The sequence below is a fragment of the Archaeoglobus sulfaticallidus PM70-1 genome (genome assembly GCF_000385565.1).
Taxonomy (GTDB): Archaea; Halobacteriota; Archaeoglobi; order Archaeoglobales; family Archaeoglobaceae; genus Archaeoglobus_A; species Archaeoglobus_A sulfaticallidus.
In genome coordinates this window covers 733,576-1,187,166 of the sequence record NC_021169.1, presented here as the reverse complement: position 1 = coordinate 1,187,166, position 453,591 = coordinate 733,576, and the positions used below count along the sequence as shown (strand labels likewise).

Below are 453,591 nucleotides of genomic sequence, written 5' to 3'. Positions count from 1 at the left end.
CGTAATAGCGGGCAGCATTTCCAAATCCATCCTTTCTCGGCAGGAAAACAACCCAGTGGTACCTGTCCTTCCTCAGCAAGCAGACCCGTTTCCCGCTCTATTCTCTCTTTGAGATCACCGTTTGAGTTTCTGACAAACACGCTGTCAACCATCGCGTGAATGACTTCAGTACCACTCTCCTCAGCTATTCTGATGCTCTCAAGCAGAATTTCTCTTCCGATGCCGGTAATCCTCTCATGCACGGAAATGCTCCCGAACTTGGCATTTTTGAAGCCCGTGTATCCAAAACATGTCACCAGCATCCACTTTAAAGCCGAATCAATTCCAGCAACTTCAGGATTGGTTTTCTTCATCCTCTTCGTCTTTATTCTCAGCTCAAGCAGCGGTTCAAGAATCGTGGAGAGAAAGCCTTTCCTTCCGTTTCCAATCGATTCCGGACTCAAATTATACTTCACTATAATTGCCGGATACATTGAAGTGAAGTCTATCTGGGAAACGTTCTCGTAAACACCAGGCTCTGGCTGTAGAATCAAGCCCCCTTTGTCATTCCTCCTGAGTTCTTCAATTCTCCTTGGCTTTTCAGCATCCCTTTTTCTGAAGGGAACTGCTATGCCTCTCCTCAGAGCCTCGTAAACTTCATAGCTGGAGATCAATGTTCTGGGAGTGAATCTTGACGTAAGATTTGCTGACAGTCCTGTTAGCCTTGAGGTGAACAAAATCCCTTTCAGGCCGTATTCTCTGAATGCAAATGAAGCCGTATCTATCAGAATCTTCCCCTCGGTGATTAACGCACTCCTCCTGTGCTTCACCGCACCGTAGCTGTAGTAGCTGCTCTCCTTCAGAAACCTGAATTTTCCTCTTGAGAGGGTGAAGTTGATTCCGTATTCCCTGCATTTCTCGAACATCATTCTCGCTGCTATGTCTGCATTTTCCATCAGGATGATGTCCGGATTGAATGAGTCAACGAAGCTCATGAACTCCCCCAATGATAACCTTTTCCCTCCCCTCCACGCTGAACTGCCTGCTCTCAATAGCGGTTAGCTGAGAGGGGTTTACAGGATTATCAAACCTGACCTTACATTCGAATACTTTCAGCTCTGGAATGCTCAAATCAAATCTGTCCTGAAATGGTTCAGATAAGCGGGAAAGCCCTCTTGCTGCAAGATACTCCACCTCTCTCCTGAGGTCAGCGTTGTAGATCTCTGCCTCTGGAGCCTGGATCTCTATCTTCTTAGCAACTCTTTTAGGGGCGTAAACCCTGAATCCCTCTTTTTCTCCATAGATCGTTCTGAATGTTACCTCCTCAACCCTGTATCTCGTTTCCAGATCTTCTACCAACTCTGCGTGCCCGTGTTTGTCGGGAAAGTGAATGAGAACGGAATCATCATGCCTGACGTACCTTTTCCTCACCTTCTTCCCCTTCAGCCACACGTTCACTCCTTTCTTTGCAGGAAAGACATCCAGAATCAGCATGGTCGATCAGCCTCATGAGCTCAACTGCTACTGCAAACAAAGCAGCCTTATCAGCAGAATCGAAGGCAAGATAGCATACAGAATACCTCTTCTTGATTGACTCGATTATTCTGTCCGCATAGATGACCTCTTCCTTTTTCATCAGGCTCTTTGCCCTCTCGATTTTTGCAATCAGGTCGTTTAACGGCAACCTCACGCTTGCAACACTTCTGCCCATGATTCACACCTCCAGGGTAAGCTGAACATCTGAGAGAAGGAAGCTTCTCACCTCCCTTCTGGTATTCAGCTCAATGATGTCGGCAACGTAGCCCGGGCGGTGTTCTGTAACAGCAATGATCCTGTTTGCAAGTCTGGAGATTATTCTTAGATATTCGTCATGAGATGCAGAATAGTACACAAGAGTTTCACATCTGCCAGCTGTGTCCCTCAAAGCCAGAGCAACATTCTCTGCATCTCTTTCACTCTCGAACAGGGATGGATCATGCTCCACAAAGACGGCCTGGTGGTGGGTGTTTTCAAGGAGGGTTAGGAGCTGGTGGGATGTGAAGGCCCTTGCAACCTCATAGCCGTGCTTTATTTTCGTCAGAATGCTGATCCTGTTTCCGGCTATGAAGAGGGAAGAGAGGCTCGTGTGAGCGATTTTGATAGCCTCATCAATCGCTATTGCCGGTGGGGAAATGAGAATATTGAACCCCTCACGGATTAGCTCCATATTACAATTGGTTGTAATGGTTAAGATAAGGATTGGGTGCAGGGTGAAAGTGAAAAGAATAATGTATATATCAGCAATTAAACGACTTTCACCGAAACCGGATTGGTCTCCCCCCGAACAGATAAATCAAGATGCGAGAGCTGCGGATACAGAAAGATCTACAGGGAGTTCTGATATTGCGGAAATATATATTTTCAGCACTGAATAAAAATTAGTGGATTGCTCAGCAAATCTTTTTGATTTTACAACCGGATAAAAATTTTCATACTGACAAACAAAAATCCATATCCCCCCATAACTGATTTTTGCCCGCCAGAATCTATAATCTCTCAAATAGTAAAAACCTCACGCAGTGTTCCTTTTCAATACTCACGTTCAGAAATGCGGGCAACCAACAGGCCTTCAGAAAAGCGGTCTTGAAAAGAGTTATAAAAGTGTAAAGGAGGAATTTGAGTATCGGAATCTCATAAGGAGAACGGCAACTCGTCTATTGTGTCTGGTTTATACCATGCCACTAAAATGACTCTTCAAGCAATCAACGATTACGAAGATTTCGCTGAGATGAGGGCTGAGATTGAGCTGCTTTTCAAAGCTACCAAGGCCTTATTCGGATTGAAAGATTTGCACATCTATTACCGAGATTTAGCTATTCCAAGGGTCACCATGTGTCTATACGCTGGATCTCTCTTTATGCAGTTCTGCATGGAGAACGGGTTAAAAGCTGACGTTATCATAGAGCATTTGAGGAGGAAAAGGTTGTAATGCAGAAGGCACTTTTCTGGAGTTGTTTATTTTTGATTTAGAATAAATTCCGGATTTGTTAAAATAGGGAGATTGGATAAATGGAGACCCTAATGAATAATTAAAAGAATATGGAAATGTATGGTACCAAACCGATTTTAAATTCACTTTAATACCCTTATATTTCTTCGCATTTCCATCTCCGGTCTCTCCATCCTCCACAAGTCCATCTCCAGCAACCTAGTCCAGATCTCCACCTTTATAATGGCCTCCTCAGCGGTAATCTCGTCTCTTTCCATAAGTAGAACTTCCTTCAGCGCGAAGCCCTCTGGCAGCTTCAGTGCAAACTTCTTCAGTGGTCTTACATCTAGTTTCCTTTTTACTAACCAGCGAGTATGTAACATACCCGGTAATTATTAGACCCGTTAGTTATAAATATCTTACTCACCTTGTGATGACATGGATCACCTCCCCCCAATCAAAAAATGGATTGAGGATATAGAGAACCTCCTGAAAAATACCCAAAAAAGGAAGGTTTTCCTCTACATATTCCTCATAAAAGGGGCTGATTTTGCAGATATTGCAAGGTACGTCCGTATCTCCCAGAAAAATCTTACGAAGCACATAAAGGACTTCGAGTTTATTAGACTTATCAAGTCAGAAGTTTCGCCAAAAGACAGGAGGAAGAAAATATATGAAGTAACACCCTTTGGCAGGGACTTTATCAGCTACGATATCAGGTCTATAGGAATGTATCTGGATCTGGCGAAGGCATATCTCAATGAGATGTATTCTGAAGAAGGTGAAGATGTGGAAAGAAGGGTGAACGAGGTCATAGGCAGATACATTGTATCCCACTCAAACGAACCTTCCATGAATAGAGGGCCGCTTTCTGAGGCTGTGGGTCTTTTCCTTTACTTTCTGAGGTATTCCAGAAGGATTAATCCACAAGACCTTAAGAGTTGTCTGTTCTTCAATTCTGAAGAGAGTAAAACCGTGCTGACTGAAGAGAATAAAGCTGTACAGAGACTACTGGATGCGGCAATATGCTCAAAGAAAGGCTGTTCCGTCTGCAATCTAATACTCGATGTCCTGCCATCCCAGCCAGTTTACGGACCGGTGGTGCTAAAGCTCAAGAAGATGGATCCAGAAGAGCTGATGGAACTGAAAGAGAGGCACAAAGAGGAATACAGGCTCTCAAAGTACTGGGACCTGAACCAAAAGTAGTATGGGCCCGGAGGGATTTGAACCCTCGACCGCCCGGTTATGAGCCGGACGCTCTAACCTGGCTAAGCTACGGGCCCTTTAAAACAACTTGTAAATTTTCTTCCAAAGGGGTTTATGAATTTTATGGTATCACCGCATGCAACATGCATCAACAACTCAGCTCTGCATCAAAACCACAATAAATTTCAAATACCCATCAGTGAAATGAAGAATGCATGATTGAAAAAGATTTCCAGAAAAAGCTTCATGATTACTACAACCTGCTCAAGATGACAAGGAAACCTGACAGAGAAGAGTTTATAACAACGACAAAGGTAGCTTTGGCTGTGATGTTCGTGGTGGGCATCATAGGCTTTGGGATATATCTCATACTGGAACTTATCAACAAGCTGGTGTGAAGGTGTAAAAAATGAGCAGATTCTTCCTACTGAAAACGACTGCGAATCAGGAAAAAGTTGTGGCAAATCTGATGGAGATGGTCATAAAGAAGTATCAGTTGCCAGTATACGCTATAATGTCTCCTAAGGAAGTTAAGGGCTACATTTTTGTCGAAGCAGAAAATGTCGAGGATGTTTTGAAGGCGATTAGAGGCGTACCTCATGTTAAAGGACTGGTCAAGGGGGAGGTTGGTTTTCACGAGATAGAGCACTTTCTCGTGCCGAGAAAGGCTGCTGAGCAGATTAAGGAAGGATACAAGGTGGAAATTATCTCCGGACCATTCAAAGGAGAGATCTCCGTTGTTAAGAGGGTTGATGAGACGAAGAATGAGATTACGGTAGAGTTAATAGATGCTGTGGTTCCGATACCGATCACAGTTAAGGCGGATCATGTTAGGATTATAGACAAAAGTGAGGAGGTGTAATTAAATGCCAAGGGTTGTTGAAGTACTCGTTCCGGGTGGTGAAGCTTCTCCGGGTCCACCACTGGGTCCCGCTATAGGTCCTCTCGGACTGAATGTGAAACAGGTCGTTGACAGGATAAATGCGGCCACTAAAGAATATCAGGGCTTGTCTGTTCCGGTTAAGATAATAGTCCATGATGACAGAAGCTTCGACATAGAAGTCGGAATCCCACCGGTCACAGCTCTGGTTAAGAGAGAGCTCGGGATTACCAAGGGATCGAGCAAGACGGGCAAGGAATTTGTTGGAGATATCAGCTTGGAGAAGATCAAGGAAATAGCGAAGATGAAGAAGGCCCAGGTTCTCAGCTACGACCTGAAATCTGTGGTAAAAGAGGTTCTCGGAACCTGCCTGTCGATGGGAGTCACCGTTGAGGGCAGGAGTCCAAAGGAGATCCAGAAGGAGATCGATGAGGGCAAGATAACGATCGAAGAATAACCTTTTACTTTATATATAAAAACTTATACTCATTTATCTCTATCAGCAGGCTTCCACCTCTCGATTTTCCATAAACCAACCACGAGTCCTCCCCACAGCATTTGACATCCGGAAAATGGGTTCCCTTTTTACCATCAAACCACGACACCAGCATTCCATCATCAGCGATAACATCGGCCATCTTTCTGGCCAAATTGAAGTCAACATCCCGATCTACCGATACCTTAACCGTATCCATAGTCCAGTTTTGATCTTAAACTATTTAACTCTTTTTAATCAAAAAGTATTTTAAATTATTATGCATACTCGAAAAGTTTTTTAAGTTAAAGATCAATACTTAATAGGGTGGTAATATGGCTTTCATAGTTGTAGATAAGGATAAGTGCACGAGTTGTGGAGAGTGCATAAATGTCTGCCCGGCAAGCGTGTATGAGTTCGATGATGATGAGAAATCCGAACCCGTGAATCCTGAGGAGTGCATAGAGTGCTGCTCCTGTGTCGAGGTTTGCCCGGTGGGAGCAATAAAGGTGGATGTCTGCGAATAATCAGAGTTTAATCTGAGTTACAGACCTTAAATTACTCCCTTTACTTTTTTAGTCCAGCAAGAGTTTCAAAATCAGGCAAAAATAAAACATTTAAAAACTTTGCTTGACATCATACTTCCAATGATCGGTGTCAGGATTTATGTTAGTGGAATAGTGCAGGGTGTTGGGTTCAGATACTTCACGAGAAAACTGGCAAAAGAGCTTGGAGTTAAGGGTTATGTTAAGAACCTGAGCGATGGTAGGGTTCTGGCTGTAGCAGAGGGAGAAAGTGAGCAGATAGAAAAATTCATCTCCGAGCTTAGAAAGGGGCCGAGAGGTGCTGTTGTGAGAGACATCAAGGTTGAAGAATATCAGCCAAACGGAGAGCATGATAGCTTCGTTATAGCGTTTTGAAGTGATATTATGCTTGCCAAGAGAATAATTCCCTGCCTCGATGTGACACTCGATGAAAAGGGTGCTACTGTAGTTAAAGGCATAGAGTTCGTCAACCTCAGGGAGGCTGGAGACCCTGTAGAGCTTGCGAAGAGGTACAACGATGAGGGAGCGGATGAGCTTGTCTTTCTTGACATTACGGCCTCCCCTCATGGCAGAAAAACGATGGTCGATGTGATCGAAAGAACTTCTGATGAGGTTTTTATTCCGCTAACGGTTGGCGGTGGAATCAAAAGTGTTGAGGACATCCACTCACTGCTGTCTGCTGGAGCGGACAAGGTATCGATCAACACCTCTGCAGTTCTGAACCCAGATATAGTCCGTGAATCCTCGGACATTTTCGGCTCGCAGTGCATAGTCATAGCCATAGACTGCAGGAGGAATTTCGACCTCGATAAAGGGGAAAATTTTGTTGAGCTTGAAGATGGGAGTAAAGCCTGGTATGAGGTTGTAATCTATGGGGGAAGAAAACCCACTGGCATAGATGCAGTTTCGTGGGCTAAGCAAGTTGAAGAGCTTGGCGCAGGAGAGATACTTCTAACAAGCATGAACAGAGATGGAACCAAGGATGGATTTGACATACCTATAACCAGGAAGATTTCTGAAGAGGTAAACATCCCCGTGATAGCATCTGGAGGTGCTGGAAAGGTGGAACACTTCTACGAGGGGTTTGCCGATGGAAAGGCCGATGCCTGCTTGGCCGCGAGCATATTCCATTACAGAGAGATACCGATCATGACAATCAAGGAGTATTTAAGGGATAAAGGAATACCGGTCAGAATTTAGGAGTTCGGGTGGGTTTGATGAAGATAAGAGAGTTTCAGGAAATGATCAGAAGGATCTATTTCGAGAGAGATAAGACGAGGGGCAGAGAGAAGACTATGCTGTGGGTTGTTGAGGAGGTTGGCGAGCTTGCGGAGGCTGTGAGGAAGGATGATGTTGAAAACATCGGTGAGGAGATAGCGGATATAACGGCATGGATTTTCTCGCTTGCAAACCTCTATGGTATAGATGTTGAAAAGGAAATAGTTAAGAAGTATCCCGGTTACTGCAGGAGATGTGGTAAGGAAGTTTGCGAGTGTCAGAGTTTCTGAGGGGTGTTGCTGATGGGCTTTCTCATCGTTAGTGAAGATGATATTAAAAAGGGAGTAACAACTGACAAGTACTTCATATGGACTGAGAAGGTTCTGAGGGAGAAGGGGATAAATCCGAAGGTTGTTGCCGAGGTTACAACATCGAGATGGGGAATTTTTGCTGGATTGAATGATGTTATTGAGTTGCTGAAGGGTTTACCGATCGATGTTTATTCCATGCCTGAGGGCTGTCTTTTCTTCCCACACCAGCCAGTCATGTTCATCGAGGGCAGATACCTCGACTTTGCGAGGTTCGAAACCCCATTGCTCGGGCTCATATGTCATGCGAGCGGTGTGGCAACCCAGGCTTTTGTGGCTAAGCTCTCTGCAGGAGACAGGAAGGTTCTGTCATTCGGGACGAGGAGACAGCATCCAGCCCTCTCAGCATGCATAGAGAGATCAGCCTACATTGGTGGAGTAGATGGCGTGAGCAACTTCTCAGCCGAAAAGTATCTCGGAATCAACAGCATAGGCACGATGCCCCATGCCCTGATAATCTCTGTTGGAGATCAGGTTAAAGCTTGGAGATTTTTCGACGAGGTTGTGTCAGAGGATGTACCGAGAACATATCTGATAGACACATACTTCGACGAAAAAACCGAAGCTGTGATGGTCGTGGAGAACCTCGAGCGTGTTGATGCAGTCAGGCTGGACACACCAAGCACGAGAAGGGGCAACATGAGGAAGATCATAGAGGAAGTAAGATGGGAGCTTGATATAAGAAACAGGAAGGATGTTAAGATCGTCCTCAGCGGTGGGCTATCCGTTAGAGATATAGTTGAGCTCAGGGATCTGGTGGATGCCTTTGGTGTTGGAACCATGATTGCTGGAGCGAAGCCGATAGACTTTGCAATGGATATCGTGGAGAGAGATGGAAGATTCTCGGCCAAGAGAGGAAAGAGGGGTGGAAAGAAGCAGGTTTACAGGGACTGGGAGAAGCTTGAAGATGAGGTCGTGCTTTTTGATGAGAAGGTCGAAGGCAAAGAACCTCTGCTGAGGAAGATAATCAGCAATGGAAAGGTTGTTGAAGATACTGATATGGATGAGGCAAGAAAGCTTGCACTCAGGCAGATGGAGATAATAAAAAAGCTTGGGAAAATAAACGATTTCATCGAATGATTCATTACCATAGATTTTTTATTACATAAACTCTATTTTTGTTTTCATTTAACAAAATCCGAAACCTAAAAATATTTGATAACCTGATCATAGTATATCCATGATGGCCTGGGTGATATATAAATGCATGAAAGAAAAACGCTTGAGGAATTGAGGGAGGAGTTGAAGAACGATAAGATTCTTACAGCAATTCTGGGAATGAACGCAACAGAGGTGGAAATATATTTCGGGTTGATTGGGAAGGAAATGAGCATCGATGAAATCTCGGAGAGGTTTGGAATTGAGAAAAGCTCAGCCTACAAGTGTGTTGGGAAATTGTACAGAAAAGGCCTCTTGAAAAGAAAGAAGATGAACTTTTCAAATGGGTATAACTACCTCTACATATCTGAAAACCCACAGAAATTGATGAGTTTGGCAAAAAGCAGAATCGCTCAGTGGTGTGAGGCGATAGATAGCTTCTCAAACGAGAGCTAAGTTTTGGGTTAAATCTTTATTCTTTTGGTTCATGTTCTGTATATGCCCCTGAAAGATGAACTGATCGATAAGCTCGGAAGGATGTTCGATGAGCTGGTAGATAAGAACATAACCTATGAAAGAATACAGTGGGAGGTTGACAATTTCGTTTATCCCTATATCGGATCGTATCTTGCGGAGGGGAAGCTCAGCAAAGAAGAGGGAAAAGAGATTTTCCAGTTTTGCGAGATGAAGCTGAAGGAGATAAAAGAAAGGCTGAAAGGTTAACTTGGCTGGGACTTTAAGTCCATTATAACTCTTCCTATCTCGCTTATATCTGCATCTGTTTTGAAGGATGTTCCGGAAAACCTCGTTCTCGATGCAGAGTATCCAAGTTCTCTTAAAGCCTCGATTACACTATCAAGCTTTGGTGGAGATGTGTTAAGTTTTTTTGTTATGTGATGCAGGTCGTAGAAGAACGGAGTTTGGATCTCACCTCTAATGAGGTTAATGTACCTCGAGACCTCCTTCTCATCGCTTTCAAGCTTCTCCACAAAATTCTGGTCGTGTAGCTCTCCCAGCCAGAGGGGTCCAATCATTATCATCTTCTCTCCGCATTCGCATTTGTCCATGCCCTCCCCGATTCTGACATGGTACCTTCTCAAGCACTTCGGACAGTGGAAGAGGTAGCCATATTTGCTGAAAGTTCTCTTGACTGCATTTGGAGACCTCCTGAACTCAATATGGACTCTGTAGAAGTGCTCTTTTGCGAATGCGACCAGCACCCTGACAGCCTTATCATATTTCGCCGATTCGTTGAATATCCTTCCAATCAACGCCCTCAGCCCAACTTCTGGATAGTACTCGGTTTTTACAGCAAAGACCCCATACTTTCTCAGGCCGGATGCGGTTGAGGAGCCGCAGAGAGCTGAGGTGTCGGTTGCTGTAACGCTGAGGTATTTTGGATAAATGCAGGCTGAATCTATGAACTCCGCTGGAGAGCCGAAGGGGTCGATGTCGATGTGGAAGAACCTCTTTTCCCGCATGAGTATGTTCGCATCCTTGTTGTAAACCTCGGCCTCTATTCCATTAAGCTCGAGGTTTCTCTTTATGGTTTCCACAGCCCTTTCATCTATGTCGTTGAAGCTCACATCATAGCCAGCCTCAAGACAGGCTCTGATCCCCCTTATTCCGCTGGCAGAGAGAGCATCTAAGTATCTGACCATTCTTTCCTTTTCATGGATAGCCCTGAATACTGCAATATCGAAGTCCCTGCAGAACTTCATTCTCGGGTTATAGAAAACCCCATTGACTGTTGCCTTAGCTTTGCCCTCGGATATCATGTTATCTGAACTCACTCACGATCTCCTCAAAAACCATATCCCTGTTATGCTCATCGATCACAAAAACCTGATAGCTTTTTCTCACCTTCTGGATTAGGGAATGGTTTGATCTGTAGTGTATAGTGAATATGTTCGTTCCATCTCTGTGCAAAACTCTTTCAACCTCTTCAACAAACTTTCTGCTCTTCAGTTCCATGGGACCTATTTCATCGATTATTAGGACTTCTTTCTTCGCGTACTCCTTTATCCTATCAGATATTTTTTCGATATTATCCAGTATAACACCATACTTCCCAACCCTGATCCTGCTGTCCGATTTAACACTTGCAAGCCAGAATTCCTCTCCGGTAACCAGATCGTGGAACAGAAATCCAACTCTAATGCCCTTTTCCCTTCTCTCCTTTGTTATGAATCCCCCACAATCGAATTCATCCTTGATGCTATCGAATATTCTCTTGCAAAGAGTTGTTTTGCCAGAACCGGGCCTTCCTGTAATCGCGATTTTCACACAGGCTGTTTGGCTGGCTGGTTAGAAAAATCTTACCCTCTATTTTCCGAACCTTCTCTCTCTCCTCTGATACTCTCTGATACACCTCAGGAAGTCGATGTATCTGAAATTCCTCCAGTCAGCGTCCAGAAAGTACAGTTCGCTGTATATGCTCTGCCACAACAGAAACTCCGGAATTTTCTCTCCGGCTCTTATTATCAGGTCGGGCGGATTTTTGATCTTGAGGTGCTTTTCTATGTCCTTCTCGGTTATCTCACCTATCCTCAGCTTACCTTCCTTAACTTCAGCAGCAATCTTTTTTACAGCATCCACAATCTCGCTCTTTCCCTCATATCCTATTATGAAGTTGATCCAGAACCCACACCCACCATGATTTCTCACGAACTCGTTTTCCGGTGTGATTATTCTCACACATTCATCAGAAAACACTGACAGAATTCTGTCCCTGATGCTTTCAGGGTCTTCTGCGTTCAAACATATTGTAACCAGCTTAACGCCAAATTTTTTTGAATAATTTTTGAACCTGTTGAATGTCTTGCTAAACTCGAAAAACTCATTATGGTCTGCAATAATCATAATATGTTTTGGTATATTCTCTTTTCTTATATTATTTTCAAGCTTTTTTTCGTACAGTTTTCTTACGAAATCAATCATCGGTAGATTTTTAAAATAAGGGAATACTTAACATTTCCCCAATGAACCAAGAAACGAATTTGAAGGAGAGCTTGCTTCCTCCAGCAATCATATTAATTCCATCACTGCTAATGCCTTTTTGCAACCCAAAACTTCTGGTCGGTTTGTTTTCGATTGTAGTGTTGATGTACGCATATTTCATGGGCGACAGGCTGAGAATTGGAATCTACAACCTTAACAGAGAGAGTTCATATCTGAACTCGTATCTGCTCGCACTCATCTTAATCCTGGCATCTTTCAAGCTGAAGTACATCGCTGGAGCAGCTATGTTCATCCTGGTAGCTTATGAACTTAGGAAAAAAACCCTTTTTAACATAATGCTGTTCTCAACATTCAGTTTTGCATATTTCGTATTCTACTTTAAGGTACTCGGCTTTAACCTTAACTACGAATTCCTCTTCTTTTTGTCTCTGATTGGTGGCTTAACTGCATCGCTTGTGGAGAGTGTGGATGTTGAGAGCGATAAGAGAACGACAACTATGCTCGCCGTATATACGGTATTCCTGATCTTCAATATATACGGCTTCTCAGCATCATTCGAGCATTTGATCTTTGCATTTGCGATCTCCCTGATTCTGAGCATATTTGCCATGAAATCCGGAATAGCTGATGAGAGCGGGCTGATGAGTGCCACGCTGATAGGAACGCTGATGATCGTGTTCACAGATATAAGGTTCTTCGGGATACTGCTGTCTTTCTACATTATCGGCTCTTTCGCCACAAAGTATCGCTATTCTCTGAAGCAAAAGCTTGGCGTTGGAGAACCAGCAGGAGGAGCGAGAGGGTATGCGAATGTTTTTGCGAATAGCCTTCCCGCTTTGTTTTTTGCCATGAACTATGGTGTTTTTGGGGGAGAACTGTTTCTGGTATCGTTTGTGGCCTCAATAGCAGCAGCTCTTGGAGACACGATGGCAAGTGAGATCGGAAAGACATCTGATAGAGTTTACTTGATAACGAACTTCAAAAGGGTTAATGCTGGAGTGAGTGGCGGGATCTCAGTAAAAGGGGAGCTTTCAGCATTTCTGGGATCATTTATAGTTGCCATGCTCGCAATAGCCCTGTCGATTTTAACCGTAAAGCAGGCCATGGTTGCCTTAATTTCTGGACTCTTAGGCGTTCATGTGGATAGCGTTCTTGGAGCCACGCTTGAAAAAAAGGGATATTTAACAAATTCCGGTGTTAACTTCCTGGCTACCCTGAGCACGGTTGTTTTCTGCTATTTTCTCTTATAGGTCATATATGTGGCTGAGATCACTACTGCCACAACGAACATTACTGCTGTGAACGATGGTATGGCTTCGATTCCCTCGATAATCTTCTCAACATCGTTTGAGGTTGGCAGTTTTGGAACTGTTGGACTTGCTGCAGGTTCGCTGTAGTTGTTCAGCTCTTCGAGGTTGTACTCGACTTTCACAACATTCGACTCAGGATAGTATCTGGAGAGTGAGAGCATCCACTTCGCCAATCTCTCTGAGAGCTTGAAGTACGACAGCTTCAGGATTTTGTTCTCCAATGTGTCGTTTTTCATGGTTTTGGCGAACTCGTAGTATGCAACAGACAGCACGGGAGTTAGGTATTCCTCAGCTTCGCTTATTGCCTGTTCTGAGGCTTTTCTGGCGGAGTTTATCTTCGAATCTATCGAACTCTTGTCCGCTCCAATGAGCTCTATGGACAAACTCGCCTTGACCATTCCATTCATGGCAGAAACTGCCGCTCCAGCATAGAATCCCTCCTCAAGTTGCTTCCTTGCACTGTCCATGTCATCTTCAGCCCCATCGATAAGGCTCTGATAACCACCAATCTGGTTTGCATAAACCGCTATGGATTGTGCCTGGCTCAGATACAGCTCAGCCCTCCTTTTGACATCGTCCAGATTGAGCGGTATATCTTCTTTTATAGTCTCAAGCAGTGAAAGCCATACTTTTGCACTCTCAACTCTTTCCTTGGATAACGCCAGGTAGTATATCATTCTGTTCTCTGAAGTTCTGGCGAGGTAGAGGTAGTTTTCAGCTAGGGTAACTCTCTCCTGTGCAGCACCGAAAATCTGGAGGGATTCGATGCCAATGTCTTCCTGAGACAGCAGGTAGCTCTTGGTTGCGTTTATTTCCTTCCCGATGTCATTGATCTCTCTCTCAAGATCACTCTCATCTCTTATCACCATTTCATAGTATATCTTTCTGAGTTCAATTTTTGCCTGAAAGTACTTGCTTGTTGCCGTGTAGTAATCTCCATTCCCGTAACTCTCTTCAGCCATCTCCATCAGTTGCTTGGCTCTGTTAAGCTCATCAGGACTGTTTCTTACTCCATAGCTTTCTACAGTCTGATACAGGTTCCTCGTGTCCTTCTCCATCCTGTCTGCAAGCTTTTTCAGGAGTTCGGAGTACTTGAAGAGGTTAACTTTCCCTTTCGGCTTCGATATCGTGTAGCCAGTGAAGTAAGCCAAAGCCTCCTGAACGGTTTCAACCTCAACAACCTTTACCCCAAGCTCCTTTCCGTACTCGTACAGATCGAGGTCTTTTGTCTGAGTTCTCACGACTATTAAAGGACCCTTTCTCTCTTCAACAGTCTCCTGGACTTTCACTATTCGCTGTCCCTTTGGTATGAGAAATATCTTTGCCCCCATATCTGCAGCAGCCTTCATTTTGTATGGGATACCACCAACAGGGCCTATGAAGCCATCGGGATATATCATACCGGTCATATAAACATCGTTTTCGATCTTCAGATCTTTGAGAGCTGATATTACAGCAACGGTCATCACCCCACCAGCAGATGGGCCACCAACAATTGGAGAATCAGCCTTGATTGTGAAGAAGAAATCGTATTTTGTGAAATCCAGGCCGAGCAGATCACATGCTGTTAGGGCTGCCAGTTGAGCACTGCCCTGCATGTCTATCTGTGTGTAGGGGATGGTTGAGACGAAAACCCGTCCCTTTCCGGAGGTGACGATGACTGAGATGTTTATAACAGCTCCCTCTGGTGGTTGAGTGCTTTTGACAGCAACAGCCTTGATCGTAACCTCTTTGGCATTTACAAACTCTCCCTCGGCTAACGGGATGAGAAGTAGAAGCATTACTGAGATTAACAAAATTTTGAACCGCATAGATATAGGTTTTTCAGCTGCAAATAAATATTTTGGGTTGTAATTACCATACGGTTCTCTAATTATTTATCGAAATATTGAGAAAAAAACTGAATACTGCTAAGCAAAACAAGACTGCAGATGCCAAGATTAGGTAAGCTTCTCTCCACCCGAATTTTTGCTCTCTCTCAAGAGCTAAGTTGATATCTCTCATGTATATGGCTTCAGACACGCTCAAAGCTCTGAGGATGAGTATAGATACGAAAGCTTTCACAATTTTCCTGTAGAAGTCCAGCTTGTTTTTGTAGTCTCTGTTCACTGAATAAAGCTCAATTATGTTGATCAGATCTCTGGTGTAGATGTTGACGAGCCTTAAGGCAATCAACACCATCAGAGCATATCTTTCCGGGAGCCTGAAAAACCTCAAGGCCATTAGGATGTTCTTTGACGGTATAGAAAGCATTATCGAGCTTAAGGATAGCAAAGACAGGATGTATAAAGCGTTCAGCATCGCCCCATAAGCATTTGAGGTCAAAAGCAGGGTTGAGACTGAAAAGAACGCAATGAACGGCAGGGCGAAGTAGAGGCTGTTGATCAGCCTGTTCAGGTTTGAAGTTAAAGCCAGATACAGCGAGCAGAGGAGTATTGTTGCCGTGAACATGCTTAGGGTGAAATTGAAACCCATGAGAACAACACAAAACAGAATGAAAAGCATAGCCACTCTTGCATCCAGCACATCATTTCCAGATGATGTGAACCTCTCGAACCTTCTGAATATCCCTGCTATCATGGTTTCAGCTTTAGTTCTCCACCTTTAAGCTCATAAACGACATCAGCCATCTCAGCGAGCCTGAAGTCGTGGGTTGCTATTATGGCACTCTTACCGAGTTTTTTTATGAGTCCTATAATCCTCATTCCGAATTCGTAGTTCTGAGCGACTGTAGGTTCATCCAGCAGCACTATATCTCCCTTTAAAGCCTTAAGCACAGAAACAAGTTTCGATTCTCCAGCACTCAGCGAATGTGGATGCTTGGGTAGCAATTCTTCCGTTAATATTCCAGATCCCATAATAGTTTTTAGAATGTCTTTACTGAAGCTCAATTCCTCTGCAACAGTTCTCTCTGTGAAGCTGTAGTTTGGATACTGAAGGGATAGCGAAATTCTTCCCTTTCTGACAATAACTCCATCAGCCTTCAGAATTCCACTTATGGCCTTTAGAAGTGTGGTTTTCCCACTTCCATTATCTCCAACTATCGAAATAGCCTCTCCCCTGCGTAAATCGAGGTTGATGGAGTTCAGTATGGTTTTGCTTCCATATGCAAACGATAGATCCCTAACTTCAAGAACCTTCTCACCAATCTCTGTATTCCAGATCTCCATTTGAGGTTCACAGCCATAGTCGCAGTCAACCCCACCAACCCGAACAACTCTTGAGAACCTTTTCAAGAAGTCGTATCTCTTGTCGGAAAAGATTATGGTTCCCCGGTAGCTCAGAACATAATCTATCAGCTTTTCAACCCTCTTTGGGTGCAGGTGGGAGAAAGGCTCATCCAGAATTATGCATTCTCTTTTGGAGGCAAAGGCTGTAATGAGAGTCACCAGCTGCTTTTCACCATCAGAAAGCTCCGATGTTTTTTTGCTGATCAGATGATCTGCGTTAAACCTCTTAACGAGGTTCAGATCATGTGAGACGGAGAAAATTTCATCCTCAACATCTTCAAAGATTATCTGCTCCTCAGGATTCTGCGGGACGAGATATACATGCTTTCTGAAGTTTGCTGGACTGTTTTCACCAAAAACCATAACATCTCCTGATATTCTGCAGTTATAGAATACTGGAATCAGTCCGGATATTATCTTGAACAGCGTCGTTTTCCCTGAGCCAACGCAGCCTCTCACGAATATTTTCTCACCGTAATCGGCTGTGAAATAAAGGTTCTCGATTATCTTTCTGCTATTGCCGTATCCAAAGGACAGGTTTCTCAGGAGTATTCCATCCCTCATGCCAGGCCTCTAATGTTCTTCTGCCTTATCAGTTCCCTGATGTATTTGTAGCCTGCTATCGCCAGCACATGATCTATAATGAAGTCCTGTGGCATGTATATGACGGTTGTTGCAATGAAGACAGCGATTAAAGGATCAAAACTTCCCAAAATGGAGCTTGCATTTACCGCAAACTTCATGTATGCTGGATTTATTGTTGCGAATCTGTAGAAAACTGCAAATCCTGCAAGATATACTGGTATGAAAGCGATTACGCTACCAAGCCAGGTCAGAAAGTAACCTCTCTTACTATCATCCCAGAAAATTCTTCTGAAGTATCCGCTCAGTGCTGATGCTATCGGGAAGGTCAGCAGATATCCTGCAGTTGGGCCGAAGAAGACTGCTATTCCACCTTTAAATCCAGCTCCGAGCTGCAAACCAATCGCTATCAGGATCAGGTATATTATCTGGGAAATGAATCCCCAGTATGGCCCGAGCAGGAGTCCTGAGAGCACAACACCGAGGTTCTGCATCGTATATGGTATTACACCAATCTTGAAGCTTAGCTGGGCAGTTATTCCTGTAAAAACGGCCATCGATGTTGCCAGTACCATCTTCAGGGTTCTACTACTGTCAACCATATTTCAAAGTAGGTTTACAGAATAAAAAAGTTTCTCATCTGGGGGGTTTGCCTGTTTCTCTGAACTTGATTATTATCGATTCTCTGCCTTGCAGTGAAAAATCCAGCTATTTCTTACCGGTTTTCCTTTCAGCCATTGTTTCACTATTCTGGGTATGTCCTTGTTTGTTAGCTTCCTCGCACAGGTTTGCTCGGGTGTAAAGTTAATTCGGGATACTAATCTTTCTGGCAATCTTAAATGCTATACCTTCAACCACTACATTTACAAGTATAGCAGATATCCAATATATGGGTTCAGACATGTAGTTTAAAAGCAGAATGTGTAAATCTATATCTGAACATCCTGTTAGAATAAGTATTAAATTTAGAACTAAAACGGAAATGCCACCGAGTACTGGTGCTTTAACATCCGACAGAACATCCGACAGATAAGACTTACCAAGATAATTATAATACACGCAATGGATCGCTATTATATAGAAAGCCCATGGAATAGCTGATAAGCTTACAGGATTGTAAGCTAGAGTCCATCTTCCTCTAACGACATCCAGAAATGGTTGCGGTAAAATCAACACACCAAAACCAGGAAAAGCAAATATAAACGAAATTAGAATTGCCAAAACCATGTATACTAATGCAACTAATACGTTAAAAATAAGAAATCTTTTTCCCATGAGTATCCCTCCATCTTCACAACACCCCCTCTAACAAGAAACATTATAATTTTAACCGTACGGCTTTGCCGAACTTGGGCGGAGTGAACGGGAGCCGTATGTCTGCTGTTAAGTGATCCCGATAGAACAAAGTGCGAAGCACGCAAAGCCAAAGCCCACCAGCGTCAATTTATTTCTCCTCCAGCTCCTCTAACATCCTCTCAAACAGTGGTTTGACTTCCGGAATTCTCTTTATAACAGTGTCCCACACAACTTTTATATCTACTCCAAAATAGCCATGGATAACTTTGTCTCTCATTCCAGCCATTCCCTTCCAAGGAATTTCGGGATATTTCTTCCTTATATCGTCAGGTATGTTTTTTTACAGCTTCTCCAATTATTTCAATAGCCCTGATAACGGCAAAAATAGTTTTGTCATCTTTGGCGAATTCCTCATAAGACATACCTTCAACAAACTTTAACGCTTTATTCATAGCATTAACGATATTTTCAACAAAGTCACCGGCTTCTCTTTTCAAATATAAACAACCTCTTTCAATATCCGCTTCCCTATCCGTGGTTTAAGGGCAGACTTCATTACCAGATCAACTTTTATTCCCAATAACTCAGATAGATATTCTTCAAGCTCAACAAATTTTATTAAATCCATCTCTGTTTGTGGATAAAATTCAACGAGGATGTCAATATCGCTATCTTTTTTCTGCTCTCCTCTTACATAGGAGCCGAACACGCCAATCTCTTTAACTCCGAATTTCTCTTTTAGCTCCTTTTCATGTTTTTTGAGGATTCTTTTTATTCCATCAACTGATATATCCCTTATCATATTCGCACCTAATTTCTACTTCAACTTTTAAATCCTTTTCCAAAGTGGGCATGGGCATTTCATTTTCACTGGTATGCGAGGCCCGTAAGGGCTTGGGCGGAGCAAAGCATAACCTCGTGTCCACAATCATTCTGTGAATCTCCCATCGTCTTTTGATGTTGAAAGTTTGTGCACATTTTTCTCAAGCCATCCTATCTTCTCAACCCCTCTCACATCAAATTCAGGGACATAGGGCTTAATATCCAAAAGAGGAGTTCCATCTACAATATCCACATCTCGAATGTATAGTATGTTTCCTTCAATCCTGACAAGATGCACTACCGAAATACCGATTGGATTCGGTCTGCTTGGAGCTCGTGTTGAGAATACTCCACGTATTTGGTTATCCATAAACGGCTTTACTTTTAACGACGGTTTTTTGACTAAATGGAAGTGGTATATCAAAATGATGTGAGAAAAACCTTCAAGATCTTTTAAGCCTTCAGCATACTCCGGGAATACCTCAACTGCTCCATCAATACCTCTAGCAGCAGTGGGTTGTATAGGTGTTCCTTTGGGTTCTTTGAATGGAGAATGAATGATTCCTATTGGCTTATACTTTATCTCACCCATAATTTCATCCCTTTATACATGCGATTTCCGATAGTGTTCTGGGGATATGTGAAGTTTGCGAAGCAAATTTGGGCGTAGCATAGCTAAGCCACCTATCCGCCTGTTATCCAAGTGCTATAGCACTGAAGCAAACGGAGAGTTTGGCTCGGCAACGTCATGTTAATAACCCCATTTTTTTAAATTTATCTACAATCAGCTTTTTCCGTACCTCTATGAACTTTTCATAGTTTTCTATTTTCCATAATTCTCTATCTTTTGGAATCAAATGAATTTCGAAATACTCATCATCTTTATCCCTTAGCCATTCCTGTGGTAATTTATCTTTCTTTTCATCTCTATTCTCTTCAGCAGAAAGAAGCATTAAATTCGCAATTTGGTCTCTATCCCACCATTTATACTTCATAATTTTTCTACCTGTTTCTGGATTTATTTCTTTAATTTCTTTTAGTTTAGATTGAGGAAAAATATGATCCACCCATGGGAGATTTCCTTCATACGCGGGTTTAAAATTAACATCCTGATACCACAAAGCAAATATGAGATACAACTTCTTGTCTCCATAATATGTATCTAAAAGAGAATCCTCCGATATGCTTATCGTTCTACCTCTATTTATAATTTCAGCGTTAATAGTACCTATGTCGAAGTCTCCTCTCTCATCTATTTTTCTAATAAGAGCATCTAATAAAGTATCCGAGCTTCCAGAAAACGCACCAGTCAAAAGCACTCTTGTGAGCCATTTTGCTAATGTTTCTTTATTAGACTGTCTCCATTTCTCGGGATATCTGTAATTGAAGTATATTAATGGAATTAAAGCTAAGTAGCTTGGAAGTGCTTTATCATCTCTTATGAATGTATATTTACAAAGAAAATCTTTAATTTCTTTGATTGATTTTTTAATTTCTTCCCAATTATTTTGCAATTCTTTCAAATTTTTTTCTTTTCTAAATTTCATTACATCGTATTTTGCCCCAGCTCCAATGAGGATAAGGCTCGTCTTTAACACAAAGTCTCTACCAAAATCAAATGCTGTCCCATTAAGTTCTTCCAAGAAATTTGTTAAATCTTCCTCTACCTCCTCCCAATTTGCTGTTAGAAGAGAAAACATTAGATCTGACTTACTTAAAGGAGTGCCTCCAGAGTTTGCTCTTATAAAAATTTCAACTACGTCATTTAGTGTATATATCTCTGGATTGTCTACGCTATCCAACTCTGTGTACGCTATATTCTCTTTATCTCTGAATTCCTTAATAAGTTTCAGTACATTTTTTCTTATGAGTCTTTTCTCCTTTTCAGAAAGAGGAGATAGAGGTCTTTTAGTTTCAATTTTCTCGACAATATTTTCTGCAATCTCATCGTATTCCCTATTGTCGTATACGATATCCTTTACTTTCACCCATCCTTGTTTTATATCAGCTTTAGTGGGATTTATAAATTTAAATTCAAATTTAACATCTTCTTTTTCTTCTTTTCCACTTAACACATTGAAATACAATTCATCTCCATTATAGCTACCTTTTAAAGCAATGAACAGGCTTTGCAATCTTTGCTGCCCATCTAATACAAGCAACTTTATTTTTTCATTTTTTGGAACATAAAAATCAGTTAGTTTTAATCCGTCTCTATAGTTATCGATAAATTTTCTCATTTTTACGGGTTCTTTTGTTTTCCAAATTAAAAGATTTCCTATAGGGTATTCCCTCATTATTGAATCAAAGAGCCTTTCTATCTGTTCTTTACTCCAGATAAAATATCGTTGGATATTTGGCAACCAAAGACCGCCCTGTTCTTCTTCATTGTTAATCAAGCTCACAAATTTTCTGATAGTTTCTTTTTTGTTTCTCATAATTTCACCACCATTTTAGCCACCAAGCCGAACTTCGGACAACTTGTTCATATACCCTTGCGTATATACCTCTAAACTGGAGGTTATATCCGCATTGCATACATACTCATTCCAGATGCTTTCCATCTCTCAGCATGTCCAGAGGCTCTTAATCTTACTCAAATTCTTTAAACTCACATAAAGTATAAATTTCTGTCGTTTTTGGAATATTTATATCTCAACAACTCCTACATGTATCGCAAATAAACAGCAACAGAGATTCTTTTGAGGATTTTATGTTATGCTCTGAGAATTTTTGTTGAGAATTAATATAAATGAAGCGAGATGATAGACACAGCCCCCATCTGGAAATGTTTTTAATTCACCTTTCAGACTTGATTTATGGAAGAAATTGAAGAAAAAACTATGCGAGTTGCGTGGGGAATTACCGGTGCTGGTGACAGACTTGAAGAGATTCTCGCAATAATGAAGGAGATAAACAGCAAATACGATGATCTGGAAATCAGGGTTTACTTATCTAAAGCTGGAGAGCAGGTGATGAAGTTCTATAGGATATATAACGATCTTAAAAGCTCTTTTGAGAAAGTATATGTTGAAAAGAACGCCAACTCCCCATTTCTCGCTGGCCAGATTCAGACCGGAAAGTTTGAGTTCATGATAATCGCTCCCGCTACTGCAAACACAACTGCCAAGATAAGTCTGGGCATAGCAGATACCCTGCTGACGAACTCGGCTTTAATGGGTTTGAAGGCTTATGTTCCACTCTATATCCTCCCTACGGACTACAAAGCCGGAGAGGTGCTTACCAAGCTCCCGAACGGCAAACTCCTGAAGATCAGGGTTAGAAAAGAAGATGTTGAGCATGTTGAGAGGTTGCGAAAAATGGATGGTATCTTTGTTCTCGAAAGTCCACAAGAGATACCACCAGTTTTTGAAAAGCACTATAGACTACTCAGGAAGGATTGATTGAGACTGATTGACGATCAAAACCAAAAACTAAAATATTAAAAAGTCCTTCGAAAGACCATGAAGCCAAGGGTTCTGCTTGTCGATGATGATGACTTGCTTAGAGGTATCCTGGCGTCAATGCTCTCAGATTACGAGGTCATTGAAGCAGAGAACGGAAAAGCCGCGGTGGAAAAGTACTTTCAGCACAAGCCAGACATCGTGCTGATGGATGTCATGATGCCGGTGATGGATGGTGTCAAGGCGACCAAGGAAATTCTCAAAAAAGATCCAAAAGCCAAGATTCTTGCGATAACAGCATTCGCCCCGATTAGAGGGGACGAGATGCTTGAAGCTGGAGCTCTAGACATCATACCAAAGCCAATAACAAGGAAAAAGCTTAACGAAATTGTTGAAAAGTACCTTAATATGAAAATATAAAAAATTTATAATTTAAGTTAATTACGCTAAATTCAGGTCAGATCAAGCTCGTTCACATCCTTCCATGTTCTCTCGTCTATAACCACTATTTTATCACCAATCACATAGAGGAAATCGTTTATGTAGATCGCCCTTACAGCCTGCATATCTACCGCCCGTTCCATCTTCAGCTTATCGTCCTTGTACGAGAAAATGTACCCTCCCTTTCCTCCCGGCAAAAAGAATATCTCGTGCTTCTTGTCAAGCAGGAAGGCATGGTGATTGTTCAGCACATCAGTCCACCACTCATCGAGGATGTATCTGTCGATTTCTTTCGGGCTCTCAACATCTGAGACATCAAAGAGAGATATCTTAACCTTGCTGCCCTCCTTTCCTATCCCAAGTATGATCGTGTCGGATATTGGATGCAGGTAGGATGAAAACCCGGGTATCTTTAGCTCTCCCTTAATCTCGGGCTTGTACGGGTTGGAGAGATCCATAACGAAGAATGGATCAGTCTGTCTGAAGGTAACCACATATCCCTTATCTGCTATGAACCTCACGGCGAAGATCCTCTCATCTTCTCCGAAATCCATGATATATCCAACGACATTCATGTTGCTGTCGAGAACATAGAGGTCGTTGGTATCTCCAAGGGTTACAGCAACCCTCAGGAATCCCTTGTATTCATCCATCGAGAACTGATTCAGCAGATCTCCCGGAACTTCACCAACCGCTAATGGCTCAAGATCTGTGGATATCTTAACGATCTGAGTTTTCTCAAGCTCTCTCTTATGCTCATCTCTGTATTTCTCCATCCTGTTCCAGAATTCGTTCTCAAACTTCAGCCTCTCATCCTTGCTGAGCATTCTCTTGTACTCATTCAGTATCTCCTGTATCTCAACATATTTAGCTCTCTTGCTTATGTTGTACTCCTTCAGGGTCTTGATTCTGTCTATGACCTTTTCTGGCAGGAGATCTTTATTCTCCATCAGGAAGCTGTACATCATGTCTGCAGGGTCTATTGTCTGGTGGTATGTGACATAGATCGCATTGCTGGACATGTAAACGACCGATCTGCTGATTGAGCCAACAAATGAGGTGGACTTCTCAATCTTCCCGCTCTCGTTGATGATCATCACATTGTACACTACATCTGAGTACACTGGCACAACTGGATGGTAGATCTCCCTGCATGAGACCGTGTATGGTTTCCCTTCAACGGTAACGGGCTTTATTGGGCAGGGCTGGTAGCTATCTATCCAGCTCCTTGTAACCAGATAGATCTTTCCGCTGTACAGCCTGGCAGACACATACTCGCTTTCAAGCTTGATCTTCCAGAGCTCCTTTCCGTTTTCGGTGCTGTATGCACTAATATGGTCGTGGCCTATCACAACAAGTAAACCGTTCATCAGCAAAAGCTCCCCACTATCTTCGAGCTTGAACAGTTCTGTGAGATTTTCTGGCGGGAATGCTGCGATAACCCTCGTTTTCAGGTTCTCATATGGCATGTATCTGAATGGATAGAATCGGCTGGAGAAGTAGATGTTCTTACCATCCGTTTTGACTATATCCGGTTCATCTATTCCGGCAACCTGAACATTTGTTGTGGAGTATCTTTCAGGAGTGGATTCATACGCATACTTCCCACCTACCTGTGCTGGAGTAGGGATGGGTGTTGGCATGGGTGTTGGTGTGACCTCGGGCATGGGTGTAACCATGGGAGCTTTTGCAACACTCCCTGCAACATCGAGTATTACTGGATAACCATAGGATCTGGACTTGTATAGATATGCCCTAAACTCGGCATCGGATGAGAAGTTGGTAAATCCTTTCTCGCTTTGCTGGATTTCCTCATATTCTGTTTTGTATTCTACTTTCTCCTGTTTTTCATATTCAGTCTTCTCTTTTCCAGCCTCTTTTTCTATATTGACACAGCCGATGATCAGCGCTGTCAACAGCAGCACAACAAACAATTTCAATTTCATATGTTCTATTTGAAGTTAAATGTGAATATATGTTTCTAATTAGTTCGAATTTATTAAATTAGATAAAAATTTTTCTCAAATAATCAAGCTCTCTGGCGAGCATCTCGATCTTCCTCTTCAAATCCATTCTTCCGTAAGCAAGATCGTCAAGCTCAACGGTTATCTTTTTGTTAAATCCCATGTCCGAGAGCTCTTCAAGGACTCTCTTTATGTCCTCAAATCCTATGGCTGAGATATGCCTGCCCTTTGCATCATACCCGCTTACATGGATGTTCTCCATTCTGTCAATCAGTTCCAAAAAACTGCGTGAAAAGTAATTCCCTTTAATGGCATGGTTCACATCGAATGTGAAGTAAAGCTCATATTTCTCCATGAACTCCTTAACCTCCTCAGCACTCTTGCACAGATAGTTGATTCTCGGCTCTGAATTCTCAAGGCAGAGCTTCACATTCTTTATTCTGGAGTACTTGGATGCTATTCTGAGATAGTTGTTGAGTGACGCATAGTCGCTCCATACCGGCTCTCTAACAGCACTCCTTCTCCCGGCGTGAACTGTGACGATATTGACTCCAACTTTCCTGGCGAGGTTTATTGAGTACAGGGTTTCCCTCAGGGTTAAATCGCAAACACCATCGTTCACGGAAACAGGATTCAAATCCAGCACTGGGCTGTGGATGGCTTTTATTCTACTATCTTTGATCATTTCAACAAGCGATGAGTTTTTGTGCTTGAGACTAACCCTCTTAATCCAGAAATGGGGTGTTTCAACCCAGAACTCTATCCCGTCGTAGCCCGCTTTCTCGCATGCATCGATTATCGTGTCTATGCTGTACTCATACAGAAACATGCTCGAAAACAAAAACTCCATGCATGCTCGTGACCGACAAGGATGTTTACTTTTTCGGTATTGGCTTAATGCCTCACAGGAAAGTTTTTATTTGATTAAATATAAAAACCAATACATGGAGATCGAAATCAACGGCAGAAGGTTCACTTCTGAAACAAGGTTCGCGTTTGATCTCAAGCCTGTGCTGAAAAATCCAGAAGAGCTTGAAGAGAACTTTCCGGCATACGAGATGTTCAGGGATGTTTACTTCAGCGAGGAGGACAGGGAGCTGATCCTCAACAAAAGGCTGAGGTATGACTACACATTCACGAATCCGGGAAAGATAGGGGATGAGTTCATCAAGACATTCGGGCACTATCATCCTGAGATTGGAGATGGAATAACCTACCCTGAGATCTACGAGATCATTGAGGGAAGAGCGATCTTTGTTCTGCAGAAACATGGTGAGAGCTTTGGCGAAATTGAGGATGTCGTGATAGTGTATGCTGAGGAGGGAGATAAGATAATCATACCGCCCAACTATGGACATGTGATGATAAATCCAACAGACAACATGATAAAGACGGCAAACTGGGTTTGCAGGGACTTCTCGTCGATATACGACCCTTACAAGCAGATGAGAGGTGGAGTTTACTACTACACAATTAATGGATGGGTAAAGAATGAGAGATACAATGCACCGGAGCCGAAATTTGTTAAGCCTAAAGCTCCGAAGGAATTTAAGGGTAGCATGTACGATCTAATAAAAACAGACAGGCTCGATTTTCTGGTTGATCCAACGCAGAATATGGATCTTTTTGAGGAGGTTTTTGAGGAGATCGATCACGATCTGGTGAAGTGAACAACACCCTCGATCTCCTTTTCTCCAACTCTCCCAATCTTCACAAGCCTTTTAAGGAAAGCAAGCGTCTCTGAAATTGCAAGAACTCTGTTCCATCCATCGAGCTTTTCAAAGCTTCCAGCACTCCAGCTAATATTTTTCGCAACATCGATGACATTGCATATGCCATCTATCCCGGAATAAACCTCTTCGAGTCTGTTCTCATAGTGCTCTATTAATTCGTGGATTCTCTGCTCGGCATTTTTTATTGTATCTTCATGTGCTGGATAGATTTCGTCTATCTCATAGCTGAGAAGCTTTCTCAGGCTCTCAATCTGATCTCCAACCGGATCCTGACCGTATCCCGGATAGTACCCGATGTGCGTGGTTGTTACACTCAGCACGAGATCTCCCGAAAAGAGGATCTTCTCTTTCGGAATGTATATGCAGATATGCCCGGGTGAGTGCCCGGGTGTATGGATGATCTCCATACCCTCTGGAGTCTCATACTCAATTCTGAAGTCTTTCTTTAAAGAGTTTGCCTCTCCCTTTACTCTCGATCCCGATCTAAAAAACTCTGCAAGTGGCCTCAGCATTTCTAAATCTATTCCGTACCTGCTGGACCACTCGAGATATGGCTTTACAAAGTGCTGGGGGTTTGTGTAGAACAGCAGAAATTCATTCTCGGAGGGATGCATGATCGCCCTTATGTCATACCACAGCAGGATGCCTATGTGGTCGATGTGGTGATGAGTTATGATGAATGTGAGGCTGTCTATCCTGTAACCAAGCCTCTCGATCTCGCCTGCAAGCTCACCAGCTTTTTCTTTTGATATGAATCCTCCATCGATAACAAATTCACCCATGATGTAAACATTTGAGTACTCAGGGGATTTAAAGGGAAGATGTACTTTTATACGCTCCATGAAATCAGTAATCGGAACTGAAGAAAAAACTATCGAAACAGGTTTAAATATTTCCAAACCAAACATCTGCTGTGAAGAAAAAGGGAACGAAATTTGAGAGAGATCTGATCCACAAGCTGTGGGAAAACGGATTTGCTGCGATCAGAACTCCTGGAAGCGGTACCGTAGCCTACCCAGTCCCCGACATAATAGCAGGGAATGGTAAGAAGTACATAGCGATAGAGGTTAAGATGAGGTCAAAGCTGCCTTTGTACATCGAGGAACAGCAGATAAAAGATCTCGCGATGTTCTCATCCCTTTTTGGTGCTGAATGCTTTATCGGGTTAAAGCTTCCCAGAGAGGACTGGAGGTTCTTCAGAATAGACCAGCTCAAAAAAACCAAGAGCAAGTACAAGATAGACGCAGATATTTACCACCTGGGCATCGATATCTACGAGCTCATCGGAAGGTTCAGGCAGGTCAGGCTCGAGTAGCTATGATCCCATCGCTCTTCTTGCTGTTGCTTGAAGCGCATCAACTATGGCAAAATCAACCCTGTGCTCCATAAGCTTCCTCAATCCCTGAATGGTTGTTCCAGCGGGTGTTGTCACCTTAATTATGAACTCCTCTGGCGACTGTGTTTTTAGAGCCTCGGAGGTTGCTTTAAAAACGCTTAAAGCACACTTCTTTGACACCTCAGCATTCAGCCCGGAGTTCAGCCCGGCATAGATGAAGCTTTCGATGATCTTTGCAACGAAAGCTGGGGCTGAGCCGGAAAAAGCAGTCATCAGGTCAACCTCTTTCTCATCCTTAGCTTTGTACACATCACCGAGTTTTGAGAGTATGCTCTCAATCTCATCGTCATCGAATTCGCAGTAGTAGGCTGTGAAAGCCAGTCCATACTCGCAAAGTATGTTCGACATAGCCCTCACGATTTTTGCGTTCATTCTGATATCTTCAAGCTTTTTCATGGCAACGAAGCTGATTATTATCTTCCCCTCAGCACAATCCCTGATTTCATCGATCAGGCTATCGAGGTCTTTTGGTTTGACCGTTATGATTACGAAATCAGCCTCACTAACAGCATCTCTGTTGTTTGTAACCCTGCAACCCATCTTTTTGAGGGATTCCAGCACGGCCTCTCTTCTTCCCGTGACGATAACTTCATAGCCAGACTCTTTTAACCTTTTGGCTATCGCATATCCCAGATTTCCGGCTCCCAGAACAGCGATCTTACTCGAGTCCAAGCTCTTCTCTGACATTCATCAACCCCCTTATCCCTATCTCGTACAGCTTTGGCAGTTCAATTCCGAGCTTCTCTACCTCCCTTATTCTGTTTCTGTCACATCCAGCAGCGAAGCTCTTCTCCTTAAACTTTTTCTTCACGGTTTTTGGAGTAACCTCCGACAGCTTCCCCTTCTTAACAAGGGCACACGCTACTATCAGCCCGGAAACCGAATCTGCTGACTGAAGGGCTATCTCAACAGGCTTGCTGTAATTCCCGAAGAGTGTGTGGTTGTGTGTTCTCACAACCTCCACGATCTCGTCATCAACCCCCTCGCTCTTCAGGATCTCCGCACCTTTCAGACCATGCTGGGTCATGTCTTCGCCAACCATTTCGTAATCGATGTCGTGCAGAATGCCTATTATCTCCCACTTCTCTTCATCCTCTCCTAACTCTTTAGCCAGCTCTTTCATTATGGCTGAGGTCGCTATGCAGTGCTTTATCAGGTTCTCGGATTTAACATGCTTTTTTAACAAATTCAAAGCCTTCTCGCGATTCATGAAATCACCTCCTTTTGCTACAGATATGCGATTCACTCCAAAAATTCTCGAACAGTTCTTGCCAGAAAATCGTACTTTCCAGTATAAAAGTGATCGGTCTCAACCTCTACAACCCTCCTAGGTGGATTAAGCCAGCTGGCGATTTCTACCGATTCCTCATAGGGAATTATCTGATCGTGCTTTGCTACTATTACCAGTTTCGGGGTTTCGGAGTTTTTCAGCCCAATGGAGTTGATTTTTCTGAGGGGTGAGATCAGAACGAGGGAGTTAGCTTCAAGCAAATTCGATGCAACAACGCTGCCAAATGAGTAGCCCACCACAGCCACACTCTCAAATCTCTCCCTCAAAAACCTTAAGCAGGCTATGGCATCCTCAACCTCTCCAACACCATCTCTGAACGGCTTTCTGTAGTCGAAGGCCAGAGTTGTGATCCCGGCATCGTTCAGCTCTTCAGATATTCTCATGATCCTCACATCGAATCTGCTACCGCCCATTTCCGGATGTGGCGGGCAGAGAAGAACAGCTTTCTCTCCGAAAATGTTGTATGTGCATGCAATGCCGTTAATCACGGTTTCCATGAGTTATGGTTAAAAAAGGATTATAAATTATTGTCGATTTGGATTTAGACGCATGATCTGCACAGCATTCTTTCAAAAATGCAGGACAGTTTCGGATGTTTCCTGAACGCAATACTCCAAAACAACGAAAGAATAATAAGTAGAGCTTTTATGGTTCCATCATGGGTCAAACTCTAAGTGAAAAGATATTTTCAAAGGCGAGCGGCAAAGAGGTTAAAGCTGGAGAATTCGTTTTTGCAGAAATAGATAGGGCTATGATTCACGACATAACCGGCCCTCTTGCAATCAAGGTTTTTAACGAGATAACCAACAATGGTAAAGTTTGGGATCCGTCCAAAATCGTAATAGCTTTCGACCATCAGGTTCCGGCAGATAGCATAAATGCTGCTGAAAACCACAAACTGCTGAGAAAATTCGCAAAGGAGCAGGGAATACTGAACTACGATGTTTATGAAGGAATTGCTCATCAGATAATGGTTGAGAGAGGCCATGTGCTGCCGGGAATGCTCGTTGTTGGTGCAGACAGCCACACATGCATGTACGGTGCGTTAGGAGCCTTCTCAACAGGTATAGGCTCAACCGATATGGGCTCGGTATTCGCTCTGGGAAAGCTCTGGTTTAAAGTTCCTGAAACCATCAGATTCATTGTTGAAGGGAAGCTGCAGAAAAGGGTTTACAGCAAGGATGTCATTCTGAAGCTGATAGGCTTGGTTGGAGCTGATGGAGCAAACTACTGTGCGTGCGAATTTACAGGAAGCACAGTAAGAGAGATGGGGATGTCAGAGAGGCTGACAATGGCAAACATGGCGATAGAGATGGGTGGTAAAGCGGGTATAATTGAGCCGGATAAGGTTACTGAAAACTATCTGGGAGAAATTATTGACGGTTACGAAAACCCTGACTGGGTTTTCAGCGATGAGGATGCCAGCTACAAGAGGATTGTGGAGCTGGATGCGACAAAACTTGAGCCCCAGGTTGCGAAACCCCACAGAGTGGATAATGTTGTGGATGTTGGAGAGGTTGAGGGTGTTAAGGTTGATCAGGTATTCATAGGCTCATGCACGAATGGCAGATTTGAGGACTTAAAGATCTCTGCTGAGATGCTTGAAGGGGAAAAGGTCGCCAGAGGAGTAAGGCTGATCGTAATACCGGCAACGAGGAGTATATACAGAAAAGCCCTGAAAGACGGATTGATCGATATATTCGTGGATGCTGGAGCGATAGTTGAATTCCCATCATGCGGGCCATGCATGGGCGGAAGCTTTGGACTGATAGGTAATGGGGAGGTCAGCGTTTCAACATCAAATCGAAACTTCGTTGGCAGGCAGGGAAGCCCGGAAGGAAAGATCTATCTTGTCTCTCCAGCTACCGCAGCAGCCACAGCAATATATGGCGAGATAACCGATCCAAGAAAAGTTTAAATATTTATTTAATTGATCCGATAAATTCTTACGATTTCAAATCAAAAATAATATAAGTTTACCTGATTCATTCTCATCCGGGGGTGCAGATATGGTTAATTTCGAACTTACTCAGGAGCAGAAGGATATCCAGAAAGCCGCAAGAGAGTTTGCGGAAAATGAGTTCACGAAAGAGAGGGCAGAGGAGGCTGATGAGAAAGAAGAATTCCCGTTTGAGTTGTGGAAGAAAGCTTGTGAGCTTGGTTTCATTGGCATACACTTCCCCGAAGAGTATGGCGGCGCAGGAATGGGCATTCTGGAGAATGTCCTCGTGGTTGAGGAGTTCTGCAGAGCAGATAGCACGCTCGGCAGTGCAATTATTCTTTCCGATTTCTCATCGGAAGTTGTTATGAGGTTTGGAAGTGAGGATCTGAAGAGTGAGGTTCTGCCGAAGGTTGCTGGAGGAAAGGCCATAACTGCCGGTTGCTACACCGAGCCGGAAGCTGGAAGTGATTTAACCGCCATAAAGACGAAGGCTGAGAAGGATGGAGATGAATGGGTAATAAATGGCACCAAAACATTCATCACAAATGGCACAATTGCCGATTACTACATTGTTTTAGCCGTAACAGATCCAGATGCTAAACCGAGATACAGAGGATTCACGACATTCCTTGTGAGGAAGGATGCTGAAGGATTATCAACAAACAAGATCGGCAAGAAGATGGGAATAAGAGCCTCCCCAACAGCAGAGGTGATTTTCAAGAATGTGAGGGTATCTGAGGAGGACATAATCGGCCAGCTTAACAGGGGTTTCTATCAGGTTCTCGAGTTCTTCGATGAGAGCAGAATTGAGATTGCCGCTCAGGCTCTCGGAATAGCTCAGGGTGCCTTCGACAGAACGGTAAAGTATGTTAAGGAGAGAAAGCAGTTCGGTCAGCCGATTGGTGGATTCCAGGCCTTGCAGCACAGAATAGCCGATCTGAGAACCCTTATTGAGTGTACGAGGCTTCTGATATACAAATCAGCCTGGAACTACGATCAGGGAAGAATCGATCCCGGTCTGACATCAATGGCGAAGTACATGGCTGGCAAGGTGGCTGTGAAGGTATGCGATGAGGCGATACAGATGCATGGAGGCTACGGCTACATCGGAGAGTACGATGTTGAGAGGTTCTACAGAGACTCGAAGATAACCGAGATATACGAAGGAACGAAAGAGGTTCAGCTGAACACAATAGCCAAGGATGTGCTTGGCAAGTTCAAATAAAATTTAATTTTTTATCTGTTCTGGTTACTTCGGGTTCTGGTTGCCTCGGCAGATTCTGAAGTACATCTCTTTAAATCTCCTCACAGTTTTCCTCAAGCTTCTGAATCCCCCTTCATCCTCCATGACTCCATCAAGCGTATCCTTCGACCAGAATGTCGCTCCGAGATTCGCTCCAAAAAAGCCGCCACTCACAGGAATTATTCCGTTTAGGATAAAAAATGTGTGAATTTGCTGAATTGCGAGTTCCTGTCCACCAATTCTGTCTCCCCCTACAGCTATGGCCATGCCAATCTTGTGCCTGAAAACATCCATGTTCTCCACCACTATGGCCCTCGTTCTATCCATCACGGCCTTGATCTGTGCACTGACACCACCATTGTAAACCGGGGTGGCAAAAATGTAACCCTCTGCCTCTTTCATTAAAGGATACAGCTCATACATGTCATCCCTGATCCTGCACTCCTTCTTTTTCAGACAGTAGTCACAGTGCTGGCAGAAGCTTATCTCCTTTTTTCTGACGGTGAAGAACTCCGTTTCGATGCCATCCTTCTCAAGCATTGCCAGAGCTTCTCTGAGAACATGTTCGGTAGCTTTCTTTCTCGGACTCCCACAGATTCCGAGTATCATCTTTAAACCCTATTAACCCTTAACCATCTCTCCAAGCCTGGCTCCAGCGTTGAACGCTGCTTCAAGCTCCTCACCAGTTGGCCTGAACCTAACCTGCAGGGGTTCAACCACCTCAAACTTGAGCTCTTCAAATACCCTGTTTATTTCCTTGACTGCTCCACCACCCCATCCGTAAGAGCCGAATGCCATGCCGATCTTGTTCTTTGGCTTCAAGCCCTTCATGTATGCAAGAAATCCGGCAACTGGCGGGAATACTGTGTTGTGCATCGTTGGAGACCCCACGGCTATGGCTTTAGCATCCAGAATTTCGGTCATGATCGCTGCCCATGGATCCTTCCTTATGTGAAACATTCTGACCTTGGCTCCAGCAGAGGCTGCACCATCTGCCAAAGCCCTCGCGAGCTTTTCTGTGCTGTGCCACATCGTATCGTAAACGATAACAACCTTATCCTCTGTCTTGAATTCCGCCCACTCTTTGTAAGCGTTGATTATCCTTTCCGGATTTCTCCATATAACGCCATGACTTGGTGCTATCATCCTGATGGGTATCTGAAGGCTCTCAATCTCCTTGAGTTTCTTGATTATCAGATTCCCGAAAGGCATCAGGATGTTGGCATAGTATATCTTCGCCCTCCTTATTGCCTCCTCCACTCCAATCTCTTCATCGAACCTCTCCTCGCTCGCGATGTGCTGCCCGAAGGCATCGTTCGACAGCAGCAGTTCATCCTCCTTCACATAGGTCGCCATGCTGTCAGGCCAGTGGAGCATAGTCATCTCAAGAAACATCAGGGTTTTCTTTCCAAGCTTTAGCTCGTCTCCACTCTTCACAACATTGAAGTCCCATCCATTCGTGTTGAAGTGCTTGGATATTCCCTCCATACCTCTTTTCGTGCAGACAACCACGGCATCCTTAGCCACTCTCTTTATATCGGCTAAGCTACCAGAATGATCCGTTTCAACATGATTCGCGATGATGTAATCGATCTGTGATGGATCTATGAGCTTTTTTATTCTTTCCATCATCTCGCCGTAGAATTTGTGCTTAACAGTATCCACAAGGGCGATTTTATCATCCAGAATTAGATATGCATTGTACGTCGCACCCCTATCGATTTCAAAGTTGTGAAAGTCCCGCTCATCCCAGTCTATGGCTCCAACCCAGTAAATGTTTTCCGCAACTTCAACAGGCTTCATATTTATCACCAGAGCTATTATCAATTTAAAATTTAAAAATCTTCTGGTTCGATTTTAGAACTTCTAGGGGTTTTTGGGTCTTTCCGAGGACTGTAATGTTCCCATCAATTAAGTCGGCGTTTTCAATTAATTTCGAAAATGCGGATTTGTAAACAAAATATTCTCGAACCCATACTGATGCACTATCCATACAGCTCCTTCAGCTTTCTAACAACCTCATCGCTGAATCTGATACCTTTAAGCCTGAGTATCTTAACAATTTCATCAAAATCTTCTTTGATTATTCCCTTTTTCTTTGCAATATAGATGACTGCAAGGCTACCAGCAACCTTAATATTGAGGGATTTTGCTATGAGCCTTGGAATTTTCTCATCCATCAGAAGAAGATCTGCATCGAGCACTTTCGCAAGAACTATCGCCTCAGCTTCTCCAGTCTCGATTTCACTTCTCAGAATTTCAACGCCAAGCCTGTCTTTGACCTCAATCACTTTAATCCATTCTGCCTTTTCAACCTCTTCAGCCCCAGGCTTTCCTCTTCCCTTTTCAACAACTTCAACCCAAACTGCCTTTGGAATAATGATTTCTCCAAAAAGCTCCTTTAGAGTGCTCAGTTTTCCTATCTTTGCAAGAGTAATAAGAGGACTTGAGTTAGATACAACAATCATAGACTCTCAAGGACTTCAATATCTTCCTTCAAATCTTCCTCATCGTACTGCAATGATATGCCTTTAGATGCAAGAATTTCCATCATCTCCCACTTGCTCAGCCCCGCTATTTCGGAAGCTTTTCCGAGGCTGACCTTACCCTCACGGTAAAGCTCTATAGCAAGGTACAGCCTTACGACTTTTGGAAGCTCACTCGCTTTAACTCCAAGGATTCTGGCGAGTTCCTGAGGTATCTGTACTGAGATTTCGTTCATTGAGTTATTCTTGCCTTTATACATTTAAATACTTTAGGCCTCTATCAGCAAAGCTATGTTCAGCGTTTCAAGCTTTTCTGCTGGAACTTCGAGTCTTTAACCCTTATCCGTGCAGTCATCAGCTTGTGGAGCATCGTTTTGAAGAGGTCTTGCAGGGCTTTTTTTATCGCTATCGAAGGAAATCAGGTATCAGGTATTTAATCCCGTAAAACCCACATGTTGATAAAATTAAAGCTTCGTTTGATAGCGATCCATTTTTTTATGAACCCATAAGCTAAATTCCTGCTGTTAATTTCCAGCTCCTCAAAAAATCTTTCTCAAAAATCTAAAAGAGCATGAATAAGTTCTTCAAGAATTATTTTTTCTTCAGCTCATAGCTCTTTTTCCTGTTGCATTGAGATAAACCATTAATGCCTCAGTGAAAATGGCATTGGAGCAAAGCATGAACTTATCCTTAATTATGGATAAATCCATTTCGCCTTCGAGGTGGTTTATTATTGCTATCGACAAAAGCCTTCAAATCCCCCATTCGTCTTCTATCTCTTCAAGCAACTTCTCAAGGTTTTTACCCCTTAATTTGCCGTGGAGCTTTTTCAGATTGTATTCGAGCATAATCTCTTTTTCAAGTCTTTCAACCACTTTATTCAAATCAACCTGCTTCAGAATCTCCTCTGGAATTTTGAGCCTGATTGTAACTTCACCATTATCAACACCTGAACAAATTATTTGCATGAAATTATTTAAGAATTCGTCTTCCATTGATTTTCGAGAGTTGTGCAGTCTATTCAATTAATTTAAGTTTTTCAGCACTCTCTATAAGTTCTATTCCCTCCTTCACGCATGGTTCTTTGAAATCTCCATCGAGAGAGATCAGATATTTAATCCCGTAAAATTTACACGTCGCCAGAATTAGAGCATCGTTTGGCAGCAAACCGTACTTAACCATGATATTTTCTGCAAGAATCACTATTTCCTTTGTAAGGTCAAGTATTCCAAAGGAGTTCAGTAAAACGAAAAGAGTCTCTATTTTTGAGCTCTTAACAACTTCAGGTGTAAAATCAAAACGGCTCTTCTTGGTAGAATATCTCAAAAACAGGTAGCTGACTTCACTAAATACAATGGGATTTATCAAAAGAGCTACTGGAGAGGTCTTCAAATTCTCAAAGATTTCAACGGCTTTGGGATTTCCTTTGAAATATTCAATTAATAGCGAGCTATCAATAAGAACTCTGCTCATAGATCTCTCTCTTTAGCTCCTTCCATGGTTTATCTGTCTCAAGAATACCTTTGAGTTCCCTTAACTTTTCAAAAAGCCGTTCCTTCTCAATCAAAGCTTTGGCTAACTCTTCAACTTCCCGCTTGAATATCTCTTCAAAGCGATCTGGCACCCTCACTTTGATCGTGATCTCGCCCATTTTGAACACCAGACAATTATTTGCATGAAACTATTTAAGGATTCTCTGCTGTTGGATTCGGAGATTCTGTATCGTTCTCAATAATGTTCGAAGGGTTAAGCCCTCCCTCACTTTCCTATAACCTAACACCAAATTTCGAGGACTTTCCAGTTTTTGCCCTTTTTGATTTTGGCTTTGATGAGGTAATATTTTCTTTCAAAGACGTTTCTGCCTGATTTTTCCGAATACGGGTTTATTTGTTCGAATTTTGCCTTTTTACTTATGTCATTTACTGGATAAATCACGTAGGATTCTTTGGAAATAGCTTCTACAAATTCTTTATCAGTTATTGCTTTAATTGCACTTTCTGGTGGTTCTTCAATTTGCTCTACGCGCTTGACGTAAAGCATCGAGTCACTTGAGCCAAGATATCTTAGTATGCCAAAATATTTGATTGCAGTATCGATATCGTCACAACCGACTAACAAGTTTATGTCATCTGGAAAGAAGACGTATTCTCTGACTCCAAACGTCCTCTCGAAAGTTTCTAACTCTGTGGGATTCTTCTTTTTCTTCAGTCGCCTAATCAAAACCGAGTTAATCGCAATTTGCTCGGGCGGGACAATTCGTATATCAGCATCCCGCACAGCATAAAAGACACACTCACCCTCAGCAACATTACCAGTAGCTCTTATGGCCGTTGCTACCACTGCAAGCTTTATCGCCGACGGAGACGGCAATGGGACACTCAAAGCGTACTGTGAAGAGTAATCTGGTATGCGGTACGAGAAAAAAGATGGAAAGTGTAGTGATAATTTTACCCACTGCATCTTTGTTCACCTAAAACTCCATTTCGTATGGTTTATTGTTAGTCAGCTGCCCTATCTTTATCGCGAAGTCTGCAATACCGTCGAACTCAACAACTTTTAATGAAGCGTCTAAGCTTTCTGCTATAGTTTTTATTTCGTTAACATAGTCGTTCTTAAGAGGCGAGATTATAGGAACAGGTATTGGCTCTGTCGAGTAAACTATTACTCCGCTGAAATCTTCAACATGCGGCAATCGTGTGGTAGTCATTGCTCCTTCTGGACGGGCAAACAGAAGCTGATACGCCTTCAATGCGAGTTTGTATCTTCTCTCCCTCGCGCTATCGTCCGCATCATAGGTGTATTTACTCTGTCTTACTTCATTCAATCCAATTCTCCAAGGCTGGAATACTGAAATAACTGCATACACACCGGAACGGGTTGGACGGTGATATACCATCTGTGTTGAAACACCCTCAGTTTCCCCCTCGTTTTCTTGATTTCTACCTCCTCTGCCTTTCTCACCAAGAGCGTGCCTCGCGTGGGTGTGGATATCCCTATAAACCTCAGGTATTCCAAGAGCCCAGCCAAATTCTACTGTTGATTTTCTTGAAGCTGTGGGTCTTTCGAGAAGGAAGCCCTGAACGTCACAAATATCGCATGTTTCTAAAGCCTGTTTTAACGCGTCTTCAACGTCCTTGGTTGTAACCTTTTTTGTTTTTATCGCAAAGTTGAATTTTTCTGGGTTCAGCACCTTGCAGGCGTCGCATAAGTTGTTTTTGTCATCTAATGCCCACATAATCTCTGTATGAATATGTTTTAGCATCTCTCCAGAAATTCCATCGGTTGTTACAGCTTTCTTTGTGTTTGGATCGATTATTCTAACACTTCTCGGCTCTGTAACGTTTCCAACGGTTCCTTCATTGTTCAGGCTGTGTAGCTGCCATGTAGCTCTACCCAAAATAGCGATTTCATAAATTCCACTCACTTAAACCACCTCCTCAGATTCGAATGTAGTTTCGTCTTCTCTCTCGCTTTTAACGAGAGCGTAACTGATGAGTGCCGCTCTAATTGGCTTTACATCGTACTTATCCACCAAACCCATGAGCTCTTCTAGATCCTTCTCGCTAAGGCGACTAAGCTCCTTTCCCTTGTAACCTCTCCTAGCTATAGTCTCGTATCTCCTCAAAAACTTCTTTATAACTTCTTCAAACTGTTCTTTTGTCTCAACGTATTCTAATTCTACAAGAGATGCGTAATCGTCGCCAATCCTCAGTGCTTTCCTCAATGCTGCTCCAAAATTCTTTACAGCTTCACATCCAAAAATGTCTCCAAGTTTAAACTCCGACAAAACTCACCACCCCCTCCAAAACTCTCTTTTCGTAACTTCCGAACTTTATTCGGTCTTTATCAAGCTCATTTCTTAGATGAAGTTTGATGTATCTTTCATAATTGGACAAACTAGGATTTGCTATGAATTCGGCTAAAGTACTTGGCAAATCTTCGTACCCCTTTCTGAAGGCTGTCCATTCAAAGATATCTTTCCATTTATTCAGCACATCCTTTGCTTCATTGGATTCCGCTATCTGGTGTAGGAAATCAAGAGGAAAAATACCACCTGTCAACGGTTTCCACTGATTTCCTGTTCTTGTCATCACACCGTATATCAAAGAACCGAACTTTGGGGCAAATTTACCGCCTTCTTCAACTCTAAGTTCTTCTAAAACTAAATTTATGGCTATTTGAGCGAGTGATGGAAACCACCCTGCCCTATGTAAGCCTTTTACCGAGTCATCGATTCTCTTTTTAATCTCATCAATTAGGTGCAGTATTCTTGTTCTGGTAGGGCTTGGAACGGCAAAAACCATGCCCATGTTTGAGAACTTTCGTATGGTTGCATTGATGTGCCCCAGTACTGACAGGCTAAAATCATTTATCGACACTTTTACAGACGATCCTTCAGAATATTGCTTTTTTAACAGAATTTCATCCCTAATACCCTTCGTTGCTGCCAGCTCCATTGGCTGATATAGAGTCTCCTTCCCGCTTCCTATAGAAACGGGTGATTTTAGCTCTTTTAGATCATCCAATATATTTCGGATATTTTCTACATTTCCTAAGAACTCTACAACCCTCTTTTTCGTCTTTTCTCTTTGTCCACTTCCAATCGTTAGGAAAGTCCTGTTCCAAGCTCGATCATCACCTAAAAATCGATGAATCTGGTCGATTCTCTCAAAATTCAATTCTCTTTTCGATTCTATCAAATAAAACCCACCCATATCACTTACTACTGCATCTCCACTTAGTGCATGCACAATAATCCCTAATCCGTATGCCCTTGATACATCAAAAAACTCCCAGCCAGCTTTAGGCAGAAAATATCGATTCATAACTTACACCTCCTGTAGCAAGCCTGTCAGATATCCTCAGTAATTTAGATAGGAGACCGTAAAGTCTATAGGCCTCATTTTCATCAATTAAATCCAAATAAGTAAAATCGAGTCTTCCAGCAGAATCATGGGCTTTGATTAACTCCTTCGGAACACTCCAAACTTCCTCAATGAATTTGTCGAAGTCTGGAATTAGACTGTATTCCTTGTATTCTCTCACCCACGGTGCGTGGTGATGAGCAATAGCCAAATAGAATGCTTTGAACACATCCTCATCGTCGAATAAACTTTCTAAATAAGGCTGCAAAGCTTTTGCAGAAACAGGAGCGTGTGGGGGCAAACCACCACTGACGTTATTTTTATCTGAGTGAGCTAAGGGTATTTTACTGTCCCAGCTCACTTTCTTCTGCCAGGTTATGTTCAATTTGCCAAGATCGTGCAGTGCAGTTATGCATTTAATAAGATCAACGAACTCGTTATATTCGTACCCGAAGTAATCAGCGAAATTTTTGATAACATAGTAGTAACGAGGGATTAGGTAGCAATCGAGTGCATGTAAAGCTCTCTTAGCGTGTTCAACCCAAGTCTCTTTCTCAAGCTTATATTCAGCTTGGCTTTTAATGTCATTAAGTTTCAGTTTATCGGGCTCAAAGGATTTGATTGCATTAGGAGCAGATTTGTCAAACACAAGCCCAACTTCTGGAGAATAGCAAGCACCACTCAGAACATAAAGTTCAAACGGAGTTACATCTTCTTTACTTTTGACAAGTACTGGGATGTACCCACTTTTGTCGTAGTCTCCGATTACTGGATTTTCCTCTAATTTGTATGTTTTAATACCCAATTCCGCAAGCTTCTCAACTTTACCACTTAAAACTCGTGCGTCAACGCGTATCCTTGGCAGTGCCAAAATTTCCTCTGGTTCTAGAGATTCAGGATTTTCGTGCAGTGTAACATCGCACGAGAAAACTTCTCTAACGTTTTGCTCCACCTTTGCTTTGCTCCCCTCATAAACTGCTCTTGCAAGTTCCCCAAGCCTCTGATAAAAGAACGTCGAATCCATGAAAAACTCAAAATGACTCGAAAGCACTTGGTTAACAAGTTCGACTTCAGTTTGCCAGTCTAAAGTAAAATTCCCTCTACTACTAATTTCAGTTATCGTAGCCTCGACGAGCCCTTTCAAATATGGAGCATATGGATTCCCAACGTCTTTGGCGAGCCCAAAAACGTGAAATTCTCCATTGCCACCCCATCTCGCACATCTTCCTGCCCTTTGTATTAGTGCGTCAACTGGAGCTGCTTCTGACAAAATCACTGGAGAAGAGATGTCCATTCCTACTTCTACTACCTGTGTGGAGATAAATATACACTCCCCTTTACCGTTCTTACCGAAGACTTCTTCAAGAAATTTCTCCTTTTTTGCCCGATCTTCTTCGAGATACCTAGAGTGCAAGAGAAGGATTGGATAGTCTGTTTTTTCCCTTAGATCAAGATACAGCCTCTGTGCTCGCTCAACAGTGTTAACGACTACAACAAGTTTCCTACAGTTTTCAGCCTTATTTAAAACTGTGTCTGCCACTAACTCTTCATTAGTCCTATTTATAAGTTCAACTTTCCGATTTTTCCTCGATTTGATTTCTGATTCATTCGCCACATCTATAATCTCGACTTTACCTCCATTTTTCTCTATTCTTTCCCCAACACGTTCAATGAAAACATCTGGTAGAGTGGCAGACATTATAATTGAAGGAAAGCCAAGTTTTGCAGATTGCATGGCTATTGCTGCAGCCGTCTGAAGACCTTTTTCTGGGTCAAGAGTGTGTACCTCATCAAAAACGGTTAGAGCTGATGCAACACCACCAACAAATATGTTTCCCCATCTCTTGGGCATACTTAATGGAACGCTCAAATATGCTCCAGCAGTTTGGTCAATTGTTGTAACAATTATATCCTCCTCAAAAAGGCTACTTGTCGCTTTTTTACCGTGATGGGTTGCCACTCTAAGCTTTTTGAATGACGCGTATTTTGTAGCTCGCTCGCCAATACTTTCGACTAAAGTTCTCGTCGGAAGCGAATAAATTAGCTGTGAAGGCAGAAAATCGTTGAGACCATAAATAAAAGGAATTAAGGCCACTTCTGTTTTCCCGGAACCAGTAGGGGCTCTAATAATAAGCGATTTACCTTCTACCAAGTTCTCCATAGCTATTTTTTGATATTCGTAGGGATTGACGCCGGTTAACTTACGAAATACTTCTACTATCAACAGCCTTCACCATCCCAAACCCCATTGAATTCCTCTCACCAAATCCCGCCTTGTACCCAATCTCCAGCAATTCCTTACTACCCTCAGCATCGAAAACCATCTCAACACACCTGTGAAAAGTATTCTTCACCTGAATTCTCTTCATCTTGGATCTTAATACCCTAATCCTGAAATCGTCATCCTCTGGCTCCCTTCCATAGTAAGCCACATACTTCCTGACCAGATTCTTCTTCAAATTCTCGTAAAACTTCAGGCTGTCGGGATACAGATCAACAATCCTCCTCCTGCCATTATCCACAACAGTCGTAACATTAATCGGCGACAATGTGATAAACCTCTCTTTTCTGCCAATCTCCTTCTCCTTAAGCACCTTTATCTCTGAAACAACAAATTTTGCGTCCCCTATCTTTACCTCCGGCTTCTCAAGCAACCCCTCGACGAGAGCAACACCGATGTGCTTCTGCAGCGTCGAAAAGAAGAAGCGCACATTTGGATTGAGCAGCCTCATCTTGCCCTTCTCAACCCTGAAATTCTTGCCCTCAACCAACAACCTGCTGAATGTGAAGAACTTGAATGTCGATGGAGTGTGTAGCTCAAGCGATAGCCTGGGATCAATCCGCTCTACAGCTCTATAGATCATCGATGCAAGGTGATAAGAATGGTTAAAATCGATAAATGCTGGATTTGATACAGCCACAAGATTCACCTGAAGTCTCACACTTAAAATTTTAAAATCACACTTACTTAATATTTTCGAGTAGTGTAAAAGTGAAAAATGTTAATTCCAACTAATTTTACTAGATATCAGAAAAAATTACAAAAAATCAGATGATTTCCTCACTCCCGCTCTTGTCCACGCCCATTATCTCTCTGTTCAGACTTTTACTGCTGGGAAGACGGTAGATCACGACCATATCCTCATCCTCGTCTATGATTTCCCTTATACCCATTTTCACTTCTTCAAGATCTGCCGGTGTGATTTCACCCTCAAAAACAGAATTCTGAATCCATGTTAGATATCTCCTCAAGAACTTCTTTATCCTGTTGACTCTATCAACATTCACATCATAAACAACGATTACGTACATCACCACCACATCACGAAGGGTTTGTATTTTTCAACTCCAATCAAATGCTTTGCAAGCTTATAACATTCAAGTCTTATCAGGCGCTGGTATGAGACATTCCTACCAAGACCTCTATGCTTAACGGTCGTGTTAAGTTTATCATTATATGCGGAAAGAAACTTCCTCTTCCCGCTTTCGTTTAGCAGAACGCTCTTCAGATCCCTGTTGAAATCACCTTCACTAACAATCCCCTTGTTTACAAGATAGAATATTGTTCTATCAACTATCATCGGCTTGAAGAGTTCGGCAATGTCAAGTGCCAGGCTAAACCTCCTTTCGGACGGTTCATGCAGGTAAGATATGGCTGGATGAAGCTGGGTGTGGTAGATCTCGGATAACACGGTAGAGTAAAGCAGGGAGTTGCCAAAGCTGATCATTGCGTTAACTTCGTTCTCCGGTGGCTGTCTGCTCCGCTTCCCGAATTCAAAGTTCTTGAGAATTGAATCGAAGGCTGAATAGTATGCATTCCTTGCCGTTGCCTCTGCACCCATGATCTCGGCAACAGTTTTAGCGTTAGCCAAGCTCTGGAGTGCATTTTCCACCTCTACTCTGAAATCGTTTAACCCGTAATATGCCAGAACCTTACTCATGTTTAAAATCGAGCCCTCGACAAAAGCCTTTGCGAGGAAAAGCCGCTTCTCTTCGTCAATATGGTGCTGTACCTGTTTTACAACCATATCTCCTGAAATCAGGGTTTCTCTGGGATAAAAACTTCCAACATAGAAGCCAGAACGATTGAAAAAGTGTATGCATACACCTTCGCTTGCAAGCAACGATAGAGCTTTAGATGTGACACTTAAAGAGCCCAGAGCATAGATTGCATATATTGCGTTGATAGGGATTGGTTTCTTTCCGTCCTTATTTTCGAAATAGATCGTATTTTCGTACCTTTTCAGCTTACCATCCGAAAGTATGTAGTAATTCTTTTTCTTCATAAAACCACCTGTTCTTTTTCTTCATAAAACTATTCTTTTTTCTTCATAAAACCACCTACGCAAAACAGAATTCAAAGTATGCACATTTTCTGCATATTTTTCTGTATTCCGGTTTAGGCATAGGGCTATTGATTATTTTCTCAATATCCATTAGAATCTCTTTGATTTTGGTTTCATCCTCTCTACTGAGTTCAATTTCAATGTTTTCCCTTCGCTTGGGGAAGGAAATTACGGCCCTGGCATCTATACCAAATTTTTTGAGAAAATACAGGTAGTAAAGGGTCTGGTATATGTACGAGTCCTCCATCTTTCTGGACTTTTTTATCTCCCTTATCTCGAGGATATTGCCAACCCTGACGACGTCGATTGCAATGGGACCTATCTGAACTTCCTTTTCATCCCTTTTGAAAACCTCTCTGTGGATGAGCTTTCCAAGTTTAACAGCATCACTTTCGTGCTCCATTGTGATGTTGTGACTGAACAACCACAATTTCGTTTTGCAGATGAAATAATAGTTGACCTGAGTTCCCTTGATGTACATCTCAGATATCATTTACATATTTTTGAATCTAACCAAATATAAATCTTTGTAAAGATCTTTCAAAACTTTAATTCGTCTATGTTTATTCTATCTCTTTTTTCTCCAATTTGTAAATTGAGAATTCCTCGTGACTTTCATTCGATTTAACGGTTTGAGACCAATTCGTCCATCTTTTTATTTGGTAATTTTATTGGTTAAATTTGTTATTTTTATTTTCTTCTTTTACTGAATGGCAGGTTTATGAGAAGCTATCTAAGACATACCCTGCCAGATTTTATTTAAATTGAAATAAGCCTGGTTAGAGAAAGTTAAATTGGAAACAGGATCAATTGAGAAAGTCGTCCATCCTTATAAATGAGTTGCATTACTGGAGATCGACGACAGAGGGTCGCTATAGCACCCAGTAGAAAACTATAAATTGGAAAAAGAAGGAAAATTACCGAGGGTTAAAATCAGACTATTGTAGGATTGAAAGCAGGAGTGGCGACGGGAGTAAAACAATTCCTGGATATAGTTAAAATCAGACTATTGTAGGATTGAAAGGTGCTTAGGACAAAGTATGGATACAACTTTATCTTTTTGTTAAAATCAGACTATTGTAGGATTGAAAGCTCCGTAAACTGATAGTTGAACATAGACACTGGGATTTGTTAAAATCAGACTATTGTAGGATTGAAAGTCTGGTATGGTTTCAGTATATGTGATTTCTGTCCAGGTTAAAATCAGACTATTGTAGGATTGAAAGTTGCTTAACTTCTTGGCATACTCTGGATCAACATGCAGTTAAAATCAGACTATTGTAGGATTGAAAGAGCAGCATCATGAACGGGAACAGGTCAATGAGCATCAGCGTTAAAATCAGACTATTGTAGGATTGAAAGGTAGTGTACCCCATGCTTCCTCATCTCCTCAAAGCTCAGTTAAAATCAGACTATTGTAGGATTGAAAGTTTCTTTGTTCTTTCGTAATAATCTTCTGGAACATCGAGTTAAAATCAGACTATTGTAGGATTGAAAGCAGGAGTGGCGACGGGAGTAAAACAATTCCTGGATATAGTTAAAATCAGACTATTGTAGGATTGAAAGCTAAGTATATCTGAAACATCGATCTGCAACTTTTCAGGGTTAAAATCAGACTATTGTAGGATTGAAAGATTAGGTATGCTTTTACTTCACCAATCCACTCCCCTAGTTAAAATCAGACTATTGTAGGATTGAAAGAAATCTGTCACCTTAGCCGCTGTTGCCCGTGACCACTTGTTAAAATCAGACTATTGTAGGATTGAAAGTTAACCTCACTCCACAACCACTCGATCCCCGTCAAAGGTTAAAATCAGACTATTGTAGGATTGAAAGGTAGATGTTGAGTTGTTTTTTAATACCACTGGGACAGTTAAAATCAGACTATTGTAGGATTGAAAGCACCAATCGCAGATGCGGGCGTATCTACGGTTTAGTTTCTTTTTCAGTTAAAATCAGACTATTGTAGGATTGAAAGCTGTGTGAAGTGTGGAAACTTATTGGACAGTGACGATTGTTAAAATCAGACTATTGTAGGATTGAAAGGAATCCATAGATATCTTAACTGCTTCCACTAGTTTTTCGTTAAAATCAGACTATTGTAGGATTGAAAGCAGAAGGGATTGCAAACTCAATAGAATCCGCAGTAGAGTTAAAATCAGACTATTGTAGGATTGAAAGCTATTTTGTCTATTAGCTCGACGACGACATTGAACAGAGTTAAAATCAGACTATTGTAGGATTGAAAGCTGGAAGAGGGATAACCGCCGGAAAGCCAATCCCGAAATGTTAAAATCAGACTATTGTAGGATTGAAAGGTGAGCTACGAGATCGAGATCAACAAGCTTGAGTACTAGTTAAAATCAGACTATTGTAGGATTGAAAGCTTTCCTTCAGGCGGATGAAATTCTTGTGGAAGATCTTGTTAAAATCAGACTATTGTAGGATTGAAAGAGATTATTGGTCAGGAGTTTAACCTTAATCTGGTACTGTTAAAATCAGACTATTGTAGGATTGAAAGCGTCTGGAATCCTCTTATCAATCACCTTCATCTTGCGTTAAAATCAGACTATTGTAGGATTGAAAGCATTCGTAGCAACGAGGGGTTTCATCAATCTCGTCGATGGTTAAAATCAGACTATTGTAGGATTGAAAGGTAAACAGCGAGCTTGTTCAGTCCCGTGAGCGTGAACTCAACGGTTAAAATCAGACTATTGTAGGATTGAAAGCAGAAGGTTGTTGTGGATATGTCGGGAATGGGAGCAGGTTAAAATCAGACTATTGTAGGATTGAAAGGTTGAGTATTTCGAGACCAGAGACTTTCTGTTGCTGAACAGTTAAAATCAGACTATTGTAGGATTGAAAGAAAAATGCTTTAACACTATCAGCAGCACCAAGAACTGAGTTAAAATCAGACTATTGTAGGATTGAAAGGCACATTTTGACAACTCTTTTCTTATCGAGGTTCTGAGCGAAGTTAAAATCAGACTATTGTAGGATTGAAAGAAGTACAACGCCCACCCCTTGTTTGTATTCACAAGCGTGTTAAAATCAGACTATTGTAGGATTGAAAGACTGCTATCAGATGTTGCCGCTCCGCCTACGCTGGCTGGTTAAAATCAGACTATTGTAGGATTGAAAGCCCCACTTTCTCTTTACTATATCTTTCAGCATACCTCTTGTTAAAATCAGACTATTGTAGGATTGAAAGCGTTTACTGCTTTGATTTTTAGAGTAGTTCGCTCTTCGTTAAAATCAGACTATTGTAGGATTGAAAGTCACCCAATACTATCTTTGTCACTCCGTATATAAAAATGTTAAAATCAGACTATTGTAGGATTGAAAGAAACCATATTGCGACGGGTGCACATTTGTTAAACTTGTTAAAATCAGACTATTGTAGGATTGAAAGGAACTGTTTTGTTCAAATAACCTTGTCTGTAAAGCTCAGTTAAAATCAGACTATTGTAGGATTGAAAGTTTTTCCTCAAAGGTGTAAAAGCTCCTAACAAAAACCGTTAAAATCAGACTATTGTAGGATTGAAAGTATAACTCTAAGGTTATTACATGCAGATGTATTGATGTTAAAATCAGACTATTGTAGGATTGAAAGGGGATTCGTGGTATTTCATTACACGGCTCTGATATTTCAGTTAAAATCAGACTATTGTAGGATTGAAAGATATAAGAGAGGTGAGCAGTCCATGAACTTCAGCAATACAGGTTAAAATCAGACTATTGTAGGATTGAAAGTGCGATATAGTTACAAACACACAGGATACTGCTTTATGTTAAAATCAGACTATTGTAGGATTGAAAGGCGATATCTACGATAACAACATCAGTCTTTCTAAACAAGTTAAAATCAGACTATTGTAGGATTGAAAGATAGTTTTCGACATAGAAACCACTGGACTAAATCCATTCACGTTAAAATCAGACTATTGTAGGATTGAAAGGTTTTGGTTTGTGGCGACGGTTCTCTGAGAGACTACCTGTTAAAATCAGACTATTGTAGGATTGAAAGTTATATCATAATCCTTGGGCGTCTGTCCTTTGTAATACGTTAAAATCAGACTATTGTAGGATTGAAAGACAATGTCATAGTTAGTGCCATCTGAAGCATATCCCTTGTTAAAATCAGACTATTGTAGGATTGAAAGACAATATTGTTCGGATTTCAGGATTGGTCAAACTTTTATTTAGGTTAAAATCAGACTATTGTAGGATTGAAAGTATTTGCAATAATCAATATATACTATGTTAAACAAGTGTTGAATGTTAAAATCAGACTATTGTAGGATTGAAAGGCTTTCAATCCAAAAGTAAAGCTGTCCTGAGTTGTTAAGTTAAAATCAGACTATTGTAGGATTGAAAGCAGTACTCCACATAAGGAGGTATTGCATGCGAAAACTTGTTAAAATCAGACTATTGTAGGATTGAAAGAGGATGCAGATTCATAAACCCTCCCATCTTGAAGTCGCCAACGTTAAAATCAGACTATTGTAGGATTGAAAGTGTTCATGTCTGCTTGTGGAATTTTGTTGTTGATGGTGGTTAAAATCAGACTATTGTAGGATTGAAAGTGCGGTGGAAGGCTCGAGGCAACAGATGTGGGCTGGAGATGCAGGTTAAAATCAGACTATTGTAGGATTGAAAGTCCGAAATATTCACACATAACAGCCTCAGGAACATGTTTGTTAAAATCAGACTATTGTAGGATTGAAAGACAAAATGGGCGAATGCACATACATGTAGTTATTTTTGTTAAAATCAGACTATTGTAGGATTGAAAGCGTCAATTTCTCTAATAAACCTCTCCGCTTCATCAAACTCCGTTAAAATCAGACTATTGTAGGATTGAAAGATCCTTCTTAATTGGATCCCAACTACCAAGAGTGAGCCGTTAAAATCAGACTATTGTAGGATTGAAAGTCTCATTGTAAAAGAGTCTCGTCATGAATCCAACATTGTTAAAATCAGACTATTGTAGGATTGAAAGGATCTGAACCTCGACTTCGATGTTTGATGGATCTTTCTGTTAAAATCAGACTATTGTAGGATTGAAAGGCTTGTTTATTGATGCGATAAAATACAAACTTTGAATGTTAAAATCAGACTATTGTAGGATTGAAAGAACAGCAGAACAAGACGCATGCTCGGAAAAGTTAGAAAAGTTAAAATCAGACTATTGTAGAATGGCGAATTCATTCCTGCAAAGATACCATTTCCAATTGATTCCTCAGAGACCAGCCATTGTGAAAAAATTTTACGCATCTATTTAATATCTACCAAAAATTTTTTATAAGCCGTTTCAACAATGCACAAAAAACAAATAGAGGTGCCAGACATGAGAAAACTGCTGAGTGTCGGTTTTGTAATTGCACTGATTCTGGCAATAGCAATTAGTGGGTGTGCTGGAACAAACAAAACTACAGAACCGTCCACTCCACCTTCAGAAGGTGCAAAGGAAGAAACCAAGAAGGTGGAGAGCAAGCCAAATGTGGTTATTTACGGATACGTAAGCGAAATGACCACATTGGATCCGAGCACAGAGTTCTCTAACTCAATCATTATTCTGCCAAACGTTTACGAATGTCTTGTTAAGTACACTCCAGAAGGTTTGAAGCCGTGGCTCGCAACCTCCTGGGAGAGCAACGAAGATGGAACTGAATGGATATTCCACCTGAGAAAGGGTGTAAAGTTCCACAGCGGAAACGAACTGACCGCTGAAGACGTTAAGTGGTCAATTGAAAGAACTGTCAGAATGGGGCTCGGTGCATCATTCATCTGGGATCCGGTTGAAAGTATAGAGGTTGTTGATGACTACACCATCAAATTCAAGCTCAAATATCCAGCCAACCTGCCACTGATAGCGTCTTCTTCTTACGGCGCATACATAATGGATAGCAAGTTGCTTTCGAAGATTGGAGACGATGAAACTATTGCAGATTACCTGAACAAGGGACACGACGCAGGAAGCGGGCCATACACAATAGAAAAATATGAGCCAAAAACCGAGGTCGTGCTCAAGAAGTTCGATGAATACTGGGGTGGGTGGAGCGATGATCAGTTCGACATAGCAATCATAAAGATAGTCCCGGATGCTTCGCTCAGAGAACAGATGGTTGCAAGTGGAGAGATTCACATCGCAAGAGACCTGCCATTGGACGACATTCCTAAGCTTCAGCAGGATCCAAACGTTGTTGTTAAGCAGAAGTCCTCCTATCAGGAGCTTTACGCAATGCTGAACACCAGGAAGCCACCTTTGGACAACAAACTTGTCAGGCAGGCGTTGAGCTACGCTGTGCCTTATGAGGACATCGTAAAGTACGTGCTCCACGATTACGGCAAGGCAGCTAAGGGTCCGATACCACCCGGAATGCTCGGATACTTTGAAGACTTGAAGACATACACATACGACCCTGAAAAAGCCAAAGAGCTCTTGGAGCAGGCTGGCTATCCAAACGGAGGATTCAAGCTCGTTTTAACGTACACGAACGGAGATGAAGCTGAAGCGAAGGTTGCCGAAATTCTCAAGGCCGAGTGGGGCAAGCTGGGCATAGATGTAGAGATCAGGCCAATGAACTGGGAGCAGCAGTGGGCTTTGGCCAAGAGTGACCCAATGAAGGCACAGGACGTGTTCATATTCTACTGGTGGCCAACGTACCCGACACCGTACGATTTCCTCTTCAGCATGTTCCACAGTGAAGACGAGATAAACTTCAACCTGGCGTACTACTCCAACCCAGAGTTTGACGAATTAATTGACAAAGCGGTAGCGCTTGAAGGCACTAACATAGAAAAGGCCAAGGATCTATACAGGAAAGCAGAGGAAATACTCATGGAGGACGCCCCAGCGATATTCCTGTACTCACCAGACGACGTATACGTGATTCACAAGAGCGTTAAGGGATTCGAAGCGAACCCAGGATACCCGCAGGTGGTATTCTTCTACGACCTGCGTGCGACCTAATTTCTTTTTTCTTTCCTTTTATTTAAGGGAGTAAAATGAGGTACAGAGATTACGTGATTTACAGACTTATACTCGCAGTGTTTGTAATCTTTGGAGTTATCACAGTCGTATTCTTCATTTCGAGAATGATACCTTCTGATCCGGCAGCACTTTGGGTGGGAGCACATCCAACACCAGAGGCAATTGAAAAGGCAAGAAAAGAGCTTCACCTGGATGAACCACTGTTGAACCAGTATCTATACTACATCTCATCCCTGCTTAACGGAGATCTGGGAGTGTCGATAAGAACTCACAATCCCGTTGTCGATGACATAAAATCAGCCTTTACAGCAACCCTAGAACTCATTCTATTTGCTGAACTGCTTGCACTGATAGTTGGAATTCCTCTGGGTGTTTATTCAGCAGTTAAAAAGGACTCCTGGGTCGACAACTTCAGCAGGATCTTTGCGATAAGTGGTGTGTCTCTGCCAACTTTCTGGTTTGGTATAATCCTGCAACTGGCTTTCTTCAAGTACCTCCAGCTATTGCCTCTTGCTGGAAGGGTAGATTCCGTAATACTGCTGGAACATCCACTCGAAATTATAACAGGTCTTTACCTGGTTGATTCGCTAATCACTGGCAACATCCCCGTATTTGTAAACGCTTTGCATCACATAATTTTGCCAGCATTGACGCTTGCCATGTACCCAGTAGGGCTCATAACGAGGCAGGTTCGCTCAATGATGGTAGAAGTCCTTCAGGAGAACTACATAAAAACGGCGTTTGCATACGGGTTGCCTTCGAGAAAGATTTACTTCAAGTACGCCTTAAAAAATGCCATCGCTCCTGCTCTGATAACAGTTGGTCTATCGGTGGCGTATACTCTAACAGGCGCATTTTTGACAGAGATAATCTTCAACTGGCCCGGTTTGGGTAGATATGCCGCATACTCGATTCTGAGCATGGATTATCCGGCAGTTCTAGGAGTCACAATTGTTGCTGCAACCACGTACGTCATCGTTAACCTGGTCGTTGATCTCATTCAGGTATACCTAGATCCAAGAATAAAACTATGAGGGACGAAGATGAGGCGAAACGAAATCCTTAGAGTCCTACTTAAAAACAAGCTTTCCATAGTGGGTCTTTCAATAATAATCGCACTCATTCTGATTGCAATACTTGCACCAGTTTTAGCACCCTATCCAGAGCAGGCAATGGGGGAGCCAAACCTAAAGGAGAGGCTGCAGCCACCAAGCCCTGAGCATCCTCTCGGAACTGATGACATGGGTAGAGATATACTGAGCAGAGTAATCTACGGAGCAAGAACATCCCTCATGATAGGATTCTCCGTCGTTGCCATAGCATTGCTAATTGGTGTCCCTCTGGGGCTAATTGCGGGGTATGTGGGTAGAAAAATCGACCTCGTAATCATGAGGATAACGGACGTCTTTCTCGCATTCCCGCCGTTACTGCTTGCATTACTCATAGCCACAACGCTGGGGAGGGGGATGTTCAACGCTATCCTGGCGTTAGCGTTGAGCTGGTGGCCCTGGTACACGAGGCTTATGAGGGGGATGGTCGTTTCGGTAAAGGAAAGACCCTACGTTGAAGCGGCAAAAGCAATGGATATTGCCGAATGGAAGATAATGTTAAGGCATGTGCTTCCAAACTCAATATCGCCGGTAATCATTCAAGCTACAATGGATATTGGGTCGGCAATTCTCGAGGCTGCTGGTCTGAGCTTTCTCGGCCTGGGTGTTCAGCCACCAACACCCGACTGGGGTTTGATGGTTAGTGAGGGGAAGAACTACTTCCTGAACTACTGGTGGTATCCCGTATTTCCTGGTTTGGCGATATTCATCACAGTAATGGCGTTCAACCTGCTTGGAGATGCCGTCAGAGAGGCTATAGATCCGAGATTAAGGAGGAGATTCCTATGAAAGAACTCCTCACAATAAACGACCTGTACGTCAACTTTAGAACAATGTGGGGAACAGCGAAAGTTCTGAATGGTGTTAGCCTGAAGATACGAAAGGAGGAAATTTTTGGTTTAATTGGCGAGACCGGATGCGGGAAAAGCGTCACTGCGATGAGTATTTTAAGGTTGCAGCCTTCAAACGCCGAGGTTTACGGTGAAATAATCTTTAAAGGAGAAAATATTCTCGAGAAGTCAGAGGAGGAAATGAGAAAGATAAGAGGAAAAGACATATCAGTTGTGTTTCAGGATCCGATGACATCTCTAAACCCGCTCTTCAAAATCAAAGACCAGATGGTTGATGTGATAACGACTCATGAGGGGTTGAGCAAGGAGGAGTCTTTAAGGCATGCGAAGAAGTACCTTAAGTCGGTTGGTTTAGCGGATGTGGAACGAATCTTAAACAGCTATCCGCATGAGCTCAGCGGTGGAATGAGGCAGAGAGTATTAATAGCGATGGCACTGTCTTCCAACCCGTCTCTTCTAATAGCCGACGAGCCAACAACGGCATTAGATGTTACAATACAAAAGCAGATACTGGGGCTGATACTTGAGCTAAAAGAGAGTTATGGGTTCTCAGTTCTTTTGATAACCCACGATTTAGGCGTAGTTGCCGAGATATGTGATAGAGCCGGAGTTATGTATGCAGGAAACGTTGTTGAGGTAGCAAACACGGAAGAACTTTTTGAAAATACAATCCATCCGTACTCCAAAGCTTTGCTTTCAGTTGTTCCGGATCCAAGGCGTAGAAAGCATTTGAAGCCTTTAAAAGGCAGTGTTCCAAGCCTTATAAACCCACCAGACGGCTGCAGATTTCATCCGAGATGCGACTGCATGAAAGATGCGTGCACCAAGCAGAAGCCGGAGCTGATCGAATACTCGAAGGACCACTTCGTTGCATGTCATCTGTATGGAGGTGCAAAACAGTGATTAAAGTCGAAGGGTTGAAGAAATACTTCCCAGTAACGCAGGGGCTGATAAAGAAGAGAATTACATATTTAAAAGCTGTTGATGATGTCACCTTCACAATAAACGATGGAGAAACCTTTGGACTTGTTGGAGAAAGCGGGAGTGGAAAATCCACAACAGGAAGAACAATTCTGAGGCTCTACGAGCCAACGGATGGAAAAATATTCTTCAACGACATTGAAATAACGGCATTGCCTAAAAAAGAGCTGAGGAAAATAAGACCCAAAATGCAAATAATATATCAGGATCCCTATTCATCCCTAAATCCCAGATTGACCGTTTTTGACATAGTGGCTGAACCGTTGAAAGAACACCACTGCGAGGATGTTGAAGACAAGGTATTAGAGCTTCTGGAGGCTGTTGGGCTTAGCGAAGAGCACGCCAGAAAGTATCCAGACGAGTTGAGCGGCGGACAATGTCAGAGAGTCGCCATAGCAAGAGCACTATCTCTAAACCCGGAGTTTTTAGTGCTTGATGAGCCGACGTCAGCATTAGACGTTTCTGTTCAGGCGCAGGTATTGAATCTCCTTGAAAACCTTCAAAAGGAGATGAATCTCACGTACCTTTTCATATCCCATGATTTGGGAGTTGTCAGGTATCTAGCCAATAGAGTTGGAGTTATGTACCTCGGAAAGCTCGTTGAAATTGGATCAATAGGTCAGGTTTTCGATAACCCCCTTCATCCATATACAAGATTGCTTTTAGATTCAATTCCAATTCCCGATCCGAAAGCACGCTCTATTGAAAAGGGAATTGTTGCAGGAGAAATTCCGAGTCCGATGGACCCACCAAAAGGTTGTCGCTTTCATACGAGGTGTCCGTTTGTAAAGGATGTTTGTGAAAGGGAAGAGCCGGGCATGGTTGAGGTTGAGAAGGGACATTTCGTAAGTTGCCATTTTGCGGGGGAGATATGACGTAGAGGTGATTCGTATGATACTCATCGTAGACCCCATTAAAGGTGAATTCGAAAAAAGTGTAAAGGAATATCTGAAAAAACACTACCCAAACGACGAGTTTGAAGTTTTCTCCCTGGATGAAGGTCCAGAGACAATAGAAAGCTTCACCCAGAAGACTATAGCCTGCTCAAAGCTTTTAGAGAAAATTGATGAGCTTAAAAAAGCCGATGCAATAGTAATCAACTGCTTTGCAGACCCCTGTCTGTTTGAGCTGAGAGAGAATCTGGCAGTTCCTGTGTTCGGAGCTGGCGAAACGACGATGCATGTAGCGGCAATGCTGGGAGAGTTTTCTGTGATAGGGCCTGGAGACAACATGATATCGTGGACGAGAATTCAGGCGAAGGAGTATGGGCTTTTTGATAAACTGATATCGGTGAAAAAAATCAGATTCTCCGTGGAAGACGTTATTGCAGGAGAAGAAGAACTTTACAAGGCAACGAAAGAGGCATGTACAGATGCAATAGATGATGGCGCAGATGCAATTATTTTGGGATGCACAGGCTTTACCAGCATCGCCGAAAGGCTGAAAGAGGAGATATGGCATGAATATCAGATTCCCGTTCTGGAGCCGTTGCTAACTACATACTCTGTTGCACGCTCTTTGAGCGTTTACCATGGAAAAAGAGGTCTGTTTGCTGGGAGGTGAAAAAGTGCGTGAATTGAGCGAAATTGAGCTTAGAGACATCATAGAGGGATGTACAGTTTTGGGAACTGGAGGTGGAGGAGATCCAAAAGAAGGCTGGGAAATGATCGAAAAAGAGCTGAAAAGTGGAAAGAAGTTCATGCTTGCCGGACTCGACGAAGTTCCCGATGATGGAATCGTCGCAATGCCGTACTTCGTCGGATCTGTATCGGGTAAAAAAGTAGAATCCGTCTATGAGGAGGGTGAAGGAGCCAGGTCATACAGGTTGCTGGAAGAGTACATGGGAAAAGAGTTCTGGGGTGTGATTTCAACAGAACTTGGAGGCGCAAATACTGCTGTGGCTCTTGTTACTGCAGCGAAGCTGGGATTGCCGATCGTTGATGGAGATCCGGCTGGAAGATCTGTTCCGGAGTTGCAGCATACAACCTACTACATCCTGGGCATCGGGATGACACCCTTCTCGGTTGTTACACCTCTGGGAGATGAAATCGTTATCTCCAAAGTTAAAGACGATTTCCAAGCTGAAAAAATTGTTAGAGGGATCGTGGCTTCTATTGGAACAGACGTTGGCGTTACATCCCATCCAATACCGGGTAAGCTCCTCAGAGATTCAGTTATAAAGGGTGCCATCAGCTATGCTTTGAAGATTGGAGAAGCGTTGAGGGCTGCAAGAGAAGAAGGAGAAGATCCGATTAAAGCACTCATAGGTGCCGGAAATGGCTTCCTGCTGTTTAAGGGAATAGCGTCGAAATCAAGCTGGAAAGACGAAGGAGGATTCACGATTGGTGAGTTCGAATTAAATGGAACTGGTGAATTTGAAGGAGAGACGTACAGGGTGTGGTTCAAGAATGAGAACCTGATTTCGTGGAGAAATGGCGAAGTGGACGTGACAATTCCGGATTTGATATGCGTTCTAACCCCCGACGGCCATCCGGTTACGAATCCAAACGTTCAGGAAGGAGAAGAATACGCGATCGTAGGACTTCCCGCACCGCAACTTTGGAGAACTCCAAAAGGACTGGAAATATTCGGACCAAAGAGTCTTGGACTTGAGATCGAGTACACACCAATTGAGGCAAAGTATGGAAAATAAACATCCTACCTTTCTTCTTTTTGTTCGCTGAAATTCAAAAACCTCTACCGGAAAAACCTTTGTGATTCACCACCCAGATAATTTCTGAATAATCTTCTTTTCCTTAAAACCAAACTCAAATGTCATCCCTGTTAAGAGGACAGAAATAGAACACCTCTTTTTTAACAGGCTCGTAATCGTAGCAGTGCAAATTCTTCAAACTGTACGCCGCTCTCCCCAATTTGATGACGTCCTCCACTATGGATCTTAAAGTCTTCAGATTCTTTTTCAATCCTTCAAACAACCTCTTCACGAGATTTCTATACTTTTTCTTCTCCTTCTCAACGTTCTTTGAATAAAATATGAAAAGAGGATAGCTCAACACATCTTTAAGCTTCTCTAACCTGAACTTCTCCCTCGGAATTATCAGGGAAATTACGCCGTATCTTATTCCAATCAAATAGTTCTTATACCCGTAAAATTCCTCTATCCATGATAATTGCGTTTCCAAACCTGATTAAACCTTCTCTCTTCAGCATTTCTAGAATTAAAAGGATAGATCTTGCTTTCATGAACTTGCAGGATAAACGTGGAAAAAGAGAGGTGTTAAAGTTTTGTAATTGATCAGAATCATCATCTTCATTCCCAAAAAGAATCCCTTGGTTGAATAACCCTGTATGGTTTATTCTTTAAATCCCTTCTTCTGAAAGGATTTAAGTCGAGTGATATATCTGTCCGGTCTAATATTAATAAAGAGGGTTCCTTCCTACTCTTTTTTGCATTAACGTTTAGAATTGATAAAACGAAGTTTATGAATTGCTCTGCTTTGAATTTTGACATGAAATTGTAGACAGATTTTAATCTGATTCTCTATCCTTAAAAATTTTCTGAATTCGTAACGCTTATTTACCTCGCTAACAGCGTAAGATATTCCACCAAAAAACATTGCCAGAATGATGATCCTAAGGAACTCTATCGCCTTATTTACCGGAGTTATTCCATTTCTTGCCAAAGCTTTCTTCGTTTCCTCGTTTCAAGCTTATGATTTTTCTTAAAAGCTCCCATTTCTCGTCTCCTTCTACTGGAATTGGTAATTTCACCCAATTACCGGGAAAAGTAAGAATCTATGAGATTTATTAATTTTACTGTTTATTGTTGCTTTATTTTTGATTTTGGGTAATCAGGTTATGTCTCGATACAAGAAAAAGTGGAAAAGTTCTTTGTTTCTGGTATAGAGGTGTATGGATGGAGATCGGGTTGCGAGTTGATGGAACACCATAAACAGTTTAGTTAAAATCAGACTATTGTAGGATTGAAAGAAAGCGACATTTAAGGTCGAGTCGATAGAACCACAAGAGTTAAAATCAGACTATTGCAGGATTGAAAGCGTTTACTGCTTTGATTTTTAGAGTAGTTCGCTCTTCGTTAAAATCAGACTATTGCAGGATTGAAAGCAGATGTCATCAGATTTGCTGTTAGGGATGTTTACAACGTTAAAATCAGACTATTGTAGGATTGAAAGTTTTTGCACAAGGAGGTGGTCTCGTGCCAGTAGGAGATTGGAAATTTAATTGGGATTCAGAAGAGTCCGCCATTAGTAAAGGAGGTGGTAAATTGAAGGCAGGTTTGGGTATATTGGTTCTTTTGTTGTTTATAGGGGCAGCTGTGGCTCTTAGTTCAGTAGTCGTCATAGACAGCACAGAAGTCGGTGTGGTTAAAGAACTTGGAGTTGTAAAGGACGAAGAGCTCACCGAAGGACTTCACATCGTCAAACCTTTCATCACCGAGGTCATCAGAATGCCCATCTATGAGAAAACACTTGAGATGGTCGGTGAGAGACACATCAAGGCCTTAACCTCTGAGGGTCTTCCAGTCTACTTCGATATGGCTGTACAGTACAAGATAAACCCCACTAAAGCATCCGACGTATATAAGTCCCTCAAGAACTACGAGGTTTGGATGGAAAGCAGGATTAGAGCACACGCAAGAGATATGGTGGCTCAGTACAAAGCCGAAGACCTGTACACCGAAGGCAGGACAAAGATACAGGGTGACTTTGAGAAGAAGCTTTCTGAGGAGTTTGAGCCATACGGAATTATCATCACTGCTGTACTTATAAGAAACATTGACCTGCCACAGAGTGTCGAAAGTGCTATCGAAGCAAAGATACAGGCAAAGCAGGAAGCTGAGAGAATGCAGTTCGTAATTCAGAAGGAAGAACTTGAGAAGCAGAGAAAGATTATTGAGGCACAGGGTATCGCTGAAGCAAACAAGATTATAGCTGAATCCATCACAGATGAGTACTTGGCGTGGTACTGGATACAGAACCTCGATAAGCACAACTCAGTGATATATGTACCAATCGGTGAGAACGGGATACCGATGTTTAAGGATGTAGATAAAAATTAATTGTTTTTTCTCTTTTTTGTTAGGAAGTAGCAGTATGACTGAAGAAAAATGAGTTTAGGAAGGATATTTGACACTCTCCACGGCTAAGCCCGGGAGATTCTTGCTTCTAAGGCTCTCATCCCCATCCGGCCTGCATCGGGCTTTTACCCTTCAGCCAGTTGTCTGCCCTAGAAGCGAGGGTGTGCCAGCACCCCGTTCCTCGTCGTCCAACAGGACGACGGGTATTCAATTTAGAGTTCGATGCAAGGTAACTTAAACTTAATTCTCCACTAACCTCCCTCCCACCCTAATGCATCTCACGGTTAAATCCTTGAGCTTTCTTCAACTTTCTGTAAAGAAAATAATGAAGGTGTTTGAGGATGTCGAGGATCTGATACATTACTACAATATTTGGTGGGCTGATTTTAGTAACTATTCTCAAAGTGATGTCGTGAAAATAATGGATGATATGATTAGTGGACAGCTTGAGAATCTAGAGCGATATGGATTAAAGTGTTGAAGTTAAATGTTGTGACACTTACTGGAAGATATGGAGTTGGTTAAAATCAAACTATTGTATTAAAAGTCAAACATGGACGCTGTCTGGACGCTGGCTACCTGAGGTTAAAACCAGACTATTGTAGGATTGAAATCCAAAATCAAGCTCGAAACAGACCCTTGTCTGTTATAGATGTAGATACCAAAGAATACATCGAAAAAGAAATATTGGTTGAAAACAAGCTCCAATAGGGTGATACCTTGGAGGTCCTAGAAATTCTTGACAAGGCTTTAGAGCTTGAAAAAGAGGCTATAGAGGAGTACCTCAAGATGAAGAAAGATGCAGATCCAGAAACAGCTGAGTTGCTTGACTTTTTGATCTCACAGGAAAGAGAGCATATTCGAATGTTGAACGAAAGGAAGAAGGCAATCAGGCTCCTGAGAAGATAAACGCTGGAAGGAGATACATCATCAGGATTATCAAAACAAGTATTAAAGTCGTCAGAATAAAACTAACACTTATCTTTTTCTCCCTGAAGATGTGCGACAGCACTTCCGTGTATCCAACCACTGCGAGAGTGAACAGGAACAGAATCGTGAAAGCAAAACCTTTTGGCATAACTTCCAAATCCACAAAGTGCTCCCAGATTTTTAGTGAGTAGTAGAGGACCGCTACAAACTCTATAACCACTGCAGCAGCTTGAAGCGATGAAGTCTTTCTCTGAAGCTCAAGATTTTCCTTGTTTCTCATAACATCAAGCTGGATGGATAGCAGTGAGTACATATCTCTTATTCCGTTCAGAGTTTGCTCGAATTTGGATTCATAATACACCAGGCTCTGATGAAAATCCCTGAACTCCTGAATCTTGTCATTAAACCAGCCATCAAGCTTTCTCGCCAGCGTTTCGAATCTGACAATCGATGAGAATATCTCCTCGTTGATGTCCTTAAATGTGGAGAAGCGTTTGAAAAAACTCATCTGAATTTTTGAGACCTCAAACAGCGTGTTTTCAAGCCCATCTACCGTATTTACAGACCTTGCAGATTCCGAAATCCTCGTAACCTGCTTTAAAATTTCAGTCTCTTCTTTGGATATGCTTTCAACACTCAGATTGCACTGTCTCAGAGTGACTTCTATCTTAAACGCCTCGATATTGTAAGCAGGGATTAAATCATAAAACAGCTCCTCGGAGAACTCAGCGTTGAGCTTTAAAATCTGCTCCTCAACATCGGCTTTCTCAACCTTGTACTCCCCAAATCTGAACTTCTTAAACCCTTCTCCGGATTCAAGCGAGATTACAGTCCTGCTTAGAGGTTGGATCGATAGCTCGATCTTCTCTTTTGAAATCAGAAAGATAACATTTGTGTACTTTCCTACAATCAAATCTCCATCGGCCAGAATTTCCGTGAATTTATGCTTCACGAACCTTGGCTTAACCTCAAACCAGGATTTTATCTCTCCCAGCACATCCTCCATCTCATCCTGGTGAAAGTAATAATAGTAATATTTCACACGCGATTTTATTAATTTATAGTAAAAAATTCTTTCGGTGGTTGCGACTGGAGTATCAACTCGAACGCGGATGGATGGTAAATGAAAAAAATAAAATTAGATACCGAGAGCTTCTCTCTTTTTGACGATCTCCTTCTCCAGAATCTCTGCAGCTTTAACCGGATCTTCTTCAACCACTATCTTTCCACCGGTGACCTTCTCGATGTCCTCTGTGAGCAGCTTAACAACATCAGCACTTCCGGTTACCGGAGGTACTGGAGATACATGGGTTACGAGACCATAAGCCACAGCAAAAACGGCATCGATCGTTGCCTTCTGCTCCATGTACTCTGGAGCTGTGACTGCAACTGGAAGCTGAGGTATATCAACTCCCAGAGCATCCGCAACAACCCTGAGCAGGTAAGCTGCCCTGCCGGTATCGGTGCACGTTCCGAAGCTGAGGACTGGCGGTATGTTGAGCTTCTCACAAACTGCCTTCAGATTCTCTCCAGCCTCGCTTACAGCATCCATCGAGGTTAGCCCGGCAACCTGAAGGGCAGCATTCCCGCATCCAAGAGATAGCACGAGGATATCTCTTTTGATAAGCTCCTTCGCAATGGTTACGGTATTCAGGTCGTGCGGGCCGTTCTTCAGCGTTGTGCAGCTAACCAGTGCAACTATTCCCTTTATAGCCCCGCTCTTTATCGCATCGAGCAGAACCTCTATCTCCCCCACAGCCTCGAGAATAGCCTCTGGAGAAAATCCAACCACTATTTTCTGCTTCTTCTCGATTCTGACAGCTTTGCTCTTGTCTCTCTGTTTGAAGTTGTCTATTGCCATGTCTATGAGCTTTCTGGCTATCTCCTCAACCTTTTCTGGCTCGTAATCCAGTCCCTCATCTATCCCTCTGAACCTCACGAGCTTGCTCACCGGAACGATCTTGACACCATATCTCTGATACTCTGGGATTGTTGGCAGTGCACAGTTCATGTCCGCTGCGAAAACATCAACGCAACCAGTAGCGAGGGCAAACTCCTGAACAATCCAGTTGCCAACGATGCCTGCAAACACGGGACTGTCAAACCTCTGTATCAGCTCCTGGCCAGTTTCGATGAACCCTATGATTCTCAACCCTTTAGCTCCTGCCTCTTTTGCCTTATTCTGAATCTCTTCACTCTCAGCAAGCTTTATCAGAGCAGCTCCTACAAAAGGTTCGTGTCCATCAACAGCTATGTTTACATAATCCGGATCTAGGATTCCGAGATCTGCAAAGCTCTCATGCGGTTTTGGAGTGCCAAACAAGATGTCCTGAATGAACTCAAGAGCGATCTGGGCGGACATGCAGGTTGCTATGCTCATCGCCATGCTCTTCTTGGCCAATGAAACATAGTTGGAGTCCACATTCGTCATTGAAGATGATCCCACAGTAAGAACCTCATGAAATACGCCGTTCGGAAATATTCCAAGATCTTTCCAGAGTTCCTTCCTCTTATCTGGAGCGAAGATCTCCACAAGCTTGCTCTGCTCTACAGAACTTAAATCGGCTATGACATAATCTGCAACCTTCTTTGCAATCTCGTTAACATCCCCACCTTCAATTCCGAGCTTTGATGCGAAGAACTTCAGCTTATCGACATCCTTTATCTCAAACGGGGTTTTTCCTTCAGCAGTGGCTTTTAATGTTTTTGCAGCCTCAACGGCATGATATGTGTATGCTTCGGTTCCAAGCATGTTCTTGTGGACGAAATTCCTCATCACCATTCCTGCAGCATCTATACCGCAGGCTCCATGTGGGTTCTTATCACTTATCCTGCACGGTCCCATCGAGCAGAGCTGGCAGCTCAAACCTTTTGTACAGTAAGGACATCTCGTTTTCTCCTGCAAGTTAAACCTGTCTACGATATTGGTTACCTCTTCCGACTTCACTTTTTTGTACATCTCGTTTATGCTCTCATGGTAGCTAACATTTCCTTCTATTTTCATGATAGTTGATTAGCTGCAAAGTATATCATTGTTTGCCCGAAAATTTTCGTTACTTTCGTTGTGATGTAGATGCCATGGCGGATGTAATAGATGCTATGAGTTGCGATAATATTTTCTATCCCCTGGCCATCTAAAAACACATGCTTGACATACTGAAAGCTGAAGCCAGAAAAGCCGTCAATCTGATCGAAAAATACGAGTTCGTAAGGATATTCACGCACTACGATGTTGATGGAATTACTGCTGGCAGCATAATGGCAAAGTCTTTGCTCAGGTTCAACAAGAAGTTTCATCTAAGCTTTCTCAATGGATTGAACAACGGCATAAACTATGAGAAAGATGATCTTGTTATTCTGCTCGATATGGGTAGTGGCTATCCGGACATAGTATCCAGTATAGAGGCCGATTTCATTGTGATCGATCACCATTTCCCGCTTGGAAAAATCGATGCTCAATCCAGCTTTGTTCATGTCAATCCACATCTGGCAGGAATAGATGGATCCTTTGAGCTTTCAGCCAGTGGGACGGCTTATGTTGTAGCAAATCAGATTGCGGATAATAAGGATCTGTCTGGCTTGGCTCTCGCAGGAATCATCGGTGATAAGCAGAAAATAAAGGGTGGAAATGCGGAAATAGTTAGGGAGGGAATTCAGAGCGGATACATCGAGGAGGTTAAGGGCCTATCGCTGTATTCTGGAAAATTGAGGGAAGTTCTTTCGATTTCCATCGAGCCTTTTCTGGATTTCTACAAGAAGGAAGACGAGCTTGAGGAATTTCTGGAGAAGGTCAGGATTGATGGGGATAGGGAAGTGGATGAGCTTGATGAGGAAGAGGTAAGAAGGCTTGCAAATGCTATCGTCCTGAGGGTGCTGGAGAATGGTGGAAGCGAGGAGGTACTAAACGACTTCATAGGCAGAAAATTCATGCTCAAAGCAGAGTTAATAAAAAACGCTACAATGATGAGCGATATCATAAACTCCTGTGGAAGGGTTTCGGCGTTCAGCATAGGCTTTGGAATATGTATGCGGGATAGCAAGTTCCTTGACAAGGGTTATGAAATCTGGAGGAAATTCTTAACTGAGCTTCTGGATGAGATTGTCAAAAGGAAAGAGGAGGTTAAGGAAGGAGAGTGTATGAGGTATCTCGTGATGGACAACGCACCCACCACAGGGCCGATAGCCACGGTGCTTTCCAGATATATCTTCAGCGATAGGCCGTTTATAGCGGTTAACATAAAGAGGGATGTTGCAAAGGTATCATCCAGAACGACGATGAGAATGAGCGAGATAGTAGATTTAGGAGAGATAATGAATAAGGCTGCAAAAGCTGTTGGAGGAAGAGGTGGAGGTCACAGAGTTGCTGCCGGAGCCAACATACCTCCCGACAGGGTTGAGGACTTCATAAAGGAGGTTGACAGGTTATGCTGTTCTGCGATGGGGAAGTGAGGATTAAGCATAATTTTGCGGAGATAATATCCAGAGCGCTTAAGCCAGACGACACCCAGTGGAATGAAACCACCTTTGAAGGAGATGAGATAATCCTCAGGGTTAAAACACCAAAGATAGGTTCGATGATGAACGCATTTGACGATTACTTTTTAAACCTTAAAGCCGCATTTTCAGTTCTGAAATCATTGGAAAGGTGATTGATATGAAGGTGTATTACTGTGATGTTTGCAGGGAATCAACCATGCACAGCCTCGTGAGGGAGAAAACGAACCTCTACAAATGCGAAGAATGTGGAAACTATGTAACGATCACTCCTGAAAAAGAGATTGTTGTAAATGCAATCATAAGCTCTGAAGGAGAGTCAGAAAGAGGTAAGGTAAGGCTGAAGGAAGGCGAGAATGTTGAGAAAGGGGACGAGCTTGTTGTTGAGGTTGAGGAGGGCTTTAAGATAGGCGAGGTTACATCAATTGAGCTTGAAGACGGAAAGAGAATAGATCTATCTCCATCAGACAAGATAAAGACTGTTTGGCTTAGGGACATCGGAGAGGTTGGTGTGAAGTTCAGTCTGCATAAGAGAGCCATAACAACACCCGTAACACTCTACATGCCCGGGGAGACTGAGATAAGGGTTGGAGAGGATATAGACATCGAGAACAAGAGATTCAGGATTACGAAGATAAAGACAAGAGATGGAAGGCTCTATGGAAGGGAAGGCGACACCGTTATGGCGAAGGATGTCAAAAGGGTTTACGCGATGTTCCAGAGCAAAATAAAAAAGTAAACCATGAAGCCGATAAGACTCAGGGACTTCGTAAAAGCCGATGATTTCTATTTTTCAATAGTTGGATACAAGCATATCAGAGGTGTGAAGGCGTTTCTGAGGTATGTGCCTTCAGTCAGCGGAGACAGGATATCCAGGGAGGGTAAGAGGTACAGAAAGCTCATGCACAGCAATGCGATAGAGTTTGCCAAGAAAGAGAACATGGAGTACTACAACAGCAAGCTGGGCATCTTTTTGATTCCGAACAGCAAAATCAGTGAGGTGTATAAACCAGAAGAGAGAATATCCGAGATCGTCAAGAGCGATGACAAGGTTAAAAGGATAGTTGATTTTTTCAATACAATCCCAGTGGATAAGATGGGTGTCACGGGATCGAGGCTTATAGGACTTGAATCTGAAGACAGTGATGTGGATTTTGTGATGTATGGCAGCTACTGGTTCAAGGGCAGGGAGAAGATAAAGAGGAGCATTGAGCGAGGGGTTTTGAAGGAGCCGTCTGAGGAAACGTGGAACTTCATTTTTGAAAAGAGGAAGGTGAACATACCCTATGATATTTTCGTCTCACATGAGAGGAGGAAGTTCCACAGGGCGATAATAGGCTCAACATACTTCGATCTGCTTTATGTTAGAGACTATGATGGGATCAGCATACCGATTCCGGAGGATAAAGGTAAGAGGATTGGAAAGAAGGTTATAAGGGCAGAGGTTGTTGATGACAGCCATACCTTCGACTATCCGGCATATTATCCGGTGAGGCATGGAGAGATTGCAGCAGTTTTGTCTTTTACTCACACGTATGTCGGACAGGGGGTAAAAGGGGAGGTCATAGAGGCTAAAGGGGTTGTCGAGGAGATCAACGGCAGAAGATACTTGATCGTCGGAACCTCAAGAGAGGTCATGGATGAATACATCGTATCCCTAACCTTCATGAAAAAATCCGGGTTGATGGATGAGTTTGAGAGATGGAAGGGTGAGCTGTAATGATCGGGATTTTATCGGGAGGGACAGGTACTCCAAAGCTGATATGGGGGATGAAAGAGATCTATGACGATTTCTTTGTTGTTGTGAATACAGCTGAAGATGTATGGGTTTCTGGAAACAAGATCTGCCCGGATATCGATTCGGTTATCTATGTCCTCTCGGAGATGATCGATACATCGAAGTGGTGGGGGATAAAGGATGACTCCTTTATAACTCACAATCAGCTAAGGAGGCTTGGAGTCGATGAGGGCATGATGATTGGTGATCTTGATAGAGCAACTCACATAGCCAGAACGGAACTGCTGAAAAGGATGGATCTTGTCAATGCAACAAAGGAACTCAGAAAGCGGTTCGGGATAAAGCAGGATGTGTATCCAATGTGCAACGAGGAAGTTTCAACCTACATCGAAACCGCTGATGGAAGAATGCACTTTCAGGAGTTCTGGGTGGTGAGAAAAGGAGAGCCTGAGGTTAAGGGTGTCTTCATTGAAAACATAGATAAGGCTGTTATCCCGGAAGAGGTTGAAAAAAGACTGAAAGAGGCTGAAGCTGTTATAATAGGTCCCAGCAACCCGATAACGAGCATAGGGCCAATCATTTCAGTCAGGGGTTACAGAGAAATCCTGAGGGAGAAGTTTGTTGTTGCAGTTTCTCCAATAATAGGATCGAGATCGTTTAGCGGACCTGCAGGGAAGTTTATGAAAGCTCTGGGCTACGAGGTATCTTCAAGGGGTGTTGTGGACATATATCAGGAGTTTCTGGATGTTCTGGTTATAGATGAGGAGGACTTTGACTTCGAGGATGAGAGGGTTGAGGTTGTGAAGGCAAAAACCATCATGAAAACGAAGGAAGATGCTGTAAAGCTTGCTGAGTTCGTGCTGTCTTTAATTTAAAATTTAACGCCTCAGACTCTCCCTTTTCATCACATTTCAGATCGCCCATCAGTCATCATCGGCAGAGTTGATAGGTTAGAAGGGGTTGATAATTTTTTTGTTAAAGTTGAATCCCTGTTTCTGAGTTGGTTTTTGGAAGTTGTATAGTATTTTGAGTCTGTATGGTTTGAATGGATAGAGGATCTGGATGGTTTGTGTTCGGATTGTTTAGTATAGTTCTACTGCAAAGCTCCTTGAGATTACGAGAATGTTGACCCCAATTCTTCGCAATCTCAGTTGTTCCTCTAATGACGCTATCCAGGCGATCGCTGATCATCCTCCGTTTTATCTGTTTTTGCTTTGATTACCGGTAGTTTTCCCAGTACACCTTTCTAATTTTTATCGGATTTTTATTGGATTAAATCAGGAATTAAAAATCGAATATGATTCTTCAGCCAATCTCTTTTTTGAGCATCTTTTGTCTCTCCTTTGCAGTATATCCGGTAAGATCTTCGAGGAATCTGTTGTAAGTCTTCAAAGTATTCAATGCGATATCTTCCGCAACATTTGGATTGGTCTTCGATTCGACACAAAGTAACTTACCCTCAAACCACATCCTAAGTTCCCCAATCGCACCAAATTTTGTGATATAAACCTCTCCTTCCCTTTTGAATTCTCCGAAGTATTTCTCAATGTGCTCTTCCAATCTTTCCGGTGTTGGTTTGTAGCCCCTTTTGAACTTGTACTTCCTCATTGGTATCACCTTTCAGGATTCTCATGAGAAGATACATTTAACTTTAACTGTGTCATAAATGGCTCGGGTTCAGCACGGTTACGATAATCAGAGTTGCTATTCCTGCAAATGCCATTCTCAACCCGGATATTATAATGTTTTTCTTGGAAATCCTTCCCATAAACGCACCCACAATGAACAAGGAAACCAGTCCAATAGCTATCGCCGGGATGAGTGCCACCTCGGATGGAAGGAACATGTATGGAATTAAGGGTATAATCGCCGCCGGAATTGGGGCGATACCGTGAACGAGCGAGGAAATAATGACTGCAAATCTGTGGGCTTCAGAGATTGCACATGAATCCCTGTCTATCAGTAAAGCTCTCTGTTTTTCCCTCAAGGATATTGTCTGTTCAACCCTCTCAGCCTCATAAGCCCCCCATCCACTGGAGATTCCTAATGCCAGACCAGTAGCAATTCCTGCTGAGACTATCAACTGTGAACTCGCTTCCCCACTCAAATGCGCACCCATTATAAGACCCAAGATGGTTAAAACTCCATCGAAAAAGCCTATGACAAAATACCTGCGGGAAACTGAAACTATGTCGGTCATATCAGAGTAAAGATAAAACTTCTCCAACCGTTTATTTACTCTATCCCTGAATGTCCTTTTGCCCACACAAATTAATTCGCTCCGATCTTTTAATTCTTTTCTCTTTTCGATTCTGAGTAAGATTTTTTGAAAAAAGTATAGTTTCTATGTGCATTATATTTATACCATATCATAAAAAACAATCCTCGATCTTGAATTCTCAATCTTGATTTGAGCATCAAACCTTTTGGTGAGAAGTTTAGTTGAATCAGTTTTTAGTTCGCTGAAACAGAGGATTAAGATTTTCTTCTGTTCGATTAGTTGTCTTGATCTGGTTAGGAACTGGAATCTGTTGCAAGTGGATCTATTTAAAGTAACCTGAATGTGCAAGTCTATATCGTTATGCGCTCAACCTTGGCTTTAAAGTGTTCGGAAAATTTCCCCGCAAATGCTAGGCAATCCTTCTCGCAGTACCATAGAACCTTTTGACGGGACATAGCCCGGACGAGAGGATGCTGTTTCCTTTAATTTCGAGCTTAAAGTCATTCTCCCAGGAAAAATAAGTACTCCAAGGATTTCTTCAAACCTTCAAAGCCGTCACCAAACTTTTCAATCATAACGGTGAGCGATAACATCCACCTCCTTTTCTTTTCCCTTTTTTGCGGGAGGTGGTTCTTAGAATCCTCGAACAGGCTGTGGAGCGAACGAGCGAGCGTGTCCGGCTTACGTGCTTTTCGAGCGAGGCAGACTTGCAGAAGAATGGATGGGTGGGGATGATGAGCAGAAGCGGGACGATCATTATGCAATCCAGCGAGCCTGCCGAGCGTCCCCAGAGCAGAGGCGTGCTTATTTTTTGTTTTTTTGTTTGTTTTCAGAATTATTTGTCCTTATTTCATCAAAAAAGCACGCCGGAGCGTAGCTTGAAAAGTCAATATGACGAGACAGCAATTTTGGAGTGCGGAGCAATCCAATCCTAAAACGGCCCATAAATGGTTATTCAAATCCTGTAGATGCTTTTCCTAACTCCTCCTTCGATCTGAACTCGCATTCTCTCCTCTCAGATACCAACATGCTTTTTGTATTAGTGTAAATTATTTTTAGTCTGTGAAAATGCCAAAATTTTTTAAGAATGGAATTGATATGAATATCATGGAAATCGCTAAGCTTTTGTTTGCTGTTCTGATAATAACTGTACTTGCAATTCCAGCCACTTCGGTGGAAGTTAAGTCTGGTGACCAAGTTCACATCAAACAGCCAAAAGATGATCTGATTGTTTCCGGTGGGAGAGTGATTGTTGATGCTCCGGTTAGCGGTGATCTCATTGTTGCCGGTGGAGAGGTTGAGGTTCTCGATAAAGTGGCAGGCGATCTAATAGCTGCTGGCGGAAAAGTTGATTTGAGGGGAGATGTCGGAGGAAAACTGATTGTTGCCGGAGGAAGTTTAAGAATTGAGAAAAATGTGGGAAAATTCGTTATCGCATCCGGAGGCGAGGTTGTAATTGGAAAAAATTCCAGAATTGACGGTGATGTCTTCGTTGCTGGTGGAAAGATTGAAAATGCAGGGATTATTGAGGGCAACATTACAGTTTTCGGAAAGACATTCGAAAATAAGGGTTTTGTGAAGGGAGAGCAGATTTTTAAAGAGACGAAGATTTTACCACCTTACTTCTCCGAAATATTTGCTTTTGGTTTCCTTTTGCTGGGCTTTCTGCTTGTATGGTTCAATTCCGATTGGTTTGAGAGGATAGATTCAGAGATTGGAGTTAGGAGTGTTGGGTTAATCAAGAAAACCATCTTTGGATTTATCGCAATAATAGTCTCAGCCATAATTGTCGTACTGCTTTTCATCTCGGTAATCGGGATTCCCTCTGCTCTTTTAATTCTCTCTGCATTTACAATCGCCATACTTCTATCGAACGTTTTCGTTTCCTACACTATGGGAAAGGTTCTCCTCTCTCGAAAAAAGCAGAACCCGTATCTTTACCTCGTCATAGGATTTGTTATCCTCTTTATTGCCTTCCGAATCCCGCATGTCGGGGATGTTATTCGAATTATAACCACCAGTCTAGGATTTGGTGGGATTATCTATGTAGTACGGGATTGGAGGAGGGTTTACGGTTGAAAATGAATAAATGAGTTCAAGAAGTCTTTAAGATTTAGGTACGCGGAATAAAAAGGTGGAGATAGAAAAGTTAGTGGGTGTCGAGATGGATTTAAGCTGAGTGAGCAGAGCGGTCAGATCTTAAAGAAAGTCTTATATATGTAGGTAAAGCTTGAATTCATATGGTATATGATTTGCATAAAACTATTGGAGATATTATAACCACTGCTTTTCCAGAGTTTGAAGTTGTGAAGGATCCCGCATGTGGTGGAGACCAGCATATACCTCTATTCTGCAATGATTCCAAATCAAGGAGAACAAAATACTGCAATGTTGATCTGCTTATATTGAAGGATTACAAAGTGAAGGTCATCATTGAGATTGAGGAATCTGACATCACACCAGTTAGAGTATGCGGAAAATTTCTTGTGTCTGCGTTATCGGAGTATTTCATTCATGACAGGTATGGAATTGTTGAGATGGATAATTCAGTGCTGTTTACACAGATACTGGACTCCTCAAAACTGGAAATAGACAGGACATCCAAATTAGAGCAGTTCAGGAACATCGAGAAGTCGATAAAGGATATTATTCCCATAAAAAAACAGCAGAATTGATAACTACAGGCTGTTCTTTGGAAGTATTTCAGAATTTGAAGGTGAATTGAAGAATGAGCTGATTAACTGTATCAGGGAAGTTCTCGGTTAATCTATTTTTCAGAATAACATTCTTGGCCAGTACTTAACAGGATCGGGATTCGCTGCTAAAAAGTAGCTGAGGTCCCATGTGAGTGAGAATGACACGAACACAAAGTTAATATCTTTTTGGAGACAAAATATGTGATAGCAGAAAAAAGAAATAGCAAAACTCGCAGAACTCCTCGGGATAAGCAGAGATGAGGCGTTTAAAAAAAAGCACTGGAGGAAGCTCTACGCTTCTGGCAAAGCAAGTATAAAGCAGGCTGAAAGAATTGCGGGTTTGAGTCTTGCTGAATGGTTTTAGGTTTGCCAGAGAAAAGGGATTGCTCGTTCAGATTAAACCCGATGAAATTGAAGATGAGGTAAAGGCTTTAGAATGATTATCGTTGATTCAACTGTTCTGATCGCTTTAAGTAATATAGGAAGAGGATACTCCCAGAATGTATAATTCCTGAGAAGGTTCTGGAAGAGATTGCCAAAGAGTCTACAAAAAGTGCTCCCAGAAATCAGAATTTTCACTCCATCAGAAATGTCGAGGAGAAGGGCACTGGAAATACTGGGCGATGAAGAGAAGACAGGAGACATTGTTGCAGCTCTGCTCGATCTCGGTCATGTAGTTGCAACTTAAGACAGAAGACTCAGAAACATTTGCAGAGCTTTAGGTGGGAGAGTGACGGGAACAAATACTCATCCATTCGGTGGAGACAGGAAAAATAACGAAGAATGATGCTTTAAAGATACTTAGACAGCTTGACGCAACAAGCTTCAGGATGAGTGTGGAACTTTACGGGAGAGTTAGAGAAATACTGAAAAGTGCTTAGCTTTTTCTTATCTCCCTGAAAAAGAGAAGAACGCAGGAAGTAAATCAGAGTAAGCCTCAAGCTTCAAACCCTTCTGATTCTCAAACTCAAATTCCTGCAAAAAACAATTTGGGATTCCTCAAGGCTTTTCTTTCATCCCTCAACTCCAACATAAAGTTTCTCGATTTTTCCAGCCAAGATCAATTCTCTCAGGAAAACTAAAGTTTGCTTCGATGCATTCTAAAAGCCTTTGTTTTAATTCATTTTAGGCTCGTTCTCCCTCGCACCTCCAGAATACTATTAATCCATATCTCTGAATTAAATAACAGCTTTACACACCACCCTGAAAGACGGTAAGGACTAGAACCAGAAATAAAAACGCCGCCGACAGGATTCGAACCTGTGACCGTCCGGTTAACAGCCGGACGCTCTACCAGCTAAGCTACGGCGGCTCGAAATGTTGGTGTGCTGAATGGAAATTTAAATTTTATCCTTGGGCGTTTGGTGATCTTGGTTTGATGATTGTAGATTGTTATGATTGTTGGCGACATCAGTTTGGCACTACAGAATTGCTTCATGTCAGATTCGACTCAGTAGTTTGAATACCTGCAGTACTTTCTAACTATTTCGAGAATGATCTTCTTCGAGAAGGGTTTTTCCAGAGCCTCTACAGAGCCAGCTTCGAGCATCTCTCTGGCTTTCGTTGTGTAGTATGCCGTGAGTGCTACAACCTTGGCATTCGGGTCAATCTCCAGTATCCTCCTGGTTGCGGCAACTCCATCCATCACTGGCATGACAGCATCCATTATCACAACGTCTGGTTTGAAGTTTTTGTAATGTTTAACTGCTTCATCTCCATTGGAAGCTTCCAAAACTGTGTACTCAGAGAGCATAAGCCTTAAAATCTCTCGAATTCCTGAATCATCATCAACAATCAGAACTCTCATATCGGGGGAATTTTATTTTTCAAATATTTAAAATTTTCGAAAAATAATTGATCGGTAATTCTCAATTAACATAAAATTAAATGAAAAATAAAATTTAGAATTTGAACTCAATACCATAGTTTTAAATCCAAGTAGTTTCGACATTTAAATCATATCCGCGATAGAAATATATCGATTAAAAAAACAAAGTCTTGTATGGAGTTATTTCAAACTGCAGACTGGAAAAGTGAAAAACATGTGCCAGTAATCGAGATAGAAAAATCTGATGATCTTGTTGATGTGAAGGTTGTGGTTGGTAAGGAAATACCCCATCCAAACACAACAGAACACCATATAAAGTGGATAGAGCTTCTGTTTTTGCCGGATGGAGCAAAATTCCCCGTACATATAGGGAGAACTGAATTCAATACCCATGGTGAATCTACCCAGGGTCCGAACACGAGTACGGTATATACCGAACCTACAGCAGTTTTTAGATTCAAAACCGAAAAGCCTGGGAAACTTATTGCAGTATCCTTCTGCAACATCCATGGGCTGTGGAAGAGTGAGGCCGAATTGTAGTCTTGTAGTCTTACCTGTTTCTCAGATGGTTAGAGTTTATCATACAATCTAAATAATTTTTCTTCCTTTTTATGTGTTTAAATCCTTTGAAGTGGCACAGGAATTTAGAAAAATTAATAATTAAATTTGCTATTCTACAAAATCTGTAAGTATCGAAAGTTTTGAAAGGATTTTGACTTTCAATGGTATGTCTAAAATTATAAATTTCTTGAATATAATAATACTTGGAGAAATTCCTCTAATCACCAAAAGATGTGAAATTAAAGAAAATCTATTCAAATCCAGCTTAATCTATCCTAATAAAATTTATTAACGCGTTTTACGATGAAATATTTTTCTCTATCGAAATTCAATTTCAAAATTTTTGAGATATCAAATTTTTTAAAATATGTTTGTAATTTTTCGAAACACTTAAATATGAACCTTCTAAGTGGGGAGTCATGGAAAAAGTTTGCTTCGATTCGGAAACACTACTCGACGATGTAGAGTTTTCAAAGAAGCTGCTGAGCAAGGATGGGCTTTCAAGGGCAGACATGGTTTTTGCACTTAGGAACCTGCTGAGACTGAAGTACTATCCGGTTGCAGTGAAGTACTTCTACTCTGAGGAGGAAGTGGAGGAGTTCAGGAAGAACAAGTACAAGATTGGCATCCACCCATTCACTTTCTGCCACTTTTCAGCCGTCTCTAGGCAGAGAGGGGAAATCGTATTTTCAAGGAGAGAAAACCTCGGCTGCAGCAACGCCAGATACCTTTTCGGCTGGAAGGATTTTGACGAGAACGAAATCAAAAGCCACAAGAAGTACACAAGAGATCTGGAGCAGGCTGAGAGGTTCGTTAAAACCAAGCCAAGGTTGCCTGAGGGCTTGAAGGCTCTGGCCACCGCCCCACTACACAAGGCACCCTTTGAGCCAGACCTCATACACATAATCTGCGATGTTCTGCAGAGCTACCATCTCTACAATGATTATGCCTCAGCCATGGATGTACATCCAATCCAGCCAAATTTCATGATGAACTCTGCTGTCTGCGGTGGAGCTGTGTGGACGTATGTCAATAAGAGGATAAACATCGTTCCGATGTGCAGCGGGAGCTATACTGCTGGGAAAACGGAGCAGGGAGAGATCAATGTCTTCATCCCATGGGAGCATTTTGAGCCAACAGTGAGAAGATTGCTCGAAAGAACAGTCAGAGACGGCGGTCCATCGTTCCCGAGAACTGGAGAAACCTATCCAGGTTTCGACCTCTGTAAGCTGTGTAACTTCCTGATCTTCAAGGAGCCTAAATGCTGATTTAGGAGGTGGTTGATTTGGTTTTGGACATTACCTGGATGGAAATAGCAGGGCAGACGATTAAAATCGATGCCCTTGTTTATTTCCTCTGGGCAATTTGGGTTGGATGGATTTTCTCAACTGTAGGAGCTTTTGGAGGTATAATGGCTGGAGTTGGCCATATCTCCATCCTTGGTATTGGTAAGTACGGGACAAGCCTGAAGGGAACTCCGATAAAAATTGGGATGTACAACGATGCAGGAAAGTACATAACCGATCACATCAGGTTCTCGAACACACTGATGACATGGCTGAACTCTCTCTCAAGCACGATAAACTGGTACACCCAGAAGAGGCTCGTTTGGCCCGCAGCAATTGCAATGGGTCTCGGAATGGTTCTCGGTGCACAGGTTGCGGTATGGGGTACTGGTGGAAAGCTCGGTGTTGCGTTGTATAAAGGTCTATTCGGACTGGCTACCTGGGCTGTATCGATATACATGTTCTATCAGGTAACTCCGAGAGCCAAAGCCTCAAAGTCTAAGGGAAGAGAGGCTGCGAAGAGATTCCAGCAGAGAGTTGAGGAACTCAGAAAGGCTGGAAGACTCGGGGAGCTTGAGGGTATAACAAATGTCAAGTACTCACTTGACAGGGTTGAATTCGACTTCTTCGGAGAGAGGTTCGTTGCTAAGAACTATCTGCCGTTCTTCTACGGTCTGCTGATAGGCTTCATCGCTGCGTTGATTGGAGTTGGCGGAGGATTCATGATCGTTCCGTTCTTCACAGCCTTGGGCTGGCCAATGTACATCACACCAGCAGTTTCAGCTTTGACGGTTTTCCTCAACCAGTGTTCAGCACTCGCCGGATGGTTCGCCAGAGGACTCGTGTTCCCGATTGGCATAGTAATCGCCTGGGCTGGAATCCTCATCGGCTCATACATTGGCCCGAGAACACAGAAGTATCTGCCAATGGACTCACTGTTCATCCTCTTCGGACTGCTGGCATTCTATGTTGGTACAAGGTACATTGCAGCGGGATTCTTCGGAATAAAGCTTCCGCCATAAATGCCTGAAGGGTGATCAAATTGGATTTCAATTTTTTTTATATCCCTTTCATTCTCGTTACTTTCGCTGTTATCCTGATCGTTGAGAGGATTACTGCAAGGGTTGTTAGTATAATTTTCAGAAAGGATCTGGAGGAGATGGAGGAGCAGCAGAGGAAGATTGCTGAGTATCACGAGCTTTCCCTTCTGGCTTTAGCTTCCAGAGACAGGTTAGCCTATGAGGGGTTCAGAGAGATGATGAATGAGCTTTACTGGAAAGTATTCTTCAGACAGCTAATCATAGCATCAACAGTATTCTTCATCATCCTCTCGCCGTATATGTTCCTATCCGAGTTTCTGTTGAAAGAGTATATAACCTCACCATTTTCGATGGTTTTCGCAACAGCGATATTCTACTTCATGATGAAGAATGTTTACGGATACTTCAAGGACCTGGTTGAGCTGAGGAGAGAGGTCAAGAAGGCACAGTTGAGATGAATTTTCTGAGGTGTTCTAAAACCTTATTAACACTATTTCACTACCATCACTGATGTCGATATTCGCCTTTGCAGAGGTTGAAGAGGGAAGAGCGAAGGGGATTTTTGCGGGAGCAAGGTATCCTTCAAAGCAGGAGGGGAACATCCTTTACGACTGTGATAATCGAGTTGATCTGAAGTATGCTGATGAGCTCCCCCTTAAGCTGAACAAATTTTACTCGGTTGTTGCTTTCAGACCCTCTCATATTTACCTCTCAAGAGATGTTCTTGGTGGAAAGCCCCTGTACTACTCTCAATCTTTAAGCTTTTCATCCTTCGAATACTACTTCGAAGATAATTTTCAGGAGGTAAAGCCGGGAGAGGTTGTAAAGCTGGATTACGAGGGAAATGTAATCGAGAGAAAGAGATACACATTCGAAGATGTGTTCGATGTGCATGAAGTGGACACAGATGTGGATCAGGTAAAGGAGAGAATCGCGAAGCTCCTCGAGGGTTACGATGCAACGGGATGCATAGCATTCTCTGGAGGGTTGGATTCATCGCTGCTCGCATCGATATACGATTTGAGCCTTGTATCTGTCACAGCCAGTGATGAGGAGGAGAAATGGCTGAGAAAGAGTGCAAAAATGATTGGAAGAGATATAGAGATAAGACGGTTCGATCTGGATGATCTGGTGGAGGTAACAAGAAAGGTGTCGAGGGCTATAGAGAGCACTAATCCCGTACAAGTTTCCATAGGCATACCGATATATCTGACAATGGAATTTGCCAAGAGCCTTGGATATGACTCCATAGTCTTTGGCCAGGGAGCGGATGAGCTTTTTGGAGGTTACATGAAGTACCTGAAAGCTGGCCATGATGAAATGAAAGAGGAGATGCTGAAAGATGTCAGAGAGATAGGTAAAAACAACCTCGTTAGAGATGCAAAAATCAGCTACAAGAACGAGATAAAGCTTCAGACCCCCTACCTCCAGTGGGATCTCATAAAGCTAGCACTCTCAATCCCAGCAGAGTTGAAGGTTAGAGATGGCATCAGGAAGTACATCCTGAGAGAGGTAGCGCTCGATTTTCTTCCAGAAGAGATAGCGAAAAGGGAGAAGAAAGCAATACAGTATTCAACAAAAGCGAGTGCGATGCTGAAGAAGCTCGCCAGAAAGAAAAATATGAATGTTAAGGAATTCATTGAGATGTTGAACAGCTGAATATAAAGATCTGGCGAAGATGAGGATCGACTGTAGAATTGATGGAGAGTTCTGCGGGAAGTGCTGCTACGAGACGGAGATGCCCCTCAGCAAGTCTGATATTGAAAGAATAACCTCTCTTGGCTATAATGAATCAGAGTTCGCAGTTGAAGTCAATGGAGTGAAGCAGCTAAGGAATGTTGATGGAAGATGCTTTTTCCTTGAAGATAACATATGCACGATCTACCCTTATCGCCCGGAAGGGTGCAGGATATATCCGTTCATCTATGATGAAGAGAGAGATCGCATAATCGTTGATGAAATATGCCCAAAAAAAGATGAAATCGAGCGATCTATCAGCCATGAAGAGATAAAAAAGATATTCAACAGGCTGATCAGGCTGATAAAGGAAATTTATGGTTAAAATTACAGGCCATTAGATTTTTTAACCCAGAAATGCTCCTTTAAAGGATGGTGAAGCTGGCTGATGGACTCAGCAGGGAGGCTTTGGACAGGCTGATGAACGCCTTAAAACTTGCCGGAATTCATGAACTCAACGAACTACAGAAAAGGGCGTTCAAGGTTATTTTGGAGGGAAAGGATACTCTCATCGTTGCTCCAACCGGTTCTGGGAAAACAGAGTCTGCCATAATACCCATCTTTTACAGAATGCTCCTTGGAGAGTACGAGGGAATATTCCTGCTGTACATAACACCGCTCAAGGCTCTCAACAGAGATATGCTGAGGAGAATAAGCACCCTCGCAAAGGAGCTTGAGATCAGCATCGCGGTGAGGCATGGCGATACACTGTCTTCAGAGAGAAGAAAACAGAGTCTCAGACCACCGCAGGTACTGATAACAACTCCTGAAACTCTGCAAATCCTGTTTCAAGGGAGAAAGCTCAGAAAAGCCTTGAAGAATGTTCACTATGTTGTCATAGATGAGATTCACGAGATCGCAGACAGCGAGAGAGGAGTCCAGCTAAGCATAGCCCTTGAGAGGCTGAGAGAGATTGCCAGTTTCACAACGATCGGGCTATCTGCCACTACCAAGGAGAGCATCTCCAGACTGATATCAGAAAATGCCGTGGTAATCAAGGATATCAGGAAGAAGGATTACTCCTTCAGAGTTATTCAGCCAGAAGTTATTGAAGATGATAAAAAAATTTCTGAAAGGCTTTCCATCCCTCAGGAAATCTCGGCAGATTTGAGAACAATAAAGGAAATAATTGAAGAGCATGGTTCTGGATTGATATTCGTGAACACGAGGCAGACTGCCGAGGCTCTTGGCCTGAGGCTCAAGCAGATAATGGATGTTGAGGTGCATCACGGCTCACTGTCGAGAGAGGCGAGGCTTGAGGCTGAAAGGAAATTCATGGAAGGGGAGCTTAAAGCTTTGATCTGCACATCATCCATGGAGCTTGGAATCGACATAGGCCATGTGGATGTTGTAATCCAGTACAACAGCCCGAGAGAGGTAACGAGGCTGATTCAGAGGGTGGGAAGGGCCGGACACAGCATGGAGAGAACATCCAGAGGGTACATACTCGCAAACTCCTTTGACGAGATAATGGAATCATGGATCATTGCTGAAAGAGCTCTAAAGGGAGAGATCGAGGATCTAACGATGCATTTCAACAGCCTCGATGTTCTTGCAAACCAGATATCTGCTCTTGCCTTGGAGTACAGGGATATAGATGTCGCAAAGGCATACGAGATAATAAGAAGGGCTTACCCTTACAGAAATCTGGAATTTGATGATTTTGTTAAGATATGCGAGTTTCTTGCGGAAGGACACCTGATCTTCTTCGATGGAGAGAGGATATCCGCAAAAAGAAAGGCGAGAAGGTACTTCTACGACAACATCTCGATGATTCCCGATGAGAAGAGCTATACGGTTGTGGATATAACTACTGGAAGGAAGATAGGAAAAATCGATGAAAGCTTTCTCTCAACCTTTACCGGAGAGGTTTTTGCGATAAAGGGAGAGCTATGGAGGGTTCTTGCTGTAAACGATGTTGTCAAGGTAGAGCCGGTGGTTAGTGAAGGAGAGATTCCGTCATGGGTTGGAGAGGAGATTCCAGTTCCCTTCGAGGTCGCTGTTGAAGTTGGAAGGCTCAGAAGGGTTATTGCCGACAGGATTAGAAATACTCAGGACGCTAAAGATTACCTGCTTTCAAGGTTTGAGACGAACGAGAAAGCTGCTGAAACCGTAATCAGAACAATAAAAGAGCATGTGGAGCAGAAGTTTGAGGTTCCATCAGACAAAGTTGTAACCATAGAGGGTGGAGAGAATACAGCAGTAATAAACGCCTGTTTCGGGCATAAGGTTAATGAAACTCTTGGAAGAATTATCGCTCTTCTGCTGACAGCGAGGAAGGGCAGGAATGTCAGCATAGAGATAGATCCATACAGGATAAAGCTAACCCCGGCAAGCTGTGAAGAGGTAAGAGATATACTGCTGAATCTCAGGAGAGAGGGTGTTGAGGAACTGGCTGAAAGGGCGTTGCTCGACACAAAGCTGCTCCAGTGGAAGGTTATACACTCTGCGAGAAAGTTCGGCTATCTGAGCAAGAACTTCGATCTATCGAGGGTAAACCTTTCGAGACTCGTAGTCAGGCTCAGAGACACCCCGATATACAGGGAAGCTGTCAGAGAGATATTTCTGGAGAAGATGGATATTGAGAGGTCTAAAGAGATTATCGAGAGACTCGGGAAGGATTTAAAGATTGTTGTTTACAACAAACTCAGCCCCATATCCCTTGCATCCAGAGAACACAGTTTCGATCTGCTAAAACCAAAGAAACCACTCTATCTGCTGCTGGACATCTTCAAGAAAAGGCTCGAGAATGAAGTCACGGTTATCCACTGCATAAACTGTGGATACACGATCAGGACACCAATAAGGCTGATAGATAGGCCTGAATGTCCTAGATGCAAATCCGGGATGATTGCGGCGTTCAACGCCAGAAGAAAGCTTGATGAAATTCCGAAAAGGGAGCTTTACAGGATTGCCAACCTCGTTCTCTCGCACGGGAAAAGAGCCATCATCGCGATGAACACACATGGTGTTGGAGTGGAGAATGCTGCAAGAATTCTCTCAAAGTACTACAGGAGTGAGGACGATTTCTATCTGGAACTCATGGAAGCTGAGAGGAGATACATAAGGACAAGGGGATTCTGGGACTAACTCTGCCAGAATTTGCTGAAGTTATATATAGCAATTGAACGATCAGTTTTCATGGTTTATCTTAGATGTATCGAGTGCGGTAAAGTGTATGAGAATGAGGAGATGTATACCTGCCCCTGTGGGGGACTTCTCGAAGTGAGCCTGGATCTTGACAGCATAGATGTCACATTCAAGCTCGATGGAAACAACCTGAGGGTGTGGAAGTACGCAGACCTTCTTCCAGTGAAGATAAAACCAATTTCGTTAAACGAGGGAGGTACTCCACTTTTCAGAGCCGAATACCTCGAGAGAGAGTTAAACATTCATCGGATTTATGTTAAGCATGAAGGTCTGAATCCTTCCGGATCCTTCAAGGATAGAGGCATGACCGTTGGTGTGACGAAGGCTATAGAGCTTGGAAAGAAGGCTGTAGCTTGTGCATCTACTGGCAACACCTCGGCATCACTGGCGATGTATGCCGCGAAAGCCAACCTCAAAGCATATGTCCTGCTTCCTGCTGGAAAGGTTGCATTGGGCAAAGTTGCTCAGGCGTTGATGCATAATGCGAAGGTTATAGGTATCAAGGGTAATTTTGATAAAGCACTGGAGCTCGTTAGAGAGATAAGCAGGCAGGAGAACTTTTATTTGCTCAACTCGGTCAATCCATTCAGGCTTGAGGGGCAGAAAACGATAGCTTTTGAGATCGTCGATGAGCTCGGATATGTTCCTGACAGGGTTATTCTTCCTGTGGGAAATGCTGGCAACATCTCTGCGATATATAAGGGATTCAGGGAGTTGAAAACATTGGGGCTGATTGACAGCATACCCAAAATGACGGGAATTCAGGCGAAGGGAGCAAATCCTATCTACAGAGCGTTTGTTGAGAGTAAGAAGGTGATAGAGCCTGTAACTCCTGAGACAATCGCAACTGCAATAAGGATTGGAAATCCAGTTAACGCAAGAAAGGCTTTGAATGCCATATACGAGTCCAATGGCCTGGCTGAGGAGGTTTCAGATGAGGAGATAATCTCAGCTCAGAAAATTTTAGCTGGCAAGGAAGGAATTGGTGTTGAGCCCGCTTCAGCAGCCTCTGTTGCCGGTTTGATCAAGCTTGCAGGCAGAGAAATAGATGTGGATGAGACTGTTGTATGCATAACAACCGGACATCTGCTCAAAGATCCTGAAGCTGTGATTAGAGCCTGCGGATCACCGATAGAGGTTCCAGCAGACATCGAATCCATAAAATCGGTGCTTTAGTTATGGAGAAGCTGGAAGTACTTGAGAGACTTAGAAATATTCTTAAAGAAGAGAAGGAGATTGTTAAAAGGGAGGTTGAGAAAAGAGGATCATTCAGAGGAGAGATCGAGGGAATCAGCCGGAACTTTTGCTCTATAAAGGTGGAGAAACCCGTAAGTGAGGGAACATTGCTCGGGTTTCTGGATGATGGTTTACACGAACTGGGATATGTCCTGAGATATGACAGAAATGGCAGATCAGCGATTCTTAAGCTATTTTCAACTCCTGAAGAGGAAAGTCTGAAGCTTGTTGAGATGGAAAGTCTGCTTTCATACGACCTTCAAATTCAGGCACTGGATCACTTCATAGAGAATCCAGATTTCCCGAGGGAGGTTGATGTCAGGACATCAGGGCAAAAAATTGAAGGTCTGGATGAGTATCAGAGCGATGCTGTTGTTGCCAGTTTAAGCCTAGAAGAAAACGAGGTCATGAGGGTTATTGGCCCACCGGGAACTGGAAAAACGACATTCATAGCATACTGTGCCAAGATCGCGATGGATGAGGGAAAAAGGGTTTTCATAGCATCACACACGAACAGGGCTGTGGATAATGCTCTCGAAAAGATTTTAGAATTCGATCTGCATAGATCCAAGTATGTTGTCAGGGTTGGCAGGTACTGGAAGACCTCTGGAGATGTGAGGAAAATCTTGCTTGAGTACATGGCCATGAGGGATGTTACATCGCTGATGCACTTCGATCTCGACAGTCTGGCAAAAGAGTACAGCAAAATCGAAAGAAAGAGTCTGGAAATTCTATCGAAATCCAGAATTGTCGGCTCAACGCTGATAAAGAGCGGTATGTATCCTCTGGTAGATCAGCACTTCGATCTCGTTCTGATAGATGAGGCCAGTCAGGCTCTGATCTCTTCTGCTCTCCTGTCCATCTCTCAGGAATCCTCGTTTGTGGTGGTAGGTGATCCATTCCAGCTAAGTCCGGTACTGAGAACGGGATGGAACTCTTCGAAATATAGTGCCTTCAACTTCTTTTCTAGCAAGCCTCTGTGGCTGAGAAACCATTACAGAAGCAATGAGAAGATAATCAACTTTGCATCGAGGTATGTATATGGAGGGAAGATAAAACCACACGAATCATGCAAAAACATAAAGCTTGAGGTTGATTGTGCTGATAAAGGGTTCAGATGGTTCATCATCGATCCCGGGAGGACCGTTATATTCGTTTCTGTTGATTCGAGAGATGAACCCATGAAGAAGAGCAGAGTTAATCCCAAAGAAGCAGCAGTTGTTGGAGATATAGTAAGAACGCTTCTTGATGCGGGAGTTGAGGATGTTGGGGTTATAACCCCATATATAGCCCAGAGGGATCAGATAAGGGAGATCATCAGCGTGGAAGTCGATACAGTGGATGCATTTCAGGGAAGGGAGAGGGATGTTATCGTGTTCTCAACCACTGCTGTCAGAAATCTGAGGTTCGCCTGCGAGAAAAGGAGGTTTAATGTAGCGGTTACGAGGGCGAGGAAAAAGATCATTGTTGTTGGAAATAGGAAATCTTTCCTGATTCCAGAAAATCGAAAAACTTTGCTGTATCACTTCATGAACTATGCAAGAGAGAACAACGGGTTTATTGAGTATATAAGGTAGTATCCCGAAGTAACCTCATCCTCAAACAACCACTCCTGCCAAACTCAAATACTCTCTCAGCTGGCAACCTCCCCAGAATGGCTGATAAGGTGTCTCAAGCTCGTTAAATCACTCATGCTTTAACTCTGGTATTCTGCCTCTTTGTACTGCTTTTTGATCTGATAGACTTTTCTTAGAGTTACCCTTATCACAGCCGCTATTTCCTTTAGTGGTGCTCCTCTGTCAAGCTGTCTGATTTCCATGATCTTCCTGTTCGTTAGTTTTTCTCACAAGAGTTGGATGCTGGGTTGTGAAATAATTTCGAGATAAGACATTGGAATCTTTAGAGAGAATTTCCAATCCCCTCACTGAACAATCTTCTACCAAAGGAAAGTTAATCTTTGGATTAAAACCAAGATTAAGTGCTCTTCAATACTCTAGCCAAAGAATCTACTACCTGCAAAAAGCTTATATGTAATCTACCGAACATATGTTCGATGAAGTTGCTAGAAGGTCTGATAGTAGTACTGGCGATGATAGTACCATTTTTCGCCATAAAGAGCTATGACCTATCCACATACATATACTGGTGTATTGTAGCGTCGCTGTACTTAGCATACATAGCGGTGAGGTGGTAAAATGATTTTCCTGATAGCATTCATAGCCTATGCGATAATCGGAACTGCCATCGCCATAATAGCAAGAAAAGGGATCAGATCGCAGGAGGACTACTACCTAGGTGGAAGGAGAATTGGTGGGATCGTTTCTGCCCTGACATACTCGGCCACAACATACTCGGCATTCATGATGGTTGGACTCGTTGGCTTAACCTATGCCTCAGGAGTTGGATCGCTGGGGTTTGAGCTGTTCTATCTGGTTGGAACGCTCTTTCTGCTGTCCTACTACGCTCCGAAGATATGGAAGCTTGGCAAGGAGAGAGCATACATAACTCCCGGAGACATGATGGTGGATAGGTACGGAAAGCTGGTGCCAAAAATAATGGCGGTGATAGTATCAATCGCCCTGATCCCGTACATCTCCGTCCAGCTCATCGGTGTCTCTCTCATAATCGAGAAAAACTCTACAATCAGTTTCACACATGCCATACTCGCATCAGCATTCTTGATAGCATTCTGGGCATTCCTTGGGGGGCTGAGAGGTGTTGCATGGACTGATGCGATTCAGGGAGTATTCATGCTCATCATGGCGGTTTCTGCTGTGATGTGGGCGTTTAGCATGCTGAACGGCACATTCTTCGGCGAGATCTCAAGGATCGGAGATTTGCTGATAGTACCGAACAAGATCTGGACTCCGGAAAGGTTCATAGCCCTGACAGTGCCTTGGTTCTTCTTTGCATTAACCAATCCCCAGGTTTTCCAGAGGATATATGTCCCCAGAGATGAGAGAGCATTGAAAAAGATGGTCATACTCTTCGGAACTTTTGGCTTGATCTATACAATCCTCGTAACATTCCTTGGGCTGGAACTGAGGGTCATGACCGAAATCGGAAGTTTTCCACTGCTGAAAGACAGAGACGCTGTAACGCCAACATTTCTCGGCATAATGCCACCATCCCTGGCCGTTCTGATATCACTCAGCATCTTCGCCGCAGCAATAACAACTGCCAACTCGATCGTTCTAACCCTCGCATCGATGATCTCAAGAGATCTGCTTGGAAGCAACAGGATAAACACCGGACAGATCCTCATCGTCGTTTTAACAATAGCCATAACCCTGTTCTCAATCCAGAGGCCAGGATACATAGTCAACCTTGCAGTTCTCAGCTCCACATTGCTACTATGTCAGCTACCACTGATCCTCGGAGTTTTTCACTGGAAATCTGGTGGAGAGAAAGCGGCGATCTCAACGCTGATTGTCGGATTTGCCACAGCAATATTACTATTCTACATGAAACTCAATCCGCTCGGTATCCCGGCATCAGTGTGGACCTTAGTCATATCATTTGCTACATTCTTTGCTGTTGCGAGTGTTGAGAAAAGCTAATTTTTTACATTATCCAACTTCAGCTGATTATCCTGTACACCATGCTGTACGCATGCTTACCGATACCATAGAAGTGCTTTATGACCTCATGGATCCTGAATCCCATGGATTTGTAGTATGAAACGAGATTTCCCTGATTCACCGGAACCTCTAGCCAGACGCTATCAAATCCAATTGCATTTGCAAACTCAATACACTTTTTAACAAGATTCCTTCCAATGTTCTGTTTTCTAAATTCCTCCTTAACGAAAAGAGAGCCTATCTTAAACTTTTCGTTCCAGTAGGCTACAGCACCGCCAATTATCTCTCCGCCAACATCCGCCACAAAAACCTTCTTGTGGTACGGCCTCGTTGAAATGTCAACAAAAACACTGAGTCCAAGAATCTCGTATTCAAGATCAATTACATCCTCTACCTCATCATCTTCCATCTCGCGGAGATGAATCGAGATTTCCACAACCTTACTTTACCATTTAATTTAAAATTTTTTCGGTTAAAATTATTATAAAACCTGCTTATTATATCAAACAGAAAGTTAAATTAATTCAGCATTGAAAAAGAGGTGATGAACCTTGCTGAGTTCGCCCTGATGGTATTTTTCATATCCCTAAGCGGCGTGATGGCTCCCGGGCCCCTGTTCGCTTCAGCAGTATCGGAGGGAATGAACAAAAAGTATGCAGGATTTCTGCTCTCCTCAGGTCATGCAATAGTTGAAATTCCGATAATTCTCATCCTCTTCTTCTTTGGAGTTTCAATAATAACCGAACAGGTAAAGGTGTTTGTAGGAGTTTTTGGTGGAATCTTTTTGATCTACATGGCACACAAAGAACTCACATCCAAATCCAAGCTCGATGGCTCAACGGACATGAGATCCATCTTTACAGGACTGGCCATGAGTATCGCAAATCCCTATTTCATAATATGGTGGTTCACAATCGGACTCATTCTCGTAACCACTGCTGAAAAATTTGGAATTATGGGGTTAATTGTTTTTATAATAGTCCATGAACTGTGCGATTTTGGCTGGCTGGGTTTCGTCTCCTTGATCTCTTCAAAAACGGTTGAGGTGTGGGATAAATCTGCCAAAACCCTCTCGACAATATCTGCGATAATCTTCGTAATCTTCGGCATATACTTTATCTACTCCGGAATCTCTACTATTGTTTAGCCTTCCTCTCTTCTTCTTTTTTCTTCAGAGCCTTCTTTATTTCCAGATCCCAGCTTCTTCTTGCATACTCCTTTCCAAGAGATTTTCTATAGTTGGCTTTAAGCTGAGATGAGGCCACCTGCATCATCAACTCGTCGGAATCGTCCGGAACCTCCTTTCCCTGAGTCTTTTTAGCCATAACTTTTTTTGGTCGAGACGGTATAAATCTGTAATTTTTTTGATATCAATAAATAATTATCTGATTATTTAAACTCCGGTTCAAGCACAACAACCCTATCTGATTTCAGTTTCTCCACATCCGCCTTGGTTTCCGGAAGGGTGCCATAATGCATCGGGACTACAACCTTCGCTTTGATTACCTCTATAGCCTTTTTTGCCTGCTCCATGTCCATCGTGTACTTCCCTCCCACAGGTATCAAAGCAATATCGGCCTCAACATCCTTCATCTCAGGGATGAAGTCCGTGTCTCCAGCATGGTAGATCCTAACACCATCCATCTCGATTATGTAACCCACTCCAATCCCCTTCGGGTGAAATGGCTTATCGATGTTGTATGCTGGTACAGTCTTAACCTTAACACCATTCAGATCCTCTTCCTCACCGATGTCAAGCTCGCATGTTCTGTATCCCTCGAGCAGACAACCACTTGGGATCACAACCGTCGTATCGTGCTTCGAGAGCCTTCTAATTGATCCAATATCTTTGTGATCGAAATGGTCATGAGTTACGAAAATGTAGTCTGCTTTTTCAAGCCCGTCCGGGAGATCGTAAGGATCGATGTAGATCGTTTTGCTGCCCTTTATCTTAAAGCCCGCGTGCTTCAGAAAAGTAATCTCAACATTCCCATATTTGTATGCCATGATATTTATTTTTCCATGATACCTTATAAAACTTATCCCCAGTATTTTTTGAAGATTGTGTAGTAGTTGAAAACCAGGACCTCAAAAAATACACATATAGCTGCTGGGATGCTCGCTTTATCCCCAAAAAGCATCATTGCCACACCTGCTGTGAACCCGAGGTTCTTGTACGATGAAAACAGGGCTTTTGTTATCGCCGTTGAGTAGCCTTTTCTGATGAAGATGAGAAAGATTACCGTGCCAGCAATAAAAGTCCTCACGAATCCCGCAAAAATAACTTCCGGCAGTCCAGATATGACGGAGATAGTAGAGATATTCAGCCCTATGATCGTGTATATCACAATCCCAAACCCGAGATTTATGAAAATCTCGCCATCAACCCGAATGAATCTGGAAAAAATGAGAGGGATCATAATCAGAACAACTAATGCTTTAAGAACCTCATACATGCTTACATACTCTCCAGTAAATGCTAGAAGAATTGCTGGCGTGAAAGCAAGAGAAAGCAGGTAGGCCATTCCGTTAGAGACCACGCTTTCGGTCACATCTCCGGCAAGCAATTTGGAGAAGGGAACTATAGCCACCGCCGGAGGTGCAGAGGCCATGACGATGAATCCGAGCCTTAATGCTTCATCTTCAATCAAGAAGGAGAGGACAAGTATAACACCGGAGAGGAAGAGATAGTTGAGAAGTACATTCAAAAAACCAGATTTTAAGCTCATATTTCTGAAATCGAGATCCTTTAAAGACAGAATCATGACAAAAGCCAGTATCGGTATTATCAGATCCTTCATGGAGCTTGCGAACTGTGGGAAGAGTATTCCCAGAACCATCGCCAGCGTGAAAATGAACGGCGATTTTTTGAGGATCATTGGATCTGTTAAGGGCTTTGAAAATAAATTCGTTGTTCTATGCAGTTTCATTAGTTCCCTTCAAACATTTCTATGCAAGTCTCCAATTATTGATAGCCCCACAAACAAAATAATCCCGTCATCTAAATGTAAGCCACCTCAACAAACTTTATATCCTAAGCTGGATAAAAGAATCTGATGTCGAGATTCAGGCATTTAATCTCAATTGATGATCTCACAAAGGATGATATCCTTTATTTGCTTAAGCAAGCTGAGAGATTTGAGGATATTGCTATGGGAAAGAGATGCAAGTACCTTGAAGGAAAGATACTGGCAAACCTGTTTTTCGAGCCGTCCACCAGAACGAGAATGTCGTTTGAGACCGCAATGAAGAGGCTTGGTGGTGATGTCATAAACATGACGGCTCATGAAGCAAGCAGTGTTGCGAAAGGAGAGACACTTGCAGACACGATAAGAGTTGTTTCTAACTATGCTGATGCCATAGTTCTCAGACACCCGCTGGAAGGTTCTGCAAGGTTCGCATCCGAAAACTCAACGGTTCCGATAATAAATGCTGGAGATGGTGCCGGACAGCATCCAACCCAGACGCTGCTCGATCTGTACACAATAATGAAGGAGTCCACGCTCGAAGGTTGCAAAATAGCCCTGATGGGAGATCTGAAGTACTCAAGAACCGTCCACTCCCTCATAAAGGCGCTAACACTCTTCAACACCACAATATACCTCATAAGCCCTCCAATGCTGAAACTCCCCGCAGAATTTCTTGAGGGGCTGAACGGAAGAATAGAGGAAGTTGAGCTTGAGGATGTAATATCTGAAATAGATGTGCTGTATGTGACGAGGATTCAGAAGGAAAGATTTCCGGATGAGGAGGAGTACAAGAAGGTCTCGGGAAGCTATGTCATAAACAGGAATATCATAAGCAGGGCAAAGGAGTCGATGATAGTAATGCACCCCCTGCCGAGAATTAATGAAATAGATGTAGATGTTGACAGCACAGAGCATGCCAAGTATTTCAAACAGGCTTTTTACGGTGTTCCGATAAGGATGGCAATATTATACGAACTACTGAAGGATGGTGATGGCTGTGAATGATGTTAAGCATCTCGTGATCAGCAAAATAAAGGATGGCACAGTTATAGACCACATAACCCCGGGATTGGCAATACTCGTTCTCAAAATTCTTGGAATAAAGCCGAAATCCAGTGAAGCAGTTTCAATGGCGATGAATGTCGAGAGCGCAAAGATGGGCAAGAAAGACATCGTCAAGGTTGAGGGTAAGTACATAGGTGATCAGGAGCTGAACAAGATAGCCCTGATAGCCCCAGAGGCAACGATCAACCTCATCCAGAATTATGAGATAATAAGAAAGTTCAATGTCAAACCCCCGGAAGTCGTTGAGAACATAATAAAATGTCCCAACCCCAACTGCATATCCAACAGCAACGAGCCGATAAAATCCAGATTCAGGATATTTCTGGATGAAAGCAGGGTCAAAGCCGTATGCGATTACTGTGGTAGAAAGCTGATAAATCTCGAGGATTACATCTAAGCAGAAGCATGGAAATCGATGAGATAGATATAAAGATACTGAATATCCTGAAGGAGAACTCGAGGATTAGTTTCACAGAGATCGCAAAGAACCTGAACATAACAAGGCAGACAGTGAAATCCAGGATTGAGAGGTTAGAGAAAGACGGTATTATCAAAAGATACACGATAGAGGTTGCAGATATTTTCCGAAAAAATCTGTTCATTTTGAGAGTCAGAACAGAGGATTACAGGAGATTGAAAGATATTGAAGAAGTTCTCGAAATAAACAAGATATCTGACAGAGAATATATTCTGAAGCTCGAGATCAGTTCGCTTTCAAGGCTTTCTGAGATAGCAGAACAAGATTGGATTGAAGTGGAAGAGGTTATTCCAGTACTCAAATCAGAGATTGTGGATAAACCCCTCTCACTGAAACTCGAGTTCAAATGTGATTACTGCGGCAAAACCTCGATAGATGACCCATTAATCTACAAAAAGCATAACCGATTCTATGTTCTCTGCTGTAAAACCTGCCTGGAAGAGTTTAAAAAATATGGTTAAGCTTATTAAGTTTTGCCGGTCTCTCTCCAAATTCTGAATTGAGCCATTGTAGCCATTCCATCTTTTTAGCCAGCTGATCCTGTTGCTTTGTAACTCCCACCATGGACTCTGCTGAGTTTTTGCATGTTTCCACAGGAAATAAAGGGGGTGGGGTTGATTAATCATTATAAATTGGTCAAATCGGAATTTTACAACCTACAATGTCTGGAATCCAAGCGGATCAGAGGTTTTTATCCTTTTAGGACCATTATTTACGTATGCCAAAGTAGTCGTACCATCCTCCCTTGCTACCCTTTTTCAGTTTCTTATCTCCGATATATCCTGAAAGGATGAGTTTTTTCAGTGTGACTGGTGGAGCGTAGTGGGGATCTCTCGTCTCTTCGTACATGTACTCTCCAATGTGAAACATCGTATCGAGACCGATCAAATCCATAAGTTCAAATGGGCCCATTGGAAAACCAAAAGCCATCTTACACATATCATCAATCTCCTTTATCCCGGCAATTCCGGTCTCGAAAAGTCTTATAGCTTCTACAAGCCAGCAGTTGATGAATCTTGTGGTGAAAAATCCCGGGCCATCTGCGGCCTCTACCGGAACCTTTCCAAGCTTTTTTGAAAGTTCAACTGTAATGTTAAAGGTCTCGTCTGATGTTAGAGCCCCTCTAACAACCTCAATCAGCTTCATAACGGGAGGGGGATTGAACCAGTGCATACCGATAAACCGGTCTTTCCTGTCCACAGCAGAGGCAAGGTCTGATATCATAATTCCGGATGTGTTTGAGGCAAAAATCGTCTCAGCTTTGCAGATCTTATCGAGTTGAGTGTAAACCTTCTTTTTCAGTTCTATATCTTCCGGGATGGATTCAATCAGGAAATCTACATCCTTCAAAACATCCATTGAAGTGGAAGTCTTTATCCTCGCAAGGACTTCATGCATCTCTTCTTCATTTATCTTACCTTTCTGAACGAGTTTCTCTAATCCAAAAGGTCCGGACTTAATGATATCAACCGCCTTTTTAAGAAATTCTTCTTTTATATCTACCAGAACAGTTTCATAACCACTTCTTGCACAAACTTGGGCTATCCCATGACCCATAACACCCGCACCCAGTACACCTATTTTTTTAATATCGGAGATATCGACCATCAAATCACCTCTCTAATCCTGTAAATTCAGATAATATTTCCAGAAGTCCGGCATTCTTTTCTCCATGAAGGCATTCCTACCCTCTACGGACTCGTCTGACATATAGTAAAGACTTAAACCTCCAACACCAAGTTCTGTTATTCCTCCAAGCCCATCAGTTTCTGCGAGAAAAGCATACTTGAGCATTTTCAAAGCGGTTGGACTTTTCTCCAGCAGTTCATCACACCACTTCCTCACTTCCTCATCTAATTTATCTGGTGGAACAACTTTGTTTACGAGTCCCATTTCCAGAGCTTCCTGGGCAGTGTAAATTCTGCAGAGATACCATATTTCCTTTGCTTTTTTAAGCCCTACATTTCTCCACAGATCTCCAGTTCCAAAACCGGGATCAAAACTCCCGACTCTTGGACCAGCCTGTCCGAATTTAGCTGTTTCTGAAGCGATGGAGAGATCACAGTTTACCTGCCATACATGTCCACCCCCTATAGCATAACCATTCACCCTCGCTATTACTGGCTTAGGAATGTGCCTAATCAGAAATGTCACAAATTGCCATCCGACTTCAAGGGGTAATGTTGCAATAGTTCCTCGGTATTCTTTCATGTCTCCTTTATACCCACCAACATCCCTTATAGATTGATCTCCACCTGTGCAAAAGGCTTTATCTCCAGCTCCCGTAAAAACAACAACCCCAATCTCTTTGTCCGCCCATGCATCGATGAATGCTTTAGTAAGCTCGTAAATCGTTATTGGTCTGCAGGCATTGTACCTTCCGGGTCTGTTGATGGTTATTGTCGCGATTCTATCTTTTTTCTCATAAATAATATCCTTAAAGTTGAATTCAGACATCTGTACCACCTAACTTCAATATTTTCATCGTTTTGCCATCCAGCAAATCTGCCAGTTATAAAACTCAGGTTTAATAATGTATAAAGATTTCGTATTGGTTTCGTATTTCATGAACTTCAACGGGGTTCAGCTTAGATATACTATGATACCTCCGAAAACAGCAATACAAGCTCCAGCAAAGGTCCTCAATCCAATCCTTTCAAGTGATTGAATGAATAGATATGAGAAGATAACTGCAAAAACTGGATACAGATTTGAGAGAGGTACGACCACAACCACAGGTGCCAATGATAGCGCTTTGTAATAGGAAAGTGTTGCAAGAAAAAGTGTAAATCCAGAAAATAGTAAAAATCTGTTAAACTTGGATGTATTGATGTTTCTTGAAGCCAATAATGCAAGGAAGGGTAAAGCTGACAGGATAGAGATCAGGTTGCTCAGAACAACACTTTCAGCCATTCCAGCTTTTATGACTATGGAGGCTAAACCATAGAAGAAACCACCAGCAATTGAGATATGCAAACCACTTAGCCTCTCCATAGAAAGAATATACATTCCAGCTATCATTGCGATAATGCCAAAGGCTTTCATAAAGCTAACTTTCTCACCTAAAATCAATATTCCAAGAATGGCTGAGAACATAATTCTTGTCGAACTTCCAGTAAAAGCCCTTGAAGAACCAACAATTTTCGCAGAAAAGTATGTAAGTGATCTACCAAAGAAATACTGAAGTATCCCACCTGCAGCTAAAAAAATCAAGTTTTTCTGAGTTAAATTGGCATTGAATAATGATTTATCGAAAATTGACATCATCAGCAAGCATACTGCAGAAACTAAAACGATAAAAAATGTGCCTGAAAAAGCATCAGTTTTTTCAAGAGCTTTTCTTACAAAAACTGCATTTAAGCCCCAGAGCATTGATGCAACCAGAGCAAAGATGTAGCCATCCATATCCAGATTTCCTGATTGCCAGTAAATCTGTCAGTCAGCCCTCTGGAATGTGTTCTGCCGGTCTTACGGCCTTCAGCTTAATCGCTTCCTGCTCGCAACCAACAACACAGACACCGCAGCCAAAGCAGTTTTCAGCGACTACTCTTGCCTTGAATTTCTTGCTCCCTTCAGGCCTATACATTTCTATCGCATCGAAGTGACATCTGTCAATGCAGGTCTGACAGCCTATGCATTCATCCTCATCGACATATGCTTCATACCTGCTTTTCTCAAGCAAGGTTTCCATTGGAACGTTCGCAAACTTGGCTGAGAGGAAGAACTCGCAGCAATCACTGCAGCAGTTGCAGTTAACTGTAACTCTATTATCAACTATCTTTGCTGTATTGGGCCATGTATGCACCAGACCATCCTCTTCAGCCCTTTCTATTATCTCCAGAGCCTCCTCGACAGATATCTCTCTACCTGAGCCCCTTGCAATTACATATTCAGCTCCTCTTCCGAACTGTATGCAGTGCCAGTAGCTCTCATCTGTATAATTGCATCCATCTCCTGCAAGCATTGTAACATTCCTGCAGGAGCATGGCACAACGGCTATCTTCTCCTGAGCTTTAATCATCTCCACTATGTTCTCGTATGGCAGAACATTAGGCAGATCCTTTATCGCCCTGTATGCGGGAATAACCCTCCATATCTTGAATCCCGATGCTGAAAGAAACTGCCCCATTCTGGCATGTGCCTCCTTTTCTCCAAACACCTTCCACAGCTTAGCATATTCTGTATCTTTCATGTGCTTTGATGCGAGCGTTGCGTCGTGAAGCTGTATGATATCCCTTGCAAACCTGTAGTACTCTCTGTTTCTGAAGTTCTTAGGGATCACAACACCCTTCTTGAAGAGGTTTTCGAGAATTTCCCTCACCCTGCCTATGTCCATGTCAAGCTTCTCAGCCACTTCATCAGTGCTCCCCGGCAGTACAGCAGCTATTTTAGCCTCTTCTTCACTCATCAAATACTCAAGTATTTTTTTCAGCAACTCTGAGTCTGGAAAACCAAGCCTCTGCATCAAAACCTCGTAGCTCATTCCAGCACCCCCTTCGGTATTTCATCTATTATCTCTGCTAAATACTTAGCTATTTCTTTTTTCTTCTCAAAGTCATAGCTTCTCCAGATAGCCATCTCTTCCATTGCAGAACTCGTTTCAGGATTAAGAAAGTCCTCTGCGACGGGTGTTCAGCAAGTTCAAAAGTTTTGGACATAACATGTATTTCACCCCTAGACCATCTTTTTACCCCCTATTGTAGATGTTCGGTTTCATTGCATACAGTTCGCTACAATACTCTTCTGGCTCGTTGTTGAGGAATTCTGGAGGATTGACGGAGGTCTTGGACAGATTCTGTCAGGTGCAAGCAGCTTGCGAGATACTGCAAGAGAAAGGTGGAGACTACGGACTCGCTCCTGCATTGGAGGGAGGCAAGGAGCGGCATGCATAATAGAGAGAGTTTGAAGAACATAGGTTCATAGACTCCCAACCCATACCCACAGATCCATAGACCAATAGATCCCCCTTAAAAAGTAATAATCTTCCAAAAAATTTCGGAAGAAATATAAAATACTGTTTGGAAGTGATAACCATGAAAATTTTAGCAATAAACGGAAGTCCAAACAGGCGAAACACCCATGCCCTGCTTGAAATCATCCTCAGCGAAGCTGAAAAGATGGGTGCTGAAACTGAAATACTCAACCTGAGAGACTACAGCATCAAAGAGTGCATAGGCTGTGATAAGTGCCTGAAGGGGGAATGCAGTCAAAAGGATGACATAAATAAAGTTCTTGAGAAGATGAAGGAAGCCGATGCAATAGTAATAGGGGTTCCAACATACTTCGGTAATGTCCCCGGAATAGTCAAAAATCTAATCGATAGGAGCAGAATGGCAAGGATGGGTGGATTCTGGCTTAAAAACAGAGTTTTTGCTCCAGTAGTGACCTCAGGACTACGAAATGGAGGAGCTGAATATGCGATCATGAGCCTGCTCGTTTATGCATTGGGACAGGGAATGATTCCAGTTTCAATTGCTGAGAACCCAATCACTACTGGAAGCTTCGTAATCGGAACTATTCAGAGTGATACTGGTTGGAGATCTGTAAAAAAAGATGAGATATCGATCAATACTGCTAAAGCCCTTGCAAAGAGAATAGTTGAAATTGCAAGAGCAACGGAGGGGTTGAGAAAGTAAGTGAAAAAAGATTAATGCTTTTATTCCTTTTTTATTTATCTGCACATTAGAAATTTAACGAGATCAAAATCGAAAAAAGATAATTAACTTCAGAAAAGGTTGTAAGAGAGATAATTATCTCCAATGTTCGTATCCCTTTTATTTATTTTTTGTATTTTGATTTAAAGCATGAGTTAAGGAATTATTGTCCTTCTATGGTTTTTATATGTCTTTGAGGCTATAATTGTCTGGAGATGATTGATCCTCATGTTGTTCTTCCTGAACCACTCCATAAATTTTCTTTTCTCCTTTCTGTATTCCTCGATGTCCTTGTATCTGACTATCAAGCACAGATCGTAAGGAGATCCAACAACTTCAAAAACATTTTCAACGAAGTCGAGCGTTTTCATGTGTTCAACTATCATATCGATTTTGTTTTTGGAATCCATGTCGAGGTCTATGAAAATTACTGCAAGCACTGTAAGCCCAAGTTTCTGATAATCTGCTACCCAGTAACCTTCTTTAAGCTTTATAATATATCCTTCCTCTTCTAGAGCCTTCATCCTGTTTTGAACCGTCCTCAGAGTTACACCAGTTAGCTCCGCAACCTCGCTTTGGGTTTTGCCTTTTAGAATGTATTCAATGATTTTCTTATCAACATCGTCAAGCTCTTTCTTTCGCATAATATGTAGAATTCATTTAAAGTTTATTTATTTTTCCGGAAGTGTCAAATTAACACCTCTCAGCAATAAAACATGTGTAATCGAAATAATTTCACCCATCGAATAACCATTTGACTGCAGAGAAGTTGATTGGGGGCTGACGATCTGGCAAAGAAAGGTCGTACATGTGGGCTTTTGAGGCGTCAGCTAGCCACGAAAACTATGGACGAATGATATATTTCAAGGGTGAAACTATGCTTCATTTTACGCTTGCAAATGGAAGCAAAGCTGTAATAGATAGAGACCAAAGTATCAGACTGGATAAAATCCCTTGAGAAGATAGCATCGTTGCCTCCAGCCTTTGTAAAGGAGATAGGAGGGGTGTGAAGACTACAAACACCAAGAGAAGCCCCAAAAGGGTAAACTTATCACGCTTCATGCTAAACGAGTTTTCTGCATATATTGTGAATCATGTGTTTAGTTTTTGTTCGTCAATTACGAAAATTTTAAATATAATCATGAATAACTATGCCTGATGAAAATAGGTATTATCGGAGTTGGTTGCTCAAAGTTTGGTGTAAGAGATACCACAATCCAGGAACTCGCTTTTGAAGCTGTTAAAGAAGCGCTCGATGATGCTAACATAACTCAGGATGATGTAAATATAAGCGTAGTTGGTAGTGTGGGGACGAGAAATTACGAACTCATGCCCGCTGTACCAGTAAACGAGTACTGCGGTTTTTCTGGAAAGGGGCCGATAAGGGTAGAATCTGCGTGTGCTACTGGAAGCTCTGCAGTTTACACAGCCTATGCTTCAATAGCCTCTGGAGTTGCTGAGGTTGCAATAGCTATTGGAGTTGAGAAAATGACTGAGGTTGAGACACCAGTGTCCCTTGCTGTTGGGGGTAGGGCTGGGAACTACCTGTGGGAGTTCCACCAGTACGGTACAACCTTCCCGGCGTACTATGCTATGCACGCATCATCCCACATGGCTAAATACGGAACTACCGAAGAGCAGATGGCTCTTGTGGCTGTAAAAGCACACAGAAATGCAGTAAAAAATCCAAAAGCTCACCTTCAAAAAGAAATCGATGTTGAGACTGTTTTGAACTCAAGAGTAATTGCATATCCCTTGAAGCTTTTTGATTGTTCACCAATCAGCGATGGCGCTTCAGCAGTAATTCTCGCTTCTGAAAGCAAGGTAAAGGAGCTTGGAGCTGATGCGGTATGGATAGAGGGAATAGGGTATTCATCAGACACATCCAATATGACGAGAAGGGAAAGTTTTGTTGGCTTAAAAGCATCAGTTGAAGCTTCGAGGATGGCTTACAGAATGGCAAAAATCGATAATCCAGTTAATCAACTTGATATCGCCACAGTCCACGATTGCTTTACAATTGCAGAAATAATAGCATATGAGGATCTTGGATTTTGCAGAAAGGGAGAAGGCGGCAGATTTATTGAGGATGGAGAATCAGATTTTGGAGGTAAAATTCCCGTCAACACATTTGGAGGTTTAAAGGCTAAGGGGCATCCTTTAGCAGCCACTGGAACTGCGATGGTCTATGAAATCGTCAAACAGCTAAGAGAAGAAGCTGGAAAACTTCAGGCTGAGATAAAGAATTATGCGGGATTAACTCACAATATAGGTGGAACAGGGCATTTTGCTTGGGTTTTTGTTTTGAGGAGGTGATTCGGTGTATATTAAGAGCAGAAATTTATTGTTAGGGCACAAAATAGCAGTAAACAAAACAGAGAAATACTGGAAAGGGCTTGAATATGGGAAGATATACAAAACAGTATGTGAGTGTGGAAGAGAATATTATCCTCCCCAAGCAGAATGCAGTTTTTGTCGAAAGGAAACTGAGTGGGTTGAAATCGATGGATATGGTGTTGTTGAAACTTTTACGGTAGTTCAGTCAGTTCCGAGTGGTTTTGAGTGGATCAAAGCTTATACAATCGCCATTGCAAGGTTTGGGAATGTAAGAGTTATGGGTTGGGGAAATGAGAGTGTTAAGGTTGGAGATAGAGTTAGAGCATACACTCAGAAGGATGAAAGCGGAGTTTGGAAGGTTTATTTTGAGGTAGTTTGATGTCGCATAGCCTGAATTACAAATTCAGATACTCAATGAAATAAGAATTTACGGAGGGTGATTTCTTGAATTTTAAATTAACTCCGGAACAGATGGATATAAAGAATGCTGCGAGGGAGTTTTCTGAAAAAGAGTTCACTCCAGAACTAATAGAGGAATGTGATAGAGAGGAAAGGTATCCGATGGAAGTTGTGAAGAAGGCAAGAGAGCTTGGATTTTCGACGATAAAGATTCCCGAAAAGTATGGTGGTATGGGATTAACGCTGTTCGAAGAGGTCCTTGTAACCGAGGAGTTTTACAGAGTAAGTCCCGGAATGGGCAATGCCTGTTTAAGCTCAACTTTTGGTACCGAGCTTCTCATCTTGTTTGGCAGTGAAGAGCAGAAGGAGAAATACCTCAGATGGGTTACAGAAAAAAACGGGATCTCTGCAATGGCATCAACTGAACCTGATGCTGGCAGTGATGTAGCAAGTGTGAAAACCAAGATTGAGAGAGATGGTGATGAGTGGATTATAAATGGGACGAAGATGTTCATAACAAATGGCAGTGTTTGCGATTTTGTTCTCGTTTTGGGCAGAACCTATGAAGGAGAGAAGAGACATCATGGTTTAACTTTTGCTATCGTAGAGAGCAATTCAAAGGGTTTTAAGGCTAAAAAGATTAAGAATAAGCTTGGTTTGAGAGCAAGCGACACAGCAGAAATCGTTCTCAAGGATGTAAGAGTCCCTGAGGAGAATATACTCGGAGAGCCGGGAAAAGGATTCTACTATCTGATGGAATTTTTCAATCACACAAGACCAAGGGTTGCTGCACAGGCTGTAGGAATGGCTCAGGGAGCTTTCGAACTTGCTCTAAGCTATGTGAAGGAAAGGAAGCAGTTCGGAAAGCCAATTGCTGCTTTCCAGCACACTCAGTTTAAAATTGCTGAGATGGCTACCCGCATACAGGCTGCAAGGTTGCTAACATATCAGGCAGCATGGCAGTGCAGTATTGGAGAAAGAAAGCCTGAACTTTCTTCGATGGCTAAATACTTTGCTGGAGAAACTGCTGTATATGTTGCTGACTGGGCTGTTCAGCTTCATGGAGGCTATGGATACATAGGGGAATATCCAGTAGAAAGATTCTACAGGGATGCAAAGATAACTGAACTGTATGAAGGAACTAAGGAGATTCAAAAGCAGATTATTGCGAGAATGTTGATTGGGAATGTTCTGAAAAAGTATGCATGAGGTGATCTAAATGGTTGAATTCGAGAGAATAAAGCTAGAATTTGTTGATAACATTGCAGTGTTAACTCTGAACAGACCTGAGAAGCTGAATGCCCTTGATAGTAAAACAAGGACTGAGCTTTTGCAGGCTGTTGAAGAGGTGGAAAATAGAGCAAGAGTCTTGATCATAACAGGGAGTGGAAAGGCGTTTGCTGCAGGAGCGGATATAGGAGAATTATCAAAGAGAAATCCTTTGGATTGCATTGAATCTGCAAAACTCGGAACCAGACTTTTTACTAAAATAGAGGAGATGGATATTCCATCGATTGCTGCAATAAATGGTTATGCTCTTGGGGGTGGTTGTGAGCTTGCGATGGCTTGCGATATAAGAGTTGCGAGTAAAAAAGCGAAGTTTGGACAACCAGAGATAAACATAGGCATAATTCCCGGAGCGGGAGGCACACAAAGGCTTCCAAGGCTTGTTGGAGTGGGAATGGCTAAGAAGCTCGTGTTGACTGGAGAGATAATTTCAGCTGAAGAAGCTTACAGAATTGGCCTAGTTGATGAGCTTGTTGATGAGGATAAACTGATGGATAGAGCAATGGAAATTGCAAGGAGAATTTGTGAGAAGTCTCCCATAGCTGTGGCTTTTGCTAAAAGGGCATTGAATTCATCAAACAGCATGAACTTGCATGATGGCTTGGAGTATGAGCTCTCACTCTTTTCGATTCTCTTCTCAACAGAGGATGCGAAAGAAGGTATGAATGCTTTTCTTGAAAAAAGAAAGCCTGAGTTCAGGGGGAGGTAGTATGAAAATTGGTGTTGTAGGTTTCGGACTTATGGGTTCTCAGATCACACAATTTTTCGCTCAGAGTAGATTTGAGGTTATCGCTTTAGATGTTAATGAAGAAAAACTGAAAAAAGGTATGAATGCGGTAATTTGGGGGAGATTCGGACTGAAAAGGCTTGTAGAGAAAGGAAAGATAAATGAGGATGAAATGGAAGAAATAGTGAACAGGATAAGCACATCAACCAATTATGAAGATTTAAAGGATGCTGATTTGGTAATTGAGGCTGTTTTTGAGGACATTGGATTGAAGAAAGAGGTTCTTGAGAAGATTTCAGAAGTGACGGATGCGATAATAGGTTCCAACACTTCATCTATAAGCATTACAAAGCTATCTTCAGCAGTCAAAAGTCCTGAAAAGTTCCTCGGAATCCATTTCTTCAATCCAGCTCAGATTCAAAAGCTCGTTGAGCTTGTCAGGGGTTTGCTTACGAGCGAAGATGTCATAGCTGAGGTTAGAGAACTATTCAGCAGTCTTGGAAAAGTACCCATAGTTGTTAAAGACTCTCCTGGATTTGCGACAACTCGCTTGGGATTGATGCTTGGGAAGGAGGCGATGCTCATGGTCCAGGAGGGTGTTGCAACCCCACAGGACATCGACATAGGCATGATGCTTGGCTACGGCTACACAATGGGCCCTATAGAAACAGGGGATTTGGTGGGACTTGACACCAGGCTGAGAATATATGAGTCGATGTACGAGATGACCAAAGACCCCAAGTGGGCTCCACCTCGCTTGCTCGTTCAGCTCGTCGATGCAGGTTATTTGGGTGACCCAAGCGTTAGGCCAGAGAGCAAGGGTGGTGTTTATGAGTATTTTGGGCAGGAAAGAGCAACTCAGGTTCTTAAAAGGTTGGGGTTGAGGAAGTAGGTTAATCCCTTTTAATTTAACTCTCTCATTCTTTTGGTGGTAGCTTTCTGGTATAAGATTTTAGTAAATGAGCAGTGTGCATCCAATCCAATTACAGACAGGATACTAACATATCTGCTTACATACAGCCAACATCCTTTTCGCCTGTTAAGTCACGTCCTCGCGCTTTTTGCGCAGTTCAAAAACGAACTGGAGGCTTTTAGCATCAGACTGCTAAAAAGGTTCCACATGTGGTCAAGTCCACTACATGTATCATAAATTTTAAATCCTGAACGGGATAATGCAAGTATGCACACAAATCGAAACGGGCTCGTGGTCTAGTGGTTATGACGTCGCCCTTACAAGGCGGAGGTCCCCGGTTCGAATCCGGGCGAGCCCACTTCTCAATGTATTCTTTGAGCTGAAGCCCGTACTCGACGAGTAAGAGCTGTTGAATCCTCGATATGATTGCTTGCTCGAGTAACTCTGAGAGATTTAGCTCAAAACGCCTCGCTGCCTCTTTTAGATCCGCCCTCAATGTGACTGTTGTATTCACTTTGCGTACCATGTCTACTGTAGGCATGTGTTGTACAAATGTATTACTGTTAATATCACATGTGTTCATCCCGTTACCCCATCACGCAACGGCTTCAACAACCTCCAAGGTACTCGCAACCGCTGCAGCGCCGCCGGTGAGGGGTTCATCATCGAGGAGTTCGTCGATACTTATGAGTTCGAATTTTCTTACAATATCCTCAATCTCGTCTTTTCTGAGGTTGAACCTTCTTTCTTAACCGGAGCTTAAGGTGTCCGTCGCCTTCCTCGATGACTTCTACTATCTCAAATCCCGCTCTTCTCCAGCCCTCTATTTCCCCTGAACAAAGAAAATTGCTTGATTCTGCCGATTTCGAGCTGCCACTTCACGATCACCACCCGCAGTAATTATCTCCTGAATCCCACGCTTCAACATGGCTTGCTTTGCCACCAGCGTTGACTTTGCGTACGACGCATATCCCCGTCTCTGCGACTTCTAAACCAAGCTCTTCGAGTTTTTTCTTAATTTCCTCCTTCTCCTCCTCTCTCACATATATTTCAAGTATGTGCAACCACTCCGCCATCAAACCACCCCCCCTTTACCCTCACTCCCGATCCAAGGCGGTGTTAAAACGCCGCCATTGAAGTCGGGGAGGAAACAATTCAAATCACACTCATCACGAGCTTGTTGTCAAGTCGTGCGAGATCGTCTTGATGTTCGAGGTAGTATTCTCTAAAATATCTTTGAAAGTACGTCCTTCTGAGGTCATCCAAATCTCCTGCAACGAGGAGGGTTCCATACAGATTTACATCGACGTATTTCGTGAAGAGGTGATTCTTTTCGAGCAAATACAGCTCATAGTAGTCGTTTCTTTTATCGCTGAAAAGAATTGTATACTCAGCTCCAATAGTCCTAGTCAACCGCAACGCAGGTACAACCTCGTATTGTGGTACGAATCTTTTACCATCTCTTCTCAGCATTTTCTCTTCAGTTATGTTTACAATGCGTCGCCCAGCCTCAATTACATAGTCTAAATCCCAAATCGCCAACTTTCTCCCTCTAAACTCACCCAATGCTCTTCTCAAAGTGTTCTCCGCACTACACTTCCAGCACTTCATACATAACCACCTCTAGGAACGATTTATCACTTAGAGTTACACACTCTCTAATATATAAATGTTACGATAAGTAACGAAAAGTAACTTAATAAAATAATCAAGAATAGAACTTGCAGGTAGGAACACATAAACCAAGTTGCTTGATTGTAGCACACCTAAACGGCTTGTACGGGGCGTTTATACCCTTTGCAGTGATATGCTCAACCTGATAGCGTGTTTTCTTCTCATCAAAGTCCGGTTGGTTTCTAAAAACACTCACAATCTCATCAATGCTATATTCAGCAACGTAGAGCTCAGCAACTATTGCAATTCTTTTATAGTGCTCCAAATTAATACTATCTTGTGCTTTTTCGATAAGTTTTTGTATACATGGGCGTATTTTCTTTCTACCACCCTTCTTGTGTTTGCTTCTGCGAGGTGGAAGCTTGATGAGTTGTATTTTCTTCTCATCAACCTTAATTTCATCTTGGATTAACTCGAGAGTTGATTCATCTGGAACCCACACTTTATACCCATTAAAGTGCATACTTGGCACGGCCGGAAAGAACACTCTCTTTATTTCCAGCTTATCGATAGGAATTTTAAAGGTTGGAGGTTTTCGACCCTCTTCTTGATTGGCATCGCCCTTATCCTGTTTCGTGTTAAGGGAGAAGAATTCACGCACCATTCTCCTAGAAAAGGCACCTGTAGCAATTGAATCAATAATATTACCTGCAAACATGCTGATTTTGCGTACTATTGCCTGCTTAACGAGCTGTACATCCACTTCTTTGGGCAAGGCATCTGTATCAATTAACACGCTAAAGTGAAAGCTCCTACGCCCAGTGTACCCCACCGTGTACCCTATCCCCAATAAGTCAAGTGCGTTTTTGACGAGTATTGCTTTGCGGAGGAGTCTATTATCATCAGCATCGTCTATTTCGATTAAAAGCTCGTTTGGGAACAGTTCTCTGAAAATGACAGGTGCAAACAAGAGTAGCTCATGGTCTATCTCATCAATGCTTGCCCACGTTTTTGTTAGAGGGTTGTTGTCGAAATCTAGTGGGAGGAAGCGCAATTCTGCGTTAAACCTAGTTGCCAGCTGCACGAGCTTGTCAAGGACTTTCATCCTTTCCTCCGCCACCTTTCTCCACGCATGGAGGTGGTGGTATCTACCAGCCCACGCCTTTTGCAGGCGCGGACTCCAGCGCTCTGGTTTAAGTTGTAGCATAAGCCACCACCTCCTTTCGAAGGAATTGTGTGTGGGTGGCTATGTTCGCAACGACGCAAACATCCCTTGCACGAGTTGCTGCAACGTAAAACACTCTTCTCAAATCGTCTATCGAGTTCTCATACAAAGCCTTCCTGTTGATTGCGTTTGCAACAATAACTATGTTCGCTTCTCTGCCTTTTGAGGCGTGGATGGTGTCAACATACAGGTTCACCTGTGCTGGCTTAATAGTATAGCGTGCTGTTTTTATTATATCAAGCGTGCGTGCAAAGTTGAATGTTTTTGAGTCGAGGAGCTGTTGTATGCTGTAGAGTTTTGTAAGCGTGTAGAACTGAATGGGTGTACCACACTGTTTAAAGCTCGACAACATGTTCTCTTTCTCGCCCTTGCTGATTAAATGCGCTCTCATATGTCTCAAAAGGAACTTGAACTCATCGTACGTCAACTGTTTGTTACTCTTCAGTTTTGCAGCGATGTTCCATGCCGTTAACACCTCTTTTTCCCACGCACTCTCACCTTTGAGGCGTCGGAATGGTTGTTTAAGCCTGTACAACTCAATTTCAGCTTCATGCACCATCGAGTTGGTGTAGAACAACAGAAATACTGTTTTGTCGCTGTATTTGTTTGCAATTTTCGCAGCAAAGTCAGTAAGCTGATATATGTTTGCAAAAGACCTGTATGCTACGATACCCCCTTCAGCAACAGGTTCTACTTTTTTCGACTTTCTTTTCTCGACGTGCTTGATTATGCTGTTCGCAAACTTGAGTATGTTTTCTTTCACTCTCCAGCTCTTCTCAAGCACTATCTCTTCATCCGTAGGGAAGTCAAGGAATTTCTCAGCTGAAGCACCGCGGAAACTGAGAATCGTTTGATCATCATCTCCTGCAATTGTTATACGTCTTGGCAGTGGCGTGTACGGTGGTACGTCAATATACGTTCTACGTAAAATTTCCCACTCCAGGTCAGCGAAGTCCTGGGCTTCATCGAACTTGACTACTGGTGTAAGTGCATACGGGGGATTGTGGTATAGGTAAATCAATAAGTCTTCATAGTCGATGTAGTTCATCTGTTTTTTATATTCGAGCCACCTGCGAATTATACGTACGAGCCAGGGTAAATCTTTGTACAGTCGCTGGAAAGCACTGAAGCACCTGTCTACATCCTCGAAGCAGTGGTAATACTTTGCAATAACGTAGCTCCACGCCTCGAAAGCTTGATTTGCAGGTGCGTTGCTACTAACTGCTTCAGGCTCATACCTGACTTTAATTTCTCTACAGAATTTGATTTTTGCCGTTTCAACGAAGTTGTAGAGTTTGAGTGTGTTCTTTGCAGCATTGTACAGTTGCACATCTTTTTTGAATGTGAGAAGGTGTGAGAGAGCAATACCATGCAATGTTTTGAAGTATTTACCAACGTTGTTCTTTGTAATTCCAATCCTACCTCGCACCTCTTCAATCGCTGTGTTCGTGGTGCTGACATACATTATATCTTTGAGTGTGATATCGAGCTCTTTGATGTCTTGTTTAACTTCGTTGAGGAGCTTTGTTGTTTTTCCAGTGCCAGGAGGACCGTAGATTTTTCTGATGTGCATATTTGATTACACCACCTCAGAGGCTTGAATCCCAGTCTTCCTCGAGGTTATCATAGACGTCTTCTTTAGCACATTCTGTAGTACCACCATCGTCGCCCCCAGTACTACTATCGTCGACACCCTCGTCGACGGAATCTAGACTCTCTGCACCTTCTCCCCCTACAACATCACTATCGAGGAGGTCGTCGAAGGAAGGTGGCTTTTCGAGAATCTGTGGTTCCCATTCTACATCGTCCTTTACACACTGCTTAATCGCTTGTATATTGAAAATCCAAAATCTATACCTTTTCTCCCCAACACGTTCGAGCTTACTTCCTTTTACGGCTAAAACTCTCTTCAGCGGTTTGACGAGTTTGCGTCGTGAAATTGTAATACCATGTTGCTCCAGAATCTGTCGTAGAAAGTTCGTTTCAATGTAGATGTTTTTACCATCACTGAAGAATCCATCAACTGTGGTTAATTCACCTGTTTTCAGCAATTCAAGCTTGTAGATGTCATATTCACCGCTTACAATGATGTCAACGACTTCCTGCAATATGAGGTCGTCCTCGTCTTCAACGACTATGCGTCCAGCCTTTGAGAGCCAGTGGTTGATTAAATCAAGTGCCTCTGAATCGCTGATGTCTCTCGCAGGAATCTCCCTGAACGCGCTTATGTATATCGACGTGATAAGAGGTGTATTTGGAATATACTGCACGGTACCATTTTTATCCTTCTTGTGAATAATCAACCCGCTCTTTCCAGAAATTTTTACGACAGCTTTGTAATTGTTGATTTTCAGAGACAGTTCACCACTGTTCTCAAAGAGTATGCACTGCCTCGTGAAAATCTTTAGTTTCTCAGCAGGATTAGTCCTGTACGGGCACTGTGACTCTTCGATGTCAGTGCAAAATCCTTGCATCTTCATGTATTCACAGGTGAATGTGGTGGCTCTTGCCTTCTCAAGCACCTCTGAAATTTTCTTAGAATCGCTAATCCAGTCTGCACAAGCGTCACTTGCAGCGTCGATGTAGTTTTGAAGTACGAGTGCTAGTTGTAAGCCGTCAACCTTGTCTTTGTAGAACTGTGCTAGTGCTAATAACCCTTCGAGACTCAATGAAACTCTTGCCGCCACAATGCAGGGCGGCTCATTCTGGAGAAGCTGGTTTACCGCGCTCATGGCTCGTTCTTGTAGGTTTTCATTATACAGTATCTGATAACTTCTGCCCAGTACTTCAGCCCAGTCCTCCTCTTCAACTCTCTCAGGGCCTGTACAACCTCACTTCCTTCCTCTTCCTCTATTTTTACAACCACCCTCCTCATCTCACACATCACCTCTTCTGGAACGGGTTGTCACCTAGAGTTACGCGCTATACTATTTAAATGTTACGTTGAGTTACACACCGTTCCACGAGAAGAGCAAAGTATATATGCTATGTAACGCAAAGTAACGTTTATGAACGACAAGAAAAAAAAGCTCATCATCAAGGTGGAGCTTGATGGAGAGTACATAGACAGGTTCAATGCTGTAAAGGAGCGTGCTGGAGTTAGTATGAATGCTGAAGTTGTACGTTTCTTGATTAATTACTACTACAAAAACGAGGTCGAGGGTGGTTTGAAGAAAGAGATTGAAAAAATCTTAGAAGAGGTTGTAGAGGAGAAGCTGCGCCAGAAAGGTGTCATCCCCTAACAGGTGTCATCCCTTAACTCTTCTCTTTTTTGTCACACTTGTCACACATTTTTGACGTTGAAAAACATATGGAAAAAAACCTGTGACAGCTGTGACAGCCAGAATAACCTCTCATTAAAAAAGTTAAGATTTAATGTGGTGCAGCACATCATCAACTGTCATATTCAATGAATGTTTTGTGATGACGCGATGCACCACAACCTCGAGCTGCGCGCGTATGACTCCTCTCACATCCAACATGTCGTAACTATATGCGTTGAGATATAAATACCTTCACTTTTCCCTATTTTTCCGATTTTTCCATTTTTTCCGTTTTTTTGGATTATTTTGGTGAATTATACTTTTCCGCTGATGAAAACCCTCTCGAACTGGGCGGGGCGCGCGGGCAAAAAAGCAGCATGGGATAGCAAGCAGTTGGTATAATGCAGCAGCAAAAGCAGCAGGGAATAAGGTAAAAAAGCATTGGGTTGCAGGAGTAAGGCACTAAAAGCAAGTAGCAAAAAAGCAATAAGGCAAAAAAGTAGCAAGCAGCAAGGTATTGGGCAAAAAACCTCTTTTAATCTATGAAGCCCCCTGGAAGGGGGGTTTGGGGGGTGGAAGTATTGGTGCTGGGGTGTGTATAGGTGCAGGTGGCAAAAAAGCAGTAATAATAGCTCGAAAGCATATCATGTGTACAAGATAGCTATTTTTGACAAAAAATCTTATTTGGTATATATATACTTAGTGAAAAGTATTAAATAAGATTATGCGCATCAATTTGATAATGGGGCGCGTGAACATATATATTAGTAAAGATGTGGATTTAGAATATATAAAAGGAGAGCTGCAAAAGCATGGTACAAGTCTTAGCGAAGTCATTACAAACTTACTCCTTGACCTCGAAAAAGAGCTCAGAGGTGGGCAAAAGCAAAAACAGCTTAGCAGTGCTGACATTGCGACAATTCAAAAACTTAGATATTTTAAAGACAAAGTACACAGAATAAACAAAAACAACAGGGGTATAGACGCTGCAGAGTTACTTGAAAATGTGTACAACACACTCCTGCAGCTTGATTATCCAGCCCGCGTCGCAGCTGCCCTTGCTGCGGCTGCAGCAGTGGAGGGGCTGTGGAAATGGATAAATCTCAATGATTCCGCCTTGGATAAGCGTTATGTCTACTCTATACTGCTGATAGATCTGGATGGTTCTCTCAGCGAGGATTAATCTTTTTCTATTTTTTCATTTCCGCCAAGTATATATACCCTTTTCAATCATTTTTTAATATGGTTTCGTTCCGGTGTGATGAGTGCTTCTATGCTCAGACAAAAAATAAATACGAATCTTTAGTTTTCTGTGAGAGGAAGGTGGAGATGGTGAATAAATTAGATGAAATGTCTTGCCCGTATTTTCTCCCCGAGGATTAAGTTATTTTTTTTAGGTAGAGTTTCTAGACGAGTTCTTCTACAAAGTGAACATTTAATCTCAACAAAATTATCAATGAAATCAACATTTTCCGATCAACATCGAATCAACTACTGATCAACAATCAATCAGCAGAATCAACACAAAATCAACGCATTGTTGATATCTAAATCAACAGGATCAACTGATCAATCAACAGCAATCAATACTCAATCAACCTGTTGATCAATATCAAAATCAGCGTTGATCAACGTTAATTTGGAGAAATCAACAGTAATCAACAGTTCTTAAACATCACCTCATTGAGAAAAGTAAAAATGCTAACAGCTTCATTTGGATATAATGACTCTTGCCGATTACATTGAGATTGAAACCACAAGAGATGAGCTGATAAGAGCGTGCAAGCAGGCAGCAGATCTGATAAGAACGAGGGTAGATTACAAGTACATTCTTGTTCTCCTGTTTCTGAAACGGCTCAGCGATGAGTGGAAGAAGGAATACAACGAAGCCCTGAAAACTCTACTGGAGAAGGGATTAGATAGGAAAGAAGCCGAAGTTCTTGCAAAAGATAAATCATTCCACCGATTCACATATCCCGAGAAATATCTCTGGGAGGAATTAAGGAAGAACATTAATGAACTACCTGTAAGGCTTTCTGAGGCGTTGAAACTTCTTGCTGAGAAAAATCCCGAATTGCAGGGAGTAGTTGATAGGCTTGATTTTCTTGAGTTTACGAGGCACAGAGATAATTTTGATATTCTCGTTCAGCTTTTTGAGCTTTTCAGCGGACTAAATCTTGGGAGAGCAAGTGATAGCATCCTCGGTGATGCCTACGAATGGCTGATCGGTTATTTCGCTCCACAGAAGGCCAAAGAAGGGGAGGTTTTCACTCCCTCAGAAGTTGTTGATCTAATTGTTAGGATAGTTGATCCCCAGCCAATGGATAGCGTTTACGATCCTGCAGCGGGCTATGCGAGGATGCTTATCAGGGCATATGATTATGTTAAGCAGAAGTATGGTGAGGAAGAGGCAAAGAAGCTCTTCCTTTACGGGCAGGAGGTCAATCCCACAACTTATGCAATAGCGAAGATGAACGCAATCGTTCACGGTATAAAAGATATCAAACTTGAAGTTGGAGATACACTGAAGAATCCGAGATTCAAGGAAGGCGAGACGTTCAGGAAGTTTGATATCGTCATAGCCAATCCTCCTTGGAATCAGGATGGGTATGGAGAGGAGGAGCTGAAAAAGGCGGAATTTTACGATGAGCGGTTCAAATATGGATTTACACCAAAGCAATCCGCTGATTGGGCATGGATTCAGCACATGCTTGCCTCAGCAAAGAGAAAAGTTGGCGTTGTGATAGATAACGGATGCCTTTTCAGAGGTGGAAAGGAGAGGCAGATCAGAAAGGCTATACTAGAGAGAGATCTAATTGAATGTGTTATTTTGCTGCCTGAAAAGCTCTTCTACAATACTGGTGCTCCGGGAGCGATTATAATCTTCAACAAGCAAAAGCCAGAAAACAGAAAGGGCAAGATTCTGTTCATAAACGCATCCAATGAATTCGAAAAGCATCCTGAAGTTAGGAAGCTTAACAGGCTTGGGGAACAGCATATCGAGAAAATTGTGAATGCCTACAATGAGTTCAAAGATGGAGATGGCTTCTGCAGAGTTGTTTCACTTGAGGAAATCAGGGAGAATGATTACAACTTGAACGTTACGCTGTATGTGTTTCCGCAGGAGGAGATTGAGGAGATTGATGTTGCGAAGGAGTGGGAGGAATTGAGAGCGATTGAGGAAGAGATGAGGGAAGTTGAGCTTAGAATTGAAGAGTATCTCTCCGAACTTAAATATTGATCGCATTTCGTATTAAGGTGTGTGGTAGATGCTTTGTTGTTGTATAACTCAATTAGTATTCAAAGAAAAATTTATGTTCTTTAGATTTGTTATAAGACTCAATGAATGTTAGGAAGGATCTCAATTCAGATGACCTACATTCTTTAAGTACGAATCACCATGTAGTTTTCGCATCGTCTAAAAAGATTAAGGAAGAGGAAATCCATCACACGACAATATCTGAAAAAAGAGATATTGAAAAAATAAAGAGCATTATTGCGAGACTTCCTGATCCCAAAGAGAGAGCTTTGAGTGAAATACGATTAAGGACTAACCCGAGAAAATGGGTGATTTCGTTACTTGAGGAGTATCCGGACAACATACAAGAAGAGGTAATGGAGGCATTACTCAATGATTTCAGTGATAGTTTGCAAACAAGAATGCGTGAAGAGAACAAATATGCAATCTTAATTCTTTTTAAGAACGAATTGGTGCTTTGCCATAGCATATTTGGAGAAGAGACTATCTCACCAGAATGGAAAACTATACCTCGAATGTTAGATTCAGATAATGTTTTGAGATATATTCGTTTTGTAAATGCTGAAGATACAATAAAAGTCAAATATTATGAAAGGTGGGCCACAGAATCATTTGTGGATTGGTTGGGATTGCCGCATAAAGAGGCATTTTACCATTTCGGTGGAAAATATCGCATACAGTCGAAAATCGATGATATAGACATTGTTTTCGAATTAACTGAAGAAGAGATTAGTCGTTGGATTGAGAAGCATCCCGAAATTAAAGAGGGAAAAATTGTTTTTTCTACCCCAATAACATACCTCCCTATAACTCAAATTTGGGTTGGAAAAAAGAAGTATGAAAATATTGGTGACTTTATACAAGATTTAATCGCCGAAAGGTATGATATCGAATTTTATAGAAAAAAGTTCAGGGAAATTGTATCAGTGGAAAAAATGACAAAAGAAGAAAAACCAGGCCCTCTTGAATTATATTTGCACAAATTCTTTGATGAGAAGGATAAGGTAATAAAATTTGAAGATGGAGAATATATTCCAGTAGTGGAAAAAAAGAACCTTAAAGTTGATATTTTATTCGTCTGCAGGAACATCGAAATAAGAAGCAGTTACTTCGACGACATACTTGGTAGGTTTATCAATGGAGAAGAGATCAATATAATTCATGCAGGAATGAGGATTTCTCCAGATCCACTGAAAATTAAGAATTTAAATATTTGGAGCGAAATCGTGGTTCCAGAATTTATTGATAGAATAATTGAGTACTACTCCTCTGTAAATCTTCAAGATAAAGTTACAACACGCATTTTGGAATTTGTTATCTTTAAAACTTTAGCTAAATCAAATGTACATTCGCACCTTTATTATTTCCTTGAGCCTTTTGCCGAGCGGATAATGCGAGAACTTTCTTTTGATGGTAGGTTGACTAAATTAGAAGACCAAATCTTAGAATTTAAACCCCAAGAATTTTTCTCAGGTAAGGACGATGAAATTGTCCAGCGACTATGTAGTGATTTAACTACAAAACTGAAGTCGTCTAAGTGTAAAGTATATCTTTTGGGCGTAGAAGATGATGGCACATTTAATCCGATTCCAAGTAGTAGATTAAAGAGTGATCGGGTTGAAAAAATAAGAAACAACATACAAAAACTCATACGAAAAGAATTGCCAGACTACAACCAAGTTATTGTGTATGCAATGCCAGTAATCTATGGAGATAAAGGGATATTGATAATTTTCTCAGGAGCTTTTGAGTAATGGAGTTAATTAACGACTTAGGAATGGAGTGGAAAGCTTTAATTATTATTAATATGGGTAAAAACTCAATGATTACAGAATTTAATCTTCTAAGAGCTACTAATGGGGAAAGAAAGAAGGTAAAAGAAGAAACGAGAAAATCTAACAGCAGAGTGAATATCATAAAAAGATAATTATTTGCGGTAAGGAATGGCCAAAGATGTCCAAAAACCACTCCAACCAACAGGTTGGAGAAGACAGGAGGGATCCGTATTTGATGGCAGAATATAAAGAAACTCCAATCGGGAGAATTCCAGAGGATTGGGAGGTTGTTAGACTTGGCGATTTAGGCACTCTTACAGATGGAGATTGGATCTTAAAAGAAGATTACACTAACGAGGGTGTAAGATTAATCCAAATTGGAAATGTAGGGGTTGGCACATTTTTAAACAAATCAAGGAGATTTATCTCTCCTGAAAGAGCAAAACAGCTTAACTGCACCTTTGTTGACCCTGAAAAAGACATTCTTATTTCGAGGATGCCCGATCCAATTGGAAGAGCGTGTTTGGCACCTAGATTGCCATACCCTTATATTGTGGCGGTAGACATAACCATATTAAAAGTAGATAACAGTAAGGCTGATAGAAATTTTATTGTTTACGCTCTCAATTTTGAGGCCACGTTGGAAAGGGTAGAAAGATTGGCTTCAGGAGCCACAAGAAAGCGAATCAGTCGAAGAAATCTTGAGAAAGTATTGATTCCACTCCCACCCCTCCCAGAACAACGCAAAATCGCCGAAATTCTGAGCACGGTTGATAAAGCAATCGAGAAGATAGATGAAGCGATAGCGAAAACTGAAAGGCTGAAGAAGGGTTTGATGCAGGAGCTTTTGACGAAGGGTATAGGACATGAGGAGTTCAAGGATACAGAGATTGGGAGGATTCCGAAGGAGTGGGAGGTTGTTAGGCTTGGAGACTTAGCAGAAACGATTACAAAAGGTACAACGCCTACCACTTATGGATTCAATTTTACTGAGTCTGGAGTTAACTTCATTAAAGTAGAAAGCATTGATGAACACGGCAATTTTGTTTGGGATAATATTGCTCATATAAGCGAAGAAGCCAATAAGGTACTTAGCCGATCGATATTAAAGGAAGGCGATATAGTATTTTCAATTGCTGGGGCGTTAGGACGGGTGGCTGTTGTAACTAAAGAAGTCCTACCTGCAAATACGAACCAAGCTCTTGCCATTATTCGTCTAAAAAAGAACGTAGAATTGGCAATAAACTATCTAAAATACTATCTTGCAGGCCCATTTATCCAAAAGTACATTAGAACAATTGCAGTCCAATCAGCCCAAGCTAATTTAAGTTTGACGCAGGTAAAGAACTTCCTAATAACATTACCTCCACTTTCAGAACAGCAAAAAATTACCGAAATTCTCTCAACAGTAGATAAAAAACTCGAACTCGAAAGGAAACGCAAGGAGAAGCTTGAGAGGATTAAGAAGGGTTTGATGAATGATTTGCTGACTGGGAAGAGGAGGGTTAAGCCAGTATGATGAAAATGCTTGAACTCGTTCCCAGTTCTATTGTTATGTACGGAAGATATTTCGCACCACTTTCTGAAGATCTCAAAAAAGCAAAAAACGAGCTATCTGATTTGAAGAGCAACTTAATGCACTTTTTAAAAGAGAAAGGATTCACGATACGAGATTTAGAGGCTCTAAACAGGCTTTTCACGTATTCATATGGAGAATTTGAATTCGTGCTGGGTTTACCATACGAGACGGAGTATACAATTAGGGAGAGGTTAATTTCCTTATATAACAAAGATAAAGCTGAGTTTTCAAAATACGAACGTGTATTACTTAGAACTCGTGATGCAAACCCATGGCGTGTGTTAATTTTGTGGAATATCTACCCAAAAAGCAAACGTCACGGTATTGAACTGGAAATTTTTTCTTTTCCCGCATTATATTTCAAGCATTCTCAACTGGGTATCAAACTTAGAATACCTACATCGGTATATGATGAAATTCTGCTGGAAAATGAGCTGTTCATTAAGAGAATCGCCCGTGCATTGCACATGCTGGAAATTGTGCCACCAATGCCGAAATCAAAGGTTGCTGATAGGTTGCCTACGGCAGAGATCTTACGTAGATGGGGTTATGGGGATGTTGGCGACTTGCTGGAATCTGCAAACAACAATATTGAAAATGGCAGAGTAAAAGATGGTCTCGTAGATCTCCGCAATGCTATCGAGCTTTTTGTTCGCTCAGTGGCAGAAAATACTGGAATTAAACTATCCACTCAGGGCAGAGGGAGTATAAAAGCTTTTTTGGAATTGCTAAAAGAGAGTGGATACTTAGCAAACAGTATGCACCAATCACTGAACTACATCTTGCGCTACGGGACATATGATAGCGCTTTGAGTGTGCCGGTTCATGGCAGGCACAAATTCAACCTTGATACGCTTGATGGGAGATACGTTTTCGCTGTTGTTTGTGAATCTTTTGAATACATCTTAGAAAAATTGAGAACATACGGTTTCGATAAACTGAGTGAAAAGGAATAAGCCATGGAAATTTCCGGAGGTGAACTCGTGATCAAAGAGGCACATAACAGTAGAGTTCGCCTCGAGTTACTCGCCAGTAGGTAGTGATACGAAAAACATTTCCGGAAAAGCGCATCCAACTCACGAAAGGAGACATTACCATTATGAGACAGAGAAGACAAATATTTTGATAGAGATAGTAAATATTATACCTCTTGTCGGAAAAGTATTGAACTCGTAACTGGCGCAAGACACCTCTACCACCTATATAACCCACTCCTGAAAAATCCGAACAAATTTCGGATACTTTCCCATCATAACTGCAAAACCTTTATAACCTTCCAAATCAAGTGGGAAATGTGGGAAAATGCCAGTGGCAAAAATTGACAAGAAGGGCAGAATTCTGCTGCCTAAGGAAATAAGGGATAAGATGAACATAAAGCCGGGAGAGGAATTCCTAGTGGCAGATGTAGACGAGAATGCAGTTATACTCAAGAGGATTGACGTTAGAAAGATGCTCGAGGACCTTATTGAGAAAGCAAAATCAATTGATCTGGAAAATCTGGAAAGAGAAATAGAAGAGGAAGGGAACAGAATTGCGAGAAGGAGGTACAAGATTTCTGATTGATACCAACGTTTTCATAGCTGCAGTTAAAAAAGGATGGACGAAAACAACAGAATTAGTTCTACATCTTCTCTCTAATCCAGAATTTATTCTGGTGGCAAATGACGTTTTGCTTGCAGAATATGAAAAGTATGGTAAGGCGTTTGATGCTGAGAATTTTCTTGAGTTTCTGAAACTCAGAGTTATTATCGTAAATCCTTCAGATGAGGAAATCAAAGCGTGTAAAGAGTATTTCCCAGAAAATGAGGTTGCTGATGCAATTCATACTGCCACATGCCTTAAAACAAATGCCGTTCTTATTACAAATGACAAACACTTTGATCCGATCAAGAAGGTGGGTTTGATAGAGGTATGGAATATTTCAGAAGCGATCAGCAGAATTCTCTGAGCATGATTGCCTCATTCGAAACTATTTTATCTGCCTGAACTGTAAACTCAAATACAGTGAGGAAAGAAAAATCTCAATCTGAAGATTATCTTTCGGAAATACTCGAGTCTTATGGCTGGAAGCAGAAAAGGCTGAAGCCTGACATTCTCGCATTAGATGAGTTTGTTGATGCTTTGAAAAGGCTGAACGATGTTAGTGAGGAAGACATCAAAGAGGTTCTGAACTTCCTCGAAACCCGTTCCTTTGATGTTGAGGGCTCAATGCAGATACTTGATGTGATCAAGAGGGGTGTAACGATAAAGGATTCTGAAGGCAACCTTAAAACGATCAGGCTGATAGATTACGATAATCTTGAAGCTAACAGCCTCGTTTTCTCAAGGCAGGTGAGCTTTAGAGATGCAGTAATCCCGGACATCACTCTGTTTGTTAACGGAATTCCTCTTGCTGTTATTGAGTGCAAGAAAATGGCAAAGAGCTGGAAGGAGGGATATTCTCAGATAAAGAGGTATGAGCAATCTGTTCCCGAGCTTTTCAAGTATGTTCAGATTGGTGTGAGCTTTGCAGATAAGCTTGTTTACTTCCCGATTGTCAGGTGGGCTGAAAACGTTCCCGTCTATGAGTGGAAACCGCAGTTCGATATTCTGAAACCTGAGATTCTTCTTGATGTTGTAAGATACTTCACGTTCTACCGTGAGCAAGACGGAGAGATAACCAAGGTTCTGCCGAGATACATGCAATACAGGGCGGTGAATGCCATTGTTGAGAGAGCGGTGAGCTATGCCAAGGGATTGACTGATAGAAACAAGGGATTGATCTGGCACTGGCAGGGAACGGGCAAAACGCTTACAATGACATTCTCAGCGGTGAAAATCAGGGATTTGCTTGGCAATCCGAGCATTTTCTTCATAGTTGACAGGGTAGAGTTGCAGAAACAGTTATCCGATGAACTGAAGGGGTTGAAAATCAGCTGTGAGGTGATTGAGAGCATTGGTCACCTTAAAGAAGTTCTTAGCCATGCTGACGGTAAGCGTGGCTTCTTTATCACCCTCATCCACAAGTTCAGAGAGGAAGAGCTTGCGAAGTTAAGAGAGCAGATGGAGAAACAGCACTGGAGCATAATGAAGAGGAAGGACGTGATCTGCCTGATAGACGAGGGGCACAGAACTCAGTATGGTGAGCTTGCAGCCAGCATGAGAGGAATACTGAAGAATGCGAGCTTTTTCGCCTTCACTGGCACACCGATAGCAAAGAAGGGCAGAGATACATATTCAGCCTTCGGCTATCCAGATGAACCTTACCTCGATCGCTACTTCATACTTGATTCGATTAATGACGGCTTCACGGTAAAGATCGCCTATCAGTCAAGGCTTGATGATGTTCACCTCGATAGAGAAAATCTGGAGATCTTCCTTTCATCCAAGCTTGAGGAAATTCCAGAAGAGTATAGAGAGAAGGTTGAGCAGGATTTGAAGAGAAAGCTCAACAAGGTTAAGGTAATTCTTGAAGATAGAAACAGGATCGAGAGAATAGCGAGGGATATAGCTAGCCATTACATCAAATACGTCAAGCCTTTTAAGGCTATGGTTGTTGCGGTGAGCAGAAACGCATGCCTGTATTACAAGCAAGCCCTTGACAAGTTCCTGAACGAGAATGAAACTGAGATCGTGATGACATTCCAGCAGAACGATTCAAGGGAACTGCTGAACTATCTTGAAAAGCTCAGGAAGAAATATGGAAAGAACGAGCTGAAGGAAATTCATGAGGAAATCATAACGAGATTCAAGAAGAAGGAGAATCCAAAGATACTCATCGTTACAGACATGCTCCTCACGGGTTTTGATGCTCCAATACTGCAAACATTATACCTCGATAAGCCATTAAAGGAACACAGATTGCTTCAGGCGATAGCGAGAACCAACAGGCCATTCATCAAAAATGGAGAGAATCTGAAGGGTGCAGGTTTGGTTGTTGATTATGTTGGAATCTTCAAGTTTCTAAAGAAAGCCTTTGAGATGTATGAGGAAGAGGATGTTAGAGGAGCGGCATACAGCATGGAAGAGATAAAGGAGGAGTTGAGGAAGAAGATAGAACAGGCTTTCAACTTTTTCGATTTCGAGCTGAGCTATGATAGGGATGTTATTGACAGAGCGGTTCTTGTTATCTCAAACAACATTGATGAATTCAGAAAGCTCTACTTTGAAATCAGGAATCTCTATAGACTTCTACTTGAAGATAAACTTGAATTCAAGGAAAAATTCGATCTTCTCAGCGAAATCTATCACGTTTACCTGCAGAGGGAAAATCAACTTGATGCTGAAATCGAGCAGAAAAAGGATCAGTTTTACAAAGAGGCCTTGAAATTCATCCACGAAACTATTGATGTGCAGAAGATAAAGAAAGATTATCCGGTTGTTGTTATAGATGATGATTTCATCAGGCGGATAAAATCAGAAAAAGGTACAAGAAGATTTTATGATCTTCTTTTCCCAGTAAAGAATTACGCCAAGGACATCTCTGATGAGAGTATTGTTGAGAGAGTTGATAGAATCGTGCGAGACTGGAATGAAAGGAGGAGAGATATTGATGAGCTTTACGAAGAACTTCTATCTATTGCTGAGGTTATCAACAAGGAAAGAAAGGAAAGAGAGAAACTCAAGCTAAATGAGAAAGAATACAGAGTTTTCAAGCTTCTCAAATCTCACCTAACCGATAAAACAGACGATACTGAGCTTGTGAACGCTGTTAAAGAAATAATGGAAAGAGTTGATTCGATAACATTCCACAGATGGTTTGAGAAGAGTGGGGTTGTGCAGGAGGTTGAAAGGAGTATTCTGCTATACCTCATAGAAAAAATGGGTGGAAAGCTTGATGATATTACAACCACAAGAAATGAGATTGTTCGCTTTCTTGTAAATCAGGCTGAAAAGGAAGCAAAAACTAAAAGCTGGAAAAATTAGGTGAAGGCGATGGACGTGCTAGTGGAGAGAAAACCTGTGAAATATGCAAGAATTCAGGTTTTGCCCAATGGAATGGTTAGGATTGTAGCTCCACCCGATTTTGATGTTGATACTTTCATTAACGACCATGCTGAGTGGATAAACAAAAAGAAAAAGGAAATCGAAGAGCTTGCAGGTGAGATAAAGGGGAAGGAGAATCTGCTAATTCTCAACGGCAAATTCTACCATCTTGTTAAAGATAAGAGCTTCGAGATTCTTGACGGTGAGGAAGGTGTTGTGAAATACTACAGCATGAGAAGCTTGAAAAGAAGACTCGTGAGTATGCTGAGAGAAGAATTAAAAAGCACTGTTTCATTCTATTCAAGACTTCTTGGAATAAAGTATGGCAGGATCTTCATAAAAATGCAGAAAACAAAGTGGGCGAGCTGTTCATCAAAGGCAAACCTCAGCTTTAACCTTGCAATGCTCGCTCTGCCTGAGAAGTTGAGAGAATATATTGTTGTTCACGAACTCGCACATTTAATTGAACCCAAACACACTAACGCATTCTGGGATCTTGTTGGCTTTTACTATCCAGAATACAAGAATGCTGAAAAGGAACTGAAGAAATACTGGGTTATGGTTGAGAGGAGTGAGGTTTGGAGAAAGTTAAGATCCATCAAGTAATTCAGGTTTTGTGTGCACTTTCCGAGAGAACATAACCCAATCTAAGCTGTATTATTTAACACAGCCTGTGTTATAATTAATAACACATCAGAACCAAATCCCACAACAAGGAACAGGATACATTTTCGTGAAAAGCACACACAAAAAATTGGAAGAAATGTGCAAAAAAGTTCATGCATCGTGAACATAAATCAAAGAGGTATCGTTTTATCTGCTTTCTAGGGGTTTATATCCAATGATGTAAAGAAGATACTGAATCTTTGAGCTATACTTCAGCAAGAATTATATCTGGGAATTACAACTTTAATACGGGTGATTTTATGGCCTACTGGCTCTGCATCACCAACGAGGATAACTGGAGAGTAATCAAGCAGAAAAACATCTGGGGAGTTCCTGAGAGGCACAAGAACACAATTGCAAAGGTAAGGCCGGGAGATAAACTGCTTATCTACCTCAAACAGGAAAGAAATAAGGATACAGTTAAGGAGCCGAGGATTGTTGCGGTTTACGAAGCCGTTTCTGAAGTTTTCAAAGATTCAAACAGAATATTCAAATCTCCAAAAGGCATGGGGAATGAGACTTTCCCTCTAAGAATTAAGCTCAAACCAATCAAGATCTTCGATAGGCCTGTGGAATTCAAGCCTTTAATCCCTAAGCTGAAGTTCATCACCAACAAGAAGAAGTGGAGCGGGCATTTGATGGGGAAGGCGATGAGGGAGATTACTGAGGAGGATTATAAGGTCGTTGCAGGAGGGATATGATGAAAATTCTTATTCGATCTGATGATTCTAAAAATTGGAAACCTGTTGAATCTATCGATACAAAAGCAGAAGCTGAATTGCAAAAATTGCTAATCGAATCGCCATCTCTGATACCAGTAGATGAGATAAGAGAGGGAGCGTCACCACTCGTATTTGCAGTTGCCGAATTTTGGCTTCCAGGCTCAGGCTCAACGGATATATTGGCGTTCAGTGAAAATGGAGATATAGCTATAATTGAATGTAAACTGGCAACAAACCCTGATACCTAAACGGAAAGTTATAGGACAAATCCTAGAATATGCAGCCCATCTTTGGGGGATGAGCTACGAAGAGCTTGTCGGTCGTATTAAAAGGATGAAAGGTAAAAGTTTATCTGAATTGGTAGGAGAATCCGTAGAAGGAGATTGGGATGAAGAGAGTTTTAGAGAAGGAATAAAACAATCGCTGGAGAGCGGTTCTTTTATCCTTGTTATTGCAGTCGATGAAATTAATGATGAGCTAAAGAGGATAATCCGTTATATCAACGAGTGTAGCGAATCTGCTTTTTCTTTGCACGCTTTGGATCTGACGTTTTTGAAATTGTAAAAGATCTATATAGATGGAGTAACAGCGTGGCAGATAGAGTGCAGTTTGGGACGGGGAGTGAAAAAGGATCTTTTACTTTTCATTATATTATAGACGGAAAGACAATCTCGGTTTTTACAATTTATACTAACGGAAAACTTATGCTTAATTATGGATGGTTATCTACAAGAGTGAGCCAAGAGGTGCTTGAAGAATTTCATAAAAAGATTAGTGAAATCTCCATTTTTAAACATATACCAGCAGATCTCTCAAAATGGCCTTCTGTTACCATTACCAAAGAATTCAAAAATGATATTGAGAAATTTAAAGAGGCAATTCTTTGGCTGAAAAACAAATTAGGTGGAGGCTTCTAAACGAGATGATAAACAGAAAAAATTCGAGAATTCCACATAAAAATACACTTAATTAAAACTACAAAGGTGGTCAATTGTTTGAATATTCAATTGAAATCTTCTACAGCAAGGAAGATGAAGGTTTTACTATAGTTCCTGAGTTGCCAGGTTGTTCTGTCTTTGGCGAAACTGATGAAGAGGCTCTGAAAGAAGTTAAAACTGCCATTGAGCTTTGGATTGAAGCTGCAAAGAAAAGATTAAAAACTTCCAGAACTTGGAGAGGACGACCATGAACAGGGATGAAGCAAGAAAGGTTCTTGAGGTTCTCGCTAAAGCAGATGGCGGCTGTGAGTTTTGTGCAAGAGAGCTTTTCAACAACTTTATCCAGGAATTTCCAGAGTTTTCAGACTTGGCAAAAACTGTTTTTAAAAAGAAATTTAATAAAGATCTTGATGAATAAAGCTCGGAGGCTGAAATTTATAGAGAAGATCGTAGGTGTAACCTACCCGATCCCCAAGCAGTTCATGGATCGCTTTTTCAAGGATGGCAAGGATGTTTTCATCAAGCTGCAACTGTGTGGAAGAAGCTAAAACCGGGAATAATGTTCGTTTTCTATCAATCCCACGAGGATACAGGTTTTGTTGGAGAGGGGGCTTGAAGATATCAAGAAATACGATAAACCTGTTAAACCAAAGAGGTTTGTGCCGGTTGAAGGGCGTATCTGAAAGAGGGATAAAACTTAACTAATTGGGTTTCCATAAACACATTTTTGCTATTGGAAAATTTTAAATTGTTTATCTGAAGCAATAAATATATGGATTTGGATAGAGGCTTTCTTGGTGCCTCTTTGATATTGCTTGCCTTATTACTTACTGGCTGTTCTCAGTTGGGGGAGATGGCACCTGAAAATCCCAGCAAATTTGTTGAAGAAGGAAAGCAATTTGTTGAGAATGTCACTCAGATTGAAATTAAAGAAGCTTACGAATCTTTAGTAAACCAGGAAGAACAGTTGATTGAAGAAGCGAAAGAACTCGGTTTTAACACAGAAATAATTATTGCACTTTATGATGAACTGAAGCGGAATCCATTCAATCAAGATGTTATCGAATTACTCAAATTCCACATTGATGCCTTAATGCAGGAAGAATCTATCAATGAATCCCACAAAGAGCTCGCAAATATCTTGGCTGATGAAATAAAAGCTATAGGCCCGATTAACGAAACATTCTTTGAAGATTACGAAACTTTCAACAGACAAACATACAGAATCAACCATATTGCAAAAACCCTGAATCAAAAATTTGGAACACAAATACCTGAAATTGATCCCTCCAAAGAGAACTTCGTGGGGATACAAGACATTAGAAAAGCACTTGGTTACTCTGCCCTCATTGATTCATACAACAAACTATACGAATCAGCCGAAAAACTGCCAAGCAGTAGGGATGAAGATTATTGGGAGTTTTACAAGAATCTCTTCCTGTTCGTGGTAGATTTCTACTTCTTAGAAGAAAAAGGTTGCGTACAGAGCAGCATTTACAACAACCGGTAAAATTGCAGCAACATTGGGGCTGGCGAAAACTCAGGCGGTTCTCGGTCCTAAAGGATACGGCTTGCTTTTGAGTGAAATCCACTGGATGCTGAGAGGAGAGATAAATGAGGGTTGGGCTGGATTATTAGATGCCTTCAGAAATAATTCATTGGTTTGATTTTCTAACTTCAATCCGAACTTTCCACTCAACAAATATCCCAATGATGTTTCTTATAATTCCCCTGCTCAAGAAGAACCACCCATTAAGTTAACCGATTGTATTGTTTAGCCGTCGTGATTTCTCTAATAATTTTGATAGAACTGCCTATTAGGAACGCATTTTTTCTCCAACTCTGATCGAAAGTATCTCTGTTGAGGCACTACTATTATTAACGGCTCTATTAATAATATTATTAATCTCGCTTATTATAATAGGAGATGCCTTTGCGTTTCAGTTTAAATGAAGCTCTAAATCGCTAATAGAATGCCCTATTAAAACTAATAGAACAATTTTGCTACAATTTTGCTGAAAAAATAGGAGAGATCAAAGCAATTCATAGGCTTCCTTGGGTACCAGGTGAACATTTTCCCAGCTCTCCATGTAGATCTGATAAACAAACTCGGGGAGCGGATGCTTGTAATTGCTCCAATCAACACTTGATACTCCATGAGTTAATATGTAGTTCTTGTTTGAAATATCCCACTTGATCTTATCTGCCATCTGTTCTGCAAACTTCCTGAGATCCCCAACAACAAAATGCCTTTTGTTGGGATCTTTGATAAGATCTCCTCTCTCCAGAGAGATCTTTGCCCTCTTAAGTAATTGCTCATAGCTGTTGTAATCAAACATCTTTTCCTTCCCCTGCTTTTTCCTGATCTTCAGCAATGCTTTCAGGAAGGGAACAATATCAGGATGTAGCGGAACGTAATGTTCCATTCTGATCTTATCCTGAGATGCTTCAACCAGAATTGTTGGGGTTTTGAGCTTCAGAGCTTCCTCAAACTGATCAACTCTTAACCTTGCTATTGTGTATGGTCTTTGCCCTGAATATGCTCCAAAGAGGGTTTGGGTAACATGCGATAATGTCTTTTTCCTGCTAAGCTCTCCAGCCTTCCACCTCTTAATGAAGAATTTGATCACTCTTTCAACATCCTTTTCAGTTATCACTCTATCAGTTGTTCTCTTTTTCTCCTTGATGGCTTTAGGCATCTCAAGGAATATGCTGAAGTTCAAATACCTCTGATCCATCCTGAGTTTGGAGAGGTATCCAAGGAAGCCTTTGGCAAAGCTCAGAACCTTGCTCCACGCATCCCTCGATTCCCAGTTGTTCAAAGTGTATTCCCTCAATCTGTTGATGGTATTGTAGCTGATCACCCCCTGAGTTTGCTCCCAGAAGGTTTGGCTGGCTTTTTCAATCCACCATCTGGTTTTCTTTGATATTCCCTTCAATCTGTTCTGAGTGTAAGCTTCAAGCTCCTCTCTAGAGTATTCAAGCTCCAGATCAATGAGACTGTCTGATGTATTTTGCAGACTTTTTATATTTTGAGTGGATAGTTTAGAATTCTCGAACATTTCGGTCATACTCTCAATATATCTCTCGTCGCCCTTACAAGGCGGAGGTCCCCGGTTCGAATCCGGGCGAGCCCACTACCAAAGTCCTCCTTTTTCGAAATGAAATGAAGATTATTGCCGGTAAATCTGCTCTAAAACAGTCCATACTACTGTGTCGAGGGAATGGAGATATTCAAAACAGCTTTTCAGTTTTTCGTGGAGGTTTCTTTTTGTAATGTGTATCGTAACTCTCTTTCTGGATCTCCATCCTTCTACCTTCTTTTCCATCTTTTAACACCTCTCGGGGTTGATTCAACAGTTTTCTGTATAATTCTTGACAATGCTCGAATTCACCACGCTAAAATTGTCAGAAAGAAGTTTGAAGAGCTTAACATTCATATGATTTATTTGTCTACTGTCCCATGATTCGAACCTATCGAATTAGGATGGGAGGATTTGAAGAGAGATTTCAAGGTTTCTGGACTTTGATGAGATGGTTGAGAAGAGCAGGGATTAGTGTTATTTGGTGAGAGGAAGCAAGGTATGCAGAGTATGGGGGTTGAAGAATTATTTGTGAAGAAAGTTGGGAGAACAACCATAGTCGAATGCTAAAAATAACCGCAGTTCAATCAAACCTCAACGATGTACATAGTCACTGTGCATATCGCGACCAGTTCATCGTTCTGATACGCTTTTGATGTTGCCACGACTATCTTGCTCCCCCAGCTGACGACCTCACCCTCAGCAACAACCTTTCCATTTCTTACCGGTTTGAGGTAGTTTACCTTCATCTCGGCTGTTACGGCTATCTTCCCAGAACCATAAAGCTCCCTGTTTACAGCTAAACCAGCGGCGGAGTCAAGGATGCTTGCAAGAACTCCACCATGGGCTGTTCCAAGTGCCTGGTGGTGTTTTTCAGAAACCTCAAGCTCAACAATCGTTTTGTCTCCCAGCTTTGGCTTCATTCCAATCAATCTATACCAGCCAGAATTTCTCACCTTCTCCTCGAATTCCCTGATCTTATCCATGTCCTTCTACTCGCTCATTCATTTTTATCTATTTTGTTTTGTGGTTTGGTGTGTGGTATCCCGAAATAACCTCATCCTCAAACAACCACCTCCTGTTGAACCATAAAACTCTCTCAGCTGGCAACCTCCCCAGAATGGCTGATAAGGTGTCTCAAGCTCGTTAAATCACTTATGTTTTAACTCTGGTATTCTGCCTCTTTGTACTGCTTTTTGATCTGATAGACTTTTCTTAGAGTTACCCTCGTCACCGCTATTTTCTTTACTGGTGCTCCTCTGTCAAGCTGTCTGATCCATGATCTTCCTGTTCGTAGTTTTTCTCACAAGAGTTGGATGCTGGGTTGTGAAATAATTTTGGGATAGATAATTACCTCTGCAGGGATAGTAGATTAAAATTCACTACTATCAATAGTTCTTCCCTGATTTAGTTTTCAAGTATTTGTAAATTATAATATTTGGAAATTTAAACATCCAGAGATAACCAACAAAAGTTATATCTTTTTTTTAAAATCTCTCTTCGTGATGGAACTCAAAAAAAAGTCGAAAAAGAATCACTACACCATCTCCGAACTTGCAAGGGAGTTTGAGATAAGCACGAGAACAATCAGATACTACGAAGAAGTAGGCCTTCTATCACCAAAGAGAACACCTGGAAATCAGAGGAGATTCACAAGAAAAGATAGAGCAAGACTTAAACTCATTCTGAGAGGTAAAAGACTTGGTTTTAGGCTTGAAGAAATCAAGGAAATGATAGATATGTACGATGTCAGTGAGCCCGAGCAGATAAAACTTACACTGAAATACGGTGAGAAAAAGTTAAAGGAAATTGAAGAAAAAATAGAGGAGCTGAAGGCATTGAGAGAAGACATTCTGATGCTTAGAGAGATTCTTCTTAAGAGACTTGAGGAGCTTGAGGGCAAAAGGAAGTAAGATTTTTTAATGATTACACATTAAATTTCAAAACTGTTAAATAGAAGTTAACGTTAACGTTAAGTTGGTGAATTGAATGTATACAATACCGTATGTTTTGGAGAGGGCTGCAAAGCTGTTTCCTGAAAAAGAGGTTGCTGGAGTTGGTGAGAGACAAAATTACAGTGAAACATACAGCAGGGTTTTAAAACTGGCAGCTTATCTTAAAAAAATTGGTGTTGAGAAGGGAACAGTGGTAGCTGTAGCTGATTGGAACACTCTAAAATTCTTTGAACTCATATATGCCGTTACTGCTGCCGGAGGGATTATCTATCCTGTCAACATACGACTGCCACCAGAGCAAATCGCATACACCCTGAAAAAATCCGATTCCCAGCTGCTAATATATTCAGAAGACTTTAAGCCACTTGCAAATGTATTTGAAGGTGAGTCAATTTCTATCGACGATTTACAGTATTCTGAAGAGGAAATTGAGTGGGATGTGAGACAGGATGATTATTCAGTGATCATGTTCACGAGTGGTACAACCGGATTGCCAAAAGCAGTCAGATACACACACGAAAAAATGTTGCACGGAGCTTTGAGCATAGCTCATCAGCTTGTAATCCACGAAACGCCAGCAAAACTAACGGGCAATGACGTTATGTTTCCGCAGATTCCGATATACCACATTCTTGCATGGGGAACAGTTTTCATAGCACCATACATGGGTCTGAAGCTGATAATGGGTGGAAAATTCGATCCAGTTGGTGCTGTAAAGCTCATGAAAGAAGAAGGAGTGACATGGATAAATGCAGTGCCTACTATGATAAACATGCTCCTCGAAACGGGCGAAGATTTAAGTGGGTTAAAAATTCTTGTCGGTGGTAGCCCGGTAACATCCGATCTGGCAAGAAAAATGGAAAGCAGGGGGATAAAATTCACAACCATATACGGAGCAACGGATATGCTTGCCGCCTCAATAGCGATTCAGACGTCATACGCCAAATCAAAACCCGGTTACATGAGGGAGGTAACACATCCAGTTCCATTTGCCGAATTCAAAATAGTCCAACCTGAAGGTCTGAGTGGAGATATGGGGGAGATATTCTTCAGAGCTCCATGGCTTCCGGGAGAATACTACAAAGATGAGGAGAAAACAAGAGAGGCCTACACCGAGGATGGATGGTTCATAACGGGGGATGTTGGTATAATCATGCCTGATGGAGGAATAAAGGTCCTTGACAGGGTTAAAGATGCGATTAAGAGTGGTGGTGAATGGATACCAAGCAGCATCCTTGAATCAGCGATTTCAGAAGTTGAATGGGTGGAATACGTTGCTGTTGTTGGGAAAAAGGATGAAAAATGGGACGAAAGGCCTGTTGCAATCATAAAACCAACCGAGATGCAAAAAGCCAACGTGGAGGAAGTGAAAAATCATCTCCTCAAACTCGTTGAAGAGGGCAGAATTGCGAAGTGGTGGATTCCAGAGGAAATAATTTTTGTTGAAGAGATGCCTTTAACAAGTACTGGAAAGATAAGTAAATTAACTCTCAAGCAGAAACTTGGTATATAAGAGTGATAAAATGCTCGAAAACGATGTTCTGTCAACAGAGGAAGAGATCAAACTTAGAGAGGAAGTCAAGGAGTTTGTTGCAAGTATTGACCCAGAATTACTGAGAAAGATGGATAAAGATGAGATCGACTATCCCTTCGAATTCTTGGAGGGGGCTGCGAAGAGAAATCTGCTTGGCTTGAGATTTCCTGAGGAGTATGGAGGAAGGGGTTTAACGTGGACTGCAGAGAGCATAGCAATGGAAGAAGTTGGCGTTCTCGGTAATGGGCTGGGCTGCAGTTATGCGATGGTTAGCATAGTTGGTGAGGCAATATACAGATTTGGTGAGGAGTGGCATAAAGAGGAATTTCTCAAGCCCATAATCAAGGGCAAAAAACTCTCGGCTGAAGGATTAACTGAGCCACGTGGAGGAAGTGACTTCTTTGGAACGACAACGAAAGCTGAAAAGAGGGGGAACAAATGGATACTCAATGGAACCAAGAGGTTTATAGCTGGTGGCAAGGTCGCTGACTTTTACCTGATTTACGCGAGAACAGATCCAAGCGCTCCTGGACATAAAGCTCTCACGGCATTCCTCGTTGAGAGAGACATGGGTGTTGAGGTTGAAGAAGTTTACAATCTGCTTGGTTTCAGGGGCATGGGTACAGCAAGAATAGTTTTCAAAGATGTTGAGGTGCCTGATGAATACAGAATTGGTGAGGTTAATGGTGCAAGGATAATCTTTAACAGGATGATGATTCCGGAAAGGCTCACTTCTGCTGCGGGAGCCATAGGAACTGCAAGAGCTGCTCTGGAAATAGCTGTAAAGTACTCGGAAAAGAGGAAGGCCTTTGGAAGGAAAATCAGGGAGTTTCAGGGAGTGAACTTCATGGTTGCTGAAGCGATGACGAAGCTTGATGCGGCAAGAGCTTTAACATATACCGCTGCAAAAGCCGTTGATTTGTATGATACAGGCCTCTCAAAGCTCGATCCGAGGAGGCTTGTGAGTGAGGCAAAATATTATGCAACAGATGTCGGCTGGGATGTTGTTAATAAAGCCATGCAGATTCTTGGTGGGATAGGCTACACGCAGGTCTATCCAGTTGAAAGGATGCTGAGAGACATGCGTCTCTCTCCAATATGGACAGGTAGCAACGAAATAATGAAGGTACTGATTCAGCATGAGACCTACAAACTGATGGGGTTGCCATCAAAGGACAGAGATCTCGAGAAGGATGCGATGGACTGGTATAAGGAATGGGAGAAGGTTTACGAGTAATTTTTTATTTTATTTTTCTGCCGAAGCGACAATAATTGCTGCAATAGCTTTAAAAGGGTCTCTGTATGATTAAATCTCTAAAGGATAATTGGAATGCAAACACCAAAGTCGATAGATAAAAACTATATCAAATTCAGGAACTCAAAAGCTTCCACAACCCCATCACCGTTCTTCCTGCTCACGACAATGTCAGCCCTTTCCTTCAGCTTTATGTCTGCATTTGCCACGGCCACTCCAATCCCAGCAATCTCTATGAGATCTATGTCATTTTCAGAATCTCCAATAGCAACGAACTTCTCAACAGGAATACCAAGCTCGTCGCAGATATACTTCAAGGCTTTTCCCTTGCCGACATTCGCATCTGTTATGTGGTAGGCAAATCCAGAGTCTATCAGCTTTACTCCTTCAAGTCCAGCCTCTTTCAGAATTTTTTTACCTTCTTCCAGTCCAAAGTTCCTCCTCAGGCACACCTCTGATTTTCGGTATTCTGAGTCGAGGATTTCGATGTCGAAGTGATTTCCGAGTATTTCAACAGCCTTGAGGCACTTTGCAATATCTCCAAGGACTATATCCTCCCCATCGTACTCGAATCTCACAACTCCCCCATTCTCACAGATAACGATGTCAGATGCTCCGATTAACTTGGCGGTTGTTCTCGCATAGCAGGATATATTCCCGGTAGCGAGGACTACAGGGACTTTCAGCTTTCGTATAGCCTCAACAGCCCTGCAGTTAAGGCTTCTGTCTTTGTAGGTGATGGTTCCATCTATGTCTATTGCAACCCCCTGTACATCGAAAGTCATCCGATCACCTGTTTCAAATTTCTTCAAGCTGGTCTGCTATCTCCTTAACTTTGGTATTCACATTTTCAACTTTATTCTCAATCGATATCATCGAGTTTTTCAGGTCATTTATGCTCTTTATCAGCAAATAGAATCCCAGTATCATTATGATAGAGACTATTCCGAAACCCACTGTGAGAGATACCAAAAAATTTCCTCCTTCATACATACCCCACGGCAAAATTCACACCTCCAGATTTTTTATCGCCTCATTGCTTATGATAAACTTAAATTCATTTGCCCAGTAATACTTTTTCGCCTTGTTTTCTTCAAGCCTTATGTCACTGCTCACCAGTCCTGCCTTTTCAAGCTTTCTTAGGTGCAGGTAGAGAAGCTGTCTGGAAATAGAAAGCTCTTTAGCCAGTTCATACACATACCATTCCTTCTCGATGAGCAGTTTGAGTATCTTGACTCTCAGAGGATTCGAGAGTGCATCTCCTAGGCTCACTATCCTCGCAAGGGTTAATTCGGGCACTTTCCTCGATTTATCATGGAAACACATATAGCTTTCGATTGGGTTTGATGACTGATAGACAGGTTCGATAGACTGGATGATGGTATGAGTGTGGTGTGGATGGCATTTTCGTTAACAGTAATATAAGCGATAGCAAAAGATAAGCAAAAATTTAATAATCACTTTATAGACAATGGGTAACAATAGTTGGCAAACCATGCCGAGGTAGCCTAGCTGGTTGGGGCGCCTGACTCATAATCAGGAGGTCGGGGGTTCGAATCCCCCCCTCGGCATGATTTTTCCAATTGTTAAATCCCCGCCAGACCTCTATATTCATTTTCCTGTCAAACCACCATAACACAAGAAGACGCTGTCTTTTAACAACCTGATCAAAAGTCGTAGTCCTAACATATTCAAGCTTAGCCTTACAAATTGGACAATATCTACTATTTTTTGTACCACTTGTCTGCTTGTGATACTTTTGCTATGTAGTGCATAGCTCCAACTGTTACTGGTATCCTACCTTGTCCTCGAAAGTCAGTGTGACATAGTTCATTCCGTTAGTCTTCACCTCTTTTGGGACATTGACTGAGACACTCAAGCCACTTGTGCTCTGTGTTACGACTGAGGCTGTTGTTGTGCCGGCTAAAACCAACACTAACACGGGTTCTTCCTCGTCCTACTTTTCCTCCCTCTCCTCCTTCCTCTCTTCCTCCGAAGCCTACGGAGTTCGCTCATCGGCTGCTCCACAACCGCTCCATCGCCCTCGACATAGTATGCGTGCTTCGGCTTCGCTCAATTCTTGCAACAACTCTTTTTGGCAACTTGTCTCACCTTGCCAACCTTTCCCAAGAACAGATCCAACCGGTCTCGCATATTTCAAAAAAATGTGATAAAAGAGTATATAAAGGTTGAAAAAATAGGGGGTGTGAGTAATATCAATACCTCCGAACTAGCTTTGCATCTTTTCCTAAATGAAGTATGAAAAAGTATATTAAGTAATCAAATAAAATGATTAATTGTAAGCATTAGCAGGTGATCTTATGAGAAAAGCCATGTTTATTCTGGCTCTGGTTATGCTGTTATCCGGATGTGCAAAGCCCCAAGCCCCATCTCAAGCTCAACAACCTCAAGCTCAACAATCTGTCGTTGAGGTGAAGATCAGAGATTTCGCATTCGATCCAGAAACAGTAAGGATAAGCCCAGGCACCACAGTTCGTTGGGTTAATGAGGACAATGCGAGACATACCGTTACTTTCGAGGATGGCGTTGCCAGTGGAGATCTGAAAAAGGGTGACACATTTGAGAGAACTTTTTCCGAGAAAGGTACTTACAACTATTATTGCCAAATCCATCCCGCGATGAAGGGAACTGTTATTGTTGAATAGTTTTGAACGGTTTTCTATTTGTTTTTAATTTGGAGTTTGTAAAACGAAAATAACACGAACCTATTCTGATTATTTAGTTTTCAATGATACCAAATTGCAGTGTTTCAAAAACCCTCACTGGAAAAGTCGAGGGAGTTTATATACTCCCAACAGAGCTTCAGGGTGTTTCAGAAAGACATCTTTTCGAAGCCTCTACCTCTTCCCTCATACATGGCCCCATAAAGAGCCTCTAGTATCCTGCCTATCACAGTAAAACCACATGGCCCATCACTATTTGCAACCGGGCACAGTTCTCTAAAGTCCTCTCTGTTAAATTTGCCTGTTTCTAGTAATCTGACTACTGCAGCCTCAAGCTCTTCTATAGGGATCCTTTTGGGGTATTTCTCTTTTCCTCCCGTTACAACGTAGTAAAGGCAAAAGCGTCCCTCTCGGTCGTATCCCCACTTATGAAAACGATAAGGTTCGCCACGTTTAAGCTTGGGGAACTTGTCAATTCTTTTTGGAATGAATTCTCTTATCCTGTTTCTAATTTCATCAGAAAACATTTAGAGTCCTCCCTGCCTCGTAACAGTTAAGAGACTTTTTCGTCAAAAATTTTGTCGACACCTCTGAGGCAGTTTTGAATCTCAATATCTGCAAACAGTCGCTTTACTACTAAAGGCTTTTGCGACCTGTTCAAAGCTTTGCTCGGGTCTAATGAAAGAGTATTGTTTTGGCCAAGAGTTTACTGACGAAGTCGTTAACGTTTCCTGTGAGCGCATCCACCGCGACTATACCTTCCTTGCCCCCTTCGTATGTCTTCCATATGTGGTATGGGTAGTAAACCAAGCGATAGTCGCTTAGTTTGACATCCCAGATCATCTTTAGCATTCTCTCGGCATCATTCACACTAATAGATGGCGGTAGCAGCTTCTCACCAACTGGTTCACCGTCCTTCAGTTCGTAGAGCATTGAAATTCCTGCCAAAGCCGATGGATGCGGGATATTTACTCCGGGTTCATATTGAATCTGCCTTCCGACCTTTACCTGCCTGGCCAACCCCCTTGCAGTTAAGCCTTGAAGGAGTTTTCTTGCTTTTGCCTCAGAGCAACTCAGCAGCGAGGCTAAACTAGCAACAGTAAGGGAATCCATCGTCAATAGTAGTTTAAAAGCTTCAGCTTCAGCGTCCGAGATTTTTTGTGGTACGTGCAGAATCAGCTTAACACTTTCTCTTTGAGCACTCACAAGGGCATTTATGCACGCGTCAACAGTTAATTTAGCTTTGACAATTTTTACTTCGGACTTCTTCTTCAATAGTCCCCTGATTTCCGTTATCGCAACGTCGCAATCAAAATCATAATATGGGTAAAACACCGTAATGAGTTCCAGTACTTTTCCCCTTCTAAATAACCCCTAACTTGCTTCTCTGCTACTTTTTTGCTTTGCTCGGCTGAGAGTTTGGGTTCGATGTAAAAAACGTTGCTAACTGGCTCGACACTTGGGAGTTCTATATTTCCCACAAGACTTGTCAGCTTCGTGTAGTCCCATAGATCCACATTGTACCCATTCGCTGTTGAAACGGCATCTGGTGTGAAATAAGAAGTCGTAACAAGAATACCCCTATCTACTCCCAGATCTAGGACCTCCTGTATAAGTTTCATAACGATATCTTTGTTGATAGGGGTATCATACGCCTTGCACTCAATTACTATTCTTGAAAGATGGAGTGGGCATTTGTACTCTGCATAAACATCGATCTGATGTTCAACACCCGAACGGCCTTTAAGTTTGACATTATGCATGACATCGTAACCCTTGCTCTTGAAAAGTTGTGCAACCAATTTCTCAAGTTCCACTCCTTTTTCATAACTAAGTTGATTCATAGAGAATGATCTATTGAATCCCCTATTAATTTTACGTTATTATTTAAAGATGTCTTTTATCCGAACACTCCACTAGCAGTTCTCTCTTCTTTCTCAGTCTTGGAGGAGGGTAGCTGCATGTAATGATTCATCGATGCTTTTCACTCAGTAAATATCTTCCATTTTTGAACCTCCAAAACCACAGTTCTGCCACAGTTTGACAAGTAAATTAGTCTCTCTTCAGAACTTTGAACCTCAACCTCTGCCATCTTCGGGGGCACCAGCTTAAAGCTACCACCCGTGAACATACTTTTCCATCAACCTGTGATCGTCCTCGGTGAATGGCATGTTGAGGTAGTGTTCCACAGCAGTCAGAAGGGTGTGTGCTCTGTATGATTTCTATCCTTCTTTCCGGAAAGTAAAACATCAGCCAGCTTTCCCAGGTCTTCCTCGTCGTCTTGGCACCCCAATCCTCTCGAATCCAGCCCAACCTTCTCAGCCCACCTCATGAGATTTTCTTTCCATGTGTGTGGATCTGGAAGAGGTTTGTTGTCGAAGAAGAATGGCAAGATTTTCTTCCCATCAAGCTGAGCCTCATCTCTGTCTCTGCTTTCTTCGTCTTGTCACCTTCATCTCTGGTATCCTGATAAATATGCCGTCGAACCACTCTGGGTGCTGTTGCAGTCTGCGAGCCTCCTCATATCTGAGTCCTGTGAGTAGGAGTACATCGAGGTTGAGCTCTTTTTTCTTGGCTCCTTGCTTGAGTAGCTCGTATTCTACAGGGCGAAAGATGCGGAAGGGTCGCTTATGACTTGCCTTTTGCCCTCTTTCCTTTTTGTACTTAGGATCGTCGGGAGCTTCAACCAGGATGGGAGATAAATAATCCAGCATACATTTCTTTGTGGAAATGTAAGTATATAAAGCTTGAAAAAGTGGGGGGTGTGGGTAAAAGCCGAGGATCGTGTCCTTTTTGGCTGTGTGATGTTTGGGTTTCCTACATTTCTATGCTAGAAACGGTGAGTAATGAATCAACTGAAAAAGAAAATTGTAAATTTGTAAATTTTTTGGGCTCAATACTTTTGTACGGTTCAAAGCTTTTCCTGAATGTTTAGACAATGCAATTTTCGAGTTATTCTATCTTTTCACTCTCAACAACTCTTAGACCCGTATTTTCCTGAATCATCAGGCAGTTCTCACAGAGTATGGCTTGCATCTGCTTCCCATTATCCATAACAGAAGATATCAAGAAGATGTCTTTCTCATTCCCACAAATCCAGCAAACTTTGTGAGAACCGGCATTAGAAAATACTATTTCGCTTAGAATACGTTGATGCGCTGGAAGATCTTGTTTTGTATTATCCCACATCGATTTTGCATCGATCTCGGATATTTTGACCATTGTTTCTTTATGTTTTGTACCTCTATAAACTTTTCCTACCTCAGACCCTCTTGGAAAGTTGGCCGATAATGCCCATGAGCTGGTACATCTGCTGCTGAGTTGGGCTTATTAAGCGATTATCTCCCGATTATAATTTTCGGTCTTGCAAAGCAAGCTCAAACAGGTATGATTTCAGAGCTAACATGGTCTTCCAGAAATACTCATTTTTGGAAAAGTTGAATTTGAGAGTATTTAAAGGCTGAAAAAGAAGGGGAGTGTGAATTGAGGCAAGAGAGGGTTTTTCTGAGGTGGGCTGTGCAGATGACTTGGATAAAATGTTTCAGTTTTATAGTAAAAGTTAAACTTGTTGCTTACAATTTGAATTATTAACCTCTAATTGAAAAACAGCCAGGTGAGAGGCGTTGTCAATACGGTTTTGACAATGGATGGCTAATCCATCCTCAGTTATTCCTCAAGTAAATCCGTCAGTTACTCAAGGTTTAACTTTCGCCTCTAATACAACAGGATGGCACACTATATAACACTTCTGACAACTTAATTTTACATTGTTGTCAATAATACTTTCCTAGGATTGAAAAAGTAGTAGAAGAGTTTCTTTGACCAGATTTTTGGAAAGATTGGAGGAAATGTTTCAGTGTTGTAGTAAAAGTTAAACATGAGATGAGCACTAAACATATTATGAATGCAGAAAAAATATTGGAATTAATAAACGAGTTTGTAAGCTTGATAGCTAAAAAAGAGGAAATAGATGGTAAGATTAGTTCTCTAACAATACCAGCGGGTGGTACTATCGAAGTAGCAGATGACTTTTTTGTGTATGGAGCTTTAATAAAGAAGGATGATATTTTTGAAATACACAGATACATGACTGTCGATAGTTTAAATGGGATTGTGACAGATGTAGATAAAGCAAATGAACTGCTCGACGAATGGTTAGAAACTAAAAAAAGATTGGAAGAAATAGTAAAAGAACTCGAAAAAGAGCAGATAAGTAGTATTGACGGATTCTATTCGATATTACGACAGCTTTATATTAGGACAATCTAATTTTTTCAAAACAACAGGTTCTCAGTGAACTTAGCAATATACCTCTTCCCTGTCTATACAGTTTTATAACAAGTCACATTGTATATTTGTACCAAAACCTTATCTAAGGTGTTAACTGAAGGGTTTACTTACCCCTATCGCCCGCTTTGTTGCATCGAGCTTGATCGAGCATCTCGAACTCGACTACCCAAACCTCTTGTTCAGGATCCCACGAGCCATTGATTTCTTTCCAGATTCGTTTGAACTGTTCGATGCTGTAGCCTCCCTCCGCTTGAGCATCCTCGGGAGAGATGTCTCCTAACCTCTCTTTTCTAAGCCTTGTAACTCTCAGCAGGGCAAAGTAATCTTTACTGAAAAGCTTTGTCTTTGCCTTGTATATCCCGCCAACCTTCACTCGTGGCTTTTTCCACACCATCCTGGTCTGTGTTTTGAGGCCAGATAGGATGGGTTGTACATGTTCGGGTTTGAAAAGCAGGACCAAGCTAAACACATCCTAGGATCCTACTCAGAAACCCAAAGCTCTCGAAAAATCAAGTTCGAGCTGGATCGAGGGAGAACCACCTCTTAGCCGTTCTAAACAAATGATCATCAATCCTCCAGGAAAAATGCCAGAGATTCACCAAATCTTTTGGCATGTAGCGCTGTGTTCAGGAATCAAAAGTTCTGCGTATTGTTTACCCATCTTAATGCCTGTTGCACAATTGCTCAGAAGTATCCACCAGTACTTACTTTGAAGCCCGCATTCCGGATCATATCGGCAAAGTCTTCATGGTTTGGTTTTAACTTATCCCTGACATCATAAAATTCCATGTCAAGCCACCTGTACTTGTCCCGAGATAAAGAATGATACGGCAGCACGTCCACTCTTTCCACATCCAGCTTTATCAGCAATTCAAGGAACCCCTGAAAGTCCCTTTCACTCTGAAAGTTGCATGATGGAATGAATGGTATTCGCACAACAACCTCTGCGGTCTTAACCAGTTTTTCGAGATTCTCCAGAATAGTTCTGTTATCAACTCCAGTAAATCTCAGATGTCTCTGACTGTCGTAATCTTTCAAATCGTAGAGAAAGAGGTCGACGAGGTTCAAACTCTTCTCGATGTTCTCCCATCGTGTGTATCCAGAGGTGTCAACAGCCGTGCTGATCCCCCTCTCCCGACACAGCCTCAGCAGCTCAAGGAGAAAATCAGTCTGGAAGTACGGCTCTCCACCCGAGAATGTTACACCACCGCTGGAATTCCTGTAAAAAATCAAATCCTTTTCAACCTCTCTGATCACATCTTCCGCCTCTATATCGTATCCATATAGGATAAGTGCATTGTTGCTACAGTTCTCCACACACGCTCCACAGCCGTTACAGAGATCGCTGTTTACCGATACTCTTTCACCTTCCCAGAGAAGAGCATCTCTCTCACATACCTCGATGCAACTTAAGCAGCCAGTACACATATCCTCTCTATAAGCCAGATCAATATCAAATCGCTGAGACTCCGGGTTATGGCACCACACGCATCTGAGGGGGCACCCTTTCAGAAATACTGTGGTTCTTATGCCATACCCATCGTGGATCGAGAAACGCTGGATTCTGAAGATTCTGCCCTTCATAATCACATCTTACAGGAAATCCTTGCTATCAACTCATCCTGAACAGCCTTTGAAAGTTCAACGAAATATGCGCTCCATCCTGCAACTCTAACGAGCAGCCACCTGTACTTTTCAGGTTCTTCCTGAGCCTTCTTGAGCAGATCCTGATTGAGCACATTAAACTGAATGTGCATACCTCCAAGATCCACAAAGCTCCTTATGAGGGCTTTTATAACATCTTTTCCCTTGGCACCCAGGATTCCGGAATCGAGATTGACCGTGAGAGATGAGCCGTTTGACAGCATCTCATAATTCAGCTTGCATGCGGATTTTATCGCTGCTGTTACTCCTTCTCTATCCATTCCAGTGCTTGGTGAAACTCCACTGTTTAAAGCGCTGCCCTGCATTCTGCCAGATGGCAATGCAGAAGTCATGAAGCCGAAGGCTACATTCGTTGTCATCGGATAACAGCCAGCGGTAAACCTTCCTCCCCTGAAATTTCTGTATCTGGAGACCTCTTCACAGTACATTTCGAGAACCAATTTAGCATACCTGTCCGCCTCGCTGTCGTTGCCGTATTTGGGTGCATTGAGGAGGAGGGAACGGAGCTCTTCATAACCATTGAAATTGCTTCTGCACGCTTCGATGATCTCATCAAGGCTGTAACCCTTCTTTATAGCGAGTTCTATCGCTGCGAGAGAATCCGCCACATCAGCGATACCTACCGCCTGTATGCCGGTAAAGTTGTACTTTGCTCCGCCCAATGTAACATCAACGCCCTTCTCGAAGCAATCCTCGATACAGAGTGAAAGTAATGGTGTGGGTTTAACGCTTGCGTTTGCATATTCAAGGATGTTGGATCCTTTTACCACCTTCTTGATTATATGAGCAAGCTGCTTCCTGAAGGCATCTATAACTTCCTCTAGACTCTCAGGTTTTTTGATCTCTAAGCCAAATCTGTATCCGAACATTATGTCTGTTCCCTCATTAAGAGCGTATTCAAGGGCTTTAGCCAGGTTTATTAAAGCAGCATCACTGGATGTGAAGCTGTTCCCGAAAGGAGCAATCTCAACGCAGCCTACTGTGGAATAGTTCCACAAATCTTCTTCCTCCACACCGGCAGATCTAAGGGCTTTGAAGATCACCTCATCATTAAAAATCCCTATGTTGTTTTTCCCTTCAGCGATAAGATCAGCCAGGACATCTAAGAAGCTGTCAGGGGTTTTTGAGCTAACTCTGACATGAACATTTGGCTGTCTCAATGGTACAGCCTTTGTGACCTCAAGCATGAGGTAGGAGAGATCGTTTGTCGCATCATTTCCGTTTGCATCAATTCCACCAATCGTCAGTGCCTGATTCGTCGCCTGTCCCGAGAAATAAAGCTCAAGGAGAGAGTCGAATGGTGGGACGATCTCGTTCGTCTTAATCCATAGATTTGCCAGAATCTCGAAAGCCTGTTTCCTGTCAATTCGCCCTTCTTTGAGATCTTTCAGGTAGTACGGTAGCAGATACTGGTCAATTCTTCCCATTGAAATTCCCTGTTCATAGTTTTCCTGATGAAGGGCAGACTGAACAAACCAGACAAACTGTACAGCCTCATGAAAGCTCTCAGGCTTCTCTGCCGGAACTCTCCTGCAAATTTCAGCAATTCTCAAGAGCTCCTCCCGTCTTTCGTCATCCGCTTCATCAGCCATCTTCTCTGCGAGCTTTGCATACCTGTTTGCATAGCTTATCATTGCCTCGCTGACAATTTCAGCGGTTTTGTAAAACACCAGCTTGGGGGCATCCCAGCACCCGTTATCTTCAAGCTCGACAACATTCCTTCTGCTTTCTTCAATAAACCACCTGAAACCCCTCTTCAGGAGATATGGGTAATTTACTGCAATATGGGATATGCCGGCGAATTCCGTTAAAACAAAAACAGATCCAGTATAGAGAACCTCTATTATTTCTGGCATGAGTTGTGAGGCGAATGCCTCGATGTTTCTGCTCTGCCAGTATGGGGCAATTTCCTCTCTCAGAATTCTTGCGTCCTCCTCCCTTACAATAAGTCTGTTTGTTTCTCTGGATGGTAGACTTTCAAGTTCGTTGATTATCCTCAATCCCACACCTTCGGGGAAGAGGATTGCCCCAGGAGGATCCGGGAGCATCGTGCCGACAACAATCTCATGAGGGAGAATCTGAACTGGAATGTTTTCAAGAATGTGTTTCAAAGCCTTTGCCTGCCTGATCGGCATCGGTTCGCCTTCTGTCTCCTTCATCGACTCCGTATAAAGCACGCATCTTTCTATGCTGAGTCTTGGGGGTTTCTGGATATTGGTTATGAGTTTGTTAACCCTATCCATGAACAATATACAAGATTAATACTTAATAATTTTGCTGTTTTATACTTTAAAGAACATGTCGGATACCAGTATCTTTCTTTCCACTCACCATCAATTGTCCAATTCCTGAATTGTCCAATTTCCACTTCCAGATTCATGTCAAGAATCTACCCGGAACCGGCAACCGTTTGAGCTTACACTTACAAACAAATTTAAACCCCTTACAGCAACGAACATCAATGAGATTCGCAGGAATAGATCCAGGTACATCGAGCTACGAGATATTCATTCTTGAAGATTCAGAACCCCACGACAGGATAGAGATTGAAACCTCTGCAGTTAGAGAGGATCCCGAATCTGTAAAGAAAATATTTGCCGATCTGGAAGTGGATGTTTATGCTGGCCTGTCTGGCTATGGTCTGCCATTCAAAAGGTTCTCAGAGCTTGATGAGAAAGACATTTTCCTGATGACTCTCAATAAAGACGAGGAAAAAGCGATCGGAATGAGAAGCCTGATTGATGTTGCCATAAAGCTTGATCTCGAGATCTATACCATTCCGGCAGTTATACATCTCCCGACAGTCCCGGAATACAGAAAGATAAATAAAATCGATATGGGCACTGCGGACAAGCTCTGTTCAGTTGTTCTTGCACTCTACTCGTGTGAGGATGTGGGTACTGCGGACTTCATACTCGTAGAGTCTGGTTATGGTTTTAACGCCTTCATCTCTGTGAGCAGGGGAAAGATCATCGATGGACTTGGTGGCAGCTCATCTTTTCCTGCATTCTCATCTCTTGGAGCAATGGATGGTGAGCTAGCATACCTGCTTGGAGACTTTCCAAAAAGATTGCTCTTCAGTGGTGGTATCAAAAGCTATCTCCATGATATGGGCATTCAGGTGAACAGCATTAGCGAGATGCCTGAAGACTCGCTGGTCTGGTTAGCAGAATACCTGTTAAAGGGTGTGAGGGCTGTGAATGTTCAGAACACTGACAGAATATTGATGTCTGGCAGGAATTTTTTGAATTCGAGGTTCAGGAAAATATTCGTGGAGATGGCTGAAGACTTCACCTGTGAGAGGCTTGAGGGATTCGGGATCTCCAAGCAATCTGCAGAGGGGGCGGCGATAATAGCAAATGGCATTGCTGGGGGAGAATATAAGCATCTTGTAACCCATCTCGAGCTCGATAAAGCTAGTGGAAGCGTTCTGGACTACATAACCTCTGACATCAGAAGGCACCTGAATCTGCAAAAATACTTTTAAGTTTATTCTGTTTGTATAACTCATGGAAGTTAAAGCTGAAAGGTGTGTTGGCTGTGCATTCTGCATGCTTATCTGTCCATATGATGCTGTAAAAGTGTTCGGGAAGGCTGAAATAGATGAAGAAAAATGTAAAGCCTGCCTGAAGTGCGTTTACTACTGTCCGAAGTCTGCAATAGGTGAGTGAATGAGGGTGGCTATCATAGGTGCCGGACTGGGGGGGTTGCTGTCGGCATCTATCCTGTCGGAAAAGGGCTATGCTGTTGATGTATATGAAAAGCTGGGATTCTATGGCGGAAGGTTCACGAGCATAAAGTACAGAGGATTTGAGATCAGCACCGGAGCTTTACACATGATCCCACACGGCAGAAGAGGTCCTCTCGGTAAAATGCTTAAAAGGATCGGTACAGATGTGGAAATAGTCGATTCAAAGCCAGAAGGTGTGGCTTTACAGAATGGAGAGATGATAGAGATCAGAAGCTCTTCATTCCCGAGGAAAACGAAGCTGAAGTATTTCAAGTGGTTGATAGGCTACAAAATATTCGGAATAGACAGAACGATGGATGAGTATGCAAGGGAGATGGATGATTTCACCCTTAAATTCTTTGAGAAATTTCTCGGGTGGTCTTTAAGCATCTATCCCGATCAGATAAAGTTCTCAGACATATATGAAATTTACAAGAGGGTTCTGAAATATGGAGGTCCCGGAATTCCGATAGGTGGGTGTAAAAAGGTGGTTACCGAGCTTGCTGAGATAATAAAAAGCAATGATGGGAATATATACCTTAAAAAACCCGTAGAAAAGCTCATATACGAAAACAAGGAGATCAGGAGCCTGAAAGTCGATGGTGAGGAGAAACACTATGACATATTCATATCGAACATAGGGCATTCCCTGACAAGGGAGCTTCTGGGTTTCAGCAGACAGGATGTGGTTGAGAGCAGAGGTATAAAGTACTCGATCGCTTTAAAAGAGCCTTTCATAGGCCATACTGGAATATGCTTCCCGTTCGATGTTGAGAAAATAAGCGGGATGAACGAGGTGACCAATGCGGATCCCAGCTTAGCTGAAAACGGTCATCTGCTTATGGCACATCAGCCCGTTAGACATCCGGCTCAAATAAAAGATGAGATCAAAGCAGGAATTGCCGAGCTGAAAGAAGTACTAAAGGGCCATGAATACGAGATCATAGCAATTCAGAGCTACCACAATGACTGGCCCGTTAACAGGGTTATGAGCGGAAAGGATACTGGCTATCAGACTGAATTCAGAAACCTCTTTGTGGTCGGAGATGGAGCGAAGGGCAAAGACATCGAGGTGGATGGTGTAGCGCTTGGAGTCGCAAACCTTATGCGTGAAGAATTCGGACTGAACATGGGGATTGAGTGATGCCCGCAATTGCTGTAAGAAACCTCTCAAAGAAGTTCGGGAGAAAGCTGGTTTTCAAAGATGTGAACTTTGTTGTTAAAAGGGGTGAGAAGGTAGCGATCGTTGGAGTGAACGGCTCGGGCAAAACAACTTTGTTGAGGATACTCTCCGGGCAGATAAAGCCGAGTGCTGGCTATGTTGAAATCTTTGGAAAAAATCCATATATGGATGTTGAGCTGAGGAAGAAAATTGGTTTTCTATCCCACAGCAGTCACCTGTACAGAGAGCTTACTGCAAAAGAGAACCTGATTTTCTATGCAAAGCTGATGGGTGTTGATGAGAGCAGAGTGAGCGAGGTGTTAAAGCTCGTTAATCTATGGAAAGCTAGAAATGATCTGGTAAGGTCTTTTTCTAAGGGAATGGAGCAGAGGTTGAAGATTGCCAAAGCTTTGCTGAACGATCCGGATATTTTGATCTGCGATGAGCCATCTGACGGGTTGGATGTTAGGGGCAGAGAGTTTATCAGAAATTATATAAAAAACTTCAATAAAACCGTAATAATCTCCACACACAGCGAGGAAGAGATAAGGCTATGTGATAGAGTTCTGGGTTTTAGGGATGGTAGCATAGTGGAGCTGTCAAGATGATATCCAGATTAATCAGGGATGGAATAACGATAGCACTCAAGGATGCGAAAGTGGAGATGAGGAGCAAGAGCACGATAAGCTTCATGATCCTGTTTTCGCTTATGAATATAGCACTCTTTAGCATTTCAATATCCTCAAGAGATATACAGCGAACGGCTCCAGCGCTGATATGGATTGTCTTCATATTTGTTGGCATTGTTGGATACTCAAGAGCATTCACGAAGGAGTATGACGAGCAAACGATAGATGGGCTGAGGATGTTCGCAAAACCTCAGTCAATACTGCTTGGCAAGATAATCTACAACACATGCATTTTGATACTTCTTGAGTTCATAATAGCCCCTATCTTTATAGCTTTCTTCAACCTCGAAATCGAAAATCTGGTGGATTTCTTTGTAATCTTAACGGCTGGCAACTTTGCGTTCATAGTTACAACCACATCAATGTCCCTGCTTACGGTTAAGTCCAGAGCCAGAGAAATCCTGCTTCCCGTGATACTCTTTCCGATAATATTTCCGATAATAAATGTAGCGGTAACCGCTTTAACGCAGGTCTTTCACGGATTTCACTATGAGGTCAGCAGGCTGTACATCATAGCCTGCTATACTCTCATAATCTCCCTTATTGGATTCCTCACAGTGGATTTCGCCTTGGAAGAATAGTGCATAGCATAGTCACTATAGCCATTAAACCATTCAACCCAGATCTATTGCATCCCCTTTAACGATCAGGTCGGATGCAAAGGATACTGCTGACAGTCCTGTTTTCTTGCAGACATCTATGGCAGAGTCCAGTATGGATGCTTTTGACACAACAAGCGGGATTCCCGATCTAACCGCCTTTGCAGCGATGCCCCTGCTTATTCTTCCTGAAATGAGGAGAAAAACCTTTGAGGTATCTATGTTTTTCCTTAAAGCCATGCCTATTGCCTTATCCACGGCATTATGTCTGCCGACATCTATAGCCCTTACGATCAATCCTTTTTTGCCGACTATGGCGGAGCTGTGGTAGCCTCTGGTTTTTCTGTATTCCTCTACATCGATATACTCGAGAGCTTTCTTCAGCTCATCCAGACTGAATTTCTCTTTAGCCTCAACCGGTGGGAGAACCTCTCCCTTCTTAAAGACTCCAACACATCCCGAACTTCTGAGCTCTAAGGTAAATGAGTTTGCGTCCACATCGACGAAAATCTCGTTTCCCTTTCTGTGTATCTCAATCTCATCCACCAAGTCTCTGTCAATCAGTCCTTCAGATACGACAAAACCGATAGCCAGCTCCTCAAGGTTGTTCGGAGAGCACATTAAGTGGGACGGCAAGCCGTTGATGTATACTGTGACCTCAATCTCTTTGGCAAGCTCAAGAGAATTGTCAGATTTTATTATATCGACCATTTTCAGCCTCCTCTTTCCTTCTCTCCTTTGAAAGTCTGTCAGCGATCCTGATGGGTTCTGGGAGTTTGTAGCCCTTTAAACACAGCTTAACAGCTTCAACTGCTTGCAATGGGGTTATCATGTTTCCGGGAGATATGAATATCGGTTTGCACCTCCTGCATGTTTTCATGGCATAGCCTATTATCTCTCCATTGTGGGTTAGGGGGCTGATATCTCCGGTATCTCTTGGCTCTGTGTATTCTCCGAAAAGCCTGCTCTTCGTTATGCCTATTGTTGGAGTTTGTGTCTCGATGCCTATGTATGTTGCAAGCCCGCATCTTCTTGGATGGGCTATACCGCTCCCATCAACCAGTATCAATGTATTTTCCTGCAGGAGTTCTTTCACAACTTTCAGTGCACTGGGCCCCTCCCTGAACATGAGGTATCCGGGAATGTACGGAAAATCTTCTCTCTCAACTCTCACGCTGGAGCCCATTATCTTCATTTCTGGAAAGCTCATTAAAACTCCAACAGATATTATTTTATCACCAAGAAAAGCCTGATCAACACCCAGAACATGCTCAACTTTACCCAGATCGATCTCCCTCAGAACAACCCTCTTCGACATCTCTTCCTGAAGCTTTCTCAGCTCTTCAAGGCTGTGCTTCATGATAGCATCTCATATCTCACAGCAACGAACATCGGTCCCCTGATGTCTATTTTTCCTTCCTTTGAGGTTATGTACTTCCTTATGTTCTCCTGTAACCCGAGGTTTATGTCAGACAGGCTTTCCACGACTCTCGTTCTTATCTCCATTTCCTTTACATCCTTCGCGACACCCTCCTCTATCTTCCTCGCACAATAGTGGGCGAAGGAGTCGATGTATCTTATGCCAGTAGTGAAACCGTGCTCAAAGACATGGAGCCATTTATCCGTTCTTGGAACACCCAAGATGCTTCCCTGGTACACAACAACCTCGTTGGCATAAGCTGGACCGCACAGCCTGACATTCTCCTCTCTCTCGACTATCTTAACCCTTATCTTCTTGCCATATATCTCTCCCTCAAATGCTGTAACCTCTGCCGGACCTCTAATGTCCTTGTTCTTGTCTGCACACTCTATTATGCTCTGAGCAATTTTCAGCCCATCAAGCGTGTACGGGACTTCCAGCAGCTTTATGCCCTTGGCTATGTCCATGTCTGATAGCTCGATTTTCCCGTAGAGCCATGGATAAACCAGCTCTCTGACATCCGAGTAGTCGTACAGGATCATTGCAAGCCTCTCAACCCCGAGCCCGAGGTTCATCACAGGATACTCCACATCGTACTGCGCTAATGCTGTCGGGCTGTATATGCCGAAAGTTGCGATTTCTATCCATCCATCGCTGTACTTTGTGCTTGAGCCAACGATTTTTGGATGGAAAGCGAAGACCTCTGTCTGCGTGCCGGGAATGTAGTACTTGCTCCTCTTCTCATCAAGCCTGAACTTGAACTTCTTGAACCCGAACTGCCTCAGCAACCCCTCTGCAACAGCCTTTCCTTCCTCAACGCCAACATCCTCATCAACAACCACACAGCTTGCTGAGAAGTATGTATACAGTCTGGTAGCATCCTCTCTCTGCTCCTTTCTGAAACATCTGTCTATGCTGAACAGCTTTATCGGGAGGGGGAATCTGCTGGCTATCTTGCTCAGAGTTATGAACCATCCAGTTGTCATGTGGCTCCTCAGCGTCAAGCTCTCCGGCTCTGGTTTGAGTGCTTTAAACTCTGGAAATACCTTGTCTATTATCTCAACAGCCTTTACATCGCTGATTTCTATTGCTGAAGCAAGTTTATACGGTAAATCATCCCCATCTATTCTACCCTTCTTGAATTCATGGAAAATCATCCTGATAGCATCGATTTCCTCTTCGCTAAGCTTCTTCTGGGCTATCTTCTCTATTTCATCCACCTTCTCAGCCGATATTCCGATGTTAGGTCTCGGGAGTGATGCGAGGTAAAAGCATCGGTCGAGAACAGCCAGAGCTTCCTTTCCGAACTGCCTTCTGACATGGCTGTCCTCAACGATGACAGGATTCACGACCTCCTTGAATCCGAGGGTTATGTATGCCCTCCTGAGATCGTTTATGGTCTTGAACAGAGGGTGCTCCTCACCAATCGAGTAGCTATATCTTGGGAAAAGCAGGTTGGGGTTCTTTGGGGTTAGCACCTCAGTCCCTTTCATCCAGGCTTTTTCGAAGTCCTCCTCGCTCAACTTTTTGTACTCGTTTACATCAAACCTCATCCTATCACGCTGCAAGCTCGTTCTCAAGCTGTTTGGCAAATGAGAGGATCAGGCTTTCTGAGAAGTAGTTACCAATAATCTGCATTCCAACTGGCAGACCTTTTCTCATGAATATTGGCATCGAAAGGGATGGAAGGCCTGAGAGGTTTATCGGAACTGTGTTGACATCAGCCTTGTACATCGTAAGCGGATCTGCAAGTTCGCCAATCCTGAAGGGCAGAGAGGGCATTGTTGGAGCGATCAGCAAATCGTATTTGCTCAAAGCTCTTTCAAAATCGTTTATAACGAGCGTTCTGACCTTGAGAGCTTTGAGGTAGTATTTTCCGTAGTAGCCAGCTGAGAGGGCATAGCTTCCGAGCATGATCCTCCTCTTAACCTCATCTCCGAAGCCCTCAGCCCTCACCTCAGAAAAGTAATCGTTCCAGTTCGAAAGCCTATCCAATGCTAGACCATATCTCACACCATCGTATCTGGCAAGGTTTGATGAAGCTTCACTCATTGCGATTATATAGTATGCCGGTAGGGCGTACTTTAGAGAGCGGAGCGAAACCTCTTCAACCTCATGGTGCTTTTTTACGACCTCCAGAGCCTCATTGAAAGAAGACATAACATCCTCGTTCCCGCTCATTTCCCTGATAACGCCAATTTTAAGTCTGCCAACATCTCTGAGGTCTCTGCTGTTAAAGTCCTTTCCAGAATTTGTAGAATCTCTCTCATCCTTTCCAGCTATCACTTCAAGCAAAATCGCAAGATCCTCAACGCAGGTGGCGAATGGACCTATCTGCTCGAGGCTGTTCGCGTACGGTATCAATCCATACCTAGAAACCAGACCATAGGTTGGCTTTAAGCCATAGACTCCGCAAAAACTTGCCGGACATCTTATGCTACCACCAGTATCGCTTCCCAAAGATACAACGCTTTCGTCTCCAGCCAAGCATGCTGCACTTCCACCACTGCTGCCTCCAGCAACTCTGCTTTTGTCGAACGGATTTTTCACAACTCCGAAATATGAGGTCTCGGTTGTGGTTCCCATGGCGAACTCATCCATGTTTGTTTTGCCGATTATTATCGCCCCTTCCTGTTTCAGCCTTTCAACAACATGGGCGTCGTATGGCGGGATGTAGTTGTGGAGGATTTTTGATGCACAGGTTGTGAGCATGCCCTTTGTGGATATGTTGTCCTTAACAGCCACAGGTATCCCAGCGAGTTTGCCGGACAGTTTGCCCTCATCGAACCTTCTCGCATCATCTACTGCCTTTTCGTTTACACTTATGAAAGCATTGAGATCGCTCTTTTTTATTCTCTCTATTAACTCAGCTACCAGATCTTCGGCTTTGCTCTCCTCAAGCCTCTCTTTCCAATCGGATATCGATATCACATGATCACCTGCTCAAGATCCCTTACTCAACTATTCTCGGGCCTTTGAAATATCCCTCTTCTTTATGTTTCGCGTTCATCAGAACGGACTCTCTATCAAGGGAGTCCTTGGCCACATCATCTCTAAAAACATTCCTGAGTGGAAGAACCTGGAATGTTGGCTCGACATCGTCGAAATTTTCGAATTCATTTCTGACATCATCAAGCGATTCAAAATACTCGAGTATGCTCTCAAATTCACTCCTGAACCTCTCAATTTCATCATCACTCAAAGCTATCTTGGCGAGCTTGGATATGTGAACAACCTCATCTCTCGTTATCATGATACCACCATATCACCAAATCGTTGCCTGTTAATAAAACATTTCGTTTGGCTGACCTTTGGCTTTTTTAGTTGTGGGGTGGAGTAAGTCCTAATCCTCAAAAAGCTCTGCGAGGTAGTAATCGATGTTGAGGAGAAAATCGTTTAAGGCATCAAACGGCACTACAGCACAACCCTCGTAAAAGATCAGCCTGTCATCGATGAGAGACACTATTACCGGATATACCCTCTGATTCGTGAGCTTCGAGTAGTTTTCACACCTCTTTCTGTGTTTCTCTGCCTCCCTTTTCAATGCACTCTTTCTGTACCAGTTTCTGTTGTACCTTTTAGCATCTACAGCCAGAATTTTATTGAATCTTTTGGCTATTATGTCTATCTCACTTCTTCTTCCCTTATACCTGAAAACAACTCTGAATCTGGTTTCAAAATCATTTTTTTCAAAAACATCTTTCACAAGTTCTTCGAACTCCTGCCAGCTTGGCATTGTGCTGATTTTGATCGCAGGATTTAAATTAGCTTGGCTTGCCAGACTAAAATCTTCAAGATACAATAAAAATTTAATGATATAAACTGATAGGAAAATTATTTATTTTCAAAGATTCTCGTCTTGGCTAAGATGAGAGCAGAGGATGTAATGAACAGAGATGTTGTTTACATAACACTCCCAAACACGAGGGATGTTGCTATCAACATTTTCAAGAAGCACAAAATATCCGGCATACCTGTGGTCAAAAACGACAGGCTGGTTGGTATAGTAACGAGGAAGGATATACTCCGGAAACCGGACGAGGAGCAGCTGGCTCTTTTAATGACTCCAGACCCTGTTACGGTTCAGCATGATGATTCTCTCAGAGATGTGGTGGATATCCTTGCGAACAGCAACTTCAGGAGACTTCCAGTGTTGAAGGAGGATAAGCTTGTTGGGATAATTACCCTCAGAGACATTATAAACCAGATTGCTGAGATGGAGATAGAAGATGCAGTGAAGAGGTATGTCACGAATTCAACTGTCTGCGTGTGGGAGGAAACCCCGCTCAATGTTGTCGGAGAGGTTATGCGGCTGACAAATGCCGAATTATGTCCAGTACTGGATGACAATGGCAGCTTAGTTGGTTTAATCGATGAGAAGATAATGCTGTCAGAATCTCTCATAGACGAATTTCTCGAGGAGAAGAGCTACGCATCATCGAGTGATAGCGAGGACTACTGGATGTGGGATTCCTTCAGGGATTTCACAGTCAAGTATTTCGAAGTGAGCGTTGTGAAGCTTCCAAAAGAACCTGTTAAGAACTTCATGAAGAAAGCTGTGTATGTCTACCCCCAGACGAAAGTCTCGAAGTGTGCGAGGGAGATGATAAAGAACGACATAGACCACATCCCGGTTGCGGATGCTGATGAGAGGCTGATCGGAATGGTTCACGACAGGGAGCTGATAAAAGTTCTGCTTGATATAATGCAGTAGCGATGCATGAAGTGATGCACGGGCAACACTGGCAATTTATTTATCGGGCAACTCCATATCCATTTGGGCGGTTAGTGGATAACAAATAGTGAATAACAAAAATGGAGTAACAAAATATAGAGAATTATTCAGGATTCTCCTCTTTAGTATCCTGCTCTTCTTTTGTATCTTTTGCCTCTTCCTGACTCTTCTGCTCTTCAGCCTCTTCAGCTTCCTCTTTCTTCTCTTCAGCCTCAGGCTTTATCCTCGGGTACCTTTCAACAAGCTCAACCTCATTTACATCTTCGAGATGCCTGAATATCGCATCGATAGCACTGAACTTACCTATCAGGAAGTACTGGTCGAAGCTTGAACCCCTTGGAACCTCTACAATCACCCTTCCATCTTTTATCTCTGCGTTAACCTCCTTGGTTGTGTAAAGTAAGAAGAGAGCCTTGACCTTCTCCAGTGGGTCATCTATTTTCTCCTTTATCTCGAGGTCGAAAATTATCTTCTTACCGGCATACGGATGGTTGAAGTCAACGACAACTCTCCTCCCGATAACCCTCTCTACGGTTCCCCACTTGTCGCCTATCTGAACCCTTTGCCCTACCTGTGGCCTCTCCTTGAAGTGTCTGATCGTGACAGTCTCCTTTTTATCTGGATCGTAAGCTCCAAAGGCTTTTTCTGGCTCTACAACTATCTCTCCCTTGAATCCAATTTCTTTTCCAACCAATGCATCATCGAGCCCCTCGATTACATGCCTGTCTCCCACAGCCACTATTATGTCTCCATACCTCAGCTTGTCTGTAAGCCCCGCTTCTATGGCTGTCTTCTCGTCGGTTGAATCAATTATCGTGCCATCCTCTAGCCTTGCGGTATAGCTAATCTTAACGAAGTCTCCCTTCTGAATCATTACATCACCTGTTATCATTTTTTATACCGCTGGAATTAATGGATATAAAAAGATTGGTGAACTAGGGTGAAATCATGATTGAGATAGAGGCAAAGTTCATGATTGATGATTCTGAATTTTCTAGGATCGATAACCTGCTCTCTGAGATTGCAGAACTCGTGATTGAGAAGGAGGAAGTTGACATCTACTACAAACACCCACTGAGAGATTTTGCAAAAACGGATGAGGCATTTAGGATAAGGAAGGATGTGGAAGGTGTTACGATAACCTACAAGGGGAAAAAGATGGACCCTGAAACGAAAACGAGAGAGGAGATCAAGGTGAGGATCTACGGGGATGATTACGATAATGCACGGGACATGTTCAGAAAACTCGGATTTGAGGAATTCGCTACTGTGAGAAAGATAAGAAAGATCTACAGGATGGATAATGCGATAATTTGCCTGGACACACTCGATTTCGGAAAGTTTATTGAGATTGAGGTGGATACTCAGGACATCGAGGAAGGCAAAAGGAAGATATCGGAAATAGCCAAAAAAATAAATTTAAGTGGAAAGAACATCAGAAAATCATATCTGGAGCTTATGCTCGGTGATTCTGCATGAAATACTGCATAATAGGCTACCCATTGAAGCATTCAGTCTCTCCAGAGATGCAGAATTCAGCGTTCAGATACTACAACATGGATGCAGAGTATGTAAAGCTCGAGGTTAATCCAGAGGGATTCAGCGAGGAGATAAGGATAATCGAGAAGAGATTTAATGGGGCGAATGTCACGATACCATTCAAGGAGGAGGTTGCAAAGTACTATGAGCTCGTTGGAGATGCAAGGGCTATCAGGACTGCAAACACGATCGATTTTAAGAAGGGACTGGCATACAACACGGATGTTTACGGGGCTTTGAAGGCTATAGAACCAAAATTCAGTATCGAAGAGATAAAAAACATCAGGGTTCTGGTTGTGGGTGCAGGAGGTGCGGGCAAAGCTGTCTCGTATGGACTGGTTAAAAATGGGGCCGTTGTCCTCATCCACAACAGAACCGAGTCGAGAGCTTTGAATCTGGTGGAGGAACTCAGGAGATTTGGAAGGGCTATTTTTATCAGAAGGGAGGAACTGGAGAAGGTTAATGTTGATATGGTGGTTAACGCTACCCCTCTCGGCATGCACGGCTTCAAAAATGAGCTACCCTTACCAGAGAAGGCGATTCAGGGTGTTGTGTTCGATACCGTGTACAACCCCATGGAGACGAAGCTCATCAGGGTTGCCAAAGAAAAGGGATGTGATGTGGTTTATGGCATCGACATGCTCGTGTATCAGGGAGCGAAAGCCTTTGAGATCTGGACTGGCAAAAAAGCTCCAGTTGGGGTTATGAGGGATGCAGCTTTAAAAGCTCTAGAAACATTCATCAAGGGTTAAAAAATTTTATGCAGTTATATTACGCGGGTACAGCTTCAACCCGCTTAACTTTTGCTGTTACCCCGTACACTATAATCGACGCTAAAACTCCAGGTATTACCGGATAAACCCAGTAGGTACGGTAGAAGTACATGTACCATAGTATGCAAACAGCTACCGAGACAATCATGCTCGCAAGAGCGGGCTTCTCTTTCGCTTCAGGATCGTAGAGAGCAGAGAGCAAAGGTATCAGGAATGCTGATGTGATTACAGAGAAGCTAAGACCAACTATGACGACTATTATGTCTGGAGGGTTGATGGCGAATATCATCGGAATCAATGCAAATGCGAAAACACTGATTCTTGTTATCAGTAGCTCGGTCTTCTCGCTAACACTCACAACGCTACCTATCAGATCTCTTGTGAAGGTTGTGGCTATCACATGCACGAGTGAGTTGATCGTGCTCATCGCGGCAGCAACTATTGCTGTCAGAAGCAAAGCATTAATTCCTGCGGGAAAGAGTTTCATGGCGATGAATGGAATAACCAGATCTGAATTTTTTAGGTACTTCACCGGGTCATCGTACTGCGGGATTATCAGCCATCCGAATGGACCGATGCTGAAAACACATAAAGCGAATATCCCGATCAGGATGGGGGTTAAAATGGCCCCCTTCCTTATCACTCTTTCATCCTTGGCTGCGACAAATCTGATCACCAACTGCGGGCTCGCGAGCTGGGCGATGCTTATCGCGAATGTGAGGCTGAGGATGAAAGGAATGACCATTCCGGCATTCATTATTGGTGGAGGAGCCAACTCTCCGAACTTGAAAAGGTTCTCTCCACTTCCCTTGAATATCTCGGCAGCCTTTAACGACTCTATTGCATTAACCGGTCCTCCAAGATAGGCTATTAATGTTACAAATAGTGCAATCCCCCCTGCTAGTATGAGAACCCCCTGAATGAAGTCTGTAACAACCACTGCCCTGAAGCCACCTATCGCTGTATATATCATCACCACTGCTACTGTGATGATCAGAGCTGTCTTGTAGTCTATGCCGAGCATTACCTCAAGCAGATTTCCTGCACCTTTGTATATTGAAACCATATAGAACTGGAAGAATACCAGAATCACTATCGCTGAGACTATCTGGCTTGCCCTTCCAAAGCTCATTCCAAATATCCCCGGTATGGTTAAAGATCCATATTTCTCAGCAATCCTTTTCATTGGAGGCGCGATTACAAGCCATGCGATGATCGCAAACAATATGTGAAAGAAAGTCAGGAAAGCCGACCACTGGAAACCCGCTACAAAACCGAAACCTCCACCTCCAAGAAATGCAGCGGTGCTGAAGTATGTTGCGAAGAATGAGAAGCTAACGAGCAAAACTCCAAGATTCCTTCCTGCTAAATAGAAGTCCAGAACACCCTTGGTTTTTCTGTATTCATAGACTCCAATCAGCAACATCAAAATCAAATAGACAATAAGTACTGCGAGCTCTATCATCCAGATCCCTCAGAACCTGGCTTTTTTGTAGGCTATGAGAAATCCAACGAACATCATGGCAATCGATGCCAGATAAACCACTTCAACAACCATAAATAATACCTCCTTTAACAGTATCAGCCAACTCTAATAAGGCGTTTAGCCTTCCCTTCAAACCTTTCAAGCACACCAAACGGAACAGCCTCGAGCTTGGGCTTAAATCCAACAAACTCCTTGATATCCCTTGCAATCTCATGTATTTTGTCTTGATCTCCCTCGAATATTACCCTGATACCGTTTCCAACCTCGATTTTGTAGTTGGACACACCATGGCTGAAGAGAACACTCTCTATGTCTGATGGGTAGAATTTAACTCCCTTGTAGATCACCATATCGTCCGTCCTTCCTCTAATCCTCTTTATCATCATATGTTCTATTCCGCATTCGCACTTCTCTCTCGAAACAACGGCAGAAATCTCTCCACTTCTGTATCTGAGTAATGGCATAGCCTCTCTGTTTATTGAAGTATATACTATCTCTCCTTCCTCTCCATCCTCTACCCTCTCTCCTGTCTCCGGATCAACAACCTCCACGATGTAGTTGTCCTCCCAGATGTGGATGCCATTTCTTTCGGGACATTCGAAGCCTATTGTGCCAACACCACCCATTTCCGTAAGTCCGGGAATGTCAAACGCTCTAACATTGAATTTGCTCTCGATTTTCCTTCTCATTTCCTCACTCCATGGCTCCGCACCGAGAAGCATTTTGCTCAATGGGAGTTCTGAAACATCGACTCCCATCTCATCTGCCACCTCTGCTATTCTCAGCGGGTAGCTGGCCGTTGCACATAGCACAGTTGTTCCGAAATCCTTCATGAACTTGATTTGGTTTCTCGTGTTTCCAGCACCAATGGGGATCACAAAAGCATCTATCGCATCTGCTGCAAAATGAAATCCAAAACCACCATTCCACAAGCCAAAAGCTGGGGTAATCTGGATCACATCCCTGCTCGTTATCCCAGCAAGCATGAAATCCCTCAATAGCATCTCTTTCCACTGATTGACATCTTTTCGCGTGTACGGGATTATAACTGGCTGTCCTGTAGTTCCCCCGCTCATCTGGACTCGCACTATTCTGTCTTTGGGAACGCAGGACATCTTCAAGGGGTAGGCGTTTCTCAGCTCCTCTTTGGTTGTGAGGGGCAGTTTTTCAAGATCCTCGGCAGACTTTATCTTATCGAGGTCGATGTCCTTGAGCTTTTCTCTGTAAAATGGGGAGTTTTCATAAACGAACTTTACCGTTTCTCTGAGCCTTTTCTCCTGTATTTTGATGATTTCTTTCTTAGGAGCATAAACCTCTTTTTCGGGATTATACATGTGTAAGTGGCATGATGTTAGATTATTTAAAATTTTCTCTTTAAACGGATTCTTGCTGCTTTGCGGTGAACAAATACAAAAAGAAACATTAAAATGTGATATTGGTTACCCAGAAACATGGATGCCGTAATTGTTGGTGCGATAAGAACTCCTGTAGGGAGGTTTGGGGGATCTCTCAAGGATCTGCAGGCTTATGAGCTTGGAGCTATTGCGATCAAGGGTTTGCTGAAAGAGCTTAAGCTGAAGCCGGTAGCATCACAGGAAGACAGGGATTTCTATCCTTCAAAGCTTCCAAAGGGATTGATAGAGATTGAGGAGAAGTATCACGACTTTGATGGAACGGAGATAAAGGTATGTGAGGTGATAATGGGAAATGTTCTGCAGTCTGCTCAGGGACAGAACCCTGCCAGACAGGCAACGATTCTCGCCGGACTGCCGAAGGAAACTCCGGCATATACCGTCAACAAAGTGTGTGGAAGCGGTCTTAAAGCCATAGCCCTTGCTGCATCTGAGATAAAGTCCGGAAATGCTGAGATTATAATTGCCGGTGGTATGGAGAGCATGAGTAACGCTCCATACGCGCTGACAAAGGCGAGGTGGGGTTACAGGATGTTCAATGGAGAGCTTATCGATATAATGGTCCACGATGGGCTGTGGGAAAAGTTCTACGGCTATCACATGGGCGTTACTGCAGAGAACATTGCTGAGCTTTATGGAATATCCAGAGAGGAACAAGATCAGCTTGCGTACGAGAGCCACATGAGGGCGATAAAGGCAATCGATAATGGAATATTCGCTCAGGAGATAGTGCCTGTAGAGATTCAGCAGAAGAAGGGAACTGTTGTCGTTGACACAGATGAGCACCCCAGAAGGGACACATCACTTGAGAAACTGGCAAAGCTTCCAACTGTTTTCAAGAAGGATGGAACTGTAACCGCTGGAAATGCGAGCGGTGTTAACGATGGAGCTTCGGCTTTACTTGTCATGTCTGAAGAGAAAGCTGAGGAGATTGGTCTGAAGCCGCTGGCAAGAATTGTCAGCTATGCTGGAGGGGCGATAGATCCGGCATATATGGGATTGGGACCGATTCCGGCAATTCAGAGGGCTTTGAAGAAGGCGGAACTTAAGTTAGAGGATATCGGGCTGATAGAACTTAACGAAGCTTTTGCCGCTCAGGCTCTTGCGGTGATAAGAGAGCTGAACCTCGACATGTCAATCACCAACATCCATGGCAGCGGAATAAGCCTTGGACATCCGATTGGCTGCACCGGAGCGAGAATAACCACAACTCTTGTTAAAGAGATGGTTAGAAGCAAGGTTGAGTACGGCTTGGCAGCGCTCTGCATTGGCGGAGGAATGGGATTTGCGATGGTTCTGCAAAAATATTGATTTAAAAATTCATAGCACTAAATTCAATTTTCAATCAAAAATTAAAATTATTTAAATTTTTTAAATAAATGAGAACAAGCGTACAGACATTCCCAGAAATCCATGATCAAGTTTGCACCCCCAGCTTGTGGCCAATATTTTGATAAAACACATAGAAATCCTGGTTAAGTATTAGATCATCCTAATCATTATTACAGAAACATAAAAGTTTAATAGTGATTAATAATAGCAATAACCAAGGTGGTTTTGTGGATTGGAAGAAGATGCTCGATGAATCCTTAGCAGGCATATTTGTAATCGTTGGAGATCGCTATAAATATGTCAATAAGGTATTTGAAGATGCTACAGGGTATTCTCTAGAGGAGATCTATGATATAATACCATTTTATAAAATAGCCTATGAGGAAGATATTCCTACCATCAAGAAGGCGATCAGGTCTGTTCTCTCAGGAAACAAAGAATATCTAGAAGTCAGGTATGTAACAAAAAAAGGTAAAATCAGATATATTCGGGGATTCTTCAAACCGTTCGAAGTTGACGGAGAAAAAGCAATCCTCGGTTCGCTGGTAGATGTTACAAAAAATAAAGAGTTTGAGAGAAAACTCAAAATTACCGAGAAGTTGTTCAGAAAAATGGTCGATGAGAGTCAGACTCCCGCATACATAGTTCAAAATGAAAAGTTCATCTATGTGAATGATGCATTTGCAGAAACCGTAGGATATTCTAAAGGAGAACTTTATGAAATCAATCCATTTATGCTTGTCCATCCAGATCACAGGGAAATGGTCTACAGGAGATACAAAGAAAGGATCAGCGGAGAAAGAGAGACCGACACCTATAAGTGGAAGATCGTTACAAAAAGCGGGGAAATCAGATGGGTTGTTGCCAGACCATCGAGAACGGTCATAAATGATGAGCCTGCAGTTTGTGCAACTCTAGTCGACATAACAGAAATTGAGAAACTGAACGAAGAATTGAGGAGAAAAAACAGATATCTAACTCTGATAAACAAGATTATGAGGCATGACATGCTAAACGATTTAGCAGTAATAAGGGGTTTTGTAGAGCTTATCGATGTAGATTTTGCTGAAAAAATAATATCCAGGGTCGATAAAACAGTGAGGATGATAAATATCCTAAAAGAGCTTGAAAGATCGTGGGATTCACTGCACTATATAAACCTTAAAGAGAGGATAGAGCATGTCATTAAAGATTATGATGGAGTGGATTTTGAGCTGGATATTGATAATGTCGATGTGAGGGTTAATGATGGAATAGATATAGTCTTTAGAAATTTGATAGATAATGCGCTAAAGCATTCCGGTGCTGAAAAATTAAAAGTGAAAATAAAAGCGTATAAAGAAAAAGATAAAGTAATCGTTGAGTTCTCAGACAACGGGAAAGGAATCGATGAAAAAATAAAAGAAAGACTATTCGAAGATGGTTTTACCACGAACGGACAGGGTATGGGTTTGTATATAGTCAAAGAAATTTTAATAAGTTATGGTGGAAGTATAGAGATTATAAAGTGCAGGCCACTGACATACAGAATGATTTTACCAGCCTGACCGAAAAATTAAGTATCTGATAAACTTAAGTATAACCAATTTTTAGATGATAAATAAAAAATACAATAAACAGACACCAAACGAAACAAATTGAAGGTGATCATGCTGACGAGTGAGATAGAACTGAGAGAGTGTCTTAGAGAAGCCATGCAAAGAGTACTCGATCCGGATCTCGAGTACTCGAACACCCCGTCTGCAGCTGTGCTTATCCCTCTTTTTACCTATCCGAGGGTTAAATTGATTATGATAATGCGATCTAAAAATCTGAGGAGGAGTGCTGGACATATTGCATTTCCAGGTGGGATTAGAGAGAGCGATGAGAATCCCAAAGATACTGCATTGCGAGAAGCTGAGGAAGAACTCGGGTTACCCACACCCAATGTGGACATCCTCGGATTTCTCAGCCCAAGAGAAGTTATAGAACACAGAATAAAGATCCATCCTGTTGTGGGGTTGGTTGAGAGTTTTGAAATCCGAACGAATTTTGAAGTCAGAAAGGTGTTGATAGACGACTTTATAAAAGTTCTGAAATCGAGAAGAATTACTGATTGGGGGCCCAACTATGAATGCCAAGGAGAGCTTGTGTGGGGTGCTTCGAGCAGGATACTTGACGATCTGTATCTCAGGATTGTAAGGGAGTTTGGCAGCATCGAGAATTTTGAAGAAACTATTTACCGCATATGATACGCAACATAGCTTTCGACTTAGACGGCACATTAACATACTTCAACCTGCCGTTCGATAGGATAAGGAAAGAAATTGGCATAAAAGAGGGTTTTGTGCTTGAGAACATTATGAGTCTCAACTATGAGGAGAGAATGAAAAAGCTTGAGGTTCTCAAGAGATACGAGATAGATTCTGTAAAAAATGCCAGACTGATGGATGGTGTTTTGGAAATCATCGAATTCATCGAAAGTAAGAACATAAAAAAAGGCATTGTTACAAGAAATTGCAAAGAGAGTGCAGAGATCTTCTCCAAAAAGTTCGGGATAGATTTTGACTACATAATCAGCCGGGAAGAGGTCACGCCAAAACCCTCTCCCCTCCCCGTGATCCTTTCAATGATAAAGACCAACTCCAGACCAGATGAAACGATGATGGTTGGAGACTTCAAGTTCGATCTGCTGGCGGGAAAGCTTGCTGGAGTTAAAACTGTTTTACTTAGAACAGAGAAAAATGCAGACTTTATAGATGGCATGATTCATCTGGCAGACCACATAATATCCAGCCTGACCGAGATTAAAAAACTGGTGGATTGACAGCAAAATAAACTGGCCACTAAATAGTTCCGAGCAAAAGGATATTATGCACGACGATTAAACCATATACGAGTGTTGCAAGCGCCAGACCGACAATAGTAGACAGATAAATAACCTTTTGTATTCTGGTCCGGGCATCAAAATTCTGCAGCACAATGAAGGGCAACGATGGCCCGAGTATTTTGTAAAACGCCATCAGAAATGGTGATCTGTCATAAAGGAAAGCTATCACTGTATTCAATTCCACATAGATCGTATAGTTAAAAGAAGTCATTGTTGTAAACAGATCCGCAAAATTCAGCAGCATGAATGTTACAAACAACACCGTTATTCGTTTCACATTTAATATTCTAAGGTGAAAGATATAAATTTTTTCTTCACATTGAAATTCCATGGTTATAATAAACACAACAATAACAATCTATATCATAATAACCATTGCCACACAGCCACCACACACTCAGCAAGATATAAATTCAACCCGGACAACTGTGATCAAATGATAATCCTCCGATACGACGAAATCGCATTGAAAAGCAGCTTTGTAAGGAGAAAATTCGAGAAAATTCTTATGGATAATGTTAGAAGAGTTATACGAAAAGAGTTCGGCATAAAAGCCAGTGTCAGGGGCGGATACGGCAGAATATATGTGGATGTTGGTGGAAATGTGGAGTCGGTAGCCAGAAGGATTTCAAATGTGTTTGGTGTTGTCTCCGCTCATGTTTCCGTCAAAAGAGATCTAAACCTTGAGAAAAATGCTGAGGAGATTGCAGAGTACTATAAAAACAGAATAAAAGGGTCTTTCGCTGTGAGAGTGAAAAGAAGCGGGAAGCATGACTTCACCTCGATGGATGCAAGCAAGATAATAGGAAGAAAATTAAAAGAGATTACAGGAGCGAGGGTGGACCTGAAAAATCCAGAAACCGAAATTAGAGTTGAGATAAGAGATTCAAAACTGTATCTGATGACCTCAACCTACGAAGGATTTGGTGGGCTGCCGGTTGGAAGTCAAGAGAGGGTGCTGTGCATAATCTCTGATGAAAAAAGCCTCCTTTCAACATGGTATGCGATGAAGAGGGGCTGCGATGTGGATGTTCTGTACAGCGAGAGGTTTGAATTTATCGATAACCTACCATACTGGGCAAGCTACCGGAGAATAAATACAATTCAGGAAAAGGGTGGTTTTGAGGATCTCCTGTCAAAAGCATTCAGCATGGATTACAAAGCGGTTTACTGCTCAATAACCTCAAAAGAGATTGAAAGTTATATCGACCTGCTCAAAAACAGAAAGCTTCCGGTACTGATGCCACTCCTGCCCTTTGATGATTCTGAAATTGATGAGAAAATAAAGATGATAAGAATGATTGGTGGTAGCCATGAATCTTAAGGATCTAAAAATCCAGATCATGGGTTCCGGAGCAATAGGATCGCTCTTTGGAGGTTTAATCCAGCTTTCAGGATTTGATGTTCACTTCGTCGCGAGAAGGAAAAGGCTTGAGGTCTTGAAAAAGGGTTTGAGAATAAGAGGGTTGATAGAGGCAGATCTAGATGTGGATGTTAGTGAAAAGCCGGAGAATGCGGATATAACGATAGTTGCCGTCAAGGCATATGATACGGAAAATGCAGCAGAACTGCTGTCGAAGGTTGATTGTGGGGTAGTTTTAACGATCCAGAATGGACTGGGTAATGTTGAGAGGTTATCGAGAAAGCTGAAGAGAGTGATTGGTGGAGTCACAACCTATGGAGCTAATATAAAAGATGACATCGTTTTCTATGCAGGAGAAGGAGTTACCTTTGTCGGAAACGATGGCTATATCAGTGAGGATGCGCTTTTGGTTGAGAGAGTGCTGAAAGAGAGCGGTTTTAACTGTTATGCTGTCGATAACATATCAGAGAGAATCTGGAGGAAGGCAATAGTGAATGCTGTGATAAACCCTATAACTGCGATTCTGAAGGTTGAGAACGGCAGGGTTCTGGATGAAGGATTATGGAGCATAGCCAAGCTTGTTATAGAAGAGGGTAAGCAGGTCATGGAAAGGCTTGGAATCAATGTTGACGGTTTAGAGGAGGCCGTAAGAGAGGTTGCAGTAAAGACAGCCAGAAACAGATCATCCATGCTGCAGGACATAATGGCTGGAAGGAGAACTGAAATCGACTACATAAATGGAGAAATCGTCAGACTTTCAGATGAGATGGGTATTTCCGCATGTGCAAACCTTTTGCTGACTAATTTAGTTAAGGCGATGGAGGAGAAGTGATGGATCTCCATGATATGCTGAAGGTCTTTATCGTCTCAGCCATGCCCTTATCCGAGCTCAGAGGTGGTCTGCCTCTCGCCTTACACTATGGCTTCTCTCCGCTGGAGGCTTACGTACTGTGCGTTCTGTCCAACGCATTTCCAGTGCCTTTCATCCTGATGCTTCTGGGTAAAGTGGAGAAGATCATGGGAAGATATGAAACCACATCTAAAATCTTCAACTTTTTCCTGAGAAGAGGGGAGAAGAAGAAAGATGTTGTTGAGAGATATGGCTATGCTGGGCTTACGCTGTTCGTTGCGATACCGCTTCCTGTCACAGGGGCATGGACGGGGAGTCTCATAGCCTTCATTCTCGGGCTAAAACCGCTTAAATCCTTCGCATACATCTTTATCGGAATTTTAATTGCAGGAGTTGTTGTTCTCGCGTTATCGATGGGTGTGATCAGCATAGCCTATGGAATTTGGTAATCACATGAGGTCGATTAAAGAGAAGATAGAATGGGCCAAGAGGACATACCAGAGAACATGTCAAGAGAAAGAAATACTCGACGAGTCGATTTCAGAGATGCTGAAAGAGCTGGAAAAGAAAATAGCCAGAAGTTCGGAGGTCATGAAAAAGAATGGAGTTAGCAGGATGTGTGCTGAATGTGGAGATATGAGCTGCTGTGGAGAAGGCATAGAAGAGAGATTTGATCCCGTAACCATCCTGATCAACTATATGCTTGGCGTTGAGGTTCAGGAGGAACGAGTGAAGAAGGGCTGGTGCATATTTCTGACGGAGAGGGGCTGTAGCCTCAAGGCAAGAGAGATTATCTGCATTAACTACCTGTGTGATAAAATTAAAGAGATGTTAAGCCTGGACGAGTTGAGAGAGGTTCAACTCGTTTGCGGTGAGGAAATGGACTTGCTTTTTAAGTTAAGCGAAGAGATTAAAAAAAGACTGAGGAGGCAATAATATGGATCCACCATCAGAGTTCTTGGAGTTTATCTATGATGAGGAGCTCCCTTTCATGCTGAAGGTTTATGACGAGCTCAACAAGCTCAACAGCGATTTACCTGTGCTTTACGCTGGCTCTGCAGGAGATATCGAGCATGCGATTTTTTTGGGAAAAAATCTCGTATTCTTCGACAATCACTTGCCTGAAGAGAGTGTAAGAGAAATCATCAACAAGATATCCAGGATCGGGAAAATCGAGAGCAAGGAGATGATGGGAGAGCTTAAAAAAGGTGGGAAGTTCATCATGAAGTTCAAAATAGCCGATCAGAGCTTTCATCTCACCTTTTACGGAGAGGATGCGACGACAGTTGGAATAACAAGCTACCCTGAGCTTGAAAACGGAATTTCAGTGTACTTCGTGAAGGTACCGTATCCGAGAGAGGGAAACACCCAGTCGATCAGGTATCCTGCTCACTTTGCAAGGGCTTTAAAGTTGATAGAGGTTGGAGGCTACTACCTCGAGAAAGAGTGTCCCTTGGCTTTTAAGCTGGACATCGAAAAGCTGGGATTCAGAAAGATCGCTGAGGGAGAAATTTATGCTCTATCGATTAAATGGGGGGAGAAAGGAAACCTCTACAAAAAAGTTAGAGATGTTGCTGACATCGAGAAGTTGCTGATAGAGGACTACATCGCTGCTGGCTTTGATATGTAATCTTGCATCTATCTGCCAAAATCATCCTCAAACCTTTCGATGTCATCTTCCCCAAGATACTGTCCGATCTGAACCTCGATGACCTCCAATGGTATCTTTCCCGGATTCTCGAGCCTGTGTACAGCACCAGCTTTAATGAATGTGCTCTCTCCCTGCCTCAGCAGAATCTCTTTCCCATCCACAACAACCCTTGCTATTCCACTAACAACAACCCAGTGTTCGCTTCTGTGGTAGTGCCTCTGTAAGCTCAATCTTTTAGAGGGTAAGACTGTTATTCTCTTTATCTTGAATCCTTCTCCAGTTTCGAGCACGGTATAGCTACCCCACGGCCTGTAAGCAGTTCTGTGGACTTTTATTCTCTCATCACCCCTCCCCTTCAGCATGCTGTAGATCTCCTTCACCTTCTGACTCTCACCTTTCTTGGCTATCAGCAACGCATCATCCGTATCTATTACGAGAAGATCTTCAACACCTATGGCTGAAGTCAGCCTGCTGACTATGAACAGGTTGTTCGAGGAATCCATTGCCAGCAGGTCTCCGCCATCTTCCTTTCTGATAGCGTTTCCATTCTCGTCTTTATCCAGAGCATCATATATCGCATCAAAGCTGCCGAGATCGTTCCAGTATGTGTCCAGGGGGACTACCGCAGATCTGTTCGTTTTTTCCATTATACCATAGTCGATGGAAATCTCCGGAACTGTTCTGTAAGCCTCCTCAATGTCCTTTTCAAAAGCCTCTGCAACCTCAGGAGCCAGTTTTTGAACCTCATCTAAAAAGATATCCGTTCTGAACATGAACATCCCGCTGTTCCAGAAGTAGCCCTTCTCGACATACTGCATAGCAGTTTCAAGATCTGGCTTTTCTTTGAACTCTGCAACCTCATAACCCTGTCCCAAATTCCTGCCGGGCTTGATATAGCCGTAGCCCGTGTGTGGTTTTGTGGGCTTTATGCCAAATGTGATTAAATAGCTATCAGCAAGCTTCATGGCTTTTTTGAAGCTCTCGATGTATCCATCTCCAGAATCCATTATATGGTCTGACGGCAGTACAGCAACCTTACAGTTATCGCCAATAACCTTAACTGCCCAGTATATCGCCGGAAGGGTATTTTTAGCATCGGGTTCGAGAAGAATATTTTCTTTCGGGATATCCCCAATCTCACTCAGATCATCGAGGATTCTGAATTTGTATTCTCTGTTTGTTACGATAAAGATATCCTCCGGGCTGGAAAATATCCTCGCTCGCTCCACAGTTTTCTGGAAAAGAGATCTGTTATCGAGGATTCTTATAAACTGTTTGGGCAAAAGTTCCCTGCTCAAAGGCCATAACCTCGTTCCCCTGCCACCGGCAAGAATTATTGTTTTCAAACGCTCAGTCATCGCTATGTTTTGGCAAATAGGATTATTTATTTTTTATGAACAATTTTTGATTCAGTTCAACATCAAATGGTTTTAAAAGCTTGGAATGTTTGAGTGAGTGATGTCAAAAGGTTCCTATGTTATCTTAATGAGAAACGAGAAAGACAGGATCATCCAAGTTGGGAAAAGGAGAGTTTATTTCAGAAAGGGGTACTATATTTATTGTGGAAGCCATATGGTGAATCTTGAGAAGAGAATAAAACGGCACTTCTCCAGAGACAAAAAGCTCAGGTGGCATATTGACTACCTGACTAAGGAGATGGATGTACTTTTTGCCATTATGATCCGATCCGGTAAGAAAATGGAGTGTTCCATCTCGAGAGTACTGTGTGAAGAATTTGAACCATATAGCAGGCTGGGTGCTTCTGACTGTAAATGTAAAACGCATGTGTTTTTCTCCGATAAAAAACCGGATCTCATACCATTACTGAATGATTTTGGGGAGGTGGAATATATCACACCAAGTTTTTAAAAATAGGTCTCCAATGATCCTCACTTGCAAGGTCGAGGTGTTGCTGTAAATAGTTATTTCACTGATTTATACCTTATCGCCTTTCTGTCACAACAAAGCTGGCAGACAACGACCTCTCCGGTTTTTCGTAATTTAATTTTGCTGCATACCTGTTTCGACAATATCCTGCCACCTTTCTATTACATTAAAACACCACTTCAACCATCTTTGATATTGAACCGGAAAAACGACCTTTCAGCATAACAACTCAAGAAGATAACACTTTTATACTGATTTGCATTTTGCTATCACATGTTCTGGAATCCTAGTATTGAGAAAATGCCTCTGAAAGACCTAAAAGAACTACAGGAGAGAAGATTAAGAGCCATAATCCACCATGCATATACGAACTCCCCATACTACAGAAAGAGATTTAAGGATGCCGGAATAAACCCTTGGGATATAAGCGGTATTAAAGATCTTCCCAATCTCCCATTTACAGTCAAGCAGGATTTGAGAGATAGCTATCCTACCGGAATGTTCGCTGTCCCTATCTCTCAGGTTGTCAGATTTCACGCTTCAAGCGGTACAACAGGTAAGCCCACAGTAGTTGGTTACACTGAAAATGACATACGGAACTGGGTTGAGAGCCTCTGCAGGGCTCTGAACTCATGCGGTGTTGAGAGAAGCGACATAATGCAAATAGCCTATGGATACGGGCTTTTTACTGGTGGTCTGGGATTCCACTATGCTGCTGAAAAGCTTGGAGCGAGCGTTATTCCTGTTTCTGCTGGAAACACCCAGAGACAGATTGAACTGATGAAAGATCTGAAGACAACGGTAATAGCCTGCACCCCCTCATACATGCTCTATATCGCGGAATACATGATGAACAAAGGGGTGAGCTTTGAGGAGACAAAGCTCAGGATGGGTATATTCGGTGCGGAGCCATGGAGTGAGGAGACGAGAAAGAGGATTGAGGAAAAAACTGGGATCACAGCTTACGATGTGTACGGAACTTCAGAACTCAGTGGGCCACTGTTCACTGAATGTATAGAGAAGCAAGGCCTGCACATCTGGGGGGATATGTTCCTGATCGAGATAATCGACCCGGAGACTGGAGAGCAGCTTGGTGAGGGAGAGAAGGGAGAGCTTGTCGTAACAACCCTCACAAAAGAGGCTCTGCCGCTAATAAGGTGGAGAACTGGAGACATAACCTCATTCGAGGAGGAAAAGTGCGCCTGCGGAAGAACCCACCCGAGAATCATGAGGATCATGGGAAGAAGCGATGACATGATCATAGTCAGAGGTGTTAATGTCTTTCCGAGCCAGATAGAGCACACGCTGATGCAGATTCCCGAAGTTGGAGAACACTACATGATCTATTTAGATAGAGAGAATGAACTCGATGTAATGACGATTCAGATCGAGCTTAAGGACGAATCCATGGTGGATAAGGTTTCAGATATACTGAGGCTGGAGAAGCTCATAGCAGAGGAATTAAAGAGTTCCCTCAATGTGTGGGCTAGGGTTGAACTCGTGAACCCCGGAACATTGCAGAGGTTCGAGGGTAAAGCCAAAAGGGTTATCGACAGGAGAAAAATCTAATTTTTGATTTTTCATTTTATGAATGCCAATATGAATGCTGACGAGCTTTCAAAGATTATTGATGAAATAATCGAGGAAGAAAAGTTCAGCATAGATTACAGCATAGATGAGTTCAGATTTCCAAAACCAGATCTCAGAGCGAGATGGAAGTGCATGTTTGGATGCGAATACTATGGTAAAAGGAAGTCATGTCCACCATTTGTTCCGGGCATAGATGAGGCAGAGAGATTCCTGAAAGCTTACAAGCTGGGTTTTATCATCAAGGTCCCGTTTGGTCAGAACTATATGGCTACCAAGATTGCAGTGCAGAGGCTCCTGATCAGGCTCGAGGCGAAACTACTCAACAGTTATCCTATGATCTTCACAGTTTTTCCCGGTGGGTGCGATTTGTGCGATAGCTGCGATCCTGATTCTACCTGTCAAGCGAGGCCAACACTCTCATCCTTAGGCATTAACATATCAGATCTGGGTGTTAAAATTGGAGATAAAAAACTAGTTGGCCTGATTCTGCTTGAATAACATTAGCCAATTGGTTTTGAGGGTTGGCAGAATTTCTGACAATATAATAAAAATAAAATTAAAAAACAAGTTAAACAAGTTATGGGCTTACCCATTGCGGTGTTACGAACCAGTTTATACCAAGAACCGCTGAAACCAGCGTGTAGCAGGCAATTGTCAGCAGGACTATCCCTATCAGGTTAAGCAGAAATCCATTTCTCGCCATCTGCGGTATTGTAACATATCCAGTTCCGAAAACGATGGCATTCGGAGGAGTTGCAACCGGGAGCATGAATGCATAGCTCGCTGCGAGTGCTGCCGCCACCATGAAACCTCTCGGATCAACACCCATCGCCAGAGCGAATGATGCCATAATGGGCATCATCAGTGTTGTTATCGCTGTATTCGAGGTCATCTCGGTCAGGAAGATGACCAGAGTTGTTATAACTGCAAGCACAACTATCGGATGCATCCCCTTGAGGAACAGCAGCTGTTCACCAACCCACACAGCCAGACCACTCTTCGTAAAAGCTCCGGAGAGGGCGATACCTCCACCAAAGAGCAGCAGGATGCCCCAGGGTATCTCCTTTGCATGATCCCAGTCAAGAGCGAACTCACCACGCTTCATGTCAACTGGAATCAGAAAGAGTGCTATGGCTGACAGCATCGCGATGACATAGTCGTTAACGAATGGCAGGTATGTCCTTATACCCGGCACGATCATTCCACCCAGATTCTTCGGACTGCTGTTGATCCATGCGAGGGCTGTCAGCACAAAAACGATCATGACAATCTTCTCGCCTTTCGTCCACTTTCCAAGCTTTTCCTTCTCCCTCTTTATGACCTCTTTTCCGCCAGGCAGGACATCGATCTCTGGTGGGTTTAGTATGTAAACCATCAGGAACCATGTTATGAACAGCATAACTACAACGATAGGTATGCCAAAAACAATCCAGTCCGTGAATGTTATCTCCGGAGCGTCTGGAAACAGCTTCGGCAGAACTCCAACCAGAATGGCGTTGGGTGGTGTGCCGATTATCGTAGCCACTCCCCCAATAGAGGCTGAATACGCTATTCCTAGCATAAGGGCTGTTCCGAATTTGAAATTGCCGGCTGTGAAGTCCACACCTTTGAGCTGGCCTTTTTTCTGCAGTTCCATCCCCTGGGTTGCAACCTGCATGATTATGGCGAGAGCTATTGGCATCATCATCATAGTAGTAGCTGTATTCGAAATCCACATGGACAGGAAGGCTGTTGCGATCATGAATCCGAGAACGATCTTTCTCGGAGTGACACCTATGAAATCTATTATTATCAAAGCCAGTCTGCGGTGCAGATTCCATTTCATCATCGCTGCTGCGATCATGAACCCACCCATAAACAGAAAGATGACCTTGCTGGCATAGCTCTTGGCAACATCCGTTATCTGGCTGACCTCCAGAAACGGTAGAACTACCAGTGGTAGCAGGGCTGTAGCAGGCAGCGGAATTGCTTCACCAATCCACCATATAGCCATGAGCACAGTTAAAGCCAAAACAGACTTCATGTCCCTTGCCTTCTTAACTATCTCGCCGTACGCTTTCGCATCCTTCTGCTCCAGCCATTCAAGGAAGGCAGATATATCTTTGGCCTTGTACTTGCTGCCATCTTTCACAAGCAGTCCTGATGCCAAAGCCTCGCTGACAATTTCATCGCTGAGCTTTGCATTCTTTATTGCTGAATCGAGGAAGGTTTGTGGTATTGGCATTGCTATCACTGCAAAGAACAGTAACAGCCCAAGAAACAGGGAGATCTTCTGCCTTGTTGTATATCTGTGGTGTTTGTCTGGCTTTTTCTGTGTCAGCACATCCTCAATGCCTCCCTCAACGATTTGCTCGTCTACCTCTTCCATCACTTCCTCGCTGGACTTTGCGAAAAGTCTTAATCCCTTCCAGAAATACACATTTCCGTAGGGGTTCATACTACCACCATATTTTTTCATGAATTATTATTTTGGATAGTTTAGTTCATAATTTATCAATCAGATTAATTTTCATTTGGGTTGATATTTGGTTAAAAAAGTTTTCTAAAGGTGTATGCTTCTGGATGGGGGGGGGTGGTTTTAGTAAAGTTGGGCTATGTGTGGATACATCATCTGTTCAGTAAAAAACTACAACTAACCGAACAGACTTGAAAGAACTATCTAAAAACTATCCTGATATTTCACAACTCCATGCAATAAAAAATTCTGTAAAAAATTTGAGTGAAAAGATATATTAACTGGCAGACGACTCTGAATGTGGAGTTTGCGAGAAGGGTTGCGAGAAATGCACTATTTAATCTCCTCTCCTTGATAGTGGGTAGCTTATCTGGTCTTTTACTCTCGATAACTCTCGCAAGAATTCTGGGGGCTGAACAGTTTGGGGTATACAGTCTTGCCATAGCAGTAGGCAGTATGGCTATATCTTTTGCAACTCTTGGAATAGATAACGCTGTTATGAGATATATCGCTTTTAGTCATGGACGAAAAGATTTAGAGGGAATTAGAGCACATTTTTATTATTTCGCCAAGGTTAAGGCAGTCATAACATTAATCGTGTCTACAATTTTAATAACTCTCTCACCAAAGCTTGCAGAAATTTTCAACGATGAAAGACTTTCGATTCCATTTGCATTAGCTGGACTGATCGTTTTAGTAGCATCTTTTTCAAATTTTCTTAACTCATTTTTCAGAGGTTTGCAGAAGTTTGATTACTCTTTTTTCAGACAAATTGTGTATGAAACATCCAGATGGGTTTTTGTTATACCTCTCGCTTTATTTTTTCTTGCCAGCGGGGCGGTCTTGGGTTCAGTTCTCGCATATACTACATCTCTGATTTTTCTTTTCGTACTCGCAATTAAACACAGGGAGCTTATTTTTGGGAATAAAACACACATTTCTCCAAAAGTTAACAATTATATGGGTTTTATGACAATTGCAAGCATTTCAGGAATAGTCTACGCTTATGTGGATAGTATAATGATCGGATATCTAATGGATACAACATATGTCGGGTATTACAGGGCAGCATATACAATTGTTTTTGCAATTATCGGCTTTGCTTCATCTCTTGCGACTGTGCTGTTACCAACATTCACACAGATCTCTCTTAGAGACATAGAAAACGCTTTAGAGAGATTGAACAGATATTCAGCCATACTGGCTTTTCCATCCGTCGTACTTCTCTCTCACTTCTCGAAAGAATTAATATCAACCCTATATGGACGGGATTTTTTGCCTTCAGCAAGTGTAATGTTTTATCTTTCATTTGCATTGATCCCCGGAACTTTTAGCTATCTCATTACTATATTCAACGCCAAAGAGAGAGCGGACATCAGAGCCTATATAGTCATCACAAGCATGGTCTTGAATGTTGCTTTAAACTATGCTCTGATAATCAAGATGGGTATAACCGGAGCTGCAATAGCCACTGTCATATCAAGATTTTTTGTAATTTCTGCAACGATTGTTCTTTTGAACAGAGTTTTAGGACTGCAACCCAAGATTGGGAGTTGCTTGAGACCTTTGGTAGCAACAGTTATCATGTTTATAGTTCTATTAGTTCTCCCCAAGCCAGAGAGCATCTATACGGGAATTTTAGAAATACTTCTAACCCTGATGATTTATTTTCTGTTGCTTGTTGGATTGAAAGCCCTGACAAAAAAGGATCTAAGATATATTAAATCAGTAATTGGATAAAGGACCTCAAAGTTAATTATAAAATTAAACTTTTCTAAAAACTGCAAAAAGATTGGATGAACCAAATTTTTTAAATCCAAATTTATAAATAATCTTCGAAACACCCCATGCTGGTGTCTCAAGGTATTTTATTTCTACTGGTTCAAAATTGTATCTCTTTAAAAGCTGTGTTAATGTAATTTCATCATACCATGCTACGTGCTCAGGATTTACTTTTAATTTTCCAAAAATACTTCTTCTAAAATGAATAAAACAAAAAGGATTAGGTGTTGTGATAATAAGCAAACCATCATCTTTAAGGTGGTTTCTGCAATTTTCAAGGAACGATCCTGGGTTGGCAAGGTGTTCTATTAGTTCACCTGCTACAATAACCTCAAAGTCTTTTTCAGGCAAATCCATTTTTTCAACATCTGCACAAATTATATTGTATCCCAATTCATTGAGTTTTTTCACTTCTTTTTCTAAGAGATCTACCCCAAGACAGTATGATGCATATCTCGATATAATGCCATGCAACCAATCTGCCCTAGTAGCTTTATTAGAGCTGTGTTGAACACAACCAAGATCAAGAACTTTTTTACCCGCTACGTATTTTAATATTTCCTGTATTCTATATCTTTTCTCCGAATTTCTAATTATATTTTTAATATCTGCATCATTTGTATTCTTTAATTGTTTCATCCCATACCCTCACATACTTTTCCACAGCTACTGCATTGTATTTTTTCATTTTTTTATAACTTTTGTATCTTAGTTTCCTTTGAATTTTCTTATTGGTCAGTAATTTGGATAAAACCTGTTCTAAGTCCTTTTTATCTTTTACGACAATACCTGCCCACCCACATGATTCAGGAAGGCCCCCGTAATTATTACAGATCACTGGAAGGCCCGCAGCTTGGGCTTCAAGAATAACTGATGGAAAAGCATCAAGATAACTAACATATACAAAAATATCAGCTGACGCCAATACATCCGGAACATCTTTTCTAAACCCGAGTACTTCAACAAAATCAAATTTTTTAGCAAATTCTTTTAATTCGTCAAGATATTTTCCTCCTCCTGCAACGAGCAGTACAACATCGTTACCAGTTTTTTTCTTAATTTTGTTGATTACTTCTATAACCTCCACAACACCTCTAAACTTATTTTTATACCTAAGATTTGTTACAGTTAAGATTGTTGGTATGGAGTACTTAATCGATCTTTTACCGCCTGAATAATATTTAACATCAATTGGCCTTTCAATGACATAAAACCTCCTTAGATTATATATTTTGTTCAATTCCGTAGCAGTAGCTTTGCTCAAAACGATTATGCGATCTGCTTTTGAGAGAACAAAATTTGAAATCAATCTTAAGAAAAAGAATTTCAGGTTGCTATATTCATTATGAGCATTTGTTAAATCCCCCCATCCTCTCAATGTTACAGTCAGTGGTTTATTTTTTATTGAGGATATAATAAATGCTAACAAACCATTTGCAAATGGTTCATCGGTTAGATAAAGATCATATTCCTCAGTAATTAAGTTCACGAACCTTTTCAGGTACGGCAATCTGGTAACTAACCTAAGACTGAAATCTCCTCGATATTCTTCAAACGCTTTTAGTAATGCCTCACCAAAATTCCTATTACTACAAAGCAGACATATCTTCAGAGTTTACACCCCGAAATAAACCATATATTGCATCAAACAACTCTAAATGATTCCCAACCAGTAACTCTCGATTCGTTGATGCGATGATTCCCTGCTTTGAATCGTGCGTGTGCATCCATTTAGCTCTTCTTTCCTGTTTCATACCATGATCACTGAGAATCAGTACATTATCAGGATTAATATATCTAACTAACTCTTCTGTGCTCTCATCGATAGCCATATACATTTTTTTAATTTCATCCCAGTCGTTCTCCACATGCATGAACCTGTCAGGTAGAACAAAAACTATAAAAGCAAAATTAAATTCGAAATTATCATAAAGCCATTTTATAGCCTCAACTTCTCTAAAATGCTGCTCAAATAATTCTTTTTTATATTTCCTCAAATCGCTACCTCTTTTTGGCTCACCGTAATACATTTTCTTAAGCATACTCTCTATCTTTTTTGGATAGACTCCATAGGAATCTGGATAAGGTATTCCTGAGACCCATACACCATAAACGGGCTTTGGTGGATGAGTAACTGGAACACTCCACACGAGTGAATTCGGTATAATCTCCCAGATTCTTGGAAACTTTACATCTGTCGAGAGAGGAGGATGCTTATAGAAAAGCTTGCTCATTAACCAGAGTCTCACAGCTTTACCAAAAAGGTTGGAAGGAATCAGGAAATCAACCTTAGAAAAAATCCTGAAAAGAGTTTCGTTTTCAAGCTTACCAGAGATAGATAAGACTTTATGTTCAAAAAACGATTTTCCGGTCGTTATCGTTGTCCATGCAGCTCCAGAATCTACTTCTCTTTTTTGCCAGAAAGGTTCAGGAAGAAATATTTGTCTGTGCAGTTTTCTATAAAATTCTGGTTTAATTTTTTCAAGGTGGTTGTATGTCGCGCCATCCCAACCAATTACGAGAAGTTTCAAGATCTCACCTAGAATAGAATTCTAACTACTCTTGCATATTTTTCTGTAACTCTACTACAACTGTACTTTTCAAGCAACCTTACCAGCATCTTATCTCTTTTTCTTGGCATACTCAAAGCTCTTTTTATGTTCTCAGCAACATCTCTTGCATCCATTTTTGTCCCAGTGCAGTATTCGGCAAATTCAAAATCTTTGCTGCTTAAAACACTTTCCGGTACGACAACTCTTAAGCCTGTAGCAAGATATTCATATATTTTTAACTGCCTAGGAACCTCACATAGCGTAACCCCTACATCACACAGTTTCATCACCTCAGCAACAACATCATTGGGCAGATATCCAAGGAAATAAACATTTTTCAGATTCAGTTCTTTTTTCAAATCATTTAGTTTATTTTCTAGTCTTCCACCACCGATCATGATCAGCTGAAAATCTGGTAAATATTTCATGGATTCAAGCAATATATCGAGGTTATAAACTTCACTGAAACCTCCAACATAGATTATCTTTGGTTGTTTCTGTTTGATTCCATTCCTTTCAAGCAATTTTCTGGCATGATCTTCTAAATGTCCAGAATACAGGAATTTATCTAAATCGATGCACAAGTTGGTTTTAAACACCATAACTCTGTCTCTTGACAGCTTAACAAACATTCTCTGTGGTGTAACGATAACTGCATCAGCAATTTTTAAAGACAATTCTTCGAGCAAAACAATAGCAAGCACAATAGGGTAAAGTCCAGGATTTTTTGTGAATAGGAGTTCATATTCATCTACGAAATCTGTGATAAAGGGAATTTTCTTGATAATTTTTACCAAGCCGCCCAGTACAAGCCCAAGATGTGTTGTACCAATTACTAAATCGTAATCTGAACTTAAAATTTCAAGAAGAATTTTGAAAAATCTGAAACCCGAACATTCTACCATATCTAATTCAATATTTTTATCTCTCAACCGTTCTGCAATCAATTTTCTGCCAATGCTTATCTGTCCTTTGGCTGGTTTTAGCCATACAATTTTCATCTTTCTGTTCTCCTTAATTTCACTATCATTATTTGTATAACTAATAATTTTCACCTCAGATCAGTCGTCAAGTTTAATTTGAATTCAAAAGACCCCATATATAACCAACCCCTACAAAGAAAGTAAATATCAGGATCATAAGAATCTTAACTGCATCTTCACCTGAACCTTTTAACATATCCACGAACCTCACAACCAACCTATCTTTCATCAGAAATTTTATAAATGTCATTTCCTCTCCAATTTCTCCCGCCATTCTCTTCATTACCGCTTTGGAATACCCCTGCCAAAAAGCTCTCCTGAGCAAGAACTTCTTTTCCAATCTTCTCGAGAATATTTTGTGATAAACTATCGCATCCGGGTTATACATAACTCCTTTACCATACCTCTGCCGCATCCTCTCACAAAACTCCGTTTCACCACCCTGCAGCATCCTGTTACCCTTTATCCCACCCATACTGGGATTGAAACCCCCTAATTCAAGAAAGATATCTCTGCGAAAGCTTATGTTTGAGCCAAAGGTGTTTCTAACCTCCGCTATTTTGTCCGGGAACCCCAGATGAGTGGCTCCAATCATCCAGTAAAACTCCTCAGGAAACCACTTTGGTTCTTTAGTAATCCATAATGGCACCAGCTTCCCACCCGCAGCTATGGCATCGAGCTCATACGTCTTAACCAGTTCTTCAATCCACTTCCTATCCGCAACAGCATCATCATCGATGAAAGCTATAATGTCTCCTTCTGCCAGTTTTGCCCCTCTGTTTCTGCTCAAAAGCAACCCTAGGTTTTTCTCGTTCAGATGTATTTCAATATCTGGAATCTCTTCCTTGATCATTTTGTAGTAGTTCTCATCTCCATCAACAATACAGATAATCTCCAGGTCATCGTAACTCTGATTCTGAAGGCTATCAATGCATTCTTTAAAGTGATTAAACATGTTAGGGTGGTATGTTGCCACGATCACGCTAACTTTCACAGTGGGATTTAACCTGTTTTGACTATATAAAGCGATCTCTTGATGTAGCTAGAGTACCTAGCTACTATGAACTTCTCGAACTCTAAAATTTATAATGTATTCAGCAATAGATCTTGACCGTACAAACTGCCAAAGTTATAGTTTAGTCGCAAAACTAGATCTAATCTAAACTAGAAATTTAAATGCAGCAATTAGCCCCATAAATGATAGCAAAAAATACCCCTAGAAAATCAGCATATAAAAAGAATATTTAAGGATGCTAACGGAAATGCTTGGCTTGGAGCAGCACGAATTTCTCAGGATGGGCAAACCCTATGCCTATTTCCACAATATGCAATACCTTCAGAAAATCAAAATCCCTCCTATGAGTCGAAAGGCATGAGAGGGCAGTTTACGGGTAGATTTTGTGAAAGAGTTCAGGAGGTTTGAGGATGAAGAGGCTACTTTTGATGTTTAGCCTGCTTATTTTAGTCTTGGTTGTAAATGCTGAAAATGTGACGGACACTGAGATGCTAAATCTGACGCTAAATCAGACCGCTTTGAACGGGACCTTAAATCAGACTCAGGTGAATCCGACAGTAAATGCTACCCCCCAACACCAACTATAATGCCAACTCCCGCTCCAACACAGACGCCTTCAGCAACACGATAAACCATTTTGCTCCAGATTGGGTAAAAGATCTTGTAGAGATTTGTGAGGGAGAACTCCACTGTTTCGGAGAGGAAATAGAAGACGTCTACATTTGAAAACGAAGAGATGAAAGTATTTAGACCAGTATGGAAGGAGAATGATAGCTATGCCTGACCCATTCAGCGTGGCTTTCCTAACTGTCAAGGTTGTCGGACTTGTTTTGTCATTGCTCGTAGCAGGCTACCTGATCTTTGATAACCTAATTCTAAAACCTAGGCAAGAGAACCATAATCAAGCTTATAATCGATGGCAGAGTCCGAGAGATCGTTGGCCTGATAAAGAGCAATGGTTACAAAGTGGTTAAGTGAAGTGAATGACATAAAATCTTCATGGCGACGAATCCCAATCTCCACGACAGAATCTCCCGACTTTAATAGTGGTGAGTTTCAAATTAAGGTATCGGAAAGGATGTTATATCTAAAACGCTCTCCTCAACCGTTACAAAACTTGACTCGGAGAATTCCTGTTGTTGTATGGTTAGATTGATGTCGTGAAAATCTTCAAGTATTTTGTCTATGACATCGCTGTATATGCCATCTCTCGACGTTAAGAATATTGTAACATCCGGTAAATCCTCATAAAATTCTCTTATTTTCCTTAAAACTTGTACTCCCTCTAAAGCTATTAATATGTCGAAACCACATAAAATTATAATACAATCTTCTGTCAGATTTGCTAGAGTAGATTGTAACGTACTGAAAATGGTATCAATATTTTCAGTTTCAGATATTATTTCATAGAGTCTGCCAAATGGAACAAAATCAGTTTTACCGATTTTAATCACTTTAATACTATCGTATAATTTACCGTCAATCCCGGCCAATCTTGTTAGTCTATATAATTTTTTACACTTGAGTTCAGTGTAAATAACATAGTAAACTGCTTTTTTGGGTAAATAATACGGCAGAATTTTGTGAAATAGCAATTTTCCAAGAGCAGAAGATGAACGGTATTTTATTCTCGTTTTCAACCCCTCAAACTTTGAAATTATACTTTCAAAGTCTTCTTCTTTCATGTTTTTAATTGTAGTATTTGAGTCTTCTTCTTTCATATTTTTTAAGTATAATATTTGATATTAAAAGTTTTTTGTGTCCTTACAAGAGAAGAACAATAGCAACCAAAATAATAGCCAGTTTGCCAGCAGGACTAAAGAAATACTACAAAGAGTTTTAGATGAAAAGGACCTAACGATGGGGTGAAAAAGAAGAAGAACGCATTTGTCCAGTTTGGGGAAATAATCCAGAGAAAACCCAACGAAGGTATGGTTCTCGACAGCATAACGGCGTGGTTGCTTCGCAGGGACCGAAGTTGAGACATTGCCATTTTCTCAAGCGTTGTTGTCCAGAAACTTACCGTGCACCCCCCATATGCTAAACACTACAAACAATATTACTACAGGAACAAAGGGAATGTAAAACCAAAGATACCCATACAAGTTTCCAGTCCAAGCTCCGCTAGCTATTGTTCCATAGGTGAAAACTATTGCTGCATACATCGAGATCGTTAGTGTGAGAGTTCCAAGCCACATGGACCATCTGGCTTTTTTAAAATACCCATAAACAAACACAAGAGTCAAAACAGCATTGATTAAGTCGGTAGCAGCCATACCTGTGAAAAAGTGAACTATCTGTGGAGACCAGTCATCAGGCGGAGGCGGAGGAAATGATATGTCCGGGATTAGAAAATAGAGTAAATTGACAATAACATGACTTGCTTGATATATACCATACCAGACAACTAAGAACTTCATCCAAAGGCTGTTTGGATTGGGTACTATTCCACGTTTATTCATACTTGTTCCTCTCTTCAATATTACTAAGATAATTAACATTACCAGTTTTTTTCAAACTTTAAATTTTGTGACACATTTCTTTTTGTATGTATAGGGTGCTGGCAGATGGTCGAGGATGAATTCCAGCTTGTGATTCAAGCTGTGCAGGACCTCATCAAAAGTAAAAGAGACCATAGAGGAAGGGGCAGAAAGTCACATGATCCGGTGCTGCTCACAGCAATCACATACATAATGATCCGCAATGGGTGGAGCCTTCGCGATGCTGAGCGCTGGTGCGAGGAGAACATGCACCTGCTGGAACAGCTCGGCTACGACAAACCCAACCCGCCTATCTAGGCTGGCGTTCAAGAGAATTCTCGATTCAATGGACCCAAAGCTGATACAGAGGATTACGGCGAAGATAAAGCACCTCAAAGGAGAAGTTAAGACACTGTGATTTTAAGGATAATCTTTTATAATTTTCCTAGACAAAAGTATATTTAAAATATTCGAGTATTGTGAAAGTTAAACGCAAATTTTCACCTTTACCTTTTTCTCTCAAAGACAGAATAGCCTGATGGTGTTTGATAAAGCATAATAAAGTGTTTTGAGGGGTTTTGAAGAAAAAAGGGTGTTTTTAACTCTCGGGTTTGAAAGTGTGTTTATAATCTTTAAAGTCTAGGTATCCTTGGAGGTGAACGTGTATGCGCACGAAAGTCGTGAGTGTGTTGATAGTGGTGCTGCTGATAGCGAACATTACAGCGGCACAGGCCTCACCACCTGAAGTTGTTGAGGATGCTAAAAACGCCGCAAAGGACTTCGATGTTGCCAAGTTGATGGGTGGTGAGTTAAGTAAGTTAAAGAATGTTGAGAGAATCCTGCAAAAAGCCGAACAGAGACACGCAAAACTTGAAGAGAGAGTGGCGACTCTCGAGCGCAAGGGAGTTGACGTAACAGAACTCAAAGAATTGCTCAAGGAGCACAAGGAAAAGATAGACCTTGCAAGAGCAAAGATACTGGAAGCAAAGAGGAAGTTCAAATCTGGCGAAATCGAGGCAGGTCTGGAGCTGATAAAGGAAGCTAAGGACCTCATGGATGATGGCTATGAGCTTGCTACCGAGATAACTGCACTCTGTGCAAAGACAGCTGAAAGACACAGAGAGGAACACAGAGGTGAAATGCAGGAAAGAGAGGTGATAAAGGAAGGAGAGCACAGATTCGGAAATAAGACAGAACATGAGGAAGAAAAGGTTAGGGGGCACGAGAGATTTGGCAAGCCTGAGGAAGTAGGAGCTGGCATGGGTGTCCCTGGAATGAAGATGAGCAAGGAACCCCTAAAAAAGATAAGAGGTAAAGAAATCCATAAGATATATGAAAAAGAGTTCATGAAAGCAAAGGAGAGATTCGAGAAGGCAAGAGAGGAGTTTAAGAGAGCAAAGAAGGTGGGCATCAAAGACGAACACGGACTCAGGATGGCCAAGGGCTACATGGTGGCTGGATTCGACCTTGCAGAGAGGTGGCTTGAGAGACTGAGAGTACATGTCATAAACATGGCTGAAAAGGAACAGATCACCGAGGAAACCAAGCTGAGACTGCTTGCTAAGATCGACGAGAAGCTTGCAGAAATTGAAGAGCTGAAGAGCCAGATTAATGAGACATCTTCACCCGAAGAGCTGAGGGAAGTTGTCAAGGAGATCAGGAAGGAATGGAGAGAGATCAGAAAGGAGATGGATGGTCTCGCTGGCTTTGTTGCAGTTGCTAAGGTAGAGAATCTTGTTGAGAGGTCTAAGCAGGTGGGGCTGAAGCTTGGGGCGAAGATTGAGGAACTCGAGGCTGCTGGAGTTGACACAACTGAGCTTGAGGTAACACTCGAGGACTTCTCGGCAAAGATTGACAAAGCAGAGGAGTTGGTTGGCAAAGCGGAAGATATGTTTGAAGAAGGTAAGGTTGCTGAGGGACACAAAACACTCCGAGAGGCTATAATGACCCTTAAGGATGCCTTCAAGAATGTTAAAGAAATCGTTGCCGAGCTGAAGGAGCAGCACAGGCACAGAATCCAAGAAGGTAAGATCTTCTCCGGCAACGAGACTGGAGAGGCTTGGGTAACCGGAAACGGTACTGCTGAGTTCACAGGAACGGGTGTTGTGGTGGTCAGAGGAAACGGAACACTTGAAGTTTCACCAGAAGATGCAATCGTGACGCTGGTCGGCTTTGGCGTGAAGAGCGTCGAGGGCAATGTATCAGCGATTAGCGGAGAGGGCAAGGCAGTAATCAGAGGGGAAAACATCACGGTCAGGGTGGAAGGAGAAGACATCAAGCTCATAGTGAAGGGCTACGGCACACTCAAGCTCGAGGGCGAGGGTAAGTACAGGGTGAAGAAGAACCCGCAGGAAGCAATGAGCGAGGAAATTGAGTACGAGGGAGAAGTAACGATTGAGTTCGGCGGTAGGTAGTGATGAAAAGGATTGCAGCATTACTTTTTGCAAAACGTCGCTAAGAAAGGGTGGAATAGATCTTCCACCCCGTATTGGAGAGGGAGGGATTTGTACCTAAGTTATTAGAGCCACGGCCGGGAATTGAACCCGGGACCTCGTGCTTACCAAGCACGCGCTCTGCCTGCTGAGCTACCGTGGCGTTATCAGCTTTTCTTTTTTAAACTTCTGATTAAAATACTTTCGATTGAAAACGTGTTGTGGGGAGACAACCTTACCAAAAAGTTTATATATAACGTACACTAACATATTGTTAGTTAATAGAAGTTAATAACAGGGGGTGGTAGAAATGAGGAGGTTTATGGACCCATTTGAGGAGTTGAGGAGGATGCAGGAGAGGATTGGAAGGCTGTTCGAGGAGTTCGAGCCGAGGTACGCAGCATACACTATACCGGTGGATGTTATAGACGAGGATGACAGGATCAGAGTTGTTGCAGAACTTCCAGGATTCGACAAGAAAGACATAGAGGTCTATGTCGAGGATAGTGACTTGGTTATCAGGGCTGAGAGGAAGGAAGAGGAAGAAGAGGTCAGAAAGAACTACATAAGGAAAGAAAGGAGGTACGGAGAGACTTACAGGAGGATAGCAATACCGATGGAGGTCGAGGTTGACAAAATAACGGCCAAGTACAACAACGGAATTCTAGAGGTTATCCTGCCAAAATCAGAAAAAGAGAGGAAGGTTATAAAGATAGACTGATACTTACTCAGCTGAAGTTATCCTCTTTCTATATTCCTCATATCTTTTCATAGCCTCTTTTGCTTTTTCGTCTATCCCAAGTTTCTCGTAAGCCTCTGCAACATGCTTCCACCATGCATCGTCCTGTTCAGCTTCTTTCAAAGCGTAGTTGAGGAAGTTCTCCCAAGCCTTTCTGCTCTCCTCTTCCATACCAAGTTTCTTGCATATGTTAGCCACATCTTCCCAGAAAACCCCTTCTTCCTCTGCCTCCTTCTTATAGTACTCAAGCGCCATTTTCCAGGCCTCTCTCGCTTTTTCCTTGTTTTTAACTTCCTCCCACAGCTTGGCAACATCTTCCCAGTACCAGGGCTCCTCTTCAGCATACTTCTCCAGACACTTTCCGGCTCTTTCGAGGTTTCCAGCCTTCTTCCAGAACTCGTAAGCCTCTTTTAGATAATACGAGTCTTTCTTGGTTTCAGCCAGTCGCTCGTATATCTCAGCACATTTCTCGTACTGATCTGCTTTCTCATAGCACCAAGCAGCAGATTCCTCCATACCAGCTTTCAAATAATTCTCTGCAGCCTTTTCATACTGACCTGCTTTTTCATACTTTCTGGCAGCAGCCCTGTAGTTTCCGGATCCTTCGAGTGAGCTTGCAGACCTTATTCTTTCTGAGAAGCTCAGATCCGGCTCGGATATCCACCATACTCCAGCGATTAACGCAAGAACATACAGGGCTGTTATGTATCCAACATGAATCGGATTGTTCCATACATAGCACTGATAAACAGCATAGCCAGATGTTAGCAGTCCGGCAAGGCTTATCAAAGCGTATTTAAATGATTTGGCGTAGATGAGTATGCCGAAAAACATCACAAAGAGCAGAAACAGCCCGAGATATGTCAGTCCAAGGATGAGTCTCAAAAGGAACTCGAAACCGAAATAGTACCATATTCCGGCAGCCAAGCACAGCACTGCCACCACGAATCCTGCAATTAACGCTGTTAGCCTGTCCATGTGATCACCTCAAGAATGATAAAATTTTAAGAATAAAATATTTTCCGTTATTTTTGGTAACGATCTAAAAACGATTAAAAACACAAGAGTTATATCATCCGTCCCATATTAGCAAACATGCTCAGCAATATCAGGGTTCTTGAGGTTGCCTATTTCTACCCCGGGCCCTTCTGCACCCAGATACTTGCCGAACACGGGGCAGAGGTTATCAAGATTGAGCCACCCACGGGAGATCCAATGAGATACGACAGAACGCTATTCTCAGCTTTCAACAGAAACAAGAAGAGCATTGTTCTCAACCTGAAGGATGAAGGAGATCTGAAAAAATTTTACGAGCTTGTAAAGAAATCGGATGTAATAGTTGAGGGTTTTCGACCGGGTGTTGCGAAAAGACTTGGGATCGACTACGATACAGTCAGGAAATATAATAAGGGAATAATATACTGCTCGATTTCCGGCTTCGGGCAGGATTCAGAGCTTCTGGATATACCCGTTCACGACATAAATGTTCTCTCATTCTCCGGGATATGTAGAATAAGCGGGATCAAAGATAATGTGCCGAGAGACCCGAATGTACAGATATCGGACTTCTCTTCAGCAGTCTTCGCTGTAATATCCATTTTAATGGCGTTGATAAAGAGGATGAAAACAGGAGAGGGAGAATACATCGATGTGAGCATGATGGACTCTGCTGCTGCATCGATTCCCCTTCATTCTGCAAGCTACATGAATGGAAGCAGCGATCGCATGGATTTCAAATCGAATCCAGGATATGAGATCTACAAAACCAGAGATGGTCACATTTCCCTCGGAATAATGGATGAACCTCATTTCTGGAGGAATCTGTGCAGAGTTCTTGAGATCGAAGAATACGCAGATATCAGCTATGCTGAGAGGCTCGAGAGATATGACGAGATCAGATCGAGGATTTCTGAGATTATCATGAAATTCAAAACCAGCGAGATCTCTGATATTCTAAGAAGGAACAACATACCTTTTGGCGTAGTAAACCACTTTACAGATGCTGTTGAGCTTCTGAAGAAGAGAGGCATCCTCGCAAAAACTGAAAACGGAATATTTGTCGGATTTCCAGCAAAATACAAGTATTACACTCCTAAGAGAGACGGAAAGGTTCCGGATCTTGGAGGAGATGAGGTATAATGGATGTCGTTTACGGTGGTGGCAGATACGGCAGCGATGCAGTGGAGTACCTCATATCTGAGAAAAAACAGTTCATAGTTATCGATGAGAATCCAAACTGTCTTGCAAATACCAAGTTCAAGTTAGAACAGGGTAGATTCGTTCAGGGAGGGATTAAAGAGCTCATGGATATCCTCGAGAGGTTCGAGGTTGAGAGGTTATTTCCAACAGCACCCATTCATCTTTCTGCAGCGATCCTAATGGAAAAGCTCGAATTGGAGGTCTGGTTCGAGGGCATAAACCGTGTACTGTCTGGAATACCAGCCAAGATAATCGTAAGCTCCGGAAAGGGGAGCGTTGTTGTGTCATACAACAGAGACAAGCTGTGCAAGAGGAACTGCGAATCTCCAGACATATGTCCTGTAACTGGGATTCTCAAGCCCTGTCCGATGTACAGATTGCTATCCTTCGCGATCGATGATGGGTTTGTTGTAAAAAGCCATCAGGTTAAGCCAGGTCTTGGGGCTTTGAATGGCAAAGAGATTCATGAGATGCTTGAATGGGCAGAAGATAGGGATGAGATTGTAGTTGCCACAGCTTGCAGATGTCATGGTGTTGTTACAGCTTTGAAGAAGTAACAAGCCAAAAGCGAAAACATTTAAAAAAACCCTAACAACTTCATGTTATGCTTTTCATAACATCCAATAAGGGTAAATTCGATGAGGCTTACGAGATAGGAAAAAAGTATGGCTTTGAGATAGAGTGGAGAAAGGAGAAGTACGAGGAATTTCAGGGAGATTCGCTCGAAGAGATCGCTTATAAGTCCGCTTTAGCCTTGGTAAATAAAATAAAGGAGCCTTTCTTCATAGAGGACAGCGGTCTCTTCATCAATGCTCTTAATGGATTTCCCGGGCCCTATTCATCTTATGTCTTCAAGACTATAGGAAACGATGGGATACTCAGGCTGATGGAAGGAGTTGAGAATAGAAAGGCCAAATTTATAGCAGTAATAGCGTACTTTGATGGCAGCAGGGTGAGGATATTCAACGGAGAGGTTGAAGGAGAAATCTCAAGAGAGAAAAGAGGAGACAAAGGATTCGGATACGATCCAGTTTTCCTGTATGGGGATAAAACCTTCGCAGAGTTGGGTGAGGAAAAGAACGAGGTTTCGCATAGAAGAAGAGCTCTGGAAAGATTTTTTGAGTCGATAATGGCTGATGGCTGATATGTGTAAGTAAAAAGATGAGGCTTGACGATTTGCTTGTAAAGAGGGGCTACTTCTCAACAAGGCAGAAAGCAAAGATCGCAATAAAGAATAAGCTTGTGTTCGTTAATGGGGCTTTAGCCGACAGGCCATCTATGGATGTTGAGCTTTCAGCAGATATAACAGTTATTGGTGAAGAGAAGCCAAAGGGATACTGGAAGCTGAAAAGACTGAACGAGAAATGGAATTTTATAAAGAGGGGAGATAGGGTTCTCGATCTCGGTTCGAGTGCTGGTGGGTTCATATCCTATGCCTCATCTTTTGCAGATCTGGTTGTGGGGATTGAATACAGCAGGGAGTTCGAAGAGGATTTGAAGAGAGTAGAACAGAAAAATGTCAGGATAATATTCGCTGATGTCTTTGAGGTCGACATCAGCAGCTTCGATTTTAAATTCGATGTTATACTCGATGATCTGACTCTGAAACCATCAGACTCATATAAAGCTCTAAAGAGGTTCATTCCGGTTTTAAAAGATAAAGGATTAGCCTTATTCGTTGCGAAAACAGGGATTGACAAGATGGTCCCGGAATTTGATCTTGAAATTGTTAAACACGAGAGTTCCGAGACGCTCAAAGAAGAGTACTTCCTTCTCCGGAAATGCTGACCATTTGCACAAAATTCGCATAGTTAAACTTTTAAGTAGATTTGAAATCTGCTTAGCATGGGTAGAGCATGGAAATTTGGTGATGATATCGATACAGACGTGATAATTCAGGGGAAGTACCTTGTTATTAACGATCCTGAAGAACTGGCAAAGCATGTTTTTGAGAACATAATGCCGGAGTTTGCAAAGAGCGTTAAAGCTGGAGATTTTGTTGTTGCCGGGGAGAACTTCGGTTGTGGGAGTAGCAGAGAGCATGCACCGCTCGCATTAAAGGCTACTGGCGTGAAGGCGATAATAGCCAAATCATTCGCAAGAATATTCTTCAGAAATGCCATAAATCTCGCCCTCATGGTTCTGGAGTGCAAAGACACAGACAGAATAGATGATGGGGATGAATTAGAGGTCGATTACAGAAAGGGGATCATAAAGAACCTGACAAAGGGAGAGGAATACTCAATAACACCCCTGCCTGAATTCGTTGAAAAGATAATGGAAATGGGTGGGCTTGTTGAATTCTCAAAGGAGATGTATAGAGGTGAAGCATGAAAAAAATAGCAGTGATCCCAGGAGATGGGATTGGCAAAGAGGTTATGTCTGCCTGCCTGAAGGTGCTTGAAGCATTTGACTTTCCATTTGAGTATGTTTTTGCCGAAGCTGGAGATGAGACCAAAGAGAAAACCGGAGAAGCCCTTCCTGATGAGACGCTTCAGATTTGTAAGGAGAGCTCCGCAGTTCTTTTCGGAGCTGCTGGAGAGACTGCAGCAGATGTTATTGTAAGGCTAAGACTTGAACTCGAAACTTTCGCAAATCTGAGGCCTGCCAAGTCGTACAAGGGAGTTAAGTGTCTCTTCGATAATGTTGACATAGTTGTTGTTAGAGAGAACACTGAATGCCTGTATAAAGGGCTCGAGTTTGAGGTCAAGAAAGGTGTTACCGAAGGTATAAGGATCATAACCGAGAAGGCATCGGAGAGAATAGCGAGATATGCCTTCGAGCTTGCGAGAAGAGATGGAAGAAAGAGGGTTACCGCCCTGCACAAAGCCAATGTTATGAAAAAGACCTGCGGACTTTTCAGGGATGTCTGCAGGAGGGTGGCCAGAGATTATGATGACATAGAGTTCAGCGATTACTACATAGATGCCGGCTGCATGTATCTCGTTCTCGATCCCTGGAGGTTTGATGTTATCGTAACCACCAACATGTTTGGTGACATCGTATCGGATCTAATAGCAGGGCTTGTTGGTGGTCTGGGTCTCGCTCCATCCGCAAATATTGGAGAGAAATACGCGATTTTTGAACCTGTTCACGGCTCAGCCCCTGACATAGCTGGAAAGGGTATAGCGAATCCTTCAGCGATGATCCTGTCATCAACGCTGATGCTGAGGCACTTCGGATACATAAGCGAGGCTGAGAGAATTGAGAAGGCTTTAGAAAAAACAATTGCAGAAGGGAAGACCACACCAGACCTTGGAGGGAACCTGAAGACGGACGAGATGGTCGAGGAAATAATTAAAAATATCGAAGAATGAAATTTAGCAAATTCACTTCAGTTATTTCAGCCCGACAAGCTCCTCAAGAGCAAACCTTGGATCCTTTGCCTTAACTATTCCGCTCGCAAGAAGCACACCTTCAGTACCGAGATCAAGTGCCGTGACATAGTCCTCATGCTTGCTTATGCCCGCTCCACATAGCACCTTCACATTGCTGTTCACTTTTTTAACCGCTTCAACTGAATTCCTTACGATCTCTGGGTCTGCCTTGGATACCGGAATCCCACTGCCTATTAACTCTGGTGGCTCGATTGCAACGAAATCCGGGCCTAACGCTGCTGCAGCAGCAGTTGTTGCCACATTGTTCGTGCAGACTATGGATGTCAATCCCAGATTTCTGAATTTCTCAATCACAAAGTCTATGTCGGCAAGCTTCAGTCTTCTTTCCGAGTGGTTGATCAGGCTGCCTTTCAGCCCGATATCCTTCAGCATCTCCGGAACTATCCTTCCTGTATGGCTTCCATACTCAATGGCATCGACATGCTGTGCGTAAACATCGACATCAACAGCTTTCATTATCTCGGACATGTCGAGAAAGTTCGGAGCTATGGCTATGTAGTCATCAACCTTGGAAGATATCTCCTCAACTATTTTCGCAAGCTCTAAAGCCTTTTTCCCGCTTCCCTCTTTGTAGGCCTTGAAGTTTATCACGATTATGCCCATAGCCTTCACCTGGCAATCTAAAAGTCCGTCATAACCCTGAACTGATCGGTATCGGGCTTCATGAAGTTCAGGAATCTCCTTACAGCACCCTCGATGTCCCTGGCTCTTGTTATGGATCTTCCAACCACAAGTATATCTGCTCCCTCACCTATCGCCTCACCAACATTCTCAGGCCTCAAACCACCAGCAACAGCAACAAGCACATCGAAGGAGTCCTTAATCTCTTTGACGAACTTCCAAGGCGGCTGCTCTTTATTCTCAACATCTATAGCTCTATGCAGCTCAACAACATCCGGGAGCATGCCTTCTTCCTTGAGTTTCTGAAGAACTTCTGCTGGCCTGCTGACATTCAACATATCAACCACTGAAAGAATTCCCGTCTTCCTTGCCTCCTTGATTGCCTTTGCAATCGTAGGTATTGGTGCCAATCCCGAAATAACTACCGCGTTTGCGGTGGCATTCACGGCCATTCTCGCCTCGAGGTTTCCTGTATCGAGTGTTTTGAGATCCAGAACAAAGAAGGCTTTGGGCTTCTCCTTCCTCAACTCGAGTATGATCTCTGTCCCGTACCTTTTAACAAGCGGTGTGCCTACTTCGAAGATTATGTGATCGCTGTCCGGGATGTTTCTGAGCACATGCCTAACCTCCTCGAGATCTGGTATGTCGATGGCTATCTGCAGGTACGGCGGATCCCAGAGCTTCGTCAGCCTTCTGCCATCAAACGGATGGGCACTTCTGTCCTTCTCATACAGCATCGTATCAACATCCGGGAAGTTCTGCATTGCTCTCTTGAGCGCGAGTTTTGTTGCTCCGTAGTTGTAGTAGAATATCTTATCTTTGTTCTTTGCTTTCGGATGGATAAAAACGCTGACTATGATCACATAATCCTCAGCCTTCTCTTTCGGGATTATTCCTTCTTCCACAGCATCAGCAATTGCTTTGGCAACCGCATACTGCGCTGGCCCGAAAATGAGTTCGGCCTGATCCATCTCCTTGACCGTGACCTTCGGTACTATAACCGCCGGAGGTTTGGTCATCAGGTTTGGCCTTATCACAGCCAGCAAGGGTGTGTGTCCCATGGAAAGCTGTGAAATGCTGTTCGCAAAAGCGATCCCTGCTGGTCCATCTCTTTCGCCAATTATCAGGTCTATGTGTGCCACTTCAAAGCCTTCACCTATCAAAGCCTCTCCAACTCTCATAACCATCACTTTTGTGAGTTAAATTTTATTAATAGGGAATTATATTCCGTATATTCCGTGATGTGCAAAGAACAATATAAGTTTTTGGTTGGCTTGGCAAGGATGCATCGAGCAGGCAAGTAAGTTCAACGGATAAACTATTTAATTTAAACGGATAATTAAATTCCATGAAGCTCGAAAAAGTTGAGATCGAAAACCCGGATCTGAAGTACCAGATAATCGTTGGTCAGGGAAATTTCGCCATCTTCACAACAGACGACCTCTACTCAACACTTATCAAGGCAGTTCCGGGCATAAAGTGTGCTGTTGCAATGAATGAAGCTGTTCCTAAGCTCACAAGGGTTACAGGAAACGATGAGGAGCTTAAGGAGATAGCCGCGAAGAATGCTTTGAAAATTGGTGCGAGCCATGTATTTGTAATAGTAACTTCCAACGCGTTTCCGATGAATGTTTTGAATGCAATTAAATCCCATCCGGCAGTCTGCAATGTTTTTGTTGGCTCGGCAAATCCAATTGAGATCATCGTTGCGGAAACTGAGCTTGGAAGGGCTGTTCTTGGTGCGGTAGATGGAACGGCTGTTAACAGGATAGAGAACGAAGAGGAAAAGAAGGAGAGGAGAGAACTGTATCAGAAGCTCGGATACAGGCTTGATTAATTTTTAAGATTTTTTATCTATTCAAATTCTAAAAAACCACCCAAAATACCAAAATTTTAATAATCTCATGATTGAATATTATCATGGACTTTCTGAGTGAATACGAGTCGAAAGAACTCCTAAAAAGGTATAACATTAACTGCACTCCTATTTTTCTCTGCAGTAATGAGGACGAGGCTGTCAATAAAGCTAAAGAGCTTGGATTTCCAGTCGTGATGAAGGTCGTATCGAAATCCATCATCCACAAGAGCGATGCTGGTGGAGTTCTACTGAATCTGAACAGCGAGGAAGAAGTCAGGCAGGCTTTCAGGAAGTTGATTGCTTTAGAGGGTGCTTACGCCGTTACCGTGCAGCAGATGGCTGAAAAAGGCATAGAGGTGATGGTTGGAGTTTCGGAGAACGAGCAGTTCGGTAAGTTCATTCTCTTCGGTATGGGTGGTATTTTCGCCGAGGTACTTGAGGACTACTCTCTTAGACTCATACCCCTGACAAGAGAGGATGCTGAGGAGATGATTAGAGAGACGAAAGGATACAGGATATTAAAAGGATACCGCAACTTCAAGGCAGATATCGAGAATCTCACAGAGTTGCTATTGAGGGTTTCAGAGATGGTTGAAAGAGAAAATATTGCTGAGATGGACCTAAATCCAGTTTTCGCCTATGAAGATGGCTACATGGTTGTAGATGCCAGAATAAGGATTGGGAGGGAGAGAAGAGAGTTGAGAGAAACCAACACAAATCTTATCAGAGAGATACTGAACGCAAAGTCGATAGCTGTTGTTGGTGCATCCAGCAACCCGCTAAAGGTTGGATACTCAGTTATAAAAAGCCTCTCAGCCAATAAAAAGCTCAGAATCTATCCGATAAATCCCAAGCTTAACGAAATCGATGGGTTGAGAGTTTACAAAAGTATAGCTGAGATCCCGGAGGATCTCGATCTGGTTGTGATTGCCGTGCCGTCAGAGAAGGTTCTGCAGGTTGTTGAGGAGGCTGCAGAGAAAACCAAGGGCATTTTCATAATCTCATCAGGCTTTAGAGAGGCAGAAATCGAGTATGGGGCTGAAATGCAGAACAGGCTGAAAGAAGTAGCAGAAAAAAACGGGATAAGGATCTTCGGGCCGAACTCCTTCGGAATGATAAATGTTGGGTGGATGAATGCCAGCTTCACGCCAATGTTCAACGAGATGAAAGCTGGAAAAGTGGCACTGGTATCTCAGAGCGGTGGGATCTGCCACTACATCATGCACAACTTTAGAGATGTGGGGTTCAGCTACATCATCCATCTCGGAAACAGATGCGATGTAGATTTTCCAGACATAATAAGGTTTCTGAACGAGGATGAGAGAACGGAGATAATAACGCTCTACATCGAAGGATTGGACTACTCCAGAGAACTTGTAACGGAAATAAAAAGATGCTCAAAGCCAGTAATAGCGATGAAGGCTGGAAAGTCTAAGAAAGCCGACAAGGTTTCAAAGAGCCATACAGGCAGTCTGGCAGGAGATTACAGGCTTTATGTCTCATCACTCCATCAAGCTGGAGCACTGGTAGTGGAGAACCCAACCCAGCTAATCGATGTTGCAAGGATAATTGAAATGACTGGTTTCAGAGGTGGAGGGATTGCCATAGCAACAATTCAGGCAGGACTGGGTTTCATAGCTCTCGATGAGATCGAAACGAATGGTGGGATAGTTGCTGAGCTTGAGGAAAACACTGTCAGAGGGCTAAAAGAAATACTGCCTCCAATAACCATGAGGGAAAACCCGCTCGACCTGTCCTTCAGCGGTCTAAACACAGATCTGCTTAAGGAATCGCTCAATCTACTGCAGAACGATAGCAATGTCGGGGCAATAATGTTTCTGTATGCTGTGTCACCACCAAGCTGGATTATTCCTGTGGAGGTTTTCATCGATGTTTTCAAGGATATGAAAAAACCGGTGATTGTCGTTTATTCATCAACAGATGAGGACTACAATCACTTCAAGAGCAGGATCGAGGCTTTAAACATCCCTGTATTCTCCTCAATTGAGCGGGCAAGCAAGGCTCTGGCTGTTGTCAGCAGATGGTTGGCAGATGGCAGGGCTAATGGTAGTATTGAAAAAAGTAGTGCTGAAAAGAAATGAGAAATAGTTTTTAACCTTCCACAGATTTTTAGATTTATGAAGCTCATCGCCTTCATCGGATATCCATTGAGCGGAAAAAGCACTGCCGGGAAAATAGCCGAGAGTTTAGGAATACCAGTTGTCATTATGGGAGACATCGTCAGGGAAGAGGTCAGGAAAAGGGGATTGGAGCTAAATGACGAGAATGCTGGTAAGATAGCCAATGAACTAAGAGAAAAGGAAGGAATGGATGCAATTGCGAGGAGATGCATACCGAGAATCAGAGAGAAAGGGAAAAAGGGCATAGTTGTCGTCGATGGAATAAGGGGGGTTGCTGAGGTAGAGAGGTTCAAGAAGGAGTTCGGTGATGATTTTATACTGATAGCAATCGAATCAGACATAAAAAATAGATTCGATAGGGCTTTGAGGAGAAAAAGGGATGACGATGTAAAAAGCATAGACGAGCTGAAGGAAAGAGATAGAAGGGAAGAGTCATGGGGAATGAAAGAGGCTTTTGATATGGCAGATCTGACCATAGAAAACAATTCCGATTTCGAGACATTCAGGTCAAAGGTGGAGGCTGTTTTGAAGAGCATTCTGAAATCCATAGATGTTATCATCGAAACCAGAGTCTATCCAACAGAAGATGAAGAAAAAGTCGTGAAAGCCATAAAGAACTTCTTCCCGGATGCTGAGATCAGCATTGAGGATGATGTTTTGAGAGCCAGAGCAAAAAACATCAATCACTTCAGAGAGCTGCTCAGAATGCAGAAGATTCTCGATACGGCGAGAAATGAGATGCTAAAGTCGGTCTCAGGAAACGAGATAACAATACTCCTCAACAAACAGACTGCTACCGTATCAAGAATAAACTTCGTTGAGGAGGATGCAATTCTCTCTCCCATAAAAATAACATTCAGACTTTATGGCATACAGCCAGAGAGGTTAATCGACTACCTCGCTCCAGAGACAAGGGATGGTAGACCTGTCAAGGAGTTAAAGGAGTCGGAGCTTTTTGAATGACCTCTGAAACTCTGATCTCAAAAAGCCTTGAGGATTTTGAGCTGAAACCCATACACAGAATTCTGCTCACAACAGATGGTTCCATAACGACCATAATCGAGGCTTATACCGGAAACAGAGTAGATGTCATAACAAGAGATCAGAGAATCATAAAGGCTGGCAGATATGCAAGCTTACTCAGGATTGATGAGGAGGATGACATCAACTTCAGGGTTGTAAGTCTCATCTCCGGAAACAGAGTATATGCAGAAGCTGTATCGCTAACTCCTCTGAAAAGGCTTGAGCCTGGGTTCAGGGATGATTTAACGAGGGCGGATATACCCATAGGTAGGATACTTAGAAAGCACAAAATTGAGGCCAGAAGGGATATAAACTGGATTGTGGTCTGCCGTTTCAGAGAAATCTGGGTAATGAACATTCCGGATTTTGTAAAAGAATTCAGCAGGAACATAGATCTTGGCAGCGATGAAATAGTTCTAGCGAGGAGCTACAACATAATAAGGAGAGGCGAGGTTCTCATGAACATAACAGAATTCTTCAGGGCGGATATGTTCGAATAATGTTTGCGTAATCTCTCAACCTTTCAACTCCTATTGAATCTAGGCAGTAATCTATAAATAATATTATTGAAAATTTATAAACATGTCAATTGTTGTAGCCCTCAGCAAATCTGAAAGGAGAACGAGGATAATGGACTTTGCAGTAGAGGAGGCGAAATTCAGGAATGAAAAACTAATAATCGTCCACTCGCTATTTGGTGGAAGCAGAACATCAGAAGAGGAAATCACGGAAGGAGAGAGTCTGCTGAAATGGGCTGAAGAGAAGGCAAAGGCTGAAGGTATTGATGTCGAAACCCATCTGCTCGTCAGGGGGAAGGAGGCTGGAGATGACATTATAGATTTTATAAGGGAAGTTAAACCGAAGATGGTCATTGTAGGAGTTAGGAGGAGGAGTCCCACCGGCAAGGTCATTTTCGGTAGCGTTCCGCAGAAGATTATTCTGAACAGTGATGTGCCGGTGGTTTCCATCAGATAGCTGGCTTGCTAATACCAATCTTACCCGCAAAATACAAAATTAATACAAATTTTCATGTTTTTTCTGCTATTTTCGCTAATAGGATTTTTGATGGGCGTTGTTGAAAGCTTTTCCATCACAGATATTTAAAGAGATTTCATGGAATTAAATGTGCATTAAAATTAGTGATGATTTATGCTATTTTCTCAAATGCTAATACACACATATTTTAATTTGTTGAGTATAGTTAAAACATAACAATTTGAACTACAATGTTTTTGACTTTTATTTTTATTTTCTTAGAATTAAGAGATTTATCTGAAATTAAATTGACCGTAAAGCTTATAAGTATTTTATTAAACGCGGACTTATGATTTCTGTATTCACGGGGGTGAGCATACTGTGACAAGGATAGGAGTTTACATCTGCCACTGTGGAGAAAACATTGCTGGAGCCGTTAACATCGAAGAAGTGAAGAAATACGCAGAAACCCTGCCAAATGTCGCTGTTGTCAGAGACAACCTCTTCATGTGTTCAGATCCCGGACAGGAAATGATCAAACAGGATATACGGGATGGGCTGATCGATAGAGTGGTTGTGGCCGCCTGCACCCCGAGAACCCATGAGCCGATTTTCAGGGCCGCCTGTGAAGAAGCAGGCCTGAATAAGTACCTCTTCGAGATGGTCAACATCAGGGATCAGGATAGCTGGGCACACTGGCACGACAAAAAGGGTGCAACTGAAAAGGCAAAGAAGCTCATCAAAAGCGGGGTTGCCAAGGCTGCACTTCTTGAGCCTCTAGAGGAAAGCTATGTTGAGGTAAAACAGGCTGCGATGGTTATAGGCGGTGGCGTTGCGGGAATGTTTGCTGCGTTAGATCTTGCAGATATGGGTTACAAGGTTTACCTTGTTGAAAAGAACCCATCAATTGGAGGAAATATGGCAAAACTCGATAAAACATTCCCAACAAACGACTGTTCCGCATGCATTCTCACACCTGTGATGGTTCAGGTTGCAACCAATCCGAACATAGAACTCATGACCTATTCCGAGGTTGAATCCGTGGATGGATCTATTGGAAACTTCAAAGTAAAGGTCAGAAGGAAGCAGACCTATGTTGACTGGGATAAGTGCACAGGCTGTGGAGATTGCGTGAAGGTCTGCCCAAGCAAGGTTCCTGATGAGTTCAACGAGGGGCTGAGTGAGAGAAAAGCGATATACATCCAGTTCCCTCAGGCTGTTCCCAAGAAGGCTGTTCTCGATGTGGAAGCATGCAGAGAGTGTGGAGGCAGAAAGCTTGGCACTCCTCCTGAGATAAACGAAAAGACTGGAAAGCCGAAGCTCGCCCCGTGTGAGAAGGTATGCAAGACCGGAGCGTGTGATAGATCTATTAACTGGGATCCGGAAGGAGAGATTGTCGAGGTTGAAGTTGGAACGATTATCGTTGCAACAGGTTTCAAAGTGATGGAAAAAGATCACTTCAAGGAGTACTGTCCCGAGTCGCCAAATGTTGTCACCGCTTTGCAGTTTGAGAGATTAATCTCAGCAACCGGTCCAACCGAAGGTGAGCTCATAAAATTGTCTGAACTGCCGAAGTTGAAGAAAAAGAAGAAAGAAGATGTGAAACTCGAAAAACCAAAGACTATTGCCTTCATTTCATGTGTGGGAAGCAGAGATGTGAGATATCACACTTACTGCTCAAAGATTTGCTGCATGTACATGTTAAAGGAAGCGAGGATTCTGAAGGAAAAGTATCCTGATCTTGACATATACATCTTCTTCATAGATGTCAGAACTCCCGGCAAGGACTTCGAGGAATACTACACCTACTGCAAGGAGCTTGGAATTAAGGTCATCTACGGCAGAGTGAGCGGTATAGAAAGAATTCCTGATGGAGAGCGGCTCAGAGTAAGGGCATACGATACTGGCCTCCAGTCACCAGTTGAAGTGATTGCCGATATGGTGGTTCTTGCCACCGCAGTTGAGCCATCAGAGGGGCTGAAGGATCTGACGAGAAAGCTGGGGATCAATGTCGGAGCGGAAGGGTTCCTCAAAGAACTCCACACCAAACTCTATCCTGTGGAAACATCGGTGGCTGGTATATACATCTGCGGTTGTGCACAGGGTCCTCGAGACATCCCGGAGTCTGTTGCACAGGCTAAAGCCGCTGCCGCAGCTGCTGCAGTCCCGTTGGCACAGGGAAGAGTTAAGGTTGAACCTCTCATCTCCGAAGTGGATGCTGATAGATGTTCTGGTTGTGGAATCTGTGTGCCTCTCTGCCCGTATTCTGCCATAAGCATGGAAGAAAAAGATGGAAAGTATATTGCGAGGATCAACATGGCTCTCTGCAAGGGATGTGGGGTCTGCACGGCAGCATGTCCTGTTAAAGCGATCACACTGCATGGTTTCACAACAGAGCAGATAGAAGCCCAGATTGAAGCACTGGGATCGGGAGGTGAATAACTTGGATAGTGATCTTCCCACACCTGTTATCCTGACCGAACTTGAGAAGGGAGTTATCGAGGAAATAAAGGAGCACGGTGGAGAAAACATTGATAGATGTATTCAGTGCGGTAAGTGTGCTGGAAGCTGCCCCGTTGCACTCGCAGGATTCCTGTGGTTCAACAAGAGGTTCATACATGCTTTAACTCTTGGCATTAAAGAAGAAATACTCGATATTCCCTCCCCATGGGCATGTGTTTCCTGCAACAAGTGCACTGAGATCTGTCCACGGGATGTGAAGCCATTTGAGGTTGTTTTTGCTTTGAGGAGAGTGCTTGTAGAAGAGTTGGCAATGCCAACCCTCACGATGGAAGGTCTGAGGACACTGTACGAGTACGGGCATGCAGTTTACCAGACAACATATCCCGAGACGAGAAAGAAAGTTGGTCTGCCAGAAAAACCACCGACAACACTGGCGTATCCTGAAGCTTTAGAGGAATTGAGGGCATTGTTGAGGGAAACAAAACTTGGTGAAATAGGATTGATCCCGATGGAGTGAGGATTATGAAGTTCGGATTATTTCTCGGATGTAACATCCCGCTGAGACGCCCTGATCTGGAGGTTGCTCTAAGGTATGTTTACCCGAAGCTCGGCGTTGAGCTTGTAGACCTCGAGGGTGCTTCATGCTGCCCTACATGGGGGACGATGCCATCCGTCGATCTGGCAGGATGGTGTTCTGTCTCAGCAAGAAACATGTGTATTGCAGAAGAGAAGGGTGTTGATATTCTAACAGTTTGCGGAAGCTGCTATGGTAGCCTCAGCGAGACGAGACATAAACTGCTGCACGATGCCAGGCTCAGGGATGAAGTCAACAGGATGCTAGGTGAGATAGGGAAGGAGTGGAGGGGCACATCCCAGATCAGGCACGGTGTGTGGATCCTCTACAAAGATATCGGTCTGGAAAAGATCAGGAAGTCGCTCAAGTACACGCTTGATGGGTTGACAATAGCCGTTCAACCGGGCTGTCACTTCCTCTGGCCGTCAGAGGTGTATGTCGATAAGGAGAGGAATCCTTTCAGACCGAGGGTTTTGATAGAGCTGTGTGAGGCGATGGGTGCCAAAGCACCAGACTACTCAACAATTACCGATTGCTGTGGAACCGGTGGACTCAGGAGCACGAACCTTGAAAAGTCGCTCAAGCTCTTTGAAAGGAAGATAAAGTCCATTAAGGAGGAGGTCGATCCTGATCTGGTTGTAACATCCTGCAGCTCATGCCTGCTGCAGTATGATGGATCCGTGAAAACCCTGAAAGATAAGGGCAGGATCAATTTTGAGATCCCAACGCTCCATATAGTACAGCTTCTTGCAATTTGTTTAGGGGCAAACCCGGATCAGGTTGCGGGTCTGGCTGTGACGAGTCCTGAAGAGGTTATTAAGAAGATCAGGGGTGAAGAGTGATGGGTGAGTGGGAGCCAAACATAATCGTTATCGCCTGCAACTGGTGTACATATCAGGCTGCAGACCTTGCAGGAAGCCTGAGGTATCCCTACCCAACAACTGTCAAAATCATCAGAGTGCCGTGCTCCGGGAGAGTGGAACCCGAATTTATCATTGAGACTCTGCGAAATGCAGATGGTGTGCTTATAGGTGGCTGTCATCCCGGTGACTGCCACTACAAAGAGGGAAACTACAAGGCTGCAAGAAGGTTCAAGCTCATTCAGAAGATGCTTGTGGAGATGGGTATCGAGCCAGAAAGGGTGCGGCTCGAGTGGATAAGCGGTTCTGAGGGGCTCAGGTTTGCAGAGGTTATGAGAGAATTTGACGCAAAGATTAGGGAACTCGGGCCGTTGAGGTGGTAAAATGTCCAAGATTAAGCTTGCCATATATCTTTCAGCTGGCTGTGCTGGATGTGAGATGGCCCTTGTAGATTTATCTGAGAAGCTTATTGATGCTCTCGAGAACATCGAGATAGTCTGGTGGACTCCAACCGTGGTTGACCTGAAGTACAAAGACCTTGAGAACTTGGAGGATAAGTCCATCGATGTCGCTCTGGTTGATGGAGCGGTTAGGTTGAGCGAACAGGAGCATGTGATAAAGATTCTCAGGCAGAAGACTAAGGTTCTTGTGGCATTTGGAGCATGTGCAGCGATGGGTGGAGTTCCCGGTCTGGCGAACTTCCATAAAAGGGAGGAGCTGCTTGAAACCGCTTATATCAACACATGGAGCACTGACAATCCAGATGGAGTTCTACCACAGACTGAATACGATGTTAACGGATCAAAATTAACGCTGCCCGAGTTCTATGGAGAAGTTAAAGCCCTGCATCAGGTTGTGGACGTTGACTACTTCATAGGTGGCTGTCCACCCCACCATGACCATGTTGCGGTAGCTGTTGAGGCGATAATAAAGGGAGAACTCCCACCAAAAGGCTCCTGGATTACCAGCGGCAAATCCGTGTGTGACTCATGCAGGAGAAATCCTGCTCAGAAAGGAGAAATCAGAAAGCCGATTGAGAAAGTAAGAAGAACGATAGAGGGAACTCCAGATGAAGAATGCCTGCTACAACAGGGCTATCTGTGTCTGGGGCCAGTAACACAGGGAGACTGTGGTGGCTCATGTCCACAGGTGAACATTCCGTGCAGAGGTTGTGGTGGACCGGTCGCAGGAAAGGATTTCGGTGCGAGAGCTGTGGGGGCACTGGCATCCCTTATGACCGATGAGGCCGTTGATGAGATGCTTGAAAAGATACCGAGCCTCGGGAAGTTCCTTTACAGATACTCACTGCCAGTCTCACTGATAAATAGGAAGAAATGATGGAGGTGGAAGATTGAAGGTTGAGATAAATCCCATGACGAGGCTTGAGGGTCACGGGAAGATTACGATAATTATGGATGAGAACGGAAACTTCGCCGATGCTTATTTCCAGACCGTGGAGTTCAGAGGTTATGAAAAGTTTCTTGCTGGACTGCCAATTGAGGAGGTTCCGAGGACTGTATCAACAATATGTGGTGTCTGCAGAGGTGTTCACCATACCGCAGCAACCAAGGCAAGCGATGGAGTTTATGGTGTGGAGCCAACAGAGACTGCAAAGAAGATAAGAGAGCTGTTTCTGAATGCACACTATGTTGAGGATCACGCAGTAATACTCTATGCGCTCGGTCTTCCAGACTTTGTTGTTGGGCCAGAGGCTGATCCAGCAGAGAGGAACCTCATCGGACTCGTAAGGAGAGTTGGAGTAGATATTGCAAAAGAGATACTGAAAAAGAGAAAATGTGCTGTAAAGATATTCGAACTCCTTGGTGGTAAGCCGATACATCCGGTAGCCGGTCTGCCGGGAGGATGGTCAAAGAAGATCGAGGAGAATGAGAGACAGGAGATCGAAAAACTTGCAAAAGAACTCGTTGAACTCGGCCAGATCACGCTTCAGATCTTTGAGGATGTCATACTCAAGAACGAGAAGTATATGGAACTCGTCACAGGAGACCTGTACCGCACAGTGCTGAACTACATGGGCACCGTTGATGACAGCGAGAGGATCAACTACTATGATGGTGTGCAGAAGATAGTCGATACCAGGGGCAACGAGATCGGGAGGTTCAGGGGCAAGGAATATCTGGAGTACATTGCTGAAAGAGTTATTCCATGGAGCTACATGAAGTTTCCATACCTGAAGCAATTAGGCTGGAACGATATCAGAGATGGAGAGGGAACGAGCATTTACAGTGTTGGCCCGCTCCCAAGGCTCAATGTTTCAGAGGGTATGAACACACCTCTCGCACAGGAACACTATGAGAAAATGTTTGAGGTTCTGGGCGAAAAACCTGCCCACTACATACTGTCATTCCACTGGGCAAGGGCGATTGAATTGCTGAACGCTGCAGAAAGGGTGCTCGAGCTCGCACAGGATGAGAGCATAACGAATTCGGATGTGAGGGCTGAACTTGGTGAGGTTACAGGAGAGGGTGTTGGAATACTGGAGGCTCCTCGTGGAACACTGATACACCACTACAAAACAGATGATAGGGGGATAGTGGAAGAGGCGAACCTCATAGTTGCAACAACACACAACAACGCGGCAATCAACCTTGCAATAAGAAACGCTGCGAAGAAATTTGTAAAGAATGGCGAGATTGACGAGAAGATACTCAACTACGTCGAGATGGCATTCAGACCCTACGATCTCTGCCTTGCATGTGCAACCCACACACTGCCCGGAAGGATGCCGATAGAAATCGAGGTTTACGACAGCGAAGGGATGCTGTACAGAAGACTCAGAAACTTCTGATCTCTGTTTATTTTTTATGAAATGCGTTATAGTCGGGATTGGAAATCCCAACCTCTGTGATGACGCCCTTGGAATTAGAGTTATCGAAGAAATTGAGAAGTTAAACCTCAATGCGGATACTTTCGCCCTTTTCATGGGAGATTTTGATGTTCTCGACAAGATACTCGGCTATGATCTCGCGATAATTGTGGATGCGATAAGGCTCGGAAACGAACCGGGAACGATCTATGAGTTCAGTCATGATGAGTTCTCATTCATTCCATTCTCCGGCACTCATGGAATGAACCTGATAACAACACTCAGAGTTGGAATGGAAGTGTTTGGAGAGGAAATGCCCGGAGACATCAGAATCATAGCAGTTGAGGTAGAGGATGTGGAGAGCTTTGGCAGAGATTGCACACCAAAGGTGAAAGCGGCTATCCCGAAAGTCGTGGAACGGATTACGGAGATCGTTGCTGGATCAAATTGTTGCCTGGATCAGATTGCTGCTGAATCGAGACAGAAATAGAAACAAATCTAAAAAAATTAAGCAAACCTTTTTGGCGAGAATTTCTCATATTCCTTTCCTTTCAAAATTATATCAGCCACAATCTCACCAAGGGCTGGAGCTATGCACATACCCTGCCTACCCAAACCGTTTAACTGGATTATGCCTTCAACTTTATCCTCTCCAACCACAGGCAGGCCATCACCACTGGAATCATACACTCCAGCCCACTGTCGCAAAACAGACAGTCCTTTCAGCTTTGGAATCATTTCCACCGCAAGCTTCGCATACTTTGTCAGAAAGCTTAGAGAAGATGATGTTTTCGGGCTGTCAACCTCGCTGCCAATAATCCCCCCAACAACCTCTCCTCTCGCTGACTGACTGAGATACACACCATCCGAGACATTCATTATGTAAGGATCGATGAATGGCTTAAGGCTTTCAAGCACGCATATCTCTTCTTTAACGATTCTGTTACATCTCAATCCAAGAGATCTGTTGACTGAGGCACTCCAAGCTCCAGAGCAGTTCAGTACAAAATCGAATTTATATTCTTCCCCATTTCCAGCCTTTACAGATATCCTGGAGTTGCTAACCTCCACTGATACCTCTTTCTGTGGTATTATCTCCACACCCAGCGATTTACAGCCCCTCTCAAGACCCCAGATGACAGGCCATGGAAATATTACTCCTCCCTCTCCATAGAACGCTCCCACAACAGACTTCGTGTTAAATCCATCGACGAGGCTTTTTAGCTCGTATTCATCGATCTCCCTCAGCTTAACGCCAAGCTCTTTCTGCATCCTCGCCTCTTTCTCAAGCTTATCCATATCCTCATCCGTCTTCGCAACCTTCAGATAGCCATCCTTTCTGAAGAGAAAGTTGAACCTGACTTCTGACTGAGTCCTGTCATATATCTCAATGCTCCTCTTGGCGAGCTTCACAAGCTCCTTCCTACCAAGCATCGGAGTTATACCTCCAGAGTTCCTTCCTGATGCCCCATACAGAGGGTATCTCTTCTCGAATACCGTAACCTCAGCCCCATTCTTTGCGAGGAAGTAGGCTGAAAACAGTCCAGCTACTCCTGCACCAATAACACCTACTTTCATTCCTCGCCCTCCATCAGAATGTAAAGCGGAACCGGATTTACTGGAGGCCTCTGAGTGGTTATCCCAATCTCATCCAAACTTTTTCCTGTTTTCTGAGATAGTATCCTCAAAACATGCATTAAACAGCCCTTTCCCTGGCAGGATCCTGTGGTAACACCAGTATATCTCTTAAGAGATTCAATGTTGTCAAATCCTTCTTCAATAGCATGTATGATCTCCTCTTCAGTTATATCCTCACATCTGCAAACTATTCTGCGATTAACCATAAGATCACCTTTATACATTAACCTTTATCGCTCTGACTTCATATATCAGAGCGGGATCAACCTCTACAGTAACTAAAGCGGTTTTTTCATTTCTCTCAGGAGGCAGCACCCATGTAACGACTCCTTCACCCACAACTTCACCTCTCCGGTTAAGCAGCGTTACTGTATCTCCCTTCTTAGGAGTCGGAAGGAACTCATAGGCTATCGTTACATATCCCCTGCCATTCCTGAGCCTCAGCATGAAGATTGCAAGCCCCGGACATACTTTGATGCACCTCATGCACCCCGTGCACTTCTCGTAATCAACCTTCGGCGTGTCGTTTATGTTCTTCATCTCAATTGCATCGTACTTGCACGATTCAACGCAGGGGGAGCACGGTATCTCCTGAGGACATTCTATGTATGCCACATTCCTCTTCTTCAATCTCTCCTCTGAAGGCTTGGGTGGGAGCTCATCCTCCTCGAGGTAACCCCTCTGAATGAAGCTCATGCCTCAACCTCCACCTTCTTCAATCCCGCAAGAATTCTCTCACCAAATGGCCCCTCTCTGAACTCCTTGAGGTCTCTCACTATCTCATTCCTGAGCTTTACTGCCTCATCTCCACCATATCCCAGCTTTATGGCACAATCCAGGCCAGCAATTCTGCCCTCCATCATCGCGGATGTTGCCTCCTCGATCCCCGCTACGTCTCCGGCAACATACAGCCCGCTTACAGTAGTCTCACCAAATCTGTTTCTCACTGGCACAAGACCTCCAAGCTCCGGAACGAATTTCATCTGGCATCCTGCCTGATACAGCAGCTCATGGGTTGGAGACAGGCCTGTTGCGACGCATATGAAATCGCAATCTATCCTCTTCTCGCTACCCTCAACCTCACGCCAGTTCTCAAGCCTGACTATCTCAGCCCCTTCAACCTTTTTCTTTCCAATAGCCCGCTTTATTGTGTGGCTGACGTATATTGGCACACCCAGCCTCCTGATCTTCGCTGCATGAACGAAGTAACCGCCAATCCTCGGCATAGCTTCCACAACAGCAGAAACCTCTACTCCCGCCTGCATAAGCTGGTAACTCAGGATCAGTCCAACATTCCCAGAGCCGACGATAAGTCCTCTGTTCCCCGGTTTGACCCCAAAAACGTTCATGAGAGTTTGGACCCCTCCAGCACCGTAAACTCCTGGCAAATCGTTATTTTCAAAAATCAGGGTTCTTTCGTAAGCTCCTGTCGCAACTACGATCTTTTTCGGCACGATCTTTAACAGCTTTTTGTCCCTCTCAACAGCCCCGATGATGCCATTGTATATCCCGAATACTTTGGTCTCATACCTGACATCGATATCCAGCTCCTCCACCTCCTTTCTGAGAAGCTCGGCAATCTTTATCCCTCTCGTTCCAGCCCTGTGCTTACCGCTTCCAAAAAATCTGTGGGTTTGCTTTACAAGCTGACCCCCCAGAAATGGGTTCTCATCCATCAGGGTAACCTTTGCTCCGAATCTTGCAGAGAATATGGCTGCACTCATTCCAGCAGGACCTCCGCCGATTATGGCAATATCCGTGTGGATCTCCTCATACCTGCCTTTTTCATCGAAGACGGCTTTTGGTGGATTCCCTATTCCAGCAAAATTTCTGATCTGCTTTGTAACGAAATCCCGCAATGCTTTCGGCCGATTGAATTTCTTGTAGTGGGAGCCATGAGGGTAGAATCTGTCAATTATACTGTCGATCATCCCGAAAATATCTTTATCTGCGTTAGGGAAGGAGTTCTGGGTTCTTATCATCATTCCATCCCTTACATAGACCTTGCAGACCCTGATGTTGGGAACACCATCGACTTCCATCATGCACGATGAACACTTTCCTATCGCACAGAAGAAACCCCTCGGCCTGTGAAACCTGAAAGACCTGCTGAAGGTTGTTATGCCATTCGCATATAATGCTGAGGCTACGGTTTCTCCCTCATAAGCTTTTATCGGTTTCTGATTGAAGTATATCGTAACTTCCCTGCCTCGTTTAAACTCTAAAATCGGATGCTTAGTCAATCTCATGCCATCACCATTGGTCCAAAACTGAATTTAAGTGTTATTTAACCATTATTCAATCCTTGCTTATTTTAAATGATGATGTTAAAGCAGCTTCTTGAAAGTTCGTAATCGATTCTTTCAACCCCATCTGGCATAAGAAAACATCCCGGAAATGCACAACATCACATACAAATTCTATTGTTCAAATCAGAAGAATCGGGGAGCAAATTCTCTGTCCAAATGCAAATATGTTCTTGAGGGATGATATAACCACATTTAGAAAGCTAAGGAGAGATCTGGAAAGCTCAGTGCAGTATATCCAATTCAAAACTGTTTAAGGAAAAGGTTATAATCTCCTAAACCAACTCGGATCAATGGCATTAGAAGCATTAAAGGATGTTGTAAGAAAGATAAAAAGCTCATCCTCTATTGACAAGTATCTCGTAGAAGAGATCGTAAGGGACATTCAGCGAGCTTTGCTCAGGGCCGATGTCAATGTCAGGCATGTGAAGCAGATAAGCGATGCAATCAAGAAGAGGGCTTTGAGCGAGGATGTTCTTCCAACCTTCAATGTAAGAGAGCACATCATCAAGATAGTATATGAAGAGTTAATGCGCGGGATAGGCGAAGGACTTGACATCCCGCTGAAGAAGGCAAAGATAATGCTCGTTGGGTTGCAGGGGAGCGGTAAAACAACCACTACAGCGAAAATGGCCAAGTACTTCAAGGACAAGGGATTGAAGGCTGGTGTGATTACTGCAGATACATGGCGTCCGGCAGCCTATGACCAGCTTAAGCAACTTGCAGAAGCTTACGACATCGGATTCTATGGAGATAAGAACGAAAAAGATGCTGTGAAGATAGTTCGTGATGGTCTGGAGAAGATGAAAGATTACGACATCATAATAATAGACACCGCTGGAAGGCATGCGTTGGAGGAGGGGCTAATCAATGAGATGATCGAAATAAGCAGGGTTGCAAACCCAGATTACAAGCTTTTAGTACTGGATGCAGCAATAGGGCAGCTTGCGAGCACACAGGCCAAGAGATTTCATGATGCCATAGGGATAGACGGCATAGTAATAACAAAGTTCGATGGAACTGCAAAGGGTGGTGGTGCACTATCTGCAGCAAGAGAGATAGGGATACCGATTGCTTTTCTTGGTACAGGAGAGAAAGTTGAGGATTTCGAGAAATTCGATCCCGCTGGCTTTGTTTCAAGACTCCTCGGTATGGGAGACATCAAGGCTCTACTCGAAAAGGTTGAGAGGGTTGTTCAGCAGGAAGATCTCGATCCGGAGGCTTTCTTGAAAGGTAACTTTACACTCAAGGATGTTTACAAACAGATTGAAGCCATGCGGAAAATGGGGCCAGTAAGCAAGATCATAGAGATGCTGCCTCTGGGTGGTCTGGGACTTAAGATTGACGATGACATGATGGAAGCAACGCAGGAGAAAATGCAGAAGTTCAAGTATATCATGGACTCGATGACTGAAGAGGAGATAACCAATCCCGCAATAATCGACTCGTCGAGGATAAGGAGGATAGCGATAGGTTCCGGAACCTCCCCACAGGATGTGAAGGAGCTTTTGAAGTACTACAAGACGATGAAGAGCGTTATGAAAAAAATGAAGAAGGGCAAGTTCGGGAAGCTACCTATCAAAGGCTTCCCAAAGATCTTCTAATGTTTACAGTCCAACCATGAAAATCGCCGGAATCGATGAGGCTGGAAAGGGTCCTGTTATAGGGCCAATGGTTGTTTGCTGTTATGCCATCGACAAAGACAGACTGAACGAGTTAGAGCGATTGGGTGTAAAAGATTCGAAAAAACTCACAAAGAAAAGACGGGAAAAAATAGCTGAGGAGCTTAAAAGCATTGGCAGTTACAGAGTTCTGAAGTTTGAACCACAACAGCTTGACGAGTTGATGGAAGAAAAAACAATAAACGAGATTCTGTATGATGCATGCGAGAAGCTGATCAGGAAGGTTAAGCCAGATATGGTTTTTGTTGACAGTTTTGATGTTATGTCAAGTAGGCTTGAAAATAGACTGGGGAACACATTCAAAAGCTGTAAGGTTAGATGTGAACATAAAGCCGATGATAAGTACCCGGTGGTCGCCTCTGCAAGCATAATTGCGAAGGTTGAAAGAGATAAAAAGATAGAGAAACTGAAAGAAATTTACGGAGATTTCGGAAGCGGGTATGCGAGCGATCCAAGAACGATAGATTTTTTGAGGGATTATTTAAGGAAAAAGGGTCACTTCCCACCAATTGTTAGGAAAAAATGGAAGACATTGAGTAAAATATCTCAGAGATCCCTTGACGATTTTTAGCCTTTCAGTTTTTGCCTTTCAGCTATTGGGCAAATATCGCCGGTTTCATTGGTATGGCGGACTTTCTCTTGCTTTCTGGAACCATCTCCGGGTTGAACTCAACCTCAACACCAACTTCCCTGCTTATGAACTCCAGATTCTCCTTTATCAGCTTCTCTTCATCGATGAAATCCGTTATTTTCTCTTTGATTACATTTTTGACAAAGTTCTGTACTTCCTTGCCAAGCTTTCTGTACTTCTCATCGCTCATCAGCTTTTTGATAGCACTTCTGACCTCCTTCTCTCCTGAGATGACCTTGAGAGCTTCATACTTCCACTCATCAGCAGTGGCAAGATAAACTCTTTCAGCCTTAACGAACTTCAGGATCTCCTTGATATCGTTTATCAGCGTTTTTATGTACTCCTCGCTGAGTTCAGCTTCTCTATCGATTTTGCTCTCGTCAAACTCCGGGTAGCTCTCTGTGCTTATGAAAGTATCATGTCTCAGATGCCAGAGTTCTTCGCATAGGTGCGGGATAAATGGAGCGAGGAGTTTGAGCCAGTCATCAATGATTACCGAGAGGTTCTTTCCACCTCTTCTCAGATACCATCTGACATCGGCCATCATCTCGAAGAATGCCGAGTTCACAGCCCTCCTCGTCTGTAGAGCTTCCATTGCAAGGTTGGTCTCTCTAACGATTCTCTGAAATCTGCTCATGAGCCATCTGTCAAGCATAGATTCAACTGACTCTACTCCATCTTTGATGTTCTCTTTAACAAGCTCGTAGAACCTCCTGAGATGAGAACGCAGACTCTCAACTTCCTTCCTCCTCCAGTCCGCGTCACTGTCGTATTCCGATGTGTAGAGTATGTACATCCTCGTCACATCTGCAGAGTAGTCTGCAACAGCCCTCTTCATCGTGAGCAGTGGGCCCTTGCTCTTCGACATTTTCTTTCCTTCCAGACTCACATACCCGTTTACGGCTATCGCCCTTGGCCACAGCTCTTCTGGAAATATCGCGATGTGGTGGAATAGGAAAAAGAGAAGGTGGTTTGCAACCAGATCTTTCCCAGAACTCCTGAGATCGACGGGATACCAGTAAACGAAGTCCCTTCGTATAACCTCCACTATCTCTTTGTCCAGCCCAGAGGACTCGGATGCCAGCTCTAGGCTACCCTCTCCGAGCAGAACATAGTCCAGCAGCTCTTTGGTCATGTTCTCGGCCTTTAGTAGTCCACTGTTGATGAACTTGGCGAGAATGTAGTAAGCCATGTATATTGTTGAGTCAGACAGGCTCTCTATCAGCCACTCTTTGTCCCACGGAATCCTCGTTCCGAGTCCTTTCCTCCTTGCACAGGCCTTGTCTTTAAGCCACTCAATCTTGTTTCTGAACTCCTCCTTATAGTATTCAGGGACTATCCTCATATTCTCAAGGTGTCTGAGGACCTTAGCCTTCCACTCTGGATTCGAGTAACTAAGGAACCACTGGTCCTTGACGACTTTGACAACACACTTCGTACCACATCTGCACACAACAGGCTTCTCGCTGAACTCGTAGAAAACATCCCCAATACCTTTCTCTATCAGATCTCTCTGCAGCCTATCCTTTATCTGTGATATCTTTGTACCGCTATATTCTCCGGTTATATCCATCAGCACACCTTTGTGGAACTCCTTCTTGTAGAGGATCTTGGTCGCCCTCTCAAGCTCGGGATCGGATTGATCCTTAATACCAAGCTCTCTGATAACCTTCTCGGCAGGAACTCCTTCGGAGAATTCCTGATCCTCGATTCTTATGAGAACAATTGGCTTTATATTTTCGAGAACATCTTTAAGACCATATTTCTCTGCCAGATCGCTTTTTTTGAGATCTTCTATGGCGATGTAGTCATAAGGGGCATGAGCAGGAACGCTCATGACAACTCCAGTTGCATTATCGGTATCGACAAACTCTGCTGGCAGTATTGGTATTTTGTCTTTGGTCACGGGATTGGTTGCATATTTGCCGAAAAGCTCTTCAGCATTGATCTTTCTGACAAACTCAACCTTTTTTTCCGTATATTTTAGCTTCTCGAAAGCCTCCTCGCTTACGAGCCACTGCTCATCATCAACCCTTGCTATAACATACTCGGTTGGCTTGAGCCATATGTTGGTAACTCCAAAGACAGTCTCAGGCCTTAGGGTGGCACACGGCAGGATAGTTCCATCATCTAAACGGAACTTTATAACTGTGAAATCAACAACGGTTGCGTTTTCACCGTGAAGCAGATCGTGATCCTCAACCGGGTTCTGGTCGTTGGGGCAGTACCTTACAGGATGTGAGCCTTTAACAACCAATCCGAGCTCTTTGAGCCTGTAAAATTGCCATTCGATGAACTTCTGATAGGTTTCATCTGTTGTCGTGAAAACTCTCCTCCAGTCAATCGAGTATCCTATGTCCTTCATCGCCTTTAAAGCTTCTTTCGAGAAGTATTCCACGATCTTCTCTGGAGTATCAAGCTTCTTCAGAACATCTTCCGGAACATCGTGGAATTTTGTATAAACCTCAAAGGTCTTCGGATCTCTCTTCTGTATGAGTTCTGCAAGCCCGATTATCGGAGTGCCAGTAACATGGAATCCCATCGGAAAGAGGACATTATATCCCTTCATCCTCATGAATCTGGCAAAAGCATCTCCTATCGTGAAAGTTCTCGTATGACCAGCATGTAAATTACCATTCAGGTATGGATATGGAATGGTTATGAAAAATTTCGGTTTATCTGACGGCTCTGCGTGGAATATACCCTCCTTCTCCCACATCTCTTGCCATTTTCTCTCTATTTCTCTGAAGTCAACTTGAGCCATGAAAACAGGCAGTGTAAATGATTTAAAAATATTTTTGGATTCCCACTATTGCACCAAGTGTCCAAAATTTTAAATCTCTTGGCAATCAACCATACATGATGGGCAGGACTGTAGTCATCTCACTTGGAGGATCGATTCTATTTGGAGAGAACCTCGATTCCAGCAGAATAAGGGGCTTTGCAGAGGCAATAGAGAGAATATCGAAGGACAACAGGGTTTTCGTGGTTGTAGGTGGAGGATGGATAGCGAGGGAGTACATCAAAACTGCGAGGGAGCTTGGCAGCAACGAAACCTTCTGCGATTACATGGGGATTGAGGTTACGAGGCTTAACGCTATGTTGCTGTCTCTCGCTGTAAGGAACTCTCCAAAGGTGGTCCCCAAGGATTTCAGAGAGGCTTATGAGCTGTCGAAGCATTACCCGGTAGTTATCATGGGCGGTACATTTCCCGGGCATACAACCGATGCAACATCAGCCCTTCTTGCAGAGTTCGTGAATGCGGAGTTGCTGATAAATGCAACCTCAGTTGATGGTGTGTACTCTGAAGACCCGAAGAAAAACAGAAATGCAAAAAGATTTGAGAGAATTAAAGCGAAAGGACTCCTGGAAATAGTTGCCAGAAATGAAGCGGTTGCCGGAACAAACACCGTTATGGATTTGTTATCGGTTAAGATCATAGAAAGAAGCAAGATAAAGACATACATAATAAAAGGCACACCTGAGAATCTCATCAGGGCAGTTAACGATGATGTTGCCGGTATCGGGACTGTGGTTGAGATTTAGGTATTGAAGTTAGGTTATATCCCTAAATCATCCTAGATTAGCAGTCGTAGTGTCTTCTGTATCTCTTAACTCCATCGATTTTTAGCACATCTTCATCAGAAACCCTAACGATAAAGTGGTAATCATAAAAGACCCCATGCACCTCATCACAGATCTCTTGTAACTTTTTGAGAACACTGTCCTTTTTGATCAGATCGACCCACACTTCATAGTACATGCCCAATTTCCGAATTCGATTTTTAAAAGCTTTTCAGAAATTTTTTTAATTATTTTAGCTTAAAAAATACCGTGATCGAATATTCGGAGTTCTTCACTGATGAAGATGGAGATATAATTTTCATAACATCCTATCATGAGATTGAGCGAGAAAAGCTCATTCAGATGTACGAAACCTTCAGCAGGGAAAAAAGATGCTGTGGACTGCCACCAATCAAGCGTGAAATGATAGAATCCTGGATTGACTTTCTGCATAACAACGGCCACATGTTCATAGCCAAGCATGGTGATAGAGTTATTGGGCACATCGCGGTTGTGCCTAAAGACGATTCGGCTGAGTTCGTGATATTCATGCATCAGGACTATGAGGGAAAGTTGATAGGTGGGAAGATGGTAAAAACTGTTGAGAAGTTTCTTAAGAGCTTGGGAATAAGAAAGCTGAAAGCTGTTACTGAGAGAACGAACAGGAACGCAATAAAGCTCTACCAGAAGCTCGGCTTTAAAAAAGAAAGTGCTGAAGGTGGCTACATCTACTTCATCAAGATCCTAGGCTGATTGGAACGTCATCTATCCTGTTCGGTTTTCACGGTCTCTATCAGCTTTTTCCCGGCAACAATTTCATCTATGCTGTGGATGACAGCACCCAGCTCCTCAATCACCATCTTGATGTCTTCAAAGCTCATATCGTCTCCAACGATGGTTATCTTGACATTCTCCGTATTCTGATCGATTTCGTAAAGACTTATGTTAACACCATCTATGTTTTCAAGCTCGCTGAGTTTTTTCGCAAGTATCAGTGTACTCGGCTCATGGGGCTTTAAAACATCCAGTACGAGTCTTTTGAATCCAGCCACAGGGAAAATTTTTTCACCTCTCTATTTAAACATTTTTGTATGATCGATTTACATGTGCATTCAATTTTCAGCGACGGAGAACTTGTACCATCAGAGATCGCAAGGAGAATGGCTGAAATCGGTAATGAGGGTATGGCCGTTACAGATCACGCTGACTTCTCAAACATTAAAGACTTGATGAAAAAGCTTGATCAGATGAAGGACTACAGGGATGATTACGAACTCGACATCCTTTTTGGTGTTGAGGTAACGCATGTTCCTCCAAGGCTGATTGGAAAGGCTGTTGAAATGGCGTGGAGGGAGGGGGCAGAGATAGTTGTCGTTCATGGTGAGACTGTGGCCGAGCCTGTTAAGGAGGGAACAAACTATCACGCCTTGTGCGAGGAGATCGACATACTCGCCCATCCGGGTTTCATCGACGAAAAATGCCTTGAGCTCGCGAGGGAGAATGGAATATACTTGGAAATAACCTCCAGAAAGGGACACTGCCTGACCAACGGCTATGTTGCGAAAAAGGCCGAGGAGTTTGGCTGTAGGCTTGTTGTCAACACAGACTCACACTCACCATCTGATTTCATAGACACCGAGAGAGCTATCCGGGTCGTCAGAGGGGCTGGAATTGTGGATTACGGCGAGATTTTGGAGAATTCAAAGAAGCTTATGGAAGAAAAACTAAAAAAACTCAAGAAGTAACTATTCTGCGATTTCTTAACCATTCCGGAAGATCGGCATAAAGATCAAGATTAACTGGCTAATTGATGAAAAGGAAAAATCAGTGCTGTAAATTTGAGATCAGAAAACCCTTTCAAACTCGTCCTTTCTGCTCAGGTATTTTGTAGCATCAATGCCCCATTTAGCTGTGGTACCATCTTCTTTTGAGGACGGATCGAGAGAGCTACCCCTGACCCCTCTTATCAGGACAAAGTCTCTATCAGCCTGAAACCTCGTAGCTATGGCATATTCAATATCTTCGTGGCTGTAGATGTCTATGTCTTCATCCACAACAGTGACACCTTTTATGCTCGGATGGGCTGAAAGGGCTGAAATGATGGCGTTCTTACCATCTCCCTCAGTCACCTTCTCGATCTGAACTATCGCGTGGAAGTAGTGCCTGCTCCCAGCAGTCAGAATGACATTTTTCACTCTGCAAACATTCGATACTGCCTTGAAAATCACAGGTTCATATGGGATACCCATCAGAACCTGATGTTCGTAACCTCCGGGCAATATGGAGTAGAATATGGGATTCTCTCTCGCAAAAATCCTATCGATCTCTATTACTGGCTCCATCCTTATCTTATCGTATGTTCCTGTAATATCCACAAATGGTCCCTCTTCAGCTTTTCTTCCGGTAATTCTCGCTGAGATAACGATCTCCGCCATGGGTGTCAGCAGTCCGTCAATTCGGTATAGTTTCAGCCCGTTCATCAGCTTAGAGGCATAACCGAACTCCTTTCCTGCTGGTACTCTGGTGCTTGCTGCGAAAAGGAACAGTGGGTGACATCCAACGGCGATAAGGATTTTAAGATCCTCACTCCTCTCTACAGCATCCTTCCACATCAAATATGTGTGTCTAGGCGGAACAAGCCTCGCCACAAGTTCTCCTTCTGATTTAACCATCAGCCTGTGGATGCATGCATTGTATGCGTTTACATCATCCTCGTCCCTTGTTGCTATGACCACTCCAGCGGTTATATACCGTCCACCGTCTCGTTCGAAGTACTTGGGGATTGGCAGATCTTTTAGTGTCCAGTTCGTTTTTTTAAGTGGGTTGTCCTCTACAATTTCGATATCACCATTGTAGTCAATTTTAGACAAAAACTCAGCAAGGTTCTCTCTTCTTATCCCAAGATATTTGCATAGGTGTTCCCTTGAGGCGATAAAGTTCTGTGCAAGTTTCTTTCCATCCAAGTTGACCGTAAAAGGTTTCTGCCACAGCCTGTTTTCCTTTATGAATTTGAAAAGATCTTCATGGCCAATGTTTTCATCGAAATCTGTTATCTCGTTGCCAAGAATGCTGATCGCACTTCTGAGATCCATAATAGGAGTTTAGATTAAGGTATTTCAAGTTTGCGTGGATTCATGCTTGTAGATGCGGTAGTGTCTACCATTACATGCTATGAGATAATCACTAAAAAATATTAAATTACGCTAACAGATAACAAAAAACGAAAGTTACTTAAAATATTATTAAGCTTGACCACATAGTAGCATGACGAATGGCAGAAGTAGTAATGATAATGTTCTCAACATAAGAATTAAAGTGGACAGAAAGTTTGAGGAGAAGTTCATGAAGATAAAGGAAGAGCTTGGACTCAACTCAAATGCCGAAGTAGTCAGGTATCTTGTGAACAGATACTACAAGGAGCTTCAGCAGAAAGGATCGCTGGATATGTGACAAGGTTATGAGAACCTGTAGATAAGGTAGGGAGTCACAAAGGTCTCGATCAGGGCTGCAATGAGCAGAATTGGGATTATGACTGTTATGAACTTCTTAATGAATTCTTTCATTGCGAGCTTCATGTCTATGCTCCGTGATCTGAAAACTCTCAGATAAAACAGCTTTCCGAGGTACAGCCCGTATGCAGAGGCTATGATCACTGCTGGTATCTCGAGTATCCCATGAGGGAGAAGGGAGACCGCAACCCTTAATATTCCGAGTTCGGAGCCTTTCACATAGATTATGACCCCAATTATGTACCCATTCAGGAAAACGAACGATACCGGAAAGATTCCGAAGAAAAAGCCAGCAACCATAGCGATGAATGCTTTGCTCGAGTTGTTCAGGAAGATTATCATAAAAACCTCGAGCGGGTTGTTGAAGTCTATGAAGCTTAAGCTCTCGAAAACACTCTCAATGAATTTCTCAGACTGGTCGGGCTGAAGAGATGATGATACATAACCGAAGAAGATTGCTATTATGAACACCAGGCTTATTATCCCAACATATTTCTTTCCATCGAATTTTTCGAGTTTTTCATTGTTATCTATCACACTACTTGTTCTGATAGGGGGTAAATTAAAGTTTCTTTTCAGAGTGCTTCAGCTTGCCTTTATTATCTACCTCTATATTTTGGTGTAGTTTTAGGTAATTTCTGAACGGGTTTTGCATAGGTCTTTCTGGAAATCTACTTAACTTCATTCAGCAAAAGAGCGAGGACTGAAATTCACCGATGATGGCAGATAGTGTTAATAGAATTGCAATTACTCCAAAAACGATCAAAACGAGTTTTACCATCCCCACAAATTATTTTTTATTTCAATTGGCTGAATAACTGATAATAGTTGTGCTTATTTTGGTCTCACTCAACTCCTTTATCACCTAGAACAATTCAGCACCCGACTCAAAAATATTTTTTATCATCCATCTAATTTACTAATGGTGGTTTTGTTGTACGAGATAAAGTTCAAGGTATGGATCGAAAAGGATGGAAAGCATGTCCTTGGTAGAGGTGGAGCAGAAATTCTGTCCGCGATAAAGTCGGAAGGATCGATAATGTCTGCTTCTAAAAAGCTTGGGATGTCGTATCGGTATGTGTGGGACTATATAGAAAAGATGGAAAGAAATCTGGGTGAGAAGGTCGTTATAAGGGATAGAGGAGGCTCCAGAGGAGGAGGGACTGTCCTCACTGAGCGTGGAGAGGAGCTTTTGGAGCTCTTCAATAAGATCGATTCGGCCATATCAGAGGTGGTGGATGAACTGAGCAAAGAAGACTAAAGCGATTCTGCATCGTATCCAAGCACCACCGTCCACCACCACCTCGCCATATCCACGAGATCTCTGCTGAACAAACCGCTCAATCTGTATTCTCCATCTTTAATCGCTATCATGCCCGCTCCAAGCAGCTTGTTCCTCATCGAGTAGAATGAAGATCTGACCATCTCCAGTTCATTCATGATCTTTTCCCACTCATCAACCCTCAACGGCCTTCCGGCCTTCTGCCTCTCATCTATAAGGTTTATGAACTTTATAGCCTTCATAGCAACCTCTTCCTTCCTGAATATTCTCCTCATAAGCTCGAGGAACGGATTTTTGGACTGCGTTATTCTTGCTGATGTTGAGGATCTAACTATTATGCTCGTTGATGTTTTTGGAGCTTCCTTCACTTTCATATTTCAAAATTTGTGTAATGGTTTAAAAGTTTGTGGGAACATCTATGAAGATGGTGCGAACATCAAACCTCTCATTCAGCTTTTCCATGAGGGCTTTAAGCCCAACAGTTTCTGTTTCGTAATGTCCGGCAAAAATCACATTGAACTCAAGCTCCTTGGCAACATGATATGCTTCGTGCCTGTATTCTCCGGTAATCAGACAGTCGGAAATCTGAGATGCCTCCTCAATTGCGAAGCTCCCGCTTCCAGAGATGATCGAAATTTTTTCTATCTCATTTCTGCCGAAGTTTAGCACCCTAGATGTTGTATTCAGCACGGAATCGACTCTCTTTTTAAGCTCACTCACTTCCATTTTCTCAATTTCTCCAAAAACTCCAATTTTTATTCCTTCGTGTTCCGCAAAAAATCCTTCAGATGAGCCACTCAGGAGCTTCATGATCTGTATGTTGTTTCCGACCTCATCATGAGCATCCAGCGGTAGATGGGCAGTATAGAGTGAGATCTCGTTCTCCAGGAGGAACTTTATCCTCTTTCTTGCGATTCCTTTCAGAAACTTAAGTCCTCCCCATATAAGACCATGATGGACTATGAGCAAGTCCACTCCAAGCTCCTTGGCCTTTAAAAAGCTCTCCATGCAGGCATCCACAGTAAAACCAACGGTCTCCACACTGCCTTTTCCCTCTATCTGGAGGCCGTTGGAACTTAGATCTCTAAATTTGTTGATTTGTAAGTACTCATCGAGAAAATCCGTTATTTCATACAGATAGTACATGGCAGAGATTAAGCCTAAATGTAGAAATACCTTGCTAAAACATCGCAAGAATAAAATCGAATGAGGTTTTAGTTGCAACCATGAAAGCTGTCATTGTCGTTGATATGCAGAAGGACTTCTGCTATCCTGATGGAGCTTTATATGCTGGAGACCATATTAAGGAGATTTTCGAACCCTTAGCGAGCTTTCTTGAAAAAGCGAGAGGTAGCATGTCAATAATCTTCACGCAGGACTGGCACAGAAAGGATGACAAGGAATTCAGAATCTGGCCTGCTCACTGTATCATGAATACAGCTGGGGCTGAGATCATAGACGAGCTTAATCCTTCCGATGAAGACTATTTTGTTAAGAAGAGGAGATATTCTGCATTTTTCGGTACAGATCTGGATCTGATCCTGAGAGAACTTGGGTGTAATGAGATCATTCTGGCTGGGGTGCTCACGAACATCTGTGTGCTGCATACTGCGGGTGATGCAGTATCCAGAGGGTACGATGTTAAGCTGTTAAAGGACTGTACTGTGGCGTTAACAGACTACGACTACGAGTATGCGATTAAGCATATGAGGGATGTGCTGAATGTCAAAATAATTGATTCAACAACGCTAAGCCTTTAAAACACCCCTCTTCCTGAAGTACTGCAGAACTGCAAGGGCTACAAGCGAGGATATGATGAAAGATGCAACATAGCTGTGGGAAATATAGTAGGCAACGATGAAGGTTGCAAAGAACGACATTAGTGTGTAAGTTGAAATGGATGTTTTCTCGAGTGATTTTATTATCTCCTCTCTTTCATCCTTCCTACCATCACTCACTTCTATCGCCTCTTGCCAGCCTTCTGCAATCCCAGCACTCCAGCCCCATAAGCTCCGATTATCTGAGGCTCATCCGGTATGTGGATTTTATGAGATAGCTCTTCTTCCAAAGCTTTAACAACGCCAGCATTCTTGGCAACACCACCAGTCATGACAACATCATCCACCACGCCAACATGTCTTGCAAGACTCGCAACCCTCTTCGCTATTGCTCTGTTTATTCCAGCAAGGATATCTATCTCGTTTTCTCCCTGTGAGAGCAGGGATATTACCTCAGATTCAGCAAAAACTGTGCATGTGCTTGTTATATTCACCTCTCTTTCAGATCTGAGCGATAGCTCTCCCATCTCGTTTATGTCCAGTCCAAGAACATTCGCCATGACTTCCAGAAACCTGCCGGTTCCGGCTGCACACTTATCATTCATCGTGAAGTTCACAACCATTCCATTTTCGTCAATGCTTATCGCCTTTGAATCCTGGCCACCTATGTCTATCACCGTTCTACAATCTAGAAACAGCTCTTTGGCTCCTCTGGCGTGGCATGTTATCTCGGTGATCTTGAAGTCTGCAAAAGATGAAACTGCAAGGTTTCTTCCATACCCGGTTGCCACCACAACATCCAGATCGCCTTTTCTCAGCCCTGTCTCGCTTAAGCACTCCTCCAAAGCAGATAATCCGCTTTCCATTATCTTGGAAGAAGTCTTTTTTATCCTATATGCAAGTATTCTCTTTCTCTCATCGACTATGCAGACCTTGGTTGCGAGGGAGCCGATATCGATCCCTGCAGAGTACAAACTTTCACCTCAGAACACAAGGGGTGTGTAGCCTTCATCAATCAACTGATTTATAATGCTTCCAACATACTCAACCCTCGCGAATTCGAGCTTATCCTTTGGGTGCTGCCTTGAATCAGCAAGAAACTTGCAGACGAGTGGCTTGTACTCGCCAATATTCGAGATCACAAAATTTCTGAACTCTTCATCCTCAACCAAGAGGTCCTGAGAGGGCCCGATGAATATTATCTCAACACTATCTGCCCACCCGAACTTCATGGAATTTGTTGCGAACATCACACCGGTCATGGCCTTCTCCTTCGCCTCTTTACCGCTTGAGATTATGACGAGTATCTTTCCCATAAACTCTAAATATCGTTCCTGATATTTAGCACTTCTGTTTTCTTCTGATTTTACAGCTTTTAATGTCCAATCCGGCCCAATTCGGGTTAATGTTCAATCCACTCATGGGAATCGGGGCAGCTGTGCATATGGCATTTCACGATAGGGTTCTAGAGCACAACCTCAGAAAAATTCATAAAGCACTTTGGAATAGAGGGGTTGATGAAGTACATCCTCGAAATCGAGAAGCTCACGAAGAAATTCGGTGACCACGAAGTTCTTAAAGGGATAGATCTTCAGGTAAAGAAAGGAGAAGTGGTTGTGATCATAGGCCCTTCCGGAAGTGGCAAGTCCACTTTTTTGAGGTGCATAAACAGGCTTGAAGAACCAACTTCCGGAAGAATTCTGCTTGACGGTGTTGAGATAACAGGAGATAATGTTGATATCAACAAGGTTAGGCAGAGAATTGGTATGGTCTTCCAGCAGTTCAATCTGTTCCCGCACTTAAATGCAATAGAAAATGTCATGCTTGCCCCTGTTAAAATAAAAAAGGAAGATAAGAAAGAGGTTGAGAAAAGGGCTAAAAGACTGCTTGAGAAGGTGGGTTTGAAGGATTTCATGCACAAGTATCCTGCACAGCTCAGCGGTGGACAGCAGCAGAGGGTTGCGATAGCAAGGGCTTTGGCCATGAATCCTGAAATCATGCTGTTCGATGAAGTAACATCAGCTCTGGATCCCGAGCTTGTCAAGGAAGTTCTGGATGTCATGAAGCAGCTAGCAACAGATGGTATGACGATGATAGTGGTAACGCATGAGATGGGATTCGCGAGGGAGGTCGGTGACAGGGTTATATTCATGGATGGAGGGGTGATCGTGGAGGAAGGATCTCCTGAAGAGGTCTTCACAAATCCAAAGAACCCGAGGACGAAGAGGTTTTTGAGTTTTATACTCTAACCCTTCTTTCTTGCTGAATTTTCCATATCATCTGGATTTTTCATTAGTTTGTTTTTTCATTAACTGAAATCGAGCAGTGGAATTGTATGCAGGTAGAATTAAGGATAAAGGAAGAGTTTAATATACATAATATACACTAAAAGCCTAAAAAGTGTGGTCATAAACGGAAAACACCCAGGTGGTACGATGTTCAGAGATATAAAAAAGTTCCTTGTTGGTGGGGAGAAGGAAGAAGAGATAATAAACCTCTTTAAAGAACATATAGAAAAGCTCAGTGAGGCTTCTGAGACTCTAAAGCTTGCAATTGAGAGTGATGATGCCTCGCTCAATTACGAGATATGTGAGCTTGAAAGGACCGGTGACATTATCCGAAGGGATATCGCCCTTGGATTATATGAGGGAGCCTTCCTTCCGGGTGTCAGGGGGAATCTGTACAGGCTTGCCGAGCTACTGGATGAATGCCTTGACCTCATCGAGGACACCTCTGTTTATTTTAGCCTTTTGAATGGTTTGCATCCAGCCATCAGGGATCTCTGCTTGAGAATTGCCGAGATAAACTGCAAGATGGTTGATTATCTGTATGAAGCTTTTAACTCGCTCTATCAGGATTCCGACCTCTCTGACAAGACTATAAAGATTAGAGCAAAAGAGCAGGAAATAGATGGTCTAAAGCGTCAGATTCACGAGAAGATGTTTGATATCGAGATAAAGTCGTTCTGGGAGGGAAGCATTCTGCTGAAGTTCCTCGATAGCCTGATATCTATAAGCGACAAGATAGAGGACTCCGCCGATCTCATTCAGGTGCTGAATGTGAGTATGAGGTAGCTGAATTGCAGGGGGCAGTAATATCCTTGAGCTGATACCGTTTATCGCCGGGGCGTTTATAGCGTTCAGTATTGGATCCAACGATACCTCCAACTCCTATGGTATATCCATAGGCTGCGGTATCCTGAGCTTCAGAAGGGCTATCTATCTGCTATTCTTCCTCGTCTTTCTTGGCATTGTCCTTCAGGGACAGAAAGTTATGAGGACTGTCGGTAGCGAACTGGTTGATCTGAACATACACATCATCAGCATCTCGCTGATAATCTCCAGCATTGCAATAATTCTGTCCAACTGGAAGAAGCTTCCGGTTTCCAGCCATCAGGCCATAGTCAGCAGCCTTGTTGGATCTGGCCTAGCTTTTGGTGTGTCTGTCGATTTCAACACGCTGATCAGGATTGTTGAATCATGGGTAATATCTCCCGTCTCAGCTTTCTTCGCTTCTGTGATCGTATACAGAATCATGGAGTCGGTGGTTTCTAAAATGCCGCCGTTAAAGGTTGAAAGGGCGGTTAGATATCTGCTTCTTCTCAGCGGGAGCCTGATAGCATACAATACCGGAGCCAACGAGCTTGCTACTGCACTCGGCCCGATCGTTTGCTACGGATTGCTGACACCGCTTCAGGCGGGAATTGCTGGAACTGCACTGCTATGGCTCGGAGCCTATCTGCTCGGCAGCAGGGTTGTCGAGACAGTTGGAAAGGGTATAACTTCTTTAGATCCATTTTCCGGATTCTCAGCCCAGATGGGAGCTGGAATCAGCGTTCTTCTGTTTACATCACTTGGAATGCCGATATCCACAACATATTGCATAATCGGTGGTGTGACAGGTGTGGGAATTCTGAAAAGCACGAAGACGATCAGGTCTCCATTCTTAAAAAAGATATTTCTCAGCTGGGTTATCACACCGCTTACCGCAATGATTCTTGGCTACAGCATCTCGTCCCTTCTAGCCTAAGCTAAATTAAGTTGTTTTTGGATCCTGAATCAATTATGAATTAAATCCCGAACCAATTACTGCCTGAAACTACTGCCTGAGATCCCATCTCGAACTCGGATCATCTTCTATGTACTTCTCATACAGCCTTCTTTCGAACATTAGTCCATAGTAATTGGCTATCGATAGCACCATGAACATGACATCACATAATTCCTCTTCAATAGCCTCGACATCATTTTTCCTCACAGCTTCTGCCAGTTCTCCTACTTCTTCAAATAAAACCGCCAGTAAGAAGAGCTCACCTGACTTCTTATCAACCTCTAAATATTTTTCTGCAATTTTTCTCTGCAAATCGCTGACATCCATATTTCTCTTTAGCAAGATAATTTTAAATATCTTGCTTTTTAATTTCCTGCCACAATGACCGAAATATCTGAATCTGAATCCAAAACTCTGGTAGATAAAGAGGGTAATAAAGCCGAGAATGGTGACTTTGATTATCTTGTAATCGGATGTGGCAGCCTTGGATTCAATGTTCTGAAGGAGCTTGCGCGGAGGGGTAAGAAAGCCCTCGCAGTGGATTCCTCGCAGGAAAAGATTGAGGTACTGAAAGATCAGGACTTCAATGCTCTGATTGGGGACGCCTCTAACGAAGATTTCCTGCTCTCTTTCGATTATGATAGGATATCCGTTGTTTTCATACTCATACCCGATTTTGAGGTAGTAAAGAGAGCCATAAAGCTGATCAGGAATGTATCAAGATCTGTTTTTATTATAGCGAGGGCCAGCACTGGAAAGGAGAAGGAAGAACTCGAAATGCTCGGGGCGGATGCAGTTATAACACCATCCTACGCAATGACAAGAATCGCAATCGAAACGCTTGATAGAATTGAGACCCTCAGGAGGCTGAAGAAGTTCAAGGAAGTTTTGAACAGTATGAAGGGATCGAAGCTTGCAATATTCACCCATGATAACCCCGATCCGGATGCTTTATCTTCTGCCATGGCTCTCAAAGAGATAGCCAAAAAGCTGGGTGTTGAGGCAGATATACTGTACTACGGAGAGATATCTCATCAGGAAAACAAGGCCATGGTTAATCTGCTCGAAATAGAGCTTGTACATGCCAAGGATGTTGATATTTATACCTACGAGAACTTTGCACTCGTTGATTCATCAGCCGTTGGAGTTAATAACTCCATACCCAAGGATGTGAAGCTGAACATCGTGATAGACCACCATCCCGCAGAGAATGTTGAAGCTGACTTTGTTGACATAAGGGACGATGTCGGCTCGACAGCAACCATAATGACAAACTACATGGTTGAGATGAACATGGTACCCAGCAGAATGCTCGCAACTGCACTGTTCTTTGGAATCAAAAGCGAAACCCATGAGTTCAAGAGGAACGCGAGAACCCAGGACTTCTCCGCTGCAGCCATGCTGTATCCATATGTTGATCATGATTTGATTGAGAGAATGGAGGGCCCGGCATTATCCTATGAGACGCTCGATGTGCTGGGAACTGCGATAAAGAACAGAGAGATATATCCACCAGTGTTGATAAGCTTTGCGGGGTTCATAAGTGAGAAAGACGCAATAACTCAGGCAGCAGATTTGCTGCTGAAGCTTGAGGGGATCTCCACAGTTCTCGTGTTCGGAGTTGTCAGAGATGTTATTCATCTCTCGGCCAGAAATGTTGATGTCAGGATGAATATCGGAGAAGTGCTGAGGAAGGCTTTTGGTGATGTGGGTAGTGCTGGTGGACATGCCCACGCTGGTGGAGGTCAGATTCCTCTTGGAATATTCGGGGAGATTGGAGATAAGGAAATTCTGAGCAAGCTGATAAAGGAAGCTATAAAAAGGAGATTCCTGCAGGCAATTGGTATTGAGGGGACATCTGAATGAATTGGGATGATTTGGGAGTGAAATGATGGATTTTCTTGAATCAGGTTATGGAAAGATAGAGTGGGCAGAAAGGCACATGAAGGTCATGGAAAAAATAAGAGAGATCTTCTCGAAGGAAAAACCGCTCGAGGGTTATAAAATTGGCATGGCCCTGCATGTCGAGGCCAAGACTGCCGTGCTCGTGAAAACCTTGGTCGCTGGTGGTGCAGAAGTGGCAATAACGGGGTGCAATCCTCTGAGTTCTCAGGATGATGTGTCAGCGGCTTTGAGGGACATGGGTATTGAGTGTTACGCAAAGAGAGGAATGAGCGATGAGGAGTACTATTCAGCCCTTAACAAGGTTCTGGACTCGAAGCCCGATGTTATTATAGATGATGGAGCTGACCTGATCTTTCTGCTGCATGGAGAGAGGTATGATCTTGCTGAAAGAGTTCTGGGAGCGAGCGAGGAAACCACTACTGGAGTTATAAGAATAAGGGCTATGGAGAGGGAAGGGATTCTGAGTTTTCCGGTTATAGATGTGAATGACGCTTTAACGAAATACCTGTTTGACAATAGATATGGGACTGGACAGTCAACATGGGATGGCGTTCTCAGAGCAACCAACATGCTTATAGCTGGCAAAAAAGTTGTTGTGGCTGGCTATGGCTGGTGCGGTAGAGGCATAGCGATGAGAGCGAAAGGACTGGGAGCGAAAGTAATAATCACGGAAGTTGATGAGATCAGGGCCCTGGAGGCTGTGATGGATGGTTTTGAGGTCATGAAGATGGAGGATGCGGCCAAAGTGGGTGATATATTCATAACCGCTACTGGTAACAGGGATGTAATAGTTGAGGATCATTTCAAGCTGATGAAGGATGGGGCTATTCTTGCAAACTCAGGACATTTCAATGTCGAGATCAACATTCCGAGCCTTGAAAGGTTGAGTAAGAGCAAAAGAGAGGTCAGAAATTGGGTAACTGAATATGATCTCGGTGATAAGAGACTCTACCTGCTTGCCGAAGGCAGACTGGTTAATCTGGTTTCTGGAGATGGGCATCCGATAGAAGTGATGGACATGAGCTTCTCCGATCAGGCTCTGGCCGTGAGATACATTGTCGAGAATCATGAAAAGCTGGAAAATAAGGTGTACAGGCTTCCAGAGGAACTTGACAGGATGGTTGCAAGGCTTAAGCTGAAGTCCATGGGTGTTGATATCGATGAACTGAGCGAATCGCAGAAGAAGTACCTGTCTGACTGGAGGCAGGGCACATAAGCATGGTGAGACGATGATATGGACATATCAGCCTTTCAAAAACCCTCAAATGAAGAGGTTCTGGCTATCTGTCTGTGTTGTGCTGCTGATAGCCGGGAATCTGCTATCTTTTGTAAGGTTCCAGAACGACTTCTCAAGGCTGATGTTTTCCTCAATAACATTCACAATGGCTGTTGCTTTCTTTGCCATACTGATGCTCAGAAAGCCGAGGTATTACTACATCGAGGATCAAACGATATACTCGGCAACAAAGCGAACTAAGCTGACAGATATTGAGGACATCGATGTGGACTCGAAGAACCTCGTGATAAAACTGAAGCTGATAAATCCATCGTCGATGAGTCTGAAAAAGATATATTTTGATAATATTGACAATTTAAAGAAGGTTGAAGAGGAGATACGGAAATACCTTTGATCAGCAAGCTATTGCCCGATAAGGCTATCTGTTAATGAGTCAAATGTGTGGAAATAAAAGCCAGATATAGCCTTAATCTCGAACTGGTCAACTCAAAACCTCAATCACTTTTTTCGCAACAATTATCATAAAGAGGAAAAGCAGGAAGTATATCGAGGGCTTTAGCATCTCCTTGGTCTCGGGCTTTATGAAGCTACCACCAACTTCCGCAACCACAAGCAGCCCGATTAAAAGCAATGTAATAAAAACATCTACTGTTTTGACTGCAAGAATAAGGATAACCACCCATATCGCAAGGAATAGAGTTATGATGTCGTCTACATCCATCTGTCTATACCTCCAATCTTTCTGGCTGATATCTCTATGTATCTCTCCTTAACTTCCAGCTTTTCAACCTGAATGAGTTCTTGCAGGCTCTTCGCAATAGCAAGTAAAATCGAACTGCATATAGGGCAGGCAATCTGCTCGCAGTCTTTAGAGCAGGTATCCAGAACAACCCCCTCCAAATAAACCTTTATTCGCTCATTGTCTTCCTCGATGGTGATAGATCTGGCTAGGCCCAACGCTTTCAGAACTGGAGCACCCTCAACTACACCAACTCCAGCTCCGGAGAAGTCCATTTCAGAATAGCTCTCATACATCTTCATCAGCTCTTTTCCAAGAGGAGTAATCAGCAAGCCCATCTCTTTCTCTCTGCCAACATCTGTCAGGAACATCACATTCTCGTCGAGCTTAGCCAGATCGATATCGAAATCCTCGTGCAACGGGATGAAAACTCCCCCATCAGGCATATTATCATAAGGGGGAATGTACACGGCTTTATTTTTTAAATCAAGGGTTTTTAAGAGCTTTTTGCAAAGCTCAGTGTAAGGAGTGAGAACTGCTTCGAGGGCATCATACTTTATGTATTCTGAGGTTGCGAAGGATAGCACAACTATGCCAAGAAAAATCCCACCAATTCCCGCGTTGATCAGACTCTGGTCACCATCTATCGCACCTTTCAGTGCAAGAATTGAACCAAGTGCGATCAGAGCTATGCTTGCGATGTACTTGATCCTCATCGAATTTAATAAAAATGTTAAAACTTTAAATACTATTTGCTTTAGGTTAATCAATGCGGAAAATTTTGATAATAATACTCATTACATTTATAATATTCCCCGCAAACGGTATCAGGCATGAAATATATTCTGAGTCAAAATATAGCGATGAAGGAATATACAATTACTTCACGAAAATTCTCAAAGATTATAATTCCTGTTTGAACATGTTTTTAGATGAGAACCGTAAGGCTCTCAACGAGTCAAAATCTCTTGCAGATAAAATCAATCTAATAGTTGAAGAAAACAGGCTATATCTGGCAAAGGGTGTAAGAAGTAATGTTTCTGTCGTTTTGAAGCCATTTGTAAGGTTATCTGAGGGTACAGAATCCCTTGTAGAAAACCAGAGAATTTTTTTGGATAACATCGAGTTGGTGGGAAACTATTCATCATATCTCAAATGCAGGGATTCTCTGCTGAGAATGAAAATTGCTTTTGGTGAAATAAACAGCTCAGTGAGAGATATTGAGAAGATAGAGCTGTATAATGGCTCAAGCTTGCTAAAATTCGATGTCTCAGAGATAAAATCAACTCTTGCTGATGTTTATGATCTAATCCTGTTCTATGAAAGCCTGCTCGCTAAGTATGAATTGGAGGAAATATCTAAGCATGGGTTAGAAGGAATATTTGTATCAGTATCTGATGTGAATCCATTCATTTACCAGAACATAATAATACATGTGTATGCTGTAAATGTAACCCCCCTGTTTTTGAATATTGGTGATGAGCGTTATTCGATAAGTGGTAATGTTGAGATGGTCTATGAATTCAATAAAACCGGAAAGCACATAATCTATGCTGAAGGGATTAAAAATGGAGAAATAGTGAAATCGAACATCGTTGCAGTTAATGTAACTAAAATACCGACATACATAATTCTGCAATCCAGAACTTCAGCCTTTTTGATGGAAAATGTTGCTGTTAATGGATACCTGTTAGATTACTACAACAGGCCAGTTTTTGATAACATTACTGTAAATGTCGATGGCAGGATTCTGAACTTTACTCAGGCATTCAGTCTCAATGTAACAAGGAGTTCAGAGGGACTTGTAGACATTACAGCAATTTATCCAGGAAATGAAACTTACCAGAGCACCATGGTTAGAACATCCATCTTTTTCTCCAGATTTCCTGTCTCAATAACCCTTCAGGCAAACAGGACTGAGGTCAGCGTTAATGAGAGTGTGCTGTTTTATGGGAAAGTGTCTGCTAACGAGACTATCCAGCTACAGATCTTTGTCAATTCTACAGAAGCTGGAGCGTTGAATGCAGTTAAGGATTTCAACTTCACCCTCAGATTCCCGAAATCTGGAAAATACAGAGTTGCGGTATATTTCCCGGGAGACTCGATGTACAGGGAGGAATGGTCTAACTCTGCGGAGATACTGGTTAAAGAGGAGACAGGCTTAGCCAATTTCGTTTGGGAGAAAACAGGAATAAAGCGAACGAGTTTTATTAAAGCAGATTTTATAGGAAGCATGGGGATAGTAATTTTAATTGTTGTTGCTTTCGTTATTTTTGGCATTATTGCCCGTAAAATATTTAGAATACAGTATAAACAAGAAACTGAAACTGTTAAAACGAGTAAATCAGAGCCAGCCGAGATCAAACATGAAGAGAAAACTGAGATCGTCATACCGAAGGATATTGCCAAAGCATACAACCTGCTCTTTCAGACCATAATCGACAGATATAAGCTTAAAAAAAGCTTGACTCCAAGAGAAGTTGTTAGAGAGCTTAGAAACGAGAGCTTCATAGACAAACTGAGGTTCGTTACCAGTATCCACGAGAAGGTTATTTACGGAAAGATGAGTGCAGATGAAAAAGAAAGAGAGAAATACTTTGTCTATATAGAGGAATTGATGAAGGATATAAGGGGATAGGATGAGGGTAATCTATGCTTTTCTAATTTTCGCGGGAATTCTTCTGCTCATTCTTCCAACAGCCATCCCTGTAATAAAAACATCATCCGAATTCAGCTTGTTCAATACCAAATGGAATGGTTGCTCGGAATTTGCCAGGTTTCTCATGACTAAAGGTGAAGTAATCCCGGTCATGTATTCATACAACACGATAGACCTCAAATCAGATGGTGCCCTGATAATTGTGGGACCTGATGTTGGTTTTTCACAGCTTGAAGCTGAGGAGATAGATAAGTTCCTTGAAAATGGTGGAGTCCTACTGCTTGCGGATGATTTTGGAACGGCAAACAGTCTGCTTGAGAAACTTGCCGTTAAAGCCAGATTCTCTTCACAGCCATTAGAGGACATATTCTACAGCAAAAGATCGGAGTTTCCAGTTATAATCAGAATCGATAGGGAACTGGCTGTTGGTGTAGATAGAGTTGTGCTCAACATTCCGGCATCTGTTACTGGGGGAGAAGGTAAAGCCTTCTCAAGCAAAGTTTCTGTGGGTAAGAGCCATACGATTTTGGCGGAAGTTAAACGTGGTAACGGAAAAATAATCCTGCTCTCTGATCCGAGCGTGTTGATGAACGATATGTTTGATGAAAACAGGAAGTTCATAGAGAACTTGGTGGATTATCTTGGTGTGAAGAGGTTTTACTTTGATGAGGCACATCATTCAGACTTCAATCCATATTCAATCACTACTGTTTATGTGCAAAAGGAACTCGACAGAGGAAAAGCCTTTAATGTATTTCTTTTAGTTTTTGCTTTGGCAGTACTTATAGAGAGTGGAATTGCTGGCAAAATTTTGAACTCTGTTGTTGGAATTTTGAACAGATTGTTGAGCAGAATTCTGAAAATGGAAGAAAACATATTTGAAGACCTGCCTGACTGGGTTGATAGAAAGGTTCTCGAAAAAATGCTGAATGAAATAAAAACTGGTTCAAGGTTTGGTGATGCAAATGAAAGGTATAGAGTTCATGAAAAAGTTGAAGGATGAAATAACAAAGGCTGTCGTTGGTAAAGAAGATGTGCTGGAGCTTTTAGCAGTAGCCCTTTTATCCAGAGGTCATGTTCTGCTTGAAGGCATACCTGGTGTGGCAAAAACAACAATTGCCAAAGCGTTTGCGAAAGCCATTGGGCTAAAATTTTCGAGAGTTCAGATAACTCTCGATTTAATGCCCGCAGATATAGTAGGAGGAGCTTACTACGATCAGAGAACCTCTGAATTCAAAATCAAGAAGGGCCCGATCTTTGCCAATGTTGTTCTTGCAGATGAAATAAACCGTGCAACACCTAAAACTCAGTCTGCTTTGCTGGAGGCCATGCAAGAAAGACAGGTAACAATAGAGGGTACAACCTTCGAACTGCCAGATCCCTTTTTGCTGATAGCAACGATGAACCCAATCGAGGCTGAAGGTGTTTACAAGCTGCCAGAAGCTCAGCTTGACAGGTTCATGATGAAAATCCAGATGGGTTATCCATATAAAGATGAGGAGATACTTCTGCTAAAAAGGAAAGAATCTGGAGATTTTGGTGAGATTCAAAGAATCGTGGATAGGGAAGACGTTCTCAAGCTCATAGATGAAGCTGGCAGGATTAAAGTTAGCGATGAAGTGATAAGCTACATCTATGAAATCTCTTTCAGAACCAGAACCGATGACAGAGTTTTGCTGGGTGCGAGTCCAAGAGCCCTCGAGCATCTGCTCTTTGCCTCGAAATCTCTCGCTTTCCTGCGAGGAAGAGACTATGTAGTTCCAGATGATGTTAAGGAATTGGCCACCTCTATACTGGCTCATCGAATCTTAATTAAGGCAGAATACGAGATAGATGGATTAAAGGCTGAGGATCTGATTAAGGAGATCCTTGAGGAAGTAGAGGTCTCAAAATGAAAAGAGAGGATGTTCTGATAACACTGATCTTCTTGCTGTTCGTCCACGGATACCTGTTCAGAAATGTTTTTTCTGCCATACTTGCCTTCTCCATTGCGGTCTATCTTTCGCACATTCGCTCTCAGTTCACGCCAAAGGTTGTTGCATGGCGAGATATGAAAAAATGGTTGCAGGAAGGTCACAGGGTAAAGGTAAGATTGAAGCTGAAGAACCATGATGGTAAGGTAAAGGTTCATATCTCCGAGGAACTTCCTTTCGGATTCAAGGCTGAATTACCATCTCCACTCATCTTGAAAGAAAATGAGGAGAAAGAGGTTGAATATTCGATCATACCTGCGAAAGGAGCATATACGATCAAAGGCCCAAAGATCATAGCATCAGATGTTAGAGAGCTATACTATCAGGAATTTTTTGCTGAATCAGAGTTTGAGGTGGAAGTTTATCCATCTCTGGATAGAATAAAAGAAGAAGTCGAAATTGATACTGGGATATTATCTCTTAAAAGTATTCTGATCGGTCTGCAAAGCGTGGAGATAGATTCTTTGAGGGAGTACCAGCCGGGAGATTATGTGAAATACATAGACTGGAAAGCCACAGCAAGGCTTGGTGAACTGATAGTGAGGGAGTTTCTTAAAGAGGTTGAGGGAGACATTTACATCATACTGGATGCCGGTTTTGAGATGCGGAAGGGTGTGAGAAATGCGAAGATAGATTACGCCACAACACTGACGCTCCAGCTTATAAGCGCGCTGAAGAGGTACAGGGTTGGTCTAATAGTGTATGATGATTTTGGGGTGAAGCACAAGATAGAGCCATCAAAATCTCCAGATCGAATAAAGAAGGCTATCAGGTCCCTGAACCTGACTCCCGTATACTCCAACATTATTGGGGTAAAGGTTCCTGAAATAAGTTTTAGGTTGAAAGAAGAAAGTAGCAGGTTTTTGAGGAAAGTTCTTCCTGTGATAAAGAGAAGAAAGAGCATATCAACAGGATTGTTTGAAGCTGTTGGGTCGATAACCTCAACAGGTTTTCTTATTTTCATCTCAGACATAACAGCCCATACAGTGGAGCTTGCCAAGGTTCTGGTTGCATTGAGAGATAAACATAAGATACTGCTCATAACACCGAATCCGATTTTGTTTTACGATGAATCTAAACTCGATAAAGAGAAAATTTTATGGCTTTACAGAAGGTATGTAGAGAGGGATGAAATCGTGAAGAGATTTAGCCGGATAGTTCCAACACTGGATCTGGGGCCTTCAGATCTTATAGAGGTTATACGGGGTGCTCTGTAATGATCGCACTGGTTTTGGCATTTTTGACTGGGGTAATATATGGGTTGAAGGTGCCCCTGATCTCTCCGTTAGTTTACCTCTCGAAATTCGTGAGAAAGGATCTATTTGTTCTTCTGTTTTTTGTGTACTGCATAGCACTGAGCTATGAGCTTGAAATAAGCAACATCTATGCATACTCAGTAAATATGACCGTTATACCTGTAGCAATATCTACAATTCTGTTTCTCGATTATGGTTTGAGGTTTGATAACGATCTGAGGGCTGAAATCCGGGAAAAAAAGAATTATGTTATTGTTGGTATAGCTCTGGCCGGGTTGATTTTTAAAGAAATGTTTTTGCTGGGAAGCATTTTAGCATTGTTCTATAATTTTTCAGATACAAATCCAAGAAAATCGATTTCTGTTGTTGTTAGCGTGTTAGCTCTGGTTGTGGGCTTAATTTTTCTTAAAAATTTACTCAGTATCGGAGGGGGCGCACCAACACAGGTTGTGTTCATATCTGCCATTACCATTCTGACACTAGTTCCGTTTTGGAGGGATATAAACAAAGTGGATCTGTTTTAAGTAGATGGTTATAAATGGCTGTATCAATAGCAATCTTTCTCAGATCTTTTTTGTCAGCTAAGCAAATAATAGAGTTTCACCGAACTCTTTTTTAATCCTCAGTAGTATTTTATAGAGAACAGGTTAATTGCTTATTGGCCTCAGTGAGATGGACATGCTCTGGTGGGGTAGCGGATATCCTGGGGGGCTGCGGACTCCCCGACCCGGGTTCAACTCCCGGCCAGAGCACTGTATTTTTAGTTTAATGCCCGTCACTTTTTACGAAACCTTTGGCTAATTTTAACCAAAAATTTTTAACCAATCTGTTTGGCCCCATGTGTAGTCTATGCACGGCTATGCCCACAACAGACGAGTCCCCTGAAACGAATATGATCTCGAAAGCAAGTTAGTCAGATTATTTATGTCAAGCACTATAAAAATTGGAAGATAAAAGAGCCGTCGGCGGGATTTGAACCCGCGACCTGGTGATTACGAGTCACCCGCTCTGGCCAGCTGAGCTACGACGGCTTCAATGATATGCTTGAAGGTAAGTTTAATAAAAATTTTGTGCTGAATTTGGATTTTGGTATTGTATCCCATATAACTATCCATCCCGAACATGAAGTCCGCTCCCAAGCTCTTTTTTGACTTTTTGCTGAAGTATGTGGACGCCTGAATGTCTTTACAACTCCATATTATTCCGCTTTTCTGTACTCCTGAAATACTACTCAGCACCCTATATACACCCCATGAAACTTCAAAATTACAGAGAGATATACAAAAACTCTGTAAATGCCAGATCGAAATCAAATCCCTATCAAACTACCGAACAAATTTGCATTAACCGTTCAAACACAGATAGCATTCTGATCTCGAAAGCTTAAGTCATAACCACAACAAACTCACAACAAACCACCGCCTCGAAAAGCTTTTATCAGTTTAAAAAGAAAACCAATTGTGTACGGTTACTTCGATCTCTCCGAGTTCTCAGCAGAGTTTGATAGTGTCAGAATCAGAATCGAAAGTGATGGTTTTTACAGATACATTCGGGAAAGCCCTGATGGAAAGAAAGAAAAAATCATCCTTACCAAAGATGGTAGAATCATAATCAACCCTGTTGAGCCCGTGAACCTGCCAAAGGAGATAACAAATTTTTTGCTGATCCGGTTTAAGAAACCGGTTTTTATTGAACCCAAAACATCAATGGAAGTAAACTTAACTTTCCCTGTAGAAATCGGAGTTTTTCTTGCTGCGAAGAAAAGGGTTGATGTTATAGACATCTTCAGTCTTCAAAAACCCAAGTACACGCTGTATGGAAACCCCAGAATGGGAATAATCTGCAGGTACTGGGAGAGCGACGTTTACAGTGATGTTCCAGATGTGGATGGCTTTAGGGAAGGAGTTATGCGGTTGAGGATCACAAACAGCTCGGATGAATGGATAGAGGTGACCAATGCTGTTTTCGATATCTTCGGAATGAAGATCTACTACGACACCATGGTCTGTTCATCAGCCTCAATGAACATACTCTCACATAAGGTTGCTGAAACCTTCTTTTTAAATCAGCCTTTAAGGGAGGGAATGAAAAAGGCTCTGGAGCTATACACATCGAGAAAGATACCGGTAATGAAAAAGAAATTCGTCATGGAGTGGGGAATATGATCGACATACTGGGGCAGAAGGTTTACGGGGATGTGACCGTTCATGATATCCTGTTCGTAGTCCTGATGATGACAATAGCGACCATTGTGGCAAGAATAGTCACCACAAACATAAGGAGGGCATTAACGGACAAGATGAAGAGAGATCAGCTCGAGTTGATCCTCAAAATCGTCTATTATGGCATCATCACGATCGCTTTCATAACAGTCATGCCCACTCTCGGTCTGAATCTCTCCGGACTGCTGGTTGCCGGAGGTATAGCCGGTATCATTATAGGTTTCGCAAGCCAGAGTGTAGTCTCCAATTTAGTTTCTGGGATCTTCCTGATATCCGAGAAGCCGATAAAGATCGGAGATCAGATCAGTGTGGACGGGGTTGCTGGATATGTTGAGGACATACACATTCTGTCCACAGTGGTTCGAACCTACGATGGTCTGTATGTGAGAATACCGAACGAGAAGGTATTCACATCCAGCATAACCAACTATGTTGCGAATGTTGCAAGGAGGTTTGAGTATGTGGTTGGCATCCGCTACAGCGATGATGCTGAGAAGGCCATTCAAATAATAAATAGACTGATCGATGAGCATCCATTCGCCTTAAAGAATCCCGAGCCGCAGATTTTTGTGAATGAACTGGGAGATAATGCTGTGAACATCGTGGTCAGGATATGGGGTCCCTCCACTGAATGGTACTCCATAAAGACAGAACTGCTGTGGAAAATAAAGAAGGAGCTAGAGGAGAACGGCATAGAGATACCCTTCCCGCAGAGAACCGTCTGGTTTGCAAATGACCTGAAACTTAAAAATAATGAAAAGGACTAAAACAATCTTCTGATAATATCGTACACCTTAATCTTCTTTCTGACCATCACAACCGTTTTATTGGTCTCCTTCACGAGCTTTTCAACAAACATGCCCTTTATGAAATTCTTGAAAAATGGCTCGTCACTTGCCCCAACGAACATCATGTCGTAGTTTCTGGCAATCTCTGCTATGCCTTTTATCGGGTCATCGGATAGCTTCAGGATCTCATCTGCATCTATTCCGCTCTCCTTCCTGCAAGCCTCTATCACGGCTTTACCTTTCCTGAGCTCACTTTCATTCTTTCCGACAAAGCACAGCGAGACATCGAATTTTGAAATCTGCATCAGATCCTTGACAAGCTGGAGAGCAAACCTGACATGCGGCCCTCCTGCGGTGGGAATCAGGACTCTCTCAACTTTCTTTATGTTGAAACCAGGTTCGGGTCTTGTGACAATAACATCACATGGGGCTTTGAGCAGCACAGGATCAATTGTGCTACCAAACACGAAATCCCTTCTGAATGTTCTGCCCCTCCATCCAAGAACGACAAGATTTGCCTTGTATTCTGCAGCCTCACTTATTATCGCATCACTAACGCTGTGAGCTACTTTTATAACTCCCTTGGCTGGAGATGATGGGATTCTCAGTAACTCATCGATCTCTTCTATTTGCTCTCTTACAAGCTTCATCCCAGCCTTCAGCGGTGTCTGTTCCGGGAGCTTTACAACATTCATGACCTTTATCTCGCCATTCTTGGCTTTGGCTATGAAATCTGAAAACTCGAGAAGCATCTTCCCTATCGCCGGATTCGCGTATGCAACGAGTATTCTGTACGGCCTCTCCTCAAGGTGTCCTTCCTCGAACACTGTTTTTATCTCCTCTTTTATCGCCTCCTTGACCTTCTCCTTAGAATAGGAAGAGTATATCACTATCCCGAGCACAATCCAGAGCACCGAAACTGCCAGGGCGAGGAAACCGTGCTCGAGCATCGATATCATGAAGTACCCTATAACAAACTGAAGGATCACCGCTACTATCGGCAGATACGGAACGAAAGGAACCTTAAACGGCCTGTTTAGGTTCGGAGCCTTGTAACGCATCAGTATGAGTGTGAGATTCACCATCACGAAGAGCAGGATGAACATTATGTTTGCAGATGCTGCAACAGCCTCTATTGGCAAGCTCAGAGTCATTGCAGAGATTATTATGTACGAGAAAAAGATCGAGTTTCGCGGAGTTCTTCTCCTGACATCTATCTCCGAGAGTGCTCTCGGTAAAAACGAGTCCCTTGCCATCGCAAAGGCGACCCTTGATGATGAGTATATCGTGGCGTTCATCGCACTCGTGGTTGAAACCAGTCCGGCAAAAAGCAGAATTGCGAAGCCAAAGGGCATTATGCTTCCAGCAGTCTTTATCAGGCCGAGCTCTCCAAGCTCACCCAGGTACATCCAGCTTGGCCTGTCGCTGTCTATTCCTCCAAGAACGGAGACTGCTACAAGAATATATATCAGTGTAGCAACCCACAGCGATACGAGAACCGCCCTGGGAATGTTCTTTTCCGGGTTCTTAACTTCCTCACCGCTCTGTACGATGATCTCGTAGCCTTCAAAGGCTATGTATGTTAAACCCATCGCAGCAAGCACACCCTGCATACCGTTCGGCATAAAGGGTGTGAACCTCAACACCCATTCCGGGTTTGAGAATGTTCTGTAAACTCCAAAGATCGTGAAAACGAGCAGTATGACTACCTTGGTTAGAGTTATTATCCCTCCAACCTTTCCACTCTCCTTAACGCCAATATAGTTCACATACGCGAATAATGTAACGGCTAAAAATGATGAGACTTTTGAAACCAGAATGAAGGGCATATAGCCCTCAAGAATGACTGCAACAAAAGCTCCAAAGGTTACGGCATATAATGCACAGGCAACGCTGTGTGCGAACCAGTCGATCCACCCGGCTATAAATCCGGCTGACTGTGGGAAGCTCTCCTTGATCCAGACGTACCCTCCTCCTGCCTGTGGCATCGAGGAGCCGAGTTCTGCATAAGCCAAAGCTGTAATGGTTGCAATGAGGCCATTGAAGAAGAACGCAATGATCAGTGCTGGGCCAGAGATGCCTGCAGCAATCCCTGTCAACGCGAAAACACCGGCACCAATCATTCCCGCGATGCCTATCATTGTTATGTCAAAAAAGCCAAGGTCTTTGTTTAGCTTGACCTCAATTTTCTGAGACATCATTTTACTGGACTCTCACATCATGGTTCATAAATCTTTGGCATTTTTGAAAGTAAAAAGGAGAAATTAAAATTAATTTCAGATTAAGAACAGAAAAACAGGGAAAAGCACATCAAAAATGAAGCAAGAATAAAATAATTATTGAAATCAGGCTGCCTCTTCAGCCTTAACCTCTTCTTCTTTGGCTTTAGCCTCTTCGAAAACACCCTTTTCAATTCCCTTAGGTTCCTTCAGAAGCTCTATCTTTCTTATCTCAACTCTTCTCAGTGGATAGATCTTCTTTGCGTTCTTGTAGATCTCTGACGGAATCTTTCCAAGAATGCACTCCTGAATGAACTGAATGAATTTTGACTCGCTGCCGGTTTTGGCGATTATCTCATGCATGATAGCTCTTATTGCCCTTCTCTGGGAAGTCTTGCATCTCCTTATTGTGAACGCTACCGGCTTAACCCTAAGCACATAGCCGTCTGTAGTTGTGACATCGATCACATCCTCGATCTTTGAAGTCCTCCTCCTTGTAAGGCTGTTTATGTAGTCTCTGCCAAGCTCGTATCTGAAGAACTCGGTGTATGCGTTGTTTCCAGCAACTCTGTAAACCTTGAAGCACAGCTTCTTGTATGGATTCTGGTTTGAGTAATCGTTGGTAAGCTCAGCAAGTGTAACCTCCACAACCCTGTCAAGAACCTTCTCTGAAGCATCCGCTGGAGTTACTCCCAGTTCGGACATCCCGAAATACTCAGGAGCTATAAGCGTGAACCACTTCTTTAAAGTCCACTTATCCTTAACCCTTGCCTGTCTTTTCCTCGCCGTTTTAATCCCTCCTGACAATCCAATGAACGAGTAGAATTAATAAATTTTTTGTCTGAGGAGTGTGCAACTTTTTACATGGAAGGTATTAAAAAGATTTCCCAGATGCTTAATGAGTCCAAATATGCTGTGGTTTTCACAGGCTCTGGAATATCCGCAGAAAGCGGTATTCCAACCTTTAGAGGTGTTGACGGTCTGTGGAAGAAGTATAATCCGGAAGAGGTTGCCTCGATCTATGGGTTTAAGCGGAACCCTTCAGCATTCTGGGAGTTTGCCAAGGAGCTTATACTGAAGTCCAACGCAGAGCCAAATCCGGCACACTATGCTATTGCGGAGCTGGAGAGGGAAGGTGTTGTTAAAGCAGTCATAACCCAGAACATAGACATGCTCCACCAGAGGGCTGGGAGCAGGAGGGTTCTTGAACTTCATGGCTCGATGAACTATGTGGATTGCCTGGACTGCGAAGCTGTCTATGAATGGGAGTATATTGCGAAAATTTTGAAAGAGAGGCAGCCTGTATGCGAGAAGTGTGGTGGTGAGTTTTTGAAGCCGAGAGTTGTTTTCTTTGGGGAGCCTTTGTCATATGATGTGCTGACATCAGCAATGGAAGAAGCCAGAAAGGCAGATCTATTTTTGGTTATTGGGTCCTCGCTTGTAGTCTATCCAGCAGCGAGTTTGCCAGAGATTGCGAAGAAGAGTGGGGCAAAGCTCGCTTTGATAAATCTCGAACCTGTGGAGAAAGACTTCATCTTCGATGTGGTTGTTTATGGAAAGGCTGGAGAGGTGATGAAAAAGGTTCTAGAGGAGTTCAAAAAGCTGAGGGGTTAAGCTTAAGAGGTTAGGTTAGTATGTAACGATCCTGCACGAGTCCTCGTAGTTCTCAGGATAGATCTGCCTTAGCCTTCCGTTACATATTGGGCAGTCGTCTCTTCTTTTTATCTCTATCTTGAAAAGCTCCATGGATAGCAGATCAACCCTGAGCAAACAATCGAGCAGGTCTCCCAAGCCTGTAAGAACCTTTATAGCCTCAACAGCCTGAATGCTCCCTATAACTCCTGCTGTGGCACCTATTATTCCGGGAGTTTTCTCCGGATACGCCTCAGGGTACAGGCATCTGTAGCATGGTGAGCTATCGGTTATGGTCATAGCCTCCCCCTCAAACTCGAAGATCGCTCCATGTATCAGTGGAATCCCTTTGATTCGGCAAGCATCGTTCAACAAAAACCTCGTTCTAAAGTTGTCCGGGCATGATACAACCAGATCGTGTCCATTTATGATATCCATAACATTTCCTGGCTCTATTTTTTCCTTAAGGGTTCTGACATAGACATCTGGATTAAGCTTGCTGACGAATTCCATAGCTGATTCAGCTTTGTTCCATCCAATTTTTCCAGCATGTATGACCTGCCTTTGCAGATTGGTCTTCTCCACAGCATCGAAGTCAACTATCGTCAGTTCTCCAACTCCCGCAGAGGAGAGGTACATTATCACGGGACTGCCAAGACCTCCAGCACCAACTATCAGAACCTTTGAGCTGAGCAGTTTTTCCTGAGCTTCTTCACCAAAATACGGAATCATCAGCTGTCTGATGTATCTCTCCATATCGATGTTCATGCCAACCCTCACTTCAATCACCAACTCTAAACAATTCGTATTTTCTTTCTCCGAGTCCGATCTCCTCGGCATAATCAAGCTGGGATTGTGGAGAGGTCCAGTCCCAGAGCTTTTTGTCTCCTGTTAGAGCATCCCTGCTCGCTTCGAGCTTTTGCAAGGTTTCCAAGCATACAGCATCAACGGAGACTATGTCTCTGGAAACGAATATTCCAACATCTGGTATGATGTTATTATCGCTGTACGGATGGCAGTCGCAGTGGGGAGTTACATCAATCATGAAGTTAAAGAATGCGAAGTTCTCTTCCCCAACCACCTCGTAAACTCCTTTGGCACACTCGACTATCCTCTCTCCAATCTCTCTTCCGCCAAGCCAGGGCTCAATTGTTACCGCATCGTACTTGCAGACCTCACTGCATCCCGTGCATTTCAGGCAAATACTGTGATCTATTCTAAAGTTCTTTATCGCTCCAGCAGGGCATATTTCAACACAATCTCCACACTCTGTACAGTTCTCGTTTATGTACGGAGGATTCGGGCAGTGGAGGTCGTACTTTGATGGCTTCGCCACACAGCCAACTCCAACATTCTTTATGCTCCCGCCCATGCCAGCCATCATGTGGAGCTTGAAGTGTGTCGCACACACAACCTTATCAACACTTTCAAAAGCTTTCGCAACGAACACATCTTTCAGATGCCTTCCATTGATATTCACTTTCACAAAATCGAATCCCATTACGCCATCTGCGATTATTATTGGAGCGAGAAGCGTCTGCGAGGTGTATCCATTCTCCTCAGCAATCTCAATCCGCCCTATAGCTGATGATCTGAGCCTCGTAAGACCCAGGCCAGTGGTTTCTGTAACAAATGGTTTGCCACCCCGCTTTTTGATCTCCTTTACTATGGTTCTGATATACACCGATCGAAGGGTTTTTGTAGTTCCTCTGTCGCCAAAATGGGTTTTTACTGCGACGATATCACCTTTGTCGATGAAGTCGAGGATCTTGCTTTCATCTATCAGCCTTTTCAACTTACTGACAAGGCTGAGACTAGGCTGAAACCATTTTGATGGATCGGTAACCATTGCTCTTGAATCAGCAAAAAACACATCTGACATATATTCAAGTTATTTCCTGTATTTAAATAGTTTCGTGATGGCTGACCGTTAACTCTTTATATTCTCCAGTTCAAAAGCTATTCATAGCCGGTCACAGCCGGGGTGGCAGAGAGGCACTGCGCAGGCCTTGAGAGCCTGTGTCCCTTTGGGACGCGTGGGTTCAAGTCCCACCCCCGGCGTATCACACTGAATGAAAAATTTAAAATCTTAACTTCCTGTCTATTATCTTTTTAAAGAACTCAAGCATTTTAAAGACGATCCTCAGAAAAAAGCAGCGGTGATGTTTTAATGCAAATACAGACTTCAAGATGTAAAATGGGCGTAAAATCTTAGATGTAAATAACCCTATACAAATAATACGGGTGATACTGGATTATCCAGAATGGAATACTGCTGTAATCAAATTCCATGCTTACTTTGACTTTCTTTCCAGGATATTTCTTTCTCACAACACTTTCTATCTCTTTGTCCAGTTCGTCAAGGGTTTCTCCTTTAGCAACGATCTCACCATTTTTGGCTATCCACTGCTTGCCGTCATGCAGCAAACTTAAAACGATCTTCTCCATCGAATTCACCCATCTTGTCAGAACTTTTCAATTTTTCCTCCAACAAAAAAATAAAAAATTAAATTACTGTGGTGATGGTGGTACCATACCGTGGTGGAAGAGCCATGCGATAAACCATCCAATGGGTATAATGATCACTGCAAGGATCACCGCGTATGCAATGGCAAGCCTTCCAAGCCCCTCCTCCTTCAATGCCCTGAAGTCAGTTACGATACCGATGCTGGTGAATGTCAGCATGAAGAAGAAGTGCCTCAGTGCACCCTCGACAGGCTTAAGACCGAACTCAAGGCTCTCGTGAGACAGGATTCCAGCAAGTCCGAGACCCATGACTGAGAACATTGCTACGAAGTAACCGATGACGAACTTTGGAAATCTCCACCAGATCTCCATCTTCTGGACTTTCTCGCCTGGTTTTCTCTCGAAGTAGTAGACCCACACAGTAGCGAGAACGAATGCCCAGACACCTATGAACATGTCGATCCAGATCTTAGTCATGATGGCTGATGCGAGAATCCAGCCCTCATCCCAATAGATGCCCATGCTCGCTGCCTTTGAGATCATCAGCTGATCGAGTATTGCTCCAGCCGCAGCGTCTGCACCGTCTGTCTTAACAGTAAGACCGAGGCTTGCTCCAGCAGCGATTGGCTCGTGGAACCATGTCGTAACCAGAACACCCGGAAGAATTACAAGCTCTATAACTGCGAAAACGACTATCAGCGATGAGATCATTACAGGCACGATTGGTCTTGCTCTGATAGCTCCGGCAGTCGCTATAGCTGCAGAAACACCACATATTGAGATACCTGATGCAAGGCACGCTGACCACTCTTTTGAGAGCTTGAAAACTTTCCTACTCATTGTGTATGCAAGTGGCCAGAAGAGCAAGTATGCTGCAATTGTTGCACAGACTCCTGCGAACAGCAGGTGCATGGCAAATCCTGTAGCCTCGATAGCCTTCAGACCAAGCTTGGCACCTAATGCAACGATAGCGATCTTGATGAACCACTCTGGTCTTGCAGCCCTCTTCATGAACTCTTTGAATCCCTTTGGTGCGAAGTTACCAATGAGAAGACCTATTATTAGTGCTATGATATAGTAAGCTCCTCCTATCTGCAAGCTCCACGAAATTCCAAGTTTGGACCACTTGTTCGATGTGGCACTGAGATAACCATACTGACCGATTATGTATGCAATCGTTGTGATGATGAATATCAATGTCCATGCCTTGAGGTAGTCCTTGACATTCCATTTCATTGCCCATGCTCCAATGGCTGTAACGATTGAGAATATTACATATGATACTATTAATGAAGCTACTGGACTCATTAGGTCTTTATGTGCAGCGTGGAATGATTTCGTTATGTCTACCCAGTTGCCAAATGCGACGATCCATCCAGTCAGGTCTATTTTTGTTACTGCAGCGATCAGTCCAAGGATAACAAAGAACAGCCCTATCCAGAATGCCCACCAGTCCTCTGTGCTAAACATTCCAGTATACCATTTCCTTTCATCCGCCATTTTATATCACCTCAACTACCACCTCAACTATACTCTGCTAGGATTGTCATGTGTATGATTGCTGCCAGCAAAATCGTCAGGACAATCCCTAGTATTACACTCCACTTAATCAGTTTCCCTTCCATTGGATCCCATGGCTCCTCCTTATAGATCTCTTCCTCCGCCATTTTTCAACACCCCATCTTATTTTTTCATCTAATTTCGGTTTTATCCAGTCCGTTCAAAAACATCTAAATCTCCAATTCCAGTTTAATATTTTCGAAGCAAATATATTTAGCAATATCGTCAAAAAAAGTGTCAAATAGTGTCAGCAGTTCGGTGAGAAATAACGAAGTAATCCTTGCCCTTGTCAGTCAATTCGACAATTTTTATTCTTCCCTCTTTCTCGATTTTTATGAGCCCTCTGCTGGCAAGGTAGCTCAGCCTTTTTTTGATTGTATTTCTCGCAAGACCGAATTTCTCCATGAGTTCTTTTATTGATGGTCTGTTTCCAACTCTGTTCTCCATGTATATGTGTCTCATGAGCTGGTAAACCTCTCCAGGAAGGTCGTGCTCTTTCTGTTTGATCGATTCACATTCTTTCTTCAGAATTTTAAGCTCACTCTCCGAGATTAAGGAGGGATCGATGTGAAATATCACAACTCCTTTGGAGAATAGATAGAAGGCATCCTTTATCTCCTGAATGAACTCTAAAACTTCAGAAAACTGTGTTTTCATCAGTATGTAATCAAGATCGATAACAACGGCATTGTTCCAGCCCTGCATGTGTATTATGCTCTCTCTCAAAACCTTGGGATCTGGCTTAACTGTGTTGAAATTCTCCTTTTCTGATAAATAGAACACTCTCGCTCCTTCGCATTTAATATCCTCGGAGTTTCTGCGTGTGAATATGTACCCATCAAACCCGCATTTGATCAAGTCTGACAGTATCTCATCACAAAGGTCGGTGGAATGTTCTATGAGGTAAACTTTTCCTTTCTCTATACTGTATCTGGATATCCTCCTTAAAAGCTCCTTTTCAGCTTTGAGTTTCGATGAAATGTCTCTTGCTATGAATGATATCCTTGTCAGCTTACCATCAGAGTCATAAACAGGGATGGCTGTAACCTCAACAAAAATGATCTTACCATCTTTTGTTATCCTTCTGGTTTCGTATGTAAGATTTTCTTTCCCAATTTTCTCCTTAACATTTGATATTTCCTTTTTCAGCTCTTCGGGGACTATGATGTTCACATCCTGCCCAAGAATCTCCTCTCTCCTCCACCCGAAAAGCCTCTCTGCAGTTCTGTTCCAGCTTGTTATTTTATTATCCAGGTCAATGGAATATATCGCATCGTTGGAGTTCTCTACAATCTTCGCAAGATATTCAAGTTCTCTTTTTGATTCCTCGAGCTCTTTAGTTCTTTCTTCAAGCTCTTTATATGCTGTCCTCAACGCCATCTCAGCCTTCTTTCTCTCCGTAATATCCCTCATTATCGCAACGAATCCTGTTAGCTCTCCCTGAGAATCATGGATCGCTGTTACTGTCTGATCAACAACAACAATCTTTCCATTTTTTGATATTCTGATCGCCTCTATATCTCTGGCAAAACCCTCATTGACGACTTTTTTAAAGTTTTCAGCACAGTCTTTATGCTTCTCAGGGGGGATGAGTGTCGAAAGTGGTTTTCCAACCATCTCCTCAGCCGTGTAACCAAACATCTTCTCGGCTCCCTTATTCCATGAGACTATTCTCGTGTCTAAATCGAGAGAGACTATGGCATCTATCGTATGTTCAAGAATGCTTACAAGGTACGCTGTCTCCTGTTCAGCCTTTTTTCTGAGGCTGATATCTCTTGCTACACACCTGTAGCCTTTAAAGTTCCCGCTGTCGTCGTGGAAAGGCTTACCGGAAATCTCGAGAACTACGTCCTGATTGGCTAAACGAACATCCAGACCGCTAAACTCTTTTTTTTCAGCCAAAACTTCCATCACACTGTGTCTATCCTGGCTATCGATAAACTCAAGAAGAGGTCTGTTTATTATCTCATAGGGACTTCTATCAAGAAAATCGAGGCATCTCGAGCTGGAGTATGTGATGATTAAGTCCTCGTTTATCTCAAAAACCCAGTCGTTTATATTTTCAACAAGAGATCTGTATTTTTCTTCATTCTCCTTTATCACTTCTCTCTGCCTCATTATCTCATATGCCATAATGTTGAACGAATCTGCAAGTTCTTCAAGCTCATCTCCTGTGTTTACTTTTACATAGGCCTTTTCACCATTTGCTAACTTAGTAAATCCCTCTTTTACCCTTTTTATTGGCTCAACAATACTTCCAGCAGCAAAAAGAGAGGTACCGAAAAGAATTATGCCTATATACACAAGATACTCAAAAGCGAACCTCCTTGGGAAATAAAAAGTCGCAACATATAGCGAGAGAGATAATGTGGAGAAGAACAGCGAAACAAGAACTATTTTCAGGAATATCGGAAATCTATACGCTTTCTTTATTTCCATCGGGTTGAAGCTCTTTATCATCCACTTCTCCATAAAACCACCTCACACAAAACTCAGCAAAAGGAGAGAGAATATCACCGAGAAGCACCACCCGGCATAGACAATGATTAGAGGAGATAACCCAACATTTTGAATATCGCTGAGATTAACTGAAAAACCAATGGACGCAAGGGTTATTGCAAAAGCCAGTGTTGAAAGGGGCTGGAACACAACAATAACCTCGTACGGAATTAGGTTCTGGGAGAGAAAAGCTACGAGTATGAATGCCACAATATACCACGGCACATAGAATTTCTGATCAGAGTACAGGAAAGAGACGAGCAGCACAACTACTGCAATCATCGCAATTCGTATCGCCTTTATTGCAAGAGCAAGAGTCTCAACATGCTCACCGAACTGATTTGTGGCTATTTTCACGAGACCTGTTTGCTGGAGCGTTGAACCACTCAGCAAGGCGTATTTGATCTCAGGAAGGTTAAGGGAGTAATAAAGGGATGGATATATCACCGCTCCGGTCAGTCCAACAACCGTTATTATAATTATCGAAGTGGAGAACTCTCTATTCTTGGGATTTATTATTGATGAGACAATTGCTATTGCTGAGGCTCCGCAAATCGCGTTTCCGCATACAAGAAGGGTTGTAAACTTGTTGCTTAAGTTGTTGGCTCTCGCAAGCAGGTATACACTAAATCCCAAGGATATCGTGCTTATCAATGTAACGGCGATGTATGCAGGAGGTATCTCAATCTCCTTTGGAAAAATTATGTTTGATCCATACAGGATAATGCCAACCGGTAGAGTTATGCTCAAAGCTTTTTGAGATATTATCTCTTTTTTCTTACCCCCGTACAGTGATCCAAAAACGATTCCCATGAACAGTGCCATGAAGAGGGTATCAAATGCTGGATCGATCAGACTGATAGCGTATGCTAACAATCCAGAGGTTATTATAAGCGATACCGCAAAAAAATTCTGTTTGATGTCTCTCAATCCAGTAATGGTCGTTCTCTTAAGACTCTCTGCAGTGATGATTTTTCTCTCCATGATGTTGTTAAGTAAGGGTTGACTATATTTTACTTTTGACAGTTTTTGACAGTTTTGATGACAATGTGGTTGATGAGTTTGAACTAGGTATATATGGTGAGCTCAATCAGGATTCCGTTAGGGAGATTCCTATTACTGATACAATAATTAAAAATGCTCCCAGATACTGCACAACAGATAGGCTTTCATTCAAAATGATTATCGCAAAAATATGGGAAAAAACTCCCTCCATAGAGAATATTATTGCTGCATCACTGGATCTTGTAAAGCCCTGTGCGTAGTTCTGGGCTATTTTTGCCAGAGTTGTTGCAAATACTGCGGTTATAATTAGAGCTACAATCACATCTTGGTTTATCTGACTTATTGCAAATCTTTCCTCAAACATTGTCAGTGGAGCAGAGAAGAGTACAACAGCCAAGGTCTGACCGAAGGCAAGCATAACCGGGTCGTTATTTCTGGCATAATTCGAGATCAGAACGATCTCCATTGCAAAGAAAATTGCACACAGGAATACGAAGAGATCTCCTATGTTGACCTCCCCGCTGAATCCTGATATCAGGTAAAGGCCGAGGAAGGCAAGTATGATCCATAAGACCTCTTTCTCTGTGATCTTTACTCTGTACAGGATATATGCTATTGCAGGGGTTAGAACGACATATGTTGATGTTATAAAACCGGCATTGGTTGCAGTTGTGAATTCGATCCCTATGGTTTGGGTAGTATAACCAAGAAAAACAACGATGCCGATCATCAATCCGATTTTTATCTGATTGAAGTCACTCTTTCTCAGGAGAAATGGTATGAAAAGAAGTGATGCAATAGCGAACCTTATTGTGTTGAAGGTGATTGGGGAAATACTGTTCAGAGCTACCTTAATCACTGGAAAGGTAATCCCCCATATAAACGCAACCGATAAGAGAATCAGGTCTGCGTAGATTCTTTTCATGATCTGTTACAGGATCAGATGTTCTCGTTCAGGTAAACCCCATTGTATGGTTTTGTCCGCTCTGTGAGCTTTATGAAAACTAACTGTACGATTCTGGCATCCTTTTTGAGCATTATGCCTTCGGAATTGTAAACGACTATTCCCACTTCACTTCTACCCCTGTATCCGGCGTCCCATACTGCAGTCAGCACATTAGCTCCACTTCTTATCAGCGTGGAGCGGGGTCTGGCAAATGCCATTATGTCCTCTGAAAGGCTCACGATCTCATTCAGAGTTGCCCTGTAAACTCCTTTTTCAAGAAACACCCATCCATTTTCATCGAACTCGATTTCCAGGGTTTCTGGAATAACCCTCTCGCTGTTGTCGAAGTCTATCCTGCCCATTCCCTTAATCCTTGACACCTTCTTTAGCGTGCAATCAAAACCATTCGGCTGAATCTGGGTTTCCAGATCGATGTAGTCGGTTATGAGATTCTCATTTCTAATCCTCTTCAGAATGTCCTCAGCTGAAAGAACAGATCCATACGGCACATCATACACCTCAGCAAACGGTTTTATATCAACAACCGGAGAGTTCTCAAGGGCGTCAAGCCCATCAACCTTTATGATATTCTTTTCTATCTTTCTTATCTTTACAGCGCTTAAACCGATTTTATTAATTCTGTAAGGACTTCTCGTCGAGAAAACACCCCTCAAAGGTTTTCTTGTATCGCCTTTTGGATGAACTCTGATTTTCTCAGTGGATAGATGGAAGATGTAAAGCACCCATATCAACATTCCCTCGCTCAACCCGTCCATCGCCGGGATGAATTCCTCGAGTATCTCGATTTCATCTTTCTTCCTGACATATCCTATCGGTTTCAACTCAAAAGAACTCACGAGATCACCCTAGTTACCTCTTCTCGAGATAATCTGTGTAGTACTTGTCGAATTTCCTGTAATGTCCGATCTTTCTGGCAATCAGCATTGCAATGATGTGTGAGCAGGGTTTTTTCCCCTTCAGGTTAATCTGAAAATCCTCGCAGGTGCAAAAATTCTCTTCAACAATGTATTCGTTCTCCCCGACCACAATGAAAAAGTCCCTGTATTTTTTGACCCTGTCCTCTTTGAGATATATGAACGCCTTTTCGCCTCTTTTCCCATACTCGAAAAGCAGTTTTTTGTATAATTCAAAATCTATTCCCTTTTTTGCGGTCTCAATCACGTCTTTGCGTATTTCGAACTCCTTTACCATCTCTGCCATTTACTCTTCGTCAAGACCCTCTTCGCCAATTTCTGAGATGTCTATCTCTGAAAGAAGCATCACGGTGTTTATAGCATCTATGCCGTCCAGCCAGTTTAGGAGTACAAGCTCTTCATCGGATATATCAAATTCTGGAAGCTTTTCACCACCAATAACCTTTGCTCCCATTCTTGCTAAGATCTCAAAAGCTTTGTTTAGGTCTCCTTCCTTCTCCTTCTTAATTGCCTGGCTTAAAAGCGAATTAAAATCTTTTTTGCTGCTCTTTCCCTGAAGATAGAGTTTTGTCGATTCAAGAATTATTCTCATACTCTCTTTGGCAAAGTCAAAGAATTCTCCTTTAAATTCATCGTTAAAAGTGTATTCAATATTGAAAACACCATAAACCTCTTCAATCTCCTTCAAAGCCTCCTTTTTATTCAACTCCCTGTTCTTTACAGATCTAACAAGATGAAGACATGCAACGACAAAATCCTCTATCATTTTGTCGAATACCTCAAAGCTTTCTGCGTTTTCGAAGTCGATTTTTTCCTCGTTTATTCTGTTAACCCAGTTGCTGAGTCTTTCCTCTGTATAGAATGCCATTCTATCCCTCCTCTTATATCAACACAACAAAGGTAAAAGCTTAATAAATATTTATTGTTCGTAGCACATGGTATCTATGGACTTCTTCACAGACTGGGAAGGGCCATGGGTTACTACAGACTTCGCCCTCGAAATCTCGGAAGTGCTTGGCAGTAAAGCCTTCTTTGAAAGGCTCAGCCAATATGACGATTACCTCTATTTTGTTGAAAGAAGGAAAGGCTACAACGCCGGTGATACGCTGAAGCTGTTAGCCCCTTTTATATGTGTGATGGGTCTCGATTCAAAAAAGCTTAAAGCTTTAGCCGAGAATGTCAGGTTCGTTAGAGATGCAGATGCAGCAATGAAAATTTTGCTTAGAAAATACAAGCCAGTGGTAATCTCCACAAGCTACGATCAATTTTTAAAGACAAGTGCTGGGAAAATTGGCATACAGGATAGGCTTCATGGAACGAGAATGGATGTTGACAGGCTGTCTGAGTATTTTGACGATAGGGATAGAGAAGTTGCCAGCAGCCTGATCGAGAAGATTTCTAAGCTACCAGAGATAAAAGTTGATGTAGAGAACAGGACGGTTAATGAATCTGCAACGAGGACAATAGATTTCCTGAACGATCTCTTCTGGGGGAATAGCGATTTCTCCAAGAAGATCAGGAGAGTGATGGGTGAGGTTGTGGTGATTGGTGGTAGAAAAAAGCTGGAGACTTTGCTCGCGTATGAGCCGAAAGAGAGGATAATCGCAATCGGTGACAGCATCTCGGATTTTGAGATGCTTGAGTGGGTTAGGAAAAGGGGCTTGGCAGTTTCCTTCAACGGAAATGAATATGCACTGATGAACTCCAGTCTGGCCGTCATAAGCAATTCAGCCTTTTCAGAAGCAGCTGTTGTGGATGCATATCTTGCCAATGGATTTGATGGCTTGAAAGAATTTCTTAAACTATTCGAGGATAAAAAATGGGATGAGCTTAAGGATGTTGTAGATGAAGAAATAGTTGAGGGTTTGAAGTGTTCTGAGACGGAGTATTACTTACTCGAGGGTAGTGTTGGCTCTGACGATAAAGTTGATCCCAAAATAGTTGAGAAATCCAAAAGGATGAGAAAACTCGTTAGAGGGGATGCCGGAAAACTTGGTTGATAGAAAGAAGGGGTGGAAGTATGGTTGATATGTTCGATGTTGTTGGATTCGGGGCGATAAACCTCGACAAGATATACCGGGTGGATAAGATACCGGGAAAGGATGAAGAGGGGTTTGTAAAAGATGTTGAGCTTCATGCTGGTGGTAGCTCTGCAAACACGATAGCCGGGCTGGCAAGGTTCGGTTTGAAAACGGCATTTATAGGAACAGTTGGCAGTGATGAGGATGGCAAGTTTCTCCTCAACGATTTTGAGCGGGAGGGAGTGGACACATCTCTGATCCTGAAACAGGATGGACGGAGTGGTAATGCTCTAATCTTTGTTGATGACTCCGGAAATAGAGCCATTCTTGTTGATCCGGGGGTTAATGATACGATAAGGTATGACAGCATATCAAAAAATTTCAGGGCCAAGCTTATACATCTGACATCTTTTATCTGTAAGAACGGTATTGATTCTTTTGAAAGTCAGAAGAGAATTGTTGAGGAAGGTATAGCTGAAATATCTTTTGATCCCGGGCTTATATATGTTGAGAGAGGTTTGAATGAGCTTGAAGGGATAATAAAGAAGACAACCATATTCATGCCGAGCAGAAATGAAATAGAGCTTCTGATGAACATGGACTATGTTGATGCAGCCAAGGAGATAGTTTCGATGGGCTGCAAGATCGTTGTTGTTAAACTGGGCAAAGATGGCTGTTATATCAGCGATGGTGAGAAGGAGTTCTGTGTGAAGGCTTACAGAACGAAGCCGGTTGATACTACTGGAGCGGGAGATGCGTTCAATGCGGGCTTTATCTACGGATACATCAAGGGCTACCCCCTAGATAAATGTGGTAAAATTGGAAACTTTTCAGCGATGAAAAATATCCAGAAGGTTGGAGCTAGAGCGGGAATACCCAGTAAGAAAGAGTTGCAGGAGTTTCTAGATAATCTGTGAGCTGAGATGGTAAATTTTAAATCCCCAAAATTTTTTTATGGTTAAGTGCAAAACATCTTAAACTCATCTCCCAAGAACTCAATCCAGCTCTTTGCAAAAGATATCGACTCTGTTAGTTTCCTGAAAGCTGCAATTGCTATCTTGCTTTTTATATCCAAAGGTTATATTTCAGAACTGCCCTTTTAACGCTATTTAAATCTCAATCGGATTGAAAAAAGTAAGGAGAATTTATCTTTCTTTATATTTATCTTCTCAACTTCTATACTTTGCTCCCCATCCATGTCTCATTTCGCTTCCGTCACAGTTGCCGCAGCTGTGATCCTGCCAGTACTGCCCATGATTCCCATGATGGGCCCCGTGATGTCCCTGCTGCAGGCTCTCGTTCATCATTCGAAGCTGGCCTACTTCTCTGTCACCGTCCAATATCGGTGCTCTGATACCCCACCATGATCTATACTCTTCACCAACTCTCAGTTTGCTTGGGTCCGCATTCTCCCACAGCACTCCAACAAACTTTCCATCGTGTATCAATCTGTAGTGGTTCTGGCAGGTTGCTTGGACTTCGGAGTTGTGCAGTACATCGTCCAGATTTTCTGCTGCTACCAGCGATACTGCTCCAATGATTACAAATACTGCTGCGAGCTTCCACATCAATCTCATCTCAATCACCTCCTACATGTGTAACATATTTGTTACGCATGTAAATAAACTTTACGGTTGAATTTTCAGCCACCGAAATATTCAAGTAACAAATGAACAAAACTGGCAAACATGGATTTGAAAGCCTTCGTTGAAGTAACAAAACCCAAACAGACACTGCTACTCATGATTACCTGCATAATGTCATTTTTAGTTGCATCAGGCTTTTCGTTCCACCCGGTTGAACTGATCAAGGTGTTCTTGGCTGTGTCTCTTGCAGTTGCTGGCACAACAGCTCTGAACATGGTTCTGGACAGAGATATAGACATTCTAATGCCAAGAACTATGAAACGACCAGTTCCATCTGGAAGACTCCCCGAAACTGTGTGCGCAATTTATGGAACCCTGCTTTTCCTGATAGGTATAGCCATAAGCTACACGATAAACATCTATGTTTCAATTGTAATCTTCCTGGGGCTCTTTTTTGACATCGTCATATACACAATAATGCTGAAGAGAAAAAGTCCATATTCTATTGTTTTGGGTGGGCTTGCCGGGGCAATGCCCTCTTTTGCTGGGTGGACTGCAGCAAAGGGGTATTTCGATGTCGCAGGAATGCTCATATCAATGATAATTCTGCTGTGGATCCCTGCTCACATCTGGTACCTCTCGATGCACTATGAAGAGGACTACAGAAGGGCAAATATACCGATGCTGCCACTAATAGCCGGAATGGAGAGGGCTTCGTGGATAATAGTTTTTAGTGTGGCTTTAATGCTCTTCATGGTTACCCTGCTGTTTCTGGTTCTGCCATTCGGTCCAGCTTACTTCATAACCTCTGTTATAATCACGACCTATTTCCTGTACAGGGCAATAGTGTTCGCAAAAGCGCCTTCCAGAATCGGAGCAAAAAGTATGTATAAGCTCGCAAGCAAAACTCTTGGTGTAATCTATCTCGCGATGGTTATCGGATCTCTACATAGTTTCTAGTAACATACATCCAGGGTGATATCGGTGGAAAAGAAAGAGATAAAAGAAACAAAGGTCAGAAAAGTCATAAGACTCAGGGAAAAGGACCTCAGAAGGGTTCAGAAAGCAATCCATGAAGAATGGAAGAAGATGATGTTTGGAGAGAGGTTTAAAGCGGCAATAGAGGTTGAAGAGTACCTCGATGACTGCACATCCAGAATTGTTTCCGGGGTTATAGATCTTTTCTCTGGAAATGATCCAGAAGATTTAGATGAGGCAGTGGATAACCTCATGCGATATCTCGCCACTGACAGGTTTCTGAGTCCTGGAGATGCGATTATGATGCTGTTAAATCTCAAGGAATTGATATACAGTATGTTCCCGAACATGAGTATAGATGATTATAGAAAGCTGGATAGAATCTTCTACAACCTTGCAAGGCTATCCTTTGACAGGTATGCAGGGATAAGGGAAGAAATATTCGAGCTCAGGCTGATGGAGAAGGAGAAAGAGAAGAGGATGCTTGAAAGATCGATAGAGCTCGCCCTCGAGGATCAGGAATTTTACGATAACATGAGGGTTGAGTAGCATGACAAAAATAATCGCCATAAGCGATACACACATGGATTTATGGCATCCACCAAAGAAACTTTCTGAGCTGATGGACAACGCAGATCTGATAGTCCATTGTGGTGATTTCACAAAATACGAGGTTTATGAGACCCTGAAAAAAGAGTACGATCTTTTTGCAGTCCGTGGCAATGCGGATGACAACAGAATCAAAAAGGAACTGCCCGAACTCACGAGGTTCTCTGTAGAGGGCTTGAAAATTGGATTGATACATCAGGGAAACTACCTGAACAGATTCGATGATCTCGGCTACAAGGCCAAGGAGATGAGTGTAGATGTTCTCGTTTTCGGGCACATTCACAGATTCGTGGTCGAGTCTGTGGGTGGGAAGCTCCTTATATGTCCTGGAAGCCCGACAAAACCGAGACTGTCGATAGCGAGTTGTGCGGAGATAACCGTTGAGGGGAAGAGGGTGAATGTTGAGATGAAGATCGTTCAGGATGTTGTCTGCGGTATGGGGGTAAGGCTGAATGAAAATCCTGAGAGGATTTGATGAATCCAAGGAGAATGCCGTTCTGATCACAAAAAAAGATGAAAAGATTTTTTGCAAGTCAGAAAAGCTTCAGATGGAAACTACACATGACTTGGGTGATGTTCTGGAAGTTCTTGCATCTCTCGGTTATGAGTTTGCCTTTCTGGATGGGTTTAATGAGGTGGATTTAGATCCGGAGGTTGAATCTCTCGCTTCCCTCATAAAAAAGGTAAAGAGAGAGAATGCTGAGTATTGCGGGGCAATAGGTATTTTTGTTGGATTTGTGAGGAAATTCTCAGACGGGAAGGAAGTTGTGAGACTCGAGTATGAGGCTTACGAACCTGTTTTCAGTGAAAAGGTCAGGGAGATAGAGAACATCCTGAAAAGCTATCCGGGTGTTGAGGGAGTAAAGATATTCCATAAAAAGGGCAAGATCAATGTCGGAGAGGATATTGTATATGTTGTTATCATGGGCAGGCACAGGAAGGATGTGTGGAAGCCGCTGTCTGAGAGCATGGAGATCATAAAGCGTGAGCTTCCTGTGTGGAAGAAAGAAATCTATGTAGATGGGGAGCAGTGGGTTCACGATAAGCTGGAACAGTAAGATTTAGGCATATTTATGGATGGACACTTAATCTCTTTTTATTTATTCAAATCGAAAAGAACGATCTTCTCCTTAACGAGCAAATCAAAATTTTCCTTACCAGCGATCTCAAGTTCTTCCTCATTTATGTCATAGATTTCCATGAACTTTTTTAACTTCTCTTCGTTAAGCTCCGTCTCCATCTCCTCACAATCAACAATATCAACACAATCAAATTCAGCCTCGTTTATATCGCGATCGCTAATTACCACAACATAGACCTTCATGCCTCTCTCCTTCAATCCAAATTGAATGACATCTCTTATCTGCCTCGTTGCGAATAGATAGAGCATTATCTCCACACCGAGATTCCTCGAAATCCTTTCTCCGCTGTACCATCTTTTCAGAGCTTTACCAACGGCAAAATCCAAAATTTCCCTGTTCAAGACATACTTTGCGTTTATTGCAGAAACATCAAGGCCTCTCTCTTTGAAAAAGTTGAAGAAATCCTCAACTTCACAGCCAACAACCCCGCAGAAGATTTTGTAGGCCACCATATACAGCCTCCATATTAACAAACCTTTCATGACAGCGAAGACCTTACACAACCCTCATTAAAGATTCCATCATTATCCCTCTCTGTGTAAGCTCATACCTCATTATGTTTTTAGGGGGGACATAATTCAGTAGTTTGATTATTTTTAGTCTCCTCTGTATCTCGTTCTCAACTTCTCTCAGATCAAGGTCGATTACAGCATCGCTCAGGTGTTTTACGGCAGTTTCAATTCTGACATCAAACATATTTTCAGTCATCAACAGGACTGTCAGCGAATCCTTGATCTTTGTTAAAAGTTTAAGGTTCTCTAAGAAATACTGCACCTCTTCAAACTCATATGTGATTATGTAGAAAGTCAGATTGTTTAGGATAACTCTATCGTAGTTCTCTTTTTTCAGTAACTTCAATACAGATCCTATATAATCCTGCCTGAGGCCTCTAATATATGCCTCCATATCTGTGTTTTCAAGCACGAGGGTTGTTCTTTGAGAGAAAAAGTCGATTATTTCCAGATTCGAAAAATCTACTTCCTTGAAATACATCTTCAAACTTTTTAAAACAGCTTCTTTTGAGTAGTCTGTTGTGATATACAGTACTCTCTCTCCCCTCTTCAGTCCTTCAACCACAATATGATATGAGAATATCTCCTCACCCACCCCAGGCTCAGCCAGGATTAATGTCAGGTTCTCAGAAGGGAGACCTCCCTTAAGCTGTGTATCGAGGGATGGTATTCCAGTTCTAAATAACCTCATTTACATCACAACCCAGACATCATATAAGCTTTATAAAACTTCGCATGATTTGATTAGTATGGGCAAACTTAACATAGATGGAGATATTAATAATCTTAAGTTTAGTGAATCGGGTCTCATACCTGTGGTTGTGCAAGATGTAAAAACGAGGGATGTGCTAATGCTCGCATATGCTAATGAAGAAGCGATCAGAAAAACTTTTGAAACTGGTTACGCTCATTACTGGAGCAGAAGCAGAAAAAAGCTGTGGAAGAAAGGAGAAACTTCAGGAAATGTTCAGAAAGTTATTTCTGTTTACGCTGATTGCGATAGGGATGCGATAATATATGTTGTTGAACAGAACGGAAAGGCCTGTCATACCGGAGAGTGGACCTGCTTTCACAACAAATTATGGGGAGAAGATCTATGAGTGGAGTTGATTTGAGTAATAAATCAAAAATTGTATTGGACACAAGTGCTTTGATAGATGGTAGGATTTCGAAGATAATTGAGAAAAGCTTTGATGGAAAGGTAATAATTCCTGAGCCAGCAGTTGCTGAACTCGAAGCTCAGGCTAACTTTGGAAAGATGAGCGGGTTTAGAGGGCTTGAGGAGATTACAAGGATCAGAAAAATAGCAGAAAAGAAAGGATTGGATGTGGTTTTTTCTGGAGAGAGGCCAGGATTGGATGACATCAAGCTCTCAAAGGGTGGAGCGATAGATGAAATGATAAGAAGAGTTGCTGAAGTCGAAAATGCAACTCTAATCACATGTGACAGGGTTCAGCATATCGTATCGGTAGCTAAGGGCATAGATTCGATATATCTCGCTCAGGAGAGGATAGAGCCAGAAAAGACAAAAATAATGTCCTTCTTTACAGAAGATACCGCCAGCGTGCATCTCAAAGAAGGTGTTCCACCATATGCCAAGCGAGGGAGAGTAGGGAGTCTAAAGCTGGTAAAGCTTTCCGAAACTCCCATGACCGCAGAGGAGCTCAGAGGCATAGCAAACGAGATACTGGAATCTGCGAGGCAGGATGATGACAGTAGCATAGAGATCGAAAGGCATGGTGCTGTGGTTGTTCAGCTAAGAGATCTCAGGATAGCGATCGCTGAAAAACCGTTCTCGGATAAAATGGAGATAACGGCAGTAAGGCCTGTGGCAAAAGTGTCGATCCACGAGTATGGGGTTGATGAGGAGTTAAAAAGGAGATTCATCGAGAAGCAAAGGGGAATCCTCATCGCTGGGCCACCGGGAGCAGGGAAGTCAACATTTGCCGCAAGTGTGGCAGACTTTCTGATGGAACACGGTTTCCTTGTTAAGACGATGGAGAGTCCGAGAGATCTGATGGTTAGAGATGAGGTAACGCAATACTCTCCACTTGAGGGGGACATGTCCCTTACAGCAGACATACTGCTTCTCGTAAGACCGGATTACACTATATACGATGAGCTGAGAAAAACATCCGACTTCCAGATCTTCGCAGATATGAGGCTTGCTGGTGTGGGAATGATTGGTGTTACTCATGCCACAAGGGCAATAGATGCCGTTCAGAGGATGGTCGGGAGAGTTGAACTTGGAGTGATACCGCAGGTGGTTGATACAGTAATCTTCATCGATGCTGGCAGGATAGCGAAGGTTTACGAGCTGAAGTTCAATGTTAAGGTACCCACAGGCATGACCGAAGCAGATCTGGCAAGGCCGGTAATAGATGTAATCGACTTCAAGTCAAAGAGGGTTGAATACGAGATCTACACCTATGGTGAACAGGTTGTTGTGATGCCGCTGGTTGGCGAGCGAGATCCGGAGGAGATAAAGCAGAGGCTTGAGGAGATTCTCTTCGAACTTGTTACAGACTTCGAGGTTGATGTTCTGAACGACAGAAAGGCTATAATCAGGGTCCCAGAGGACCAGATCTCGTTTATCCTTGGCAGGAGAGGAAGAAACATAAAGCGGATAGAGGATGAAGTGAAGATCAGCATCGATGTTCAGCCTCTAAGAAGCAAGAGAAGGGGAGAAGTTATAGAGGCAGAGGTTGGAGAGAGCAGAAAGCAGTGGCTGATTTATGCTCCTGGACTGGAAGGAAAAGAAGTCGATATCTTCGCTGAAAACGACTATCTCACAACCGCATCAGTAGGCAGGAAGGGTGTTATAAGAATCAGGAAAGACAAGGACATCGGGAAGGCGATCAAGATAGCTCTGATGAGGGGGAAGAAAATCTACATCAAGTATTAGACGCCTGTGAGAGGGCATCAAGAATATGTCTTTTTTATTTCTTCTAAAGGTATTTTTGTTCCTTTCGAAGATTTAGCTGTTCTACGATTTCTTTTATTGATAGCATATAATAATATTTGGTATTTTCATGCTCTTTAAAACAGCAGGAAATTTATCTGTATCAACATTGGAGTTATCATATGCCTGTAATCCATAAAAATCATTAAACAGGGAAGCATTACAATCGAAGCTTTTGAGAAACCTCAACTGAGAACCGTGGCTCTGAAAAATTTCTGCGGTATCGGTGGCGGTTCAACGGTAACTTACATCGAATCCGATGCGAAAATATCATTGACACAGGTTTTGATTTTGAAGGTAATTTAAGCAGGGATAATGTGAATAGAAACAGGAAGATTCTTGTTCATGCCCTATCAAATTTCGGTCCAGGCCATGCACCGGATCACGCATCGCTGATTGTTGAGACTGAAGAGATGGAGGTATTCGGAAAGTTCAGGCTTCGGTGGGAGGATTACGGGTATTGGGGAAGTAAAGGTCTGTTGCAGGAGATGCCGTGGTTTCTGCAAGCTATTATCTGACAGATAAGGTCTGAAAGTTCAATCCGGATTTTCACTCCGAAGAGGTTGCTCTGGATAGTTAGGATGATAGAGGGTGTTGCAGATTACATAATCCCCGGACACGGTGGAATGTTTAAATGTAAATGGAGATGATAGCAGCTAGCCCAGTATCGTTTACAAGGTCAGTCACAATCAGACACCACTACAAAAGATTTTTAAGTTGTGTGGGATGCAGTCGATAGAGATAAATTGAAGGAGTTCATTTGAGGTGATGCTCATGGCAAGAATGCATGCAAGGAGAAGAGGAAGTTCAGGTTCAAAGAGAGTTTATCGAGACTCACCACCTGAATGGGTAGAGTTGACGGCTGAAGAGGTTGAAAAGAAGATCGTGGAGCTGCATAACGAGGGTTATGAACCGAGCATGATCGGTATGATCCTCAGAGATAGATATGGCGTTCCATCGGTGAGGCAGGTTACGGGCAAGAAACTGGTTCAGATACTCAAGGAGAAGGGAGCTAAGATCGACTATCCAGAGGACCTCAAGTCGCTCATAAGGAAGGCCATAAACCTGAGAAAACACCTAGAGACCCACAAAAAGGATTTGCACAACAAGAGAGGTCTGCAGTTGATAGAGGCAAAGATCTGGAGGCTCTCCTGTTACTATAAGGAGAAGGGTATTCTCCCGAAAGACTGGTCTTACGATCCGGAGAAGCTCAGAATAGCCCTCAGAAAGTAATTAATTTTTCTTATTTCAGTATTGTGGCTACTACCTGAAAAGTTGGCCTCTACCTGAAAATATTTTTGTTCGGAACATCCATCCTTACCAGTGGTTTTGATATATGTCCACGTGCACACGGGGGGACTTCATAGAACCCTTCTGAAAGATCTCTGTCGATTTTCTCTTTAACTCTACTTTCTGCAGTTGTTTTGCAATTCTTGCATCTGAATGGCTTATTTCTGCCAGAGGATTTCATTCTCTTCCCGCATATCGGACATTTAGGATTCGAGTACCTGAATCTGACGAGCTTTATTACTTCCATCTTCTCGAGGTTGATCGTGTTTTTCTTCATGGCCCCAAAAACCCTCACCTCATCCCCCTCAATCAATTTCAGAACAACATCCCTGAACTGTTTTGTCGGTTCGAAAGCCGAGCACTTTACCTCACCAAACTTTGTCTTTATTGTGAAGAACACATGTCCACCTTTATGTATATACGGTTTCTGGACAACAGTCCCTCTAATTATGTACGAATGGAAGTTCTTAACTTCATTTACCTCATCCTCATCTATGAGATGGGCATCTGTTGACTGGTTGGTTATGAACATCATCTTCCTGTCAACCTCTTCAGTCCTCAAAATCTCGACTGCAGAGTTTATCGCATTGTAGTCTGAGCCCCTTATCCCATATAGAACAGGATCCTTCCCTTTTGGCACGCAGACAACGATTCTGTTCCTCCAGTCAACCGTGTCCCATATCTTCGGGTAGTAAAGCTCATCAGCTTCATAAAAGCTGTCCTCATCAATTCCTCTTGGTGTGCCAAACCTTTCCGGCATACGGTATGCTAAAAGCTCGTAGGTGTAATCGTGGCCGTCATATCCAACGGCAGATAAAGCTCCTATCAAACCCCTTCCCTTCTTGTATTTCAAATGGGGGATGAAGTACTTGCCAATTATGAATAGAGCCTCATCCAAGCTGACAATATCCCTGACAGCTTTTCTGGCAAATTTTGTCAGATGGCTCATCAGCCTATCGTTCTCAAAGTTCACGAATACAGCACCGGGATTTGTGCTATCGTCAGACATCATAGAGTGCTCGATTATCACATCATCCACAACCTCGATCACATTCTCAACATCATCAGTCTCAACAAGAAATGCAACTGCACCATTACCCCTGGTCTTGTATGGTATTGTCGGGTTGAGCCTTATCAGCCTAGGAAATCCTACTACTCTGCCAAACTTTTCTACTTTATCCATAGCGAGCAGTGCCAAGTAAGTGGTGCACATTCCGTTAACTGAATCCGTGTCGTCAATGCCCACCCAGACCTTCATCCCACAGACTTCTGTATATGGCTAAATGAACTTTTTGCTAACTATTTCAATGCCGTAGCGTCTCGAAAATAAGGATGCCACACTACTTTTTCAGCACATTTGCCTTCTCTAGACATTTTCTCGCAAGCTCGGAATCTCCGATTTTCACGGCAATTCGGTATGCTGCATCATATTTTTCAAGCGCATTATCAACATCCTTGCTCTTCTCTGCCCAGCTGAGGAGCAGTTTTGCTTTCTCTCTCAGAACCTTAAGCTCTTCGATGGGACTTGAGGTATCTATTGTTTCAAGCTGTTTCATTGCATCTTCAAACTTGTTCTGATTCTTTAAAGCATCATAAAGCAGCATCTTTATCTCTTTTACATCTAGATCGTTCTCCGCGAAGTTTAATGCTTCTTTTAGCTGTATTTCAGCGGCCAGATAGTCCTTCAGCTCCATGTATCTCCTGCCCCATTCTATGTAGATCTGGGTTTTTAGCTCTCTGATAACCTCATTCTGTTTTAACCTCGACAGTATGTTTATAGCCCTCTCAAAATCCCCCTTTTCCGTTATTTCGCCTACCTTGAACAGAATCCTTTTAAGCTGGCTTTTGAATCCAAAGTGGTAGAATTCAGTTATCAGGAGGGCGGCGGTCTCATAATCTCCATCATCTATCCTTCGCTCTATTGCCTCTTTAACGAGAAAGAAAACACTCTGATTGATCGACTTATCCTTGAGGTCTGAAATCAGTCTCAGCGATTTCAAAAACAGCTCAAAAACTCTTTCCCTGTTCTCACCATCAAAGTATCTAGATATTCTTTCTGATAGCTTTGCGATGATGTACAGGGCTTTGGGCCTGTCCTTCAGCATTACAAGGTATTTACCAGCATATTCAGGAGCTTCAAAAACCTTTTCGATTGACTTTACAACCTCCTCATCACTGCTCAAAGCTCTGAGGAGTTTTATGTCCTGATGATCGAGGAAAGCCTCACAATCACTCAAGAACTCATTCATGGAGAATCAGATACAATTAAAGGTTAAAATTCTTTTCCTGCAATCGTAAACTACGATCGTAAACTATTTACAACTTTTAGATATTTGAAGAACATTATCTGAAGGTGGAATGAGGTATGATGAGCGAAGAAGAAAAACTTTCTGCTGAAGAATGGTTCAAAAAAGGGTTGGAAGCTGGAAATGTTGATGATGAAATAATGTCCTTCAAGAAGAGTGTTGAGCTGGATCCTGAAAACCCTTCAGCATGGAACAATCTGGGAATAGCGTTATATGATAAGGGAATGCAGGAGGAGGCAATCCAGTGTTTCGTTAAGGCCTTGGAAATAGATTCAAAATACACGGATGCCCTGTTCAATCTCGGTTATGCCTTAATGATGATGAGAAGGTTTGAGGAGGCTGAGCAGTGCTTTGAGAGAATCCTCAAGTTCAACTCAAACGATGGAGGAGCCTGGAACAATCTGGGATATGTTCAGTACAACCTGAGGAAATACGAGGAGGCTGAGAAGTCCATCAGCAAGGCGATAGAGATAAACTCTCAGGATTCGTCAGCCTGGTACAACCTCGGATTGCTGTACTATGCAATGGAAAGGTTCGATGATGCGATAAAGTGCTATGAGAAAGTTCTTGAGATAGATCCCAAAAACACGCTCGCCATGAACAACATAGCCATAATCCTGGGCAGAAAAGGGAAGCTGGATGAGGCGATAGAGCTTTTTGACAAGGTAATCGAGATGGAGCCAGATAACGAGGTTGCTAAATTCAATAAGCAATTCCTGATTCAGAGGAAAGAAGCTAGAGGTCAGAAGGGTTAGCATGAAGGTTCTTGTATCCAGTCTGGATGAAAAGCACAGGATCGAGGAGCTGGGGGATGATTTTGAAATCGAGCTGGGTGACTACGAATATACGCCAGTCTTCATTTTAAATTCGATCAGGTATCATGGATTTCCGGAAGGTATTGAGAGAAAGGTTATCACAGACATGATAACTTTATCAAATTCGATGAGCTTTGATCCCGAAATAAAAAACAATCTGGAAAGGATTGAAAAAATTAAGGCGAGCTTCAAGGTGTTCATATCTCCATTCTGCCCACACTGTGCAAATCTCGTCAGAAAGCTTATACAGCTCTCTCTTGCAAACCCGGATATCTCACTGGAAATATTCGACGCAACGAGGTTCGAGAAGCTGGCCAGAAAGTACGAAATCCTTTCTGTTCCTGTGACGATACTGAACGACAGGATCAGGCTTGTGGGTGACAAAAGCATAGAAGAACTGCTAAACTGGGTGGAGAACATCGACAACGAGGGGTTCCTGATGGACTACTTCAGAAAGATGATCTCTGATGGCAAGGCAGAAGAGATAGTTCAGATGGTCTCCGATTTCGGATTGGATGACTTTCTTGTCACATTGATCGAAAAAGGAGATTTTATTACAAGGCTGGGCGCGATGTTTTTGCTTGAAAATCTTGCTGAAATGGGAAAAGATGTCGCTAAAGCCAAGAAAAAGATCCTCGAACTTATCCAGGATAGGTTAAATCTGGAGTCAGACAGGGTATTCCTTGAGGATGCAGTAATGATCCTCGGAAAGATTGGGGATTCCTCTGATGCTGATTTTCTGAAAAAGTTGCTGAGTAGTGTGGAGGATAAGGGTCTGAAGGAAGCTCTGATGGATGCTATAGACGAAATTGAAGGAAAATCAGCAGATAGCTGACACCAGCCATTAATGGGATAAAAACTGTTCAGGTTGGGACTTGATGTCTTCTCTGCTGCAATTTTATCGTTTTCCTGTTGCTTTCTCGATGGGTTTTACATGAAGTTGGAAATTTCGGAGGAATGCAGACGATAGCCGCTTTAGTATATGGGCATATATGAGATCCCAAAGATTTTTTCGATTTTTATATGTAAAGTTAGAATTAAAGTTAGATTGTGCTCTACTGGTTCTGCTTCAGATTACCTGTTTTCTCAACACTAACATAATAATGATGGGAAAACTTTATATTTAATAGATCCTACAAAAAACTGGGTGAGCCAATGACATTAGAGAGAATTCCTACTGGTATCCCGGGCTTTGATGAAATAACTCATGGTGGGCTGATAAGAGATAGAAGCTACCTCGTTACAGGCCCTTCCGGCTCAGGTAAAACGATTTTTGTTGGTCAATTTCTGGTCAACGGTATCGAGATGTATAACGAGCCGGGAATAATGATCGCAACTGAAGAGAGACCACAGCACATAAGAGAGTATTTTTCAACCTTTGGCTGGGAGCTTGAGAGGCTCGAAGACGAGAATATGCTAGCGATAGTCGATGCAACATCAACGAAGATTGGATTGCCGAGTGACGAGAAGTATATAGACATCAGACCGTTCGACACACGATCGCTGATAGACCAGATAATCAATATTCAGGATGAAATCGGAGCAAAAAGGGCCGTTCTTGATTCAACTACATCAATAGGTTTTGCGATAAACGATGTATCAAAGTTCAGGATAGAATTGCTGAAAATATCAACCACATTGGAGATTTTAGGACTCACGTCCCTTCTAACATGTGAGGTTTTAAGCACAGAAGGAGACCAGATAAGCAGGTTTGGGGTCGAAAATTTCGTTGTGGAGGGGACGATAGTCCTGTACTACACCAAAACAGAAAATGTGAGGGTAAGAGGAATAGAGATCTTCAAGCTCAGAGGGAGTGACCACAGTAAGAAAATACATCCATTCGAAATAACCGAGAACGGGATAGTTGTGCATCCAGAGGAAGAGGTTTACTGATACAAAAAAATTTATTTATATGTCCAATTCGATTTTATAAATCTTTTCAACATTCTCTACACATACTTTGTAGGCAACATCCTCATAACCAAGCTCGTACAGCTCTCTGATTCTTCTGGGAACCGTTTTTGGGCCGAGTATCGCTCCGGGTCGGCTTTTGTCATCAATATAATCCGTTTCGACAAAGAATCTGTCGCCTTCTTCTGCAGCCTTAAGAATGTTGTTGTCAAAGGCTATAACCGATGGAAACAGGCCTATTTCCTCAAATTCCTTTACTGCCGGTGGAGCGAAGTGCTTTACAACCCTTTCCACCTTAATCCCTGATTTTCTGGCTATCTCTGCTATCTCCTTCATGCCATCTGAGGTGTAGCTCTCTGTGTGGATCTGCACAGCACAATCGCAGTCCTTGGCTACTGAAAACGCATGACCCATTATCTCGTTGCTCATTTCCCATACCTTCTTGCTAACCTTATAGTGGGGTCTCCCGCTCTTTATTGCTACAGCTTTGCCCTCAGCGACATACTCTCCGGCTATTGCCAGAGCTTCCTTCATGATCTCGCATGCTTTTTCATAGCCTATCCTCTCCCCAAGAATAGTTATCTCTGCTGGATGGACTGCCAGAACCGGATGAACCTTAACGATCTCGTTGGCCTTCCTGACAAGGCTCAGATGGAAGTCGAAGATCTTTCTGAAATCCTCTCCGCTTGTTGGAACCATGTCATAGTGTGTGCTGAGGAGAGATACCAAGAAAACATGCGTTCCACCAGCATTCCTGAACTGCTTTAATGCCTTGAGCTTCAAGTTGTTGTAGAGGTGCATGTGGTTATCAGTAACAATCCTATCTCCTCTCTCTTTCATTTTACTATCGCCCCCATATAGCCTGTACACCTAACCTTCAAGCTCTCTAACCTTCAAGTCCAGCACATACCTGTAAACATAGGGTGCATAGTTGCCACACTCCCTGATGTTCTCAACATCCACAATAACGCCGTTATCGGCGAACAGCCTCATAACCCTCTCTGGCAATATGGACTCCTTCTCTTCCTTCCCGGCAAATGTGTAGTAGTGAATGTATCCTCCCTCCTTCACCTTACTTCCAACAACATCCACAAAGTTCTCTGCTATGTACGGGGAGGGCATGAGTATCCTGTCGAACCTTCCATCGAGCTTGGGCATAACCTCTCGAACATCCCCCTCAAATACCTTAACAATGTCCTCAACCTTGTTTGCGACAACATTCTTCCTAAAGTACTCCACAGCTACCGGGTTGATCTCTACCCCCACAACCTCCTTAGGCTTAGCTTTCTTTGCAATCACAATCGCAAAGGGACCAACCCCTGCGAACATCACGAGGACCCTTTCTCTTTCATCAACGAGTTTCGATATCCTCTCCCTCTCTCCAGAAAGCTTTACGGAGTAGTAAACCTTGGTCGGATCGACATGAAACCTGCAGCCATGCTCCTTAACAATCGTCTCCGTAGAATCCCCAAAAATTTTCTCATATCTCGCAACCCTGTAAACACCATCTACCTCTCCAACCTTCCTCAATATGGTTCTGACATGCTTGTGCTTCTCAAGAATGCCGCGAATTATGAGGTCTTTATACTCAACAACATCATCTGGAATGTCCACTATGACAACATCTCCGATTATCTCAAAACTTCTCCTTATCTTTGATACAACCTCCTCATCAAGACCGTACTTCTCCCTGAGCAGTTTCTTGAGGCTCACATCTCTTTTTGTACAGATGGTTATATGAGATTAACGAAAGGTTGACAGGAGTTAAAGAAAGACAAACAGAGAAAATCATTTAACCCCCCTTACAGACGCATACATGTGTACTCCATAGTTCCATATATCGACAGGAATGAGATAAGAGAAGGAGTTGTCGAGTTTCTGATTGCAAAGGGATACAGCAAGTCCGAGATCCAAGATGACTACATCGAAATAGACTCACAGACGATATGGATCGATATCGTTGTCAGGGTTGAAGGGAAGAACAAGATAGTAATACTGTGCGAATCCTCAGCAGACAATCTGACGATCTCAAGCAGAATAGCGGAGATAATCGCGAAGCTCATATCCCCACCCCCAGCAGTTGTTGCCGTGACAAACCTGATAGACAGCGAGGTGAGGTTTCTCGAATCCGGAAGAACTTCATACTCGCTTGACAGCATACCTTCAAGAGATGAGATTTTCAGTCTGAAATCTCCGGAATTCAGCTTCGATAAGAAGAAAATAGAGAAGATGAAGAAAGTCCTTCTCGGCCTGTATCAGATGAGACTGTGCAAGTGCGGTATAAAAAAGGATCAGTAGGATGTCCTTGGGTTTATCTCTCCAACCAGATTCTTCTTAACGAGCTTTTTAGCCTCCTCGAGATCGTAGTTACCGAGAAGCCACATTATCTTGATCAGAGCAACCTCTGGCAGCATATCCTCTCCCTCGATAACCCCAGCGTTCAGCAGATCCCTGCCAGTATCATATACTCTATCGCAAACCCTGCCCCACAGACACTGTGATGTCATAACTATCAGGCTGTCATCCGAGATTCCCCTGATCGTGTCGATCCAGTCAGAGGAAACATGTCCTAAACCTGTCCCTTCAAGAACGAAGCCCCTGTATCCCTTACTGTAGTAGTACTCCAGAACATCTGGCTTGAGCCCCGGGAAGAACTTTACCAGCACACATTTCTCGCTCAAGTTGCTTTTCAGCTCAAGCTCCCTCTCTCCCCTCTTTATAAAATCCACATGCCACTCTATCCTACCGTCCGGATAACTTACCCTCCCCAGCGGTTTCTGATTCACAGACTGAAACGCATCCCTTCGGGATGTGTGGTTCTTTCTCGCCTTAACAGCCCTGTGGATGTAGCAGTAATCATCGCTCGTTGATGCGTGCATGACTATGGCCACCTCACCAAGCTCGGATCTTGCCACATGGGCACTGCATATCAGGTTCATCGTTGCATCACTGGATGGGCGATCGGAGCTTCTCTGTGCCCCCACAAACAGCACGGGAACTGGAGTGGAGAGCATGAACGATACTGCTGTAGCAGTATATGCGAGCGTATCGGTTCCGTGGGTTACTATCACGGCATCGTATCCGTCCTTTATGCTGCTGTATATTTCCTTCGATAGCTCTATCCAGTTCACAGGTTTCATGTTTTCCGAGAGGATGTTGTAAAGGAGCATTGAATCGATGTTGCAGATGTTCTCTATCTCCGGAACCTCGGCAACTATCTCTTCAGATGAGAACTGGCTTGTCACAGCTCCAGTTCTGTAATCGACCTTACTCGCTATCGTTCCACCTGTTGATATTATCTTAACATTAGGTAGCTCGGGTTTTTTCGTGATGGGTTCAGCCTTAAAGGATGCTCTTTCTGCCTCAAAAACATCCAATATCTCATACTCGCTGAATCCAACATTGTATCCGTTGTCGAGCTTGAGTATTAGGTTCCCTGACCTAGTGGGCATTACAATACCCTCAAATACCTTGCCCTTCGCCTTAATCCTAACTTTTTTACCCAGGATCTCATCCATCATCCTTCCTCCTCAGGTTACAAGTTCAGACACAAGGGAATAAAGCTTTTCCAGCGAGGCTGATATTCTATCTGCTATTTCGTCCACCTTTCTGTAATCCTTATTCAGAGCTTCTATTCTCGAATTTATCATTTTTTCCACTTCCTCTCTTGATGGAGAACCTCGATTCTTTCTCCTCTCAAGAGCGTTTACGGCATTCTTTGCCTGATTCAAATCCTCCTCTGAGATATCCAAGTTATCCAGATACTCTTCAGCGACTTCCTTAACAGCCTCAACCAGATCGTTCAAAGTTGGATCTGTTCTGCCATTCATCGCAAGCCACCCCACTATTCTGTGGGCTACCCTGAATGGAATGTTCGCTTTCTGAACGAGCATGTCGGCTATCTCTGTAGCTGTCAGAAATCCCTTCGAGATCTTCTCTTTCATCACTCCCGTCCTAAATTTCGCGCTCTCAAGCATCCTTGCCACAAGGATGGTGCAAACCTCTGCACTCTCAAGGCTGAAGTAAAGCAGAGGGTTCATCTCCTGAAAGTCCCTGTTGTAGGCATATGGCATGGCCTTGTATATCATCATCGCAGAGTTCAGATTTCCACACACTCTTGCAGCCCTGGCCCTGATAAGCTCCGCAATATCCGGATTCTTCTTCTGCGGCATGATGCTGGAGGTTGATGACAGCTCATCGGAGAGCTCAACGAAGTTGAACTCTGAAGACCACAGAATTAACTCCTCGCAAATCCTGCTGAGGTTCAGCATCAGGCTTGAGCAGTCAAAAACAGCTTCTATCAGGAAGTCTCTCGACGCTACAGCATCCATGGAATTTTCAACTATGCCATCAAAGCCCAGGAGGTTTGCCGTGAAGTCCCTGTCCAGTTTAAAAGATGTTGATGCAAACGCCGAGCCTCCAAGTGGTGAGAGGTTTACTCTCCAGAATGAATCGAGAATCCTGTCAAAATCTCTCTTCAAAGCATCGTGATATGCCAAGAGATGATGGGCCAGTCTGTTCGGCTGGGCATATTGCATGTGCGTGAATCCAGGAATCAGACTATCCAGATGTTTTACTGCAAGATCGAGGACGACGCTCCTCAACTCGATCAGCCTGAAAAGGATTGATAGCATCCTATCTCTGGCGAACAACCTCAAACAGGTTGCAACCTCATCATTTCTCGACCTTCCAGTATGCATCTTCGCTCCCTTCTCTGTCAGCTCAATCAGCCTTGCCTCTATGGCCTCATGAACATCCTCGTAATCCTTCGAAAGGTTCTCAAAACCCTCGTCTCTTATCCTCAGCAAACCCTCAACAATCTCAGAGGCATCCTCTCTATAAAGAACTCCGGTATGATACAATCCAAGAACATGAGCCAGATCGACAAGGATGTCATAGTAGAATATGTTCCTGTCATCATCCATTGACGAGGAAAACTTTAGTGCTAACTCATCCATGGACTTTTCAAATCTGCTTCTAACACCCTTTTTCATCAGATCACCCTTATCTATTTACCCCTATACCTTCTCCCACCAGACCTCGCCATCGTATGTAACTCTGACGATTCTGTGCATGGGTATCGTTGTTGAGTCTTTGAGGTAAATAAACTTGTGTCCTATGTCCTCAATATCCATTCCGTAAAATTCGGATGTTCCTTTAGGGCGATCGATGTACTCCACAACAACCCTATCAAAATCAAAATCAGGGTTCCAGCGAAAAAAGTTCAGTAAATCCCTCAAAGTTTTAAGCTTCTTCATCTTAAAAAAACCTAAATCTCCTCATCTTTAGAGAGTTCTACAAGCTGTCCCTTTATGTTCAGCTTCAGCGATTTTTTGGCTGTAGCTCTTATGAACAGTGGATCCAACTGGAGGCTTCTGCTTATATGCGGTACCGACATCCTACCCATGTTTATTTCCTCTATTATCCTTGATACGATCTTCTCAAGCTCGTCATCGCTCAGGAATATTACCTCGAGTATCTTGTTCAGATCCTTTAGCGAGGTGTAGAAGTTCGCACTCAGATGAGTATAGCTCACATGGTACTCCTTTTGTGGTGTGTCTCCCGGGTCTTTAGGCATTCTCCATTTCACCTCAAGCATCCCGGCATGCTTCAGTATCTTGAGTGCTTCATCCACACTATCCCCAAACCGATCCCTCAGCTCATTATAGGTCATCCAACCCTCCAAAAGCGATTCATAAACCTCCCTGTATGTTTTTGTTGAAAATATCTGGAGTATCGGTACGAGTTCAACAATATCATTCACGAGTTTTGCTCTTTTGGCCATCGGATCACCTTTCAAAAATAATAATGTAATAAAATGTCATCGCGCTGGATATTTCTATTTTTCTATCATTTTCTCGAAACAAGGTGTCTTGGAAAATCTATGAAAACTTGGCTGTCAGAAAGTTTTTCTATAGATTAAAATTTCAACAAAATAAAGATTTCTATGATTACATAAATTTCATAGTTCCATAAAGTCCTCAAGAGTTCTTCTTTTTTTCAATATGCTACCAATCTTCTCGAAATCCTTTTCCAGAACCTCTCTGAGCGGGGGCTTGTAAAGGGCTGCAGCAGGATGATAAACAGCGATAACCTTCATTTTTCCCCACTCAACCTCAACTTCATATATCTTTCCCCTCTCCTTTGAGATCCCGTTGAATTCCAAACCGAAAAAGCTGAAGATGAGCGATGCAGAGTGTCTGCCAAGACACACAACTGCCTTTGGCCTGATAGATTTAAGCTGCCGAATCAGATATGGTTTGCAGGCTTTAATCTCTTCCTCCAGAGGGTCTCTGTTGTTCGGCGGCCTGCACTTCAGAATGTTGGTTATAAAGACATCCTTTCTCGAGAGGTTGAGCTTCCTAGATATCATCTCGGTCAAAAGCTTCCCGGCATTCCCAACGAATGGTCTGCCATGAATATCCTCCTCCCTTCCTGGAGCCTCTCCCACGAAAACTATCAGCGCTTTGCAGTTCCCTTCTCCGGGAACATAGTTCTGCTTTGTCAGCCATAGCTTGCATTTTCTGCATTTTTTGATCTCCTTAGCAATCTCGTCGAGTTCTGAAGTAAGCATCGTTTTGCATTGATTGGTTGTCGTAAAAAATTTTTCGAGTTTCATGTTATCATTACAGCTAAGTTCAAATATTGTTTCAGCCTAGGTAGAACATGTATCTTTCAAAAGAAGAGGAGAAGCTTCTTGAGTCAGATAATGAAACGATAAGAAAAGCCATGGAGATTCTCGTTGCGATAGGCAAGATCTTCGATGCTGATAGGCTTATTCCGGTAAAATCCGTCCAGATTTCTGGTATATCTTATAAGAACATTGGAGATGCTGGACTGGAGTGGTTTGAAAGTCTGAATGCAAAATTCGTCATTAAGGCCATGATCAACCCTGCTGGAATGGATGTGATTAGATGGAAGGAGATGGGAATCGATGAAGGCTTCTACAGAAAGCAGATGAGGATAATAAATGCACTTATCAGGCTTGGAGCAGATAAAACTCTAACCTGCACACCCTACTACTTCGATTCGTTGAAGAAGGGGGACCATGTCGCATGGGCGGAATCCAATGCCATAGTCTATGCCAACTCCATCTTAGGTGTGAGAACTAACAGGGAGAGCGGGATAAGTGCTCTGGCTTCTGGCATCATAGGAAAAACTCCCAACTATGGTTTGCACGTAAAGAAGAACAGAAGTCCAACGGTTATCGTGGATGTCAAGGCTGAAATTAACTCATCAGCGGATCTTGCAATGCTTGGATATTCTGTTGGAGAGAAGCTATCGAACAGTATTCCCTACTTCATCTTCAGAAACAGCATAGAGAGGGAGTGGCTGAAGGATCTGGGTGCGGTGCTTGCCGCGAAGGGCAACACAGCTTTATTCCATGCTGAGGGCTTAACTCCTGAATATGGTGATTTTGAAATCGATTCTCTTGAGAGGGAGGTTATTGATGAGTTAGAAGAGATTGAGTTTGACTGTGAGCCAGACCTGATCGCAATCGGCTGTCCCCATCTTTCATCATCCGAACTCAGGCAGATAGCCGATCTACTGTTCAGAAACGATAAAAAGGTCAGAAAGGATGTCTGGCTGTTCACATCGAGAAGAGTTTTGGAGGAGAATGAGGATGTTGCGAGGAAGATCGAGAGTTATGGTGTAAAGGTCTTCGCAGACACATGCATGGTAGTCTCTCCTGCAACTGAGAACTATGAGTGTGTTATGGTTAACTCGGGCAAAGCCCTCACATACCTTCCGAAGCATGCGGGAGTCATGGTTAAATTTGGGGACATAAAGGAGTGTATTAAGGAGGCTTACAGGTAGTTCAGCCTTTCCTACCCTTCTTTTTGAGAAGGGATGGCAGATGGATCACATACTTGCCGTCCTCTTCTAAAGCTATGACTATCTCGTCCGACTGCAGCAGCCTTTCAAGATTCAGCTCATACTTTCCGGGAGCGATTATCTTTACACTCGCTATACCTATATCTGTGAGCTGCTCCTCAATCTCCCTTATCTGCTCTTCCGAGTCCTTTTTTACCTTGGGTATGTAGAGGAACTTGTTGTTTCCGCACTTGCATCCACTCAGGATTCTAGTATCCCCATCCGGGTACTGTTCTCCGCACTTGGTGCATTGGTGTGGCATTTCAATCACTTATCTGTATTTACATGAACTGAACAAGGGCTTTAATCTGATCTTCATGCTTTTCAAGTGTTTTCAGCCTGTTTGCAGGTCCAATAAGTGTCAACCTTCCTTCGCTCTTACCGAAGATCTTCTGGAAAAACGATACGGTCTTTCTGGGATACGATTCCACTTCGATTCCAACAAAGTTCTCGTGGTCTATTTCAAGCATCGTAAGCTCTATCAGCTTTGCCTCCTCTTCTGGAGATAAACCTGATTCAAGAACGACTATCTTCCCTTCCTTAACTTCATCGAGAATCATCCTGAGCTTTTCCATGGTTGACATCCTTTCGAGCTTATCCTTGGATATCAGGTTCAGGGGAACGCCCTCCATACCTATCACCACTCAACTCAGCTAAATTTCTCGGCCATAACCTTGTACAGGTTGTCTATGTTCAGTCCTTTAAGGGCTGAAATCGGCACTACTGTATGCTGGGGGAACGCGGATTTTATTCTTGCCGGAGACGCATTCGGCAAATCAATCTTGTTGGCAACTATCAGCAAAGGCAGACCTCTGGCTTCGATGTTACCTATTATTGTGACATTAACCTGCGTGAAAGGATCTTCTGAAGAGTCCATAACGAGCAGGACACCATCCAGATCATCCAGCCATTTTATGGCCTCTATCACACCTTCAGTAGCCTCCTTAGCTCTCCTCTTAGCCTCCTCCTCATCCATACCATACTTCAGGAACTCGTGGAAGTCTATCTTCGTGGCAAGTCCCGGAGTATCAACGATGTCTATGTTGAGCGACTTCCCGTTGACCTCTATCCTGACTCCCTCTCTCAGCCTGGCCCTCCTGGTTTCGTGAGGTACATCGCTTGCCGAACCCATGATGTCTCCTGTCCAGTCTCGCAGGATCCTGTTCGCGAGCGTTGTTTTTCCTGCATTTGGAGGCCCGTATATTCCTATCTTCATCTTGTCCTTCTTGAAGAACCATTTCAGTATGAAACTGAACCTCTTTTTCAGCTTAACAACCCATCCCATACATACACCTCTCGCACAAACCGAGAATTTAAAGGTACTTAATTATTCAAAAATAAAAATCCTTTGCTCTACATTGCTACTCCATAGTGATTGCTTCATTCGGACAGACATCAATACATGAACCGCACTCCGTGCAGATTTCTGGATCAACCACAGCTTTGTCTTCAAGCTCTATTGCTCCCATGGGACACTCATCAACACACACTCCACAACCATCGCATGAATCACCAACCACAGCAGGCATGAGACCAGTAAATATTTATCTTTTTAAAACAATTACTGTTATGGAGAGCGATGAGGAGAGGATTGTGAGGTATATCAAGAAACTCATCGATGAAAGAGTATCTAAGGATGGAATAAACCTTCTTGATTTGCGAAAGGCGAACGATGTTGCCTCTGAACTTGGTCTGGATCTTGATGGGATCAAAAAAATTTTTGATGAACTCAACAGGATGCTCGATAAAAGGTATAAGGGTATGCTGAGCGAGACTAGTATGCTTTAGCGAACTGCCTTATTTTCTCCATAGCTTTTTCGAGATTCTCCATCGATGAAGCGTAGGAGATTCTAATATTTCTTTCACTTCCGAAGGCGTTTCCGGGTGTTACCGCAACACCTGTTTCAGCAAGCAGTTTTTCAGCAAACTCCATTGGGTTCTCAACCTGCGGGAAAATATAGAATGCTCCTTCAGGCTTTGAAACCTTGAACACATCTTTCAGGCTGTCGTACACGAAATCCCTTCTTTTTCTGAACTCCCTTACCATAGATTTTGTTATTTCTTCTGCAAGCCCATCTTTTATCACATCGTAAACGGCTTTCTGGGCAAAAGCTGGAGCGCAGACACCGTTGACCTGATGAACCTTGAGAATTGAGTCCAGGAGATCTTTATTGGCTATTATATACCCAATCCTCCATCCGGTCATCGCAAGCGACTTCGAGAATGCGTTTATAACAACAACATTTTCCTTTCCGGCCAGAGTTCCGGGCTTTTTGTCGTAGTATATAGAATCGTAAACCTCATCGCTCACCAGAATTATTCCCTTATCCTCACAAACCTCTGCAATAGCATTCATCGCTTTCTGATCCAAAACCGCTCCAGTAGGGTTGTTCGGGTAGTTCAGGAAGACAAGAGAGGTTTTATCGCTTACAGTTTCATTCAAATCTTCAGCCTTCAGCTCGAAATTGTTGCTGGATGTATCGACAGGCTTTACTCTGGCATTGCAGAGCTTTGAATATGTGAAATAGGATAGAAAGCTTGGAGTTGGGATTACAACCTCCGAATTTTCCTCGATGAATGCGAGAGATGTGTTCAGCAATGCCTCGCTTGCCCCACATGTTATCATCACTTCCTCCTCACTAACCCCATATCTTTCCGCTATGACCTCTCTCAGCTCTGCTATCCCGAAATTGGATGTGTAGTGCGTATATCCCTCTTTCATTGCTTTATATGCCCTTTCTATTATCTCCAGATGAGTGTCGAAATCGGGCTCTCCGATCGTGAGGTTTATTATTTCCTTCCCGCTCTTTCTGGCCTGCTCCACAACCTCAAACATCCTTCTTATCATCGATGTCGAGATCTCAGAAACCCTTTTTGCTTCCATAATTTACCTCCTGACCTTACCCTTTCTACTCCTCCTCATCGAGAATATCACTCAGATCGAACTCCTCCTCATCGAACTCGAAATAGTCGTAATCTTCATCCATTCCCTCATCGATCTCGAATTCATCTTCTTCTGGCTCTTTCATCTCGTCTCTGACTTCCTCTCTATCTTCTTCTCTGTCTTTATCAGCATCTTTCTCTGCCTCATCAATCTCCCTGTATGCTTCAGCCTCCTCTTTTATCGAGATCACGGCCTTTTTAACGACATCGATGTACTCTCTGACATTCATGCCATAGATCTCCTTCGCCAGTCTGCAATCTTCATCCTCTTCCTCAAGCATCTTCTTGATTCTTTCCAGAGTTCTTTTTGCAGTATCAAGCACGAAGTAGTCTCTCGTCTTGATATCTACAACAGCTATAGATTCTGGCCTCAGGGATAGCATTTTCCTCGTCTCACCCTCGAAAAGGTTAACCTTCGCAACTATCGAGATCACTTCTGGTGGTTCTATGCCTATTATCGCTTCCATGGCAGAAGTCTGGAATCTCCCAACGAATGCACTGATAACACCGGTAGGATCACTGATCCTCAACCTCCAGAAGTTCGTATCAGGGCTAACTTCCTCCTTGTCAAGCAGAACTCCAACCATGAAAACTCTGTTGCATCTCTCCCCTGTTGGGAGAAGCACATATTTGGGAGCCTTCCCCTCTCCCTCTGTGATTGAGTGGGTTGTTTTGGATAGTTCATACGCAAAAACCCTTTTTGCGATCTCCCTTCTGTAAGCGGTATCCATTATTCCACCTCTATATCCTCAATCATCGAGAGTATCTTTTCAGCCTCCTCTTTCACATCAACGCTCAGGAACTCGACTTCTCTTACGATGAAGTACCTGTTCCCCCTTGATCCAACAAGCCTGAAGTATCTCCCGAGCAGCTTGCTGGATAGCTCTGACAGAACTGCTTCTCTCTCAAGGCTCTCCTCAACAATCTTCTTCGCCTCTTCAACACCTATGCCTGTTAGCTTCTTTATGTTCTCCTCGTTCAGAATTATCTCGTAGTAGCTCACACCGTTGTCGATTACTCCTTTAATCCTCAGATCATCGTAGCCCTCCACCTTCCCATGAACTGTGCAGATTCCTTTCTTCAGAACTCTCCCGCAGGTTTTGCACCTCTTGATATAACCGCTGTTCTGCTGTATCGCAACCAGCACACCTACGATCTCCATCTCTCTCGGAGGGAGTTCGATATCCTCATCTATCTCGATTATCTCGGAATTCCTGTTTATGTTAACCTGCATTCTATCTCTGAAGGAGTCAGTAACAACATTTTTGAAGATGTAGCTTCTTCCCTCCTCAACATTCGGCTTGTTGGATTTTCTCCATATCACGAATTTTATCAATCCTGTGGAGTCTCCAAGCAGACCAACCTGCGAGACATTTGGGCTATCAGAATCCCATAGCTGAACAACCTTAGCCTTCAGACTGACCCATTCACCCGATTTCTTCAGGTCAGCGATATTCTTAATGGGACTTTCCGGAGCAAAGATCTCCTCTCTTGAGATATCGTACTGCTTTATCAGGTAGTTGATAACCGTCCTCACAGCTTCATCTTCCGGCACCTTGAACTCATAAATGAGCAGTTTCAATCTTTTGGAGATTTCCGAGGGATCTATATCATAACCCTCGAATCTGGAAAGAATCTGCTTCGTCAGGGCGTTTATCTTCTCCTTCATGTCCTTCATCGGATCACCTTAGTGAAGAGGGTTTTTGTAATGGATAAGTTTTTCTGTTGAGTTTGGTGCGATGTATAATTGAATTTATCAGAAAATTCTAACTAGGTAAAAAAGTTGGAAAGGTGAGTTTATGGATGAGGGTGCTGAAATAACCGGTGTAACCGGTGTAACATATCCAATCCCGAAAAAATACATGAATCGGTTCTTTGAAGGCAAAGATGTCTTTGTAAAACCTGCTACAGTCTGGAAGCAGCTAAGGCGAGGAATGAAGTTCGTCTTCTATCAGTCTCAGGAGGATACGGGGTTTGTTGGTGAGGCAAAGATAAAGAGAATTATTCTGCAGGAAGATCCGATGAAATTTTTTGAGATCTATGGAGATAGAATTTTCCTGACCAAGGATGAGTTAAAGGGATACATCAAATCACAGGAACGATGGAGATCCGGGCAGAAAGATCGGAAGAAACTCTGGATGGCTATTGAGCTTGAGGATATACAGAAATACGACAAACCCATTCAGCCAGAGCGTTTTGTACCTGCTGGAGGGCAGTATATCAGGGGATAGGTTTAGATTATCAGGTGTTTAATTGCGGAATGCGATATCTAAAAATTGATTTTATCTTTTTTAGAATTAGATATAAGAATAGTTGGAAGGAAAGGGGGGTGGTGGGGATGGGTGAGAATAGGCTTTCAGGGGGCAATAAACTGTGTGTAATTTAGGATATATAAGAGTAGTTCGGTTTTTACATAGATCCTCACAACCCTCCTACCCAAAACACATATATTTTTGAACATCTGGATTATATTTTAGAAGTTTTTAGAAGTTGTCGGAGATTCTGGAAATTCCAAAAAACATCGAGGTTATGCAAGATTTAAATATGTTTTGTGCACACAGTAGGTCATGGTGCTGAAAAAACTTAAGCAAGAATCTGAAATCGCATTGAGACATATCATCGTTCTTCAGGAGGTTCAAAAAAACCAGCCTATTGGTATTTTCAAGTTATCAGAATTGCTGAACATGCCGAAACACAGGATAAGGTATTCTTTGAGAGTTCTCGAGCAGTCCGGGATAATTGAAGCCACACAGTACGGTGCGGTAATAAAAGAGGGAGCGGAAAAAGAGTTTGAAAAGCTGAAAAAGGAGATCGATACGATTATAAAAAACATCGAGGAGTTAAAGAGGAGGGTTGGGGAGATATGATCCTCTAAGGTGGGACAATCACCTGAACCAGCCCCACCTCCTTCTTTTTCTTCCTGGCCCAGTGTCGTTCTTTGAGGATTTTGCAGACTTCTTCAGCACATATATCGAATCTGCAAGCTCTTTATCCAAGGCAAACTGTGTGTTGCCGATCTGAATTATGTATGTCGGAAAAACTCTCAGCACTTTGATTTCTTCCCCCGGCATTATGCCGAAGGCTATAAACTTTGAGGACACACCCTTTCCACCAACGACATACTTTATCTCACCCTCATCACCCGCATTCAACTCGCTCAGCTTGAAGATGAGCCTCTCAACCTCTCTCTCGCCAACTTCACAGCACTTCCCCTTTGGAATCTCACTGCCATGCGGACAGAACCTGGGGTGGCCCAGCAGCGTGCAGATGGCCTCCTCAACCTCTTCGCTGATGAAGTGCTCGAATTTACATGCAGACTTCTCTACATCTTCCTCTTCCATTCCAAGTATATCGCTCAGCAACCTCTCAGCAAGTCTGTGAAGCCTTATTATTTTCTCAGCCCTCTTTTTTCCTTTTTCTGTGAGGAAAGCTTTTCCATTTTTAACCTCAATTAACCCTTCATCCTGAAGATACCCACGAACATTATCTGGAATGGAGTCTATGTCCAGACTCTCATCCTTTATCCACATTTCCTTGATTATATTCTCAGCTTCTTCCATTTCACCACCCTAATGCAAGATTGGTGAGGTAGCCCACCGCAAACGCTACTGTCAGCGAGATTATGAATATACCTATCCCGCTCTTTAAACCTCTTTCCTTACACATAACGCTGAACTGTGCGATGCATGGGACGAACAGTGTTAGCGTTACCATCGCAACTATAACCTGATTGTAGCTAAAGATGCCTTTGTTAACAAGATCGTAAAGCCCTGCAGCACCGTAATCCCTCCTGAAGAACCCGTAAAGCAGTATCAATCCGGCCTGAGATGGGAGGCCTATGAGGGTTGATGGAACTGCAAGAGCATTTACAAGCAAATCAAAAACGCCGGTAATCCTTCCGATCCATATAAAAACGCTGATGAGTATGAATATCGGCATAACCTCCTTGAAATACCACTCAAGCCTTGTAACGGTCTTGAAAATAATATTCCTGAAGTTTGGCATCCTGAGAGGTGGGATTTCCATAAAGAACACGATATCTTCACCCTCTATTGCTCTGGAAGCAAGAGTTGCTGTAAATATCAGTGTCAGAGATATAACCGTTATCCAGATCATCAGTGCCCTGAAATCTGGAGCTATTCCCATCATTACACCCATCTGGGCACTGCATGGTATCCCAACAGCCAAGAGCAGAGTAGCAATTATCCTCTCCTTTTTGGTTTCAAGCGTTCTTGTAACGATGGTCGCCATCGTTCCACAACCAAGCCCGAGCAGGAGCGGAATTACAGCTCGCCCACTCAAACCAACCTTCTTGAAAGTGGAGTTGAGGAGAGAGGCCATTCTCGGCAGGAAGCCGGAATCTTCAAGGACCGAGAATGCTATGAAGAATGTCGTTACGATGGGAAATATTATCGCGATAGCATACCTCAATCCGAGCGTTATTATCCCGTAGTCTCCACCAATAAGCTCCCTTATCCAGTAATTTGGAATGTACTGGTTGAGCATCATGTTTAAAGGCTGGTTGATATACCTCTCAAAGGAACTCTCGATCAGCTCAACCAGAAACTGAGCCCCAAAAACACCCGCAAAGAGGTAAAGTATGTACAGGCTTAGGACTGTCATCGGTATCGATACAATCGGGTTGAGGGATAGCTCGCTGATCCTGCCTTTCCACCCAACTGCCACCTCTTTCTCGGCAATAACACCATCGAGCAGTCTATCTGAGCATTCCTGAATCTTCCTGAATATCTCGTACGAGTTCGAATCTTTAGCTATCTCAACGATCTTCTGGTAGTTCTTCTCACCTCTAACCATTTCAAGCGTGTCCTTGTCTCCCAGAAGAATCAGTAGGGCAATCATCTTCTTGCTAATCGGATAATCCTGATCCAAGAGTCTGGTGATAGATTCCAGCTTCTCATCCATCGAGTTCAGTTTTATGATCTCCTTTTTATCTGACCTATAGTTAAATATGGCCTTTTTAAGCTCGTCAATGCCCATCTTCTGTGTGGCTATGGTCTTTACAACCGGAATTCCAAGCCTCTCACTCAGCAGCTTGCTATCTATCTCCATGCCAAGCTTTTCAGCCTCATCTATTGCGTTTAAAACGAGTATCGTGTTAAATCCAGCCTCTATTAGCTGAATCGTGAAAGGGAGCATCCTTTTCAGATTCTTCGCATCCACCACATGCACGACTATGTCTGCCCCCTCAAGCAAGATTTTTTTGGCAACCCTCTCTTCCTCAGTTATCGCCACCAGCGAATACATTCCTGGTGTGTCGATCAGTGTTTTATTCGATCCTTTGAGCTTTGCGACGGTTATATCCACTGTGGTGCCAGGATAGTTTGATACGGTTGCATACTTCCCAGTTAGATGCTGAAAAATCAAACTCTTTCCAACATTTGGGTTCCCCACGAGCACTACCCTTTCCACGATTTAGGATGACCTAAATTTGTATTTATATTTTGTGGTGAAAAGTGGTTTCTTATAGATTATGTGTTGAAAAACTATATTTTCTGAGTGCTACTACTCAATCCATGGAGTATGATTATCCACCATACCGCCCTCCTAGTGAGGCGGGAAGCGCGCTGATTAGGGTTGTTAGGGGATGCACATGGAATAAATGTGCCTTCTGTGGGATGTACAAGGACATGAAATTTGAAAAGAGAGATAAAAGCGAGATTTTTCGTGAAATAGACAGGTTGAGAGAGTTCTTTCCATATGCGAGAACAGCTTTTTTAGGAGACTCCAACCCTCTAGTTCACAACGACATAGTTGAGATCATAAATTATCTGAGGGAGAAAAATCCCTGGATCGAGAGAGTTACCGCTTATGCGAGAGCAAAGACCATCGCCAGAATGAGCGAGGAGAAACTCCTTGCATTGAAAGATGCTGGACTGGATAGAGTCCATATAGGCATGGAAAGTGGAGATGATGAAGTGCTGAAGTTAGTAAAAAAGGGTGCTACGGCAGAGGACATAATTCAGGCCGGAAAGAAGGCTGGAAAGAACTTCGAGGTCTCCTTCTACTACATCCTTGGACTTGGTGGTAAGGAAAGAAGCAGGAGTCACGCTCTTAAAAGTGCCGAGGTTATAAATGAGGCAAAACCAGATTTTGTCAGGATTAGAACGCTGACAGTGATACCGGGAACCGATATCGAGAAATTGAATTTAAGGCTGCTGGATCCTGTAGGGCAGCTTGAGGAGTTGAGAATGCTGGTTGAGAACATCGATGCAAAAACATACTTCACATGTGATCATGTCTCGAATCATCTCTTCGCGAACAACAGGCCGATATTCATGGGTGTGCATGGAAAGCTTCCTGAAGACAAGGACAGAATGCTTGAGGAGATAGATTCAGCCATCGAACTCGTTAGCGCGATCGATCACGTTATGAACAGCAACCATCTTGCAAGGATGGGGAGGCTGATGCTGTAAGACCAAAATTAACACCGTTAAATTTATAGGTTGGAGGTGAATTTATGGGTATGGTTGATGAGATAAAGATCTCGAAGGCGATAGTGGAGAAGTATTCGGCCAAGCTGATGGATGTTCTGGAAAGTGATGTTGCCATCGTTGGTGGTGGTCCATCAGGTTTGGTCTCCGCTTACTATCTTGGAGATATGGGTTTCAAAACCGTTCTATTCGAAAAGAAGCTCAGTCTTGGCGGAGGTATATGGGGCGGAGGAATGATGTTCAACAAGGTTGTCGTTCAGGAAGAGGCAACAGGCATACTCGACGATCTTGGTATAGGTTATGAGAACTATGATGAAAAGCACTATGTTGTGGATGCGATTGAACTGGCTGGCGGGTTGATATACAATGCCTCGAAAAAAGCGAAGGTATTCAACCTGATCAATGTTGAGGATGTTATGGTCAAGAATGGCAGGGTTGCCGGCCTGGTTATAAACTACACGCCAGTGGAGATGAGCAACCTCCACATAGACCCAATAACGGTGTCAACGAAGGCAGTTATCGATGCTACAGGGCATGATGCGTCAGTTTGCAGCATTCTTGCCAGAAAGGGTGGAGATCTGGAGCTTAAAGGTGAGAAGTACATGGATGCTCCGCTTGGGGAGAGGGGTGTTGTGGACAACACATCTGAAGTGTTCCCCGGGCTTTTCGTGGCAGGAATGACCGTTGCTGCAGTTTATGGCCACCCAAGAATGGGACCAATCTTCGGAGGGATGCTGTTAAGCGGAAAGAGGGTTGCTGAGCTTGTTGGCTCAAAGCTGAAGTGATAAAGCTAAAGTATGTCGAGTGGTGGCATTTTCAGCAAGCCCTTCTTTTCTCCCATTTTATAAAGCAATTCGAGGGCTTTTTTCACACTTTCCGGCATCTCATAGGTGTATCTATTCACATACATCAGAGCGAACTTCGTTGCAGTCTCTTTATCCAGACCCCTCGAATACTTCATCGCATAGTCCATCGCGATGTCAACATTCTTTAAGGCATAGTTTATGCTTTCTCTCATCACTCTCAAGAACTCCTTTTTGACCTCTGCATCTAAATCCCTTTTTATCGCGTTCAGTCCAAGCGGGAGGGGTAGCTTTGCTTTATCGTGCCACCACTCCCACAGGTCGAGAACCCTGACGAGATTGTGGTCCTTATAGGTTATCTGTCCCTCATGAATCAAAAGTCCGGCATCAACCCTTCCCTCCTTGACTGCAGGGATTATCTCATCGAATCTCATCTCCACTGGCTTGAAATCTATGGCGAGGTTGAGCAGCAGGTTTGCGGTGGTATATCTTCCCGGCACAGCGATCTCCCTGTGCCTGAGATCAATCTCCTCCATGGCAACAACTATCGGCCCGTATCCATCTCCTACACTCGCTCCAGAAGAAAGGATCTGATATCTGTCACTCAAAAACGAGTAGGCGTAGGCTGAAATGGCTGTTACATCATATTCTACCTCAAAAGCCTTCCTGTTTAGGGATTCGATGTCTTCAATCACATGCTCGATCTCGAGCCATGTGTCTATCTCATCATGAGTCATGGCGTAGAACATGAATGCATCATCAGCATCCGGAGTGTGGGCAACCTTCAGCTTTACCATACATGAAAGCGGTTGCGAAGTGTAAAATCTTTTTTGTTTGATGGTTTTGGTGTAGTGCTTTATGAAATGCCACACGAACTTTAGCATTGCCGAATTTGAGTTGAGTTGGGTAGCCTTATGTCGTTATGCTTTTGCAGGATTTTTCCTTTTTATTCATATTCTGCCGCATCACCAAATTCACAACCCACGAGACTCAACCCTAAAACACAAATCTTATATACTTTATTAATAATTCAGAAGTGATGGTAGAAATGTCTATCTCAAACCCAAATTACAGCTATTTTTGGTTTAGCTTTGGCTATCCTTTCTTCTATTAAACACTCTGTGGAGTTGGTGGGTTATGGGTTCCGTTAAAGTTTCTGCGTGGAAAAAAATATGGAATTTTAATAAAAGGTGAATAATAATGATAGGCAAAAAAAGAAGACTGGCAAGAATACTGAAAAATGGGAGGACATTAATAGTTCCGATGGATCACGGAATCACAGTAGGGCCGATAAAAGGATTGAGCAACATAGATCAGATGATTGGTAAAGTTAAGGAGGCTGATGCGATAGTTCTGCACAAAGGAGTTGCCAAGAACTCTAAAGCTCTGAAATGCTACGAAGGGGCTCTGATAATCCATCTCAGCGCATCAACTGTTCTGAGAGAGCCGGAGTACAAGAGACTCGTGACGAGCGTTGAGAGTGCGATAAAGCTTGGGGCTGATGCGGTCAGCGTTCACATAAATGTTGGTAGTGAGAGGGAAGGAGAACAGCTGGAGATCCTGGGAATGATCTCGGAGATATGCGATGACTGGGCTATGCCATTGCTCGCAATGATGTATCCCAGGGGAAAAGGAATAGATGAGAAGGATCCGAAAATGGTGAGCCACGCTGTGAGAATAGGCTATGAGCTTGGGGCAGACATAGTCAAAACGAACTATACTGGATCGATAGAGTCCTTTGCTGATGTTGTGGAGTCCTCGTCCATACCTGTGGTTGTTGCAGGTGGAAGTAAAATGAATGATCTTGCCTTCCTGCAGGAAATCAAGGAGGCGATGATCGCTGGAGCTTCCGGGGTTGCGGTGGGCAGAAATGTCTTTCAGCACAGCAATCCAAAAATGATGGTGAAGGCGTTGAAGATGATAATTCACGAAAATGCAGATGTAGAAGAGGCTGGAGGATTACTGTATGAAGGAGATATGGTTACGAATAGATGACGATCAATGGGATGATGTAAAAGAGGGTGTCAAGAACGCTCTCGAACTTGGATACAGCGGAGTGTTCGTTAAGGAGGGTTTTGAAGATAAGATACGGCAACTGGGTAGAATAAAGGTTATCACAGACAGGAACAGCTTTCTTACAGTATCCTCCTCCGAGGATCAGGATAGGGCGATTGAACTATCCAAAACCATGGACTACCTGTTTCTGGATTTCTCGGACTGGAAGGTAATTCCTCTCGAGAATCTGATAGCGATGAAGGGGAGGGCGAAGCTAATCGTGCATGTTGATTCCGTGGAATCTGCAAAACTGGCTCTTGAAACGCTTGAGAAGGGGGCAGATGGAATAATAGTTTCATCAAAGGATAGAGATGAACTCTCGAAGTTCAGGGAGATCATGTCCTCGATGGACAGGGTTGAGATGGTTGAGATCGAGATTGATGAGATAAAACCTCTTGGAATGGGCGACAGGGTTTGCATAGACACAATCTCGCTGATGAATGTTGGAGAGGGTATGCTCGTGGGCAACAGCTCGAAGTTCATGTTCCTCGTTGCGAGTGAAAGCGAGGAAAGTGAGTATGTATCCTCGAGGCCTTTCAGAGTTAACGCAGGAAGTGTCAACGCCTACATCAGGGTTGGAGATAGAACGAGGTATCTGTCTGAGCTGAAAGCAGGAGATGAGGTTGAAATTGTTTCATACGATGGAAAGACCAGAAGGAGCTATGTTGGAAGGGTGAAAATCGAGAAAAGACCGATGATCCTGATATCCGGCAGAATCAGCGAGGAAAAAGGCACGATCATATTGCAGAATGCGGAGACGATAAAACTCGTAAACAGCAAAGGAGAACACATCTCTGTTTCAATGCTTAAGGAGGGAGATAAGGTGCTTGGATGGGTCGATAGAAGCGGAAAAGGCAGGCATTTCGGGGCAGAAGTTGATGAGTTTATAGTTGAGAGATAACCCAGGTAAACATGAAGGAAACATGAAAATAGTAGCATCTGTGGTTGGAGAGTTCAGTAAGAGAATGATTGAGATGTGTGATATTGTTGAGATAAGAATCGATGCAGTAGCAAATGCAGAAGAGATAATCAAGCTATCAGAGGATCTGGGCAAGGAAAAGATCATCACATGCAGGAGGAGAGCAGATGGTGGGTACTATGACGGCGATGAGAGTGGAAGGATAAAGAAACTCAAAAAGTTCTCAAAATATGCTGATTTTGTCGATATTGAAAGTGATATGGATGATGATGTTTTTGATGTGTTTGATTGCAGGATTATCGAATCTTATCACGGCATAAATCCAGGATATGAGTATCTGAGCGATCTTGTGGAGGGTAAAAGAGGGGACATATTCAAGATAGCGATCCTTGGAAGGAGAGAAAATGGTAAAGAGGATGTTAAAACCATCCTGAAACTCCACAGTGAATACGACAACCTGATAGCTTTTGTAATGGGTGAGCGGTTCAAGTTCACGAGGGTGATCTCCACAATGCTCGGAAATCCAATAATCTACTGCCACGCTGGCAGGAAAGCTGCTGAGGGGCAGATCTCTGTTGAGGAGGCAGTTGCAATACGAAAAATTATTGGTGATGAGCTTGAGAATGAATAGGATCGAGCAGAAACCAAAGATACTGATCTGGGGAATGGGTGGAATGGGAACCCTGTTCAAAAAATTCTTCGAGCTCAGAGGTTATACAGTAAAGGGATACGATATCGATGAGAACAAGAGAGAGGTTGATGAGAAGGATCTGTTCGGCTTCGATGTCATCTTTCTGTGCGTTCCGATGGACTCGATTGACTCGGTTATCAGCAAGCTGGAGAAGCTATCCACGAAATTCTACAAAAAGCCCCTGATCGTTGATATCGCATCGGTGAAGAGTGATCTCGATAAGCTGATCAGGAACTTCGATGTTCTGAGCATTCATCCGATGATCGGCCCGGACAGCGATCTTGGGTTGTCAAACATAATCGTCGTTTATGAATCCGGAAGGGAAGAGGGGAAGTTAATTCTCGATGAGCTATACAGGGCTGGAGCTAACATAAGCAGGTTAAACTACAGACTGCACGACCACAAGATGGCTGAAATTCAGGGCGTGGCGCACTTTTTGCTTATAGCCATGGCAAACTTCTTGAAGGACAGAATGGACAAAAACGATTTGAATTATGCCTCACCGATATTCTATACTCTGTACAAGCTCGCCTCGAGAATCATAAATCAGGACTGGAGGATGTACTACAACATACAGAAAAACTCCGAACAGCTGAGAGAGGAGCTTGTTAAGAGCATTCTGGAGTTGCATGATGGGCTTAGAGATGATGCCAGGTTCAAAGAGATCTTCGAGGCATCAAAAAAGGTATTCGATGACTTTGGAGGTAGCACGATAATACTCGATTCTGCAAGGGCATCGGAGATACCAGAGAGAGACATCCACGCCCTGAGAGGTTACATAAGGGTCGTCGATTCACTCATTTTAAGGCTGATCGAAAGAAGGGTCAGAGCTGGAAAAGAGATAGCGATGTACAAAAAGGAGAAGAACCTGCCAATCGAGATCTCCGAGATAGAGGAGGTAAAGCTGAAGGAGCTTGCTTCGAGTACAACCCTCAACAGAATGATGCTGAACAGGATTTTTGGAGAGATATTTCACCTCACAAAGGCTGAAGAGTACAGAATTCTTGGAATATCCAAAAGAATGGCTGTTCTTGGGCCAATGGGAAGCTTCAGCGATGAAGTTGCTTTAAAGCTTACCGGATCGAGAGTCCCGTTCATCTACTGCTCGTCGGTTGAGGAGATAGTCAGGATGGTTGAGAAAGATGAAAACACTTACGGCCTAATTCCAATCGAGAACTCCGTGCATGGTACAGTCCTGAAATCGATCGATGCTTTGATGAGGTATGATGTTGAGGTTTTTGGAGAGACAAAGATGGAGGTTATCCATGTGCTTGCGAGCAAAAAGAAGCTTGAGCTGACGGAGATTGAGGAAGTTTACTCTCATCCGCAGGCAATGGCACAGTGTGCAGAGTTCATAAATAATTATCTGCCAAAAGCGAAACTCAGATACACTTCAAGCACCTCAGATGCGATATCGATGCTGAAAGACACCTCAGCAGCAATAGTCTCCGAAAATGCTGCAAGGCTGTACAACCTCTACATACTCAGAAAGGGAATACAGGACATGGAAAACAATGTAACGAGGTTCTATATAATCCGAAAGCAGGGGAGTGGAGAGGTTGATGGAAATGTCACTTCGCTATTCTTTGGAGTTGAGGACAAACCCGGAGCATTGAAAGATGTCCTTGAAGTATTTTATGAAAAGAACATAAACCTGAGAAAGCTCGAATCCAGACCTTCCGGTACGGGGCTTGGGGACTACATCTTCTTCTCGGAAGTTGAGAAGAGGCTGAACGAGGATGACCTCAGGAGGCTGAGGGATGTTACTACATTTTACAGGGTTGCCGGGATATTCAGAGAGGTTGACAGGATCGAACTCTGATTCTGGCTCGGTTTTTTATAATATAAGTCAAACGAATCTGAACTTTTTCTGGATTTATGTATCAAAAAACTGCAAAACCTCAGGAGTCCCTAACATGCTCCCTGACAACAACATCCTTCCCGATCTTCATCCACTTCCCTATTCCGGTTATAAGTGTCTCCTGGAGCAGGTAGGCCATCAACTCGAACTTTCCTCCACCATAGAAAGGGGAATCCTCGGTAATCTGAGCCTGCAAGTACTTCCATCCCTTGGACTTCTCCAGTCCACCCGGGAGCGTTATTAAGAGATCCGACATCTTGCCGATGGTGGATTCCGGGAAAGAGGTTATAAGCACAATCCTGGCTCCAACCTCTTTCGCTTTCTGGGCTATGAAAACAGCTTCAGCAGTCTCTCCCGAGCCTGAGAAAATTATCAATACATCTCCATTCTCAATCTTCTCCCTAACCTCATCCCCCAACCACCAAACCTTGTGCCCGAAAATTTTTTCAAAATGCTTGAGCCTTATTGCAAAGCAAAGAGCTACAGCACCGCTCCTCCCAACTCCGAAGATGTGTATGGCCTTACCATTTTCAATCAACCTGAAAAACTCGTTGATTGAGGTTTTTTGCTCCTCCAGTATCTTTGGGAAATGTCTTATGTGGTCGATCAGGCTTTCAGCCGATCTGACCACGATATCAGAGTAGTTCATAGCTATATTTAAGGTATTAGAGGTATAAAAAGGATTTGGGGTTTTATCCCTGCTTTCTGATCCACGTTTTAAACTTTTTAGCATACTTGGCATAAATTAGTGAGCAGGAATTAAAACTTCACCATGGTTAACCATCAAAAAGCCAGACAATAAACCAAAAAGTTATATCTTCATCCTGCAAATCCTTCTGCCATGAAGCTCGTTACATGCGGTCTCCCCTATGCGAATGGTAAGGCTCACATAGGTCATCTCAGGACTTATGTCCCTGCTGATGTTTATGTAAAATATATGAGAATGTTTGGTGAAGAAGTCATCTTTGTTTGTGGAAGTGACTGTCATGGAACTCCGATCGTCGTTAATGCCGAAAAAGAGGGTTTAAAGCCCAGAGAGCTTGTTGATATATATCATGAGCACTTCAACAGAGTCTTCAAGGAGATAGATATAGAATTCGATTATTTTGGAAGGACGGATGAAGAATACCACCACAGAAGAACTCAGGAGATAGTAAAGAGGTTAATTGACAACGGATACATATATCCAAGGGAAATAGAGCTGGCTTACTGTCCGAACTGCGATAGATTCCTCCCGGACAGGTATGTTGAAGGTATCTGCCCATATTGCGGAGCTACAGCGAGAGGGGATGAATGTGATCAGGGATGTGGAAGGCATCTCGAGCCCGGTGAGATACTTGAGCCACGATGCAAGATCTGTGGTAGCAGAGCAGTTTTCAGGAAGCAGAAACACTACTTCTTCAAGCTGACGGAATTCAAAGATTTCCTGCTCGATTTCCTGAGCAACCTTAGAGGTACTGAGAATGCCCTCAACTATGCAAGGCAGTGGGTTTCGATGGAGTTAAAGGACTGGTGCATAACCAGAAACCTCGAATGGGGTGTCAAATTCCCTGGAGAGGATCTGGTAGTATATGTGTGGGTCGATGCACCAATAGGCTACATATCCTTCACCGAAAGAGCCTGCGAGAGCAAGAACATCGACTGGAAGAAAATATGGGTACATGGCGATGCGGAGATAATCCACTTCATAGGGCTGGACATTGTTTACCACCACTGCATCTTCTGGCCTGCAATGCTCAGGGGTGCGAAATATGCCCTGCCATCATCCGTGATAGCAAGCGGAATGGTAAAGGTTGATGGAAAAACATTCTCCAAAACAAGGGGCTATGTTGTGTGGCTTGAGGAGGATTACCTTAAATCGGGATTGAATACCGACTTTCTGAGATATTACCTCGTGAACTACACATCTCACCAGAAAGACCTCAACTTTTCATGGGAGGTTTTTGGTGAGAAGATAAACAACGAGCTCATAGCAAATCTCGGCAACTTCCTCTATAGAGTAACATACTTTGCCTGGAAGAACTTCAGAGAGGGCGAGAAAGCTGAGATTGATGCAGAAGTGGATGAAAAAGCCCTCTCCGCAATTAAAACCGCGATGGACAAGATTAAAAATGGGCTGGCTAATTGGGAGTTCAAGGTTGTCAGCGATGCGTTCATGGAGCTTTCAAGCTTCGGGAACAACTACTTCCAGAATGCCCAGCCGTGGGATCTCGTAAAGAAGGATGTTGAAGAGGCTAAGAGAGTTGTTGCCTCATGCCTGCAGATTGCCAGAGCAATAGTCCTGCTCAGCTATCCAGTCCTTCCGAAAACGATGAAGGAATTCTCAAAGGTTTTCGGTATGGAAATTGAGAAAGAAAAGATCGATTCAGCCATGGCTGTGAGCAAGTTCGTCATATCTAAGCCAAAAATACCGTTCCAGAAGATTCCAGATGAGAAGATAGAAGAACTCCAGCACATCATGCTGGAAAGGATAAAAAAGGCTGAAGAGGCAAATAAGATTTCAGTGAATGAAGACAAGGAAGAGCAAAAGAAAGAGCAAGAAAAGCAAGAAGAGCAGAAAGAACAAAAAGATCAAAAGGCTAGAGAGATAAGCTATGAGGAGTTCCAGAGGCTTGACTTGAGAATAGGGAAAATAGTGAAGGCAGAGAAGATCAAAAAAAGCAGAAAGCTTATGAGGCTCGAAATCGACATTGGTGATGAGATCAGACAGGTTGTTGCCGGAATAGCTGAAGAATACAGCCCAGAAGATGTTGAAGGAAAGCTCGTTCCAGTTCTTGTCAACCTCAAACCCGCAAAGCTGATGGGAGTTGAGAGCAGAGGGATGATACTCGCCGCAGACATAAATGGTAAGCCAGTGCTGTTGCATCCGGATAGGGAAGTCGAGCCGGGCAGCAAGATAAGATAGTCACATAAGATAATCATGGATCCCTCTTTAGCCTTATTTATTTCAATTGCTTTTATTCTCGTGCTCATAAGATTTATCAACATCAGTGTAGCCATCCTTGCGGGATCCTTTATTCTGGGATTTTTAACCCTTGGATTAGATGTTTTCAGCCATATTATTTCTTCAGTGCTGGATTCTGAAACTTTGAGGATTGTTACAATAGTTGTTCTCGCCTTCACTCTGGGATACTCGATGGAGTATCTGAAGCTTTTCGAGGGGCTTACGAACTCGGTTTCAAGAATGACAGGAATGTTCAGCGTTGTGCTGATCCCATTAATCGTTGGATTCCTCCCAATGCCAGGAGGAGCTTTGATTTCAGCGATAATGATTGCCAGCCTCGTTAAAGAGTACAGGCTCTCTCCTGAAAGGGCAACATTCATAAACTACTGGTTCAGGCATCTCTGGGTTGCTGTCTGGCCGCTGTATCCGAGCTTTGTTGTTGGAGTGGCTGTGCTCAAATCCAGTTTTGCTGAAGTTGTAATGGCAACATATCCCATAGCCATACTAGCAATTTTATCCGGGATGGCCATGACATTCTCTGAAAAATTCAGCATTAGACTTAGGCCAACCATGAAGGACTTTCTGATGCTGATATATTCCTTCTACCCGGTCTTGCTTGTGGCAGTGCTAGCCATTGGACTGAAAATTGATTTTCTCTTAACTCTGGTTATAGCCAATATGGTGCTGTTCATTCACAAAAGGGTCGATTGGGGTGCGATTAGGAGCATATTCAGAAGGACAATAGACTTCAACATAATCATCCTGATCTTTGCTGTGATGATCTACAAGAACCTCATTGAAACCACATCCTCAGCAGAGATATTCTTCCAGCATCTGAATGAATGGAGCGTGCCTGTACCCGTAGCTTCTTTCATAATGTCTTTCCTGATCGGATTCTCGACAGGAGTTGAGATCAGTTATGCATCAGTCGCGTTACCTTTGCTGACAGGTTTTACTGGAGTGGGCGAGATAATACCCGAAAATGTTATGCTCGTGTTTGGGTCCGGTTTTCTCGGGGTTATGACCTCTCCTCTACATCTGTGTTTAGTTTTAACGGCACAGTATTTCAATGCGAGGCTGTACGGGGTGTACAGGTACCTGATTCCGGCGGTAATTCTTGAGGCTGCTCTCATTTGGGTGATTTATGTGTTGCTTTGATTTTAGTGCAGAGTGAATGAAAAGCTGGTAAAATTAAAAAGGAAAAGGCTTCAGCGATAAGGTTAAGTTGCTTTAGTTAGAATGCTCTCCTATCTTAGCACTCCAAGCCGTGAAGGCTCTGTTGCCAATTGTAAAGGCTGAGAGCAAAGAAATTAGTTATAATTTCAAGGATTACTCCCTCTAAGCGATTTTAGGATCTATTGGTGTTTTTACATACTCGACTCTCTCAAGCCATTCTGTGTAAACCCTGGCCGCATCATCAACACTAAAGAGCGGATCTGGAGTTAGGTAATAGCACTCTATGAACAGTTCATCAAAATTGGCTGGGTTTATGATTGTTCCCACTACCTTATCTTTTTTGAAGAACTTCTTAAGCTGAAGTATTTTACACTTTCCAGCTACTTTAACTCGGAAGTGCTCTGAAAGAGGAGAGTACTATTTGTGTCCAAGAGGATCCTATCTGCAAAAGGTAGCTTTAACCTACATTCCTCAACACAAAAACCGAGCTCTCTTCAGTCTCACAAGTAAATGGCCTTGCTTTTACAAGTGCCTCTAAAAGTTGAGCTGCACTCAGATTAATGAACTGCCAGAAAAAAGTTCTTGCTGATTCGAAGATATGCTCCTCTCCAACCCCTTTTTCTTCAGCCAATTGATTATCTTGTCCATCTTGGAAATTATCACGGTTTGTCATTATTCTACCTCTTCCTCAAAAGAGTCAAAAGTGTCTTCCACGTTTATAGGATCTAGGACGGTTTTACAATCCTCAAGTAGTAGAATGGACCGAATATTTGGAGAACAAGAGCTGAACGGTAGATTTTTCCCGTTCCGATCAATTTTCAAAAGTTTTTGCCCCGGTTTCAAGATTTTTATAATATTGCTCTTTGTTTGTATTTGTTTGGATTTTCTTACTTGGAAAAAAGGTGGAAATGATCAGAAAAGTTTAAAAACTTATAAGTGAATATAAAATATGAGTGTTGAATCACCAATAATAGAAGCGATCGAAAAAATAGAGAAACTGGAAATAGAACCGTCAGAAATCTTAACGATATTGACTGGGCCTGAAAAAAGTGTTTTGTATGCTCTTCTCATGTCGGAGAAAGCAATAAATCCGAATGAAATACGAACATTACTGACTAGAGATGTAATTCTTTTCCTGTTAAGGTATGCCAATTACTGGAATCTGAGAGTCAAGTTAAAAAAAATGAAGTTCCCGGATCATTTGAGACCGTTTATTTGGAAAGACATCATCAATCTACACAGCTTTCACGATGGGGAAGTTGTTAAGGAGTTGAAGTCTTTAACAAAAAAACCAATATCAAAACATATAAATGATTACATAAAATTCCTTAAAAAATATGATATCGCTAAAATTCCAGATTACAGAACAATTGAACGAATATTAAAAGAATTTGAGGTTTCAGGTATTGTAATATCGAGAATCGAAGTTGGCAAGGCAAAGAAAGTTTATGCGCTCAATCCTTTATTGCGTAAAAAAATTTCTATGATATCATAGACAACAAACTCGGCAGGCACAACATGGTGGTGCCAAGTTAACATCTCCAGTAATTATACAACATCACAGAACTCTCGATCTAGCTCTGAACTAAATGAACCTCTGAATCTTAAAAAGCTGGTAGAAAGAGATAGAGAGTTTTATTTCGGGATACCACATCCTCTATATTAAACATTTATCATTTATATATCATTATTTATCATTTATAGCCCCGCGGGGATTTATTACTTTCAGCATCCAGAATCCCCTTTTTTTCACTTAATCCCTAATACAATTAACATATCCTGTTCTCTCTAATTTCTCTATCCTATTCATTTCTTTAACCTCAAAATTAACGAACTCCTTATCATCCTGTCTAATCTGCCATATACAACCCAACCGTTCTTTCCCTTTCAACTTCACATTTATAAACCCATCAAAATCCTGCCCCGTTGCATTCTGGGGGGGGCGTTGTTCAACGCCAAACCCATGACCCTCAAGGGGGTCAAGGTCAAAGGGTTGTTTGCCTATACTTGATTTCAAGATATGACCCTCAATCAACACACATGACAACCACATGACCTTAACTTTATCTCTTCCAAATATAAAAATACCATTATATCTTGTGCTTAATTTTACTTCAACGGTTTTAACTTTTCTAAATGCATTCATAACTCCGTTATAATAGCTATCTGACTGCTTAACAAACTCTAACAGGCTTTTATGATCCAACGCATTGAAAACATAAGCATAAGACAGAACAATGTCAATGTTCCTTTTTAGCTTAAATTTAATTTCACTTCTCCATCCTTCTTCAGCCTCTTTTAGAAAATATTCTTTCTCCTTCTCTGTAAGCTCTTCATGCTCAAGCTTTTGCTTAACCGATTCAGCTTTTGGGTAAATTGTCCATTCCAAATACTTTGTTAATTGTAGCCCTTGAGTTTTATTTATAGACCAAGTGTAAAAGGGTTTTCCCCATTTTGCCTTATAGACCTCAAAAGCAAAGTTTTCATCTGATTTCTGACTAACATCGATCTGATAACAAATTGAAAAACGAGGTATTTCAACCTCAACACCATTTTTTCTGAACTGATCTTCAATAAACTGACGCATCAGATTTTGAAGCTTTATTGCCACATAATAGACCTTAAAAATGTCTGTTTGCTCCTCCAACATTCTCCATTTATTTATTCTAAATGCCCCATAAAAGATCCTTTGTGGAGTTAAGAAAAGCTCAGTATTCGCATACGCCTTTTTATCCTTGTTAAGAACCTCAATATCATCCAGTTCTTTGTAACCATTCAACCTTAACCTGATATGGAGAGCATAATCAGCAAGAGCATCATGCCTGACCTTTCCATTGTGAGGTAAACCATAACATGCCTTTGTGAACTTCTTTTTACTGATATTGTCAAGCCTTTGCAGATTTATACCCTCTCTCAGAATGAATGCGATTGTATCGATCTCTAACGGTTTGAATAATGCATCCATGTAATCTCTGTTAAAGATAACAGGTACAATTTTAGGTTGAACCGCATAAAGCTCATAATTCAGGCTGAAAACAGAATCTTCCAGAATATCATCGTAATTTTCCTCAAACCTGTATCCCTTCCACACTTCAAAGAATAAACCGATATATGGTTTTTCCTTCTTAACTTCTTTCTCCAAACGCTTCAGCTTAGCCTCAAGCTCTTTCAGTTTAGTTTCAGCATTGTAAATTTCATCATCCAGGTAAGCCAAATACTCACCGGGATCCTGATAATCCTCAACCACAACGGAAGAAATAGAATTAATCAATTCCCTCAAATCTGAATACTCCTTTAGTTTCTCAAATAGACTCAAGTAAAATCTGTTATTCTTCAGATCTATGACCGTGAAATTCAAACGCTTAGCCAACTGTCTAAAATAATAAGCATATTCTTCAGCTATTCCGCTATCTGCAAACCATTCACCATAACTTTCATCATAAAGCTCATTTTTTAACAATTCGTAAAATTGTTGCCACTTTGAGGTTTTTAACCTATCATACTTTTTCTTTTCAGCCTTTAAATCACTTAAATAGGTTTTAAGCTCCAAAAATCTATCGTATTCATCATAACCATGCTCTAAAAGATCCCTTCTCCAAACCTCATTTTGCCAAGCCTGAACGGCATAATAGTGATAAAGCCCTTCTTTGTAACTGCTTTTTCTCCTCAAATTGATCATCCTTGAAAGGGTTATAATCGCTCTTTTGGTTTTTAACTCTGGAAAAACCTCTGATAGATCTTTACCCTTGTATTTTTCATAAATTGTTCTGCAAAGACTTTCAAAATCTGTTCTATTAAAATGAAAGTAATCTGGAAATTCTTTATTGGCTAAAACCTCTTTAATCCTTTCCTCATCAAACTCACCTGTTAGCAAACAGAGATTTAAGAGGATATGCCTCCAAGTTATGTCCCTATGGGAACCGCCTTTAATAACCACCGTTATACTTCCATCCTCGTTTTCAATGACCTTTGTGTACCGCTTTCTCTTTGTAGCAAAAAAACAGATTATGTTTTCCCCTTCATCCTTCAGATTGTCTTCTCCATACAGCTCCTTGGGTAATGGATTGAGCTTATTTGAATAATCCTGTAATAATCTAATCTGCTTTTCTGTGGCTTTAACATACATTGAATCAGTATCGGAATACAAAACCTGAACACCAAGCTCCTTAGCTTTCATTAAACACTTGAAAAGCATTGCTCTAACAAAGGATGTGATTGCTGAAGCACACGCCTTGTTGTACCATTCTCCCTCTGATTCCGCTAATTTTCCATAACATGAGTTTAGCAGAACCTTATAAGCAACCTGTGAGGGATCACCTTTTTTCTTCAGTTCCTTTCTGAGTCCATACAAACTCAAATATTCAAGGCTTTTATCTTTCCTTGTTGCAGTCAGCCCATACTCGATTTTCAACGGTAAAACAAATTTATCAAAATCTGAATTAAATGCTCTGTTCATCTCATACTCAGCCTTAGTTAAAATAAAGTGCTCTCCTCTCTGCACTTTTAAAAAGGCAAACTCATGTTGCATATCCTGAACTTTCTCCATGCCATCAAATGAACGAATATAACCGATTCCAAAAGCATTGCTTATGTCCCATTGCTTCTTTCCATTAACAGTTTTTATTTTGTCTTTCTCTCTATCGACTTCAATTATCACATACATGGTTTTCTTAGCTTTAAATCGCAAAACCGCCGAATATAACAGTTCGTTATAAATCTCTTCATCAAACTTAACATCAACATACTCCTCAAAATCGCCATTCAGAATATCAAGAACACCCTGATAGGCAACAGCAAAAGGATAAGCAGAGGTGAAATCAAGATTTCTTATAACCCTGCCATCTGAAGGAAAGACTTTCTCATTAACCCAATCCCTCGTTATACCTCCAAAATATTTTGTCTGATGATCTGAAACAAAGGGTTTAACCCTTCCGATCAGCTTTCTAAGATAGGCTTCTGCTAAAGCTCCAGTTCCTTTTTCCCAAACATGTTCAAAACAGAGCTGACTTGATTTTTCCTCGACTTTCAAATACTGCAAAGTTAAATCATAAATTCTGTTCTTTAGCTCACTATAGACATATGGAATGCTCAAAACATCAAAAATAGAATATATGACCGCTTCATAACCCAATAACGATTTTTCAAACTCAGAATAGTCTATCTCTTTCTTTGGAAACGGTGAATCTAACGCTAAATCTGCAAGTCTTGAAGGTAAATTTAATGTGAACGAAATATATAATGTATCAACTATTAAAAAACGCTCATCATACGGAACCCTTTTAGAATCATTATCAACCGAATAGGAGAAATACAACCTTACTTCCTTTTCACCGGCTCCTACATTATGAGCAAAGAATCTGAAGCCTTCGATCTTATATTTCTGCCTTTTCTGATTGAGTAACCCCAAATCGAAATGTGCAATGTTATGACCAATCAAATGCTTTGGATTTTTTCTCAGAAATTCAAAAAAACTTTCAATAAGCTCCTTTTCTGAATTGAACAGATAAAAGTTAAGTTCAATCCCGTAACCCTTTATTTCTTCATAAATTCTTGCCTTTACAGCTTCATCAATCTCAGCATGAGCAAAAAAATGAACTGTTTTTTTCTCAATATCATAAAGCTGAATGCTCCTTACCTTTGCATTCAATCTGTAAGACTCAATATCTAAAACATAAGCCTGATCAATCGGAAACCATCTTGAAGAGTCCAAATAACGCTTGGTTTCTATCTTTCGATTAAAAGGTAAATCAGTTAAAGAAATACCACTATTTCCATCAAAATCAATTTCGAAATTTCCCTGTCTCGCATTTAGATCATCTAAGGAGAGCATAGATCTTCATGCTGACAAACATCAACGCCATTAAACCTGTAAACTGCTATCCATGAGCAGTCTTCATCATCCGGATCTGCAAACCGGATATGATCAAACTCTGTAATCATAGAAATCTTTTTATAAAATAAAGCTCCCCTATAATAGGGGAGCATACAGCTTAATGCTGTGTGTTCTCCTTGGCTCCTCAGAATGATGAGTTAATCCACTGAACCCTCTTCTCACCCTTTGTTATGAACTTCGCTGGAACCTTCAGATACACCTTGCCATCCCTCTTTTCGCCGTGCTTAAGTGCTGATTCAATTGCCTTCTCTCCGAAAAAGCCAATTGCGTCTATTTCCACTCCATTGTGCTTTCCATACACAACCAAAATTTTCTGCCCATCCTTCTCGGCTGTCTGGGCATCCACAACCTCTATTTCCTCCAGTCCAAACAACTCACTTATGTCCAGTCCCATACCTAACACCTCCCTTTCTTTTTAGCTCCCTGTGGGACTTGCACCCACGATGAGGGAGCATTTTCTAACTGTTTTTTAAATTCCGTAACTTTACCACCCGTCATTTCATCTAAAATTGCCAATGCTATGGCAGAAGTAAAAGGAGAACTATGAACAGCCAAATACTTCAAAAATTCCTTATCTAACTTGAAATTAGTATCTGAATCCAATTTCTACCCTCCTTCTCTTCGCAAGCTTGGAGATAGCCCGATTGGTGAGCTCGAATGCATTGCCTCGGTTATCGGTAAGCTCCTCTGCAAGCTGGACAACCTCAATCAGCATGATACACCTCTTCCTCTCGATCTCCTCAATCAATCGTTCAACTGGACGATTCTCAGCCCGCATTTTGAGCATTGCAGACCACCCATCGTCTGCTCAAGTGAGCCACCACATGGGCATGTGTTAGTCTCGAGAATTTCCTGAAGGGTCATGGTTCACCTCGCCCTGGTTATCGCTTCATAGCACTCCTTGCAGAGAGGACAGCACCCGATCATGACCAGATCTATCTCTGATAATTTCTTTCCACAATAACTGCATGTTAATAGCTGATCAGCCCTGACAAAAGCAGTCTCTTGCATCAGCCATCACCTGTGAAGCTTCCACATCCTGACCCACTGTTCCGCATACTTTGTCAACTGGACATAGCTGTAAGCAAGCACTGAAGCGATGAATGCGGAGCCGAGCATGAAGATCTCAAAATCGCTCATGGTTAATCCTCCTGCTTAATGGTCTCCTGTCCATTCTGCCCGAGCAAACCCTTAGAAACGAGGTCTTTCTTGATGAGTTCTCTAATATATGCAGACAGAGAATCCCAACCCTCTATGTCCTTGGCCTTCTTGATCAAGGGCTTCCATCTCTCCGGGACATCTGCCCAGACTTTTTCTCCCATGTTGTAACACCCCCTACATTAGTTGGATATATTGCCAACAAACTATTTAAGGTTTACTGTTTTCCAACAATTGTAGGAATGTTATCCAACTACCAATTATATTATGAAAAGATACAACAAAAGTTGTAATGAAAGAAAACCTGCTGGAAATTCTGAAAAAACTCTCCAAAACTGGAAACTTCAAAATACTTATTGCCTTAAATGACGGTTCTAAAAGATGGAGTCAGCTGGAGAAGTTGGCTGATAAAAAAACACTTTCCAAGAGTATAAACGAGCTTTTCGATCTCGGACTAATTGAAGCAACAATAATTCATGATACTCCTACAGGTTCGAAAGCTTATCAGCTCTCTCCTCTTGGTAAAAAAGTTGTTCAGCTTCTGGAGCAGATTGAGAAGGAGTTTGAGGAGTATCATTCGCATTTGCCAAAGGAGCCGGAGAAGTTTGTTAATGAGTTGATTGAGGGTGAGTGACTAATGTCAGAGCGTAGAACTTGGAAATCATTTGACGAATTCGAAAAATACGTGAATCCTTTTTTTATCAACCATCAAGGCCCTTATATTGGAATGAAGCAAAGCTGTCTGTTTGAAAATATAATGGAAGTGCTCAAGTCTCTTTCTGAGTTTTCCAACGCTGTGGAACAACTGGAAAAACTGATTCGGAACTATCCAAATAAGAAGGATTGGGAGGAAGAGTCTAATCTAAGTAAACTGGCGTACCACCTCATCACTGCAATATCTTATCATGGAGAATACATATTTCTATATTTTCCAAAGTTAGCCAAAAGCCGTTATGCATCCGATTTTCTTCATGCCAAAGACTTACATATACACTGGGAGCGATACAACCAAACTCGCAAACGAATTGAAGTAAAAAGGTACCTCGACGCTGCGAAAAAACTTTTAGATGAATTCTATGAGATTGTAGAAGAATTCGATTGGTTTTTGATGGAGGAAATCAGAGATTTACCTACAGACCTGCAAAAAGATTTCAGAGTTGCTCGTGATTTATTCTCAGTAGGTATGGAAGAACAGGGAGTTTTTGCCGCTTTAAGAGGCTTGGAAGGAGTGTTACGCAGAATATCAAAAAATTTAGGAGTAAAGATAATAAAAAAGGATAAACAAGAACCGCTTCATAAACAAAGCCTTACAAATCTTACTGAAGGACTATACCGCGTCCGATGGAGAGACAATGGTGAAAGAGTTGTGACCAAGGAAATTAAGGATCTTATAAAATTCTTAATTAGTCTAAGAAATAAAAAAGCTCATCCAGACGATACCACTGATATTTTTGATAATTGGAGGGAGATTGCTATTACTACAGCACGAGCAGCTAATGGGCTTTGGGTAATATCAAAAGAAGGAAAAAGAGAAGTCGAATCCACAGAAGTCATTCGTGATTGGTAATTTGAACAATTTATTGGGGTTGGTACATGTGCGGGGGATACTAAATAATCTAAACAAAAAAACCATAATAGCGGCAATATGCTGGTTACTAATAATCGTACGAGCTTATAATCCAAATATTATTTTTGATGAAATTTCTTTAATCCTGTTTGGAATATCAATCATTGTTTTACTTGCTTCCGAGGATCTTCTCAAATATGTCAAAAAAATAAGATATGGTAATTTTGAGCTTGAACTTCGATCTTTGAGTTTAATGATGGATTTTGAAGAGATAAAATCAAAAATTGAGCCCGAATTTAGGTCTTTATTCTCACAACTGATAACAGACTTGGAAAAAATCTCAGAAGTAGACCCACATACTGCCATTGTTTACTTAGGTAGAGAAATTGAATCAATTATAAGAGAGATTTATAGAAAACACTTTCCCACTCAACGTCCACAGCCAATATATTTCATGATTAAAGACCTTGAAACCAAGGAAATTATCTCGCCAGAGTTGTCATCAATCATAAGGCGATTTTGGATGATAAGGAACCAAGTGCTTCACAAGAAAGATGTAAAACTTACCCAAGAAGAAATGTACGAGATGTTACTTTTAGGGCTGAGAATTATTAAATTGCTCTCAGAAAAACACCTGACATAAATAGAGGCTATCTATCTCATCGTTTCTTCCTCTTTTTAACCAACTCAAACGTCTCTTTGGTTGCTTCGACATTTTTAGTTGTCTATCTCTCCTTAACAAACTTTAAAGCCCCATCAACTGTAATAGCGGAATTCTTTTCAATCTTGTTCAACGCATCTCTTAGAGCTTTATCTCCAGCTTTACGCAGTATTAAGGTGTAAATGAAAATTGGGCGACCTTTTCTTCCAACCTTCGATTTCCTTCGCTTTATCGACCAAATCTTCCCAATGGTCTGGGATTTCAGTCCACATTTTCATACTTACCACCACCCTAACCTTAGTTAGTATTTTGACTAACTACTATATAAAGTTAACTAAATTACTAATAAAAGTTAGAAAAAAGTATAACATAACATAAAATAGTGTTAACCAAGCTATTATCTTATGGAAACCATATACGCTCTTGCGAAAAAAATCACAAAAAAAACCAACATGACAATTCTTTTCTCATTAAAAGATTCTCCCAAAAGGTGGAGTGAACTGGAGAAATCTATTTACAAGAAAGATCTCCACAAAGGCATTAAAGAATTACTCGATCTTGGTTTGATACAAATCACTCTCCGTTTTGACACTCCAACTGGCTCAAAAGCCTATGAGCTTAGTCCTCTCGGTAAAAAAATTGTCCAGCTTTTAGAACAAATCGAAGAGGAATATACTAAATATCACTCTAAAGCTCCACAAAAAGATCCAGAGAAATTTATTAATGAATTATTAGAAAAAGATTAATGATGCTTATAGACATAAATCACCCCACCAATGTATCTGTTCATAACTCTTAAAATTTTACTTTTTTCTAACATATATTTGAAAATTCGCAAAAAATAAATATTGATACAGTCTAAAACAATGATGATAATATATGATCATTCACAATACTCCAACAAGTTCGGAGGTCTATGTATTAACTCCTTTAGGTAAAAAGATTGTTCAGCTTATAGAAGAAATGGAAAAGGAGTTTGAGAAATGGCATTCTCAAGCTCTGTTTAAAGATCTGGAGAAGATTACTAATGAAATGCTGGAGAGGAAATAGATGTCGTCAATAATGGAGGAACACCCCCAAATCATCACAATTTATTCTGCTTTTATAATATCAGGAGCTTTTATTTTTACAAATCTCGATAATCCATTGTTGAAAACATATGGCTCTGCCTTCTTTTTTATTGGATTATCTGGAATATTTGTTATAATCGCCAATATCTACATGTCCAAATTTAAAAAAATTGCAGAAGAAAAGACTTTTATCGATTTTCTGAATTCCTCTTTATTAGTTTCTATATTTCTTTCAATGATTATAATTCTTGTCTTGTTTGCCAGACATCTACTTCTTACTGAAATAAAATCAGAAAAAGATCTTTATTTTATCTATGGTGGTATAATCGCTGTAATCATTTATTTTGGTTCATGGACCATTTTACTATACTATCCATTAATATTACGCATGATAGCCACTATTGCCACTTTTCCAAAAAAACAGTACAATGAAATACCTGATGAAGAAAAACCAGAAAAGCCAGAAATGAATTTGAACGAAAAATCTAACTCAGAAACACCCATAAATGAAGATTCAAACAATATACTGCTTAAAGAAATAAGAGAGATCAAAAATAAAATAGAAAAACAAGCAGTGAACTCAAGTCTTGGGACTCAATCTACAATATTAGCTATTGGATTGACTTATGTGTTTTTTGGGTTGAGTAAATCCGAACTATCTATTAATTTTCTGGGTATCGAAATCAACAGTTACAGAATCTCAGCATTCGCAATATACTTAGGAATGGTGATTATTGTCTCATTATTTCTCAAAATCCTTCATCTCAGGTTCTCAAATAGAAGAGAGTCAGAAAAGCCTAAAGAACATGATGAGCCAGTTAGAAATTCAATGGAGGGAAAAATTGAATGAACAAGAAAAACGAAACAACATTACACGAAGAAACCGAAACAAAAAACAAAAAATGCAAATACAGCACTTACTACAATTCTAAAGGAAAACGGGTTAGATATGAATGTCCACACGAAGCTGTAAAAGACGGATATTGTGTATTCCATCATCCAGAATACTGGAAAGAATTCCCTGATGAAGTTAGAAACAAATTCTTCGAGGAAGTTAGAGAGATCTATAAAAAAGGGGTGGAATTGGTCTGCATAGGTTATAATTTTCCAGAAATAGACTTAACTTCAGAACCGCTATTGAAGTATGGAAATATTAATTCAATATACTTTAATTTTTCAGAATTTCATGGAGATGTTTGGGTAAATGATGGGCAATTTAATTATATTGACTTCAGCAATGTTAAGTTTCACTCATATGTAATTTTTTTCGAAGTGGACGTCGATGAAGCAGTATTTGAACGCACAGAATTTTATGATTTTGTACAGATCCATGGCACGTTTAGCAAACTAAATTTTAATGCTGCAAAATTTCATTCTGCAGTTTTTATGAGTGGTACGCCAGGAGAGAAAAAAGAAGATATTAACCATGCAATTTTCACGAAAACAAAATTCGAAAATTATGTTCAATTCCAAAATTTGAAATTTAATATGGCTAAATTTGACTTTACTAAATTTGATACAGTTGAATTCTTAAATGTTGAATTTCAAAAAGTGGATTTTCTAAGAGCTAAATTTACTAAAGCTATTTTCTACAGCGTGAATGTCTTAGAAGGTTCATTTGAAGGAGCGGGATTTGAAAGCATTAGGGTTTACAACAGCAAATTTATTTATGCCAACTTTATATATGCCACATTTGAATATGTCGCGGAATTTAGGGAAGTTGTTTTCTACTTTGCCAATTTCTCACGAACAATTTTCAAAAACATTGCTGTATTTCATGCTAAAAAAATTGAGAAAAACTCTATTATTTTATTTAGCCAAAGTGCATTCCTGAATCCTGAAACCATATCCTTCATTGATTTTCCGTTAACAAACATATCTTTTCTCTTAACAGATGTTTCTCGCATTAAATTATTTTGTAATGCGCACGAAATAAAAGATAGCAAAATTTTAAGTGAGAAATTGCTGAAAGCTGTACAGAATAATATTATCGATTTAGACAATAAATATATCGAAGAGGCAGTAAAAATCCTTTCTTCGTATTTAAGGTCAGAGAGTGTTTTGGCAGAGTACAGAAGCATTAGGAAATCCTTCGAGAACAGCAGAACATTTGTCGAAGCTTCTGAGTTCTTTATAAAGGAGATGCGAATGATGAAGCAGAATCTTAGCATTCCGGAAAAAATAGCTCATTGTGTCTATGATGGAATGTCACGATATGGAGAGTCATTTGTTAGACCATTTTTATGGCTATTATTCGTAATCTCTGTGATATCTTTCATCGTTCTCTATCCGCCAGTCCCACCCCTACAAAAATATATGTCTGTATGGTTTGAAACTGTGAGACTCATCCTGCAGTTACCAGTGAATTCAGATATAGGTTATGGCAACTGGAGCATATTGGCAAGAATAGCATCTATCGTCTTCCTCGGTAACATATTCATAGCCGTCAGACGAAGGCTTGAGAGGAAATAACAGGTGGTATTATTAAAATCAAAACCACTAAAAAACTAACAACAGGCAAGAGATAAAATGAGTAGCAGGAAAAGAAAACATCTCAAAAGAGGGTTTGTAATTGCTCTTTTTGTTCTCTTTCTCCTCATTCTCGCTTTAAAAGTTCAGAATGAAGAAACTACTTGCGGATATGTAGAACCAAGAGAGTTCAGCTTAAAAATCTCCCTTGGCTCGCATTATGTCCAAAAGCTGAAAGTCCACGCCGAGAAAGAATGCAAAATAATGGCAATCCTCTATCCAAAAGATGCTGCGATTGTTTACTTCCACGATGTACATGGGAAAGAAATAGAGACTGTTCCGGCAGGGAATACCACGGTACATATTCACATAATCCCAAAGCAAATCGGAAATCTATCGATTTGGGTACAGCTCATATCTGGAGCAGATGAATGAAAAAAGAAGACAATTGGTCGTTGAGCTTTTCAATCACATAGAATATTATTCTAAGGCTTCACTCAAGGATCCATCTGTGACCTAATTAAACTCTCTCTGCATATCCCATATCTCTATGCATCAAATCAAAGAGTTAGATAGAGATTTGAACGAACTAATAAAATGATCCTGTTATTTAGTTTTGTTCATATCCGTTATCAAATAGCAACTTTTAAGTAAGATTAATTAGTTTACCTGCCATGCCCGAATGTCCTCATTGTGGTATGTGGTTTAGGACTAGGATGGTGTTAAAACAGCATATAACTAAATCACACACAATCTATTTTTTCGGTGAAAGGGTTCGATCCACTGTCTGTAGATACTTTTAGTAAAATAGAGAGAAGAGAGGAGCGCAAAACACAAGGGAAAGAGTGATCCAATAGCTGATAAAACCCTTATGGAGGTATGCAAATGGTCTCAAATATCGAAAAAGAAAAGAATAATCGATATTTAGACATTCTAAACAAATATGCAAGCGTAATTGCAATTTTTTCGGCATTTATGGTTGCTGGGTCTTTCCTTATTGATACAACATATTTCAAGAATGCTACAAATGAAGACTCAAATCCATTTAATAAAACGTTTGCTCTTGTGGGAGCCTTCTTATTTGTATCCGGGTTTGCAGGAATTTTCTTGGTATTAGTCGATTCCTTAGCGAAGTACTTGGACAGATTTGAAAAATTACAAAAGATGTTAAGTTTTATTTCAGTAGTCCTTCTTTCTGGCATAGCAACTGTAACGTTTTTTTCGATTTACTATCTCATAAAAACAGCCTATAACTCAAAGGATTTGCTGTCGTTGAGCTTTAAATTATTTGGCGTAATGACATATATTGCGTTTTTATTTGTGACTTTTATGATATTTCATTTCGAACCACTTTATGAATGGGTCAAGCCAAGGATCAAACAGCGCCTTTCAAAATTAAAGAAGCGCCAAAAAAGGTAGCTACTTTCAAATAGTACAATGAGACCATGGAGCATATTTTGCCCTAGGAAGCATTTATCTACTATCACCAAGCTAACTAAAACTTCCGCTCTGCATAATCCCTTCTCGCCTCCCTCACCCTTCCCTCCGGCAACAAATACATCAGTATCTCCCAGAACTCCATAGCCAAATCCTCTCCAAATTCAATCTGAAACCGTTTTGAAAATAACTGGATTGAGAGTAAACCATATATATGCCATATGGATATAGTAGGTATGGGGTAAGTCCCACCGAAACGATGAGGCCTCCTTGAGGAGGGTGGGATGGAGTAGGTGGGGTCCCGTTATCTAAACACTTTTTTTAAAATTCTCTCCTTTGGCTCAATTATTCTATAGAAACTGTCATCATTTCTCTCGTATTTTGCAAATATGGCTCCAGCAACAAAATCTGCAACTTGCAAGCCTGAACAACTATAAGACGATTCATGTTTTATGTTCAAGCTTCGAGGAGGAATTAAACCAAGTTTCCAACACTCATAATTTACATGGTCTCTAAGATATTCATCAAAATTTGTTCTATCTGCTTCATTTGAGATGAACTTATCAATAACAATCTCAAAATCTCTACTATCCATAAATGGAATCAACTCTACAATAAAACCCGTCAAATAGTTATGTAATATCTGTCTTTTCTCTCTAAGATGTTGATAAACGGTTGCCTTTTTTAATACAACTGCTGAAAATTGAATTTCAAGTTCAGCAATTTTTTTCAATATCATTTCTTTGGTAGATGATTTTGTTTTCGAAAATTTAAATTCTTTGATGTCTTTTTTCTTTTTACCCATCTTCCTTCTTATTTTCTTGAACATCCTTGAAAACTGCTGAGGATTTTTAGTTTCGACTGCTGCAATTACATAATATTTCGTGGATTTTTCAGTAAATCCTAAATCACCACTTTCATCAATGTAGATATATGTTCTATTGCCCATCAAAGGTTAGAGGTGCTGAGAATCTAAAAAATTTACTTTTTTCAGTGAAAATAGGGTTATTTCAACTCCTAACATCGACCATTACTACAGTATCTCCACATACTCTCTTATTGCTTCCTTAACTCTTTCTTGAGGTAGCATATACATCAAAACCTCCCAGAACTCCATAGCCAAATCCTCTCCAAATTCAAGCTGAATTTGCTCAAGGTTCAGCCTGTAAAGTCCCCCTTTCTTACTCACATTGTTTCTGATTGCAAATTTCCTTGCATCTATACATATAGCATGATCACCCTTCTTACCGCTTCTCAGAACGGCTCTAAACCTGTAATCCTTCAACTCCTGTTTAACCTCCATGCCCACCACCGGTAAAATCATGTTAATGTATGAAAATAGAAGTTGCGAGTAGGGTGAAAGTAATCATGAAACTTCTTCAACATAACCAACTTCTTTAAGTCTGTTATAAAATCTCAAAAGCTTATTATTATCTCCTTTTAAGCCACATTGCCTGTATTCTTCAACAAATTTTCTAAAACTCATCTTTAGAACATCAGAACCAGAACGGCCATTTCCCCCATTATAGTATTTTTTAACAAGCTCTCCGAAATTAGTAATGTTGCCGAATATATCACAAATCCCGTACGCTATCAACAGTTCTGTATTTTCCCAATCGGATTTAGTCAATTTTGATGCAAGCTTCTCAGCTTTCTCCTCGAGCTTTATAACCCTCATCATCCTCTTTGCATCAATCGCTTTCGCTTTGATTTTTCTATACTCATTGTAGAATTGTTTAGGAACATCATCAAAGGTTATCTCAGATTTAAAAGCCTTCCAAACGAGTTCAAACCACAGCAATCTTTTTTTGTTATATACCTTTGCCCTACCACGCCGATATACATCAAGAACTATGTTAGGGCTGTTTCTAATCTTCGGTGGAATCAAATCGAAGGTTGCAGCCGTAACTATCAATACAGCAATATTTTCCCTTACAACCTCAAACATCTCCACAAAGTCAGATACCTTATCTCCTTCCCCTCGCAAAAAGGCATAACTGCTTGTATGTAATCCAAAGTCATCCCATATAGCAACACAAACCCGTCCATCATCCCACTTGACCGTATCTCTTTTTTTTATACTGAAAAAGTCATCAATTGTGAAAATTAAATGATTCAACAGTTTATCCATGTCTTTAACAAAATCAAGCTCATATCCAACTTTACTTAGTATCTCTTTCTCCAACCACCACCCTAATGTACTCTTACCATTACCTTTTTCCCCGGTAATCCCAATAAAATAGAATCCATCGTTCTTGATGGCTTCAACACTTTTACTAATAATCTCATTGCCTCCTCTAATCATCATCTTCACCTGAATCTTTTCCCCCGGAACTTGCGATCCACAAGCGTGTCATTTCTTTTGTCTGCTTCAGCTCTTTTAACGCTATTTTCCTTATTATTCTCCTCTTTAAGGCATCAAATTCTTTTACTTCCTCTTCATTGCAGTATTTTTTAATAGCATGCTCTAAATCTAATAACGCACTTGCAACTTCGATATCTACGAATATTAAATCCTGTATGTCGAGTTTCTTCCCAAGTCTTGTTGCTGATAACTTCAATAACTGCCAGAACTTTACATCATTACCATCGTCAACTCTCGCTCTCATTTATAACCTCCTTTGATAACTTAAGAATTCGTTTCCACTTCTCAGCAGCTATTTTATCAGCCATAAAGGTAACCTTAGCCTGCAGATCGAGGTATTTCCCCCTCAGCTCGATGTTCTGAGCAATAATATCTTCCAAAACCTTAGCATCCTGCATGAATCTTGTGAGATCTCCAACATCCTTTTGAGCTAAAACACTAACCTCAAGAACTCTGATAGTCTCAATTTTCTCAATTCTCTCCTTAATCTTCTTCTCTACACGCTTAATCTGAATTCCTCTCATAATCAACCCTCTTTCTCCTTATTTTTGCATCAAACACAATCAAAGAGTCCGCAATGTCGAACTCGTTAAAAATGACCTTGAAGAACTTGTCCTCACTGAGAACACCAGGCTTTTTTATCTCCTTATCTTCAACGAGGATATGTTCACCCTTTAGCCTCTTTATAGCCTCATCTACAGACTGCCGGGCATATGCCATGCCTTTCTCGATTTTGTATAAGACTCCTTCCTCAATCAGTATTTCCCGCACTGATGGAAGGATCTGCATGAACCACACTTTTCTACCTGCCGTGAACAATTGATAGCTCAAAATCTCTGAAGCGGTAAACACGAAAGCTAACCAGAATGTCGAGTCTGTTCTGATATACTCCAGGTAGTAAGCCAATACGGCAGTTAAGCCAATCACAAAGCCAAGATTTATGAAATTGAACGGAGAAATAAGCAATGTCTTTCGTTTAAGTACATAAGCCACCGCTATAGCAAACACTGCCAGAACAATTGCCACCTGAGCATGTCTCTCAATCACTTCTTTCTTAAAGGTTAAAACTCCCTCTTCCTCTTTTTTCTCCTTTATGCTCTTCACAAGTGGAATTTTATAAGTGTAAACCTCACCATCAACCTCAATCTTCAGGTAAATTGTATCTTTCATGCCTTTCTGTCCAATCGTGCCGAGTAAACCCCATGAGCCCTGCAAGGTTCCATTTAACTTCTTGCTCTCAGTCCAGTATATCACCTTGACCGGCAACGATTTAGAATAAGCATAGATGTAGAGAGGAGCCACAGCCTTCGTGTTGTTGTATGCAACCCTGTCCCACGCTCCAAACCTGAATAGAACATACACCACAGTATGGTTTGTTTCTATTGTCGGCTGTGGAAACTCCTTTATGCCAAGCTTAGCCTTGACCTTCTTTAAAACATCTTTATCGCTTAACTTGGTTTGATTAACCTCAGCAGCAAAAGCAACATTACAGATGATAAAAAATACTATTACGATTGCGATTTTTCGCATACAACCACCATGCTGTTATCAACGCTATCAAAGAATCAATCAAGCTCATCGTCTCGATTAATCGCACAGAAAACCGATACTGTCGCCTCAAACACTGCAAGCTTATGCTTTTCATCGAAATTGCTGTTGTTCATCACTTTCTTGTAGATCTCCTCTACAATGTCCTCAGCTACATCGATTAAGAGCTTAGACATTGCCGCCTTCTTGTACTTCTTAAGCTCCTCAACCTCTTCATCCTCTATCACTTTCTTCCTTCTAAACAAGATTTCACCCCCCACATCTTTTTTAAATTAGAATTACGCCTAAACCATCTCCTGAGAAGTTTAGTTCTGCTTAAACGCATCTAAAATCCTCCAAACAAACTTTAAATTAGCAAAATAAGCAAGCTTATACATCAGCCCCTTTCCTTCCAAATCCTTATTGATACCCTCCTTCAATCTCATTTTTTAGCACTCCCACCAGCAACAAGAAGCTTAATCGTATTTATCCCCAAAAACCCGCCAGCAAGGATTAGAACAAAAGCGAGAACGGGATTTCCTGTCATCTGCATTGCGGTTTCATAGATCCATTTGATGTTATCCCATGCAAACGATATGACAATTAAAGTAAAGCCAAACTTCGCAACCTTCACGCTAATGCTGTAACTCGCAATTCTGTAACTCTTCCATGCTGAATATAAGCCAAACCCAACAAGTGTCGCCCCGATCAAAAACAGCATCCACTGAACCGGTTCAAACATTGCTATTTTCTCTTTGATCCAGTCCAGCAACTTAATCATCCCTAAAGTCTCAATAAATTGCAGATCGATCATAGTCCATCCCTCTTCAATCGCTTAACCTCTAAATACGCCTTAACAGCAAAAATGAGGGATGTAAAGATCAGCACATTGTAAACAACAAAAGCAATTAAACAAAAATAGCATGTCAAGCTATCACCTCTTAAACAGTATTGTCAAACCAGCAATCCCCATTATGACCATTACTAAGTTCTTGTAATCTCCAAATAATCCCTGTACAAGATTACCCTGTCCGGCGAGTTGCTGAAGACCCCACACACCTAACAAGAGCACACCGATCCACAAAGCCGGTCTAAAGAACAGCACACCAACAGCAACAAGCACTATTGCGATAATGACTATTGCATTTTCCGTTAATCCCTCTCCTGCGATTCCTAGCTGCTCTCCAATCCATCCAAACGCTCCCTGAATTGATTCCAGCAGCCCAGAGACAAAGCCACCAACAGCACTGAACAGTCCTCCAAAAAAGTTCCCGATTGCAGTCCCAAGATCTGTTAAACTCTTAATGAACGCATCAACAGCATTCTTTATATTCTCAACTGCTGCTGAAGTGATCTCTGTTAATTTATTGAATAACCAGTCCACCGCCTGAAATGGTAAACTCGCAAGCCAACCTAAGAAGTCAGTAAGTGCCTGTATTTTCTCAATAATAAATTGCTTGAAGCCGTTTAGTACCTCTGTAAGGCTATTCGCACCATCACTTAACCAGTAACATATATCTCTAAGTGGGCCAAGCCAGTCAGGTATCAGACTACAATCAAATGTACTGCCCCCACCATCATTTGAGCTTCCACCACCTGAAACAAGACCGACATCAAGCATGTATGAACCTGTTCCAGAGCATGACGTAACCTCAATTAGATAATAGCCACTCACGCTTGCTGTAAATGTGCAGGACTCTTCTGAATCTCCTGATGTCGAGCTTGCTATTAGATTTACAGACGGATCGTAAATATACAAATCAAAATCAGCATCAGCCGGGCCCGATAGAGATATCGTTATTGAATTCCCCGCGCTAAGCTGAACTTTGTAATAATGTACCTCCCCAGTATATGTCAACTCGCCAAAATAACATGTTCCAGGGAAGACCTCTTCAGCATTATCCCACACTGACGCTGATGCTGTTGCGACTAAAGCAAAAAGAGCCAAAAAAATAAGAACGAATCTCAAGGTATCACTCCCAATGGCTTGAATATTGAAACAATTGCAAATATTGCGGCTATTGCAATAAATACCGCTGCTCTTTCTTTTCGATTCTTCTGTATTGCCTGAATCCCCGCAAACATGCTAATAGCACTCAAGCCATAAGGCACAAACTGCAAAACTGTCTGTGCAACCCCGGTAAAAGTGTTCTCAATTGCCTCCCCTAACATCAAATACAGACCAACAAACATCAGTCCCATCCCAATTACTGTACCTGCCAGATCCCCCACTGTGAGATAACCCCGCTTAGCCTCGAGTGTATTGTAAACAATGTATATGCCGGCAATCGATGCAGCTACTGCAATACCAACCTTAAGCAAACTCCAAATCCTGTCGCCCGCTTGGAATAAGTCTGGATATACAACATAGACTCCTGCGAGAATCAATGTGATTGCAAAGCTCGCCTTAACCAAGTCAAATGCTTTAAAAAAATTAGAGAATTTTTCCATGTCCCTCACCTTGGATTATCTGCTTCTTCTCGGTGCCGGCCTCACAAGTGCGAAAAAGAACACAGCAATCATGATCGCAGAGATGATCGCTGCCGTGACTGGATCACCTATCAGACCTGTGAAGAAAGCTGAAACACTGAAACCACCGACAAAACTTCCAATATACTGCCTAACTCTGTTGTATACTGCGAGTAGAGTTGACCACAAGCCCGCCATGAACGCCCAGATTGGCTCGGTGAAGGCTTTGAGAACTGGTTTTTCTGATGCTGTATAGATGTTAAGTTTCAATATAAAACCATCAAGTGTTCTATATTGACCATCTCCAGGTGTCCACACACGCGTTAGAGGTTCAAAGCAAAACATAACTTCTTTATCAAGTATACTGCTCGCAGTTATCAGCAGCTCCGCAGGATCAACATCTCCCTCGTATTTTGCAGGAACTGATGACATGTTAGAAAGATTAAGATAATTTTCCCACCTCGATTCAATCGCGATCTCGTCATGTCCCGCGTCAGCAAAAGCCTCATCTAAGCCCAAATACATTGTTCCAGAGCTTGGCAAAGCGGAAGAATTGACTAACTGAAACTCTACTTCATAACCGTTCCATCCAAGATCTATCAAATCCTTGAAAGTCTTGTTAAGGTATATGCCAAAATGTACAACTTCTAAGTCGTATCCCGCAGGTACTTCAACATCATAAGGAAACGCCACATACAAATAGCCATCCTTCAGTACTGCAATATCCGATAGTTGATAGCTTGCATAAACTGAGCCTTCTGTTAAACCAGTAGATGTATTAACTTTAGTATAGTACATAACAAGGGTGCAATTTTTTAGATCCTCTGTAGTTATAAGTTCTGTCTCACTCGTATGTGTAACGGTATTCAGCACCCCGAACAACAGCACTAAAGCAACGATGCCAACCGCAACCTCAAACAACAGCTTGTTGTTACCCAGCCCGCCCTTCTTAATTTTCCTTCTCGCCACTACTTCAACACCTCCGAATAATTTTTCAAAAACAGAAAATAAGTTTCAAGTATATAAATGGTTAAAGGAAAAAATCAAAACTGCTCCAAAAAAGCCTTGACAACTTGATAATCATTCAGTCTTTCAACTAATTCCAACATCTCCTTAGCTTTCATTACAAGCTCGGGATTATTAGCAACTAACTTGGTTAACTCATCCACTGCTTTCAATTCATTCAATTCAAACCTTAATCGCTCTTCTTCATCCAATATCAAAGCACATCTTCCACAAAATCTGTCTGTCGGTGCATTAAGGTAATTACAACGAGGACATCTTTTAGGTTCCAGCTTATCGTCCTCTTTTTCCTCATTTTCTAGCCCGTATATTCGAAGCACAGCCTTATCAATATCCCTTCCAGACAAATGAACATATATTTTAGGCATATCGGAACCCTGTTCCCAACCAAAATATTCACACATCTGAGCCTCAGTTAAATAATTAGCAAGAACAGAAGCCCTTGAATGTCTCAATATGTGGGTATAAACTCTTTTTCTAATACCTGCCTTTTTGGCTATTTCTTTAACTTTTCTCAATAAAGGTTGGTAATCAATAACCCCTCCATAATTCTGCTTCGCAAAACTGCAAAACACTATAGCATTCAAATCATCCCTAAAAGGATGCATGTCAATCCATCTTTTGAGATACTGAACCGAAAGAACAAGTGGAATAACTCGTTCACCTGTCTTTCCCCTAACCTTAATCTTGGCTCTTAACTCATCCTTTTGCTCATACCATACAATGTCTTTAATCTGCAAAGTTGCCAATTCAGCAACTCTCAAACCTGCCTCATACCACACCGCAATCATTGCCTTATCTCGAGGATGCTCCGCAACCTCAACCATCCTGAATACTTCTTCTTCGCTTAAAATCACAGGTAACCTATTCTTTTCCTTCAATTTTTTCAAAAGCTTCAAATTTTCCCAGTTCTCACCATGCAACCATCTGAAAAACTTCTTCATGGCTTTTCTAAACTCATTTTTGGTTCCAACTTTGTAATTTCTTGTTTCAATTTCACCAAGCACTTTGATGATCTCATCCCTACCCCATTCAGTAAGTGGCTTATCGACCCATTCTGAGGTCATCCGCATAATCTGAACATACCTCAAGATCCGCAAGGGAGAGATTGACTCGGAAACCAGATAATCCTTGAACTTGAACAGGATGTCCCTATTCTCAGGTTCCAAATTATGTAAAAGTAGGATTTGTTTCTCGAGTCTTGCCTTCCCTTTGTGAAATTTCTCCATATAGTCCATTAAAACCGAAAAGTAGCCCCCAAAATAAAATGTTTACCGTATATAGCCCCGCGGGGATTCGAACCCCGGTCGCGGGCTCCAAAGGCCCGCATGATTGACCACTACACCACGGGGCTTCACTGTTAGCTACTTCTCAAGTTTGATAATATTTTCGCATGAAGATCCTATATTGAACGAGATTTTAGCGAGATTCTAAGCTATTTCTCCTTTACATACAGTATTTCATCAATTCTACTTTTCTCGATTCCAAAAACCTCTTTTTTGAGTCTTTTCTGTTCTGGATCTGTATATCATTATCGTATCTCCTCTATTGCCAATTATATCCTTTAAACGATTTTCACTTCTTCAAAATCCACTTTGGTTAATCGCCTTCAAACAGCGAATTCTGAATCCAGTTCAAGTATTTCCGCGTATCTCCGAACTGCAAGTAAAGGAATCGATTCTGATCTATTACTTATATACATGATTAAAACTGAAAGTCTGATTATATTGGTTCGAAAATCTTTTATATTGCTACATTGTCACTTAGTTACAGAGTAGCAAGGTGAGATTATGATTGGTAAAAAGATAAGATTTGAGAGGTTAATAAATAGGGATTCAAGAAAGATGCTCATAGTGCCACTGGATCACGGCTTATCGGTTGGGCCTATAGAGGGGCTTGAAAATATGCCAGAGACGATAAACAAGGTTGTAGAAGGAGGGGCGAATGCAGTAATAGTCCACAAGGGGATAGTCCCATTTGGACACAGGGGATACGGAAAGGATGTTGGATTGATAGTCCATCTGAGCGGCTCTACATCTCTCTCACCAGATCCAAACGATAAGAAGATTGTCTGCAGTGTTGAAGAGGCTTTGAAGCTGGGTGCAGATGCTGTAAGCATTCATGTGAACATAGGCAGCAACACGGAGCCTAAACAGCTTGAGGAACTCGGTAGCATAAGCAAAAGCTGCATGGAATGGGGTATGCCGTTGCTCGCGATGATGTATCCCAGGGGCAATGGAATAGATCCATTCAGCGAAAAATCCGTTAAAATAGCAACGAGGGCTGGAGCCGAGCTTGGGGCAGATATAATCAAAACAAACTACACTGGTGATCCGGACTCTTTCAGAAGGGTTGTTAAAGGCTGCCCGGTGCCGGTGGTTATAGCCGGAGGACCAAGAATAGAGAGGACAATAGACTTCCTCAAAATGGTCGAGGATGCGATGCACGCTGGAGCCAAGGGTGTGGCGATAGGAAGGAACATATTCCAGGCAGATAATCCAACGAAGATGACGAAGGCGATAGCGATGATCATACATGAGAACTCAAGTGCCGAATCCGCTTACGAGTTTCTGACTTCTGAATGAGAATGCCAAGAGTTTAATACTCATACTCTCAACTTTTTTACATGGCACAGACTGTTATAGTTGTTGGGGGGCAGTGGGGAGACGAAGGGAAGGGCAAAATAGTGGATTTTCTCGCTGAGAAGGCTGATCTCGTCATAAGATATGCTGGAGGGAATAACGCCGGACATACGGTGGTTGTTGACGAGAAAAAGTACAAATTCCATCTTATCCCGTCGGGCATAATTCATGGAAAGCTGAATGTGATTGGAAATGGCACAGTCATCGATCCGGATGTGCTTATCAGCGAAATCGAGCAGCTTGAGAAGATGGGGATACAGGTTGATGAAAGCAAGCTGGTGGTATCTTCTTCAGCCCATACGATACTCCAGAAGCACAAAGATGAGGATAATCCTGAGAAGAATCCACTATCCAAGAAAATAGGAACCACAGGCAGAGGAATCGGACCCTGCTACAGGGACAAAATCGCCAGAAAGGGAATTAGACTGGGAGAGTATGTGGAGAAAGAGAACATCGAGAGACTCAAACCGCTGATAAAGGATACCTGTTACATTATAAATGAGGCGATAGATAGCGGTAAGAAGGTTCTTTTCGAGGGGGCACAAGGAACCCTGCTCGATATAGATCACGGTACATACCCGTTTGTTACTTCCTCTAACCCAACTGCTGGAGGAGCCCTTACCGGTACAGGAGTTGGACCGACAAAGATAGACTCTGTGATCGGTGTGTTCAAGGCATATACTACGAGGGTTGGGGGAGGTCCTTTTCCAACGGAGCTTGGAACTGAGGAGGAAACAAACAGGGAGGGTAGATGGGAGGATATTGTGAAAGACTATGATGTAATACTCAAGGAAGCCCTTGAGAAGGCCAATGAGGGCGATGAGTACTATCAGGGCAAGTACATGCGTTTGATGGGCAAAGAATACGGAACCACAACCGGAAGGCCAAGAAGAACCGGGTGGTTCGATGGCGTAGCAGGAAGATATGCTGTGATGATAAATGGTATGACTTCAATGGCGATAACGAAGCTCGATGTTCTCACCGGGCTGAAAAGGATAAAGATCTGCGTGGCTTACGAGATAGATGGAAAAACAACCGATCGTTTCATTCTGAACACAGACAGGCTATATGATGTTAAGCCGGTGTATGAGGAGCTCCCCGGATGGGATGAAGATATAAGTGAAGCAAGGTCATTTGATGAGCTTCCAGAGAACGCGAAGAACTATCTGAAGAGGCTTGAGGAGATCTGCGGAGCTAAGATATCTCTGATCTCTGTAGGACCGAGGAGAGACCAGACTATCGTGGTTGATGACAGGGATCTGTTTTAATTTTTGTTAATTTTTATTTATCCATCAAGCTCTATAAATCTTATCCAGTCTCATTTATCAGTCTCATCACAGAAAGCAGGTCTGATTTCGTTCGCTCAATTGCCAGCCTGACCATATCTAGCTTGGACTTTAGCGGAACTATCTTGTCCGGGTAGTCAAACTCTATCAGCTTGCTGTATATGGCCTCCATGAAGTTTATCATTTCATTTGCCTCCTTGACCTTCATCTCTCTCATCATCTCCAGTGCATATCTCCTGAGCTCTCCAACGCAGTCAGCCAGACCTGTCAGAATCGGAGACGGATGTACCTTAACTTCGGGAATTGCAATCTCGCGATTTTTTATGATGCTGAAGAACACATAAGCCTCAATGAACTCCTGAATGGGATCTCTGGTTATCGGATAGTATATTTCGGGAAAATCATCTTCATAGTACTTTATCTTCTCGAGGTGGTTGAAGCACTCTTTGAGCATATTCTCTGCATTCTCCAGAGAATTTCGATGTACCTCTGCTATCGCACTCGTAGCCCTCCTCCTCAAATCTCTAGTAAGCTTCAACAGCTCCTCTCTTGCAGTATCAAGCAGGTCGAGATATCTCTTAATCTCATCCATCTTTTTCTCAAACTCGGTAAACATACGATTCACTTCCTTTCGAGCAGTACAACCCTACTAATCTCGGACTCATCCACAATTCTGTAGTCGGCCAACTTTTCCAGCTTTTCCGCAAAATCTCTAATCTCATCATGCTCAGGCATGGCAGATCTTTCAAGCCTGTACCTTGAGTGACCCAAATGCATGTAGGCCTTTGCCTCTATAAAATCCGGATTTGCTTTGTTGATAAGCCCAGCAAACCTCTCAACGTTCATGTTTATGCCTTTAATCAGCGTCAGTCTTAGAACGGTCCTGCAGTCCTTCTCAGACATTATTTCAAGTGATCTGTTGATTTTATCCCACAAATTCCCGTGTGGTTTGTTGAGGGTTTTATGGGATGATTCGCTGTATGCTGTCAGGCTGATGTAAAGCTGGTACGGCTCCAATCTATCTACAGCATTCGGGTTGGTGCCGTTTGTTACAACAAAGGTTGTCATCTCTCTGCTGTTGAACTCATCAACCAGTTCAGCTATGAATGGATAGAGGGTTGGCTCCCCGATCAGGCTTATCGCAACCTGATTTGGCTTGTAAGCCTCTTCGAGCTTTTTTGTGTTCACACCCTTAGTACCCCAGAATCCGCTGAGCAGTCTTTGCTGAGCCTTAATGCTCTCCTCGACAATGAACTGAGGATCATCCCAGCCATCTATCTCAGGCATCAGGCTCAGCGGTCTCCAGCAGTGTATGCAGCTCAGATTGCACCTGAGCGCTGGGGATATCTGCAGGCATCTATGGCTTTTTATACCATAGAACTTCTCCTTATAGCATACTCCCTCGTCTTTTAATGACTTCTTCAACCAGAGGCATGTTTTGACTGCGGAATGCTTTCCTACGATGTTGTAGCCTTTCAGCTCGCTGAGAGTTTTAACCATCATACATACTTCGCCAAATTGATACTTAACTATTTTTGTTAATTGAGGTTAAAGTAATAATCGGTAATAATCAATAATAATCGAGAAAAAGTTCTATAGATGAACAAAATGAAAGGTAAACTTTATCTAATATTCAAATCTGCTTGACTCCGTGAAAAGAATGGTTATCGCACTGCTGATGCTGAATGCAGTCGTGTTCGTTTCTTATCTCAGCTTGGGTTATCAAAACGATTTGTTGCTGAAGGTTCTCACCGGAAATGCTGATAAGATAGAGCGGAGCATAGTTATAGATACGAGACTACCAAGGTTTTTAACCGCAGTCCTTGTTGGGGCATCGCTATCGGCTTCTGGATGTGCAATGCAGGCACTGTTTCGCAATCCTCTTGCTGAGCCATACATTCTCGGAGTGGCGAGTGGCGCGAGTGTTGGAGCAGCAATAGCAACTGTTCTTGGTTTTGGAACTATCCAGAACAAGCTTATTCTGGCTTTCGTATCGGCCCTTTTAACCTCGTATCTTGTTTACGAGATCGGCACAACCAGCAGATTCAGAGATCAGACCTATGCAATACTCCTCGCAGGGATAGCAATAGCATCGTTCTTTTCCGGGCTGACTTCACTGATAATCTATTTTTTCGCTCAGAGCATGCACAAGGTTGTTTTCTGGATAATGGGTAGCTTCTCAAACCCGCAGTGGAGCGAGGTTTACTTCGCTTTGCCCATAACCATAGCAGGAATAGCATATCTGCTTATTAACTCTTGGAACCTCAACGCCCTGCTGCTGGGTGATGAGCATGCGATGGCTGTTGGAGTAGATGTTAATAGATTCAGGAAGTATCTGATTGCTGTGATAGCTGTATTAACTTCATCTGCTGTGGCTGTCAGCGGGGTTATCGGTTTTGTCGGGATTATTATCCCGCATACGATGAGAATGCTTGTTGGAGAGGAGCATCAGAAGCTCCTGCCTCTAACAATCCTCTTTGCCATGCTATTTATGCCCCTTATTGATCTGGTTGCCAAAACTGCGACAACCGGGGAGCTGCCTGTTGGGGCGATAACAGCAATGCTTGGAGGACCCTTCTTCGTTTACATACTGTGGAGGAAGGTCTGAGATGAGGCTGAAGGTTAAGGGTGTGAGTGTAAGGCTTGGAAGCAGCGAAGTCCTCAGGGATATGACATTCGAGGTTAGTGATCACGATTTTGTGGCCCTCCTCGGACCGAATGGGAGCGGAAAGTCAACACTGCTCAGAACGATCTTCGGCATCCTCAGGCCAGTGAGGGGTGTTGTTCTGCTCGATGGAAGGAAGATAAAAACGATAGATTCGGCATCGAAAAGGATGGGCTTCCTTCCTCAGGAAACTCCCGAAACGGGTTTGAGTGTTCTTGATATAGTTCTACTCGGCAGAACTCCCTATCTAAGTGGGATAAAGAGGGCAAGCAGTGTGGACATAAACATTGCCTTAAACGCTCTGAAAGAGGTTGGAATGGAGGATTTTGCTCAGAGGAGTTTCTTAGAGCTCAGTGGTGGGGAGAAACAGAAGGTTATGCTCGCCAGAGTTTTTGCACAGCAACCTCAGATCATGCTCCTCGATGAGCCGACAGCACATCTGGATATCTCGGCCCAGATTGAGATCATGGAGATCGTCAGGGAAAAAGTTAAAGAGGGTTGTTCCGCGCTGCTGGCTATCCATGACATCAATCTTGCGGCCTCATTTGCAAGTAGAATTCTCATGGTTAAGAAGGGGAAGATCATTTATGCGGGAACGGCTGAGGAGGTTATAACCGAGAATACAATCAGAGAGGTTTTCGGGGCAGATGTCAGTGTGAAGCGGCATGGTAAGAGCGTTTATGTTGTGCCAAGAAAGAAGGTAAGATTTGGTAACAGAAGGGTGCATGTAATCTGCGGGGGAGGAAGCGGGAAGGATTTGCTTCACATTTTGAGTGAAGCTGGCTACAGAATTTCTGCCGGAGTAATCAATGCACTGGATTCTGACTGGGAACTAATAACTGAGATCGGTGGAGAGTCCATCGATGAAGCCCCATTTACCCCAATCAGCGAGGAATCTCATGAACAGAATCTGAAAATGATTGAGAATGTCGATGCAGTTGTTCTCTCAAATCTTAGCTTTGGTTGGGGGAACTTTAAGAACTTGCTGGCGTCCGAGTATGCTGCGAAACTGGGTAAGCTGATAGTTGTTAACAGAACTCCCTTCAAAAGCAGGAATTTTACTGATTCTAAGGCTGAAGAAATTTACTCTCGTATTCTGGAAAAAGCTGTGGTTGTGAACAGCGAGGAGGAAGTTCTCGATGCCTTACGAAAATTACTGGGTTGATGATGATGTTGTTATAGTGGAAGGAAAATTTTTTGGTGTAAGTACAGGCTTGCTTGGAGGCTGGAAGAAAGTTAGATACGCTTTTAACCATACTGTAGGCGACGACTTCGATTATGTGGACCCTGTAAAATATCTGAGGGATGTAGCCAGAGGGCTTGGAGTAAAGTCCTACTTCGGTCTGTTGACTTCAGTGCCGATGGACAAGCTCAGTGTGCAGAGTTGTGGTGAGGTTACCGTTTTCGTTACCGCAGGAGTCAGAAATCCGAATGAACTGATTGGAACGATTAACATCATAGCAATTCTGGATTGCAGAGTGAGCAGATCTGCAATGTTGAATGCGATAATAACTGTAACGGAAGCAAAAAGCAAAGCCCTTCTCGAGATGGGACACAACTTTACGGGAACAAATACGGATGCTGTAATTGTCCTGACAACGGAGAGAGGGAGGTACTACAGATATGCAGGCCCTGCAAGTGATCTGGGGGCAAGGCTGTGGGAGGCTGTATGCGGAGCTGTTAAGGATAGTCTGAGCAAGTGGTGAGTTGGGCTATTTTAAAATTTTTATTATTTACAATCTATATCTAATAATTTGTGAATGTAATCGCAGTATTTGTGAAAAATTATTAGCAATTAAGTGAGAATATTAAAAATTTTTTAATAAACTTGCAGAATCCGAGAGTTCGGTGATGGAATGAAGAGGTGGATACTCGTCATGATGGTATTTTTCCTAGCAACACCAGCGATTGCCGCGGATCCCAGTGGTGCAGAGACTCTGAAGGAGAGCCCAGAAACTCCAGTAGATTTCGTCTGGACACTTATATGTGGTTTCTTGGTTATGTTCATGCAGGCTGGGTTTGCGATGCTTGAGGCTGGATTTTCAAGGGCCAAAAATGTTGCAAATGTAATGATGAAGAACCTGATGGACTTTGCAGTTGGCACGATAGCCTTCTTCGCCATCGGATTTGCCCTGATGATGGGAACAGATCTTGGTGGGATCATTGGAACTGATGGATGGTTCCTGGCAGGCAACGCTTACGATGTCTCAACGATTGAGATATGGTTCTTCATGCTCGTATTCGCTGCCACAGCAGCAACGATAGTCAGCGGGGCTATAGCTGAGAGACCGAAGTTCTCGACATACATTATTTACAGTGTGATTGTTTCTGCGATAATCTATCCGGTTTACGGTCACTGGTTATGGGGAGGAGGATGGCTAAGCACATCGGATTTCATGATTAAGCTTGGTGTAGGGTATGGAGCTTTGGATTTTGCTGGATCAGGTGTGGTTCATGCACTCGGCGGTTACATCGCGCTGGCAGGATGCATTCTGATTGGACCGAGAATCGGTAAGTATGTGAATGGAAAGCCTAAGGCAATTCCCGGACACAGCATGGCGTTCGCAGTAATTGGAACCCTGATACTCTGGTTTGGATGGTTCGGATTCAATCCTGGTTCGACGCTTTCGGCACATGAACTCAGAATTTCGGTGATTGCTGCCAACACGAACCTTGCAGCGGCAGCAGGAGCAGTTACAGCCATGCTAATTACATGGAAAAAGATGGGCAAGCCGGATGTTGGGATAACCTGTAATGGGGCCATAGGTGGACTGGTTGCGATAACTGCTCCCTGTGCATGGGTTGCGCCATGGGCTGCTGTGCTAATTGGTGTAGTGGCTGGATTCATTTCAAGTTATGGTTACTGGTGGCTGGAAAGGCGCGGAATTGATGATGTGGTGGGTGCTGTCCCTGTCCACGGATTCAACGGAACCTGGGGGCTGATAGCCCTCGGATTGTTTGCAGATGGGACATATGGTGTATATACCACTGAAGCACCGATCGTTACAGGATTACTCTATGGAAATGCTGGCTTCTTTGCATGTCAGATGATAAGTGCGATCGTGAACTTCGCATGGGCTTTCGGCACCGGCTTTGCGTTATTTTACATATTGAAGAAGACAGTTGGCATAAGGGTTAAGCCTGAAGAGGAAATACTCGGACTTGATATTGCTGAACATGCAGCAATCTCGTATCCAAACTTCGTTTACAGCGAGCAGATGCCGGTTGCTGTGAAGAGAAGGTGATGGAATGAAGATGGTTGAGGCGATAATAAGGCCTGAGAAGCTGGAATGTGTAAAGAAAGTTCTGGAGGATATTGGCGTTGCGGGAATGACAGTAACAGAGGTAAGGGGGAGAGGAGAGCAGAAGGGGATAAAGCTTCAATTCAGAGGACGGGAGATGCATGTGGATCTACTTCCTAAGGTGAAGATGGAGATCGTTGTTGATGATGGGATGGTTGACAGGGTAATAGATGCTATCGTCGAAAGTGCCAGAACAGGCAATCCAGGGGATGGAAAGATATTCGTGATTCCGGTTGAAAGCAGCACCAGGGTGAGAACTGGAGAAATGGATGTTTAGGCCTTAATTTATTTTTTATTATTCTTTTTTATTCTATATATTTTTTGTGTTTTCTGTGTCGCACTTTTGATATTACTATATTTCATCTGATTTCATAATTGGTGTTAAAATTAGAAAGATTTTTATGCTATTAATATTCGTGCTAATACGGTGTGTTTGAGGAAAAAGTAGGTGGTGTTATGGACATTAAGGGTTATATTAAATCTCGATGGGATGAACATTCTGAGAACTATGAGAACATTCCAGCACACGGTATAAAATCAGAAAAGGATAAGAAAGTTGTTAAAGAAGCATTAAAAGAAATGCTTGAAAATAGAAAGAAAGTTCTGGATGTTGGTTGTGGAACTGGTTTTGTATCTCTAATTCTGGCTGAGTTGGGGCATGAGGTTGTAGGGATAGATTTATCAGAAGGGATGTTGAGCAAAGCAAGAGAAAAAGCAGAAGAAAAGGGTCATAACATTTTGTTCAAAATAGACGATGCAGAGAACCTAGCTTTTGAAGACAATACATTTGATGCAGTTATAGAAAGGCATGTTTTATGGACACTTCCAAATCCGGAAAAGGCAATTAAAGAGTGGGTGAGGGTTTTAAGGCAGGGTGGTAAGCTGATATTAATTGAAAGTGAAAATAAAGAAGAGAAAACTGCAAATCACCACTACAGTGAAGAAATTGCCAGAAAATTACCGTTTGGAAATGGGATTGATTTGAGGAAATTTAAAAAGATAGCGGATAAATGCAATTTAACACTCAAAATTAGAAAATTGAATTGCGAAAGGATAAATTTAATGATTGTTTGTGAAAAATAAGTTTGCTTTATTTTAATGTTATTTTTACACTATCAACTAAACCACTCTTCTTTTTTCATTAATTGTCATCCTCTTAATATATTTCATACTCATTTAATTTCTTTTCTTAAATATTGCTAAAAATCAAAATTTTTTTATTACTTATGTCGACAGTTTAATCGGTGGTGTAGTAATATGAGGGAGGAAGTACTCAAACTTGTCAACCACGAACCTTGGATAGAGTGTGAAGAAAACAGGGCACACCTAAAATGGGGACATTACCCAGAAACAGAAGGAATGCTTGACCCTCTAAGCATTAAAAGAGCTTTTGTAATAGATTCGGATGGAGAGAAACCAGTGGTCGTAGGGAGAGATAATGAATCATCGCAGAAAGGTGGGTTGTTTCTTGAGTTTGAGGCTGAAAAGCCGTATATGGTTGGTGTAGAACTCGACAGAGGCATATACTCAATTACTGACGATAACAAATGGATTTTTGGAGATAGGAGACTAGCTTCGGGATATAACATTAGAGAAACAAGATGGTTGGGGATATATCAAAGCTTACACTTTTAACGATGAAATGGACGAAATAAAGCCATTCGCAGCTGGATTCGAGTTTGAAATAATGCCCGAAGTACTGAAACCGTTCAAATCAGGAGATAAAATGAGAATCCAGCTAATTTTCAGAGGAAAAAGTGTAAACGGTGTTGTAAAAGTTGGTACAAAAGATGGTATTGACGAAGTAGCAGTAGATGGATTTTGTGAGATAACTCTAAAGGAGGGTGTAAATGTCATAGTTGCTAGGTATGTTGATGAAATATCAATGGGCGTTTATGATAAGAGGAATCTGACTGCTACGCTTACTGTTGTTGCGAGGTGATTGGATGAAAAAGTTTGTAGTATGCATTCTTGTAGTATTACTTTTGCTGGGATGTGCAGGCAAACCAGAAACTTCAGCTAAAACACCAGAGAAAACACCTACAGTGGTACCTACACCTACTGAACCCACTACCAAGCCAGAACAGGTCCTTACAATAGGCTATTGCGGATTTGGAAACGACTTAAATATTGAAACTCCAAAAACAATGGATTTTTTGCCGGAAATGCTTCTTCTGGAGAGACTTGTTGATTACAGAGACGGTAAGCTGATACCACAATTAGCCGAATCATGGGAGATAAAAGATAATGGTAAAACGATTATCTTTTATCTAAAGAAGGGCATCAAGTTCAGTGATGGAAGTGAATTCAATGCTGATGCTGTGAAATTTACAATAGACAGATTAAAGGCTTTAAAATACTACCACTGGACTGAAGTTGACAGAATAGAAAATGTAGAAATAATCGATCCATATACTGTTGCAATACACTACAAAGAAGGACAGAATGGATACATAGATCTGGTTGCGTTTGCGGAATTCCATCTGGGAATAATAAGCCCGAACTCCGTTGAACCTAAAGGAAATGTAACTGGTAAAATTGTCAATCCGATTGGAACTGGACCATGGAAAGTTGGAGAGTATGTTAAAAACCAGTATGCCGTCTTTGTCCCGAATGAATACTACCACGGAGAGAAACCAAAGCTCGAAAAACTTGTAGTGAAAATAATTCCAGATGCTGAGACAAGGGTTCTTGCTTTGAGGAGTGGTGAAATAGATGCAATCGTCGATCACTACCATGGTGGCAGCTATTATACGCCAAGAAATGTTCTGAAATCTTTGCAGGATGAAGGATTTGTGATTTACAAAAATGAGATACCGATGACAACGATACTGGCTTTCAACTATGAAAATAGCCCATGGGACAACGAACTTGTAAGAAAAGCTGTGAACTACGCAATAAACAGAGATGAGATATCACAACTCTTCGATGGCTGGGTTAGAGGGGCAGAGGGAGCATTGTACTGTGATAAAGCCCCATATGTAAAAGAGGTGGATATTAAGTATGAATACAACCCAGAAAAGGCGAAAGAATTGCTAAAGGAGGCTGGATACGAAAGTATAAATGCCAAACTTATACTCAGAGGAGAGAATCCGGATAAGGTCAAACTTGCAGAACTGATTCAAGCACAGTTAAAGAAAGTCGGAATAAACATTGAAATTGAAGTACTTGAGAGCGGTCCATATAAGGAGAAGCAGAAGAAGGGCGAATATGACTTGAGATTTTATTATGTTGGCGGACCAGAAAGAAGGATCTATCAGAGAACTGATGGGAGGTTCAACCCTGATGCTCCAGAGTTTAAATATGGTGCATTCGAGGATAATGAAATAGCAAATGCTGTTAGAAAAGCTGTGCTACCGTTCGATGAAAACGACAGAAAAGAAGGTTGGATAGAATTCTACAATCTCGTTTATGACAAGGATGCAGTTGTGCCACTGTACTACGACTCGATATTTATAGTAGCAAAGAAGAATGTGAAGGGCATCAAATTTGTTGGAGAGCCAGATTTCAGCTCTGTGTGGATAGAGTAATCTCAGTAATTTTAATTTTTAAATTTTTAGATTTCTATGAGATTCATAGTAAAACGCCTAACCTTGATGCCATTGGTGATGATTGTGGCATCACTGCTTTCGTTTTTAATAATCTATTTAGCTCCGGGAGATCCGGCTGAGATGATTCTTGAAAGACAATTACAAGGAGAACCGACTAAAGAACAAATAGAGGCTTTTAAAAAAGAGCATGATTTAGATAAGCCTCTTTATATCCAGTACTTTATATGGCTTTCAAAAATTTTGCATGGCGATTTGGGTGTATCGCTAAGAACGGGTGAACCGGTGCTGAAGGGATACCTAACGCGTTTTCCAGCAAGTTTACAGCTTATTGCTGCATCAATTCTGATTGCTGTAGCGGTTTCAATACCTTTGGGGATTCTTTCAGCTTTAAAACACAACACAGCTATAGATCACATCTGCAGAATACTGTCATTATTTGGTATTTCGATGCCAAACTTCTGGCTGGGGTTGCTTCTTATTCTAATATTTTCTGTTAAATTACGCATACTTCCAGCTTTTGGTTATGGAGCCAAGAACATAGTTCTTCCTGCTTTAACTCTTGGCATGTCATTTGCCGGAACATTAACGAGGCTGATGAGAGTCAGTCTGCTTGAAGTTTTACACCAACAGTATATAATCGTGGCAAAGGCTAAAGGTTTGCCAGAGAAGCTTATAATTACGAGACATGCCCTAAAAAATGCATTTATTCCCGTTATTACAGCAATAGGTATTTATTCAGGACACGCAGCGACTGGAGCAGTAATAGTTGAAACTATATTCGCATGGCCGGGTGTGGGCAGTTACTTTGTGTCTTCGATTTATGCAAGGGATTATCCTGTTATTCAGGGGTTCGTACTCCTAGTAGCGTTATTTTTTATCCTGACGAATTTAACTGTCGATGTAATCTACCTCTTCCTTGATCCTCGTATCAGGTATGAGACACATGAGGCCTAACGAAATTGCAAGTGTTATAGCTAAAACTAGGACATCAATATCAACAGTCAACTTCATCGCACTTTTGATAATTTTATGTCTGTTTCTCGTTGCAGTATTTGCAGATGTTATATCTCCTTATGATCCTTACGAAGTCAATATGAAGGAAAAACTTCAAAAACCTAACTTAAATCACCTGCTTGGCACAGATCAGCTCGGTAGAGATGTTCTGAGTAGAATTATCTATGGGACTCGCATCTCTCTCTTCGTCTCTGTGTTTGCAATAGCAATAATTATGTTTTTGGGTATAATGTTTGGTTCCATTGCAGCATATTTTGGTGGAAAAGTTGATGAGGTAATAATGAGATTCGTAGATGTACTCTTATCATTTCCAGGATTGATTCTAGCAATAACACTGGTTGGAATTCTTGGTCCATCATTAAAAAATCTGGTGATTGCCATAGCTCTCACAAGCTGGGCTAGTTATGCAAGAATCGTAAGGAGTTGTGTTCTTTCAATTAAAGAGATGGAATTCGTCACGCAAGCAAAAGTGCTGGGGGCGAGTGATGTGTATATACTTGTTAAGCATGTGATACCAAATGCAATAGCCCCAATTATCGTTCTTGCAACGCTTGACATGGGTCACATAGTACTGTCTATAACAGGCTTGAGCTTCTTGGGCTTAGGAGCTCAGCCACCAACACCCGAATGGGGGACTATGCTTAACGAGGGGAAGAATTTTATGACTACTGCTCCGTGGCTAACAATTTTTCCGGGCTTAGCAATAATGATCACAGTTCTTGCATTTAACTTACTTGGCGATGGTTTAAGAGATTTACTCGATCCACGGGTGAGAGAGTATGCTTCAAAGCATTATTAAAGCCGTTTAATCTGGTTTTCTGTTTTGCCTTACGTTGTTGCAGGAATTGTAATGGCAAACATTGCAATAGAACTTGGCATTTTTTACAGGGTTTTACCGGTTCTTAAGCCATTTATTAAGCTTTCTAAGTTGAGTTCAGGAAGTTGTATTGCCATAGCTACAGCTTTTGGATCACCTCAGGCGGCAATATCAATGATTGCGGAAATTTATAGAAATAGAAAAATTAGCAGAACTGAGGCATACATAACAAGCATAGCAACATGGTTTCCTCAGACGGTTTATGAAAGTATAGCCTATATAGCACCAGCTATCATCCCATTGCTTGGACCTCTTGGCATTACATATATATGTTTATTCATACTGAATGGAGCCATAGTAGCTGGAATTGCCCTTCTTGCTGGAAGATTGCTGCTTAAAGACAACGATGAAGTAGAAATTAGCATTCCTTCAAGAAATATTAGAGAGGCTATTTACAACGGTTTTAAAAGGTCGAAGCGGACATTGAAAAGGTATGTGGCAATAGCACTTCCAATCACAATTGTAGCCTTTGTATTGCTGGATGTAGGCTTGATAAATTTTGATTTACCCCTTCCGCTACCACCAGAGGCTTTAGCTATAATTCCTCTTCGCATAGCAAATCCACTTGCTGCCTATGCCGCTCTTTCGGAGATAATGGATACCATAACATTTAAGCAGGCTTTAATTGTATTGCTAGTCGCAAGCCCAATTGGGAGTTTGAGATATATCTTCGCCCATAGGCTACCTTACTATGTTGGATTATTTGGGGTTGATTTGGGTACAAAAATAGTATTAGTTGGAGGAGTTATAAGGATTTGTGCAACTTTTGGAATCATCATAGCTGTTTGGTTTTTATTTTGAGATTAAACTATTTTGGTATTACTAATCTAGTGTAATTTTATAATTGGTGTTAAAATTAGAAAATATTTTATTTCACCAATGTTACTGTACTTCTGCGTGTTATATTGAGAATGGGTGGAGGAAATGGATGAGGTGCTGGTTGTAAAAGATCTGCATGTTCATTTTGTTCTGGAAAATATGACAGTAAAAGCCGTTGATGGTGTAAGCTTTCATGTCAGTGAAGGCGAAGCCTTAGCGTTGATCGGAGAAAGTGGGAGCGGAAAATCCGTTTTGGGAATGACGATTTTAAGATTGCTGCCTGAAAATGTTAGGGTTGGTGGTAAAATACTCTTTAATGGATTGAACCTGCTTGAGTTGCCAGAGGAGGGGTTGAGGGAGATCAGAGGGAGGGAAATAGCTTGGGTTCCACAGAACCCTGCAACTTCCCTTAATCCAGTTCTCAGGGTTGGGATTCAGATTGCTGAGCCAATGGAAGTGCATATGGGCATTGACAGAAAAACTGCAATTCAGAGGGTAGTTGGTTTGCTGAGGTACTTCGACATCAATCCTGCCGAGAAAAGGGTCAACCAGTATCCGCATCAGTACAGCGGAGGGATGAGGCAACGAGCACTGGTTGCAATGGGAACATCAACACAGCCAAGACTGATCATTGCAGATGAGCCAACCAAGGGTGTGGATGTGACAAAGAAGGTTCGGGTTGCAGAACTTTTCAGGAAGATCAAGAAGAACAGCAAACCATCTTTGCTGATTATAACTCATGATCTACCCTTCGCTGAAAGACTTGCCGACAGGGTGGCAGTCATGTACTGCGGGCAGATTGTGGAGGTTTGTGATGCCAGAACCTTTTTTGAGGAACCCCTTCACCCGTACTCAAAAGCCCTGTTGAACTCCCTACCATCAAGGGGTCTGAATCCGATAAAGGGCTACTCTCCGAGCATGGTTAACCCTCCGGAAGGATGCAGGTTCCATCCCAGATGTGATCATGCTACGGATAAATGCCTGAAGGAGCCACCTTTCGATGGTGAGGTGAGGTGCTGGCTCTATGCTTAAGGGTGTTGGGCTTTACAAGGTGTTCGAGTCGGGATTCTTCTCAAAGCACAGGATTGTCGCTGTTGATGGTGTTGACATCGAGATCAACAGGGGTGAAGTACTGGCTCTGGTTGGAGAGAGCGGAAGTGGAAAGTCAACGCTTGGCAGGATGCTTTTGATGCTGGTAAGGCCAACGAGGGGGGAGATTTATTTTGATGGTTTAGATCTTGTCAGAATGAAGGCAGGAGACCTCCGAAGAGTGAGAAGAAGAATGCAACTAATCCCTCAGCATCCGGAAGATGCTTTAGATCCCAGATGGAGAATTTACGACAGCATAGCAGAGCCGTTGAGGATTCACGGGCTTGATTGCAGCAGGGATATTATTCATAACCTCATAGAGATGGTTGGGCTTCGCGAAGAACACCTATATCGCTATCCGCATGAACTCAGCGGTGGGGAGTTGCAGAGGGTTGTGATAGCGAGGGCGATTGCTGTGGAACCGGAGTTCATTGTATGTGATGAGCCAACCTCAATGCTCGACATGTCTGTTCAGGCGTCGATAGTAAACCTGCTCGTCTCTCTACACAAAAAACTTGGCATGGCCTATCTTTTCATAACCCACGACTTGGAGCTTGCCAGAATAGTTGCGGATAGAGTAGCTGTGATGTTTGCCGGGCAGATAGTTGAGGAGGGTGTTGATGTTCTGGATAGGCCGCTTCATCCTTACACCGAGATGCTTGTGAGGTCTGTAGAGGAGTCGTTTGAACTAACTCAGCGGTCAGAGCGTAGCGGGTGCAAATTTTACAGCCTATGTCCGAAAAGAATGGAAATATGCTCGGATCATCCTGAAATGGTCCGACTGGGGGATAGAAAGGTTCGCTGTCATCTGTTTGATTAATTGTTGCTCCTGAAGCTGTAAATTGAAGATGTAAATGTAACAAATTATCGCAAATTTTACATAGGTGTTTGTTAATTTTGTGCCAGAAATCTGAGATTATAATCAAGTTGCTAAAATTTATTTTACTTGATGTCCAGTAAAATGGAAAAGCTTAAAAGTGGTTTTGCATACTGCCTCATATGAAGAGGCTTTTGGTTGTAATGCTTGTAATTCTTTGCACGATTCCGCTTACGCAGGCTCAGGCAAACTTCCATGGAGATGAGCAGAGAGCCGGAAACTTCACATCTGAAAGAATATTGCCTGCTCTTGCTTGGAAAACCGAACTTACTGGGCTTGTTGGAGCCTCACCCGTTTACTGGAATGGACACATCTTCGTCACGAACTGGTATGGGTGGGGGGATTGGAATGGTGGGCTGTATAGTCTAAATGCAACTACTGGAAGCATTGAATGGAGGAACAGTCAGATAACTGGAGCGTCAAGCGTGGCAGTTATCGGCAACAGTGTGGTGGTTGGAAGCCTGTCAGGATATCTATACTTTGTTAACGCAACCAGCGGGGTTATAGAAAAAAGCTATCAGCTTGAAACTTCTCCTTCGTGGTGGGGAATAGCCTCATCACCGCTCGCTTACAATAACACGATTTATGTGGTGACATTCTCAAACGGCACGCTATGGGCTATAAACGATAGTGGGATATTGTGGAAATTCACAACAGGCAATGAGGTCTCACACTACACATCTCCCTCTGCATACAATGGAAGGATATTCTTTGCCGGAAACGACTCGGTCAACAGGCTTTACTGTTTGAACGAGAATGGTGTGGAGATATGGAATTTCTCAGTTGATAGCCAGATAACCAACACACCCGCCATAGGATACAACAAGGTATTCTTCGCGACTAAAAGCAGGCTGTATGCGTTGAACATGGATGGCAGCTTGGCCTGGAGCGTGTCATTCAATGGGACGATGTCCACCGCAGCCATAGCTTATGGTAACATCTACATTGGATCCTATGAAGGAAAGCTCTACTGCTTTAACGCAACGAATGGGGCTGAGTTATGGAATTTCACAGCAAACGGCAAGATAGATTCCTCTCCAGCTGTTGCTGGAGGTATAGTTTACTTCGCAACTAATAACCCTCAGGGAACGATTTACGCTGTGGATGCTTTTAGTGGGAACATGCTTTGGTACTACAGGCTGACACCCCCGGCAGGGAACTACTACAACATAATGTCCTCTCCGTACATAGCCAATAACAGGCTATATATCGGTGCGGATAGCGGGTATCTCTACTGCTTTAACTCCTCAGGCCTTATAGAGGTCAATGTAACGTTGTATCCCGGAAAGCTCAGCCTGAATATTGGCAACAAAACATATCAGGTTAACAAAACCTCAGCCCTTTCAGCACTGCACTTCGCAAGCACAGGTGGTAAAACAGATGGTGCTGAGATATCATTCAACTACACGCTCGATGATAGCTGGTACGCAACATGGGGTTCGCTGTTCGTGCCGTCCATACTTGGAATCAGCAACACGAACACGCTGTTCTGGATGTACTGGGTTAATGATACTCAGCCCAGTGTCGGTGTAAACCTCTACGATCTGAACGATGGAGATATTGTTTACTTCACATACGGCCCATGGACGAGCACACTCTCCAATGCGACCATCACGCTAAAGATAAATGTTGAGGTTAAGAGTGCGGGTATAAGCTCCTTTACTGTCTCCAGCGGCACTAAAGGTGGAAGCATCCTCACATGGCTGAATGTGACATCACTCGACAGCGGGTGGTTTGTGGCTGTTGTTAGTGGCACGAATGATGGTGGAGAAGCTTTGGCAGGGATAGCAACCTATTATGCGACAGCAAATCAGGAAGTAAAGGTTCCTGTGCTAATTCATGTTCCACAGCAGGTTCAGAGCGGGAGCTATAAGCTGTATGCTGGAATATACAGGCTGAACGAGTATCCGAACAACCTTCTCGCCATAAGCGACTACGCTGTAAGCGAGGTGAGCTGATGCTCAAACTATTCAGAATTTTTCTTATTCTTATTGTTCTGCTGGCGGTTCCGTTGATAGCTCCGTCATCAGCCCTGACACTGGATGTTAATGGGGGATGTGTTAACAGCAAGGTCACTGCAAGCGTGGATCAGCAGGCACTGATTATCTTCAGAATGAACAATGGCACACCAGTATTTGCCAAAACGGATGATCAGGCATACTTCATACCGAGAATAACTGGGGTGCTGAATGTTACAGCGATTGCAGATGAGAGTGTAACGAAATTTGTCAAAATAGTTGTCTGCAAGACTGAAAGCTCTGGAGGTGGGTTGCCCGCCAATTATCTCCCAGATGGGACATTCACAGAGCTTGGAAAAACCATCAAGTGGAGGACTGCATATGGAGCATTGAAGAAGGCAACCGAAACGCTTGGCATAAGCTACAAACCAGAGTTAAAGGAGTGGGGTATTTTTGTTGACTGCATCAATGGGCTATGCTCCAAAGATCTGGGTGAAACCTCCGGATGGATGTACTGGGTAAACTATCCGGATGAGCCCCTTCCGGGAATAGTGGCAACGGATTATGAAATCTCTCCGGGAGACAGAATAGTATGGTACTTCTCCCGCAGCATGAGCGAAACTCCAGAAACCTCTCTCTACAAGATTGAAATAAGCATTGGTAGCAACTATGAAGTTCATGCGAGCATCAAATGGATCACAGGGAATAAACCTCCCATAGCTAAGTTCGATTACACGCCGGAGAATCCGGTTGCTGGGGAGAGAATCACATTCAACGCATCTCTCTCTTATGATGAAGATGGAGATATAATCTCGTATCTCTGGGACTTTGGAGATGGACATACTGCAAGCGGGAAAGTTGTAACCCATTCCTTCGAAAAAGCTGGAAGGTATGAAGTCAGGCTCACAGTTGAAGATGATAAAGGTGTGAGCAGCTTATCTGTTAAAACGCTGGTTGTTAGCGAGCAAGTCCGTAATGAAAATCTCACCAAAGCTGTTCAGCTGCAGGCTCAGAAGAAAGTTGCAGTAGAGATTCCGGAAGAGCTTGCAGAAAAGCTGTCAATAACGAATCTAACTCTATCATCAAACGAGCCAAAGTGTGTTGAAGTCAGAGTTGAGGAAAGCCACACACCCAAGGGGATTTTATACGGGAGTGTTTACAGGAGCTTCAAAATTGAGGTGAATAGTTCAGTAGCTGTGGAGATAGATTTCAAGGTTCCAAAAGAGGTAGCCGATGGGAAGAGGGTTGTGGTGATGAAATACAACGGGACATGGGTAGCATTGCCAACAGAGTTTATCAGGGAGGATGGAAAATATCTGTATTACAGGACGGAAGCCAGATCGCTCAGTATATTTGCGATAGTGGTTGAATGGAAGGGTTTTCCTCTTAACGCAAGCGATGAGAGAATCCAGATAGCTCTCAAATGGCTGAAAAGCATACAGAATGAAGATGGAGGATTCTCGAATCCCGGAGAGGAGAGTAGCATAGGTAAGACCTCATGGGCAATAATGGCCATAGTTTCGGCAGGAGAGGATCCACACAACTGGACAAAGAATGGAAAGAGTCCCGTAGATTACATAAGGGATCATCTGAGGGGTGAAATGCCAAAGATGGGTACGGCAGACTATGCGAGAACGATTCTGGCTCTGGTTGCTGCGGATGAAAACCCGAGGAACTTCGATGGCATAGACCTCGTTGCAGAGTTAAAGTCCAAAATGAAGGATGATGGACAGATAGGAGATTTCGTTTACACGACTATATGGGGGATACTCGCTTTAACATCTGTGGGGGAGGATGTTAACAGGTCTGTGGAGTGGTTGAAAGCCCAGCAGAACCAGGATGGTGGTTTTGCATGGGCTGTGGGTGAGCAAAGTGACTTTGATGACACATCTTCAGCCATACAGGCTCTAATAGCTGCCGGGGAGCCAAGGGATTCGGATGTTATAAAGAAGGCACTGGACTATTTGAAGCAGGGACAGAACGATGACGGTGGTATGAGGTACTTCGGAACCTCTGCAAGCAATTCAGCCAGCGATGCCTGGGCGATTCAGGCTTTAACCGCTGCAGGATTAAATCCAGCTGAATGGAAGAAGAACAACATCAGCGTGGTTGAGCATCTGCTGAGCCTGCAGACAGATGATGGATACTTCAGGTACACATCCTACCAAACATCAAATCCCGGTTATATGACTGTCAGTGCGATAATGGCCTTGCTGGGGAAACCGCATCCCATCAAGGTAATGGAGACTGAGACAAAGGAAGCAGTTAAAGAAGCTAAAGGGGAGGTTGAAGAGGAAACTGTGGGAAGCAAGGAAGTTCAGCCTGAGGCTAAGCCTGAAGCAACTGCAACTCCGACTTCAGCATTAACCGCAACGCCCGAAAAGAAAACACCCGGATTCGGCATAATCTTAATAATTCTGGCGATGGTGGTAGCTGTAGCGGTGAGCAGGAGATGAGAAGAGTATTATTCGCAGTTCTGTTTCTATCTCTATTTTTTACTCTCTGCACCCAGCCGGTTCAGGTTGAGAAAGATCAACCCACTCTGCAACTCAATCTTAGCGAGATTTTCAACGCCACACCGGTTGACGATACTGGCTATAAAATTCCTCTAGACAACCCACGGAGGATCGTCTCGCTCGCTCCCAGCAACACCGAAATACTGTTCGCGATAGGTGCTGAAGACAGGGTTGTTGGTGTTACGGACTACTGCAATTACCCTCCAGAGGTCTTGGAAAAAAAGAAGAGCGGTGTTCTTGTGAGTGTTGGTGGTTACTCGACTGTGAATGTCGAGAGGGTGCTTGCGCTAAAGCCGGATCTTGTTGTGGCAACATACGGCAACGGTCTGGATACGATTGAAGCCCTGAGAAATTTTGGAATAGATGTGATAGCATTCGATCCTAAAACGATAGAGGATGTAATGAAGGATATTATCCTGATCGGGAAGGCTACAGGAAAATACGATCAGGCTAAAGAGGTTGTCAAAGAGATGTATTCTAAGATCGAGAGGGTGAGGAAAGAGATTGCAGGTAAGAAGAAGGTGAGGGTTGCGCACATTCTCTGGCATGATCCTGTTTGGGTTAGCGGGAAGAATACATTCATAAGCGAGGTTATTGAGCTTGCAGGAGGAGAAAATGTTTTCGATTTTGATGGATGGAGGATTGTCAGCATTGAAGATCTGCTCAGAGCAAATCCGGATGTCATCATTGTAAGCAGCGGAAGCGGAATGGGTGGAAACGAGAAGAACATAGTCTATGAGTGGATAATGAGCGATAGCAGGCTCAGGAATATAAATGCGGTTGAGAACGGGAGGGTTTATGTTGTTGATGCGGACATAATCTCCCGCCCATCGTACAGGCTTGCCGATGCTGTGGAAGTCATCGCAAAGCTATTGCATGGCGACAACGAAGTGAAAAAATAAGAATCGGAAACAAACGGGTAAAAATAAAGTCAGAAGTAGTAGTAGAATTCGCCCTTACTCTTTTGCTCCCTATCGAGCCTTGAGTCGATCTTGTTTACTCTTGGCCTTTTAGTCTCTTCATCCCTTCTGAAGGTTATTTCAAGGTTCGAAAGGAACCTGTTCATGCCATCTCTCATGCTGAGCGGGCTGCTGGATATACCCTTCTTCCCCGGCTCCCCCTCAAAAACGATTAACCTGTCAGAGATCATGTCTATGAGGTATATGTCGTGATCCACAACGAAAATGCTCTTCTTTGTGTTTAAGGCGAACCTTCTTATTATCCTCGCAGTCTCAGTCCTCTGCTCAACATCCAGATGGGCTGAAGGCTCATCGAGCAAGTACAGATCAGCATCCCTCAGCAGGCATGCAACTATCGCAACCCTCTGCAACTCTCCACCACTCAGGTCTTTCAGGTTTCTGTCCATGAGTTCTTCAATCCTTAAAGGTTTGAGAAACTCGGTTTTGTAATATGATGTGTTTACCATAGGGTTGATTTTTGTTAGAAAGCTCGCAACAGTCATATCTGATTCGGTTTTGATGTACTGTGGTTTGTATGATGTTTTCAACTCCTCATCTCTTTCTATCTTACCTTCATCATCCTCTAGAACTCCTGCAAGTATCTTTACGAAGGTTGACTTACCCGTGGCATTTGGCCCAACTATGCCAAGGACTTCTGATTGCTTTATCTCTCCTCCAGCAGCCTCAAGAGTGAAACCATTGAGGGTTTTCCTGAAGGGCGGGTATTCGAGGACTGTTCTCTCAAGCTCTCCCTCTCTCGGCTGGAACACCTCGAACTCGATTGGCTTGTCTCTGATCCTTATATTCTCATCAGGCAGGTAACCCCTCAGATACTGGTTGATGCCAACCCTTACACCTTTCGCGTTTGTTATCACACCATAAACTGCTGGAGTGCCGTAGCTGAGATGCACATAATCTGCGAGCATGTCAAGGATGGCGAGATCGTGCTCAACGATCAGAACTGGTTTCTCTTCTGCCTTTTCTCTTATAACCTTCGCAACCGAGATTCTCTGGTAGATGTCGAGGTATGAGGTTACCTCATCTAGGAAATAGAAATCCGCATCTCTCAGCAAGCAGGCCGCGATGGCGAGCCTCTGTAACTCTCCACCACTCAGATGCCTGACATCTCTTTCAATCGAGTTCTTCAATGATAGTTTCTCAACCATCTCATCTATCTTTCCGATCTCATCTGCTTTCGATAGCAAATCTTTTGCCTTGCCTTTATAGACTCTCGGTATAGCCTCGATGTATTGTGGTTTAACGCTTGTCCTTATTCCATCCACGAGGCTTTTCAGGTAGTCCAGAAGCTCGGTCCCCGCAAACCTTTCAAATATCTCCTCCCAGTCAGCCTCATCCTTGCCGAGATTCGGTTTTATCTGTCCTGAGAGGATTTTAACTGCTGTAGTCTTTCCGGTTCCGTTGGGTCCCAGAAGTCCAACGACATGCCCCTTTCTCGGGATCGGCAGGTTATAAAGCACGAATCCATTCTTTCCGTATCTATGGACTTCCTTTCCTTCAAGCTCATGGGGAAGTCCAACGATGCTGATTGCTTTGAAAGGACACTTCTTAACGCAGATACCGCAACCAACGCAGAGCTCTTCTGAAATTACTGCCTTATCCTCAATAACAACAGCTTCAGCCCCTGATCTCACTACTGGACAGTACTTCTCACACTCCCTGCTGCACTTCTGTGGTTTGCATCTATCTCTATCCACAACAGCGATCCTGAACTTCTCCATGCTCTCACGCTTAAATGTTCAGAAGCAGTGTCCAGGAAATATACCATGTTGCGAAGGTGAGGAAAGCGAATCCCACCCAATCCTTGGATTGTAGGGTTATATCGAATTTTGGCATGATGAACTTGTTGATATATATGAATATAACTAGGACAACGATTGATATCGGATCTCTTGATCTAACATCGCCAGTGATCAGGTATGATATTATTCCAGCTATCAACCCGAAAAACAATGGAATGAATGTCTTGGCCAGCTCATGCTTTGGCGTGAGCACAAGCTCAGCTTCTGGCTTGCTATCTTTTACATCCCTATCCTTTACATCCTTTCCCTCCTTTTTCCTTGCATCAAACTTTCTTTTCTTTTTAGCCATACCCATCACCTAAACGACGGTCTTTGTGAGAGCATCATTGGTAACGGGAGTTGCTTGAAGGGCCTACCCTCACATTCAGCTTTTATTCTCTGCACTAGTTCTTCCTTACTCATTGAAACCCTCTTCTGCTCCTTCATTGAAGATTCAGCCCTGATGGTGACTGTCAATTTGCCATCCCTGATCTCCTTTTCCCCAATCACAGCTACATATGGTACCCAATCTCTCCCTGCATCTCTTATCTTCTTGCCGAGGGTTTCATCCCTGTCATCGACATCAACCCTGACACCCATTTCCTTGATCTCGAGAGCTATCTTTTTGGCCTCATCGAGGAACCTCTCTGACACAGGGATTATTCTTAGCTGGGTTGGTGAAAGCCATACCGGTAGCATTGGAAGCTTTCCGCTCTCCTTGTCCATGTGGGCTTTCTCGAGGATCGCGTACATACACCTCTCAACAGCCCCACTTAAGGAGCAGTGAAGTATCAGGGGATGCTTTTTCTCACCATCTTCATCAACGAATGTGATACCATACCTCTTAGCATTCTCCACATCTATCTGGACTGTGCTTAAAGCTGAAGCCTTATCAAGGCAATCGACAAAGTTAAATTCGAATTTGAGGACGAAATAGAAGAACCTTCTGTCCCACATCTCTATCAGAATCGGTTTCTTGATTATATCAACCAAGCTGTGGATGAACTCCTTGTTCTCCTCATAGAAATCCTTCGTAACCCTGACAGCGGTCTCGTAATCATCAGGCTCCAGACCAATACCCCTCAGAACCTCTATCGACAGCTTGTACTGGTTCAGGAACTCCTGCTTCGCAGACTCCATATCTCTCGTTATCGTGTGCATATCTGGCATCGTAAAAGCCCTCAACCTCCTCAGGCCAACAAGCTCCCCCCTCTGCTCTTTTCTGAATGAGTATCTTGTAAGCTCGTACATCTTCAGCGGGAGGTTCTTGTAGGTTATCACAGCATCATGCTTGATCAGAAATTGTCCGAAGCATGCTGCAAACCTCAGGAAGAACTCCCTTTTATCTCCTTGAATTATGTACTGCCTTGCAGGGAATCTCTCAAGGTATTTCCTGAGTGTGGGGTGTGCACGATCGTACATTATTGGTGTTTCAACCTCCATGGCTCCATAATCGATGCATTTATCAGTAACATAGCTCTCGATCAGGCTCTTTATCAGCCTGCCCTTTGGATAGTATCTCATGTGACCTGAATCACTTGCCGGCTCGTAATCCGCGATCTGCAACCTCTGCATGTATTCTACATGTGGAGGGACCCTATCGACTGCCCTCTTCTTTGCGATCTCGTAGTTCACGAATTTCTTAAGCTTCTCATGCCCGGTAAAATCGAATTTTTCAACTTCAACCAGTTCTTTATCCAGTGTGAGTATGTACCAGTAGCTTTTAGCCTTTTCCTCAGCCTTTAAAGCTTCTGTGTATTCCTTCTCCTCAGTCTCACTGATCTCACTCGCCCTGACTTCCCTCGAAAGCTCGCTGAGGGGGTGACCTTTACATGAGATGTTGAATGCCTTATACCACCCAAATGGAGCCCTGTAAACTTCAAAGCCTGAATCTCTTATGACCTCCTCCATTTTTTTGAGTATCTCTACACCAGTTTTGGCATCAGCAAGGTTTGAGGATAGATGGGCATAAGGATACACGAGGATTCTTTCAGCCTTAACCTTATTTGCAACATCGATGATGTTACCAACGGCCTTTTTAACAACCTCTTCATTATCTCCTTTTTCTACTGATGTAAAAGATACCAGTACTTCCTCAAGCTTTCTTCTCTTTTCATCTTCATCTATTTTTTCTGCTACTGGAGTCTCCTTTTTAAGTTCATATTCCATAAAATCTGCATGGATCAGGAGAAGTTTCATGAACCAGCACTTTATAACGGGAATATTAAACTTTTCTATCCATCAAATTTTTCGCGAACCTCACAACATCTCCAACAACGATCAGAGCTGGTCCTTTAACATCGGCTTTTGCGATCTTTCCAGATATTGTGGAGAGAGAGCCGAATATGGTCTTCTGGCTTTCAAGCGTCCCATTCTCTATAACCGCCACTGGAGTTTCTGGATTCTTTCCCAATTCAATGAGCTTTTTGCAGATCTGCTCGATTCTGTCCTTTCCCATGAGTATTACAATCGTGCTGTGATCTAAGGCGTTTTTCCACCTGAGAACATTATCTCTTCCTGTAACAACGAGCACGGATGAGGAGATTTCAGGATGTGTGAGTGGTATTCCCGCATTTGTCGGAACGGCATTTATCGATGAAACTCCGGGGATGATCTCGAAGTCTATACCCTCTTTTTTAAGAAATTCAGCTTCAATGCAACCTCTGCCAAAAACGAACGGATCTCCTCCTTTAAGCCTTACAACGATTTTGCCCATTTTGGCATAATGCTTCATCAGGTTGTTAATTTCCTCCTGTCTGGCCCCCCCTTTTTCATGACTGCTCTTGCCAGCATAAACGATTTCCTTGCCCATAGCTTTCAGGAATTTTACAATATCATCCCCAACAAGTTTATCATAAAGAATAACATCTGCAGATTTGATTATGTTTAAAGCTTTGATCGTTAAAAGTTCAGGGTCTCCCGGACCTGCTCCAACGAGGTAAACAAAACCTTTTTTCTCCATTTGTATTCAGCCTTTTAATTAATCAAATAAAGTTTTTGGTAATTTAAAAGCTAATCCCAGCAATTTTTAAACAATTAAAAATTTTAGTTGGTTCATCAATAACAACCACTATTGCCGTTCGAAAGACTTATATATTCTTAAAAAGAAGCTAACTCCGAAACGGGGGGTGAACTGATTTGAGCGATGAAGAATTCCCATTGCTGAGTGAATTGAAAAAGGGTCCATGGCCCAGTTTTGTCAAAGAGATTGAAAAGACAGCAGAGAAGAAACCAGAGATGAAAGATCTCCTCAAGCAGCTTGAAAGGAGCTATGAGGACAAAATTACATACTGGAAGCACGGTGGTATTGTTTCTGTGAAAGGATATGGTGGTGGAGTTATTGGTAGATATTCATTCCTTGCAAAAGAGTGTCCTGGAGTCGCTGAATTCCATACGATGAGAGTTAACCAGCCAGCAGGGTGGTTCTACACCTCAGATGCTTTGAGGACGATTTGTGACATCTGGGAGAAATATGGAAGCGGTCTGACGAACATGCACGGTTCAACCGGAGACATAATCCTGCTTGGTACAACAACACAGAACCTCCAGCCATGTTTCAACGAGCTTGCAAAGAATGGCTGGGACCTTGGAGGTTCAGGTTCTGCCCTTAGAACCCCGAGTGCCTGTGTAGGCCCGGCAAGATGTGAGTTCGCCTTGATCGATACTCTCGAGCTCTGCTATGACCTCACAATAACCTATCAGGATGAACTCCACAGACCAATGTGGCCATACAAGTTCAAGTTCAAGATTGCTGGATGCCCGAATGACTGTGTTGCCGCAAAGGCAAGATCTGACTTTGCTATAGTAGGAACTTGGAAGGATGAGATCAAAATAAACCAGGAAGAGGTCAAGAAGTACGCTGAGGCTGGCGTTGACATCAAAACACAGGTTGTTGACAACTGCCCAACCAAGTGCATAGAGTATGATGAGGAGAAGAAAGAGCTCAAGATCGACAACTCTAACTGTGTAAGATGTATGCACTGCATCAATGTGCTGCCAAAGGCTTTGAAGCCAGGAGACGAGAGAGGTGCGGTAATCCTCATGGGTGGTAAGGCACCTATCCTCGAAGGCCCAGTAATGGGATGGGTGGTAGTTCCATTCATAAAGGCTGAGAAGCCATTCGATGAGATCAAGGAGCTTGCAGAGGCTGTCTGGGACTTCTGGGATGAGAACGGTAAGTTCAGAGAGAGACTTGCAGAGCTTATCGAGAGAGTTGGTATGATGAGGTTCCTGGAGGCAATCGGTGTTGAGCCAGATCCAAGGATGATCAAGGAGCCAAGAGCAAATCCGTTCTACTTCTGGAGAGAAGAGGACCTCAAGGAGAGGACGAACCCATGGGAGATTTGGAGAAGGGCTGAATCTGAGTAGGAGGTGTGTTAAATGGCAAGCGAACCTGTTGAAGAATATATTAGTGATATCGGTCCCCCACACTATGAGAAGTTCTTGCCACCTGTGATTAAGAATAACTATGGCAAGTGGGCTTATCATGAGGTACTCAAGCCGGGAGTACTCGTGCATGTTGCAGAGAGTGGGGACAAGATTTACACGGTTAGAGTTGGTTCTCCGAGATTGTTGAGCATCTATACAATAAGAGAGCTGTGTGACATCGCTGACAAGTACTGTGATGGTTATCTGAGATTCACGAGCAGAAACAACATCGAGTTCTTGCTCACCGATGAGAGCAAGATTGACCCCCTCATTGAGGAGGTTGAGAAGCTCGGGTTCCCGGTTGGTGGAACCTGGGATGCCACAAAGGCAAAATATGCCCTCTCAAACATCGTCCACACCCAGGGCTGGATACACTGCCACACTCCAGCTATCGATGCATCTGGGCCAGTTAAGGCATTGATGGATGCTCTGTTTGACCACTTCAAGAACATGGATCTGCCGGGACTTTGCAGGATTTCTCTCGCATGCTGCCTGAACATGTGTGGAGCTGTCCACGCATCAGACATCTCTCTCGTAGGTATCCACAGAACTCCGCCAATGGTTGATGACGATGTTGTCAGAAGGACCTGTGAGCTTCCATCAACAGTTGCTGGATGCCCAACCGGTGCCCTCAGGCCGGACATGAAGAACAAGACGATCAAGGTTGACAAGGAGAAATGTATGTACTGTGGTAACTGTTACACAATGTGCCCAGGTATGCCACTCTTTGACCCAGAGAACGGTGGTGTGGCTATACTTGCTGGCGGTAAGCTGTCAGATGCGAGATCTCCAGCAAGACTCTCGAAAGTTGTTGTGCCATACCTGCCAAACAATCCACCAAGGTGGCCAGAGGTTGTTGATACTGTAAAGGCAATCCTCGAGGCATGGGCTGCTGAGGCCAAGCCACACGAGAGAATCGCAGAGTGGATCGATAGAATCGGCTGGGAGAAGTTCTTTGAGAAGACGGGCATCGAATTCAAAGTGCAGCTGATTGACGACTTCAGACAGCCAAGGCACACATTCAGAACAACAACCCAGTTCAGATGGTAAACTCGGAGAAAATTGGTGAAATTTAAATACCCCTTTATTTTATTTTGTTTTGGGTGAAAACATGTCTGAATTTGATGAAGAAGTCAAGCAGAAAGTTTTGGAAAAGCTCGCTCAGAAGCCATGGTCCACAAGGGATCTTGCTAAAATCCTGAAAATGAAAAAGAGGGAAGTGGATAAAATCTGCAAAGAGCTTATCAATGAAGGAAAGGCAACATACTGGAGCTCAGGCTCTACTGCATATGTCACGACAGTAGAGAAGGCTGAGGAGATGGAAGCTAAGAGGAAAGAAGCTCACTAATTTTTAAATTTTTTGTGTTTATTCTTGATTTAACTTGATTTATTGGTTGCTAATTACTGTTCTCGGGTTTTTGTGGGGCTTTTGGGATCTCTATAGGTGAACAGCATTACATCCCACAAACTTTTTATATCGTCTTCATGATGTGAATAGCGAGATTCCTGAATTTCCCCCGCCTTAGCTCAGTGGCCAGAGCGCCCGACTGTAGTTTGCCCCTGCTGGTGAGCAGGTATCGGGCGGTCCCCGGTTCAAATCCGGGAGGCGGGACTTCTTACCTCTTGTTCAAATCCCCACCTCTTTTAAAAACCCTATACAGGTAATGTGGATTCCTATATCTGCGTTCCACGCTTATGGCGTAAGGCAAAATCATCAGTTTCGATTCTACTTATAGAGCCTGAATCGAGAGAATCAAGTTGGAAGAGATGTAATATCTCAACAAAAGGGTGGCTGAAAGAAGTTTTCAGGATGAGAGTTGGTGATACGAATTCTCCATAAGGTTGATGATTCCAGAGAACTTGCTGCAGTTTTTTGGGGGTTGATAAAGAGAAAGGTACACATCGATTAAGGATTTATTTTTTGGGGGTAAAATTATTATTGGATTAATAGACAACATAATAGATGGATAAAGAAATCGAATGGTATAGGACTCCAATTTCAGAAGTTTTTAAGCTCGCTAAAAGCTCACCTCAAGGTATAACAGATGAAGAGGCCGCAAAAAGGCTTATATTATATGGATATAATGAAATTAAAGAAGAGAAGAAAATTAGCGAGATTTTAAGGTTTCTATCTCACTTTAACGATCCTCTAATTTACATTTTAATGGTATCTGGTTTAATAACGACATTTCTTCTTCGATATGTAGATACAACCATAATATTCCTAGTCGTGCTGATAAATGCAGTAATTGGCTATATCCAGGAAAGAAAAGCAAAAAAAACAATTGAATCTTTAAAGAGGATAATAAAGGTTAAAGCAAGGGTAATAAGAAGGGTTGAAAAAGAAATTCCCGCAAAAGAGCTCGTTCCCGGAGATGTAATAGTACTAGAAGCCGGAATGAAGGTTCCAGCAGATGCAAGGCTTTTTGAAGTTAAAAATCTAACCGTCGATGAATCTTTACTAACGGGCGAATCCACACCAGTTGAAAAATTTTCTGAAACTATTCAGGAGAAGACTGCTGTTGAGAGAAACAACATGGTCTTTGCTGGGACGCTTGTTCTTGAAGGCTACGGAAAAGCTGTTGTTGTCGCTACAGGCGAGAATACCGAGCTAGGCAAGATTGCAAAGACCGTTAAAATAGAAAAAGGTGTTGAAACACCTTTGCTACGTAGAATAAAGCATATTAGCAAATTTATTTTCTTTATAATCGTTGTGGTTTCGATCTTAAATTTTATAATTGGTGTGTTAAGAGGTTACGACCCCACATTCATGTTCTTAGCCTCCGTTAGCTTAGCTGTTGCGGCAATTCCTGAAAGCTTGCCCGCTCTTGTGACAATGAGCCTTGCAATTGGTGTTAGAGATATGGCAAAAAGAAACGCTATAGTTAGAAAGCTACCAGCTGTTGAATCTCTAGGAAGTGTTACGACGATATGCACAGACAAAACTGGAACACTTACACAGAACAAAATGAAGGTAATAAGAATATTTGCTGGAGGGAGGGAGTATGATATCGAGAGTAAAGATTCTATTCTCAGCAGAGAAGAACTTGCAGAACATCTTGATATATATCTCACAATAAAGGCTGGCTACATATGTAACACAGCAATTTATTTTTTAAAAGATGGAGAGCCTATAACGAGCGGAGATCCAACTGAAGTAGCCCTTCTTGAAGTTGCATCGCTGGCAGGAATTAAAAAACAGTTTAAAATTATTGACGAAATTCCATTTGATCCCGCATTACGCTATATGGCAACTGCAGTAAAAGAAGGAGAATTCGTGGAAATCTATGTAAAAGGTTCAATAGAAAGAGTTCTTTCAATGTGCAGGTGGGCTTTAGCGGAAGGAAAAGTAGTAGAGCTTGATGAACACCGCATTCACAAGATAGCATCAGAGTTTGCCCTTCGGGGTTTAAGGGTTCTGGCATTTGCATACAAGTTTGTTGACTTAGAAGAATTTGGTAGTATTGAAGATAATCTTGACGATCTAATCTTCCTCGGTCTTCAATGCATGATCGATCCTCCAAGAGAGGAATGTTATGAAGCGATCAAGAAGTGTAAAGAAGCTGGTGTAAGAGTCATCATGATAACTGGGGATCATCCAAGTACTGCATTATTTATTGCAAAAGAGCTTGACATTAATGGCAGTGTTATAACGGGTGACAAAATCGAAAAAATGAACGATGAAGAGCTTAAAAAAGTATTAAAGAAGACAAACGTATTTGCAAGAATCTTGCCAAAAATGAAGCTAAGAATAGTCAAATTATTACAGGAAATGGGTGAAATAGTTGCAGTTACTGGAGATGGTGTAAACGATGCTCCTGCGTTAAAGAGGGCTGACATTGGCGTTGCAATGGGCTCTGGCACGGAGGTGGCTAAAGAATCCGCTGAAATAATTTTGCTTGATGATAATTTTGCAACAATTGTAGAAGCCATTGATGAAGGTAGAAATGTTTTTAGAAAGATTCAAAAGATTCTTGCATGGTTGCTACCAACTAATGTTGGAGAGGGACTTGTAGTTCTTACAGCTTTTCTTTTGGGCATCACACTTCCGATTTTGCCGGTGCAAATACTCTGGATTAATACGGTTACAGCTGTGCTTTTAGGAACAACTTTAGTTTTTGAGCCTAGAGAGCCAAATCTGCTTAAGCTCAAGCCGATAACTGGAGAGTTGTTGAATCCAGCGATTTTATTTAGGATAATTTGGGTAGCTATAGTTTTGGTTGTATGCGCATACTTTCTATACTTTAGATATGACGAAAACGAACTGATAGCCAGAACAATAGCAATGAATACGATAGTGTTTTTTGAAATATTCTACCTGCTTAGTTCAAGAAGCATCGATTTGAGCTTTATAAAAACTCTGAAGTTTAAGAATAGGGCCATCTATTTGGGAATTCTTGCAATGATCGTTTTGCAGTTGGTAGCGACATATTCGCCTCACTTCAACGTAATCCTGCATACCGCACCGCTTGATGCAAGCATGTGGCTTGAAATTGTAACTGTATCCTCTTTAGTATTTCTCCTTGCTGAGCTAGAAAAATATATAAGAATAAATTTTTATAAAAAATTTCTTACCTGAAATTGACTTTGGTCGCGTTTAAGGCTTGGAAGTTGAAAGCTGGTAATAGGGTTGTAATTAATCATAAAAAAGATTTGCAACAATATTACCTGCTACTGCTCGCATTTCCGGTTATATTTATTTCATGCCTACAATGAACCAAAACCGCGGCTTTGTTTTGGAACATTTACCATATGGCGTCCTTTTCCTTTGTCTTCTTTGTATTTTTACTCATTTTAGTACATATTATCAGTAATTCTTTTCTTCTCCCTGCGCTTTCATGAACATCTTTAATCTTTGCAAAATCTTCTCACTCTTGAACAGATAGATCGGTGTGTCTCCTACTTCTATTCCTGAAGCATCTTCTACTCTGACATTTCCGTAGATATCAGCCACGTAAATTTCACTCCCTTCAATCGGGAATTTTCCAGGTTTCCAAACAACGTAAACTTTGTCTTCTTTTGTTTCAAATACATACACTCCTTCACTTGACTTTTCAACTCTATTAAAATCTCCAATAATATACGCCATAACATGGGCAACTGGCTTATAATCGAAGAACAGAACCTCTGCTCCATTCGCAAAAGCTCGTATCGCTGCTTTTGCAAACATGATGCCATCTTCTCTGCTCATCTCACCTGTAGGTCCAACTTCTGTAACCCATATTGGCTTGTTAATCCCATATTTTTCAAGCAATTTTTTCAAATCATCCACGTTGAAATCATCTTTTTCATCCGCGTAGGAATGTATCCCAGCAATATCAAAGTAATTTCCTCCTCCCAAAGAGTAAAATTCTTCCCACCATTCTATTGATTCTTTATCCAAAGTTGCTGCACCACCCAAAACTACCTTTGCTGTTGAATCTGCCTCCTTCACAGCTTCATAAGTTGCTTTTACAAGTTCAAAGTATTCCTTCCCACTTCCCTTAAAGAAGTATTTGTTGTCGTGCTGGGCCTCAGGCTCGTTTAGAATCTCCCAGTATTTTATTGGGTATTTTAATCCTGGCATGTCGTCTATACCGTCCCCATCATATCTTTCCACTAAAGCTCTGACGAACGCTTTATATGCTTGTATATCGTATGGTTTGAATCTGGATGAAGGTAAAACATAGGCAAAAGGTCCTCCTCCAGTAGCTTCACCGTATCCCTCTCTTCCTTTGTAAGCTTCTTCATCCCATTCTGTGTAAGGCCAGATTGTAGCAACGATTTCAGCCCCAGTTTGCTGAGCTCTCTTTACTCCCTCATCACATGCTGAAAAATCATAAACACCTTTCTCTTTCTCTATGAAATATCTGTTAAAAGGTCCTGGATGCGGTTTCATCCAGCGATATCCAGGAGTATAAGCATATTCATCATGCTTGTGCCCCCAACCTCCAAATCTGAATGCAAAAGCTTCAGGTATCTCCACTGGATTCTTTTTGATATCGTCACCCATATCTTGTGGAGGTAATCGCTCAACATCCTCTAGCAATGAGAGCAGCTCTTTCAGCTTTTTCTCATCTCCAGAGACAATATATACCGGCAGACTTCCAAGTTTAAGTTTCTCAGCTTCAATCAAATTTGCATGAGCGGTGATATCGACAACCAAGAGCTTTCCTTCAAATCCTTCGAGTATTTCTTGATCACTGCTCCACACAACGTAAACTATCATGTCGTTAACCTTAAATTTGTAAAGGGCATCGCTCAACTTCTCCACTTCATCAAAATTACCGATAATTATATTCATGGTTTTGACTGCATAGTAGGATCGTTTTGGATTCCCTTCAAAATCTATCAAGCTTCCAGTGATAAGATCCTCTGGAGCTTCAGGAAATGCTCTGTATGCAGTGTAAAAAATCCTCTCTACACCTTCACCAAAGGATTTTGATGCCTCTACGTATCTATACTCATCAGTAGCAGAAAACTCTGTAACCCATAGAGGTTTGCCAGCAACATACTTTCCAAATCTTTCCTTTAGCCTTATTGCATCCTCATACGGAGAGAAGGAGTGAAAGTTTACTATGTCAATATACTTACTTCCTCCCATCTCAAACACTTTGTTCCAGAAGCCGTAGAATCCATCTGAAACCTCGCCTTTTTCCGGTGGCAGGGGAACCATTCCACCGTTCAGAACCTTTGCATCCTTGTCAGCCTCTTTAATGGCTTCATAAGTAACCTTCAAAACTTCAAAGTAATCTTCCGCGTCTCCTTTAAAAAATCCTGCATTTTTTCCTTCAAATTTACAGATAATGCCTGTTGATGGTTCGTTAATGACCTCCCAGTACTTTATAGGCTTTGTTAAGCCTGGCATGTCATTAAATCCATCACCATCATACCTCTCAACTAGAGCTTTAACAAATTCTTTATACGCTTGCATGTTGTATGGCTTATACCTGCTGAAAGGAAGTTCGGGAAAGTCTCGCTTTTCAACAAATCTGTCTATGTTACCCCACTTCTCCTGATCCCACTTTGCATAAGGCCAGATTGTTGCAAGAATGTTCAAGCCCATTGCCTGAGCCTCTCTAACCACTTCATCCGCTTCGCTGAAATCATATTTTCCTCTCTCTGGTTCAATTTTATCCCATATAAAAGGACCAGGATGTGGTCTAAGCCAGCCGAGGTTCAAATCGCTTATGGCTAAAGGATCAAAACAAACGAAACCGAACCTGTCTGATAGCGTGGCTGTACCCTGAGGCATGCTCCTGAGCACACTCTTCTCTTCACCTGAAGCTTCTGGTGGCGGTGGCGGAGGTATGTGATAGTATATCACAAACTTTTCGTTGACTTTTATTACACAAGGAGCATCGGCATTCTCTAAAATTAGTTTTTCTCCAGTAAAGTTGATACCATCCTTGGAGGTGGAAAGGTATACATCTATACCTTCTTCCGGGCTATCTGGGACCTTGGTATAGTAAAGCCTGTACTCATTGTCAGTTTTTAAAACAAAAGGTACAGAAACTCTTTCCATTATTCTGCCCCAATCTTTAGTAATGTTCACACCATCTGCACTATCAAATGCGTAGAGATTATCCTTATCTGAGTAATATATCCTAAACCCATTTTCTATTCTGATAACTGCAACATCTGAGAGTTTTTCTTTTGACAGTATCTTCCGTTCTTTCTTCCAATGAATACCATCAGTTGAAATAGCAGTTAGTAAACTGTTTCTTCCCCATCCTCCAGGAATGTCTTCTTCCCAACCAACATAGTACATCCTGAAAAGATTTTCAGATATCTGAATGACTGCTGGGTCAACTGCACCGAATTTGTCATACTCATCCCCTTTTTCGATAACCACTTGAGAATTGTGGAAATGGATACCGTCTTCAGACTCAGCGATCCTTATTTCATCCTCTCCAGGAATCACATAATACATAAGAAATTTCCCATTAACTTTCAAAACTTCTGGAACGGATCCTTGAATGACTTTTTCTGATTCAGAAAAATGAATGCCATCTTCTGAACTTGCTGCCAATATAAAAGGAGCCTCAGATGAAGATTTTTCTCCAGTTTTTATGTGCTTTTCCAAATTATTTCTCATAATACACCCGGAAACGGAGACGATCAGTACGGTAAGGATTACAACCGTTGCAACCTTCCAAGTTAAATGCATCTTTTCATCCCCCAACACTCAACCTTCAACAATTATGATATTATTTTTCATATTCATTTTTATTGGACTTTTTCCGATTATATTCATTTCGTCATAATTTCGGACAACTTTTTGCGGATAAAAGAAGTTGTCATAGACGAATTTGGATCGCGAGTATTGGAAAATAAGGAGGAGTCTCAAAATATTCGATTTCACTCGGGAATTGATGGGTTTTGAAGAATAAAAGATACACCATCGCTTTTTCATGACCTTTGTTGCTATCTGCCCCAATCGAGCAGAGTGCAAAAAGGGAAAAGATTAAATCTCAAAATGTAATTCCAGTTAGACTTGGTATTGTCACACCAATTTTATGTTAACGCCCCGCAGTCTGGTTTAGCCTGCTAATAGTGTCCCCAAGCCTTTCAATGTATTCACCAAACCCAGTCCAGTTACCAGCTCCTGCCTCCTCTCTCGCCCTGCTGTAAAGCTCAACCAATTGCTTCACAAGATCCTGAACACTCTCCTCTTCAACGATTTCAGGAGCCTCCTCACCAAACACTGCTATCAATGCTTCATCAAGCGTTGGTCTCATAGCCAGTACGTCACTGTAAACAACTATAACACCTCTGAGCTCTGGAATCTGAGCATTTACAGCCCTCAGATAGATGGGTTCAATGTACAGTATTGAGTTTTCTATGGGGATAACGAGCATATTACCCCTGATGACCTTCGACCCAACCTGCCCCCAGAGGGTGAATAACTTTGAGATATCGGCATTTTGATCAATTCTCGCCTCAATCTGCATAGGGCCATAAATCAGTTGACCTTTCGGAAATTCATACAGCCTCAACTCGCCGTAACTCTCATCACATCTTGCAGCCAACCAAGCAATGATGTTATCTCTTCCCTTCGGAGTGAACGGAAGCATTAGCAAGAACTCCGGCTTATCGTTTCCAGGTAGAGTTAGTATGACATAGTAGGGTTCCATTTGTATTCTATCCTCCTCTAAAATCTCCTCCGGAATTTCCCAAACATCCTCACGGTTGTAGAATGTTTTAGCATCGTCCATGTGGAAAGTTGCGTAAATATGTGCCTGAACTTCAAACAGATCAATTGGATACCTTATATGGGCTCTCTCTTCTTCACTCATTTTATCTGCTGAAGTGAAAAGATCCGGAAACGCTTTCATCAAAACCTTGATGACTGGTTCTTCCTGGATAACGTAGAATTTGGGGATTCCGTTGTAGGTGTCTACAAAAACCTTAACCGGATTTCGAACGTAGTTGAATGTCGGGTATCTTGCAGAGTATGGGAATTTGTCGAGGGTTGTATACGAATCAATTATCCAGTATTGCTTTCCGTCTATTACAGTTATATAGGGGTCTCTATCGTATACGAGGAAGGGTGCTAGTGTGGATACTCTGTCTATTATATCTCTGTGAAACATTAGTCTGCTTTCCGTTGTGATGTAATCGCTCAGCAGAAACTTGATGTCGGCAAATTTTATCGCGTATATAAGCTTTTTAAAGTACGAATCGAGCTTAACTCCACCAGAACCATTGTAAGTTGTTAGAACGTTACCCTCACCCAGCGGATAGTCAAATTCCTTCTGTTTGGTTTTAACGATCACATAATTCGTTGTTATCTCACCATAGTATATCTCAGGGCGTTCGATAGCTATTTTTCCCTTTGGAGGTATGTCCTCAATTATCAGATCAGGCAACCCCACTTTGGTTACGGAATTTACCGGCGAGGCAACAACACCATAACCATGGGTATATATCAGATGCTTGTTAAGCCATGTTTGTGCTCTTGGTGACAGTAAATCGGTTGAAAGTTCCCTTGCAGTGATCATAAGCTGTGTGTACCTGCCATCAATGTAGTAACGATCTACATCAACATCATTTATGGAATAATAAGTTCTTATCTGCTGCATCTGTCTGTAAACGCTGAGCAGGGGGCGATGATCCCAGATTCTGATGTTATCTATGGTGCCACGATTTCTCTCAATTGTATCGACGCTGAGGTTGTTTTCGGCAGAGTAATACATTTTCTTAACATCTAAGCCATAAGCGAATCTTGTAAAGTCTATACCATACCGTATGTACTCCTCTTCAACAACAATTTCATTGGGCTCAACTTTAAGCTTCTGAACCACAGCGGGCGCTACGACAATTGAAAGTAGCATCACGGCTGCCAGAACGATGAGGAGTATAGGCATCGCATCGATGTTTCGTTTATGGCCGAGATAAATACTTACCGCGGCGAGAAGAAGCGATAATAATGCAACTAACCCCATCGCAGGAAGTCTTACTTGTACGTCCGTATAACCGGCACCCATTACAGCCCCATGTGGAGAAGTAAGCAGATCAAACCTCGCAAAGTAGAAGTATGCTGCTGTAAAGATGAAGATACCAGCCAGAATCAGAGAGGCATGAGCATATCCTGCTTGAGGAAAATTATCCCTGAGTTCATCAAAACTTTTAACATCTCTGAATATGAAAGCATAGTACGCTGCCGAAATTAAAATGGCAAGTATGAGCACTGTGAGGAAAAAGAAAAGTATAGTCTGAATGAATGGGAGTTTGAAAACATAGAAAGAGACATCGAGCCCAAAAATCGGATCTTTGAGGTTGAAGTCAACCGAGTTCGTGAAGTAAACGTACTGCAGCCACACGCGGGAAAAGAGCAGGGCTACTATTAGAGCCAATAATATATTCACCCAGAATGGCAGTTTAAGAGGTTCATCAAGCTCATGGCTTACTCTTCGAAGAGCAAAATGGTTGAGGCTAAGCATGGCAAAAGCAAAGGCAAAGAAGATCACAAACAGGATAACTTTGTAGTATAGCATAGCCATAAAGACAGAACTGAGATTGAGAGACTCAAACCAGAGAAACTCCGTGTAAAAATATAGGACGATACTTGGAAAAACCAAAAGTGCAACGAATATAGCCAGAACAATTTTCCTACCTGTTGTTGTAATTTCGAATTTTTTGACCATCTTTATAGTTGATCTTCATCATATTTATTTTTTACGATTATACATTTTTAATTAGAATAATATATACTTAAGTATATGTCTGTCCCCGTCGAGTTTGTCCTTTCACACCTCTCCCAGTGGCTGCTAACTATATTTCGAAGACTTTTAGAAAAGACAACTTGCAATTAGAGTTTAGCTTGTGAAAAAGGATAAATAATGTTAATCCTGCGATGCGTCGATATAATCTGAAGATATGAAAAAACGCTACTACGAAAAAGTCATATAGGAAAAATAATAAGACATACTATGATTTACAAAGAAATAGATAATATCAGAAAATTTAGAGAAGACAGGATCTCAAAAATATCTGTGAATGAAACCCCCGTCCCTCTTTTGGAGGGTGCCAAAGTTGTTCTTCATCTGATACCGATAGATTCAATTAACTCCAGTCAAATTTTTGATATAAGTGAGTTAGAAGACCTCTCCCACAAAAAGAGTCCAATGAATTGTCCTGGAGGGAAACAGAGATTTAATTTCGATGGCTTCTTGACTTACTGCACAGACAGAGAAGGAAGATTCCATTCATATGTTCAATTTTTCAGGAATGGAGTTGTTGAAGCTGTTGACGGGTTGATGCTCAGACAACATGGGGAAGAGCAAGTCATACCTGGTGAAGCTTTAGAAGGAGAATTGATTAAGGCACTTCGAGATTATCTCTCCGTTCTTAATGCATTAAATGTTAAACCACCAATATTTGTCTTTGTTTCTCTACTTGGGGTTAGTGGGTACTATATGGCTCATGACAAACCTTTATTCTTGCCAGAATATGAGTCATACGTCGATAGAGACACTCTGTTAGTTCCGGAGGTTGTAGTTGAAAGCTACGATATTGAACCAGAAAAAGTACTGCGACCATGTTTTGACTCCATCTGGAATGCGTGTGGTTATGCAAAGTCATTGAACTATGACGAAAATGGAGAGTGGACGGGAAAGTACTGAAGACTGGTGGTTGAGGAGCTTGACGCTGGAGTAGCAAGCATGCCGAGAGTTTTTGAGTACTTATGGGGTTCATGTTGTAGGGTATCCAGTGGCAGCTTGGCTGCGTGAGTCAATAGTAGACATCGAAAAATCTTAAACCAACAATACATCTAAAAAGAGCGTCACAAACGGATTTGAACAAGAAGAAAAGTGCCTGGAGCTTGACTTGACAACCATGCAGTCTTCAGTCGCACGCTTTTCCGAGCTGAGCTCTAAGCATCGACTTTCTTTTAAGATTCCAATATATATTAATTCCAATATATTTTATTTACAAAATCTAGAAGATCTTGGTTAAAAATTTTGTTTTTATCCTCTCTAAAACATTGTTTGGCTTTTTATGGTGTTTTACAAGCCGTACCATATAGTTGCCAAAAGAATTATATAGTTTGAGAGACTAATAAGTACTGGAGGCGAAGGTTAAACCTCTAAGATCGAAAACCTACGGGTTTTCTGCGTCCTAGGAATTTAACTGAGAGTAGGTAACTACTCGTTGTTGGTGGTAACGTCCGCCAACAATGCCTCCTATTAAATCTATCTCTTATAGTTTGTAATAGTTAAATAGTATTCTAAGAACTTAAGATTGCTGAATCTTAATCAGAAGTCTTCTTGTTTTTTAACTAAGTTTTCAAAATAGTTGTTTTTAAGCTTAATGGGGTTGACGAACACGATTTGGAGAGAACTCAACCCGTCAAGAGAGCATTTTCTTTAGACACACTTTCGAAATTTTAAACTGCTGAATTATTTCATAGTACTGAATTGTCTCAAGTTTTGGCAGAAAAAGTAGCGTGATTTTAGTATGGGTATTATTCCTTGTAGCCAGCACTCTGATCAGATTATACTACTCAAGACTCCCGCAAAATATCTGTGTGCTTCAAAATCGTAAGGTTCATAATCTCATGAATACTTTTGAGTTTTATATTATTAGAATATTATTAACTCAGGTAAACTTATTAGGAATGAATGTTTAGAATAAATTAGGTGAAAAAATGAACAATTCAAAAGAATTTTCCCAAGGCGAGATATATGAGCCATCAGAAGAAACCAGAAGGCATGCATGGGTTAACAATGAAAGGATTTACGAGATGGCTCAGGATTACCTTACACTTTGGGATGAAGTAGCAAAGAGCGATATTGAGTGGTTTGAGCCATATGAGGACGTGCTTGATGACAGCAATGCTCCATTTTATAGATGGTATGTTGGTGGGAAGATCAACATAACCCACAACTGCCTGGACAGGCATATAGAGTCAAAAGGAGACAAAACAGCAATAATATGGCAGGGAGAACCTGAAAATGAGAAAGAAAGGATAACTTACCACGAGCTCTACCGGAGAGTTTGCAGGTTTGCCAACGCCCTCAGAACGCTTGGAGTTAAGGAGCAAGATGTAGTCACAATCTACATGGGGATGGTGCCAGAGTTGCTGATTGCGATGCTTGCATGCGCCAGAATTGGTGCGATTCATAATGTGGTTTTTGGAGGTTTCTCCTCGACAGCCCTGAGAGACAGGATAAACGATGCTAATGCTAAAGTAGTCGTTACAATGGATGGTTACTACAGAAGGGGCAAGGTTATTGAGACTAAGCGCATCGTTGACAAAGCTCTGGAGGATTGCAACGTTGAGAGCGTTGTTGTGCTTGAGAGGATCGGCAATGATGTGAGCATGGTCGATGGAAGAGATATCTGGTGGCATGATTTGCAAAAGGTTCCCGACAAATGTGAGTGCAAAGCTCTTGACAGCGAACATCCGTTGTTCATCCTATATACGTCGGGAACAACAGGCAAACCCAAGGGCGTTCTTCACGTTCATGGAGGTTACAACGTTGGCACCCACATCACGACGAAGTGGGTTTTCGATTTGAAGGATAGAGACATATTCTGGTGCACTGCTGACATAGGCTGGATTACTGGCCACAGTTATGTTGTCTATGGACCTCTTAGCAACGGTGCGACCATTTTAATTTACGAAGGTGCCCCTGACTATCCTCAGCCGGACAGGTGGTGGAGCATTATTGAGCAGTATGGTGTGACCGTTTTCTATACCGCCCCCACTGCAATACGCTACTTCATGAAGCTCGGCGAGGAGTGGCTGGAGAAACACGATCTATCCTCGTTGCGTCTGCTTGGAACAGTCGGTGAAACGATAGATCCGGAGGCTTGGAAGTGGTACTACAAGAATGTAGGAAATGAACACTGCCCCGTCATTGACACATGGTGGCAGACAGAAACAGGCATGGTCGTAATAGCCCCTTTGCCTGGAGTTACCAAGCTCAAGCCCGGTTCTGTAACTCTGCCCTTCCCAGGAATTTTAGTGGATATACGCGATGAGAAAGGAAATCCAGCAGATAGCGGAGAGCTCGTGATAACGAATCCGTGGCCAGCAATGTTCAGAAATCTGTGGGGTGAACCAGAAAGATTTGCCAAACAGTACTGGCGGTCAAATGACTCAGGCGAACTCATTTACTATACTGGGGATGGAGCAAGGAAGGATGGAGACGGATACTACTGGATAATAGGAAGGATCGATGAGGTTCTGAAGGTCAGCGGTCACAGGCTTGGGAGTGCTGAAATCGAAGGTGCGCTCATATCTCATGAAGCTGTAAGCGAAGCAGCTGTAATCGGTAAGCCCCACGAGATCAAAGGTCAAGTGCCAGTAGCCTTTGTTGTCCTTAAGACGGGCTACGAGCCGAGCGTCGAACTTGAAAAAGACCTTAAAACGCATGTTAGAAACGAGATAGGTGCAATAGCTGTGCCTGAAGAGATATACTTCGTCGAACAGCTACCAAAAACGAGAAGTGGAAAGATAGTGCGTAGGATTCTACTTGCTATCGAGAAGGGCGAGGAAATAGGAGATATCACAACCCTTGAAGATATTACGGTTGTTGAGAAGATTAAGGATGTTAAGGGGGCAAAATAAATAAACAAATTATCTAGATGATAAGGCGTCAGTTTACCCAAGTGAGCTCAAGTCCTACCTCAGCTTTTTTTAACAACAAACTCATCTTTTAATGGCATGACATTAATATGATAATTTCCCTCTCCAAGATGGCTATGGGAGTTGAAGAGTATCCTGAGATTTCACTCTACGCAGCTGAGTAGCCACTATTCCAAGCAATTATTTGCAAATCGCATTTTAAGGGCTGTAGATAAAAAAATATTAGAAAATTGATGCCTTGTTATCAAAGAACTTCCTCGTAAAGCCTTTGCACCATTCTCTTATCGAGTAAAAGCTCTTTATCCTTTATTACCTGTCTTTCGAGCTTATTCAAGGTTGCATGGACTGCAAACTCCACACCCCAACTTTCACCAGTAACAAAAAAAACTCCATGATCGCTTCTTAACCTCATCATCACGTGAATGAGAGGTATCTCTCTGTAGTACAGTCTGAGTTTCTTTATATAAACAAATAGATGGGCCTTCCCAAGAGAACTCTTGAACTTCCTCAAAAACTTGTTTAATTCGTCTAAGAGTTTTTCTATTTCAGAATCATCCAAAACTACACCTTTCGTGATGATCTGCACTTCATACTCTTTTGGAATGGTCGTCTTTAAGTAATATTCTAGAAGATCTTTCTTTACCACTACCCCCTCAGGAATACTACCCCTTGTAACCACGAGGCTTGATATGTCATTCTCAATCATCAGGCCAATAGCTTTGGCAATCGTATCATTTCTCTCAACTGTTATAACCGGACGACTCATTATACTCTCAACCACTATTGAAAGCGTTTTTTCTTTTTCTTTCATGCTCAGATATCCAAGCCTATCGTCTTTCCCCAGAGACACAACCCTATCTACTATATCCTTCCCAGTAATGATTCCAACAACTTTATTTTCGTCATCAACTACAACAACTCTGCTAATGCCATGATTTCTCATAGTAGCCAGAGCCTTGGATATACCATCGTACGTTTTCACAGTTATAACTTCTGGATTCATAACATCCCCAATCTCAACATTTTCAAATTCTTGTTTTATTTTTTGTAGAAAATCATTGATGTGGATAACTCCAAATCCTCCGTTGAGCTTTATAGGAACAAAGGGTGTGGAATCCTCTATAAACCTTCTTGCCACTTTATCTGGTGTTAGCTCATCAAGGCGAACGATTCCAGTTTTCGCAGCGAACTTCTTGATTTTCGTTTCATCAGGGTTCGTCATTAGGCTACCCCTGACTAGGTCCTTTTCTCTTACAACCCCAATGATTTCGCCATCTTCTTCAACCAACAGGGCTCTTTCATGTTTGGACTCACCCAACATTGAAATTACCTTCGAAATCGTTTCACTTGCGCTAATAACGTCATAATCGTCTCTAATAAGTTTCTTTAATTCCTCAACATCCATAATATTCCACCTTCTTGTGATTTATACATATAATACAAAGTATAAAAATGTAACTATCTATTATCTAATTTAATTTATAATAACATTCAAAAAATCCTCAAAGCGTAACTTCAACAAGATTTTTGCCGTGACACACTTCACTATTTGTAAAGTAGATTGAAATTCACGACCTAAGTAAATTAATCTCTACAATCTTGGAGGAATTAGTATCAATACTCTAAAAACGGAGACGGTGTGGAAGAGGTGTTGCAAAAAGATAATTGGGCAATATTTCGGAGTTGATGCTGTCAGTATTCTGGCCAGATTGCCCAAACCAGTTTGGAGTTTACAGCTCCGAAGATTGCCATAATCTTCCCCTTTCGCTAAGCTCAGCATAGATTGCAATAGCAGGATAACTTGCAACAGTTGAAGCACAAATTTCGATCCCTGAGGAAAAGGATCTATGAACGAATTCCTATAATTGCTCCTGACAAAAAATTTTCCAGCAATAGCCGTTACAATGAGAGCTGTTAAAATGGCTGCCAAAAAGCATTTTCGGTTAAGTTCACCATGCATGGCTTTTCACGGCTTTTTCGGGAATGTAGAGCTGAATTTTTCCTGGTAGGAAAAATACAATTGCAATTTATCTCCATTCTGGGTTTCGAATTCGTATTTTGAGCCAACTCCCAGTAATTCGACTTTCCTGAACATAATCTCTTTGTGATTTTTATCAATAGATCTGTTTTGACCAAAGTGTTATATACTTTGACCGCTATATAAAGGCGAAGGTTAAAATCTCGAGATTTATCCCGAAGTTTTAACTGAGGATGGGTTACTATCCGTTATTAGATGGACAATCATCTAATGATGCCTCTTAACTTCTACATGTCCGTTTCTTCTACATGTCCGATTTCTCCTTTTACAACACTTTGGTTAATAGTTATCTTCCTGCGAGCTGATTTGCTTTTGAATTTCTCTGGCTTACTTCTGAGAAAGGTAGGTCAGCTTTCGCTTCTTTTCAGGGAAATAAGTTATGAATCGGTTGGGATCTGCTATAACTGGAAAAAGGATATTTAAAAACGATATTCACATAAGCAAGCCAAACACAGAAAAAATTAATAACATTGGAAGCGAACTTTAAAAAAGTGACCTCAAAATGTGATTATTGCGGAAAAGAGGAGTATTTGCCCTTCGTATGTAAATACTGCGGGGGAAAATTCTGTGCAGAGCATAGGCTACCTGAGATGCATGAGTGTGAGGGCAGGGATGCTTACTGGAATGTTCCGGTCAAGGTTAAGAAGGAGAAAAAGGTAAAGATCCCAATTAAGGACTCGGTTTCGGTGAAGAAGATTGGTAGAGGTGTTGGCAGAGGTTTTGAGAAACCAAAAATCAAATTCAATGCAATAACTGCTTACGGCTATAACAACATAGTTCTGGGAATAATTACGATAATGTTCTTCATAGGTAACTTATTTCCGGCTTCTTTCCAGTATCTTGCTCTCTTTCCAAACAAGTTCATCGAGATGCCTTGGCAGCTGATAACCAGCATGTTCTTCCATGTTGAATTTGGCCACTTCTTAGTTAACGCTATAGTTCTGCTGTTCTTTGGAACTGAGCTGGAGAGGAGAGTTGGAGGCAAAAACTACATCAAGATCTTTCTGCTCTCCGGGTTAGCTGGAAATATCGGATATCTAGCATTCTCCTTAATGTCTGGGAGTTATGCTGGGGCTCTTGGATCTTCAGGGGCAATATATGGTATTATGGGTACTCTGGCGATCATAGCACCTGAAATAAGGGTTCTGTTCTTTTTCTTCATTCCTATGAGTATAAGAGTAGCCCTGGTGATCTTCGCCCTGTATGACCTGCTGATGTTACCACTGAGCAGCATAAGTGGAGTGGCACATATAGCCCACCTTTCCGGACTTCTGGTTGGATTGTATTACGGCGACAAGTTTAAAGCATATAGAAACAGATGGCGCTGGTAATGTTAAACAAACCTGTAGCTTTATGGACCGATAAGGAACTCTTCTGGGAAAGGAATAGGGTAGTGGACTGTATAACGGTTATACTCAGGACAAGGGGGTGTTATAGGGCACAGAGAGATCCGTGCAGGATGTGCGGATACAGCATAGATTCTGATGCAAATGTTACTGATAAAAACCTTGAAAAACAGCTTGAGTTTGTTGAAGAAGAGATAAAGAAAAGAAACCCGAAAATTCTGAAGATATTCACATCTGGAAGCTTTTTTGATCCACGAGAGACATCACAGAAAATAAGAAAGAAAATCTACGGGATGGTCAAGGAATACAGCATCGAAAAGCTCATTGTGGAGAGTAGGCCTGAGTTCATCAGATCTGCTGATCCGGAGGTATATATGGAAGTGGGAATCGGGCTTGAGAGTGTAAACGATTTTGTTAGAAATGAGCTGATAAACAAGGGTTTCAGTTTTGAGGAATATACGGAGGCTCATGATTTCCTGAAATCCATCGGTGTTTCGGTGAAGGCCTATCTACTTCTAAAACCGCCGTTTCTGTCTGAGAAAGAGGCTATAGATGATGTGTTGAATTCAATCAACTTGCTGGATCGTGAAAAACTTGCGGATATAATCTCTATCAACCCCACCAACATCCAGAAGGGGACATATGTTGAGAGGTTGTGGTATAAAGGATATTTTCGACCTCCATGGCTCTGGAGTGCTGTGGATGTTCTGAAAAATTCTGGTGACACTCCAGTTATCTGTGATCCGGTAGCTGGTGGGAAAGCTAGGGGGCCACATAACTGCTACAAGTGCGATGGGGAGGTTGTCAAAGCGATTAAAAATTTCTCTTTAACACAGAACAGGGATGTGCTGAATCTTTACTGCGATTGCATTGAAGAATGGAAGGATTACATGCTGATTGAGAGGATTGCAAGGCTGCCTTTGCAGCTGTAGCCTGTAGTATCTGGCTGTGTGGTTGATTTCCAGCCAGCTGTTTAAGCAGCCCGCTTAAGAAGACAATCTTTAAGATAAAAAAATATTTAAAACCTCTTTGTATTGCGAATCTCATGAAGCTAAAAGCCGCCGTGCTCGGTGCAACTGGAATGGTCGGGCAGAAGTTCATTCAGCTGCTCAGCGATCATGAATGGTTTGAAATAACATCTTTAATAGCATCCGAGAAGAGGGTTGGAAAGTTTTACGGCGAAGAGGTGAACTGGGTTGTTTCAGCCAATGTTCCTGAGAAGGTTAAGGATCTTGAGATGCAGCCGATGGATCCCAAAGTTATCGATGCTGATATAGTTTTCTCAGCTTTGCCGAGCGATATAGCCAAGAAGGTTGAACCTGAGTTTGCGAAGGCTGGTTTTGTGATAGCCTCAAACGCATCGGCATACCGAATGGATGAAGATGTCCCGCTTGTAATTCCTGAAGTCAATCCCGATCATCTGGGTCTTGTTGAGGTTCAGAAGAGAAACAGGAACTGGGATGGGTTCATAGTTACGAATCCAAACTGTACAACAATAGTCCTTGTTTTGAGTTTGAAGCCCCTGATGGATCTCGGTCTCAGGAAGGTTATTGTATCCACGATGCAGGCACTGAGTGGTGCTGGCTTCCCGGGTGTGCCGTCGCTCGGGATAATGGACAACATATTACCGTTCATAAAGGGAGAGGAGGAGAAGGTTGAAACCGAGCCTCTAAAGCTACTCGGAAAATTCGATGGCGAAAGGATAAGGTTTGCAGATCTGAAAGTTTCAGCATCATGCCATAGAGTCCCGGTTATAGATGGACATCTCGAATCTGTATGGGCCGAGTTCAACAGAGATGTGAGCGTTGAAGAGGTAGTAGATGCTTTTGAATCCTTCAAGCCTCTGGATCTTCCAACATCTCCAGAAAAGCTGATAATTGTTAGAAATGAGCCGGATAGACCACAGCCAAGACTCGACAGAGATGAGGGCGGGGGCATGAGTATAACGGTTGGACGAATAAGAAAAGACGACAGCGCGATTAAGTATCTTGTTCTCGGGCATAACACGGTCAGAGGTGCTGCAGGAGCCAGTATCTTGAATGCTGAATTAATGATTAAAGAAAAATTAATATAACATTAGGTATGCTTCACATTACACCAAAAAAACAAGAGGTGAGAAAAGATGGCTGAGAATGCAGTGTTTGTTGGAAATAAGCCGGTTATGAACTATGTGTTGGCAGTACTGACCCAGTTCAATAGCGGAGTAGAGGAAGTATCCGTTAAGGCGAGAGGAAGGGCCATAAGCAGGGCTGTCGATGTTGCAGAGATCGTTAGAAAGAGATTCCTCCCAGATGTGGATGTCAAGGACATAAAGATCTCCACAGAAAAGGTCGAGAGCGAGCAGGGAGAGGCTAATGTCTCTGCTATTGAGATAACTCTCGCTAAGAAGTAATTTTGGTTAAATTAATTAATTTTGAAATTTTTATATTAGTTTTTATTATTTATTGCCACTTCTGCTAGGATTCCTGAGGTTTTTCATTTCAATGCAAGGGGAAAACAAAATTTTTTTAAGTTTCTCATTGAAGTAAGTCTGATGATAGAAGGTTTACCCACGCTTGATGACATCGATTATAGTGGCAAGAGAATTCTGATGAGGATTGACATAAACGCTCCGATTGTGAACTCAACGATTCTCGATACGACAAGATTTGAGAGTCATGTTCCAACGCTTAAAGAGCTGGAAGATTGCAGGGTTGTTCTACTTGCACATCAGAGCAGGGCAGGGAAAAAGGATTTTACAAGCCTTGAGACACATGCAAAAACTCTTTCGAGACTTCTGGGTAAGGAAGTTGATTATGTGGATGATCTTTTTGGGAGCTGTGCGATTAACAGGATAAAGGAGATGGATACGGGTTATCTCCTGCTGGAAAATGTTAGATTTTACGCTGAAGAAACCCTCAAGAGAGATGCTATTGAGCATTCCAAGTCCCTTATTGTGAGAAGGCTCTCTCCTCTCTTTGATTTTTATGTTAACGATGCTTTCTCTGCATCACATCGATCTCAGGCCTCGCTGGTTGGTTTTCCTCCAGTCATACCCTCTGTGGTTGGGAGGCTTGTTGAAAAGGAAGTAGCGGCCCTGTCAAAGGCAATACGGAGCGAAAAAGATAAGATATTTATTCTGGGTGGTGCAAAGATATCGGATTCGGTTAAGGTTCTGAAAAATGTTCTCGAGAGGGGGATAGCAAGTAAGGTTGTTCTGACTGGTGTTGTGGCTAACTACTTCTTAATGCTCGATGGAGTAAAGCTTGGTCCTGAGAATGAAAAGGTTGTTGAGGAGAACAAGGAAGGAATAAATGATGAGGAGATGCTGAAAACTCTCAAAGCCTACAGGGATAAGATAATCCTGCCAGAAGATTTTGGTGTCGAGATCGATGGCAAGAGAAAAGACATCAGTGTTGAGGAATTCAGGGGTGATGGAAGGATAATGGACATCGGAGTGGAGACTATATCCATGCTGTCTGAGGAGATTCCGAAACACAGTATCGCTGTAATAAATGGTCCTGCAGGTGTTTTTGAAGATGAAAAGTTCGCACTGGGGACATTCGAGGTTTTGAAGGCTGTATCCAGGGCTGAGTTCTCTCTGGTTGGTGGAGGACATATCTCTACCGCAGCGAGAATGGTTGGCTTAGACAAAAAGATGAGTCATGTTTCAACCGGTGGAGGGGCGAGCATAAGATATCTGAGCGGTGAGAAGCTGGTTGGTCTTGAGGTCGTCAGGGAGTTCTGGGAGAAGAAGTGGTCTAAGGAGCTGGGTGGTTAGCAGTACTTGTGGCTGTGCCTTAATTGTTGTTATTAAAAGCATTAATCCCATCGAAAAAATATTTATTACGAGTGGCGTGAAAGTGGTAGGGTAATATTATCTGACTGGCCCGGGTAGGGTAGCGGCTATCCTCTGGGACTGTGGATCCCAGGAGCCGGGTTCGAGTCCCGGTCCGGGCCCTTTAAATTCAATTTCAGAGCAGTCAAAACGATTATAGGCTATTATTTTTGAAAGAACGATTGATCGATATCTCAAGAGGTAACTTATGTGAGGAAAATAAAGAGCTAATTCTTAAGTTTAAAAGGAATTGTGTGGCTAATGACCTTTCAGTTGGGAGAACATCGAAGCTCATTCAACAATTGGTTATAATTTTGGAGTTAAATTCTAAACCCTTTACTGAGTGGAAAGGGAGAATATTGAACTGATTATCGACTGGATAGATGAGAGAGTTAGAAAAGAGGGATTATCTCTTTGGACTAAAAGGGATACAAGAAAACTCTCAAGAAATTTTTTAATTGGCTCGGATTGGTTCACCATAGGGGAAGTTAAAACCAGGAAGTTCCCAGATGAACTGCTGAGTGAAGATGGTATTAAGAAAATGCTTGAGGCATGTAAAAACCCGAGAAGACATCTTGCTGAACCTGAAGAACATGACAGGAAGCTTAAGGCTGTTAAATGCCCGAGATGTTTCAAGTTGGTGGGAAGTCTTGGTAATTTTTGTCTAGTGCGTGGTTATCCTCTCACAAGTGATGCAGCAATGAAGGTGAGGAGTGGAGCATGAGGATGTCAAAGGTTATGAATGAGATAGCTTTGAACCCGGAGTTCATGGCCTATGTTATTGGTCTGGAGATGGAAGTTAAAGAGTTAAGAAGGATTTTTGAGAATTATATCAAAAGGTAGTTTGCTCCGTGTGATTACCTGTGGTGGGTATGGAGGTTGAACAGGAGTTGAAAGATTACAGGTTTAGAACAATAATAAGGAGTGGAAATAAGAGAGATCATGCTAAAAGTATTGATGCAAGGGAAATAGTATTAAAGAATAACATCAGTAAGGTGAATAGAAAGTATAAACTTGATTTGGAGCATATCAGCTTGAATTTGGAGAGGATTTAATCATGGAGTTCTGGGAGGTTTTGATGTATATGTTTCCCGAGTTTAAGGTAAAGAAAGCTATAAAAACATATTTAGAAAGGTATTAACGGAGGTTTTTGATTGAATATCAGACTGTCAAACCATGCACTACATAGAGCAAATGACAGAGGAATAAGAAGAGAAGATATAGAATTGACTATAAGAGAGGCAGAAGAGATAATAGAAGTAAAATTTGGGCGTAAAGCAGCTTTTAGGCAATTTGGTGATAAATTTCTTGTTGTGATCTTTGAGGAACAAAAGGATGAAATAGTAGTTGTAACTGAATTAAAAGTAGATAAAGAGAGGTTGAAAAGGTATGGCTTCAGTAGAATTTGATGATGAAGTTAAAGCAATTTACATTAGATTTAAGGATGAAAAAATTGCAATTTCCGAGCCTTTGGCTGATAATGTCGTTATAGATGTAGATGAAAAGGGAGAGATTGTAGGCATAGAGGTTTTGCTGCCGAAGTTAGATGAGAGGCAGATGGAGTTTGTTAACAAGGTTTTGAAAGCCAAGGTTTGATTTTAGATTAGGTTCTGGGCGGTTTTGATGTATATGTTTCCAGAGGAGAGAGTGAGGGAAGCAATAAAAGAGTATGTGGAAAAGATGAGTTTTTGATTTTGTTTAATCTCTGTATTCTCTCTAAAAAAACCTCTACCACATAAACTGTTTTACCTTCTACAAAAATATTCAAAGCGATAATCTCTAACCCTTAACCTGTACAGGTCCCTTGTTGTTTTGCTCTTCGTTTTCGATCACTTCGATCCAAGAGATTTCGTTCCATGGAATTGAAACAATACCAATATTTTCAATTTTTATAACCTCTTTATCAAAAAAGTCCCAAAGCCTACCTCTGATGGTGTGATTAGAAGTGCCTGCAATAATAAATGGGATGCTATTCCTGAAGGCCTCAATAACCTCGATTTCTGTGTTCTTTCTAATACTACTTATAAAAGGAAATGATATTATTTTAGAGGTAAAAAGCACTAAGAAAATTGCCGCAAAGATAAGCAGAAACAGTTTGGTTAATTGTGTCTCATCAATGCCTATCTTTTTAAAAGAAATATAAAGATACGCATAAGAAAGATATGACGCAATGAGGTAACCTATTATAGCCCCTTCCATGGCGAGTAGCGTCCAATAGATGTAGATGGATTTTTCTTTGGAGATTGCTGTTAGAAGTATAGACAGCACCGCAACAAGAAATATTAATCCAATAAAGATTGGTCCTAGGGATATAAAACTTAATAATAGGATCAGGGTAGAAGAATCAAGATTTTGGTATTTTAGGTATGGTAAAACAATAAAAATTATGGCGGAGATGATTATTATGGTATTATACATTCTACGAATGTTCTTAGGACGTAAATAATCTGAGGTTTTTTGAGAGACTGAATCAATACATCTTTTTATAGCATCATACTCTTTTAAAATCCTGAGAAACAAGTATCGTTTAGATCTTTTTTCGAAAAACTCTTTTATTTCATTTATTAATTTAAATATGAAATTCATTATGATGGCGATAAGGGGTGAAAGCAGCATTAAATTCTGAATGTCGAGACTTAAATTACTCATCTTTCATCAACTCCTCAATAAACTTCTTACCCCTTCAGCAATCCAGAATGCCATCTCTCAAACTCTTTTTCCATTTCTTCTATGTGTTTAACGATTTTTCTACCAAGAGGGATTAATTTTCATAAGCTTTAGAACCGGTTGGAGGTATCGTAAATTTAGATTTGATCGAGCAGTTTCTTCTTTTTCTCTTCGAATTCCTCTTTAGATATTACTCCAGCTTCATATAGCTCTTTGAGCTTCTTGAGTTTTTCAATTGGGTCTTCCTTTTGAGGGGTGGTCTTTTCAATGACCTGGGTCATTGGTAATGTTCTTGCTACAGTTTCTTTTGGTTTAGAAATAGACCATTCTTCACCTAATAGGCCCTTCTTTTTAGCGATTGAGATCTGTTCAACTGCGGTAGCATTTAGGGCATCTCGGATGGCTTCTATTGCGTCTTTAGCTTCATTTTTATCCATCCAGCTTAATTTTACTGTTTTACCTTCTTCGCTCTGTAATATGAACTCGGCACCGATTTTACCTTTTTTGAATTTCACGAACTCTAATTTTTCGTATGGGAAATCTATAAGCTCATATCTCCCGAGGATTTTTTGGTCTAAATAAATCACTCTTCTGTCTGTAACAATGAGGTATTTTGGTTTTAGTTCGGTTTTTAGTTTCTTTTTGACAGAGAACAGGACTTTTTCATTAGGATATAGATTTTCAGAAAGTTCTGGAGGGACTTCTACCATAATAAACACCCCTATCCATCTTTGTAGTTTTTTAACAAAAGAGCAATTTATAATTTGCTATTTTACAACATAATCTAACTCAAATTCAATAAAATATTTGGTGTCTCTATCTCTGAGATTTCAGCTTTTTTAGAGTATAGAACAGAGATTATAAGCCATGTATTCTGGTATCTATTGTGCGTTCCTAACATGAAATATATGTATTTCAGTTGATGAACACAAATATGTTCCGTTTGCCAGTTGTTTGTACAAAACTTGAGAAGAAGATTTAGACTGGAGATAAACGAGATCGCTGACGAAGATAGAAGATATAGAAAAAGGAGAATCTATTGCCGGTTTGTATGATTCAGATGTTCAGTAAAAGTGATCAGATATCCACCAATTTGATCTCATCATGAAAAAACCAAAAAGTATTTATACTTTAATTATTAAATGTGATAATAACTATTCTTCCCCCACCCCCCTTTAAAATTCTGTAAGTTTTGTTTGTGCTGGGAGATATGCTGAGATTCTCTTAATGCTATATCCCATTCTTTTTATCTCTGCCAGAGACTTCCCCTGTCTCAGGAGTTGTGAGATCCTCTTCCCGCATCCGGGAATCTGCTCCAATTCGAGGTTTTCGAGTTTTTCAGCAATCGCCATTTTTGGATCTATCGACGGGAGCATGCCATCTTCCATGACCGACTCTATAAGCTTTGGAGAGTAGCCATACATCCTTAGCAGGGCATCCATCCTGTATAGATTTACAACCCTCTTCCTCCTTTCTTTTCTAAAATTCTCCATAGGTGTTCCTTTAAGAGGTGTGAATCCTGAAATGTAAACTCTTGAGACACCAATCTCACTGTACTCTTTGTGCATTATCTTGAGTATTTCCAGATCACTCTCTCCAATTCCTGCAATGATCTGGGTTGTCTGAGATCTTCTGGCCTCCTTTGCCTTTTTTATCTCCCTCTGTATTTTCCTCTGCTTCCTGAAAATATCCTCCTTGAGTCTCTTAACACTGCTTATCTCGTTCATTCTCGAGTCGGAGGTTGTCTCCAGATTTATGCTTACCCTGTTAGCGAGATCTATTGCCTCTTCTATGTATTCTGGGGAGCTACCGGGTATGATCTTCAGGTGTAAATACCCGCTGTGAAATTTTCTGATAAGCCTGCCAGTCTCAAGGAGCTTTTCCATAACATTATCCGGGTCAGAATCAACGGCAGAGCTTATGAATGCTCCGGAAACAAGATTTTTCTCCTTCATAATCCTGAACACCTTTGCAATCTCTTCAGGACTGGCTGATATTCCTTTATACCAGGCATTTCTGCAATACTTGCAGTCGAATCTACATCTGTTCGAGAGCAGAACCTTGAATAGCTTTATACTCCTGCCGTTTACTCTTGATCTGTAAATCATTCTGCTGTAGTCGAATGTACATCTGCTGTGACAGACATCGAATCTGCTTGACAGTATGAGTCTGCTTAAGTTATCTATGTTCACGAAGGTAGTTCGTCTTTAGCTTTTACTAACCTTTCGAGTGGTGTGAAAGTTATTTAATATTTAAATTTTTTGGAAGTGAAGACAGAAAGATTTAAATACTAGAATTCCAACGATTTTTAATGGTAAAGCTGTATGAGTATCAGGGCAAGGAGCTCCTGAAAAAAGAGGGAATAAAGGTTCCAGAGTTCTTTGTAGCTGAAAATATTGAGCAGCTAAAGGAATTTGCCGAAAAAATGAATCCTCCATTTGTTCTAAAAGCTCAGCTGTTGATATCTGGTAGAATGAAAGCAGGAGCGGTTAAATTCGCCAGCAACATCAGAGAGGTGGAGGAATATGGAAGAGAACTGTTTGAAAGGCAGTTCAAAGGTTTCAAAGCGAAAAAGGTTTTGATAGAGCAGGCTGTTAGCGGTGAGGAGTACTATGCAAGCATAATTGTCAATCCAGCTTACAATGTGAAAGCTCCGGAAATTCTGTTCAGTCCCTACGGCGGGATAGATGTTGAGGAGCATGAGGTTTTCAGATTCGTTGTTGATTACAAAAAGGGCTTTGACAAGACAAGGTTCATGGATCTCATAGACGGACAGGTGGGTGATCCAGAAGCGGTAGCAGACTTCCTCGAGAAGCTTTACAGCGTATTCGTGAAGGCTGATGCGAGGATAGTGGAGGTGAACCCACTGTTCTCACCTCAAATGATCGCTGGAGACTGTAAGATCACGGTTGATGATTCTTCAGTCTTCAGGCATCCTGAATTCGACATCGATCTCCCAAGAGATATGGACAGAAATCCGACCGATCTGGAGAGAGTAGCCTGGGAAATTGAAGAGGGAGATTACAGAGGGACTGCGTACTTCGTTCAGCTCAATACTGACTGTAAGGACAAGAAGAAAGGTTACATAGCCTTCCACGGGATAGGTGGTGGAGCAAGCATGCTTTCTGCCGATGCAATGATTAGAAAAGGCCTTGTTTTGGCGAACTATGCAGACAGCAGTGGAAATCCACCTGCGAGCAAAATATACAAGCTCATTAAAGTGATAATGGCTCAGGAGGGGATAGAAGGATATGTTCTCGCTGGATCGGTTTTTGCCTCTCAGGAACAATGGCATCACGCCCATGCTGTGGTAAAGGCGTTCAGAGAGCTTGAAAATAAGCTTGGTGAGGGATTCCCTATAGTAATCCTCCTTGCCGGGAACAAGGAGAAGGAGAGCCATGAGATCCTGAAAGAGGGTCTTTCTAAAACTAAGTTCAGGTTTGAGATATACGGCAGGGATTACATTTACGATCCGGATTTCATAGCTGATAGGGTTATAAAGCTTGTTGAAGAGTACAGGGGTGGTTAGATGTACTATTCTCTTAAAACAAGAACAATGAGGATTGTTATCGATCACTCGAAATGCGAGACATGCGACTCCTATGACTGTGCAAAAGCGTGCAGCCTTTACGGGACGAACATACTCAGGATCAAAAACGGAAAGCCGGTAACCTTCTTCAGCGATGAGGATGTTGCCAGAAGGGATAATGAATGCCTGTCGTGTGAGATTCATTGTCCGCATAGCGCGGTGAAAATCTTTGTCGAATTTAAGGAGCTTGATGAGTATCTGAACAGAAAGGGGGATTTTTATGTCGTTTCTGATTGATGAAAACAAGACTGTTCTGATTCAGGGCATTACCGGCAGGGAAGGGAGTGCAAGGGCAAGGTTCATGCTTGAGTATGGCACGAAGGTGGTTGCGGGTGTTACTCCGGGAAAAAAGGGTGAAAATGTATGGGGAATTCCGGTGTATGACTCGGTTGAGGAGGTTGTTGGGGAATTTGGTGAGATAGACATATCTGTGACCTTCATTCCTGGTCCACAGGTTAAAGATGCCGTAATAGAGGCGATAAACGCTGGAGTTGGAACTGTAGTTATGCCTGTGGAGAGGGTCCCCCTTCATGACACGCTCGAGATAATTTCACATGCTAGAGGCACGACCATCGTAGGCCCGGGATCGCTTGGAATTATAAGTCCGGGAAAGGCTGTGGCTGGATGGCTTGGCGGGAGCGATGAAACAGCAAAAGAGGCTTTCAAGGCTGGAAGGGTTGCTGTTATCTCCAGGAGTGGTGGTCAGACAGCAACGGTATCTTGGCTCGTATCGAAGCATGGATATGGGGTCTCCACAGCCGTGCACACGGGAACGGAACCCGTGCTTGGAACCAATCTTGCGGAATATGTTCTGATGGCAAATGAGGATGACGAGAGCGAGGCCATTGTAATCTTCGGAGAAATTGGTGGAATAGCGGAAGAGGAGACAGCTGAGGTTATGGATAAGGTGGATAAGCCCGTGATAGCCTACATTGCTGGGGCGAAGCTACCTTCAGGAATAAGGTTCTCGCATGCGAGTGCGATAATCGAGGGAAAAAAAGGATCATACGAGAGCAAAAGGGAAGCACTCGAAAATGCTGGGGTTATGGTTGTCGACAGTCCGATTGAGATTGTATCTAGGCTGAAGGAGGTTTTGGGATGATGCTGTGCAGAAGTGCTCTCTTCATACCCGGAAACAACTACAGAGCGATTCTCAAATCTGAAAAAATAGATTTTGATATAGCCATATTCGATCTGGAGGACGCTGTTCCTGTCAATGACAAAGAGACGGCGAGGATTTTCGTCAGAGATGCCATTGAAAGGCTAAAGTTCAATGGCAGGAAAAAATTCGTCAGAATAAACAGTGATTACGATGATGATCTCAACGAGATAGCCCTTAGAGGACTCGATGGCGTGATGCTGCCTAAAAGCGAGTCAGAGAGGGACATCAGAAATCTGGAAAGGAAGTTAAGCAGACTTGAGGATGAAAGAAATCTGAATGAGATAAGGATAATCCCGCTCATTGAGTCTGCGAGAGGAGTTATGAACTCCTTTGAGATAGCTAGTTCAAGTGATCGTATTGTTGCCCTAGCTTTTGGCGCCGTGGATTATTACAGAACCCTTGGAAGGAGCTATTTTAAGTTTTCAAATACCCAGATAGAGTTGCTGTTCGCGAGATCGATGATCGTGAACGCTGCTAAAGCTGCTGGTTTGAAAGCCATAGACTCTCCCTTTTTCGGCATGCTAATAGACATGGAGGGTTTGCTTAAGGAATCAAAGCTCGCATTTCAGCTCGGCTTCGATGGAAAGCTCGCAATTCATCCGAACCATATAAAGATAATAAATGAGGTGTTCTCTCCTTCTAAAGAGGAATTTGAGGAAGCCAGAAAGATCGTTGAGAGCTACGAGGCTGCCAAGCAGAGAGGCGAGGGTGTGATAACATTCGAGGGCAGAATGGTCGATTTCGCATCCTACAAACAGGCCAGGGATGTTGTTGAAACCTATCTGGAAATCGAGCGGAGAGGTGAAGAGTTGAAATGACCAATATAACTGAACAGCTGATAAATCATATCATCGATCTGAAGCATCTGAACTCGGATGTGGTGGAGAGGTGCAAGCTGCTTTTTCTCGATTTAATAGGAATCCCATTCAGGGCTGAAAAAGAGGAATCGTCCAGAGCTTTGATAAGGAGCATAGACATTGACAGGATAAAGGGGGATTCCATAGCGATCCCGTACGGGTTCAGGACAGTACCGGAGTATTCTGCCCTGATAATGGGCACCCTGTCTCACTCCTTGGATTTCGATGATACGCATAGAGAATCCTCAATACATCCTGGGGCTGTTATAATCCCATCAATCCTGTCATATAGCAATGACCTTGATGGAAAGAAGTTCATTGAGGCTATGGTGTGTGGATATGACATTGCATGCAAGCTCGGGATGGCTTTAAATCCGGAGAAGCATTATGCCAGAGGCTTTCATGGAACAGCGACATGCGGGGTTTTTGGTGGGGTGGCAGCGATATCCAGAATCTTTGATTTGGATTTTGATCGGATAAAAAGCGCATTTGGAGTGGCTCTGAGCATGGTCTCGGGATCAATGCAATTCCTCGAAAACGGCGCGTGGAACAAGAGGTTGCATGCCGGATTAGCATCCAGAAATGCCGTGATGGCAATTGAGCTGGCAAAGAGTGGATTTATCGGGGCTGAAAAGCCAATAGAAGGGAAATATGGATTTCTCAACTCATATTCCGAAAATGCAGATCCTGAAAAAGCGGTTGATGGACTGGGAGAGAGGTTTGAGGTCATGCATACTGGTGTGAAGCTCTATCCATGCTGCAGATATATTCATCCTGCTCTGGATATAGCATTAAACCTTGAAATCGATCCTGAAAGCGTTGACAGAATAGCTGTCAGAATGGTTACAGCCGGATACAGGATAGTTGGAGAACCGATCGGCAGGAAGAGAGATCCGAGGAATGCTGTTGATGCCCAGTTCAGCCTTCCGTATGCCCTTGCAACAGCCCTTGTCAGGAAAAGGTTCACGGTTGATGATCTCTCGAGGGAGAGCATTATGGACAGCAGAGTAAGAGAGGTTATGAAGAAGATAGATGTGCAAGCTGATGGGGAACTCGATGTGGAATATCCGGAGAAGTGGGCGGTTGTTCTTGAAATCGATGGAGAAGAGTACAGAAAGGATTATCCAAGGGGTGATCCTGAAGATCCGGCAGATTTCAGCGAGGTTGAGAATAAGGTGAGGACATTGATGAATGGCAGGGCTGAGGAGATAATTGGATTCGTGAAAAAGCTTGAAAAGAGGAACATGGGAGAGCTTTTCGAGATTCTGTTCTGAGGTGATACGATGTACTGTGCGAAATGTGATTCGTATGCATGCTATTTTGGTGGTAAAAGGCCAGAAAACTGTCCCATGGATCTGATGGATGTTTACGATGAAGCACTGGCACAATACGATGGCTTTGAAAGAGAGATTGCAGTTAACGCTGGAAAGGTTGAGGCAGAGGGTTATCTCAACTGGTGCAGGATTAAAGAGATAGCGGAGTTTGCGAAGAGGTGTGGTTTCAGAAAGCTTGGTCTGGCATTCTGCATAGGGCTGAGGAGAGAGGCGAGAGAAACAGTGAGCATTCTGGAGAAATATGGCTTTGAGGTTTTCTCGGTAGTCTGCAAAACCGGAGCTATTGACAAAGAGGTAATAGGACTGAAAAGAGAGGATAAAATCAGCAAAAAGGATTTTGAGGCGATGTGCAATCCGATAGCTCAGGCTGAGATCCTCAACAGGCTCGAAACCGATCTGAACATCATTTTAGGCCTGTGCGTTGGACATGACACACTCTTCATAATGCACTCGAAGGCTCCGGTTACATGCTTTGCCGTGAAGGATAGGGTTTTGGCTCACAATCCTCTGGGTGCGGTATATGCCAGGCACTACTTCAGGAAGAGGGTGTGAGGAGGATGTGAGCATGAGCAAGGCGATTCAACTAACCCTAACACCATCTGAGTCGAAAAAGCTCATAAGCTTAGCTCTTATGAGGCATGAGAAGATTGCCAGAGCTTTAAAAGATGGAATCCTGGCTATACATCCGAGCAGCACGACCTACTTTCTTTACAAAGAGATAGCCCGCAAAGAGCCGGATGCGTTTGTGTGCGGGGTTGTGGTCAAGCGGGGAACCTGCATATGCAATGAGATGCTCCAGAAAATAAAGAATTCCGAGAGTTCAAGATCTTTCAGGTTTCTCTGGGTTTTTAAGAATGGTAAGGAGATTGAGATGGATGTTGGCAACCTGATAGAAGAGATGGGAGAGGGAGATGTGTATGTAAAGGCTCCAAACGCGATAGATGGTAGAAGTGCTGGAGTTCTGATTGGTTCTCCAGATGGCATTGGCACTGCAGGAAGATTTGTTTCAGCAAGGGGGTCAAAGAATTTCCACATAATCCTTCCATGCGGGATTGAAAAGATGATACCATCGGTTGATCTCGCTTTAAAGGCAAGTCCTGAAAAGCTGAAGTACTCGATGGGAATGCCCGTTTACGTCAGGAAAATAGATGGAGAGATTTTTACTGAAGTAGATGCCTTTGAGTTGCTGTTCGATGTGGAAGCGATTCCGGTAGCATCAGGTGGGCTGAAAGGGGCTGAAGGCTCTGTAACATTCTACATCGAAGGTGATGAGGCGGAAATCGACAGGATAAAAGAGTTTGCTGGGAGAGTCAAGGGGGCTGAGCTGCCTGATTTCGCAATCCCTTCATGCCCGTGTGAGTGGAATACCTGCTCCAAGTATGGTTTTGAGTTGCTGTAATTGTGCTGGATACTGTATAGGGTTAGGATCATGATAGAACACGATGTTGTGGTTGTTGGCTCCGGGATCGCTGGACTCAGGTGTGCAATCGCCGCAGCCATGAAAGGAGTCTCTGTAGGGATCGTTGCGAAAACCTATCCGATAAGGTGCCACAGCGTATGTGCTGAAGGTGGTATAGGGGCTGTTATGAGCGAAGAAGATAGCTTCGACCTTCACGCATGGGACACAGTAAAGGGCTCGGATTTTCTGGCCGATCAGGATGTGGTTGAATTCTTCGTGCGAGAGATACCAAAGGAAATACTGCGACTGGACAACTGGGGGTGTCCGTGGAGCAGAGATGACAGCGGTAGAATAGCTCTGAGAATTCTCGGCGGGCATTCAGCCAAAAGGACGGTGTTTGCAGCGGATAGAACGGGATTTCACATTGTGCATACCTTATATGAGAAATCCCTCATGTACGACATCCAGAAATACAGTGAGTACTTCGTAACGGGTTTGGCAGTTGAAGACAACAGATGTGCTGGAGTTTATGCGATAAACCTCAAAAGCGGTGAGGTTGAAGCCATAAGGGCTAAAGCCACAGTTCTCGCCACCGGTGGAGCGGGAAGGCTGTACAGCTTCTCATCCTACAGCAACACAGTAACTGCAGATGGAATGGCGATTGCTTACAGATCCGGAGTCCCACTGAAGGACATGGAGTTCTTCCAGATCCATCCCACTGGCTTAATACCCTCAGGGATCCTTGTTTCCGAAGCCTGTAGAGGTGAGGGAGGTTATCTCCTCAACAGCAAGGGCGAGAGGTTCATGGAGAGGTATGCTCCAGAGAGAATGGAACTCGCACCAAGAGATGTAGTCTCAAGGGCGATCTGGAGCGAGATCGAACAGGGAAGAGGTTTTGAGAGTGAGTATGGTCCATATGTCCTGCTTGATCTGACGCATCTTGGGGAGGACAGGATAGAGGAGCGATTACCGTTAGTCAGAGAGACAGCCATAAAATTCGCTGGAGTGGATCCTGTTGAGGAGCCGATTCCAGTGAGACCAACAGTCCACTACACGATGGGCGGGATCCATGTGAACTACTGCGAAACCAGCATACCGGGGCTTTTCGCATGCGGTGAGTGTGCCTGCCTGAGCATACATGGAGCGAACAGGCTTGGATCAAATTCTCTGGCAGAATGCCTCGTGTTCGGGAAAGTGGCAGGAGAGAAGGCTGCTGAGTACGCTGAAAGGTCTGAATTTCGCAGTATATCTACGGATGAGGAAGAGAAGAGAATTTACTCGCTGTTCAGTAATGGAGACGAATCAGCCTACACTATAAAGCGAGAACTCAACCAGACGATGGACAGAAATCTCTGGATTTTCAGAGATGAGCAGGGAATCATGAATGCTCTGAAGAAGATAAGGGAACTGAAAGACAGGTACAGAAACATTGAAGTCTCTGACAGGTCTAAGATATTTAACACAGATTTAACATTCGCCATAGAGGTTGGCTACATGCTTGAAATAGCCGAGGTGGTTGCGCTGAGTGCGCTGAACAGGAAGGAATCAAGAGGAGCACATTTCAGAACCGACTATCCAAAGAGAGATGACGGTAACTGGCTCAAGCACACCCTCGTTCGCCATGGCAGGATAGAGTACATTCCGGTTAAAATAACCAAATGGAAACCGGTGGAGAGGAGTTACTGAGGGGTCGCTGACATGAGGAAATTTGATTCTGAGATAGATCACCTGTTTGTTGAGATTTTGAGAGCTTTAAGCTCCAAAGGATCGAATTATGTTAGAGCTGGTGAGATAGTTCACAAGATAAGGGACAGAGGATTAAATTTTAGTGAGAGAACGGTCAGAAACAGGCTTGAGGCTATGGCTGAGAGAGGTTTTGTCGAGAAGAAGGGAAACTCATGGAGGATAACCGATAAGGGACTGGAAATGCTCTCAAGGAGCACGGTCTTTGACAGGCTGGGCGAGTTTTCTGAGACACTTGAGTACAACATGCTCCATTCAACCTTCAACATCTACACAATGGAAGGAACTGTTCCAACGAGTGTTGCCATATTGGATAAGGATCAGGCCGACAGGGCGCTTGAGGTGCTGTCCGAGGTTCTGAACTCAAGACTTGCAACCTCCAGATATGCTGTGCTGTTGGATGAGGGTGAAATAGCAGGGAAGACAGAGATTGAAGAGGGAAAGATCGGAATTGGAACGATTTCAAGCACGGTAATGGACATAATCATGCTGAACATTGGAGTTATACTCTCGGTTGAATATGCCGGATTGCTAAAGTACGAGAATGGTTTACCAGTAGGAGTTACAGAGCTTATAAACTACAGCGGAACAACGATAAGCCCCGGACTTCTTTTCATCAGAGGTGGTTATACATCTGTTTATGATGTTGTTGTGAGGGGTAGCGGTTATGCTGTTATCGCGATAAGGAACTTCAGCCCGTATGCGATAGAGGAGGTTGAAAAGGAGGTCCAGCTTGCCTCGGCAAGAGGGCTGGGGAAGGTTCTGACAATAACGATGGACAGGTTCTTCGGCATTCCAGCTCAGAAAAGGGCGATGCTCGTGTTTCAGGCCGGTATAAACCAGCTCGCACCGCTATATGAGCTTGGATTCAAACCCGTTCTCGAGATCAACTCCTCACTGATAGAATTCAGGAAATTTGGTGAGATCGATGAATTAATTTAGCATAAGTGCCATGAACTATTATGGAAATTGAAGTGGTTTTGACATCTCACAGGGTTGAGTACATACCCATGATCCGGGATTCCGCGATGGCAAGCGAGGTCATAATGCTTGAGGAACCTCCTAACGATAATCTCTTCAGGTTCTTCAACGGCGAGATGGATTTGAGGAGTTATGTAAAGAGCTTAGATACATCCTTTCCCGTCTATACATACTTTCTTTCCGATCTGCTAAAACACATGAACTCGATGGGAAAGAGGATACTTCAAATCGAGCCCTATCTCGAGATAGTTCAGAAGATGCAGAAATCGATTGAGGATGGAACATTTGAGGAGTTCGTTAAAGATAAAACGATTGAAAGCGTAAGGAATATTGAAAAGAAGGTTTTTGGAGCTTTTATAAAGTATCAGGAGGTTTTCATGTCAAAGGATTTCGACGAGCTTGTAGATGCAACGGTAAACTTCTCGGTTGCAGATGCTGAGCGGTTCAGGTTCAGGGATGAGATGAGGTTGTCGAAAATCTTTGAGGTTATTGAGCATCTGAGAGAGAAAGATGAGAACATGAAGATCATGATAGAGTCCGGCTCGATCCATACGAGGATTCCGGAGAGGCTGAATAAAGAGTTGAAAGAGGACTATATTAAGACAGTTGATCTCAAGCGAATAGCAGCAAAAATGCTTGGCATAGAATATTTAAAAAATCCCGGAACTCAGCTAACGGAGATATTCATAAACGATGTGGATGCTGGTGAGGAGGAACTCAAGCTGCTTGCGGCAAGAAGCCTCGTTTACATATCCAAGGTAAGTCCTCAGGAGATGCTGCCAAAATCCAAAAACGATTTTCCTCATCTCGTTGAGGAGATGGAGATCAGCAAAAAGGTCAGCAGTATGGATTATGACGAATGCAAGCAGGAGTTCATGAAGATCTGGAATATTGCATAGTCGCTGGCACAATAATATCGGGAGAAATATCAGGAAAAATTATTAGGAAACACAACATACTTTAAAACAATGGAATTAAAAAGGGTAGATATAAAGTTGTGGCATCCAAATTGCTGGTCGATTGAAACAACTAAGGATCATCCCGAAGTGTCGCTGATAGTTGATAAAGCGTTTAAGATTGGAGATGAGATCAGAGCGAATTTCAGGCTTATTGCTGATAGCTATCAGGCTTTAAAGGACTACATCGAGAACGCGAAGAACTACGATGAATTCGCAATAGACATCCTTTTCATAGGGAAGACGAATCTGGAAGCTTACATCCATGGAAGGTTTTCCTCATCATCAACATTTTACGAGAACATCTTCGCTTTGGAGATGATGCCGTCCAACATAGTCATTCACAATGGAAATGAGTACTGGACGATTCTGATTTATGACAAGAACCTGAGCATGACGCTGGAAAAGCTGAACGAAATCGAGGAACTGGAGTATGAGGTACTGGGAATAGAGAATGTAAAGGCTCTTGATGAGGGCTTCAGGGATGTTATCGATGAGATCTCGAGCAGCCTGTCATCCAAGCAGAAGAAAGTTCTGATTGGAGCATACATGGATGGGTACTTCGAATATCCGAAGAAAACAAATCTCAGCAGCATAGCAAATAGGTTCGGTATCGCAAAATCCACCTGCCTGCACCACATCAGAATAGCCGAGCAGAAAATTTTGAGCAGGATCATAAGGGAGATCAAGGAGAGGGAGCCGCATTTGATAGAGTTTTGATGTTGCGAATGCTAACATGTTCGAGCCTTATGCTATATAGTTTTAAAACTAATTATCATTATGTATCTTGAGATAAGAATTCATGGCAGGGGTGGGCAGGGGGTTGTTACTGCGAGCAAGCTCATAGCCGAAGCAGCGTATCTTGATGGATACTATTCCCAATCAATGCCATTTTTTGGAGCAGAAAGAAGAGGAGCTCCGGTTGTATCCTTTGCAAGAATATCTGATGAGCCCATATACCGTACAAGCCAGGTATATGAGCCTGATGTTGTGGTGATCTTCGATCCGGTTCTCATAAACTTTCCACATGTTTTTTCCGGGCTTAAGGAAGATGGTGTGGTTGTAGTAAACTCCAGAGACTTCCTCGATGCCAGAAATATCGTTATGGTTGATGCAGATGGCATCGCAGAGAAGTACGATCTTGTTGTGGCTGGGATGCCCGTTTACAACATACCCATGCTCGGGGCTCTGTCACATGTTGTGATCTATGATTCGATGAGGTATGTTATTGAAAGGAAATTTGGGGAGAAAGCTCTCTTAGCATTTGATGAGGCGTACATGAGTGCATCAAGGGTTTCTGGCAGGGATTTGCGGTTCGATCGCGTGGATAGCGATCTCCGGGAGATTGGACGGTGTGAGATTCCAGTATCAACACCATCTGTGGGAGTGGCTGGAAAAACCGGCCTCTGGAGAATTGTCAGGCCTGTTGTTGATAGAGAGAGGTGCAATGAGTGCGGGACATGCTCCCTTTACTGCCCTGAGGGTGTTATCTCGGTTGTCCTAGGTATGGTTGATATAGACTACGAGTACTGCAAGGGCTGCATGATCTGCATGTCTGTCTGTCCGAAAAGGGCGATATCCGGAGTTAAGGAATCGGAGGTGAAAGAATATGTTCGAAGTTCTTGAGCATAGAGAGAAGCTCCAGACAAAGATTCTCACGGGGAACGAAGCCTCGGCATACGCAGCAATGAACGCGAAGGTCAGATTCGTGGCAGGCTACCCGATAACACCGGCAACATCTGTTATCGAAACGATTTCTAAGCTAATCGACGAGGGAAAGATGAAAGCGAGGTTCGTTGCGGTGGAGTCAGAGCATTCTGCGATGTCTGCATGTGTAGGAGCAAGTTACGCTGGTTTGAGAACCTTCACAGCAACTTCCAGCCACGGTTTGGCATATATGCATGAGATGTTGCATTTCGCTGTCAACGCCAGAACGCCAGTGGTTATGGCTGTCGCGAACAGAGCTATCGGGCCGGGATGGAACATCTGGTCGGATCTGAGCGATTCCCTGTCTCAGAGAGATACAGGATGGCTTCAGTTTTACTGCAGCGATATTCAGGAAATATACGATACGATAGCGATGGCCTATCGCATCGCCGAGCAGGTTATGCTCCCTGTGATGGTATGCTACGACGGATTTGTTTTATCTCACTCCACGAAGCCAATCGAGGTAACACCACTGGATGGCTTCATCGAGGAAAGGGATGCTGAAGGCATAGACTTCGACAATCCCACAACCTTCGGAAACATTTCCCCTCCAGAAAGCTATTTCTCGCTTAGAAAAGCTATCCACAAAGCTGTAGAAGGATCGCTTGATGTGATTGGCTGCATCGAGCAGGAGTTTCTGGAGTACAGCAACAGATACACACCCATGCTCTGTGAAGGCTATTTCCTGGATGATGCCGAGAAGGTTATGGTTTCCATGGGGGCTGTGGCGTCTGAGGCGAGGGTTGCTGTGGATCTTTTGAGAGATGAAGGAGAGAAGTGGGGGTTGCTGAAGGTGAAGAGCTTTAAGCCCCTCCCCAAGAAAATAATCAAGGCGATGCTCTCAGGCAAAGAGGTTTTTGTCATCGACCGCTCGCTGAGTCCCGGAACAGGTGGTATACTCCATCATGAGATGTCATCGATTCTGGGGGATGTGAACTCAGCAATACTCGGGCTTGGAGGGGTTGATGTTACCGCAGAGGCGATAGTTGGGTCTTTGAAAAGGTTGAGGGGGTTCACATGATTACTGCTAAATTGCTCCCCGGAACTGCCGCCTGTCAGGGATGTCCATCGACCATGTGCCTCAGAACCGTGCTGGAGGCTTTGGATAAGGCTGTTCTTGTGGTTCCTGCATCATGCACCTCGGTATATATGGGAGCCTATCCGCATTCAGCAATAAACATACCCGTTTTCAACTGCACCTTTGCATCGGCAGCATCTACAGCAACTGGAATTAAGGGTGCCCTCGAGTTCAAGGGAATTGATGCAGAGGTTGTTGTGTGGGCAGGAGATGGTGGAACATATGACATCGGACTTCAGGCTCTCTCCGGAGCGGCAGAGAGGAATGAGGACATACTTTACATATGCTACAACAACGAGATCTACTCGAATACTGGCATTCAGAGGAGTGGAGCAACACCGTATGGAGCTTGGACGAACACAACGGTTAGCGGAAAGAGGGAGCACAGAAAGGATGTTGCGGAAATCCTGATAACCCATGATGTGCCATATGTTGCCACGGCATCTGCAGGCTACCTGAGGGATCTTTACAGCAAGGTCAGGAAGGCGAGGAAAATTAAGGGGTTCAGATACATAGAAATCCTGGCTCCCTGTCCGCCGGGATGGAGGTTTCCGATGGATAGAACGGTTGAAGTCGGAAGACTCGCAGTCGAGACGGGTATGTGGATCCTGTACGAGCACATCCATGGTGAGTTCAGGTTCACGGGCTTGAGCAGGAGCATTGTGGAAGGGAAAAGAAAGCTAAGGGACTTGAGGGACTATTTGAGAATTCAGGGCAGATTCAGCAATCTGAGCGATGAGGAGATAGATGAGATTGAGAAGTTCACACAGAAGAAATGGGAAAAATTGAAAAAGCTTCACCATGAACTCTCTCACTCATAAACCTGCCATTATCCTGTGGAGCTTTGACTGAGAATAATCTCCTCTTTTGCCAGTAAAATCTTCTCAGGACATTGAATTGTTAACAGCTCACAAAATGAATAAAAGAGCAAAAATCAGTCTTTCTTTTCCTTTATACTGGCTGATTTTTCAGGTTCTGGATTTGCCTGTTTTGTGGGTTTCATATCGATATCGTCCATCAGGAGCTTTTTGATGTTCTCATCCCATTCTTTCTCTCCTATCAGTTCAGATTTCATTATTTCATCTATCCTCTTTTTAGATAGCTTATCGATCAGATCGTCATCAGGCATGCTGAATCCATAAAGTACTTCAAGCTCGAACCTTTTTTTGGCCTTCTTATATTCTGCATATATTTTTCCGAGAGTTCTAAATATCTCCGGCAGTTTATCCGGACCGAGAAGGACTATTGCGAGTATTATCACTATCCCGAGTTCTCCCCACCCAAACATTCTCTCTACCCTCGACTTCCAACCTTAAATACTTTATTGGGATGCCAGTTTGGATTTAAGTTGGATTGGGTTTATCGAGTTAAGTATTTTATCAAAGCCACTCGAATGGATGTATGATCTCCCTCTGCCTCGTCAACACCTACGATAAGCTGAAGCTTCACGAAATCCATTACAGAAGTATAGCAAGAGCGATCCCGATCTGCTATGCGTACAGCTTCCATCTCGCATTGCTGGATTTTGGCTTCTGGAACGATGAAAAGGAGCTTGTGAAGGAGATTGTTGAGTACACCACCATCGGAGATCCCAAGTATGCTGAAAGCATGCTCGAATCTGGAAAGATACATCTCATCGACAAGATACCAGCCCATTTTGGGAGCATTGTGGCTACAACTTCTAGGCCTGAAAAAGGCTTGAGTGTTGAGGAGTTAAAAAAACTTTTAAAGAGCGAATCACTGACATTCTTAATAGGGCTGGGGAGAAAGGGTCTGCCGAAAGATTTATTGAAAAAATCAAAATACCATCTGGATATAACTTGGAAGGGCGTGAGTCTCGAAACATGCTCTGCAATCGGAGTAATAGCATCAACAATTTACTGGCTGATGCATGGGTGATGAAATGGAAGACATAAGGTTCTGTCCAGAACATGGATATTATCGGGGAGAGAGGTGCGACAGGTGCAACCATAAGGGTGAGCTAATACTCGACAAGGTAAAGGTTGAGAAGCTTGGAAGGTTTATTTCTGGAATTTTGCGGCATTTTCCAGATAGATTTGGGCTTGAAATGGATGAGAACGGCTGGGTCGATTTTGAGAAGCTATCTAAGGTTGTATCGAGAAAGTACAGATGGGCGAACAAGTGGCTAATAAAGGCAATCGTGTATTCAGACAAGAAGGGCAGATATGAACTCTCCGATGGAAAGATAAGAGCGAGGTACGGACACAGTGTTGATGTTAAGCTGAACGACTATGAAGAGGCTGAAAACGATGTTCTCTATTATGGAACGAGTGAGGAAGAGGCACACAGACTGCTGGAGATTGGAATAAAGCCTGTAAACCAGAAATTTGTCCATCTCTCGACAACAATAGATAAGGGTATAGAGGTTGCCTTATTGAGGACGGATGAGCCGATAATACTCATGGTCGATGCGAAAAAGGCCAGAACGGCAGGTATAAAGTTCCTGAAGGCGAATAATCACATAGTGCTTTCTGAGGAGATCCCCCCTGAGTTCATAAAGATCATAGAAATTGAAAAGGAAGAGTAATCCTAGTAATTAGGCTTAAGTTGAACTGGGTTAAGCGAAAGTTAAGCAGGGTTAAGAATAGAAGAACTCCGGTATCTCGTCTGTGGTGCCATAGTATATGCTGCTTCCGCTTATGTTGAGGTATAAGTCAAAGCTATCGTTCAATTTCAAGCCCTTGAAATATGCCGTGCCGTTGATGTAGACCAGATTCATTTTGAATATGGCCTCACTGGAGTCAACCTTCAGCGTTTCCCATCCTGCGAAGTGATTTTCCAGAATGTCTTTGATGGACATGGCTCCAAAAAGCAGAACCTGAAACTTCTGGATTGCATCGACATTGTACCTCAAATTAACTATGACAGAATCATTCTCTATCAGTACTTCAATCTTCTTTATGTCAAGCAGGTTATTACCTGGGTTATTCAATTCATTAACATCATTCGGGTTGTGGTTCTGAGCATTGACCGTGATTGCGCATGTGAGCAGCACCAGTAACACTGCAAGCGTATAACGCATGCACACAGTATGGTCTCAAGAATATAAAGTTTTGGTCTAACTCTCTAAACATAATGCTCGACTGTGTTATCAGATTCAACCTGAAAGCTATCTGATATACCTGAGCATCATCTCTCCAAGTCTGGAGAGCCTGTAGTATGTGTGGTGGGTTCTTGTTTCCTTCTTCGGCTTTCCCTTTCTGTGCTTCTTTTTGAGAACCTTTGCCTTGCATTCGGAAAGCAGTCCCAGATCCAAGAGCTTGGTGAGCAAGCTCTGCACATCACTCACCTTCATCGAGAAAACCCTTGCCAGCCATCCAGCATGCTCACATTCTGCCTTTGCGAGATATTCTATGATGTCAAGTGCAGCATCATAACCTGTGATACTGCTCAGGTAGTCACCAAGCAGATCCCTCAGCATTCGCGATGTGTGCTCACCAAGCCTTGTTAAGCAATAGTATGTGTGGTGCTTGTGCACCTCATGGCTCAGCTTGAATCTGGCTGCTGTTCTCTTGATTGCCGATCCATGAGAGCGATCTATCAGTCCAAGCTCTTCCAGCTCCTTCAGAGCTTTCTCAATCTCCTGCTGGTCGATCTTTGTGATTTTGGATATGGACTTGGCATAGTCTATGTTGGCTCTCCGCAAATGTATCAGGATGTATATGTGGAGCGGAGACAGCTTTGCTATATCCAGCATCCAGTCCTCCTCTGCTTATTTCCTAACCGAAAAATAAAAAGTTTTTCAAAGCAGAAAATATCAAATTAATTGATTTTGGCCTTGGTTCTGCTTTCGACTATTGCCTGAATGATCTTTGCAGAGCTGCAGAATTCACATGGTTCTTTAACCTTAATCCTGACGACTTTTGCCGGGACATTCCTCTTTCTCAACTCCTCCTCGAGCCATTTCTCATCGAAGTGCTGATCGTGTCCAAGCACGATTATATCCGGCTTTAGCTCGATGATGGGCTTGAAGATATCGTTCTCGTCTCCAAGAATCGCCCTGTCAACGAACTTTATCGCCTCAACAACCTTCCTTCTCTGTTCCTCAGGTATCACGGGTTTGGGCTTATGCTTGACATTCTTCGTCCTTGCGACTATAACTATAAGCTCATCACCAAGTTTCTTGGCCTCCTCGAGAAACCTCAGGTGTCCGGGGTGTATTATCTCGAATGTTCCCGTTGCTATGACTCTCACAAAACTGCATGGGCTATTCTGCATAAAAACCCTTTGCACTTTAATTCAGAAATCTTATATTCTCAATTGCAGATTATCCTCGATGGACTCTCTTAAAGACCTCTTTAGGGGCTGTATCCTCGGCACGGCTATTGGAGACGCCTTGGGAATGCCCACCGAGGGGTTAAAGCTTGATGAGATAAAGAGAATTTATGGATATGTGGATGACTTTTATCCCTCTCCGGATTTAAAGGCTGGTGAGTGGACGGATGATACTGAACAGATGATATTGCTTGCCGAGTCGATAATTGACAGGGTGTATTTCGATCCGGATGATTTCGCCGATAAGCTCAGGAACTGGGCGGAAAGAGCATTTAGAATACGAACCGGCCCTACCACAAGGCAGGCACTTCGAAACCTCATTGCTGGTATGCAGTGGGATAAGGCGGGAGTTGATTCAGCCACATGCGGGGCATCAATGAGAGTAGCTCCGGTAGGGCTGGTATATCACTTCAGCATCAATCTCGTTGAAAAATATGCAGTGATTTCATCATCCATAACCCACAAGAACTCCTCAGCCATTGGAGGTGCAGTTGCTGTTGCTGTGGCAGTAGCCTGCATACTCTCTGATTTCAATGAAGATGAAATGCTGGAGGAGGTTTTGAAAAGAACCAGAACCTTTGATCCATTGCTGGCGGACAAGATTGAGTATTCAATGGAGATAAGGGATGAAGGGTTGGATTATGCTGTTGAGAAGCTAGGAAATTCAATAATGACATGGGATGTCGTTCCCATGTCATTTTACTGCTACTTCTCCTCAAAGGATTTTTACTCCTCCGTAACCAAGGGGGCGAATGCTGGAGGAGATACGGACTCGATCTCTGCCATAGCAGGGGCTTTGAGCGGTGCAAAATACGGCTTCAAAGCCATTCCGGAGAAATGGGTGGGAGCGGTAAAAGACTCATCCTATCTGCTCAATATTGCTGATATGCTGTACGACACCCATGTAAACATCGTTAAAATCACAACATAGCCATCTCCATAAACTTAAATATTTGGATGTTGAAAAAAACCACTAACTCAAGGGTGATTATGATGGATGAGGTAAACAAGATCATCACATTATGTGGAAGAACATGGGCAAATATAGGAGTGGAGTTCACTTTCATCGGTGGAAGAGATGAATGTGAAAAGTGCAGATTGAAGAGGCCATGCTTAAGATTGAAGGAGAATGCCAAGTACAAGATCGTCAGCCTGAGGGATGGGACTGTTCAGGAATGTCCCTTGCATGATGGAGGGGTTGTTGCAGTTGAGGTCGTGGAGCTGCCGATAATAGCCCTGCTCGAATCAAAGAAGTCGGTTGAGGGGGCAAAGATAAGGTACGAGAAAAAGCACTGCGAGATATTCAACTGCTCGATGTACAACCTCTGCCATCCTGCAGAATTGATGGATGGTGAAGAGGTTGTGGTTGAGAAGATAATCGGCGACTCTCCAGGGGTTTGTGAGAAAGGACTCTCGGTAAAGGTTGTGGAACTTGCAAGAGCGAATCAGAACTAGTAATACCTAGTTCTCAATATTTTTGGATATATCTGCTCGTTAGCGAGTCTGAGATCCTCAATGGTATCTATTTCTATCCACGGCAGACCCCTCGTTGACTCGTATGTTACAGGTCTACCGTTGTCTATCATGTGCTGAAATGCCGACTCATAGAACTCGTTATAACCATGGATTTCCATAACCTGCCTTAGCGATCTGAAGAGGCTCTTGAACTCCTTGCTCCCAACCTTTGCTAACCCTATGTACTCTCCATTGGCTTTATCTGTGGGAATCTTCTTACTTATCCACAAAACTCTGTTGTTAATCAGCACAACCTTCATGGATTCTCGGTTAAGCTTTTTCACAACATCCACAGCCAGAATCAAACCATTTTTCTTGCTCGTATGCAGTATGCTGAATATTTTCTCATGGAACAGCACATCCGAGTTTATTATGTAGAAGTCTCCTCCTGAAAGAGCATCCTTTGACAGATACAGGCTGTAGATGTTGTTCGTTATATCGTAATCTGCATTATGGACGAACTCGATGTTCATGTTGTACGCGTTTCTCAAATGCTCCCTGATCATCCTGTCTTTATAGCCTGTGACAACAACTACATCCATAATGCCATATTTCCTTATTGTATTTATTATCCTCCTTATCAGGGTTTTGTCTCCGATTCGGAGCAGTGATTTTGGCTTTGTGGATGTAATGTGGCCCAGCCTCGAGCCGAGCCCAGCAGCCAGAATAACTACCTCCATGAAAAATTATTTAATTTTTAGCTTATTTAAAAGTTATTGCTGGGAGGTGATATTATTAAGTGGGATTATTTTTTAACCGAACTCGTGTATCGAAGATTTTCCAGGCCATTGGCCAGGTTTCTGTCCAGATTTGATGTAAACCCGAATATCATCACGATAGCGTCTTTGATAACCGGGATATATGCTGGATACCTGATATATGCTGGCAGAATTTATTGGTCGATTGTGGTTATACTGATATCTCAGATTCTCGACTGCACGGATGGCGATCTCGCGAGGATTAGTGGAAAGATTACAGAACTGGGTGGCTATCTCGACAGAATCTTTGACAGGTTTGTGGATTCTGCTCTGATAATGGGTATTGTATCCATTAATCCATCGAGCTACTGGTTGGCTGGATTTCTCGCGATTATAGGCTCCTTTGGCGTGAGCATCTCAAGAGCGATGGCTGAAGCTTATGGGGTGGAGTGCAAGGTAGGGATAGGAAGCAGGGACACGAGAATAGCGATAGTAATGCTCGGACTGCTTTTCAGGCAGTACTATGCAACGCTGATACTAATAGCGATACTCGGATTCCTGACGACATTTCACAGAATTGCCCATTCTGTAAAGAAACTGGCGGATAAGGATTAAATATCAGACAAACTATTGATGAGTGTGATAAAAAAATCGAAAGGAGAGCTAACCCTCGATTTCTTCACCGAAAAGGAGTATATCAGCCATCCCCTGATAAGGGAGAAGGCCATCGAGAGAAGGGCGTATCAGGTATCCATATCTGCAACTGCCCTGCTCAGAAACACACTGGTAGTTCTCCCAACAGGACTGGGCAAGACCGTTATTGCATTATATGTGATAGCCTCACGGCTGCTTAACTATGGTGGAAAAGCCCTGTTTCTTGCTCCGACAAAGCCACTTGTTGAGCAGCATGCTGAGTTTTTGAGGAAGAATCTGAAGATTGATGCTGATGAGATAATAACTCTCTCAGGAGAAATAGGCCCGGAAAAAAGGGCTGAGCTTTATGGCATGGCAAGAATAATAGTTTCAACACCTCAGGTTATTGAGAATGACATCATAGCCGGCAGACTGAGCTTGGAGGATGTTGTTCACATAACCTTTGATGAGGCACACAGGGCTGTAGGGAACTACTCCTATGTGTTCATAGCGAAGCACTATCTTGAAACTGCAAAAAACCCGTTGATTCTTGGAATAACAGCCAGTCCGGGAAGTGATATCGAGAGGATAAAGGAGGTCGTTGAGAACCTTGGCATAGAGGAGGTTGAGGTAAGAACCGAGTTCGATCCCGATGTCAAGCCCTACATCCACGAGAAGGAGATCGTATGGATAAAGGTTGACATTCCTGATGAGCTAAAGGATGTCAGGGAGAAGTTTCAGAAAGCTCTGGAGATCCGATTAAAGAGGCTCGAGAAGCTCGGAATAAATGTATCATATAATACCAAGAGAGAGCTGCTTGCAATTCAGGAATCCCTGCAAATGATGGCGATGGAGAGCAAGGATCCGGAAACCTTCGAAGCAATCTCTCTGATGGCGGAGGTAATGAAAATCGTTCATGGAATCGAGCTGATCGAAACTCAGGGGCTCGATGCCCTTAAAAATTATCTCAAAAGGCTTGTGAAGGAGAGCAAATCGAAAGGAGGTAGCAAGGCATCCAGAAACCTCGTTTCAGATCCGATCTTCAGGGAGGTTATGTTCAAAGCGATGAAGTGCACGATCGATCATCCAAAGCTGGAGAAGATCAAGGAAGTGCTTAAAGGGCTCAAGGATGACATGAGAGCGATAGTTTTCTGCACATACCGGGATACAGCAGAAGTCCTGGTAAAGGAGCTTAACAGGCTTGAGAATATCAGGGCTGCAAGGTTCGTTGGCCAGTCCAGCAGGATAGATGACAAGGGTATGAGGCAGAAGGAGCAGATAGAGGTTGTTGAGAAGTTCAGGAAAGGAGAGTTCAATGTCCTCGTTGCAACCTCTGTTGGGGAAGAGGGACTGGATATTCCAGCTACAGACCTCGTGATATTTTACGAAGCAGTCCCCTCAGAGATAAGGGCGATACAGCGAAAGGGAAGAACCGGAAGGTTCAGGAAGGGGAAAATAATTGTGCTGATAGCCAAGGGAACGAGAGATGAGGCTTATTACTGGTCGAGCCTGAGGAAGGAGAGGCTGATGTATGAGCAGATATACAGGGTTAAGGAGTGGCTTAGGAGCAAAGCCACTGCTGAATACAAGAGGCCTGAAGAGAGCAAGGAGGTGGTGATCTATGTCGATTCGAGAGAGATGAAGAGCGGAGTTGTCAAAGAACTCTTCAAGCACGCTGAGATAAAGATCAGGAACCTCGAGGCAGCAGACTATGTTCTGAGCGATAGGGTTGGTGTGGAGAGAAAGACGGCTGAAGATTTCATAGATAGCATAACATCCGCTGACAGGAACATCTTCAATCAACTTTTGGAGCTTAAAAAAAGCTATCAAAAGCCCATACTGATAATAGAAGGGGAGCTGTATGGCAGAATACATCCGAATGCCATCAGAGGGGCTATTGCGGCGATAGCCGTTGATCTATCGATACCTATAATCCAGACGAAGAACGAGATTGAGACAGCAGAGATACTGCTCGCCATCGCGAGAAGAGAGCAGAAGCTTCTTTCGAGAGAGGTAGCAGTTCATTCCGGAAAGACGAAGATGGATTTGAAGGAGCAGCAGGAGTACATAGTATCATCCATATCGAATATAGGCCCCGTCATTGCAAGAAATCTGCTCAAACACTTCAAAACGATCGAGAGGATAGCAACAGCAGATGTTGACGAGCTTGTCAAGGTACCGAAAGTTGGAGTAAAAACAGCGAAAAAGATAAGGGAAATTCTCACGACACCCTACGAAGACTGACTCCCACGGCCCTTAATTCTCAATCCCATCTGCGTGCATATCTGCTAACCTTGCCAAGCACATTGACCGCTGTGATTATATCAGGGTACACAGGAAAGCCGTTGAACTCATATCTATTTTTGGTCTCGAAAACTCCCTCTCTCAAACCCTCAGCAACGAAGTAAACTGGTTTACCATATTCTTTGATTTTTTTGAAGTCTGGATTGTATATACTTCCTCCGATGTCTATCCCCGCCCACATCGCAACCACCAGCGAGTCAACATTTTCATCGCTCAACAATGCGTTAATTGCCGTATCGTATGCTCTGTAGGGGCCATAGTATTCAACCATCGGCCAGATGTCGAGGGGGTTGTTGACCCTGTGCCACTCTGGTGTAACCTCCTCTATTTTCTTAACAGTCTCCTCTGAGAGCTCAGCAAGCTTCAAGTTGTTGAAGTAGATCGCATCGGCACCCTGAACGCATCCCGAGCCTGTGTAGTGTATTAATGCCACATTATCTCCTGAGGGGAGTGGCTGGAGGGAGAAAGCCTTAGTAACATTGAACATCTCTTCGAAGCTATAAACCCTCGTTATATTCGCCTGTTTGCACATCGCAGAGAAAACCTCATCATCACCGCAAATTGAAGCTGTATGGCTCATAGCAGCTTTTTTCCCGTAATCGCTTCTCCCACTCTTGAAAACAACTATTGGCTTTTCAGCCTCTCTTGAGATCTCGTAGAAACTCCTTCCATTCTTCAAGCCTTCAATGTACATTCCTATAACCTTTGTTTTCTCGTCATCAAGCAGAAAGTCGAGAACCTCATAATCTTCAACATCTATCTTGTTTCCCATTCCAACTATCTTGCTGAATCCTATGCTCGGATGGCTGGTTGCCACATGGGCCATGATTATTCCAAGAAACAGCCCAGTCTGGGCGACAATGCCAATATCCCCAACCTTTATTATCGGCATTTTGGCGAAGGTTGTTATGAATCCGTTATCTGTGTTCAGAACTCCTGTGGTGTTCGGTCCGAATATTCTGATCCCGCTGCTTTTGGCTATTTCAAGCACCCTTCTCTCATATTCAGCCCCAATTTCTCCCTCCTCGCTGAATCCGGAGCTGACTATAACCGCACCCTTTACATGCTTCTCTGCACACTGCTCCATAACCTGTGGCACGAGTTTCGCCGGCACGGCTATTATCGCCATGTCTATCTCATCAGGTATGTCCAGAATGCTGGGATAGCACTTGTAGTCGAGTATCTTATCCGCATTTGGGTTGACAGGATATATTCTGCCCCTGAATCCATGCTGCTTTAGGTTCCATACTATGTTGTAGCCCGGTTTCCCGACTGTTCTTGATGCTCCGATTATCGCAACACTCTCAGGATAGAACAGCCTGTGAAGATCTTTTTTAGTAACCCTATCAAACTCTCTTCTTTTTCCTACAACCGCCCTAGCATCCGCAACAGCATAGCCATCCTCGTAAACGAAGATTGGGTTCAGATCCATTTCTATTATGTTCTGCTCCTCGACAACATCGTTCAGCTTCAGCAAAAGATCAACCAGAGCCTTAACATCTCCTTTATAGTTTCTGTAGCCTTCAAGCAGCCTGTATCCTTTAATTTCTTTTACCATCTCTTCAGCATCCTTTCTGCTTAACGGAAGCAGTCTCATTGAGACATCTTTTAAAACCTCGACGAAAACACCACCAAGACCGAACATTACAACGCTTCCGAACTGCTCGTTCTCAGACACACCAACTATAACCTCTATACCCTTTTTCAGAGCGGGCTGGACATTAACTCCCTCAACATCCTTTATGCTGATGAGCTTCCTGAAACCCTGCCTGACCTCTTCCTCGCTGTTCAGATTCAGCAGAACCCCACCAACATCGCTCTTGTGAATGATCTTTCTGGATGCAACTTTCATCACAACAGGATATCCTATCTGTTTAGCATATTCCACAGCCTCATCCTCATCTCTCGCAAAAAGGCATTTTGCAGTTTTTATGCCATAATCTTCAAGTATGTCCTTAACCTCATTCTCCATAAGGAATTTCATAGGCAGAAAGCCATATCTCATCGTTTAATTATTTCGCTTTTACCATAAAATCGTAAGGAATTTACAGAATGCAGTCAACAAAAGTTCAATGAAATTATTGAGCGTATCCCGGCTGGAATTGAAAAAGTTAAGGAAGAAGTATTTCAAGAAGGTCTGCACTAATCCTCTTTCTGCTAATCATGCTAATTTCGGCAATGTTTGTTGTGTCGCTGGCATAAGATCGGACTCTATATCTATGGTGTCTCGAGATATGCTGGTGATCACATTATGTGTCTCAAATATGTCATAATCTTTGACAGGAGGGTTGAAGTTGACATCATACGCCGATAGAGTGATTTCCGCTGTGGATGAGCTCAGGGAGGTTATAAAAAGGAACTACATCTCTGAGATTTATGAGAATTATGGGGGGTAAACCCCCCTCGGTTTTTGTAAAGGCTGTGTTTGTTGGAAAGAAAGCTCCTCGCTGTGTATGAAGCTGTACTGAAAACGGAAAAAATCAAAATCAATAGAGAAAGTGCACCGGAAATTAAGGAACTTAAGGAAATTAGAACACGGGATTAAAGCGCCAAAAGAAGCGCCAGAAGAGATCAAAACCCGGAAATCGAACCTCTGTTTGGATTAGAGTTCGGTTTGAATGCTGCTCCAGTATATTTCATAATCAGCCCCTTGCTGCTCTATCTGTCTAAAAAATTAGTTAAAAGAGGTTAATTATGGATTCATGAGTCATGATTAGATCATGACTCAACTGATGGCTCAGCAAACCGAGATATAAAATTGCTTATGATATCTTCAACTTTCCCATCAAAACCCTCTAACACCTTTATTCCACGTTTTTGTAGATATTCCCTGCTTCTGTTTCCTATGGTGTTGACGACGACGGCATCGACATTCAGGGACTCGAGGAACTTCAGAGCATCTCCTGGTAGGACTGTGATGTAGGGAATCCTAACCAAACCACCTTCTTGACTCTTGGTGTCGTAGATGTAGAAGTACCTAGCCCTACCAAAATATTTTGAAATCTCTTTTCCTTCAGCATCTGTGCATGGAATCGCTACTTTCATGTCAGTATGGTGTTCAGTATGGTGTTGCCCAGCTCTCGTCATCCTTGTAAACTTTCTCGTCCAGAATCATCTCTCCCTCTACCAGAGGCTTCGGGTCCATGACAGCTTCGATCCTGAAGAGCGTGGAGTTGTACCAGTTGAAGTCAACATTGAACCCGAGCCTCTCGACTATTGGGAGCTTCTCCTGAAATCTGAAAAAGTTCTTTTCCTCCTGTGGGTAGATGTTGAAGTGCCTTCTGAGGTCTGTTATGATGAAGCCCATGTCCATGATCATTCTCTGTATTTCATACCACTTTTTGCGGGAAGCCTCAAGCGTTGTGATTCCAAAATATCCTGAGCACCCGGGTCCTTTCAGCGTTGAAACACCTCTCGAAAGGAACAGCTTAAGTCCCGGAATGGTTTCAACAGGATCAGTTACGAAAACATCGAACTTTTTCCTGAATTCGTCCATGAAAGGTTGCTGGACATCATAAACTAAAGCCTCAACATTAAGTCCATACTCCTCAGCAGTTTTATTGATGAAGTTAATGAGCCTCTCATCTATATCCACAGCCACAACTTTTTTCGGCAAACCCGTCAGGGATGCAGCTATGCTCAGCAGATCGTCATCTCCAACAACGAATATTCTCGAATTCAGCTCTCCACGATCGTATATGAACTCGACTCTCCTTATAACTCCTTCAAGGCTTATGAACCCCTGGTCGTATTTCTCTATAGCTTCTGGCCTGTTGTTCGAGATCTCAGAGTACTTCTCGAGTATCTCTTTAAAGAATTCGTTGATAGCAACTCCAGTTCCCTCACAGGCCGTGCAGTAGATGTTACCGAGGTGCTTTAATCCCCTCTCTCTGACTTCCTGCCTACCCTTTTCTGTCAGCCTTGCTTTACCATCCTTTATCTCTATCAACCCATTGCTCTGCAGGTCGTTGAGGATCTCAAATACCTCTGGAAGGCTTGCATCCTGCAGATACAGCAGTTCATAAACCGATTTCTCTCCATCCAAACTCTGGAGTATCTGGTTGTAAATTCTCTCGGACATTATTATCCCCTGTCCAGAATATAGTGTCTATAGGATTTTGGTTTAAACTTTTCAACGAAAAGGCGAAAAGCCTTCTCCGTTTTTGAAGTGTCGCCACATGTAAAAATGTCGAGGTTCACAAGCCCGTACTCAGGCCATGTGTGTATAGAAACATGAGATTCAGCGATCAGAACAATTCCAGTAACCCCATGGGGGTTGAACTGCTTATATACAGAGCCTACTTTTGTCAGCTCCGCTTTATCGACCACCTCCTCGACGATAGCCCTCACTGTTTCCTCTTTTGAGATCAGCTCCTCTGGGACTCCATAAAATTCCGCAATTATGTGCTTCCCCACTATCATCGTCATCACCTATCATCATGCTTTTCACCCCGAATTTAACCATATTATCAAATCCCCTTGTGGATTTATCAGCGATGCAAATTCATTAAGACAATTTGCTTTTAAATCTTTCGCAAATTAAACAGTAATCTTAAGAATTATTCAGGTTTATTTAATGTTGCTCCTTCCTTATTTCATTTATCCAATTGAGATCTTTTATTTTTTGTTTAAAACCCGAAGAAATCTTTATTTACCTTCTGCTAAAAAACTTTTTCGAGAAAAACTTTAAGTTCTAATTGGTTTTAGTCAATTAAAATAGATACATAGGGGTGATAACTTGGAGTATAAAGGGCATCCGGTATATACCATGGATGGCTGTATATTCTGTAAAGCCTGTGAGAGGGCATGCAAGCAGAAGGCCATAGCGATTGAAGTCGAGATAATGCCTGATGGAAGAAGAATGCCTAAATCATACAGGCTGGATTACTCGAAATGCAACTTTTGCGGAGAGTGTGCTAAGAAATGTCCATACGATGTAATAGAGATGATCGAAGATCGCGAAAAGATGGAGAGCATTGTTGGCGATAAGGTGTATGATGCGAGCATGTTCGTGGAGCTCAAAAAGCAGCTTGGACTTGACAGGAACAGGAGATCTGGCTTCTCAAAGCCAGAAAACTGCATTGCATGTCAGCTCTGCGTTCTTTCATGTCCTGTGGGTGCGATAAGCTGCTCGAGGAATGGGGATGCTGAAATCTCCATCGATCCGGATAAATGCGGTGCCTGTGGTGTTTGTGTCAGAAACTGCCCTGCGATGGCTCTGGATCTCGTGGATTTGAATGGCACTTTTTCTGTGAAGGTGGAACTGCCAGAGAAGATCATCGATGCAAAGTACTTCGGAAATCTGAAAAAGAAAGTGATAGATTCTGGACTGTGCAGTCACTGCTCAACATGCACAGCCATCTGTCCTGTGTATGGTATAACAGCCGGAGACAAGCCAATCGACTTCCCGAACTGGGAGAACGATTGCATTGACTGCGGAGCATGTATAAGGGTCTGCCCGAGATGGGAGTACGAACCTCTCAGCGGTGTTGGAGATTACATTGAGATACTTGCCGGAAGGTCGAAGAGGTTCACAGGACAGGATGGGGCGATGGTTACAGAGATCATGGCTTCAGCGCTGGAGATGGGTATCATAGATGCATCGCTTTTCGTTGACAGGGATGAGGAATGGAGAACAAAAATAGTCACGATAAGGAAACCCAAACAGCTCGAAAAATCCACAGCCACTGGGACGAAGTACAGCTTTGCTGATGTGATGCCAGAGCTCAGAAAGGCCGTTTTCAGGAGCAAGAAAGGAGTGGGATTTGTAGGGACTCCCTGTATGGTCTCAGGACTCAGAAAGATTCAGAATATAGAGAGCTTCAGGGACAGGGTTGGAGTAGCAGTGGCACTATTCTGCACGGAGAATTTCTATCACAATCAGCTAAAGGAGTTTCTGGCGAGGAAGGGGATTGATCTGAGCAAAGCTGTCAAGACGGACATAACCAAGGGCAAGTTCATTGTGAAGTTCGAGGATGGAGAGGTTAGTTTCCCTGTGAAGGAGCTTGAGGAGATAATCCCATCCGGATGCAGGATGTGCATAGACTTCACTGGAGTTGAGAGCGACATCAGTGTCGGGAGTGTTGGCAGCGATGCTGGATTTTCGACGATAATTGTCAGAACGGAGAGGGGTAGGGAGATCATAGAATACATAAAAGAGAAGGGATATGCCGAGTTCAGGGAAGCAGATCTTTCAGTTGTAGAAAAGCTCGCGAACTACAAGATCAAGAAAAATAAGAAGAACCTTGAAAGGCTTTAAAGAGCTTTAAATTTTCTTAAATTTTATTTTGCTATCCTGTTACCTCCTGTTACCTAACTGGCTTACCTACCAGTCAGAACCTGTTTGAGGACATGGCTATTAGCGCTATGTAGATCAGCAGCGGCATTGCTGCTACAATGAAACTCTTTTTCAGGCTGAGGTTTCTTGCGTGCTTTATCGCGAACATCCATATGAACAGCTGCCACAGTATTGTGATAATGCCAATTAATATCTGGGTTTGAACGAACGGTTTGCTAAGCAAAGCCTGAACACCATAGGTTCTCAAAAGCAGTTCGTAATCCAATGCGATCTTTATCGAAATTGGAGAGAGAATTATGCCCGGATAGAAACTGAAGGCTGTGAACTTCAAAGTCTGTGAAAAGCTTCCCTCCCCACCAAAGAGTGCAGACAATCCCTGAGCAAATCCACTGAGGATTACCCATCCGATTATTGGAGTTATGAAGGATCCAGCTATTGTTGAGATGTATATTGTCTGGTACATTGCCCCTGGATCTGGGGCGAATTTATTGTTTATGATCTCAACAGTAATCCTTGCAATCTCGTCCGCTGTGATATATGCGTTGATCGTTGCAATAACTGCCGATATAACAACTATGGCAACCGGCACAATAAATCCGATACCCTCTGCTTTAGCCTTTCTGAAAAAGTTGTCTGGATTGTATATTGGTTCTATATAGTTCACCATAATTGGTGTTTAACCTGTCTTTATTAAAAATTTTTCTGAAGAATACATTTGTTAGCAAAAAACATTTTCTGATGTTGTGGTATGGTAGTTTGATAATGCGATCTTGATTACCCTCAAAACTTTCTGAAACTTAGAGTGAATGAGTTTACTCTGACAGGCTCTTCGGAATCAACCCTTGCAGAATCATGAAGTCAGCGAGGGTTAGGGCAACCATCGACTCCAGAACCGGGACTGCTCTCGGAACTATGCATGGGTCGTGCCTTCCAGTTATCTCGATCTCAACCTCTTCCATCTTTTCGATATCGACAGTCCTCTGCCTCTTCGATATTGAAGGGGTTGGCTTTATTGCACATCTTACAATTATAGTCTCCCCAACAGATATTCCTCCAAGTATCCCCCCACAATCGTTCTTTTCGAGCCTTACTTTTCCATCTCTTATTACTATGGGGTCGTTGCTTTCTGAACCTTTCATCTTCGCCAGTCTGAAGCCAGAACCTATTTCAACACCTTTAACTGCCGGAACACCCATTACCGCATAGGCAAGCCTTGCACTCAGCTTGTCGAACACGGGCTCTCCAAGCCCGGGAGGAACATTTGTGGCTACAATCTCCACAACCCCTCCGGCACTGTCTCCCTCCTTCATTAGCTCAACCACCCTTTCCTCTGCCCTCTCTGATACACTCTCATCCGGAATCCTCAGAGGAGATCTCTCAGCCCGCTGGAAGACCTCATGATAGTCATCGCTGTCTCTCTCCCACCTTATCCCTGCAACCTCGATTGCATATCCAAGAACATTGATGCCAAAAGCATTTATCAGCTTCTTCGCCACCGCACCACCCGCAACCCTTCCCACAGTCTCCCTTGCTGAACTCCTGCCCCCACCTCTCCAGTCCCTGTGCCTATACTTCAGAAAATAGGTTAGATCGGCATGTCCTGGCCGGGGAGTGTTTTTCAGCTTCACATAATGCTCACTTCTCACATCCCTGTTGTAGACGATCATCGATATTGGCGCTCCGGTTGTTTTTCCCTCGAACACTCCGGAGAGTATCTCAACTCTGTCTTCTTCCATCCTTTTGCTCGTGAGCTTCTTGCCAGGCTTCCTTCTGTCGAGTTCTCTCTGGATGTCTTCCTCACTGAGCTTTAGATTTGATGGACAGCCATCAATAACACAGCCAACAGCCTTTCCGTGGCTCTCTCCCCATGTAGTTATCCTGAATATCCTTCCGAAAGTGTTCATGCCCTCACCTCGATGTTCATTCCCAGCCTTTTCATGACCTCAAAATATCCAGGAAATGAGACCGAAACAACTTCAGCATTCCTTATCATAAGACCTCTGGATTTCAATCCAAGAATTGAGAAAGCCAAAGCCATTCTATGGTCTCCAAATGAGTCCACGGTTCCATGAAACTCGTCTCTTCCTCCCCAGATGATCAAGCTTAGGTCGTTGTCCTCTTCAACTACCTCTGTTTTCACACCAAGTGATCCAAGGTTTCTAACAATGCCTTCTATTCTATCAATTTCTTTTATCCTCAGATGGGATATCCTCTTTATCTTGGTTTTTCCCTTCGCTATGGCGGATAAAGCAGCCAGAACGGGAACGAGATCCGGGAAGTTCTCAGCATCAATCTCAATCCCTTCAAGATCCGATTTTTCTGCTTCAACTATACCTCTCTCTTTATCCCATCTGACCTCTCCACCCATCTCTCTGATTATGTCCACGATTACCTGATCTCCCTGTTTGGAAGGAAAGGCGTTGTATATCCTGACGCTACCACCAGCGATCCCGGCAGAAAGAATGTAGCCTATAGATGAAAAATCCGATGGGATGATATATTTCCCCAAACGGTATTCTTGCCCACCATCTATGAAGTATGTATTACCCTCTTCCTCAACATTGATTCCACTTGCTGCCAGCACATCGAGCGTGATATCGATATAGGGCCTGGACTTAACCTCCTTAACCCTGACTTCAGAATCCTGATCACAGAGCGGGAGTGTGAACAACAAGCTTGAGATGAACTGTGAGCTTTTAGCTGATATCTCAACCTCTCCACCCTTAACGACGCCTTTAACCCATATTGGTGGGGCATAACTGCTGCTTCCATAGATTCGGGCACCGAGTTTTTTCAATGCCAGAACAAGCTCCAGATTCGGTCTTTTCCTCAAAGATGGATCCCCATCCAGCACGGAGAACCTTCCGGATCTGGATAAGGATAGCAGGCCCGTAAATATTCTTATCGTTGTGCCAGAGTTCATGAGGTTTAAGTAGCCTGAGGTCTTTATCTCCTCAACTCCACGAAATCTAAAACCCTCGTTTCTTTCAAAAGCGGCACCAATGAATCTACAGGCTTTGAGTGTTGCCAGGGTATCCAAGGATATCAGCGGGTTCTCTACTCTGCTTGATCTTGAAAGCGATGCGGAGATGAAGGCTCGATGTGTGTAGCTCTTTGATGGGGGAGGTACAGCTTTGCCGTCAATCTCTCCCCCTTTTATAATAACATCCATACATAAAAGTTGGCGGGAGAAATAATAATCTTTCCTCACGATCTGGAATTCAGAGCAACGAACAGTACTGTAAGTATAACCCTCATGTTCGTTATAATTGCTATAGCCCAGAATATTTCATTAACCATACCCAATATGCAGAGAAGCATTATCAGAAAGATTCTCTCATCCCTCTTTCCTATTAGGTACTTCATCCACCTTACATCCGAGAAGATACTCCTGCCGAAGTCAGCCCTGTACTTTTCAGAAGTGTAGCTGACCATGAAGCTTCCGAATATTGCGAAAATCGCCGGATAGCTCAGGCCATAGCAGAAAGTCAGCATGGCCAGAAACAGAAAGTCCACATATCTGTCGAGGATTGAGTCTATATAGCCACCAAACCTCGATTGCTTCAGGCTTGCTCTGGCTATTTCCCCATCGCATCCATCTAGAATTGAGGATAGCTGATAGGCTATGCCTGCTAAAGGGAGGCTGAATAGCACGAGGAGGGATGAAGCTATCCCGGTAAGGAAGGATATGGCAGTCATCATGTTTGGAGTTGCTGAGTTCACGAGCATGGCCGAGATTCTCGTCGAAATCCTTCTGTTGATGTACTTCGATACCAGACCATCCCCGCTACCCTTAACGGAGTTCCTGACGATGAGCCAGTTCGCTCTTCTCAGATCATCTTTGGTATCGACATCTATCCAGAAGTAGCCGCTGAGGATTGAGACCTTTGGCTTCGCTTTCTTCATTATGTCGCTGACTGTAAGCTCCTCTCCTCTGAACTCGATACCATCGAGTATCGATCTGTCGAGGACGAAGAACCCTGTATCGATGCAGTCAAAACTGCTCAACTTCTTCCCAATATCTTCAACAACTCCATTGGATATCTTTACTTTCGTCGCCTCATTGACATCAACAAAGGCTGGCTTTGCATCACCTATCAGCCCTTCGAGCTTTACAGCTTTGTCCACGAACTCTTTGCTGTAGATGTGGTCACCCATCACAAGCACGAATTTTCCGTCGATGTGGTCTTTTGCAAGGAGAAGCGAGTAGCCATTGCCATATTCAGGATGCTCATTTCTGATCAGTCTGTATTTGATTCTACAGTTTTTCTCAAGAAACTGCTTTATATCTTCGTAATACTTTCCGGCAACTATTATGAACTCATCAACATGAGGTGATAGCAGGGTTATCGTCCTTTTAATTATCTCAATGCCTCCAACTTTCAGCAGAGGTTTTGGATAACCGCCAATTCTTGATCCAAAACCCGCTGAAAGAATAACAGCCTTCATCAGGTTCATCTTTAATATTTCGCTCGGAAGATAAATTTTACGATGTCTGTGGGATTTCAGGGAAGCATCTGACATCAAAAAAATAAAGTTATAGATATATTTAAAACATTAATTTTTTTTCAATGAGCAAAAAATTGAAATCCAATGATTTCAAATGCAAAAAAGTATGGTCAGGATATATGTTGTATATAACTACGGTCAGTACAACCACCTGATTCATCGAACCCTCAGGGATCTGGATGTCGAAACAAAGCTGATACAGAACACAACTCCTGCTGAAGAGCTGAAGGATCTCGATGGTCTCGTTATAGGAGGGGGGCCAAGCATAGAAAGAGCGGGCAACTCTTTTCAGTATTTAGAGCTTGATATTCCCATTCTGGGGATATGTCTCGGATTGCACATAATCGCCGAGCATTTTGGTGGAAAGGTTGGAAAAGGTAACATTGGTGGCTATGCAGAGGTGGAGGTGAACATACTTCAGGATGATGAACTCTTTAATGAAATACCAAGCAGAATAAAGGTGTGGGCAAGCCATGCAGATGAGGTCAAGGAGATCCCCGAAGGATTCATCCATCTGGCAAAATCAGACATCTGCAACTATGAAGCTATAAGGCATCCTGATAAACCGATATACGGCATCCAGTGGCATCCGGAGGTCTATCACTCCAGCTACGGTGAGGAGATTTACAGGAACTTCATAGAGATCTGCAGGAAATGATCAGGTCTCAGCCTCCTTGGTTTCACCTTTGAACTCATCCAGCGTGAACTTGTCCACAACCTCATTTAGCCGCTTGAACCACCTCTCAAGCTCCTCCTTCAGAATTGCCTTTAGTGTATCGATCTCGAGCGGAGTATAGATGTACTTGTAACCCCCATGTTTCAGTATTCTGTATTCCCTCTTCACGAGACCCTTCTCTAGGAGAGTTTGCAGACTCCTGTATATCCCGCTCCTGTCCTTTCTCATTATCTCCGATAGCTCATCAACGCCTATGCCTGGATTCTCGATCAGCGTGAGGTAAACCTCTAGCTCGGATATGGTCAGCTTCAAAACACACTTGACTATGTACTCGAAATCTGGTTCGGCAACTTCGAACAATCCAGTTGGCCCATCGATCGGCAACTCGCCACCCCCCAATTAACTGCACTTTACTAATACTTAAACATCACGGATATTTCAAGGTTGTTTTGTTGTAAATCTAACGATTCTGGAGAATGTATATTCTCCTGTAAAGATTTTTGTGAACTCTCTGGAAAAGCTTTCTTTCGATCTTAAAGTAGTTCTCTATCGAGTACCTCTCTTCAACATCGATGTTCGAAACGATAACCAGCCTCTTACCCTTTTTAAGTACTCTCGATATCTCCTCAAAGGATCTCTCATACAGCTCGGATAACTCTCCAAAGCTCTTGGACGATCTTAGGTATGGATAATCTGTAACAATTGCAGAAACTGTATCATCTCTCAGACTGATGTTTCTGGCATCTCCTCTGATCAGGTTCACTGGCAAATTGTAGTAAATGAGGTTCTCAGCACATCCGTACAAGACTTTTTTGAAAGCCTCGATTCCCACGAAATCTATTCCCATCAAACCTGCTTCGATCAGTATCGTTCCGGTTCCACACATTGGATCGAGCAGTGTGTCATCTGTTATGCCGGTAAAGTTAACCAGAGCCCTTGCAAGTCTTGGCAGAAGCGCTCCAGGTTTGAAGAATGGCTTCTTATCGGGTCTCCTCTCAAAGAACTGGGCTGTGTTGGTTACATGGTTCAGGATGCCGATGTGACATCTGTCCGTTATGTAAACCTTGATCGTGATATCGGAATCTTTCAGATCTATTATGGCTCCGTTTCTGTACAGTATCGCTCCAAGCTTCCTTTCCAGTTCAACCGTGGATATTGCCAGGCTTTTATTGAGCTTTTTGACCCTGACACAGACACGCTTACCTTCAAAATTCAGATCTTTAAACCTTCTTTCGAGGTAGTCTATATCCACAGTATCTATGTGGATAAAGGACTCGCGAACCATCGCAAGCCTGTCAAAAAATGTTCTGTCAGGAGGCTCACTTTCCATGATGAGTATTCTGTCATCTTCATCAACAATTCTAGCATGGGAGTATGAGTTCAGGAGGTTCAGAATTTCCAGCTTTCCGAATTCTTCATGCTCTCCTAAGAGGAGAAAACCGTATCTCATCGCTTCTTCCTTTTCTTTTTCTTCTTCCTGTCTGCCTCGCTTTTCTCTCTAAGCTCAAGTATCTTTTTCGCTATCTCGATCATAATGTGGGTTTTCTTTGCCCTCTTTTCAACGAAAATTCTCCCACCAGACTCCCACCAGCATCTGGGGTATTTTTTTTCCTCTTCAACCCTGTACTTTATCTCCAGCTCTTTGCATGCTGAAACGAGTTCGTTGAGCTTGACATTTGGAACTGAAAGTCTTCTCGGGATCTTTCTGCCTTCTTTTCTCGACTTTCTCTTATCTAAATTTACAGGCCAGATGACACACTCTTTTTCCATAATCTCACCTAATCCGTATTCTTGAATGTTATCTCCACCAGGGGATGGTGTGTGTTCTCAATAACCTCAACATCTGCGAGCGATTTCACACCTCTTTTTCTGATCAGCTTTTCAACTCCAAGCTCTACAGTGTCCGGTACCTCCAGAATATATGCCTCAAGATGCTTCAAACCCATCCTTTTAGCGGCAACAGCCCTGTGATGCCCATCTATCAGGTAGTACCTCTTACCTTTTTTCACGACAAGAATCGGCTCCGCAAGACCTCTTCGAATCTCATAAACCCTGCCTTTAAGCTCATCGGCAAAAACCTTGGTCTGGGTTGGGATCAATCTGTCGACCTCAACGTTTCCCCTCTTGAGTTCAACCTCAACATTGTGCACTTTCTCTATCGTTTTCTTGAACTTTTCAACCTTGGACGGATCGACCCTTTCAATCTGGCTCCTTATGACATCTGAATTTGAGATTATGCCAACGAGCTTACCATCCTCATCGACAACTGGCAGTTTTGAATGCCCGGTTCTGAACATAACCCTTGCAGCATCCCTCAGATCCATGAACTCCCTTGCAACATACAGCTGCCTGGCCATGATGTCCTTGATCTTGGACGAAGGATCTTTTTTCAGTAAGTCTATTGAGGAGATGTAGCCTATGACCTTTTTTTCAGAATCTACAACCGGAAATCCATCATGTCCGGTTTTTTCGATCAGATTGATCGCATCCTCAACAGTATTTTCCGGGCTCAGTGTTACTACGCTCCTTGTCATGTAGTCCTTTACCCTGAGTTTTGACACAGACCAAAGTTGAACCGAGAGTATAAAAGATTAAGGTTCATATCTCAGTGATGCCTAACTAAATTGTTATTTTTTATTTTATGTTTATTATGTTTATTGTTTTTTGTTTAACATCTTGCTATTTTTTACGGAATTAGTTGAATTTAATGCAACCGGGAGTTAATATTGCCATCATGGAATAATCAGGAAATAATCAGGACAATTACCAAAAACTTAAATATCGTAAGGCATACTAATTTTTGAAGCGGGGTGGGGTAGCCAGGTAATCCCGGCGGGCTCATAACCCGCAGATCCGTGGTTCAAATCCACGCCCCGCTATAAGCGATCTTTCCACCCCACCCTAATTCTTATAATTTGGTTAATTTCGGGATACACTGTATTCGTTAAGTCAGATACCGCTTTGACAGCAAGACTGCCACTAATCACTGGCTTTTACGATCTGTTCAAAAGGATTCACATTTGGTCAAGATACATAAAGTCCTCTATCTCTATATCCACTACCTCCCTTTCCTAAATCCCAAACAGCCAATTTCGACTTAAAAAATGAAAAAATCTGCCAGAAATCCGTGACTACCCCAAAGTCATAGACTATTTTCAATCCCGTCGCATCTACAGGAACTTCAAATACATCCACGAATTTTTTTCTCCTTTATGTAGTTCAACAAGCTTCAAATAATCTGTCAGAGAATGGGTGTAAAAACTGTAGCTGTAGATGTTTCCTTCAGAGTCGACAACTGTGGGCAGTAGGATATATTTTTCCTCTCCGATGTTTTTTATTTTCACTTCTACAACCAAGAAATTTATACCCTCTGGAGCTTTCCCCATAAAATAGGTCAAAGTAGTTTTTTGTAAGGTATCAAGAGAATCCAATGAATCGGTAAAATTTGCCTTTGGTGGATGTTTTTGCAACCTCTCCAACTTTGAGATGAAATCTCAGACTTTGAATTATTCCCCAGATATTTTTTTAATATTTATATTTGGCATTTCTGTAAAATTAGAGACGATTTTTCGGCCATTTCGATGGATTGATCTGTATGGGTTATATCAATGCATCCAGCAAACAACAAGCTTGCTAAGGCACATAACTTTAAATAATTTTAATCATTTACCTCCCACCTCCATAAACGATGGAAGCGAAAATGCGGCGTTAACTATGGGTGGTACAACCAACATCACGATACCGGAGATTATGAGAAGGATGCTACCATAGTAATACAGCAGATAATTGTTCCCACCTTTAACTATCTTTGATGCTAGGGTGTTTGAAATTGTTATTGCAAGTATTATTAAAAAAGTATATTGGTGTAGTAATTCAACCGGCAACCCCTCGAAAATACCCAAGTTCAAACCTATGGAGATGTTTTGGACAACATTTGTAGTAGAGCCTCCCATCTTGGCAAAGAAAGTTTTAAAGAGATAATCAATAAATTGTGTGAAAATTGTTAGAATCTCGGTTATGAATATCACAAGAGATGCCATCGCTGCATGTAAAGGTATTATCAACCCCAAAAAACCTGAGGATATCAGATCTCTTTTCATCCTCAATAAGACCATTTCGAGGTTTGATGAGCTAACGATCTCACTAACTATGTCAGCATCTCCGCCCAAATTCACAGCATCAACAAAAATGCTTGTGAGTTTATGTATGATGTAGCTCCCACACTCTCCAATAAATCTATCCCAACAAATTTTGGGATCCAAACCCATGGCTAGTCGTTTGTATAGTATATTAACTGGATCTTTGAGCTCTCCAAGATTTTTCTGATCTATTCTGCTGAGTGCCTCCACAACTGATACACCTGCTCCGCTTACTATTGACCCCAAATTCCTTATGAATACTGCGAATTTCTCGTCTCTATCACTAACTTTTCTATCGTCAATCTTTCCAAGCATTCCCAGGGGTAGAATCATAGCACCTGCAATCACGAAACCGAGTCCTGTGTAGTCTCTAAAAACAGAAATGTTTAGCATTGTTGGTATAACTGATATGGCTGTAAAAGATAATGCTGCCAGTACTAAGCAGATTGGTGACCATTTTTTAATCAGGTATTGCTCTCTGGATTTTACTTCCAGATTATGGGTTTTTACATCTTTGGGCACGGATCTGTAGAGCATTCCAACGCCAAATAAAGAGATGAGGAAGATGCCAAAAACTGAAAAATAGAGTGTTTGAGCTGGATCGCCAGCTTTGTATATAACAACGGAAAGTAGAATAATTACCGAAATAAGAGATGAAGAGACGAGTAGGGCCGTATAAGCATCAGCCCACTTCTTTAACGATTCAAGACTCCTTTCGAATTCATCCTTTCTGATTGTTTTGAACGCCTTCCACTCATGCTCAAGAAAATCTCTGTCGGGCTCACCGGCGGAAATGGCATTTGAAAACCTATTAAGCAAATTTTTTAACCTTTCATGCTTAACTTTTCGAGCTATTAATTCACATGCTGTTGCATAATCGTAATGCCAGTTCTGGGCTAAATCCTTTATTTTTTTGAAGTACTTGCTTGGGGCATATTCAACTTTCTCGGATGTTTTCTCGAATATCTTGTCTCTGTTTATCTGGGCAGTAGATATAGAAGCCATGTACGTGAGAATGAAGAGCAAGTCGTTGTCTATATACATCTCTTCTCTTAAAGACTTTAGTCTTTCAATTATGTTACCAAATAACTTTAACCTTCCGAGCTTAAATCCAGATGCCGCTTCCGTCATGTCCACTTGATCTTAAGCAATCCACTCTTCTGAATCTTGGAGATTGTGTTGAAAAGTTCATAGAAGCCCGTTATACCTTCTTCGTGCAACCTCTGCAGAATCCTTGCTCTTCTCTCAACTTCTTCGTAAATTATCCTTCTTTTGTTCATCGGAATGCCAAGTCTTGTGGCTATCTTCTGCTCCAGTAGATATGAACTGCCGTGACCACTAAACACAAAGGTGTCTGTGACCGGATCCCAGGAGAAAGCTTCTACAAACGAAACTCCTCCTTTCTGCGGGTTGTAACCCACGATTTCGTTAACACTCAAAACTCTCCTTACAAGTTTTCCATCTGGTCTTTTGACGATGCTTTGTATGATTACAAAGTTTAGGTTGTCAATGTAGGTTTTAGGGACGTTTATCGGTTCACCTGTAAGCCTCTGTATTAGCTTTTCCACGGTTGCAGCATGAAATGTTGACATGACGGGATGTCCGGTCTGCATGGCTTGGAATGCTATGTTACCTTCAATACCCCTAATTTCACCAACTATTATGTAGTTTGGTCTCTGCCTAAGAGCAGCTTTAAGCAGGTCGAACATCGTTACATCTGAACCGCTCCCTTCACCGATCTTACCCCCTCTGGTGCTACCCCTTGTAACTTCCCTAGTCCAGTTTTTATGTGGTACCTGCAATTCAGGCGTATCCTCAATCGATACTATCTTTGCATCGGGAGAAATGAAGGTTGTTATCGCATTCAATGTCGTTGTTTTTCCGCTTGCAGTCTCTCCACAGATGAAACCACTCATACCTTCAGAAATGAGCAGCCATAAATAGCCAGCGATCATGTAATCCATCGTTCCATTCTCTATTATTTGTAGAATGCTGAGAGGAGTTTCACTGAACTTTCTTATGGTGAAGTTCGTCCCATTTTTACTTATATCATTCCCGTAAACTATATTAATTCTCGAACCGTCGGGCAAAACAGCATCTACGATTGGATCTTTGTAGGTTATAGGTTTCCCAATTCTCTCAGCAAGCTTTATAGCAAATCTATTTAGCGTTTCTTCATCTCTGAACTCCATTACACTTTTTAATCCCTTAAAAATCTTGTGTTCTACGAAGATTGGTCCCAATCCATTGCATGTTATATCTTCAATGTACTTATCCTTTATATAGGGCTCTAAAATGCCCAAACCAACCTTATCTCTTATTAACGCATACTCCAAAGCCTTAAATTGCTGATATGTCACATAAACACGATTGCCCATATTGCTGTTACTTCTTAAGAATTTAAGCATTCCAGATTCATCTCTCATAAATTTACTCAATTTCTTTTCATCTGTTACAGCACATATCTTTCTTAGAGCCTCCTTAAGAATCCTTTCCTTTTCCTCCGGCTCAGAGGGATCAAACTCAATCTCAGCCAGATAATCGACAAGTCTGATCTCAACTTCTTTTAGAAGTTCATCAATGCCCGTTAATAGTGTTGGTTCGATCGGGATGTAGTAGTTTCTCACATCGTTTTTATCTGGGTATATATGGATGTAAATCTGATCGTCTGCAGGATAGATTAAATTGGGATTTTCCAAATTTTCAAGTTTCTTATCGAGCTCGGGATAGTATCTAGGTATCCCCACTTTATCAATTGGAAGCACGTGCAGATATTCAAGCAGGTGGAGATTCTTTGCGACTTCTCTTTTCATTTCATTTGGCAGCAATCTGTAGATTCCACATCTTTTTAGATCTATGTGATTGTGGCTCTCATAGTTACTGGGATCAAAAGGAAAGTTTGCAGCGATCCCATTTAGTTTTGCTGAACGATCATTAGTTTTAGGTTTTCTCAGTAGCATCTCTATCCCTCCATATTACAATAATAATGATTACTAAAAAAAACTTGTTGATGGTGTTTATGGTTTAGCCTAGATATTTTTCATAATGTTTTATTCTACTCAAAATCTCTTTTAACTCGGACTCAAGTTCGGCTGTATCAAGCTTTTGCCCTTCCAAATCTCGCATCAAATTAAGCTTTTCCTCCCTTTTTATTGAAAGCTCTTTTTGCAAGGACTCAATCAGACTATCTTTCCCTTTTACATCATTTTCTCCTATGTCCTCTTCCATCCCCGTGTTGAATTCTTCAGGCAACGCCTCATTGACCTCACTAGTTGGTTCGAGCTCGGTCAGATCATCAAAGTCTATGTTTTGTATCCCAGAGTTTTGTATCCCAAAAGTGATATTCTCCTCGATGTTCTTCCCCACTAACGCTCCACTGTGCATCTTATCAATCAGATTCTTTTCAGCCGATACCTCTTCACTCCTCTCCAACTCTTTCTCAACACCCGTAACCTCTCTCAGTTTCTCATCGATCTCTTTTAGTTTTTCTTCTTTCCTCTTTTTTCTTCCTTTAAAATCAACTATAAATTGTAGAATTCCTTTTTTCGGCTCATTGCCCTCTGATTTTGCTTTCTCCCTCTTTACATCATAGAGTGCTGTGATGCTGATAACCAAAACTGCCACAACCGATCCGATGATGATGCTATAATCCACAGTCAGTGCACTAAGCATCTGTAACATAGCACCACCTATGCCCGAGCTTCTGAGAGAGGCATTATTTTCAAGCCAAATCCTGGGCGTACTTGAAAGCTTACTATATTTCCTGTCGTTTTTCTTGCTCCTCTAACCTTAGCAACTTCAATAACGTTAACGTATCGATCTCCAACCTGTTCTTTTCTGAGGAAGAGGTGACAATCGCATGCAGACCTTATTCTGACAAGTGTGTCTTCCTTGAATGCATGCTGGTGCAGAGTAATCAGAATTGTCTTTCCTTTATCGCAAAAATTCTTCAACCTCGTTAAAAACTCAAGAATATCGTCTTCAGTAGAGTATGTGGTAAACATCGTCAAAGAATCAATTATTACCACATTCTCCCGTGCAGTTTTAATGTGATTGGCAACCAGGCTTAGTATTCTTTTCATCTGATCATGCGTCCACTCAACGCCCTCGAAGTGTATTGGAAAAACTCTTAGATATCCCCATGCATAGAACTCTGAAACATCTAAGCTTAATGATTCCATCTGCTTTAAAAGGCTCTTTATCGTGTTCTCAGTTGTATAATAGGCAACACTGTGTCCCTGATGCAGGCCACCATACGTAAACTGCTGGCTTAAAACACTCTTTCCTGTGTCATTTTCACCCTCTATTAAAGTTAAAGAACCTATGGGAATCCCACCTCCAAGCTTTTTATCTATCTCCGAATTCCCGCTTGAAAGTATGCTTTTTCTTTCTTTTTCAATTTCAGCGATCATCTCAACCACCTATCACATACCTTGAAGCTGCACAAACGCCATTAGGTGTGCAAATTTTCATCCAAACTACTGTACCCTGTTCAAAAGGTCCATAGATAAGCATGGCCAAGGTCTCTCCGGGGTCAAGAATACCCGGATTAATTGTTTCGTTTTCAATGGTTGCTTTCCAATCTGTTTCATATCTGAGGTATTTTGCTTCGTTGTAAACAACTATAACATCCATCAAGCCGAAATTGTCTATTTTTGTGCTTCCGGAGTTAAAGACACTCACATTGATATCTCTGGTCAAACTGTTCCATTCTACACTTTTTATTTCAATCCTTGTTTGTATTCGATCAACTGCTCTTTTGTGCAAGTCTTCACGGCTCGAATGGGCAACTTCTATAAACATACTCGCTCCGATTGCAAAGGAATATACGATTAACATGAGTAAAGCGAGTGATATTGCCGTTGCAATGAGGACTTCAAATCCCATGTCCATCACCTAAACGGAGAAAGTATCTTTGGTTGAAACACCGTTGTAAAGAATGAAATTAGCAGTGTACTCCCCAGCTGGCAGAGAGCTGAGCTGAACAGTGATGTTAATCGTTTCTCCATTCTCCCAGTAATCATCACCATCTCCATTTTCAAAGGAGTATGTCCATGTTGGAGGTGAGGAATCATTATATGGAACGTGTAGATACATAGATGAGGAATATATAAATAGATCACTTTTTTCGATGAGAGTATTAGGAATTTTATTGCTGCCTATGTTTTTGATCCAGATGTTCACCGTGTCTGTGGAGCTGCTAGCAATTACGAATATAATATCCACGTTCGTCTCAACCCTTTCGTTGAGATTGTTTGCGAGGGAGGTGAAGGAGCTGGCCATTTGAGCCAGAGAGGGAAATACAGCATTAATCAAAGCGATAGTAGCTATTATGCTTGCAATTACCAGCAGTGATGTAGTTATTACCTCCCTCGCCATATGGCATAACTCCTTCAGTCAGACTCTCTTATCCAGCATCAGCTTCAAAACCTTAGAATCGAGAGAAGTATCTTCAGGATTTAGTATAATATATAATTTGTACAGATCTATAACGGCATCACTTATATCTCCATCCCTGACCAAACTTGACAGCATCACCACAACTTCTTTAACCTCAGGAGAGATGTACCCAACCATTTGAAATACCTCAACAAGCTTTATTAGTGTTTCTTCGCCATACCTCATGACCATTTCATTCGTCCATTCTACCAACCTGTGGAGTGAGATCGGATCGATTTGTTTAGCTTTAATTCTGAAGTCTTTTGGCATATCTTCATCAACTTTTTCTTCATCAACTTTTGGAATCCTTTCTTCTACATTTAGTAGCTTCGACATTTCTCCTGAAACATCCTCTTCTCCCTTTTTCTCCTCTTTTCCTCTCTTTTTTTCTCCGTCTTCTTCGATTATTGGCGTAGGAACACCCTGAACAGTTTGAACGCTGCTAAGGGGGTCTGTAAGTTTTTGCAAAATCTGGAATGGATTTTCGAGGTTGTTCATAATCTCTCTTAGATCTATGAGCAGCTTTTTGATCGATCCCTTGAGCATGTTAACTTCTTCTTCAAGCTTAGCTATTCTGCTTTCTGGAGTGTCTGTTCCGGTATCTGCAATTATTTGGTCTATTTTACCTTCTACCATTGGTTTAACCTCCTTGGATAAAAAATGAAAATTAAAATTCTCAAAGTTAGTACAGTATTAGTGCAGCACCATTACCTGATCTATGTATGGTGGAACTGTTCTAACCACTGTTAATGAGGCACCTTGGGGTGGCTTGATCTCTATTTGGAACTTTTCGTTAACCGTTAAGTCATCATCAGTTCCGAGTGCAGAATTAACGTCTATCACTATCTCAAACTTTTCGTACTTCTCCAGTAAATTGTCACCGTCTCCGTTAAGGTCAGTATAAGCAAATGTTGTTGCAGTTGCCGAACTTCCTTTTGTAAGAACCTTGTGAGCATCTGCTGTTGTTAGGGCTATAACCATTTTATCCACATCGACTGGTGTTCCTCCCGAAGCGAGCTGTATGAATAATTTCACTTCATTTATCTCATCACTAGTACCATCAGTGTCGGCATCAGAAGAATCTTTTGTAGCTATTACATCCCCAGTAAGCTCTATCGAGCTACTTGCCTGCTGCACACCAGTATGCACAACTTCCTGACTCTTCTGAGTCGTGAAGAATCCTGCTCCAAGCATTACATAGCTGAAGACTGCTGCAACCACTACGAAAGCTATCAGGACGATGGCTGCTTCAAGTCCTGTAAATCCTTTTTTGTCCTTAAAGAATTTTTTATTAAAATGTCTCCTCATCGAGTTTCACCCCCCTCAGTACACTACATAGTAGTCATTTGTCGAGAGTTCTGCGGGTAATGTTCTAACGATTACCAATGTAGCACCAGTGGGTGGCTTCAGCTCCAGCTGAATCTTTTCGTTTGTTTGTGGGAGGCTACTTGGATAATCTGTACCTGCAGTACCTGGTTCAGTATACCTGTAATTTGCAGTGTAAGTTCCGTCTGCAAGAGTGGTGGTAATTGCACCAGTACTGTAGTCGATGTCACCCACATCCGTGCCATCACTCTGTACTATGTTCCCATTTCCATCATCCATGTAATAGTTGTTACTGGCATCCTTAAGACTCAATGTACCCGGGATTACAGGAAAGTTCGTTAATGATCCTGAGCCCGTCGTGATAGTCACCGACTCTCCAGTTACGGCTGTAACTTTTTTATCTAAATACACTGTTATCTTATACAACTCGTTCTTCTCGACTAAGTTATCTGCAGGAAACTCATTTGGCTCTCTCACTATACTCGCATATGCCCAGGGTATTTTGGAGAAAAACTCATCGTCATCCTTGTACGATATTATTGTTTTGTCCAGGTCAACCGGTGTACTTCCTGCAGTGACAGTTACGTAGAAAGTTATCGTATCTACTGCGTTTGCAATAGTGTCATCTCCTTTCACGACAACATCTCCAGCAAGCTCTATCGAGCTACTTGCCTGCTGCACACCAGTATGCACAACTTCCTGACTCTTCTGAGTCGTGAAGAATCCTGCTCCAAGCATTACATAGCTGAAGACTGCTGCAACCACTACGAAAGCTATCAGGACGATGGCTGCTTCAAGTCCTGTAAATCCTTTCTCATCCATTCTTATTTTTTCCCACATATTCTCCACTCCCACCATTATGCACTAAAACAATGGATGACAAAATATATAAGTTTTTTTCTCTATATTTATGATAGTTTTTTTCTAAGTTAGAATTATTACTATGTAATTTCAAATTAAAATTATTAGTATGTAATTTCAAAAATGTAATTTGATACTGAAAGTGCAATCGGGCACAGCAATAGACAATAAGGATTGAAGTTATAACTTAAGCATCAAATATTTTTATATTTTAAAATTTAGAAATAACTATTTCAATATTGAAAATTCACTTATCTAATTATCAAATCCTATGAAAAGGCATAAATAGAGCTACGGCACAATAATCGATTGCATAATTGTGGTTATTATAATTAGCATGGGGTGATGTGCATGATGAAGCTACCATCTCAAAAAACACTCATCGCATCGAACGAAGGTGGAACGAAGGATGTGGAAAAAATATTGAAAGTCGTTTCAAGGAGCGGCGTCAGTACAATTTTGTTTGCTCTTGATAGATATCCAATGAGGTTTTCTCAGCTCATGTTTGAAACTAGACTGAATCCGGGAATTTTAGACAGGCATTTAAAATCCTTAATGCAATTTGAGTTGGTCGAGAAGGGCGATGAACTCTATACTCTAACACCAAAGGGTGAAAAGATACTAAACATAATAAACCAGATATTCGGACTGCAAGAAGTTGAACCTCAAAAACAGAAAAAACCTTGAGAATTTTTTATGTTGCCTTTGTTTTTTGCTGGACATTGACATTTTGACATTGTTTGGTGCATGAAAACCTTGATATAATCCTAATTTTTAGCTGGATCTATTTAAAACTCAAACCATCTTCTCCAACCCTAAACCTTGCAAATCCCAATCAGACATCCATAACTATGCTCTGGTCAACGCCAGTCGTGTAATTTCCTCTTCACGTCTCTCAACCTTCATAGTCATCCCATTTTACAACTTCAACAAACTTCCTGTGAACATTACATCGAGGTCTATGAACTTGTAAAAGCTCACCAAATGAAATTCTATCCTTGGATCCAATTTTTATTACTCTGGCCTTCTCAAGCAGTTCTGCTTCTGCGGAGAGGTTTTTGAAATGGACTCGTAGTGTCAGCACCCCCATCCTGGTTTATATGGACGGAAAGATTCTATGTGCTTTAGACTTTTTTGAGGATGTAACACGAGTAAAAGAGAAAGAAGTTCAAAAGCTCTTCAAGTTCATCGAAGGACTGTTCAGGGAGCTGTCAACTCCGGTTATCGATACAAACTGAACAGAAAGATTATATTATTCAGTTGTTTATAGTAATATATGGCAGCAAAGGATTTGGGGCTTGCAGTATTAGCGGTATTTTCTGCAGTAATGCTTGCATATAAGTGGCTTTCCTTATATGATATGGTGGATATGGGTGTAATATTTTTTGCAGGATTGTTATCCTTTTCCATTGTCGCATTGATTTTGAGGAGGTAGTTTTGTTGTTTGTAAAATAAAAAGCTTTGTCTGTAATATCAAGATTAAATCTGCTATCTCAGATGGCATTTCCGCTGCTGCAAAGCATACGGATTCAAGGATATGTATTTACTACAGGGATGGGATTCCAATGGTTATGATGTTCTTGTATATTTGATCTCTCCTGTAGTTCTGTATATAGACTTGGCTTAAAACCGAAAGATTGTGGTTTTTCAGGCGCTTTTCTGGGAGTTCCTGGATTATGAACCGGGGTTGTTAGGTGTTGGATTTGTTTAAAAAAGGTTGATTAAAAGGAGACCCTAACAGAGATAATAGAGGTTTTAAGAAGTAATAACCAAAAATTTCATAAACTGATTGTGTTAAGTTTGTCCCAAGGGCTCGTAGTCTAGCGGTTATGACGTCGCCTTGACGAGGCGAAGGTCCCCGGTTCGAATCCGGGCGAGCCCACTGGACATTTCCAATTTTAAAAATCTGGATTTCTATGTCAGTCTCCAAATAGTCCGGAAGTTTATCGATAGTCTCGAAGCGATTTCTGAAATGCTCTTTTAGAAATAAATGGTTCTCTCTTGAAATTCTGATGTGCAAATCAACTATTTTGCTGGCTTCTTTTGATGATCTCCGCTTTTTCCTTGTTGATTCAGAATATGTTCCATATTGTTCCGCCTCCAAGCAAAATGCCTTTTCTTTTGATCTTTGATAAGCTTCATATACTGGTTGCAGATCTGGAAAGTATCTACCTTGAGGATTTTTAAAGTCTGTTGAATTGGTGAGGGGATGTGTTAGTCCCATCATCAAAATTATAAAGGTGCCAGCGTAACCTAATTTATGGAGATGGAAGAATTCCAGAAACTTGCCATAGAGACGGTCAATAAAATCGATAAAAAACTGAATTTAAACCGAGATGCCCAGCTTACGCTTTCTCAACTGATTGAGGAGCTTGGAGAATTAGCAAGAGCGATCAATTCAGAAAAACTTAGGAATAAACGAGCTGAGAAAAAAGAGCTGGAAGACGAATTTGCCGATGTATTTCTGCAGTTAGTAAAACTGGCCGATCTGTTTGATGTTGATCTGGAGAAGGCTGTACTGGATAAAATTGAGGTTCTTATAAAACGACACGCTCTGGGATGAAATATAACTTTTCTTTTTGGAGTAGTTATTGATTTATCTGCAAGAATAATTTTTTCACCAATTCCAAGAGTTTTAGAGAAAACCTTTTTCTGGATAGTGGGAAAAAATGGCTCAGTGAAACGCGCAGAACATCTATTATTTAACAATCCCCGCTTTTTCTGTCATCTTTCAGGTGGTGCTTCAAGCATGCTTCAGCCTTACATAACTCTGCTTGCAAGGTGTTCTTCGTGCATAATCTCAAGCATGTCTTTTAACAACCATTCTGCCACCATGTTCTTAGAGATAGCGAGACGGGATGCATAGAAGTGTAAAAATCATATATAAAAAAGCACCGAGAATGGCAAGAATGAAACCGAAACCCCCAGGACTCCTCATTTAAGCACTCATAGGAAGAAAAATAAAAATCAAATCATGCTTTCTTCCACAGTCTTTCTCTTCTTACAAGCAAATTCAAAACATATATAGTTATCACCAGTACTCCCAGATTCAGTAGCGTTCTATAAAGTGGGGCATACTTGTAATCGACCCAGATTTGTATTAGATCGTTAATGGAGCTGTATAACCCCCATACCGCAATCATCAGCATTAATACCACGAATGCTATGAATACCCTCCTCAGCACGTCTTCAATGTTGAATCCAGTTATCTTCTTCTCACCATCCATAAAATGACACCTCCTGCAAGAATTGCAGATACAACTTCAAATCCTGGCATTGCTTTATCTGGCGCTGCAGGCACTGGATATCTTTCCTCCATAGGTGTTGGCGTTGGCATAGGTGTTGGATGTGGAGTCGGCTTTATAAACTCAGTAATCTCAAATTTCACTTTCTCTTCCTTCACATCCTCCGGCACCGCCCTCGTTGGTGCAAGGTTGAGTCCCTTACTCCATGTTTTAAGCATTGTTCCATTTCTCCACACCTCGAGCTTGACGATGTAGTTGTAGTCCTTTGGAACGCTGAATACTGTCTCAACAAGCAGCGTTTTACCCTTACTAACTTTCTGCATCTCAATCCAGCTTTCATTGGCAAGAACATTCGACTCGTGCTGAATTGCCTTTATGTGAAACGTTACATCATCGTAATTCTCGAGAGTTTCAATGTAGAATCTTGCCTTGATTATCGCCATTCTGTTGTCAACTCCAGCAACCTCAAAATCAACGTCTTTTAACGTCATCTTAAGCTCCTTGCTTTTCGGCACAAGTGTTTCAAGCCCGCTTAAAGACATACCCCTCACAGCCAGCAATTTATTATCCTTCCTCAACTCAAACCTGATGTTGTAGCTTCTATCCTTCTCTAATGCAATCGTCACGTTCACCTCTGAAAGACCTTCCTCGCCTTTCTCCGGAATTTTCGCCCATATCCTTTTGAGCAGGATGCTGGTTTTCATATCATACACACCCACAACCAGTGATGCGTTCTTCACACTCTCTGAGCGATAAAGTGAGATGAGAAACTTCATCTCAGCATGGCTATCATTGATTTTCTCTGCTTTGACATCGATGTTTTTTATTTCTAGATATTCACGCCTGTACACTTTTTCTTCTTTGAAAATATCCTCAACGAAAAGCGGTAGTATGAATGCAAGAAGCAAAATTATTGCTATGATCGCTGCGACTACTTTGCCATTCATGATCTCACCAAATACTATTATGTTTAGCTCAAGTTGACACACAAACTACTTATTTTTTATGATTTTATTTGCGGTGAGGGTTATGGGGCAATTTTGTCCCAAAATCGAACTTTTGGTAACATCTTTAAATCTTTTTATGTAATCTGACATCAATTTCAATGTCATAGCAAGAGTGTAAGGATAAACACTTCCAATATGTGTCTGCAAACTCACCACTCAGCCAGCCTCTGTAATACCTTCTTTCCCTAAATCCCAATCGAATGAGGATTGCAATGAGAAGTAGAATAGACGAATTTGCAACAGAAGTCCTTGCAAACCTGTATTTTGTCCATAAAAAGCCCACATTTCCACTTGAGCAGGTCTTCTACTTCCGATCTTTCAGATTTTAAATCATATCTCTTCAAACAGTCAACAAGTATCTTTATAAGCTTTTTTGAAGAAAATTATTTCTTTAATTTTATTTTCGATGAAATAAGTCAGAGGGGGTTGAGGTCATGCTTAATAACATGTTCAAACTCATGTTTTCCTTCAACCAGATAACAGGAACCACCTTGTACTCCTTTAAAGCAATTGTTCAAGCACATCCTCAAAGATATGGCTGTCGTGAGTATTTGCTGGATAGATCAAAAACAGCAGAGGTCTTTTTGTTCTGTGATCCACTGCAAAAGCGAGTTTGAAACCAATAAAGAACTTGTTGCCATCGTGTCCCCATTTATAGTCTTTCTTGAGATCTTCGTTTGATTTCCTGTTTTTCTGCTTGTTCAAATCCAAGTCTATTCTTGAAGTATCCACTACGATCTTAAAGCATCCTCTACCAATTTTACCGAACAAAGAGCTGATCATCTGCTCTATAGCCTTTCTGAATGACTCTTCTTCTAATTTTGCCACGAAATCGTAAACTTCTTTTATATCTGGAATATAAGATAAATTCAAAAGCTTTCTCAGTTTTTCTCTCTTCTTCAATTCTTCAACAATGTAAGAGCTCTAATCTGAAAAATACTGATGGTCTGTATTGGACTTGATATACACAAAAAAGTATTCGTATGCAGCTTGTACATAGATAGTCAAAATAACTTTTAGAATTTCCCAACCTGGTTGCCCAGATATATGGCATCGCTTAAATAGCTCTGAGCTTATAAACAAGACATGAATCTCTTTGATGAGCTTAGCAAAGACAAGTTCAGAGAGTTCCTAGGAGTGGAGATCCTAGAAATTTCCGAGGGATATGCAAAAGTTAGAGGTGTTGTTAAAGAAGGTTATCTCAACTTCCACGGGACAGCTCACGGCTCTTACTTAATGAGTCTTGCAGACTTCGCCTTTGCAATTGCAGCGAATTCAGATAACATCAGGAGAGCGGCAATTTCAATTAAAATAGACTTTTACAAACCAGCTTACGAGGGTGATGAACTTACAGCGGAGGCAAGGGTAGTTCATGGTGGTAAGAGAATAGTTTTCTGCGAGCTTAAAGTGATGCGGGGAAATGATATAGTCGCCAAGGGAGAGGCGATTGCATATGGAAAGGGAGATAAAATTCATTAGACCTCTTTCAGATGAAGATAGGACGGAAATAGATGTATTGAGGGTTTGTGGTTCTTAAATACAGGAGTTGGTATTCTACAAAGCACACCCTACAAGAACTTGGTATCGAACAGTCCAAGGGCTTCATGGTGCTAAAGAGGTTGTAATCGACGAGATTCCAGATTAGGTTGTAGCAAAGATAACATAAAAATTATGGCAATAGGCATAATCACGAAATTAGAAGTGCATGTCCTATAAAAGCAATGGCTAGTTGACCAATGCGGGCATGGAGCACTTCGGAAGAGCTTGATGCGATATCATTGCTGTTTTCGAACATCTAGTGACTTAAGTAACAGCTGAAAACACATACCTGATTTTCTTTCGAAAATTTCCACATTGACTCCATAAACTTTTACAATATTCTCCTTAGTTGAAACATCAAGCCCGGAAGGGATCAGGTCAACTCCGGACGATCGGCGCTGGCGGGGTAGCAGAGAGGAGAGCGAGGAGAGATACTTTCCGCAAAGCGAATCTATCCGAGGCGACCTTATTTCAGCAAACTCCTCGTATCTATCACTTCCCTCTGCAGTCTTTTTTATAACATAATTAAAATCTTCAATAAGAGTTGACAAAATCTTGTTGTATCTGCTGTCGAACCATCTAACGTTTGGTAGAGTTCTTTCAACCATCTTCTTTAGCTCTACTCTATCTACGTTTCTTTTCACCTAGATTACTGGAATTATTCTGTAGTTTAAAGGTAACAAAACGTTGTCGTAGGCGAAAAAACTAGCATCTGCTATAACAACCTCTATCTTGCCACTTTCAGTTCCCAAATTCGATATTACCCTTTCTTCCCAAATCTCCTTCTTCTTGTTCTTCGGATAAATTTTAATATCGACAACCGAGAAATTGGTCAGATAGAGCAGAGTGCAGACAATGTATCTTACCTCAACACCTCTAACAGAATCGTAGCAGAACTCTGCATCGAAAATCTTTTGTCTTCTTTCCGTGTCTTAGTCTGTTTAAATCTACCGTTGCTACTGTTGTATCCAGTCTGTAGATTTCATCCACTTTTCCTTAAACATTCCTCTATTATTGTATTGTTGATTCTAACTTTTAGTATGGAGTCTTTTCCTGAAATCTTCGTAGCTTGAGAATGTTTTGAGAACTTTTAAGTTTAAAATGTCTTTTAACTCTTTGTCTACTCTAAGATTTGAGTAAAAGAGAATCGGAGGATAGCCAAAGAAGAACCTAATAGTTTCAACAGTATAAAACAATATCATAATCGATTAAGTAATCACCATACTTTTCTTTTCTTCTGAATAAACCTCTTGCTTTTTCTGAGACAGCTTTGGCAAATTCTATTGCTACAATTCTAAATTTCTCTTCTGCTCTCCACTGTTTATTTTCTCAGCTAATATGACTTGGAATCATGAAAAGCAACTAGACTCATCTGTTTTTAAATTTTTCTATTTTTTTTGGATTATTTTCTTGTTTTTATCCTCTATTTCTGCTAGTATTTGTTTACACTTTGTTGGAATTGAAAGATAAAAATTTAGACCTTGATGAGAGCTCAGTTAATTTTATTGAGGATTCGAAAGAAAGAGACCTATGAATGTCTTGTTCGTTTGTACTGAGGGTTCTTGCAGATCGTAGATGGCTGAAGTTTGGTTCAATGCTTTGATTAAGAAAACGATAGCTCAAAGTGCTGGCACAAAGCCAGCTGAGGAAGTTGATCCATTGGCGTAAAGGTGATGGAAGAGATCGGTATTTCAATGAAAAATCAAGAGAAGTGAATTTTTCTGACCAAGTATGTCGATATAAGTAAGTTTGCCAACGCGGTTGTAGAAATTGTTATTGAGATTCTATACGATGTCTCACTGCACTTTTACTTTTAATCTCTTGTGAGGGTAGTCAATAATTGACATCAAATCGCACTCGCTTTAAAATATATGGATCAATATGGCAGGTACGGAGTTGAGGTAATGAACATGCGAGTGTTAATTGCAAACAGAAAAGATGCTAAAAAGCTTGGTTCTATCTTATTTCTAGAAAATAGAAAATAAAAATAAATTTGATTTTTATTACTTCTTAATGAACTTTAGTATCTCGCTCTCACTCGGTATCTTGCCCTGGATAACAATCTCTCCATCTACCCATACTGCCGGTGTTACCAGTACTCCAAACTTCGTAGCCTCACTCATGTCTGTGACATATTCTATATCCGCATCTGTCCTTTCCTTTTCGACCACCTTTTTCACAACCTCATAAGTCGCCTTACATCTCGGGCATCCCGGCCCTAAAACCTTAATTTTCATGCCATCACCTCCCAGATTCCATACACATATCCAGCGAGCGTTGAAAGTACAATTATTGTTAGAACATAAATCACAGCTCTTCTAACTCCAAACAACCTGCCAATGGCAAGCATGTTTGGTAAACTTAACCCTGGCCCGGCTAAAAGCAAAGCTAAAGCTGCTCCACTTCCCATACCAAGCCTCATAAGCATTTCAACAAATGGTGCCTCTGTCATTGTTGCGAAATAACTCAAAGCACCGATTATCGTTGCGAGAAAGCTCTGCCTCAAACCTTCGCCACCAAGCCACACGTAAATTACATCCGTGTTTTTCAGTATTTCTCCAATCACTCCAACGATGAAAACACCCAGCAACAATAGGGGAATGATTACTTTCACAAAGAACCATGTTTCAAGCATCCAGTACTTTAGCTCCTCCATTGAAAAGCTTTTTACAGCATAAAGCATAGTTGCCAGAATTAAAACGCCAAAAACTTCAACCTTGAAAATGTATGGCTTTCCCAAGCCAAGATAGTTTGGCAAAAGCAGAGTTGCGATTAACAGTACGAACAAGATAAAGGCTTTTCTTTCAATAAGCCTTCCGGGGTTTGTTGGTAAAGCTTCAATTTCCAGATTCCTGTCAAAAAAATAGTATAGGACGATTCCCACAATGAAAGCAGTTGAAATAGCTGCAATTATCCTTGCAAGAGCCAGCTCAACTCCGAGAATTGCTCCGGTATATGTAACTGCAAGTATGTTGGTCGCGGGAGCTACCCAGAGGATCATCATTGCTGGAGCAGTTGCATTCGTTCTTTTATAGATTCCTGATGCTATTGGAATTACCGTGCACGAGCAGACGGCAAGGAAGAAGGAAGAGATTACTGCGAGAGGAAACGATCTGAGCTTTGAAGTTGCAGCCCCAAGATAACTGACAAGCACAGCTTTATTCATCATCGACATTAATGCCCCAGCTATTAGGAATGCTGGAACTAAGCAAGTTAGAACATGGAGTGCAACGTATTCTTCAAGAGCTTTCAAACCAGCAACTAGTAGATTCTCAATCAGATACTCCATAGTTTTGGTTTAAATTATAAAGATATTTAAGAGTTTCTGTTTAAAATTTAAACTAAGAATTGATTATAATCTGCCTCTGTAAAATTTTGTCGCAGGACACCCAAGGCATTTCCCTGCTTCATATCTCTTGCAGTCTCCACAAAAGACTCCGCAAGGTGCAATCTCCTCACTCTTATCCGCTACAACCCTAATATCGAGATAGCTATCATAGTATATTTCTTGGATTGGATATATCTCGAATCTCCTGATTCCGGGCTGGGATCTCAAAGAGCACCTTTCAAGACTGACACTTTCCAACGAATGATAGTCTTCAGCGAAAATTAAAGCAAAGAGGTTGTAGCTGCCCGTGGTGACAAAGAACTTTATTATCCTCGGACAGTTTTCAAATCGCTTCAAGAGCTTTTCCAGTGCCTCAGCACTCTCGACCTCCATCGCAATTATAGCGGTTATAATTTTGAGCTTTTCAACATTTAGCAATGCAGTTAACTTTATTTCTCCTTTTTCAAGCTTATCAAGTCTTTTTTTAACGCCCATAGCCGACATGCCGATCTCTTCAGCTATCTCGGAGAGCGTTGCCTTTCCATTTCTCTGGAGAATCGATATGATCTTTCTATCCTTTTCATCCATGCTGTTTTTTCTTTCCCTCCTAACTTAAAGTTTATTACCTAAACATTTCTGTGGCTATCAGTTTTACTTTCTAAAATATTATTCAGTTTATAATTTAAACCAAAACTTAATATAGGTTTAAATTAATATCTTCAGGGAAGGAGCTAGCACATTTTGCCGTTCTCAAACTCGTGAAAATTGGAATATTGTATCTATCTTATCCTCCCTCTCGCAAGAGAAGCGAATATTCCGAAGAAGCAGAGCAGTGAGAAAATAGCAAAGGATGTGCGTGTGCTCTCTATCAGTAGCGAGTAAACTTCAGGAGTAATTAAAACCTTTCCGATATAAATGGCAAAGACGAGCATAACGATAGCCATGCTGAGCATCTGCCCCACAACACGCATCGTTGAAAGTGTTGCTGATGCGATTCCGTAAAATTTTTTCTCGACTGAACTCATAATCGCATTCGTATTTGGAGAGCTGAACAGTGCAAATCCGAAGCCCATAAGCATTAGATTCGCCACGATCATCGAAATGGATGTGCTGGAGTTTATCCCGGAGAATACGAAAAGTCCCATTGCGGTGACAGCCATTCCTGCAGAGGCAACAACTCTCGGCTCTATTCTGTCAGAAAGCCAGCCTGCAAATGGAGAGAGCATAGCCTGAACGACCGGCTGTGCGACAAGGATAGCCCCAGCCTGCTGGGGTGTAAGAGCCTTGATGTACTGCAGATACAGGCTGAGAAGATAAGTCACAGCGAATGTTGCACTGTAGTTCAGCAGTGCAGCGAGATTTGAGAAGGCAAAAGTCATGTTTCTCCTGAAAAGCTTTATTTCGAGGACAGGATGCTCGATTCTGCTTTCCCACAAAATGAAGGTAATCAGCAGAGCCAAGCCCGCTGTTATCAGAATCGGAGATGACTCAGATACGCCAATCATTATCAGAACAAGCATCAGGCTGTAAATGACTGAGCCAGTTATATCGAATCTCTCTCCCTTTGCATCAGCCCACTCTGCTTTCAGCTTCCATAAGGCAATTGCAACAACCAAAACGCCGAGGGGGACATTTACAAGAAAAACACTCCTCCATCCAAAGTTCTGGGTTAAAATGCCGCCAAAGAATGGTCCAAAACTCAAGCCGGTGTAGACGGAAGCAACATTAATTCCGAGAACTTTTCCCCTCTCTTTGATTGGAAAGACAGAGGTGAGAATTGCTATACCTGTCGCAAATACCATCGCCCCTCCAATTCCCTGCAGAACTCTGAATGCTATCAGCATTTCAGCCGAATTCGATACTCCTGAAAGGAGAGACCCGGCTGTAAATACGGTCATGCCAGTTACAAAAACCCTCTTCCTGCCCTTGATGTCCGCAAGCCTTCCGAATGGAACTAAGAACATTGCTGATGAAAGCAGAAAGGCTGTAGCAATCCAGTTAAGGGTTATTGCATCTACCCCAAACTCACTTCCGATCGTTGGAAGAGCGACATTTACCGATGAAAGCGTGAAAGGAGTTAAGAATGAGGCGAGGGTTATTGTTATGAGCGCTGATCGCCTCATGCTCTCACCTTTACTGCTAACTCTCTTTCAAGTTTTCTGACGGTCAGCGTCCCCCACATGAATGCGATCAGAGATGCGGTTACGTTTCCAATAGTAACCCCTATCAGCACTCCGTAAAATCCAAAGCCAAGCAGAAAAGCGAAAATGTAGGCGAAGCTGAGCTGCAGGATTATGGTTCTCAGGATCGTGATAGCCAAGGAGTTCTCCCCCCTTCCAATTCCCTGAAACATCGCTACAGTCATCATCCCCATTGGTGTGAAGAGCAGGAAAGCTGGTAGAATCCTCATCGCATTAACGAGTTCCTGGTATATTCTGACTGAAGCCTCGGAGTATGTGAAAACGAATGCTATTTTTGGAGCGGTAATTATCATTGCTGAAACTATGAATACTTCTATCAGAGCTGTTAGCTTTATTGCATGAAGATAGGCTGTTCTCAACTTCTCAGCATTTTTCGCTCCAAAAGATGCTCCAACGACGGCTGTGACAGCTCCACTCATCCCGAAGAGCGGGATGAAGCCGAAGCTTATCAATCTCCATGCACTTGTAAAAACAGCAATCCCATCGCTCCCTCCCGCCCTGACTATTATCATATTTAGAAAGACCATCGCAATCGACATGGACAGCATTGAGAAGGATGAAGGCAGACCAACTCTGAGAATGTCAAACATGATTTTTCTATCTGCTCTGAAGCTCTTCACACCTACATCAACAAAGGTTTTTCCGCCAAAGAACCAGTAGATGAAAACGGCAGATGAGATTGCCATCGACACCACAGTTGCGTAGGCAGCTCCAGCAACGCCGAGGTTGAGAATGTAGATGAAGATAGGGTCCAAAATGATATTAATGACCGTCCCAGCAACATTTGCATACATCGTCCTTCTCGTATTTCCTTCGCCGTTCAGTATGCCCGTCGATATGTTATTGAAAACGAGAAAGACTGAGCCTGCGACAATTATTCTCGAATACTCTAAGGCGAGGTTCAGAACGTTGCCTTCAGCTCCGAGCAGTTTCAGCAAATGCTCGAGCCGGATTACGATTAAAGTGAGTATTAATGCCACAGCAAAACCCGTTACGATAGCGTGCATCGCGATATTGTCTGCATTTTTCTTATCCTTAGCCCCTATCCTTCTCGACATGGCGGAGCTTGCTCCTATCCCTAACCCCATCGATAATGAGATGAAGATCATGAAAAGCGGGAAGAAGATGCCTATCGCCGATAAAGCATCAGCCCCAAGCCCAGCAACCCACGCTCCGTCTGCCAAGTTGTACAGCGTGAAAACGAGGTTGCTTACCATCATCGGAGTTGATAGCTTTATAAGTGCCTTTTTCGGGTCTCCGGTAAGAACTTTAACCTCTCGTAACTCTTTCATGTCTCGTCCTCCACCTGATCAAGATTTCTTAGCATTTTTTTCAGAAGGGTCTGCAGAGTCTGCTTTTCGTCTTCGGTGAAGTTTTTCAGGAGAATTTCGTTAATCTCTGAAGCGATTTTTTCAAATTTCCTCATTACAGCCTTACCTTCTTCTGTTATCTCCACCCTGTACTCTCTTCCCACCCTTCTCCTCGTTACAAACCCTCTCTCCTCCAGACTTCTCAGAGCTTTTGAGACGGTTCCTTTAGTCATTCCGGTCTCCTCGATTATCTCCTTCTGAGTTATTGGATTTTGATATATGATTTTGAGACATTTAAACTCAAGGAAAGTCAGCTCTCCAGAAAGATTTCTCATTACGAGCTTCTTTATGTTCTGGAGGATCATGAAGAGTATCTTTCCTATGTCCATAGAGTTTCATATGAAACTTTTGTTTATAAGGTTTCTGTCGAACCCATAATCAAAAACTTCAAAGGTCTTAAAACGGCTATGTAGTAGGGTAGCGATTCATCGAGCTTCATAAGCTCAAAACCCGGACTCATCTTCATCAACTCTTCAACAGTGATTCTTTCTTCAATTGGCGGACTGGGAGGAGTCTCAATCTTCTTCCATTCAGCAACCACGATGTAAGCAGCTCTCCTCGCCCAGTTGATTAACCTGATGGATCTTCTATATCATGTAGAAAGTTGAAATAGTACAAGATCGATCTCGGAATCAATCTCTGTTGGCTTATCCGAGATTATGATTTCAACATTTTCCATCCATATCTACCAATTTGTTCTGAGCTTATCTGCCATTTCAGGGCCCATCTCAACTGCATACCTTTTTGAATATCTTTGAAAGTGGAACTGTCAGATAATCCGTTCCTACATCATGCCAAAAGCCCCAAATTTTAGCATGGGTTAGATAGAAGTATTAGACATACCCCTTAAGAAATTTTATATGTCAATATCGAAAACCGATAACGAAAGGTGATATCTTGCTGGATCGAAAGCTATTCCTCGGCTTCGTAAGAGTACACATCCTATACCACGCATCGAAGGGTGAAATCTATGGAGCCTGGATGATGAAAGAGCTTGCGAGGCACGGCTACTCTTTAAGCCCCGGGACGCTTTATCCAATACTTCACGAAATGGAGAGGGACGGACTGCTGCAGTCGAAAAAGGTTGTTGTTAATGGGAAGGTGAGAAAGGTCTATCGAATTACAGAAAAGGGCTTAAAGATGCTGGAGATGGCGAAAAAGAGGGTAAAGGAACTTTTCAGCGAGGTGATGGAGTGATAGAGGTGATAAATGTCAGAAAAAGCATAAGAGGGAAAGAAATTCTCAAGGGTGTGAATTTGAAAGTGAAGAGGAGGGAAGTGATGGTTATTGCTGGGCCATCAGGCAGTGGCAAGTCAACACTTCTACGGTGCATAAACAGGCTCACGGAAATAGATGGTGGGGACATACTGGTTGATGGTATCTCAATTAAGAAATACAATCCTATCCAGCTCAGAAGGAATGTAGGAATGGTGTTTCAGTTTCCCGTGATGTTTGAAGGGCGTGTTAAAGACAACATAGCCTATGGTTTAAGACTTTTAGGTAAAACGGCGACTGAAAAAAGTGTTGAAAAGCTTGCCAGAGAAGTTGGAATTGAAAATTTACTTGATGCTGATGCCAGCAAACTCAGTGGGGGAGAGCAGCAGAGGGTTGCGATAGCGAGAACATTAGCTTTAGAACCGAAAGTTCTGCTTCTTGATGAGCCAACTGCATCACTCGATCCTGAAAATGTCAGAAAAATTGAAAATCTCGTGTTAAAGCTCGTTAGATCAAGAGATCTGACTGTCTTATGGGTAACTCACGATGTTGAGCAGGCAAAGAGAATTGGAGACAGAGTAGCGGTTATGAAAGATGGAAGGATTGTTACGGTTGAAGATCCTGAGAAGATTTTATGGAGCGATGTTTATGTACGCTGAACCCTTAATTAAGCTTGCCTACGCATCCGCTCTTGCCATACTCGTCATGGCCGTATCTTATCTCAGAAGGATAGAAATCGGTAGAGATTTTTCTTTCGCCGCTCTGAGAGGGTTCGCTCAGCTAATGCTTCTTTCTATCGTGCTGACTTATGTTTTCACATCTACAATATGGCACATTTTTGCCCTGCCAATATTCATTGCAATGGCTTTGCTTGCTGGATATACATCCGCTAAAAGAGTCGGCATGCCTAAAGCAACATTGATAACCACACCGAGCATAGCCATCGGCGCCACAACATCGCTTGCAGCAATGACTGTCCTTAAGGTTATACCACTACAACCGAAGTTTGTCATTCCTCTCGCAGGCATGGCATTTGGAAATGCAATGAACATTTGCTCGCTAACACTCAACAGACTTTTGAGTGAAGTCAGGAATAACAGAAGTAGAATTGAGGCTATGCTTGCACTTGGGGCTACTGCTCAGCAAGCTGTGGAACAGTATGAAAGGACATCTATAAAATCGGCCCTTATTCCAAGCATCGACAATATGAGGACTCTCGGCATAATTTTCATTCCAGGAGCAATGACTGGAATGCTTATGGCCGGAATCGATCCGACAACTGCTGCTGTTTATCAGATATCGATCTTTTTCATGATTATCAGCTCCGGGATTGTTGCAGCAGTAAATGCTACATATCTAACAAAGAAGAGGTTGTTTACACCAGCTCACCAGCTTGCGGAGGATGTTTAGCAGATACAGTCCAAACACCGTTCAGAACAAAAATAAAACCTGGATATATGTCCAAAATAAAAATTAAACCCAATTTATAATTTTCCTGAACTCGCTCAGGAATTCCTTGATAACTTCTTCGGTAACATGTGGCATTATCACGAACCTTATAGCCCTTGGCTCTTTTATTGATGAAATAATCCATCTCCTTTTCATAAGTTCATTCCTTATTTTTTCAGCCTTCTCTGTTTTAAAGCTGACCACATTCATTATTGGATCAATTACAGGCTCAAATCCAAGAGAAATCATTTCTTCCGTCAGCAGTCTTGTATTTTTCAGACATTCCATTACTATCTTCTTCATCCCATCGAATCCCAGACCATGAAGGACAGCAAAGGCAGAGGCCACACCTGTCCCCGGCCTAGTGCCTGTTAGTGTGAACTGCGTTCTTGATGTCAAGTATGGTGTTTCAACCTCCAGAGCCCTGAGGTAGCTCTCATTCCTGAAAAGAATTCCTCCAGAAGGTATCGTTGCCATGCCCATCTTGTGCGGATCGATCGTTATCGATGAAACACCATCGTTCTGGAAGTCAAATGGATAGGGATTATTCATGAATGGTATAACCAGCCCGCCAAAGGCCGCATCTACATGCAGTTCGACACAATTCTCCTCAGCAAGCTTAGAAAGCTCAACTATTGGATCTATCTGGCCAAGCTCTGTTGTGCCGGCTATTCCAACAAGGCATACAGTGTTCTCATCCATCAGCTTCTCGACCTCTGACACATCAACCTTATACTCCTCATCCAGTTTGGCTCTTCTGACCTCAACACCAAGTATATCTCCGATTTTCTCGAACGAGAAGTGAGCGGACTTCGGGATGACAATGTTTGGATTTCGGGAATCCTTTATTTTATCTCTCATTTTATTTCTTCCAGCCCTTATCCCCTGAATGTTCGCCTCAGTCCCTCCAGAGCATATGTATCCGGCAACCTCGCTGCCATGCAGCAGTTCACCAATCATTCCTATCAGTTTCTCTTCAAGCTTCTTTGTACCTTGAAAAATCCCAGGATCTCCGAGGTTTGTTTCTATAAACATCTCATGGGCCTTTAAAGCGAGTGGGTGGGGTGTGGTGCACATCGAGCTTAAAACCCTATTATAGGGGATATCCTGACTTCTGAACTCTTTGAGAATCCTTATAGTTTCTGAAGTTTCTGCATGTTCTGAATATTTTGAATATTCTAAATTATTCTGCGAGTTCATCGCAGAAGAGAGTTCGGCAGGTTTTAAATAGCTATCTGAGATTGAAAATATATATCGATACAATTAATTTTAAGTACTACTTAGCGTACATATGGATAATGAAAGTCAGGAAGCTGCAGCTGGTTGGCGGTTCGAGCTACATGGTTTCACTGCCAAAGGAATGGGTGTACAGATATAAGCTGAAACAGGGAGATGAGCTGATACTTAACGATTTTGATGATTTCATAGTCATACAGCCGAACATCAATGGCAGCAGGGAGGTCAAGGTTGGCATCAAAAAGATGCCAAGCTACGAAACCAGCTTTCTTAAGCGATTCTTTGGAGCCATCTACTCTCTTGGCGCAGACAGAATAGTGATAGAAGATCCGGAAGTTGGAAAATACATCACGGACATCTCGGATCTGACTCACCACTACATAGGCATGGAGGTTTTAGATGCAAGCGAGAGCAAGATTATCGTCCACTGCTTCACAATTCCGGACTTCGATGTCGTGACCATAATAAAGAGAATGTTTCAGATTCTGAAGAGCCTGATCTCTGAAATTGAAGATGTTCTTGAAGATAACACAGATTACAATGCGTTCGAGAAGAAAATCAGGAGTTACGAGAACGATTTTGACAGGCTGTATCTCCTATCGGTCAGGATAGTGAACAAGGGTATGAAGAGGATTACTGTGTCCGAATGGGACGAGATGAGGTCTCTACTCGGCTCAAGGATCATATCGAAGTTCTGCGAAGAGATAGCAGACATTTTGTTTATAATGACGAGATATCTCAAAAACCACGATTTTGACAGAAGAAGCATTAAAGAGCATATGAAATCAATTAAGCAGGTCCTGGAAATGGGGTTTGAGTCTTTCAGAGCTTCGGACATCTCAAAGACCACCGAATTTCTGACGGAAGTTGAGAAGGTCAGCAATAAAATACAGAAATCCATTGAAGAGACCGAAGACGGAATAATCCTCAAGGAATTCCTGCTCCAGATATGCAGAATGCTCGAGTCCATAGGCGAGATAACATTCAACAAATGCGTGAGAGAGATGCTTAAGAAGAATGTCAAAAATGAGCGATAAATGAATAAGATTAAATTTCTCAAAAAGATTCCGTAATTGTGGATCTCGGGATAATATTCAGCGGGGAGTTTGGGAGGAGATTTGTTTTAAATCTTGCCTATCCAGAATCATGTCCACATCTGGGAGCCTGCGGGATAGAATTCTGTGATAAGTGCAAGGACTACGATTTTTCAGATAAGATTGCCTTTGTTAGGGAGCTAAACCTGTCAGGACAGCTATACATCGAAGACCCTTCTGAATACCTTCAGGACTTACAGTCCGATGTCATTATAGCAATAAATATCCACCCGGATGTTCTGATCGAACTGCCGGAGGCTGCTGAAGCAAAAGCCCTGATAATCCCGATAGAAGATCCCTCCTGGTGCCCTTTAGGACTGAGAAAGCAGATCAAAGAGATTTGTGACGAGATAGGAATCGAATTCACAGCTCCAAAACCATTCTGCTCGATTAGGGCTGGTGGAAGGCACATCAAAAAGTTCTGCGACGAATTCAGAATTGGAACGCCGGACTTTGAGATAAAGTCGGCAGGAAATGTGATAGAGGATGTTAAAGCTTTTCGGGATACATGTGGGTGTGCATACTATGTCGCAAAAAAGATGAAGGGATATATCATAACAGATAAACACGAGCTGTGGAAGGATGTACATCAGCACCAATGTGCATACCCCTGCATGGCGAGTATGGAGAGAGATGTAGAGATAGTGGAGGCGATTTTTCACTTAGCCGGATACATAATGGTCTATAATTTCAGCAGGGCTTTGGGCATAGATGCAGAAGGGTTCATTCCAGAGTACATGCGTAAGTTTGTAATAGATGCTTGAAGAACAATTAAATAGGCGATATAAATAAAGTTAAATAAAAAATAAAACCTTGAAGTTCCGACACAGCTAAAAATATTCGACCCTGAACTCTTTCTTTTTCAGTTTTTTCATCTTTTTTCTTCTATTGCCTTTGAAATTCTGACGGGGAGGGTCGTTCAAAAGCTCTTCAAATTCCTCATCCGTCACGGGCTTTAAATCCATCCAGTCTTCGAACTTTTTCGCCCTCTTCAAAGCCATCTACCCTTTTATTTTTTAAAAGTTTTGAAGTGGATAATATATAACTTTTTCGAGATTAAGTACGGACATCCTACGGGCATCTATTTGTAGCTGGTTAGGATTCTTTGACACTCTCCACGGCTAAAGCCGGGAGATTCTTGCTTCTAAGGCTCTCATCCCCATCAGCCTGCATCGGGCTTTTACCCTTCAGCCAGTCGTCTGCCCTAGAAGCAATGGGTATGCCAGCACCCCGTTCCCCGTCCTCCTGTCGGACCGGGTATTCAATTTAATTCGAATGCAAGGTAATTAAACTTAATTCTCCATAAACCTCCCTCCCACCCTAATTCATCTCACGGTTAAAACCGTGAGCTTTCTTAGCAACTTTCTGTAAGAAGTCTTTAAGGAAAACATTTTAAGCTCCAGTAATCAACTCTCAACGCTCACGATTACAGTTGATGGTGATATCATGATGGCAAAGGTTTTTCCAAAGGTCTATAATCCCGAGATGGTTGCTGAGGAAATCGAGAAGTTCTGGAAAGAGAACAAAATATATGAGCGGGTGAAAAACAGAGGAGATAGGAAGTTCTTTTTTGTAGATGGCCCACCATACACCACAGGAAGAATACACCTCGGAACTGCCTGGAACAAGGTTTTGAAGGACTCAATTTTGAGATACAGGAGAATGATGGGATACAGGGTAACGGATACACCAGGGTGGGACATGCACGGTCTGCCAATTGAAGTTAAGGTTGAGCAGGAACTGGGGTTCAGGAGCAAGAAAGACATAGAGGACTATGGAATCGACAAATTTGTGGAGATGTGCCTGAACTACGCTTTGAAGAACAAGAAGGCCATGGAGGAACAGTTCAAGATGCTCGGAGTCTGGATGGACTGGGATAACCCATACATGACGATAAAGGCAGACTACATAAACGCGGCATGGTGGACGATAAAACAGGGATATGAGAGGGGCTTGCTCGAAAAGAAGCAGATGGTCGTGAACTGGTGCCCGAGATGTGAGACAGCTCTGGCTGATGCAGAGGTTGAGTACTGGGATGAAAAGGATCCATCAATCTATGTCAAGTTCCCGCTGAAGAAGGAGGAAGGTTACATAGTCATCTGGACAACAACCCCATGGACGCTACCAGCCAATATGGCTGTTGCTGTTCATCCCTCACTGGAATACGCCAAGATCAAAGCCAAAAAGGATGGTAAAGAGGAGATACTGATCTTGGCGAAAGAGCTTGCAGACAATGTTCTTGAAAAGGCCGGATACGATAGCTGGGAGATAGTGGATACCTTTTTGGGAGAAGATCTTGTAGGACTGGAATACGAACACCCTCTGTTTGAGTTTGTTCCTGAGCAGAAGAAGTTCAGACATGCTGTGTATATGGCAGAATTCGTTTCTGCTGAGAATACTGGCTGTGTTCACATAGCTCCGGGGCATGGTCTTGAGGACTACGAGCTCGGTCTTGAGCATGGACTGGATATATTTAACCCGGTTGATGACAGGGGAGTTTACACTGAGAAGGCTGGAAAATATGCTGGTATAAATGTTAGGGATGCCAACCAGGTTATAATTGAGGATTTGAAGGAAAAGGGCTTGCTTTTGGCTCATGAGCACATAGTACACAGATATGGGCACTGCTGGAGGTGCAAAAGCCCGATCATATACAGATCGACCGAACAGTGGTTCCTGAAAGTTTCAGAGCTGAAGGACAAGATGATCGAGGAGATAGAGAAAACGAGATGGATTCCCTCATGGGCTGGAGAGGCGAGGTTCAAGGACTGGGTTGGAAACGCCAAAGACTGGTGCATAAGCAGGCAGAGGTACTGGGGGATACCGATTCCCGTATGGGTCTGCGAAAAGTGCGGGAAGATGAAGGTTGTTGGAGATATCAACGAAATTCCATGGGAAAGCGATCTCGACCTCCACAGGCCGAAAGTTGACGAGGTCACATTCGACTGCGAATGCGGAGGGAAGATGAAGAGAGTTCCTGATGTCTTCGATGTCTGGTTCGACAGCGGTGTTGCCTCCTGGGGAACTCTCAAGTATCCAAGATTTAGGGAGGACTTCGAAAATCTCTGGCCGGCTGACTTCATAACCGAAGGACACGATCAGACCAGAGGGTGGTTCTATTCACAGCTCGGAGCGAGCGTTATAGCCTTTGGAAAAGCTCCTTACAAAACCGTGCTGATGCACGGCTTCACGCTCGATGAGCAGGGAAGAAAGATGAGCAAGAGCCTCGGAAATGTTGTTGAGCCAGAGGATGTTGTTAAAGAGGTTGGAGTTGACTCTTTCAGATTATATGTTCTATCTTCAGCCGTATGGGAGGATTTAAGGTTCAGCTGGGACGAGGTCAGGAACATCAACAGGGTTCTGAACATCTTCTGGAATGCTATAAGGTTCGCCCACACATACATGTCCCTTGACAGATTCAGGCTTGGAAGAGAACTCGATTTAAGGAAGGAGGACAGATGGATTCTCTCGAGGCTTGAGAACCTGAACATGGTTGCCAAGGATGCGTATGAGAACTACAGCCTCCACAGGATCGTAAGGGCCTTCCTGAACTTTGTCGTTGAGGATTTCAGCAGGTGGTACATACAGCTCGTCAGACCTGTTGTCTGGGAGGAAAAGGACTCGCCATCGAAGCTTGCCGTTTACACAACAATTTTGAAAGTCGTGGATAAAGCTAGCAGGATAATAGCTCCAATAGCTCCATATCTTGCAGAATGGATCTATATAAACTTCGTGAAAGCCTTCAGAGATTCAAAGGAGTCGATATTCCTTGAAAGATTTCCAGAGCCGGATAAGGGATTGATAGACAACGAACTCGAGGAGATGATGGACTTCGTTAGAGATATAGTTGAGTCCGCGAGCAACGCAAGGCAGAAGGCCAAAAAGAAGCTGAGGTGGCCTCTGAGAAAGCTAATCATAGAAAGTCAGGATGAAAAGGTTGCCAGAGCAGTAAAGGAGCTTGAGGACATCCTCAAAGCACAGTGCAATGTCAAGGAAGTAGAGGTTGTTTCTGAGTTTGAGAAAGAACTGGTTGCAAAACCAAACTTCAAGAAGATAGGGCCACTGTTCAAGGATAGAGCGAAGGAAGTTGCAGAGATGATCAGAAATATGGATTCGGCATCAATAACTGAGGCCACAAGAAATGGCATCGAGGTCTTTGGACAGAAATACAGGCTGGAAGAAATTGCTGAAATCGAGGCGAAAGTTCCTGAAGGATATGAGTACTCTGAGTTCAGAAGCGGATGGGTTTACATCACAACAGAACTCGATGAAGAGCTTTTGAAGGAGGCATATGCAAGAGAGATAGTCAGGAGAGTTCAGGAGATGAGAAAAGAGCTTGATCTGGATGTTGAGGAGTTCATAGAGGTTGGCATATCCGAAAGCGAGGACTTCGTTAAGGGTTTCTCGGACTACATAAAGAACGAGACGAGGGCAGAGAGCCTCAGGTTCTCCAAAGTCGATGAAAACGCTTACATCAGAGAATGGGATATTGAAGGCATAAAGGTCAGGATTTCGATAAAGAGGCTGAAAGAGGATTGAAAGAGGATTGAAATGGAGTTCGAGGAATGGATTGAGTTCTACAGACAGATCCTCATCGATTTTAATTTTTCAAAAGAGGAGGATGAGAGGAGTGCAGTAGTGATGCACAGCATCGCAAGGGAGAAGCTCATGGACACGCTGATTCTGGAAAAGAAAATCGGCGGGAAGGATGTTCTTATCATCGGCCCAATTCTGTCAGAAGATGATGCAGAAGAGATAAGAGAGTTTGAGGGTGTGAAGATAACAGCAGGAAAGGCGATAAATGCTGTAAGAGAGTTTATTCCAGACTTTGTACCGGACATCCATGTCACAGATATGGAGGAAAGCGATGATTTGCTCGTTGAGATTGGTGAAAGATGTATCCTCGTTCTGCATGCCCATGGAGATAACATCGACAGGGTCATGTCTGTGATACCGAAGATCGGATATTTTGTTGGAACAACCCAGAGCATCCCTTTTGACAAGATATACAACTTTGGAGGGTTTACTGACGGAGACAGGGCAGCGTGCATGGCCAAGCATTTCAACGCTAACGGCATAAAGCTTATCGGATTCGACTTTGAGAGGGCAGAGGGTTTGAAGAAAAAAAAGCTTGTATGGGCTGAAAGAATACTGAAGCATGAAGGAGTGCTGTGAGATTAAAATAGCTCTCACAACCCCGTACTACCCACCCCACATTGGAGGGGTTGAAATCCATGTTGAGGGACTTGTCAGGCAACTCTCTAAGAAGTATAATGTAACTGTTATTTCAAGCAACAACACCAGATGCATCGAAATCCCGTACTCTCCAATTCCTGTAAGCTTTCCTGGTGTTCAAGCTGATATCTATCACTCCCATGTTCCATCTCCCTTTTTCGCATGGTGGGTGATGAAAAAGGGGTACAGCCCTCATGTCATAACCTACCACAACGATGTTGTTGTACCATCAACTGTAAACGGCTACAGAATTCCGGGAAATGTTGGATATTTAGTAGAGAGAGTGAACGAGAAGGTTATAGTGCCAGTTCTCGAGTCCTGTGATGTCATCATCGCCACAACTAAAAGTTACGCTGTAACATCTCCAGTACTCTCCAGATTCATCGATAAGGTTGAAGTTGTACCGAATGCGGTTGATTTGAAGAAATTCAACTGCAAAAATGTAAAAAAACAGGATTTCGTGCTTTATGTTGGAAGACTGGTTGAATACAAGGGTCTGCCGGTTCTGATCGAGGCCATGAAAAAAGTGCAGAAAGAATTTGACTGCGAGTTGATTGTGATAGGGGATGGCGAGGATAGGGCAAGACTCGAAAACCTGGCGAAAAACATTAAGGCGAGATTTCTTGGAAGGCTTCCAACAAAGGAGGTGATAGGGTGGATGCAGAAAGCCAGAGTTCTCGTGCTCCCATCATTCTCAAGACTTGAAGCTTTTGGAATAGTTCTGCTCGAAGCCATGGCCTGCGGAACTCCGGTTATAGCATCGAACATTGCGGGAGTTAGAGAGGTTGCACTGGAAGGCGGATTGGTTTTTGATGATGTCGATGATCTCTCGAACAAAATACTGAAAATCTTGACCAACGATAGCTTCGCTAAAAAGCTGTCTGCAAAGGGCTTAAAATCCGTGAAAAACTATAGCTGGGAAGTTGTTTCTGAGAAAATAGAGAAAATATACCTGAGGTTGGTCTGAATGGTCAAAGTTGCTGTGATAGTTCCGGTTTCTCCATACGAGCCTCCAGAACTCGTTAGGAGGTCAATGGAAGTGCTGAAGAAATTAAAGTATCCGGGAGAGGTCAGAATACTCTATGTTCTTGACAGATACGACAGAAAAATAGATGTTGAGGGAGTTGAAATCCTCCACAGAGAGAATACGAGAGGAAAGAGGGCTGGAGCTATAAACGATGGAATTGATCACTTCAAAGACTTTAATCCGGATTACATAGCAATTTTCGATGTTGATTCCATTCCAGAGGAGGATTTCGTTGTCAAATGTGTTGAAGCACTTGAAAGAAACGATAAGGCATACATAGCCTCTTCTCCAAGATTCATATCAAACCCGGTAAATCTGTGCTCTGAAACTGTGGAGGCTGAATATCATCTGATAAACTACCTCCTTAAGAAGTCCAGATTCAGGCAGTTCAACGGGCTCATCGGTGTTCTGAGAGCCAAACATCTGTACGAGCACAGACTCGATGAGTCTGCAATCACTGAAGACGCTGACTTTGCCACGAGGATGCATGCTCTGGGGTACGAGGCTGTTCTGGTGGAAACGAGAGTTTTCGAGCAAGCTCCTGTGAGGTGGAAGGATCTGTTCTCTCAGAGGAGAAGATGGTACTACGGAGGATTGCAGTTGTGGAAGCACTTCAACTTCGTCAGAAAAGCTGACTTTGGATTCAAGCTTCACTGGATTCTTTCACTAACTCTAACATACATAATAGCCATCTTCATACCCTTCCTGATCCTGTCCCCATTCCTCCTGTATTACAAGTTTAAAGATATAAAAAAGATTAAATTATGTGCTGGTTTGCTTATACACACACTGATCTTGCAGGTAGCTGCAATACTGGCGATATACGACTACTTGAGAAGGAGAGGGGTTGAATGGAAACCACAGAAAAGAACAACATAAAAAATCTCACCAAGATACTGCTGGCCATAGGTATAAGTCTGGCCACGATCTTCATAATATTCAAGCTCACCGAAACAGAGCTCACATGGAAAGTCATATCCGCACTTGATAAGAAATTTCTTGCTGTAGCCCTGCTGTTCCACATTGCATTCTGGGCGTTCTGGGCCTTAAGGCTTCAGTACCTCTCATTGAATCTCGGCAAGAGGATCAGCTTTTCATACGCTCTGCAGGCAACGATTTCCTCATCGTTTCTCGCTGCGATAACACCATCCTCTGCCGGAGGAGAGCCATTAAGGGCAAAAATGCTCAGTGATGCTGGCATGAGTTATGGTGAGGCCACAGCAACCGTGCTTGCTGAGAGGCTGCTGGATGCTATATTCTTCATAACTGCACTGCCGTTCATGGTAATTCTCTCAGGATTCAAAGTCAGGTTTGGAGTCTACGCTGGTGTGATATTCACGATCACCTTCATTGGCTTTCTAGTACTCATGTACATGATCTTCAAGGATCAGGAGAACATAGACAAGATAACTTCAAAAATTTCATTTATTTTCAGATTTTGGAAGAAGGATGTTGGTAGCAGGGTTTATGATGTTGTGAAAAAAGAGCTTCTATTTTTCCGTTCAGCTTTGATAGATCTTGCTAAAATACCGAAGCTGAGAATTCTTGTATTGCTCATTTTGACATCTCTAACATGGATATTTGAGTTCTGTGTGCCTTCTGCCCTACTTTTGGCTATGAAAAGCCATCCCTACTGGATAGAGTCCATTGCATCACAACTCTTTCTGATCATACTATCTCTCATACCGCTAACCCCTGGGGCGAGTGGAATCGCAGAGACGGGTATGCTCTACTTTTACTCGTACTTTGTGAACTCTGCATACATGGGAACGCTTGTAGGGCTCTGGAGAATAATAACCTACCACACAAACCTGGTTGTCGGCCTGTTAGTTAATATAAAGGTGTTTGGATATAGATATATCCAGTAGATTAAAAATCTTAAAAATCGATTTTAAACAGTCTAAAAAAGTAAATTCATAGGTAGGAAAGGATTTCATCAAGATCCAGATTGAAATCGCTCAGTCTTTTCTTCGCTCTGCTGAATGCGGTTGGGTTGTAGTTCTCTCCCCTGGCTTTTGCCATTACTGCCTCAAATTCTGAGGGAGATAGTAATTCCTCGAGAACATCTTCAAGATACGGTCTTTCGATTGTTTTTACTTCCTCTTTTTGACCAACGGGGGTGTTATTGTTAAAAACCATAGCTTCATTCTTCCAGCACTTTTCACACTCTGATACGAGTATTAGCTTTCCGTCCTCAGCAAACCACGATTTCTGATACATTATGCCACCACATGTGCAAAATCCGCCAAAGTATTTTCCTTTGACTCTTTCTCCTTTTATTGCTCTATCTCTGAATATCAGTCTATTTATTGGCTCTATAAGTATCATCGATGGGGGATTTGTCTCATGTTATTTAATTTTTTTGATTTTTTTATTTGATTGAGTAATATTGGCTACAAAATAAATAATAGTTTTTTTTAAATTAAAATTAATAAATAATCTTCTAATTTTAAACAGGAATCACCTTCTTAACCTCGGGTATTTTCCTCCTCAGGTGCTGTTCAACCACCATTGTGAGCGTTAACTGTGACATCGGGCATCCACCACAGGCTCCGAGGAGCTGAACCTTAACAATACCCTTATCCTCTTCCACATCAACAAGCGCTATGTTACCTCCATCCCTCATCAATGCAGGCCTGATATCCTTATCAATTACTTCCTCAACCTTTTCTTTCAATGACATAAACCAGAGTATCCACTCCAGAGTATTTAAAAATTCTGGAATCTTGACTTTCAATGATAAGTGCCGTATAGGCTAAAACTGAACGAAATCTGTTGCAGGAGTCACACAGGGATGGCACTTTCCCACAGGCTTTGCTGATTTAACTGAACTGAGTAAATAAAGCCTCGCAAGTCTGCATGCATCATCAAGTTTCCTTTTTGTTAGGAAACATGTGAGTGCCGTACTGTAAGCGCAGCCAGTTCCCCTTATCTCAAAATCCGAAAATTCCGCAGATACTGTGAATACATGATCTCTTATCATGTCATAGACGACATCATTACCCTCTAGCCCACCACCGGTGATCACGACGGAGACATTCAGCATCTCTGAAAGCTTTTCAGCACAGGCTCTGGCGTCATCTATGGATTCGATTTTAACTCCTGAAAGAACCTCGGCCTCATATTTATTGGGGGTTATGACCTTTGCAACCTCGCAAACCCTTTTAGCAATTCTGCTTATATCTGAAAATGTATGTCCGGTTGTGGATTTGAAAACAGGATCCCATACAACAACATCGAAATCATTCAGAAGCTTTAAAGTTTCAGTATGGGCTTCGTGTATTACTCCGATTTTAACACCAGCAATGTTCAGATCTTCTAAAATACTCAAGAGCTGTTTCTCCACAACCTCTCTGGGAACTACCTCATGACCTATAGCTTTGCATGTGTTCTGGAAGGTTATTGAGGTGACAATGGTGCATGAATGAAACCCGAGAGCTCTAATAACGGCACTATCAAGTGTAATGCCCGCACATCCGGATGGATCAAGTCCTGCAATTGAAAGTATCGATGTTCTGTTTGCCATACTCGTAATTAGGCGCTAGTTTTTTAATATTTTAGAGTTGAACACAAGTTGAATACAATTTTAAGATCCTTTTACAGTTTTCGCCAACATTTAACTTTCCATTCTGGTAATTTTTCATCAAAATGTCCTAGATCATAAAAATCATTCAAGATCCAAATATTTATCTTGGAAGTGTTCAGCTATGGAGATGCGAGAGATAGTGGTCTTGGACCACACTCCATTAAAAATTTGAGAGTTATGAGAGGATAAAGGTTGAAGGTGTGCGAAGGGAGCAGCATCCATCATAAAGCTGCCCCCTACAAAAACACCTCCTCCCAGAGTTTTGGGAGGTAGGGCTTCACATCGATACCGCACTCCTTAGCATAGATTAAAGAGATAACTTCAGCATAAAGCAGGTTCGACATTTCCTCCTGTTTTCTGTTTATAGCAGAGACAACTTCAGATTTATCAATTCCAAGCCTTTCTGAAATCAGATCCACGAGTTCCTCGAAAACCCCCAGATCGAATATCTTTTTTACATCCGGCTTGAAGCCCACGGGAACATCCACCTGCTTCAAATCGAAAGTTGGTTCGAGCATGCCTTCGTTGAAGGTAAGCAGCCCCTTCCTTATCGCCTCCTCAACAACCTTTTTGCTCGTGCTGTGGGAGAACCACTTGAGATCGAAGGACAGCAGATACGTCAGATCGGACTTGCTCATTCTCTTTTTTCCTTTGCTTTTGAAGGCTGATGCTATCACAAGTGAAAGCATAATCCGATGCTCGCTGATGGATTTAAATCTTTTAAGGCCCTCATGTTACCTTCCACAAATCAAAAAATGTTAAATCTCTGTGATCAACAATTTTTATGAACTCCCCATCTGAATTCGAAGATGTTCGCGAGAAAGGATTTTACAGGAAGGTGAATGTATATCAAGCCCTCAAACTCTTTTTGAAGAATGTTCCCCTGCTCGACTGGGAGGAAGTGGATTTCTTTAACGCTCTGAATAGAGTTTGCTATGAAGATGTTTACTCGAAGAGAGATGTTCCTCACTTTGACAGGTCTGCGGTAGATGGATACGCTGTAATTGCCGAGGATACATACTCTGCATCAACATCCAATCCGATAATTTTCAGAGTTATCGACTCGATTGAGATTGGTGAACAGAAAGATGTCGCGATTGAATCCGGAGAGGCTGTCAGAGTATCCACCGGTTCACCTCTGCCAAAAAATGCCAATGCCGTGGTTATGATCGAATACACCTCACAGATAGATGAAAGCACGATTGAGGTATATTCCTCCGTCCCACCATTCAAAAATGTTTCAAGGGCAGGAGAGGATATCAGAAAGGGAGAGGTGGTTGTAAAGAGGGGAGAGATCATTCAGCCACACCACATAGGCCTGCTGTCAGCCTCCGGAAACCTCAGAATCAAGGTGTTCAGGAGAGCAAAGATCGCGATTGTAAGCACAGGAAACGAGCTCGTGGAACCATATGATGACATAAAGGGTGCCCAGATAGTTGACACGAACAGATACATGCTGATGGGAAGGATAAAGCAGCTGAACGCAATAGCTATGGATTTTGGCATCGTCAGAGATGATGAAAAAGAGCTGACAGATGTGTTCGAGAAAGCTCTGAGTTCTGCAGACATCATTATATTCAGTGGAGGGACTTCCGTAGGGTCGAAGGATCTCGTACCTCAAATCGTTAACAGGTACAGGGATGGAGTTTTCGTCCATGGGCTTTCGATAAAACCAGGAATGCCTGCAGGATTCACAACCTGCAGAGGAAAACCCGTAATTCTGCTTCCCGGGTTTCCTGTTGCCAACTATCTGGCTTTCAACTTGATAGTTCCACCTGTGCTTATGAAGATGTATGGGATCGATGCAAAGAAGATGATACCGCCGGGATCAGTTATAAAAGCTTATGCTGGAAGAAGAATACCATCTTCAGCAGGAATCAGAACGCTCACAAGGGTTTACCTCGAAGAGGTTGATGGGAGGATTTTCGCCTACCCGCTGAGAACATCCGGCTCCGGGATAATAAGCTCATTGTGCAAGGCTGATGGGATCATAGAGGTGCCGGAAGAAGTTGAAGGGTATGAGGCGGGAGAAGAGGTAGAGGTAATTTTGATAAACTACTTCAGGAGGAGTTTTTGATGAGCAGGAAAGTTTTCAGGGAACTCATTCCAGAATCAAAGGTTATTTCGATAATTAACGGCTTCAAAGTTGAACCGACCGCAGATGAGGTTGAATTGAAAGAGGCTTACAACAGGGTTGTTTTTGAGGACTACTATGCGAGAATAGATGTTCCCCCCTTTGATAGATCCACGATGGATGGTTATGCTGTCATAGCAAGCGATACATTTCAGGCCGATGAAGACAGTCCGGTAAGGCTGAAGGTAGCTGGTAGGGTGTCTGCAGGGGATCATCCTTCTGTGGTGGTTGAAGAAGGGACAGCTGTGGAGATTTCCACAGGGGCTGTAATCCCATCGGGAGCCAATGCCGTTGTCATGGAGGAATATACATCCATGGATGGCGAGTATGTTAACATCTACAGGCCAGTGGCTCCGGGAGAGAACATAATGCCTGCCGGTTCAGACATAATGGCTGGAGAGCTTATAGTCAGAGCCGGAACAGTTTTAACAGCAAGAGAGATAGGAGTTCTCAGTTCATCCGGATACGATCGCGTTAAGGTGTTCAGGAAGCCAAGGGTTGCCGTATTCTCAACAGGTAATGAGATCGTCAGCCCGGGGAGAGAGCTGGAATTTGGCAAGATATATGACATAAACTCCTATGCCATCATGGCTTCACTGATGGAAGATGGGGCAGAACCCGTTTTTCTTGGAGTAGCCAGGGATGATGAAAAGGAGATCGAAGAGATGATTAACAGAGCACTGGATTACGATGTGATAATATGCTCTGGAGGTACTTCTGCAGGCTCAGGAGACATGATATACAAACTCCTCGACAGGTGGGATCCTGGAGTTGTTGTTCACGGCATATCTGTAAAGCCCGGTAAGCCGACGATAGTGGCTATGCTTGGAAATAAACCAGCTTTTGGGCTTCCAGGAAACCCAACCTCTGCCTTGATGATATACAATGTCTTTGTTAGTCCTCTGATCAGAAAGCTTTCCGGGATGAGAAAAAAGCGGATCTCTGTTAAGGCGAGGCTTGCGGTCAAGACCTTCTCCTCTCACGGCAGGGTGGAATACCTTCCGGTTAATCTTGTGATGGGTAAAGAGGGTTACTCAGCATATCCGGTATCCGGACACTATTCTGGTGCCATCACATCCCTCTCGAGGTCTGACGGATTCATCAGAATCGATGAGGACATCTCCATAGTCGATGAGGGGAGCGAGGTTGAGGTAACGCTCTTCAGCGAGAGCATAAAGCCAGCTGATCTGATGATAATCGGAAGCCACTGCATAGGGCTTGATGTTATCTACAGAATTTTGAGGGAGAAAGATGCGAGCATATCGGTCAAGATAATCAATGCCGGGTCCACTGGAGGGATTCTGGCAGTTAAGAGAGGAGAGGCTGATATTGCCGGCACACACCTGCTGGATGAGAGCGGAGAGTACAACATCCCATTCATAAAGAAGTATGGGCTGAAGAGTTGCTACCTCGTTAAAGGGTACATAAGGGAGCAGGGGATAATCGTTCAAAAGGGAAATCCACTGGGGATTAAATGTATTGAGGATCTTGTCGATCTGGAATGCAGGATTGTCAACAGAAACCGTGGCTCCGGAACGAGGGTGCTTTTTGACATGTACCTTAAAGAGATAGCTGATAAGAAGGGAATTGAATTCAGGAAAATCGTTAAAAAGCTGAGGGGATATGAGATTGAAGCGAAATCCCACACAAGCGTTGCCGTTTCTGTTTTGATGAACAAGGCTGATGCTGGTCTGGGTATAAAAACAGTAGCTGATAGGTATTCTCTGGATTTCATACCGCTGAGGGGAGAGGAGTATGATTTCCTGATATCAAAGGACAGGTTCTCAAAAGATGTAGTTCAGGAGTTTATAGATGTTCTGAGGTCAGAGGAGCTCAGGCGATCCCTGCCAAATGGTCTGAAAGTTTACGAGAGGACGGGAGAGGTCATAGAACTCTGAATTTATTTTTTAAGTTGACCTGTTGAAAATCAAATGGCTTAGATCAGGCTAACTCAAAAACACAAAAATATTTTATAGTTTTGCTGCATATTGTACATATGAGAGTTTACAGATGCAGAATCTGTGGAGATCCGTACATTGGGAATTACCCACCATCTCACTGTCCATTCTGCGGAGCTCCGAAGGAATTTATGGTTCCTGCTGAGGAGTGGAGAGATGAGAACGATGTGGAGCTCAGCGAGATCTCGAGGAAGAATCTCGAACAGGCTCTTGAGCTTGAGCTGACCAATGCTGGATTTTACAGAGCGGCTATGGAGAAGTCCAAGAACGAATACTTCAAAGCTATGTTCAAAGCTTTAAGCAAGGTGGAGTCTGAGCATGCTAGTGTTATATGCAAGCTTTTGAAGATAAAGAAGCCTGAAATTCCGAAAATCGATGCTAGCGATGACGACCTCGAGAATGTTAAAGAGTCGTTTGAGAGGGAGTCGAAAGCAATAAAGTTCTATACGAAATCAGCACAGGAGGCTGTTGAGGCGAGGGTTAAAGAGGTCTTTACAGTCTTGGTTAACATAGAGAGCACACACCTGCTGCTCGATGAGGGAACTGAGAAGATGTTTAAAAATTAAACAAACCCATTCTTTGTCACTTAATGCGAGGGGCTCAAAAATTTAAATTTTTAATTTAATAAAAGTTCTTATATTTTTGCTTATTAAAAACGGTGTGGTAGAGTGTGAGATACGGAGTGAAAGTTCTAGACACCTGGAAAATGCAACTTCATTACTAACTTATTTACCACTCAACATCACTCCATGTTTTGAGCGGATATCGTGTGGTGCAGCATCTCAGACTAAATTTATCCCAAAAAATTAAAATAGTAATTCGTTATAATTATATCTGGAGGGATTGCTTGAAAGTAGCAATAATCGGCGGTGGAGCGGCGGGAATGAGTTGTGCCTCGAGAATAAAGAGATTGAGACCGGACTGGGATGTAAAGGTTTTCGAGAAATCCCCCTATGTCAGTCATGCTCCATGTGGAATACCCTTTTATGTTTCCGGGATTGTTGACAGCATAAACAACCTGTGCAGCTACGACATCGATTTTTTCAGGGAGCGAAGGGGGATAGATGTTCTCACTAGAACTGAGGTTCTTGAGGTTGGCGATGGAGAACTCCATGTACTGAGAGATGGCAGAAAAGAGAGGTTCGAGTGGGACAAGCTTCTGTTTGCCACTGGGGCGAGAGCAGCACCACTCAATGTCCAATGCGAGGAAATCGAGGGTGTGCTGTGCGTTCATTACATAGAGAACGGAGAGAAGGTAAAAAGGCTCGTGAAGAATTGCAGGAGCATTGTTATCGTTGGCTCAGGATACATAGGCGTGGAAATGGCTGAAGCGATCTCACGACTTGGAAAGAATGTTGTTCTCATCGAGAAAGAGGAATATCCGCTTCCGGAATATGATGTAGAGATTGGCTCGGTCCTCAAAGAGAGGTTGCAGAAAGTTGTGAATGCGAGGTTCAGCGAAAAGGTTGAGGCTATTGAGGGGAAAGACAGGGTTGAGAGGGTTGTGACGGATAAGGGAGAGTACAGATGCGACATGGTCATATCGGCCATAGGTTCCCAGCCGAACATAGAGCTTGCTAAACAGCTAGGGGTTAAACTTGGCAAGACGGGGGCTATAGCAGTAAACAGCAGAATGCAGACGAACATAGAGAATGTGTATTCCGCTGGGGACTGTGCTGAAACCACAAACATAATCACGGGCAAACCGGACTGGATTCCTCTTGCCGTCCCGGCGAACAAAATGGGTTATGTCGCGGGAGTTAACATTTCTGGCTTCGAGATGGAGTTTCCCGGAGCTTTGAGAAGTCAGATAACGGGCTTCTACGATCTGGAGATAGGCAGAGCAGGTTTGAGTGAGAAAGAGGCTAAAATGCATGGCTTCGAGACCATATCGGTAACGATAACGACAAAATCAACTGCAAGATACATTCCGAATGGAGACATAACGGTTAAAATGGTGTCAGATGTTGACGGAAGGGTGCTGGGCGTCCAGTGCATAGGGAAAGGAGTTGCCAAAAGGATTTACGCAGCCTCATCATTGCTTTACAAAAAGGCCATGGTAGAGGATTTCTTTTTCGCTGATTTGCCATATTTCCCTCCTGAATCAAGAGTATGGGATCCGCTGGTTGTCTGTGCAAGGAATCTGTTCAGAAAGCTCGGAATTCCGTGATGGTCTGGCAAATAGCCTAACAAAACTAATTTGTTCAGAGAGCCGTAAATCCAACCAATGGATGTCAGCAAGTTCTTCTGCGAGAGATGCGGCAGAATAAAGCGAAAGTGTATTTGTAAAAAGGAGAGCACAAGAAAGAAGAATCTAAGGCTGCTGAATGAAATATCTCCGGAGTCCTACAGTGAGCTTCGCAACCTGTTCGATACCGATGATGAGATAATTCATTACAGAATCCTGAACCCTGTTGATCCTCTGCCAGATATAGAACTGTCTGATCTAAATTTTTCAGGAGATTTGAAGCTCGCCTTAATAGATAGGGGAATAGATAAGCTTTATAACTTCCAGAAGGATGCAATAGAGTTTTTGCTTGATGGGAAAAATGTCGTGATTACAGCCCCAACCGGTTTCGGGAAAACTGAGGCATTTGTTATCCCGATGATCGAGCGGGTCAGGAATTATGGCAAAGGGATCATAATCTACCCAACAAAGGCTCTCGCAGCAGATCAGGAACTCAAGATAAGGCACTACTCGGAATACTGCGGGCTAAGAGCTATTAGATTCGATGGCGATTCAACAGCAAGGGAGAGAAGGGATGTTCTCAATGGCAGGTTCGACATCCTTTTAACAAACCCGGACATGCTCGACTACCACCTGAGGAACACAGCAGAGTTCAGGAAGGTTGTAAAAGACCTGTGTTTCTTAGCAGTTGATGAACTGCACTACTACTCAGGAATCATCGGAGCAAATCTTTACTACTTAATCAGAAGGCTGAAAAGGTTCCGCAATTTCCAGATCGCCTGTGCGTCGGCAACGCTTTCGAATGCTAAGGAGTTTGCAGAATCGCTGTTTGATGAAAAATTCGAGTGGGTTAAAGCGGAGAAAAGGAAGGGAGAGAGTCACATCGTTATGCTATATACCCAGAACCTCTTTAAGGCAATAAGCGATATAGTGAAATCCTTTCCAGATAAGAAGGTTCTAATATTCGGAAACAGCTATAGATCAGTTGAATACTTTGCATTCACACTGAACAGACAGGGAATCAGAGCTGCCATACACAAAGCTGGTCTGAGGAAGGATGTCAGGAAGGAGGTTGAGAGAAGGTTCAGGGATGGGGAGATAAAGGTTGTTGTCTCAACCTCCACTCTTGAACTTGGAGTGGATATAGGCGATGTGGATGTTGTAGTTTCCGAGATCGTGAGCTTCCCGCACTTTATTCAGAGGCTTGGAAGAGCAGGGAGGATGGGTCAGAAGTGTGTTGGGGTTATCCTGTTGAGGAGCGATGATGCGATAAGCAACTATTACCGAGAAAAGCCGGAAGAGTACTTCGACAGTGAACAGCTTGGATTTGTTGAGAAAGAGAATGAGGAGCTGCTGAACTTCCATTTAATCTCCATGGCTATTGAGAGACCTTTTAGCATCAATGAGCTTGGAGATTTTGAAAGGAGAATTCTGGAAGATTGTTTGGCTAAAGGATACCTTATGATCGATGACAGAGTTTTTGCAACAGACAAAGGAGTCAGAAAAATGAGGGAGTTCAGCATGAGGGGTATTGGTGACAGCGTTAAGATGTACAGGGATGGGAAGGTCATTGGAGAGAGAAGTCTGCCAGTAGCAATAAAGGAGATGTTTCCGGGAGCTGTTTTGATCCACAATGGAGAGAGGCTGAGGAGTGTTGAGTTCAGCCTGAGCAAAGCTGTTTTAGAGCCCTGTAGAGAGGATATCATAACCCAGCCTCTCTACACATCAATACCTGTTATCAAAGATATTATTGAGAGAATAGGGTCTCCCGTCAGTTCAGCCTACTGTTCTCTAGAAATAACGATGAGCGTTTTTGGTTATATGGAGAGGAGCACTTTCGGTGAGGATAGGGCCGTGAGGTATCTGGATGAGCCGGTTTCGTACACTTTCTCAACCAAAGGCTTCCTGTTCTCAGCACCCTTTCCTGATTCAATGGATTATGATGATTTCTATGCCGGAAGCTTTCACGCACTGGAACATGTTCTGATCGAGACGAGCGATATGCTTACTGGAGGCGGTAGTTCGCAGATAGGCGGGATATCAACTCCGGATGGAGATATTTTCATCTACGATGCCAGCTTTGGAGGGAGTGGCCTGAGCAGGTTGCTGTTCAAGAGGCTTGAAAGAGCCTTCAGAATATCCTATGATGTGCTCAAAAACTGCAAATGTGGCAGGATAGAGGGATGCCCCTCATGCACCTACAGCTACCAGTGTGGTAACAACAACACCCCGCTAAACAGAATCGGGGCGATGAACATAATAGAAAAGATATTCAGAGGGATAAAAAAGAGGCTCGACGATTCCAAGTACTCCGGGTATACTGAGTTCAGGTACTTCCCTTGACTATGGGTATCAGATGCTCGGGAATGTCTTCATCTCCCTCATATCCTATGGCTTTATCGACTGCATGCCTCGCAGTGTATCCGGCAACATGAAGCAGAGTTTCGTTATATTCGTTGTCCTTCTCCATGCTTGCTGTACACGGGAACGAGTGGTGTGAGCTGGAAACCCTGTCCCATAGCTCCCTCATGTCTTTAAACTCAAACTCCCTCAGTTTTATTCCTATATACCACCCAGCACCACATGGCTGGCTCCTTATAACTCTAAAGTTCTTGATCTTCTTCACACCCCTGCTATCCTCAACATCTACCTCAAACTCCGGATAACCAATGCCCATCTCATCGATGAAGCGGTTGATCGTTGGTGTGTCTTCTGACTTCCTGAGCAGGCAGAACGGCTTTGGAGCTGCGAATTCAAGTCCGATTTCTGTGCAGCTCTCCTTTAACTGCTTTGCCAGTCCGGCAGAACACCACCTCGGCTCCTCCACTGGAACGATTAAAGCCTTGAATCCAGACTCTTTCAGTTTCTCAGGCAGCGCCATGAGAATATCCGGATGGATGTTTATCGCTACTGCAATATCTGCCTTTGGAATCTTTTTTGGTAAAAAGTCCTCTGCATCCTCAATGAAATCCGGCATATTCTCTCTGCTCAGAAGACCAAAGGTAGCGACTATATTTTTGGAGAAGCTGTAAGCGCCCTGCTTGCACTGAACGCATTGATCCAGCCCACAGGCCCCGAAAGAGGGGCATGAGTTTGAATAATTCATCAGGTTTGCGATGAACCTCTCACCGAAAAATCCGTTATAGAACACCACAAGCTTCAGATTCGAATTCATAGTATAGAGTTCATTTCAAAATAGTTAATTTTTTACCCGAAATTGTTTGGGTTTCTTGGTCTGAGTTTGCGGTTGTTTCGGGTTTTGAGTAAATATTATGGTGTAAAATACCATAATATCGTAAAGATCTCAAATCAATCAGACAGAATTCCGCTCCAAATCCTGAAACACTATTTTTGACAGCTCCTTTATTAGTTTACTACTGCCACTTCCACAACTCAAAAACTATCATAAAAAACAAAGCTTAAATCCCTGGTATTGAACCAGAATTTTATGAGCAAAAAATTGTTAAGTATAGTCTCGACAGAGAGAAAGAAAGGAAACAGTGTTCTTGCATCAAAATACATCGCAAAAGCCCTAAATGCAGAGCTGGAGATCATAAACCTCGTAAAAAAAGATATCAGGCCATGCAAAGCCTGTTACAGATGTCTTTATGGTGAGGACTGCAAGATAGATGATGATGTCGAGGAAATTCTCAGGAAAATAGATGAGTGTGATGTTCTGCTCATAAGCTCTCCAGTTTACTGGCTGGATGCTACCGGAAACCTCAAAGCATTCATTGACAGGTGCTTTATGTCGATGAAGTATTTTGAAAGATTTAAGAACAAGAAGGGTGTTGTTCTGACCTTCCATGGTTTTGAGGATATGAAAGGCTGGGCTTCCGCCACCCACCTAGTTCTGGCGAAGGTGCTTGGAGTGGATGTGCTGGCGAACATTGAGATAAAGTCCGCACTCCCGGCTGAGATGTTCATGACTGAAAGCATAAAAAAGCTCGATCTTGTCGCTGAGGCAATAAAGGAGGAAAAGAGAGTTGTTATGGATGGACAGTGTCCTGTTTGTCTCAACACGGTATTCAGAGTAATCGATGGCAAACTCGACTGCCCGGTTTGTGGCTCTTTGCTTGACACAGAACTCAATATACTGAAGCGGGGGGAGAGGTTCACACCGGAATGGGTCGTCAAGCATTTCAGTGTAGAGCTTATAGGTTTAAAGGAGAAATACAAGGAAATAAAAGATGAGCTTAAAAGACAAACCGAAATGATCTTCGGGGAGTCTGATTAGAAGCCCAACAAACTCAAGTTTCCAATATTTACATTTTTCAAATACCTTCTGGCGGCATTGTAGCACCTCACAACCTGTTCTCTCGGTGTAACCGGTAAATCCCTCAGCCTGTAGTCGGGATGGAAGACCAGAAGGCTGTAAGGTATGTCCTCATCAACTTCAGCTATAAAGGAAGCTATGCCCTCCACCTCCTTTTCATCCACATAATATGGAACGAGCAGCGTTGTTGCAGACACAACCTCAGGGTCGATATCATATGCGAGTTTGAAGTTCTTCAATGTGGGCTTATTGCTCCTGCCCGTTAGAATCTTATACAGATTATCATTCCAGGCCTTTAAATCGAATTTTACAGTTCCCTTGCTTTCAGAGCTTATCTTTACAGCCTCTTTAACAAACTTCTCCCTTCCACCACCGTTCCACTCCCAGCAAATCATTATATCTCTTTCTTTCAGCACTTTCCTGCTGAACCTTATTGCGAACTGTAATTGGGGTTCTGGCGAGCCTCCAAAGTGGCATATACACTTTATTCTATCTTTCATTGCATACTCAACTGCAACATCCAGACTGATGATCCTGCCAGCCTTTTTATGCTCCCAGTTCTGGCAGTAGAGACAGTCAAAGTTGCATCCATAGTAGAAAACAGCCAGATTAGTTCCTCTCAGCGAGCTACCTCTGCAGAACCATGCGTTGCAGCAGTTCGTTGGCAGAGGGTCTTCGTAGTATGTCATCATGGCCCTGTTCGGAGAGATTAGACTTCTGTCCAGACCGCACAGTCCCGTTACACTGAAATTACAGAAATTCTCACAGAGAGAACACTTTCTATCACCTGAAACGCTCTTATGAAGGGTGCGGGAGATTTTATCCGCTGTTTCAGGGTTAGTTCTTATGCAGTCAGCGCATAAAGGAATGGTTTCCGTGTGTGTCTCTCTGTTGCAGATCAGGCACTTCATTGTCGATAAGGGTATGCAATAGCACCCAATAAACCTTTTTGGGATGTGATTGCAACATTTACAACATTTGCATGCAAAAACTT

General features: G+C 42.5%; 493 protein-coding genes, 13 tRNA genes, 7 pseudogenes and 1 CRISPR repeat array (1 of these 514 only partly in view). Of the genes and pseudogenes, 267 read left to right on the top strand and 246 right to left on the bottom strand.

Annotated features, from left to right (window positions below):
• The 4 genes in view from ASULF_RS06440 to ASULF_RS06425 are tightly spaced (at most 3 nt apart) and all read right to left on the bottom strand, a layout consistent with a single transcriptional unit that may run on beyond the window.
• On the bottom strand, window positions 1–974 hold the 5' portion of the coding sequence (locus ASULF_RS06440) for a type B DNA-directed DNA polymerase (protein WP_048098149.1). The gene continues 463 nt to the left of window position 1, outside the view; the window shows 974 of its 1,437 coding nt (coding positions 1–974); its start codon is at window positions 972–974; its stop codon lies off the left edge, out of view.
• Entirely contained in the window at window positions 961–1,410 is a 450-nt protein-coding gene (locus ASULF_RS06435) for a hypothetical protein (RefSeq protein WP_048098148.1), read from the bottom strand. The genes ASULF_RS06440 and ASULF_RS06435 overlap by 14 nt, the downstream gene beginning before the upstream one ends.
• The gene (locus ASULF_RS06430; protein ID WP_015590894.1) at window positions 1,385–1,690 is read right to left on the bottom strand and encodes a hypothetical protein; all 306 of its coding nucleotides are present in this window, start codon (window positions 1,688–1,690) and stop codon (window positions 1,385–1,387) included. The genes ASULF_RS06435 and ASULF_RS06430 overlap by 26 nt, the downstream gene beginning before the upstream one ends.
• 3 nt (window positions 1,691–1,693) lie before the next feature.
• A complete protein-coding gene (locus tag ASULF_RS06425; RefSeq protein WP_015590893.1) occupies window positions 1,694–2,185 on the bottom strand; it encodes a hypothetical protein in 492 nt (163 codons plus the stop codon).
• Window positions 2,186–2,704: 519 nt separating this feature from the next.
• Between ASULF_RS06425 and ASULF_RS06420 the strand changes: the two genes are divergently transcribed.
• Window positions 2,705–2,947: a hypothetical protein gene (locus tag ASULF_RS06420; protein WP_015590892.1), complete on the top strand. Its 243-nt coding sequence runs from the start codon at window positions 2,705–2,707 to the stop codon at window positions 2,945–2,947.
• A gap of 143 nt (window positions 2,948–3,090) precedes the next feature.
• On the opposite strand, the gene ASULF_RS06415 is transcribed toward ASULF_RS06420, so the two are convergent.
• Window positions 3,091–3,330, bottom strand: coding sequence for a hypothetical protein (locus ASULF_RS06415; protein WP_015590891.1), 240 nt, complete (start codon window positions 3,328–3,330; stop codon window positions 3,091–3,093).
• Window positions 3,331–3,385: 55 nt separating this feature from the next.
• Here ASULF_RS06415 and ASULF_RS06410 point away from each other — a divergent pair, with 55 nt between their 5' ends.
• Window positions 3,386–4,153 (top strand): MarR family winged helix-turn-helix transcriptional regulator, encoded by a 768-nt coding sequence (locus tag ASULF_RS06410; protein ID WP_015590890.1) that lies wholly within the window; start codon window positions 3,386–3,388, stop codon window positions 4,151–4,153.
• 2 nt (window positions 4,154–4,155) lie between these two features.
• Here ASULF_RS06410 and ASULF_RS06405 read toward each other — a convergent pair.
• A tRNA-Ile gene (locus tag ASULF_RS06405) sits at window positions 4,156–4,230 on the bottom strand.
• Between the two features lie 138 nt (window positions 4,231–4,368).
• Between ASULF_RS06405 and ASULF_RS06400 the strand changes: the two genes are divergently transcribed.
• Genes ASULF_RS06400 through ASULF_RS06390 form a run of 3 tightly spaced genes read left to right on the top strand, consistent with a single transcriptional unit; the run spans window position 4,369 to window position 5,490 of the window.
• Window positions 4,369–4,551: a protein translocase SEC61 complex subunit gamma gene (locus ASULF_RS06400; protein ID WP_015590889.1), complete on the top strand. Its 183-nt coding sequence runs from the start codon at window positions 4,369–4,371 to the stop codon at window positions 4,549–4,551.
• An 11-nt stretch (window positions 4,552–4,562) separates the two neighbouring features.
• Entirely contained in the window at window positions 4,563–5,015 is a 453-nt protein-coding gene (locus ASULF_RS06395; RefSeq protein WP_015590888.1) for a transcription elongation factor Spt5, read from the top strand.
• Window positions 5,016–5,019: 4 nt separating this feature from the next.
• Window positions 5,020–5,490 carry a 50S ribosomal protein L11 gene (locus tag ASULF_RS06390; RefSeq protein WP_015590887.1) on the top strand — a complete coding sequence of 157 codons (471 nt, stop codon included), beginning with the start codon at window positions 5,020–5,022 and terminating at the stop codon, window positions 5,488–5,490.
• A gap of 4 nt (window positions 5,491–5,494) precedes the next feature.
• Here the strand turns inward: ASULF_RS06390 and ASULF_RS06385 are convergent, their stop codons facing one another.
• Complete coding sequence (locus ASULF_RS06385) at window positions 5,495–5,728, bottom strand: AF1514 family protein (RefSeq protein WP_015590886.1); 234 nt, start codon at window positions 5,726–5,728, stop codon at window positions 5,495–5,497.
• Window positions 5,729–5,843: 115 nt separating this feature from the next.
• Here ASULF_RS06385 and ASULF_RS06380 point away from each other — a divergent pair, with 115 nt between their 5' ends.
• From ASULF_RS06380 to ASULF_RS06350, 7 genes are all read left to right on the top strand, one after another.
• The gene (locus ASULF_RS06380) at window positions 5,844–6,035 is read left to right on the top strand and encodes a 4Fe-4S dicluster domain-containing protein (RefSeq protein ID WP_015590885.1); all 192 of its coding nucleotides are present in this window, start codon (window positions 5,844–5,846) and stop codon (window positions 6,033–6,035) included.
• 120 nt (window positions 6,036–6,155) lie between these two features.
• Entirely contained in the window at window positions 6,156–6,428 is a 273-nt protein-coding gene (locus ASULF_RS06375) for an acylphosphatase (protein WP_015590884.1), read from the top strand.
• A gap of 9 nt (window positions 6,429–6,437) precedes the next feature.
• Entirely contained in the window at window positions 6,438–7,253 is an 816-nt protein-coding gene (gene hisF, locus ASULF_RS06370; RefSeq protein ID WP_015590883.1) for an imidazole glycerol phosphate synthase subunit HisF, read from the top strand.
• A 17-nt stretch (window positions 7,254–7,270) separates the two neighbouring features.
• Complete coding sequence (locus ASULF_RS06365; protein ID WP_015590882.1) at window positions 7,271–7,561, top strand: MazG nucleotide pyrophosphohydrolase domain-containing protein; 291 nt, start codon at window positions 7,271–7,273, stop codon at window positions 7,559–7,561.
• Window positions 7,562–7,573: 12 nt separating this feature from the next.
• Window positions 7,574–8,719, top strand: a complete 1,146-nt coding sequence (locus ASULF_RS06360; protein WP_015590881.1) for a nicotinate phosphoribosyltransferase — start codon at window positions 7,574–7,576, stop codon at window positions 8,717–8,719.
• A gap of 123 nt (window positions 8,720–8,842) precedes the next feature.
• On the top strand, window positions 8,843–9,193 hold the full coding sequence (locus ASULF_RS06355) for a helix-turn-helix domain-containing protein (RefSeq protein ID WP_015590880.1): 351 nt from the start codon (window positions 8,843–8,845) through the stop codon (window positions 9,191–9,193).
• A 42-nt stretch (window positions 9,194–9,235) separates the two neighbouring features.
• Window positions 9,236–9,460 (top strand): hypothetical protein, encoded by a 225-nt coding sequence (locus ASULF_RS06350; RefSeq protein WP_015590879.1) that lies wholly within the window; start codon window positions 9,236–9,238, stop codon window positions 9,458–9,460.
• Here the strand turns inward: ASULF_RS06350 and ASULF_RS06345 are convergent.
• From ASULF_RS06345 to ASULF_RS06335, 3 genes are read right to left on the bottom strand one after another with little or no spacing between them, the layout of a single operon-like run.
• Window positions 9,457–10,530: a tRNA (guanine(10)-N(2))-dimethyltransferase gene (locus tag ASULF_RS06345; protein WP_236609666.1), complete on the bottom strand. Its 1,074-nt coding sequence runs from the start codon at window positions 10,528–10,530 to the stop codon at window positions 9,457–9,459. The genes ASULF_RS06350 and ASULF_RS06345 overlap by 4 nt on opposite strands.
• Window positions 10,517–11,023 (bottom strand): NTPase, encoded by a 507-nt coding sequence (locus tag ASULF_RS06340; protein ID WP_015590877.1) that lies wholly within the window; start codon window positions 11,021–11,023, stop codon window positions 10,517–10,519. Before ASULF_RS06340 ends, ASULF_RS06345 begins: the two co-directional genes overlap by 14 nt.
• A 39-nt stretch (window positions 11,024–11,062) precedes the next feature.
• Entirely contained in the window at window positions 11,063–11,677 is a 615-nt protein-coding gene (locus ASULF_RS06335; protein ID WP_015590876.1) for an undecaprenyl diphosphate synthase family protein, read from the bottom strand.
• Between the two features lie 164 nt (window positions 11,678–11,841).
• Between ASULF_RS06335 and ASULF_RS06330 the strand changes: the two genes are divergently transcribed.
• Complete coding sequence (locus tag ASULF_RS06330; protein WP_236609665.1) at window positions 11,842–12,948, top strand: TIGR00297 family protein; 1,107 nt, start codon at window positions 11,842–11,844, stop codon at window positions 12,946–12,948.
• Here ASULF_RS06330 and ASULF_RS06325 read toward each other — a convergent pair.
• The 10 genes from ASULF_RS06325 to ASULF_RS06285 form a co-directional block, all read right to left on the bottom strand.
• Window positions 12,933–14,819, bottom strand: a complete 1,887-nt coding sequence (locus ASULF_RS06325; protein ID WP_015590874.1) for a S16 family serine protease — start codon at window positions 14,817–14,819, stop codon at window positions 12,933–12,935. The genes ASULF_RS06330 and ASULF_RS06325 overlap by 16 nt on opposite strands.
• Before the next feature lie 58 nt (window positions 14,820–14,877).
• Window positions 14,878–15,588, bottom strand: coding sequence for a hypothetical protein (locus ASULF_RS06320; protein WP_015590873.1), 711 nt, complete (start codon window positions 15,586–15,588; stop codon window positions 14,878–14,880).
• Window positions 15,585–16,802 (bottom strand): ATP-binding cassette domain-containing protein, encoded by a 1,218-nt coding sequence (locus ASULF_RS06315; RefSeq protein ID WP_015590872.1) that lies wholly within the window; start codon window positions 16,800–16,802, stop codon window positions 15,585–15,587. Before ASULF_RS06315 ends, ASULF_RS06320 begins: the two co-directional genes overlap by 4 nt.
• Window positions 16,799–17,422: a biotin transporter BioY gene (locus ASULF_RS06310; RefSeq protein WP_015590871.1), complete on the bottom strand. Its 624-nt coding sequence runs from the start codon at window positions 17,420–17,422 to the stop codon at window positions 16,799–16,801. The genes ASULF_RS06315 and ASULF_RS06310 overlap by 4 nt, the downstream gene beginning before the upstream one ends.
• Before the next feature lie 202 nt (window positions 17,423–17,624).
• Window positions 17,625–18,095 (bottom strand): hypothetical protein, encoded by a 471-nt coding sequence (locus ASULF_RS06305; RefSeq protein WP_015590870.1) that lies wholly within the window; start codon window positions 18,093–18,095, stop codon window positions 17,625–17,627.
• A gap of 169 nt (window positions 18,096–18,264) precedes the next feature.
• Window positions 18,265–18,402 carry a HepT-like ribonuclease domain-containing protein gene (locus ASULF_RS12310; RefSeq protein ID WP_269077377.1) on the bottom strand — a complete coding sequence of 46 codons (138 nt, stop codon included), beginning with the start codon at window positions 18,400–18,402 and terminating at the stop codon, window positions 18,265–18,267.
• 40 nt (window positions 18,403–18,442) lie between these two features.
• Window positions 18,443–18,613, bottom strand: coding sequence for a HepT-like ribonuclease domain-containing protein (locus ASULF_RS12305; RefSeq protein WP_269077376.1), 171 nt, complete (start codon window positions 18,611–18,613; stop codon window positions 18,443–18,445).
• Window positions 18,610–18,918 carry a nucleotidyltransferase family protein gene (locus ASULF_RS06295; protein WP_015590869.1) on the bottom strand — a complete coding sequence of 103 codons (309 nt, stop codon included), beginning with the start codon at window positions 18,916–18,918 and terminating at the stop codon, window positions 18,610–18,612. The genes ASULF_RS12305 and ASULF_RS06295 overlap by 4 nt, the downstream gene beginning before the upstream one ends.
• 126 nt (window positions 18,919–19,044) lie before the next feature.
• Entirely contained in the window at window positions 19,045–19,530 is a 486-nt protein-coding gene (gene tsaA / locus ASULF_RS06290) for a tRNA (N6-threonylcarbamoyladenosine(37)-N6)-methyltransferase TrmO (protein ID WP_015590868.1), read from the bottom strand.
• Window positions 19,531–19,684: 154 nt separating this feature from the next.
• A complete protein-coding gene (locus ASULF_RS06285) occupies window positions 19,685–21,376 on the bottom strand; it encodes a DUF262 domain-containing protein (RefSeq protein ID WP_015590867.1) in 1,692 nt (563 codons plus the stop codon).
• Between the two features lie 381 nt (window positions 21,377–21,757).
• Here ASULF_RS06285 and afpA point away from each other — a divergent pair, with 381 nt between their 5' ends.
• Both afpA and ASULF_RS06275 read left to right on the top strand, forming a co-directional pair.
• A complete protein-coding gene (gene afpA, locus ASULF_RS06280; protein WP_015590866.1) occupies window positions 21,758–22,342 on the top strand; it encodes an archaeoflavoprotein AfpA in 585 nt (194 codons plus the stop codon).
• 60 nt (window positions 22,343–22,402) lie between these two features.
• Window positions 22,403–22,762 (top strand): response regulator, encoded by a 360-nt coding sequence (locus tag ASULF_RS06275; protein ID WP_015590865.1) that lies wholly within the window; start codon window positions 22,403–22,405, stop codon window positions 22,760–22,762.
• 32 nt (window positions 22,763–22,794) lie between these two features.
• Here the strand turns inward: ASULF_RS06275 and ASULF_RS06270 are convergent, their stop codons facing one another.
• Window positions 22,795–24,729 carry a beta-propeller domain-containing protein gene (locus tag ASULF_RS06270; protein ID WP_015590864.1) on the bottom strand — a complete coding sequence of 645 codons (1,935 nt, stop codon included), beginning with the start codon at window positions 24,727–24,729 and terminating at the stop codon, window positions 22,795–22,797.
• Window positions 24,730–24,787: 58 nt separating this feature from the next.
• Window positions 24,788–25,597 (bottom strand): sugar phosphate isomerase/epimerase family protein, encoded by an 810-nt coding sequence (locus ASULF_RS06265; RefSeq protein ID WP_015590863.1) that lies wholly within the window; start codon window positions 25,595–25,597, stop codon window positions 24,788–24,790.
• 94 nt (window positions 25,598–25,691) lie between these two features.
• Between ASULF_RS06265 and ASULF_RS06260 the strand changes: the two genes are divergently transcribed.
• Window positions 25,692–26,417 carry a glucose-6-phosphate isomerase family protein gene (locus tag ASULF_RS06260; protein ID WP_015590862.1) on the top strand — a complete coding sequence of 242 codons (726 nt, stop codon included), beginning with the start codon at window positions 25,692–25,694 and terminating at the stop codon, window positions 26,415–26,417.
• Here ASULF_RS06260 and ASULF_RS06255 read toward each other — a convergent pair.
• On the bottom strand, window positions 26,399–27,262 hold the full coding sequence (locus ASULF_RS06255) for an MBL fold metallo-hydrolase (RefSeq protein WP_169336392.1): 864 nt from the start codon (window positions 27,260–27,262) through the stop codon (window positions 26,399–26,401). The two genes, ASULF_RS06260 and ASULF_RS06255, sit on opposite strands and share 19 nt — an antisense overlap.
• 131 nt (window positions 27,263–27,393) lie before the next feature.
• Between ASULF_RS06255 and hjc the strand changes: the two genes are divergently transcribed.
• Entirely contained in the window at window positions 27,394–27,795 is a 402-nt protein-coding gene (gene hjc, locus ASULF_RS06250; RefSeq protein ID WP_015590860.1) for a Holliday junction resolvase Hjc, read from the top strand.
• On the opposite strand, the gene ASULF_RS06245 is transcribed toward hjc, so the two are convergent.
• From ASULF_RS06245 to ASULF_RS06235, 3 genes are read right to left on the bottom strand one after another with little or no spacing between them, the layout of a single operon-like run.
• Window positions 27,796–28,563 carry a pyrroline-5-carboxylate reductase family protein gene (locus tag ASULF_RS06245; RefSeq protein WP_015590859.1) on the bottom strand — a complete coding sequence of 256 codons (768 nt, stop codon included), beginning with the start codon at window positions 28,561–28,563 and terminating at the stop codon, window positions 27,796–27,798.
• The gene (locus tag ASULF_RS06240) at window positions 28,535–29,086 is read right to left on the bottom strand and encodes an HDIG domain-containing metalloprotein (protein WP_015590858.1); all 552 of its coding nucleotides are present in this window, start codon (window positions 29,084–29,086) and stop codon (window positions 28,535–28,537) included. Before ASULF_RS06240 ends, ASULF_RS06245 begins: the two co-directional genes overlap by 29 nt.
• Window positions 29,087–29,118: 32 nt before the next feature.
• On the bottom strand, window positions 29,119–29,664 hold the full coding sequence (locus ASULF_RS06235) for an alpha/beta hydrolase (protein WP_015590857.1): 546 nt from the start codon (window positions 29,662–29,664) through the stop codon (window positions 29,119–29,121).
• Between the two features lie 161 nt (window positions 29,665–29,825).
• On the opposite strand from ASULF_RS06235, the gene ASULF_RS06230 reads away from it, so the two are divergent.
• Both ASULF_RS06230 and ASULF_RS06225 read left to right on the top strand, forming a co-directional pair.
• On the top strand, window positions 29,826–31,085 hold the full coding sequence (locus ASULF_RS06230; protein ID WP_015590856.1) for a 3-isopropylmalate dehydratase large subunit: 1,260 nt from the start codon (window positions 29,826–29,828) through the stop codon (window positions 31,083–31,085).
• 91 nt (window positions 31,086–31,176) lie between these two features.
• Window positions 31,177–32,334: an acyl-CoA dehydrogenase family protein gene (locus tag ASULF_RS06225; RefSeq protein WP_015590855.1), complete on the top strand. Its 1,158-nt coding sequence runs from the start codon at window positions 31,177–31,179 to the stop codon at window positions 32,332–32,334.
• Window positions 32,335–32,358: 24 nt separating this feature from the next.
• Here ASULF_RS06225 and ASULF_RS06220 read toward each other — a convergent pair whose 3' ends face one another.
• The 16 genes from ASULF_RS06220 to cas4 form a co-directional block, all read right to left on the bottom strand.
• Window positions 32,359–32,961 carry a flavodoxin family protein gene (locus ASULF_RS06220; protein ID WP_015590854.1) on the bottom strand — a complete coding sequence of 201 codons (603 nt, stop codon included), beginning with the start codon at window positions 32,959–32,961 and terminating at the stop codon, window positions 32,359–32,361.
• A gap of 12 nt (window positions 32,962–32,973) precedes the next feature.
• Window positions 32,974–34,155 carry an FprA family A-type flavoprotein gene (locus ASULF_RS06215; protein ID WP_015590853.1) on the bottom strand — a complete coding sequence of 394 codons (1,182 nt, stop codon included), beginning with the start codon at window positions 34,153–34,155 and terminating at the stop codon, window positions 32,974–32,976.
• A gap of 182 nt (window positions 34,156–34,337) precedes the next feature.
• The gene (locus ASULF_RS06210) at window positions 34,338–34,820 is read right to left on the bottom strand and encodes a DUF3368 domain-containing protein (protein WP_015590852.1); all 483 of its coding nucleotides are present in this window, start codon (window positions 34,818–34,820) and stop codon (window positions 34,338–34,340) included.
• Entirely contained in the window at window positions 34,817–35,074 is a 258-nt protein-coding gene (locus ASULF_RS06205) for a UPF0175 family protein (RefSeq protein ID WP_015590851.1), read from the bottom strand. The genes ASULF_RS06210 and ASULF_RS06205 overlap by 4 nt, the downstream gene beginning before the upstream one ends.
• 516 nt (window positions 35,075–35,590) lie before the next feature.
• A complete protein-coding gene (locus ASULF_RS06200; protein ID WP_144060490.1) occupies window positions 35,591–35,806 on the bottom strand; it encodes a hypothetical protein in 216 nt (71 codons plus the stop codon).
• Between the two features lie 49 nt (window positions 35,807–35,855).
• Window positions 35,856–36,311: a type II toxin-antitoxin system VapC family toxin gene (locus ASULF_RS06195; RefSeq protein WP_015590849.1), complete on the bottom strand. Its 456-nt coding sequence runs from the start codon at window positions 36,309–36,311 to the stop codon at window positions 35,856–35,858.
• Window positions 36,292–36,489: a hypothetical protein gene (locus ASULF_RS06190; protein ID WP_015590848.1), complete on the bottom strand. Its 198-nt coding sequence runs from the start codon at window positions 36,487–36,489 to the stop codon at window positions 36,292–36,294. Before ASULF_RS06190 ends, ASULF_RS06195 begins: the two co-directional genes overlap by 20 nt.
• A gap of 122 nt (window positions 36,490–36,611) precedes the next feature.
• Window positions 36,612–37,298, bottom strand: coding sequence for a type I-A CRISPR-associated protein Cas5a (cas5a, locus tag ASULF_RS06185; RefSeq protein WP_015590847.1), 687 nt, complete (start codon window positions 37,296–37,298; stop codon window positions 36,612–36,614).
• Window positions 37,299–37,308: 10 nt separating this feature from the next.
• The gene (locus ASULF_RS06180) at window positions 37,309–38,262 is read right to left on the bottom strand and encodes a DevR family CRISPR-associated autoregulator (protein ID WP_015590846.1); all 954 of its coding nucleotides are present in this window, start codon (window positions 38,260–38,262) and stop codon (window positions 37,309–37,311) included.
• Complete coding sequence (locus tag ASULF_RS06175) at window positions 38,263–38,625, bottom strand: hypothetical protein (protein ID WP_015590845.1); 363 nt, start codon at window positions 38,623–38,625, stop codon at window positions 38,263–38,265.
• Window positions 38,612–39,664 carry a hypothetical protein gene (locus tag ASULF_RS06170; RefSeq protein WP_015590844.1) on the bottom strand — a complete coding sequence of 351 codons (1,053 nt, stop codon included), beginning with the start codon at window positions 39,662–39,664 and terminating at the stop codon, window positions 38,612–38,614. Before ASULF_RS06170 ends, ASULF_RS06175 begins: the two co-directional genes overlap by 14 nt.
• Window positions 39,642–41,927, bottom strand: a complete 2,286-nt coding sequence (locus ASULF_RS06165; protein ID WP_015590843.1) for a CRISPR-associated helicase/endonuclease Cas3 — start codon at window positions 41,925–41,927, stop codon at window positions 39,642–39,644. Before ASULF_RS06165 ends, ASULF_RS06170 begins: the two co-directional genes overlap by 23 nt.
• Window positions 41,905–42,645, bottom strand: a complete 741-nt coding sequence (gene cas6 / locus ASULF_RS06160) for a CRISPR-associated endoribonuclease Cas6 (protein WP_048098147.1) — start codon at window positions 42,643–42,645, stop codon at window positions 41,905–41,907. Before cas6 ends, ASULF_RS06165 begins: the two co-directional genes overlap by 23 nt.
• A 106-nt stretch (window positions 42,646–42,751) precedes the next feature.
• On the bottom strand, window positions 42,752–43,015 hold the full coding sequence (gene cas2 / locus ASULF_RS06155; RefSeq protein ID WP_015590841.1) for a CRISPR-associated endonuclease Cas2: 264 nt from the start codon (window positions 43,013–43,015) through the stop codon (window positions 42,752–42,754).
• Window positions 43,015–43,989, bottom strand: a complete 975-nt coding sequence (cas1b, locus tag ASULF_RS06150; RefSeq protein WP_015590840.1) for a type I-B CRISPR-associated endonuclease Cas1b — start codon at window positions 43,987–43,989, stop codon at window positions 43,015–43,017. The genes cas2 and cas1b overlap by 1 nt, the downstream gene beginning before the upstream one ends.
• A gap of 55 nt (window positions 43,990–44,044) precedes the next feature.
• Window positions 44,045–44,542 carry a CRISPR-associated protein Cas4 gene (cas4, locus tag ASULF_RS06145; protein WP_015590839.1) on the bottom strand — a complete coding sequence of 166 codons (498 nt, stop codon included), beginning with the start codon at window positions 44,540–44,542 and terminating at the stop codon, window positions 44,045–44,047.
• A gap of 433 nt (window positions 44,543–44,975) precedes the next feature.
• A CRISPR array of direct repeats spans window positions 44,976–49,255; the repeat unit is 30 nt; unit sequence GTTAAAATCAGACTATTGTAGGATTGAAAG.
• 144 nt (window positions 49,256–49,399) lie between these two features.
• Between cas4 and ASULF_RS06140 the strand changes: the two genes are divergently transcribed.
• From ASULF_RS06140 to ASULF_RS06110, 7 genes are read left to right on the top strand one after another with little or no spacing between them, the layout of a single operon-like run.
• On the top strand, window positions 49,400–51,025 hold the full coding sequence (locus tag ASULF_RS06140) for an ABC transporter substrate-binding protein (RefSeq protein ID WP_015590838.1): 1,626 nt from the start codon (window positions 49,400–49,402) through the stop codon (window positions 51,023–51,025).
• Window positions 51,026–51,060: 35 nt separating this feature from the next.
• Window positions 51,061–52,080 carry an ABC transporter permease gene (locus ASULF_RS06135; protein ID WP_015590837.1) on the top strand — a complete coding sequence of 340 codons (1,020 nt, stop codon included), beginning with the start codon at window positions 51,061–51,063 and terminating at the stop codon, window positions 52,078–52,080.
• Between the two features lie 9 nt (window positions 52,081–52,089).
• Complete coding sequence (gene nikC, locus ASULF_RS06130; protein ID WP_015590836.1) at window positions 52,090–52,944, top strand: nickel transporter permease; 855 nt, start codon at window positions 52,090–52,092, stop codon at window positions 52,942–52,944.
• Window positions 52,941–53,909 carry an ABC transporter ATP-binding protein gene (locus ASULF_RS06125; protein ID WP_015590835.1) on the top strand — a complete coding sequence of 323 codons (969 nt, stop codon included), beginning with the start codon at window positions 52,941–52,943 and terminating at the stop codon, window positions 53,907–53,909. The genes nikC (ASULF_RS06130) and ASULF_RS06125 overlap by 4 nt, the downstream gene beginning before the upstream one ends.
• Entirely contained in the window at window positions 53,906–54,862 is a 957-nt protein-coding gene (locus tag ASULF_RS06120; protein ID WP_015590834.1) for an ABC transporter ATP-binding protein, read from the top strand. Before ASULF_RS06125 ends, ASULF_RS06120 begins: the two co-directional genes overlap by 4 nt.
• Window positions 54,863–54,878: 16 nt before the next feature.
• Window positions 54,879–55,550, top strand: coding sequence for an aspartate/glutamate racemase family protein (locus ASULF_RS06115; protein WP_015590833.1), 672 nt, complete (start codon window positions 54,879–54,881; stop codon window positions 55,548–55,550).
• Between the two features lie 4 nt (window positions 55,551–55,554).
• Window positions 55,555–56,640 (top strand): DUF917 domain-containing protein, encoded by a 1,086-nt coding sequence (locus ASULF_RS06110; RefSeq protein WP_015590832.1) that lies wholly within the window; start codon window positions 55,555–55,557, stop codon window positions 56,638–56,640.
• A 66-nt stretch (window positions 56,641–56,706) separates the two neighbouring features.
• Here the strand turns inward: ASULF_RS06110 and ASULF_RS11515 are convergent.
• Window positions 56,707–57,719, bottom strand: a pseudogene (locus ASULF_RS11515) (transposase).
• Between the two features lie 514 nt (window positions 57,720–58,233).
• Here ASULF_RS11515 and ASULF_RS06100 point away from each other — a divergent pair.
• Window positions 58,234–59,028: a prohibitin family protein gene (locus ASULF_RS06100; RefSeq protein ID WP_236609664.1), complete on the top strand. Its 795-nt coding sequence runs from the start codon at window positions 58,234–58,236 to the stop codon at window positions 59,026–59,028.
• A gap of 738 nt (window positions 59,029–59,766) precedes the next feature.
• Complete coding sequence (locus tag ASULF_RS06090) at window positions 59,767–59,955, top strand: ferritin family protein (RefSeq protein ID WP_015590827.1); 189 nt, start codon at window positions 59,767–59,769, stop codon at window positions 59,953–59,955.
• On the opposite strand, the gene ASULF_RS06085 is transcribed toward ASULF_RS06090, so the two are convergent.
• Both ASULF_RS06085 and cooS read right to left on the bottom strand, forming a co-directional pair.
• Window positions 59,936–61,018 (bottom strand): hypothetical protein, encoded by a 1,083-nt coding sequence (locus ASULF_RS06085; protein ID WP_015590826.1) that lies wholly within the window; start codon window positions 61,016–61,018, stop codon window positions 59,936–59,938. The genes ASULF_RS06090 and ASULF_RS06085 overlap by 20 nt on opposite strands.
• A 96-nt stretch (window positions 61,019–61,114) precedes the next feature.
• The gene (cooS, locus tag ASULF_RS06080) at window positions 61,115–62,980 is read right to left on the bottom strand and encodes an anaerobic carbon-monoxide dehydrogenase catalytic subunit (RefSeq protein WP_015590825.1); all 1,866 of its coding nucleotides are present in this window, start codon (window positions 62,978–62,980) and stop codon (window positions 61,115–61,117) included.
• A gap of 140 nt (window positions 62,981–63,120) precedes the next feature.
• Between cooS and ASULF_RS06075 the strand changes: the two genes are divergently transcribed.
• The 5 genes from ASULF_RS06075 to cofD are packed head-to-tail and all read left to right on the top strand — an operon-like array spanning window position 63,121 to window position 67,083.
• Window positions 63,121–64,425 carry a single-stranded-DNA-specific exonuclease RecJ gene (locus ASULF_RS06075; RefSeq protein ID WP_015590824.1) on the top strand — a complete coding sequence of 435 codons (1,305 nt, stop codon included), beginning with the start codon at window positions 63,121–63,123 and terminating at the stop codon, window positions 64,423–64,425.
• On the top strand, window positions 64,401–64,625 hold the full coding sequence (locus tag ASULF_RS06070; RefSeq protein ID WP_015590823.1) for a KEOPS complex subunit Pcc1: 225 nt from the start codon (window positions 64,401–64,403) through the stop codon (window positions 64,623–64,625). Before ASULF_RS06075 ends, ASULF_RS06070 begins: the two co-directional genes overlap by 25 nt.
• A gap of 5 nt (window positions 64,626–64,630) precedes the next feature.
• Window positions 64,631–65,209 (top strand): HVO_0476 family zinc finger protein, encoded by a 579-nt coding sequence (locus tag ASULF_RS06065; RefSeq protein ID WP_015590822.1) that lies wholly within the window; start codon window positions 64,631–64,633, stop codon window positions 65,207–65,209.
• Window positions 65,210–65,212: 3 nt separating this feature from the next.
• Window positions 65,213–66,190, top strand: coding sequence for a nucleotidyltransferase domain-containing protein (locus tag ASULF_RS06060; protein ID WP_015590821.1), 978 nt, complete (start codon window positions 65,213–65,215; stop codon window positions 66,188–66,190).
• Complete coding sequence (cofD, locus tag ASULF_RS06055) at window positions 66,190–67,083, top strand: 2-phospho-L-lactate transferase (protein ID WP_015590820.1); 894 nt, start codon at window positions 66,190–66,192, stop codon at window positions 67,081–67,083. The genes ASULF_RS06060 and cofD overlap by 1 nt, the downstream gene beginning before the upstream one ends.
• Before the next feature lie 430 nt (window positions 67,084–67,513).
• On the opposite strand, the gene ASULF_RS06050 is transcribed toward cofD, so the two are convergent.
• On the bottom strand, window positions 67,514–67,816 hold the full coding sequence (locus ASULF_RS06050; RefSeq protein ID WP_015590819.1) for a DUF5611 family protein: 303 nt from the start codon (window positions 67,814–67,816) through the stop codon (window positions 67,514–67,516).
• A 52-nt stretch (window positions 67,817–67,868) separates the two neighbouring features.
• The gene (locus tag ASULF_RS06045) at window positions 67,869–68,474 is read right to left on the bottom strand and encodes a VIT1/CCC1 transporter family protein (protein WP_015590818.1); all 606 of its coding nucleotides are present in this window, start codon (window positions 68,472–68,474) and stop codon (window positions 67,869–67,871) included.
• Between the two features lie 1,062 nt (window positions 68,475–69,536).
• Here ASULF_RS06045 and ASULF_RS06035 point away from each other — a divergent pair.
• Both ASULF_RS06035 and ASULF_RS06030 read left to right on the top strand, forming a co-directional pair.
• Window positions 69,537–70,508, top strand: a complete 972-nt coding sequence (locus ASULF_RS06035) for a bactofilin family protein (protein ID WP_048098144.1) — start codon at window positions 69,537–69,539, stop codon at window positions 70,506–70,508.
• 161 nt (window positions 70,509–70,669) lie between these two features.
• Window positions 70,670–71,104: a hypothetical protein gene (locus ASULF_RS06030; protein WP_015590816.1), complete on the top strand. Its 435-nt coding sequence runs from the start codon at window positions 70,670–70,672 to the stop codon at window positions 71,102–71,104.
• A 1,260-nt stretch (window positions 71,105–72,364) separates the two neighbouring features.
• On the opposite strand, the gene ASULF_RS06025 is transcribed toward ASULF_RS06030, so the two are convergent.
• A tRNA-Asn gene (locus ASULF_RS06025) sits at window positions 72,365–72,437 on the bottom strand.
• Between the two features lie 138 nt (window positions 72,438–72,575).
• Window positions 72,576–72,932, bottom strand: a complete 357-nt coding sequence (locus tag ASULF_RS06020; RefSeq protein WP_015590815.1) for a response regulator — start codon at window positions 72,930–72,932, stop codon at window positions 72,576–72,578.
• A 195-nt stretch (window positions 72,933–73,127) separates the two neighbouring features.
• Between ASULF_RS06020 and ASULF_RS06015 the strand changes: the two genes are divergently transcribed.
• The 9 genes from ASULF_RS06015 (at window position 73,128) to ASULF_RS05975 (ending at window position 83,540) form a co-directional block, all read left to right on the top strand.
• The gene (locus ASULF_RS06015; protein WP_015590814.1) at window positions 73,128–73,493 is read left to right on the top strand and encodes a desulfoferrodoxin family protein; all 366 of its coding nucleotides are present in this window, start codon (window positions 73,128–73,130) and stop codon (window positions 73,491–73,493) included.
• 440 nt (window positions 73,494–73,933) lie between these two features.
• A complete protein-coding gene (locus ASULF_RS06010) occupies window positions 73,934–74,782 on the top strand; it encodes a DUF169 domain-containing protein (RefSeq protein ID WP_015590813.1) in 849 nt (282 codons plus the stop codon).
• Window positions 74,783–74,799: 17 nt separating this feature from the next.
• A complete protein-coding gene (locus ASULF_RS06005; protein ID WP_015590812.1) occupies window positions 74,800–75,822 on the top strand; it encodes a sulfite exporter TauE/SafE family protein in 1,023 nt (340 codons plus the stop codon).
• 20 nt (window positions 75,823–75,842) lie between these two features.
• Window positions 75,843–76,298, top strand: a complete 456-nt coding sequence (locus ASULF_RS06000; RefSeq protein ID WP_015590811.1) for a hypothetical protein — start codon at window positions 75,843–75,845, stop codon at window positions 76,296–76,298.
• A 52-nt stretch (window positions 76,299–76,350) separates the two neighbouring features.
• The gene (locus ASULF_RS05995; RefSeq protein WP_015590810.1) at window positions 76,351–77,499 is read left to right on the top strand and encodes an asparagine synthase C-terminal domain-containing protein; all 1,149 of its coding nucleotides are present in this window, start codon (window positions 76,351–76,353) and stop codon (window positions 77,497–77,499) included.
• Window positions 77,500–77,518: 19 nt separating this feature from the next.
• A complete protein-coding gene (locus tag ASULF_RS05990; RefSeq protein ID WP_015590809.1) occupies window positions 77,519–77,902 on the top strand; it encodes a YkgJ family cysteine cluster protein in 384 nt (127 codons plus the stop codon).
• Between the two features lie 47 nt (window positions 77,903–77,949).
• Window positions 77,950–80,667 carry a DEAD/DEAH box helicase gene (locus ASULF_RS05985; RefSeq protein WP_015590808.1) on the top strand — a complete coding sequence of 906 codons (2,718 nt, stop codon included), beginning with the start codon at window positions 77,950–77,952 and terminating at the stop codon, window positions 80,665–80,667.
• Window positions 80,668–80,718: 51 nt separating this feature from the next.
• Window positions 80,719–81,903 (top strand): threonine synthase, encoded by a 1,185-nt coding sequence (gene thrC, locus ASULF_RS05980; protein WP_015590807.1) that lies wholly within the window; start codon window positions 80,719–80,721, stop codon window positions 81,901–81,903.
• Window positions 81,904–81,905: 2 nt separating this feature from the next.
• Complete coding sequence (locus tag ASULF_RS05975) at window positions 81,906–83,540, top strand: DEAD/DEAH box helicase (RefSeq protein WP_015590806.1); 1,635 nt, start codon at window positions 81,906–81,908, stop codon at window positions 83,538–83,540.
• A gap of 17 nt (window positions 83,541–83,557) precedes the next feature.
• Here the strand turns inward: ASULF_RS05975 and ASULF_RS12405 are convergent.
• Window positions 83,558–83,648: pseudogene (locus ASULF_RS12405) on the bottom strand (IS481 family transposase); the annotation flags it as partial.
• 29 nt (window positions 83,649–83,677) lie between these two features.
• Window positions 83,678–83,782: pseudogene (locus ASULF_RS11710) on the bottom strand (helix-turn-helix domain-containing protein); the annotation flags it as partial.
• A gap of 234 nt (window positions 83,783–84,016) precedes the next feature.
• Between ASULF_RS11710 and ASULF_RS11945 the strand changes: the two are divergent.
• Both ASULF_RS11945 and ASULF_RS05970 read left to right on the top strand, forming a co-directional pair.
• The gene (locus ASULF_RS11945; protein ID WP_015590804.1) at window positions 84,017–84,157 is read left to right on the top strand and encodes a hypothetical protein; all 141 of its coding nucleotides are present in this window, start codon (window positions 84,017–84,019) and stop codon (window positions 84,155–84,157) included.
• 1 nt (window position 84,158) lies between these two features.
• A complete protein-coding gene (locus ASULF_RS05970; RefSeq protein ID WP_015590803.1) occupies window positions 84,159–85,523 on the top strand; it encodes a sodium:solute symporter family protein in 1,365 nt (454 codons plus the stop codon).
• A 19-nt stretch (window positions 85,524–85,542) separates the two neighbouring features.
• On the opposite strand, the gene ASULF_RS05965 is transcribed toward ASULF_RS05970, so the two are convergent.
• Entirely contained in the window at window positions 85,543–85,980 is a 438-nt protein-coding gene (locus tag ASULF_RS05965; protein WP_144060489.1) for a GNAT family N-acetyltransferase, read from the bottom strand.
• 108 nt (window positions 85,981–86,088) lie between these two features.
• On the opposite strand from ASULF_RS05965, the gene ASULF_RS05960 reads away from it, so the two are divergent.
• Window positions 86,089–86,691 carry a LysE family transporter gene (locus tag ASULF_RS05960; protein WP_015590801.1) on the top strand — a complete coding sequence of 201 codons (603 nt, stop codon included), beginning with the start codon at window positions 86,089–86,091 and terminating at the stop codon, window positions 86,689–86,691.
• On the opposite strand, the gene ASULF_RS05955 is transcribed toward ASULF_RS05960, so the two are convergent.
• The 3 genes from ASULF_RS05955 to ASULF_RS05945 all read right to left on the bottom strand — a co-directional run bounded on the left by ASULF_RS05955 (window position 86,681) and on the right by ASULF_RS05945 (window position 88,474).
• The gene (locus ASULF_RS05955) at window positions 86,681–86,869 is read right to left on the bottom strand and encodes a hypothetical protein (protein WP_015590800.1); all 189 of its coding nucleotides are present in this window, start codon (window positions 86,867–86,869) and stop codon (window positions 86,681–86,683) included. The two genes, ASULF_RS05960 and ASULF_RS05955, sit on opposite strands and share 11 nt — an antisense overlap.
• A 64-nt stretch (window positions 86,870–86,933) precedes the next feature.
• Entirely contained in the window at window positions 86,934–87,551 is a 618-nt protein-coding gene (locus ASULF_RS05950) for an MBL fold metallo-hydrolase (protein WP_015590799.1), read from the bottom strand.
• A gap of 32 nt (window positions 87,552–87,583) precedes the next feature.
• Window positions 87,584–88,474 (bottom strand): hypothetical protein, encoded by an 891-nt coding sequence (locus ASULF_RS05945; protein WP_048098143.1) that lies wholly within the window; start codon window positions 88,472–88,474, stop codon window positions 87,584–87,586.
• 126 nt (window positions 88,475–88,600) lie between these two features.
• Between ASULF_RS05945 and pyrB the strand changes: the two genes are divergently transcribed.
• Genes pyrB through ASULF_RS05930 form a run of 3 tightly spaced genes read left to right on the top strand, consistent with a single transcriptional unit; the run spans window position 88,601 to window position 90,517 of the window.
• Window positions 88,601–89,518, top strand: coding sequence for an aspartate carbamoyltransferase (gene pyrB, locus ASULF_RS05940; RefSeq protein ID WP_015590797.1), 918 nt, complete (start codon window positions 88,601–88,603; stop codon window positions 89,516–89,518).
• Window positions 89,511–89,975: an aspartate carbamoyltransferase regulatory subunit gene (gene pyrI / locus ASULF_RS05935; protein ID WP_015590796.1), complete on the top strand. Its 465-nt coding sequence runs from the start codon at window positions 89,511–89,513 to the stop codon at window positions 89,973–89,975. The genes pyrB and pyrI overlap by 8 nt, the downstream gene beginning before the upstream one ends.
• A gap of 8 nt (window positions 89,976–89,983) precedes the next feature.
• Window positions 89,984–90,517: a winged helix-turn-helix transcriptional regulator gene (locus ASULF_RS05930; protein ID WP_015590795.1), complete on the top strand. Its 534-nt coding sequence runs from the start codon at window positions 89,984–89,986 to the stop codon at window positions 90,515–90,517.
• A gap of 247 nt (window positions 90,518–90,764) precedes the next feature.
• Here ASULF_RS05930 and ASULF_RS05925 read toward each other — a convergent pair whose 3' ends face one another.
• The 4 genes from ASULF_RS05925 to ASULF_RS05910 all read right to left on the bottom strand — a co-directional run bounded on the left by ASULF_RS05925 (window position 90,765) and on the right by ASULF_RS05910 (window position 94,539).
• Window positions 90,765–91,664, bottom strand: a complete 900-nt coding sequence (locus ASULF_RS05925; RefSeq protein ID WP_015590794.1) for a 3-hydroxyacyl-CoA dehydrogenase NAD-binding domain-containing protein — start codon at window positions 91,662–91,664, stop codon at window positions 90,765–90,767.
• Window positions 91,665–91,676: 12 nt separating this feature from the next.
• Window positions 91,677–92,513 (bottom strand): enoyl-CoA hydratase-related protein, encoded by an 837-nt coding sequence (locus ASULF_RS05920; protein WP_015590793.1) that lies wholly within the window; start codon window positions 92,511–92,513, stop codon window positions 91,677–91,679.
• Window positions 92,514–92,639: 126 nt separating this feature from the next.
• The gene (locus tag ASULF_RS05915) at window positions 92,640–93,461 is read right to left on the bottom strand and encodes a DMT family transporter (protein ID WP_015590792.1); all 822 of its coding nucleotides are present in this window, start codon (window positions 93,459–93,461) and stop codon (window positions 92,640–92,642) included.
• A 34-nt stretch (window positions 93,462–93,495) separates the two neighbouring features.
• Window positions 93,496–94,539 (bottom strand): 4Fe-4S dicluster-binding protein, encoded by a 1,044-nt coding sequence (locus ASULF_RS05910; protein ID WP_015590791.1) that lies wholly within the window; start codon window positions 94,537–94,539, stop codon window positions 93,496–93,498.
• Between the two features lie 220 nt (window positions 94,540–94,759).
• Here ASULF_RS05910 and ASULF_RS12190 point away from each other — a divergent pair, with 220 nt between their 5' ends.
• Window positions 94,760–94,948, top strand: coding sequence for a hypothetical protein (locus ASULF_RS12190; protein ID WP_144060487.1), 189 nt, complete (start codon window positions 94,760–94,762; stop codon window positions 94,946–94,948).
• A gap of 141 nt (window positions 94,949–95,089) precedes the next feature.
• Window positions 95,090–95,692 carry a flavodoxin family protein gene (locus ASULF_RS05905; protein ID WP_015590790.1) on the top strand — a complete coding sequence of 201 codons (603 nt, stop codon included), beginning with the start codon at window positions 95,090–95,092 and terminating at the stop codon, window positions 95,690–95,692.
• A gap of 173 nt (window positions 95,693–95,865) precedes the next feature.
• Here ASULF_RS05905 and ASULF_RS05900 read toward each other — a convergent pair whose 3' ends face one another.
• Entirely contained in the window at window positions 95,866–96,354 is a 489-nt protein-coding gene (locus ASULF_RS05900; protein WP_015590789.1) for a winged helix-turn-helix transcriptional regulator, read from the bottom strand.
• A 514-nt stretch (window positions 96,355–96,868) separates the two neighbouring features.
• On the opposite strand from ASULF_RS05900, the gene ASULF_RS05895 reads away from it, so the two are divergent.
• The 6 genes from ASULF_RS05895 to ASULF_RS05870 all read left to right on the top strand — a co-directional run bounded on the left by ASULF_RS05895 (window position 96,869) and on the right by ASULF_RS05870 (window position 101,731).
• Window positions 96,869–98,026 carry a thiolase domain-containing protein gene (locus ASULF_RS05895; RefSeq protein WP_015590788.1) on the top strand — a complete coding sequence of 386 codons (1,158 nt, stop codon included), beginning with the start codon at window positions 96,869–96,871 and terminating at the stop codon, window positions 98,024–98,026.
• Window positions 98,027–98,030: 4 nt separating this feature from the next.
• Window positions 98,031–98,426 carry a Zn-ribbon domain-containing OB-fold protein gene (locus ASULF_RS05890; RefSeq protein WP_015590787.1) on the top strand — a complete coding sequence of 132 codons (396 nt, stop codon included), beginning with the start codon at window positions 98,031–98,033 and terminating at the stop codon, window positions 98,424–98,426.
• Between the two features lie 65 nt (window positions 98,427–98,491).
• Window positions 98,492–99,655, top strand: coding sequence for an acyl-CoA dehydrogenase family protein (locus ASULF_RS05885; protein WP_015590786.1), 1,164 nt, complete (start codon window positions 98,492–98,494; stop codon window positions 99,653–99,655).
• A gap of 10 nt (window positions 99,656–99,665) precedes the next feature.
• The gene (locus tag ASULF_RS05880; RefSeq protein ID WP_015590785.1) at window positions 99,666–100,442 is read left to right on the top strand and encodes an enoyl-CoA hydratase/isomerase family protein; all 777 of its coding nucleotides are present in this window, start codon (window positions 99,666–99,668) and stop codon (window positions 100,440–100,442) included.
• A 1-nt stretch (window position 100,443) separates the two neighbouring features.
• The gene (locus ASULF_RS05875) at window positions 100,444–101,352 is read left to right on the top strand and encodes a 3-hydroxyacyl-CoA dehydrogenase family protein (RefSeq protein ID WP_015590784.1); all 909 of its coding nucleotides are present in this window, start codon (window positions 100,444–100,446) and stop codon (window positions 101,350–101,352) included.
• A gap of 306 nt (window positions 101,353–101,658) precedes the next feature.
• Window positions 101,659–101,731, top strand: a tRNA-Val gene (locus ASULF_RS05870).
• A 51-nt stretch (window positions 101,732–101,782) separates the two neighbouring features.
• On the opposite strand, the pseudogene ASULF_RS12400 reads toward ASULF_RS05870, so the two are convergent.
• From ASULF_RS12400 to ASULF_RS11940, 7 genes and pseudogenes are all read right to left on the bottom strand, one after another.
• Window positions 101,783–101,899 (bottom strand): annotated as a pseudogene (locus ASULF_RS12400) (type II toxin-antitoxin system CcdA family antitoxin); the annotation flags it as partial.
• 358 nt (window positions 101,900–102,257) lie between these two features.
• Window positions 102,258–102,449: a hypothetical protein gene (locus ASULF_RS05865; RefSeq protein ID WP_015590782.1), complete on the bottom strand. Its 192-nt coding sequence runs from the start codon at window positions 102,447–102,449 to the stop codon at window positions 102,258–102,260.
• Window positions 102,450–102,528: 79 nt separating this feature from the next.
• A complete protein-coding gene (locus ASULF_RS05860; protein ID WP_015590781.1) occupies window positions 102,529–102,984 on the bottom strand; it encodes a hypothetical protein in 456 nt (151 codons plus the stop codon).
• A gap of 97 nt (window positions 102,985–103,081) precedes the next feature.
• A complete protein-coding gene (locus tag ASULF_RS12125; RefSeq protein WP_015590780.1) occupies window positions 103,082–104,194 on the bottom strand; it encodes a hypothetical protein in 1,113 nt (370 codons plus the stop codon).
• Window positions 104,181–105,785 carry a UvrD-helicase domain-containing protein gene (locus ASULF_RS05850; RefSeq protein ID WP_015590779.1) on the bottom strand — a complete coding sequence of 535 codons (1,605 nt, stop codon included), beginning with the start codon at window positions 105,783–105,785 and terminating at the stop codon, window positions 104,181–104,183. Before ASULF_RS05850 ends, ASULF_RS12125 begins: the two co-directional genes overlap by 14 nt.
• Before the next feature lie 16 nt (window positions 105,786–105,801).
• Window positions 105,802–106,692: a hypothetical protein gene (locus ASULF_RS05845; RefSeq protein WP_144060486.1), complete on the bottom strand. Its 891-nt coding sequence runs from the start codon at window positions 106,690–106,692 to the stop codon at window positions 105,802–105,804.
• Window positions 106,693–106,940: 248 nt separating this feature from the next.
• Window positions 106,941–107,087 (bottom strand): hypothetical protein, encoded by a 147-nt coding sequence (locus ASULF_RS11940; RefSeq protein WP_015590777.1) that lies wholly within the window; start codon window positions 107,085–107,087, stop codon window positions 106,941–106,943.
• Between the two features lie 133 nt (window positions 107,088–107,220).
• Between ASULF_RS11940 and ASULF_RS05840 the strand changes: the two genes are divergently transcribed.
• From ASULF_RS05840 to ASULF_RS05765, 20 genes are all read left to right on the top strand, one after another.
• Window positions 107,221–107,454 (top strand): hypothetical protein, encoded by a 234-nt coding sequence (locus ASULF_RS05840; RefSeq protein ID WP_015590776.1) that lies wholly within the window; start codon window positions 107,221–107,223, stop codon window positions 107,452–107,454.
• 763 nt (window positions 107,455–108,217) lie between these two features.
• A complete protein-coding gene (locus tag ASULF_RS05835; protein ID WP_048098142.1) occupies window positions 108,218–108,658 on the top strand; it encodes a hypothetical protein in 441 nt (146 codons plus the stop codon).
• 540 nt (window positions 108,659–109,198) lie between these two features.
• Complete coding sequence (locus tag ASULF_RS05830; protein WP_015590774.1) at window positions 109,199–110,716, top strand: HsdM family class I SAM-dependent methyltransferase; 1,518 nt, start codon at window positions 109,199–109,201, stop codon at window positions 110,714–110,716.
• 101 nt (window positions 110,717–110,817) lie between these two features.
• On the top strand, window positions 110,818–112,488 hold the full coding sequence (locus tag ASULF_RS05825) for a hypothetical protein (RefSeq protein ID WP_015590773.1): 1,671 nt from the start codon (window positions 110,818–110,820) through the stop codon (window positions 112,486–112,488).
• Window positions 112,488–112,661 (top strand): hypothetical protein, encoded by a 174-nt coding sequence (locus ASULF_RS11935; protein WP_015590772.1) that lies wholly within the window; start codon window positions 112,488–112,490, stop codon window positions 112,659–112,661. The genes ASULF_RS05825 and ASULF_RS11935 overlap by 1 nt, the downstream gene beginning before the upstream one ends.
• Window positions 112,662–112,687: 26 nt before the next feature.
• A complete protein-coding gene (locus ASULF_RS05820; protein WP_015590771.1) occupies window positions 112,688–114,028 on the top strand; it encodes a restriction endonuclease subunit S in 1,341 nt (446 codons plus the stop codon).
• Entirely contained in the window at window positions 114,025–115,044 is a 1,020-nt protein-coding gene (locus ASULF_RS05815; RefSeq protein WP_015590770.1) for a hypothetical protein, read from the top strand. Before ASULF_RS05820 ends, ASULF_RS05815 begins: the two co-directional genes overlap by 4 nt.
• Before the next feature lie 346 nt (window positions 115,045–115,390).
• Window positions 115,391–115,651, top strand: coding sequence for an AbrB/MazE/SpoVT family DNA-binding domain-containing protein (locus tag ASULF_RS05810; protein ID WP_015590769.1), 261 nt, complete (start codon window positions 115,391–115,393; stop codon window positions 115,649–115,651).
• Complete coding sequence (locus tag ASULF_RS05805) at window positions 115,620–116,036, top strand: type II toxin-antitoxin system VapC family toxin (RefSeq protein WP_015590768.1); 417 nt, start codon at window positions 115,620–115,622, stop codon at window positions 116,034–116,036. Before ASULF_RS05810 ends, ASULF_RS05805 begins: the two co-directional genes overlap by 32 nt.
• A gap of 56 nt (window positions 116,037–116,092) precedes the next feature.
• Window positions 116,093–118,993 carry a type I restriction endonuclease subunit R gene (locus ASULF_RS05800; RefSeq protein ID WP_015590767.1) on the top strand — a complete coding sequence of 967 codons (2,901 nt, stop codon included), beginning with the start codon at window positions 116,093–116,095 and terminating at the stop codon, window positions 118,991–118,993.
• 9 nt (window positions 118,994–119,002) lie between these two features.
• Window positions 119,003–119,659 (top strand): M48 family metallopeptidase, encoded by a 657-nt coding sequence (locus tag ASULF_RS05795; protein WP_015590766.1) that lies wholly within the window; start codon window positions 119,003–119,005, stop codon window positions 119,657–119,659.
• A 320-nt stretch (window positions 119,660–119,979) separates the two neighbouring features.
• Entirely contained in the window at window positions 119,980–120,420 is a 441-nt protein-coding gene (locus ASULF_RS05790) for an EVE domain-containing protein (RefSeq protein WP_015590765.1), read from the top strand.
• Window positions 120,420–120,689, top strand: a complete 270-nt coding sequence (locus ASULF_RS05785; RefSeq protein ID WP_015590764.1) for a hypothetical protein — start codon at window positions 120,420–120,422, stop codon at window positions 120,687–120,689. Before ASULF_RS05790 ends, ASULF_RS05785 begins: the two co-directional genes overlap by 1 nt.
• A gap of 49 nt (window positions 120,690–120,738) precedes the next feature.
• Window positions 120,739–121,005, top strand: a complete 267-nt coding sequence (locus tag ASULF_RS05780; RefSeq protein ID WP_015590763.1) for a hypothetical protein — start codon at window positions 120,739–120,741, stop codon at window positions 121,003–121,005.
• Between the two features lie 26 nt (window positions 121,006–121,031).
• Window positions 121,032–121,358 (top strand): hypothetical protein, encoded by a 327-nt coding sequence (locus ASULF_RS05775; protein ID WP_048098140.1) that lies wholly within the window; start codon window positions 121,032–121,034, stop codon window positions 121,356–121,358.
• Window positions 121,359–121,432: 74 nt separating this feature from the next.
• Entirely contained in the window at window positions 121,433–121,630 is a 198-nt protein-coding gene (locus ASULF_RS05770) for a type II toxin-antitoxin system HicB family antitoxin (protein ID WP_015590761.1), read from the top strand.
• Window positions 121,627–121,797 (top strand): hypothetical protein, encoded by a 171-nt coding sequence (locus tag ASULF_RS11930; protein ID WP_015590760.1) that lies wholly within the window; start codon window positions 121,627–121,629, stop codon window positions 121,795–121,797. The genes ASULF_RS05770 and ASULF_RS11930 overlap by 4 nt, the downstream gene beginning before the upstream one ends.
• Window positions 121,790–121,927 (top strand): hypothetical protein, encoded by a 138-nt coding sequence (locus ASULF_RS12185; protein WP_015590759.1) that lies wholly within the window; start codon window positions 121,790–121,792, stop codon window positions 121,925–121,927. Before ASULF_RS11930 ends, ASULF_RS12185 begins: the two co-directional genes overlap by 8 nt.
• Before the next feature lie 48 nt (window positions 121,928–121,975).
• A complete protein-coding gene (locus ASULF_RS12180; protein ID WP_330217184.1) occupies window positions 121,976–122,062 on the top strand; it encodes a DUF365 domain-containing protein in 87 nt (28 codons plus the stop codon).
• Between the two features lie 89 nt (window positions 122,063–122,151).
• The gene (locus ASULF_RS05765) at window positions 122,152–122,889 is read left to right on the top strand and encodes a hypothetical protein (RefSeq protein ID WP_015590758.1); all 738 of its coding nucleotides are present in this window, start codon (window positions 122,152–122,154) and stop codon (window positions 122,887–122,889) included.
• Between the two features lie 523 nt (window positions 122,890–123,412).
• On the opposite strand, the gene ASULF_RS05760 is transcribed toward ASULF_RS05765, so the two are convergent.
• The 4 genes and pseudogenes from ASULF_RS05760 to ASULF_RS11690 form a co-directional block, all read right to left on the bottom strand.
• On the bottom strand, window positions 123,413–124,450 hold the full coding sequence (locus ASULF_RS05760) for a hypothetical protein (RefSeq protein ID WP_015590757.1): 1,038 nt from the start codon (window positions 124,448–124,450) through the stop codon (window positions 123,413–123,415).
• 102 nt (window positions 124,451–124,552) lie between these two features.
• Window positions 124,553–124,708, bottom strand: coding sequence for a hypothetical protein (locus tag ASULF_RS11925; RefSeq protein ID WP_015590756.1), 156 nt, complete (start codon window positions 124,706–124,708; stop codon window positions 124,553–124,555).
• Between the two features lie 341 nt (window positions 124,709–125,049).
• The gene (locus ASULF_RS05750) at window positions 125,050–125,448 is read right to left on the bottom strand and encodes a PaaI family thioesterase (protein WP_015590755.1); all 399 of its coding nucleotides are present in this window, start codon (window positions 125,446–125,448) and stop codon (window positions 125,050–125,052) included.
• A 194-nt stretch (window positions 125,449–125,642) separates the two neighbouring features.
• Window positions 125,643–125,769: pseudogene (locus ASULF_RS11690) on the bottom strand (IS481 family transposase); the annotation flags it as partial.
• A gap of 198 nt (window positions 125,770–125,967) precedes the next feature.
• On the opposite strand from ASULF_RS11690, the gene ASULF_RS05745 reads away from it, so the two are divergent.
• The 3 genes from ASULF_RS05745 to ASULF_RS05735 all read left to right on the top strand — a co-directional run bounded on the left by ASULF_RS05745 (window position 125,968) and on the right by ASULF_RS05735 (window position 129,188).
• The gene (locus tag ASULF_RS05745) at window positions 125,968–126,375 is read left to right on the top strand and encodes a MerR family transcriptional regulator (protein WP_015590754.1); all 408 of its coding nucleotides are present in this window, start codon (window positions 125,968–125,970) and stop codon (window positions 126,373–126,375) included.
• A gap of 76 nt (window positions 126,376–126,451) precedes the next feature.
• Window positions 126,452–127,930, top strand: coding sequence for an AMP-binding protein (locus tag ASULF_RS05740; RefSeq protein WP_015590753.1), 1,479 nt, complete (start codon window positions 126,452–126,454; stop codon window positions 127,928–127,930).
• 10 nt (window positions 127,931–127,940) lie between these two features.
• The gene (locus ASULF_RS05735) at window positions 127,941–129,188 is read left to right on the top strand and encodes an acyl-CoA dehydrogenase family protein (protein ID WP_015590752.1); all 1,248 of its coding nucleotides are present in this window, start codon (window positions 127,941–127,943) and stop codon (window positions 129,186–129,188) included.
• Between the two features lie 122 nt (window positions 129,189–129,310).
• Here the strand turns inward: ASULF_RS05735 and ASULF_RS05730 are convergent, their stop codons facing one another.
• From ASULF_RS05730 to ASULF_RS05720, 3 genes are read right to left on the bottom strand one after another with little or no spacing between them, the layout of a single operon-like run.
• Window positions 129,311–129,991: a phosphoglycolate phosphatase gene (locus ASULF_RS05730; RefSeq protein ID WP_015590751.1), complete on the bottom strand. Its 681-nt coding sequence runs from the start codon at window positions 129,989–129,991 to the stop codon at window positions 129,311–129,313.
• A gap of 13 nt (window positions 129,992–130,004) precedes the next feature.
• The gene (locus tag ASULF_RS05725) at window positions 130,005–130,211 is read right to left on the bottom strand and encodes a hypothetical protein (protein ID WP_015590750.1); all 207 of its coding nucleotides are present in this window, start codon (window positions 130,209–130,211) and stop codon (window positions 130,005–130,007) included.
• Window positions 130,212–130,214: 3 nt separating this feature from the next.
• Entirely contained in the window at window positions 130,215–130,532 is a 318-nt protein-coding gene (locus ASULF_RS05720) for an ArsR/SmtB family transcription factor (RefSeq protein WP_015590749.1), read from the bottom strand.
• Between the two features lie 171 nt (window positions 130,533–130,703).
• Between ASULF_RS05720 and ASULF_RS05715 the strand changes: the two genes are divergently transcribed.
• A tRNA-Met gene (locus ASULF_RS05715) sits at window positions 130,704–130,777 on the top strand.
• Between the two features lie 215 nt (window positions 130,778–130,992).
• On the opposite strand, the gene ASULF_RS11920 is transcribed toward ASULF_RS05715, so the two are convergent.
• Window positions 130,993–131,148 carry a hypothetical protein gene (locus tag ASULF_RS11920; protein WP_169336388.1) on the bottom strand — a complete coding sequence of 52 codons (156 nt, stop codon included), beginning with the start codon at window positions 131,146–131,148 and terminating at the stop codon, window positions 130,993–130,995.
• Between the two features lie 379 nt (window positions 131,149–131,527).
• Here ASULF_RS11920 and ASULF_RS05710 point away from each other — a divergent pair, with 379 nt between their 5' ends.
• Complete coding sequence (locus ASULF_RS05710; protein WP_015590748.1) at window positions 131,528–131,872, top strand: cupredoxin domain-containing protein; 345 nt, start codon at window positions 131,528–131,530, stop codon at window positions 131,870–131,872.
• A 167-nt stretch (window positions 131,873–132,039) separates the two neighbouring features.
• Here ASULF_RS05710 and ASULF_RS05705 read toward each other — a convergent pair whose 3' ends face one another.
• The 6 genes from ASULF_RS05705 to ASULF_RS05680 form a co-directional block, all read right to left on the bottom strand.
• Window positions 132,040–132,417: a hypothetical protein gene (locus tag ASULF_RS05705; protein WP_015590747.1), complete on the bottom strand. Its 378-nt coding sequence runs from the start codon at window positions 132,415–132,417 to the stop codon at window positions 132,040–132,042.
• A 148-nt stretch (window positions 132,418–132,565) separates the two neighbouring features.
• Window positions 132,566–133,003, bottom strand: coding sequence for a hypothetical protein (locus tag ASULF_RS05700; protein ID WP_144060485.1), 438 nt, complete (start codon window positions 133,001–133,003; stop codon window positions 132,566–132,568).
• A gap of 179 nt (window positions 133,004–133,182) precedes the next feature.
• A complete protein-coding gene (locus ASULF_RS11315) occupies window positions 133,183–133,734 on the bottom strand; it encodes a restriction endonuclease (protein WP_015590745.1) in 552 nt (183 codons plus the stop codon).
• Window positions 133,735–134,084: 350 nt separating this feature from the next.
• A complete protein-coding gene (locus tag ASULF_RS05690; RefSeq protein WP_048098138.1) occupies window positions 134,085–134,282 on the bottom strand; it encodes a hypothetical protein in 198 nt (65 codons plus the stop codon).
• A 25-nt stretch (window positions 134,283–134,307) separates the two neighbouring features.
• Window positions 134,308–134,604, bottom strand: coding sequence for a hypothetical protein (locus tag ASULF_RS05685; RefSeq protein ID WP_015590744.1), 297 nt, complete (start codon window positions 134,602–134,604; stop codon window positions 134,308–134,310).
• Window positions 134,605–134,842: 238 nt separating this feature from the next.
• Entirely contained in the window at window positions 134,843–135,112 is a 270-nt protein-coding gene (locus tag ASULF_RS05680) for a hypothetical protein (RefSeq protein WP_015590743.1), read from the bottom strand.
• A 678-nt stretch (window positions 135,113–135,790) separates the two neighbouring features.
• Here ASULF_RS05680 and ASULF_RS05675 point away from each other — a divergent pair.
• A complete protein-coding gene (locus ASULF_RS05675; protein ID WP_015590742.1) occupies window positions 135,791–136,159 on the top strand; it encodes a hypothetical protein in 369 nt (122 codons plus the stop codon).
• Window positions 136,160–136,283: 124 nt separating this feature from the next.
• Here ASULF_RS05675 and ASULF_RS05670 read toward each other — a convergent pair whose 3' ends face one another.
• The 3 genes from ASULF_RS05670 to ASULF_RS05660 form a co-directional block, all read right to left on the bottom strand.
• Window positions 136,284–136,640, bottom strand: a complete 357-nt coding sequence (locus ASULF_RS05670) for an ASCH domain-containing protein (protein ID WP_048098334.1) — start codon at window positions 136,638–136,640, stop codon at window positions 136,284–136,286.
• A 224-nt stretch (window positions 136,641–136,864) separates the two neighbouring features.
• Window positions 136,865–137,764, bottom strand: coding sequence for a glycyl-radical enzyme activating protein (locus ASULF_RS05665; protein WP_015590740.1), 900 nt, complete (start codon window positions 137,762–137,764; stop codon window positions 136,865–136,867).
• A 2-nt stretch (window positions 137,765–137,766) separates the two neighbouring features.
• A complete protein-coding gene (locus ASULF_RS05660; protein ID WP_015590739.1) occupies window positions 137,767–140,088 on the bottom strand; it encodes a formate C-acetyltransferase/glycerol dehydratase family glycyl radical enzyme in 2,322 nt (773 codons plus the stop codon).
• Window positions 140,089–140,306: 218 nt separating this feature from the next.
• Here ASULF_RS05660 and ASULF_RS05655 point away from each other — a divergent pair, with 218 nt between their 5' ends.
• The 5 genes from ASULF_RS05655 to ASULF_RS05635 are packed head-to-tail and all read left to right on the top strand — an operon-like array spanning window position 140,307 to window position 144,007.
• On the top strand, window positions 140,307–141,332 hold the full coding sequence (locus tag ASULF_RS05655; protein WP_015590738.1) for a DUF1464 family protein: 1,026 nt from the start codon (window positions 140,307–140,309) through the stop codon (window positions 141,330–141,332).
• 22 nt (window positions 141,333–141,354) lie between these two features.
• On the top strand, window positions 141,355–141,516 hold the full coding sequence (locus ASULF_RS05650) for a 4Fe-4S binding protein (RefSeq protein ID WP_015590737.1): 162 nt from the start codon (window positions 141,355–141,357) through the stop codon (window positions 141,514–141,516).
• Window positions 141,517–142,719: an NAD(P)-binding protein gene (locus ASULF_RS05645; RefSeq protein WP_015590736.1), complete on the top strand. Its 1,203-nt coding sequence runs from the start codon at window positions 141,517–141,519 to the stop codon at window positions 142,717–142,719.
• Window positions 142,719–143,345 carry an ABC transporter ATP-binding protein gene (locus tag ASULF_RS05640; protein WP_015590735.1) on the top strand — a complete coding sequence of 209 codons (627 nt, stop codon included), beginning with the start codon at window positions 142,719–142,721 and terminating at the stop codon, window positions 143,343–143,345. The genes ASULF_RS05645 and ASULF_RS05640 overlap by 1 nt, the downstream gene beginning before the upstream one ends.
• Window positions 143,342–144,007 carry a heme exporter protein CcmB gene (locus ASULF_RS05635; protein WP_015590734.1) on the top strand — a complete coding sequence of 222 codons (666 nt, stop codon included), beginning with the start codon at window positions 143,342–143,344 and terminating at the stop codon, window positions 144,005–144,007. The genes ASULF_RS05640 and ASULF_RS05635 overlap by 4 nt, the downstream gene beginning before the upstream one ends.
• Before the next feature lie 33 nt (window positions 144,008–144,040).
• On the opposite strand, the gene fdhD is transcribed toward ASULF_RS05635, so the two are convergent.
• The 6 genes from fdhD to ASULF_RS05605 form a co-directional block, all read right to left on the bottom strand.
• The gene (gene fdhD, locus ASULF_RS05630; protein WP_015590733.1) at window positions 144,041–144,736 is read right to left on the bottom strand and encodes a formate dehydrogenase accessory sulfurtransferase FdhD; all 696 of its coding nucleotides are present in this window, start codon (window positions 144,734–144,736) and stop codon (window positions 144,041–144,043) included.
• A complete protein-coding gene (locus ASULF_RS05625; RefSeq protein WP_015590732.1) occupies window positions 144,714–145,385 on the bottom strand; it encodes an endonuclease V in 672 nt (223 codons plus the stop codon). Before ASULF_RS05625 ends, fdhD begins: the two co-directional genes overlap by 23 nt.
• A complete protein-coding gene (sepS, locus tag ASULF_RS05620) occupies window positions 145,382–146,998 on the bottom strand; it encodes an O-phosphoserine--tRNA ligase (RefSeq protein ID WP_015590731.1) in 1,617 nt (538 codons plus the stop codon). The genes ASULF_RS05625 and sepS overlap by 4 nt, the downstream gene beginning before the upstream one ends.
• Before the next feature lie 4 nt (window positions 146,999–147,002).
• Window positions 147,003–148,376: an Asp-tRNA(Asn)/Glu-tRNA(Gln) amidotransferase subunit GatA gene (gene gatA / locus ASULF_RS05615; protein WP_015590730.1), complete on the bottom strand. Its 1,374-nt coding sequence runs from the start codon at window positions 148,374–148,376 to the stop codon at window positions 147,003–147,005.
• A gap of 22 nt (window positions 148,377–148,398) precedes the next feature.
• Window positions 148,399–148,698 (bottom strand): Asp-tRNA(Asn)/Glu-tRNA(Gln) amidotransferase subunit GatC, encoded by a 300-nt coding sequence (gatC, locus tag ASULF_RS05610; protein ID WP_015590729.1) that lies wholly within the window; start codon window positions 148,696–148,698, stop codon window positions 148,399–148,401.
• A gap of 90 nt (window positions 148,699–148,788) precedes the next feature.
• Window positions 148,789–149,181, bottom strand: coding sequence for a restriction endonuclease (locus tag ASULF_RS05605; protein ID WP_015590728.1), 393 nt, complete (start codon window positions 149,179–149,181; stop codon window positions 148,789–148,791).
• 132 nt (window positions 149,182–149,313) lie between these two features.
• Here ASULF_RS05605 and ASULF_RS05600 point away from each other — a divergent pair, with 132 nt between their 5' ends.
• Entirely contained in the window at window positions 149,314–150,159 is an 846-nt protein-coding gene (locus tag ASULF_RS05600) for a CBS domain-containing protein (RefSeq protein ID WP_015590727.1), read from the top strand.
• 124 nt (window positions 150,160–150,283) lie between these two features.
• On the opposite strand, the gene ASULF_RS05595 is transcribed toward ASULF_RS05600, so the two are convergent.
• Entirely contained in the window at window positions 150,284–151,054 is a 771-nt protein-coding gene (locus ASULF_RS05595) for a peptidylprolyl isomerase (RefSeq protein ID WP_015590726.1), read from the bottom strand.
• 74 nt (window positions 151,055–151,128) lie between these two features.
• On the opposite strand from ASULF_RS05595, the gene cyaB reads away from it, so the two are divergent.
• Together cyaB and aroE are read left to right on the top strand one after the other, a co-directional pair.
• Window positions 151,129–151,659, top strand: a complete 531-nt coding sequence (cyaB, locus tag ASULF_RS05590; protein WP_015590725.1) for a class IV adenylate cyclase — start codon at window positions 151,129–151,131, stop codon at window positions 151,657–151,659.
• Window positions 151,656–152,471 (top strand): shikimate dehydrogenase, encoded by an 816-nt coding sequence (gene aroE, locus ASULF_RS05585; protein WP_015590724.1) that lies wholly within the window; start codon window positions 151,656–151,658, stop codon window positions 152,469–152,471. The genes cyaB and aroE overlap by 4 nt, the downstream gene beginning before the upstream one ends.
• Window positions 152,472–152,490: 19 nt before the next feature.
• Here aroE and ASULF_RS05580 read toward each other — a convergent pair whose 3' ends face one another.
• On the bottom strand, window positions 152,491–153,957 hold the full coding sequence (locus ASULF_RS05580; protein WP_015590723.1) for a sodium/proline symporter: 1,467 nt from the start codon (window positions 153,955–153,957) through the stop codon (window positions 152,491–152,493).
• Window positions 153,958–154,073: 116 nt separating this feature from the next.
• A complete protein-coding gene (locus ASULF_RS05575) occupies window positions 154,074–155,312 on the bottom strand; it encodes a phenylacetate--CoA ligase family protein (protein WP_015590722.1) in 1,239 nt (412 codons plus the stop codon).
• 117 nt (window positions 155,313–155,429) lie between these two features.
• Here ASULF_RS05575 and ASULF_RS05570 point away from each other — a divergent pair, with 117 nt between their 5' ends.
• The 4 genes from ASULF_RS05570 (at window position 155,430) to ASULF_RS05555 (ending at window position 159,528) form a co-directional block, all read left to right on the top strand.
• Window positions 155,430–156,701 (top strand): thiolase family protein, encoded by a 1,272-nt coding sequence (locus ASULF_RS05570; RefSeq protein ID WP_015590721.1) that lies wholly within the window; start codon window positions 155,430–155,432, stop codon window positions 156,699–156,701.
• A gap of 215 nt (window positions 156,702–156,916) precedes the next feature.
• Window positions 156,917–158,269 (top strand): PAS domain S-box protein, encoded by a 1,353-nt coding sequence (locus ASULF_RS05565; RefSeq protein WP_144060482.1) that lies wholly within the window; start codon window positions 156,917–156,919, stop codon window positions 158,267–158,269.
• Window positions 158,270–158,365: 96 nt separating this feature from the next.
• Complete coding sequence (locus ASULF_RS05560; RefSeq protein WP_236609721.1) at window positions 158,366–158,953, top strand: NUDIX hydrolase; 588 nt, start codon at window positions 158,366–158,368, stop codon at window positions 158,951–158,953.
• Complete coding sequence (locus ASULF_RS05555) at window positions 158,950–159,528, top strand: HAD family hydrolase (protein WP_015590718.1); 579 nt, start codon at window positions 158,950–158,952, stop codon at window positions 159,526–159,528. The genes ASULF_RS05560 and ASULF_RS05555 overlap by 4 nt, the downstream gene beginning before the upstream one ends.
• A gap of 19 nt (window positions 159,529–159,547) precedes the next feature.
• Here the strand turns inward: ASULF_RS05555 and ASULF_RS05550 are convergent, their stop codons facing one another.
• A complete protein-coding gene (locus ASULF_RS05550) occupies window positions 159,548–159,868 on the bottom strand; it encodes a DUF5658 family protein (RefSeq protein WP_144060481.1) in 321 nt (106 codons plus the stop codon).
• Between the two features lie 159 nt (window positions 159,869–160,027).
• On the opposite strand from ASULF_RS05550, the gene ASULF_RS05545 reads away from it, so the two are divergent.
• The 5 genes from ASULF_RS05545 to ASULF_RS05525 are packed head-to-tail and all read left to right on the top strand — an operon-like array spanning window position 160,028 to window position 163,434.
• Window positions 160,028–160,915, top strand: a complete 888-nt coding sequence (locus tag ASULF_RS05545; RefSeq protein WP_015590716.1) for a THUMP domain-containing protein — start codon at window positions 160,028–160,030, stop codon at window positions 160,913–160,915.
• Window positions 160,905–161,786: a ketopantoate reductase family protein gene (locus tag ASULF_RS05540; protein ID WP_015590715.1), complete on the top strand. Its 882-nt coding sequence runs from the start codon at window positions 160,905–160,907 to the stop codon at window positions 161,784–161,786. Before ASULF_RS05545 ends, ASULF_RS05540 begins: the two co-directional genes overlap by 11 nt.
• Entirely contained in the window at window positions 161,786–162,253 is a 468-nt protein-coding gene (locus ASULF_RS05535; protein ID WP_015590714.1) for a COG2426 family protein, read from the top strand. Before ASULF_RS05540 ends, ASULF_RS05535 begins: the two co-directional genes overlap by 1 nt.
• 4 nt (window positions 162,254–162,257) lie before the next feature.
• Window positions 162,258–162,740 (top strand): hypothetical protein, encoded by a 483-nt coding sequence (locus tag ASULF_RS05530; RefSeq protein ID WP_144060480.1) that lies wholly within the window; start codon window positions 162,258–162,260, stop codon window positions 162,738–162,740.
• 1 nt (window position 162,741) lies between these two features.
• Window positions 162,742–163,434: a hypothetical protein gene (locus ASULF_RS05525; RefSeq protein WP_015590712.1), complete on the top strand. Its 693-nt coding sequence runs from the start codon at window positions 162,742–162,744 to the stop codon at window positions 163,432–163,434.
• Between the two features lie 8 nt (window positions 163,435–163,442).
• Here ASULF_RS05525 and ASULF_RS05520 read toward each other — a convergent pair whose 3' ends face one another.
• Window positions 163,443–164,801, bottom strand: coding sequence for a mannose-1-phosphate guanylyltransferase/mannose-6-phosphate isomerase (locus tag ASULF_RS05520; protein WP_048098332.1), 1,359 nt, complete (start codon window positions 164,799–164,801; stop codon window positions 163,443–163,445).
• Window positions 164,802–164,913: 112 nt separating this feature from the next.
• Between ASULF_RS05520 and ASULF_RS05515 the strand changes: the two genes are divergently transcribed.
• The 3 genes from ASULF_RS05515 to ASULF_RS05505 all read left to right on the top strand — a co-directional run bounded on the left by ASULF_RS05515 (window position 164,914) and on the right by ASULF_RS05505 (window position 167,430).
• A complete protein-coding gene (locus ASULF_RS05515; RefSeq protein ID WP_015590710.1) occupies window positions 164,914–165,324 on the top strand; it encodes a GIY-YIG nuclease family protein in 411 nt (136 codons plus the stop codon).
• A 291-nt stretch (window positions 165,325–165,615) separates the two neighbouring features.
• Window positions 165,616–166,911, top strand: a complete 1,296-nt coding sequence (locus tag ASULF_RS05510) for a phenylacetate--CoA ligase family protein (protein ID WP_015590709.1) — start codon at window positions 165,616–165,618, stop codon at window positions 166,909–166,911.
• 30 nt (window positions 166,912–166,941) lie between these two features.
• A complete protein-coding gene (locus ASULF_RS05505) occupies window positions 166,942–167,430 on the top strand; it encodes a DUF2284 domain-containing protein (RefSeq protein WP_015590708.1) in 489 nt (162 codons plus the stop codon).
• A 79-nt stretch (window positions 167,431–167,509) separates the two neighbouring features.
• Here the strand turns inward: ASULF_RS05505 and ASULF_RS05500 are convergent, their stop codons facing one another.
• Window positions 167,510–169,390, bottom strand: coding sequence for an SLC13 family permease (locus ASULF_RS05500; protein ID WP_236609719.1), 1,881 nt, complete (start codon window positions 169,388–169,390; stop codon window positions 167,510–167,512).
• A 297-nt stretch (window positions 169,391–169,687) separates the two neighbouring features.
• Here ASULF_RS05500 and ASULF_RS05495 point away from each other — a divergent pair, with 297 nt between their 5' ends.
• The gene (locus ASULF_RS05495; RefSeq protein ID WP_048098135.1) at window positions 169,688–171,127 is read left to right on the top strand and encodes a flippase; all 1,440 of its coding nucleotides are present in this window, start codon (window positions 169,688–169,690) and stop codon (window positions 171,125–171,127) included.
• A 24-nt stretch (window positions 171,128–171,151) separates the two neighbouring features.
• Here the strand turns inward: ASULF_RS05495 and ASULF_RS05490 are convergent, their stop codons facing one another.
• The 7 genes from ASULF_RS05490 to ASULF_RS05455 all read right to left on the bottom strand — a co-directional run bounded on the left by ASULF_RS05490 (window position 171,152) and on the right by ASULF_RS05455 (window position 178,181).
• A complete protein-coding gene (locus ASULF_RS05490) occupies window positions 171,152–171,808 on the bottom strand; it encodes a class I SAM-dependent methyltransferase (protein WP_015590705.1) in 657 nt (218 codons plus the stop codon).
• On the bottom strand, window positions 171,783–172,658 hold the full coding sequence (locus ASULF_RS05485; protein WP_048098134.1) for a glycosyltransferase family 4 protein: 876 nt from the start codon (window positions 172,656–172,658) through the stop codon (window positions 171,783–171,785). The genes ASULF_RS05490 and ASULF_RS05485 overlap by 26 nt, the downstream gene beginning before the upstream one ends.
• A gap of 100 nt (window positions 172,659–172,758) precedes the next feature.
• A complete protein-coding gene (locus tag ASULF_RS05480; protein ID WP_015590703.1) occupies window positions 172,759–173,700 on the bottom strand; it encodes an alkaline phosphatase family protein in 942 nt (313 codons plus the stop codon).
• 8 nt (window positions 173,701–173,708) lie between these two features.
• Entirely contained in the window at window positions 173,709–174,722 is a 1,014-nt protein-coding gene (locus tag ASULF_RS05475) for a glycosyltransferase (protein WP_048098133.1), read from the bottom strand.
• 73 nt (window positions 174,723–174,795) lie between these two features.
• Window positions 174,796–175,698: a glycosyltransferase gene (locus tag ASULF_RS05470; protein WP_048098132.1), complete on the bottom strand. Its 903-nt coding sequence runs from the start codon at window positions 175,696–175,698 to the stop codon at window positions 174,796–174,798.
• A gap of 1,082 nt (window positions 175,699–176,780) precedes the next feature.
• Window positions 176,781–177,440: a hypothetical protein gene (locus ASULF_RS05460; RefSeq protein WP_015590699.1), complete on the bottom strand. Its 660-nt coding sequence runs from the start codon at window positions 177,438–177,440 to the stop codon at window positions 176,781–176,783.
• 276 nt (window positions 177,441–177,716) lie between these two features.
• On the bottom strand, window positions 177,717–178,181 hold the full coding sequence (locus tag ASULF_RS05455) for a hypothetical protein (RefSeq protein WP_144060479.1): 465 nt from the start codon (window positions 178,179–178,181) through the stop codon (window positions 177,717–177,719).
• 105 nt (window positions 178,182–178,286) lie between these two features.
• Between ASULF_RS05455 and ASULF_RS11685 the strand changes: the two genes are divergently transcribed.
• Window positions 178,287–178,517, top strand: coding sequence for a hypothetical protein (locus ASULF_RS11685; RefSeq protein WP_015590697.1), 231 nt, complete (start codon window positions 178,287–178,289; stop codon window positions 178,515–178,517).
• Window positions 178,518–178,864: 347 nt separating this feature from the next.
• Window positions 178,865–180,613: a hypothetical protein gene (locus ASULF_RS05445; protein ID WP_015590696.1), complete on the top strand. Its 1,749-nt coding sequence runs from the start codon at window positions 178,865–178,867 to the stop codon at window positions 180,611–180,613.
• Window positions 180,614–180,721: 108 nt separating this feature from the next.
• On the opposite strand, the gene ASULF_RS05440 is transcribed toward ASULF_RS05445, so the two are convergent.
• A tRNA-Thr gene (locus ASULF_RS05440) sits at window positions 180,722–180,794 on the bottom strand.
• 147 nt (window positions 180,795–180,941) lie between these two features.
• Here ASULF_RS05440 and ASULF_RS05435 point away from each other — a divergent pair.
• The gene (locus tag ASULF_RS05435; RefSeq protein ID WP_015590695.1) at window positions 180,942–181,352 is read left to right on the top strand and encodes an Hsp20/alpha crystallin family protein; all 411 of its coding nucleotides are present in this window, start codon (window positions 180,942–180,944) and stop codon (window positions 181,350–181,352) included.
• Between the two features lie 3 nt (window positions 181,353–181,355).
• Here the strand turns inward: ASULF_RS05435 and ASULF_RS05430 are convergent, their stop codons facing one another.
• On the bottom strand, window positions 181,356–182,348 hold the full coding sequence (locus ASULF_RS05430; protein ID WP_015590694.1) for a hypothetical protein: 993 nt from the start codon (window positions 182,346–182,348) through the stop codon (window positions 181,356–181,358).
• Window positions 182,349–182,465: 117 nt separating this feature from the next.
• On the opposite strand from ASULF_RS05430, the gene ASULF_RS05425 reads away from it, so the two are divergent.
• From ASULF_RS05425 to ASULF_RS05400, 6 genes are read left to right on the top strand one after another with little or no spacing between them, the layout of a single operon-like run.
• Entirely contained in the window at window positions 182,466–183,509 is a 1,044-nt protein-coding gene (locus ASULF_RS05425) for a CaiB/BaiF CoA transferase family protein (RefSeq protein ID WP_015590693.1), read from the top strand.
• Window positions 183,509–184,126 carry a hypothetical protein gene (locus ASULF_RS05420; protein ID WP_015590692.1) on the top strand — a complete coding sequence of 206 codons (618 nt, stop codon included), beginning with the start codon at window positions 183,509–183,511 and terminating at the stop codon, window positions 184,124–184,126. Before ASULF_RS05425 ends, ASULF_RS05420 begins: the two co-directional genes overlap by 1 nt.
• Window positions 184,127–184,173: 47 nt before the next feature.
• Window positions 184,174–184,713 (top strand): XTP/dITP diphosphatase, encoded by a 540-nt coding sequence (locus ASULF_RS05415; RefSeq protein ID WP_015590691.1) that lies wholly within the window; start codon window positions 184,174–184,176, stop codon window positions 184,711–184,713.
• A gap of 17 nt (window positions 184,714–184,730) precedes the next feature.
• Window positions 184,731–185,357 (top strand): SAM-dependent methyltransferase, encoded by a 627-nt coding sequence (locus ASULF_RS05410; RefSeq protein ID WP_015590690.1) that lies wholly within the window; start codon window positions 184,731–184,733, stop codon window positions 185,355–185,357.
• 57 nt (window positions 185,358–185,414) lie between these two features.
• A complete protein-coding gene (locus ASULF_RS05405; RefSeq protein ID WP_015590689.1) occupies window positions 185,415–185,903 on the top strand; it encodes a 3-isopropylmalate dehydratase small subunit in 489 nt (162 codons plus the stop codon).
• On the top strand, window positions 185,900–186,886 hold the full coding sequence (locus ASULF_RS05400; protein ID WP_015590688.1) for an isocitrate/isopropylmalate family dehydrogenase: 987 nt from the start codon (window positions 185,900–185,902) through the stop codon (window positions 186,884–186,886). Before ASULF_RS05405 ends, ASULF_RS05400 begins: the two co-directional genes overlap by 4 nt.
• A 21-nt stretch (window positions 186,887–186,907) precedes the next feature.
• Here the strand turns inward: ASULF_RS05400 and tpiA are convergent, their stop codons facing one another.
• Together tpiA and ASULF_RS05390 are read right to left on the bottom strand one after the other, a co-directional pair.
• Complete coding sequence (tpiA, locus tag ASULF_RS05395; protein WP_015590687.1) at window positions 186,908–187,570, bottom strand: triose-phosphate isomerase; 663 nt, start codon at window positions 187,568–187,570, stop codon at window positions 186,908–186,910.
• A gap of 17 nt (window positions 187,571–187,587) precedes the next feature.
• On the bottom strand, window positions 187,588–188,775 hold the full coding sequence (locus ASULF_RS05390; RefSeq protein WP_048098128.1) for a bifunctional 5,6,7,8-tetrahydromethanopterin hydro-lyase/3-hexulose-6-phosphate synthase: 1,188 nt from the start codon (window positions 188,773–188,775) through the stop codon (window positions 187,588–187,590).
• A gap of 161 nt (window positions 188,776–188,936) precedes the next feature.
• Here ASULF_RS05390 and ASULF_RS05385 point away from each other — a divergent pair, with 161 nt between their 5' ends.
• The 12 genes from ASULF_RS05385 to ASULF_RS05330 all read left to right on the top strand — a co-directional run bounded on the left by ASULF_RS05385 (window position 188,937) and on the right by ASULF_RS05330 (window position 200,799).
• Window positions 188,937–189,425 carry an adenosine-specific kinase gene (locus ASULF_RS05385; RefSeq protein WP_015590685.1) on the top strand — a complete coding sequence of 163 codons (489 nt, stop codon included), beginning with the start codon at window positions 188,937–188,939 and terminating at the stop codon, window positions 189,423–189,425.
• A gap of 83 nt (window positions 189,426–189,508) precedes the next feature.
• Window positions 189,509–191,548 (top strand): acetate--CoA ligase family protein, encoded by a 2,040-nt coding sequence (locus ASULF_RS05380; protein WP_015590684.1) that lies wholly within the window; start codon window positions 189,509–189,511, stop codon window positions 191,546–191,548.
• 36 nt (window positions 191,549–191,584) lie between these two features.
• Window positions 191,585–192,550: an AAA family ATPase gene (locus tag ASULF_RS05375; RefSeq protein ID WP_015590683.1), complete on the top strand. Its 966-nt coding sequence runs from the start codon at window positions 191,585–191,587 to the stop codon at window positions 192,548–192,550.
• The gene (locus ASULF_RS05370) at window positions 192,547–193,110 is read left to right on the top strand and encodes a chorismate--pyruvate lyase family protein (RefSeq protein ID WP_015590682.1); all 564 of its coding nucleotides are present in this window, start codon (window positions 192,547–192,549) and stop codon (window positions 193,108–193,110) included. The genes ASULF_RS05375 and ASULF_RS05370 overlap by 4 nt, the downstream gene beginning before the upstream one ends.
• 82 nt (window positions 193,111–193,192) lie before the next feature.
• Entirely contained in the window at window positions 193,193–193,585 is a 393-nt protein-coding gene (locus ASULF_RS05365; protein WP_015590681.1) for a universal stress protein, read from the top strand.
• A gap of 381 nt (window positions 193,586–193,966) precedes the next feature.
• Window positions 193,967–196,027: a CoB--CoM heterodisulfide reductase iron-sulfur subunit A family protein gene (locus ASULF_RS05360; protein WP_015590680.1), complete on the top strand. Its 2,061-nt coding sequence runs from the start codon at window positions 193,967–193,969 to the stop codon at window positions 196,025–196,027.
• On the top strand, window positions 196,020–196,565 hold the full coding sequence (locus ASULF_RS05355; RefSeq protein WP_394295715.1) for a 4Fe-4S dicluster domain-containing protein: 546 nt from the start codon (window positions 196,020–196,022) through the stop codon (window positions 196,563–196,565). The genes ASULF_RS05360 and ASULF_RS05355 overlap by 8 nt, the downstream gene beginning before the upstream one ends.
• Window positions 196,566–196,570: 5 nt before the next feature.
• Window positions 196,571–197,464, top strand: a complete 894-nt coding sequence (locus ASULF_RS05350) for a CoB--CoM heterodisulfide reductase iron-sulfur subunit B family protein (RefSeq protein WP_015590678.1) — start codon at window positions 196,571–196,573, stop codon at window positions 197,462–197,464.
• On the top strand, window positions 197,461–197,865 hold the full coding sequence (locus tag ASULF_RS05345; protein ID WP_201763927.1) for a hydrogenase iron-sulfur subunit: 405 nt from the start codon (window positions 197,461–197,463) through the stop codon (window positions 197,863–197,865). Before ASULF_RS05350 ends, ASULF_RS05345 begins: the two co-directional genes overlap by 4 nt.
• A gap of 1 nt (window position 197,866) precedes the next feature.
• A complete protein-coding gene (locus tag ASULF_RS05340; protein WP_015590676.1) occupies window positions 197,867–198,820 on the top strand; it encodes an NADH-quinone oxidoreductase subunit B family protein in 954 nt (317 codons plus the stop codon).
• A gap of 34 nt (window positions 198,821–198,854) precedes the next feature.
• Complete coding sequence (locus ASULF_RS05335) at window positions 198,855–200,291, top strand: Ni/Fe hydrogenase subunit alpha (RefSeq protein WP_048098330.1); 1,437 nt, start codon at window positions 198,855–198,857, stop codon at window positions 200,289–200,291.
• A 16-nt stretch (window positions 200,292–200,307) separates the two neighbouring features.
• The gene (locus tag ASULF_RS05330; RefSeq protein WP_015590674.1) at window positions 200,308–200,799 is read left to right on the top strand and encodes a hydrogenase maturation protease; all 492 of its coding nucleotides are present in this window, start codon (window positions 200,308–200,310) and stop codon (window positions 200,797–200,799) included.
• Between the two features lie 17 nt (window positions 200,800–200,816).
• Here the strand turns inward: ASULF_RS05330 and ASULF_RS05325 are convergent, their stop codons facing one another.
• Genes ASULF_RS05325 through ASULF_RS05310 form a run of 4 tightly spaced genes read right to left on the bottom strand, consistent with a single transcriptional unit; the run spans window position 200,817 to window position 204,196 of the window.
• Window positions 200,817–201,887: an NAD(P)/FAD-dependent oxidoreductase gene (locus ASULF_RS05325; protein ID WP_015590673.1), complete on the bottom strand. Its 1,071-nt coding sequence runs from the start codon at window positions 201,885–201,887 to the stop codon at window positions 200,817–200,819.
• Complete coding sequence (locus tag ASULF_RS05320) at window positions 201,884–202,153, bottom strand: (2Fe-2S)-binding protein (RefSeq protein WP_015590672.1); 270 nt, start codon at window positions 202,151–202,153, stop codon at window positions 201,884–201,886. Before ASULF_RS05320 ends, ASULF_RS05325 begins: the two co-directional genes overlap by 4 nt.
• A gap of 10 nt (window positions 202,154–202,163) precedes the next feature.
• Window positions 202,164–202,643 (bottom strand): 4Fe-4S dicluster domain-containing protein, encoded by a 480-nt coding sequence (locus tag ASULF_RS05315; protein WP_015590671.1) that lies wholly within the window; start codon window positions 202,641–202,643, stop codon window positions 202,164–202,166.
• Entirely contained in the window at window positions 202,640–204,196 is a 1,557-nt protein-coding gene (locus ASULF_RS05310) for an FAD-dependent oxidoreductase (RefSeq protein WP_015590670.1), read from the bottom strand. Before ASULF_RS05310 ends, ASULF_RS05315 begins: the two co-directional genes overlap by 4 nt.
• A 350-nt stretch (window positions 204,197–204,546) precedes the next feature.
• Here ASULF_RS05310 and ASULF_RS05305 point away from each other — a divergent pair, with 350 nt between their 5' ends.
• Together ASULF_RS05305 and rnhB are read left to right on the top strand one after the other, a co-directional pair.
• On the top strand, window positions 204,547–205,857 hold the full coding sequence (locus ASULF_RS05305) for a signal recognition particle protein Srp54 (protein WP_015590669.1): 1,311 nt from the start codon (window positions 204,547–204,549) through the stop codon (window positions 205,855–205,857).
• Between the two features lie 16 nt (window positions 205,858–205,873).
• A complete protein-coding gene (rnhB, locus tag ASULF_RS05300) occupies window positions 205,874–206,506 on the top strand; it encodes a ribonuclease HII (protein ID WP_015590668.1) in 633 nt (210 codons plus the stop codon).
• A 22-nt stretch (window positions 206,507–206,528) separates the two neighbouring features.
• Here the strand turns inward: rnhB and leuS are convergent, their stop codons facing one another.
• Complete coding sequence (leuS, locus tag ASULF_RS05295; protein ID WP_015590667.1) at window positions 206,529–209,330, bottom strand: leucine--tRNA ligase; 2,802 nt, start codon at window positions 209,328–209,330, stop codon at window positions 206,529–206,531.
• 98 nt (window positions 209,331–209,428) lie between these two features.
• Here leuS and pyrH point away from each other — a divergent pair, with 98 nt between their 5' ends.
• Window positions 209,429–210,112, top strand: coding sequence for a UMP kinase (pyrH, locus tag ASULF_RS05290; protein WP_015590666.1), 684 nt, complete (start codon window positions 209,429–209,431; stop codon window positions 210,110–210,112).
• 37 nt (window positions 210,113–210,149) lie between these two features.
• Here pyrH and ASULF_RS05285 read toward each other — a convergent pair whose 3' ends face one another.
• Entirely contained in the window at window positions 210,150–210,329 is a 180-nt protein-coding gene (locus tag ASULF_RS05285) for a hypothetical protein (RefSeq protein ID WP_015590665.1), read from the bottom strand.
• Between the two features lie 71 nt (window positions 210,330–210,400).
• Here ASULF_RS05285 and ASULF_RS05280 point away from each other — a divergent pair, with 71 nt between their 5' ends.
• Window positions 210,401–210,883: a GNAT family N-acetyltransferase gene (locus ASULF_RS05280; RefSeq protein WP_015590664.1), complete on the top strand. Its 483-nt coding sequence runs from the start codon at window positions 210,401–210,403 to the stop codon at window positions 210,881–210,883.
• A gap of 8 nt (window positions 210,884–210,891) precedes the next feature.
• Here the strand turns inward: ASULF_RS05280 and ASULF_RS05275 are convergent, their stop codons facing one another.
• The gene (locus tag ASULF_RS05275; protein ID WP_015590663.1) at window positions 210,892–211,182 is read right to left on the bottom strand and encodes a DUF211 domain-containing protein; all 291 of its coding nucleotides are present in this window, start codon (window positions 211,180–211,182) and stop codon (window positions 210,892–210,894) included.
• A 39-nt stretch (window positions 211,183–211,221) separates the two neighbouring features.
• On the opposite strand from ASULF_RS05275, the gene ASULF_RS05270 reads away from it, so the two are divergent.
• Window positions 211,222–211,875, top strand: a complete 654-nt coding sequence (locus ASULF_RS05270; RefSeq protein WP_015590662.1) for a histidinol phosphate phosphatase domain-containing protein — start codon at window positions 211,222–211,224, stop codon at window positions 211,873–211,875.
• Between the two features lie 99 nt (window positions 211,876–211,974).
• On the opposite strand, the gene ASULF_RS05265 is transcribed toward ASULF_RS05270, so the two are convergent.
• On the bottom strand, window positions 211,975–213,222 hold the full coding sequence (locus tag ASULF_RS05265; RefSeq protein ID WP_015590661.1) for a UbiD family decarboxylase: 1,248 nt from the start codon (window positions 213,220–213,222) through the stop codon (window positions 211,975–211,977).
• A 172-nt stretch (window positions 213,223–213,394) separates the two neighbouring features.
• On the opposite strand from ASULF_RS05265, the gene ASULF_RS05260 reads away from it, so the two are divergent.
• Window positions 213,395–213,580 (top strand): hypothetical protein, encoded by a 186-nt coding sequence (locus tag ASULF_RS05260; RefSeq protein WP_015590660.1) that lies wholly within the window; start codon window positions 213,395–213,397, stop codon window positions 213,578–213,580.
• A 5-nt stretch (window positions 213,581–213,585) separates the two neighbouring features.
• Here ASULF_RS05260 and ASULF_RS05255 read toward each other — a convergent pair whose 3' ends face one another.
• Complete coding sequence (locus ASULF_RS05255) at window positions 213,586–214,176, bottom strand: stage II sporulation protein M (RefSeq protein ID WP_015590659.1); 591 nt, start codon at window positions 214,174–214,176, stop codon at window positions 213,586–213,588.
• Window positions 214,177–214,561: 385 nt separating this feature from the next.
• On the opposite strand from ASULF_RS05255, the gene ASULF_RS05250 reads away from it, so the two are divergent.
• Window positions 214,562–214,900 (top strand): winged helix-turn-helix domain-containing protein, encoded by a 339-nt coding sequence (locus tag ASULF_RS05250; protein WP_015590658.1) that lies wholly within the window; start codon window positions 214,562–214,564, stop codon window positions 214,898–214,900.
• On the opposite strand, the gene ASULF_RS05245 is transcribed toward ASULF_RS05250, so the two are convergent.
• Both ASULF_RS05245 and ASULF_RS05240 read right to left on the bottom strand, forming a co-directional pair.
• The gene (locus ASULF_RS05245; RefSeq protein ID WP_015590657.1) at window positions 214,897–215,295 is read right to left on the bottom strand and encodes a hypothetical protein; all 399 of its coding nucleotides are present in this window, start codon (window positions 215,293–215,295) and stop codon (window positions 214,897–214,899) included. The two genes, ASULF_RS05250 and ASULF_RS05245, sit on opposite strands and share 4 nt — an antisense overlap.
• Window positions 215,296–215,317: 22 nt before the next feature.
• Window positions 215,318–216,067: a Nif3-like dinuclear metal center hexameric protein gene (locus ASULF_RS05240; protein WP_015590656.1), complete on the bottom strand. Its 750-nt coding sequence runs from the start codon at window positions 216,065–216,067 to the stop codon at window positions 215,318–215,320.
• Window positions 216,068–216,147: 80 nt separating this feature from the next.
• On the opposite strand from ASULF_RS05240, the gene ASULF_RS05235 reads away from it, so the two are divergent.
• Window positions 216,148–216,681 (top strand): cysteine hydrolase family protein, encoded by a 534-nt coding sequence (locus tag ASULF_RS05235; protein ID WP_015590655.1) that lies wholly within the window; start codon window positions 216,148–216,150, stop codon window positions 216,679–216,681.
• Here the strand turns inward: ASULF_RS05235 and ASULF_RS05230 are convergent.
• From ASULF_RS05230 to ASULF_RS05220, 3 genes are read right to left on the bottom strand one after another with little or no spacing between them, the layout of a single operon-like run.
• Window positions 216,670–216,879, bottom strand: coding sequence for a hypothetical protein (locus ASULF_RS05230; RefSeq protein WP_015590654.1), 210 nt, complete (start codon window positions 216,877–216,879; stop codon window positions 216,670–216,672). The genes ASULF_RS05235 and ASULF_RS05230 overlap by 12 nt on opposite strands.
• Window positions 216,880–216,881: 2 nt before the next feature.
• The gene (locus ASULF_RS05225; protein WP_015590653.1) at window positions 216,882–217,673 is read right to left on the bottom strand and encodes an acyl-CoA dehydratase activase; all 792 of its coding nucleotides are present in this window, start codon (window positions 217,671–217,673) and stop codon (window positions 216,882–216,884) included.
• 9 nt (window positions 217,674–217,682) lie between these two features.
• Window positions 217,683–218,015: a hypothetical protein gene (locus ASULF_RS05220; protein ID WP_015590652.1), complete on the bottom strand. Its 333-nt coding sequence runs from the start codon at window positions 218,013–218,015 to the stop codon at window positions 217,683–217,685.
• 201 nt (window positions 218,016–218,216) lie between these two features.
• Between ASULF_RS05220 and ASULF_RS05215 the strand changes: the two genes are divergently transcribed.
• The 3 genes from ASULF_RS05215 (at window position 218,217) to ASULF_RS05205 (ending at window position 220,728) form a co-directional block, all read left to right on the top strand.
• On the top strand, window positions 218,217–218,948 hold the full coding sequence (locus ASULF_RS05215) for an amino acid ABC transporter ATP-binding protein (RefSeq protein ID WP_015590651.1): 732 nt from the start codon (window positions 218,217–218,219) through the stop codon (window positions 218,946–218,948).
• 186 nt (window positions 218,949–219,134) lie between these two features.
• Window positions 219,135–219,773 (top strand): TIGR00153 family protein, encoded by a 639-nt coding sequence (locus ASULF_RS05210; protein ID WP_015590650.1) that lies wholly within the window; start codon window positions 219,135–219,137, stop codon window positions 219,771–219,773.
• 4 nt (window positions 219,774–219,777) lie between these two features.
• Entirely contained in the window at window positions 219,778–220,728 is a 951-nt protein-coding gene (locus tag ASULF_RS05205; RefSeq protein ID WP_330217183.1) for an inorganic phosphate transporter, read from the top strand.
• Window positions 220,729–220,797: 69 nt separating this feature from the next.
• On the opposite strand, the gene ASULF_RS05200 is transcribed toward ASULF_RS05205, so the two are convergent.
• Window positions 220,798–221,076: a MazG nucleotide pyrophosphohydrolase domain-containing protein gene (locus tag ASULF_RS05200; RefSeq protein ID WP_015590648.1), complete on the bottom strand. Its 279-nt coding sequence runs from the start codon at window positions 221,074–221,076 to the stop codon at window positions 220,798–220,800.
• 54 nt (window positions 221,077–221,130) lie between these two features.
• Here ASULF_RS05200 and ASULF_RS05195 point away from each other — a divergent pair, with 54 nt between their 5' ends.
• The 3 genes from ASULF_RS05195 to ASULF_RS05185 are packed head-to-tail and all read left to right on the top strand — an operon-like array spanning window position 221,131 to window position 224,285.
• Window positions 221,131–222,615, top strand: a complete 1,485-nt coding sequence (locus ASULF_RS05195) for a DHH family phosphoesterase (protein ID WP_015590647.1) — start codon at window positions 221,131–221,133, stop codon at window positions 222,613–222,615.
• 25 nt (window positions 222,616–222,640) lie between these two features.
• Window positions 222,641–223,870, top strand: a complete 1,230-nt coding sequence (locus tag ASULF_RS05190) for an adenosylhomocysteinase (protein WP_015590646.1) — start codon at window positions 222,641–222,643, stop codon at window positions 223,868–223,870.
• Between the two features lie 13 nt (window positions 223,871–223,883).
• On the top strand, window positions 223,884–224,285 hold the full coding sequence (locus ASULF_RS05185; RefSeq protein WP_015590645.1) for a hypothetical protein: 402 nt from the start codon (window positions 223,884–223,886) through the stop codon (window positions 224,283–224,285).
• A gap of 87 nt (window positions 224,286–224,372) precedes the next feature.
• Here ASULF_RS05185 and ASULF_RS05180 read toward each other — a convergent pair whose 3' ends face one another.
• Window positions 224,373–224,612: a hypothetical protein gene (locus ASULF_RS05180; protein ID WP_015590644.1), complete on the bottom strand. Its 240-nt coding sequence runs from the start codon at window positions 224,610–224,612 to the stop codon at window positions 224,373–224,375.
• Complete coding sequence (locus tag ASULF_RS05175; protein ID WP_015590643.1) at window positions 224,603–225,346, bottom strand: hypothetical protein; 744 nt, start codon at window positions 225,344–225,346, stop codon at window positions 224,603–224,605. The genes ASULF_RS05180 and ASULF_RS05175 overlap by 10 nt, the downstream gene beginning before the upstream one ends.
• Window positions 225,347–225,399: 53 nt before the next feature.
• Between ASULF_RS05175 and ASULF_RS05170 the strand changes: the two genes are divergently transcribed.
• The 6 genes from ASULF_RS05170 to ASULF_RS05145 all read left to right on the top strand — a co-directional run bounded on the left by ASULF_RS05170 (window position 225,400) and on the right by ASULF_RS05145 (window position 231,270).
• A complete protein-coding gene (locus ASULF_RS05170; RefSeq protein WP_015590642.1) occupies window positions 225,400–227,268 on the top strand; it encodes a hypothetical protein in 1,869 nt (622 codons plus the stop codon).
• A 1-nt stretch (window position 227,269) separates the two neighbouring features.
• On the top strand, window positions 227,270–228,292 hold the full coding sequence (locus ASULF_RS05165; RefSeq protein ID WP_015590641.1) for a DUF4350 domain-containing protein: 1,023 nt from the start codon (window positions 227,270–227,272) through the stop codon (window positions 228,290–228,292).
• Entirely contained in the window at window positions 228,255–229,184 is a 930-nt protein-coding gene (locus ASULF_RS05160) for an AAA family ATPase (protein WP_015590640.1), read from the top strand. The genes ASULF_RS05165 and ASULF_RS05160 overlap by 38 nt, the downstream gene beginning before the upstream one ends.
• Window positions 229,181–230,479, top strand: a complete 1,299-nt coding sequence (locus tag ASULF_RS05155; protein ID WP_015590639.1) for a DUF58 domain-containing protein — start codon at window positions 229,181–229,183, stop codon at window positions 230,477–230,479. The genes ASULF_RS05160 and ASULF_RS05155 overlap by 4 nt, the downstream gene beginning before the upstream one ends.
• On the top strand, window positions 230,479–231,042 hold the full coding sequence (locus tag ASULF_RS05150; RefSeq protein ID WP_015590638.1) for a hypothetical protein: 564 nt from the start codon (window positions 230,479–230,481) through the stop codon (window positions 231,040–231,042). The genes ASULF_RS05155 and ASULF_RS05150 overlap by 1 nt, the downstream gene beginning before the upstream one ends.
• Window positions 231,043–231,198: 156 nt before the next feature.
• Window positions 231,199–231,270, top strand: a tRNA-Arg gene (locus ASULF_RS05145).
• A 205-nt stretch (window positions 231,271–231,475) separates the two neighbouring features.
• Here ASULF_RS05145 and ASULF_RS05140 read toward each other — a convergent pair.
• Window positions 231,476–231,549: transfer RNA gene (locus tag ASULF_RS05140), tRNA-Thr, on the bottom strand.
• Window positions 231,550–231,978: 429 nt separating this feature from the next.
• Between ASULF_RS05140 and ASULF_RS05135 the strand changes: the two genes are divergently transcribed.
• Both ASULF_RS05135 and ASULF_RS05130 read left to right on the top strand, forming a co-directional pair.
• On the top strand, window positions 231,979–232,683 hold the full coding sequence (locus ASULF_RS05135; protein ID WP_015590637.1) for a DUF432 domain-containing protein: 705 nt from the start codon (window positions 231,979–231,981) through the stop codon (window positions 232,681–232,683).
• Window positions 232,680–233,507 (top strand): mechanosensitive ion channel family protein, encoded by an 828-nt coding sequence (locus ASULF_RS05130; RefSeq protein WP_015590636.1) that lies wholly within the window; start codon window positions 232,680–232,682, stop codon window positions 233,505–233,507. The genes ASULF_RS05135 and ASULF_RS05130 overlap by 4 nt, the downstream gene beginning before the upstream one ends.
• On the opposite strand, the gene ASULF_RS05125 is transcribed toward ASULF_RS05130, so the two are convergent.
• A complete protein-coding gene (locus tag ASULF_RS05125) occupies window positions 233,504–235,729 on the bottom strand; it encodes an amino acid permease (RefSeq protein WP_015590635.1) in 2,226 nt (741 codons plus the stop codon). The genes ASULF_RS05130 and ASULF_RS05125 overlap by 4 nt on opposite strands.
• Window positions 235,730–235,873: 144 nt before the next feature.
• Complete coding sequence (locus ASULF_RS05120; RefSeq protein ID WP_015590634.1) at window positions 235,874–236,554, bottom strand: 30S ribosomal protein S3ae; 681 nt, start codon at window positions 236,552–236,554, stop codon at window positions 235,874–235,876.
• Window positions 236,555–236,611: 57 nt separating this feature from the next.
• Here ASULF_RS05120 and cobB point away from each other — a divergent pair, with 57 nt between their 5' ends.
• Window positions 236,612–237,361: an NAD-dependent protein deacetylase gene (cobB, locus tag ASULF_RS05115; protein WP_015590633.1), complete on the top strand. Its 750-nt coding sequence runs from the start codon at window positions 236,612–236,614 to the stop codon at window positions 237,359–237,361.
• A 15-nt stretch (window positions 237,362–237,376) separates the two neighbouring features.
• Here cobB and ASULF_RS05110 read toward each other — a convergent pair whose 3' ends face one another.
• Window positions 237,377–238,159 (bottom strand): HesA/MoeB/ThiF family protein, encoded by a 783-nt coding sequence (locus ASULF_RS05110; RefSeq protein WP_236609718.1) that lies wholly within the window; start codon window positions 238,157–238,159, stop codon window positions 237,377–237,379.
• Between the two features lies 1 nt (window position 238,160).
• On the bottom strand, window positions 238,161–239,261 hold the full coding sequence (locus ASULF_RS05105; RefSeq protein WP_015590631.1) for a DUF362 domain-containing protein: 1,101 nt from the start codon (window positions 239,259–239,261) through the stop codon (window positions 238,161–238,163).
• 96 nt (window positions 239,262–239,357) lie between these two features.
• On the opposite strand from ASULF_RS05105, the gene ASULF_RS05100 reads away from it, so the two are divergent.
• A tRNA-Ser gene (locus ASULF_RS05100) sits at window positions 239,358–239,440 on the top strand.
• Between the two features lie 150 nt (window positions 239,441–239,590).
• Here ASULF_RS05100 and ASULF_RS05095 read toward each other — a convergent pair.
• The 10 genes and pseudogenes from ASULF_RS05095 to ASULF_RS05060 all read right to left on the bottom strand — a co-directional run bounded on the left by ASULF_RS05095 (window position 239,591) and on the right by ASULF_RS05060 (window position 247,658).
• Window positions 239,591–239,827, bottom strand: a complete 237-nt coding sequence (locus ASULF_RS05095; RefSeq protein ID WP_015590630.1) for a DUF5395 family protein — start codon at window positions 239,825–239,827, stop codon at window positions 239,591–239,593.
• Between the two features lie 63 nt (window positions 239,828–239,890).
• Window positions 239,891–241,345, bottom strand: a complete 1,455-nt coding sequence (locus ASULF_RS05090) for a putative sulfate exporter family transporter (protein ID WP_015590629.1) — start codon at window positions 241,343–241,345, stop codon at window positions 239,891–239,893.
• A 23-nt stretch (window positions 241,346–241,368) separates the two neighbouring features.
• On the bottom strand, window positions 241,369–241,512 hold the full coding sequence (locus ASULF_RS11915; protein ID WP_015590628.1) for a hypothetical protein: 144 nt from the start codon (window positions 241,510–241,512) through the stop codon (window positions 241,369–241,371).
• Between the two features lie 130 nt (window positions 241,513–241,642).
• A complete protein-coding gene (locus ASULF_RS05085) occupies window positions 241,643–243,877 on the bottom strand; it encodes a PAS domain S-box protein (protein ID WP_015590627.1) in 2,235 nt (744 codons plus the stop codon).
• Between the two features lie 9 nt (window positions 243,878–243,886).
• Window positions 243,887–244,888: a putative sulfate exporter family transporter gene (locus tag ASULF_RS05080; RefSeq protein ID WP_015590626.1), complete on the bottom strand. Its 1,002-nt coding sequence runs from the start codon at window positions 244,886–244,888 to the stop codon at window positions 243,887–243,889.
• Between the two features lie 106 nt (window positions 244,889–244,994).
• Entirely contained in the window at window positions 244,995–245,834 is an 840-nt protein-coding gene (locus ASULF_RS05075) for a DMT family transporter (RefSeq protein ID WP_015590625.1), read from the bottom strand.
• A gap of 14 nt (window positions 245,835–245,848) precedes the next feature.
• Entirely contained in the window at window positions 245,849–246,364 is a 516-nt protein-coding gene (locus ASULF_RS12395; RefSeq protein WP_048098325.1) for a deoxyuridine 5'-triphosphate nucleotidohydrolase, read from the bottom strand.
• A 57-nt stretch (window positions 246,365–246,421) separates the two neighbouring features.
• Window positions 246,422–246,631: pseudogene (locus ASULF_RS12390) on the bottom strand (TrmO family methyltransferase domain-containing protein); the annotation flags it as partial.
• 94 nt (window positions 246,632–246,725) lie between these two features.
• Window positions 246,726–247,076: an SWIM zinc finger family protein gene (locus ASULF_RS05065; protein ID WP_015590623.1), complete on the bottom strand. Its 351-nt coding sequence runs from the start codon at window positions 247,074–247,076 to the stop codon at window positions 246,726–246,728.
• A complete protein-coding gene (locus ASULF_RS05060) occupies window positions 247,077–247,658 on the bottom strand; it encodes a DUF2150 family protein (RefSeq protein WP_015590622.1) in 582 nt (193 codons plus the stop codon).
• 76 nt (window positions 247,659–247,734) lie between these two features.
• Between ASULF_RS05060 and ASULF_RS05055 the strand changes: the two genes are divergently transcribed.
• Together ASULF_RS05055 and ASULF_RS05050 are read left to right on the top strand one after the other, a co-directional pair.
• The gene (locus ASULF_RS05055) at window positions 247,735–248,790 is read left to right on the top strand and encodes a hypothetical protein (RefSeq protein WP_048098125.1); all 1,056 of its coding nucleotides are present in this window, start codon (window positions 247,735–247,737) and stop codon (window positions 248,788–248,790) included.
• 20 nt (window positions 248,791–248,810) lie between these two features.
• A complete protein-coding gene (locus tag ASULF_RS05050; RefSeq protein WP_015590620.1) occupies window positions 248,811–249,728 on the top strand; it encodes a carbohydrate kinase family protein in 918 nt (305 codons plus the stop codon).
• 41 nt (window positions 249,729–249,769) lie between these two features.
• Here the strand turns inward: ASULF_RS05050 and ASULF_RS11680 are convergent.
• Together ASULF_RS11680 and ASULF_RS05045 are read right to left on the bottom strand one after the other, a co-directional pair.
• A pseudogene (locus tag ASULF_RS11680) lies at window positions 249,770–249,883 on the bottom strand (IS630 family transposase); the annotation flags it as partial.
• Window positions 249,884–249,980: 97 nt separating this feature from the next.
• Window positions 249,981–250,388, bottom strand: a complete 408-nt coding sequence (locus ASULF_RS05045; protein ID WP_015590619.1) for a hypothetical protein — start codon at window positions 250,386–250,388, stop codon at window positions 249,981–249,983.
• A gap of 111 nt (window positions 250,389–250,499) precedes the next feature.
• Here ASULF_RS05045 and cyoE point away from each other — a divergent pair, with 111 nt between their 5' ends.
• From cyoE to ASULF_RS05025, 4 genes are read left to right on the top strand one after another with little or no spacing between them, the layout of a single operon-like run.
• Window positions 250,500–251,357 carry a heme o synthase gene (gene cyoE / locus ASULF_RS05040; protein ID WP_015590618.1) on the top strand — a complete coding sequence of 286 codons (858 nt, stop codon included), beginning with the start codon at window positions 250,500–250,502 and terminating at the stop codon, window positions 251,355–251,357.
• Window positions 251,358–251,381: 24 nt separating this feature from the next.
• A complete protein-coding gene (locus ASULF_RS05035) occupies window positions 251,382–251,924 on the top strand; it encodes a hypothetical protein (RefSeq protein WP_015590617.1) in 543 nt (180 codons plus the stop codon).
• 1 nt (window position 251,925) lies between these two features.
• On the top strand, window positions 251,926–252,459 hold the full coding sequence (locus tag ASULF_RS05030; RefSeq protein ID WP_015590616.1) for a YfcE family phosphodiesterase: 534 nt from the start codon (window positions 251,926–251,928) through the stop codon (window positions 252,457–252,459).
• Window positions 252,437–253,042, top strand: coding sequence for a molybdenum cofactor biosynthesis protein MoaE (locus tag ASULF_RS05025; RefSeq protein ID WP_015590615.1), 606 nt, complete (start codon window positions 252,437–252,439; stop codon window positions 253,040–253,042). The genes ASULF_RS05030 and ASULF_RS05025 overlap by 23 nt, the downstream gene beginning before the upstream one ends.
• A gap of 38 nt (window positions 253,043–253,080) precedes the next feature.
• Here ASULF_RS05025 and cgi121 read toward each other — a convergent pair whose 3' ends face one another.
• Both cgi121 and ASULF_RS05015 read right to left on the bottom strand, forming a co-directional pair.
• Window positions 253,081–253,608, bottom strand: a complete 528-nt coding sequence (gene cgi121, locus ASULF_RS05020) for a KEOPS complex subunit Cgi121 (RefSeq protein ID WP_081623001.1) — start codon at window positions 253,606–253,608, stop codon at window positions 253,081–253,083.
• Between the two features lie 13 nt (window positions 253,609–253,621).
• On the bottom strand, window positions 253,622–254,329 hold the full coding sequence (locus tag ASULF_RS05015) for an RAD55 family ATPase (RefSeq protein WP_015590613.1): 708 nt from the start codon (window positions 254,327–254,329) through the stop codon (window positions 253,622–253,624).
• Between the two features lie 58 nt (window positions 254,330–254,387).
• Here ASULF_RS05015 and hisI point away from each other — a divergent pair, with 58 nt between their 5' ends.
• The 3 genes from hisI to ASULF_RS04995 all read left to right on the top strand — a co-directional run bounded on the left by hisI (window position 254,388) and on the right by ASULF_RS04995 (window position 257,833).
• A complete protein-coding gene (gene hisI, locus ASULF_RS05010) occupies window positions 254,388–254,738 on the top strand; it encodes a phosphoribosyl-AMP cyclohydrolase (protein ID WP_015590612.1) in 351 nt (116 codons plus the stop codon).
• Window positions 254,735–256,543: a PINc/VapC family ATPase gene (locus ASULF_RS05005; RefSeq protein ID WP_015590611.1), complete on the top strand. Its 1,809-nt coding sequence runs from the start codon at window positions 254,735–254,737 to the stop codon at window positions 256,541–256,543. The genes hisI and ASULF_RS05005 overlap by 4 nt, the downstream gene beginning before the upstream one ends.
• A gap of 831 nt (window positions 256,544–257,374) precedes the next feature.
• A complete protein-coding gene (locus ASULF_RS04995; RefSeq protein WP_015590610.1) occupies window positions 257,375–257,833 on the top strand; it encodes a 30S ribosomal protein S15 in 459 nt (152 codons plus the stop codon).
• Between the two features lie 49 nt (window positions 257,834–257,882).
• On the opposite strand, the gene ASULF_RS04990 is transcribed toward ASULF_RS04995, so the two are convergent.
• Together ASULF_RS04990 and ASULF_RS04985 are read right to left on the bottom strand one after the other, a co-directional pair.
• On the bottom strand, window positions 257,883–259,148 hold the full coding sequence (locus ASULF_RS04990) for a tRNA(Ile)(2)-agmatinylcytidine synthase (protein WP_015590609.1): 1,266 nt from the start codon (window positions 259,146–259,148) through the stop codon (window positions 257,883–257,885).
• Window positions 259,149–259,230: 82 nt separating this feature from the next.
• A complete protein-coding gene (locus ASULF_RS04985; protein ID WP_015590608.1) occupies window positions 259,231–260,139 on the bottom strand; it encodes a tetratricopeptide repeat protein in 909 nt (302 codons plus the stop codon).
• A 116-nt stretch (window positions 260,140–260,255) separates the two neighbouring features.
• Here ASULF_RS04985 and ASULF_RS04980 point away from each other — a divergent pair, with 116 nt between their 5' ends.
• The 3 genes from ASULF_RS04980 (at window position 260,256) to ASULF_RS04970 (ending at window position 262,904) form a co-directional block, all read left to right on the top strand.
• Window positions 260,256–260,951, top strand: coding sequence for a tetratricopeptide repeat protein (locus tag ASULF_RS04980; RefSeq protein WP_015590607.1), 696 nt, complete (start codon window positions 260,256–260,258; stop codon window positions 260,949–260,951).
• A 1-nt stretch (window position 260,952) separates the two neighbouring features.
• A complete protein-coding gene (locus ASULF_RS04975) occupies window positions 260,953–261,846 on the top strand; it encodes a thioredoxin family protein (RefSeq protein WP_015590606.1) in 894 nt (297 codons plus the stop codon).
• A 320-nt stretch (window positions 261,847–262,166) separates the two neighbouring features.
• The gene (locus tag ASULF_RS04970; RefSeq protein ID WP_015590605.1) at window positions 262,167–262,904 is read left to right on the top strand and encodes an ATPase domain-containing protein; all 738 of its coding nucleotides are present in this window, start codon (window positions 262,167–262,169) and stop codon (window positions 262,902–262,904) included.
• 15 nt (window positions 262,905–262,919) lie between these two features.
• On the opposite strand, the gene ASULF_RS04965 is transcribed toward ASULF_RS04970, so the two are convergent.
• Window positions 262,920–263,762 (bottom strand): TatD family hydrolase, encoded by an 843-nt coding sequence (locus ASULF_RS04965; RefSeq protein ID WP_015590604.1) that lies wholly within the window; start codon window positions 263,760–263,762, stop codon window positions 262,920–262,922.
• A gap of 30 nt (window positions 263,763–263,792) precedes the next feature.
• Complete coding sequence (locus ASULF_RS04960) at window positions 263,793–264,635, bottom strand: class I SAM-dependent methyltransferase (RefSeq protein WP_015590603.1); 843 nt, start codon at window positions 264,633–264,635, stop codon at window positions 263,793–263,795.
• Between the two features lie 105 nt (window positions 264,636–264,740).
• On the opposite strand from ASULF_RS04960, the gene ASULF_RS04955 reads away from it, so the two are divergent.
• The gene (locus ASULF_RS04955) at window positions 264,741–265,220 is read left to right on the top strand and encodes a hypothetical protein (protein ID WP_015590602.1); all 480 of its coding nucleotides are present in this window, start codon (window positions 264,741–264,743) and stop codon (window positions 265,218–265,220) included.
• On the opposite strand, the gene gatD is transcribed toward ASULF_RS04955, so the two are convergent.
• The 5 genes from gatD to udg form a co-directional block, all read right to left on the bottom strand.
• Window positions 265,214–266,440, bottom strand: a complete 1,227-nt coding sequence (gatD, locus tag ASULF_RS04950; RefSeq protein ID WP_015590601.1) for a Glu-tRNA(Gln) amidotransferase subunit GatD — start codon at window positions 266,438–266,440, stop codon at window positions 265,214–265,216. The two genes, ASULF_RS04955 and gatD, sit on opposite strands and share 7 nt — an antisense overlap.
• A 12-nt stretch (window positions 266,441–266,452) precedes the next feature.
• On the bottom strand, window positions 266,453–267,916 hold the full coding sequence (argH, locus tag ASULF_RS04945) for an argininosuccinate lyase (protein ID WP_015590600.1): 1,464 nt from the start codon (window positions 267,914–267,916) through the stop codon (window positions 266,453–266,455).
• A 24-nt stretch (window positions 267,917–267,940) separates the two neighbouring features.
• The gene (locus ASULF_RS04940) at window positions 267,941–268,180 is read right to left on the bottom strand and encodes a DUF504 domain-containing protein (RefSeq protein WP_015590599.1); all 240 of its coding nucleotides are present in this window, start codon (window positions 268,178–268,180) and stop codon (window positions 267,941–267,943) included.
• An 11-nt stretch (window positions 268,181–268,191) separates the two neighbouring features.
• Window positions 268,192–268,707: an ArsR family transcriptional regulator gene (locus ASULF_RS04935; protein WP_015590598.1), complete on the bottom strand. Its 516-nt coding sequence runs from the start codon at window positions 268,705–268,707 to the stop codon at window positions 268,192–268,194.
• 177 nt (window positions 268,708–268,884) lie between these two features.
• Window positions 268,885–269,496: a type-4 uracil-DNA glycosylase gene (gene udg, locus ASULF_RS04930; protein WP_015590597.1), complete on the bottom strand. Its 612-nt coding sequence runs from the start codon at window positions 269,494–269,496 to the stop codon at window positions 268,885–268,887.
• A gap of 92 nt (window positions 269,497–269,588) precedes the next feature.
• Between udg and ASULF_RS04925 the strand changes: the two genes are divergently transcribed.
• The gene (locus ASULF_RS04925) at window positions 269,589–270,740 is read left to right on the top strand and encodes an aconitase X catalytic domain-containing protein (RefSeq protein WP_015590596.1); all 1,152 of its coding nucleotides are present in this window, start codon (window positions 269,589–269,591) and stop codon (window positions 270,738–270,740) included.
• A 1-nt stretch (window position 270,741) separates the two neighbouring features.
• On the opposite strand, the gene ASULF_RS04920 is transcribed toward ASULF_RS04925, so the two are convergent.
• The 4 genes from ASULF_RS04920 to ASULF_RS04905 form a co-directional block, all read right to left on the bottom strand.
• Window positions 270,742–271,059 (bottom strand): Zn-ribbon domain-containing protein, encoded by a 318-nt coding sequence (locus ASULF_RS04920; RefSeq protein WP_015590595.1) that lies wholly within the window; start codon window positions 271,057–271,059, stop codon window positions 270,742–270,744.
• 19 nt (window positions 271,060–271,078) lie between these two features.
• On the bottom strand, window positions 271,079–271,429 hold the full coding sequence (locus ASULF_RS04915; RefSeq protein ID WP_015590594.1) for a DUF2073 domain-containing protein: 351 nt from the start codon (window positions 271,427–271,429) through the stop codon (window positions 271,079–271,081).
• A 17-nt stretch (window positions 271,430–271,446) separates the two neighbouring features.
• A complete protein-coding gene (locus tag ASULF_RS04910; protein WP_015590593.1) occupies window positions 271,447–272,082 on the bottom strand; it encodes an Era-like GTP-binding protein in 636 nt (211 codons plus the stop codon).
• A gap of 76 nt (window positions 272,083–272,158) precedes the next feature.
• Window positions 272,159–272,326, bottom strand: a complete 168-nt coding sequence (locus ASULF_RS04905; protein ID WP_015590592.1) for a DUF362 domain-containing protein — start codon at window positions 272,324–272,326, stop codon at window positions 272,159–272,161.
• Window positions 272,327–272,366: 40 nt separating this feature from the next.
• Here ASULF_RS04905 and ASULF_RS04900 point away from each other — a divergent pair, with 40 nt between their 5' ends.
• Entirely contained in the window at window positions 272,367–272,585 is a 219-nt protein-coding gene (locus tag ASULF_RS04900; RefSeq protein ID WP_015590591.1) for a hypothetical protein, read from the top strand.
• On the opposite strand, the gene ASULF_RS04895 is transcribed toward ASULF_RS04900, so the two are convergent.
• The 3 genes from ASULF_RS04895 to ASULF_RS04885 are packed head-to-tail and all read right to left on the bottom strand — an operon-like array spanning window position 272,572 to window position 275,418.
• On the bottom strand, window positions 272,572–273,681 hold the full coding sequence (locus ASULF_RS04895) for a pyridoxal phosphate-dependent aminotransferase (RefSeq protein WP_015590590.1): 1,110 nt from the start codon (window positions 273,679–273,681) through the stop codon (window positions 272,572–272,574). The two genes, ASULF_RS04900 and ASULF_RS04895, sit on opposite strands and share 14 nt — an antisense overlap.
• A 25-nt stretch (window positions 273,682–273,706) precedes the next feature.
• Entirely contained in the window at window positions 273,707–274,471 is a 765-nt protein-coding gene (locus tag ASULF_RS04890) for a hypothetical protein (protein ID WP_015590589.1), read from the bottom strand.
• Window positions 274,471–275,418, bottom strand: coding sequence for a hypothetical protein (locus ASULF_RS04885; protein ID WP_015590588.1), 948 nt, complete (start codon window positions 275,416–275,418; stop codon window positions 274,471–274,473). The genes ASULF_RS04890 and ASULF_RS04885 overlap by 1 nt, the downstream gene beginning before the upstream one ends.
• 121 nt (window positions 275,419–275,539) lie before the next feature.
• Here ASULF_RS04885 and ASULF_RS04880 point away from each other — a divergent pair, with 121 nt between their 5' ends.
• Both ASULF_RS04880 and ASULF_RS04875 read left to right on the top strand, forming a co-directional pair.
• Complete coding sequence (locus ASULF_RS04880) at window positions 275,540–275,971, top strand: DUF365 domain-containing protein (protein WP_015590587.1); 432 nt, start codon at window positions 275,540–275,542, stop codon at window positions 275,969–275,971.
• A gap of 336 nt (window positions 275,972–276,307) precedes the next feature.
• Entirely contained in the window at window positions 276,308–276,607 is a 300-nt protein-coding gene (locus tag ASULF_RS04875) for an Rrf2 family transcriptional regulator (RefSeq protein ID WP_015590586.1), read from the top strand.
• An 18-nt stretch (window positions 276,608–276,625) separates the two neighbouring features.
• Here the strand turns inward: ASULF_RS04875 and ASULF_RS04870 are convergent, their stop codons facing one another.
• Together ASULF_RS04870 and feoB are read right to left on the bottom strand one after the other, a co-directional pair.
• On the bottom strand, window positions 276,626–277,300 hold the full coding sequence (locus ASULF_RS04870; protein ID WP_015590585.1) for a metal-dependent transcriptional regulator: 675 nt from the start codon (window positions 277,298–277,300) through the stop codon (window positions 276,626–276,628).
• A gap of 1 nt (window position 277,301) precedes the next feature.
• Window positions 277,302–279,170 (bottom strand): ferrous iron transport protein B, encoded by a 1,869-nt coding sequence (gene feoB / locus ASULF_RS04865; RefSeq protein ID WP_236609717.1) that lies wholly within the window; start codon window positions 279,168–279,170, stop codon window positions 277,302–277,304.
• A gap of 104 nt (window positions 279,171–279,274) precedes the next feature.
• Here feoB and ASULF_RS04860 point away from each other — a divergent pair, with 104 nt between their 5' ends.
• Window positions 279,275–280,174, top strand: coding sequence for a radical SAM protein (locus ASULF_RS04860; protein ID WP_015590583.1), 900 nt, complete (start codon window positions 279,275–279,277; stop codon window positions 280,172–280,174).
• Between the two features lie 50 nt (window positions 280,175–280,224).
• Complete coding sequence (locus ASULF_RS04855; protein ID WP_048098322.1) at window positions 280,225–280,977, top strand: sulfide-dependent adenosine diphosphate thiazole synthase; 753 nt, start codon at window positions 280,225–280,227, stop codon at window positions 280,975–280,977.
• Between the two features lie 5 nt (window positions 280,978–280,982).
• Here ASULF_RS04855 and ASULF_RS04850 read toward each other — a convergent pair whose 3' ends face one another.
• On the bottom strand, window positions 280,983–281,792 hold the full coding sequence (locus ASULF_RS04850; protein ID WP_015590581.1) for a menaquinone biosynthesis family protein: 810 nt from the start codon (window positions 281,790–281,792) through the stop codon (window positions 280,983–280,985).
• Window positions 281,793–282,195: 403 nt separating this feature from the next.
• Here ASULF_RS04850 and ASULF_RS04845 point away from each other — a divergent pair, with 403 nt between their 5' ends.
• From ASULF_RS04845 to pheA, 4 genes are read left to right on the top strand one after another with little or no spacing between them, the layout of a single operon-like run.
• Window positions 282,196–282,990, top strand: coding sequence for a 2-amino-3,7-dideoxy-D-threo-hept-6-ulosonate synthase (locus tag ASULF_RS04845; RefSeq protein ID WP_015590580.1), 795 nt, complete (start codon window positions 282,196–282,198; stop codon window positions 282,988–282,990).
• Window positions 282,962–283,951 carry a 3-dehydroquinate synthase II gene (locus ASULF_RS04840; RefSeq protein WP_015590579.1) on the top strand — a complete coding sequence of 330 codons (990 nt, stop codon included), beginning with the start codon at window positions 282,962–282,964 and terminating at the stop codon, window positions 283,949–283,951. Before ASULF_RS04845 ends, ASULF_RS04840 begins: the two co-directional genes overlap by 29 nt.
• Window positions 283,952–283,973: 22 nt before the next feature.
• Window positions 283,974–284,600, top strand: coding sequence for a type I 3-dehydroquinate dehydratase (locus ASULF_RS04835; protein WP_015590578.1), 627 nt, complete (start codon window positions 283,974–283,976; stop codon window positions 284,598–284,600).
• Window positions 284,593–286,482 carry a prephenate dehydratase gene (gene pheA / locus ASULF_RS04830; RefSeq protein WP_015590577.1) on the top strand — a complete coding sequence of 630 codons (1,890 nt, stop codon included), beginning with the start codon at window positions 284,593–284,595 and terminating at the stop codon, window positions 286,480–286,482. Before ASULF_RS04835 ends, pheA begins: the two co-directional genes overlap by 8 nt.
• Before the next feature lie 79 nt (window positions 286,483–286,561).
• Here pheA and ASULF_RS04825 read toward each other — a convergent pair whose 3' ends face one another.
• Window positions 286,562–287,170, bottom strand: coding sequence for an SIS domain-containing protein (locus ASULF_RS04825; protein ID WP_015590576.1), 609 nt, complete (start codon window positions 287,168–287,170; stop codon window positions 286,562–286,564).
• Between the two features lie 192 nt (window positions 287,171–287,362).
• On the opposite strand from ASULF_RS04825, the gene metG reads away from it, so the two are divergent.
• Both metG and ASULF_RS04815 read left to right on the top strand, forming a co-directional pair.
• Window positions 287,363–289,426, top strand: a complete 2,064-nt coding sequence (metG, locus tag ASULF_RS04820) for a methionine--tRNA ligase (RefSeq protein WP_015590575.1) — start codon at window positions 287,363–287,365, stop codon at window positions 289,424–289,426.
• A 60-nt stretch (window positions 289,427–289,486) separates the two neighbouring features.
• Window positions 289,487–290,623, top strand: a complete 1,137-nt coding sequence (locus ASULF_RS04815) for a DUF401 family protein (RefSeq protein WP_236609716.1) — start codon at window positions 289,487–289,489, stop codon at window positions 290,621–290,623.
• A 180-nt stretch (window positions 290,624–290,803) separates the two neighbouring features.
• Here ASULF_RS04815 and ASULF_RS11910 read toward each other — a convergent pair whose 3' ends face one another.
• Window positions 290,804–290,968 carry a hypothetical protein gene (locus tag ASULF_RS11910; protein ID WP_015590573.1) on the bottom strand — a complete coding sequence of 55 codons (165 nt, stop codon included), beginning with the start codon at window positions 290,966–290,968 and terminating at the stop codon, window positions 290,804–290,806.
• A gap of 130 nt (window positions 290,969–291,098) precedes the next feature.
• Window positions 291,099–291,314 (bottom strand): hypothetical protein, encoded by a 216-nt coding sequence (locus ASULF_RS04810; RefSeq protein WP_048098122.1) that lies wholly within the window; start codon window positions 291,312–291,314, stop codon window positions 291,099–291,101.
• Window positions 291,315–291,590: 276 nt separating this feature from the next.
• Here ASULF_RS04810 and ASULF_RS04805 point away from each other — a divergent pair, with 276 nt between their 5' ends.
• Complete coding sequence (locus ASULF_RS04805; RefSeq protein WP_015590572.1) at window positions 291,591–292,136, top strand: hypothetical protein; 546 nt, start codon at window positions 291,591–291,593, stop codon at window positions 292,134–292,136.
• A 258-nt stretch (window positions 292,137–292,394) separates the two neighbouring features.
• Here the strand turns inward: ASULF_RS04805 and ASULF_RS04800 are convergent, their stop codons facing one another.
• The 8 genes from ASULF_RS04800 to ASULF_RS04785 form a co-directional block, all read right to left on the bottom strand.
• Window positions 292,395–296,471 carry a DNA polymerase domain-containing protein gene (locus ASULF_RS04800; RefSeq protein ID WP_015590571.1) on the bottom strand — a complete coding sequence of 1,359 codons (4,077 nt, stop codon included), beginning with the start codon at window positions 296,469–296,471 and terminating at the stop codon, window positions 292,395–292,397.
• The gene (locus ASULF_RS12300; RefSeq protein ID WP_269077386.1) at window positions 296,459–296,581 is read right to left on the bottom strand and encodes a hypothetical protein; all 123 of its coding nucleotides are present in this window, start codon (window positions 296,579–296,581) and stop codon (window positions 296,459–296,461) included. The genes ASULF_RS04800 and ASULF_RS12300 overlap by 13 nt, the downstream gene beginning before the upstream one ends.
• A gap of 77 nt (window positions 296,582–296,658) precedes the next feature.
• Window positions 296,659–296,928, bottom strand: coding sequence for a hypothetical protein (locus tag ASULF_RS04795; protein ID WP_015590570.1), 270 nt, complete (start codon window positions 296,926–296,928; stop codon window positions 296,659–296,661).
• Between the two features lie 2 nt (window positions 296,929–296,930).
• Entirely contained in the window at window positions 296,931–297,137 is a 207-nt protein-coding gene (locus ASULF_RS04790) for a hypothetical protein (protein WP_048098121.1), read from the bottom strand.
• The gene (locus ASULF_RS12295) at window positions 297,121–297,249 is read right to left on the bottom strand and encodes a hypothetical protein (protein ID WP_269077385.1); all 129 of its coding nucleotides are present in this window, start codon (window positions 297,247–297,249) and stop codon (window positions 297,121–297,123) included. Before ASULF_RS12295 ends, ASULF_RS04790 begins: the two co-directional genes overlap by 17 nt.
• Before the next feature lie 152 nt (window positions 297,250–297,401).
• Window positions 297,402–297,545, bottom strand: a complete 144-nt coding sequence (locus tag ASULF_RS11905) for a hypothetical protein (protein WP_169336386.1) — start codon at window positions 297,543–297,545, stop codon at window positions 297,402–297,404.
• A gap of 6 nt (window positions 297,546–297,551) precedes the next feature.
• Complete coding sequence (locus ASULF_RS12290) at window positions 297,552–297,674, bottom strand: hypothetical protein (RefSeq protein WP_015590568.1); 123 nt, start codon at window positions 297,672–297,674, stop codon at window positions 297,552–297,554.
• 2 nt (window positions 297,675–297,676) lie between these two features.
• A complete protein-coding gene (locus ASULF_RS04785; protein ID WP_015590567.1) occupies window positions 297,677–297,856 on the bottom strand; it encodes a hypothetical protein in 180 nt (59 codons plus the stop codon).
• A gap of 128 nt (window positions 297,857–297,984) precedes the next feature.
• Here ASULF_RS04785 and ASULF_RS04780 point away from each other — a divergent pair, with 128 nt between their 5' ends.
• From ASULF_RS04780 to ASULF_RS04740, 9 genes are all read left to right on the top strand, one after another.
• The gene (locus ASULF_RS04780) at window positions 297,985–298,326 is read left to right on the top strand and encodes a winged helix-turn-helix transcriptional regulator (RefSeq protein WP_015590566.1); all 342 of its coding nucleotides are present in this window, start codon (window positions 297,985–297,987) and stop codon (window positions 298,324–298,326) included.
• A 3-nt stretch (window positions 298,327–298,329) separates the two neighbouring features.
• Window positions 298,330–299,259: a hypothetical protein gene (locus ASULF_RS04775; RefSeq protein WP_015590565.1), complete on the top strand. Its 930-nt coding sequence runs from the start codon at window positions 298,330–298,332 to the stop codon at window positions 299,257–299,259.
• A gap of 28 nt (window positions 299,260–299,287) precedes the next feature.
• Window positions 299,288–299,902: a hypothetical protein gene (locus ASULF_RS04770; protein WP_015590564.1), complete on the top strand. Its 615-nt coding sequence runs from the start codon at window positions 299,288–299,290 to the stop codon at window positions 299,900–299,902.
• A 422-nt stretch (window positions 299,903–300,324) separates the two neighbouring features.
• Window positions 300,325–300,666 (top strand): winged helix-turn-helix transcriptional regulator, encoded by a 342-nt coding sequence (locus tag ASULF_RS04765; RefSeq protein ID WP_015590563.1) that lies wholly within the window; start codon window positions 300,325–300,327, stop codon window positions 300,664–300,666.
• A gap of 133 nt (window positions 300,667–300,799) precedes the next feature.
• Window positions 300,800–300,970 (top strand): hypothetical protein, encoded by a 171-nt coding sequence (locus tag ASULF_RS11900; protein ID WP_015590562.1) that lies wholly within the window; start codon window positions 300,800–300,802, stop codon window positions 300,968–300,970.
• Window positions 300,971–301,840, top strand: coding sequence for a hypothetical protein (locus ASULF_RS04755; protein ID WP_015590561.1), 870 nt, complete (start codon window positions 300,971–300,973; stop codon window positions 301,838–301,840).
• Window positions 301,837–303,462 carry a pentapeptide repeat-containing protein gene (locus ASULF_RS04750; protein ID WP_015590560.1) on the top strand — a complete coding sequence of 542 codons (1,626 nt, stop codon included), beginning with the start codon at window positions 301,837–301,839 and terminating at the stop codon, window positions 303,460–303,462. Before ASULF_RS04755 ends, ASULF_RS04750 begins: the two co-directional genes overlap by 4 nt.
• Window positions 303,463–303,519: 57 nt before the next feature.
• A complete protein-coding gene (locus ASULF_RS04745; RefSeq protein ID WP_015590559.1) occupies window positions 303,520–303,894 on the top strand; it encodes a hypothetical protein in 375 nt (124 codons plus the stop codon).
• A gap of 450 nt (window positions 303,895–304,344) precedes the next feature.
• Window positions 304,345–304,878, top strand: coding sequence for a hypothetical protein (locus ASULF_RS04740; protein ID WP_015590558.1), 534 nt, complete (start codon window positions 304,345–304,347; stop codon window positions 304,876–304,878).
• A gap of 322 nt (window positions 304,879–305,200) precedes the next feature.
• Here the strand turns inward: ASULF_RS04740 and ASULF_RS04735 are convergent, their stop codons facing one another.
• The 13 genes from ASULF_RS04735 to ASULF_RS04675 form a co-directional block, all read right to left on the bottom strand.
• Entirely contained in the window at window positions 305,201–305,845 is a 645-nt protein-coding gene (locus ASULF_RS04735; RefSeq protein WP_015590557.1) for a DUF3800 domain-containing protein, read from the bottom strand.
• A gap of 84 nt (window positions 305,846–305,929) precedes the next feature.
• On the bottom strand, window positions 305,930–306,199 hold the full coding sequence (locus ASULF_RS04730; RefSeq protein ID WP_015590556.1) for a hypothetical protein: 270 nt from the start codon (window positions 306,197–306,199) through the stop codon (window positions 305,930–305,932).
• A 63-nt stretch (window positions 306,200–306,262) separates the two neighbouring features.
• The gene (locus ASULF_RS04725) at window positions 306,263–307,204 is read right to left on the bottom strand and encodes a hypothetical protein (RefSeq protein ID WP_048098117.1); all 942 of its coding nucleotides are present in this window, start codon (window positions 307,202–307,204) and stop codon (window positions 306,263–306,265) included.
• Entirely contained in the window at window positions 307,194–307,505 is a 312-nt protein-coding gene (locus ASULF_RS04720; RefSeq protein ID WP_015590554.1) for a hypothetical protein, read from the bottom strand. Before ASULF_RS04720 ends, ASULF_RS04725 begins: the two co-directional genes overlap by 11 nt.
• A complete protein-coding gene (locus ASULF_RS04715) occupies window positions 307,489–307,785 on the bottom strand; it encodes a hypothetical protein (RefSeq protein WP_015590553.1) in 297 nt (98 codons plus the stop codon). Before ASULF_RS04715 ends, ASULF_RS04720 begins: the two co-directional genes overlap by 17 nt.
• Complete coding sequence (locus ASULF_RS04710; protein ID WP_015590552.1) at window positions 307,766–308,791, bottom strand: hypothetical protein; 1,026 nt, start codon at window positions 308,789–308,791, stop codon at window positions 307,766–307,768. The genes ASULF_RS04715 and ASULF_RS04710 overlap by 20 nt, the downstream gene beginning before the upstream one ends.
• 35 nt (window positions 308,792–308,826) lie before the next feature.
• On the bottom strand, window positions 308,827–309,054 hold the full coding sequence (locus tag ASULF_RS04705) for a hypothetical protein (RefSeq protein ID WP_015590551.1): 228 nt from the start codon (window positions 309,052–309,054) through the stop codon (window positions 308,827–308,829).
• A gap of 176 nt (window positions 309,055–309,230) precedes the next feature.
• Window positions 309,231–309,602 carry a hypothetical protein gene (locus ASULF_RS04700; RefSeq protein WP_015590549.1) on the bottom strand — a complete coding sequence of 124 codons (372 nt, stop codon included), beginning with the start codon at window positions 309,600–309,602 and terminating at the stop codon, window positions 309,231–309,233.
• 120 nt (window positions 309,603–309,722) lie between these two features.
• Window positions 309,723–310,757: a PPC domain-containing protein gene (locus tag ASULF_RS04695; RefSeq protein ID WP_015590548.1), complete on the bottom strand. Its 1,035-nt coding sequence runs from the start codon at window positions 310,755–310,757 to the stop codon at window positions 309,723–309,725.
• Window positions 310,754–311,239, bottom strand: a complete 486-nt coding sequence (locus tag ASULF_RS04690) for a hypothetical protein (protein ID WP_015590547.1) — start codon at window positions 311,237–311,239, stop codon at window positions 310,754–310,756. The genes ASULF_RS04695 and ASULF_RS04690 overlap by 4 nt, the downstream gene beginning before the upstream one ends.
• A 15-nt stretch (window positions 311,240–311,254) precedes the next feature.
• Window positions 311,255–312,226 (bottom strand): hypothetical protein, encoded by a 972-nt coding sequence (locus tag ASULF_RS04685; RefSeq protein WP_015590546.1) that lies wholly within the window; start codon window positions 312,224–312,226, stop codon window positions 311,255–311,257.
• 74 nt (window positions 312,227–312,300) lie between these two features.
• A complete protein-coding gene (locus ASULF_RS04680) occupies window positions 312,301–313,518 on the bottom strand; it encodes a tyrosine-type recombinase/integrase (RefSeq protein ID WP_015590545.1) in 1,218 nt (405 codons plus the stop codon).
• Between the two features lie 43 nt (window positions 313,519–313,561).
• Window positions 313,562–313,634 (bottom strand) — tRNA-Gln (locus ASULF_RS04675).
• A 436-nt stretch (window positions 313,635–314,070) separates the two neighbouring features.
• Here ASULF_RS04675 and ASULF_RS04670 point away from each other — a divergent pair.
• Both ASULF_RS04670 and ASULF_RS04665 read left to right on the top strand, forming a co-directional pair.
• A complete protein-coding gene (locus ASULF_RS04670) occupies window positions 314,071–314,865 on the top strand; it encodes a 2-amino-3,7-dideoxy-D-threo-hept-6-ulosonate synthase (RefSeq protein ID WP_015590544.1) in 795 nt (264 codons plus the stop codon).
• Between the two features lie 41 nt (window positions 314,866–314,906).
• Window positions 314,907–316,190, top strand: coding sequence for an adenylosuccinate synthetase (locus ASULF_RS04665; RefSeq protein WP_015590543.1), 1,284 nt, complete (start codon window positions 314,907–314,909; stop codon window positions 316,188–316,190).
• A 40-nt stretch (window positions 316,191–316,230) separates the two neighbouring features.
• On the opposite strand, the gene ASULF_RS04660 is transcribed toward ASULF_RS04665, so the two are convergent.
• Together ASULF_RS04660 and twy1 are read right to left on the bottom strand one after the other, a co-directional pair.
• Window positions 316,231–316,824: a translin family protein gene (locus tag ASULF_RS04660; RefSeq protein ID WP_015590542.1), complete on the bottom strand. Its 594-nt coding sequence runs from the start codon at window positions 316,822–316,824 to the stop codon at window positions 316,231–316,233.
• 5 nt (window positions 316,825–316,829) lie between these two features.
• Window positions 316,830–317,711, bottom strand: a complete 882-nt coding sequence (gene twy1 / locus ASULF_RS04655; protein WP_236609715.1) for a 4-demethylwyosine synthase TYW1 — start codon at window positions 317,709–317,711, stop codon at window positions 316,830–316,832.
• A 157-nt stretch (window positions 317,712–317,868) separates the two neighbouring features.
• Here twy1 and ASULF_RS04650 point away from each other — a divergent pair, with 157 nt between their 5' ends.
• The 17 genes from ASULF_RS04650 (at window position 317,869) to ASULF_RS04575 (ending at window position 335,778) form a co-directional block, all read left to right on the top strand.
• Window positions 317,869–318,816: a FecCD family ABC transporter permease gene (locus ASULF_RS04650; RefSeq protein WP_015590540.1), complete on the top strand. Its 948-nt coding sequence runs from the start codon at window positions 317,869–317,871 to the stop codon at window positions 318,814–318,816.
• 1 nt (window position 318,817) lies between these two features.
• Window positions 318,818–320,038 carry an ABC transporter ATP-binding protein gene (locus ASULF_RS04645; RefSeq protein WP_015590539.1) on the top strand — a complete coding sequence of 407 codons (1,221 nt, stop codon included), beginning with the start codon at window positions 318,818–318,820 and terminating at the stop codon, window positions 320,036–320,038.
• A complete protein-coding gene (locus ASULF_RS04640) occupies window positions 320,013–320,579 on the top strand; it encodes an adenosylcobinamide amidohydrolase (protein ID WP_015590538.1) in 567 nt (188 codons plus the stop codon). The genes ASULF_RS04645 and ASULF_RS04640 overlap by 26 nt, the downstream gene beginning before the upstream one ends.
• Window positions 320,580–320,729: 150 nt before the next feature.
• Window positions 320,730–322,118 carry an ammonium transporter gene (locus ASULF_RS04635; protein ID WP_015590537.1) on the top strand — a complete coding sequence of 463 codons (1,389 nt, stop codon included), beginning with the start codon at window positions 320,730–320,732 and terminating at the stop codon, window positions 322,116–322,118.
• Between the two features lie 4 nt (window positions 322,119–322,122).
• Window positions 322,123–322,452 (top strand): P-II family nitrogen regulator, encoded by a 330-nt coding sequence (locus ASULF_RS04630; RefSeq protein WP_015590536.1) that lies wholly within the window; start codon window positions 322,123–322,125, stop codon window positions 322,450–322,452.
• 179 nt (window positions 322,453–322,631) lie between these two features.
• Window positions 322,632–323,258 carry a class I SAM-dependent methyltransferase gene (locus tag ASULF_RS04625; RefSeq protein ID WP_015590535.1) on the top strand — a complete coding sequence of 209 codons (627 nt, stop codon included), beginning with the start codon at window positions 322,632–322,634 and terminating at the stop codon, window positions 323,256–323,258.
• A gap of 174 nt (window positions 323,259–323,432) precedes the next feature.
• Entirely contained in the window at window positions 323,433–323,810 is a 378-nt protein-coding gene (locus tag ASULF_RS11310) for a hypothetical protein (RefSeq protein ID WP_015590534.1), read from the top strand.
• 7 nt (window positions 323,811–323,817) lie between these two features.
• On the top strand, window positions 323,818–324,117 hold the full coding sequence (locus ASULF_RS11305) for a hypothetical protein (protein ID WP_015590533.1): 300 nt from the start codon (window positions 323,818–323,820) through the stop codon (window positions 324,115–324,117).
• Window positions 324,118–324,121: 4 nt separating this feature from the next.
• Entirely contained in the window at window positions 324,122–325,705 is a 1,584-nt protein-coding gene (locus ASULF_RS04615) for an ABC transporter substrate-binding protein (protein ID WP_015590532.1), read from the top strand.
• 36 nt (window positions 325,706–325,741) lie between these two features.
• Complete coding sequence (gene nikB, locus ASULF_RS04610) at window positions 325,742–326,680, top strand: nickel ABC transporter permease (protein WP_015590531.1); 939 nt, start codon at window positions 325,742–325,744, stop codon at window positions 326,678–326,680.
• Entirely contained in the window at window positions 326,670–327,539 is an 870-nt protein-coding gene (gene nikC, locus ASULF_RS04605; RefSeq protein ID WP_015590530.1) for a nickel transporter permease, read from the top strand. Before nikB ends, nikC (ASULF_RS04605) begins: the two co-directional genes overlap by 11 nt.
• Before the next feature lie 24 nt (window positions 327,540–327,563).
• Entirely contained in the window at window positions 327,564–328,418 is an 855-nt protein-coding gene (locus ASULF_RS04600; RefSeq protein ID WP_015590529.1) for a hypothetical protein, read from the top strand.
• Between the two features lie 123 nt (window positions 328,419–328,541).
• Window positions 328,542–329,468 (top strand): ABC transporter ATP-binding protein, encoded by a 927-nt coding sequence (locus ASULF_RS04595; protein ID WP_015590528.1) that lies wholly within the window; start codon window positions 328,542–328,544, stop codon window positions 329,466–329,468.
• Window positions 329,461–330,345: an ATP-binding cassette domain-containing protein gene (locus tag ASULF_RS04590; RefSeq protein WP_015590527.1), complete on the top strand. Its 885-nt coding sequence runs from the start codon at window positions 329,461–329,463 to the stop codon at window positions 330,343–330,345. The genes ASULF_RS04595 and ASULF_RS04590 overlap by 8 nt, the downstream gene beginning before the upstream one ends.
• Before the next feature lie 179 nt (window positions 330,346–330,524).
• Window positions 330,525–332,360 (top strand): outer membrane protein assembly factor BamB family protein, encoded by a 1,836-nt coding sequence (locus ASULF_RS04585; protein WP_015590526.1) that lies wholly within the window; start codon window positions 330,525–330,527, stop codon window positions 332,358–332,360.
• Window positions 332,360–334,816, top strand: a complete 2,457-nt coding sequence (locus ASULF_RS04580) for a PKD domain-containing protein (RefSeq protein WP_015590525.1) — start codon at window positions 332,360–332,362, stop codon at window positions 334,814–334,816. The genes ASULF_RS04585 and ASULF_RS04580 overlap by 1 nt, the downstream gene beginning before the upstream one ends.
• Window positions 334,813–335,778, top strand: coding sequence for an ABC transporter substrate-binding protein (locus ASULF_RS04575; protein ID WP_015590524.1), 966 nt, complete (start codon window positions 334,813–334,815; stop codon window positions 335,776–335,778). Before ASULF_RS04580 ends, ASULF_RS04575 begins: the two co-directional genes overlap by 4 nt.
• 29 nt (window positions 335,779–335,807) lie before the next feature.
• On the opposite strand, the gene ASULF_RS04570 is transcribed toward ASULF_RS04575, so the two are convergent.
• From ASULF_RS04570 to cobA, 4 genes are read right to left on the bottom strand one after another with little or no spacing between them, the layout of a single operon-like run.
• A complete protein-coding gene (locus tag ASULF_RS04570; RefSeq protein WP_015590523.1) occupies window positions 335,808–337,574 on the bottom strand; it encodes a ribosome biogenesis/translation initiation ATPase RLI in 1,767 nt (588 codons plus the stop codon).
• 10 nt (window positions 337,575–337,584) lie between these two features.
• Window positions 337,585–337,944, bottom strand: a complete 360-nt coding sequence (locus ASULF_RS04565) for an EMC6-like membrane protein (protein ID WP_015590522.1) — start codon at window positions 337,942–337,944, stop codon at window positions 337,585–337,587.
• Between the two features lie 5 nt (window positions 337,945–337,949).
• Window positions 337,950–339,833 (bottom strand): threonine--tRNA ligase, encoded by a 1,884-nt coding sequence (locus tag ASULF_RS04560; RefSeq protein ID WP_015590521.1) that lies wholly within the window; start codon window positions 339,831–339,833, stop codon window positions 337,950–337,952.
• A gap of 25 nt (window positions 339,834–339,858) precedes the next feature.
• A complete protein-coding gene (gene cobA, locus ASULF_RS04555) occupies window positions 339,859–340,596 on the bottom strand; it encodes a uroporphyrinogen-III C-methyltransferase (RefSeq protein WP_015590520.1) in 738 nt (245 codons plus the stop codon).
• 176 nt (window positions 340,597–340,772) lie between these two features.
• Here cobA and dsrA point away from each other — a divergent pair, with 176 nt between their 5' ends.
• From dsrA to ASULF_RS04530, 5 genes are all read left to right on the top strand, one after another.
• Window positions 340,773–342,002: a dissimilatory-type sulfite reductase subunit alpha gene (gene dsrA / locus ASULF_RS04550; protein ID WP_015590519.1), complete on the top strand. Its 1,230-nt coding sequence runs from the start codon at window positions 340,773–340,775 to the stop codon at window positions 342,000–342,002.
• A gap of 12 nt (window positions 342,003–342,014) precedes the next feature.
• Complete coding sequence (gene dsrB / locus ASULF_RS04545) at window positions 342,015–343,112, top strand: dissimilatory-type sulfite reductase subunit beta (RefSeq protein WP_015590518.1); 1,098 nt, start codon at window positions 342,015–342,017, stop codon at window positions 343,110–343,112.
• Between the two features lie 61 nt (window positions 343,113–343,173).
• A complete protein-coding gene (locus ASULF_RS04540; RefSeq protein WP_015590517.1) occupies window positions 343,174–343,410 on the top strand; it encodes a dissimilatory sulfite reductase D family protein in 237 nt (78 codons plus the stop codon).
• A gap of 168 nt (window positions 343,411–343,578) precedes the next feature.
• Window positions 343,579–343,674: transfer RNA gene (locus tag ASULF_RS04535), tRNA-Tyr, on the top strand.
• A gap of 351 nt (window positions 343,675–344,025) precedes the next feature.
• Window positions 344,026–346,641: a cation-translocating P-type ATPase gene (locus tag ASULF_RS04530; protein WP_015590516.1), complete on the top strand. Its 2,616-nt coding sequence runs from the start codon at window positions 344,026–344,028 to the stop codon at window positions 346,639–346,641.
• A 228-nt stretch (window positions 346,642–346,869) separates the two neighbouring features.
• On the opposite strand, the gene ASULF_RS04525 is transcribed toward ASULF_RS04530, so the two are convergent.
• Window positions 346,870–350,226, bottom strand: coding sequence for a glycosyl hydrolase (locus ASULF_RS04525; protein WP_144060475.1), 3,357 nt, complete (start codon window positions 350,224–350,226; stop codon window positions 346,870–346,872).
• A gap of 337 nt (window positions 350,227–350,563) precedes the next feature.
• Window positions 350,564–353,191 (bottom strand): UPF0182 family membrane protein, encoded by a 2,628-nt coding sequence (locus ASULF_RS04515; protein WP_015590514.1) that lies wholly within the window; start codon window positions 353,189–353,191, stop codon window positions 350,564–350,566.
• 285 nt (window positions 353,192–353,476) lie between these two features.
• On the opposite strand from ASULF_RS04515, the gene ASULF_RS04510 reads away from it, so the two are divergent.
• Together ASULF_RS04510 and acs are read left to right on the top strand one after the other, a co-directional pair.
• Complete coding sequence (locus ASULF_RS04510; RefSeq protein WP_015590513.1) at window positions 353,477–354,169, top strand: hypothetical protein; 693 nt, start codon at window positions 353,477–353,479, stop codon at window positions 354,167–354,169.
• Window positions 354,170–355,194: 1,025 nt separating this feature from the next.
• A complete protein-coding gene (gene acs / locus ASULF_RS04505; RefSeq protein ID WP_015590512.1) occupies window positions 355,195–357,123 on the top strand; it encodes an acetate--CoA ligase in 1,929 nt (642 codons plus the stop codon).
• A 262-nt stretch (window positions 357,124–357,385) separates the two neighbouring features.
• On the opposite strand, the gene ASULF_RS04500 is transcribed toward acs, so the two are convergent.
• Window positions 357,386–358,546 carry a CBS domain-containing protein gene (locus ASULF_RS04500; protein WP_015590511.1) on the bottom strand — a complete coding sequence of 387 codons (1,161 nt, stop codon included), beginning with the start codon at window positions 358,544–358,546 and terminating at the stop codon, window positions 357,386–357,388.
• Window positions 358,547–359,670: 1,124 nt separating this feature from the next.
• Here ASULF_RS04500 and ASULF_RS04490 point away from each other — a divergent pair.
• From ASULF_RS04490 to ASULF_RS04445, 11 genes are all read left to right on the top strand, one after another.
• Window positions 359,671–360,510 (top strand): rhomboid family intramembrane serine protease, encoded by an 840-nt coding sequence (locus ASULF_RS04490; protein ID WP_015590510.1) that lies wholly within the window; start codon window positions 359,671–359,673, stop codon window positions 360,508–360,510.
• Window positions 360,498–361,457 carry an archaeosine biosynthesis radical SAM protein RaSEA gene (locus tag ASULF_RS04485; protein WP_015590509.1) on the top strand — a complete coding sequence of 320 codons (960 nt, stop codon included), beginning with the start codon at window positions 360,498–360,500 and terminating at the stop codon, window positions 361,455–361,457. Before ASULF_RS04490 ends, ASULF_RS04485 begins: the two co-directional genes overlap by 13 nt.
• A gap of 113 nt (window positions 361,458–361,570) precedes the next feature.
• A complete protein-coding gene (asd, locus tag ASULF_RS04480; RefSeq protein ID WP_015590508.1) occupies window positions 361,571–362,599 on the top strand; it encodes an aspartate-semialdehyde dehydrogenase in 1,029 nt (342 codons plus the stop codon).
• Window positions 362,600–362,647: 48 nt separating this feature from the next.
• Window positions 362,648–362,917 carry a DNA-binding protein Alba gene (albA, locus tag ASULF_RS04475; RefSeq protein WP_015590507.1) on the top strand — a complete coding sequence of 90 codons (270 nt, stop codon included), beginning with the start codon at window positions 362,648–362,650 and terminating at the stop codon, window positions 362,915–362,917.
• Window positions 362,918–363,058: 141 nt separating this feature from the next.
• Window positions 363,059–364,285, top strand: a complete 1,227-nt coding sequence (locus ASULF_RS04470) for a phosphoglycerate kinase (protein ID WP_015590506.1) — start codon at window positions 363,059–363,061, stop codon at window positions 364,283–364,285.
• 107 nt (window positions 364,286–364,392) lie between these two features.
• A tRNA-His gene (locus tag ASULF_RS04465) sits at window positions 364,393–364,464 on the top strand.
• Window positions 364,465–364,685: 221 nt separating this feature from the next.
• Entirely contained in the window at window positions 364,686–365,066 is a 381-nt protein-coding gene (locus tag ASULF_RS04460; protein ID WP_015590505.1) for a hypothetical protein, read from the top strand.
• Window positions 365,063–365,185 carry a hypothetical protein gene (locus ASULF_RS12285; protein ID WP_015590504.1) on the top strand — a complete coding sequence of 41 codons (123 nt, stop codon included), beginning with the start codon at window positions 365,063–365,065 and terminating at the stop codon, window positions 365,183–365,185. The genes ASULF_RS04460 and ASULF_RS12285 overlap by 4 nt, the downstream gene beginning before the upstream one ends.
• 29 nt (window positions 365,186–365,214) lie before the next feature.
• Window positions 365,215–365,397 carry a hypothetical protein gene (locus tag ASULF_RS04455; RefSeq protein ID WP_015590503.1) on the top strand — a complete coding sequence of 61 codons (183 nt, stop codon included), beginning with the start codon at window positions 365,215–365,217 and terminating at the stop codon, window positions 365,395–365,397.
• A gap of 99 nt (window positions 365,398–365,496) precedes the next feature.
• Window positions 365,497–365,751, top strand: coding sequence for a DUF4258 domain-containing protein (locus ASULF_RS04450; protein WP_015590502.1), 255 nt, complete (start codon window positions 365,497–365,499; stop codon window positions 365,749–365,751).
• Window positions 365,732–365,938 carry a DUF2283 domain-containing protein gene (locus tag ASULF_RS04445; protein WP_015590501.1) on the top strand — a complete coding sequence of 69 codons (207 nt, stop codon included), beginning with the start codon at window positions 365,732–365,734 and terminating at the stop codon, window positions 365,936–365,938. The genes ASULF_RS04450 and ASULF_RS04445 overlap by 20 nt, the downstream gene beginning before the upstream one ends.
• Before the next feature lie 183 nt (window positions 365,939–366,121).
• Here the strand turns inward: ASULF_RS04445 and ASULF_RS04440 are convergent, their stop codons facing one another.
• From ASULF_RS04440 to ASULF_RS04430, 3 genes are all read right to left on the bottom strand, one after another.
• Window positions 366,122–366,991 carry a hypothetical protein gene (locus tag ASULF_RS04440; RefSeq protein ID WP_015590500.1) on the bottom strand — a complete coding sequence of 290 codons (870 nt, stop codon included), beginning with the start codon at window positions 366,989–366,991 and terminating at the stop codon, window positions 366,122–366,124.
• 155 nt (window positions 366,992–367,146) lie between these two features.
• Window positions 367,147–367,719, bottom strand: a complete 573-nt coding sequence (locus ASULF_RS04435; RefSeq protein WP_015590499.1) for a PH domain-containing protein — start codon at window positions 367,717–367,719, stop codon at window positions 367,147–367,149.
• Between the two features lie 465 nt (window positions 367,720–368,184).
• Window positions 368,185–369,201 carry a radical SAM protein gene (locus ASULF_RS04430; protein WP_015590498.1) on the bottom strand — a complete coding sequence of 339 codons (1,017 nt, stop codon included), beginning with the start codon at window positions 369,199–369,201 and terminating at the stop codon, window positions 368,185–368,187.
• Window positions 369,202–369,320: 119 nt separating this feature from the next.
• Between ASULF_RS04430 and ASULF_RS04425 the strand changes: the two genes are divergently transcribed.
• The 14 genes from ASULF_RS04425 to ASULF_RS04360 all read left to right on the top strand — a co-directional run bounded on the left by ASULF_RS04425 (window position 369,321) and on the right by ASULF_RS04360 (window position 382,636).
• On the top strand, window positions 369,321–370,538 hold the full coding sequence (locus ASULF_RS04425; RefSeq protein ID WP_015590497.1) for an ATP-grasp domain-containing protein: 1,218 nt from the start codon (window positions 369,321–369,323) through the stop codon (window positions 370,536–370,538).
• Entirely contained in the window at window positions 370,539–370,835 is a 297-nt protein-coding gene (locus ASULF_RS04420; RefSeq protein WP_015590496.1) for a 4Fe-4S dicluster domain-containing protein, read from the top strand.
• Entirely contained in the window at window positions 370,819–371,700 is an 882-nt protein-coding gene (locus ASULF_RS04415) for a succinate--CoA ligase subunit alpha (RefSeq protein ID WP_015590495.1), read from the top strand. The genes ASULF_RS04420 and ASULF_RS04415 overlap by 17 nt, the downstream gene beginning before the upstream one ends.
• Window positions 371,697–372,578: an HpcH/HpaI aldolase/citrate lyase family protein gene (locus ASULF_RS04410; protein WP_015590494.1), complete on the top strand. Its 882-nt coding sequence runs from the start codon at window positions 371,697–371,699 to the stop codon at window positions 372,576–372,578. Before ASULF_RS04415 ends, ASULF_RS04410 begins: the two co-directional genes overlap by 4 nt.
• Entirely contained in the window at window positions 372,575–373,891 is a 1,317-nt protein-coding gene (locus ASULF_RS04405) for an MmgE/PrpD family protein (RefSeq protein ID WP_015590493.1), read from the top strand. The genes ASULF_RS04410 and ASULF_RS04405 overlap by 4 nt, the downstream gene beginning before the upstream one ends.
• A 9-nt stretch (window positions 373,892–373,900) precedes the next feature.
• Complete coding sequence (locus ASULF_RS04400; RefSeq protein WP_015590492.1) at window positions 373,901–374,503, top strand: DUF1847 domain-containing protein; 603 nt, start codon at window positions 373,901–373,903, stop codon at window positions 374,501–374,503.
• Window positions 374,472–375,350 (top strand): hypothetical protein, encoded by an 879-nt coding sequence (locus ASULF_RS04395; protein WP_015590491.1) that lies wholly within the window; start codon window positions 374,472–374,474, stop codon window positions 375,348–375,350. Before ASULF_RS04400 ends, ASULF_RS04395 begins: the two co-directional genes overlap by 32 nt.
• A gap of 30 nt (window positions 375,351–375,380) precedes the next feature.
• Window positions 375,381–377,036: a succinate dehydrogenase/fumarate reductase flavoprotein subunit gene (locus tag ASULF_RS04390; RefSeq protein WP_015590490.1), complete on the top strand. Its 1,656-nt coding sequence runs from the start codon at window positions 375,381–375,383 to the stop codon at window positions 377,034–377,036.
• 12 nt (window positions 377,037–377,048) lie between these two features.
• Window positions 377,049–378,035: an NrpR regulatory domain-containing protein gene (locus ASULF_RS04385; protein WP_015590489.1), complete on the top strand. Its 987-nt coding sequence runs from the start codon at window positions 377,049–377,051 to the stop codon at window positions 378,033–378,035.
• Window positions 378,036–378,055: 20 nt separating this feature from the next.
• Complete coding sequence (locus tag ASULF_RS04380; protein WP_015590488.1) at window positions 378,056–378,973, top strand: hypothetical protein; 918 nt, start codon at window positions 378,056–378,058, stop codon at window positions 378,971–378,973.
• Window positions 378,974–379,042: 69 nt separating this feature from the next.
• Window positions 379,043–379,750 carry a helix-turn-helix domain-containing protein gene (locus ASULF_RS04375; RefSeq protein WP_015590487.1) on the top strand — a complete coding sequence of 236 codons (708 nt, stop codon included), beginning with the start codon at window positions 379,043–379,045 and terminating at the stop codon, window positions 379,748–379,750.
• A gap of 60 nt (window positions 379,751–379,810) precedes the next feature.
• Window positions 379,811–380,656, top strand: coding sequence for a 2-oxoacid:acceptor oxidoreductase family protein (locus ASULF_RS11300; RefSeq protein WP_015590486.1), 846 nt, complete (start codon window positions 379,811–379,813; stop codon window positions 380,654–380,656).
• Window positions 380,640–381,758: a 2-oxoacid:ferredoxin oxidoreductase subunit alpha gene (gene porA / locus ASULF_RS04365; RefSeq protein ID WP_015590485.1), complete on the top strand. Its 1,119-nt coding sequence runs from the start codon at window positions 380,640–380,642 to the stop codon at window positions 381,756–381,758. Before ASULF_RS11300 ends, porA begins: the two co-directional genes overlap by 17 nt.
• Window positions 381,755–382,636: a 3-methyl-2-oxobutanoate dehydrogenase subunit beta gene (locus tag ASULF_RS04360; protein WP_015590484.1), complete on the top strand. Its 882-nt coding sequence runs from the start codon at window positions 381,755–381,757 to the stop codon at window positions 382,634–382,636. The genes porA and ASULF_RS04360 overlap by 4 nt, the downstream gene beginning before the upstream one ends.
• Window positions 382,637–382,749: 113 nt before the next feature.
• On the opposite strand, the gene ASULF_RS11295 is transcribed toward ASULF_RS04360, so the two are convergent.
• Entirely contained in the window at window positions 382,750–383,103 is a 354-nt protein-coding gene (locus tag ASULF_RS11295) for a Sec-independent protein translocase subunit TatA/TatB (protein WP_015590483.1), read from the bottom strand.
• 113 nt (window positions 383,104–383,216) lie between these two features.
• Between ASULF_RS11295 and ASULF_RS04350 the strand changes: the two genes are divergently transcribed.
• Entirely contained in the window at window positions 383,217–383,714 is a 498-nt protein-coding gene (locus tag ASULF_RS04350; protein ID WP_015590482.1) for a DUF531 domain-containing protein, read from the top strand.
• Between the two features lie 4 nt (window positions 383,715–383,718).
• Complete coding sequence (locus ASULF_RS04345; protein WP_015590481.1) at window positions 383,719–384,363, top strand: RNA 2'-phosphotransferase; 645 nt, start codon at window positions 383,719–383,721, stop codon at window positions 384,361–384,363.
• 51 nt (window positions 384,364–384,414) lie between these two features.
• Here the strand turns inward: ASULF_RS04345 and ASULF_RS04340 are convergent, their stop codons facing one another.
• From ASULF_RS04340 to ASULF_RS04330, 3 genes are all read right to left on the bottom strand, one after another.
• The gene (locus tag ASULF_RS04340; protein ID WP_015590480.1) at window positions 384,415–384,858 is read right to left on the bottom strand and encodes a hypothetical protein; all 444 of its coding nucleotides are present in this window, start codon (window positions 384,856–384,858) and stop codon (window positions 384,415–384,417) included.
• A gap of 87 nt (window positions 384,859–384,945) precedes the next feature.
• Entirely contained in the window at window positions 384,946–385,533 is a 588-nt protein-coding gene (locus tag ASULF_RS04335; RefSeq protein WP_015590479.1) for a DUF2250 domain-containing protein, read from the bottom strand.
• 65 nt (window positions 385,534–385,598) lie between these two features.
• On the bottom strand, window positions 385,599–386,054 hold the full coding sequence (locus ASULF_RS04330; RefSeq protein ID WP_015590478.1) for an adenylyltransferase/cytidyltransferase family protein: 456 nt from the start codon (window positions 386,052–386,054) through the stop codon (window positions 385,599–385,601).
• A gap of 58 nt (window positions 386,055–386,112) precedes the next feature.
• Here ASULF_RS04330 and ASULF_RS04325 point away from each other — a divergent pair, with 58 nt between their 5' ends.
• Complete coding sequence (locus ASULF_RS04325) at window positions 386,113–387,042, top strand: ADP-ribosylglycohydrolase family protein (RefSeq protein WP_015590477.1); 930 nt, start codon at window positions 386,113–386,115, stop codon at window positions 387,040–387,042.
• 62 nt (window positions 387,043–387,104) lie between these two features.
• The gene (locus tag ASULF_RS04320; RefSeq protein ID WP_015590476.1) at window positions 387,105–387,566 is read left to right on the top strand and encodes a UPF0179 family protein; all 462 of its coding nucleotides are present in this window, start codon (window positions 387,105–387,107) and stop codon (window positions 387,564–387,566) included.
• On the opposite strand, the gene ASULF_RS04315 is transcribed toward ASULF_RS04320, so the two are convergent.
• Window positions 387,563–388,306: a phosphocholine cytidylyltransferase family protein gene (locus tag ASULF_RS04315; RefSeq protein WP_015590475.1), complete on the bottom strand. Its 744-nt coding sequence runs from the start codon at window positions 388,304–388,306 to the stop codon at window positions 387,563–387,565. The two genes, ASULF_RS04320 and ASULF_RS04315, sit on opposite strands and share 4 nt — an antisense overlap.
• 36 nt (window positions 388,307–388,342) lie before the next feature.
• Between ASULF_RS04315 and ASULF_RS04310 the strand changes: the two genes are divergently transcribed.
• The gene (locus ASULF_RS04310) at window positions 388,343–388,939 is read left to right on the top strand and encodes a CDP-alcohol phosphatidyltransferase family protein (protein ID WP_015590474.1); all 597 of its coding nucleotides are present in this window, start codon (window positions 388,343–388,345) and stop codon (window positions 388,937–388,939) included.
• An 18-nt stretch (window positions 388,940–388,957) separates the two neighbouring features.
• Window positions 388,958–391,201: a DEAD/DEAH box helicase gene (locus ASULF_RS04305; RefSeq protein ID WP_015590473.1), complete on the top strand. Its 2,244-nt coding sequence runs from the start codon at window positions 388,958–388,960 to the stop codon at window positions 391,199–391,201.
• Window positions 391,202–391,220: 19 nt separating this feature from the next.
• On the opposite strand, the gene ASULF_RS04300 is transcribed toward ASULF_RS04305, so the two are convergent.
• The 4 genes from ASULF_RS04300 to speD all read right to left on the bottom strand — a co-directional run bounded on the left by ASULF_RS04300 (window position 391,221) and on the right by speD (window position 395,683).
• Window positions 391,221–393,245: an acetate--CoA ligase gene (locus ASULF_RS04300; RefSeq protein ID WP_015590472.1), complete on the bottom strand. Its 2,025-nt coding sequence runs from the start codon at window positions 393,243–393,245 to the stop codon at window positions 391,221–391,223.
• Between the two features lie 734 nt (window positions 393,246–393,979).
• Window positions 393,980–394,306 carry a NifB/NifX family molybdenum-iron cluster-binding protein gene (locus tag ASULF_RS04295; RefSeq protein WP_015590471.1) on the bottom strand — a complete coding sequence of 109 codons (327 nt, stop codon included), beginning with the start codon at window positions 394,304–394,306 and terminating at the stop codon, window positions 393,980–393,982.
• Between the two features lie 13 nt (window positions 394,307–394,319).
• The gene (locus tag ASULF_RS04290) at window positions 394,320–395,342 is read right to left on the bottom strand and encodes a bis-aminopropyl spermidine synthase family protein (RefSeq protein ID WP_015590470.1); all 1,023 of its coding nucleotides are present in this window, start codon (window positions 395,340–395,342) and stop codon (window positions 394,320–394,322) included.
• A 2-nt stretch (window positions 395,343–395,344) separates the two neighbouring features.
• Complete coding sequence (gene speD / locus ASULF_RS04285) at window positions 395,345–395,683, bottom strand: adenosylmethionine decarboxylase (protein ID WP_015590469.1); 339 nt, start codon at window positions 395,681–395,683, stop codon at window positions 395,345–395,347.
• A gap of 316 nt (window positions 395,684–395,999) precedes the next feature.
• Between speD and ASULF_RS04280 the strand changes: the two genes are divergently transcribed.
• Entirely contained in the window at window positions 396,000–397,520 is a 1,521-nt protein-coding gene (locus ASULF_RS04280) for a Coenzyme F420 hydrogenase/dehydrogenase, beta subunit C-terminal domain (RefSeq protein WP_015590468.1), read from the top strand.
• 73 nt (window positions 397,521–397,593) lie between these two features.
• Here the strand turns inward: ASULF_RS04280 and ASULF_RS04275 are convergent, their stop codons facing one another.
• From ASULF_RS04275 to ASULF_RS04260, 4 genes are all read right to left on the bottom strand, one after another.
• Window positions 397,594–398,226, bottom strand: coding sequence for a YIP1 family protein (locus ASULF_RS04275; protein ID WP_015590467.1), 633 nt, complete (start codon window positions 398,224–398,226; stop codon window positions 397,594–397,596).
• A gap of 145 nt (window positions 398,227–398,371) precedes the next feature.
• Window positions 398,372–399,463: a chorismate synthase gene (gene aroC, locus ASULF_RS04270; protein ID WP_015590466.1), complete on the bottom strand. Its 1,092-nt coding sequence runs from the start codon at window positions 399,461–399,463 to the stop codon at window positions 398,372–398,374.
• On the bottom strand, window positions 399,460–400,731 hold the full coding sequence (gene aroA, locus ASULF_RS04265; protein WP_015590465.1) for a 3-phosphoshikimate 1-carboxyvinyltransferase: 1,272 nt from the start codon (window positions 400,729–400,731) through the stop codon (window positions 399,460–399,462). The genes aroC and aroA overlap by 4 nt, the downstream gene beginning before the upstream one ends.
• Before the next feature lie 35 nt (window positions 400,732–400,766).
• Window positions 400,767–402,083: a bifunctional L-myo-inositol-1-phosphate cytidylyltransferase/CDP-L-myo-inositol myo-inositolphosphotransferase gene (locus ASULF_RS04260; RefSeq protein ID WP_015590464.1), complete on the bottom strand. Its 1,317-nt coding sequence runs from the start codon at window positions 402,081–402,083 to the stop codon at window positions 400,767–400,769.
• A gap of 91 nt (window positions 402,084–402,174) precedes the next feature.
• Between ASULF_RS04260 and ASULF_RS04255 the strand changes: the two genes are divergently transcribed.
• Window positions 402,175–402,726, top strand: a complete 552-nt coding sequence (locus tag ASULF_RS04255; RefSeq protein WP_015590463.1) for a GMP synthase subunit A — start codon at window positions 402,175–402,177, stop codon at window positions 402,724–402,726.
• Here the strand turns inward: ASULF_RS04255 and ASULF_RS04250 are convergent, their stop codons facing one another.
• The 4 genes from ASULF_RS04250 to ASULF_RS04235 form a co-directional block, all read right to left on the bottom strand.
• The gene (locus tag ASULF_RS04250) at window positions 402,727–403,128 is read right to left on the bottom strand and encodes a helix-turn-helix domain-containing protein (protein WP_015590462.1); all 402 of its coding nucleotides are present in this window, start codon (window positions 403,126–403,128) and stop codon (window positions 402,727–402,729) included.
• A 76-nt stretch (window positions 403,129–403,204) separates the two neighbouring features.
• The gene (locus tag ASULF_RS04245; protein WP_015590461.1) at window positions 403,205–404,194 is read right to left on the bottom strand and encodes a methyltransferase domain-containing protein; all 990 of its coding nucleotides are present in this window, start codon (window positions 404,192–404,194) and stop codon (window positions 403,205–403,207) included.
• Window positions 404,191–404,514: a signal recognition particle subunit SRP19/SEC65 family protein gene (locus tag ASULF_RS04240; protein WP_015590460.1), complete on the bottom strand. Its 324-nt coding sequence runs from the start codon at window positions 404,512–404,514 to the stop codon at window positions 404,191–404,193. Before ASULF_RS04240 ends, ASULF_RS04245 begins: the two co-directional genes overlap by 4 nt.
• An 8-nt stretch (window positions 404,515–404,522) precedes the next feature.
• On the bottom strand, window positions 404,523–405,305 hold the full coding sequence (locus tag ASULF_RS04235; RefSeq protein ID WP_015590459.1) for a CBS domain-containing ParB/RepB/Spo0J family partition protein: 783 nt from the start codon (window positions 405,303–405,305) through the stop codon (window positions 404,523–404,525).
• Window positions 405,306–405,548: 243 nt separating this feature from the next.
• Here ASULF_RS04235 and ASULF_RS04230 point away from each other — a divergent pair.
• Window positions 405,549–405,623, top strand: a tRNA-Met gene (locus tag ASULF_RS04230).
• Window positions 405,624–405,768: 145 nt separating this feature from the next.
• On the opposite strand, the gene ASULF_RS11895 is transcribed toward ASULF_RS04230, so the two are convergent.
• The 11 genes from ASULF_RS11895 to ASULF_RS12120 form a co-directional block, all read right to left on the bottom strand.
• Window positions 405,769–405,939: a hypothetical protein gene (locus ASULF_RS11895; RefSeq protein ID WP_169336385.1), complete on the bottom strand. Its 171-nt coding sequence runs from the start codon at window positions 405,937–405,939 to the stop codon at window positions 405,769–405,771.
• Window positions 405,915–406,223, bottom strand: coding sequence for a DUF4352 domain-containing protein (locus ASULF_RS04225; RefSeq protein ID WP_144060474.1), 309 nt, complete (start codon window positions 406,221–406,223; stop codon window positions 405,915–405,917). Before ASULF_RS04225 ends, ASULF_RS11895 begins: the two co-directional genes overlap by 25 nt.
• Window positions 406,224–406,406: 183 nt before the next feature.
• Entirely contained in the window at window positions 406,407–408,014 is a 1,608-nt protein-coding gene (flaJ, locus tag ASULF_RS04220; RefSeq protein WP_015590457.1) for an archaellar assembly protein FlaJ, read from the bottom strand.
• Window positions 408,011–409,843: a type II/IV secretion system ATPase subunit gene (locus ASULF_RS04215; protein ID WP_015590456.1), complete on the bottom strand. Its 1,833-nt coding sequence runs from the start codon at window positions 409,841–409,843 to the stop codon at window positions 408,011–408,013. Before ASULF_RS04215 ends, flaJ begins: the two co-directional genes overlap by 4 nt.
• A gap of 64 nt (window positions 409,844–409,907) precedes the next feature.
• Window positions 409,908–410,564 (bottom strand): hypothetical protein, encoded by a 657-nt coding sequence (locus ASULF_RS04210; protein ID WP_015590455.1) that lies wholly within the window; start codon window positions 410,562–410,564, stop codon window positions 409,908–409,910.
• A gap of 8 nt (window positions 410,565–410,572) precedes the next feature.
• Entirely contained in the window at window positions 410,573–411,295 is a 723-nt protein-coding gene (locus tag ASULF_RS04205; protein WP_015590454.1) for an ATPase domain-containing protein, read from the bottom strand.
• 1 nt (window position 411,296) lies between these two features.
• The gene (locus ASULF_RS04200) at window positions 411,297–411,770 is read right to left on the bottom strand and encodes a phage tail protein (RefSeq protein WP_015590453.1); all 474 of its coding nucleotides are present in this window, start codon (window positions 411,768–411,770) and stop codon (window positions 411,297–411,299) included.
• Between the two features lie 9 nt (window positions 411,771–411,779).
• Entirely contained in the window at window positions 411,780–412,262 is a 483-nt protein-coding gene (locus tag ASULF_RS04195) for a hypothetical protein (protein WP_015590452.1), read from the bottom strand.
• 18 nt (window positions 412,263–412,280) lie between these two features.
• Window positions 412,281–412,958 (bottom strand): hypothetical protein, encoded by a 678-nt coding sequence (locus ASULF_RS04190; protein ID WP_015590451.1) that lies wholly within the window; start codon window positions 412,956–412,958, stop codon window positions 412,281–412,283.
• 57 nt (window positions 412,959–413,015) lie between these two features.
• Window positions 413,016–413,630, bottom strand: a complete 615-nt coding sequence (locus tag ASULF_RS04185) for an archaellin/type IV pilin N-terminal domain-containing protein (RefSeq protein WP_015590450.1) — start codon at window positions 413,628–413,630, stop codon at window positions 413,016–413,018.
• Window positions 413,631–413,645: 15 nt separating this feature from the next.
• Window positions 413,646–414,506 carry an archaellin/type IV pilin N-terminal domain-containing protein gene (locus tag ASULF_RS12120; RefSeq protein WP_015590449.1) on the bottom strand — a complete coding sequence of 287 codons (861 nt, stop codon included), beginning with the start codon at window positions 414,504–414,506 and terminating at the stop codon, window positions 413,646–413,648.
• 354 nt (window positions 414,507–414,860) lie between these two features.
• On the opposite strand from ASULF_RS12120, the gene ASULF_RS04175 reads away from it, so the two are divergent.
• On the top strand, window positions 414,861–415,196 hold the full coding sequence (locus ASULF_RS04175) for a winged helix-turn-helix domain-containing protein (RefSeq protein ID WP_015590448.1): 336 nt from the start codon (window positions 414,861–414,863) through the stop codon (window positions 415,194–415,196).
• Window positions 415,197–415,404: 208 nt separating this feature from the next.
• Here ASULF_RS04175 and ASULF_RS04170 read toward each other — a convergent pair whose 3' ends face one another.
• Entirely contained in the window at window positions 415,405–415,599 is a 195-nt protein-coding gene (locus ASULF_RS04170; RefSeq protein ID WP_015590447.1) for a hypothetical protein, read from the bottom strand.
• Window positions 415,600–415,609: 10 nt separating this feature from the next.
• Between ASULF_RS04170 and ASULF_RS11890 the strand changes: the two genes are divergently transcribed.
• The 4 genes from ASULF_RS11890 (at window position 415,610) to ASULF_RS04160 (ending at window position 417,072) form a co-directional block, all read left to right on the top strand.
• Window positions 415,610–415,747, top strand: a complete 138-nt coding sequence (locus ASULF_RS11890; RefSeq protein ID WP_169336384.1) for a hypothetical protein — start codon at window positions 415,610–415,612, stop codon at window positions 415,745–415,747.
• 38 nt (window positions 415,748–415,785) lie between these two features.
• Window positions 415,786–415,944 (top strand): hypothetical protein, encoded by a 159-nt coding sequence (locus tag ASULF_RS11885; RefSeq protein ID WP_015590446.1) that lies wholly within the window; start codon window positions 415,786–415,788, stop codon window positions 415,942–415,944.
• 374 nt (window positions 415,945–416,318) lie between these two features.
• Window positions 416,319–416,391: transfer RNA gene (locus ASULF_RS04165), tRNA-Val, on the top strand.
• 378 nt (window positions 416,392–416,769) lie between these two features.
• Complete coding sequence (locus ASULF_RS04160) at window positions 416,770–417,072, top strand: MazG nucleotide pyrophosphohydrolase domain-containing protein (RefSeq protein ID WP_015590445.1); 303 nt, start codon at window positions 416,770–416,772, stop codon at window positions 417,070–417,072.
• Window positions 417,073–417,481: 409 nt separating this feature from the next.
• Here ASULF_RS04160 and ASULF_RS04155 read toward each other — a convergent pair whose 3' ends face one another.
• The 3 genes from ASULF_RS04155 to ASULF_RS04145 form a co-directional block, all read right to left on the bottom strand.
• Complete coding sequence (locus tag ASULF_RS04155; RefSeq protein ID WP_015590444.1) at window positions 417,482–417,736, bottom strand: hypothetical protein; 255 nt, start codon at window positions 417,734–417,736, stop codon at window positions 417,482–417,484.
• Window positions 417,715–418,701: a DUF7490 domain-containing protein gene (locus ASULF_RS04150; RefSeq protein ID WP_015590443.1), complete on the bottom strand. Its 987-nt coding sequence runs from the start codon at window positions 418,699–418,701 to the stop codon at window positions 417,715–417,717. The genes ASULF_RS04155 and ASULF_RS04150 overlap by 22 nt, the downstream gene beginning before the upstream one ends.
• 561 nt (window positions 418,702–419,262) lie before the next feature.
• On the bottom strand, window positions 419,263–419,664 hold the full coding sequence (locus ASULF_RS04145) for a transposase (RefSeq protein WP_015590442.1): 402 nt from the start codon (window positions 419,662–419,664) through the stop codon (window positions 419,263–419,265).
• A 183-nt stretch (window positions 419,665–419,847) separates the two neighbouring features.
• Here ASULF_RS04145 and ASULF_RS04140 point away from each other — a divergent pair, with 183 nt between their 5' ends.
• On the top strand, window positions 419,848–420,240 hold the full coding sequence (locus ASULF_RS04140) for a PaaI family thioesterase (protein WP_015590441.1): 393 nt from the start codon (window positions 419,848–419,850) through the stop codon (window positions 420,238–420,240).
• A gap of 296 nt (window positions 420,241–420,536) precedes the next feature.
• Here ASULF_RS04140 and ASULF_RS04135 read toward each other — a convergent pair whose 3' ends face one another.
• The 8 genes from ASULF_RS04135 to ASULF_RS04100 form a co-directional block, all read right to left on the bottom strand.
• Window positions 420,537–420,944 (bottom strand): hypothetical protein, encoded by a 408-nt coding sequence (locus tag ASULF_RS04135; protein WP_015590440.1) that lies wholly within the window; start codon window positions 420,942–420,944, stop codon window positions 420,537–420,539.
• A 1,359-nt stretch (window positions 420,945–422,303) separates the two neighbouring features.
• The gene (locus tag ASULF_RS04130; RefSeq protein ID WP_015590438.1) at window positions 422,304–422,537 is read right to left on the bottom strand and encodes an MTH895/ArsE family thioredoxin-like protein; all 234 of its coding nucleotides are present in this window, start codon (window positions 422,535–422,537) and stop codon (window positions 422,304–422,306) included.
• Complete coding sequence (locus ASULF_RS04125; protein WP_015590437.1) at window positions 422,534–423,589, bottom strand: permease; 1,056 nt, start codon at window positions 423,587–423,589, stop codon at window positions 422,534–422,536. The genes ASULF_RS04130 and ASULF_RS04125 overlap by 4 nt, the downstream gene beginning before the upstream one ends.
• A gap of 63 nt (window positions 423,590–423,652) precedes the next feature.
• Entirely contained in the window at window positions 423,653–424,216 is a 564-nt protein-coding gene (locus ASULF_RS04120; RefSeq protein WP_015590436.1) for an Lrp/AsnC family transcriptional regulator, read from the bottom strand.
• A 191-nt stretch (window positions 424,217–424,407) separates the two neighbouring features.
• Entirely contained in the window at window positions 424,408–425,751 is a 1,344-nt protein-coding gene (locus ASULF_RS04115; RefSeq protein WP_015590435.1) for an MFS transporter, read from the bottom strand.
• Window positions 425,748–427,121 (bottom strand): MATE family efflux transporter, encoded by a 1,374-nt coding sequence (locus ASULF_RS04110; RefSeq protein ID WP_015590434.1) that lies wholly within the window; start codon window positions 427,119–427,121, stop codon window positions 425,748–425,750. The genes ASULF_RS04115 and ASULF_RS04110 overlap by 4 nt, the downstream gene beginning before the upstream one ends.
• On the bottom strand, window positions 427,118–427,528 hold the full coding sequence (locus ASULF_RS04105) for a MarR family winged helix-turn-helix transcriptional regulator (RefSeq protein ID WP_015590433.1): 411 nt from the start codon (window positions 427,526–427,528) through the stop codon (window positions 427,118–427,120). The genes ASULF_RS04110 and ASULF_RS04105 overlap by 4 nt, the downstream gene beginning before the upstream one ends.
• A gap of 23 nt (window positions 427,529–427,551) precedes the next feature.
• On the bottom strand, window positions 427,552–427,740 hold the full coding sequence (locus tag ASULF_RS04100) for a hypothetical protein (RefSeq protein WP_048098109.1): 189 nt from the start codon (window positions 427,738–427,740) through the stop codon (window positions 427,552–427,554).
• A 356-nt stretch (window positions 427,741–428,096) separates the two neighbouring features.
• Between ASULF_RS04100 and ASULF_RS04095 the strand changes: the two genes are divergently transcribed.
• From ASULF_RS04095 to ASULF_RS04085, 3 genes are read left to right on the top strand one after another with little or no spacing between them, the layout of a single operon-like run.
• The gene (locus ASULF_RS04095; RefSeq protein ID WP_015590432.1) at window positions 428,097–428,396 is read left to right on the top strand and encodes a PadR family transcriptional regulator; all 300 of its coding nucleotides are present in this window, start codon (window positions 428,097–428,099) and stop codon (window positions 428,394–428,396) included.
• Window positions 428,393–429,073 carry an ABC transporter ATP-binding protein gene (locus ASULF_RS04090; RefSeq protein WP_015590431.1) on the top strand — a complete coding sequence of 227 codons (681 nt, stop codon included), beginning with the start codon at window positions 428,393–428,395 and terminating at the stop codon, window positions 429,071–429,073. The genes ASULF_RS04095 and ASULF_RS04090 overlap by 4 nt, the downstream gene beginning before the upstream one ends.
• A complete protein-coding gene (locus tag ASULF_RS04085) occupies window positions 429,009–429,824 on the top strand; it encodes an ABC transporter permease (RefSeq protein WP_081622997.1) in 816 nt (271 codons plus the stop codon). The genes ASULF_RS04090 and ASULF_RS04085 overlap by 65 nt, the downstream gene beginning before the upstream one ends.
• Window positions 429,825–429,887: 63 nt before the next feature.
• Here ASULF_RS04085 and mfnA read toward each other — a convergent pair whose 3' ends face one another.
• Window positions 429,888–431,063 carry a tyrosine decarboxylase MfnA gene (gene mfnA, locus ASULF_RS04080; protein ID WP_015590429.1) on the bottom strand — a complete coding sequence of 392 codons (1,176 nt, stop codon included), beginning with the start codon at window positions 431,061–431,063 and terminating at the stop codon, window positions 429,888–429,890.
• Window positions 431,064–431,161: 98 nt separating this feature from the next.
• Here mfnA and ASULF_RS04075 point away from each other — a divergent pair, with 98 nt between their 5' ends.
• Both ASULF_RS04075 and ASULF_RS04070 read left to right on the top strand, forming a co-directional pair.
• Window positions 431,162–432,136: an AbrB/MazE/SpoVT family DNA-binding domain-containing protein gene (locus ASULF_RS04075; protein ID WP_144060473.1), complete on the top strand. Its 975-nt coding sequence runs from the start codon at window positions 431,162–431,164 to the stop codon at window positions 432,134–432,136.
• 38 nt (window positions 432,137–432,174) lie between these two features.
• A complete protein-coding gene (locus ASULF_RS04070; RefSeq protein ID WP_015590427.1) occupies window positions 432,175–432,957 on the top strand; it encodes a DUF166 domain-containing protein in 783 nt (260 codons plus the stop codon).
• Window positions 432,958–433,023: 66 nt separating this feature from the next.
• Here ASULF_RS04070 and ASULF_RS11880 read toward each other — a convergent pair whose 3' ends face one another.
• Entirely contained in the window at window positions 433,024–433,194 is a 171-nt protein-coding gene (locus ASULF_RS11880; RefSeq protein WP_015590426.1) for a hypothetical protein, read from the bottom strand.
• Window positions 433,195–433,642: 448 nt separating this feature from the next.
• Between ASULF_RS11880 and ileS the strand changes: the two genes are divergently transcribed.
• The 5 genes from ileS to ASULF_RS04045 are packed head-to-tail and all read left to right on the top strand — an operon-like array spanning window position 433,643 to window position 440,323.
• Window positions 433,643–436,732: an isoleucine--tRNA ligase gene (ileS, locus tag ASULF_RS04065; RefSeq protein WP_015590425.1), complete on the top strand. Its 3,090-nt coding sequence runs from the start codon at window positions 433,643–433,645 to the stop codon at window positions 436,730–436,732.
• 12 nt (window positions 436,733–436,744) lie between these two features.
• Entirely contained in the window at window positions 436,745–437,368 is a 624-nt protein-coding gene (locus ASULF_RS04060) for a 6-hydroxymethylpterin diphosphokinase MptE-like protein (RefSeq protein ID WP_015590424.1), read from the top strand.
• The gene (locus ASULF_RS04055) at window positions 437,352–438,395 is read left to right on the top strand and encodes a glycosyltransferase family 4 protein (protein WP_015590423.1); all 1,044 of its coding nucleotides are present in this window, start codon (window positions 437,352–437,354) and stop codon (window positions 438,393–438,395) included. Before ASULF_RS04060 ends, ASULF_RS04055 begins: the two co-directional genes overlap by 17 nt.
• On the top strand, window positions 438,396–439,334 hold the full coding sequence (locus ASULF_RS04050) for a glycosyltransferase (RefSeq protein ID WP_015590422.1): 939 nt from the start codon (window positions 438,396–438,398) through the stop codon (window positions 439,332–439,334). It begins immediately after the preceding gene.
• The gene (locus ASULF_RS04045) at window positions 439,307–440,323 is read left to right on the top strand and encodes a flippase-like domain-containing protein (protein ID WP_015590421.1); all 1,017 of its coding nucleotides are present in this window, start codon (window positions 439,307–439,309) and stop codon (window positions 440,321–440,323) included. Before ASULF_RS04050 ends, ASULF_RS04045 begins: the two co-directional genes overlap by 28 nt.
• 46 nt (window positions 440,324–440,369) lie before the next feature.
• Here ASULF_RS04045 and ASULF_RS04040 read toward each other — a convergent pair whose 3' ends face one another.
• From ASULF_RS04040 to ASULF_RS04025, 4 genes are all read right to left on the bottom strand, one after another.
• The gene (locus tag ASULF_RS04040; RefSeq protein ID WP_015590420.1) at window positions 440,370–440,783 is read right to left on the bottom strand and encodes a hypothetical protein; all 414 of its coding nucleotides are present in this window, start codon (window positions 440,781–440,783) and stop codon (window positions 440,370–440,372) included.
• A 121-nt stretch (window positions 440,784–440,904) separates the two neighbouring features.
• Window positions 440,905–441,132, bottom strand: coding sequence for a NifU family protein (locus ASULF_RS04035; RefSeq protein WP_269077387.1), 228 nt, complete (start codon window positions 441,130–441,132; stop codon window positions 440,905–440,907).
• A gap of 78 nt (window positions 441,133–441,210) precedes the next feature.
• Window positions 441,211–441,981, bottom strand: coding sequence for a bifunctional hydroxymethylpyrimidine kinase/phosphomethylpyrimidine kinase (gene thiD, locus ASULF_RS04030; RefSeq protein WP_015590418.1), 771 nt, complete (start codon window positions 441,979–441,981; stop codon window positions 441,211–441,213).
• 296 nt (window positions 441,982–442,277) lie between these two features.
• Window positions 442,278–442,730, bottom strand: a complete 453-nt coding sequence (locus tag ASULF_RS04025) for a DUF2240 family protein (protein WP_015590417.1) — start codon at window positions 442,728–442,730, stop codon at window positions 442,278–442,280.
• Between the two features lie 95 nt (window positions 442,731–442,825).
• On the opposite strand from ASULF_RS04025, the gene ASULF_RS04020 reads away from it, so the two are divergent.
• The 5 genes from ASULF_RS04020 (at window position 442,826) to ASULF_RS04000 (ending at window position 450,664) form a co-directional block, all read left to right on the top strand.
• Window positions 442,826–444,118: a molybdopterin molybdotransferase MoeA gene (locus ASULF_RS04020; RefSeq protein WP_015590416.1), complete on the top strand. Its 1,293-nt coding sequence runs from the start codon at window positions 442,826–442,828 to the stop codon at window positions 444,116–444,118.
• Window positions 444,118–446,073 (top strand): molybdopterin biosynthesis protein, encoded by a 1,956-nt coding sequence (locus ASULF_RS04015; RefSeq protein WP_015590415.1) that lies wholly within the window; start codon window positions 444,118–444,120, stop codon window positions 446,071–446,073. The genes ASULF_RS04020 and ASULF_RS04015 overlap by 1 nt, the downstream gene beginning before the upstream one ends.
• Before the next feature lie 98 nt (window positions 446,074–446,171).
• Window positions 446,172–446,699 carry a ferritin family protein gene (locus ASULF_RS04010; protein ID WP_015590414.1) on the top strand — a complete coding sequence of 176 codons (528 nt, stop codon included), beginning with the start codon at window positions 446,172–446,174 and terminating at the stop codon, window positions 446,697–446,699.
• A gap of 281 nt (window positions 446,700–446,980) precedes the next feature.
• Complete coding sequence (locus ASULF_RS04005; RefSeq protein ID WP_015590413.1) at window positions 446,981–448,303, top strand: FAD-dependent oxidoreductase; 1,323 nt, start codon at window positions 446,981–446,983, stop codon at window positions 448,301–448,303.
• Window positions 448,304–448,360: 57 nt separating this feature from the next.
• Window positions 448,361–450,664 carry a DEAD/DEAH box helicase gene (locus tag ASULF_RS04000; protein ID WP_015590412.1) on the top strand — a complete coding sequence of 768 codons (2,304 nt, stop codon included), beginning with the start codon at window positions 448,361–448,363 and terminating at the stop codon, window positions 450,662–450,664.
• Here ASULF_RS04000 and ASULF_RS03995 read toward each other — a convergent pair.
• Window positions 450,648–451,496: a DUF166 domain-containing protein gene (locus ASULF_RS03995; protein WP_015590411.1), complete on the bottom strand. Its 849-nt coding sequence runs from the start codon at window positions 451,494–451,496 to the stop codon at window positions 450,648–450,650. The genes ASULF_RS04000 and ASULF_RS03995 overlap by 17 nt on opposite strands.
• Window positions 451,497–451,769: 273 nt before the next feature.
• Between ASULF_RS03995 and ASULF_RS03990 the strand changes: the two genes are divergently transcribed.
• The gene (locus ASULF_RS03990) at window positions 451,770–452,558 is read left to right on the top strand and encodes a flavodoxin family protein (RefSeq protein ID WP_015590410.1); all 789 of its coding nucleotides are present in this window, start codon (window positions 451,770–451,772) and stop codon (window positions 452,556–452,558) included.
• On the opposite strand, the gene ASULF_RS03985 is transcribed toward ASULF_RS03990, so the two are convergent.
• A complete protein-coding gene (locus ASULF_RS03985) occupies window positions 452,555–453,508 on the bottom strand; it encodes a radical SAM protein (RefSeq protein ID WP_015590409.1) in 954 nt (317 codons plus the stop codon). The two genes, ASULF_RS03990 and ASULF_RS03985, sit on opposite strands and share 4 nt — an antisense overlap.
• Window positions 453,509–453,591: the final 83 nt, after the last annotated feature.

Bases quoted from the DNA above. Each gene is read 5' to 3' on its own strand.
- ASULF_RS05195 (WP_015590647.1), top strand. From the start codon at position 221,131: ATGACCGAAATATCTGAATCTGAATCCAAAACTCTGGTAGATAAAGAG.
- ASULF_RS05990 (WP_015590809.1), top strand. From the start codon at position 77,519: ATGAGGATCGACTGTAGAATTGATGGAGAGTTCTGCGGGAAGTGCTGC.
- ASULF_RS05875 (WP_015590784.1), top strand. From the start codon at position 100,444: ATGAAAATTGGTGTTGTAGGTTTCGGACTTATGGGTTCTCAGATCACA.
- ASULF_RS12125 (WP_015590780.1), bottom strand. From the start codon at position 104,194: ATGCTACAACTTAAACCAGAGCGCTGGAGTCCGCGCCTGCAAAAGGCG.
- ASULF_RS04870 (WP_015590585.1), bottom strand. From the start codon at position 277,300: ATGGAAGAAGCTGAGAATATAATCAAGGAAATGTGGATAAAGGATGAG.
- ASULF_RS04800 (WP_015590571.1), bottom strand. From the start codon at position 296,471: ATGCTCTCCTTAGATGATCTAAATGCGAGACAGGGAAATTTCGAAATT.
- ASULF_RS06360 (WP_015590881.1), top strand. From the start codon at position 7,574: ATGGGCTTTCTCATCGTTAGTGAAGATGATATTAAAAAGGGAGTAACA.
- ASULF_RS05170 (WP_015590642.1), top strand. From the start codon at position 225,400: ATGCGGAAAATTTTGATAATAATACTCATTACATTTATAATATTCCCC.
- ASULF_RS04580 (WP_015590525.1), top strand. From the start codon at position 332,360: ATGCTCAAACTATTCAGAATTTTTCTTATTCTTATTGTTCTGCTGGCG.
- ASULF_RS05840 (WP_015590776.1), top strand. From the start codon at position 107,221: ATGAACGACAAGAAAAAAAAGCTCATCATCAAGGTGGAGCTTGATGGA.
- ASULF_RS05030 (WP_015590616.1), top strand. From the start codon at position 251,926: ATGACAAAAATAATCGCCATAAGCGATACACACATGGATTTATGGCAT.
- ASULF_RS05250 (WP_015590658.1), top strand. From the start codon at position 214,562: ATGGTGGTTTTGTTGTACGAGATAAAGTTCAAGGTATGGATCGAAAAG.
- ASULF_RS05985 (WP_015590808.1), top strand. From the start codon at position 77,950: ATGGTGAAGCTGGCTGATGGACTCAGCAGGGAGGCTTTGGACAGGCTG.
- ASULF_RS04575 (WP_015590524.1), top strand. From the start codon at position 334,813: ATGAGAAGAGTATTATTCGCAGTTCTGTTTCTATCTCTATTTTTTACT.
- ASULF_RS05380 (WP_015590684.1), top strand. From the start codon at position 189,509: ATGGACTTTCTGAGTGAATACGAGTCGAAAGAACTCCTAAAAAGGTAT.
- pyrB (WP_015590797.1), top strand. From the start codon at position 88,601: ATGTCGAGATTCAGGCATTTAATCTCAATTGATGATCTCACAAAGGAT.
- ASULF_RS05405 (WP_015590689.1), top strand. From the start codon at position 185,415: ATGGGTAGAGCATGGAAATTTGGTGATGATATCGATACAGACGTGATA.
- ASULF_RS05160 (WP_015590640.1), top strand. From the start codon at position 228,255: ATGAAAGGTATAGAGTTCATGAAAAAGTTGAAGGATGAAATAACAAAG.
- ASULF_RS06310 (WP_015590871.1), bottom strand. From the start codon at position 17,422: ATGGTTGACAGTAGTAGAACCCTGAAGATGGTACTGGCAACATCGATG.
- hisF (WP_015590883.1), top strand. From the start codon at position 6,438: ATGCTTGCCAAGAGAATAATTCCCTGCCTCGATGTGACACTCGATGAA.
- ASULF_RS11315 (WP_015590745.1), bottom strand. From the start codon at position 133,734: ATGAATCAACTTAGTTATGAAAAAGGAGTGGAACTTGAGAAATTGGTT.
- ASULF_RS04345 (WP_015590481.1), top strand. From the start codon at position 383,719: ATGGAAGACATAAGGTTCTGTCCAGAACATGGATATTATCGGGGAGAG.
- ASULF_RS05595 (WP_015590726.1), bottom strand. From the start codon at position 151,054: ATGATTCAGAAGGGAGACTTCGTTAAGATTAGCTATACCGCAAGGCTA.
- ASULF_RS06220 (WP_015590854.1), bottom strand. From the start codon at position 32,961: ATGATACTCGGAATCTGTGGGAGTCCGAGAAAGAAAGCTACCGAACAT.
- ASULF_RS05025 (WP_015590615.1), top strand. From the start codon at position 252,437: ATGAAAATCCTGAGAGGATTTGATGAATCCAAGGAGAATGCCGTTCTG.
- cobA (WP_015590520.1), bottom strand. From the start codon at position 340,596: ATGGAGAAAAAAGGTTTTGTTTACCTCGTTGGAGCAGGTCCGGGAGAC.
- ASULF_RS04970 (WP_015590605.1), top strand. From the start codon at position 262,167: ATGACATTAGAGAGAATTCCTACTGGTATCCCGGGCTTTGATGAAATA.
- udg (WP_015590597.1), bottom strand. From the start codon at position 269,496: ATGCTTACTTCAGAACTCGACGAGATTGCTAAGGAGATCAAAAAATGC.
- ASULF_RS06375 (WP_015590884.1), top strand. From the start codon at position 6,156: ATGATCGGTGTCAGGATTTATGTTAGTGGAATAGTGCAGGGTGTTGGG.
- ASULF_RS04805 (WP_015590572.1), top strand. From the start codon at position 291,591: ATGAGTGTTGAATCACCAATAATAGAAGCGATCGAAAAAATAGAGAAA.
- ASULF_RS05950 (WP_015590799.1), bottom strand. From the start codon at position 87,551: ATGGCATACAAATATGGGAATGTTGAGATTACTTTTCTGAAGCACGCG.
- ASULF_RS05385 (WP_015590685.1), top strand. From the start codon at position 188,937: ATGAAGCTCGAAAAAGTTGAGATCGAAAACCCGGATCTGAAGTACCAG.
- ASULF_RS04855 (WP_048098322.1), top strand. From the start codon at position 280,225: ATGGTTGATGAGATAAAGATCTCGAAGGCGATAGTGGAGAAGTATTCG.
- ASULF_RS04845 (WP_015590580.1), top strand. From the start codon at position 282,196: ATGATAGGCAAAAAAAGAAGACTGGCAAGAATACTGAAAAATGGGAGG.
- ASULF_RS04920 (WP_015590595.1), bottom strand. From the start codon at position 271,059: ATGCCACACCAATGCACCAAGTGCGGAGAACAGTACCCGGATGGGGAT.
- gatD (WP_015590601.1), bottom strand. From the start codon at position 266,440: ATGGATGAGATCCTGGGTAAAAAAGTTAGGATTAAGGCGAAGGGCAAG.
- ASULF_RS04110 (WP_015590434.1), bottom strand. From the start codon at position 427,121: ATGAAAGAGTTACGAGAGGTTAAAGTTCTTACCGGAGACCCGAAAAAG.
- ASULF_RS05700 (WP_144060485.1), bottom strand. From the start codon at position 133,003: ATGGATTCCCTTACTGTTGCTAGTTTAGCCTCGCTGCTGAGTTGCTCT.
- ASULF_RS05340 (WP_015590676.1), top strand. From the start codon at position 197,867: ATGTCCAAGATTAAGCTTGCCATATATCTTTCAGCTGGCTGTGCTGGA.
- ASULF_RS05130 (WP_015590636.1), top strand. From the start codon at position 232,680: ATGATCGACATACTGGGGCAGAAGGTTTACGGGGATGTGACCGTTCAT.
- ASULF_RS05065 (WP_015590623.1), bottom strand. From the start codon at position 247,076: ATGGCAGAGATGGTAAAGGAGTTCGAAATACGCAAAGACGTGATTGAG.
- ASULF_RS04385 (WP_015590489.1), top strand. From the start codon at position 377,049: ATGAGGAAATTTGATTCTGAGATAGATCACCTGTTTGTTGAGATTTTG.
- ASULF_RS04055 (WP_015590423.1), top strand. From the start codon at position 437,352: ATGAAGGAGTGCTGTGAGATTAAAATAGCTCTCACAACCCCGTACTAC.
- speD (WP_015590469.1), bottom strand. From the start codon at position 395,683: ATGATAGTGGGGAAGCACATAATTGCGGAATTTTATGGAGTCCCAGAG.
- ASULF_RS04415 (WP_015590495.1), top strand. From the start codon at position 370,819: ATGTCGTTTCTGATTGATGAAAACAAGACTGTTCTGATTCAGGGCATT.
- ASULF_RS11685 (WP_015590697.1), top strand. From the start codon at position 178,287: ATGGTCGAGGATGAATTCCAGCTTGTGATTCAAGCTGTGCAGGACCTC.
- ASULF_RS05125 (WP_015590635.1), bottom strand. From the start codon at position 235,729: ATGATGTCTCAGAAAATTGAGGTCAAGCTAAACAAAGACCTTGGCTTT.
- ASULF_RS04875 (WP_015590586.1), top strand. From the start codon at position 276,308: ATGGTGCTGAAAAAACTTAAGCAAGAATCTGAAATCGCATTGAGACAT.
- ASULF_RS06265 (WP_015590863.1), bottom strand. From the start codon at position 25,597: ATGGAGTTTTTGTTTTCGAGCATGTTTCTGTATGAGTACAGCATAGAC.
- ASULF_RS06400 (WP_015590889.1), top strand. From the start codon at position 4,369: ATGATTGAAAAAGATTTCCAGAAAAAGCTTCATGATTACTACAACCTG.
- ASULF_RS04765 (WP_015590563.1), top strand. From the start codon at position 300,325: ATGGAAACCATATACGCTCTTGCGAAAAAAATCACAAAAAAAACCAAC.
- ASULF_RS05705 (WP_015590747.1), bottom strand. From the start codon at position 132,417: ATGTTTTCTGATGAAATTAGAAACAGGATAAGAGAATTCATTCCAAAA.
- ASULF_RS05430 (WP_015590694.1), bottom strand. From the start codon at position 182,348: ATGGACAGGCTAACAGCGTTAATTGCAGGATTCGTGGTGGCAGTGCTG.
- cyoE (WP_015590618.1), top strand. From the start codon at position 250,500: ATGGATTTGAAAGCCTTCGTTGAAGTAACAAAACCCAAACAGACACTG.
- ASULF_RS05945 (WP_048098143.1), bottom strand. From the start codon at position 88,474: ATGAAACTGCATAGAACAACGAATTTATTTTCAAAGCCCTTAACAGAT.
- ASULF_RS12185 (WP_015590759.1), top strand. From the start codon at position 121,790: ATGAATAAAGCTCGGAGGCTGAAATTTATAGAGAAGATCGTAGGTGTA.
- ASULF_RS05765 (WP_015590758.1), top strand. From the start codon at position 122,152: ATGGATTTGGATAGAGGCTTTCTTGGTGCCTCTTTGATATTGCTTGCC.
- ASULF_RS05075 (WP_015590625.1), bottom strand. From the start codon at position 245,834: ATGAAAAGAATCTACGCAGACCTGATTCTCTTATCGGTTGCGTTTATA.
- ASULF_RS04835 (WP_015590578.1), top strand. From the start codon at position 283,974: ATGAAAATAGTAGCATCTGTGGTTGGAGAGTTCAGTAAGAGAATGATT.
- nikC (WP_015590530.1), top strand. From the start codon at position 326,670: ATGAGGCCTAACGAAATTGCAAGTGTTATAGCTAAAACTAGGACATCA.
- ASULF_RS06305 (WP_015590870.1), bottom strand. From the start codon at position 18,095: ATGGGAAAAAGATTTCTTATTTTTAACGTATTAGTTGCATTAGTATAC.
- ASULF_RS04050 (WP_015590422.1), top strand. From the start codon at position 438,396: ATGGTCAAAGTTGCTGTGATAGTTCCGGTTTCTCCATACGAGCCTCCA.
- ASULF_RS05435 (WP_015590695.1), top strand. From the start codon at position 180,942: ATGAGGAGGTTTATGGACCCATTTGAGGAGTTGAGGAGGATGCAGGAG.
- ASULF_RS12285 (WP_015590504.1), top strand. From the start codon at position 365,063: ATGAGGATGTCAAAGGTTATGAATGAGATAGCTTTGAACCCGGAGTTC.
- ASULF_RS05730 (WP_015590751.1), bottom strand. From the start codon at position 129,991: ATGACTTTCGATGTACAGGGGGTTGCAATAGACATAGATGGAACCATC.
- aroC (WP_015590466.1), bottom strand. From the start codon at position 399,463: ATGAACACTTTCGGAAGGATATTCAGGATAACTACATGGGGAGAGAGC.
- ASULF_RS04120 (WP_015590436.1), bottom strand. From the start codon at position 424,216: ATGGATGAAAAGGATAGAAAGATCATATCGATTCTCCAGAGAAATGGA.
- ASULF_RS05515 (WP_015590710.1), top strand. From the start codon at position 164,914: ATGTCAAAAGGTTCCTATGTTATCTTAATGAGAAACGAGAAAGACAGG.
- ASULF_RS04615 (WP_015590532.1), top strand. From the start codon at position 324,122: ATGAAAAAGTTTGTAGTATGCATTCTTGTAGTATTACTTTTGCTGGGA.
- ASULF_RS05475 (WP_048098133.1), bottom strand. From the start codon at position 174,722: ATGAAAATTGTATGGCTAAAACCAGCCAAAGGACAGATAAGCATTGGC.
- ASULF_RS12120 (WP_015590449.1), bottom strand. From the start codon at position 414,506: ATGGTGGGAGTGGAGAATATGTGGGAAAAAATAAGAATGGATGAGAAA.
- ASULF_RS05655 (WP_015590738.1), top strand. From the start codon at position 140,307: ATGAGATTCGCAGGAATAGATCCAGGTACATCGAGCTACGAGATATTC.
- ASULF_RS05155 (WP_015590639.1), top strand. From the start codon at position 229,181: ATGAAAAGAGAGGATGTTCTGATAACACTGATCTTCTTGCTGTTCGTC.
- ASULF_RS04300 (WP_015590472.1), bottom strand. From the start codon at position 393,245: ATGAAATTCCTTATGGAGAATGAGGTTAAGGACATACTTGAAGATTAT.
- ASULF_RS04125 (WP_015590437.1), bottom strand. From the start codon at position 423,589: ATGGAGTATCTGATTGAGAATCTACTAGTTGCTGGTTTGAAAGCTCTT.
- ASULF_RS05265 (WP_015590661.1), bottom strand. From the start codon at position 213,222: ATGGATCTCAGAAGTGCGATCAGCATTCTTGGCAACGAGATAACAGAT.
- ASULF_RS04245 (WP_015590461.1), bottom strand. From the start codon at position 404,194: ATGAGATACGGTTTTCTCCTCTTAGGAGAGCATGAAGAATTCGGAAAG.
- ASULF_RS05745 (WP_015590754.1), top strand. From the start codon at position 125,968: ATGGAACTCAAAAAAAAGTCGAAAAAGAATCACTACACCATCTCCGAA.
- ASULF_RS11885 (WP_015590446.1), top strand. From the start codon at position 415,786: ATGGCAGCAAAGGATTTGGGGCTTGCAGTATTAGCGGTATTTTCTGCA.
- ASULF_RS06420 (WP_015590892.1), top strand. From the start codon at position 2,705: ATGACTCTTCAAGCAATCAACGATTACGAAGATTTCGCTGAGATGAGG.
- ASULF_RS04860 (WP_015590583.1), top strand. From the start codon at position 279,275: ATGGAGTATGATTATCCACCATACCGCCCTCCTAGTGAGGCGGGAAGC.
- ASULF_RS04935 (WP_015590598.1), bottom strand. From the start codon at position 268,707: ATGGCCAAAAGAGCAAAACTCGTGAATGATATTGTTGAACTCGTACCG.
- ASULF_RS04290 (WP_015590470.1), bottom strand. From the start codon at position 395,342: ATGTCCGAGAGAATTTACAACCAGATACTCCAGAGTTTGGATGGAGAG.
- ASULF_RS04745 (WP_015590559.1), top strand. From the start codon at position 303,520: ATGAGTAGCAGGAAAAGAAAACATCTCAAAAGAGGGTTTGTAATTGCT.
- ASULF_RS04895 (WP_015590590.1), bottom strand. From the start codon at position 273,681: ATGGAAGCAAAAAGGGTTTCTGAGATCTCGACATCGATGATAAGAAGG.
- ASULF_RS06245 (WP_015590859.1), bottom strand. From the start codon at position 28,563: ATGTCAGAGAAGAGCTTGGACTCGAGTAAGATCGCTGTTCTGGGAGCC.
- ASULF_RS05055 (WP_048098125.1), top strand. From the start codon at position 247,735: ATGGACTTCTTCACAGACTGGGAAGGGCCATGGGTTACTACAGACTTC.
- ASULF_RS05350 (WP_015590678.1), top strand. From the start codon at position 196,571: ATGAAGTTCGGATTATTTCTCGGATGTAACATCCCGCTGAGACGCCCT.
- ASULF_RS04565 (WP_015590522.1), bottom strand. From the start codon at position 337,944: ATGGCTAAAAAGAAAAGAAAGTTTGATGCAAGGAAAAAGGAGGGAAAG.
- ASULF_RS05085 (WP_015590627.1), bottom strand. From the start codon at position 243,877: ATGGAGAAGTGGATGATAAAGAGCTTCAACCCGATGGAAATAAAGAAA.
- ASULF_RS04750 (WP_015590560.1), top strand. From the start codon at position 301,837: ATGAACAAGAAAAACGAAACAACATTACACGAAGAAACCGAAACAAAA.
- ASULF_RS05820 (WP_015590771.1), top strand. From the start codon at position 112,688: ATGTCCAAAAACCACTCCAACCAACAGGTTGGAGAAGACAGGAGGGAT.
- ASULF_RS12310 (WP_269077377.1), bottom strand. From the start codon at position 18,402: ATGGCTGGAATGAGAGACAAAGTTATCCATGGCTATTTTGGAGTAGAT.
- ASULF_RS05660 (WP_015590739.1), bottom strand. From the start codon at position 140,088: ATGGATAGGGTTAACAAACTCATAACCAATATCCAGAAACCCCCAAGA.
- ASULF_RS05925 (WP_015590794.1), bottom strand. From the start codon at position 91,664: ATGGTCGATATCTCCGATATTAAAAAAATAGGTGTACTGGGTGCGGGT.
- ASULF_RS05330 (WP_015590674.1), top strand. From the start codon at position 200,308: ATGAAATGCGTTATAGTCGGGATTGGAAATCCCAACCTCTGTGATGAC.
- ASULF_RS05865 (WP_015590782.1), bottom strand. From the start codon at position 102,449: ATGGCGGAGTGGTTGCACATACTTGAAATATATGTGAGAGAGGAGGAG.
- ASULF_RS06430 (WP_015590894.1), bottom strand. From the start codon at position 1,690: ATGGGCAGAAGTGTTGCAAGCGTGAGGTTGCCGTTAAACGACCTGATT.
- ASULF_RS04630 (WP_015590536.1), top strand. From the start codon at position 322,123: ATGAAGATGGTTGAGGCGATAATAAGGCCTGAGAAGCTGGAATGTGTA.
- ASULF_RS05580 (WP_015590723.1), bottom strand. From the start codon at position 153,957: ATGATAGAGCTCGCAGTACTTATTGTCTATTTGATTTTGATGTTGCTG.
- ASULF_RS06240 (WP_015590858.1), bottom strand. From the start codon at position 29,086: ATGAATCGCGAGAAGGCTTTGAATTTGTTAAAAAAGCATGTTAAATCC.
- ASULF_RS04360 (WP_015590484.1), top strand. From the start codon at position 381,755: ATGATTACTGCTAAATTGCTCCCCGGAACTGCCGCCTGTCAGGGATGT.
- hisI (WP_015590612.1), top strand. From the start codon at position 254,388: ATGGGCAAACTTAACATAGATGGAGATATTAATAATCTTAAGTTTAGT.
- porA (WP_015590485.1), top strand. From the start codon at position 380,640: ATGTTCGAAGTTCTTGAGCATAGAGAGAAGCTCCAGACAAAGATTCTC.
- thiD (WP_015590418.1), bottom strand. From the start codon at position 441,981: ATGGCAAACAGAACATCGATACTTTCAATTGCAGGACTTGATCCATCC.
- ASULF_RS04470 (WP_015590506.1), top strand. From the start codon at position 363,059: ATGATAGAAGGTTTACCCACGCTTGATGACATCGATTATAGTGGCAAG.
- ASULF_RS04500 (WP_015590511.1), bottom strand. From the start codon at position 358,546: ATGGATGTTGAGGAATTAAAGAAACTTATTAGAGACGATTATGACGTT.
- ASULF_RS05790 (WP_015590765.1), top strand. From the start codon at position 119,980: ATGGCCTACTGGCTCTGCATCACCAACGAGGATAACTGGAGAGTAATC.
- ASULF_RS11935 (WP_015590772.1), top strand. From the start codon at position 112,488: ATGGAGTTAATTAACGACTTAGGAATGGAGTGGAAAGCTTTAATTATT.
- ASULF_RS06200 (WP_144060490.1), bottom strand. From the start codon at position 35,806: ATGCAAATAATTTGTTCAGGTGTTGATAATGGTGAAGTTACAATCAGG.
- ASULF_RS11295 (WP_015590483.1), bottom strand. From the start codon at position 383,103: ATGTTTGGGTGGGGAGAACTCGGGATAGTGATAATACTCGCAATAGTC.
- ASULF_RS05060 (WP_015590622.1), bottom strand. From the start codon at position 247,658: ATGGCATTCTATACAGAGGAAAGACTCAGCAACTGGGTTAACAGAATA.
- ASULF_RS11905 (WP_169336386.1), bottom strand. From the start codon at position 297,545: ATGCAAGAGACTGCTTTTGTCAGGGCTGATCAGCTATTAACATGCAGT.
- ASULF_RS04040 (WP_015590420.1), bottom strand. From the start codon at position 440,783: ATGATACTTATAGAGCCAATAAATAGACTGATATTCAGAGATAGAGCA.
- ASULF_RS05415 (WP_015590691.1), top strand. From the start codon at position 184,174: ATGCTTTTCATAACATCCAATAAGGGTAAATTCGATGAGGCTTACGAG.
- ASULF_RS04420 (WP_015590496.1), top strand. From the start codon at position 370,539: ATGTACTATTCTCTTAAAACAAGAACAATGAGGATTGTTATCGATCAC.
- ASULF_RS06320 (WP_015590873.1), bottom strand. From the start codon at position 15,588: ATGATAGCAGGGATATTCAGAAGGTTCGAGAGGTTCACATCATCTGGA.
- ASULF_RS04085 (WP_081622997.1), top strand. From the start codon at position 429,009: ATGGAAGGATTGTTACGGTTGAAGATCCTGAGAAGATTTTATGGAGCG.
- ASULF_RS11300 (WP_015590486.1), top strand. From the start codon at position 379,811: ATGTATCTTGAGATAAGAATTCATGGCAGGGGTGGGCAGGGGGTTGTT.
- ASULF_RS06170 (WP_015590844.1), bottom strand. From the start codon at position 39,664: ATGAATCGATATTTTCTGCCTAAAGCTGGCTGGGAGTTTTTTGATGTA.
- ASULF_RS05880 (WP_015590785.1), top strand. From the start codon at position 99,666: ATGGTTGAATTCGAGAGAATAAAGCTAGAATTTGTTGATAACATTGCA.
- fdhD (WP_015590733.1), bottom strand. From the start codon at position 144,736: ATGGTCGATATAATAAAATCTGACAATTCTCTTGAGCTTGCCAAAGAG.
- ASULF_RS05220 (WP_015590652.1), bottom strand. From the start codon at position 218,015: ATGGGAAAGATACTCGTCATAATCTCAAGCGGTAAAGAGGCGAAGGAG.
- ASULF_RS06115 (WP_015590833.1), top strand. From the start codon at position 54,879: ATGATACTCATCGTAGACCCCATTAAAGGTGAATTCGAAAAAAGTGTA.
- ASULF_RS04700 (WP_015590549.1), bottom strand. From the start codon at position 309,602: ATGATCGATCTGCAATTTATTGAGACTTTAGGGATGATTAAGTTGCTG.
- ASULF_RS04410 (WP_015590494.1), top strand. From the start codon at position 371,697: ATGATGCTGTGCAGAAGTGCTCTCTTCATACCCGGAAACAACTACAGA.
- ASULF_RS04755 (WP_015590561.1), top strand. From the start codon at position 300,971: ATGTCGTCAATAATGGAGGAACACCCCCAAATCATCACAATTTATTCT.
- ASULF_RS05285 (WP_015590665.1), bottom strand. From the start codon at position 210,329: ATGTACTATGAAGTGTGGGTCGATCTGATCAAAAAGGACAGTGTTCTC.
- ASULF_RS05505 (WP_015590708.1), top strand. From the start codon at position 166,942: ATGAATGCTGACGAGCTTTCAAAGATTATTGATGAAATAATCGAGGAA.
- acs (WP_015590512.1), top strand. From the start codon at position 355,195: ATGAACAATTCAAAAGAATTTTCCCAAGGCGAGATATATGAGCCATCA.
- ASULF_RS12290 (WP_015590568.1), bottom strand. From the start codon at position 297,674: ATGAGCGATTTTGAGATCTTCATGCTCGGCTCCGCATTCATCGCTTCA.
- ASULF_RS06395 (WP_015590888.1), top strand. From the start codon at position 4,563: ATGAGCAGATTCTTCCTACTGAAAACGACTGCGAATCAGGAAAAAGTT.
- ASULF_RS06065 (WP_015590822.1), top strand. From the start codon at position 64,631: ATGAAGGTGTATTACTGTGATGTTTGCAGGGAATCAACCATGCACAGC.
- ASULF_RS04660 (WP_015590542.1), bottom strand. From the start codon at position 316,824: ATGTTTACCGAGTTTGAGAAAAAGATGGATGAGATTAAGAGATATCTC.
- ASULF_RS04335 (WP_015590479.1), bottom strand. From the start codon at position 385,533: ATGCTGGATATAGCAAAGCTGTCTCCGCTCCACATATACATCCTGATA.
- ASULF_RS05455 (WP_144060479.1), bottom strand. From the start codon at position 178,181: ATGAATAAACGTGGAATAGTACCCAATCCAAACAGCCTTTGGATGAAG.
- ASULF_RS04850 (WP_015590581.1), bottom strand. From the start codon at position 281,792: ATGGTAAAGCTGAAGGTTGCCCACACTCCGGATGCTGATGATGCATTC.
- cofD (WP_015590820.1), top strand. From the start codon at position 66,190: ATGATCGGGATTTTATCGGGAGGGACAGGTACTCCAAAGCTGATATGG.
- ASULF_RS05895 (WP_015590788.1), top strand. From the start codon at position 96,869: ATGAAAATAGGTATTATCGGAGTTGGTTGCTCAAAGTTTGGTGTAAGA.
- ASULF_RS04440 (WP_015590500.1), bottom strand. From the start codon at position 366,991: ATGAGTAATTTAAGTCTCGACATTCAGAATTTAATGCTGCTTTCACCC.
- ASULF_RS05680 (WP_015590743.1), bottom strand. From the start codon at position 135,112: ATGGTCAAAATATCCGAGATCGATGCAAAATCGATGTGGGATAATACA.
- ASULF_RS06390 (WP_015590887.1), top strand. From the start codon at position 5,020: ATGCCAAGGGTTGTTGAAGTACTCGTTCCGGGTGGTGAAGCTTCTCCG.
- ASULF_RS04515 (WP_015590514.1), bottom strand. From the start codon at position 353,191: ATGGTCAAAAAATTCGAAATTACAACAACAGGTAGGAAAATTGTTCTG.
- ASULF_RS04915 (WP_015590594.1), bottom strand. From the start codon at position 271,429: ATGGAGGGCGTTCCCCTGAACCTGATATCCAAGGATAAGCTCGAAAGG.
- ASULF_RS06230 (WP_015590856.1), top strand. From the start codon at position 29,826: ATGGGTCAAACTCTAAGTGAAAAGATATTTTCAAAGGCGAGCGGCAAA.
- ASULF_RS04305 (WP_015590473.1), top strand. From the start codon at position 388,958: ATGAGTGTGATAAAAAAATCGAAAGGAGAGCTAACCCTCGATTTCTTC.
- ASULF_RS05830 (WP_015590774.1), top strand. From the start codon at position 109,199: ATGACTCTTGCCGATTACATTGAGATTGAAACCACAAGAGATGAGCTG.
- ASULF_RS05640 (WP_015590735.1), top strand. From the start codon at position 142,719: ATGCCCGCAATTGCTGTAAGAAACCTCTCAAAGAAGTTCGGGAGAAAG.
- ASULF_RS04730 (WP_015590556.1), bottom strand. From the start codon at position 306,199: ATGGAGGTTAAACAGGAGTTGAAGGATTACAGGTTTAGAGCCGTTCTG.
- afpA (WP_015590866.1), top strand. From the start codon at position 21,758: ATGGAAGAAATTGAAGAAAAAACTATGCGAGTTGCGTGGGGAATTACC.
- ASULF_RS04940 (WP_015590599.1), bottom strand. From the start codon at position 268,180: ATGAAGAAGCTTAAAACTTTGAGGGATTTACTGAACTTTTTTCGCTGG.
- asd (WP_015590508.1), top strand. From the start codon at position 361,571: ATGAAGCTAAAAGCCGCCGTGCTCGGTGCAACTGGAATGGTCGGGCAG.
- ASULF_RS06325 (WP_015590874.1), bottom strand. From the start codon at position 14,819: ATGCGGTTCAAAATTTTGTTAATCTCAGTAATGCTTCTACTTCTCATC.
- ASULF_RS04640 (WP_015590538.1), top strand. From the start codon at position 320,013: ATGCCTTACGAAAATTACTGGGTTGATGATGATGTTGTTATAGTGGAA.
- ASULF_RS11310 (WP_015590534.1), top strand. From the start codon at position 323,433: ATGAGGGAGGAAGTACTCAAACTTGTCAACCACGAACCTTGGATAGAG.
- ASULF_RS06255 (WP_169336392.1), bottom strand. From the start codon at position 27,262: ATGGGTGAATTTGTTATCGATGGAGGATTCATATCAAAAGAAAAAGCT.
- ASULF_RS05365 (WP_015590681.1), top strand. From the start codon at position 193,193: ATGTCAATTGTTGTAGCCCTCAGCAAATCTGAAAGGAGAACGAGGATA.
- ASULF_RS04405 (WP_015590493.1), top strand. From the start codon at position 372,575: ATGACCAATATAACTGAACAGCTGATAAATCATATCATCGATCTGAAG.
- ASULF_RS11900 (WP_015590562.1), top strand. From the start codon at position 300,800: ATGATCATTCACAATACTCCAACAAGTTCGGAGGTCTATGTATTAACT.
- ASULF_RS05535 (WP_015590714.1), top strand. From the start codon at position 161,786: ATGGATCTCCATGATATGCTGAAGGTCTTTATCGTCTCAGCCATGCCC.
- ASULF_RS05850 (WP_015590779.1), bottom strand. From the start codon at position 105,785: ATGCACATCAGAAAAATCTACGGTCCTCCTGGCACTGGAAAAACAACA.
- ASULF_RS04010 (WP_015590414.1), top strand. From the start codon at position 446,172: ATGAGAGTTTACAGATGCAGAATCTGTGGAGATCCGTACATTGGGAAT.
- ASULF_RS03995 (WP_015590411.1), bottom strand. From the start codon at position 451,496: ATGAATTCGAATCTGAAGCTTGTGGTGTTCTATAACGGATTTTTCGGT.
- ASULF_RS05920 (WP_015590793.1), bottom strand. From the start codon at position 92,513: ATGTCTGAATTCAACTTTAAGGATATTATTTATGAGAAAAAAGATAGA.
- ASULF_RS04595 (WP_015590528.1), top strand. From the start codon at position 328,542: ATGGATGAGGTGCTGGTTGTAAAAGATCTGCATGTTCATTTTGTTCTG.
- ASULF_RS06335 (WP_015590876.1), bottom strand. From the start codon at position 11,677: ATGATTGATTTCGTAAGAAAACTGTACGAAAAAAAGCTTGAAAATAAT.
- ASULF_RS04720 (WP_015590554.1), bottom strand. From the start codon at position 307,505: ATGAGAGCGAGAGTTGACGATGGTAATGATGTAAAGTTCTGGCAGTTA.
- dsrB (WP_015590518.1), top strand. From the start codon at position 342,015: ATGGCAAGCGAACCTGTTGAAGAATATATTAGTGATATCGGTCCCCCA.
- ASULF_RS04625 (WP_015590535.1), top strand. From the start codon at position 322,632: ATGGACATTAAGGGTTATATTAAATCTCGATGGGATGAACATTCTGAG.
- ASULF_RS05425 (WP_015590693.1), top strand. From the start codon at position 182,466: ATGCTCAGCAATATCAGGGTTCTTGAGGTTGCCTATTTCTACCCCGGG.
- ASULF_RS05335 (WP_048098330.1), top strand. From the start codon at position 198,855: ATGACGAGGCTTGAGGGTCACGGGAAGATTACGATAATTATGGATGAG.
- ASULF_RS04540 (WP_015590517.1), top strand. From the start codon at position 343,174: ATGTCTGAATTTGATGAAGAAGTCAAGCAGAAAGTTTTGGAAAAGCTC.
- ASULF_RS06385 (WP_015590886.1), bottom strand. From the start codon at position 5,728: ATGGATACGGTTAAGGTATCGGTAGATCGGGATGTTGACTTCAATTTG.
- ASULF_RS05675 (WP_015590742.1), top strand. From the start codon at position 135,791: ATGAATGCAGAAAAAATATTGGAATTAATAAACGAGTTTGTAAGCTTG.
- ASULF_RS04885 (WP_015590588.1), bottom strand. From the start codon at position 275,418: ATGAAGGACATGAAGGAGAAGATAAACGCCCTGACGAAGCAGATTCTT.
- ASULF_RS06225 (WP_015590855.1), top strand. From the start codon at position 31,177: ATGGTTAATTTCGAACTTACTCAGGAGCAGAAGGATATCCAGAAAGCC.
- ASULF_RS04185 (WP_015590450.1), bottom strand. From the start codon at position 413,630: ATGAGGAGACATTTTAATAAAAAATTCTTTAAGGACAAAAAAGGATTT.
- nikB (WP_015590531.1), top strand. From the start codon at position 325,742: ATGAGATTCATAGTAAAACGCCTAACCTTGATGCCATTGGTGATGATT.
- ASULF_RS04015 (WP_015590415.1), top strand. From the start codon at position 444,118: ATGAGCAGGAAAGTTTTCAGGGAACTCATTCCAGAATCAAAGGTTATT.
- ASULF_RS05050 (WP_015590620.1), top strand. From the start codon at position 248,811: ATGGTTGATATGTTCGATGTTGTTGGATTCGGGGCGATAAACCTCGAC.
- ASULF_RS05210 (WP_015590650.1), top strand. From the start codon at position 219,135: ATGTTCAGAGATATAAAAAAGTTCCTTGTTGGTGGGGAGAAGGAAGAA.
- cobB (WP_015590633.1), top strand. From the start codon at position 236,612: ATGGAAGGTATTAAAAAGATTTCCCAGATGCTTAATGAGTCCAAATAT.
- ASULF_RS04115 (WP_015590435.1), bottom strand. From the start codon at position 425,751: ATGAGGCGATCAGCGCTCATAACAATAACCCTCGCCTCATTCTTAACT.
- ASULF_RS04330 (WP_015590478.1), bottom strand. From the start codon at position 386,054: ATGCAGAATAGCCCATGCAGTTTTGTGAGAGTCATAGCAACGGGAACA.
- ASULF_RS04395 (WP_015590491.1), top strand. From the start codon at position 374,472: ATGCCAGGCACTACTTCAGGAAGAGGGTGTGAGGAGGATGTGAGCATG.
- ASULF_RS06275 (WP_015590865.1), top strand. From the start codon at position 22,403: ATGAAGCCAAGGGTTCTGCTTGTCGATGATGATGACTTGCTTAGAGGT.
- ASULF_RS05305 (WP_015590669.1), top strand. From the start codon at position 204,547: ATGGCATTAGAAGCATTAAAGGATGTTGTAAGAAAGATAAAAAGCTCA.
- ASULF_RS05845 (WP_144060486.1), bottom strand. From the start codon at position 106,692: ATGAAGATGCAAGGATTTTGCACTGACATCGAAGAGTCACAGTGCCCG.
- ASULF_RS04140 (WP_015590441.1), top strand. From the start codon at position 419,848: ATGAATCTCTTTGATGAGCTTAGCAAAGACAAGTTCAGAGAGTTCCTA.
- twy1 (WP_236609715.1), bottom strand. From the start codon at position 317,711: ATGATGGTTAAAACTCTCAGCGAGCTGAAAGGCTACAACATCGTAGGA.
- ASULF_RS05910 (WP_015590791.1), bottom strand. From the start codon at position 94,539: ATGAGCTACGAGGTTTTGATGCAGAGGCTTGGTTTTCCAGACTCAGAG.
- ASULF_RS06350 (WP_015590879.1), top strand. From the start codon at position 9,236: ATGCCCCTGAAAGATGAACTGATCGATAAGCTCGGAAGGATGTTCGAT.
- ASULF_RS05310 (WP_015590670.1), bottom strand. From the start codon at position 204,196: ATGAGATTGACTAAGCATCCGATTTTAGAGTTTAAACGAGGCAGGGAA.
- ASULF_RS06030 (WP_015590816.1), top strand. From the start codon at position 70,670: ATGGTATATGATTTGCATAAAACTATTGGAGATATTATAACCACTGCT.
- ASULF_RS06295 (WP_015590869.1), bottom strand. From the start codon at position 18,918: ATGATAAGGGATATATCAGTTGATGGAATAAAAAGAATCCTCAAAAAA.
- ASULF_RS04900 (WP_015590591.1), top strand. From the start codon at position 272,367: ATGGAGAGCGATGAGGAGAGGATTGTGAGGTATATCAAGAAACTCATC.
- ASULF_RS05015 (WP_015590613.1), bottom strand. From the start codon at position 254,329: ATGAGGTTATTTAGAACTGGAATACCATCCCTCGATACACAGCTTAAG.
- ASULF_RS06015 (WP_015590814.1), top strand. From the start codon at position 73,128: ATGGAGTTATTTCAAACTGCAGACTGGAAAAGTGAAAAACATGTGCCA.
- ASULF_RS04200 (WP_015590453.1), bottom strand. From the start codon at position 411,770: ATGGGATTTGAAGTCCTCATTGCAACGGCAATATCACTCGCTTTACTC.
- ASULF_RS05575 (WP_015590722.1), bottom strand. From the start codon at position 155,312: ATGTATAATCCCGAAAAAGAGGTTTATGCTCCTAAGAAAGAAATCATC.
- ASULF_RS05710 (WP_015590748.1), top strand. From the start codon at position 131,528: ATGAGAAAAGCCATGTTTATTCTGGCTCTGGTTATGCTGTTATCCGGA.
- ASULF_RS05930 (WP_015590795.1), top strand. From the start codon at position 89,984: ATGGAAATCGATGAGATAGATATAAAGATACTGAATATCCTGAAGGAG.
- ASULF_RS05510 (WP_015590709.1), top strand. From the start codon at position 165,616: ATGTTCTGGAATCCTAGTATTGAGAAAATGCCTCTGAAAGACCTAAAA.
- cgi121 (WP_081623001.1), bottom strand. From the start codon at position 253,608: ATGAAAGGTTTGTTAATATGGAGGCTGTATATGGTGGCCTACAAAATC.
- ASULF_RS05180 (WP_015590644.1), bottom strand. From the start codon at position 224,612: ATGGATGTAGACGACATCATAACTCTATTCCTTGCGATATGGGTGGTT.
- metG (WP_015590575.1), top strand. From the start codon at position 287,363: ATGAAGCTCGTTACATGCGGTCTCCCCTATGCGAATGGTAAGGCTCAC.
- ASULF_RS05955 (WP_015590800.1), bottom strand. From the start codon at position 86,869: ATGGCTAAAAAGACTCAGGGAAAGGAGGTTCCGGACGATTCCGACGAG.
- ASULF_RS05165 (WP_015590641.1), top strand. From the start codon at position 227,270: ATGAGGGTAATCTATGCTTTTCTAATTTTCGCGGGAATTCTTCTGCTC.
- ASULF_RS04530 (WP_015590516.1), top strand. From the start codon at position 344,026: ATGGATAAAGAAATCGAATGGTATAGGACTCCAATTTCAGAAGTTTTT.
- ASULF_RS05650 (WP_015590737.1), top strand. From the start codon at position 141,355: ATGGAAGTTAAAGCTGAAAGGTGTGTTGGCTGTGCATTCTGCATGCTT.
- pheA (WP_015590577.1), top strand. From the start codon at position 284,593: ATGAATAGGATCGAGCAGAAACCAAAGATACTGATCTGGGGAATGGGT.
- ASULF_RS04400 (WP_015590492.1), top strand. From the start codon at position 373,901: ATGTACTGTGCGAAATGTGATTCGTATGCATGCTATTTTGGTGGTAAA.
- ASULF_RS06355 (WP_015590880.1), top strand. From the start codon at position 8,843: ATGCATGAAAGAAAAACGCTTGAGGAATTGAGGGAGGAGTTGAAGAAC.
- ASULF_RS05635 (WP_015590734.1), top strand. From the start codon at position 143,342: ATGATATCCAGATTAATCAGGGATGGAATAACGATAGCACTCAAGGAT.
- ASULF_RS06050 (WP_015590819.1), bottom strand. From the start codon at position 67,816: ATGAGGAAGTACAAGTTCAAAAGGGGCTACAAACCAACACCGGAAAGA.
- ASULF_RS06380 (WP_015590885.1), top strand. From the start codon at position 5,844: ATGGCTTTCATAGTTGTAGATAAGGATAAGTGCACGAGTTGTGGAGAG.
- ASULF_RS06035 (WP_048098144.1), top strand. From the start codon at position 69,537: ATGGAAATCGCTAAGCTTTTGTTTGCTGTTCTGATAATAACTGTACTT.
- ASULF_RS04810 (WP_048098122.1), bottom strand. From the start codon at position 291,314: ATGACAAACCGTGATAATTTCCAAGATGGACAAGATAATCAATTGGCT.
- albA (WP_015590507.1), top strand. From the start codon at position 362,648: ATGGCTGAGAATGCAGTGTTTGTTGGAAATAAGCCGGTTATGAACTAT.
- ASULF_RS05045 (WP_015590619.1), bottom strand. From the start codon at position 250,388: ATGAGATTGATGTGGAAGCTCGCAGCAGTATTTGTAATCATTGGAGCA.
- ASULF_RS04780 (WP_015590566.1), top strand. From the start codon at position 297,985: ATGAAAGAAAACCTGCTGGAAATTCTGAAAAAACTCTCCAAAACTGGA.
- ASULF_RS06190 (WP_015590848.1), bottom strand. From the start codon at position 36,489: ATGGGCGAGATCACGATCAAAGTGAGGGTGCCAGATCGCTTTGAAGAG.
- ASULF_RS05095 (WP_015590630.1), bottom strand. From the start codon at position 239,827: ATGGAGAAGATCGTTTTAAGTTTGCTGCATGACGGCAAGCAGTGGATA.
- ASULF_RS12190 (WP_144060487.1), top strand. From the start codon at position 94,760: ATGTTCGGTTTCATTGCATACAGTTCGCTACAATACTCTTCTGGCTCG.
- ASULF_RS04795 (WP_015590570.1), bottom strand. From the start codon at position 296,928: ATGGGACTGGACATAAGTGAGTTGTTTGGACTGGAGGAAATAGAGGTT.
- ASULF_RS04155 (WP_015590444.1), bottom strand. From the start codon at position 417,736: ATGGATGGTGAGAAGAAGATAACTGGATTCAACATTGAAGACGTGCTG.
- ASULF_RS06070 (WP_015590823.1), top strand. From the start codon at position 64,401: ATGCTGTTCTGCGATGGGGAAGTGAGGATTAAGCATAATTTTGCGGAG.
- ASULF_RS05185 (WP_015590645.1), top strand. From the start codon at position 223,884: ATGATATGGACATATCAGCCTTTCAAAAACCCTCAAATGAAGAGGTTC.
- ASULF_RS04590 (WP_015590527.1), top strand. From the start codon at position 329,461: ATGCTTAAGGGTGTTGGGCTTTACAAGGTGTTCGAGTCGGGATTCTTC.
- ASULF_RS04740 (WP_015590558.1), top strand. From the start codon at position 304,345: ATGGTCTCAAATATCGAAAAAGAAAAGAATAATCGATATTTAGACATT.
- ASULF_RS05410 (WP_015590690.1), top strand. From the start codon at position 184,731: ATGAGGCTTGACGATTTGCTTGTAAAGAGGGGCTACTTCTCAACAAGG.
- ASULF_RS06315 (WP_015590872.1), bottom strand. From the start codon at position 16,802: ATGAGGGATGGAATACTCCTGAGAAACCTGTCCTTTGGATACGGCAAT.
- ASULF_RS04105 (WP_015590433.1), bottom strand. From the start codon at position 427,528: ATGGACATAGGAAAGATACTCTTCATGATCCTCCAGAACATAAAGAAG.
- cas2 (WP_015590841.1), bottom strand. From the start codon at position 43,015: ATGTACGTAATCGTTGTTTATGATGTGAATGTTGATAGAGTCAACAGG.
- ASULF_RS04975 (WP_015590606.1), top strand. From the start codon at position 260,953: ATGAAGGTTCTTGTATCCAGTCTGGATGAAAAGCACAGGATCGAGGAG.
- ASULF_RS06425 (WP_015590893.1), bottom strand. From the start codon at position 2,185: ATGGAGCTAATCCGTGAGGGGTTCAATATTCTCATTTCCCCACCGGCA.
- ASULF_RS05390 (WP_048098128.1), bottom strand. From the start codon at position 188,775: ATGGTTATGAGAGTTGGAGAGGCTTTGATAGGTGAAGGCTTTGAAGTG.
- ASULF_RS11915 (WP_015590628.1), bottom strand. From the start codon at position 241,512: ATGGCGGAGGAAGAGATCTATAAGGAGGAGCCATGGGATCCAATGGAA.
- ASULF_RS05545 (WP_015590716.1), top strand. From the start codon at position 160,028: ATGATAATCCTCCGATACGACGAAATCGCATTGAAAAGCAGCTTTGTA.
- ASULF_RS11925 (WP_015590756.1), bottom strand. From the start codon at position 124,708: ATGGAAAAGAAGGTAGAAGGATGGAGATCCAGAAAGAGAGTTACGATA.
- ASULF_RS04680 (WP_015590545.1), bottom strand. From the start codon at position 313,518: ATGGACTATATGGAGAAATTTCACAAAGGGAAGGCAAGACTCGAGAAA.
- ASULF_RS06060 (WP_015590821.1), top strand. From the start codon at position 65,213: ATGAAGCCGATAAGACTCAGGGACTTCGTAAAAGCCGATGATTTCTAT.
- ASULF_RS05785 (WP_015590764.1), top strand. From the start codon at position 120,420: ATGAAAATTCTTATTCGATCTGATGATTCTAAAAATTGGAAACCTGTT.
- ASULF_RS04025 (WP_015590417.1), bottom strand. From the start codon at position 442,730: ATGCTTTCACTTGTGATAGCATCAGCCTTCAAAAGCAAAGGAAAAAAG.
- ASULF_RS05215 (WP_015590651.1), top strand. From the start codon at position 218,217: ATGAAGTACATCCTCGAAATCGAGAAGCTCACGAAGAAATTCGGTGAC.
- gatC (WP_015590729.1), bottom strand. From the start codon at position 148,698: ATGATAACGAGAGATGAGGTTGTTCACATATCCAAGCTCGCCAAGATA.
- ASULF_RS05530 (WP_144060480.1), top strand. From the start codon at position 162,258: ATGAGGTCGATTAAAGAGAAGATAGAATGGGCCAAGAGGACATACCAG.
- ASULF_RS12300 (WP_269077386.1), bottom strand. From the start codon at position 296,581: ATGATTACAGAGTTTGATCATATCCGGTTTGCAGATCCGGATGATGAA.
- ASULF_RS05200 (WP_015590648.1), bottom strand. From the start codon at position 221,076: ATGGATGTCAGCGATTTGCAGAGAAAAATTGCAGAAAAATATTTAGAG.
- ASULF_RS11930 (WP_015590760.1), top strand. From the start codon at position 121,627: ATGAACAGGGATGAAGCAAGAAAGGTTCTTGAGGTTCTCGCTAAAGCA.
- ASULF_RS03985 (WP_015590409.1), bottom strand. From the start codon at position 453,508: ATGAAGTGCCTGATCTGCAACAGAGAGACACACACGGAAACCATTCCT.
- ASULF_RS05490 (WP_015590705.1), bottom strand. From the start codon at position 171,808: ATGAAACAATTAAAGAATACAAATGATGCAGATATTAAAAATATAATT.
- ASULF_RS04000 (WP_015590412.1), top strand. From the start codon at position 448,361: ATGGATGTCAGCAAGTTCTTCTGCGAGAGATGCGGCAGAATAAAGCGA.
- cyaB (WP_015590725.1), top strand. From the start codon at position 151,129: ATGATTGAGATAGAGGCAAAGTTCATGATTGATGATTCTGAATTTTCT.
- cas4 (WP_015590839.1), bottom strand. From the start codon at position 44,542: ATGATATCTGAGATGTACATCAAGGGAACTCAGGTCAACTATTATTTC.
- ASULF_RS04445 (WP_015590501.1), top strand. From the start codon at position 365,732: ATGGCTTCAGTAGAATTTGATGATGAAGTTAAAGCAATTTACATTAGA.
- ASULF_RS04990 (WP_015590609.1), bottom strand. From the start codon at position 259,148: ATGAAGGTCTGGGTGGGCATTGACGACACGGATTCAGTTAACGGAATG.
- ASULF_RS04150 (WP_015590443.1), bottom strand. From the start codon at position 418,701: ATGAATGGCAAAGTAGTCGCAGCGATCATAGCAATAATTTTGCTTCTT.
- ASULF_RS11305 (WP_015590533.1), top strand. From the start codon at position 323,818: ATGGACGAAATAAAGCCATTCGCAGCTGGATTCGAGTTTGAAATAATG.
- cooS (WP_015590825.1), bottom strand. From the start codon at position 62,980: ATGAAAATAGAAGGAAATGTTAGCTACCATGAGAGCATAAACGAGATG.
- ASULF_RS06270 (WP_015590864.1), bottom strand. From the start codon at position 24,729: ATGAAATTGAAATTGTTTGTTGTGCTGCTGTTGACAGCGCTGATCATC.
- ASULF_RS05525 (WP_015590712.1), top strand. From the start codon at position 162,742: ATGGATCCACCATCAGAGTTCTTGGAGTTTATCTATGATGAGGAGCTC.
- ASULF_RS04890 (WP_015590589.1), bottom strand. From the start codon at position 274,471: ATGGATACCGCTTACAGAAGGGAGATCGCAAAAAGGGTTTTTGCGTAT.
- ASULF_RS06365 (WP_015590882.1), top strand. From the start codon at position 7,271: ATGAAGATAAGAGAGTTTCAGGAAATGATCAGAAGGATCTATTTCGAG.
- ASULF_RS04670 (WP_015590544.1), top strand. From the start codon at position 314,071: ATGATTGGTAAAAAGATAAGATTTGAGAGGTTAATAAATAGGGATTCA.
- tpiA (WP_015590687.1), bottom strand. From the start codon at position 187,570: ATGGGCATAATCGTGATAAACTTCAAGGCCTACAAAGAGGGAAGCGGG.
- ASULF_RS05370 (WP_015590682.1), top strand. From the start codon at position 192,547: ATGACCTCTGAAACTCTGATCTCAAAAAGCCTTGAGGATTTTGAGCTG.
- nikC (WP_015590836.1), top strand. From the start codon at position 52,090: ATGAGGCGAAACGAAATCCTTAGAGTCCTACTTAAAAACAAGCTTTCC.
- ASULF_RS06410 (WP_015590890.1), top strand. From the start codon at position 3,386: ATGGATCACCTCCCCCCAATCAAAAAATGGATTGAGGATATAGAGAAC.
- ASULF_RS11880 (WP_015590426.1), bottom strand. From the start codon at position 433,194: ATGGCTTTGAAGAGGGCGAAAAAGTTCGAAGACTGGATGGATTTAAAG.
- ASULF_RS05555 (WP_015590718.1), top strand. From the start codon at position 158,950: ATGATACGCAACATAGCTTTCGACTTAGACGGCACATTAACATACTTC.
- cas5a (WP_015590847.1), bottom strand. From the start codon at position 37,298: ATGCAGTGGGTAAAATTATCACTACACTTTCCATCTTTTTTCTCGTAC.
- ASULF_RS05445 (WP_015590696.1), top strand. From the start codon at position 178,865: ATGCGCACGAAAGTCGTGAGTGTGTTGATAGTGGTGCTGCTGATAGCG.
- ASULF_RS04985 (WP_015590608.1), bottom strand. From the start codon at position 260,139: ATGAATGAGTTCTTGAGTGATTGTGAGGCTTTCCTCGATCATCAGGAC.
- ASULF_RS05105 (WP_015590631.1), bottom strand. From the start codon at position 239,261: ATGTCAGATGTGTTTTTTGCTGATTCAAGAGCAATGGTTACCGATCCA.
- ASULF_RS04435 (WP_015590499.1), bottom strand. From the start codon at position 367,719: ATGGTAGAAGTCCCTCCAGAACTTTCTGAAAATCTATATCCTAATGAA.
- ASULF_RS04170 (WP_015590447.1), bottom strand. From the start codon at position 415,599: ATGGGGGTGCTGACACTACGAGTCCATTTCAAAAACCTCTCCGCAGAA.
- pyrH (WP_015590666.1), top strand. From the start codon at position 209,429: ATGGGCAGGACTGTAGTCATCTCACTTGGAGGATCGATTCTATTTGGA.
- ASULF_RS04840 (WP_015590579.1), top strand. From the start codon at position 282,962: ATGAAGGAGATATGGTTACGAATAGATGACGATCAATGGGATGATGTA.
- ASULF_RS05320 (WP_015590672.1), bottom strand. From the start codon at position 202,153: ATGGTTAATCGCAGAATAGTTTGCAGATGTGAGGATATAACTGAAGAG.
- ASULF_RS04190 (WP_015590451.1), bottom strand. From the start codon at position 412,958: ATGGTAGAAGGTAAAATAGACCAAATAATTGCAGATACCGGAACAGAC.
- ASULF_RS05685 (WP_015590744.1), bottom strand. From the start codon at position 134,604: ATGCTGGATTATTTATCTCCCATCCTGGTTGAAGCTCCCGACGATCCT.
- ASULF_RS04645 (WP_015590539.1), top strand. From the start codon at position 318,818: ATGAGGCTGAAGGTTAAGGGTGTGAGTGTAAGGCTTGGAAGCAGCGAA.
- ASULF_RS04275 (WP_015590467.1), bottom strand. From the start codon at position 398,226: ATGGTGAACTATATAGAACCAATATACAATCCAGACAACTTTTTCAGA.
- ASULF_RS04380 (WP_015590488.1), top strand. From the start codon at position 378,056: ATGGAAATTGAAGTGGTTTTGACATCTCACAGGGTTGAGTACATACCC.
- ASULF_RS05750 (WP_015590755.1), bottom strand. From the start codon at position 125,448: ATGGATAAGATCAGGGAATTCGAGGAGAAGGTGAGAAATTCTGGCTGG.
- ASULF_RS05825 (WP_015590773.1), top strand. From the start codon at position 110,818: ATGAATGTTAGGAAGGATCTCAATTCAGATGACCTACATTCTTTAAGT.
- ASULF_RS04905 (WP_015590592.1), bottom strand. From the start codon at position 272,326: ATGCCTGCTGTGGTTGGTGATTCATGCGATGGTTGTGGAGTGTGTGTT.
- ASULF_RS04295 (WP_015590471.1), bottom strand. From the start codon at position 394,306: ATGAAAGTAGCGATTCCATGCACAGATGCTGAAGGAAAAGAGATTTCA.
- ASULF_RS04315 (WP_015590475.1), bottom strand. From the start codon at position 388,306: ATGGAGGTAGTTATTCTGGCTGCTGGGCTCGGCTCGAGGCTGGGCCAC.
- argH (WP_015590600.1), bottom strand. From the start codon at position 267,916: ATGAAAAAGGGTGTTAGAAGCAGATTTGAAAAGTCCATGGATGAGTTA.
- ASULF_RS04880 (WP_015590587.1), top strand. From the start codon at position 275,540: ATGGATGAGGGTGCTGAAATAACCGGTGTAACCGGTGTAACATATCCA.
- ASULF_RS04195 (WP_015590452.1), bottom strand. From the start codon at position 412,262: ATGGCGAGGGAGGTAATAACTACATCACTGCTGGTAATTGCAAGCATA.
- ASULF_RS11945 (WP_015590804.1), top strand. From the start codon at position 84,017: ATGAAGTTGCTAGAAGGTCTGATAGTAGTACTGGCGATGATAGTACCA.
- ASULF_RS04980 (WP_015590607.1), top strand. From the start codon at position 260,256: ATGATGAGCGAAGAAGAAAAACTTTCTGCTGAAGAATGGTTCAAAAAA.
- ASULF_RS05970 (WP_015590803.1), top strand. From the start codon at position 84,159: ATGATTTTCCTGATAGCATTCATAGCCTATGCGATAATCGGAACTGCC.
- ASULF_RS06135 (WP_015590837.1), top strand. From the start codon at position 51,061: ATGAGGTACAGAGATTACGTGATTTACAGACTTATACTCGCAGTGTTT.
- ASULF_RS05625 (WP_015590732.1), bottom strand. From the start codon at position 145,385: ATGAAGCACAGCCTTGAAGAGCTGAGAAAGCTTCAGGAAGAGATGTCG.
- ASULF_RS05240 (WP_015590656.1), bottom strand. From the start codon at position 216,067: ATGTACTATCTGTATGAAATAACGGATTTTCTCGATGAGTACTTACAA.
- rnhB (WP_015590668.1), top strand. From the start codon at position 205,874: ATGAAAATCGCCGGAATCGATGAGGCTGGAAAGGGTCCTGTTATAGGG.
- ASULF_RS04075 (WP_144060473.1), top strand. From the start codon at position 431,162: ATGAAAGTCAGGAAGCTGCAGCTGGTTGGCGGTTCGAGCTACATGGTT.
- ASULF_RS04510 (WP_015590513.1), top strand. From the start codon at position 353,477: ATGATTTACAAAGAAATAGATAATATCAGAAAATTTAGAGAAGACAGG.
- ASULF_RS06285 (WP_015590867.1), bottom strand. From the start codon at position 21,376: ATGAGAAACAAAAAAGAAACTATCAGAAAATTTGTGAGCTTGATTAAC.
- ASULF_RS04585 (WP_015590526.1), top strand. From the start codon at position 330,525: ATGAAGAGGCTTTTGGTTGTAATGCTTGTAATTCTTTGCACGATTCCG.
- ASULF_RS05760 (WP_015590757.1), bottom strand. From the start codon at position 124,450: ATGACCGAAATGTTCGAGAATTCTAAACTATCCACTCAAAATATAAAA.
- ASULF_RS04775 (WP_015590565.1), top strand. From the start codon at position 298,330: ATGTCAGAGCGTAGAACTTGGAAATCATTTGACGAATTCGAAAAATAC.
- ASULF_RS04325 (WP_015590477.1), top strand. From the start codon at position 386,113: ATGGACTCTCTTAAAGACCTCTTTAGGGGCTGTATCCTCGGCACGGCT.
- ASULF_RS04320 (WP_015590476.1), top strand. From the start codon at position 387,105: ATGGATGAGGTAAACAAGATCATCACATTATGTGGAAGAACATGGGCA.
- cas1b (WP_015590840.1), bottom strand. From the start codon at position 43,989: ATGAAGAAAAAGAATTACTACATACTTTCGGATGGTAAGCTGAAAAGG.
- ASULF_RS04455 (WP_015590503.1), top strand. From the start codon at position 365,215: ATGGAGGTTGAACAGGAGTTGAAAGATTACAGGTTTAGAACAATAATA.
- flaJ (WP_015590457.1), bottom strand. From the start codon at position 408,014: ATGACGGAAGCGGCATCTGGATTTAAGCTCGGAAGGTTAAAGTTATTT.
- ASULF_RS05995 (WP_015590810.1), top strand. From the start codon at position 76,351: ATGTCGATATTCGCCTTTGCAGAGGTTGAAGAGGGAAGAGCGAAGGGG.
- ASULF_RS04485 (WP_015590509.1), top strand. From the start codon at position 360,498: ATGGCGCTGGTAATGTTAAACAAACCTGTAGCTTTATGGACCGATAAG.
- ASULF_RS06210 (WP_015590852.1), bottom strand. From the start codon at position 34,820: ATGATTGTTGTATCTAACTCAAGTCCTCTTATTACTCTTGCAAAGATA.
- ASULF_RS04785 (WP_015590567.1), bottom strand. From the start codon at position 297,856: ATGGGAGAAAAAGTCTGGGCAGATGTCCCGGAGAGATGGAAGCCCTTG.
- ASULF_RS05315 (WP_015590671.1), bottom strand. From the start codon at position 202,643: ATGAGCTTCATTCAGAGGGGTTACCTCGAGGAGGATGAGCTCCCACCC.
- ASULF_RS06330 (WP_236609665.1), top strand. From the start codon at position 11,842: ATGTACGCATATTTCATGGGCGACAGGCTGAGAATTGGAATCTACAAC.
- mfnA (WP_015590429.1), bottom strand. From the start codon at position 431,063: ATGAACTCGCAGAATAATTTAGAATATTCAAAATATTCAGAACATGCA.
- ASULF_RS05175 (WP_015590643.1), bottom strand. From the start codon at position 225,346: ATGAGGATCAAGTACATCGCAAGCATAGCTCTGATCGCACTTGGTTCA.
- ASULF_RS06075 (WP_015590824.1), top strand. From the start codon at position 63,121: ATGCTTGACATACTGAAAGCTGAAGCCAGAAAAGCCGTCAATCTGATC.
- ASULF_RS05645 (WP_015590736.1), top strand. From the start codon at position 141,517: ATGAGGGTGGCTATCATAGGTGCCGGACTGGGGGGGTTGCTGTCGGCA.
- ASULF_RS04240 (WP_015590460.1), bottom strand. From the start codon at position 404,514: ATGGAAAAAGAGTGTGTCATCTGGCCTGTAAATTTAGATAAGAGAAAG.
- ASULF_RS04965 (WP_015590604.1), bottom strand. From the start codon at position 263,762: ATGAAAGAGAGAGGAGATAGGATTGTTACTGATAACCACATGCACCTC.
- ASULF_RS05735 (WP_015590752.1), top strand. From the start codon at position 127,941: ATGCTCGAAAACGATGTTCTGTCAACAGAGGAAGAGATCAAACTTAGA.
- ASULF_RS05190 (WP_015590646.1), top strand. From the start codon at position 222,641: ATGGATTTTCTTGAATCAGGTTATGGAAAGATAGAGTGGGCAGAAAGG.
- aroE (WP_015590724.1), top strand. From the start codon at position 151,656: ATGAAATACTGCATAATAGGCTACCCATTGAAGCATTCAGTCTCTCCA.
- ASULF_RS06235 (WP_015590857.1), bottom strand. From the start codon at position 29,664: ATGGAAACCGTGATTAACGGCATTGCATGCACATACAACATTTTCGGA.
- ASULF_RS05570 (WP_015590721.1), top strand. From the start codon at position 155,430: ATGGATGCCGTAATTGTTGGTGCGATAAGAACTCCTGTAGGGAGGTTT.
- ASULF_RS05605 (WP_015590728.1), bottom strand. From the start codon at position 149,181: ATGCCAAGCTGGCAGGAGTTCGAAGAACTTGTGAAAGATGTTTTTGAA.
- sepS (WP_015590731.1), bottom strand. From the start codon at position 146,998: ATGAGGTTTGATGTAAACGAGTACAAAAAGTTGAGCGAGGAGGACTTC.
- ASULF_RS05420 (WP_015590692.1), top strand. From the start codon at position 183,509: ATGGATGTCGTTTACGGTGGTGGCAGATACGGCAGCGATGCAGTGGAG.
- ASULF_RS05260 (WP_015590660.1), top strand. From the start codon at position 213,395: ATGACGAATGGCAGAAGTAGTAATGATAATGTTCTCAACATAAGAATT.
- ASULF_RS05975 (WP_015590806.1), top strand. From the start codon at position 81,906: ATGGAGAAGCTGGAAGTACTTGAGAGACTTAGAAATATTCTTAAAGAA.
- ASULF_RS05375 (WP_015590683.1), top strand. From the start codon at position 191,585: ATGAAGCTCATCGCCTTCATCGGATATCCATTGAGCGGAAAAAGCACT.
- ASULF_RS05815 (WP_015590770.1), top strand. From the start codon at position 114,025: ATGATGAAAATGCTTGAACTCGTTCCCAGTTCTATTGTTATGTACGGA.
- ASULF_RS04210 (WP_015590455.1), bottom strand. From the start codon at position 410,564: ATGTTACAGATGCTTAGTGCACTGACTGTGGATTATAGCATCATCATC.
- ASULF_RS04925 (WP_015590596.1), top strand. From the start codon at position 269,589: ATGTATCTTTCAAAAGAAGAGGAGAAGCTTCTTGAGTCAGATAATGAA.
- ASULF_RS05235 (WP_015590655.1), top strand. From the start codon at position 216,148: ATGAAAGCTGTCATTGTCGTTGATATGCAGAAGGACTTCTGCTATCCT.
- ASULF_RS05720 (WP_015590749.1), bottom strand. From the start codon at position 130,532: ATGTGTTTCCATGATAAATCGAGGAAAGTGCCCGAATTAACCCTTGCG.
- ASULF_RS05600 (WP_015590727.1), top strand. From the start codon at position 149,314: ATGAGAGCAGAGGATGTAATGAACAGAGATGTTGTTTACATAACACTC.
- ASULF_RS05810 (WP_015590769.1), top strand. From the start codon at position 115,391: ATGCCAGTGGCAAAAATTGACAAGAAGGGCAGAATTCTGCTGCCTAAG.
- ASULF_RS05500 (WP_236609719.1), bottom strand. From the start codon at position 169,390: ATGAAAAAATATGGTGGTAGTATGAACCCCTACGGAAATGTGTATTTC.
- ASULF_RS05080 (WP_015590626.1), bottom strand. From the start codon at position 244,888: ATGGAGAGAAAAATCATCACTGCAGAGAGTCTTAAGAGAACGACCATT.
- ASULF_RS05905 (WP_015590790.1), top strand. From the start codon at position 95,090: ATGAAAATTTTAGCAATAAACGGAAGTCCAAACAGGCGAAACACCCAT.
- ASULF_RS04690 (WP_015590547.1), bottom strand. From the start codon at position 311,239: ATGGAAAAATTCTCTAATTTTTTTAAAGCATTTGACTTGGTTAAGGCG.
- ileS (WP_015590425.1), top strand. From the start codon at position 433,643: ATGGCAAAGGTTTTTCCAAAGGTCTATAATCCCGAGATGGTTGCTGAG.
- ASULF_RS05835 (WP_048098142.1), top strand. From the start codon at position 108,218: ATGGGGCGCGTGAACATATATATTAGTAAAGATGTGGATTTAGAATAT.
- ASULF_RS04130 (WP_015590438.1), bottom strand. From the start codon at position 422,537: ATGAAAATTAAGGTTTTAGGGCCGGGATGCCCGAGATGTAAGGCGACT.
- ASULF_RS04635 (WP_015590537.1), top strand. From the start codon at position 320,730: ATGAAGAGGTGGATACTCGTCATGATGGTATTTTTCCTAGCAACACCA.
- ASULF_RS04825 (WP_015590576.1), bottom strand. From the start codon at position 287,170: ATGAACTACTCTGATATCGTGGTCAGATCGGCTGAAAGCCTGATCGAC.
- ASULF_RS04425 (WP_015590497.1), top strand. From the start codon at position 369,321: ATGGTAAAGCTGTATGAGTATCAGGGCAAGGAGCTCCTGAAAAAAGAG.
- ASULF_RS06415 (WP_015590891.1), bottom strand. From the start codon at position 3,330: ATGTTACATACTCGCTGGTTAGTAAAAAGGAAACTAGATGTAAGACCA.
- ASULF_RS05005 (WP_015590611.1), top strand. From the start codon at position 254,735: ATGAGTGGAGTTGATTTGAGTAATAAATCAAAAATTGTATTGGACACA.
- ASULF_RS04020 (WP_015590416.1), top strand. From the start codon at position 442,826: ATGAACTCCCCATCTGAATTCGAAGATGTTCGCGAGAAAGGATTTTAC.
- ASULF_RS04735 (WP_015590557.1), bottom strand. From the start codon at position 305,845: ATGGGCAATAGAACATATATCTACATTGATGAAAGTGGTGATTTAGGA.
- ASULF_RS05540 (WP_015590715.1), top strand. From the start codon at position 160,905: ATGAATCTTAAGGATCTAAAAATCCAGATCATGGGTTCCGGAGCAATA.
- ASULF_RS04340 (WP_015590480.1), bottom strand. From the start codon at position 384,858: ATGCGTTATACGCTTGCAGTGTTACTGGTGCTGCTCACATGCGCAATC.
- ASULF_RS06020 (WP_015590815.1), bottom strand. From the start codon at position 72,932: ATGAGAGTTCTGATTGTTGATGATGATTCAGGAATTCGAGAGATTTTA.
- ASULF_RS04665 (WP_015590543.1), top strand. From the start codon at position 314,907: ATGGCACAGACTGTTATAGTTGTTGGGGGGCAGTGGGGAGACGAAGGG.
- ASULF_RS11940 (WP_015590777.1), bottom strand. From the start codon at position 107,087: ATGAGGAGGGTGGTTGTAAAAATAGAGGAAGAGGAAGGAAGTGAGGTT.
- ASULF_RS05860 (WP_015590781.1), bottom strand. From the start codon at position 102,984: ATGAAGTGCTGGAAGTGTAGTGCGGAGAACACTTTGAGAAGAGCATTG.
- ASULF_RS05460 (WP_015590699.1), bottom strand. From the start codon at position 177,440: ATGAAAGAAGAAGACTCAAATACTACAATTAAAAACATGAAAGAAGAA.
- aroA (WP_015590465.1), bottom strand. From the start codon at position 400,731: ATGGATGTTATTATAAAAGGGGGAGAGATTGACGGCAAAGCTGTACCT.
- ASULF_RS06125 (WP_015590835.1), top strand. From the start codon at position 52,941: ATGAAAGAACTCCTCACAATAAACGACCTGTACGTCAACTTTAGAACA.
- ASULF_RS04995 (WP_015590610.1), top strand. From the start codon at position 257,375: ATGGCAAGAATGCATGCAAGGAGAAGAGGAAGTTCAGGTTCAAAGAGA.
- ASULF_RS05270 (WP_015590662.1), top strand. From the start codon at position 211,222: ATGATCGATTTACATGTGCATTCAATTTTCAGCGACGGAGAACTTGTA.
- ASULF_RS04215 (WP_015590456.1), bottom strand. From the start codon at position 409,843: ATGCTACTGAGAAAACCTAAAACTAATGATCGTTCAGCAAAACTAAAT.
- tsaA (WP_015590868.1), bottom strand. From the start codon at position 19,530: ATGGGTGAGATAAAGTATAAGCCAATAGGAATCATTCATTCTCCATTC.
- ASULF_RS06195 (WP_015590849.1), bottom strand. From the start codon at position 36,311: ATGAGCAGAGTTCTTATTGATAGCTCGCTATTAATTGAATATTTCAAA.
- ASULF_RS05400 (WP_015590688.1), top strand. From the start codon at position 185,900: ATGAAAAAAATAGCAGTGATCCCAGGAGATGGGATTGGCAAAGAGGTT.
- ASULF_RS04390 (WP_015590490.1), top strand. From the start codon at position 375,381: ATGATAGAACACGATGTTGTGGTTGTTGGCTCCGGGATCGCTGGACTC.
- ASULF_RS04715 (WP_015590553.1), bottom strand. From the start codon at position 307,785: ATGAGAGGAATTCAGATTAAGCGTGTAGAGAAGAAGATTAAGGAGAGA.
- ASULF_RS06140 (WP_015590838.1), top strand. From the start codon at position 49,400: ATGAGAAAACTGCTGAGTGTCGGTTTTGTAATTGCACTGATTCTGGCA.
- ASULF_RS04255 (WP_015590463.1), top strand. From the start codon at position 402,175: ATGGTCAGGATATATGTTGTATATAACTACGGTCAGTACAACCACCTG.
- ASULF_RS04710 (WP_015590552.1), bottom strand. From the start codon at position 308,791: ATGCGAAAAATCGCAATCGTAATAGTATTTTTTATCATCTGTAATGTT.
- ASULF_RS06205 (WP_015590851.1), bottom strand. From the start codon at position 35,074: ATGAACGAAATCTCAGTACAGATACCTCAGGAACTCGCCAGAATCCTT.
- ASULF_RS03990 (WP_015590410.1), top strand. From the start codon at position 451,770: ATGAGCAAAAAATTGTTAAGTATAGTCTCGACAGAGAGAAAGAAAGGA.
- ASULF_RS04910 (WP_015590593.1), bottom strand. From the start codon at position 272,082: ATGGGATGGGTTGTTAAGCTGAAAAAGAGGTTCAGTTTCATACTGAAA.
- ASULF_RS11890 (WP_169336384.1), top strand. From the start codon at position 415,610: ATGGACGGAAAGATTCTATGTGCTTTAGACTTTTTTGAGGATGTAACA.
- ASULF_RS05780 (WP_015590763.1), top strand. From the start codon at position 120,739: ATGAGCTACGAAGAGCTTGTCGGTCGTATTAAAAGGATGAAAGGTAAA.
- ASULF_RS06010 (WP_015590813.1), top strand. From the start codon at position 73,934: ATGGAAAAAGTTTGCTTCGATTCGGAAACACTACTCGACGATGTAGAG.
- ASULF_RS04650 (WP_015590540.1), top strand. From the start codon at position 317,869: ATGGTTATCGCACTGCTGATGCTGAATGCAGTCGTGTTCGTTTCTTAT.
- ASULF_RS04350 (WP_015590482.1), top strand. From the start codon at position 383,217: ATGATCTCCCTCTGCCTCGTCAACACCTACGATAAGCTGAAGCTTCAC.
- ASULF_RS04045 (WP_015590421.1), top strand. From the start codon at position 439,307: ATGGAAACCACAGAAAAGAACAACATAAAAAATCTCACCAAGATACTG.
- ASULF_RS05795 (WP_015590766.1), top strand. From the start codon at position 119,003: ATGGACGTGCTAGTGGAGAGAAAACCTGTGAAATATGCAAGAATTCAG.
- ASULF_RS05960 (WP_015590801.1), top strand. From the start codon at position 86,089: ATGAACCTTGCTGAGTTCGCCCTGATGGTATTTTTCATATCCCTAAGC.
- ASULF_RS12295 (WP_269077385.1), bottom strand. From the start codon at position 297,249: ATGCTGATTGAGGTTGTCCAGCTTGCAGAGGAGCTTACCGATAACCGA.
- ASULF_RS05915 (WP_015590792.1), bottom strand. From the start codon at position 93,461: ATGGATGGCTACATCTTTGCTCTGGTTGCATCAATGCTCTGGGGCTTA.
- ASULF_RS05150 (WP_015590638.1), top strand. From the start codon at position 230,479: ATGATCGCACTGGTTTTGGCATTTTTGACTGGGGTAATATATGGGTTG.
- ASULF_RS04560 (WP_015590521.1), bottom strand. From the start codon at position 339,833: ATGAAACTTCTCCTGATCCATGCAGATTTTATGGAATATGAACTTAAA.
- ASULF_RS04160 (WP_015590445.1), top strand. From the start codon at position 416,770: ATGGAGATGGAAGAATTCCAGAAACTTGCCATAGAGACGGTCAATAAA.
- ASULF_RS05325 (WP_015590673.1), bottom strand. From the start codon at position 201,887: ATGAAAGTAGGTGTTATTGGTGCAGGAGTAGCTGGACTGTTTTCAGCC.
- ASULF_RS05090 (WP_015590629.1), bottom strand. From the start codon at position 241,345: ATGGCGGATGAAAGGAAATGGTATACTGGAATGTTTAGCACAGAGGAC.
- ASULF_RS04570 (WP_015590523.1), bottom strand. From the start codon at position 337,574: ATGGAGAAGTTCAGGATCGCTGTTGTGGATAGAGATAGATGCAAACCA.
- ASULF_RS06215 (WP_015590853.1), bottom strand. From the start codon at position 34,155: ATGAAGCCTGTTGAAGTTGCGGAAAACATTTACTGGGTTGGAGCCATA.
- ASULF_RS04725 (WP_048098117.1), bottom strand. From the start codon at position 307,204: ATGATGATTAGAGGAGGCAATGAGATTATTAGTAAAAGTGTTGAAGCC.
- ASULF_RS04060 (WP_015590424.1), top strand. From the start codon at position 436,745: ATGGAGTTCGAGGAATGGATTGAGTTCTACAGACAGATCCTCATCGAT.
- ASULF_RS05740 (WP_015590753.1), top strand. From the start codon at position 126,452: ATGTATACAATACCGTATGTTTTGGAGAGGGCTGCAAAGCTGTTTCCT.
- ASULF_RS04375 (WP_015590487.1), top strand. From the start codon at position 379,043: ATGGAATTAAAAAGGGTAGATATAAAGTTGTGGCATCCAAATTGCTGG.
- ASULF_RS04260 (WP_015590464.1), bottom strand. From the start codon at position 402,083: ATGTCAGATGCTTCCCTGAAATCCCACAGACATCGTAAAATTTATCTT.
- ASULF_RS06260 (WP_015590862.1), top strand. From the start codon at position 25,692: ATGGAGATCGAAATCAACGGCAGAAGGTTCACTTCTGAAACAAGGTTC.
- ASULF_RS05900 (WP_015590789.1), bottom strand. From the start codon at position 96,354: ATGCGAAAGAAAGAGCTTGACGATGTTGATAAGAAAATCATTGAATAC.
- ASULF_RS04205 (WP_015590454.1), bottom strand. From the start codon at position 411,295: ATGATCGCTGAAATTGAAAAAGAAAGAAAAAGCATACTTTCAAGCGGG.
- thrC (WP_015590807.1), top strand. From the start codon at position 80,719: ATGGTTTATCTTAGATGTATCGAGTGCGGTAAAGTGTATGAGAATGAG.
- leuS (WP_015590667.1), bottom strand. From the start codon at position 209,330: ATGGCTCAAGTTGACTTCAGAGAAATAGAGAGAAAATGGCAAGAGATG.
- ASULF_RS04175 (WP_015590448.1), top strand. From the start codon at position 414,861: ATGATGAAGCTACCATCTCAAAAAACACTCATCGCATCGAACGAAGGT.
- ASULF_RS05665 (WP_015590740.1), bottom strand. From the start codon at position 137,764: ATGAAGGGCAGAATCTTCAGAATCCAGCGTTTCTCGATCCACGATGGG.
- ASULF_RS05245 (WP_015590657.1), bottom strand. From the start codon at position 215,295: ATGAAAGTGAAGGAAGCTCCAAAAACATCAACGAGCATAATAGTTAGA.